This window comes from Streptomyces sp. NPDC049837, from assembly GCF_040674455.1.
In the GTDB taxonomy this organism is placed as follows: domain Bacteria; phylum Actinomycetota; class Actinomycetes; order Streptomycetales; family Streptomycetaceae; genus Streptomyces.
The window spans coordinates 1-454,827 of the sequence record NZ_JBFAMP010000001.1; the positions used below are offsets into that span (position 1 = coordinate 1).

The 454,827-nt window shown below is 72.8% G+C and carries 402 protein-coding genes, 10 pseudogenes and 1 riboswitch; of the genes and pseudogenes, 201 read left to right on the forward strand and 211 right to left on the reverse strand.

Features of this window, described 5'->3' with window-relative positions:
• A partial coding sequence (locus AB0J57_RS00005; RefSeq protein ID WP_366125593.1) for an alcohol dehydrogenase catalytic domain-containing protein occupies positions 1-551 on the reverse strand: 551 nt, incomplete at its 3' end.
• A gap of 224 nt (positions 552-775) precedes the next feature.
• Between AB0J57_RS00005 and AB0J57_RS00010 the strand changes: the two genes are divergently transcribed.
• The 18 genes and pseudogenes from AB0J57_RS00010 to AB0J57_RS00095 all read left to right on the forward strand — a co-directional run bounded on the left by AB0J57_RS00010 (position 776) and on the right by AB0J57_RS00095 (position 23,230).
• Complete coding sequence (locus AB0J57_RS00010; RefSeq protein WP_366125594.1) at positions 776-1,564, forward strand: alpha/beta fold hydrolase; 789 nt, start codon at positions 776-778, stop codon at positions 1,562-1,564.
• A 351-nt stretch (positions 1,565-1,915) separates the two neighbouring features.
• A complete protein-coding gene (locus AB0J57_RS00015) occupies positions 1,916-3,175 on the forward strand; it encodes a hypothetical protein (protein WP_366125595.1) in 1,260 nt (419 codons plus the stop codon).
• A complete protein-coding gene (locus tag AB0J57_RS00020; RefSeq protein ID WP_366125596.1) occupies positions 3,172-4,401 on the forward strand; it encodes a hypothetical protein in 1,230 nt (409 codons plus the stop codon). Before AB0J57_RS00015 ends, AB0J57_RS00020 begins: the two co-directional genes overlap by 4 nt.
• Before the next feature lie 37 nt (positions 4,402-4,438).
• Entirely contained in the window at positions 4,439-5,854 is a 1,416-nt protein-coding gene (locus tag AB0J57_RS00025; protein ID WP_366125597.1) for a hypothetical protein, read from the forward strand.
• On the forward strand, positions 5,851-7,305 hold the full coding sequence (locus AB0J57_RS00030; protein WP_366125598.1) for a radical SAM protein: 1,455 nt from the start codon (positions 5,851-5,853) through the stop codon (positions 7,303-7,305). The genes AB0J57_RS00025 and AB0J57_RS00030 overlap by 4 nt, the downstream gene beginning before the upstream one ends.
• Before the next feature lie 37 nt (positions 7,306-7,342).
• Positions 7,343-9,250: a ferritin-like domain-containing protein gene (locus tag AB0J57_RS00035; protein WP_366125599.1), complete on the forward strand. Its 1,908-nt coding sequence runs from the start codon at positions 7,343-7,345 to the stop codon at positions 9,248-9,250.
• Between the two features lie 7 nt (positions 9,251-9,257).
• Entirely contained in the window at positions 9,258-10,316 is a 1,059-nt protein-coding gene (locus AB0J57_RS00040; protein ID WP_366125600.1) for a hypothetical protein, read from the forward strand.
• A gap of 125 nt (positions 10,317-10,441) precedes the next feature.
• Positions 10,442-10,738 (forward strand): annotated as a pseudogene (locus AB0J57_RS00045) (contact-dependent growth inhibition system immunity protein); the annotation flags it as partial.
• A gap of 298 nt (positions 10,739-11,036) precedes the next feature.
• Positions 11,037-12,077 (forward strand): vWA domain-containing protein, encoded by a 1,041-nt coding sequence (locus tag AB0J57_RS00050; protein ID WP_366125601.1) that lies wholly within the window; start codon positions 11,037-11,039, stop codon positions 12,075-12,077.
• A 351-nt stretch (positions 12,078-12,428) separates the two neighbouring features.
• Positions 12,429-12,863, forward strand: coding sequence for a nuclear transport factor 2 family protein (locus AB0J57_RS00055; protein WP_366125602.1), 435 nt, complete (start codon positions 12,429-12,431; stop codon positions 12,861-12,863).
• A gap of 272 nt (positions 12,864-13,135) precedes the next feature.
• Positions 13,136-13,630 carry a hypothetical protein gene (locus AB0J57_RS00060; RefSeq protein WP_366125603.1) on the forward strand — a complete coding sequence of 165 codons (495 nt, stop codon included), beginning with the start codon at positions 13,136-13,138 and terminating at the stop codon, positions 13,628-13,630.
• Between the two features lie 455 nt (positions 13,631-14,085).
• A complete protein-coding gene (gene cseB / locus AB0J57_RS00065; RefSeq protein ID WP_366125604.1) occupies positions 14,086-14,778 on the forward strand; it encodes a two-component system response regulator CseB in 693 nt (230 codons plus the stop codon).
• A complete protein-coding gene (locus tag AB0J57_RS00070) occupies positions 14,775-16,205 on the forward strand; it encodes a HAMP domain-containing sensor histidine kinase (RefSeq protein ID WP_366125605.1) in 1,431 nt (476 codons plus the stop codon). The genes cseB and AB0J57_RS00070 overlap by 4 nt, the downstream gene beginning before the upstream one ends.
• Before the next feature lie 153 nt (positions 16,206-16,358).
• Positions 16,359-17,141: an ABC transporter ATP-binding protein gene (locus AB0J57_RS00075; protein WP_366126423.1), complete on the forward strand. Its 783-nt coding sequence runs from the start codon at positions 16,359-16,361 to the stop codon at positions 17,139-17,141.
• A 127-nt stretch (positions 17,142-17,268) separates the two neighbouring features.
• Positions 17,269-19,833, forward strand: coding sequence for an FtsX-like permease family protein (locus AB0J57_RS00080; RefSeq protein WP_366125606.1), 2,565 nt, complete (start codon positions 17,269-17,271; stop codon positions 19,831-19,833).
• Positions 19,834-19,996: 163 nt separating this feature from the next.
• Entirely contained in the window at positions 19,997-20,923 is a 927-nt protein-coding gene (locus tag AB0J57_RS00085; RefSeq protein WP_366125607.1) for an SDR family NAD(P)-dependent oxidoreductase, read from the forward strand.
• A 180-nt stretch (positions 20,924-21,103) separates the two neighbouring features.
• Entirely contained in the window at positions 21,104-21,487 is a 384-nt protein-coding gene (locus AB0J57_RS00090) for a VOC family protein (RefSeq protein ID WP_366125608.1), read from the forward strand.
• 354 nt (positions 21,488-21,841) lie between these two features.
• Positions 21,842-23,230 carry an AMP-binding protein gene (locus tag AB0J57_RS00095; RefSeq protein WP_366125609.1) on the forward strand — a complete coding sequence of 463 codons (1,389 nt, stop codon included), beginning with the start codon at positions 21,842-21,844 and terminating at the stop codon, positions 23,228-23,230.
• A gap of 119 nt (positions 23,231-23,349) precedes the next feature.
• On the opposite strand, the gene AB0J57_RS00100 is transcribed toward AB0J57_RS00095, so the two are convergent.
• The gene (locus AB0J57_RS00100; RefSeq protein ID WP_366125610.1) at positions 23,350-24,162 is read right to left on the reverse strand and encodes a methyltransferase domain-containing protein; all 813 of its coding nucleotides are present in this window, start codon (positions 24,160-24,162) and stop codon (positions 23,350-23,352) included.
• 148 nt (positions 24,163-24,310) lie between these two features.
• Here AB0J57_RS00100 and AB0J57_RS00105 point away from each other — a divergent pair, with 148 nt between their 5' ends.
• Together AB0J57_RS00105 and AB0J57_RS00110 are read left to right on the forward strand one after the other, a co-directional pair.
• Positions 24,311-24,580 carry a hypothetical protein gene (locus AB0J57_RS00105; protein WP_366125611.1) on the forward strand — a complete coding sequence of 90 codons (270 nt, stop codon included), beginning with the start codon at positions 24,311-24,313 and terminating at the stop codon, positions 24,578-24,580.
• Positions 24,581-24,586: 6 nt separating this feature from the next.
• Entirely contained in the window at positions 24,587-24,721 is a 135-nt protein-coding gene (locus AB0J57_RS00110) for a hypothetical protein (RefSeq protein WP_366125612.1), read from the forward strand.
• 165 nt (positions 24,722-24,886) lie between these two features.
• Here the strand turns inward: AB0J57_RS00110 and AB0J57_RS00115 are convergent, their stop codons facing one another.
• Together AB0J57_RS00115 and AB0J57_RS00120 are read right to left on the reverse strand one after the other, a co-directional pair.
• Entirely contained in the window at positions 24,887-25,147 is a 261-nt protein-coding gene (locus AB0J57_RS00115) for a hypothetical protein (RefSeq protein WP_366125613.1), read from the reverse strand.
• A gap of 258 nt (positions 25,148-25,405) precedes the next feature.
• The gene (locus tag AB0J57_RS00120; protein ID WP_366125614.1) at positions 25,406-26,056 is read right to left on the reverse strand and encodes a hypothetical protein; all 651 of its coding nucleotides are present in this window, start codon (positions 26,054-26,056) and stop codon (positions 25,406-25,408) included.
• A gap of 183 nt (positions 26,057-26,239) precedes the next feature.
• Here AB0J57_RS00120 and AB0J57_RS00125 point away from each other — a divergent pair, with 183 nt between their 5' ends.
• The 7 genes from AB0J57_RS00125 (at position 26,240) to AB0J57_RS00155 (ending at position 35,497) form a co-directional block, all read left to right on the forward strand.
• Entirely contained in the window at positions 26,240-26,710 is a 471-nt protein-coding gene (locus AB0J57_RS00125) for a flavodoxin family protein (protein WP_366125615.1), read from the forward strand.
• A 275-nt stretch (positions 26,711-26,985) separates the two neighbouring features.
• On the forward strand, positions 26,986-28,257 hold the full coding sequence (locus AB0J57_RS00130) for an AMP-binding protein (RefSeq protein WP_366125616.1): 1,272 nt from the start codon (positions 26,986-26,988) through the stop codon (positions 28,255-28,257).
• Entirely contained in the window at positions 28,254-29,597 is a 1,344-nt protein-coding gene (locus AB0J57_RS00135; RefSeq protein ID WP_366125617.1) for an MFS transporter, read from the forward strand. The genes AB0J57_RS00130 and AB0J57_RS00135 overlap by 4 nt, the downstream gene beginning before the upstream one ends.
• Positions 29,594-30,730 (forward strand): GNAT family N-acetyltransferase, encoded by a 1,137-nt coding sequence (locus AB0J57_RS00140; RefSeq protein WP_366125618.1) that lies wholly within the window; start codon positions 29,594-29,596, stop codon positions 30,728-30,730. The genes AB0J57_RS00135 and AB0J57_RS00140 overlap by 4 nt, the downstream gene beginning before the upstream one ends.
• Positions 30,727-31,878 carry an acyl-protein synthase gene (locus AB0J57_RS00145; protein ID WP_366125619.1) on the forward strand — a complete coding sequence of 384 codons (1,152 nt, stop codon included), beginning with the start codon at positions 30,727-30,729 and terminating at the stop codon, positions 31,876-31,878. The genes AB0J57_RS00140 and AB0J57_RS00145 overlap by 4 nt, the downstream gene beginning before the upstream one ends.
• Positions 31,875-34,370: an acyl-CoA reductase gene (locus AB0J57_RS00150; RefSeq protein ID WP_366125620.1), complete on the forward strand. Its 2,496-nt coding sequence runs from the start codon at positions 31,875-31,877 to the stop codon at positions 34,368-34,370. Before AB0J57_RS00145 ends, AB0J57_RS00150 begins: the two co-directional genes overlap by 4 nt.
• A gap of 131 nt (positions 34,371-34,501) precedes the next feature.
• Positions 34,502-35,497 carry a helix-turn-helix transcriptional regulator gene (locus AB0J57_RS00155; RefSeq protein WP_366125621.1) on the forward strand — a complete coding sequence of 332 codons (996 nt, stop codon included), beginning with the start codon at positions 34,502-34,504 and terminating at the stop codon, positions 35,495-35,497.
• 31 nt (positions 35,498-35,528) lie between these two features.
• On the opposite strand, the gene AB0J57_RS00160 is transcribed toward AB0J57_RS00155, so the two are convergent.
• Together AB0J57_RS00160 and AB0J57_RS00165 are read right to left on the reverse strand one after the other, a co-directional pair.
• Positions 35,529-35,894 (reverse strand): peptidase inhibitor family I36 protein, encoded by a 366-nt coding sequence (locus AB0J57_RS00160; RefSeq protein WP_366125622.1) that lies wholly within the window; start codon positions 35,892-35,894, stop codon positions 35,529-35,531.
• Between the two features lie 330 nt (positions 35,895-36,224).
• Positions 36,225-36,638: a helix-turn-helix domain-containing protein gene (locus AB0J57_RS00165; protein WP_366125623.1), complete on the reverse strand. Its 414-nt coding sequence runs from the start codon at positions 36,636-36,638 to the stop codon at positions 36,225-36,227.
• 74 nt (positions 36,639-36,712) lie between these two features.
• Here AB0J57_RS00165 and AB0J57_RS00170 point away from each other — a divergent pair, with 74 nt between their 5' ends.
• A complete protein-coding gene (locus tag AB0J57_RS00170; RefSeq protein ID WP_366125624.1) occupies positions 36,713-37,567 on the forward strand; it encodes an MBL fold metallo-hydrolase in 855 nt (284 codons plus the stop codon).
• 178 nt (positions 37,568-37,745) lie between these two features.
• On the opposite strand, the gene AB0J57_RS00175 is transcribed toward AB0J57_RS00170, so the two are convergent.
• Positions 37,746-40,010 carry a FlgD immunoglobulin-like domain containing protein gene (locus AB0J57_RS00175; protein WP_366125625.1) on the reverse strand — a complete coding sequence of 755 codons (2,265 nt, stop codon included), beginning with the start codon at positions 40,008-40,010 and terminating at the stop codon, positions 37,746-37,748.
• 283 nt (positions 40,011-40,293) lie between these two features.
• On the opposite strand from AB0J57_RS00175, the gene AB0J57_RS00180 reads away from it, so the two are divergent.
• Entirely contained in the window at positions 40,294-40,563 is a 270-nt protein-coding gene (locus tag AB0J57_RS00180) for a hypothetical protein (protein ID WP_366125626.1), read from the forward strand.
• 78 nt (positions 40,564-40,641) lie between these two features.
• Here the strand turns inward: AB0J57_RS00180 and AB0J57_RS00185 are convergent, their stop codons facing one another.
• The 3 genes from AB0J57_RS00185 to AB0J57_RS00195 form a co-directional block, all read right to left on the reverse strand.
• Positions 40,642-41,304: a lysophospholipid acyltransferase family protein gene (locus AB0J57_RS00185; RefSeq protein WP_366125627.1), complete on the reverse strand. Its 663-nt coding sequence runs from the start codon at positions 41,302-41,304 to the stop codon at positions 40,642-40,644.
• Between the two features lie 175 nt (positions 41,305-41,479).
• Entirely contained in the window at positions 41,480-41,935 is a 456-nt protein-coding gene (locus AB0J57_RS00190) for a hypothetical protein (RefSeq protein ID WP_366125628.1), read from the reverse strand.
• A gap of 290 nt (positions 41,936-42,225) precedes the next feature.
• Complete coding sequence (locus AB0J57_RS00195) at positions 42,226-42,900, reverse strand: hypothetical protein (protein ID WP_366125629.1); 675 nt, start codon at positions 42,898-42,900, stop codon at positions 42,226-42,228.
• Positions 42,901-43,187: 287 nt separating this feature from the next.
• Between AB0J57_RS00195 and AB0J57_RS00200 the strand changes: the two genes are divergently transcribed.
• The 4 genes from AB0J57_RS00200 to AB0J57_RS00215 all read left to right on the forward strand — a co-directional run bounded on the left by AB0J57_RS00200 (position 43,188) and on the right by AB0J57_RS00215 (position 46,005).
• Entirely contained in the window at positions 43,188-43,637 is a 450-nt protein-coding gene (locus AB0J57_RS00200) for an LAETG motif-containing sortase-dependent surface protein (RefSeq protein WP_366125630.1), read from the forward strand.
• Between the two features lie 22 nt (positions 43,638-43,659).
• Complete coding sequence (locus AB0J57_RS00205) at positions 43,660-44,382, forward strand: SigE family RNA polymerase sigma factor (protein WP_366125631.1); 723 nt, start codon at positions 43,660-43,662, stop codon at positions 44,380-44,382.
• Between the two features lie 521 nt (positions 44,383-44,903).
• Positions 44,904-45,491 carry a hypothetical protein gene (locus AB0J57_RS00210; RefSeq protein ID WP_366125632.1) on the forward strand — a complete coding sequence of 196 codons (588 nt, stop codon included), beginning with the start codon at positions 44,904-44,906 and terminating at the stop codon, positions 45,489-45,491.
• Positions 45,492-45,705: 214 nt separating this feature from the next.
• Complete coding sequence (locus AB0J57_RS00215) at positions 45,706-46,005, forward strand: hypothetical protein (protein ID WP_366125633.1); 300 nt, start codon at positions 45,706-45,708, stop codon at positions 46,003-46,005.
• 90 nt (positions 46,006-46,095) lie between these two features.
• Here AB0J57_RS00215 and AB0J57_RS00220 read toward each other — a convergent pair whose 3' ends face one another.
• The 4 genes from AB0J57_RS00220 to AB0J57_RS00235 all read right to left on the reverse strand — a co-directional run bounded on the left by AB0J57_RS00220 (position 46,096) and on the right by AB0J57_RS00235 (position 49,665).
• On the reverse strand, positions 46,096-46,668 hold the full coding sequence (locus AB0J57_RS00220) for a hypothetical protein (RefSeq protein ID WP_366125634.1): 573 nt from the start codon (positions 46,666-46,668) through the stop codon (positions 46,096-46,098).
• Between the two features lie 321 nt (positions 46,669-46,989).
• Positions 46,990-47,688, reverse strand: coding sequence for an alpha/beta hydrolase (locus AB0J57_RS00225; RefSeq protein WP_366125635.1), 699 nt, complete (start codon positions 47,686-47,688; stop codon positions 46,990-46,992).
• Positions 47,689-47,837: 149 nt separating this feature from the next.
• On the reverse strand, positions 47,838-48,986 hold the full coding sequence (locus AB0J57_RS00230) for an alpha/beta hydrolase (RefSeq protein ID WP_366125636.1): 1,149 nt from the start codon (positions 48,984-48,986) through the stop codon (positions 47,838-47,840).
• Positions 48,987-49,194: 208 nt separating this feature from the next.
• Entirely contained in the window at positions 49,195-49,665 is a 471-nt protein-coding gene (locus tag AB0J57_RS00235) for a hypothetical protein (RefSeq protein WP_366125637.1), read from the reverse strand.
• A gap of 370 nt (positions 49,666-50,035) precedes the next feature.
• Between AB0J57_RS00235 and AB0J57_RS00240 the strand changes: the two genes are divergently transcribed.
• The 3 genes from AB0J57_RS00240 to AB0J57_RS00250 all read left to right on the forward strand — a co-directional run bounded on the left by AB0J57_RS00240 (position 50,036) and on the right by AB0J57_RS00250 (position 53,558).
• Entirely contained in the window at positions 50,036-51,619 is a 1,584-nt protein-coding gene (locus AB0J57_RS00240) for a hypothetical protein (RefSeq protein WP_366125638.1), read from the forward strand.
• Positions 51,620-52,133: 514 nt separating this feature from the next.
• Positions 52,134-52,691: a DUF3291 domain-containing protein gene (locus AB0J57_RS00245; protein ID WP_366125639.1), complete on the forward strand. Its 558-nt coding sequence runs from the start codon at positions 52,134-52,136 to the stop codon at positions 52,689-52,691.
• A gap of 345 nt (positions 52,692-53,036) precedes the next feature.
• Positions 53,037-53,558, forward strand: a complete 522-nt coding sequence (locus AB0J57_RS00250) for a hypothetical protein (protein WP_366125640.1) — start codon at positions 53,037-53,039, stop codon at positions 53,556-53,558.
• Positions 53,559-53,564: 6 nt separating this feature from the next.
• Here the strand turns inward: AB0J57_RS00250 and AB0J57_RS00255 are convergent, their stop codons facing one another.
• The 3 genes from AB0J57_RS00255 to AB0J57_RS00265 form a co-directional block, all read right to left on the reverse strand.
• Positions 53,565-55,205 carry a histidine kinase gene (locus AB0J57_RS00255; RefSeq protein WP_366125641.1) on the reverse strand — a complete coding sequence of 547 codons (1,641 nt, stop codon included), beginning with the start codon at positions 55,203-55,205 and terminating at the stop codon, positions 53,565-53,567.
• A 132-nt stretch (positions 55,206-55,337) separates the two neighbouring features.
• Complete coding sequence (locus tag AB0J57_RS00260) at positions 55,338-56,207, reverse strand: ABC transporter permease (protein WP_366125642.1); 870 nt, start codon at positions 56,205-56,207, stop codon at positions 55,338-55,340.
• Positions 56,204-57,262 (reverse strand): ABC transporter ATP-binding protein, encoded by a 1,059-nt coding sequence (locus AB0J57_RS00265; RefSeq protein ID WP_366125643.1) that lies wholly within the window; start codon positions 57,260-57,262, stop codon positions 56,204-56,206. Before AB0J57_RS00265 ends, AB0J57_RS00260 begins: the two co-directional genes overlap by 4 nt.
• A gap of 224 nt (positions 57,263-57,486) precedes the next feature.
• Here AB0J57_RS00265 and AB0J57_RS00270 point away from each other — a divergent pair, with 224 nt between their 5' ends.
• Positions 57,487-58,164 carry a response regulator transcription factor gene (locus tag AB0J57_RS00270; protein ID WP_366125644.1) on the forward strand — a complete coding sequence of 226 codons (678 nt, stop codon included), beginning with the start codon at positions 57,487-57,489 and terminating at the stop codon, positions 58,162-58,164.
• A gap of 107 nt (positions 58,165-58,271) precedes the next feature.
• Here AB0J57_RS00270 and AB0J57_RS00275 read toward each other — a convergent pair whose 3' ends face one another.
• Complete coding sequence (locus AB0J57_RS00275) at positions 58,272-59,000, reverse strand: CGNR zinc finger domain-containing protein (RefSeq protein WP_366125645.1); 729 nt, start codon at positions 58,998-59,000, stop codon at positions 58,272-58,274.
• 63 nt (positions 59,001-59,063) lie between these two features.
• Here AB0J57_RS00275 and AB0J57_RS00280 point away from each other — a divergent pair, with 63 nt between their 5' ends.
• Genes AB0J57_RS00280 through AB0J57_RS00290 form a run of 3 tightly spaced genes read left to right on the forward strand, consistent with a single transcriptional unit; the run spans position 59,064 to position 60,620 of the window.
• Positions 59,064-59,831, forward strand: coding sequence for an AzlC family ABC transporter permease (locus tag AB0J57_RS00280; RefSeq protein WP_366125646.1), 768 nt, complete (start codon positions 59,064-59,066; stop codon positions 59,829-59,831).
• The gene (locus AB0J57_RS00285; RefSeq protein WP_366125647.1) at positions 59,828-60,136 is read left to right on the forward strand and encodes an AzlD domain-containing protein; all 309 of its coding nucleotides are present in this window, start codon (positions 59,828-59,830) and stop codon (positions 60,134-60,136) included. The genes AB0J57_RS00280 and AB0J57_RS00285 overlap by 4 nt, the downstream gene beginning before the upstream one ends.
• Before the next feature lie 43 nt (positions 60,137-60,179).
• Positions 60,180-60,620 (forward strand): DUF6463 family protein, encoded by a 441-nt coding sequence (locus AB0J57_RS00290; protein WP_366125648.1) that lies wholly within the window; start codon positions 60,180-60,182, stop codon positions 60,618-60,620.
• 75 nt (positions 60,621-60,695) lie between these two features.
• On the opposite strand, the gene AB0J57_RS00295 is transcribed toward AB0J57_RS00290, so the two are convergent.
• From AB0J57_RS00295 to AB0J57_RS00305, 3 genes and pseudogenes are all read right to left on the reverse strand, one after another.
• Positions 60,696-61,850: a low temperature requirement protein A gene (locus tag AB0J57_RS00295; RefSeq protein ID WP_366125649.1), complete on the reverse strand. Its 1,155-nt coding sequence runs from the start codon at positions 61,848-61,850 to the stop codon at positions 60,696-60,698.
• Positions 61,851-61,964: 114 nt separating this feature from the next.
• A pseudogene (locus AB0J57_RS00300) lies at positions 61,965-62,621 on the reverse strand (SGNH/GDSL hydrolase family protein); the annotation flags it as partial.
• 342 nt (positions 62,622-62,963) lie between these two features.
• Positions 62,964-64,106, reverse strand: a complete 1,143-nt coding sequence (locus AB0J57_RS00305; RefSeq protein ID WP_366125650.1) for a penicillin-binding transpeptidase domain-containing protein — start codon at positions 64,104-64,106, stop codon at positions 62,964-62,966.
• A gap of 280 nt (positions 64,107-64,386) precedes the next feature.
• Between AB0J57_RS00305 and AB0J57_RS00310 the strand changes: the two genes are divergently transcribed.
• Positions 64,387-64,917 carry a GNAT family N-acetyltransferase gene (locus AB0J57_RS00310; RefSeq protein ID WP_366125651.1) on the forward strand — a complete coding sequence of 177 codons (531 nt, stop codon included), beginning with the start codon at positions 64,387-64,389 and terminating at the stop codon, positions 64,915-64,917.
• A gap of 6 nt (positions 64,918-64,923) precedes the next feature.
• Positions 64,924-65,142, forward strand: a complete 219-nt coding sequence (locus AB0J57_RS00315) for a hypothetical protein (RefSeq protein WP_366125652.1) — start codon at positions 64,924-64,926, stop codon at positions 65,140-65,142.
• On the opposite strand, the gene AB0J57_RS00320 is transcribed toward AB0J57_RS00315, so the two are convergent.
• A complete protein-coding gene (locus tag AB0J57_RS00320) occupies positions 65,139-65,840 on the reverse strand; it encodes a VOC family protein (RefSeq protein WP_366125653.1) in 702 nt (233 codons plus the stop codon). The genes AB0J57_RS00315 and AB0J57_RS00320 overlap by 4 nt on opposite strands.
• Positions 65,841-65,873: 33 nt before the next feature.
• Positions 65,874-66,785, reverse strand: a complete 912-nt coding sequence (locus AB0J57_RS00325; RefSeq protein WP_366125654.1) for an aminoglycoside phosphotransferase family protein — start codon at positions 66,783-66,785, stop codon at positions 65,874-65,876.
• Positions 66,786-66,883: 98 nt separating this feature from the next.
• Between AB0J57_RS00325 and AB0J57_RS00330 the strand changes: the two genes are divergently transcribed.
• Positions 66,884-67,249 (forward strand): MmcQ/YjbR family DNA-binding protein, encoded by a 366-nt coding sequence (locus AB0J57_RS00330; protein WP_366125655.1) that lies wholly within the window; start codon positions 66,884-66,886, stop codon positions 67,247-67,249.
• Positions 67,250-67,343: 94 nt separating this feature from the next.
• Here AB0J57_RS00330 and AB0J57_RS00335 read toward each other — a convergent pair whose 3' ends face one another.
• The 5 genes from AB0J57_RS00335 to AB0J57_RS00355 form a co-directional block, all read right to left on the reverse strand.
• The gene (locus tag AB0J57_RS00335) at positions 67,344-68,237 is read right to left on the reverse strand and encodes an ATP-grasp domain-containing protein (protein WP_366125656.1); all 894 of its coding nucleotides are present in this window, start codon (positions 68,235-68,237) and stop codon (positions 67,344-67,346) included.
• Between the two features lie 197 nt (positions 68,238-68,434).
• Positions 68,435-69,658, reverse strand: coding sequence for an MFS transporter (locus AB0J57_RS00340; RefSeq protein WP_366126424.1), 1,224 nt, complete (start codon positions 69,656-69,658; stop codon positions 68,435-68,437).
• A gap of 53 nt (positions 69,659-69,711) precedes the next feature.
• The gene (locus AB0J57_RS00345; protein ID WP_366125657.1) at positions 69,712-70,827 is read right to left on the reverse strand and encodes a PLP-dependent cysteine synthase family protein; all 1,116 of its coding nucleotides are present in this window, start codon (positions 70,825-70,827) and stop codon (positions 69,712-69,714) included.
• Between the two features lie 57 nt (positions 70,828-70,884).
• Positions 70,885-71,376 carry a hypothetical protein gene (locus tag AB0J57_RS00350; RefSeq protein ID WP_366125658.1) on the reverse strand — a complete coding sequence of 164 codons (492 nt, stop codon included), beginning with the start codon at positions 71,374-71,376 and terminating at the stop codon, positions 70,885-70,887.
• 229 nt (positions 71,377-71,605) lie between these two features.
• A complete protein-coding gene (locus tag AB0J57_RS00355; protein WP_366125659.1) occupies positions 71,606-72,046 on the reverse strand; it encodes a hypothetical protein in 441 nt (146 codons plus the stop codon).
• 211 nt (positions 72,047-72,257) lie between these two features.
• Here AB0J57_RS00355 and AB0J57_RS00360 point away from each other — a divergent pair, with 211 nt between their 5' ends.
• From AB0J57_RS00360 to AB0J57_RS00370, 3 genes are all read left to right on the forward strand, one after another.
• Positions 72,258-72,593 carry a metalloregulator ArsR/SmtB family transcription factor gene (locus AB0J57_RS00360; RefSeq protein WP_366125660.1) on the forward strand — a complete coding sequence of 112 codons (336 nt, stop codon included), beginning with the start codon at positions 72,258-72,260 and terminating at the stop codon, positions 72,591-72,593.
• A gap of 2 nt (positions 72,594-72,595) precedes the next feature.
• A complete protein-coding gene (locus AB0J57_RS00365; protein WP_366125661.1) occupies positions 72,596-73,336 on the forward strand; it encodes a cation transporter in 741 nt (246 codons plus the stop codon).
• 95 nt (positions 73,337-73,431) lie between these two features.
• Entirely contained in the window at positions 73,432-74,097 is a 666-nt protein-coding gene (locus AB0J57_RS00370) for a class I SAM-dependent methyltransferase (protein ID WP_366125662.1), read from the forward strand.
• Between the two features lie 34 nt (positions 74,098-74,131).
• On the opposite strand, the gene AB0J57_RS00375 is transcribed toward AB0J57_RS00370, so the two are convergent.
• A complete protein-coding gene (locus AB0J57_RS00375) occupies positions 74,132-78,838 on the reverse strand; it encodes a hypothetical protein (RefSeq protein ID WP_366125663.1) in 4,707 nt (1,568 codons plus the stop codon).
• Positions 78,839-79,004: 166 nt separating this feature from the next.
• On the opposite strand from AB0J57_RS00375, the gene AB0J57_RS00380 reads away from it, so the two are divergent.
• Positions 79,005-79,544 (forward strand): hypothetical protein, encoded by a 540-nt coding sequence (locus tag AB0J57_RS00380; RefSeq protein WP_366125664.1) that lies wholly within the window; start codon positions 79,005-79,007, stop codon positions 79,542-79,544.
• Between the two features lie 7 nt (positions 79,545-79,551).
• Here AB0J57_RS00380 and AB0J57_RS00385 read toward each other — a convergent pair whose 3' ends face one another.
• A complete protein-coding gene (locus AB0J57_RS00385; protein WP_366125665.1) occupies positions 79,552-79,995 on the reverse strand; it encodes a MarR family transcriptional regulator in 444 nt (147 codons plus the stop codon).
• Between the two features lie 231 nt (positions 79,996-80,226).
• Here AB0J57_RS00385 and AB0J57_RS00390 point away from each other — a divergent pair.
• Positions 80,227-80,577, forward strand: a pseudogene (locus AB0J57_RS00390) (ATP-binding cassette domain-containing protein); the annotation flags it as partial.
• A 548-nt stretch (positions 80,578-81,125) separates the two neighbouring features.
• Here the strand turns inward: AB0J57_RS00390 and AB0J57_RS00395 are convergent.
• The 3 genes from AB0J57_RS00395 to AB0J57_RS00405 all read right to left on the reverse strand — a co-directional run bounded on the left by AB0J57_RS00395 (position 81,126) and on the right by AB0J57_RS00405 (position 84,181).
• Entirely contained in the window at positions 81,126-82,352 is a 1,227-nt protein-coding gene (locus AB0J57_RS00395; RefSeq protein WP_366125666.1) for a DUF6236 family protein, read from the reverse strand.
• Between the two features lie 71 nt (positions 82,353-82,423).
• Positions 82,424-83,581 (reverse strand): hypothetical protein, encoded by a 1,158-nt coding sequence (locus tag AB0J57_RS00400; RefSeq protein ID WP_366125667.1) that lies wholly within the window; start codon positions 83,579-83,581, stop codon positions 82,424-82,426.
• Positions 83,582-83,632: 51 nt separating this feature from the next.
• Positions 83,633-84,181 carry a hypothetical protein gene (locus AB0J57_RS00405; RefSeq protein ID WP_366125668.1) on the reverse strand — a complete coding sequence of 183 codons (549 nt, stop codon included), beginning with the start codon at positions 84,179-84,181 and terminating at the stop codon, positions 83,633-83,635.
• A 407-nt stretch (positions 84,182-84,588) separates the two neighbouring features.
• On the opposite strand from AB0J57_RS00405, the gene AB0J57_RS00410 reads away from it, so the two are divergent.
• The gene (locus AB0J57_RS00410) at positions 84,589-84,831 is read left to right on the forward strand and encodes a hypothetical protein (protein ID WP_366125669.1); all 243 of its coding nucleotides are present in this window, start codon (positions 84,589-84,591) and stop codon (positions 84,829-84,831) included.
• Between the two features lie 52 nt (positions 84,832-84,883).
• On the opposite strand, the gene AB0J57_RS00415 is transcribed toward AB0J57_RS00410, so the two are convergent.
• Positions 84,884-85,303: a MarR family transcriptional regulator gene (locus AB0J57_RS00415; RefSeq protein WP_366125670.1), complete on the reverse strand. Its 420-nt coding sequence runs from the start codon at positions 85,301-85,303 to the stop codon at positions 84,884-84,886.
• 196 nt (positions 85,304-85,499) lie between these two features.
• On the opposite strand from AB0J57_RS00415, the gene AB0J57_RS00420 reads away from it, so the two are divergent.
• The 4 genes from AB0J57_RS00420 to AB0J57_RS00435 are packed head-to-tail and all read left to right on the forward strand — an operon-like array spanning position 85,500 to position 89,361.
• The gene (locus AB0J57_RS00420; protein WP_366125671.1) at positions 85,500-86,411 is read left to right on the forward strand and encodes an SDR family NAD(P)-dependent oxidoreductase; all 912 of its coding nucleotides are present in this window, start codon (positions 85,500-85,502) and stop codon (positions 86,409-86,411) included.
• Between the two features lies 1 nt (position 86,412).
• Positions 86,413-87,300: an amidohydrolase family protein gene (locus AB0J57_RS00425; protein WP_366125672.1), complete on the forward strand. Its 888-nt coding sequence runs from the start codon at positions 86,413-86,415 to the stop codon at positions 87,298-87,300.
• Between the two features lie 10 nt (positions 87,301-87,310).
• On the forward strand, positions 87,311-88,894 hold the full coding sequence (locus AB0J57_RS00430; protein WP_366125673.1) for a long-chain fatty acid--CoA ligase: 1,584 nt from the start codon (positions 87,311-87,313) through the stop codon (positions 88,892-88,894).
• An 8-nt stretch (positions 88,895-88,902) separates the two neighbouring features.
• Positions 88,903-89,361, forward strand: a complete 459-nt coding sequence (locus AB0J57_RS00435) for a MaoC family dehydratase (protein WP_366125674.1) — start codon at positions 88,903-88,905, stop codon at positions 89,359-89,361.
• 18 nt (positions 89,362-89,379) lie between these two features.
• On the opposite strand, the gene AB0J57_RS00440 is transcribed toward AB0J57_RS00435, so the two are convergent.
• Positions 89,380-89,565, reverse strand: a complete 186-nt coding sequence (locus tag AB0J57_RS00440) for a hypothetical protein (protein WP_366125675.1) — start codon at positions 89,563-89,565, stop codon at positions 89,380-89,382.
• Between the two features lie 221 nt (positions 89,566-89,786).
• On the opposite strand from AB0J57_RS00440, the gene AB0J57_RS00445 reads away from it, so the two are divergent.
• From AB0J57_RS00445 to AB0J57_RS00460, 4 genes are read left to right on the forward strand one after another with little or no spacing between them, the layout of a single operon-like run.
• Positions 89,787-90,050, forward strand: a complete 264-nt coding sequence (locus AB0J57_RS00445; RefSeq protein WP_366125676.1) for a hypothetical protein — start codon at positions 89,787-89,789, stop codon at positions 90,048-90,050.
• Positions 90,047-90,664, forward strand: coding sequence for a sigma factor (locus AB0J57_RS00450; protein WP_366125677.1), 618 nt, complete (start codon positions 90,047-90,049; stop codon positions 90,662-90,664). The genes AB0J57_RS00445 and AB0J57_RS00450 overlap by 4 nt, the downstream gene beginning before the upstream one ends.
• A complete protein-coding gene (locus AB0J57_RS00455) occupies positions 90,661-92,301 on the forward strand; it encodes an IclR family transcriptional regulator C-terminal domain-containing protein (RefSeq protein WP_366125678.1) in 1,641 nt (546 codons plus the stop codon). The genes AB0J57_RS00450 and AB0J57_RS00455 overlap by 4 nt, the downstream gene beginning before the upstream one ends.
• Entirely contained in the window at positions 92,291-92,746 is a 456-nt protein-coding gene (locus AB0J57_RS00460) for an archease (RefSeq protein ID WP_366125679.1), read from the forward strand. The genes AB0J57_RS00455 and AB0J57_RS00460 overlap by 11 nt, the downstream gene beginning before the upstream one ends.
• Before the next feature lie 51 nt (positions 92,747-92,797).
• Here the strand turns inward: AB0J57_RS00460 and AB0J57_RS00465 are convergent, their stop codons facing one another.
• Positions 92,798-94,207, reverse strand: a complete 1,410-nt coding sequence (locus tag AB0J57_RS00465) for an RtcB family protein (protein ID WP_366125680.1) — start codon at positions 94,205-94,207, stop codon at positions 92,798-92,800.
• A gap of 63 nt (positions 94,208-94,270) precedes the next feature.
• The gene (locus tag AB0J57_RS00470) at positions 94,271-95,812 is read right to left on the reverse strand and encodes a hypothetical protein (RefSeq protein WP_366125681.1); all 1,542 of its coding nucleotides are present in this window, start codon (positions 95,810-95,812) and stop codon (positions 94,271-94,273) included.
• A gap of 194 nt (positions 95,813-96,006) precedes the next feature.
• On the opposite strand from AB0J57_RS00470, the gene AB0J57_RS00475 reads away from it, so the two are divergent.
• On the forward strand, positions 96,007-96,408 hold the full coding sequence (locus tag AB0J57_RS00475; RefSeq protein WP_366125682.1) for a hypothetical protein: 402 nt from the start codon (positions 96,007-96,009) through the stop codon (positions 96,406-96,408).
• Positions 96,409-96,413: 5 nt separating this feature from the next.
• Here the strand turns inward: AB0J57_RS00475 and AB0J57_RS00480 are convergent, their stop codons facing one another.
• Positions 96,414-96,752 (reverse strand): STAS domain-containing protein, encoded by a 339-nt coding sequence (locus AB0J57_RS00480; RefSeq protein ID WP_366125683.1) that lies wholly within the window; start codon positions 96,750-96,752, stop codon positions 96,414-96,416.
• Positions 96,753-96,882: 130 nt separating this feature from the next.
• Here AB0J57_RS00480 and AB0J57_RS00485 point away from each other — a divergent pair, with 130 nt between their 5' ends.
• Positions 96,883-97,596 carry an alpha/beta fold hydrolase gene (locus AB0J57_RS00485; RefSeq protein ID WP_366125684.1) on the forward strand — a complete coding sequence of 238 codons (714 nt, stop codon included), beginning with the start codon at positions 96,883-96,885 and terminating at the stop codon, positions 97,594-97,596.
• A 24-nt stretch (positions 97,597-97,620) separates the two neighbouring features.
• Positions 97,621-99,048, forward strand: coding sequence for a lipase maturation factor family protein (locus tag AB0J57_RS00490; RefSeq protein WP_366125685.1), 1,428 nt, complete (start codon positions 97,621-97,623; stop codon positions 99,046-99,048).
• 48 nt (positions 99,049-99,096) lie between these two features.
• Here AB0J57_RS00490 and AB0J57_RS00495 read toward each other — a convergent pair whose 3' ends face one another.
• The 5 genes from AB0J57_RS00495 to AB0J57_RS00515 form a co-directional block, all read right to left on the reverse strand.
• Complete coding sequence (locus tag AB0J57_RS00495; protein WP_366125686.1) at positions 99,097-99,405, reverse strand: DUF3040 domain-containing protein; 309 nt, start codon at positions 99,403-99,405, stop codon at positions 99,097-99,099.
• Between the two features lie 83 nt (positions 99,406-99,488).
• A complete protein-coding gene (locus tag AB0J57_RS00500; RefSeq protein ID WP_366125687.1) occupies positions 99,489-100,649 on the reverse strand; it encodes a cation:proton antiporter in 1,161 nt (386 codons plus the stop codon).
• 2 nt (positions 100,650-100,651) lie between these two features.
• Positions 100,652-101,131, reverse strand: a complete 480-nt coding sequence (locus tag AB0J57_RS00505) for a cation:proton antiporter regulatory subunit (RefSeq protein WP_366125688.1) — start codon at positions 101,129-101,131, stop codon at positions 100,652-100,654.
• A 100-nt stretch (positions 101,132-101,231) separates the two neighbouring features.
• On the reverse strand, positions 101,232-101,735 hold the full coding sequence (locus AB0J57_RS00510) for an FBP domain-containing protein (RefSeq protein ID WP_366125689.1): 504 nt from the start codon (positions 101,733-101,735) through the stop codon (positions 101,232-101,234).
• Positions 101,736-101,806: 71 nt separating this feature from the next.
• The gene (locus AB0J57_RS00515) at positions 101,807-103,186 is read right to left on the reverse strand and encodes a hypothetical protein (RefSeq protein WP_366125690.1); all 1,380 of its coding nucleotides are present in this window, start codon (positions 103,184-103,186) and stop codon (positions 101,807-101,809) included.
• 87 nt (positions 103,187-103,273) lie between these two features.
• Here AB0J57_RS00515 and AB0J57_RS00520 point away from each other — a divergent pair, with 87 nt between their 5' ends.
• The 5 genes from AB0J57_RS00520 (at position 103,274) to AB0J57_RS00540 (ending at position 110,746) form a co-directional block, all read left to right on the forward strand.
• Positions 103,274-107,737 (forward strand): hypothetical protein, encoded by a 4,464-nt coding sequence (locus AB0J57_RS00520; RefSeq protein WP_366125691.1) that lies wholly within the window; start codon positions 103,274-103,276, stop codon positions 107,735-107,737.
• Positions 107,734-108,165, forward strand: coding sequence for a DUF4231 domain-containing protein (locus AB0J57_RS00525; protein WP_366125692.1), 432 nt, complete (start codon positions 107,734-107,736; stop codon positions 108,163-108,165). Before AB0J57_RS00520 ends, AB0J57_RS00525 begins: the two co-directional genes overlap by 4 nt.
• A gap of 71 nt (positions 108,166-108,236) precedes the next feature.
• Positions 108,237-108,689: a YbhB/YbcL family Raf kinase inhibitor-like protein gene (locus tag AB0J57_RS00530; RefSeq protein WP_366125693.1), complete on the forward strand. Its 453-nt coding sequence runs from the start codon at positions 108,237-108,239 to the stop codon at positions 108,687-108,689.
• Between the two features lie 54 nt (positions 108,690-108,743).
• Positions 108,744-109,637, forward strand: a complete 894-nt coding sequence (locus AB0J57_RS00535; RefSeq protein ID WP_366125694.1) for a S41 family peptidase — start codon at positions 108,744-108,746, stop codon at positions 109,635-109,637.
• Between the two features lie 23 nt (positions 109,638-109,660).
• Positions 109,661-110,746 (forward strand): crosslink repair DNA glycosylase YcaQ family protein, encoded by a 1,086-nt coding sequence (locus tag AB0J57_RS00540; protein WP_366125695.1) that lies wholly within the window; start codon positions 109,661-109,663, stop codon positions 110,744-110,746.
• A 289-nt stretch (positions 110,747-111,035) separates the two neighbouring features.
• Here AB0J57_RS00540 and AB0J57_RS00545 read toward each other — a convergent pair whose 3' ends face one another.
• A complete protein-coding gene (locus tag AB0J57_RS00545; protein ID WP_366125696.1) occupies positions 111,036-111,239 on the reverse strand; it encodes a cold-shock protein in 204 nt (67 codons plus the stop codon).
• A gap of 287 nt (positions 111,240-111,526) precedes the next feature.
• On the opposite strand from AB0J57_RS00545, the gene AB0J57_RS00550 reads away from it, so the two are divergent.
• Entirely contained in the window at positions 111,527-111,949 is a 423-nt protein-coding gene (locus AB0J57_RS00550) for an Asp23/Gls24 family envelope stress response protein (protein ID WP_366125697.1), read from the forward strand.
• An 85-nt stretch (positions 111,950-112,034) separates the two neighbouring features.
• Here the strand turns inward: AB0J57_RS00550 and AB0J57_RS00555 are convergent, their stop codons facing one another.
• A complete protein-coding gene (locus AB0J57_RS00555) occupies positions 112,035-112,223 on the reverse strand; it encodes a DUF6381 family protein (RefSeq protein WP_366125698.1) in 189 nt (62 codons plus the stop codon).
• 196 nt (positions 112,224-112,419) lie between these two features.
• Here AB0J57_RS00555 and AB0J57_RS00560 point away from each other — a divergent pair, with 196 nt between their 5' ends.
• Positions 112,420-113,076 (forward strand): response regulator, encoded by a 657-nt coding sequence (locus tag AB0J57_RS00560; RefSeq protein WP_366125699.1) that lies wholly within the window; start codon positions 112,420-112,422, stop codon positions 113,074-113,076.
• Here the strand turns inward: AB0J57_RS00560 and AB0J57_RS00565 are convergent.
• From AB0J57_RS00565 to AB0J57_RS00610, 10 genes are all read right to left on the reverse strand, one after another.
• Positions 113,043-114,242, reverse strand: a complete 1,200-nt coding sequence (locus AB0J57_RS00565; protein WP_366125700.1) for a hypothetical protein — start codon at positions 114,240-114,242, stop codon at positions 113,043-113,045. The genes AB0J57_RS00560 and AB0J57_RS00565 overlap by 34 nt on opposite strands.
• A complete protein-coding gene (locus AB0J57_RS00570; RefSeq protein ID WP_366125701.1) occupies positions 114,235-115,407 on the reverse strand; it encodes an ATP-binding protein in 1,173 nt (390 codons plus the stop codon). The genes AB0J57_RS00565 and AB0J57_RS00570 overlap by 8 nt, the downstream gene beginning before the upstream one ends.
• Positions 115,408-115,606: 199 nt before the next feature.
• The gene (locus AB0J57_RS00575; protein WP_366125702.1) at positions 115,607-116,107 is read right to left on the reverse strand and encodes a phospholipase A2; all 501 of its coding nucleotides are present in this window, start codon (positions 116,105-116,107) and stop codon (positions 115,607-115,609) included.
• Between the two features lie 152 nt (positions 116,108-116,259).
• The gene (locus tag AB0J57_RS00580; protein ID WP_366125703.1) at positions 116,260-116,634 is read right to left on the reverse strand and encodes a toxin Doc; all 375 of its coding nucleotides are present in this window, start codon (positions 116,632-116,634) and stop codon (positions 116,260-116,262) included.
• Positions 116,634-116,873 carry a hypothetical protein gene (locus AB0J57_RS00585; RefSeq protein ID WP_366125704.1) on the reverse strand — a complete coding sequence of 80 codons (240 nt, stop codon included), beginning with the start codon at positions 116,871-116,873 and terminating at the stop codon, positions 116,634-116,636. The genes AB0J57_RS00580 and AB0J57_RS00585 overlap by 1 nt, the downstream gene beginning before the upstream one ends.
• A 70-nt stretch (positions 116,874-116,943) precedes the next feature.
• Complete coding sequence (locus AB0J57_RS00590) at positions 116,944-117,429, reverse strand: flavin reductase family protein (protein ID WP_366125705.1); 486 nt, start codon at positions 117,427-117,429, stop codon at positions 116,944-116,946.
• A gap of 96 nt (positions 117,430-117,525) precedes the next feature.
• Positions 117,526-117,936: a hypothetical protein gene (locus AB0J57_RS00595; protein WP_366125706.1), complete on the reverse strand. Its 411-nt coding sequence runs from the start codon at positions 117,934-117,936 to the stop codon at positions 117,526-117,528.
• 122 nt (positions 117,937-118,058) lie between these two features.
• The gene (locus AB0J57_RS00600; RefSeq protein WP_366125707.1) at positions 118,059-119,462 is read right to left on the reverse strand and encodes a S1 family peptidase; all 1,404 of its coding nucleotides are present in this window, start codon (positions 119,460-119,462) and stop codon (positions 118,059-118,061) included.
• Between the two features lie 80 nt (positions 119,463-119,542).
• Positions 119,543-120,211, reverse strand: a complete 669-nt coding sequence (locus AB0J57_RS00605; RefSeq protein ID WP_366125708.1) for a response regulator transcription factor — start codon at positions 120,209-120,211, stop codon at positions 119,543-119,545.
• Positions 120,208-121,359, reverse strand: a complete 1,152-nt coding sequence (locus AB0J57_RS00610; protein WP_366125709.1) for a sensor histidine kinase — start codon at positions 121,357-121,359, stop codon at positions 120,208-120,210. Before AB0J57_RS00610 ends, AB0J57_RS00605 begins: the two co-directional genes overlap by 4 nt.
• Before the next feature lie 260 nt (positions 121,360-121,619).
• On the opposite strand from AB0J57_RS00610, the gene AB0J57_RS00615 reads away from it, so the two are divergent.
• Both AB0J57_RS00615 and AB0J57_RS00620 read left to right on the forward strand, forming a co-directional pair.
• A complete protein-coding gene (locus AB0J57_RS00615) occupies positions 121,620-122,078 on the forward strand; it encodes a hypothetical protein (protein WP_366125710.1) in 459 nt (152 codons plus the stop codon).
• A gap of 215 nt (positions 122,079-122,293) precedes the next feature.
• Positions 122,294-122,758, forward strand: a complete 465-nt coding sequence (locus AB0J57_RS00620) for an SRPBCC family protein (RefSeq protein ID WP_366125711.1) — start codon at positions 122,294-122,296, stop codon at positions 122,756-122,758.
• 96 nt (positions 122,759-122,854) lie between these two features.
• On the opposite strand, the gene AB0J57_RS00625 is transcribed toward AB0J57_RS00620, so the two are convergent.
• Complete coding sequence (locus tag AB0J57_RS00625; protein WP_366125712.1) at positions 122,855-123,322, reverse strand: hypothetical protein; 468 nt, start codon at positions 123,320-123,322, stop codon at positions 122,855-122,857.
• Between the two features lie 73 nt (positions 123,323-123,395).
• A complete protein-coding gene (locus AB0J57_RS00630) occupies positions 123,396-123,803 on the reverse strand; it encodes a DUF3224 domain-containing protein (RefSeq protein ID WP_366125713.1) in 408 nt (135 codons plus the stop codon).
• A 106-nt stretch (positions 123,804-123,909) separates the two neighbouring features.
• On the opposite strand from AB0J57_RS00630, the gene AB0J57_RS00635 reads away from it, so the two are divergent.
• Positions 123,910-124,881, forward strand: coding sequence for a WYL domain-containing protein (locus AB0J57_RS00635; protein WP_366125714.1), 972 nt, complete (start codon positions 123,910-123,912; stop codon positions 124,879-124,881).
• Between the two features lie 53 nt (positions 124,882-124,934).
• Here AB0J57_RS00635 and AB0J57_RS00640 read toward each other — a convergent pair whose 3' ends face one another.
• Positions 124,935-125,837 carry a LysR substrate-binding domain-containing protein gene (locus tag AB0J57_RS00640; RefSeq protein ID WP_366125715.1) on the reverse strand — a complete coding sequence of 301 codons (903 nt, stop codon included), beginning with the start codon at positions 125,835-125,837 and terminating at the stop codon, positions 124,935-124,937.
• Between the two features lie 71 nt (positions 125,838-125,908).
• Here AB0J57_RS00640 and AB0J57_RS00645 point away from each other — a divergent pair, with 71 nt between their 5' ends.
• From AB0J57_RS00645 to AB0J57_RS00660, 4 genes are all read left to right on the forward strand, one after another.
• A complete protein-coding gene (locus AB0J57_RS00645) occupies positions 125,909-126,544 on the forward strand; it encodes a maleylpyruvate isomerase family mycothiol-dependent enzyme (RefSeq protein WP_366125716.1) in 636 nt (211 codons plus the stop codon).
• A 163-nt stretch (positions 126,545-126,707) separates the two neighbouring features.
• Positions 126,708-128,927: a glycosyl hydrolase gene (locus AB0J57_RS00650; RefSeq protein ID WP_366125717.1), complete on the forward strand. Its 2,220-nt coding sequence runs from the start codon at positions 126,708-126,710 to the stop codon at positions 128,925-128,927.
• A 112-nt stretch (positions 128,928-129,039) separates the two neighbouring features.
• Positions 129,040-129,300, forward strand: coding sequence for a hypothetical protein (locus AB0J57_RS00655; RefSeq protein WP_366125718.1), 261 nt, complete (start codon positions 129,040-129,042; stop codon positions 129,298-129,300).
• A gap of 192 nt (positions 129,301-129,492) precedes the next feature.
• The gene (locus AB0J57_RS00660) at positions 129,493-131,289 is read left to right on the forward strand and encodes a transglycosylase domain-containing protein (protein WP_366125719.1); all 1,797 of its coding nucleotides are present in this window, start codon (positions 129,493-129,495) and stop codon (positions 131,287-131,289) included.
• A gap of 20 nt (positions 131,290-131,309) precedes the next feature.
• Here the strand turns inward: AB0J57_RS00660 and AB0J57_RS00665 are convergent, their stop codons facing one another.
• Entirely contained in the window at positions 131,310-132,485 is a 1,176-nt protein-coding gene (locus AB0J57_RS00665; protein WP_366125720.1) for an aminotransferase class I/II-fold pyridoxal phosphate-dependent enzyme, read from the reverse strand.
• A 138-nt stretch (positions 132,486-132,623) separates the two neighbouring features.
• Here AB0J57_RS00665 and AB0J57_RS00670 point away from each other — a divergent pair, with 138 nt between their 5' ends.
• Positions 132,624-133,076 carry a hypothetical protein gene (locus AB0J57_RS00670; protein WP_366125721.1) on the forward strand — a complete coding sequence of 151 codons (453 nt, stop codon included), beginning with the start codon at positions 132,624-132,626 and terminating at the stop codon, positions 133,074-133,076.
• Between the two features lie 21 nt (positions 133,077-133,097).
• Here AB0J57_RS00670 and AB0J57_RS00675 read toward each other — a convergent pair whose 3' ends face one another.
• The 3 genes from AB0J57_RS00675 to AB0J57_RS00685 form a co-directional block, all read right to left on the reverse strand.
• Positions 133,098-134,579 (reverse strand): MFS transporter, encoded by a 1,482-nt coding sequence (locus tag AB0J57_RS00675; RefSeq protein ID WP_366126426.1) that lies wholly within the window; start codon positions 134,577-134,579, stop codon positions 133,098-133,100.
• A 171-nt stretch (positions 134,580-134,750) separates the two neighbouring features.
• Entirely contained in the window at positions 134,751-135,332 is a 582-nt protein-coding gene (locus tag AB0J57_RS00680) for a hypothetical protein (protein ID WP_366125722.1), read from the reverse strand.
• Between the two features lie 13 nt (positions 135,333-135,345).
• On the reverse strand, positions 135,346-135,684 hold the full coding sequence (locus AB0J57_RS00685) for a glyoxalase superfamily protein (RefSeq protein WP_366125723.1): 339 nt from the start codon (positions 135,682-135,684) through the stop codon (positions 135,346-135,348).
• Between the two features lie 90 nt (positions 135,685-135,774).
• Here AB0J57_RS00685 and AB0J57_RS00690 point away from each other — a divergent pair, with 90 nt between their 5' ends.
• Positions 135,775-136,179 (forward strand): helix-turn-helix transcriptional regulator, encoded by a 405-nt coding sequence (locus AB0J57_RS00690; RefSeq protein WP_366125724.1) that lies wholly within the window; start codon positions 135,775-135,777, stop codon positions 136,177-136,179.
• On the opposite strand, the gene AB0J57_RS00695 is transcribed toward AB0J57_RS00690, so the two are convergent.
• The 3 genes from AB0J57_RS00695 to AB0J57_RS00705 all read right to left on the reverse strand — a co-directional run bounded on the left by AB0J57_RS00695 (position 136,163) and on the right by AB0J57_RS00705 (position 138,834).
• Positions 136,163-136,567, reverse strand: coding sequence for a hypothetical protein (locus tag AB0J57_RS00695; RefSeq protein WP_366125725.1), 405 nt, complete (start codon positions 136,565-136,567; stop codon positions 136,163-136,165). The genes AB0J57_RS00690 and AB0J57_RS00695 overlap by 17 nt on opposite strands.
• Before the next feature lie 656 nt (positions 136,568-137,223).
• Positions 137,224-137,712, reverse strand: a complete 489-nt coding sequence (locus AB0J57_RS00700) for a GNAT family N-acetyltransferase (RefSeq protein WP_366125726.1) — start codon at positions 137,710-137,712, stop codon at positions 137,224-137,226.
• 9 nt (positions 137,713-137,721) lie between these two features.
• Positions 137,722-138,834 (reverse strand): hypothetical protein, encoded by a 1,113-nt coding sequence (locus tag AB0J57_RS00705; protein WP_366125727.1) that lies wholly within the window; start codon positions 138,832-138,834, stop codon positions 137,722-137,724.
• Between the two features lie 255 nt (positions 138,835-139,089).
• Between AB0J57_RS00705 and AB0J57_RS00710 the strand changes: the two genes are divergently transcribed.
• Both AB0J57_RS00710 and AB0J57_RS00715 read left to right on the forward strand, forming a co-directional pair.
• Positions 139,090-139,986 (forward strand): LysR family transcriptional regulator, encoded by an 897-nt coding sequence (locus AB0J57_RS00710; RefSeq protein WP_366125728.1) that lies wholly within the window; start codon positions 139,090-139,092, stop codon positions 139,984-139,986.
• Between the two features lie 86 nt (positions 139,987-140,072).
• Complete coding sequence (locus AB0J57_RS00715) at positions 140,073-140,933, forward strand: aldo/keto reductase (protein WP_366126427.1); 861 nt, start codon at positions 140,073-140,075, stop codon at positions 140,931-140,933.
• Positions 140,934-141,002: 69 nt separating this feature from the next.
• Here the strand turns inward: AB0J57_RS00715 and AB0J57_RS00720 are convergent, their stop codons facing one another.
• Positions 141,003-141,962, reverse strand: coding sequence for a DUF3048 domain-containing protein (locus AB0J57_RS00720; protein WP_366126428.1), 960 nt, complete (start codon positions 141,960-141,962; stop codon positions 141,003-141,005).
• 134 nt (positions 141,963-142,096) lie between these two features.
• Positions 142,097-142,654: a hypothetical protein gene (locus AB0J57_RS00725; RefSeq protein ID WP_366125729.1), complete on the reverse strand. Its 558-nt coding sequence runs from the start codon at positions 142,652-142,654 to the stop codon at positions 142,097-142,099.
• A gap of 112 nt (positions 142,655-142,766) precedes the next feature.
• On the opposite strand from AB0J57_RS00725, the gene AB0J57_RS00730 reads away from it, so the two are divergent.
• Both AB0J57_RS00730 and AB0J57_RS00735 read left to right on the forward strand, forming a co-directional pair.
• A complete protein-coding gene (locus tag AB0J57_RS00730; protein ID WP_366125730.1) occupies positions 142,767-143,819 on the forward strand; it encodes a maleylpyruvate isomerase N-terminal domain-containing protein in 1,053 nt (350 codons plus the stop codon).
• A gap of 100 nt (positions 143,820-143,919) precedes the next feature.
• Positions 143,920-144,309 carry a rodlin gene (locus tag AB0J57_RS00735; protein WP_366125731.1) on the forward strand — a complete coding sequence of 130 codons (390 nt, stop codon included), beginning with the start codon at positions 143,920-143,922 and terminating at the stop codon, positions 144,307-144,309.
• Positions 144,310-144,365: 56 nt separating this feature from the next.
• On the opposite strand, the gene AB0J57_RS00740 is transcribed toward AB0J57_RS00735, so the two are convergent.
• Positions 144,366-144,848, reverse strand: coding sequence for an ATP-binding protein (locus tag AB0J57_RS00740; protein WP_366125732.1), 483 nt, complete (start codon positions 144,846-144,848; stop codon positions 144,366-144,368).
• Between the two features lie 183 nt (positions 144,849-145,031).
• On the opposite strand from AB0J57_RS00740, the gene AB0J57_RS00745 reads away from it, so the two are divergent.
• Both AB0J57_RS00745 and AB0J57_RS00750 read left to right on the forward strand, forming a co-directional pair.
• On the forward strand, positions 145,032-145,247 hold the full coding sequence (locus AB0J57_RS00745) for a DUF397 domain-containing protein (protein ID WP_366125733.1): 216 nt from the start codon (positions 145,032-145,034) through the stop codon (positions 145,245-145,247).
• A gap of 83 nt (positions 145,248-145,330) precedes the next feature.
• Positions 145,331-146,233 (forward strand): helix-turn-helix transcriptional regulator, encoded by a 903-nt coding sequence (locus AB0J57_RS00750; protein WP_366125734.1) that lies wholly within the window; start codon positions 145,331-145,333, stop codon positions 146,231-146,233.
• An 86-nt stretch (positions 146,234-146,319) separates the two neighbouring features.
• Here the strand turns inward: AB0J57_RS00750 and AB0J57_RS00755 are convergent, their stop codons facing one another.
• The 9 genes from AB0J57_RS00755 to AB0J57_RS00795 all read right to left on the reverse strand — a co-directional run bounded on the left by AB0J57_RS00755 (position 146,320) and on the right by AB0J57_RS00795 (position 152,966).
• Complete coding sequence (locus AB0J57_RS00755; protein ID WP_366125735.1) at positions 146,320-147,132, reverse strand: SAM-dependent methyltransferase; 813 nt, start codon at positions 147,130-147,132, stop codon at positions 146,320-146,322.
• Positions 147,133-147,258: 126 nt separating this feature from the next.
• Positions 147,259-148,425 (reverse strand): hypothetical protein, encoded by a 1,167-nt coding sequence (locus AB0J57_RS00760; RefSeq protein WP_366125736.1) that lies wholly within the window; start codon positions 148,423-148,425, stop codon positions 147,259-147,261.
• Positions 148,426-148,443: 18 nt separating this feature from the next.
• A complete protein-coding gene (locus tag AB0J57_RS00765; RefSeq protein ID WP_366126429.1) occupies positions 148,444-148,968 on the reverse strand; it encodes a metallophosphoesterase in 525 nt (174 codons plus the stop codon).
• 33 nt (positions 148,969-149,001) lie between these two features.
• Positions 149,002-149,745 (reverse strand): class I SAM-dependent methyltransferase, encoded by a 744-nt coding sequence (locus AB0J57_RS00770; protein WP_366125737.1) that lies wholly within the window; start codon positions 149,743-149,745, stop codon positions 149,002-149,004.
• A 179-nt stretch (positions 149,746-149,924) separates the two neighbouring features.
• Entirely contained in the window at positions 149,925-150,347 is a 423-nt protein-coding gene (locus tag AB0J57_RS00775) for a lasso peptide biosynthesis B2 protein (protein ID WP_366125738.1), read from the reverse strand.
• On the reverse strand, positions 150,344-150,613 hold the full coding sequence (locus tag AB0J57_RS00780) for a lasso peptide biosynthesis PqqD family chaperone (RefSeq protein WP_366125739.1): 270 nt from the start codon (positions 150,611-150,613) through the stop codon (positions 150,344-150,346). Before AB0J57_RS00780 ends, AB0J57_RS00775 begins: the two co-directional genes overlap by 4 nt.
• A complete protein-coding gene (locus AB0J57_RS00785) occupies positions 150,591-152,438 on the reverse strand; it encodes an asparagine synthase-related protein (RefSeq protein ID WP_366125740.1) in 1,848 nt (615 codons plus the stop codon). The genes AB0J57_RS00780 and AB0J57_RS00785 overlap by 23 nt, the downstream gene beginning before the upstream one ends.
• A 5-nt stretch (positions 152,439-152,443) precedes the next feature.
• A complete protein-coding gene (locus AB0J57_RS00790) occupies positions 152,444-152,587 on the reverse strand; it encodes a lasso RiPP family leader peptide-containing protein (RefSeq protein ID WP_366125741.1) in 144 nt (47 codons plus the stop codon).
• 94 nt (positions 152,588-152,681) lie between these two features.
• Positions 152,682-152,966 (reverse strand): acyl-CoA carboxylase subunit epsilon, encoded by a 285-nt coding sequence (locus tag AB0J57_RS00795; RefSeq protein WP_366125742.1) that lies wholly within the window; start codon positions 152,964-152,966, stop codon positions 152,682-152,684.
• 177 nt (positions 152,967-153,143) lie between these two features.
• Here AB0J57_RS00795 and AB0J57_RS00800 point away from each other — a divergent pair.
• The 3 genes and pseudogenes from AB0J57_RS00800 to AB0J57_RS00810 form a co-directional block, all read left to right on the forward strand.
• Positions 153,144-154,289 (forward strand): annotated as a pseudogene (locus AB0J57_RS00800) (type III polyketide synthase); the annotation flags it as partial.
• A complete protein-coding gene (locus AB0J57_RS00805) occupies positions 154,282-155,520 on the forward strand; it encodes a cytochrome P450 (RefSeq protein WP_366126430.1) in 1,239 nt (412 codons plus the stop codon). The pseudogene AB0J57_RS00800 and the gene AB0J57_RS00805, both read left to right, overlap by 8 nt.
• Before the next feature lie 29 nt (positions 155,521-155,549).
• Positions 155,550-156,088 (forward strand): annotated as a pseudogene (locus AB0J57_RS00810) (cupin domain-containing protein).
• 16 nt (positions 156,089-156,104) lie between these two features.
• Here the strand turns inward: AB0J57_RS00810 and AB0J57_RS00815 are convergent.
• The 3 genes from AB0J57_RS00815 to AB0J57_RS00825 all read right to left on the reverse strand — a co-directional run bounded on the left by AB0J57_RS00815 (position 156,105) and on the right by AB0J57_RS00825 (position 162,763).
• The gene (locus tag AB0J57_RS00815) at positions 156,105-158,384 is read right to left on the reverse strand and encodes a catalase (RefSeq protein WP_366125743.1); all 2,280 of its coding nucleotides are present in this window, start codon (positions 158,382-158,384) and stop codon (positions 156,105-156,107) included.
• A gap of 180 nt (positions 158,385-158,564) precedes the next feature.
• The gene (locus AB0J57_RS00820) at positions 158,565-159,848 is read right to left on the reverse strand and encodes an MFS transporter (RefSeq protein ID WP_366125744.1); all 1,284 of its coding nucleotides are present in this window, start codon (positions 159,846-159,848) and stop codon (positions 158,565-158,567) included.
• A 74-nt stretch (positions 159,849-159,922) separates the two neighbouring features.
• Complete coding sequence (locus AB0J57_RS00825) at positions 159,923-162,763, reverse strand: SpoIIE family protein phosphatase (RefSeq protein WP_366125745.1); 2,841 nt, start codon at positions 162,761-162,763, stop codon at positions 159,923-159,925.
• Between the two features lie 135 nt (positions 162,764-162,898).
• Between AB0J57_RS00825 and AB0J57_RS00830 the strand changes: the two genes are divergently transcribed.
• Positions 162,899-163,747, forward strand: a complete 849-nt coding sequence (locus tag AB0J57_RS00830) for a rhomboid family intramembrane serine protease (protein WP_366125746.1) — start codon at positions 162,899-162,901, stop codon at positions 163,745-163,747.
• Positions 163,748-163,843: 96 nt separating this feature from the next.
• On the opposite strand, the gene AB0J57_RS00835 is transcribed toward AB0J57_RS00830, so the two are convergent.
• Positions 163,844-164,311, reverse strand: coding sequence for an SPW repeat protein (locus tag AB0J57_RS00835; RefSeq protein WP_366125747.1), 468 nt, complete (start codon positions 164,309-164,311; stop codon positions 163,844-163,846).
• 228 nt (positions 164,312-164,539) lie between these two features.
• Between AB0J57_RS00835 and AB0J57_RS00840 the strand changes: the two genes are divergently transcribed.
• Positions 164,540-164,755 carry a hypothetical protein gene (locus AB0J57_RS00840; protein ID WP_366125748.1) on the forward strand — a complete coding sequence of 72 codons (216 nt, stop codon included), beginning with the start codon at positions 164,540-164,542 and terminating at the stop codon, positions 164,753-164,755.
• Here AB0J57_RS00840 and AB0J57_RS00845 read toward each other — a convergent pair.
• Positions 164,728-166,233, reverse strand: a complete 1,506-nt coding sequence (locus AB0J57_RS00845) for a SulP family inorganic anion transporter (RefSeq protein ID WP_366125749.1) — start codon at positions 166,231-166,233, stop codon at positions 164,728-164,730. The genes AB0J57_RS00840 and AB0J57_RS00845 overlap by 28 nt on opposite strands.
• An 82-nt stretch (positions 166,234-166,315) precedes the next feature.
• Positions 166,316-166,900, reverse strand: a complete 585-nt coding sequence (locus AB0J57_RS00850; protein WP_366125750.1) for a carbonic anhydrase — start codon at positions 166,898-166,900, stop codon at positions 166,316-166,318.
• A 598-nt stretch (positions 166,901-167,498) separates the two neighbouring features.
• Here AB0J57_RS00850 and AB0J57_RS00855 point away from each other — a divergent pair.
• A complete protein-coding gene (locus AB0J57_RS00855) occupies positions 167,499-167,873 on the forward strand; it encodes a subtilase-type protease inhibitor (RefSeq protein ID WP_366125751.1) in 375 nt (124 codons plus the stop codon).
• Between the two features lie 223 nt (positions 167,874-168,096).
• Here AB0J57_RS00855 and AB0J57_RS00860 read toward each other — a convergent pair whose 3' ends face one another.
• Complete coding sequence (locus AB0J57_RS00860; protein WP_366125752.1) at positions 168,097-168,900, reverse strand: PRC and DUF2382 domain-containing protein; 804 nt, start codon at positions 168,898-168,900, stop codon at positions 168,097-168,099.
• A gap of 110 nt (positions 168,901-169,010) precedes the next feature.
• On the opposite strand from AB0J57_RS00860, the gene AB0J57_RS00865 reads away from it, so the two are divergent.
• Positions 169,011-169,964 (forward strand): hypothetical protein, encoded by a 954-nt coding sequence (locus AB0J57_RS00865; protein ID WP_366125753.1) that lies wholly within the window; start codon positions 169,011-169,013, stop codon positions 169,962-169,964.
• 10 nt (positions 169,965-169,974) lie between these two features.
• On the opposite strand, the gene AB0J57_RS00870 is transcribed toward AB0J57_RS00865, so the two are convergent.
• From AB0J57_RS00870 to AB0J57_RS00885, 4 genes are all read right to left on the reverse strand, one after another.
• The gene (locus AB0J57_RS00870; protein WP_366125754.1) at positions 169,975-170,379 is read right to left on the reverse strand and encodes a response regulator; all 405 of its coding nucleotides are present in this window, start codon (positions 170,377-170,379) and stop codon (positions 169,975-169,977) included.
• A 44-nt stretch (positions 170,380-170,423) separates the two neighbouring features.
• Positions 170,424-172,127 (reverse strand): NAD(P)/FAD-dependent oxidoreductase, encoded by a 1,704-nt coding sequence (locus AB0J57_RS00875; RefSeq protein ID WP_366126431.1) that lies wholly within the window; start codon positions 172,125-172,127, stop codon positions 170,424-170,426.
• 50 nt (positions 172,128-172,177) lie between these two features.
• Positions 172,178-172,615 carry an SRPBCC family protein gene (locus AB0J57_RS00880; RefSeq protein WP_366125755.1) on the reverse strand — a complete coding sequence of 146 codons (438 nt, stop codon included), beginning with the start codon at positions 172,613-172,615 and terminating at the stop codon, positions 172,178-172,180.
• Between the two features lie 340 nt (positions 172,616-172,955).
• Entirely contained in the window at positions 172,956-173,723 is a 768-nt protein-coding gene (locus tag AB0J57_RS00885; protein ID WP_366125756.1) for a polysaccharide deacetylase family protein, read from the reverse strand.
• Between the two features lie 141 nt (positions 173,724-173,864).
• Between AB0J57_RS00885 and AB0J57_RS00890 the strand changes: the two genes are divergently transcribed.
• Both AB0J57_RS00890 and AB0J57_RS00895 read left to right on the forward strand, forming a co-directional pair.
• On the forward strand, positions 173,865-174,836 hold the full coding sequence (locus AB0J57_RS00890) for an LLM class F420-dependent oxidoreductase (protein WP_366125757.1): 972 nt from the start codon (positions 173,865-173,867) through the stop codon (positions 174,834-174,836).
• Positions 174,837-174,843: 7 nt separating this feature from the next.
• A complete protein-coding gene (locus AB0J57_RS00895; protein WP_366125758.1) occupies positions 174,844-175,446 on the forward strand; it encodes an isochorismatase family cysteine hydrolase in 603 nt (200 codons plus the stop codon).
• Here the strand turns inward: AB0J57_RS00895 and AB0J57_RS00900 are convergent.
• Positions 175,436-175,831, reverse strand: coding sequence for a hypothetical protein (locus tag AB0J57_RS00900; protein WP_366125760.1), 396 nt, complete (start codon positions 175,829-175,831; stop codon positions 175,436-175,438). The genes AB0J57_RS00895 and AB0J57_RS00900 overlap by 11 nt on opposite strands.
• 192 nt (positions 175,832-176,023) lie before the next feature.
• Between AB0J57_RS00900 and AB0J57_RS00905 the strand changes: the two genes are divergently transcribed.
• Positions 176,024-176,350 (forward strand): plasmid stabilization protein, encoded by a 327-nt coding sequence (locus AB0J57_RS00905; RefSeq protein WP_366125761.1) that lies wholly within the window; start codon positions 176,024-176,026, stop codon positions 176,348-176,350.
• A 220-nt stretch (positions 176,351-176,570) separates the two neighbouring features.
• On the opposite strand, the gene AB0J57_RS00910 is transcribed toward AB0J57_RS00905, so the two are convergent.
• From AB0J57_RS00910 to AB0J57_RS00920, 3 genes are all read right to left on the reverse strand, one after another.
• Positions 176,571-177,245, reverse strand: a complete 675-nt coding sequence (locus tag AB0J57_RS00910; RefSeq protein WP_366125762.1) for an HAD family hydrolase — start codon at positions 177,243-177,245, stop codon at positions 176,571-176,573.
• Between the two features lie 79 nt (positions 177,246-177,324).
• On the reverse strand, positions 177,325-178,008 hold the full coding sequence (locus AB0J57_RS00915) for a DUF6766 family protein (protein ID WP_366125763.1): 684 nt from the start codon (positions 178,006-178,008) through the stop codon (positions 177,325-177,327).
• Positions 178,009-178,096: 88 nt separating this feature from the next.
• Positions 178,097-178,501, reverse strand: a complete 405-nt coding sequence (locus tag AB0J57_RS00920; RefSeq protein WP_366125764.1) for a hypothetical protein — start codon at positions 178,499-178,501, stop codon at positions 178,097-178,099.
• Positions 178,502-178,822: 321 nt separating this feature from the next.
• On the opposite strand from AB0J57_RS00920, the gene AB0J57_RS00925 reads away from it, so the two are divergent.
• Positions 178,823-179,374 (forward strand): DUF6328 family protein, encoded by a 552-nt coding sequence (locus AB0J57_RS00925; protein WP_366126432.1) that lies wholly within the window; start codon positions 178,823-178,825, stop codon positions 179,372-179,374.
• On the opposite strand, the gene AB0J57_RS00930 is transcribed toward AB0J57_RS00925, so the two are convergent.
• Positions 179,353-180,915, reverse strand: a complete 1,563-nt coding sequence (locus AB0J57_RS00930) for an ATP-dependent DNA ligase (protein WP_366125765.1) — start codon at positions 180,913-180,915, stop codon at positions 179,353-179,355. The genes AB0J57_RS00925 and AB0J57_RS00930 overlap by 22 nt on opposite strands.
• 362 nt (positions 180,916-181,277) lie before the next feature.
• Here AB0J57_RS00930 and AB0J57_RS00935 point away from each other — a divergent pair, with 362 nt between their 5' ends.
• On the forward strand, positions 181,278-182,339 hold the full coding sequence (locus tag AB0J57_RS00935; RefSeq protein ID WP_366126433.1) for a phosphatidylinositol-specific phospholipase C domain-containing protein: 1,062 nt from the start codon (positions 181,278-181,280) through the stop codon (positions 182,337-182,339).
• 22 nt (positions 182,340-182,361) lie between these two features.
• Here the strand turns inward: AB0J57_RS00935 and AB0J57_RS00940 are convergent, their stop codons facing one another.
• From AB0J57_RS00940 to AB0J57_RS00960, 5 genes are all read right to left on the reverse strand, one after another.
• Positions 182,362-183,255 carry a DUF6397 family protein gene (locus AB0J57_RS00940; protein ID WP_366125766.1) on the reverse strand — a complete coding sequence of 298 codons (894 nt, stop codon included), beginning with the start codon at positions 183,253-183,255 and terminating at the stop codon, positions 182,362-182,364.
• Between the two features lie 168 nt (positions 183,256-183,423).
• Positions 183,424-183,837, reverse strand: coding sequence for a roadblock/LC7 domain-containing protein (locus AB0J57_RS00945; RefSeq protein WP_366125767.1), 414 nt, complete (start codon positions 183,835-183,837; stop codon positions 183,424-183,426).
• A 121-nt stretch (positions 183,838-183,958) separates the two neighbouring features.
• Positions 183,959-184,636: an NAD(P)-binding domain-containing protein gene (locus AB0J57_RS00950; RefSeq protein ID WP_366126434.1), complete on the reverse strand. Its 678-nt coding sequence runs from the start codon at positions 184,634-184,636 to the stop codon at positions 183,959-183,961.
• A 72-nt stretch (positions 184,637-184,708) separates the two neighbouring features.
• Positions 184,709-185,299 (reverse strand): ATP/GTP-binding protein, encoded by a 591-nt coding sequence (locus AB0J57_RS00955; RefSeq protein ID WP_366125768.1) that lies wholly within the window; start codon positions 185,297-185,299, stop codon positions 184,709-184,711.
• Between the two features lie 210 nt (positions 185,300-185,509).
• The gene (locus AB0J57_RS00960) at positions 185,510-185,983 is read right to left on the reverse strand and encodes an ATP-binding protein (protein ID WP_366125769.1); all 474 of its coding nucleotides are present in this window, start codon (positions 185,981-185,983) and stop codon (positions 185,510-185,512) included.
• A 179-nt stretch (positions 185,984-186,162) separates the two neighbouring features.
• Between AB0J57_RS00960 and AB0J57_RS00965 the strand changes: the two genes are divergently transcribed.
• Positions 186,163-186,825 carry a dienelactone hydrolase family protein gene (locus AB0J57_RS00965; RefSeq protein WP_366125770.1) on the forward strand — a complete coding sequence of 221 codons (663 nt, stop codon included), beginning with the start codon at positions 186,163-186,165 and terminating at the stop codon, positions 186,823-186,825.
• A gap of 69 nt (positions 186,826-186,894) precedes the next feature.
• Here AB0J57_RS00965 and AB0J57_RS00970 read toward each other — a convergent pair whose 3' ends face one another.
• The 4 genes from AB0J57_RS00970 to AB0J57_RS00985 all read right to left on the reverse strand — a co-directional run bounded on the left by AB0J57_RS00970 (position 186,895) and on the right by AB0J57_RS00985 (position 191,252).
• Positions 186,895-187,323 (reverse strand): DUF742 domain-containing protein, encoded by a 429-nt coding sequence (locus tag AB0J57_RS00970; protein ID WP_366125771.1) that lies wholly within the window; start codon positions 187,321-187,323, stop codon positions 186,895-186,897.
• 13 nt (positions 187,324-187,336) lie between these two features.
• Positions 187,337-187,774 carry a roadblock/LC7 domain-containing protein gene (locus tag AB0J57_RS00975; RefSeq protein ID WP_366125772.1) on the reverse strand — a complete coding sequence of 146 codons (438 nt, stop codon included), beginning with the start codon at positions 187,772-187,774 and terminating at the stop codon, positions 187,337-187,339.
• Positions 187,771-190,173 (reverse strand): nitrate- and nitrite sensing domain-containing protein, encoded by a 2,403-nt coding sequence (locus AB0J57_RS00980; RefSeq protein WP_366126435.1) that lies wholly within the window; start codon positions 190,171-190,173, stop codon positions 187,771-187,773. Before AB0J57_RS00980 ends, AB0J57_RS00975 begins: the two co-directional genes overlap by 4 nt.
• 242 nt (positions 190,174-190,415) lie before the next feature.
• Entirely contained in the window at positions 190,416-191,252 is an 837-nt protein-coding gene (locus AB0J57_RS00985; RefSeq protein WP_366125773.1) for an MHYT domain-containing protein, read from the reverse strand.
• Between the two features lie 161 nt (positions 191,253-191,413).
• Here AB0J57_RS00985 and AB0J57_RS00990 point away from each other — a divergent pair, with 161 nt between their 5' ends.
• On the forward strand, positions 191,414-192,013 hold the full coding sequence (locus AB0J57_RS00990) for a methyltransferase domain-containing protein (protein WP_366125774.1): 600 nt from the start codon (positions 191,414-191,416) through the stop codon (positions 192,011-192,013).
• Here AB0J57_RS00990 and AB0J57_RS00995 read toward each other — a convergent pair.
• Positions 192,004-192,804, reverse strand: coding sequence for an alpha/beta hydrolase (locus AB0J57_RS00995; RefSeq protein WP_366125775.1), 801 nt, complete (start codon positions 192,802-192,804; stop codon positions 192,004-192,006). The two genes, AB0J57_RS00990 and AB0J57_RS00995, sit on opposite strands and share 10 nt — an antisense overlap.
• 102 nt (positions 192,805-192,906) lie before the next feature.
• On the opposite strand from AB0J57_RS00995, the gene AB0J57_RS01000 reads away from it, so the two are divergent.
• Together AB0J57_RS01000 and AB0J57_RS01005 are read left to right on the forward strand one after the other, a co-directional pair.
• Complete coding sequence (locus AB0J57_RS01000) at positions 192,907-193,239, forward strand: hypothetical protein (protein WP_366125776.1); 333 nt, start codon at positions 192,907-192,909, stop codon at positions 193,237-193,239.
• An 87-nt stretch (positions 193,240-193,326) separates the two neighbouring features.
• Entirely contained in the window at positions 193,327-194,196 is an 870-nt protein-coding gene (locus tag AB0J57_RS01005; RefSeq protein ID WP_366125777.1) for a hypothetical protein, read from the forward strand.
• Between the two features lie 24 nt (positions 194,197-194,220).
• Here the strand turns inward: AB0J57_RS01005 and AB0J57_RS01010 are convergent, their stop codons facing one another.
• The 4 genes from AB0J57_RS01010 to AB0J57_RS01025 form a co-directional block, all read right to left on the reverse strand.
• Positions 194,221-194,421, reverse strand: a complete 201-nt coding sequence (locus tag AB0J57_RS01010; RefSeq protein ID WP_366125778.1) for a hypothetical protein — start codon at positions 194,419-194,421, stop codon at positions 194,221-194,223.
• 51 nt (positions 194,422-194,472) lie between these two features.
• Positions 194,473-195,015 (reverse strand): MOSC domain-containing protein, encoded by a 543-nt coding sequence (locus tag AB0J57_RS01015; RefSeq protein ID WP_366125779.1) that lies wholly within the window; start codon positions 195,013-195,015, stop codon positions 194,473-194,475.
• Between the two features lie 132 nt (positions 195,016-195,147).
• Positions 195,148-195,330: a hypothetical protein gene (locus AB0J57_RS01020; protein ID WP_126885285.1), complete on the reverse strand. Its 183-nt coding sequence runs from the start codon at positions 195,328-195,330 to the stop codon at positions 195,148-195,150.
• 86 nt (positions 195,331-195,416) lie between these two features.
• Positions 195,417-196,544 carry an acyl-CoA desaturase gene (locus tag AB0J57_RS01025; RefSeq protein WP_366125780.1) on the reverse strand — a complete coding sequence of 376 codons (1,128 nt, stop codon included), beginning with the start codon at positions 196,542-196,544 and terminating at the stop codon, positions 195,417-195,419.
• Positions 196,545-196,805: 261 nt separating this feature from the next.
• Here AB0J57_RS01025 and AB0J57_RS01030 point away from each other — a divergent pair, with 261 nt between their 5' ends.
• Together AB0J57_RS01030 and AB0J57_RS01035 are read left to right on the forward strand one after the other, a co-directional pair.
• Positions 196,806-199,835 carry a DEAD/DEAH box helicase gene (locus AB0J57_RS01030; protein ID WP_366125781.1) on the forward strand — a complete coding sequence of 1,010 codons (3,030 nt, stop codon included), beginning with the start codon at positions 196,806-196,808 and terminating at the stop codon, positions 199,833-199,835.
• The gene (locus AB0J57_RS01035) at positions 199,832-201,136 is read left to right on the forward strand and encodes an SWF or SNF family helicase (RefSeq protein ID WP_366125782.1); all 1,305 of its coding nucleotides are present in this window, start codon (positions 199,832-199,834) and stop codon (positions 201,134-201,136) included. The genes AB0J57_RS01030 and AB0J57_RS01035 overlap by 4 nt, the downstream gene beginning before the upstream one ends.
• A 316-nt stretch (positions 201,137-201,452) precedes the next feature.
• Here AB0J57_RS01035 and AB0J57_RS01040 read toward each other — a convergent pair whose 3' ends face one another.
• The gene (locus AB0J57_RS01040) at positions 201,453-202,310 is read right to left on the reverse strand and encodes a bifunctional 5,10-methylenetetrahydrofolate dehydrogenase/5,10-methenyltetrahydrofolate cyclohydrolase (protein ID WP_366125783.1); all 858 of its coding nucleotides are present in this window, start codon (positions 202,308-202,310) and stop codon (positions 201,453-201,455) included.
• Positions 202,311-202,333: 23 nt separating this feature from the next.
• A riboswitch (ZMP/ZTP riboswitch) is annotated at positions 202,334-202,422 on the reverse strand.
• Positions 202,423-202,549: 127 nt separating this feature from the next.
• Between AB0J57_RS01040 and AB0J57_RS01045 the strand changes: the two genes are divergently transcribed.
• Complete coding sequence (locus AB0J57_RS01045; protein ID WP_366126436.1) at positions 202,550-203,854, forward strand: GAF domain-containing protein; 1,305 nt, start codon at positions 202,550-202,552, stop codon at positions 203,852-203,854.
• 55 nt (positions 203,855-203,909) lie between these two features.
• On the forward strand, positions 203,910-205,433 hold the full coding sequence (gene adh, locus AB0J57_RS01050; protein ID WP_366125784.1) for an aldehyde dehydrogenase: 1,524 nt from the start codon (positions 203,910-203,912) through the stop codon (positions 205,431-205,433).
• 70 nt (positions 205,434-205,503) lie between these two features.
• Here adh and AB0J57_RS01055 read toward each other — a convergent pair.
• The 10 genes and pseudogenes from AB0J57_RS01055 to AB0J57_RS01100 all read right to left on the reverse strand — a co-directional run.
• Positions 205,504-205,603, reverse strand: a pseudogene (locus tag AB0J57_RS01055) (AAA family ATPase); the annotation flags it as partial.
• A gap of 744 nt (positions 205,604-206,347) precedes the next feature.
• Positions 206,348-211,204 (reverse strand): amino acid adenylation domain-containing protein, encoded by a 4,857-nt coding sequence (locus AB0J57_RS01060; protein WP_366125785.1) that lies wholly within the window; start codon positions 211,202-211,204, stop codon positions 206,348-206,350.
• Complete coding sequence (locus AB0J57_RS01065) at positions 211,201-216,018, reverse strand: amino acid adenylation domain-containing protein (RefSeq protein WP_366125786.1); 4,818 nt, start codon at positions 216,016-216,018, stop codon at positions 211,201-211,203. The genes AB0J57_RS01060 and AB0J57_RS01065 overlap by 4 nt, the downstream gene beginning before the upstream one ends.
• Positions 216,011-217,021, reverse strand: coding sequence for a 3-hydroxyacyl-CoA dehydrogenase family protein (locus AB0J57_RS01070; RefSeq protein ID WP_366125787.1), 1,011 nt, complete (start codon positions 217,019-217,021; stop codon positions 216,011-216,013). Before AB0J57_RS01070 ends, AB0J57_RS01065 begins: the two co-directional genes overlap by 8 nt.
• A gap of 32 nt (positions 217,022-217,053) precedes the next feature.
• Positions 217,054-222,489 (reverse strand): condensation domain-containing protein, encoded by a 5,436-nt coding sequence (locus AB0J57_RS01075; protein WP_366125788.1) that lies wholly within the window; start codon positions 222,487-222,489, stop codon positions 217,054-217,056.
• Between the two features lie 22 nt (positions 222,490-222,511).
• Entirely contained in the window at positions 222,512-224,437 is a 1,926-nt protein-coding gene (locus AB0J57_RS01080) for an amino acid adenylation domain-containing protein (protein ID WP_366125789.1), read from the reverse strand.
• 35 nt (positions 224,438-224,472) lie between these two features.
• Complete coding sequence (locus AB0J57_RS01085; protein WP_366125790.1) at positions 224,473-225,522, reverse strand: HAD-IIIC family phosphatase; 1,050 nt, start codon at positions 225,520-225,522, stop codon at positions 224,473-224,475.
• A complete protein-coding gene (locus tag AB0J57_RS01090) occupies positions 225,519-226,775 on the reverse strand; it encodes an acyl-CoA dehydrogenase family protein (protein WP_366125791.1) in 1,257 nt (418 codons plus the stop codon). Before AB0J57_RS01090 ends, AB0J57_RS01085 begins: the two co-directional genes overlap by 4 nt.
• Entirely contained in the window at positions 226,759-227,034 is a 276-nt protein-coding gene (locus AB0J57_RS01095; protein ID WP_366125792.1) for a phosphopantetheine-binding protein, read from the reverse strand. The genes AB0J57_RS01090 and AB0J57_RS01095 overlap by 17 nt, the downstream gene beginning before the upstream one ends.
• Positions 227,031-228,050 carry a ketoacyl-ACP synthase III family protein gene (locus AB0J57_RS01100; RefSeq protein WP_366125793.1) on the reverse strand — a complete coding sequence of 340 codons (1,020 nt, stop codon included), beginning with the start codon at positions 228,048-228,050 and terminating at the stop codon, positions 227,031-227,033. Before AB0J57_RS01100 ends, AB0J57_RS01095 begins: the two co-directional genes overlap by 4 nt.
• 366 nt (positions 228,051-228,416) lie before the next feature.
• Between AB0J57_RS01100 and AB0J57_RS01105 the strand changes: the two genes are divergently transcribed.
• From AB0J57_RS01105 to AB0J57_RS01120, 4 genes are all read left to right on the forward strand, one after another.
• Positions 228,417-229,535 (forward strand): type III polyketide synthase, encoded by a 1,119-nt coding sequence (locus AB0J57_RS01105; RefSeq protein WP_366125794.1) that lies wholly within the window; start codon positions 228,417-228,419, stop codon positions 229,533-229,535.
• A 79-nt stretch (positions 229,536-229,614) separates the two neighbouring features.
• Positions 229,615-230,874: a cytochrome P450 gene (locus AB0J57_RS01110; protein ID WP_366125795.1), complete on the forward strand. Its 1,260-nt coding sequence runs from the start codon at positions 229,615-229,617 to the stop codon at positions 230,872-230,874.
• A 68-nt stretch (positions 230,875-230,942) separates the two neighbouring features.
• On the forward strand, positions 230,943-231,521 hold the full coding sequence (locus AB0J57_RS01115) for a cupin domain-containing protein (protein ID WP_366125796.1): 579 nt from the start codon (positions 230,943-230,945) through the stop codon (positions 231,519-231,521).
• A gap of 134 nt (positions 231,522-231,655) precedes the next feature.
• The gene (locus tag AB0J57_RS01120) at positions 231,656-232,822 is read left to right on the forward strand and encodes a cytochrome P450 (protein ID WP_366125797.1); all 1,167 of its coding nucleotides are present in this window, start codon (positions 231,656-231,658) and stop codon (positions 232,820-232,822) included.
• An 81-nt stretch (positions 232,823-232,903) separates the two neighbouring features.
• Here AB0J57_RS01120 and AB0J57_RS01125 read toward each other — a convergent pair whose 3' ends face one another.
• Complete coding sequence (locus AB0J57_RS01125) at positions 232,904-234,316, reverse strand: aminopeptidase P family protein (protein ID WP_366125798.1); 1,413 nt, start codon at positions 234,314-234,316, stop codon at positions 232,904-232,906.
• A gap of 165 nt (positions 234,317-234,481) precedes the next feature.
• Between AB0J57_RS01125 and AB0J57_RS01130 the strand changes: the two genes are divergently transcribed.
• Positions 234,482-235,465, forward strand: a complete 984-nt coding sequence (locus tag AB0J57_RS01130; protein ID WP_366125799.1) for a LuxR family transcriptional regulator — start codon at positions 234,482-234,484, stop codon at positions 235,463-235,465.
• Positions 235,466-235,520: 55 nt separating this feature from the next.
• Here AB0J57_RS01130 and AB0J57_RS01135 read toward each other — a convergent pair whose 3' ends face one another.
• The 3 genes from AB0J57_RS01135 to AB0J57_RS01145 form a co-directional block, all read right to left on the reverse strand.
• A complete protein-coding gene (locus AB0J57_RS01135; RefSeq protein WP_366125800.1) occupies positions 235,521-236,999 on the reverse strand; it encodes a glutamate-cysteine ligase family protein in 1,479 nt (492 codons plus the stop codon).
• Between the two features lie 122 nt (positions 237,000-237,121).
• Positions 237,122-237,742, reverse strand: a complete 621-nt coding sequence (locus AB0J57_RS01140) for a DUF998 domain-containing protein (RefSeq protein WP_366125801.1) — start codon at positions 237,740-237,742, stop codon at positions 237,122-237,124.
• Positions 237,743-237,805: 63 nt separating this feature from the next.
• The gene (locus tag AB0J57_RS01145) at positions 237,806-239,290 is read right to left on the reverse strand and encodes a hypothetical protein (protein WP_366125802.1); all 1,485 of its coding nucleotides are present in this window, start codon (positions 239,288-239,290) and stop codon (positions 237,806-237,808) included.
• Positions 239,291-239,572: 282 nt separating this feature from the next.
• Between AB0J57_RS01145 and AB0J57_RS01150 the strand changes: the two genes are divergently transcribed.
• The 5 genes from AB0J57_RS01150 (at position 239,573) to AB0J57_RS01170 (ending at position 243,523) form a co-directional block, all read left to right on the forward strand.
• A complete protein-coding gene (locus AB0J57_RS01150) occupies positions 239,573-239,977 on the forward strand; it encodes a DUF6336 family protein (RefSeq protein WP_366125803.1) in 405 nt (134 codons plus the stop codon).
• Between the two features lie 225 nt (positions 239,978-240,202).
• On the forward strand, positions 240,203-240,568 hold the full coding sequence (locus AB0J57_RS01155; protein ID WP_366125804.1) for an RNHCP domain-containing protein: 366 nt from the start codon (positions 240,203-240,205) through the stop codon (positions 240,566-240,568).
• 27 nt (positions 240,569-240,595) lie between these two features.
• Complete coding sequence (locus AB0J57_RS01160; RefSeq protein ID WP_366125805.1) at positions 240,596-241,009, forward strand: RNHCP domain-containing protein; 414 nt, start codon at positions 240,596-240,598, stop codon at positions 241,007-241,009.
• A 167-nt stretch (positions 241,010-241,176) separates the two neighbouring features.
• A complete protein-coding gene (locus AB0J57_RS01165; RefSeq protein WP_366125806.1) occupies positions 241,177-241,854 on the forward strand; it encodes a macro domain-containing protein in 678 nt (225 codons plus the stop codon).
• Between the two features lie 49 nt (positions 241,855-241,903).
• The gene (locus AB0J57_RS01170; RefSeq protein ID WP_366125807.1) at positions 241,904-243,523 is read left to right on the forward strand and encodes an ADP-ribosyltransferase domain-containing protein; all 1,620 of its coding nucleotides are present in this window, start codon (positions 241,904-241,906) and stop codon (positions 243,521-243,523) included.
• Positions 243,524-243,731: 208 nt separating this feature from the next.
• Here the strand turns inward: AB0J57_RS01170 and AB0J57_RS01175 are convergent, their stop codons facing one another.
• Complete coding sequence (locus AB0J57_RS01175) at positions 243,732-244,280, reverse strand: DUF4232 domain-containing protein (protein WP_366125808.1); 549 nt, start codon at positions 244,278-244,280, stop codon at positions 243,732-243,734.
• 343 nt (positions 244,281-244,623) lie between these two features.
• Between AB0J57_RS01175 and AB0J57_RS01180 the strand changes: the two genes are divergently transcribed.
• Positions 244,624-245,358, forward strand: a complete 735-nt coding sequence (locus AB0J57_RS01180) for a hypothetical protein (protein WP_366125809.1) — start codon at positions 244,624-244,626, stop codon at positions 245,356-245,358.
• On the opposite strand, the gene AB0J57_RS01185 is transcribed toward AB0J57_RS01180, so the two are convergent.
• The 5 genes from AB0J57_RS01185 to AB0J57_RS01205 form a co-directional block, all read right to left on the reverse strand.
• Entirely contained in the window at positions 245,348-246,061 is a 714-nt protein-coding gene (locus tag AB0J57_RS01185) for a ribonuclease H (protein WP_366125810.1), read from the reverse strand. The genes AB0J57_RS01180 and AB0J57_RS01185 overlap by 11 nt on opposite strands.
• Positions 246,062-246,141: 80 nt before the next feature.
• Positions 246,142-246,651: a DUF664 domain-containing protein gene (locus AB0J57_RS01190; protein ID WP_366125811.1), complete on the reverse strand. Its 510-nt coding sequence runs from the start codon at positions 246,649-246,651 to the stop codon at positions 246,142-246,144.
• Positions 246,652-246,748: 97 nt separating this feature from the next.
• Positions 246,749-247,135 (reverse strand): VOC family protein, encoded by a 387-nt coding sequence (locus AB0J57_RS01195; protein ID WP_366125812.1) that lies wholly within the window; start codon positions 247,133-247,135, stop codon positions 246,749-246,751.
• A gap of 141 nt (positions 247,136-247,276) precedes the next feature.
• Positions 247,277-248,722, reverse strand: a complete 1,446-nt coding sequence (locus tag AB0J57_RS01200; RefSeq protein ID WP_366125813.1) for a glyceraldehyde-3-phosphate dehydrogenase — start codon at positions 248,720-248,722, stop codon at positions 247,277-247,279.
• Between the two features lie 137 nt (positions 248,723-248,859).
• A complete protein-coding gene (locus AB0J57_RS01205) occupies positions 248,860-250,386 on the reverse strand; it encodes an MFS transporter (protein ID WP_366125814.1) in 1,527 nt (508 codons plus the stop codon).
• 138 nt (positions 250,387-250,524) lie between these two features.
• Here AB0J57_RS01205 and AB0J57_RS01210 point away from each other — a divergent pair, with 138 nt between their 5' ends.
• Positions 250,525-251,118, forward strand: a complete 594-nt coding sequence (locus AB0J57_RS01210; protein ID WP_366125815.1) for a TetR/AcrR family transcriptional regulator — start codon at positions 250,525-250,527, stop codon at positions 251,116-251,118.
• Positions 251,119-251,186: 68 nt separating this feature from the next.
• On the opposite strand, the gene AB0J57_RS01215 is transcribed toward AB0J57_RS01210, so the two are convergent.
• Positions 251,187-252,920, reverse strand: a complete 1,734-nt coding sequence (locus tag AB0J57_RS01215) for an acyl-CoA dehydrogenase family protein (protein ID WP_366125816.1) — start codon at positions 252,918-252,920, stop codon at positions 251,187-251,189.
• 41 nt (positions 252,921-252,961) lie between these two features.
• Positions 252,962-253,528, reverse strand: coding sequence for a PadR family transcriptional regulator (locus AB0J57_RS01220; RefSeq protein ID WP_366125817.1), 567 nt, complete (start codon positions 253,526-253,528; stop codon positions 252,962-252,964).
• 193 nt (positions 253,529-253,721) lie between these two features.
• Between AB0J57_RS01220 and AB0J57_RS01225 the strand changes: the two genes are divergently transcribed.
• The gene (locus tag AB0J57_RS01225; RefSeq protein ID WP_366126437.1) at positions 253,722-255,368 is read left to right on the forward strand and encodes a sulfatase; all 1,647 of its coding nucleotides are present in this window, start codon (positions 253,722-253,724) and stop codon (positions 255,366-255,368) included.
• Here the strand turns inward: AB0J57_RS01225 and AB0J57_RS01230 are convergent.
• On the reverse strand, positions 255,353-256,117 hold the full coding sequence (locus AB0J57_RS01230; RefSeq protein WP_366125818.1) for a CDP-alcohol phosphatidyltransferase family protein: 765 nt from the start codon (positions 256,115-256,117) through the stop codon (positions 255,353-255,355). The two genes, AB0J57_RS01225 and AB0J57_RS01230, sit on opposite strands and share 16 nt — an antisense overlap.
• A gap of 128 nt (positions 256,118-256,245) precedes the next feature.
• Here AB0J57_RS01230 and AB0J57_RS01235 point away from each other — a divergent pair, with 128 nt between their 5' ends.
• The 5 genes and pseudogenes from AB0J57_RS01235 to AB0J57_RS01255 form a co-directional block, all read left to right on the forward strand.
• A complete protein-coding gene (locus AB0J57_RS01235) occupies positions 256,246-257,226 on the forward strand; it encodes a zinc-binding alcohol dehydrogenase (RefSeq protein ID WP_366125819.1) in 981 nt (326 codons plus the stop codon).
• A gap of 88 nt (positions 257,227-257,314) precedes the next feature.
• Positions 257,315-257,713 (forward strand): 6-carboxytetrahydropterin synthase, encoded by a 399-nt coding sequence (locus tag AB0J57_RS01240; protein ID WP_366125820.1) that lies wholly within the window; start codon positions 257,315-257,317, stop codon positions 257,711-257,713.
• A 41-nt stretch (positions 257,714-257,754) separates the two neighbouring features.
• Positions 257,755-258,843, forward strand: coding sequence for a glycosyltransferase family 4 protein (locus AB0J57_RS01245; protein WP_366126438.1), 1,089 nt, complete (start codon positions 257,755-257,757; stop codon positions 258,841-258,843).
• Positions 258,840-259,727 carry a class I SAM-dependent methyltransferase gene (locus AB0J57_RS01250; protein ID WP_366125821.1) on the forward strand — a complete coding sequence of 296 codons (888 nt, stop codon included), beginning with the start codon at positions 258,840-258,842 and terminating at the stop codon, positions 259,725-259,727. The genes AB0J57_RS01245 and AB0J57_RS01250 overlap by 4 nt, the downstream gene beginning before the upstream one ends.
• A pseudogene (locus AB0J57_RS01255) lies at positions 259,727-260,623 on the forward strand (lysylphosphatidylglycerol synthase transmembrane domain-containing protein); the annotation flags it as partial. The gene AB0J57_RS01250 and the pseudogene AB0J57_RS01255, both read left to right, overlap by 1 nt.
• On the opposite strand, the gene AB0J57_RS01260 reads toward AB0J57_RS01255, so the two are convergent.
• Positions 260,570-261,457, reverse strand: coding sequence for a RibD family protein (locus AB0J57_RS01260; protein WP_366125822.1), 888 nt, complete (start codon positions 261,455-261,457; stop codon positions 260,570-260,572). The pseudogene AB0J57_RS01255 and the gene AB0J57_RS01260 sit on opposite strands and share 54 nt — an antisense overlap.
• A complete protein-coding gene (locus AB0J57_RS01265) occupies positions 261,454-262,179 on the reverse strand; it encodes a creatininase family protein (RefSeq protein ID WP_366125823.1) in 726 nt (241 codons plus the stop codon). Before AB0J57_RS01265 ends, AB0J57_RS01260 begins: the two co-directional genes overlap by 4 nt.
• Before the next feature lie 105 nt (positions 262,180-262,284).
• Here AB0J57_RS01265 and ribA point away from each other — a divergent pair, with 105 nt between their 5' ends.
• The 5 genes from ribA to AB0J57_RS01290 all read left to right on the forward strand — a co-directional run bounded on the left by ribA (position 262,285) and on the right by AB0J57_RS01290 (position 268,154).
• Positions 262,285-262,926 (forward strand): GTP cyclohydrolase II, encoded by a 642-nt coding sequence (ribA, locus tag AB0J57_RS01270; protein ID WP_366125824.1) that lies wholly within the window; start codon positions 262,285-262,287, stop codon positions 262,924-262,926.
• Positions 262,927-263,002: 76 nt separating this feature from the next.
• Positions 263,003-263,497, forward strand: coding sequence for a hypothetical protein (locus AB0J57_RS01275; protein ID WP_366125825.1), 495 nt, complete (start codon positions 263,003-263,005; stop codon positions 263,495-263,497).
• Positions 263,498-263,585: 88 nt separating this feature from the next.
• Positions 263,586-265,148: a DUF4331 domain-containing protein gene (locus tag AB0J57_RS01280; protein WP_366125826.1), complete on the forward strand. Its 1,563-nt coding sequence runs from the start codon at positions 263,586-263,588 to the stop codon at positions 265,146-265,148.
• A gap of 88 nt (positions 265,149-265,236) precedes the next feature.
• Positions 265,237-266,604, forward strand: coding sequence for a tetratricopeptide repeat protein (locus AB0J57_RS01285; protein WP_366125827.1), 1,368 nt, complete (start codon positions 265,237-265,239; stop codon positions 266,602-266,604).
• Positions 266,601-268,154: a sulfite exporter TauE/SafE family protein gene (locus AB0J57_RS01290; RefSeq protein WP_366125828.1), complete on the forward strand. Its 1,554-nt coding sequence runs from the start codon at positions 266,601-266,603 to the stop codon at positions 268,152-268,154. The genes AB0J57_RS01285 and AB0J57_RS01290 overlap by 4 nt, the downstream gene beginning before the upstream one ends.
• Here AB0J57_RS01290 and AB0J57_RS01295 read toward each other — a convergent pair whose 3' ends face one another.
• From AB0J57_RS01295 to AB0J57_RS01305, 3 genes are all read right to left on the reverse strand, one after another.
• On the reverse strand, positions 268,155-270,611 hold the full coding sequence (locus AB0J57_RS01295) for a SpoIIE family protein phosphatase (protein WP_366125829.1): 2,457 nt from the start codon (positions 270,609-270,611) through the stop codon (positions 268,155-268,157). It lies immediately after the preceding gene.
• A 2-nt stretch (positions 270,612-270,613) separates the two neighbouring features.
• Positions 270,614-272,743, reverse strand: a complete 2,130-nt coding sequence (locus AB0J57_RS01300) for a SpoIIE family protein phosphatase (protein WP_366125830.1) — start codon at positions 272,741-272,743, stop codon at positions 270,614-270,616.
• A gap of 106 nt (positions 272,744-272,849) precedes the next feature.
• Positions 272,850-274,073: an MFS transporter gene (locus AB0J57_RS01305; RefSeq protein ID WP_366125831.1), complete on the reverse strand. Its 1,224-nt coding sequence runs from the start codon at positions 274,071-274,073 to the stop codon at positions 272,850-272,852.
• Between the two features lie 85 nt (positions 274,074-274,158).
• Here AB0J57_RS01305 and AB0J57_RS01310 point away from each other — a divergent pair, with 85 nt between their 5' ends.
• Both AB0J57_RS01310 and AB0J57_RS01315 read left to right on the forward strand, forming a co-directional pair.
• Entirely contained in the window at positions 274,159-274,962 is an 804-nt protein-coding gene (locus AB0J57_RS01310; protein ID WP_366125832.1) for an alpha/beta fold hydrolase, read from the forward strand.
• 163 nt (positions 274,963-275,125) lie between these two features.
• Positions 275,126-275,476, forward strand: a complete 351-nt coding sequence (locus AB0J57_RS01315) for a transglycosylase family protein (protein WP_366125833.1) — start codon at positions 275,126-275,128, stop codon at positions 275,474-275,476.
• Positions 275,477-275,515: 39 nt separating this feature from the next.
• Here the strand turns inward: AB0J57_RS01315 and AB0J57_RS01320 are convergent, their stop codons facing one another.
• The 3 genes from AB0J57_RS01320 to AB0J57_RS01330 form a co-directional block, all read right to left on the reverse strand.
• Positions 275,516-276,427, reverse strand: coding sequence for an AAA family ATPase (locus AB0J57_RS01320; RefSeq protein ID WP_366125834.1), 912 nt, complete (start codon positions 276,425-276,427; stop codon positions 275,516-275,518).
• A gap of 3 nt (positions 276,428-276,430) precedes the next feature.
• Positions 276,431-277,639 (reverse strand): RNA ligase, encoded by a 1,209-nt coding sequence (locus AB0J57_RS01325; protein ID WP_366125835.1) that lies wholly within the window; start codon positions 277,637-277,639, stop codon positions 276,431-276,433.
• Between the two features lie 104 nt (positions 277,640-277,743).
• Positions 277,744-278,526, reverse strand: a complete 783-nt coding sequence (locus AB0J57_RS01330) for a LysR family substrate-binding domain-containing protein (RefSeq protein WP_366125836.1) — start codon at positions 278,524-278,526, stop codon at positions 277,744-277,746.
• Positions 278,527-278,609: 83 nt separating this feature from the next.
• Here AB0J57_RS01330 and AB0J57_RS01335 point away from each other — a divergent pair, with 83 nt between their 5' ends.
• Positions 278,610-279,014, forward strand: a complete 405-nt coding sequence (locus AB0J57_RS01335) for a DUF5997 family protein (RefSeq protein WP_366125837.1) — start codon at positions 278,610-278,612, stop codon at positions 279,012-279,014.
• Between the two features lie 106 nt (positions 279,015-279,120).
• Positions 279,121-279,618: a CBS domain-containing protein gene (locus AB0J57_RS01340; protein ID WP_366125838.1), complete on the forward strand. Its 498-nt coding sequence runs from the start codon at positions 279,121-279,123 to the stop codon at positions 279,616-279,618.
• A 6-nt stretch (positions 279,619-279,624) separates the two neighbouring features.
• On the opposite strand, the gene AB0J57_RS01345 is transcribed toward AB0J57_RS01340, so the two are convergent.
• Entirely contained in the window at positions 279,625-280,485 is an 861-nt protein-coding gene (locus AB0J57_RS01345; protein ID WP_366125839.1) for a UbiA family prenyltransferase, read from the reverse strand.
• Between the two features lie 105 nt (positions 280,486-280,590).
• On the opposite strand from AB0J57_RS01345, the gene AB0J57_RS01350 reads away from it, so the two are divergent.
• From AB0J57_RS01350 to AB0J57_RS01390, 9 genes are all read left to right on the forward strand, one after another.
• On the forward strand, positions 280,591-281,661 hold the full coding sequence (locus tag AB0J57_RS01350) for a 3-oxoacyl-[acyl-carrier-protein] synthase III C-terminal domain-containing protein (RefSeq protein ID WP_366125840.1): 1,071 nt from the start codon (positions 280,591-280,593) through the stop codon (positions 281,659-281,661).
• A gap of 16 nt (positions 281,662-281,677) precedes the next feature.
• Entirely contained in the window at positions 281,678-282,223 is a 546-nt protein-coding gene (locus AB0J57_RS01355; RefSeq protein WP_366125841.1) for an isoprenylcysteine carboxyl methyltransferase family protein, read from the forward strand.
• On the forward strand, positions 282,220-283,236 hold the full coding sequence (locus AB0J57_RS01360; protein WP_366125842.1) for an NAD(P)/FAD-dependent oxidoreductase: 1,017 nt from the start codon (positions 282,220-282,222) through the stop codon (positions 283,234-283,236). The genes AB0J57_RS01355 and AB0J57_RS01360 overlap by 4 nt, the downstream gene beginning before the upstream one ends.
• Positions 283,237-283,311: 75 nt before the next feature.
• On the forward strand, positions 283,312-284,172 hold the full coding sequence (locus tag AB0J57_RS01365; protein WP_366125843.1) for an oxygenase MpaB family protein: 861 nt from the start codon (positions 283,312-283,314) through the stop codon (positions 284,170-284,172).
• A 187-nt stretch (positions 284,173-284,359) separates the two neighbouring features.
• Positions 284,360-286,000, forward strand: coding sequence for a phosphoglucomutase (alpha-D-glucose-1,6-bisphosphate-dependent) (gene pgm / locus AB0J57_RS01370; RefSeq protein WP_366125844.1), 1,641 nt, complete (start codon positions 284,360-284,362; stop codon positions 285,998-286,000).
• Between the two features lie 415 nt (positions 286,001-286,415).
• Positions 286,416-288,704: a nitrate- and nitrite sensing domain-containing protein gene (locus AB0J57_RS01375; RefSeq protein ID WP_366125845.1), complete on the forward strand. Its 2,289-nt coding sequence runs from the start codon at positions 286,416-286,418 to the stop codon at positions 288,702-288,704.
• Complete coding sequence (locus AB0J57_RS01380; protein WP_366125846.1) at positions 288,701-289,105, forward strand: roadblock/LC7 domain-containing protein; 405 nt, start codon at positions 288,701-288,703, stop codon at positions 289,103-289,105. The genes AB0J57_RS01375 and AB0J57_RS01380 overlap by 4 nt, the downstream gene beginning before the upstream one ends.
• Positions 289,105-289,470 (forward strand): DUF742 domain-containing protein, encoded by a 366-nt coding sequence (locus tag AB0J57_RS01385; RefSeq protein WP_366125847.1) that lies wholly within the window; start codon positions 289,105-289,107, stop codon positions 289,468-289,470. Before AB0J57_RS01380 ends, AB0J57_RS01385 begins: the two co-directional genes overlap by 1 nt.
• The gene (locus tag AB0J57_RS01390) at positions 289,457-290,041 is read left to right on the forward strand and encodes an ATP/GTP-binding protein (protein WP_366125848.1); all 585 of its coding nucleotides are present in this window, start codon (positions 289,457-289,459) and stop codon (positions 290,039-290,041) included. Before AB0J57_RS01385 ends, AB0J57_RS01390 begins: the two co-directional genes overlap by 14 nt.
• A 6-nt stretch (positions 290,042-290,047) precedes the next feature.
• Here the strand turns inward: AB0J57_RS01390 and lysA are convergent, their stop codons facing one another.
• Together lysA and AB0J57_RS01400 are read right to left on the reverse strand one after the other, a co-directional pair.
• Positions 290,048-291,394: a diaminopimelate decarboxylase gene (lysA, locus tag AB0J57_RS01395; protein ID WP_366125849.1), complete on the reverse strand. Its 1,347-nt coding sequence runs from the start codon at positions 291,392-291,394 to the stop codon at positions 290,048-290,050.
• 11 nt (positions 291,395-291,405) lie between these two features.
• Positions 291,406-291,750, reverse strand: a complete 345-nt coding sequence (locus tag AB0J57_RS01400; protein WP_366125850.1) for an SAV_915 family protein — start codon at positions 291,748-291,750, stop codon at positions 291,406-291,408.
• A 225-nt stretch (positions 291,751-291,975) separates the two neighbouring features.
• On the opposite strand from AB0J57_RS01400, the gene AB0J57_RS01405 reads away from it, so the two are divergent.
• Together AB0J57_RS01405 and AB0J57_RS01410 are read left to right on the forward strand one after the other, a co-directional pair.
• A complete protein-coding gene (locus tag AB0J57_RS01405) occupies positions 291,976-292,776 on the forward strand; it encodes an AAC(3) family N-acetyltransferase (RefSeq protein ID WP_366125851.1) in 801 nt (266 codons plus the stop codon).
• 197 nt (positions 292,777-292,973) lie between these two features.
• The gene (locus AB0J57_RS01410; RefSeq protein WP_366125852.1) at positions 292,974-294,203 is read left to right on the forward strand and encodes a phosphodiester glycosidase family protein; all 1,230 of its coding nucleotides are present in this window, start codon (positions 292,974-292,976) and stop codon (positions 294,201-294,203) included.
• Between the two features lie 29 nt (positions 294,204-294,232).
• On the opposite strand, the gene AB0J57_RS01415 is transcribed toward AB0J57_RS01410, so the two are convergent.
• From AB0J57_RS01415 to AB0J57_RS01465, 11 genes are all read right to left on the reverse strand, one after another.
• Positions 294,233-294,427: a hypothetical protein gene (locus tag AB0J57_RS01415; protein WP_073759056.1), complete on the reverse strand. Its 195-nt coding sequence runs from the start codon at positions 294,425-294,427 to the stop codon at positions 294,233-294,235.
• Between the two features lie 125 nt (positions 294,428-294,552).
• The gene (locus AB0J57_RS01420; RefSeq protein ID WP_366125853.1) at positions 294,553-295,404 is read right to left on the reverse strand and encodes a phosphatidylinositol-specific phospholipase C/glycerophosphodiester phosphodiesterase family protein; all 852 of its coding nucleotides are present in this window, start codon (positions 295,402-295,404) and stop codon (positions 294,553-294,555) included.
• A 108-nt stretch (positions 295,405-295,512) separates the two neighbouring features.
• The gene (locus tag AB0J57_RS01425) at positions 295,513-296,379 is read right to left on the reverse strand and encodes an ANTAR domain-containing protein (RefSeq protein ID WP_366125854.1); all 867 of its coding nucleotides are present in this window, start codon (positions 296,377-296,379) and stop codon (positions 295,513-295,515) included.
• 29 nt (positions 296,380-296,408) lie between these two features.
• Positions 296,409-297,074 (reverse strand): ATP-binding cassette domain-containing protein, encoded by a 666-nt coding sequence (locus AB0J57_RS01430; RefSeq protein ID WP_366125855.1) that lies wholly within the window; start codon positions 297,072-297,074, stop codon positions 296,409-296,411.
• A complete protein-coding gene (locus AB0J57_RS01435; RefSeq protein ID WP_366125856.1) occupies positions 297,067-298,020 on the reverse strand; it encodes an ABC transporter ATP-binding protein in 954 nt (317 codons plus the stop codon). The genes AB0J57_RS01430 and AB0J57_RS01435 overlap by 8 nt, the downstream gene beginning before the upstream one ends.
• Complete coding sequence (locus AB0J57_RS01440) at positions 298,017-298,883, reverse strand: ABC transporter permease (RefSeq protein WP_366125857.1); 867 nt, start codon at positions 298,881-298,883, stop codon at positions 298,017-298,019. Before AB0J57_RS01440 ends, AB0J57_RS01435 begins: the two co-directional genes overlap by 4 nt.
• Positions 298,876-299,841 carry an ABC transporter permease gene (locus AB0J57_RS01445; RefSeq protein ID WP_366126439.1) on the reverse strand — a complete coding sequence of 322 codons (966 nt, stop codon included), beginning with the start codon at positions 299,839-299,841 and terminating at the stop codon, positions 298,876-298,878. Before AB0J57_RS01445 ends, AB0J57_RS01440 begins: the two co-directional genes overlap by 8 nt.
• Positions 299,842-299,879: 38 nt before the next feature.
• Positions 299,880-301,484: an ABC transporter substrate-binding protein gene (locus AB0J57_RS01450; RefSeq protein WP_366125858.1), complete on the reverse strand. Its 1,605-nt coding sequence runs from the start codon at positions 301,482-301,484 to the stop codon at positions 299,880-299,882.
• 116 nt (positions 301,485-301,600) lie between these two features.
• The gene (locus AB0J57_RS01455) at positions 301,601-302,668 is read right to left on the reverse strand and encodes an acyl-CoA dehydrogenase family protein (RefSeq protein WP_366126441.1); all 1,068 of its coding nucleotides are present in this window, start codon (positions 302,666-302,668) and stop codon (positions 301,601-301,603) included.
• Positions 302,665-303,846, reverse strand: a complete 1,182-nt coding sequence (locus AB0J57_RS01460; RefSeq protein ID WP_366125859.1) for an acyl-CoA dehydrogenase family protein — start codon at positions 303,844-303,846, stop codon at positions 302,665-302,667. The genes AB0J57_RS01455 and AB0J57_RS01460 overlap by 4 nt, the downstream gene beginning before the upstream one ends.
• Positions 303,843-304,820: an NADPH:quinone oxidoreductase family protein gene (locus AB0J57_RS01465; protein ID WP_366125860.1), complete on the reverse strand. Its 978-nt coding sequence runs from the start codon at positions 304,818-304,820 to the stop codon at positions 303,843-303,845. The genes AB0J57_RS01460 and AB0J57_RS01465 overlap by 4 nt, the downstream gene beginning before the upstream one ends.
• A gap of 206 nt (positions 304,821-305,026) precedes the next feature.
• Here AB0J57_RS01465 and AB0J57_RS01470 point away from each other — a divergent pair, with 206 nt between their 5' ends.
• A complete protein-coding gene (locus tag AB0J57_RS01470; protein ID WP_366125861.1) occupies positions 305,027-306,397 on the forward strand; it encodes a histidinol-phosphate transaminase in 1,371 nt (456 codons plus the stop codon).
• Here AB0J57_RS01470 and AB0J57_RS01475 read toward each other — a convergent pair.
• Entirely contained in the window at positions 306,387-307,130 is a 744-nt protein-coding gene (locus tag AB0J57_RS01475; protein WP_366125862.1) for a PIG-L deacetylase family protein, read from the reverse strand. The genes AB0J57_RS01470 and AB0J57_RS01475 overlap by 11 nt on opposite strands.
• Positions 307,131-307,267: 137 nt before the next feature.
• Positions 307,268-308,365 carry a glycoside hydrolase family 5 protein gene (locus AB0J57_RS01480; protein WP_366125863.1) on the reverse strand — a complete coding sequence of 366 codons (1,098 nt, stop codon included), beginning with the start codon at positions 308,363-308,365 and terminating at the stop codon, positions 307,268-307,270.
• Positions 308,366-308,497: 132 nt separating this feature from the next.
• Between AB0J57_RS01480 and AB0J57_RS01485 the strand changes: the two are divergent.
• Positions 308,498-308,830 (forward strand): annotated as a pseudogene (locus AB0J57_RS01485) (acetylxylan esterase); the annotation flags it as partial.
• Positions 308,831-308,986: 156 nt separating this feature from the next.
• Positions 308,987-309,583, forward strand: a complete 597-nt coding sequence (locus AB0J57_RS01490; RefSeq protein WP_366125864.1) for a Type-2Aa cytolytic delta-endotoxin — start codon at positions 308,987-308,989, stop codon at positions 309,581-309,583.
• A 33-nt stretch (positions 309,584-309,616) separates the two neighbouring features.
• Here AB0J57_RS01490 and AB0J57_RS01495 read toward each other — a convergent pair whose 3' ends face one another.
• The 3 genes from AB0J57_RS01495 to AB0J57_RS01505 form a co-directional block, all read right to left on the reverse strand.
• On the reverse strand, positions 309,617-311,023 hold the full coding sequence (locus tag AB0J57_RS01495; RefSeq protein ID WP_366125865.1) for a UDP-glucose/GDP-mannose dehydrogenase family protein: 1,407 nt from the start codon (positions 311,021-311,023) through the stop codon (positions 309,617-309,619).
• A gap of 117 nt (positions 311,024-311,140) precedes the next feature.
• Positions 311,141-312,901, reverse strand: coding sequence for a SulP family inorganic anion transporter (locus AB0J57_RS01500; protein WP_366125866.1), 1,761 nt, complete (start codon positions 312,899-312,901; stop codon positions 311,141-311,143).
• 68 nt (positions 312,902-312,969) lie between these two features.
• Positions 312,970-313,563, reverse strand: a complete 594-nt coding sequence (locus AB0J57_RS01505) for a carbonic anhydrase (protein WP_366125867.1) — start codon at positions 313,561-313,563, stop codon at positions 312,970-312,972.
• 310 nt (positions 313,564-313,873) lie between these two features.
• On the opposite strand from AB0J57_RS01505, the gene AB0J57_RS01510 reads away from it, so the two are divergent.
• Both AB0J57_RS01510 and AB0J57_RS01515 read left to right on the forward strand, forming a co-directional pair.
• The gene (locus AB0J57_RS01510) at positions 313,874-314,608 is read left to right on the forward strand and encodes a response regulator transcription factor (protein WP_366125868.1); all 735 of its coding nucleotides are present in this window, start codon (positions 313,874-313,876) and stop codon (positions 314,606-314,608) included.
• Positions 314,609-314,624: 16 nt separating this feature from the next.
• Positions 314,625-316,163: a HAMP domain-containing sensor histidine kinase gene (locus tag AB0J57_RS01515; protein ID WP_366125869.1), complete on the forward strand. Its 1,539-nt coding sequence runs from the start codon at positions 314,625-314,627 to the stop codon at positions 316,161-316,163.
• 7 nt (positions 316,164-316,170) lie between these two features.
• On the opposite strand, the gene AB0J57_RS01520 is transcribed toward AB0J57_RS01515, so the two are convergent.
• Positions 316,171-316,710 (reverse strand): DUF2165 domain-containing protein, encoded by a 540-nt coding sequence (locus tag AB0J57_RS01520; RefSeq protein WP_366126442.1) that lies wholly within the window; start codon positions 316,708-316,710, stop codon positions 316,171-316,173.
• A gap of 107 nt (positions 316,711-316,817) precedes the next feature.
• On the opposite strand from AB0J57_RS01520, the gene AB0J57_RS01525 reads away from it, so the two are divergent.
• The gene (locus AB0J57_RS01525) at positions 316,818-318,428 is read left to right on the forward strand and encodes an FAD-binding oxidoreductase (protein WP_366125870.1); all 1,611 of its coding nucleotides are present in this window, start codon (positions 316,818-316,820) and stop codon (positions 318,426-318,428) included.
• 103 nt (positions 318,429-318,531) lie between these two features.
• On the forward strand, positions 318,532-319,326 hold the full coding sequence (locus AB0J57_RS01530; protein ID WP_366125871.1) for a VOC family protein: 795 nt from the start codon (positions 318,532-318,534) through the stop codon (positions 319,324-319,326).
• Positions 319,327-319,375: 49 nt separating this feature from the next.
• On the opposite strand, the gene AB0J57_RS01535 is transcribed toward AB0J57_RS01530, so the two are convergent.
• The 3 genes from AB0J57_RS01535 to AB0J57_RS01545 all read right to left on the reverse strand — a co-directional run bounded on the left by AB0J57_RS01535 (position 319,376) and on the right by AB0J57_RS01545 (position 330,904).
• Entirely contained in the window at positions 319,376-326,935 is a 7,560-nt protein-coding gene (locus AB0J57_RS01535; RefSeq protein ID WP_366125872.1) for an SDR family NAD(P)-dependent oxidoreductase, read from the reverse strand.
• 100 nt (positions 326,936-327,035) lie between these two features.
• The gene (locus tag AB0J57_RS01540) at positions 327,036-329,831 is read right to left on the reverse strand and encodes a LuxR family transcriptional regulator (protein ID WP_366125873.1); all 2,796 of its coding nucleotides are present in this window, start codon (positions 329,829-329,831) and stop codon (positions 327,036-327,038) included.
• A 215-nt stretch (positions 329,832-330,046) separates the two neighbouring features.
• Complete coding sequence (locus tag AB0J57_RS01545) at positions 330,047-330,904, reverse strand: dienelactone hydrolase family protein (protein ID WP_366126443.1); 858 nt, start codon at positions 330,902-330,904, stop codon at positions 330,047-330,049.
• 453 nt (positions 330,905-331,357) lie between these two features.
• On the opposite strand from AB0J57_RS01545, the gene AB0J57_RS01550 reads away from it, so the two are divergent.
• From AB0J57_RS01550 to AB0J57_RS01560, 3 genes are all read left to right on the forward strand, one after another.
• Positions 331,358-331,546: a hypothetical protein gene (locus AB0J57_RS01550; protein WP_366125874.1), complete on the forward strand. Its 189-nt coding sequence runs from the start codon at positions 331,358-331,360 to the stop codon at positions 331,544-331,546.
• Between the two features lie 163 nt (positions 331,547-331,709).
• Complete coding sequence (locus tag AB0J57_RS01555) at positions 331,710-332,081, forward strand: hypothetical protein (RefSeq protein WP_366125875.1); 372 nt, start codon at positions 331,710-331,712, stop codon at positions 332,079-332,081.
• Between the two features lie 159 nt (positions 332,082-332,240).
• Entirely contained in the window at positions 332,241-336,134 is a 3,894-nt protein-coding gene (locus AB0J57_RS01560; RefSeq protein ID WP_366125876.1) for a helix-turn-helix domain-containing protein, read from the forward strand.
• A gap of 40 nt (positions 336,135-336,174) precedes the next feature.
• On the opposite strand, the gene AB0J57_RS01565 is transcribed toward AB0J57_RS01560, so the two are convergent.
• Complete coding sequence (locus AB0J57_RS01565) at positions 336,175-336,522, reverse strand: hypothetical protein (RefSeq protein ID WP_366125877.1); 348 nt, start codon at positions 336,520-336,522, stop codon at positions 336,175-336,177.
• A 269-nt stretch (positions 336,523-336,791) separates the two neighbouring features.
• Positions 336,792-340,547 (reverse strand): CHAT domain-containing protein, encoded by a 3,756-nt coding sequence (locus AB0J57_RS01570; protein ID WP_366125878.1) that lies wholly within the window; start codon positions 340,545-340,547, stop codon positions 336,792-336,794.
• Positions 340,548-340,645: 98 nt separating this feature from the next.
• On the opposite strand from AB0J57_RS01570, the gene AB0J57_RS01575 reads away from it, so the two are divergent.
• Positions 340,646-341,029, forward strand: a complete 384-nt coding sequence (locus AB0J57_RS01575) for a hypothetical protein (RefSeq protein WP_366125879.1) — start codon at positions 340,646-340,648, stop codon at positions 341,027-341,029.
• A gap of 13 nt (positions 341,030-341,042) precedes the next feature.
• Positions 341,043-341,975, forward strand: a complete 933-nt coding sequence (locus AB0J57_RS01580) for a hypothetical protein (RefSeq protein ID WP_366125880.1) — start codon at positions 341,043-341,045, stop codon at positions 341,973-341,975.
• 5 nt (positions 341,976-341,980) lie between these two features.
• Here AB0J57_RS01580 and AB0J57_RS01585 read toward each other — a convergent pair whose 3' ends face one another.
• The 10 genes and pseudogenes from AB0J57_RS01585 to AB0J57_RS01630 form a co-directional block, all read right to left on the reverse strand.
• The gene (locus AB0J57_RS01585) at positions 341,981-342,367 is read right to left on the reverse strand and encodes a VOC family protein (protein ID WP_366125881.1); all 387 of its coding nucleotides are present in this window, start codon (positions 342,365-342,367) and stop codon (positions 341,981-341,983) included.
• Between the two features lie 9 nt (positions 342,368-342,376).
• The gene (locus AB0J57_RS01590; protein ID WP_366125882.1) at positions 342,377-342,856 is read right to left on the reverse strand and encodes a hypothetical protein; all 480 of its coding nucleotides are present in this window, start codon (positions 342,854-342,856) and stop codon (positions 342,377-342,379) included.
• 66 nt (positions 342,857-342,922) lie between these two features.
• Complete coding sequence (locus AB0J57_RS01595) at positions 342,923-343,135, reverse strand: Trm112 family protein (RefSeq protein WP_366125883.1); 213 nt, start codon at positions 343,133-343,135, stop codon at positions 342,923-342,925.
• The gene (locus AB0J57_RS01600) at positions 343,122-344,033 is read right to left on the reverse strand and encodes a hypothetical protein (RefSeq protein ID WP_366126444.1); all 912 of its coding nucleotides are present in this window, start codon (positions 344,031-344,033) and stop codon (positions 343,122-343,124) included. Before AB0J57_RS01600 ends, AB0J57_RS01595 begins: the two co-directional genes overlap by 14 nt.
• 8 nt (positions 344,034-344,041) lie before the next feature.
• Positions 344,042-344,773: a class I SAM-dependent methyltransferase gene (locus AB0J57_RS01605; protein ID WP_366125884.1), complete on the reverse strand. Its 732-nt coding sequence runs from the start codon at positions 344,771-344,773 to the stop codon at positions 344,042-344,044.
• Positions 344,770-346,101 (reverse strand): condensation protein, encoded by a 1,332-nt coding sequence (locus AB0J57_RS01610; RefSeq protein WP_366125885.1) that lies wholly within the window; start codon positions 346,099-346,101, stop codon positions 344,770-344,772. Before AB0J57_RS01610 ends, AB0J57_RS01605 begins: the two co-directional genes overlap by 4 nt.
• Entirely contained in the window at positions 346,098-350,333 is a 4,236-nt protein-coding gene (locus AB0J57_RS01615; RefSeq protein WP_366126445.1) for an alpha-(1->3)-arabinofuranosyltransferase family protein, read from the reverse strand. Before AB0J57_RS01615 ends, AB0J57_RS01610 begins: the two co-directional genes overlap by 4 nt.
• Positions 350,330-351,088: a class I SAM-dependent methyltransferase gene (locus AB0J57_RS01620; protein WP_366125886.1), complete on the reverse strand. Its 759-nt coding sequence runs from the start codon at positions 351,086-351,088 to the stop codon at positions 350,330-350,332. The genes AB0J57_RS01615 and AB0J57_RS01620 overlap by 4 nt, the downstream gene beginning before the upstream one ends.
• Before the next feature lie 265 nt (positions 351,089-351,353).
• Positions 351,354-352,484, reverse strand: a pseudogene (locus AB0J57_RS01625) (glycosyltransferase family 4 protein); the annotation flags it as partial.
• Positions 352,485-352,693: 209 nt separating this feature from the next.
• A complete protein-coding gene (locus AB0J57_RS01630) occupies positions 352,694-353,674 on the reverse strand; it encodes a DUF3068 domain-containing protein (protein ID WP_366125887.1) in 981 nt (326 codons plus the stop codon).
• Positions 353,675-353,864: 190 nt separating this feature from the next.
• Between AB0J57_RS01630 and AB0J57_RS01635 the strand changes: the two genes are divergently transcribed.
• Together AB0J57_RS01635 and AB0J57_RS01640 are read left to right on the forward strand one after the other, a co-directional pair.
• Positions 353,865-354,017 carry a hypothetical protein gene (locus tag AB0J57_RS01635; RefSeq protein ID WP_366125888.1) on the forward strand — a complete coding sequence of 51 codons (153 nt, stop codon included), beginning with the start codon at positions 353,865-353,867 and terminating at the stop codon, positions 354,015-354,017.
• Positions 354,018-354,023: 6 nt separating this feature from the next.
• Positions 354,024-355,349, forward strand: a complete 1,326-nt coding sequence (locus tag AB0J57_RS01640) for a helix-turn-helix domain-containing protein (protein WP_366125889.1) — start codon at positions 354,024-354,026, stop codon at positions 355,347-355,349.
• 66 nt (positions 355,350-355,415) lie between these two features.
• On the opposite strand, the gene AB0J57_RS01645 is transcribed toward AB0J57_RS01640, so the two are convergent.
• Both AB0J57_RS01645 and AB0J57_RS01650 read right to left on the reverse strand, forming a co-directional pair.
• Complete coding sequence (locus tag AB0J57_RS01645; protein WP_366125890.1) at positions 355,416-356,450, reverse strand: DUF6745 domain-containing protein; 1,035 nt, start codon at positions 356,448-356,450, stop codon at positions 355,416-355,418.
• 79 nt (positions 356,451-356,529) lie between these two features.
• The gene (locus AB0J57_RS01650; RefSeq protein WP_366125891.1) at positions 356,530-356,856 is read right to left on the reverse strand and encodes a hypothetical protein; all 327 of its coding nucleotides are present in this window, start codon (positions 356,854-356,856) and stop codon (positions 356,530-356,532) included.
• Positions 356,857-357,029: 173 nt separating this feature from the next.
• Here AB0J57_RS01650 and AB0J57_RS01655 point away from each other — a divergent pair, with 173 nt between their 5' ends.
• The 6 genes from AB0J57_RS01655 (at position 357,030) to AB0J57_RS01680 (ending at position 363,356) form a co-directional block, all read left to right on the forward strand.
• Positions 357,030-357,995, forward strand: coding sequence for an STM4015 family protein (locus tag AB0J57_RS01655; RefSeq protein ID WP_366125892.1), 966 nt, complete (start codon positions 357,030-357,032; stop codon positions 357,993-357,995).
• 12 nt (positions 357,996-358,007) lie between these two features.
• Entirely contained in the window at positions 358,008-359,135 is a 1,128-nt protein-coding gene (locus AB0J57_RS01660) for an STM4014 family protein (protein WP_366125893.1), read from the forward strand.
• A gap of 61 nt (positions 359,136-359,196) precedes the next feature.
• Positions 359,197-360,003, forward strand: coding sequence for an STM4013/SEN3800 family hydrolase (locus AB0J57_RS01665; RefSeq protein ID WP_366126446.1), 807 nt, complete (start codon positions 359,197-359,199; stop codon positions 360,001-360,003).
• Complete coding sequence (locus tag AB0J57_RS01670; RefSeq protein ID WP_366125894.1) at positions 360,000-361,331, forward strand: STM4012 family radical SAM protein; 1,332 nt, start codon at positions 360,000-360,002, stop codon at positions 361,329-361,331. Before AB0J57_RS01665 ends, AB0J57_RS01670 begins: the two co-directional genes overlap by 4 nt.
• Before the next feature lie 9 nt (positions 361,332-361,340).
• The gene (locus AB0J57_RS01675) at positions 361,341-362,273 is read left to right on the forward strand and encodes an STM4011 family radical SAM protein (RefSeq protein ID WP_366125895.1); all 933 of its coding nucleotides are present in this window, start codon (positions 361,341-361,343) and stop codon (positions 362,271-362,273) included.
• A gap of 21 nt (positions 362,274-362,294) precedes the next feature.
• A complete protein-coding gene (locus tag AB0J57_RS01680) occupies positions 362,295-363,356 on the forward strand; it encodes a helix-turn-helix domain-containing protein (protein ID WP_366125896.1) in 1,062 nt (353 codons plus the stop codon).
• Positions 363,357-363,363: 7 nt separating this feature from the next.
• Here the strand turns inward: AB0J57_RS01680 and AB0J57_RS01685 are convergent, their stop codons facing one another.
• Positions 363,364-364,305, reverse strand: a complete 942-nt coding sequence (locus AB0J57_RS01685; protein WP_366125897.1) for an endonuclease/exonuclease/phosphatase family protein — start codon at positions 364,303-364,305, stop codon at positions 363,364-363,366.
• 172 nt (positions 364,306-364,477) lie between these two features.
• Here AB0J57_RS01685 and AB0J57_RS01690 point away from each other — a divergent pair, with 172 nt between their 5' ends.
• From AB0J57_RS01690 to AB0J57_RS01705, 4 genes are all read left to right on the forward strand, one after another.
• Positions 364,478-365,425 carry a helix-turn-helix domain-containing protein gene (locus AB0J57_RS01690; protein ID WP_366125898.1) on the forward strand — a complete coding sequence of 316 codons (948 nt, stop codon included), beginning with the start codon at positions 364,478-364,480 and terminating at the stop codon, positions 365,423-365,425.
• Between the two features lie 212 nt (positions 365,426-365,637).
• On the forward strand, positions 365,638-366,348 hold the full coding sequence (locus tag AB0J57_RS01695) for a DJ-1/PfpI family protein (RefSeq protein ID WP_366126447.1): 711 nt from the start codon (positions 365,638-365,640) through the stop codon (positions 366,346-366,348).
• Positions 366,349-366,758: 410 nt separating this feature from the next.
• Positions 366,759-368,831, forward strand: a complete 2,073-nt coding sequence (locus AB0J57_RS01700) for a discoidin domain-containing protein (RefSeq protein ID WP_366125899.1) — start codon at positions 366,759-366,761, stop codon at positions 368,829-368,831.
• A 61-nt stretch (positions 368,832-368,892) separates the two neighbouring features.
• Complete coding sequence (locus AB0J57_RS01705) at positions 368,893-369,930, forward strand: lactonase family protein (RefSeq protein ID WP_366125900.1); 1,038 nt, start codon at positions 368,893-368,895, stop codon at positions 369,928-369,930.
• A 25-nt stretch (positions 369,931-369,955) separates the two neighbouring features.
• Here the strand turns inward: AB0J57_RS01705 and AB0J57_RS01710 are convergent, their stop codons facing one another.
• Entirely contained in the window at positions 369,956-370,183 is a 228-nt protein-coding gene (locus tag AB0J57_RS01710) for a hypothetical protein (protein WP_366125901.1), read from the reverse strand.
• Between the two features lie 253 nt (positions 370,184-370,436).
• Between AB0J57_RS01710 and AB0J57_RS01715 the strand changes: the two genes are divergently transcribed.
• Together AB0J57_RS01715 and AB0J57_RS01720 are read left to right on the forward strand one after the other, a co-directional pair.
• The gene (locus AB0J57_RS01715; RefSeq protein WP_366125902.1) at positions 370,437-371,333 is read left to right on the forward strand and encodes a GNAT family N-acetyltransferase; all 897 of its coding nucleotides are present in this window, start codon (positions 370,437-370,439) and stop codon (positions 371,331-371,333) included.
• A gap of 113 nt (positions 371,334-371,446) precedes the next feature.
• A complete protein-coding gene (locus AB0J57_RS01720) occupies positions 371,447-371,959 on the forward strand; it encodes a hypothetical protein (protein WP_366125903.1) in 513 nt (170 codons plus the stop codon).
• A 43-nt stretch (positions 371,960-372,002) separates the two neighbouring features.
• Here the strand turns inward: AB0J57_RS01720 and AB0J57_RS01725 are convergent, their stop codons facing one another.
• From AB0J57_RS01725 to AB0J57_RS01735, 3 genes are all read right to left on the reverse strand, one after another.
• Positions 372,003-372,356: a DUF1801 domain-containing protein gene (locus tag AB0J57_RS01725; RefSeq protein WP_366125904.1), complete on the reverse strand. Its 354-nt coding sequence runs from the start codon at positions 372,354-372,356 to the stop codon at positions 372,003-372,005.
• Positions 372,357-372,427: 71 nt separating this feature from the next.
• Positions 372,428-373,309: a diacylglycerol kinase family protein gene (locus AB0J57_RS01730; protein ID WP_366125905.1), complete on the reverse strand. Its 882-nt coding sequence runs from the start codon at positions 373,307-373,309 to the stop codon at positions 372,428-372,430.
• Positions 373,310-373,350: 41 nt separating this feature from the next.
• Positions 373,351-374,949 carry an FAD-binding oxidoreductase gene (locus AB0J57_RS01735; RefSeq protein WP_366125906.1) on the reverse strand — a complete coding sequence of 533 codons (1,599 nt, stop codon included), beginning with the start codon at positions 374,947-374,949 and terminating at the stop codon, positions 373,351-373,353.
• A 74-nt stretch (positions 374,950-375,023) separates the two neighbouring features.
• Between AB0J57_RS01735 and AB0J57_RS01740 the strand changes: the two genes are divergently transcribed.
• Together AB0J57_RS01740 and AB0J57_RS01745 are read left to right on the forward strand one after the other, a co-directional pair.
• Entirely contained in the window at positions 375,024-375,632 is a 609-nt protein-coding gene (locus tag AB0J57_RS01740; RefSeq protein ID WP_366125907.1) for a TetR/AcrR family transcriptional regulator, read from the forward strand.
• On the forward strand, positions 375,629-377,221 hold the full coding sequence (locus tag AB0J57_RS01745; protein WP_366125908.1) for a glycerol-3-phosphate dehydrogenase/oxidase: 1,593 nt from the start codon (positions 375,629-375,631) through the stop codon (positions 377,219-377,221). Before AB0J57_RS01740 ends, AB0J57_RS01745 begins: the two co-directional genes overlap by 4 nt.
• Before the next feature lie 52 nt (positions 377,222-377,273).
• Here AB0J57_RS01745 and AB0J57_RS01750 read toward each other — a convergent pair whose 3' ends face one another.
• Positions 377,274-377,816, reverse strand: a complete 543-nt coding sequence (locus AB0J57_RS01750) for a GNAT family N-acetyltransferase (protein WP_366125909.1) — start codon at positions 377,814-377,816, stop codon at positions 377,274-377,276.
• Between the two features lie 61 nt (positions 377,817-377,877).
• On the opposite strand from AB0J57_RS01750, the gene AB0J57_RS01755 reads away from it, so the two are divergent.
• Positions 377,878-378,369 (forward strand): hypothetical protein, encoded by a 492-nt coding sequence (locus AB0J57_RS01755; protein WP_366125910.1) that lies wholly within the window; start codon positions 377,878-377,880, stop codon positions 378,367-378,369.
• A gap of 10 nt (positions 378,370-378,379) precedes the next feature.
• Here AB0J57_RS01755 and AB0J57_RS01760 read toward each other — a convergent pair whose 3' ends face one another.
• Positions 378,380-379,024, reverse strand: a complete 645-nt coding sequence (locus AB0J57_RS01760; protein ID WP_366125911.1) for a class I SAM-dependent methyltransferase — start codon at positions 379,022-379,024, stop codon at positions 378,380-378,382.
• Between the two features lie 83 nt (positions 379,025-379,107).
• Here AB0J57_RS01760 and AB0J57_RS01765 point away from each other — a divergent pair, with 83 nt between their 5' ends.
• The gene (locus tag AB0J57_RS01765; protein ID WP_366125912.1) at positions 379,108-380,118 is read left to right on the forward strand and encodes a 2-dehydropantoate 2-reductase N-terminal domain-containing protein; all 1,011 of its coding nucleotides are present in this window, start codon (positions 379,108-379,110) and stop codon (positions 380,116-380,118) included.
• 15 nt (positions 380,119-380,133) lie between these two features.
• On the opposite strand, the gene AB0J57_RS01770 is transcribed toward AB0J57_RS01765, so the two are convergent.
• Positions 380,134-381,780: a SpoIIE family protein phosphatase gene (locus tag AB0J57_RS01770; protein WP_366125913.1), complete on the reverse strand. Its 1,647-nt coding sequence runs from the start codon at positions 381,778-381,780 to the stop codon at positions 380,134-380,136.
• Between the two features lie 372 nt (positions 381,781-382,152).
• On the opposite strand from AB0J57_RS01770, the gene AB0J57_RS01775 reads away from it, so the two are divergent.
• Complete coding sequence (locus AB0J57_RS01775; RefSeq protein ID WP_366125914.1) at positions 382,153-383,916, forward strand: S8 family serine peptidase; 1,764 nt, start codon at positions 382,153-382,155, stop codon at positions 383,914-383,916.
• A gap of 97 nt (positions 383,917-384,013) precedes the next feature.
• Positions 384,014-385,690, forward strand: a complete 1,677-nt coding sequence (locus AB0J57_RS01780) for a sigma-70 family RNA polymerase sigma factor (protein WP_366125915.1) — start codon at positions 384,014-384,016, stop codon at positions 385,688-385,690.
• A gap of 10 nt (positions 385,691-385,700) precedes the next feature.
• On the opposite strand, the gene AB0J57_RS01785 is transcribed toward AB0J57_RS01780, so the two are convergent.
• The 4 genes from AB0J57_RS01785 to AB0J57_RS01800 all read right to left on the reverse strand — a co-directional run bounded on the left by AB0J57_RS01785 (position 385,701) and on the right by AB0J57_RS01800 (position 390,485).
• Positions 385,701-386,933: an MFS transporter gene (locus AB0J57_RS01785; protein ID WP_366125916.1), complete on the reverse strand. Its 1,233-nt coding sequence runs from the start codon at positions 386,931-386,933 to the stop codon at positions 385,701-385,703.
• 46 nt (positions 386,934-386,979) lie between these two features.
• Positions 386,980-388,212, reverse strand: a complete 1,233-nt coding sequence (locus AB0J57_RS01790; protein WP_366125917.1) for an amino acid--tRNA ligase-related protein — start codon at positions 388,210-388,212, stop codon at positions 386,980-386,982.
• Positions 388,213-388,257: 45 nt separating this feature from the next.
• Complete coding sequence (locus AB0J57_RS01795; RefSeq protein ID WP_366125918.1) at positions 388,258-389,310, reverse strand: 4-oxalomesaconate tautomerase; 1,053 nt, start codon at positions 389,308-389,310, stop codon at positions 388,258-388,260.
• 434 nt (positions 389,311-389,744) lie between these two features.
• On the reverse strand, positions 389,745-390,485 hold the full coding sequence (locus tag AB0J57_RS01800; RefSeq protein WP_366125919.1) for a glucose 1-dehydrogenase: 741 nt from the start codon (positions 390,483-390,485) through the stop codon (positions 389,745-389,747).
• Positions 390,486-390,730: 245 nt separating this feature from the next.
• On the opposite strand from AB0J57_RS01800, the gene AB0J57_RS01805 reads away from it, so the two are divergent.
• The 9 genes from AB0J57_RS01805 to AB0J57_RS01845 are packed head-to-tail and all read left to right on the forward strand — an operon-like array spanning position 390,731 to position 407,243.
• A complete protein-coding gene (locus AB0J57_RS01805) occupies positions 390,731-392,620 on the forward strand; it encodes a non-ribosomal peptide synthetase (RefSeq protein ID WP_366125920.1) in 1,890 nt (629 codons plus the stop codon).
• 31 nt (positions 392,621-392,651) lie between these two features.
• Positions 392,652-397,619, forward strand: a complete 4,968-nt coding sequence (locus AB0J57_RS01810; protein WP_366125921.1) for an amino acid adenylation domain-containing protein — start codon at positions 392,652-392,654, stop codon at positions 397,617-397,619.
• Positions 397,616-401,092: a beta-ketoacyl synthase N-terminal-like domain-containing protein gene (locus AB0J57_RS01815; RefSeq protein ID WP_366125922.1), complete on the forward strand. Its 3,477-nt coding sequence runs from the start codon at positions 397,616-397,618 to the stop codon at positions 401,090-401,092. Before AB0J57_RS01810 ends, AB0J57_RS01815 begins: the two co-directional genes overlap by 4 nt.
• The gene (locus AB0J57_RS01820) at positions 401,089-402,651 is read left to right on the forward strand and encodes an amino acid adenylation domain-containing protein (protein ID WP_366125923.1); all 1,563 of its coding nucleotides are present in this window, start codon (positions 401,089-401,091) and stop codon (positions 402,649-402,651) included. Before AB0J57_RS01815 ends, AB0J57_RS01820 begins: the two co-directional genes overlap by 4 nt.
• Positions 402,651-403,931, forward strand: coding sequence for an MFS transporter (locus AB0J57_RS01825; protein WP_366125924.1), 1,281 nt, complete (start codon positions 402,651-402,653; stop codon positions 403,929-403,931). Before AB0J57_RS01820 ends, AB0J57_RS01825 begins: the two co-directional genes overlap by 1 nt.
• A gap of 33 nt (positions 403,932-403,964) precedes the next feature.
• The gene (locus AB0J57_RS01830) at positions 403,965-405,023 is read left to right on the forward strand and encodes a MupA/Atu3671 family FMN-dependent luciferase-like monooxygenase (protein ID WP_366125925.1); all 1,059 of its coding nucleotides are present in this window, start codon (positions 403,965-403,967) and stop codon (positions 405,021-405,023) included.
• The gene (locus AB0J57_RS01835) at positions 405,020-405,526 is read left to right on the forward strand and encodes a flavin reductase family protein (RefSeq protein ID WP_366125926.1); all 507 of its coding nucleotides are present in this window, start codon (positions 405,020-405,022) and stop codon (positions 405,524-405,526) included. The genes AB0J57_RS01830 and AB0J57_RS01835 overlap by 4 nt, the downstream gene beginning before the upstream one ends.
• Entirely contained in the window at positions 405,523-406,389 is an 867-nt protein-coding gene (gene fabD / locus AB0J57_RS01840) for an ACP S-malonyltransferase (protein WP_366125927.1), read from the forward strand. The genes AB0J57_RS01835 and fabD overlap by 4 nt, the downstream gene beginning before the upstream one ends.
• A 20-nt stretch (positions 406,390-406,409) precedes the next feature.
• The gene (locus AB0J57_RS01845; protein WP_366125928.1) at positions 406,410-407,243 is read left to right on the forward strand and encodes an alpha/beta fold hydrolase; all 834 of its coding nucleotides are present in this window, start codon (positions 406,410-406,412) and stop codon (positions 407,241-407,243) included.
• Here AB0J57_RS01845 and nhaA read toward each other — a convergent pair.
• The 3 genes from nhaA to AB0J57_RS01860 all read right to left on the reverse strand — a co-directional run bounded on the left by nhaA (position 407,213) and on the right by AB0J57_RS01860 (position 411,522).
• Positions 407,213-408,511 (reverse strand): Na+/H+ antiporter NhaA, encoded by a 1,299-nt coding sequence (gene nhaA / locus AB0J57_RS01850; RefSeq protein ID WP_366125929.1) that lies wholly within the window; start codon positions 408,509-408,511, stop codon positions 407,213-407,215. The genes AB0J57_RS01845 and nhaA overlap by 31 nt on opposite strands.
• Before the next feature lie 261 nt (positions 408,512-408,772).
• Positions 408,773-410,308: an alanine/glycine:cation symporter family protein gene (locus tag AB0J57_RS01855; RefSeq protein WP_366125930.1), complete on the reverse strand. Its 1,536-nt coding sequence runs from the start codon at positions 410,306-410,308 to the stop codon at positions 408,773-408,775.
• Between the two features lie 467 nt (positions 410,309-410,775).
• A complete protein-coding gene (locus AB0J57_RS01860; protein ID WP_366125931.1) occupies positions 410,776-411,522 on the reverse strand; it encodes a trypsin-like serine protease in 747 nt (248 codons plus the stop codon).
• Positions 411,523-412,010: 488 nt separating this feature from the next.
• Here AB0J57_RS01860 and AB0J57_RS01865 point away from each other — a divergent pair, with 488 nt between their 5' ends.
• Complete coding sequence (locus tag AB0J57_RS01865) at positions 412,011-412,571, forward strand: hemerythrin domain-containing protein (RefSeq protein ID WP_366125932.1); 561 nt, start codon at positions 412,011-412,013, stop codon at positions 412,569-412,571.
• A gap of 142 nt (positions 412,572-412,713) precedes the next feature.
• Positions 412,714-414,372: an adenosine deaminase gene (locus tag AB0J57_RS01870; protein WP_366125933.1), complete on the forward strand. Its 1,659-nt coding sequence runs from the start codon at positions 412,714-412,716 to the stop codon at positions 414,370-414,372.
• Positions 414,373-414,382: 10 nt separating this feature from the next.
• On the opposite strand, the gene AB0J57_RS01875 is transcribed toward AB0J57_RS01870, so the two are convergent.
• Both AB0J57_RS01875 and AB0J57_RS01880 read right to left on the reverse strand, forming a co-directional pair.
• On the reverse strand, positions 414,383-415,609 hold the full coding sequence (locus AB0J57_RS01875) for a M20 family metallopeptidase (protein ID WP_366125934.1): 1,227 nt from the start codon (positions 415,607-415,609) through the stop codon (positions 414,383-414,385).
• A 186-nt stretch (positions 415,610-415,795) separates the two neighbouring features.
• Positions 415,796-416,200, reverse strand: a complete 405-nt coding sequence (locus AB0J57_RS01880; protein ID WP_366125935.1) for a hypothetical protein — start codon at positions 416,198-416,200, stop codon at positions 415,796-415,798.
• 130 nt (positions 416,201-416,330) lie between these two features.
• Between AB0J57_RS01880 and AB0J57_RS01885 the strand changes: the two genes are divergently transcribed.
• A complete protein-coding gene (locus AB0J57_RS01885) occupies positions 416,331-417,485 on the forward strand; it encodes a site-2 protease family protein (RefSeq protein ID WP_366125936.1) in 1,155 nt (384 codons plus the stop codon).
• Positions 417,486-417,698: 213 nt separating this feature from the next.
• Here AB0J57_RS01885 and AB0J57_RS01890 read toward each other — a convergent pair whose 3' ends face one another.
• Positions 417,699-418,118, reverse strand: coding sequence for a CBS domain-containing protein (locus AB0J57_RS01890; protein ID WP_366125937.1), 420 nt, complete (start codon positions 418,116-418,118; stop codon positions 417,699-417,701).
• Between the two features lie 131 nt (positions 418,119-418,249).
• Here AB0J57_RS01890 and AB0J57_RS01895 point away from each other — a divergent pair, with 131 nt between their 5' ends.
• Positions 418,250-419,248 carry a zinc-binding alcohol dehydrogenase family protein gene (locus AB0J57_RS01895; protein ID WP_366126448.1) on the forward strand — a complete coding sequence of 333 codons (999 nt, stop codon included), beginning with the start codon at positions 418,250-418,252 and terminating at the stop codon, positions 419,246-419,248.
• 80 nt (positions 419,249-419,328) lie between these two features.
• Here the strand turns inward: AB0J57_RS01895 and AB0J57_RS01900 are convergent, their stop codons facing one another.
• Positions 419,329-420,312, reverse strand: a complete 984-nt coding sequence (locus AB0J57_RS01900) for an ATP-dependent DNA ligase (protein ID WP_366126449.1) — start codon at positions 420,310-420,312, stop codon at positions 419,329-419,331.
• Positions 420,313-420,458: 146 nt separating this feature from the next.
• On the opposite strand from AB0J57_RS01900, the gene AB0J57_RS01905 reads away from it, so the two are divergent.
• Positions 420,459-421,199 carry an SOS response-associated peptidase gene (locus tag AB0J57_RS01905; RefSeq protein ID WP_366125938.1) on the forward strand — a complete coding sequence of 247 codons (741 nt, stop codon included), beginning with the start codon at positions 420,459-420,461 and terminating at the stop codon, positions 421,197-421,199.
• 161 nt (positions 421,200-421,360) lie between these two features.
• Complete coding sequence (locus tag AB0J57_RS01910; RefSeq protein WP_366125939.1) at positions 421,361-423,568, forward strand: SpoIIE family protein phosphatase; 2,208 nt, start codon at positions 421,361-421,363, stop codon at positions 423,566-423,568.
• Here AB0J57_RS01910 and AB0J57_RS01915 read toward each other — a convergent pair.
• Both AB0J57_RS01915 and AB0J57_RS01920 read right to left on the reverse strand, forming a co-directional pair.
• Positions 423,535-423,711 carry a hypothetical protein gene (locus AB0J57_RS01915; protein ID WP_366125940.1) on the reverse strand — a complete coding sequence of 59 codons (177 nt, stop codon included), beginning with the start codon at positions 423,709-423,711 and terminating at the stop codon, positions 423,535-423,537. The genes AB0J57_RS01910 and AB0J57_RS01915 overlap by 34 nt on opposite strands.
• Positions 423,712-423,872: 161 nt before the next feature.
• Positions 423,873-424,397 (reverse strand): histidine phosphatase family protein, encoded by a 525-nt coding sequence (locus tag AB0J57_RS01920; protein ID WP_366125941.1) that lies wholly within the window; start codon positions 424,395-424,397, stop codon positions 423,873-423,875.
• A 149-nt stretch (positions 424,398-424,546) separates the two neighbouring features.
• Between AB0J57_RS01920 and AB0J57_RS01925 the strand changes: the two genes are divergently transcribed.
• Both AB0J57_RS01925 and AB0J57_RS01930 read left to right on the forward strand, forming a co-directional pair.
• A complete protein-coding gene (locus AB0J57_RS01925; RefSeq protein ID WP_366125942.1) occupies positions 424,547-424,852 on the forward strand; it encodes a DUF1490 family protein in 306 nt (101 codons plus the stop codon).
• A 2-nt stretch (positions 424,853-424,854) separates the two neighbouring features.
• Positions 424,855-427,044 carry a cation-translocating P-type ATPase gene (locus tag AB0J57_RS01930; RefSeq protein ID WP_366125943.1) on the forward strand — a complete coding sequence of 730 codons (2,190 nt, stop codon included), beginning with the start codon at positions 424,855-424,857 and terminating at the stop codon, positions 427,042-427,044.
• A gap of 36 nt (positions 427,045-427,080) precedes the next feature.
• Here the strand turns inward: AB0J57_RS01930 and AB0J57_RS01935 are convergent, their stop codons facing one another.
• From AB0J57_RS01935 to AB0J57_RS01955, 5 genes and pseudogenes are all read right to left on the reverse strand, one after another.
• A complete protein-coding gene (locus tag AB0J57_RS01935; RefSeq protein ID WP_366125944.1) occupies positions 427,081-427,749 on the reverse strand; it encodes a potassium-transporting ATPase subunit C in 669 nt (222 codons plus the stop codon).
• Positions 427,750-427,755: 6 nt separating this feature from the next.
• Complete coding sequence (gene kdpB / locus AB0J57_RS01940) at positions 427,756-429,918, reverse strand: potassium-transporting ATPase subunit KdpB (RefSeq protein WP_366125945.1); 2,163 nt, start codon at positions 429,916-429,918, stop codon at positions 427,756-427,758.
• Positions 429,915-431,579, reverse strand: coding sequence for a potassium-transporting ATPase subunit KdpA (gene kdpA / locus AB0J57_RS01945; protein WP_366125946.1), 1,665 nt, complete (start codon positions 431,577-431,579; stop codon positions 429,915-429,917). Before kdpA ends, kdpB begins: the two co-directional genes overlap by 4 nt.
• 9 nt (positions 431,580-431,588) lie before the next feature.
• Entirely contained in the window at positions 431,589-431,678 is a 90-nt protein-coding gene (kdpF, locus tag AB0J57_RS01950) for a K(+)-transporting ATPase subunit F (RefSeq protein ID WP_366125947.1), read from the reverse strand.
• Positions 431,679-431,847: 169 nt separating this feature from the next.
• Positions 431,848-432,327: pseudogene (locus AB0J57_RS01955) on the reverse strand (amino acid permease); the annotation flags it as partial.
• A gap of 118 nt (positions 432,328-432,445) precedes the next feature.
• On the opposite strand from AB0J57_RS01955, the gene AB0J57_RS01960 reads away from it, so the two are divergent.
• The 4 genes from AB0J57_RS01960 (at position 432,446) to AB0J57_RS01975 (ending at position 437,122) form a co-directional block, all read left to right on the forward strand.
• The gene (locus tag AB0J57_RS01960) at positions 432,446-433,822 is read left to right on the forward strand and encodes a potassium transporter TrkG (RefSeq protein WP_366125948.1); all 1,377 of its coding nucleotides are present in this window, start codon (positions 432,446-432,448) and stop codon (positions 433,820-433,822) included.
• The gene (locus AB0J57_RS01965) at positions 433,815-434,540 is read left to right on the forward strand and encodes a TrkA family potassium uptake protein (protein WP_366125949.1); all 726 of its coding nucleotides are present in this window, start codon (positions 433,815-433,817) and stop codon (positions 434,538-434,540) included. The genes AB0J57_RS01960 and AB0J57_RS01965 overlap by 8 nt, the downstream gene beginning before the upstream one ends.
• Positions 434,541-434,648: 108 nt before the next feature.
• Positions 434,649-435,743: a magnesium and cobalt transport protein CorA gene (locus tag AB0J57_RS01970; protein WP_366125950.1), complete on the forward strand. Its 1,095-nt coding sequence runs from the start codon at positions 434,649-434,651 to the stop codon at positions 435,741-435,743.
• Positions 435,744-435,886: 143 nt separating this feature from the next.
• Positions 435,887-437,122: a GAF domain-containing SpoIIE family protein phosphatase gene (locus AB0J57_RS01975; RefSeq protein WP_366125951.1), complete on the forward strand. Its 1,236-nt coding sequence runs from the start codon at positions 435,887-435,889 to the stop codon at positions 437,120-437,122.
• Between the two features lie 54 nt (positions 437,123-437,176).
• Here the strand turns inward: AB0J57_RS01975 and AB0J57_RS01980 are convergent, their stop codons facing one another.
• Together AB0J57_RS01980 and AB0J57_RS01985 are read right to left on the reverse strand one after the other, a co-directional pair.
• Positions 437,177-437,431, reverse strand: coding sequence for a hypothetical protein (locus tag AB0J57_RS01980; RefSeq protein ID WP_366125952.1), 255 nt, complete (start codon positions 437,429-437,431; stop codon positions 437,177-437,179).
• A 368-nt stretch (positions 437,432-437,799) separates the two neighbouring features.
• Positions 437,800-438,507, reverse strand: a complete 708-nt coding sequence (locus AB0J57_RS01985; RefSeq protein ID WP_366125953.1) for a hemerythrin domain-containing protein — start codon at positions 438,505-438,507, stop codon at positions 437,800-437,802.
• A gap of 85 nt (positions 438,508-438,592) precedes the next feature.
• Here AB0J57_RS01985 and AB0J57_RS01990 point away from each other — a divergent pair, with 85 nt between their 5' ends.
• A complete protein-coding gene (locus AB0J57_RS01990) occupies positions 438,593-439,039 on the forward strand; it encodes a MarR family winged helix-turn-helix transcriptional regulator (protein ID WP_366125954.1) in 447 nt (148 codons plus the stop codon).
• Positions 439,040-439,106: 67 nt separating this feature from the next.
• Here AB0J57_RS01990 and AB0J57_RS01995 read toward each other — a convergent pair whose 3' ends face one another.
• Positions 439,107-441,005 carry a protein kinase gene (locus AB0J57_RS01995; protein WP_366125955.1) on the reverse strand — a complete coding sequence of 633 codons (1,899 nt, stop codon included), beginning with the start codon at positions 441,003-441,005 and terminating at the stop codon, positions 439,107-439,109.
• Positions 441,006-441,327: 322 nt separating this feature from the next.
• On the opposite strand from AB0J57_RS01995, the gene AB0J57_RS02000 reads away from it, so the two are divergent.
• The 5 genes from AB0J57_RS02000 to AB0J57_RS02020 all read left to right on the forward strand — a co-directional run bounded on the left by AB0J57_RS02000 (position 441,328) and on the right by AB0J57_RS02020 (position 446,649).
• A complete protein-coding gene (locus AB0J57_RS02000) occupies positions 441,328-442,125 on the forward strand; it encodes a serine/threonine protein kinase (RefSeq protein ID WP_366125956.1) in 798 nt (265 codons plus the stop codon).
• A gap of 186 nt (positions 442,126-442,311) precedes the next feature.
• Positions 442,312-443,151, forward strand: coding sequence for a hypothetical protein (locus AB0J57_RS02005; RefSeq protein WP_366125957.1), 840 nt, complete (start codon positions 442,312-442,314; stop codon positions 443,149-443,151).
• A 124-nt stretch (positions 443,152-443,275) separates the two neighbouring features.
• Positions 443,276-444,379 (forward strand): hypothetical protein, encoded by a 1,104-nt coding sequence (locus tag AB0J57_RS02010; RefSeq protein WP_366125958.1) that lies wholly within the window; start codon positions 443,276-443,278, stop codon positions 444,377-444,379.
• Positions 444,380-444,381: 2 nt separating this feature from the next.
• A complete protein-coding gene (locus tag AB0J57_RS02015) occupies positions 444,382-445,494 on the forward strand; it encodes a hypothetical protein (protein ID WP_366125959.1) in 1,113 nt (370 codons plus the stop codon).
• A 684-nt stretch (positions 445,495-446,178) separates the two neighbouring features.
• Entirely contained in the window at positions 446,179-446,649 is a 471-nt protein-coding gene (locus tag AB0J57_RS02020; protein ID WP_366125960.1) for a hypothetical protein, read from the forward strand.
• Positions 446,650-446,776: 127 nt separating this feature from the next.
• Here AB0J57_RS02020 and AB0J57_RS02025 read toward each other — a convergent pair whose 3' ends face one another.
• The gene (locus AB0J57_RS02025; protein ID WP_366125961.1) at positions 446,777-447,373 is read right to left on the reverse strand and encodes a peroxiredoxin-like family protein; all 597 of its coding nucleotides are present in this window, start codon (positions 447,371-447,373) and stop codon (positions 446,777-446,779) included.
• Positions 447,374-447,444: 71 nt separating this feature from the next.
• Between AB0J57_RS02025 and AB0J57_RS02030 the strand changes: the two genes are divergently transcribed.
• The gene (locus AB0J57_RS02030) at positions 447,445-448,062 is read left to right on the forward strand and encodes a TetR/AcrR family transcriptional regulator (protein ID WP_366125962.1); all 618 of its coding nucleotides are present in this window, start codon (positions 447,445-447,447) and stop codon (positions 448,060-448,062) included.
• Between the two features lie 10 nt (positions 448,063-448,072).
• On the opposite strand, the gene AB0J57_RS02035 is transcribed toward AB0J57_RS02030, so the two are convergent.
• From AB0J57_RS02035 to AB0J57_RS02055, 5 genes are all read right to left on the reverse strand, one after another.
• On the reverse strand, positions 448,073-448,828 hold the full coding sequence (locus AB0J57_RS02035; protein ID WP_366125963.1) for a DUF5995 family protein: 756 nt from the start codon (positions 448,826-448,828) through the stop codon (positions 448,073-448,075).
• 231 nt (positions 448,829-449,059) lie between these two features.
• Positions 449,060-449,233 carry a hypothetical protein gene (locus AB0J57_RS02040; RefSeq protein WP_366125964.1) on the reverse strand — a complete coding sequence of 58 codons (174 nt, stop codon included), beginning with the start codon at positions 449,231-449,233 and terminating at the stop codon, positions 449,060-449,062.
• A 66-nt stretch (positions 449,234-449,299) separates the two neighbouring features.
• Complete coding sequence (locus tag AB0J57_RS02045; protein WP_366125965.1) at positions 449,300-450,952, reverse strand: FAD-dependent oxidoreductase; 1,653 nt, start codon at positions 450,950-450,952, stop codon at positions 449,300-449,302.
• Positions 450,953-450,976: 24 nt separating this feature from the next.
• On the reverse strand, positions 450,977-451,891 hold the full coding sequence (locus AB0J57_RS02050) for a diiron oxygenase (RefSeq protein ID WP_366125966.1): 915 nt from the start codon (positions 451,889-451,891) through the stop codon (positions 450,977-450,979).
• A 225-nt stretch (positions 451,892-452,116) separates the two neighbouring features.
• Positions 452,117-452,713 carry an HD domain-containing protein gene (locus tag AB0J57_RS02055; RefSeq protein WP_366125967.1) on the reverse strand — a complete coding sequence of 199 codons (597 nt, stop codon included), beginning with the start codon at positions 452,711-452,713 and terminating at the stop codon, positions 452,117-452,119.
• Positions 452,714-453,232: 519 nt separating this feature from the next.
• On the opposite strand from AB0J57_RS02055, the gene AB0J57_RS02060 reads away from it, so the two are divergent.
• Positions 453,233-454,357 (forward strand): PP2C family protein-serine/threonine phosphatase, encoded by a 1,125-nt coding sequence (locus tag AB0J57_RS02060; RefSeq protein ID WP_366125968.1) that lies wholly within the window; start codon positions 453,233-453,235, stop codon positions 454,355-454,357.
• Positions 454,358-454,827: the final 470 nt, after the last annotated feature.

The window sequence follows — 454,827 nt, forward strand, 5'->3', positions numbered from 1 at the left end:
TTGACGAGCGCGATCTCCGCGAGGCCGCCGAAGTTGGTCTCGAAGCCCCAGATCCGCTGCTCGGGGTCGAGCATCGTGTCGTTGTGGCCGTCACTCGACTCCAGCTCGACCGACAGACAGTGCGCGACGACCTCATCCCCGGGCCTCCACGCGTTGACACCCGGGCCGGTGCACAGCACCACGCCCGCCAGGTCCGAGCCGAGGACGTGGTACGGCAGGTCGTGGCGCTTGGTCAGCTCGGACAGCCTGCCGTACCGCTCCAGGAAACCGAACGTCGGCAGCGGTTCGAAGATGGAACTCCACACGGTGTTGTAGTTCACCGAGCTGGCCATGACGGCGACGAGGGCCTCACCCGGACCCGGTTCCGGTGTCGGTACGTCCTGGACGTGAAGGGACTTGCGGGGGTCCTTGTCCGCCGAGGCCATGCCCTCGAACATGCCCACGTCGCCTTTGCGGACGACGACTCCGCGGTAGCTCTCCGGGAGCGGGAGGGCCGCGAAGTCCTCGGCCCCCGCGGTACCGGAGACAATGGCGCTGGTGATCTCTTTCACGGTGGGTCCCTCGCGGAGCAAGACGGAAGTCGGCGGAATCGCCCGGATCTTCGGGCAGGCTAGGCACACCCCGTCCGCCGGGAGAACCCCAGTCATGGCTCCCCCCTCATCTCCCGGCACCCCCTAACGACCTCGCTGACCTGCGGTTAGGGGTTGTGGTGACGCTTCCCGCGCTGCCATCGTCACTGCCCGACGTTTCTCCCCACAGATCCCACGAGGTGGCGATGTCCGAGAGTCATGCCGACGGCGGTGCCTGGATACGGCGCTTCCACCCGTCACCCGACGCGGACGTACGCCTCGTCTGCTTCCCCCACGCCGGGGGGTCGGCCAGCTTCTTCCACGCCCTGTCCCGCGATTTGGCGCCCGGCGTCGAAGTGCTCTCGGTGCAGTACCCGGGACGCCAGGACCGGCGCGGCGAGCCGAACATCACGGACATGGCCGAGCTGGCGGACCGCGCCGCCGAGGCCCTGCTCCCGGTCCTGACCGCCCCCGCGGCACCGGACAGCGGCACGCCGTTCGCGCTCTTCGGTCACAGCATGGGCTCCACGCTCGCGTACGAGGTCGCCCGCCGCCTCCAGGCATCCGGGCACCGCGCGGCCGCGCTCTTCGCCTCCGGGCGCAGGGCGCCGCAGCGGGTTGTGGACGACGGGCTGCACCAACTGTCCGACGAGGACATCGTCGCCGACATCATGGCGCTCGACGGTACGGACACCCCGGTGTTCGGGGACCCCGAGGTGCTCAGCCTGGTCCTGCCCTCGATCCGCGCCGACTACCGGGCGGCCGAGACGTACCGGTACACCCCCGGCCCCCTGCTGGATTGCCCCATCCATGCCATGACCGGCTTCTCCGATCCCCGCGTCCCGGTGGGGGAACTCCACCACTGGGCCGCGTGCACGGAGGGCCCGTTCACCCTGGACGTCTTCTCGGGCGGCCACTTCTACCTGACCGCCCACCACGCCGAAGTCACCCGCACCCTGACTGACCGGCTGCTCCCCGCTCCGGTCGCCGGGTGACAGACCCCAGGGGCACCGGTCAGGGCGACCTGGACGCACCCGCTGTGCGCCGGACCGGCCGGTCGGCCGGTGCGCGTGGGGGCGGCGTTGCCAACGGCCGTCGCTCCCCACTCACTGGACCGGCTCAATCCCCTGCTATGCCGATGGGGTGAAGCCTCAATCCAGGCCACCGGCCCCGCCGCCGGCGCATCCGCCGGTTCGGGAGGAGGGGCGGGAGTGTGCCGGACGCGCGGCAGGTGATCCCGGGCGCGCCAATGATGGCGCTGCGCATTCCGTTCGATACGGTGCGTAACGATCACGCTCGTGCCCTACGTCGCCTGCGGGTCCCGCGACCCGCCGGGAGGTGCCGACATGCCCTCATCGTTCTCCGCTCCCGGATTCGCCGACGAACTGACTCCCGGTGTCCTCGACCGCTGGAACCAGGTGGTCGAGGATGAGTTCAAACGCCTCGAACCTCTCCACGGAAGCCCGTACTTCACGCTCGAACCCGGTGATCCGGACGCCCAGCGGGTGGCCGTCACCTGGTTCGGGAACCCGGCGGAGCCGGAGTTCTGCTTCGACGAGACGACCGCCCGCAAGCTGTCCGACTGGGGCGTCCGTGGACGGCGCGCGCTCCACAACGAGTACTGCGAGTACGCGGTGGTCACCGCCCCCGACCGGCAGGGCAACCTGCGCCCCAAGCGGGTCCAGGTCACCACCGAGCTGCCCGAGTACTACCAGGTGCTCGCCGAGGACGCCCCGGACCTGCTGCGGGACATCCTCACCGACACGCTCGGCGGCGAACCACCCCGTTGGGAGGAGCTCTACGGTCCTGCGGTCGCCAATCCGAAGCCGCTCAGCCCCGCACAGCGCCGGGTGGCGTTCGCCCGGCAGATGACCGGTCACGGAGGACACCCCGACCTCCGGAATGCCGGTGTCCCGGCCGATCCCCTGGGCTCCCTCAACGCCGTCAACGCCCTTTTCATGGCGCACCCCATCAACGGGCTCGACGACCTCCTCTACATCGTGATGTTCGGCGCCAAGCCCTACGCGCGCCGCACCGCCACCGGTGCGCTGGAAGCGGCCGGACGCGACCAGATTTTCCGCCAGGACCCTCCTCTCGCCGCACTGGCCTGCCGCAACGCCGACCCGGCGGCCGCGATGGCCGCGGCGGGCGCCGCCTTCGAGGGGCGGACCGTGTCCTTCGCCGACCCCATCGGCATGTACATCCACGCGTTCACCACCGAGGTGTTCCAGTTCGAGGGCGGGCCGGTCCCCGATCCGTGGATCCGGTTCAGCCGCGGCCGCCAAGGGCTCCACCAGCGGCTGGAGTTCGGCCCCGGGGACGCGGACCCGCACTTCCTCGACGACATCACCGTGGTCGAGGGCGAGTCGGAAGACCCGCTCACCGGTGGCTACCAGGTCGTACGCCACGTCCAGGTGGGTCCTTTCGCCGCGCTCGGCGCCACCTCGGAGGTCCCGCCGGAGGACTTCGTGGTCCTGCCGGATCCGCCCGGCCCGATCCGGTGCCGCGACGCGGACGTGTGCAGTGACGTCGTACGTCCGCTGAAGGAGGCGTTCGAGGCCGCCGGACAGCCCGCCCCGCCCGCCGGCCCGCGTGGACGCCGATGAGCACCCTCCAGGACGGGATCTACCACGCCCCCGGCCGCCGCCCGCCCGGGCATCTCGCGCTGGTGTTCCTGCGCGCCGACCCCGCGGCGGACTCCGCCGCGGTGGACGGCGCGCTGCGCGAGGTGGCCGGGATGCTGGGCGACCTCGCCGAAGGGCGCGTCGGTGAGCTGCCCGGTCACCCGGTGCCGACGGGGGACCTTGAGTTCCTCCTCGGCTTCGGGCCCAAGGCCTTCGACATTCCCGGTGCCCGCGTCGCCTGTCCCGCCGCGCTCGGCCGACGCTTTCGCTTCCGCTCCCCGCTGCCCACCGGGGGCGGCCCTGTGCTGGTCGGCGCGGGCCTTCCGTACGCCTCGGACATCGTCCGCAACGACGCCACCGAGGAGTTCTGCCTCCAGTTCACCGCCGCGACGCAGCTCGCGGTGTCCCGCGCGGTCTTGGAGGTGTGGAAGCTGCTCGGCGGCAGACGGGACAGCCGCACCGGGATGGCGCCGCTGGAGATCGCGGGGATCCATACCGGCTTCCAGCGCGACGATCTGCGTAGCTGGATCGGCTTCCACGACGGCGTGTCCAACCTGGAGAGCAGTGAGCGGGAAGGGGTCATCTCCATCGGGGATGCCGAGGCCGGCTCCGACACCTGGACCATCGGCGGCACCTACCTCGTCTTCCTCAGGCTCGCCGTCGATCTGGACCAGTGGCACCATCTGCCGCGTACTCAGCAGGAGTTGCTGGTCGGCCGGGACAAGCTCACCGGTGCCCCGCTCACCGGAACGGACCCCGAGGGGCTGCCCGTACCGGCCGCCGGCTGCCCGGTGGCCGGTACCACCGAAGTCACCCAGCCCGGCAACGAGGATTTCATCGAGCCGGGCCCCACCGACGACCCCGTGCTGCTCGCCGCCCACGTTCGCCGGGCCAACCTGAGCGGCGGCGACGCCCCCGATCTCGCCGGCTCGCTGCGGATGTTCCGCCAGGGCTATGAGTTCTTCGAACCCGTCGCGGCCACGCCCGGCTTCCGCGTCGGCCTGAACTTCATCAGTTTCCAGGACAGCCCCGACCGGGTGCTGCGCGTTCTCACCCAGCGCGGCTGGCTGGGCGGTGTCAACTTCGGTGGACAGCCCGGCGCGGCCGGTCCGGCAGGCCGGCTGCTGACCGTACGGGCCGGCGGCACCTACCTCGTCCCGCCGGTGCGGGACGCCGCTCCCTATGCGGGGGCCGAGGTCTTCGGGTGAACACATCCCCTCTCCTCGATGGAAACGGAGACACACAGTGATCGACAAGATGTGGCTCTACCCGCCGCTGGCCTTCGCCCGGCTGGGTCCGTCCCCCGAGCCCTGCGAGAACTACCGCTACGGGCCCAACGACCTGACCCCCCGGGGCACCGGCAAGACCGTGGTCCTGCCCGCGCCCTCGCTCGTCGTCGCCGACGACGGCACCGTGACGGAACGCGCACCCCAGGGCAACCGGGTCCGATTCAAGGACGAGCGCGGATGGCGGCCCATCTGCCCGTTCTTCGAAGTGCACGGCTCGTGGGTCATCGACGGGGTGCGCGACGACGGCCGGATCACCACCGAGGTGCTGGACGCCTTCGGCCTCACCCTCGCCGACGTGCGGTGGAAGGTGGAGGTCGCCAATCTCAAGGCGCACCAGTGCACCCGGGCCGAGGACGACCGGATCGACGCGACCGTGGAGGTCGCCGGGAACCAGCACGAGAGGAGGCCCTTGGAAGGACGCTCCCCGCAGACGGCGGCCCGGCCCCTGGTACCCCCTGGACGGCACGTCCCGCTCGGCTCGGTTCAGATCCCGCGGCCGAGCGCCGCCTTTCCCGAACTGCGGCTGCGCTTCACCCCCGCCGCCGGACTGGTCTACGGCCCCACGAACCTGCTCGAGCGCACCGACCGGTATCCGCTCCCCGCCGAGCAGTTGTTCCTCTCCCCGAACTCCCGCTGGTGCGAGTTCAGAGCGGCCGGCAACCCTGACCCGCGGACCGCGCCGAGCGGCCTCTTCGCGGGCGCGTCCGCCCAGGACGGCGGAGTCAGCTTCGGGCTCGTGGACGATGTGTGCGACGGCCTGGTCACCGTCACCGTCGGCGAGCTCACCGCCCGGGCCCGCATCGTCGTCACCCCGCCCGACTTCGCCCCCGACCGCAGGCCCTTCACCTCCCTGGCCGACGGCCTGACCGACCGGGTCAAGCGCGCCGAGGTCCGCGAGCCCACGTACATTTCCGAAAACCAGCAGCTCACCGCACTGGAGGTGCGCGACCTGTTCGAACGGGCCCTGGAGGCCATGGACTCCGTCAACGTGGACGCCCAGAACCAGCGCGCCACCGGCGAAAACATCGACAACGCTCAGGACGAGGGAAGTCCGATCGCCGAGGCGCGCGCCCGTACCTTCCCCACACCGGTGCCCCTGGCCGGGATCACCCTCGCGCTCACGGAACGCGGCCGGCGCAAGCACCGCCGCTTCCCCGCCCTGGAGGTCCTGGAGGACCTCATCCGCGAACAGCCCAACTTCATCCAGCAGTTCGTCAGACCGCCCGCCACCGAGGACCGCTGGTACGACCGCCGCATGCCCGTGGCCGTCCGCGGATCCGACGCCTTCCCCATGCACCTGACGCGCCGCCAGTACGACCTCCTGGTGGCCTGGGCCCGCTCCGTGCGCGCCAACGTGCAGGAGGGATCGTGAGCGTCCTGCTCCAGATCGGCCGCCGCCCCCCGGAACCGCAGCGGGAGCCGGGCCCGGAGAGTACCCGCCCCGGACTCCCCGCCGAGACCAGGGTCTTCCGCAGCGCCCATGGAGCCCACCTGTTCGTGGCCGACGGAAGCCGTATCTACGACGTGCCCGAGGCCACCGCCGCCCGGCTGGAGGCCTGGACGGCAGCCGCGGGCGCGGCGGCTCACGATCCGGCGGCGGACGCCGCCCTTGCCGCCGAACTGGGACTGCCCCTGTGGGGCGCGGCGGGAATCCCCACACCCCGCATCGACGGCAGCCCCGCCGCAGTGCCCCCGCTCGCCTCCCTCTCCCTCAACGTGATGCAGGCCTGCAACCTCAGCTGCGGCCACTGCTACGCGGACGAGGGCCGGTTCGGCGGCAACGCCCGCGCCATGCCCCGCGAGACCGCCTTCGCCGCCGTCGACCGGCTCCTCGCCGAAGCCGCACCCGGAGCCGGAGTGGTCGTCGGTTTCATGGGGGGCGAACCGCTCCTGGCCCGCGCACTGGTCCACGACGTGGTCGACTACGCGACCCGGGCCGGCGCCGACACCGGGCACGCGGTCCGCTTCGCCCTCACCACCAACCTCACCACCGTCCGGCCCGAGGACGCCGAACTGTTCGCCGCGCACCCGTTCACCGTGGCCGTCAGCCTCGACGGCGACCGCGCCGGCCACGACGCGCTGCGCACGGCGCCCGGCGGGGGCAGCGCGTACGACCGGCTGCGCGCCGGGCTGGAGGTGCTGAACGGGCACGGGCGGCCGCGCCACCTGTCGGCCCGGGTCAGCGTGACCCCGTACACCGGGCGGCTCAAGGACGTCCTGGAGCACGGGATCGGTCTCGGCTTCGACGAGGTCGGCTTCGCCGCGGTGGTCAGTGCTCCCGACCCGGCCTACGAGATCGGCGCGAGCGCCTTCGCCGGGTTCCTGGAGCAGATGACCGAATGCGGCGAGGCGGCGCTGGCCGCGCTGGCCGCGGGCCGGCCGTACCCCTTCGGCAACTTCCAGACCGCGATGTACGAACTCCACACCGGTGGTCACCGCCCCTACCCATGTGGCGCCGGCGCCGGCTATCTCAGCGCCTCCGCGGAGGGCGGCTTGTACGCCTGCCACCGGCTCGTGGACGATCCGGCATTCCGGATGGGCTCCGTCGTCGGCGGACCCGACCGGGCCGCGCGGGCCGAGCACCTCGCGGCCCGCCACGTGGACCGGGCGGAACCCTGCCGGTCCTGCTGGGCGCGCTACCTGTGCGGCGGCGGCTGCTACCACGAGGTCGCCCGGCGAGGCCGCCCCGGCTGCGACTACATCCGCGGCTGGCTGGCCTTCTGCCTGCGCGCGTACGTCGAACTCGCTGAAAGCGCACCGGAGTTCTTCCGCCGGACGACTCCGTCCGACCTGCCCGGCGACCCTGCCGGACTGGCCCGCTGACCGTGCCTGTGACCCCATCCGGACGAAGGAGCCGACCGTGAACAACCCCATCCCCGGCAGCGTGGACCTCCCCGTACCCGAAGGGAAGATCTTTGCCCGCAACCTCACCGCACGAGCCGACTACGCGGTCCCGGGAAACCCTTCCGGCTCCCGCCCGGAAAGCGGCGTGGACAACTGTTTCCCCGGTCTCGAATTCGACCAGCGCAACTTGGACAAGGCCTTTTTCCCGGGCCTGCTGTTCGACTTCCACCACGGCCTGGGCTCGCGGCTGATCGGCGTCACCGAGGGGGCCCCGTCCGTACTGGACCTGACCACCGCCGACCTGGGCTCGGGCGTCGCGGGCGACCCGTGGCGGCTCCACCTGTGGGCGGTGTGCGGGCGGACTGCCGTGGACCAGCCGGAGTCCCAGGCTCCCGTGTTCCACGCCTCCTCCCGCAGCGGTCTCGCGCTCTGGCGCCGCGTCCACGACCTGCTGCCGGGCCGGATCGCCATCCTGCTCGGACCCACCCCGGGCAGCCAGTCCCCGGGTGCGAACATCGTGCCCGGCGGCCTCAACGCCTGGCGCATGAACAACGACACCACGGTGCAGCGCGACGACGACGGGAGGGTGGAGGCGGCCGTCCTGATCGCCGACCGGGCCGCCTACCTGGACCCCGACGGAGTCATCGACCCCGACGTCTACCTGCCCGGAGACCTCACCCGGAGCCTGTGCGCTCCCTGGCAGTACGACTTCCGCGAATGCGGCTGCTACTACTGGGCCGCTTCCAAACCCGACATCTCCGCCAGCCCCGACGGCCGCTTCCACCCCCTCAACTTCCAGCGCTCGGACCGCACCCTGCCCCCGCCCACGCTGGACACGCCGAACATCGCCGATCGGGAGGACGACGAACTCGACCACCCTGCCCTGATCACCAACTGGAACGTGCTGCCCGTCGTCCTCAACGGCCGCGAGGACGACTCCCTGGGCCCAGGCACCCCGTTCGACGTCGACGAGATGACCCGCGAGAAGGTGATCGACGAACTGGAGCGGCTCGCCGACGTCGAGCACGCCCTGTGCCTGGAATACCTGTACGCGCACTACTCGCTCGATGCCCCCACCACACTCGCGCCCGGCACGAACCCCCAGTCGCCCATCGCGCAGTTCCACGCAGCCGCGACTGAGGTGTTCTCCATCGCGCTGGACGAGATGCGCCACCTGAGATGGGTCAACGAGGTGCTCGGCGTGCTCGGCAGGCCACACAAGCTCGACCCGCCACCCCCGGGCATGGTCATCCAGCGCCAGACCGGGCAGGTATTCGAGCTGAAGCCGCTCACGGCCGCCCAACTGGACTGGTTCATCCAGGTGGAGAAAGCCAGCGACGAGCTCAACCCGGACGGCATCGACGGCATGTACATCCGCCTCCACCACACCATCGTCAAGCGCCCCGACCTGTTCCCGCAGTCCGACCGGCTCTCCCACCTGATCAAACTCATCATCGACGAGGGCGTGAACCACTTCGAGCGGTTCCAAGCGGTCAAGGGACACCTCGCGGAGTTCGCCGAGGAAGAATACCTGCGCAGGCTCGACAAAACCCCGGATCCGGTGGACCAGCAGCTCCTGCAACTCGCGGAGCTCAACTACGCCGTGCTGCTCGGCACGATGAAGGAGACCCTGGCCCTGGGCGACCGCGCCGGCGGCGTACTGATCGAACACGCCCGGCGGGCCATGACCAACCTCCACGAGGTCAACCACCTCCTCGCCTCCCGCGAGGTCGCCCCCCGCTTCCAGATCCCACCACCTGGCGTCGTCACGCCGCTCGCCGACGGTCAGGTCACCCTCGCCGCCGCACGGGCCGCCCGGCAACTGCAGGAGACCATCGGCTCGCTCGACGGCGCCGACCTGCGCGGCATGATGGCCCGCCACCGGGCCACCACCGAGGCCCTGATCGCCGACCTCATCCTGTGAGGATGCCGTGAGGCCGACCACCGTCGCGATCGCCGGATCCGGACTCGCCGAACTGACCTGCGCCTGGCTGCTCGCGGCGCGGGGCCACCGGGTCCGGCTCCGGCCCCGCCCGCCCGGCGGACCCCGCCCACTGCTCCTGGGCGACGACACTCTCGCCCTCCTCCACGCCCTGTGGGGCACCAAGACGGCGGACGGACCGACCGCCGACTGCCACCGCCTCACCCACCGGCACGCTCGCTGGACCCCCGACCGCTACGCCGACCCGCCCCTGCCGCAGCCGGCGGCGGTTGTGGACGGCGCGCGGCTCGCCCGGCGGCTGCTGGGGCGCCTCGCGGACCTCTACCCGGACGCCGTGTCGGAGGAGCCGGACCCGGCGGGACCGCCCGACCGCCCGGTACGGCGCGACGCGCCGGTCCCGCCCGTTCCGCCTGACGCGACCGTCCCGCAGTGGACCGTCACCGCCACCCCGCCCGACCGGGACGGCGCGTACTGGACGGCCGGGCGACGGCACCTGCTGGCCGGGGAGGCGCCCTGCGCGGCCGGGCAGGACGACACCACGGCCCGCCTGGAGCGCACCGACGACGCCTGGCTCCACCTCACTCCGCTCGGCGACGGCAACGCCCTGCTCCAGGCGATGGTCCCCGGCCCGGTCGAGCACCCGGCGCGACACCTCGGCCGCCTCCTCGCGCGCAGCCCCCTGGCGACGCGACTTGCGCAGCCGCCCCGCACCGCCGTCGCCCTGCCCGCCGCGCCCCGCCTCCACCACGCCCCGGCGGCCCCGCCGGCCGGCCGGACCCCCGGCCTGCTCCTCGTCGGCGCGGGCGCCATCCGCTACGACCCCCTCAGCGGCACCGGTACGGCCCAGGCCCTGCGTACGGCCGTCCTGGCCGCCGCCGTGATCGACTCCGCTGCCGCGGGCACCCCGGCGGACCGTCTGTGCGCCCACTACACGGCCCGCCTGCGCACCGCGTTCCGCGACCACCTCACCACCTGCGCCCGGCTCTACCCCCAGGCGTTCCCCGCCCCCGCGTGGCAGCACGAGCTCGACGCCTGCCGGTCGGGGTGATGCCGAGGGCCGCTTCATGCTGCTGGGGGCCAGTCGCAGCCGGAACGGCAGTCATATCCGTCTCAGCCACGGAGGGGCGCGGCGCAGACGATCCGGCCGGTCCGGTGCCGCGCAGAATAAGCCCTATGGACCGCCTGCTACATCTCGACCGCAGCCTCGACGAACTGGACCGGCCCCGCTGGAGCGCTCCAGCCGCTGACGCGACTCCCCTGGTCCGCAAGGTGCACACGCTGAGGGCGAAGCCGTTGGGCGAACTCCGTCCCGCCGACCTGCACACCCTCATCTCACAGCGGGTGGGCCTGCCTTACGTCCTGCCACTCGCAGTGCACCTGCTACTCGAGGAGCCACTGCTGGACGCCTACTTCTACGCAGGCGACCTGCTCCTCGCCACGGTCGACGCCCCAGCCACCGCCTGGACCATGCTGCCGGACCTCGCCGACCTGCTCCGCACACTCATCACCACCCTTCCGCAGGCAGCACTCACGGAGATGCCCCACGGCAGCACAGAAAAAAACTCGCCCGCTTCACAGCACATCTCCAAACGCCCCACTGACAGACCGACACCCGGCCCCCGCCCCGCGCCGTGCCCGTACACCGCGTGCCCCCGCCCGTCCGTCGCCGCTCCGTCACCGGGGGGGGCGCACCCTGCCTGGATCCAAGATCGATTGTCAGTGGTGGGTGCGAGGATCGGAGCATCGAGTCGGAAGAGGGGGAGCAGTCTTGTCCGGAAACCAGAACTACATCAATCACGTTGCCCTTGTGTTGGACGCCAGTTCGTCCATGTCGCATCTGAGCCGCAAGGTCGTCGAAGTCGCCGACCAGCAGATCGCCTATCTGGCCCGCCGGTCGGAGGAACTGGACCAGGAAACCCGCGTCACCGTCTACGTCTTCGCGGAGAAGGTGGAGTGCGTCATTTACGACAAGGACGTGCTTCGGATGCCGTCCCTGAAGCATCTGTACCAGGTCGGTGGAATGACGGCGCTGCTGGCGGCCACGCTCAAGTCGCAGCGGGAGCTGGCACAGACGGCTCAACTGTACGGAGACCACAGCTTCCTGACGTTCGTACTGACCGATGGCCAGGAGAACGCGAGTCATCGCTGCCCGGATGCCCCTTCCAGGAATCAGCGTGAACTGGTACAGGCCGTGGCCAGGATGATCGAGACGCAGGAGGACAACTGGACGCTGGCCGTGCTTGTGCCGGACCAGATGGGCAAGCGCGAGGCCATGCAGTGCGGGTTCCCGAAGGACAACATCGCCATCTGGGACGCCACGAGCACCCAGGGTCTGGAGGAGGCCGGGCAGGTCATCCAGCAGGCGACCGAGAAGTTCATGGTGGGCCGCACCCAGGGCATCCGGGGCTCGCGGGCGGTGTTCTCCACGGGTGCGGAGACGGTCAACAAGGACACCATCAAGGCAGCCGGCCTCACACCGGTGGATCCGTCGGAGTACCAACTGCTTCCGGTGGAGCGCGCGGCGGGAATCCGGGACTGGGTCGTCGAATCCGGGCACACCTTCCGTACCGGTTGTGCGTTCTATCAGTTGAGTAAGTCGGAGAAGATACAGGCGCGGAAGCAGATCGCGGTGCTGGAGAAGAAGACGGACCGGGTGTACTCGGGGCCGGAGGCCCGAGCCCTGCTCGGCCTGCCGGACAGCGAAGTTCGCGTCAAGCCGGACCACAACGACGACTTCACGATCTTCGTGCAGAGCACCAGCGTGAACCGGAAGCTGGTACCGCACACCCGGCTCCTGCTGATGCGCTGACGCCTCGGAACGCCCGCCGGTCCGACCGGCGGGGGTTCCCTGACTCGGGGCCACGGGGGCCACGGTGGCCTCCGGCGCACACCGACCAGAGCCTCGACAGCCCGCCGTTCGCGATCGACCGGCCGCGGGTTTGGATGTCGATTGGCTCGCCGACGAAGTGGAGGCGCTCGTAGGGCTCGGTGAGCAGGTCACGCCCACCGGCCTACCGCCGCGTACACACACGCCCGCGAGTGCAGGGGATCAGCACACAGGCTTCCGTCTCCGCAACAAAATCCCTCTATTCAAGTTTGACTAGCTGGGCCGGCGGGACTATCGTAAACGTCAGCTAGTCAAACTTGACGAGGAGCTCGCTTGACCATCCTGCCCGACACCGGTTTCACCCCTTCCGCCGAGGACCGCTCGAGCCTGGAAGCCTGGTTCGCCGAGTACGACGCCGCCAGCGCGCGCCGCGACATCGAACGCATGGCCGACATGGCGGTCTTCCCGCTGAACCTGGTCAGCGACGACTTGGCGGGCGACGGGCGCACCGCCCAGTGGGACCGCGCCCGGTTCGTCGAGACCATGAGCCAGCTCATGGGCGACGGAGGAGACGGTGAGATGTCCTTCGAGTCCACCCGGGCCCCGGTCTTCCTCAGCCCGTCGATGGCGGTGGTATTCACCGATTCGACCATGACCACCGGCGGGGAGAAGCATCAACTGCGGTACGCGGACATCCTCGTACGGCGCAAGGGGACCTGGGCGTTCCAAACAATGATCCAGAGCGGCTGGGGCGACGGACTGGCCTGATACCCCCACCACACACCAAGGACCGCGTCACCCCCTGCGGGTGGCGCGGTCCTCCGGCGTAAACGGCACCCTCCGCTCCATCGTCGGCGCGTGCTCTCGGTGGCCTGCACGCGCATGGCGAAGCACCGCCGGGACCAAGGCGCCAACGCGACGCCGGCCTCCCCCGGGGCCTGCCGTGTGGGGGTGCCACGGTCGAGCCGCGAGTCGGCTGTGACGCACCGACAGGCGTCCATCCGTTCGACGTGGATGACGCCGCACGGCATGCTGCTTCGATGCTGACCGAACGTGCTGCCGCTGACCTGCAGGACCGTGCTGCTCTCTGGAGCATTGGGGAGGCGTGCGCCCATGATGTCGTCATGGCTGCATGTGATGCGCTCGTCGCGGGACTCGACACTCCTGCCTTGCGCGTCTTGGCAGCCTGTACGCGTGGAGAGGCCGACTATGACGTCCCCGATCTCCTCCCGGCAGCGCTTGAGGAACTTGGGCTCGGGTTCTGTCCGCCGGGGAGCCTTGCAGGCCAGGAAGCCGCTGTGCGAGCGCTGGCACGTCGGCTTCTCGGCGGTGAGCTGACACCGCGCGAGCTGGCGTTTCAGGTTCACCAACACTTCGGTCACGAACTTCCGCCGGCGGAGACTCTCGCCGAACTCGACGACGAGTACGACACCTTGGAGTACGGCGAGAGGACGCGCGCGCAGATCGACGCCGACGTTGTCGCTGAGGCCGGCAGGCTCGCGGCGCGGGCGGGTAGCGCCATGGCTGCAATGTGAGGGGCCCTGTCGATGGGCGGCGGCAGATGTCTTCGCCTGGGCGGAGCTCTCGTGGCCCCGACTGACGTGCGGCGTCCTAGTGAGGGACGCGTTTTGTATCCGGTGCGTATCAGGTGGCGCTTGGTTGGCCATCGAATCGTCGCGTCGGCCACAGCGAGGCGAGGCTGACAGGTGTTGGAGCGCCCGGGGCCCGGAAGGTGGCCGTACCGGTGCCACCCGGCCTGACCTGGGGGTTCGCAGAGGGATGAGGCCGCGGCGAGTGTGGTGCGTGTCCGCTGGGTGACGCGATCGATGCGCCCGGTGTCTGCCGTATCGTTCCTTTCGGGTCGCCGGCCGTGCGTGAGTCGTGGGTCGTGAGCGCAGCCGGGACCGCTGTGTCGCCCGGACCGTCGAACAGGAGCCATCCGCCCGTGTCCTCGTCCGCCCCGGCAGGGGCCTCTTTGCGCCCTGTTCGCGTGTTGCTGGTGGAGGACGACGACCTGATGCGCCGGTCCTTCACCGTGGCCCTGGAGCGCTACGGCTACGAGATGAAGGCCGCGGCCGACGGACTCACGGGACTGGAGCTCTTCCGCGAGGAGAGCTTCGACCTGCTGATCCTGGACGTGATGCTGCCCGGTCTGGACGGGATCGGCCTGTGCCGCAGGGTCCGCGAGACCAGCTTGGTGCCCGTTCTGATGATGTCGGCTCGCGGCGACGGACTCGATGTCGTCGCCGGTCTGGAGGCGGGCGCGGACGACTACGTGGTCAAGCCCGTGGACACGTACGTGCTGGTCGCTCGCATCCGCTCGCTGCTGCGCCGGGCGACCTACGCGCCCCTCCCCGGACCCGGGCAGGCCGCGGGTGAGGGGCCGCCGCCCGAGGGAGAGGTGCTGGTGTTCGGGGACCTGAGCATCGACACCGCCGGCATGGAGGTGTTCGTCTCGGGAAGCCCGGTGGCGCTGACGCCGACCGAGCTGAAGCTGCTCCTGGAGTTCGCCGCCCATCCGGGCGTCGTACTGGAGCGGCACACCCTGCTGCGCGACGTGTGGGAGTACGGCTGGGACGGTGACAGCCGGGTTGTGGACCTGTGTGTGCAGCGGCTGCGGCGGAAGCTGGGGCGGGACCGGATCGAGACGGTCCGTGGCTTCGGCTACAAGTTCAGGCGATGAGGCCGGTGCGTCCGTTCCACCTCCTGCGGCAGGCCGGTGCGTCCTTGCGCTGGAAGATCGCCGCGCTCGCCGCGGTCACGGCCTGCCTGGTCGTGGCGGCGGTGGGCGTGCTGGTGCACGTATGGACCGCGCACGACATCCGTGACCGGGCCCGGGCACAGGCGCTCAACACGCTCTACTCGGCCATGGACGTCTACCGGCGTACCGGAACGCTCGCGGACGGTGCCGAACTCGACCCTGCCGCGCTGCCCGCCACACTGCGCGACCCGGCCGACGGTAACCGGCATGCGGTCTACGACGGGCGCGTCGAGGGAAATACGGGGCCGAGTTTCTGGGCCGGGCAGCGGACCGGTGGGCCGGGCAGCCCGGTGCTTGCCGTGCAGGTCAACATGAGCTCGGAGCTGCACACCCTGCGCCGGCTCGACGCGACCATGACGGTGGCCTCGCTGGTCGCGCTCGCGGCGGCCGCGCCAGTGGCGGTCTACGGGGCCGGACTGGTCGCCCGCAGGCTGCGGCGGGTCTCCGAGACCGCGGGCCGGATCTGCGCCGGGGACCTGGACGCCCGGACCGGGCCCACCAAGGGCCGCGACGAGGTGGCCGAGATCGCCGCCACCGTCGACCTGATGGCTGACAGTCTCGGCCGACGGCTGCGCACCGAGCGCCAGTTCACCGCGGACGTGGCGCACGAGCTGCGCACCCCCGTCGGTGGACTGCTGGCAGCCGCCGACCTGCTGCCGCCAGGAGAGACGGAGGACCTGCTGCGGGCCCGAGTGCGCGATCTGCGCGGCCTGGTCGAGGACCTGCTGGAGATCTCCCGCCTGGACGCCGGGGCCGAGCAGCCCGTCCGCGCCCGGGTGCCGCTCGGCGCCGTCGTCTCCGAGGCCGTGGCGCGCACCGGCCTCGGCACCGAAGTCACCGTCGCCGCGGCTGCCGAGGGCGCGGAAGGCACCCGGGCCACGGAGGTCGCGGAGGCCGACGGGGCCGCGGAGGCCGGCGGGACTGCGGAGGCTGTCAGGGCCGCCGGGGCCGCATCGGCAGCCGGGGCCGCCGCCGGAGCCTCCAAGGCCTCCGGGGCACAGGATGGCGCCGGGGGCGCCCAGACCACGGAAACCGTGGAGACCGACCCGCGCCGCCTGGAGCGGATCGTCGGCAACCTCGTCGTCAACGCCCACCGGCACGGAGCCATGCCGGTGCGGGTCACCGTCGAGGGCCGTACGGTCGTCGTGCGCGACCACGGCCCCGGCTTCCCTCCGGACCTGCTGCTCCACGGACCGCGCCGCTTCCACACGGGCGCGACGGAGCGCGGTTCGGGGCACGGCCTGGGGCTGACCATCGCCCTGGGACAGGCCCGGCTCCTCGGCGCCGAGCTGCGCCTGGACAACGCTCCGGACGGCGGCGCCGTCGCCACCCTGCGTCTGCCGGCCTGACCACCCGTCCCTACAGAACCGATACGAATCGGCGCGGGCGCCGATACACACCGGCTCAGGCCCCGATACGTTCTCCGGGCACCCTTCGAAGTGCGCCTTTCCGCACTCGAAGAGGAGTCCCCCGTGACCGCCAACAGCCTTGCCCCCCACGCGCTGCTCCCCACGCCCGGGGTCGCGGCCGCCACCGCCGATCTGACGAAGGTCTACGGGAGTGGCGACACCCGTGTCGTGGCCCTGGACCGGGTCAGCATCGCCTTCCGGGAGGGCGAGTTCACCGCGATCATGGGTCCTTCCGGCTGCGGCAAGTCCACCCTGATGCACTGCGCCGCCGGGCTCGATTCGCCCAGCTCCGGCTCGGTACGCATCGGCACCACCGAACTGAGCACCCTCGACGACCGCCGGCTCACGCAGTTGCGCCGCGACCGGGTCGGCTTCGTCTTCCAGGCGTTCAACCTGCTGCCCACACTGACCGCGCTGGAGAACATCACGCTGCCCCTGACCATCGCCGGACGCCGCCCCGACCCGGAGTGGCTGGACCGCGTGGTCTCCATGGTCGGCCTCTCCCAGCGCCTGGGTCACCGGCCCGCAGAGCTTTCCGGCGGGCAGCAGCAGCGCGTCGCGGTGGCCCGTGCCCTGGCCTCCCGCCCCGCGATCGTCTTCGGCGACGAGCCCACCGGCAACCTCGACTCCCGCGCCGGCACCGAGGTCCTCGGCTTCCTTCGCGACTCGGTACGCGAGCTCGGCCAGACCGTTGTCATGGTCACCCACGATCCCGTCGCCGCCGGCTACGCCGACCGGGTCGTCTTCTTCTCCGACGGCCGCCTGGTCGACGAGATGGCACACCCCACCCCGGACCGGGTCCTCGACCGGATGCTGCGTCTGTCCGGGGAAGGCCCGCAGACCCCCGGCTTCGACACCCACTCACGCATCCGCTGACCGCCCTCGCCATCGCCCTCGACTTTCGCCTTTCCCCTTCGCCCCCGGACGGAACCAGCCCGCCCGCCCGCGCGCTCGCCCGCTCCCCCGCTCGCATCCGTCGAGCCCGTATCTCCGAAAGCCACCCATGCTGAGAACAGCCCTGCGCAACGTCCTGGCGCACAAGGCCCGTCAGGTCATGACCGTCCTCGCGGTCTGCCTGGGGGTCGCGTTCGTCTGCGGCACCCTCGTCTTCGCCGACTCCACCGCCGCGGCCCACCGTGCGGCCGCATCGAAGAACTTCGCCGACATCGCGGTCACCGTGACCGCGAAGGAACCCCCGCCCGGGGCGCCCGCGGACCGGCAGGCCGGCGTGCTCGACGACGCGCTCGCGCGGCAACTGGCCGACGTACCCGGTGTCGCCGCCGTACGACCGTCGGCCGACGGCTCGGCCACCCTGAACGCGGCGGACGGCACCCCGCTGCGGGCCGGCAAGGCATGGTCGAACCTGGCCGCCGCCTACGTACCGGGCAAGGACGGCGAGGACAGCCGCTATCCGCTGGCCGAGGGCCGCGCCCCGGCGAACAGCGGTGAACTCGCCGTGGACACCGGCACCGCCGCCGCCGGCCGCTTCCGAATCGGCGACACGATCACACTGGCCACCGACGGCCCGGTCATGACCAAGCGGCTCGTCGGCATCGTCACCACCACGGACACCCGGGTGACCGCCGGCGGCACCCTCGCCCTGTTCGACAGGGCGACCGCCCAGCGACTGTTCGCGACTCCGGGCCACTACACCGGCATCGACCTGTCCGCCGCGCCCGGCACCACCCCGTCCGAACTCGCCCGCCGGGTCACCGCCGTGCTCCCGGCCGACCGTGCCGAGGCCACCACCGGCGCCGCCCAGGCCGGCCAGCAGGCCATCCTCGTCGACACCCTGACCAGGGGCTACGAGAAGCTGCCGCTGGTCTTCGCCGGGGTCACGCTGTTCATCGGCTCGTTCCTCATCGTCAACACCTTCACCATGCTCGTGGCGCGTCGCACCCGTGAGATCGCGCTGCTGCGGGCGATCGGCGCCTCGCGCCGCCAGGTGTCCCGGTCGATCCTCCTGGAGGCTCTCCTGGTCGGCCTCGTCGCATCGGCGGCCGGTTTCCTGCTCGGCCTCGGCATCGCCTCGGTGCTGCCCGACGTCCTGGGCACCGGCGGGAACACGCTACCCCAAGGCCCTCTGGTGATCGGTCCGCGCTCGGTCATGGCAGCGCTCGGCGTGGGCGTTGGTGTCACCGTGCTCGCCGCGTGGCTGCCGTCCCGCAGGGCGGCGAAGGTCGCGCCCATCGAGGCGATGCGCACGGCCGAACAGCCGCTCTCCCCCACCCGGTCCCGGACCCGCGGTGTGATGGGCCTTGCCCTCCTCGTCCTCGGCGCCGGCCGGCTGATCTCGCTCACGGGGGCGAAGGACGCCTCGGAGGAGAACCTGCGGGACGCGATGCTCGGCTGCGCCCTCCTCGTCGCCGCCCTGATCGTGCTGGCGCCGCTGCTCGCCATCCCGGTGATCCGGCTGACCGGACGGCTGACCGGCCGCTTCGGCATCACCGGCCATCTCGCCCGCCGGAACGCGCTGCGCGACCCGCGGCGCACCGCGGCCACCGCCGCCACCCTGCTGATCAGCACCGCGCTGGTCGCCGGGCTCGCCGTCATCGGAAACTCCACCGGGCAGGCGCTCGACCGCCAGGCCGCGGCCGGTCTCGCCGCCGACTACGTGATCGGCTCCCGCACCCCCACGACCGGCATCGACCCGGCCGCCGTGCAGCGGGTGGCCGACACTCCGGAGGTACGGACGACCAGCGCCGTCACGGACTCCACCCTGTTCACCGGCGGTGGGGTCCGGGAGATCTCCGGCGTCGATCCCGGCACCGTGAACGCCGTCATGAAGCTCGACTTCGTCAGCGGCTCCCTCACAGCGCTCGGGCCGGGCCGGATAGCCGTCTCCAGCACCGTCGCACGAGAACAGGGCGTGACCACGGGCGGCCGGCTCAACGCCCGCATAGGCCGAAACCAGGAGTTCAGGCAGTACACCGTCGTCGGCGTCTACAAGGACACCCCCATCGCCCGGGACGCGCTGGGCGCCCGTACGGAGGTGGCGAAGAACAGCTTCCTGCCCGGCTCCGTCCAGCGGATCCTCGTCCGCACCGACGGCGGCACGGTCTCGAAGACGGTCGAGGGACGCCTGCGCTCCGCCGTGGGCAACAGCCCGCTGCTGAAGGTCCAGGACCGCGAGCAACTCGTCGCCGAGGCCGCCGGCACCATGGCCGACCTGCTGAACGTGATGTACGGGCTGCTCGCCATCGGCGCCGTGATCGGCGCGCTGGGCATCGTCAACACCCTGGCCATGTCGGTCGCCGAACGCACCCGCGAGATCGGCGCCCTGCGCGCCATAGGCATGGACCGCGCCGGCATCCGGCGCATGATCCGCCTGGAGGCGGTGACGGTCGCCACCTTCGGCACCCTCCTCGGCCTGGTGGGCGGGGTGTTCGGCGCCTGGGCGGTCGGCTCGCTGGCCAACGGCGCGATGGAGGAGTACTCCCTGGCGCTGCCCTGGGGCACGCTGCTCCTCGTATGCCTGGCCTCCCCCGCGATCGGCGCGGTCGCTGCCACGGTCCCGGCCCGCCGGGCCGCCGCCCTGAGTCCGCTGGAAGCCGTCGCGGAGACGTGACGCACGGCCTCCGACCGGCCGCTGCCGGAGGCCTGGCGTCGTCAGTGCCGGTCGTCGTAACGATCGTCATTGGCGGTCGCCGGGCCTGACTGGCTGCCGGCCCATCGCGGCCCGGTGTCCGCCGGTGCGCAACCCGGCGTCACCTCCTCGCGTTATGCACCGCGTGGACGACACACAGGACGTGAACCCGCCCGGGCTGGTACGGACCGAGCGTGACGGTTCCGAAGGTCCTCTGGACACTGGGTTGAACAGCCGGTCATCACGGTCAGCTCTGCCCTGGCAGCGTTCGACGAGGCGGTCGCTGGGGAACGCCGGCCTGGCCGTGGTGACTGGCAGTTCCAGCGGCATCGGACAGGCGACGGCACGGCTTCTTGCCCAGCGAGGTCATCCCACCGTTCTGATCGCCCGCAGGCACGACGCTCTGTACAGCCTGGCGCGGGAGCTCGGCGCGTGGGCGCCGAGTGTGCCTGTCGCCCTGGACGTCTCCGACGACCGGGCCGCAAGGGCCGCGTTTGCCCGGCTGAGCCGGGACAGCGGTCCCGTGCGCATCCTCGTCAACTGCGCGGGCTCGGGCCATTACCAGCCCTTCCTGTCCCAAGCGCTGGAGGAGAACCGCCAGATGATGCAGGTGCACTACTTCGCGGCAGTCACCGCCATCCGGTCCGTACTACCCGGCATGATCGAGCAGAGGGCTGGACACGTCATCAACATCGGCTCGATGTCCACGAAGACGGGACCATGGGGGCACAGCGGGTACTCCGCAGCGAAGGCCGCCATCACCGCACTGACCCAGACGCTGGCCGCCGAGTACAGCTCCAGCGGCGTCCGTTTCAGTGTGGTCCACCCCGGCATCGTGGACACCCCCTTCTTCGACTCCCCCGACCTGCAGCCTCTTCGCCGGCGTCTTCGGCGCCATCTGATCTCCCCGGAGAGGGTTGCTCAGACAGTGGTCCGCCTGATCGACCGCCCACGGCTCGAAGTCTGCGTACCCCGCCACTACCGGCTCGTCGACACGATCAAGGCGCTCTGCCCGCGCTTGCTGCACCATCTCGTGACCGCCCGCAGCCGACCGGCCCGTATCCGCGGCTGAGTCCGGTGACGGCTCCTCGACGCGAGACGCACCTGGTCACCATCGTGGCCGTTCCCCACGCCCAGCGGGGCTGTCTCGCGAGTACATCCGCAGGTAACCGGCCGGCGTGAACCGCCGACGGGAGCGCCTGGTCAGTTGGTGGCCGAGGGCCGGCTCTCGGGCGTACGTACACTGTCGGGCATGGCATGCCGCATCAGTGAGCTGGTCCTCGACTGCGCCGACCCCGAACGGCTCGCCGCATTCTGGAGCAAGGTCCTCGGCTACGTCGAACTCGGCCGGGAGGACGACGGAAGCATCGCGATCGGGCCGCCCGACACCGGCTTCGGCGGCCCGCAGCCCACCCTCGTCCTCAGCCCCACCAGCGACCCGCGCACCGGGAAGCTTCCACTGCACATCGACGTCAACGCCACCGACCGCGACCAGGACGCCGAGCTGGAGCGGCTGCTCGCCCTCGGTGCCAGGCCCGCAGACGTCGGCCAGACCGGCACCGAGAGCTGGCACGTCCTGGCCGACCCGGAAGGCAACGAATTCTGCCTCCTGCACACCCGGCTCCAGCCCCTCTGACCACGTACGTGCTGACTCCGAGCCGCTTGGTCGTGCGGGTGGGGGCGGGGGTTGCTCATCGGGGCCGCGGATGTCGTAGCGGCGGGCCGGCCGGGCCCGTCGCTTTCAGCCCCATCGTTTCTCCTGGTCAGCGGCGCTCATTGGACATTCTGCCGATGCAATCCAGCGTCCATGGTCGGGAAAGCACATTGCGTGCAGGGGTCTTGACAGTTTGGATTGCCAAGGTCGAGACGGCGGCCTTGCTCCCGGCAATGGGGTGGCCTCTGCGACCGGAGGCCGGGGCCATGGGCGTCGCGGCCGTGGCGAGGCACGCCCCGCCGCTTCCGGTTCAGAAACTGGCACAGAAGAAGGCGAATGGCATCCATGCTCGACGGCTTCACGCCCTGGCCCGAGGAGTTCGTCGACCGCTACTGGGCGGCCGGGCACTGGCGTGGCAATACGCTGGACAACCTGCTGCGTGGCTGGGCCCTGCAGTACGGACCGCGCACCGCCCTCGTGCACGGCGACACTCGCCTCACGTACGCGAAACTGAACCGGCGCGTGGACCGTATGGCCGCCGGATTCCGGCTGCGCGGCCTCCGGGCCGGGCAACGAGTCGTCGTGCAGCTACCGAATGTCCCCGAGTTCGTCATCACCGTGTTCGCACTGATGCGCGTCGGCGCTGTGCCCGTGTTCTGCCCGGTCTCGCACCGCGCGACCGAGGTCTCCCACCTCGTGCGGGTCACCGAGGCCGTCGGCTACGTCGGCCCTTCGGCGTACGAGGGCTTCGACCACACGGCGATGGCCGCGGACATCGCGGCTCATGGGCCGTTCCTGCGGCGCGTGTTCACCCTTGAGGCGCCGGGCGCCTCGTCCCCGTACGGCGGCTATACGACCGACCCGTCGGGCTGCCAGTACTTCCCGCTGGGCTCCATCGACGCCCCACCCGAGCCGGCGCTTGCGCAGAGCGCCGAGCAGGTGGCGTTCCTCCTGCTCTCCGGCGGTGCCACCGCGGTGCCCAGGCTCGTTCCGCGCACCCACAACGACTACGCGTACCAGGCGCGGGCCGCCGCCGAGCTCGTGTCGCTCACCGAGAACGACGTGTATCTCGCCGCGCTGCCCGCCGAGTTCAACCTCACCTTCGGCTGCCCCGGCATCATCGGCGTCCTCTCCGTCGGCGGCACCGTCGTCCTGGTCGAGAAGCCGGGCCCCGCCGAATGCCTTTCGGTCATCGAACGAGAGCGGGTCACCATCACGTCGGTGGTGCCCACCGTCGCCCAGCTCTGGCTCGACGCACTTCCCACGGCCCAAGCCGACATGAGCAGTCTCCGTCTCGTACAGATCTGCGGCGCGCCCTTGCACCGGGCGACCGCCGAACGGATAGGCCCCGAATTGGGCTGCCGCCTACAGCAGGTCTTCGGCATGCCTGAGGGGCTGCTCACTCTCACCCGGCCCGCCGATCCGGACGAGACCGCGCTCACCACACAGGGCCGCCCGCTCTCGCCCGACGACGAGATCCGCATCGTCGACGTCGACGGCCAGGACGTGCCCGACGGGCAGCCCGGCGAACTCCTCACCCGCGGCCCGTACACCCTGCGTGGCTACTACCGGGCGCCCGACCACAACGCACGCTCCTTCACCACCGACGGCTACCTCCACACCGGCCACCTCGCGCAGCGCACCCCGGATGGCAACCTGCTGGTGACCGGGCGTCTCAGGGACCTACCGGGACGGGCCGGCCACGAAGATCCGTCCGCTCTGTGACCGGCAGGGCCGACCTCAGCCGGTGCGGGCAGGTCGTTGCCGACAAGGGCTACTCGTCCACGAAGGCTCGGACACCGTCTGCGCGGCGGCGCCGAGGGTACCTCGGTCCCGGGGTTCGTCTACTCGTTCCGGTCGGGAACTTCACCTTTCCTCGCGGTCAACTGAAAAAGGCGAGCCGTATGCATGTATGGGTGGCGCGCCGTCATCGCGAGTTCGAGGCGTTCCAGGTGGTCGTAGAACGCCGGGTCGTACTTGCGGGCGTCGTCGGTGATGTAGTCGCAGACGCTGCGGATGCCGTAGTGCCGCACGTCTCGGCACCCGAGACCCTCCAGGATGGGGATGATGTCCTCGGCCGCGTGCAGCGTAAGCGCCGAGTGGAACATCTCGGTCCAGCCATCGTCGGAGTCAAGCGCGGCAATCGCGGCGGCCAAGTCCGTCTGGCGCACGGCGACGGTCAACGGCGCTGAATGCCGGTTGAGCGCCATCACGGAGAACAGCCCGCCCTGCCGCAGCGGGGTGAGCGCCGTGGCGAGCGTTTGACGGGGCTCGTCCACGTACGCCAGCAGGTTGTGGCACAGCACCACGTCGAACTCAACGGCAGCGAGGTCGGCGGGCAGAGCGTTCACATCCGCCTGGACGCAAGTGATCCGCTCCGTCAGACCGCCTTGATCCGCTCGCTCGGCCGCCGCGGCGAGCATCGCGGGAGCGTGGTCGACGATCGTGACGTGATGCCCACGGGCAGCCAGACGCACGGCGTCGCCGCCGTCCCCGCCGGCCAGGTCAAGGACCCGCAGCGACCCCTCCGTAACCTCATCGAGGTGACGGACCAGGTTCGCCTCGGCAACGGCGTAACGGAGACGTCCCCACGGAGCGTCTTGCCACTCCTTCCACGCGGCCATGGATGTGTCGAACTTCTCGGAAGGCTCAGGCATCTGGCGACGATAACGGCTAGTTCCCACCTTTGGTAAAGGTGCCATCACCGCAGCCCTCGGTCAGACCGAGACCGGCCGTTGGTGTGCCGTACGCTCACCGGACCATGAGTCTGTGTGCCGGAAGCGGGGCCTAGTGGCGGTGACCCGTATGTTCGGCGAGCTGCGCTCCGACAGCGGGCCGACGGACCAGCTCGGTTCGGGTACGGAACGACTCGCCTGCTCCTTCATGGGCGGGAGCGGAACGGGCGATTCGGCCAAGTACGTCTCGGCGTTCGTGAAGATCCACGTACGTGAGGACGGTGTTGCCGAGGATCCCGGAGAGCTGATGGCACCGCCTGAAAGCCTGGGCCGGCGTGTCCCGGTGAGCGGCGTGGGTGAGAAGGCCTACGCGGTCAGCGCGGAAGACGACGGCTACTAGGGGCTGGTGGTCCTCGACCGCAACGCGGTGGTGATCATCGAGGTGACCGGGCGGGCGGTCCAGGGCCCCCTGGACCTGTCCACCGCCCGCCCAGCCATGATCGACGACGCCCGTACCCTGCTGGCAGCGCTGAAGGACTGACCGCCGCTCGCCGTGCCCCGTGCCCGTGTCACCGGCCTCTGGCTGCCGGCCGGCTCAGGTGGCTTGCGGGGTCCAGGTCTGCGGCGAATGGGTGTCGGCCGCGGGCCGGGGGACCTTCGCGCAGGGGGTGTGGCCCGTCAGGAAGAGGGAGGTGGTCGAGTTGTTTCACCCCAGGTCGAACTTGTCGCCCGTCGCGGGGTCCTCAAAGCGGAAGCCGAGCTTGTCGTGGTCCTTGACCTGACGATTGCCGTCGTGGGTGAGGGTCCAGCCGACGGAGGTGAAATGGCGGCGGAGGCGTGCTTCCGTGGTGCGGGCGACGTCGGCCGGGATGTCTTCGATCGTCCATCTGAGGCGGAAGTCAACGACGTCGGGCAGGGTCTCGTCGATCTTGAAGCCGCCCGCGTAGCAGCTATGCTCCGGGGTCACATAGACGGGTTCACTGCCTTGTGGGCGGCAGGGCCATGCCGTCGTACGCCCATTGCGCGCGGTCCGTCAGGCGCTGGGTGAGCTTCGCCGGGTCGCCGGAGGGGTAATCCGGCTCCAGTACGGAGCAGCCCGTGGTCGTCAGGGCGGCCAGCAGCAGGACCAGGGGCGCGGCGGTTTTTCCTCATGGGGCCGACGGTACGAAGGCAGTGGCGCCGACCGCATGAGTAGCGGTACTCAACGCCCGAGAGTGAGGCGCACTCAGCCTCTGGTTTCGCCGCTGACCAGCGCGGAGCCGAAGTAACGGCCGGCGACAGAGACGATCACCGGCACGGCCCCGTCCTCCATTGCCAGCTTGAAGGTGTGGACGATGCACGTACGCACCGGGTGGACCGGCCCACTGGTTTCCGCGTCGTCACGGGTGGCAATGGGCCGGATCTGCGGTCGGGCCTGCGCGAAGCAGACCAGCATTGTGCGCTGGTCCTCAAACTGGAAGAAGTCCCTGATGGCTCGGTTGCCGAAATCCAGGTGATCGAAGACCACAGCGACGTCCTCATCCCCGTACGGCGCCCGCTCCAGGGCGGGCAGCACGTCGAGTATCGCCTCGCCGCGAGCCAGCACACGGGCTCGCTCATGCGAGTCTCCCCACGGCGGCGGATCATCGTCCCGGAAGCCCCCAGGCACCTCCTCCGTGCGCAGCTCGGTGCCCGGGGAGGGCCGGTCCCAGCGTGCCTGACCGCTGACGCTCCCCCAGTTCAGGCTGGCGTTGACGCAGAGCCGGCCCGCGATCAGGGCCCACGGTGTACGGACCACACGTTCGCGCGCCAGGTCGACCACGAGACGGCCGAACCGGTCCCGGGGCAGCAGGGTCGGCTGTTCGGGTGCGACGAAGGCGTCGGTCCAGATTCCCATGCGCCTGGTTGTAGCAACCCGGCTTCTTTGGGCACCAGTCAATATGGTCAGCGGCCGGCCGATATTCGGGACACCACCGCCGCGGTGGAGCAGACCCGCGCCGGCGCACCGAGGCCCATGCCCTGTCACATCCGGCGCCGCCGGGCGGTCCCTACTGCGGAAGCGAGAGAAGGGATCGTCAGAATGAAGGTCGTCATCGTGTGCGCGTCCGTGTCACACGGCAATACGCGTCGTGTCGCCGAGACCATGGCCGACGTACTGGACGCGAAGGTTGTCACCCCTGAGGAGGCCGACCTGAGGGAGCTGGCCGACGCGGACCTCGTGGGGTTCGGCTCGGGCGTTTTCTACAGCAGGCTGCATCCTCACCTGACCGACTTCGTCAAGGCACTGCCCCCCGGGCACGGCCGGACTTTCGTGTTCGCCACCAGCGGACTGCCGGAGATTCCGCTGGCGCCCTTCACGCGTCCCCTGGTCCGGCTCCTGGAAGGCAAGGGTCTCCAGGTGGAGGGGAGCTTTTCATGCCGGGCTTTCGACACCTGGGCACCCTTCAAGCTGGTTGGCGGTATCAACAAGCAACGGCCGAACGCCGGGGACCTGGCCGCCGCGCGGGCGTTCGCCGAAGGGTTGCGGGACCGGACAGGACCGGTGTCCTGACCGTCAACGGCAGCTCAGGCTAGGGCCGCGGCGTCAGAGGGGCACCGCAAGACGTGCTGTTTTCGGCCAGGCATAGCGAAATAAATGCGGTCAATTTTGCGATGGACGCACGAATGATCCATCATCGTGACCGCGCGTCAGTTTCCGGCGCGCTTCAGGAGCGGGGGGCTCGGGGGTCTCCCCCGCGTACCGTTCGATCCCGCAGGCGGCGAGTTCGTGGTCTCGCCATGCCGCGGTGACTCCCACCCTGTTCCGTTCACCTAGGCAAAGGCCGCATGTCCGCCCATCAGCTACCGGACCTCATACGGTTCGCGCGTCACAACTCGCCCTTCTACCGGGACCTTTACGCGTCCCTGCCGCCGGACGCCGGCCGCCTCACCGACCTGCCGGTCGTCGACCAGCAGGAGTTCTGGTCGGCCAACGGCCTCCGCGACAACCGTGTCCTGACCGGGCCCCTGAGCGAGGCGACGGTGTACAAGACCGGTGGCACCACCGGGGCGCCCAAGTTCTCTGTTTACACCCGTGACGAGTGGCGCACCTTCGTGACCGCCTTCGGCCATGGGTTGGTGGACACGGGGCTGCGGCCGGGGCACCGGGTGGCCGACCTGTTCTACGCGGGTGAGCTCTACGCCAGCTTCCTCTTCATCCTCGATTCGCTCGCCCACTGCCCCGTCGACAACGTCCGGCTGCCGATCGGCGGGGCCGCGCCGCTGGAGTCGACCGTCGACACGCTGCGCGACTTCTCCGCCCAGGTGGTGGCCGGTACGCCGACCACGCTGTGCCGGCTGTCGGAGCACCTGATCGCGGCCGGACTGCCGCTGGAGGCCGTGGAGCTGGTGCTCTTCGGCGGCGAGGCGCTCTTCGCCGACCAGCGGCGCCTGTTGGCCCTCGCGTTCCCGAACGCCGAGGCGCGGTCGGTGGGTTACGCCAGTGTCGACGCGGGCCTGCTCGGTCGTCCCGTGCCCGGCGCCGACCCGCGTGTGCACCGCGCGTTCACGCCGTACTCGGTCGTCGAGATCCTGGACGACGCGACGGGCGAGCCCATCACCGCACCGGGGCGGGCCGGACGGGTCGTCGTCACCAGCCTCTTCCGCCGCCTCATGCCCATCATCCGCTACCCGGCGGGTGACCGCGCCGAGTGGACCGACACCGGGGCCGGCCACTTCCGCATCCTCGGGCGCGCCGAGGAAGGCGTACGGGTGGGGCCCGTGTCCCTGTACGCGCAGGACGCGCAGGACGCCGTGGCCGCGGCCGACACCGCCGGCCGGATCGTCGGGACGCAGTTGGTCGTACGCCGTTGGGACGGCCGCGACGGACTGGTGCTGCGGCTGGCCACCGCCCCGGGCGACGACGACCCGGCCGGTCTGGAGCCGCTCGCCAAGGCGGTGGTCACGGAGCTGGAGAACGCCAGGCCGCTGTACCCGGACAGCGTTCGCGCCGGCTTCGTGCACCCGCTCACCGTGCAGTGGGCGCGCCACCGCGACCTCGCCGTCAACCCGCGCACGGGCAAGCTCGTCCGCGTACTCGACGAGAGGCCGACCGAATGAGCTCCACCGCACCCTCGCCCAGGCAGTCGCCACTGATCCTGCGGAATCGTGCCTTCGGCGCCGTGTGGCTCGGGCAGGTCCTGACCCAGGCCGCCGTGCGCATGTTCCAGGTGGGCGTCTCCTGGTGGCTCGTCGCCTACGCCGTCGAGGACGGGCAGGGCCTGGCCTCCGGGCTGCTCATGGCCGTCAGCACGCTGCCCGCCGTCGCGCTCGCGCCGGTCGTGGCCCGTGCCGTGGCCCGGGTCGCCCACCGTTCCGTCCTGCGGGCAGCCGCAGCGCTGGCGGGCGTCGTCGCCGCCGCACTGGCGGCCTGGGCCTGGACGAGCGACCTGCCCGTGCCGGCCGCCTACGCCGCCGCCCTCGTCATGGCCACCTGCCAGGCCTTCTTCGACCCCTGCCTGACGACCTCGGTGCCCGAACTCGTCGATGACGAGGACATCGAGACGGCCACCGGTTTCGAGCTGTCCACCCAGTCGCTGGCCGGTCTCGGCGGGGCGCTGCTCGGCGCCCTGGTCGTCGACCGGGCCGGTGTGGGCGCCCTCGCCGCCGGCTGCGCGGCCGCCTACGTCACCGCCGCGCTGCTCATCACGGGCGTACGTTTCCACGACGCCGTCGCGTCCGGTGACGCGGGGGCACCCCCGGGTGGGCGGACACTCCGCCGCATCCTGGGCGAACTGCCCTACGTGCGCCGGATCCTGGTCTGCTTCACCGTGGCCAACCTCTTCACCACGGCCGTCTTCGTCGTCATCCCGCTCTACACCCGGTCCGTGCTGGCCGGCGGCGGTGGCACGGTGGCGCTGCTGGAGGCGTCCCTGGGGGTGGGCACGCTCGTCGGTTCCTTCACCGGCGCGCGGGTGCCGGGCAGGCCCACTGTCACCGGCGCGTACTGCCTGGCCCTCATGGCGCTGGCGCTGGCTCTGCCGGGGCTGGTCGCCGGGCGGCTGGTGTTCGCCGGTTGCCTGGCCGTGGCCGGGTGGTGCGTGGGCGTCATCGGTGTCCGGTTCGTGGCGCTCTTCCAGCGGCTGGTGCCCGCCGCCGACAAGGCCGGGTTCTTCGCCGTGATGCAGGCCGTGCTGGGAGCCACGTTCCCGGTGGGCTCGCTGCTGTTCGGGTTCGCCGGGGACCACCTGTCGGCGCAGACGCTGTGCCTGGTGCAGGCCGCCGGTCTGGTGCCCGCCGCCTGCGCGCTGGCCCTGCTGGGTGGGCACGAGCGCGGGCATGGGCACGATCACGAACGCGGGCACGGCCGTGATCGCGGACACGAGCGCGGGCACGAGCGCGAGCCGGCGCCCGTGGCCGGCGACGCTCCGGCGCCCGAGACCGTGGGAGGCGGACGGTGAGCGCCACGATCGCCCCGGCCCGCGTCGCGGACATCGCCGAGCTGCGCCAGCTCTATTACGCCGTCTACGGGCCCCACTACCCCGTCGCCCTCGGCACCGACCCGGCCACCATGGCCCGCTTCGTCGAGGACCCCCACACGCTGTGGCTCGTCGCCCGCTGCCCGGACACCGGCGCCCTCGCCGGGTCGGCCGCCGTCCACGGCGACCCGGGCAGCCGTATCGGCCGCCTGGAAGGGCTCGCCGTGCACCCCGACCACCGGTCCGGGGGCCTGGCCGCCCGCCTGACCGAGGCGCTGTGCGCGGGCACGCTGGACGCCGGGCGGCTGGACTCGGTGTACGCCACGGTCCGTACCGTCAGCGCCGGTCCGCAACGCGTCGTGGCGCGCAACGGCTTCCGCCCGCTGGGCGTCCTGCCCAACGCGGTCGATCTGAGCAGCCGTGAGAGCCTCGCGCTCTACGCGCGTCACCGCCCGGGTGTGCTGGAGCGCCGCTTCCCCGTGCCGGAGGTGCCCGCCCCGCTGCTCCCCCTCCTGCGAACCGTCGAGCGCGCCCTGGACGTGCGATACGAGGGAACACGGGCCGTTGCACCGGCCCCCACCGCCGAGTCCGACACAGCCGGGCACCTGGAGATGATCGAGGCTCCCGCCTTCGTGCGCAGGCGCTTCCGGGACCGGTTTCCGGACGCGGGCCGGTGGTTCTATCCGCTGCACACGCCCAACGTGCTGCTCACGCCGGAGGACGGGCGGTTCGAGGTGTACGCCTACCTCAACCGCAGCGGAGGTTACTGCTCGCTCGTCGCCGCCCATCCCGATCCGGCCGCCGCGGCCGCGTACCTGGGGCCCGTCACCCGGGCCCTGACCCGGGCCGGCGCGGGCTACGTGGAGGCGCTGGTGCCGCTCGCGCACCATGGGGCGCTCTCGGCGTTCCTGGCCGAGGGGTTCGTGGCCGGCGCGCTCTACCCGGCGATGCGGAGGGACGGGGACGGGTTCCACGACTACGTCGTGCTGTCCCGTTCCACGGAGCGGATCGACTTCCGTGACGTCGTCGTCGAACCGTCCCTCCAGCCCTATCTGGACTGCTATGTGTCGGCCTGGACGTCGACGTACCTGCCCACATTCGAGGTTGCCTCATGAACCCTCATCTCGCCCCGGTCGGCGTCCCCGACCCCACTCTGCTGCCGCATGTGCAGCGGCTGTGCGACCTGGCCGACCCGTACACCCGCGGGCCGGCCGAGGACGAGCTGTTCGCCGCGGCCATGGCGGAGATCAACGCCTGGCACGCCGAACGGTCCCCGTTCTTCCGGTCGCTGTACGAGGCGACGCCGCCGGCGCGTCCGTACCGCGCGCCGCTCGTGCACGCCAACTTCTTCAAGCGCCACGAGGTGCTGTCGATCCCACGCGACGAGGTCGATCTGCACCTGACGTCCTCGGGCACCACCGGCCAGAAGTCGCAGATGTTCTTCGACCGGTGGACCATCCGCTCCGCGCAGCGCATGGTGGCCCGGATCTTCGAGCGCAACGGCTGGATCACCCCGGAGCAGGAGGTCAACTACCTCCTCTACAGCTATGAGCCGGCGCCCGCCCTCAACCTCGGCACCGCCTTCACCGACAACTACCTGTGCGACTTCGCGCCGGCCCGCAGCGTCGAGTACGCGCTGCGCAACACGGGCGGCGACGGACACGAGTTCGACCCCTTCGGGTGTGTCGCGGCGCTGCGCCGTTTCGAACGGGACGACGCCCCGGTCCGCATCCTGGGCTTTCCGGCCTTCCTCTTCATCACCCTGGAGCGGATGCGGGCCATGGAGCTGCCCCCGCTGCGCCTGCCCGAGGGCTCGCTCGTCGTGCTGGGCGGCGGCTGGAAGGGCCACGCCGACCGGCGGATCGGCAAGGAGGAGCTGTACGCCCGCGTCACCGAGCAGTTGGGTATCCCAGGTGAGCGCATCCGCGACACGTTCGGTTCGGTCGAGCACTGCGTCCCGTACGTCGAGTGCGACCACCACCGGCTGCACGCGCCCGTCTGGTCACGCGTCACCGCCCTTGGCGCGCGAACGCTGGAGCCCCTGCCGTACGGCGAGACCGGCTTCCTGCACCTGGTGTCGCCGTACATCACCTCCGTACCGGCGCAGAGCGTCGTCATGGGCGACCTCGCATCCGTACACCCGGGGGACGCGTGCGGGTGCGACCTGACCACCGACTGGTTCACCGTCCACGGCCGCGCCGGGGTGAGCCACAACCGCAACTGCGCGGTGGCCGCCGCCGAGCTGATGAAGGGCATGTCATGACCGAACACCACTATTGGCAGGGCGCCTTCATCGGCGACGAGGAGGCCGGGCGGCGCCTGGCCGCGCTCCCCGAGGCGGTCGAGGACGCGCTCGGTACGCCGCTGGAGACCGAGACCCTGCTGGCCGCGTGCGACGCCCTGGCGACCGCCCTGGCCGACCCCGGGCACCCGGTGCGCGCCCGGCTCGCCCGCCATCTGCCCGACGACGAGGACCCGGCCGTACTCACCGAGCTCGGGGGCATGCTCGGCCGCCGGGAGCTCACGCGCAAGCTGCGCCGCGAACTCGGCGATGCCGCCCCGCAGCGCCTGAACCGTCCCGACGCCCGCGAGACCGTGTACGAGGCCTGGGCGCCCGTCGGCCTGGTCGCGCACATCGCGCCCGGCAACGCCGCCACCGTCGCGCCGCTGAGCGTCATCGAGGGACTGCTCGCCGGCAACGTCAACGTCCTCAAGACCAGCAGCGGCGACACGCTGCTCACCCAGCACCTGCTGGCCGAGCTCGCCGCCCTGGACCCGAGCGGCGGCATCGCCTCGCGCGTCATCGTGCTCCGCTTCCCGTCCGCGCGGCAGGAGTGGCTGCGCATGATGTGCGCGCCGGCCGACGCCGTCGCCGTCTGGGGCGGCGAGAGCGCCGTGGAAGGGGTCGCGGCCCATGTGCCGGCCGGCTGCCGCCTGGTGGAGTGGGGGCACCGCATCTCCTTCGCCTACCTCACGCGCGACGCCTGGGACGACGCGGCGACGCTCGACGCCCTGGCGGGTGACGTCTGCCTCTACGAGCAGGAGGCGTGCGCCAGCCCGCAGGTGGTGTACCTCGACACGGAGGACGAGGGGGAGGTGTTCGCGTTCGCGGAGCGTTTCGCGGGCGTCCTGGCGGCGCGGGACGGTAACCCCGGCGCTCATGACCTCGACCCCGCCGAGGAGGCGGAGGTGACGACGACCGAGCTGATCGCACGGCTGGAGGAACACCTCGGCCTGACCCGGGTGTTCGCCGCCCCCGACGGCTCGTGGCGGGTCATGGCCGACACCCGGCCGGCCCTCACCGCCTCTCCGCTGCACCGGAGCGTGTGGATCAAGCCGCTGCCGCGCAAGCGGCTGATCGGCACGCTGCGCCCCATGCGGCGCTATCTCCAGACCGTGGGGCTCGGGGCCGGCCGTACCGACATCGCCGAGCTCGCGCGTATCGCACTGGCCGCGGGCGTCACGCGCGTCACACCTGTCGGCTCCATGCACACCAGCTACTCCGGTGAACCGCACGACGGCGTGTACGCGCTCCAGCGCTACAGCCGCCGCGTGGCGGTGCGGGCCGACGAACGGCTCGCCACCGTCGCCTGCCTGGACGACCTGGCCCGGCCGGTGGCCCTGCCGCCGCCCGCCGGTCCTCTGCTCGGCAAGGAGGAGGTCCAGGAACGCGGCCGTCATGTCGCGCGGGCCGACGCCGAGTTGTACTTCCGCAGCGGCGGCACCACGGGGGCGCCCGCCCTGTCGCTGTTCAGCTATGACGACTACGACACGCAGATGCACGCCGCCGCCCGGGGCCTGCTCGCCGCGGGCTACGACCCGGTGCGCGACCGTACGGCCAACCTCTTCTACTGCGGCGGCATGTACGGCAGTTTCATCAGCTTCTTCTCCATCCTGGAGCGGCTCGGCGGCGTGCAACTGCCCCTGGCGGCAGGCCCCGACCACCGGGCCACAGCAGAGGCGCTGATCGCCCACGAGGCGGACACCCTCTTCGGGATGCCGTCGTACCTGTGGCAGCTCCTGCACGACCAGGCGGACGCGCTGCGCGCCTACGGCGGCATCCGCAAGATCTTCTACGGCGGCGAACACTTCACGGACGAGCAGCGCCGCGCGCTGAAGGAGACCTTCGGCGTCGAGGTCGTCCGTTCCCTCACGTACGGCAGCACCGATCTCGGCCCGCTCGGCTACCAGTGCGCCGAGAGCACCGGCGGGGTGCACCACCTCCACGCCGACCTGCACACGATGGAGATCCTCGCACTCGACTCCGACCGGCCTGTGCCGCCCGGCGAGACGGGCCGCCTGGTCTTCAGCACCCATGCGCGGCGCGGCCAGGACCTCGGCCGTTACGTCATCGGTGACCTCGGCCGGGCCGTTCCGGGGCGCTGCCCGTGCGGCAGTCACGCCCCGAGGTTCGAGCTGCGCGGCAGGCTGGGCGACGTCATGCGGGTCGCCACGTACTTCCTGAACCACCGCCGCTTCGTCGCCCTCGCGGAGGAAAGGGGCGGCTACCGCGGCGAACTCCAGATCCTGCTCGCCGGTCAGGACGCCCGCGAGCGGCTCACCGTCCGGGTGGAACGGTCGGGCGCGCCGGACCCGGAGCGCCTGCGCGAGGTCTTCCTGGGCGGCTATCCCGAGCTGCGGGCAGCCGTGGAGGAGCGGCTGCTCGACCTGTCGGTCGAGGCGGTGGACGGCTCGTCCCTGGACCGCAGTCCGACGAGCGGCAAGCTGCGCCGCGTGGTGGACACGCGGGGGTAGGGCACCGGCCGGAGGGCCCGCTCCCCCGGCCGGTTCGGGGGGCGGTCGTCCTCCGGCCGGCCGCGTGGCGTGCGGGACAACGGCCGGAAGCGATGTTGTGGGGTGACGTACTGCCCGGCAAGCATGTGGGCATGGGGCGTCAGGGGGAGTTGGCACCGCACCGGGCACGGGATGCTGCCGAGTTCGTCGCTCTGCTACGGGAGCTCAAGGAGCGCTCGGGGCTGACCTACAGGCAGTTGGAGGAGCGGGCGGCCGCGCAGGGGGAGGTCCTGCCACGGAGCACCCTGGCCGGTGTGCTGAGCGGCGGCGCGCTGCCGCGTCCGGAGCTGCTGGCGACGTTCGTGCGTACATGCGGGGACGGCGTCCGGGTCACCATGTGGCTTCAGGCCCGCGCGAGGGTCGCCGACGGGCAGACGGCCGAAGCGGGCGGGGCGGGTGAGGCTGGCGAGGCAGGCAAGGCGGAACCGGCCCGACCGCGCCCGCTGTTCGGCCTGCCGCGCCTTCCGCGCCTTCCGCGCCGTCCGCGTCTTCCGCGTAAGGGTGCAGCGGCCGCTGTGTCGGTGGCAGCGGTCCTGGTGGCCGTCGGTGCCTGGATGCTCGCAGCGCCCGACGAGCCGGGAGCCACTCCGGGAGAAGACCGGAGTCCGGTGGCGGCGCTGTCCGGCGCTGGGCCGGCGCTGGGCAGCGGGTGGGTACGCATCCGTCCGGTCACGGCTCCGAGTCTGTGCCTGACGGACGGACGGGTCCGGGACCGGCGGCACACCCCACTGGTGGCGGTGCAGCGGCCTTGTGACGAGGCGATGCCGCAAGCCACTCGGCTGGAACCGATGGGCGGTGACGCGTACAGGATCCAGTGGCACCACCCCGACTACGGCAAGGGTTGTCTCAAGGCGCTCTCGGAGGGCCCGGGTGAAGGGCTGCTGGAACCGTACGACGACTGCGCGCAGGGCAGCCGGTTTCATCTCGAACCCTCGGGACCGTACGGAGGCGGTCGGTACGTCCTCCGGGTTGACGGCCAGGGGTGTGTGGGGATCAAGAACTCGGACACGTCCGAAGGGACCGAGGCGGTGATGGAGCGGTGCGTGGGCAGAGGGGGCCAGGTGTTCTTGATCGAGACCGTGCCCTGACCCCCTCGCTCTGCGTCAGCAGCCTGTCTGCTCAGCAGTTGTCATCGGTGTACGCCAGATACACCGACTTGGCTGTGGTGTTGCCGTTCTTGTGTTCGGACGGCACACAGAACTGGCCACCGGAACCACTCGAACCGACCGCGACTGCGGCGTTGTTGCCGCGGTTGTTGTAGAAGGACCGTGCCGTGAACCGGAGGTTCTGCCAGTACCCGGGGTTCTGGTACTGAAGCCGCTCCCCGTAACCGCCCGTCTGGCTGTAGAGGCACATCCAGCCGTCGGGGCAGTCGTAGGCCGCTGTCCCCGTTGTGGTCCGGGCGGACGCCGTGGGGACGGTCAGCAGGCCGAGACTCATCGCGGTGGCCGCGGCGAGGGTGGTGAACTTCCTCATGCCGATCATCAGGGGCTCCTTCTGTCAGTGGCGGCGGCGCGGATCGACCGTGCGGCGGGCGGTCCACGGCGCAGGAGGCCGACCGGCCGGGGCCTCGGTCGGCCGGCCCCGGTGAATGGTTCGCCCACGGGGCGGGGCGGGTCAACGGCAGGGGGCTGTCCCGGACGGGGGAACGCTGTCCGGAGTGGTCAGGGGCTTGTCCGGCCGTGTCCGGCTCCTGTCCGGCCGGCTCGCCCGGACCCGATCGGCTCACCGTCGTGGTCTTCAACGGCACTTGCGCGGACAAGGGCTGAACGGCGTGTCAGTGCTCCACGTGCTGCGGCCGTCCCCGGCGGGGCCTCAGGCGTGGTCGGCGCCGGCCTGCCGTCGCGCCGCACCCCACTCCCACATGCTGTGCAGCACCGGCTCCAGTGCGCGGCCCTCCGCGGTGAGGACGTAACGGACCCGTGGAGGCCAGCTCGGGGTGCGGTGGCGCTCGATGACGCCCGCATGGGTCAGTTGGGCCAGCCGGTCGGAGAGGACTTTGTCCGAGAGGGCGGGCAGGGCAGCGGACAGTTGGGAGTAGGTGGCCTCGCCACGGCGCAGGAGTTCGCGCAGTACCAGTGGCGTCCATCGGCCGCCCAGCGTGGCGAGGGTGATGTCGACGGGACAGCGCGGTTCGGGGGCCGGCGGTACGAGGGCGCTGTCCGGACAGTCCGCCAGGGGGCCGTCCTGGTCGCCCGGGCGCGTGTGGCCAACCGTTTGGTGAGTCACGAAAGCCTCTCCTAACGTCCCGTCGCGAACAGCCGATTGACTTTCTCCCCGACCATTCTCCTCCAGGGGGCCTCGTGCGCATCCATCACCTCAACTGCGGTTCGCTCCGGAAGATTTCACCGCTCGGTGAAGAGTCCGCGGCAGGCGCCACCGGCCGCGAACTGGCCGTCGTATGCCATTGCCTGCTCATCGAAACGGCTTCGGACGGGCTGGTCCTGGTCGACACCGGCCTGGGCACCGCCGACCGGCGGCACCCCGACGGAAGACTGGGCGCCGAATGGGTCTCTTACGCCCAGCCCGCGCTGGACCCGCGGGAGAGCGCGCTGCGCCAGGTCGTCCGCCTCGGGTACGCGCCGGAGGACGTGCGGCACATCGTCCTCACCCACCTGCATCGCGACCACACGGGAGGGCTTCCCGACTTCCCTCACGCGCGCGTGCACGTCCACCCGGACGAGTACCGGGCCGTCACCGACCCCGCGGCACCGCACCACCGGCACAGCCTCGACCGCTTCATGCCCGCGCACCGGGCGCACGGCCCGCTGCTGACACCCGCGCGCGTGGACGGTACGCAGTGGTTCGGGCTCCCCGGCGTGGCCCGCCCGCAAGGGCTCGCGTGCGAACTGCTCCTGGTGCCGCTGCCCGGTCACTCGGCCGGACACGCGGGCGTCGCGGTGCGTGAGGAGGGTGGAGGGTGGCTGCTTCACGCGGGCGACGCGTACTTCTACCACGGCGAGATCGAGCACACCCCGCCCCTGGCCCACCCAGCCCTGGAGCCGGTCCAGCAGGGAGCGCAGACCCACGCCACCGCTCGGCTCGCCACCCGCGACCGACTGCGGGGGCTCCGCCGCGACCGCGCGGAAGGGGTCACCGTCTTCAGCGCGCACGACCCGTGGGAGCTGGCTCGCCTGGCCGCCCGGGCAGGCGGGTGATCGCCGGGGCGCATGGCTGGGGGGCGCGTGGTCGCGGCATGGCCTAGGGGCGCGTGGCTGGGGGGCGCTCGGCCGTGGGGCGCGCGGCTCCCTCCCCGGACGGCCTCGCCGGAGGGGGCCGGCCCCCTCCCCCGGATGCCTCGGGGAAGGGGGCCGACTCACGGGCGTGGGGCCGTGCTCAGTCGGTGACCTTCACGACGCCCGAGGCCGTCGCGTCCGCGCCCGTGCCGTCCGCCGGGGTGGCGGTCAGCTTCCAGGTGTACCGGCCGGCCGCCACCTGGGTGCCCGACTCGGACGTGCCGTCCCAGGTGACCCGTATCGCGCTGAGGGCGCCCTCGCCCGTCCAGGTGCGGACGGCCTCGCCCGTCGCGCGGTGGGTGAGCGTCACCCGCCAGGACGCCGCGGGCTTGGAGAGCCACCACGCGGCGGCCCACTCGCCGGCCGTCGTCCGGGGTGCGGCGGTGCGGGCGACGCGCAGCGGAGAGACCGCGTGCTGCGGCGCGGTGACGTGGACGGTGTCGTCCGCGCCGACCCACACGAGCTTGCCGGCACCCGCGTCGAGGGTCCAGGTGGTGCCGCGCCCATCGCCGTCGGCGGGCTGCTTCAGGCCGGTGACGGTGCCGAGGTCGGCCGTATCGCCGTCCGCGTGCAGGGCGGTGAGGCGCAGGTCGCCGGCCGCGTCGCGGTGGGCCAGGAAGCGGTCGCCCAGCAGGACCCCGGACGCCGGGGCGGGGTAGGTACGGCCGGTGGCCAGGTCGCGTACGCCCGCCGCGGCCTTCGAGGCGCAGCTCCAGTACAGCAGGGTGCCGCTGTGCTGGAGTTCGTCGGGGACACAGGCGGCGCCGATGTCGGTGGTCCCGCCGACCTTGCCGGAGCGCAGGTTGATCACCTTCACCTTGCCGGGCTCTTTGAGAGCGGGCTTGAACAGCTTGTCCTGGTCCAGTGCGGCGGCCTGCGCCGGCTGCTCACGGACGACGAGGTCGCGAGCGGTGTCCACGACGTACTGCCGGCCGCCCGCCTCGTACAGTACGAACTGCGGTGCCGCGTCGAGGATCCGGCCGCCCGTGCCCGGCAGCGGGAAGGTGTCCGCCGGGTGCTCGGGGTCGTCGCCGGTCACCAGCACGTCGGTGCCCGTGGCCGGGTCGGCGACCAGGCGGGCCAGCCCCTCGTCGGTGCCGTCGGCGAAGCGGCCCGCCTCCAGGCCCGGGAAGTCGGCGAGCGCCGCGCCGTCCGCCGGGTCGAGCCCTGTGCCGGTGTTCTTGCCGTGCAACGTCTCCGTGCCGGCGAGGGAGTTGACGTACCGCAGTCTCCCCCGGTCGAGGCTCAGCGCCTTGATCGAGCCGTCCGCCGTCTTGACCCGCGGGACCTGACGCAGTGGCAGGTCGAAAACGAGCCCCGAGCCGTCCACGCTGAAGTGGTGCACGGCGCGCTTGCCGTCCGCGCCCTTGCCGAGTGCGACCAGCGAACCGGAGCCCTCGGCGCGCAGGAACGTCTGCTCGACGGCGTCCAGCAGCGTCCGCTCGGTCTCCGCCCCGGCGAAGGGGGTGAGGCGGAGCGGGCCGCCGTCACCCTCGTACCAGAGCACGTTGTCACCCACGACGTAGGAGGTGACCTCGCTGTCGGGGGACCGCGTGGCGAGCGGCACGACGCGCGGGGCGGCCGTGCTTCCCCGCGGCATGACCCGCACGCCCGGTTCACCGCTGCGGGAGAACCAGCTCACGGTGTTCTGCGTGATGCGGAAGCTGCTCGCCTCGCCGGTCACGGGCAGCGGGACGACCTGGCCGTTGTAGGCGGTGAGGATGCCGTACCCCGGGGTGCCGTCGGCGGTGCGGTAGCCGATGAGGAGCTGGTTGCTGTACGCGCCGAGCAGCACGGGCTCGGCGCCGGTGGTGGCTCCGGCGGGCAGCCGCACGACGGGGTCGTTCGCCGGGGCGCCGCCGCGCGCCACGCGCAACTGGTAGGTGCCGTCGCCCTGGTCGACGGTGGCCAGCACCCAGCCGCCCGCGACGCGCGGGTTGAGGTACCCGGCGGGCACGCTGAGGGTGCTGGTGAAGCCGGGGTCCTCGATGCCGACCCGCACGACGTCCGTGCCGCCGTCCGCGCGCGGCCTGGTGTGGATGACGCGGTTGAACTCGTCGTGGGTGCGGACGATGGCGTCCTGCGGTACGCCGTCGAGGGCCGGGACGGGCTTGGTGGTGCGGTTGTACGTCGTCGTCCAGAGGTAGCCGCCGCCCTCGCGGTGCAGTACGCCCTGGCTGCCGGTCGCCAGGACGGTCTCGGTCCCCTCGCCGTAGGCGTCCGGCGCGGGTATGAGGATCTCGCTCGCTTCGGCCGCGTGAGCGGTGGCCGGCAGCACGGTTGTCAGTCCCGCGGCGAGGACGGCGGCGATGGCGGTACAGCGGTTACGCCGGATTCGGCTGGTTCTGCGCAGGTGATGGGACACCTGACCCCCCTCTTGTTAACCGATGACATTGCGGGTTGCACTGTGAACTCGGTCAACCATACGCCGATACACCTGAGTTGTGTGCGAAACGTGTGCGGAATGTGTTCCAGGGGTGTCACAGCAGCCGCCTGTGATCCGCACCGATCGCAGGCTCCGTCTGAGCACACCTCATCCCCGACGAGTGAGGCGCTTCGGACGCCGTCCGGATGGTGTTTCCGCTCACAGCAGCGGGCAGCGACGTGACGACACGCGGCCGGCCTCCGTCTCAGAAGGCATGAACGACATGACTGATGAGGCCATCGTTCGCGCCGTGCGCGACATCGTGGCACTGGAAGCCTCACGTGAGGCACTGGCCGCGCGCGTCACGGCGCTGCGTACCGCCACGTCCGCCGAGGACGTGGCCGAGCGGGACCGGTGCGGCGAGGCCATGGCCGAGGCCGACACCCGGCTCCTGCTGGAGTCGATCGAGGTGCTCGACCGGCTCGGCATGACCTCCGCGGCCATGGCGTGCTCGCACGTGGCCCAGGAAGAAGGCATCCTCCCTCCCCCCTGACGACCGTCCGGGGGGCCTCCCGCCTGACCACCGTCCGGGGGCCGGTACGCGCAGCCCCGTGCCGCGCCGCGCGAGCCGCTACGCGGCCAGGGCGGCGGGTTCGCCGAGGCGGGCGGCCGCCGTCCGCCAGGCCTCCGTCACCGCCCCGTACGCCTGCGCCGTACGCGCGGCGCTGTCGCCGGTCAGCGTGAGCGGCGTTCCCACGTGGACGTGCAGGCCGGGGCGGCGGACCGGTGCCGTCACCAGGCCGGCGAGCTGCTTGACCGCGTTGCCCGAGGTGACCCGGCGCGCCCCGGCCTGTCCGACCGGCACGACGGGCGCGCCGGTGCGCGCGGCGAGCCGGGCCAGCCCGCTGCGGAAGCTCTCCGGAGCGGCCTCGGCGGCGTCCTTTCTGAGCGGGAGGCCGCCTTCCGCGTAGATGAGGATCAGCCTGCCCGCGTCCAGGGCCTCCGCGGCGAGGTCGAGCGCCTGCGCGGCGCGCCGGTCCCCGCGGTACACGGGGACGTGGCCCTCGCGGCCCAGCGCGCGGCCGAGCAGGGGTATGCGCCACAGCCCGGCGGCCGCCAGGATGACCGGCTGGACGCCGAGCCGGCGCAGCGCGGCGAGCACGATGGCCGGGTCGGCGAGCGAGGTGTGGTTCGCGGCGACGATGCTGCCCGGCGCGATGTCGGCGCCGGCGTCAGCGGTCACCGTGAGGCGCCCGAAGGCGGGCACGAGGGCGTGGCTGAGGCGGCTGAGCATGTGGTTCTCCCGGTTCCGGCGACGAGATGATCCTCATCGTCGGCGGCCGGGAGGCGGTGGGCCTGAGCACGCGTACTCAGTTCCATGCCACCTGCTACCCAGGGGCCGTGGCTCGCCGGGCGGCGGCTGGATTCGCGTTGCCCCGGCGGAGCGCCCGCCGGGGCGTCGGCAGCCGCTACGCGTACGGGTTGCCGAAGTACCGCGAGGTGCGGCAGGTGTCGCTGCCGGCGTCGTCGACACAGACGACAACGCGAAGCCTGCGGATGGTCGTTCCGCCGTTGTCGATGTGGAGGTTGTGCCAGGTCGCGTACTCGGCCTGGCAGCCGGAGGTGTTACGGCGCTCCCGCGTCTTCCAGACGCGCCCGCCCTCGTCCACGTCGAAGCGGATGTACACGGCGTGCGAGTCGCACTTGTTGTCCTTGACGGACATGGAGATGTTGCCGACGTCGTCGCGGTCCTGCCAGGTGAAGGTCGCGCTGCCGCACGCACCCGGGAAGCAGGCGTCCCCGCGGTCGGTGGCCGCGACGCGGGCCCCCTCCGCTGCCTGGGCGGTGCTCGGGAGGAACGTCAGTGCGGTGGCCGCGGCGACCGGCGCGATCGCGTGCCTCAGATGGCGGCTGGTGAGACGCATGCGGGTTACTCCTCGTTCATGGGGATCGGGACCGGGGGAGCTGCGCACGGTGTGGCGTACGGCGCGCTGCTCCGGCGGGCCTCCCGGTGGGGGCCGCTGGTCATGCAGTCCAGCGGCCCGGGCGTTGATAAGCAGCCCTGTTCGTGCCGCTGATCAATCCGGTGTCCGGCGGCTGCGCCGGCTTCACTACCGGTTGGCCGGTTGGCCGGTTGGCCCTCGGTCGGCCGGTTGGCCGGTCGGCCGGTGAGCGGGTCGGTCGGTCGGCCGGTTGCCAGGCCGCCCGTGGCGCCTCACCGTCTTGTGGAGCCGTTGGCCGGGGGCGAACTGCGCGGCCGCAGAGGGAGGAAGGCGACGATGGCGCACGCTGCGGCGAGAGGCAGGCAGAGCGCCCATATCCACCACCGCTCCCCGCCCGCGGCCAGTCGAATGCCCGGGAAGTAGCCGAAGAAGCAGATGCCCATCCAGGCGGCGCACCGAAGTGATACCAGGTGCGGGTCACGGCCGGGCCACGCCAGGGAGACGAGCGCCAGGCCGACTCCTGCCCAGGCCAGGAGAACGGCCATCAGCAGGGCGGCGCCGGCATGGGGGCTCACTTCGCATGTCTCGCCGCGTACGGTGAGCCGCATGAGCTTGCCGCGCCAGGTCACCATGCCGGCGTGCGAACCGCGCCGGGCCGCGTCGTAACAGGGCGGGTAGCGGCCCTCCACGTTGTACTGCTTCTCGGCACCCGAGGCCCAGCGGACACGCAGCCAGAACGTGCCGGTTCCCCGGCCCTTTTCGATGACCCGTCCGCTCGTACGGCCCAGGCAGCCGTGTGGTGATGCCGCCGCTTCCCGGTCGGCGCACGGGCGGGCCTGCGGGTAGTGGACGCGTTCCTCGTAGGGAGTGTGAGCCAGCGTCAGCCCTGCCCAGGCGAGGAGTGCCCCCGCCACGACCCCCACCACCCGCCCGAGCACGTGCACCACGGCGCCCTCCCACCCCTGGCCGCTCCGCCGCCGCGCGCGCGTCGCGGAGAGACGGTACGGCGCAGCGACGACACGTACCTCGGCAGCACAGCGTGACCGGGCGGCCGTGGGCGGCGCAAGGCCGCGTGGTCCGGTGCGAGCTCGGAGCTCGCGTCCCGCGTCCCACGTCCCGCGCCTCCGGCCTCCGAAGATTTTTCGCGGAGGGCGGCAACCTCCTGGCCCCTCGGACGTCGTGCGGGGGTGAAGGGCGTGATTCCGCGCCCCGCGCCCGAGTCGGGAGAACCACCTTGAACAATCTGAAGCACGCAGTCATCACCGCCGCCGCCACCGGCGCGCTCGCCGCCGTCGCCGTGCCCGCCGTACCCGCCTGGGCGGCGGCCGGGACGAGCGCGACGCCGTCGGCCGCGCCGACACCCGTCACCAGCAGCGCGCCGACCGCCACGCCCTCCGTCGCGCCGACCCCCTCCCCCAGCGTCCCGCCGAGCTCCGGCCCCTCCGCCGCGCCGACACCCTCCATCAGCGCTCCGCCCGCCCTGCCGAGCGCCGTCCCGTCCGCCGCGCCGGCCCCGGCGAACGGCGGCACCCCCGGCGACGCACCCCGGCCCAGCACCGCGCCCGAGCTCGCGCATACTGGTGGCTCCAACGCCACCAACGCCGCCATAGGGGCCGGCGCCGTCGGGCTCATCGGGCTCGGCGCCGGGACCGTGTTCGTCGTGCGGCGGCGTGCTCTGCGCTGACGTGCTCGATCCAAGGAACCCTGTGCTGCACCACGCCCTGCCCCTCCGCCCCGCCGTGCCCGGTTTCTCCCCGGTGCGGCGCGGCGGCGGGCGGGGCGTGCGTGCGGCCCTCCGCACACTGCTGCTGCGCCGTGACCGGTCGGCCGTGCCGGTCGAGCACCCGCTGGGCGACCACCCGCCGGTCGATCACGCGCGGGCCGATCACCCCTCGGCCGGCCGCCCGCTGCCCTCGCGCCCGTACGGAACCGGGGCTCCCCCGCCGCCCACCGTCACCGACCTCTACCACGCGCACCGCCTCGGCATGGTCCGCCTGGCGGTGCTCCTCGTCGATGACCTCGCCACCGCCGAGGACGTCGTCCAGGACGCCTTCACCGCCCTGTACCGGCGCCACGGCGAGCACATCAGCGAGGTCGACAACGCGCTGGGCTACCTGCGCACGGCGGTCGTCAACACGTCCCGTTCGGTGCTGCGGCGCCGGCGGACCGTCCGCGCCTGGACGCCGCCCGCCCCGGCGGACGTGCCCTCCGCCGAGGAGCACGTCGTGCTGGACGAAGCACACCGCGAGGTGCTCGCCGCGCTGGGCCGGCTCACCCCGCGCCGTCGCCAGGTCCTGGTACTGCGGTACTGGGCCGACCTCAGCGAGGCCGAGATCGCCGAGACCCTGGGGATCAGCCGCGGGGCGGTCAAGTCGAACGCCAGCCGTGCCCTGGACGCGCTGGAACGGATCCTGGAGGGACGGATATGACGGCCGACGGCGAACGCCAACGTCCCGTGGAGCGCCGGCTCCGGCAAGCGCTCGACGCCCGGGCGGAGTCGGTGACCGTGCGCCACCTGCGCCCGGCCGCACCGCCCCGCCCGGCCGCCCGGCCCCTGTGGCGGAGGCGTACCCCGGCGTACCGGGCCGTCCTCGCCGGTCTGACCGGCCTCGCCACCGCGGCCCTGGCGAGCGCCGCCTACCTTGCCCTGTCCCCGGAGCCGCCCACCCCACGCCCCGTCCCGCCGGCCGTCCAGCCCGGGACCACCTCCCCGACACCCAGCATTCACCCGACCCCGTCCCCAAGCACGCCCCCGCACCCGTCCCCCAGCACGCCGCCGAACCACCAACCCAGCGTCAGCCCGCCCACGACCCATTCCGCGGTGCCGACCACCACCCCCATCCCAGGAGCCGGCTGAGCAATGCTTGTCCTTCGTCAACTGGCGAGAGGAACGACGGCCCCGGCCGGCCCGCTCCTGACCCGGGTACGGCCAGTTGGATAACGTGATCCCATGGGGTTGGGGATAACGGTCATGGTGGTCGACTGGCAGCGCCTGGAGGCGATCCCGGTCGGCGAGCGGGCGAACCGGCTCTTCGAGGAGTCGGATCAGGCGGAGGACCTCGACGCCGGCTGGTTCTGGCCTCTCGGTGACGGCGCGCCCTGGTGGGGTGTGTACGAGTTCCGGAACACACTCGGTTCGTACAAGCCCCATTTCTGGGCGGGTGAAGCCTGGGACGACGCACGGGACCATGCCGAGCCTCAACTGCGCAGCGCTCTTGACGGCTTCCTCATCGGTTTGGGAATCCGCTGGGATCCTGACGAGGACGACGAGGAGGACGATAACCCCGAACCCGGCTCCTGGCGGTCGCACCTGCTGCTCCACTGTTCTCCGGAGGACGCCTCCACCCTGGCCGGCCTCTGGTCCCGGGCCGAGCCACGCCTGGATGGGCTGAGGGCCCCCTTCGACACCCACGCGGCGCGCGGCCCGGGGAGCTGGATCCCGGACTACGCGGCCTTCGCGTCGCTGCTGCGCGGCTGGGGCGAGGTCGTCGGCGAGGCGGACGGGCGCGGATGGGGTGTCATCGGTCTTCGCTGCTGACGCGGATCTTCTGGGCCCCCATCGCATCGACCCATCACGCCGAGGAGAGTCTGTGATCACACAAGGAGTTCAGGTCATGGGCCGGTGCAGTGTCTGCGGAGGCACCGCGGTCCGCGATGTGGGCCAGTTCGTCCACCGTGGCGCGCTCCGCTGGTCGACCGAAGGCCGATGCGAGGACTGCGGGAGCGGGTGGTGCGAGCAGGACACCGGTTGTGTGACGCCCGAGAACATACGACAAGCCCTGCTGCGCGCACACGGGCCGATGCGGCTCGGCCTGGCCGGAGACGTGCCGAATCTCGTTCCGGTGCTGAAGGCTCTGCGGGACGCAAAGCCATGGTCCCTGGGCGAAGCGCGGAAGCAGGCCGCGCGGCTCACCGAGACCGGTCTCGTCGGAACGCTGGTGGAGATGGAGTTCCTGGCCCTCCACCTCCGCGCACGAGCCGTCGCGGTGGCCATCGAACCGGCTGACGTCGTCCAGGACGGCCTCGTCCAGCGCTGCGACGCCTCCGGGTGAGCCGGCGACGCCGGTCGGCCCAGGGTCGGCGCGCCGACCGGATGGACAACGCACCGGATCTGGGGCGCTTTTGTGAGCCGGTCCGGTTCTCTATCCCAAGCGTTCCAGTTCGTCCGCGCGGCGGTGGTCCTTCGGCCGCCCGATGGCCCGCCGCATCCCGATCAGGTCGTCGAGTGCGACGTACCGGATCGTGAACCCCGAGGGGTCGTGGGCCGTCACGGCCCGGGTAAGGCACGCGGTGACGTCCATGCCGCCCCAGGACAGGGCAGGCGTGCACAAGTCCCCGCCAACGCCCGTCACTTGGTAGCCGGCCTGTGGGCGGTCGAGGTCGGGCGGCTCGGTGCAGCCCGCGATGAGGAGGGCGTCGCGCAGGGCGCGCGCCTGGTCCGGGGTGCCGTCCCACAGGAGGTCGAGGTCGCCGGTCAGCTCGGTCGAACCGTGCATGATTCCGGCGACCTGGCCGACGACCACGGCTTGTGAACCGGCCTCGTGCAGCGCCCGGAGGAAGGGGAACGGGTCGAATCCGAGCGCCCCGTCGGTGGCGAAGGTGCCCACGAGGTCGTCCGCCTCGTCCGGGCGCCGCCCTGTGGCGGCACGGTCGCGGGTGAGGTGTTCGGTCCGGGCAATGGCCTCTCGCAGTCGCAGGGCAGGCGTCTGACTCATACGCCCATCCAACACGGCGCCGCCCGTGACCGCGACGGGAATACCCGTGACCGACAGGCGTGCCGTGGGCGGCTCCATCCTGCTTCCCTGCTTCGTCGCAGCGCCGCGCCCGTGCGCACGGGGGCGACGAGCGTCAGCCGGGCATTTCGCCTCCGGGCCCGTCGACCCACTGGAAGCCGGCCGTTTGTCCACCGTGCTGCGGCCTCGACGACGGCACGGAAGGAGGACCCCGGCGCACGGATCACCCTCTGGGCCGGCATGGGCCGCACGATCGAAGTGCTGCTCGCACCGACCCGGATACCGCCCCCGATTCCACCCAGGTCACTTCCCGGCCGTGTCGACCAGGATCCGTGCCAGCTCGTGCGGTTGCGAGAACATCGGCCAGTGGCCGGTGTTCATCTCGACCAACCGCCAGGAGTCGCTGGTCAGCAGCGCCGCGACGTCATCGCTCGGCTCGGCGCCGTCCAGCAGACACTTGATGTACGTGGCCGGAAGCTCACCGAGCGGCCGGGCCAGCACCGCCGGTTCGGCCAGAGAGGCACCCGGGTGCGGCGTCGCGCCGCCGATGAACCGTGCGATCTGATCGTCCGTGAGTCCCTGACCGACGAAGTCGGCCGCGGTCGGCAGGGCCCAGAAGCCGTTGTTCCCGGCAATCGACGCTTCCAGTTCCGCCGGCCCCTCCCACCAGCGGGAGACAAACGACTCACCGTCGGTCGGAACACAGGCGTCTACGAAGACCACCCGCGCCAGCCGCCCGCCGATGCGCTCGGCGGCCTGACCGACGGGGATGCCCGAATAGCTGTGCCCGACCAGCACGACATCGCGCAGATCGAGGCGCTCCACTTCGCCGACGATGTCTTGGACATGGGTCTGCTGCCCAGCAGGGACGCCGCGCTTTTCCCCGACGCCGGAGAGGGTCAATGGGTACGCGCCGTGGCCGGCGGCCCGCAGCTCCGGCACCACCTCGTCCCAGGCCCACGACCCGAGCCAGGAGCCGGCGACCAATACGAAATTCACCATGGCCGCACGCTAGCGGAGGGGTCTGACAACGGCTCCGCGGGCGGAGGTGCGGACGCGGTGGCCGGTGCCGGGGGCGCTGCCGGGGCACGATCGAACCCGCCCGGCCACCGGCTCCCCGCCACCGGTTCCCGGCCGATGAAGCCGCTTGGCTACGGCCGGTGGAACCTCACCTCGGGATAGCGGGCGCTCGGCCCGTCGAGGAGGGGCGCGTGCCGTCCGCGCAGGTGCGTGTCGAGGAACGCCCGCACGTACGCCCGTACCGCGGCAATGCAGCGGGCGCCGTCGAGGTCCTGCTGCGGGACGCCGAGCTGCGTGCCGAGGGGTGCGAGGTCGGTGAAGGAGAGGTGCTGGGTGCCGTCGATGGTCAGCCAGCGCTTCCAGCCGGTGAATTCGCCCCAGGTCTCGTCCCACGTCGCGTCCGGGCCGCCGGGGACGTGACTGGGCTTGCCGAGCATGAGCAGCGGGCGGTCCATCGAAGTGTCGTTGGGGTACCGGAAGTTGCCGTCCATGTTGACCCCGGCCTTGATCCTGGTGTCGGTCAGCATGGCCGGGACGGTGCTGAAGCCGCCCGCCGAGTGGCCCACCATGGCGACGCGGCCGGGGTCGACGCGGACGCCCTTCCCCACCGGGCGGCCGCCCGCGAGTGCGTCGAGCACGTAGGACACGTCCTGTGCGCGTACGGCTCCGGCCTTGGGGAAGTCGGGGTTCTCGCACGCCACGCAGTCCGTCGTCCGGCCGTCGGGGAAGGTGGTGCCGTGGGCCTCGTAGTTGTGTCCGATGCCCGCGACGACGTATCCACGAGAGGCCAGGTCCTCGGCCAGCCCCGTCAGCGTGGCGCGCGGCATGCCGAAGCCCGGTGACAGCACGACCAGGGGCAGCCCGGCCCGGGAGGGCACCGGCGTGGCGTCGACGGTCGCGTGCGTGGTCACGGTGCTCAGCAGCTCGGGCGGCAGTTCCACACCGCTGCTCTTGAGGTACGTCGCGGACTCCTCGGGCGTCATGTACCTCGCCGGGGTTCCGGAGGGCTTCACGGCCGGGTACCAAAGGGACACCATGAGCTCCCGGTCCTCACCGGCCACCCACGGATCGGCCCGGCCCTTTTCCTCGAGGTGAACGGTCGTCACGCCAATGGGCAGCTTCCCCGTTGGCACGGGCAGCGTCAGCCCGGCGGCCGGTAACACGACTCCCGCCGGAACCGGCCCGGTGGAGCGGGCGTCCGCCCCCGCGGAAGCGGCGGGCAGCAGACCGGCGATCGCCACGGCGAGGGCGGTCGCACCGGCCAGGAAAGTTGCTCTCATGGACGTCCTCTGATCGATACCTCGTCCGGCACCCGTGTGCCGACGTCGTCAACGCCACGCTATCCACGGTTGCCTCACGCGCCGTCAGCCCATGAACGACAACCCATGGCCGCCCGTACACCCCCAGGTCTACGACCGCCGACCGACACTCCGTGGCAGGACAAGGCAGGCGCAAGGAGCAGGGAAGGGCAGGTCGAGGCACGTGACCTCAGTGGGAGGCGAGGCTTTCCCGGGCTGCCGTCATGAAGGCGGTCTTGTGCTCCTCCAGGTGCTCATTGACCTCGGTGTCGCCGATCTCGCGCCACACCGCCTGGTTGAGCGCGCGGCCGTAGGCATGAGCAGGGCCGTGCAGGATCGTGTCGCAGAGCAGCACAAGATGCCGTTCGGCGACCCAGAGCCTGGTCATGGTGGCCGCGGCCGAGCCGCTCCAGTCGTCGTCATCGCCCCACGACTCAGGACGGCTGTACGCCGCTCGTTCGGCATCCTGGGCACACGCGATGAAGTCCTTGATCGCCTGCAACTGTTCGGCCCGCCGGGCCTCGGAGCTGGCCACCGCCTCCCGTCGTTGCTCCGACCGTTCGGCGGACCGCTGGGTGGCGCGCTGGGAGAGCGCCGCCAGACCACCACCGAGCGCGACGCCCGCGAGCGAAAAGACCGATGCCCACATTTCCAAGGCCACGTCTCTGCCCCCTCACACCAAGTCCTTGCACACCAGTGCACATGATCGCCTGAACACTCCGCGCGTCTGGACGGCCATGGCAATGCGAAACGTCAAACTATGCAGGCGCGAATATTGCCATCGTCAGCCGCTTCGAAGGCGGAGAGAACGCAAGCCGTCGCCATTTCTTCACAGGATCACTGATGAAGAGTCAAATTATGCCTGTCAAACCGGCATTGATGCAGCACGCTCCCGCAGTCGCAACCAACGCAGCAGCCCCGCCCATCCTCTCAAAGTTTGCGTTCCCAATGTTTGCTCTGCAATCATCCTCGCGCCTCATTGGCAAATATCAGTCTCGGAGACAACTTTGTCGAAACGTCGAATACCGGTCATGCGCCGTGGACGGATGGTCGCCGTCGGTGCCGTAGCAGCGGGCGTCCTGGGTGCCCTCGTCGCCCCCGCCATGGGCAACGAGGGTGCCGGGGCCGACCCGGCGCTCATGACCGAAGCGGCCACGGGGGCCGAGCAGCCCACAGCTTCCTTCGCGCCCGAGCCATCACCGGGCGTCGTCACCCAGGCGGCCTGGGCCGGCCCCGGGTCGGTGGTGACCAGGCCCGCCGACTTCAGGCTCAAGTCGGGTGCCGACCTTGCCAGGAAGGTCGCCAAGCTGGACGCCATGCTGCCCAAGCAGGGCGTCCAGAAGATTCTCAGGTACGCCAACCGTCCGCTGCTGACCGGCGGCGACTGCCGAACGGACCCGTTCGGCAAGGGCGACAAGGGCAAGGACCCGCTGGAGCCGGCCAAGAAGTACTGTTTCAAGGACGATGACGCCAACAGCGTCGAGTGGATACCCCAGGCCGTCACCGGCGCGTCGGATGCCGCGAAGGACGAGAAGTGGGGCGCCAAGCGCCCGATCCTGATCGGCTCGTACGACGACGACAACACCGGCCGCACCAAGAAGGGGTGCAAGAAGAAGGCGTCGGACAAGTGCAATGAGAAGGGCGTCCGGATCACCTTCGTGGACCCGGCCACCAACAAGTACCGCCATGCGCTGCTGGTCTGGCCCTACGTGAGCAAGAAGTCGAAGAAGATCACCTTCGACGCCATCCACGCGAACGACAGGAAGGGCCAGACGGGCATCCACATCGGCGGGATGGCCTGGTACAAGAACTACCTGTACGTCGCGGACACCTACAACGGCATCCGGGTCTTCGACATGCGCAAGATCATGGACCTCGATCCGGACAACAAGCCGAGCACCAACGACACCTTGTCCGGCGGCTACAGGACCGACGTCAAGAACAAGAAGAAGATCGGCCGGCATGGCAAGACCTGGTACGGCTTCGGCTACCGCTATGTGATGCCGCAGGTCGCCACCTGGACCTTCCAGGCCAAGCAGCACAACAAGGCCACGGCCGGGAAGAAGAACAAGAAGAAGATCACCTACTGTGCCACGTCCGGCGCTCCCAAGGCCTCCTACCTGTCCATCGACCGGTCCGTCTCCCCGCACGAGCTGATCATGGGCGAGTACTGCCGCTCCACCCCGAGCCACCCGTCCACGGGCCGCCTCACCGGTTACGCGCTCGATCCCGGGACCGGCAAGCTCGCCTCCCGCGGCGGGGTCACCAGGACGCCGGCCTGGGGCTTCTACCTCCCCAAGGAGGGAATGCAGGGCGCCGCGCGTTACGACGGCCGGTACTACCTGAACCAGAGCAAGAAGTACGACAACGGAAGCATCGTCCGCGCCAAGCCCTTCCCCAAACGAGGACTGCTCGCGTACGGGAGCGACGTGCCCACGGCGGTCGGCCCCGAGGACCTGTACGTCGAGCACGGCCGGCGGACCGGTAACCCGGCCCTGCTCTGGTCCGTCTCCGAGCACCGCCCGGCCGACCACCCCACGAAGTGCGGTCAGCCCTCACCGTGCGGGCGCGTGATCTACGCGCACCGGATCAAGGACATCCAGGCCAGGCCGTAACCGACGGCAGCCGCGTGCCGCCGCCCCGGCTCGACCGAGAGCCGGGGCGGCCGAGCGGGACCCAGCCGAGGTAGAAGCGGCCGGCTCTTTCCTGTCTGCCCCCGGCGAACTGTCCTTTGACAGTGAACCCAGTCGCTCCGTCATCCAACCCAGTGGACGCCGACAACGCCGCTGGCGTCGCCCCGGCGCACCGGTTTGAGTGGGGTTGTCGATGCTGCTTCTCGGCATTTGATGGGCCGATGCGGACTTCCACGGAGGCAGGCAGCACCACCGCCCCAGTTCCCGCAATGCCCTGTGCGAGAGGCCACTTGGACAGGGAAATTGCAACTTCGACAGGGCTCGCAGAGGCCGCTACCTTCATCTGGTCTTCGGTGGTCGCCCACGGTCGCACGGGGGTTCCTTCAGGCTGGGCCGGCCGCGACGGGATGAGTCGTCACGCCCCGCGAACCCTCGCCCCCATGCGAAAGCCACCGAACCGGGTCCACGCCAGGCAGCCCCAACCAGGGAGAGACGCATGCCCCATCTTGCTCTGTACACATTCGGCGCCCTGAAGTCACCCCTCGCCGATCCCGCACCTCTCACGCGCGAGTTCTACGACATTGGTGAGGCCGTCTACCAGCAGATCAGTCAGCACCCCGGATATCTCGCGCGTGCTGAAGCGGCAGACGGTGACCGGGGCGTGCTCTTCGAGGCGGACTGGGGTGCATGGGGAGAGTTCGCCGTACCGACTTGGTACGACAAGGGCCGTACGGTGGACACCACCGCCCTGGCCACGACCCTCTCGCTCTGGACCGGCCTGCGCCCCGCCTTCGAAGCCGTCTACACCGGTCTGCACCGCGAGGCGCTGAACAGGCGTTACGACTGGTTCGAGAGGACAGGGCACCCGAATTACGTGTTCTGGTGGGTCTCCGAGAGCGTGATACCCACCTGGCGGGACGGGGTTTGGAGGCTGGAGCACCTCCACGACCACGGCCCCGCGCCGCACGCCTTCACCTTCCACGACTCGTTCGCCCCGGACGGAACTCCGGCCAGGATCAAAGGCATCGGGCTGAAGCGCGACCAGGTTCGCTGACAACGAAGCCTGAACGACTGGATTCGCTGTCGAACGCCTCGATTGAATGACGGCGAACACGAACTGTCCGTTGACAATGAAGGCAGTCCGGCCGAGCTCGTTGACCTGCACGGACCTGCAATCGTCTCGGCGCATCGACGGCGGGGCCGGTGCCCAGAACGGGGGGAACCTCCCGTTCCCCCAGAGTGTCCTGCGCTACACGGAGGTTGAGCGCAGAGCGCGTCGGCAGCCGGCGGCGTACGATCTGCGCGACGAAGAATCCCGCCAGCGGATGAACGTCACCGGCAGCAGTCCCACCAGTAGTCTCGTTTCGCACACAATGGCCAGGCCCGAGGGGATCCACGAGTGTCCGATCTGGACTTCTATGCTCGCGTCGCCACCCGCTGCGACGTGCTCGGAGCAGGAGTCGGCTCTTCTCCTGACCACTGGGAGGCCGTTCTGGGCCCGGATTACCTCGACATTCCGAGTGGCGGTCTCGTACGGCGGGATTACGGGCTCGTCGAAGTGACGTTCTCGCCAACACCCGAGGGGCTGTTGTCCTGTAGCGGGTTCGGTCTCCAGACGCACCGGCTGATCCACGACCTCTCTCCGAGCACCGTACCGACGCCTCTGTCGCGGGAGTACGGGCGCTTCGAGCCGAGGGTCAGGTACGCGGAGCTGCGGGCCGTCGTCCTGTCGCTGGGCCGCTCAATCGAACCTGCCGATCAGTCGGGTGACGTACACCGCTACGGGGTACGGGAATCGGGCGCGGACATCCACGTCATCGCGGACCCCGATCCGTACGGCAACGGTGACCATGACCCGGACGACCCCGAGGAGCACCAGGCCGGCGACGTGTGGTCCGTCCACGTGTCGCCTGGCCGCTGAAATCGGTTACGGGACGACGGCGTCGAGGCCCGCGTCCAGGGGGTCCTTGGCGACGAGTCTCCCGCCGGAGTAGCACAGGCGGTAGAGGTCGACCTCGTCCAGGAGGTTGCCGTTCGAGCGGTAGAAGTCGCAGGTGGTCCCGGGCGGGCGGAGCGCGGAGCGTACTGCGTCGGGGGCGTAGGGGAAGGGCCGTGCCGGCAGGAGGTGCGTCAGCTCCGCGCGGGGCGCGCCGACGCGTAGCTGCTCGTAGCGGGAGGGCGGGAGAACGCTGCTGGTGAGCTGGTAGGCCAGGTAGGCGGCGCTCGGCAGGAAGACCGCCGCCACCGCCGCGGGAACGGCGAAGAAGGCCGCGAAGCGCCAACGGGCGATGCGGCGGATACGAGCGCGTCGCCGCACCGATTCGGGTACGGTGCCGGCGGACGACGACGTACCGCCGGCCGGGTCCGGCTGGTCGGTGAGCCCGTCCGAGCCGCGTGGCGCCGACTGGGCGGACGCGTAGTGCGGAAGGGTCGCGGTGACCTCGAATCCGCCCTCGTACGGGCCGGCTCGCAAGGCGCCGCCCAGGACCGTCACCCGCTCGCGCAGCCCTGCCAGGCCGTGGTTCCCGCCCACCGTGACGGGCGCCGGCCCGGGCGTACGCCCCGGCAGCGGCGCCGAGTTGACGACCCGTACGCGGGTGACGTCGTCGGCGTGCGCGATGCTGACGCGGACGGTGCCGCCCGGGGCGTGCTTGGTGGCATTGGTGAGGGCCTCCTGGACCACCCGGTACACGGCCCGTTCGACCAGGGGCGATCGTGCCGGCGGCGGTCCGCTGCGTTCCCACCGCACGGGGACGCCGGAGGCGACCGCACGCCCCAGGAGTTCCTCCACGGTGTCGGCCGTGGCCGGGTTCGCCCCGGCGTGGGGGTCGGCCCGCAGCACGGTGACGGTCTCCCGGAGGTGGTCGACGGCGTCGGATATCGTCCGCCGGAGTTCGGCGACGTCGTCGCGGTCCTGCGGGGCGAGGGTCGGCGACAGCTCCAGCGCGCCGGCGCGCAGGGCGACCAGGCTCAGGACGTGCCCCAGCGAGTCGTGCATGTCGGCGGCGATGGCCGCGCGTTCCGTCAGGCGTGCCCGTTCCGCGGCGAGGTGCTGCCGTTCCTCAAGGCTGCGGGCCAACTGCCAGCCTCCTTCGACGAGTTCCCGGCGCCCGCGCCAGTAGCGGCCGGCGAGCCAGGGCAGCAGGAGCGCCGCGGGCAGCATGGTCATCGCGTAGAACCACCACACCGCGGGGACCCGCAGGACGGCGCACAGGGCCAGGTCGACCGCCAGACAGCCGGCGAGTACCAGCAGCGGGGTACGCGCCCCGGCCCTGCGGACGCCCAGGAGGAAGCTCATGCAGGCCAGCGTCAGCGCGTAGACGTTCGCCGGGCTTCCGGAGCCGGCGAGCCCCAGCGCGCACGGGACGTTGGCCAGGAGGACGGCCGTCCCGGGGCGGCGCCGGGCCAGAGCCACGGCCACGCCCAGCACGAGCAGGGGAAGGACCAGGTCCCGGGTGGCCGAGGCGGTCCGGGTGTCGCCCAACCAGAGGGCGCCCGCGGTCGCGAAGACCGCCCACAGGGCGATGTCGGCGACTGCCGGCCTCAGTGGTGTGCGAAGGCGCCGCATGGTCGTTCGGGGTTCCTCTCCTGGGGGCGCGGTGCGTGCTGTCACCGGGCCGACGCTACGTCAGACGTACGGCGCCGGCGCCAGGGGGCCGTTCCCGGGCCGGGAGCCGGCGGCTTCCGGCCCGGGAACTGGTCAGGCGTCTCGGCGGCGCAGCAGATACAGACCGGTCAGGTGGGCGGCAAGTGTCCATGCGAGCAGCACGAGGAGCGCTGTGGCGGGGCTGTACGGGGTGCCGGCGCCACCACGCATCAAGATGTCGCCGGCACTGTGCGGCAACCAGTCGTTGATCGCGAGCAGGACCGGGCCGCCGAGGCCGACGAGCATGCTCGGCAGGGCCCACAGCAGTGCGAGGAGCACGGTCAGCGCCCCGGCCGCGTGCCGGGTGGCGAAGGAGACGCCCACCGTCATGACGGCGATGAGGGCGTAGTAGACGCCGACGGCCACCACCTGGCCCGCCGTCTCGCCGGCGTCGAACGAGGCGTGGCCGGAGAACGGGCCCCACGCGACGGCCGTTCCCAGTGCGGTGAAGACCGTGCCGGCGGTGAAGAAGACCAGCGCGGTGACCAGTGCCTTGGCGAGCTGGACGCGGTGCCGTACCGGTACCCACAGCAGTGACGAGCTCATGCTGGTGGTCGTGTACTCACTGGTGACGGTAAGCATGGCCAGGACGACCACGGCGAACTGGACGAGGACCGTGGAGGAGATCGCCGCGTGGCCGACCGGCTGGACGGGATGGTCGTTGATCCGCGCGATCGAGCCGTAGTAGAAGGTGAACACGCCGGTCGCGACAAGACCCGCCACGAGACAGACGTACGGGGCGCGCACCGACCACAGTTTGGCCCACTCGGCGGCGACAGCACCGCGGAACGGACCGCCGTACGGCGGACGGCCGGACTGCGGACCGCCGGACGGCGCACCGCCGGACGGCCGGCCAGCGGCGGCGTGATCGGAAGCGACCGCAGCTCCATGGGCTGAGGTGTCGGTCGTCTTGTCGGCCGTCATCGCGTCTCCCCGCCCGTCTGTCCGGCCAAGCGGCCGGGTCCCTGCCCGCGTTCGCGTTCGCCTTCGCGTTCGCTGTTCGGCGCCGAACCGGCTCCGGGCCGTTGCCCCGTCCCGTGGGGGTCGTCGTTCCGTGCGCCCGTCGCGTACTCGACGCTGCGAGCCGTGAGGTCCATGTACGCCTGCTCCAGGGACACATGGACGTCGCTGAGCTGATGCAGCCGGACGCCGCAGTGGTGGGCGAGGTCGCCGACCTGCCTGGCGGTCCGCCCCGTGACGACGATCTCGTCCCGGTCCGCCGTGTCGACGGTCACGGTGACGTTCGCGCTGTCCGCCGCCAGGCGGCGTACCAGGACGGCCCGCTCCTCAGGATCCGGTACGCCAACCCGTACGACCGCGCGGGAGCTGCCCGTGAGGAAGTCCGCCATGGACGTGTCGGCGAGCAGCCTTCCCCGGCCGATGATCACGAGGTGGTCGGCCGTCAACTGCATCTCGCTCATCAGATGGCTGGAGAGGAACACCGTGCGGCCCTGTGCGGCCTGGGTCCGGACGAGGTCTCGCATCCAGCGCACGCCGTCGGGGTCGAGGCCGTTGACCGGCTCGTCCAGGATCAGAGTGGACGGGTCGCCGAGGAGCGCCCCGGCCACGCCCAGCCGCTGGGACATGCCGAGCGAGTACGTCCCGGCACGGCGCCGTGCCGCCTTGGCGAGGCCCACGGTCTCCAGCACCTCGTCCACGCGGCGTGTGGGGATGCCGTTGCTGCGGGCCTGTGCGATCAGGTGACTGCGGGCCGAGCGTGCCGGGTGCAGCGCCTTCGCGTCCAGCAGTGCCCCGACCTCGCGGACCGGGTGCCGCAGGGCGGTGTAGGGCCTGCCGTTGATGAGTGCCCTGCCCCGCGAGGGGTGATCCAGGCCGAGGATCATCCTCATCGTGGTGGATTTCCCGGCCCCGTTGGGGCCGAGGAAGCCGGTCACCTTTCCTTCCTTGACGTCCAGTGTCAGGTCGTTCACGGCGACGGTCTCGCCGTAGCGCTTGCTGAGCCCTCTCAGGGTGATCACACCGGTTCCCTCTGTTCCTTCTGCCTGTGTGCTGCCGGACTGTTCGGTGGTGCTTCCGTGGTGCTTCCGTGGTGCGGCAACGACGCTAAGAGGGCCGTCTCGGGGCGGCACATGGGCCGATCGTCAGGTCCTTCCTTCCCTTCGTCAGGGGTGCCGCTGCGCCCCCGGGCGTATTCGGCCGGGAGTCCGGCCGCGCGGCCCGGCCGGGGCCGTACGCTCGCCGTGTGGAAGAGACGACACCAGGCCAACGGCCGGTCCGCGTCCTCGTGGCGGACGACGAGACGATGGTCCGGGCCGGCATCCGGGCCATCCTGGCCAGGGACCCGCGCACGGACGTGGTCGCCGAGGCGGCCGACGGGGCCGAGGCGGTTTCCCTGGCGCGCCGCCACCAACCCGACGTGGTCCTCATGGACATCCAGATGCCGGGCCTCGACGGAATCGCGGCGGCGGCCCGCATCCACCAGGCAGTGCCGGCAACCGGCGTGGTGATGCTGACGACGTTCGGGGAGGACCACTTCATCCAGCGGGCTCTGGAGGAAGGCGCCAGCGGCTTCCTGCTCAAGGCGGACGACCCCCGGGAACTGCTGAACGGCGTGCAGGCCGTGGCCTCGGGCGGGGCCTACCTGTCGCCGAGGGTCGCCGCCCGCGTCATCGCCGGTCTGCGCGCGCACCGGGCCGCCCGGCCCCGACGCCCGCTCAAGCACCTGACAGGCCGGGAACGCGACGTGCTCGCCGGCCTCGGCGCGGGCCTGTCCAACGCGGAGATCGCGGCAGAGCTGCACCTCGTCGAGGGCACCGTGAAAGCCCATGTCAGCGCCGTCCTGGCGAAGCTCGGCGCACGCAACCGCGTAGAGGCCGCCATCGCGGCGCACGAGGCCGGCCTCGTCACCCGCGATGCTTAGCGCCTGCCTTCCCCCGCCCTGCCAGGGGAGTCGCCGCGCGGGCTGCCCGGTGGACACCCCTTCGTGCACGGCGTCCCGCTAGTGGTCCTCGACTCGGGCGACGCCGCTCAGGGGCGGGAACGGTGGTAGTGGCGGCGGGCGCGATCCCGGTTGCCGCAGTCGCTGGAGCTGCACCAGCGGCGCGTGCCGCTGCGGCTGCGGTCCAGGAAGAACCATCCGCAGCCCGGGCCCTCGCAGCGCCTGATCCGCTTGACGAGCGGACTCGCGAGGAGTTCGTCGGCCTGCAAGGCCAAGGCGTGGGCGAGGTCCGCGAACCCGGTCGCCCGGACGCGCCAGCGCAGCGGCAACTCCGGCGGCAGTGCGGCTTCCCGGCGAGCCGTCACGATCGACCGGCGCAGGATCTCCCACGGGGCGGACGGCAGGGGACCGTTGTCGATCAACGCGTCCAGCACGTCCCAGAGGGCGCTCCTCAGCGTCTCCAGGGCGGTGAGCTCGTACGAGGTGCGGGGCGAAGCCTCCCGCTCGCTCCCGTCGTTCCGTGCGTCCCCGTCATTCCGTTCGGTCCCATCGTTCCGTGCGTTCCCGTCGTGCCGTTCGTTCCGCGAGGCGAGGTCCAGTAGCGCCGTGGCCTCCTGGGCGGTGAACAACCCAACGCGGCCTGCCCAGCGGATCCACGCCTCGACGCCCTCCACGCGAGCGACGCGACGAGCGGGGTCCGTGCGCCACGCGACCGTGTTGGTGAAGTCGAGGACGGTGTGTCCGCCGACGAGGGCCACGCCCGCGTGGGTTGGGCGCGCTGTCGGTCCCGTGCCGGTCGTGTCCGGGGTTCTCTTCACCTCCACCACCCTAACCAAGACCCCCTAACAGGCTTACGCGCTTATGCCTGTTAGGTTGTGGTCATGCCCGATGAACTGCCCCTGCACGAGGACGCATTACCCCGACAACGCCTGCGCGCAGGACTGCGCGTCGGGTTCGCACTTGGGTCGGCCTCGTTCCTGCTGGCTGTGAGCTTCGGGGCGATTACGCAGTCCCAGGGATGGGCCGTGGCCGGCGCCGTCCTCTGCTCGATGGCCGTCTTCTCCGCTTCGGCGCAGTTCGCCCTCGTGTCGGCACTCGGTACGGGAGGTGGCGTGGCCTCGGCCGTCGTCGCCGCCGCCCTCGTCAACGCGCGCTTCCTGCCCATGGGAGTGGCAGTCTCCGGCGCCCTGCGCGGAGGTAGGTTGCGCCGCGCCGCGGAAGCCCAGGCGGTGGTGGACGGCTCCTGGGCCGCGGCGCACCTCGGGGGTGGCCGCTTCGATCGGCGGGTGCTCTTCGCCGCCAGTGCGGTCCAATGGGTCCTGTGGGTCGCGGGCACCGCACTCGGCGCGGTCCTGGCGCCCAGTCCGCACCTTCTGACGTCTCTCGGCCTGGACGTGGTGGCACCCGCCATGTTCATGTTCCTCCTGCTCGACGCGCCGGGCGCCGGGCGCCTGTACTGGACGACAGCGCTGCTGGGCGGAGCCATGGCCGCGGGGCTGTCCTTCTTCCTCCCCGCGGGGCCGGCGCTGATCGGCGCCGCCTGCGCCTCCCTTGCGGCCCTGACACGTCCCCTGCCGCAGAGTGAGCACCGCGGCGGTCCACGCCGGCGGCACACGAGCGATCAGCCCGGAACGGAGCCCACGCAGTGACCCCCTGGTCGGCCGTCGTAGCCGTCGCCATCCTCAGCTTCGCCCTCAAGGCCGCCGGCCCGACCGCGCTCGGTGAACGCGAACTGCCCCCACGCGCCCGGGCGGTGGTCGCGCTCATGGCCCCCGCCCTGCTGGCCGGGCTCGTCGTGGTCGACGTCGCCGGCGACGGATGGCGGACGGTGGACCCCGCCCTCCTGGCGGCCCTGACGGCGGTCCCGCTGCTCCGCTGGTGCAGACTGCCCATGCCTGCCGTCCTTGTCGGCGCGGCCGTGCTGGCAGCCGTCGTACGGAGACTGACCGCCTGACGCACATGTCCATCGCCCGATCCCTGGAAAGGAACATGAGTTCATGGACACCGCTGCACGCGGGCGGACCCGGGAGTCCCACGCCCGCGGTCTCCGCCTCTGGATCCCCCGATTCGTATACGCCGCCGCGGCGGCGCACATGCTCGTCGGCGTCATCGCCGCCCACCCCCACTGGAGCGGCATCGTCTCCGAAGGACTGTGGAATACCGTCCGCAACGACGACGAGGGCCGCATGATGGCCCTCTGGTTCATGGTCAGCGGCATGGCCTTCATCGGTCTCGGCCTCCTCGCCCGGCGGTCTGTGACGACCACCGGGACGCTGCCCGCCGAACTCGGGTGGATTCTGCTGGCGCTCGGGATACCGGTGTCGCTGCTGGAGCCGGTTTCCGGCGGCTGGTCGCTGATCGCCATCGGCCTGCTGGCGGTGCGGACCTCGCGGCGTGACCGTGCCGCTGGCCGGGATCACCAGGAGAGCTCCACCTGAGCGCAGACGGTCGCTGCCGCCCGCGGTCCGGGGACACTCCGTACGGGAGGAAGCAGCGGGCGAACCCCGCCCGGTTCATGTCCGGGAAGGGCCCGCGGGCTCGGCCCGCCGGACTCTGCGCGTGGCTACTCGTGGGTCGAGGGTGGCGCAGAGGCACAGCAGGAGGAGCACGACGGCCAGTTGCGCCAGGGCCGCGCCGTACACACCGATGGGTACGGTGGCGAGGACGGCGGCCGAGGTGGCGAGGCGGAGCCAGGGGCCGCCGAGGTGGAGGGTGCGGCGGAAGACGGCATGGCCGCACAGGTACAGGGCGATGCCGGCGGCGACGTACAGGGCGCCGGCCGTCGTGGCGTGGTCCAGGGGGTGGGCGGCCGCCTTCTTCACGCCCGCCGCGAAGGTGACGACGCCCAGCAGGAGCGGGATGTGGGCGTAGTTGTAGGCGTTGAGGGCGACGACGGCCCGCTGGGTGGCGCATTCGTGGAACAGCGCCTGTTCGGCCCGTTCGATGTCCACCCGGAAGTACACCCACCACAGGCAGGCGGCGACGCCCAGGGTCACCACGGCGACGGCGATCAGGGAAGCGTCGATGGGAAGGCCGGCCGCGCCCAGTGCGATCGCGATCAGTGACTCGCCCAGGGCGATGATGATGATCAATCCGTGGCGTTCGACGAAGTGCGCCGGACGGATGGTGAAGCCGGCGAGCCGGCCACCCAGCCGAGGGGCCGCCGCCTCGATGACCAGGGCGCCCAGCCACAGGGCGGACTGTGTCCTGCCGTGGGTGAAGGCGCCGACCATGACGAGCGCCGCTCCGGCGAGGTTGAAGGGCGCCAGTCGGGTGATCGCCCGGCTGGCCTCCGCGCTGCTGGTGCGGGAGAAGAGCCCGGCGTGGACCACCGTCACCAGCATGTAGCCGGCGGCGAAGACCTTCGCCCCGTCCCCTTCGTTGAACGCTTCGGGGAGGGCGAGTGCCATCGTCAGGAATCCGGCCATGGCGGCGAAGAGCAGGACGCGGCGCCGGTCCGTCGTCGGTGGCAGCTCGTTGGTCAGCCACACATAGCCGTTGAACATCCACCAGATGAGGCCGAACAGCAGAGCGGCGTGCACCACGCCACCGGCGTGCGGGTCCTCGACAAGGACGGTGGTCAACTGGCTGACGGTGAAGACGAAGACGAGGTCGAAGAACAGCTCGAGGGTGGAAACCCGGCCACGTTCAGCCTCGTGTTCGCTCATGCCGGCATGAGTACCACGCAAAAGGGGCCTATGGTCCGAATGGTGCGGTGTGGCGATGCGGGATACCCCTGAGCCACCCCTGGGCCACAACCGCGCGATCCAAGCCCCGCGCCGTCAGGAGCCGGGAACCGCGCGGCGGACGGCGGAGGCCAGGGCCGCACCGATGGCTTCGGAGCCGGCCGCATCGAGGTGGAGGGGCATGGCGGCGCGTGTGCGCAGCCATCCTTCGGTGAAGCGGTCGGTGGGTGCGGCGCAGATGTCGTGGCCGATTCCGAGGGTGTAGGTGTCGACGAACACCGCGCCGTGTTTCCGCGCGGTCTGCTTCAGCCGCTTGTCGAGGTGGTTGACCGTACCCTGGAGGTAGTCGGCATCGGTGTCCCAGATGGGCTGGCTGGGGAAGCAGCCGCCGGGGCGGATGATGTTGCCGTACCCGATGACGAACACCTTCGCGTGCGTGGCCCTGCGGTGAATGTCGTCCAGGGCCGCCGCGAACTTCGGGCTCCAGGCGTCGATGGCGGTCTTGACCTTGTCGGAGCCGCCTGCGGTGTTCTCGGCGGCGCAGCTCGCCCCGGCGGGCTTGGGGTCCAGGTTGACGCACTCAATGGCGGTGGTGACCAGTCCGACGTCCACTCCGCCGATGGTGACGCTGACGACGTCCGTGTCCGGTGAAAGGGCGCTGTTCTGGGCGGCGGTGCCCGGGTGTTGGGAGGTACGCAGGTCTGCGAGGGTGGCGGCGGAGCAACTGACGTCGGTCAGCCTGGCGCCCAGCGCCTTGGCGGCGGCGTGCGGTTAGTTGGCACGTGAGCGCAGGCAGAGCAGGTTGGACACGTCGGGCGGCGGCACGTGGGTGGCGGCGGCGAAGGAGTCACCGAGGGCGACGTACTCGAGGGGGTCGTCCGCGGCCGCGGAGGCGGCGGGCGCCGGGGGGAGGGTGGCGAGGGCTCCGGCGAGGAGGGGGCGACCAGGAAGCTGCGCGGGCTCGTTCTCTCTGAGGGCTCCGTTTGGGGAGGGTTTGAATCTGCCAGGGCTTTTGTCCGTTCTTATCACATGAGCCTTACGATGGGTCTGGTGACCTCCGGCCGTTGTGGGGAAGGACCCGAAGGCCCCCTCGGCTCAGGAGGCCGGCAGCCCGGTGATCGCGCGGCTCATGCGCTCGGTGACGCGGATGGCCGTTTCCGCGTCAGCGGAGCTCCCGCCACCGGCCGCCGGGACAGCGACGCGCGCGGCGAGCGTGACGGTACGCCCCTCCGTCGTTCGGGTGAACGCGACGGACCAGGCGGCGGGCGCCGCGTCGACGGAGGAGGCAGCACCGGCCTCCGCGCGGCCCGCCAGGGCCGCCGTACGGCCCGTCGTACCGCGGGGAGGCGCCGCTTCGAGGGCCGCCCGCAACTGTGCCGCCGTGTCCGGGGCGAGGACCCGGGCTCCTCGGGCGGCGGCGTTCCGCGGCTTCTCCACGCGGCCGTCCGAACGGACCACGTGGCTCACCATCCCGGGGGTGATCCGCTCGCCGCCGTTGGCCACGGCCGCGAGCACGCCGGCCATGACGAGAGGCGTGGCGGTGACACCACCGGTGCCGTTGCCGGCCGCGGCCAGCCGTTCCCCACCCAGCCGGCCCTCGGGCCACTCGCTCGGCACCGCGCGCAGCGGCACGTCCAACGGCGCGTCCTCGCCGAAGCCGAACGCCCGGGCCGTATCCGCGAGGGCGTCCTGCCCCAGGTCGACCGCCATGCGGGCGAACACGTTGTCGCACGCGTACCGCAGGGCGGTGCTGATGGAGGCGTTCTCGCAGTGGGCGGCGTCGCCCGACCAGACGGTCGAGCTCCCGGGCGGGGTGTAGCGGAGCGGGCTGCGGGTCGGGGCGGACACCGAGGACTGGAGGCCCTTCTCCAGGGCCGCCGCCGCCACGACGACGTGGAAGACCCGGCCCGGTGTCACGGCCTCCCTCAGCGCGCGGTTGCGCATCGGCTGGTCCTGGTCGTCGTGCAGTTCCTTCCACGCCTCCGCGTCATCCGTGCTGTAGCCGCTGAAGAGTGACGGATCGTACGAGGGAGTGCTCATCAGGGCCACGATGCGGTCGCTTCGCACGTCCACCGCCACGGCGGCGCCGGTGTTGCCCCCGAGCCCCTCGGCGGCGGCCCGCTGGACGGCCGGGTCGATGGTCGTCACCACGTCGCCGCGCAACTTCCCCTGGTGCAGCGGCCCCGCGCCCAGCACGTCGTCGTAAATGCTCTCCGGCCCCGCGCTCCCGAACGCCATGGACCGGTGTCCGGTGACGGCCGCGTACAGGTCGCCATCCTCGTACGTACGCCGGTACGGGACCTTCGCGTTCCCCGACGCCTCCGAGCCGGTGACCGCCCGGCCCCCGACCGGATGTTGCCGAGCCCCTCCTGGGACGGCAGGGACGCCGACGGCTTCCCGGCGCCCTGGGGCCGCGGCCCTTCGGCGTCCCCACCGGACGCGCAGCCGGACAGGGACGCGGCGCACAGGGCGAGCAGGACCACTACGGCGGCGGGGTACGGCTGGCAAACTCGGGCCCATGAGCGCGGACTTCACCGTACGCCGGGCCCGGCCCGCTGACGCGCGGCTCCTGGCCGAGCTGCGCTGGACCTTCAAGCAGGAGGACCACGAAGGGCGCCCACCGGCTCCCGCCCGGCCCCTTGAGGAGGCCGAGCGCTGGATCGGCGACCGGCTCAGGGATGGACGGTGGCTGGCCTGGGTCGCGGAGGCGGAACAGGACATCTGCGGCCACGTCTTCCTTTGTCCGGTGGAGCGGATTCCGGAGCCGTACGGCGACACCACCCCGGTCGGTTACGTGACGAACTTCTTCGTCACGCCGTCGCAACGCAACAGAGGCATCGGCTCGGCGCTCCTTGAAGCGCTGCAACGGCATGCGCGCGGCGCCGGATTCGACACCCTCGTCGTCTGGCCGTCCGAACGCAGCAGCCCCCTGTGGAGGCGGTCCGGTTTCGAATCCCCCGAGGAACTCCTGGAACTACCGCTCGTCCCCGGCGGGAACTCCTCACCTCGCACAACCGTCTTTCATGGCAAGGATGAACGACGGAAGTGAGCTGTCATGCAGGCGAACGACCCGACCACCATCGAGAGCACCCTGGCCGACGGCCGGCGTATGACGCTGTCGCTCCCGCCGACGGACGCGCAGTGGGCCGCTGACGGCATCAAGGCTCTGTGCCCCGTCCCGGCCACGCACACGGGCCGGGGAGAGGAGCCACCCGCCCTCCCGGCACGCCCCGCGCTCCCCCTGGAGATCGCCCTCCTGGGCATAGGGGCCTAACTCCGCAGCTCCTCCAGGCGCTTGAGGTCGTCGTGCACCGACTCCCGCTCCTGCTCGGTGAGGTGGACTGCGGCGGCCCTGGCGAGCATGGACGTCGCGGTCTCTTCGTCACCGAGGCGCCTGGCGACATCCGCACGGAGCGCGAGGAGGCGAAGCAACCGCACGGGCGTGGGCTGCTCGTCGTCCATGCGCAACACTCGGTCGATGATCTTCGCGGCGCCCGCCGGGTCGTCCCTCGAGTCCGCCAGGAGGGACGCGTGATGCAGGGCTCGGGAAAAGGTTTCCTTGGGTGCGGGCCGGTGGTGGTGGTCCTGACTCGTCGGCTGCCCGATGCGCAGGCAGTTGCCGCCCGGATCGGTTACCAGGAACTGCCGTACGCCGTGCGACGTGTCCTTCAGCGGCCCAATGCGGGGCAGGCCGCGGGTGGGGATTCTTCCGTACGCCGCCTTGAGCCGCGACCGGAAGACCTCGTGCAGGCCGTCGACGTCGTCGGTGCGGATGTAGCACGTGCTGTATGACTCCGTCGGTTCGTACTGCTTCATCCCGAAGAAGTGGAGCTGAATGCCTCCGCGCTCCACGACGGCGTACGGATTGGGGCTTCGCTGCTGGAAGGTCACCTCGAACCCGAGGACGGTGTAGAAGTCGAGAACGGGCTGGATGGTCCGGCACGGCAGCATTGGAATGGTCTTCTCACCCATGCCCGCCAGTCTAGTCAAAATTGAATAGTACTCCTAGCGGGCTTCGGCTTCCGCCAGGACGGCCCGGATCACGTGCCGGGCGTTGTTCGCCATCGCGGGGTTCGTCCTCCGGTAGTACGGCAGTGCCGTCAGCGCCTGGGAGAGCGTCCGGCCGCGGCCGCGGTTCCAGGTCGCGTCGTCCACCCCGAGCGCCTCGCGGAAGACGCCCCGCGCGCCGGCCGGCAGCAGGTTCCATGCCGGGAACAGGTCGCAGGCCGGGTCGCCCACGCCCATGCAGCCGAAGTCGATCACCGAGGTGAGCCTGCCGTCACGGTCCACCAGCAGGTTGCCCGGCATCAGATCGGCGTGCAGCCACACCGGTGGCCCGTCCCAGCCAGGGGTGCGCAGCGCGTCCTCCCACACGGCGGTCACGGCGTCGCAGTCGACGCCCTCCTCCGCAATCGCGCGCAGCTCCTCGATCGCCGCCCGGGTGGAGGCGTCGAACGAGGCGAGCGGACCGCCGCGGTAGGCCGCCGGCGCGTCCGGCAGGGTGATGCCCCGCATCGCCTCGACGAACGCGGCCAAGTCCCTGGCCAGCGTCACCGGTTCGCTCAGCGCCCCCGGCCTCGGGTTCTCCCCCGCCAGCCACCCGTACACCGACCACGGCCACGGATACCCCTCGGCGGGCTCCCCCGCCCCCAGCACCTCGGGAACGGTCATGGGCAGCCGGGACGCGAGGCGGGGCAGCCACTCCCGCTCCATCACCACGTCGTTGGCCCCGCCCTCCACCAGCGGCAGCCGTACGACCATGTCCTCGCCGAGCCGGTACATGGCGTTGACCGTGCCGCCGGACGCGAACCGCTCCACCGCCGGCCCCGCCCACTGCGGGAACTGCCCGGCGATCAGCCGCCGTACGAGGTCGTCGTCGATGGGGTGCGTGCCGGGGTGCATCTGCCCTGTGCTCATGGGGCTCCATCCGACCGTCCGACGCCGACGGGCGTCAAACGTTTTGCGGGCAACCTGGTCGCGCCGGTGTGTCAGTGGGGGTGACTACCGTAAGGGCCATGATCAACGCCGATGACGTCCGCCGGACCGCGATGTCCTTCCCCGAGACGGTGGAGAAGGAAGCATGGAGCATCCCCACCTTCCGGGTGGCCGGGAAGATGTATGTCACGATCCCCGACGACCAGACATCGTTCGCCGTGCGCTGCCCGAAGCACGAGCGGGCGGAGCTGATCGCGGCGGAGCCGGAGAAGTTCTGGGTGCCGCCGCACGAGGCGAGTTCGGCGTGGGTCCGGGTGCGCCTCGCCGCGCTGGAGGACCTGGACGAGCTGCGGGACATCCTCGTCGACTCCTGGAGACAGGCGGCGCCGGACAGGCTGGCCGAGGAACATCCGGAGCTGCGGCCGGGCGCGGGGAGCGGCGCGTGAGCGCCGACGGCCGGCGGCTCGCCGTCGGCCCGGGCGAGGACGCCGTATGCGTGGCGAGTCGCGGCGGCGCTCGGCCCTCGACCGGCGAGCGACGTCATCGGCCTCCCCGGCGGGGAACGCCCGCCGCGCCCGCCAGCCGGTTGAGGAGCGGTCCGGGGTCGGTGCCCTCCGGCAGGTCGCTGACCTGGCCGTCGCCCACCTCGACCACGCGCCAGGCACCGTCCTCGCGCAGGGCCAGGTCCGTTGTGACGAAGCGGCAGCCCAGGGCGGCGACCAGTGGGCGCACGAAGGCGGGGGCGGGTTGGGGCCGTAGCGCCGGGGAGTCGGGGTGGGCCGTGAGGAGGGCGGGGTCGCCGTCGACCCACCACAGGCGCGCCTCGCCGGCGGTGGTGCGGAAGTCCTCGAAGGCGCGCAGCACCACGCCTCCGGTGAGCGTGTCGCCCTGAAGCCCCACGAAACGGCTGACGACGGAGGCGAGGTGGTCCGTGTCCGTCACGTCGGGGACGAAGCACGCCTCGTGCCACTCGTGCTTGCGGGACTTCACATGGTCCTTGACGACGGCGGGGCCGCCGCCGAGTTCGGTGGCCGCGGCGGTGAGTTCGTTCCTGGCCGGGGGTGTGCCGGGCGCGGCGGGGAGCAGCACGCTGCGTGGGGTGACCGGTTCGAACGTCTCGTACCAGCCGGGAAGCTCGTGGGCCCGCTGGTAGTCCTGGGGTGAGGTCAGCAGGGTCACCCCGCGCTCGGCCAAGGCATCGGACAGGGCGCCGTACTGCCCGGCTGTGAGCATCCAGCCGCGGTACCAGGCCGTGCGGCGTCCCTTCGGGACCCGCGCCACGGCGGCGGTCACGTCTCCGGCCGTCAGGGCGTCGTGGTCGATGAGCGCGACCGGGTGGCCCAGGTCGCGAGCAGCGCGCGCCTCGGCCGCGAAGTGCCCGTCGGTCTGCCGTGGCCGGAGCGGGTCCGCGCAGTGGATGAACGTCGCCCCCATGTGCGGCACTCTATCCGTCGCGCCCAACTCACCACGGATCCTCACCGATCCGCGTCCGCGTCGGCGTCCGCGTCCGGAGTGCCCCACTGCGTGGCCGCCCCGCCAAGGTGCGAAGCCCGTGGCCGTCCGGCACCGTCGGGTGCCGGGCGGCCGTCGCAGGTGGGCGGCCGTCGCAGGTGGGCGGCCGCGGGGCGTCGTTACGTCCGGGCGGGTTCGGCGGTCGGCGGGGATGGGGTGAGGCGGCCGGTGCGGTCGAGGGCGTGCAGGGCACCGGCGCAGGCGAGGCCCAGCAGCGCCAGGGCGGTCCACGGGAGCGCGGACAGGCCGGCCGCGCGGGCGGCGTCGAGTGCGGCACCGGTGAGGAGATTGCCGAGGGTGATGCCGATGCCGCAGATGGTGTTGTACAGGCCGTAGTGGGTGGCGACGAGGCGGTCACCGGAGAGGCGGACGATGGTGTCCATCTCGAACGGGTAGGCGATCATCGTGCCCAGGGCCAGCAACAGGGCGGACAGCGCGGGCGGTACGGCGGCGAGCAGCCACAGCCCGATCCCGCCGTCGGGCACGGGCACGGCCGCCGCCGGCAACAGGGGCACGAAGGCGAGCCCCATCACCAGCAGGCCCCAGCCGAGCGCACGGCCCGGTGCCATGCGGGCCTTGCACCAGGCGGTCACCCGGGTCTGGCCGAGGATGGTGCTCAGACCGGACACGGCGAACAGCACCGCCACGGCCGCCGTGCCGAAGTCCCCCTCGCCGCCCAGGCGCCTGACCTCCAGCGGGAGCGCGAGGTAGACCTGGAACGACATCACGTAGGAGCCGATCATGGCGAGGGAGAACAGCAGGAACGGCCGGTTGGACAGGACGCTCCGCCATTGGGACAGCACGCTCTCCTGCCGCCCTCTGCCCGGGCGCGGGGGCAGCGCCCGGATCTGCACGACGCTCAGCACCGCGAAGATCCCGGCCGCGCTCAGGCAGGTGACGCGGAAGCCGATGCCCGTCAGCACCATGCCGACGAGCGGGCCGAGCAGGACGCCGGCCTGGTAGAAGACGTTGAACAGCGCGAACGCCTCCACTCGGCGCTCCCCCGCCGCAGCGGCGAGGTAGGCGCGGCTGGCCGGGTTGAACAGCGCGCCGGCCAGGCCGGTCGCGGCCGAGGCGGCGAGCAGCGCGGGCACGGAGTCGACGAGTCCGAGGGTCGCGAATCCCACCGTGCGCAGCACCAGCCCGGCGATGATCATCGGCTTGTAACCGAGCCTGTCGGCGAGCGTGCCGCCGACCAGGAACATGCCCTGCTGGCTGAAGTTGCGCACGCCGAGGATCAGCCCGACCAGCCATCCGGCCAGGCCGAGCGGGCCGGCCAGGTGCGTGGCGAGGTACGGCATCAGCATGTAGAAGCCGAGGTTGATGGTGAACTGATTGACCATCAGCAGTTGGACGCCGCGTTCGTGGGCGCGGAGCTGTGCGAGAGTGCGGTGCTTCACCGGTCGTCCTCCCCCGCGTCGCGGCCGAGGGTGAGCGGGTCGACGACACGCGTGCAGCGGGTCCAGCGGGTGACCTCCTTCTCGTCGAGGCGGCCGATCACCTCCGGTTCGGACGGGGGCGGGCCGTCGAGCAGGCCGTGGGCGGTGCAGTAGTCGTCGTCGTACACCGTGCCGAGATAGCGTTGTGGCCCGTCGGGGAAGATGGCCGCGATGCGGGTGTCCTCGGGCAGGGTGCGGGCGAGCCAGCCGGCCACCAGGGCTACCGCGCCGACGCTCCAGCCGCCGGTGGCGTAGTGGGAGGCGGCGAGCTGCCGGCAGGCCCACACCGCTTCGGCCGGGGCGACCCAGTGGACCTCGGAGAAGCTGTCGTAGGCGACGTTGCGGGGGTAGATGCTGGACCCGAGCCCCCGCATGAGCCGGGGCCGGGCGGGCTGGCCGAAGATGGTGGAGCCGACGGTGTCCACGCCCACGAGCGTCAGACCGGGGTAGAGCTGCTTCAGTACTCGCGAGACACCGGCCGAATGGCCTCCGGTGCCGACGCTGCACACCAGGACGTCGATGTGGGCCAGTTCGGTGGCGAGTTCCAGGGCGAGCGGGGTGTACGCGGTGGTGTTGTCGGGGTTGTTGTACTGGTCCGGGCACCAGGAGCCGGGGTGCTGGCGCATGAGCTGGGCGACGCGGTCACGGCGGGCCTGCTGCCAGCCACCGGTGGGGTGGGGTTCGGAGACGACGTTGACCTGGGCACCGTATGCGGTGAGCAGCCGGGTCATGGAGGTCTCCAGGCCCGGGTCGGTGACCAGGGTGACCGGGTGGCCGTGGACCATGCCGGCCAGGGCGAGCCCGAGGCCGAGGGTGCCGCTGGTGGACTCGATGATCCGGGCGCCGGGCTCCAGGTCGCCGCGGGCGCGGGCGCGTTCGACCATGTACAGGCCGGGGCGGTCCTTGATGCCGCCGGGGTTGAAGCCTTCGAGCTTCGCCCAGAAGCCACGCCCTTCGGGGGCGAACGGCTCGCTGACGTACAGGACAGGGGTCTTGCCGACCAGGACGGACAGGGCGGCCTGGCCGGGCCCGGGGTGGGAGGTGGTGCGGGGCGCGGTGTGCGGAGATTGCATCGGATTCGCTCTCGTTGTCGGTGAGGGGGCGTTCGGGTGCTGTTCCGTACGCCGCCCCTACGTCCGCCACCGGCAGAGGGAGCACAGTTTGAGGCGTCCGGACGCCGGGCCTCGGGGCTCCGGTGAAGCGGGCTTCTCACGCCCGGCGGCAACTGCCGTGGGCGTCGCCGTGGTTGCGGGTACGGCGTCGGCGCACACGGGGATGCGCCCCGGCGGACGCAACACGACCGGCTCCACGTGCGCGTCGGCCGGCGAGCAGGAGTGCGGGGGCGTCTCGGCGCGCGGCACCCGCGCGGTGGCGGGCCGGCTGCCGTGGGCCACAAGGGCGGTGGGGGCCGTAAGAGTCGTGGAGGACGGACCGTGGTCCTGAGCGGGCGGGTGCGGCAGGTGTCCGCAGCCGAGCGCCATCAGGAGCAGTCCGCAGAGGAGCAGGGCGAGCAGCCGGTACGACGCGGGCAGGACGAGCAGCCAGTGCCGCGCGGGCAGGGCGAGCGGGCGGTACCGCGCGGGCAGGGCTGAGGGCGGGTGAGTACGGGAAGGCGAGGGCACGGTTCCTCCGCGGGGCGGCCGTCACATACCGCGGGCGCACCACGGGGTGGGCGCGGCGCAACGGCGGGCGGGGCGGGCAGTGTCGGAGCAACGCCGCGGGAAACCGCCTCCGTAAGGCGTGTGGACGCACACGCCCGGGCAGGGCGGTCGCGGCGACAGCCGGTCGCATCGAGCCCGCAGCCGCGCGGGGCTGCCCGGGAGTCGATGGCCGGCGAAGTGTCGCCGGATCCTAGATCTGGAGAACGGTGGCTCTTATGGACGCGCCCGGCGACTGCCTGGCCGACGCCACGTCACCGAACGGAACGGGAGCGGGGCTCAGCGCCGTGGGCGCGCCTTCGCCGGAGAGGACACAGGCAGTCGGCGCGTCGAGGGCCGGTGGCTGCTGCGGCTGGCCGGGCACGCACTCCTGCGCCGCGTGGGAGGGGCCGTGATCGCCCTCGTGGTGACCGGCGGGCGGGTCCTGGGCCGTGTGGTCGTGCAGGGACTCGGCCGGTGTCACCGTCGTGGTGGTGGTGACAGCGGTCGGGTCGAGGTGCGCCGTGGTGCCTTCGGCGCTCACACCGTGCGCGTAGACGAAGGCGAACAGCGTGAGCGCCACCCACAGCATGCGCAACGGACCCGCCGAGGAGCGGGCCCGCGACATACGGGGAGACGACCAGGCCGTGACCATGCCGTGATCCTAATGGCACGACCGGCCGGTTCCGCCGCCAGGACGCCGAACATGGCGTGAAAGGCTCGCCGGCCGACGCGGGTCGGGAGCGGGTGTACGGGTCGTCAGCCGAGGGAGACAAGGAGGTCGTTGCAGGCGGCCTCGCACCGGCGGCCGGCTTGGAGGTTGGTTCAGTAGTCCCTGAATTCAGGAATCCGTGTACTATTGCGGCGTGCTGACACTTGCCACCGAGGTCGAGGTGATGGCGCGGTTCGGCCGCGCGCTCGCCGACCCGATCCGTTGCCGTCTGCTCCTGGCGTTGCGCGAGGCGCCGGCGCACCCGTCCGACCTCGCCGACCGGCTTGGGATCTCCCGCACCCGGCTGTCGAACCACCTGGCCTGCCTGCGGGACTGCGGCCTCGTCGTGGCCGTGCCCGTGGGCCGCCGCGCCCGCTACGAACTGGCCGACGAGCGGCTCGGACGCGTGCTGGACGAGCTGCGCACCGCCGTCGTCGCCGTCGAAGCGGACCGCACCTGCCCGGACGCCACCGAGAAGGGCTGCTGCTGAGCATGGCCGCGATATCCCTCGGTCCCTCGCCGGCGCAGCGCGACGCGCTCACCCGCCGGATACGCCTGCTCGTCGCCGCCACGATCGCCTACAACGTCATCGAGGCCGTCGTCGCGATCACCGCGGGCACCATCGCCTCATCGACGGCGCTGGTCGGCTTCGGACTCGACTCCGTCATCGAGGTGTCCTCGGCCGCCGCCGTCGCGTGGCAGTTCTCCGCCCGCGATCACGCCGTCCGTGAGGCCCGCGAGCAGAGGACCCTGCGGATCATCGCGGTCTCGTTCTTCGCCCTGGCCGCCTATGTGGCCGTGGACTCCGTCCGCGCGCTGGCGCACAGCGGAGAGGCCGACAGCTCGGTCCCGGGCATCGTGCTGGCCGCGCTGTCGCTGGCGGTGATGCCGTTCCTGTCCGCCGCGCAGCGCCGGGCCGGGCGGAAGCTCGGGTCGGCATCCGCGGTGGCCGACTCCAAGCAGACCCTGCTGTGCACCTACCTGTCCGCCGTGCTGCTGACCGGCCTCGTCGCCAACGCCGCCCTCGGCTGGTCATGGGCCGACCCGGTCGCCGCGCTCGTCATCGCCGCCGTGGCGGTCAAGGAAGGGCGGGACGCGTGGCGCGGCGACGGCTGCTGCGCCGTGCCCGCCGCCCCGACGACGGCGGCCCCGACGGCGGCCGCGCCCGGGAAGGCCGTCCCCGGGACGGCCGGGGACGCGTGCGGCTGCGCGGCCGGTTGCGCCTGCTGCTGACCTGCCGTCCTGGCCAGGGCGTGAGCGGTGGTGGCACCGAGGCACACTGGTGCCACGGCCGCGCGGCAGCGGCCAGGAGGAGAAAGGCCGGCGACATGTCGGACAGCGAGCAGGACCTGGCGCGGGCGCAGCAGCAGCACTGGCAGGGCACGTACGCGTCACACCCCGCCATGTACGGCGAACAGCCCTCCGCCCCGGCCGTCCACGCCGCCCGGGTATTCCGTGCGGCCGGCGCGGCGGACGTGCTGGAGCTGGGCGCCGGGCACGGCCGGGATGCCCTGTACTTCGCCCGCGAGGGGTTCACCGTCCACGCCACCGATTTCTCCGCCACCGGGCTCGAACAGTTGCGGGACGCCGCCCGCGCCCGGCACCTCCACGAGCGGGTGACCACCACCGTGCACGACGTGCGCGATCCGTTGCCGATGGCGGACGGCTCCGTGGACGCGGTCTTCGCCCACATGCTGCTGTGCATGGCGCTGTCCACCCGGGAGATCCAGGACCTGGTGGCCGAGGTGCGGCGCGTCCTGCGGCCGGGCGGCACCTTCCTCTACACCGTGCGGCACACCGGCGACGCCCACTACGGAACCGGCACCGCCCACGGTGACGACATCTACGAGCACGGCGGCTTCGCCGTGCACTTCTTCCCCCGCGACCTGGTCGACGCCCTCGCGGAGGGCTGGTCGCTGGACGACGTCCACGCCTTCGAGGAGGGCGAACTGCCCCGCCGCCTCTGGCGCGTCACCCAGACGCTGCCACGGTGACCACTGCCCGCACCGGCCCATACCGCACCGGCCCCTATCCGTGGGCCTCCGCCCAGGCCTGGGCGAAGAGTCCGGGCACCGGCAGGGGTGGCAGGAGGCGGGTGAACGGGCCTTGGACGGTGGTGCCGTCGGACGTGGTGGCCAGGTGGAGGGGGAGCTTCGCCGTCTCCAGGGGCAGGTGCGGCGCCTTGAGTTCGGTCCACGGCCCCGGTATGAACGCCGTCCGGCCCGCGCGGGAGCGCTTGCCCGTCTCGATCGCGCCGGCGGCTGCCAGCTCGGCCTGGGCCTTCTTGTGGCGGGCCGCCGTCCAGCCGTTCCAGCGGCGTACGTTCTGGTCCGTCGGCCGCGCGAGGGCCAGCAACTGGAGGTACAGCGCTGCGGCGTCCGGCCCCACGGAGAGGACGCCCGAGACCTCGGCCACCAGTGCGGGGACGCTGAGCCTCGGGTTCGCCTCGTACGCGCCTGGCGGCACCGGGGTGTGCGCGGCCCGCCGCAGCATCCGGGCCAGGCCGCCGTCCTCCCCGTACAGCACCTCGATGCGGCGCGCCGCCTCTTCCGCCGGGGTGTCCTTGCGGCGCGTGGCCAGCCCGGACGGGCGGATGAACGTGTCCTTGCCCGGTACGGCGACGACGAGGCAGCCGTCGTCGTACGCCAGCGAGGCATTGTTCCGGCCGTAGTCGGACCACGGGCACGGCAGCACCGGGCCTTCGTACCGCCGGAACGCGGGGTCGGTGGGTGCCGTGCGGGCCAGTTCGGCGTTCCAGCCGACCGGGACGCGCATGCCCGGGGCGTTCAGCGCGCGCAGCACCTCAGCATGGAGTGCGCGGGCATGCGCCTGTGCCGGGTCGCCGACCGGGCGCTCGGTCAGGAGCCAGGCCAGGACGGTGGCGGGCTGGGTGTGGGGCAGGTCCGAGGGCCGGATGACGTCCCGGGCGCTGCCGTCGTACGCGGCCCGGTGGAGGTTCAGGCCGCCGGTGCTGCCGCCTGCGAGGACGTAGCGCGGCCCGGTCCCGTCCGGCTGCGGCCCGTCGGTCCTCGGGGCGTCCGGCTGCGGCCCGTCGGTCCTCGGGGCGCCAGGCTCCCGCCCGTCCGGCTCCGGCGGGACGCCGTCGGTCTCCTCTCCCCCGCCGGGGGCGGAGAGCCGCTGGGCCCAATCGGTGCCGAGCCCCAGGTCGCCCTCCAGGCCGAGCGCCAGGTCCTCGTCGGCGTACGGGCGCCGGCCGACCAGGCGGTTCCACACGTCGGCCATCCGCTCGGCGGCCCGCACCATGCCGCCGTCCGCCCACAGTTCGGCCGGGTCGTCGGGGATTCCGGCCGCCAGGATCGCTCCACCGCCGGACGGTCCGATGGTGTAGGGCAGCCCGTCGTACTGCGAGGTGACGTCCTTGTCCGCCTTGTAGGGCGCCGAGCGCAGCAGCTTCTTGTGGTCGTCGTAGCCCATGCGGCGCGGAAGCCCGGCCAGGACGAGCGTCGCGAGGGACCGCCGGGCTCCGGTGCGGCGGCTGAAGGCGAGGACCGCCTCCGGGGGCACCGGTACGGGGCCGTGGGCGTCGAGCAGGCCGAGGAACCGGATCAGGCGGCCGGCGTCGTCGCGGTCGATGGTGACCCGTATCGCCGCCCCGGGCTCCTCGCCCGCGCGCCTGGGCTCTCCCTCGGTGGCCCCCTCGGGGACGGGGGCGTCCGCCGGCTGGACGAAACGCACCGTGCGCTGCCAGTTGGGCGGGCCGGAGACGGCGGCCCGCAGGCCGTCGGCGCCCAGGGAGGCCAGGGGCGCCCGGCCGGTGCGCCAGGCGCTGCCCCGTACGGCGAAGGGCTGGTCGGCCCAGGTCCTCAGCAGCGCCTTGAGCGCGGCCCGCTCGGCGTCGTCCGTGAGGGCCACGGCCGCGCGCCAGGCCGCCGCGTCGATGTGGCCGAGCAGCACGCTCCAGTCGAACGGCGGCGAGTCCGGGGCCAGTCGCCGGATCTCGTCGTCCAGTTCACCGCGCAGGAAGGCGCCGTCGGCGGCGACCGCGGTGAGGGTGGCCGGGTAGGGCTGCGGGTCGCGCTGGTCGCTGTGGGCGCGGAACGCCGGCAGGAGGCCCCAGAGCGCCGGTACCAGCTCGGTGTCGGGAACGGGTGCGGGCAGCCGCACGGCGGGCCCGGACCGCATGATGCCGACGCGCCGGGACAGCTCCTGGCGGCGGCGCAGCACGTCCGCCGCCAGTCGGGCGGCCCGCCGCACGCCGGCCGCGATCCGCGGGTCGGTCACCCCCGCCGGGACCCGTTCGGGGTCGGCGAGGAGCGCTTGCGCCTCCGTGTCGGTCAGTGCCCGCAGGGCGGTGGAGGAGGCGGGGTCGCGCGGGGTGAGGAAGTGCCAGAAGGCGGGCGGCGGGAAGGGGGTGCCGGCGTGGGAGCGGCGGGCTGTCTTGTACCGGGGGACGTCGGGGGCGGGGAAGCCGTCCACCTCCCAGAGCAGGGAGCCGTCCTCGGAGGCGTGGCAGCGGATGCTCGCCTCCTCGGCGAGTACGCCGTCCTCGCCGCCCTCGGGCATGCGGATGATGCCCCAGGGCTCCTGGCCCTGCCGTGAGACGCGGTAGGTGGCGCTCCGGCCGTCGATGCCTTGCAGGAGGAAGTCGGCGGGGGCATGGGTACGGTGGTCCGTGCGGTGGAGCACCCGGCAGCCCACCAGGTTCCCCGCTTGGCCGAGCGGGGAGGCGGGGGCGCCCGGTGGCAGCGGCGCCAGGGTGCAGGCCCGGTCGAACAAGGCGTGTCCGCCGGGGATTTCACCTGAGGTGTGGAACCCGGGCAGGGCGGTGTCGTCCGTACGGGCGCCGGTCGCCGGGTCGAGGCGGGCCCAGCCGTCGGTGAACGTCCGGGCGCTCCACGTCCGGTGTCCGTCGGACATCTGGAGTTCGAACTTGCCGATGCCCTCCCGGCCGCCGGGGCGCAGGACGCGCTCCCCGTCGTGGCGGCCGCCGCCGTCGGCGCTCTCGAACTGGAAGCCCAGACCGCCCTTGATCGACCCTCCATAGGGGATGAGACCGAGGACGTCGTCGGGTGCGAAGACGTCCTCGGGACGGTCGGCCCAGAAGGCGTGCTCGGCGTATCCGGCCTTCGTGCTGTTCCAGCCGACGAGGAACCGCCCGCCGGCGAAGTGCACGGAGTGCGTGGTGGCGTCGTCCGGAACGGGGAAGGCGCAGGAGCCCCGTCGCCCGGCGTGGTCGACGGCGACGGCCCGGGTGCGGCCGTACACGGTCAGCACCGGCCAGGTGCAGGTCACGCCCGCGACCTCGTCGCCCGACCGGTCGAATTCGGCCAGGACGTCGTCGAGGGCCGGCCAGCCCAGCTCCTCCGGGAGCCCGGCGCGGAGGGAGCGGGTCAGCGGCCCCACCAGGTCGAGCGCGGCCAGGGCCTCCTCGATGCCGTCCAGCGCGGTCGTGGTGGGCCGGTCGAGCAGGGTGGCCAGTTCGTCGACGGCCTCGTCGGCGGCGCCCAGTCCGCCGCCGCGCAGGGCGTCGAGCAGCCCGTTGACCCGGCGGTGCACCTCGGCGGCAATGCCCGAGTTCTCGGGCAGGCGGGTGATCGCCGTGCCGGGCGTGCGGGAGCCGGAGAAGCGGCCGTGGAGCAGCTCCTCGTGGACGGTGCCTTCCAGGCGTTGCCCGAAGACGGGGTCCTTGGCGAGGGCCTTGAGGTCGCGGCGGGACCGGTCGCCCCAGAACTCCAGCCCGACGCGGCCGCCCGGGTCCTCGACGGGGATGCCCTCGGCGAGGCAGGCGTCGAGCAGGTCGGCGTCCAGGCCGGTCCACCGCCACTTGCTCTTGTGCAGGGTGACCGGTTCGCCCGCCGCGCGCAGCCGGGGGGCGAGCAGCGTCACGAACGCGAACAGCTCCGGTGGCATCGGCTGGCGCACGATGCCGCCGCCCGACGGACGGAAGGCGTAGTCGCCGGCGAACCGGCCCAGCCAGGCGGCGTGTCCGCCTTCGGGGACGATCCGGCCGGCGCCGAGCGCCTCGGCGGCGCCGGAGCCCGTCAGCAGGCGCAGCCAGGCGGCCGCGTCGCTCTTCGAGGCGGGGAAGAGACCGAGCAGGGCGGCGTTCACCTCGTCGCCCTGCGGGTGCTCGGTCAGGACGGCCGCCGCCGCGTCCAGCAGCGAGTCGGGGACGGCCTTGCCGTGCGCCCGGGCGAGGACCGCGCCGAGGACGCGGGCCTCCTCGTCGGTGCCCAGCCCCGCCGCCCGCGCCGACGCCCGCACGCGCCGCGCCAGGTCGGCCGGGAGATCGCCGGGGGACGCCGCCCACGTGGTCAGCAGCCGTACGTACTCCTCGTGCGCCTCCTTGGGCGGGAGGCTGTCCGTGAGCCATCGCTGATACATCGTCAGCTCCTTGGCGGGCAGCGCGCCGGCGCGGGCGAACAGCAGGGTGTTGGCCCGGTGGAATTCGGCGTCGACCGTGAGGGCGTGGTCCCGCTCGGCCTCGCGGGCCTCCGCGTAGGCACGCCCGGCGTGGCGCGGTGAGCGCACGGCGGCGGACAGCCAGTGGCCCACGGTGTCCCAGAACCACGGCCGGTGCGCGGGCGGCAACTGCCGGGCCCGTATCGCCATCCCGTCCAGGAACCGCCCCGGCTTCTCGTACGCCCGGGGCAGCTCACCCCCCGCCGCGCGCAGCAGCTCCCGCGCCGCGGGCTCGGCCCCGGGGTCACGGGCCAGGACCCAATCGACGTACAGGGAGGAGCAGATGGGCTTCCGGGGCAGCTCGACGATCATGTCAAGCATCCTCGCACGGGCCACTGACAGTGCCCCCGGCCCGCGGGGCCCGCGCGGTGTGCGACACAGGGCCCGGGGCCCACGGCCGTCAACGGACCGCACAGAACACGTCAGTGGTGCGTCAAGCACGACGACGGCGGGTGCGCCCGGCCCTACGGTCACTGCCATGGGACGTATCGGTGACGTCGGGCCCGGCCAGTACCACGCACCGGTGGTGCGGGACGACGGTTGGGGCGCCGACGCTCGTTTCGCGTGCGTCTGCGCGGCGACGCTGCTGGGGCTGTTGCTGGTGATCGACGCGGGTGCGGGAAGCCTGACGTGGTGGCGTGCCGCGCTGTGGGCCGCACTCGCCGTGCTGCTGCTCGTGGTGCTCACACCGCCGAGGGTGTCCGCCCAGGCGGGCCGCCTGGTCTCGCGGGGCGTGCTGTGCGAGCGGAGCGTGCGCACCGACCGCCTGGTGTCGGTGCGCCGGTCCGGCGGCGTGGCGCAGCGGCTGATCCTGCGGGACGCGGAAGGCGGCCGTGTCGAGCTGGACCCGCGGGTGCTGGTCGCCAATCCGCCGCTGTGGCGGGTGGTCGACGAGGACGCCCGCGCGTGCCTCGCCGCCGGTCTGCTGCTGTGCGGAGGGAACTCCATGCGCCAACTGTCGGAGCGTATCGACAGTGAGACGGCGCAGGCGGTCTTCCGGGTGTCCGGCCTCGGGTAGCCGCCGTTCAGGGCGCCCGCACCTGGGGCGGTTCTCCCCAGGGGGCGGTCAGGGCGTCGCGCAGCGCGGTGACGGCGTCCTCGCCGATGCGCCGCGCGAGGTGGTCTTCGAGGACGGCGAGCGTGGCCAGGGCGCGGCGGTGAACGCGGACACCTTCGGCGGTGGTACGGATCAGGCGGCTTCGGGCGGAGGAAGGGTCGGGGACCTGTTCCAGCAGGCCCATGTCGATCAGGCCGTGGACGGCCTGGTGGACGGTCTGCCGGGTGACCCCGATGCGGCGGGCGAGCTCGGAGATGCTGGTGCCCTCGTCGTCCAGGGTGGCGAACACCATGCCCTGTGCGGCGGTCACCGGCCGCTCGCCCGCGGCCAGCATGCCGGCCTGCAACGCGTCGTCGAACCAGCGCTTGGCCTCGATCAGCAACTGGGGAAGGTTCCGTGCGGGGGTGGTCATGGCTCCTCGGAGTGCGGGGGGTTCGAGCATAGCCGTGACCGAACCGGCCTCCCGGCGGCGGTCAGTCGTCCACGAGCGCGTCGACGCCGGCGCGGGCGGCCCGGGCCGCCCGCTCGGCCGTCCGGAAGGCGGGGTCCTCCACCGTGGAGCGGCCGCGTTCCGTCGGCACCGGCGGTTCCACGGTGGCCTGCCACTTCCCCCACACGCGCTCGCCCGGGGAGGCCGGCAGGCATGCTTGAGGTGGCCAACCTGCGCAAGGTCGACGGTGCCTTCGTCGCCGTCGACGACGTCACGTTCACCCTTCCCGAGCAAGGATCGCTTGCGGTCGTCGGCGAGTCGGGGTCCGGCAATACGACCACCGCGCGCATGGTCGCGGGGCTGGAGACGCCCGGCGGAGGGCGGATCGTCATGGCGGGCGACGAACGCCGGCCGGGGCGCGTACGGCCGGGTGAGCGGCGGGCTCGGGGCCGGCGGATCCAGATGGTGTTCCAGGACCCCTACTCCTCCCTCGACCGGCGACAGCGGGTGCGCGACACCGTCACCGAGGCCGTGCTGCTGCACCGGCCGCTGCGGGGGAACGCTTTGCGGGACCGGGTCGCGGAACTGTTCGCCATGGTGGGCCTGGATGACCGGCAGACCCGGTCCCGCCCAAGGCGTTGTCGGGCGGTCAGCGCCAACGCGTCGCCATCGCCCGCGCGCTGGCCGCCGAACCACACGTCCTGACCCTCGACGAGGCCATCGCGGCGCTGGACGTGTCGATCCAGACCCAGATCCCGGGCCTCCTCGCCCACATCCGGGCGGGCACGGGAACGGCGCTGCTGTTCATCACCCACGACCTCGGCGCCGTCCAGCACGTCAGTGACGACGTCCTGGTCATGCGGGTGGGCAAGGTCGTCGAACACGGCCCGGTCGCGGATATCCGGGACCACCCGGCGGACGCGTACACGCGCCGCCTCATCGAGTCGTCCCCAAGCCGGGCTGGAAGCCGCGCAGGAGCAGGCGGGAGGCCACGGCCTGAGCCGGCGAGGGCGCTTGTCCGGACACAGGGGGCCGGACAAGCGCCCTCACTCGGGGCTGTCCTTTCGTGCGACGCCATGATCCGCCGCTGGTCGCTGGCCCGGCACCCCCGGTCACGGGTGGGTGCCGGCGATGCGACCGATGCGGTGGAGCGTCTGCGACAGCAATCGCCTTTCGCTGAGCGCGCCCTGGGTGTGCAGGAGGAAACTCACGGGTCTCGCCGCCCGCACGGCTGCTTCCCGTTCTTGTCGTACGTTGCGGCGGACGGTCACCAGGCCGAGGGCGACGGCGGCCGTGCCCGCTGCCGCCTGCTGGCCCGCCAGCCAGGCACCGCCGGCCACCGCGAGGGCAGCCGGGATCTGCGTTTTGACGTTGATCGCCATTGTCGCCGCGTCCAGGCTCAGGTCCCGCAGGCAGCGCCTAAGTTCTTCGAGGGGCAGCGCGAACCTGGCGTGGATCTCGTCCTCCAGGTACTGCTGCCGGGTGTGCGGGTCCGCGATCTCCGCGAGGGTGCACAGCTCGGCCGCTGTCTCATCGATGGTCCGGCCGAAATCGAGGAATGCCGCACCGTGCCGTCGGCGCAGCTCCACGATCCTCCGCACCGGTACGCGATCCATGTCCGCGGGGACGACGAGGCGCAGCGCGAGGACGGCGAGCTGCTCGGCCAGTTCCGGATCGGAACCGTCCGTACCCGGCGCCGGCCGGTCCAGCAGCGCGGCGGCCATGGCCGGCGCCGTCCACTCGTGGGTGAGTGCGTAGGCATCGGGCTTGTCCGTCGTCAGGCGTAGCTGGTTCGCGGCGGCGAAGTCCTGCGACAGCAAGGTCGAGTATAGAGAAACCAGGCTCTCGTCCATGACGAGCCAGCGCAGGTCGGCCTCGTGCGAGAGGTCGATACGCCCCTTGACTGCCAGCCCCGCCTCGACCAGCGCATCGGCCACCGCCGGCAGTATCTGCTCGGTGTGGAGGGCGCCCAGAGGCCGTCGCTCCCCCACCGGGTCCGTTGTCAGCCAGGTGCACTGGAGGGCGCCGTGCACGTCCTGCGGCCGGACGCCGAAGCGGCGTCGCAGTTCGGGCGCGTGCCCCGCGAGAAGCTCCAGCAGACGCGGAGCCACCGACGCCACCGACCTTCCCGGCGCGGCACGCTCGACGAAGCCGAGTTCACCGGTCAGGACCCTCACGGTCTCGGAGTCCCTTGTCGCGTAGTCCTCCGGAACGATCCGTACGATACGAGGCCAGTACAGGGCTGCCACCTTGAGCCACCGCTCGTCCCGGACGTTGAAGTACGGGTAGTAGAGCCCGTACCTGCGGTGCGTCGCGGTCGGGGGTTCGGGCGTCGACACACTTCCTCCTCGGCCACAGGGCCATGGCGCTCGTCAGTGAGGTGAGATGGGGGTGCGGTGCTCGCGGGGAGTCAGGCGTGGCCGAGCTGCGCTTCGAGCGCGGTCATGGCCTCGACGAGGAGCCTCCGGTACGCGGCGGCGTCTTCGCTCATGCCGTGGTCGTGCGCGTACCGTTCGCACCATGTGGCGCGGCGTACGGTGACCAGGGAACGGAACATGTCCCTGGCCCGCCGGTCTTCTCCTTCGTCGGATGCGACGGTGCTGACGTGGTCCCGGTTGCTGTTCAGCATGATCGCCTCGATGGTGTGGGCCCGCCCGTTTCCCGTCCCGACGCCGTCCATGTCCTCCGTGAGCCGCAAGAGCTGGAAGAAGGGACCGCGTAGCAGGACCTCCCGCTCGTAGGCGTACTCGGACAGCTCGTCGATCGGGACCGCACACACCGAGGTGACGGTGCTGAGGGGGAAATGCGACCGGTACATTTCGAGCTGATCGCCCGTAAGGCCGCACACCTGGATTTTCCAGATCAGCGGAATGAGATCCGGATTCCTCCTCGCCTGCTCCCGCGCGAAGGCCATGGCACGGTCGCGGTCGACGCTGGCGGATGCCATCCCGAGAGGGATGGAGAGGTATCGCGAGCTCACCGGTCCCGCGGCGATCCGAGCGAGCTCGGCGAGTTGCCGCTCGGTGACGCACATCCCGCGGTGGACCACACCCTCGAAGTTATCCACATGCGGGTGGTGATATCGGTAGTTGAACAGGTCGATGCTCAACAGCTCGACCAGAAATGCGGCGCTCCGCAGGCCCTTCGGGTCATCGACCAGGCCGTCCCGGCGGAACGCCGTATTGATCGTGCTGAAGATCCGACGGTAGCCCGGCTCGGAGGTGTAGAGCCGGATCGCGCTGTACTCGTCCACGTTCTCGCCCGGTGAGGGCCGGCGGTCAGCCCATTCCTTCACGCTGGAAAGAAGCGCGTGGATCAATTCCCGGTCCTGGTCAGGGAGGGGCTCCGCGGCACGGGAGAGGTCCCGTTCCATATGCTTTCCCAATTCGGCCATATATACCGGGTACCGGTCCCAGTTCGTACGGATCTCATGGATGGCTCGGCGCAACTGGGCCATGCGCGTGGCAACGTTCGTGCCCGTGAAGAAGGTTCTGTCGCCGCCGACCGTGCCACTGTCACACAGGTCCGGCCATTCCACGAAGCGGCTCAGCCGTCGGGCTACTGCCATGGAGTTCCCTCCGTCGCCTACTGTGCCGGGAGAGTTCCTGATGCGCGTCCGTCAACGCAGCCGCTGGACGTCCCTCGAGCACACGTCTGCCGTCAGGCCGGTCACTTCGCGGAACGGGACCATCAGCAGGGCGGGGTGGGAACTGTCCGGGGTGACCGACTTGGTGAGCGACAGGGTGCCCGTCTGGATCTGCCTGTACCAGTGCACGAGGATTTCGACCTCCGACCGGGGCTCGATCTCGACTTCGAACCGCTGGGACGCCGTGAACTGTTCTGTCGTCTCTGTGCCCCTGTGCAACTCCAGGGACGCCTTCACCTCTGCTTCGGCGACGGGAAGTTTGGCCTTTGCCGCCTTTTCCACCGCCGCCTTGACGTCCCATGCGACGGAGCGCCTCCATTGCCGGGAGAGGGTTCGCTCGACCTTGATACGAGCGCGGCTGCTGTTCGCGAAGACGCCGATGCGTTCCACGGCAGCGAGTTCCACTTCTGTTTCACCGTTCGAGGCGCCGGCGAACTCCCAGCCGACCTGGCGTTTTCCCCTGGCATTGAGGAGGAGATGTACACCCAGGGAAACGATCATGTGTGCGACAAACGGGATCATCAGAGCCCCCCATGACGTTGAGGCACGGCCTCTTGTGGAAGCCCCAGAGGAGGCCGCCGTGCCGAACGACAGCATGGCACACATCGCCCTGACTGAGATTGCAAGAGACAAAAGCGGTCCGCTGGTGTGGCAGCGGAGGAAACTGAGGAAAACTGGCCGCACGTCTGACTGATCGTTTCGGAATGCGTGCGGCCAGTGTGCGCGAAGTGCGGCGGGGCCGATGACCGGGTCAGCGCGCCCGGAACCGGGAGCCGACCATGGGCCGAGCCCGACCGCTCCGGCAGCAGTAGGCGGGAAACCTGATGGGGCAGCGGGGTGTGGGCGCCGCTCCACGGTTTGAGCGTCGGATCGTGCAAGTCATTGCCGGTGAACCACCCCACGGCGAAGGTGTGGTCGTTGCTACGGCCATGAGGTTCGCGCCCACCCCGCGCAGGGGGGCGACGCACGCGGCGTCGTCCTGGGCTCCCGACCGCCCGGACCAGGACGACGGCGACCTGCGGGTCTCGGAGGCCGGTCACTACCACCGGACCTCCCCCGGCCTCAGGACGGACGCACCCGCTCACCGATGGCTCGCCGAGACGGTCTTCGTGGGACTCGCCCACCCCGAGGGGGAGAAGGTCGTCGCCATCCGGATGTACGCGGTCCGCTAGCGCACACCGTCGGGCGTCTCACCGGCGGGCCCCGCCGTCGCCCGTCGCACCGTCAGGACAGCGCCCGGTACGCCCGGTTCAGGCAGTCGCGGAACCGGACGGTGTCCTCCGCCCCGAGGTCCTGGACCATGCGCTCCTCCAGCCGCCGCGCCGGCTCGGCGTACTGGGCCAGCAGCCGGCGGCCGGCATCGGCGAGCAGGACGACTTTCTCGCGCCGGTTGCGGGGGTTGGGCTCACGGCGGATCAGGCCGCGGCTTTCCAGGGTGCGGACCATGTCGGCCATGGACTGGGCCGTGACGAAGGAGTCCCGGGCGAGCTGGGCGGCGGACAGTCCGTCGTGCCGCTCCAGGACCGTGAGGGCCGTGTACTGGAGCGCCGTGATCCCGGCGGGCTTGAGCAGCTCTTCGAGGCGGGCGCGGACCACCAGCTCGGTCCGCTTGACCAGATAGAGCAGCGAGGGGCCCGTACCCACGCCTCCACCCGCCCCGCCCCCCGCCTCGGATTCCGCAGGTGCTCCGAGTGCTTCCACGTCACGCCTCCACGCCTTACCGGCCGTCTTCGATGCCCGCTCACCCTAGGCCATTGACAGGAATCCTGAGAATCGACACACTCCCACCATCGCTCCAATCATCAGGATTCCTGTCAATCCCATGAAGAGGTGCAACACCATGGATCTGCACGGCAGAACCGCCGTCGTGACCGGAAGCGGACGCGGACTCGGGCTCGGTTACGCCCGTGCCCTCGCCGCCGCCGGGGCCTCGGTCGTCGTCAACGACATCGACGCCGACGCGGTCGACGCCGCGGTCGCCGACATCGCCTCCGCCGGCGTCAGGGCGGCCGGCGTCGTGGCGGCGGTCGGCGACAGCGAGGCGGCCCAGCGGCTGGTGGACACGGCCGTACGGGAATTCGGCCGACTGGACGTGCTCGTCACCAACGCGGGCATCCTCCGCGACCGCGTGCTGTGGAAGATGACGGACGAGGACTTCGACGCCGTCGTCAGGGTCCACCTGCGCGCCACCTTCACCTGCGCCCGGGCGGCCGCGATCCGGATGCGGGAGCAGGGCACCGGTGGCCGTCTCGTCCTGATCTCCTCGCCCGCCGGGCAGCGGGGCAACTTCGGCCAGACCAACTACGCCGCCGCCAAGGCGGGCGTGGTCGCGATGGCGCGCACCTGGGCCATGGAGCTGGCCAAGGCGGACATCACCGTCAACGCCGTGGTTCCGGTCGCGGCCACCGAGATGACGAAGACCATCCCGGCCTTCGCGCCGGCCATCGCGGAGTCCGAGCGCACCGGCGAACCGTTGCCGGACTGGCTGCGCAAGCACGAGGGGCTGGGCACGGTCGACGACGTAACCGGCCTGATCACCTTCCTGGCCTCCGACGCCTCCCAGGGCGTCACCGGGCAGGCCATCGGCATCGGTGGCGACCGGCTGGCCCTGTGGGCGCACCCCAAGGAGAAGGCGGTCGCCTTCGCCGACGGCGGCTGGAGCGCCGACGCGATCGCCGAGCGGTGGCACGGCGGCGTGGGCGCCGAGCCCGAGACGTACGGCATACCTGCTCCGCACGCACCGGGGGCGTGAGATGAGCGACCTCGCGCTCGACGTCTCCCGGCTGACCGCCATCGACATGCACACCCACGCCGAGGTCTCCAAGGACGGGCACGGGTCCTTGAGCCCGGAGCTTTTCGGCGCCTCCGAGCGGTACTTCGGGGCCCACGGCCACCGGCAGCCCACCATCGACGAGATGGCCGCCCACTACCGGGAACGCCGCATGGCCGCCGTGGTGTTCACCGTGGACGCCGAGCACGCCACCGGGCACCCGCGGATCGCCAACGAGGAGATCGCCGAAGGCTGCGCCGCCCACCCCGACGTCCTCATCCCCTTCGCGAGCGTCGACCCCCACAAGGGCCGGGCGGGTGTGCGGGAGGCGCGCCGGCTTGTCGAGGAGTACGGCGTACGCGGCTTCAAGTTCCACCCGAGCGTCCAGGGCTTCTCCCCCAACGACCCGCTGGCCTATCCGCTGTACGAAGCCATCGAGGAACTGGGCGTCCCCGCGCTGTTCCACACCGGGCAGACCGGCATCGGCGCGGGCGTCCCCGGCGGTGGCGGTATCCGGCTGAAGTACTCCGACCCCATGCTGGTCGACGACGTCGCCGTGGACTTCCCCCAGTTGCGGATCATCCTCGCCCACCCGTCCTTCCCCTGGCAGGACGAGGCCCTGGCGGTGGCCACGCACAAGCCGTTCGTGTACATCGACCTGTCTGGCTGGTCGCCGAAGTACTTCCCGCCGCAGCTCGTGCGGTACGCCAACACCCTGCTGAAGGACAAGGTGCTGTTCGGCTCCGACTACCCCGTCATCACGCCCGACCGGTGGCTCGCCGACTTCGACGGGCTCGACATCAAGCCGGAGGTCCGGCCCAGGATCCTCAAGGACAACGCCGCCCGCCTGCTCGGTCTGGTCAAGGACTGAAGGGGGCGCCGTGCTGAACCAAGGCATCGGCTCCTGGCCGGCGCGCCGGGCCCGCAAGACACCCGACCGGATCGCCGTCGTCCACGAGGACCGCACCTGGACCTACCGCGAGCTGCACCAGCGGGTACTCCGGCTGGCCCACGCCCTGCGCGGGCTGGGTACGGGGCGGGGCGACCGGGTGGCGTACCTGGGCCCCAACCGCCCGGCCTTCCTGGAGACCCTGTTCGCGGCCGGTGCGCTCGGCGCGGTCTTCGTGCCGCTCAACACCCGGCTGGCGGCTCCGGAGCTGGCGTACAGCCTCGCCGACTCGGGCAGCACCGTGCTCATCCATGCCCCGGAGCACGCCGAGGCCGCCGGCGCGGCCGCCGGGGATGCGGGGGTGCGCCACCGGGTCACCCTTGGCGAGCCGGAGGAGCGTGTCCTCGGTGACGGTGTCCTCGGTTACGAGGAGCTGCTCGCCGGCGGCGGGACCGATCCGCTGGACGAGGCCGTCGCCCCGGACGACCCGTGCATGATCATGTACACCTCCGGGACCACGGGCCGGCCCAAGGGCGCCGTCCTCTCCCATGCCAACACCATCTGGAACAGCGTCAACGTCCTCGTCGACACCGATCTGGCCGGTGACGAGGTCACCCTGGTCATCGCCCCGCTGTTCCACACCGCCGGGCTCAACATGACGTGCCTTCCGACCCTCCTCAAGGGCGGGCGCGTGGTGCTGCTCGGCGCGTTCGACCCCGGGCACGTCCTGGAGCTCATCGAGCGCCACCGCGTGACGTACATGTTCGGCGTTCCCACCATGTACGACGCCATGGCCGCGAGCCCCCGCTGGGCGGGGACCGACCTGTCCAGCCTGCGCACCCTCAACTGTGGCGGCGCGCCCGTCCCGGCCCGCACCATAGCCACCTACCTGGCCCGTGGCCTTGCCTTCAGCCAGGGCTACGGGATGACGGAGGCCTCCCCCGGCGTGCTCTACCTGGACCGGGAGCAGACCTCGGCCAAGGCGGGCTCTGCGGGCGTACCGCACTTCTTCACCGACACGCGCGTGGTGCTGCCCGACGGCCGTGACGCCGCGCCGGGCGAGCGTGGCGAGATCCTCGTCAGCGGTCCCAACGTCATGTCCGGCTACTGGGGCCGGCCGGAGGACACCGCGGCCGCCCTCACCGGCGACGGCTGGCTGCGCACCGGCGACATCGCCCGGACGGACGCCGAAGGATACGCCTACATCGTCGACCGGGTCAAGGACATGTTCGTCTCGGGCGGCGAGAACGTGTACCCGGCCGAGGTCGAGGACGCGATCCTGAGCCACCCAGCCGTCGGCGAATGCGCCGTCATCGGCGTGGCCGACGAGGTCTGGGGCGAGGTCGGCCGCGCCGTCGTCGTCCTGAGGCCCGGTGCCGCCGCCGACGCCCCGGCCATCCTGGACCACCTGCGGGGCAGGCTGGCCAAGTACAAGATCCCGAAGTCCGTCGTCTTCGCCGACGCCCTCCCCCGTACAGCGTCCGGAAAGATCGTCAAACCCGCCCTCCGCGACGCCTACGCCCACGCCAACGCCCACGCCTGGACCGACGGCGACCACCCGACGCACCCCCAGTGAGGAACCCCGTGCCCACGACTGCCCATGGCCTCGACGAGCTGAAGTCCCTGAGCGGAGCCGACCTCGGCCGCACCGCGTGGCGGGAGATCACCCAGGACCGGGTGAACACCTTCGCCGACGCCACCGACGACCACCAGTGGATCCACACCGACCCGGAGAAGGCCAAGGAGGGCCCCTTCGGCGCCCCCATCGCCCACGGATACCTGACCCTCTCCCTGGTCATCCCGCTCTTCACCGAGCTGCTGACCATCACCGGCATCTCCATGAGCGTCAACTACGGCTCGGAGAAGGTCCGTTTCCCGAGCCCCGTGCCGGTCGGCTCCAAGGTCCGCCTGCACGGCGCGGTCGGCTCGGTGGAGGACGTCAAGGGCAACGGCGTGCAGATGCCGCTGACCTTCACGGTGGAGGTCGAGGGCAGCGACAAGCCCGCCTGTGTGGCGCACGCGGTCTACCGCCACTACGCCTGAGCATCCGGAGGGACGCCCTCAGTCGTCCGGGTGCGCCTCGGTCTGCAGCCTCCACGAGCTGCCCGGGCACCCGGCCGGCAGGGGCGGGAAACGATGGCCCTTCACGTCCGTGCTCCAGTGGTGACCGGCGCCGCAGTCGCACTCGTAGATTCCGCTGGAGGGCACGATCTCGCCGGGATGCCACCAGGTCTTCTCCTCGCTCATGCCCCCTGTCTACGACGACGTCCCCGGTTCCGCGACCCGGCCGACCGAGGGCGGGCGGTCCCTTTCCGCCGTTCAACCGGACGTCATGCGTCAAACCTGGCTGCTCATCGATCGTCTCCCGCCTTCTGTGATCAGGCGTTAATGTCCCCGCTCGCCGGCGCGTCCAAGGGTGACGGCGCAAACCGCGCCGCGCTCTCTCACGGAAGATCGGGAGCCCTTGCATGACGTCGTCCCTGGAGTGGGTCGGATTGGTCACGGCCGCGTTGAGCGCGGTGCACGCGCTGGGCGTCGTGCGGCGCCGTCCCTGGAGGCGGCTGGACCGGCGGGCGCCGGGCGCGGGCGTGGACCACGGGGTGAAGCGGGAGCTGTGCGGGTGCCCGGTGGCCCGGGTGGTCCGGTTCGAGGCGGCCGACGGCAGCGTACTGACCGTATGGACGGTGCGGCCGGGCGCCGGAGGGCGCCGCGAGGAGAGCGGCCTGTGGTGAACGACGTACCGTCCGGCGAGACACTGCGGCTGCGGGGAAACGTCGGGCAGCGGTTGCTGGAGATCTACCCGGCGTACATCGAGCGGGCGCCGTACGCCCTGCGCCGCAGATACGGCCTGTCACTGGTCCAGGGCGAGGACGTCGCGCAGGAGGCGTTCCTCCGGGTGGCGCGGGCCGTCCTGACGGGGCGGGCCGCGCCCGGCCAGGACCTGATGGGCTACCTGCTGCGCGCCGCCTACAACCTGACCGTGAGCACCTTCCGCCAGGAGCGGGTGGTGGTGGCCGCGGACACCGTGCTGGCGCGGCTCCAGGAGCGGCAGTTGCCGCCACCGGCCGTGGACCTGCGGGTGCTGCACGAGGTGGTCGTGCCGGCCATCGAGAGGATGGCGCCCGGGGCACGGAAGCGGATCGTCGAACTCCAGGCCCGGGGGCTGGAGGACCGGGAGATCGCCGAGACGCTCGGGATATCCCTGGAGAACCTCCGGGTCCAGCGTCACAACGCGGTCGTCGAGCTGCGGCACAAGCTCAAGCGCCATTGCCGCCCACAGCGGCGGAAGGACACAGCGGTGCACGGAAAGGGAATCAAGGGAATCAGCCGAAAGGGAATCAGGTGAGTGATGTGAGCGGGTACGACGGTCCCCGGGGCGAGTACTCGGAGCCGACGGTTCCGGCCGGACTCACCGACCTGCTGCGGGAGCTGGAAGGCACGCGGGACTTCTGGGACCGGCCCTATGGCACGTGCGACCCGGACGCGGGCGGTGACGCGGAGGAGGAACGCGCCCGGGCGAATTCCTTCTACCGGCTGGGCACCAAGGCCCTGCGCCGTGACGAGCTGGGCACGGCGGCGGACTGGCTGGGGCGGGCGGCGGAGCGGGACCATCCCGGAGCGCTGTTCCGTCTGGCCGTCGTCGTCCACCGCCGGTTCGGTGCGGAGGGGCGTGACGATGCCCGGTTCCTCGTCGCCGAGGCGGCACGGCACGGACACGGCGACGCCGGCGCGCTGCTGTGCGAAGCCACGGCCGGGGCGGGGAGGCGCCTGAACGAAGTTCAGGCGCAGGACCCGGAGTTCATCGACGACGTCCGCGCCGCCCTCGGCCTGTCGCGCACCCCCTCGCCCCCCGTCCCGATGGACCCCCCGGCGGCGGGCGCCCCGGCGGCCGACAACGTGCGGGCCCCGACGCCCCCGGCCCCGGTCGCACCGGTCACCCCGACGCCGTCGGCCGCCCCGGCCGGTGGGCTGTGGGTACCCGGCCGCACCGACGGGCGAAGCCGCCTGTGGACGCCCGCCCCGCTGCGGTCGGCGTCCCTCACCAGCCTCGCCCAGCAGGTCCCGGCCGCGCGCGAGTCGGCCCAGCGGTGGAAGGAGGCCATGCGCGTCCTGGACGTGCTCGACGCCATCGGGAGCGCGGACGGGCCGGTGAGCGCCGCGCGGATCGCACACGGCACCGGCATGGACGCACCGGCGCTGGAACACCTGCTGGCCTGGCTGTCCCAGCAGGGCCTGGTGGCCGCCGCCGGCGCCGGTGCGTACACCGCCGGTCCGCTCATGCGCGTCCTGTCCGGGCACCGGGGCGCCGAGCGCGAGAACGCCCTGCGGGAGGTCCTCTCCGACCTCCGGGACACGGTCGGGGCGGCGGTGTACGTGAGCACCTACACGGACGGGGAGGTGCGGATCACCCAGTACGCGGACGGGCCCAGCACGCCCGCCGTGTACGAGTGGGTCGACTTCCGCGAGGCGGCGCACGCCAGCGCCGTCGGCAAGAGCCTGCTGGCGCAGCTCGACTTCGAGGGCCGTATGGACCACCTGCACCGGCGCCGTCCCGTCCCGCTCACGCCCCGCACCATCACCGACCACCGGCACCTGTTCCACGCGCTGGACCACCACGGCCCCCAAGCGGCCCAATTCGACCTGCTGGAGTACTCCAACGACGAGGTGTGCGTCGCCTTCCCCCTCACCCTCGCGGGCCGGGCGGGGGCCGTGGCGCTGTCGCTGCCCGTGGCGCGGCAGCACCGGCTCCTCGAAGCGGCCGATGCCCTGAGCAACCGCTCGGCGAGCCTGCTGGCCACCCTGCTGCTCGCGGCGGACCCACCGGACGGCACACACGGCGCGGGCGCGACCGACGCGACCGACACGACCGACACGAGCGACACGAGCGACACGAGCGACGGTGCGGACACTTCGCGGCAACCGGTGGGGCTCGGGACGCATGCGGGTGGGGGTGAGGGGGCACGCGATCGGCATGGCCGGTGACACGGACGACGACGGGCGGGTCCGGCACCCCGGGGCGAGCGGCCACCGGGCGGTGCCGCACACGGCTGACGTGCGCGTCGAGGCGTGGGGCGCGAGCCGCGAGCAGTGCCTGGTGGAGGCGGTGCTCGGCATGGTCGAGTGCTTCGCGGACGTCTCGGGGGCACGGGCGACCGCGGTGCGGCAGGTGCAGGTCGACGAGGCCAGTGACGACGACCTGCTGGCCACGCTGCTGGACGAGGTCGTCTTCCGGCTGGAGGTGCACGGCGACGTGCCGGTGGACGTCGAGGTGGAGACGGTGGACGGCGGGCTGGACGTGCGGATGGCGGTGACCGACGTACGCTCGGTGCCGATCACCGGTGCCGTGCCGAAGGCCGTGTCCTGGCAGGAGCTGCACCTGGCCCCCGATCCGTACGGCTGGTCGTGCGCGGTCACGGTCGACGTGTGACACCGCAGCTCCGGACCCGTGCGAAGCCCCGTGCGGGCCCCGTGCGAGGCCCTACCCCTTGACCACGCCGAGCGGGACCAGGCGGGCCACCTTGCGGCACAGCCCCGCGCCCTCGCTGGCCTCCACCACCGCGTCGACGTCCTTGTACGCCTCCGGGGTCTCCTCCGCCAGGCCCCGCCACGACACCGGGCGCACCGCGATGCCGTCCGCCTCCAGCCGCGCCCGGAGCTGCTTGCCGCCGATGGTGCGGGCGGCCTGGTGGCGGCTCATCACGCGCCCCGCCCCGTGGCACGTGGAGTGGAAGGCGTCGCCGCCGGGGACGCCGGTGAGGACGTAGGAGGCGGTTCCCATGGTGCCGGGGATGAGCACCGGCTGGCCGACCGGTCGCAGGTCCTCGGGCAGCTCGGGGTGGCCGGGCGGGAAGGCCCGGGTGGCTCCCTTGCGGTGCACGCACAGCCGGCGCTGCTCGCCGTCCACCTGGTGGGTCTCGACCTTGGCGAGGTTGTGGGACACGTCGTACACCAGCGTGAGGCGGGCGCCCGCCTCACGGCGGAAGACCCGGCGGGCCGCCTGGGCGAGCAACTGGCGGTTGGCGCGGCCGTAGTTCGCCGCCGCGGCCATCGCGCCCAGGTAGGCGCGGCCCTCCGGCGAGGCGACCGGGGTGCACGCCAGTTGCCGGTCCGGCACGCCGATCCCGTACCGGGCCATGGCCCGGTCCATCACCCGGACGTGGTCCGAGCAGATCTGGTGCCCGAGGCCGCGCGACCCGCAGTGGATCATCACGCACACCTGGTCGGCGGCGAGCCCGAACCCGGCGGCCACCGGCTCGTCGTAGACCTCGGCGACCTGCTGGACCTCCAGGAAGTGGTTGCCCGAGCCGAGGCTGCCGACCTGGCCGAGCCCGCGCTCGCGCGCCCGCTCGTTGACCTGGTCCGCGTCCGCGTCGGCGACGGCCCCGCCGTCCTCGCAGCGCCACAGGTCGCGTTCCTCGCCGTGGCCCTCCTCGACCGCGTACCGGGAACCGCCCTGGAGGACGCGTTCCAGCTCGCGGCCGCTCAGCCGCCAGACGCCGCCCGGTCCGGCGCCGCGCGGGATCACCTGGCCGAGGCCGTCCATGAGCGGGTGCAGGACCGGTTCCAGCGCCCGCCGGTCGCAGTCGGCGGCCAGCAGCCGCACCCCGCAGGAGATGTCGAAGCCGACGCCGCCGGGCGACACCACGCCGCCCTCGCCGATGTCGGTGGCGGCGACTCCGCCGATGGGGAAGCCGTAGCCCCAGTGGATGTCGGGCATGGCGTACGAGGCGCTGACGATGCCCGGCAGTGTCGCCACGTTGACGACCTGCTCCAGTGACTTCTCCGCGTCCCGCAGCAGCGCGGGGGACGCGAACACCACTCCGGGCACCCGCATGTCCCCCCGGCGGCCGATGCGGAAGCGGTAGGGACGCTCTTCGACGTACTCCATCGCGGCCTCCAGAGGCGGCGTCCCCGTCCGCGTTTCCCGCAGCGCCCGGCATAAACCGCCGTTTCAGTCGGCCGCCCGCGTCGCCGCCGGTGACAGGTAGCCGCGCAGCCCGGTCCGGTGCCCCAGGTCCGGGAGCCGGTGGACGCGCCAGGGGCGGGCGTAGGACGGGATGCCGCCCACGTCGGAGACGAGGACCGCGACCGGCAGGCGCAGGCCCATGGCGGCGAGGCCCCGCGGCGTGATGCTGCCGTCGTGGCCCGAGGGCTGGCGCGAGGCGCAGCCGGCGCGGAACGCCACCCGGATGGCGTCCTCGCCGCTGACGACGCACGGCGGGGTGACGCCCTGTGCGCGCAGTTCGGCGGCGATGCGGCCGAGGGTGACGTTGTCGCGGCGTACCCGCTCGGCCACGCCGTCGAGCACCCGGTACTGCACCGCGAGGTGCGCGGTGGCGGCCAGGGCGAGCAGGACGGCGGCCGTGCGCCGTCCCCGTGCCCGGTCGGGACGGGCCACGCGGTGCAGGCACTGGGCGACCGGCAGGGCCAGCAGGGCGTACGCGGGCAGCAGGAAGCGTGGCGCGGCGTAGCCGACGGTGAACAGGTAGGGCGCGGCAGACACGAGTCCGGTCACGGTCGCCAGGACGACGGGGACGCGGTCGCGGGTACGGGCTGCGGACCACACGCCGCCCGCCACGAGCAGGGGCAGCGCCATGAACCAGACGGCGGACAGGGGGTGCCGCCAGGGCACGTCGCAGGGGCGGCACAGCGTCCGGCCGCCCAGCGCGCGCACATGGTCGTCGACGGCGAAGTACCAGCCCAGGTGCCCCTGGATCTCACTGGCCCGCCGCAGCCTGGGGACCAGGCCGCCGTAGTGCGCGTACGCCTCCACGACCCACGGGGCGCAGCCCACCACCAGACCGGCGGCGAGCACGGCCACCACCACGAGTGCCCGGCGGCGTGCCGGTCGCAGGAGCGGCGCGGCCACCGCGAGGGGCAGGGCGAGCCACACCGCGTCGGTCGGGCGCATGAGGGCGGCGAGCGCCACTCCGGCGCCCAGACCGGGCAGCGCCCACCGGTCGCCGGGGTCCCGGACGGCGCGCAGGAAGAAGCCGGTCGCGGCGAGTGCCCCGTAGGCGACCCACAGGTTCGGCATCGCCTGCGGGCCGTAGAACAGCGTGACCCACAGGGTCGCGAACAGCGCCCCGGCGGTCGCCAGTACCCCGGCCGGCAGGAGCCGCCGCCACACCCACAGCGCCAGGAACAGTCCGCAGCCGGACAGCAGGGCGAGCCAGACGCGCAGCGCCTCCACGGACGTGGTCAGCGCCGCAACGGGCGCCACCAGGAAGCTGATGCCCCGCGCCCGGGGCGCGCTGAAGAACGCCGCCGGGGCCTGGGGGCTGACCTGGCTGACGTACACGGTCTCGTCCCAGCCGAGCCCGAGGCCGGGCACGACCAGGGCGAGTTGGGCGAGTGTGAACGCGGCGGCGACGGCCGCCGTCCAGGTCAGCGGGCGCGCGGCCGCCCCGGCCCCGGCGGGCGGGCGCCCTTCTCCGGACTCCCCTGGCCGCGTGACGTCCCGCGAGCCGGCGATCAAGCGTGCGTCCTGCATGGCCCGGCCTCACTCGTGGTGTCCTGTGGCGGTACGACGGTGAGGGCCCTCCCCCACCGTTCTCCCCCCACGCTGCGCGCCGGCGGCGACCCGTGCACCGGGCAGGCGCGGCAGTCGGCGCAACGGCCGGGCCCGAACGGGTGGCATCGGGGCGGCCCTTACCGCCGATCGGGCGGCTGCTAGCTTCGTGCGCCATGCGATCACATGACTACGACCTGGACTTCCGCGACCGGGGCCGGCGGATACGCGCCTGGGGCATCGGGCTGCTGTCCCTGGCAGGTCTGCTGTGGGCGTGGTGCGCGGTGCTGCTGCTCACTCCGTACGAGGTCGACGAGGAGCCCGACGACCGGTACCCCAGGGAGTGCGAGTCGCGGCTGCTGACCGAGCGCGGCACGGCCAACGACGGCGTACGGCGCGGCGCTCTGTGCGAGAGCGAGCGGGACTGGCCGGAGGCCCTCGCCGTGCTCGGCCTGTCGGTGCCGGTGTCGGTCGCCGGGGCGATGGCGTTCACCAGTGGCAGCCTGATGTGCCGGATGAGCGCCCACGCCGAGGCGATGCGTGTCCTGGACGGGCTCGCCGACCGGCCGTCGGCGTAGGGATCTCACCGGGCGGTGAGGGCGGAGGGGGCGGAGAAGGTGAAGGCCGTCTCCAGGTGGGTCGTTCTGAGGATCTTGTCCACGGCGGGGGACGGCGCGTACAGCAGGAGCCGCACGCCCGTGGCGGCGGCCTGCCGGCGGGCCCACAGCAGGACGCGCATCCCTGCGCAGTCCAGGAAGGTGACGCCGGACAGGTCGAGGAGGACGGTGTGCGACTGGGCCAGCGCGGCGTGCAGCCGACTTCGCAGTTCCTCCCCGGTGGCGATGTCGAGCTCGCCCGACACGGTCAGGACGGTGTCGCCGCCGGGTTGTGCGGTCACGGTGGTGGTGAACTCCTCGGGCATCGCCGGACGCCCCCTTCCGCTACCGAGCACCAGCAAAACGCCGAACCGGCCGCGCTGTCCACCCTCAGGAATGGCGACCTGCCCTCCGGCCGTTTTCCCATGTGGACACAGTGACCGTGGGAGGTGCCCGATGACCCGGCACACCGCCCGCCGTCCCGCGTCGTACGTGGAGGGCCGGGTCGCCGGTCTGGGGGCCGTCACCGTGGCGTACGAGCGGCAGGGCGACGGCGAGCCGCTGGTGCTGCTGCACGGGGTCGGCGACGACCGCCGGGTGTGGGGCGCCGTGGTGCCGCTGCTCACCGGGCGGGAGACGATCGCCCTGGATCTGCCGGGCTTCGGGGAGTCGCCGGACCTGGACCCGGCGGTGCCGTGGGACCTGGAGGCGGCGGTGGCGTGGATGGGCGCGCTGTTCGGCGGGCTGGGGGTGGAACGGCCGCATGTGGCGGGCCATTCGCTGGGCGGCCTGATCGCGCTGCGCCTGGGGCAGGCGGGGCTGGCGCGCAGTGTGACGGCGCTGGCGCCGGCGGGGTTCTGGACCGGCGCCGAGCGGAGGTACGCGTACGCGGTGCTGGCCATGTCCCGGCAGAGTGCGGCGGCCAAGGCGGCCCTCCGGGCCGGGCGGGCGCCGGTGCTGTTCAGCGGGGACGTCCCCGGTGTGCCCGTCACCGTCGCCTGGGGCACCCGGGACCGGCTCCTGCCGCCCCGGCAGGCCGCGCGGGTCAAGGCCGCGATCCCCGGCGCGCGGCTGGTGCCGCTGCCCGGCTGCGGCCATGTGCCGATGGCCGACGCCCCCGGGCTGGTCGCCCGGGTGCTGCGGGACGCGACCGGTGCCGCGCCCGGATGAGAGGGACCCTGGTCGGGAGGCGCTGTGGAGTGGTTCACGGACGGCGACTACTGGCTGGGCCGGCTGGTGTTCCAACGCGGCCTCGCCGTCGTGTACTTCGTCGCCTTCTTGAGCAGCCTCCGGCAGTTCCGCGCGCTCATCGGCGAGCGGGGGCTGCTCCCGGTGCCGCGTTTCGTCGCGTCGGTGCCCTTCCGGCGCTCGCCCGGCGTCTTCCACTTCCACTACTCCGACCGCTTCTTCGCGGGCGTGGTGTGGACCGGGATGGCCCTCTCCGCCGCACTCGCGGCGGGGGCCGGCGACCGCGTACCGCTGTGGGCGTCGATGCTGATGTGGGCGCTGCTGTGGGTGCTGTACCTGTCGATCGTCAACGTCGGGCAGACGTGGTACGCCTTCATGTGGGAGTCGCTGCTGCTCGAAGCCGGGTTCCTGGCGATCTTCCTGGGGAACGAGCGCATCGCGCCGCCGGTCCTGGTGCTGTTCCTGCTGCGCTGGCTGCTGTTCCGCCTGGAGTTCGGCGCCGGGCTGATCAAACTGCGCGGCGATCGGTGCTGGCGGGATTTGACCTGCCTGTACTACCACCACGAGACGCAGCCGATGCCGGGTCCGCTGAGCTGGTTCTTCCATCACCTGCCCAGGCCGCTGCACCGGGTGGAGACCGCCGCCAACCATGTCGCGCAGCTCGGCGCGCCGGTGTTGCTGTTCGCGCCGCAGCCGGTCGCGAGCGTGGCCGCCGGCTTCATCGTCGTCACTCAGCTCTGGCTGGTGGCCTCGGGCAACTTCGCTTGGCTCAACTGGCTGGCCGTCCTCCTCGCGGTCACCGCGATCGACGGGGCCCGGGCCGCCGAGGTGCTGCCGCTGCCCGGGCCGCCCGCGTTCGGCGCCACCCCGGCCTGGTACGCGGGCCTGGTGATCGCCGTGACCGCGCTGGTGGCCGTGCTCAGCTACTGGCCGGTGCGCAACCTGCTCTCCCGCCACCAGTTGATGAACTACTCCTTCAACCCGCTCCATCTGGTCAACACCTATGGAGCCTTCGGCAGCATCAGCCGGATACGGCACGAGGTGGTGATCGAGGGCACCGACGAGCCCGGGCTCACCGGCGACACGGAGTGGAAGGAGTACCACTTCCGGGGCAAGCCGGGTGACGTGGCCGGTCTGCCGCCGCAGGTGGCCCCGTACCACTTGCGGCTCGACTGGCTGATGTGGTTCGCCGCGCTCTCACCCGCGTACGCGACGCCCTGGTTCCCGGCGCTGCTACTCAAGCTCCTGGACAACGATCCGGTCGTCCTCAAGCTCCTGCGCGCCAACCCCTTCCCCGCCGCCCCGCCCGTGTACCTCCGCGCCCGCCTCTACCGCTACCGGTTCACGGACCGGCGCGAACGGCGCCGTACCGGTGCCTGGTGGCACCGCACGCTGGTGGGCGACTACGTCCCCCCGGTCATGAAGGCGCCGTGACGCCTTGACGGCCCCCTGATGCCATGAAGGCGCTCTGATGCGCGGCGCTCACTGGGACACGGCGGGGGTGTGGCTGCTGGGCGACGGCGGGGGTTCGTTCGACGACGCGTTGAGGACGGCCGTCAGGAGGAGCCCGACGAGGGCGATGACGACCAGGACGAGGGTGGTCGTCCGGCGCCAGTTCCGCTTCGTCCTCCGTGGCGCCGGGAGCGGGTCGCCCGCCTCTCCCCCGTCCGCCGGCGGCTCCTCGGAGAACCGTTCGTTGAGCGTGCTCATGCGGGCGGCGAGCTCGGGGTCGTCGCTGGTGAGCGCATGCTCTATCTGCTCGAGGATGCGCCCTTCCGACTCGTGTTCCATGGCAGCCACCTGCTTCATGGGAAGGATTCCCGCGCGGGACGAGCCACTCGTCGTGTACCCACTCATTTTCCCCCATCGCGCGGTCATCCGTACCGGCTCTTCTCCAGGCTGCGCGGAAGGGCCCCGGCGAGCCGCGCGAGGAGCGGCCCGGCGACGGCGAGGACGAAGACGTAGGCGGTGACGAGGGGGGCGAGCTCGCCGTTCAGCGTGCCGACCAGCCCGATGATGACGATGGAGAACTCGCCGCGCACGATGAGCGCCGTCCCGGCCCGCCACTGCCCTCGGCGTCCCACCCGGTCGCGGGCGGCGGCGTAGCGGCCGGTGAGCACCTTGGTCGCGGCCGTGACCGCCGCCAGGGCGAGGGCGGCGGGGAGGAGCGGCACGAGCTCGTCGGGGCGGACCGACAGGCCGATGGCGAGGAAGAAGATCGCGGAGAACAGGTCCCGCAGCGGGCTGAGCACGGCGCGGGCCCGGTCCGCCGTGTCGCCGGTGAGGGAGAGCCCGACGAGGAACGCCGCCACCGCCGCGGTGGCGTGGATCAGCTCGGCGAGCGCCGAGACGATCAGGGTGAGGCCGAGGACCCGCAGCATGAGCTGCTCGGCGTCCGGATGCGACAGCAGCCGGCCGAGGTGATGACCCCAGCGGTAGGAGGCGGTGAAGGCCGCCACTACGGCACCGACCGCCGCCATGACGCCCAGCAGGGCCTGCCACCAGGGGCCGCCGGCGGCGAGGACGGCCAGCAGGGGCAGATAGGCGGCCATGGCGAAGTCCTCCATGACCAGTACGGAGAGGATCGCCGGGGTCTCCCGGTTGCCCAGTCGCCGCAGGTCGGCCAGAAGCCGGGCGACCATGCCCGAGGAGGAGACGTACGTCGCGCCCGCGAGGGCCAGGACGCCGACGCCGTCGAGGCCGAGGAGCCATCCGGCGACCGCGCCGGGTACCGCGTTGAGGACCAGGTCGACCAGCGCGGACGGGACGTGCCGGCGGAGGCTCACCGTGAACTCGGTGGGGGTGAACTGCAACCCGAGGGTGAGCAGCAGCAGGACGACGCCCATGGCGGCCCCGGTCTCCACGAACTCGCCGGCGGCCGGGACGGGCGCGATGCCGCCCTCTCCGAGGGCCAGACCCGCGAGCAGGTAGAGCGGGACCGGTGAGAAGGTGAGGCGGCGGGCCACGGTGCCCAGCACGCTGAGGGCGGTGAGGATGAGGCCGAGCTCCAGCAGCAGCGTGACGGGGGTTCGCACGCTCAGCCCTGGACGATCCGGTCCACGCCTGCGATGCCCTCACGGGTTCCGATCACGACCAGGACGTCACCGGCCTGGAGCGTCTCGCCCGGCGTGGGCGAGGCGATCACGTCCTCCCCGCGGACGATCGCCACGATGGAGGCGCCCGTCCGGGTCCTGGCCCTGGTCCGCCCCAGCGGCTGTCCGGCGAACGGGCTGGAGGACCGCACCTCGACCTGCCCGGACCGGAGCCCCGGGACCTCCCTGGTGAGGTCGGCGAAGCGTTCCGCGATGCGCGGCGCCCCGAGGATCTCGGCGACCGCGTCGGCCTCCTCGCTGTTCAGCCGCACCAGGGGCCGCCCCTCGTCGGGGTCACCGCGCCCGTAGACGACCAGTTCGAAGTCACCGGTCCGGCCCGCGACGACGCCGACCCGGTCCCCCTCGTGGTTGGTGAACTCGTACCGGATCCCCACCCCGGGCAGGAGTACCTCGGTGACGTCCATGCGCCCCATCATCACCGGTACGCGCGCCCCCGCCCGGTATGCACGCCCCAGGCGTGTCAGCGCCGCCGCCCCGCACGGAGGGGGGACGGCGGCGGGCCGGTCAGCCGGCGGTCACCTTGGCGGCGAAGGCCTCCAGGTTGCCCTCCATCCGGGCGATGCGCTCCTCCGGGGTCAGCGACTCCTCGTACCGTCCGGAACGCAGTCGCGGCTGCCGCTTGCCGCGCACGTACAGCGGGCAGGCCAGGTCGGAGCACACGTAGATCCCCACCGTGTTCCCCTCACGTCCCCGCGCGCCCGCCAGCGGGGCGGCGAGCAGGGTGACCCCGGAGGAAGCGTGTCCCGTCAGGCATATCTGGCACAGACTGGACTTCACCGCACTGGTACGGCTGACGGCCGGGACACGCAGCGTGATTCCCAGCGGGCCGTCGGCACGGGGCACCACGAGGTGGGCCCGCAGCGGGGCCCCGGGATCCACCCACCCGAGGAAGTCCAGGTCCTCCCAAGGGAGTTCGGCGAAGTCGGACGGCAGCCTGAGCCGTGCTGCCTCACCCTTCGTGCAGTTGACGAAGGACGAGCGGATCTGTTTCTCACTGAGCGGTTCCACGTGCATCGACCCTACGGAGGAGCCGATCACGCCGCATCCCAATATCCCTCCCGGTCACGGGCGGGAGTGCGTCAAGGCGCTGCGACGACGAGGACGTCGTCCACACGGCCGGCAGGTGATTCATGGGTGGTCTTCACGGTGATCTGCCACAGGCCGGGAGGCACGACGAGATCGGCCGAGTAGTTCCCTGCCCCGTCCGGGCGGAGTTCGACCGGGTGGCCGTGAGGGGTTCCGTCGGCACCCCGCACATGCGCGTGGAGCACCAGGTCCGGCCTGCCCGCCCGGACGTGGAGCGGCACTTTCCGCCCGGCCACCGCCACCGGCGGCAGTTCCAGGGAGAGCGGGCGCGCGGGAGCCAGGGCCCTGGAGAGAGGCACTGCGGTGATCTTGTCGCTCAGGTGCCGGAGGAGATCGCTGTGCTGTGTCAGAGCGACGTGTCTCGCCGGGTAGAACAGGGCCGCCGAGTCGTCCTGCCAGTGGGGCGGGACGCTGCTGAACCGGGGCACCGTACCGTCCCCGCCGAAGTCCTCTCCACGCTGGCACGGTACGAAGCGGATGCCCGGAGGGTCGATCATCATGGCCTGCTCCGTCGGCTGCCCATCACCGCCGAACACATGCACGATCCCGTCCCGGGTATCCGCCTCCATCGCTGTGATCTCGCCGTGGAATTCGGCGGAGCGCAGCAGCGTCTGGCGATCAAGGCCCGGAAGGTGATGATCCACCAGCGGCACCGCCCCGCCGCCGCGTCCATCGCCGTGCTGCGCGACACAGGCGTACGTGGGGAGGAGTTCGGCGAGCGACGGGAAGGTCTCCGCGACGGTGCGCAGCCGCTCGCCCAGACGTTCCAGAGGGGGCGGCAGGAAACGGCCCGTCAGGACCCGGACCGCCTTCAGGGAACCGCTGTACGGTGTGCCGAGCGTGTACGCGCGCCTGGTCATCGCCTTTCCGCCGAGCACGTGCAGGAAGTAGCGGCCGATGAGGCCGCCCATGGAATGGCAGACGAGCTGGAGTTGGGCGTCGGGCCCACCACCGTCACGGCGCCACTGGTCCAGGCGCCGTTCGGCTCGTTGCAGGAGCAGTTGCGCGTTGGTCTTGTTCGACAGCCGCCAGTCGTAGGGAAACAGCAGCAACTGCTGTTCCGGCCGCAGCAGACACTTTCGCAGTGATCTCACCAGGGCCGGGTATCCGGCGCCGGCCCAGAAGCCCGGCCAGACCTGCCATCCGGGCATGAGTGCCGTCGACTGCAGCGCGTACCGCCCGGTCGGCGGCGCATCGCCCAGGTCGCGCGGAAGCCGGAGGGATTCCAGGGCCTCGCTGGTTCTCAGCAGAACGTCCGACGCCATGGCCAGCGAGGCGTTCCACGCGTCCCGCCCGTCCGGGGTGCGCAGCACACTGCCGAGGATGCCCGGCACGACCACTACGAGGTCACGCGTACGACGCTGCACAGACACGACACCGCCTCAACCGGCCGTCATGGGAAACCCAGCGAAACCGTGGATCTCCTGACGAAGAAGACCAAGGATGACCAAGATAGAGGAGTGCGGAAGGCATCGGGTGATGACCGGGACGACTGGGGAACTCTTCTCGACATCGTCGTGGACAAGTACGAGCGCGCTGCTTTGGACCTGGAACACATACGGCGCCAAGTGGACGCGGTGACGGGGCTGCTGGAACGGGGTGGCTTCCGAAGGCAGCCCGGCCACCGGCAACAGGTGCCGGATCTGCGCTTCCGGGAACTCCACGAGCTGATCGGGCGACTGCGGTTCCCCACCGGCATGGACCGGCTGCTGGTCTACTGGGCAGGACATGGCCGGGAGGAAGGCGAGCGAGGACTGTTCCTGCTGTGTTCCGACACCGAATCAGAGCCTGGGCCGGTCACCGAGCTGGACTCGATCCGGCCCGGTTTCCTCGGTACGCAGCTCGCGCGCTCCGGTGCCCGTGACATCGTGCTCGTCCTGGACGCGTGCGGTGCGGGCGGCGGTGCCGACGATGTGGTGACCGCGTTCCGCAGAATGGCGGCGGGGCGCAGAACCGCCCTTGACCCCAGCCTGGTTGTCATCGGCGCGGCACGCTCCGGCCGGCGTGCGGAGGAACGGGCGCTCAGCGAGGCGTTACGGACCCTCCTGGAGGACGAGGACGAGAAGGTCCCCGTCCACCGGGGCTGGGGTCCCCGTGACCAGTGGATCACCGTTGATGAACTGACCAAGGCACTGAAGTCCCAACTCGGCCCTGGGCAGCCCCTGGACGTGGTGACGACCGGCGTGATCGACACCGCCTTCTTCCCGAACCCGCGCTACAACCCTGAACTCCCGGACACCGATCTCGAACGGCGCCGCGGACGGCCGGCACTGCTGCCCGCCGATGTCCGTGAGCACTTCATGCTCAAGTTCCGCGGCATCGACACCGCGGACGACAGCGGGTACTTCTTCCAAGGACGTACCGGCCCGCTGCGAGCGATCGTGGAGTGGCTCCGCACGGAGGACTCCGGCATGTTCGTCGTCACAGGGCCGCCGGGAAGCGGGAAGTCGGCACTGCTCGGACGGCTGGCCGTACTGTCCGATGCCCACTACCGCAGGGCCGTGGACGAGGCCGACCCGCACGCCGTCCGGGCCGCCGACCCCGGCACGCTGCCCGACGTGGGCGACATCGACGTGGGCATCCACGCACGCGGCAAGGACGTGCTGGACTGCGTCACGGAGCTGGCCCGCGCCCTGAGGCTGAAACGCCCACGAGGAGGGTGGCGCGACCCCGACCAGCTCATCGCCGCCATCGGTCGCTCGAACACCGAGTTCACCGTGCTCATCGACGCGCTGGACGAAGCGGGCCCGAACGCGGCCGGCGCGATCGCCGAACATCTCCTGCGTCCGCTCGCGGACCAGGTCGGCGTCAAGGTGCTGGTCGGAACGCGTCAACGCGCCGTCGGAGCGGACTCCGGTCCACGGTCACTGATCTCGATCCTCGCGCCCCACCGGCTCGTCCGTCTCGACCAGGACGCCGACACCACCAAGGACATCGAGACGTACGCGTACAAGCGTCTCACCGACCTGGAGGGCTCCCCCTACTGCCTCGCCGACGACGAACTCACCAGGCGAGCCGCCCAGCGGGTGGCGCGTGAAAGCGAGTCCGTGTTCCTGATGGCCCGCCTGTTCACCCGGGCACTGGCCTGCCGCGACGACCTTCTGGACCTCAACAGCGCGGAAGCGGACGAGATCTTCCGCAGCCGTGACGTGGCTGAGGTCTTCGCCGCCGACCTGGCCCGCTACGGCACCCAGCGGCAGAAGATGCACGACCTGCTCGCGCCACTCGCCTGGGCGCAGGGCCCCGGTCTTCCCAAGCGTACGGTCTGGGCCGCCGCCGCGACGGCCCTTGCCGACGGGGCCACCACCTACACGGCGGACGACGTCGCATGGGCGATCACGGAGGCCGGCGCCCACCTCATCGAGACCGGAGAGGACGGGCAAGGCCTCTACCGGCTCTATCACCAGGCGTACGTCGACCACCTCCGCCGTACGACCGCCACGGCCGGGCGCACGCCCGCCCTCCTCTACGAGGCCGTTCTGGGGACCGTCCCCCGCCACCCCGACGGCCGCCGGGACTGGCCCCGTGCCAATCCCTACGTGCTGAGCCATCTGCCCGACTACGCCCGGGCCGCGGGCCGGCTCCACCATCTCGTGCACGAGACCGGCATCCTGCCGTACGCCGACCCTGCCCGGCTCATGCGCGTCCTCAACACCCCCGAGCAGCAACGCCTTCCCCTGCCCCGGCTGTACCTGCGCGTCTGGGACGAACTGCGTGACCTCCCGCCCGAGGACCGTGCGGCGACGCTCCAGCTCCGAGCCGGTATCGAAGAGCCCGACGCGCTCCCCCACCTCAAGACCGGTGCCCAGTTGCGCTGGCGGGTCCTGTGGGGCCATGGCCGCAGGACGAACTTCCACGGAGTGCTCGCCGGCGGCCCGACGAGTGCGGTCGGCGCCGTCGCGATCGACCACGATCCCGATGGAGCACTGACCGTCGCCGCCGGTGCCGATGACGGTTCCGTCCACGTCTGGGACGGCGTCACGGGCGAACTGTTACGCACGCTTCCGGTCGGCTCGGCTCCGGTGACCTCGGTGGAACTGGCCCGCGTCAAGGGGCGCCTGCTGCTCGCCGCGGCCTCGGACCGGCAGGTCCGTCTGTGGGACTGCACCGCCGGCTGGCCGCTGCGCACGCACCAGCACCGGCGGAAGGTCACGGCCATGGCCTTCTCCGCAACCGCCGACGGCGAGGGGGTCCTCGCAACGGCCTCCCGGGACGGCCGTATCCACGTCTGGAGTGTCGAGCGCGACGAAGCGCTGCAGACTTGGCCGGGCGGCGGGCTCGGCACTCGCTCCCTGGCCCTGACCGTCGCGCCAGGCGGCGGAAACCTGCTCATCGCCGCCCACACCTCGGGCCGGGTCAGTGCGTGGGATCTCGGGCGGTCTGCCGACGTGCCCGTTCCATCGCGCGCGTGGCGGACCCGCCATCGCCCGGTCCGAGCCCGTCACGGCATCGCGGTGGTGGAACTGGAGGGCCGTTCCATGGTGGTGGGCAGTGGCAGGCGGTTCAGCCTGGAGGGGTTGCAGTATGTGGATCTGACGACCGGGGAACCGACGGTCGGTGATGACAAGGCAAACCCGCCCCCGTCCGATGGCTTCACTCCCCAGGCCATCGGCTGGGTCAAAGACGCTCCGGCCGCCCTGGTGGCGGGCGACCGGGAGGGAAGGGTCCGCCTCGGACGAGGTGGAGGCGTTGTGGACACATGGACCGGCCACTCGGGCGATGTGCGGTCCGTCGCCGGGGTACGGAGCGGGAGTGGGGACTTCTACGCCGTCAGTGGAAGCAAGGACGGAACCGTGCGTCTGTGGAACACGGCCGTCTCGGATGCCGAACGCGCCGAAGAGCACGGGGATCACGAGCACCACACCACCAGCTCCGACCTCTTCTCCCACCCGGACGGCCGGGTGCTGCTGGCCACCGGCAGCGACGAGGGAACGGTGCGGATCCGGGACGGGAGAACCGGCCGGCTCATCGCCCGGTGCGAGGTCGAAGCGGAAACGCACTACGTCCCGAACTTCAGCGGGGACGAGGGCGCAAATGACATTGTCATCCGCGAGGTCGAGTCGGGCCATGACCTGGGCGTCACGGGAGTCCGATGGGTGCCGCCGGCCGGTCAGGGCCGCCACGCCACACTGTTCTCCGGCAGTCGCGACGGATCGGTCCAGATCTGGAGCGAAAAGGGAAAGCCACAGCGCCGATCGAGCAACAGTTCGCCCGTAACGGTCATGGCTGCGCGAGGACCTGGCGTGGGGAGCGATGGCAGGTTTGTCGCGGCCGGCCGCACGAACGGCACATTCACCATCCACACCTGCGATCGTTCCTTGCCGGCCCTCCGGCGGATTCCGCGCATCTGGCCACTGCGAGGTCATCGCCGCCGCATCAAGGCCGCGGCCTTCGCACGATTGGCCGACGGCACGAGCAGGCTGGTGAGTGCGGACAACGGCGGCAGGATCAGACTGTGGGAATGGCCCTCCGGGAGGCTCGTCGGCGAACTGCACGGTCCGGGCGGCAACCGCAAGGCCCACCAAGGCCCGGTGCACAGCCTCGCCGCCGCCTTCGGATCCGAAGGACCGACGCTGATCAGTGCCGGCGAAGACGGGCTGCGCGTGTGGGACCTGGCGTCCCGCTCGGTGTGGGGCGACCTCGGTTCCGGGCCCGCCCAACACGTCGCCGCCCTGTCCACGGCGGACGGGCGGGTACTGGTCGCCGCCTCCACGCCCGAGCGCGCCGTCGAGATCTGGGATGCCCGGGCCAAGACGCGGTTCACGACCGTCCGAGGTTTCCGCCACAAGATCTCGACGGTGAGCATGGTCCGTGACGTGCACGGCTCCGGCACGGTGCTTCTCGCGGTGGGCAGCGGCCTGACCATCCATGTCTTGGAACTGCTGGAGCCATCCGATGGCCCGCACGAGAAGGGCACACCATGACAACGACCGCCCCACAGCCGTCCGGCTCTCCCACTGACGGCCTTCAGGAGCTGCCACCCGTCCTGCGACGCGAACTGCGCCGGGAATTACGCCGCTGGCGGGTGGGCACCAACGCTTACGGCTGTACGTACTACGGGCTCCGCATCGTGCTGATCCTCGCCAGTGCCATTGTCGCGGCCGACCAGAACCTGGGGAACGCGAAGGGCAACTGGCTGCTGGTGTGGGTTCCGGCTCTCTCCCTGAGCGTCGCGGTCATGACGGCGGTCGACACGTGGCTCAAACCACAACAGAAGTGGCGGGGCTTCATGGAGTCCCGCGATGCGCTGGCCGACCTCTTGGTACAGGCGGAGGGCGGGCTGCCGGCCGACGAAGTGCGGGCCCGCTTCCTCAAACTCCGTCAGCGCCACCGCGAACGGAACATTTTCTGACCGTTGCGCCAGTCGGATGCACCTGACGGTGCGGGGCGCGGGTTCGGGCGGTGGTGCGGTAACAGGGGGGTATGGCCGGAATCGAGCTCAAAAGTAGCGCGTTCAACGATGGTTCCTTCATTCCCCGCCGTTACGCCAAGGAAGGCGACGACGTCTCGCCCCCGCTGTCCTGGTCCGGCGTGCCGGACGGCACGTCGGAGTTGCTCCTGTTGTGCGAGGACCCCGACGCGCCGTCCGGGACCTTCCTGCACTGGCTGGTCACGGGCATCGACCCGGCGAGCGACGGGGTGGACACCGGGGAGACGCCCCGGGGCGGAACGAACCGGAGCAATGATTACGGGGGGCGGGGCTGGGGCGGGCCCCAGCCGCCGGTCGGTGACCAGGCGCACCGGTACTTCTTCCGTGTCTACGCGCTGCCGGAGCCGGTCGAGCTGCCCGACGGGGCGTCCGCCCGGGACGTGCACGCCGCGGTGGACGAGCGGCAGTTGGCCGGCGGCACGCTCGTCGGCCTCTACCAGCGCTGAGCGCGGAGGAAAACCGTTCGAAGTACGGGCGTTCGCGGCCTAACATGACCGGCCATGCCCACGAACGCAGAGATAATTCACCGCGCCCTGGACCGGATCACGGCCGAATACGTCTTCCCCGAGAAGGCCGCGCACATCGACGCCCTGATACGGCCGCGGTTGGCGGCCGGCGAGTACGACGGCCTGGAGGAGCGCGAGCTCTGCGAGACGGTGACCGCCCATCTGCAAGAGGCCTGCCCGGACAAGCATCTGCGGCTGTTGTGGACCGACGAGCCGCAGGACCTGAACCCGGCGGCCGAGGACGAGGGCCGGTCCGCCTTCCTCGAACTGCTCAGGGCGCAGAACCAGGGCATCCACCGCTTCGAGCACCTGGACGGCAACGTCGGCCTCATCGACCTCCGGCGGATCGCGTCCGCCGACGAGGGCGGCCGGGCGATCGGCGCGGCCATGGAGCTGGTCGCCCTCAGCTCCGCTCTCGTCCTCGACCTTCGCGAGTGCCGGGGCGGTGCTCCCGAGGGCGCCGCGATGTGGTGCAGCTACTTCTTCCCCGACGACCAGGTGCACTTGAACGACATCTACGAGCGCCGCACCGATTCCACGCGCCAGTTCTGGACCGTCGCGCACCTGCCCGCTCCCCGCTACCTGGACCGGCCGGTCTACGTGCTGACCAGCGCCGTCACCTTCTCGGGCGGGGAGGACGTGGCGTACACCCTCCAGGCCCACGGCAGGGCCACCGTGGTCGGCGAGACGACCCGGGGCGGCGCGCACCCGACGGTGCGGTACCCGGTCGCCGCGCACGTCCTCGTGACCGTGCCCGCCGCCCGCACCATCAATACCGTCACGGGCACCAACTGGGAGGGCGTCGGCGTCGTCCCGGATGTCGCCGTCCCCGCCGACGAGGCTCTGGACACCGCCCACAAGGCCGCCCTCCGCGACCTCGGCGCGTGACATGTAACGGGTAGGGTGCGAGCGTGAGCAGCACGCACCGGATCGACGTGAGCCGGGAGCAGGTACTGGCCTACCGGGTGGCGGTCCACGGGTTCGACCGCTCCTCCCCCGATCCCGGCGTACTCACCATCGGGGCGCAGGACACGCCGTACGGGTCGGCCCGGCTGGCGCTGGCGGCGCGGGGCGCGTCCCTCGACGGGCTCCAGCTCGTCTGGTCCTTCCGCGGCGCGCCGCATCTGCACCGGCGCCAGGACCTGCCCGCGCTCGCCTCGGCCCTCTGGCCGTTGGACGACGCGGACGCGACGGCGCGGATCGACACGGCGGTGATCAGGGAGGGGGCACGGCTGGGTGTCGAGGCCTTCCGGGTCACCGCCGAGGCGTTCCGCGAGGTGGTGACCGCGCCCATGCCCAAGGGTGAGGTCAGTACGGCCGTCAGCGCCTCGGTGCCGGAGTCGCTGACGTACTGGTGCGAGCGGTGCGGGGCCCAGCACATCTCCGGGCTGCTGTTCCAGCAGGCCGGGCTCTTCGGCGCGGTCGGCGTCGCGGCGGAAGGCGGCGGGACCGTACTGGCCCCGCTGGCCGACAGGTTCCCCGTGCCGGTCGCGGCGTCGGGGACGACCGAGCTGGTCCGGGCCTATCTGCGGTTCCTCGGGCCGGCCACACCGGCCGAGGTGGCGAAGTACCTCGGCAGCAAGCCGGCCGTGGTCAGGTCGGTGTGGCCGGACGACCTGGCCGAGGTGCGGGTCGAGGGCCGCAAGGCATGGCTGCCGGCCTCCGGCCTGGACGCGCTGGTGTCGGCCCGCAACCCCCGGCTGGCGCGGCTGCTGCCGCCGGGCGATCCGTTCCTCCAGGCACGCGACCGGGCCCTGGTCGTGCCGGACAAGGCGCGGGAGAAGGAGATCTGGCGGGCCATCGGCGGCCCGGGCGCGCTACTGGTCGGGACGGAAATCGCCGGCACCTGGCGCGCCAAGGCGACCGCTCGCGGGCTCGACCTGACGGTCACGCCATTCGGGCCGCTGCCCGCGAGCGTCCGCAAGAAGGTGGACGCCGAAGCCGCGACGGTAGCCGCGGCACGCGGCGCCGCCGAGGTACGGCTACGACTCGCCTAGCGGCCGCCTGCCGCCTGCCCGGTCGTGCCGTTGGCCCACCTGGCCGCTTGGCCGCCTGGCCGGCGTCGGCCCGTGTCGGCCGGCGCGGGCGCCTGGCCACCGGGGCGGTACGCCGGGACGTCGGCGTCACGCCCGTTGGCTCGGCTGCCCGCCGGCCCCGTTGAGCGGCGGCGCGGCGGAGGGGGCCGATCGCGGTACGGGTAACCCCGTGACGCACGCGCGTCGTTCCGGCGGCTGCGCCGTCGGAGGTGCCACGCGCGTGCGTCGGTGGGGCTCGTGTCGCCGCGCGTCAGGCGGAGACGATGTTCTCCGCCTGGGGGCCCTTGCGTCCCTCGGTGACGTCGAAGGTCACCTTCTGACCCTCCGCCAGTTCGCGGTAACCGGCGCCGGCGATGTGGGAGTAGTGGGCGAAGACGTCAGGTCCGCCGCCGTCCTGGGCGATGAAGCCGAAGCCCTTCTCGCTGTTGAACCACTTGACCGTTCCAGTAGCCATACCGGCCTCCTAAGTCTGGGGAACGGCCCGCACCGTGCGGGCCCGGAGAGTGCGGGCCCGACAAGGGGTGTGACAGCACAAACGCCCGTGATCGCGATCACGGGCGCACACTTCGGAACCACGACTTCTCTGCCACCGACCGTACCCGAACAGTGCTCGTCCCGCTACGCAGAGCACACCGGTGGCCGTGTGTCGGTCCGGCCCCCGCATGGCGCGTCAGGTGCCCGGAGGGCACGCTGGAAGGAGCGCTTCCCACGGCTTTTGTCCATCGAGGAGGTGGCTTTCCCATGACGGAGCCGAGCGGATCGACGACGACCCTGTCCGAGCCCAGGGGCAGGACGACCATCGCGGACGGGGTGGTGGCCAAGGTCGCCGGAATGGCGGCCCGGGAAGTGGACGGCGTCCACGCCCTGGGTGGTGGCCTCGCCCGCACCATGGGGGCGGTGCGTGACCGTGTCCCCGGCGGGCGCCCGGGCGTCACACGCGGCGTCAAGGTGGAGGTCGGCGAGCGCCAGACCGCCATCGACCTGGAACTCGTCGTCGAGTACGGCGTACCGATCGCGGACCTGGCCGGAGATGTCCGGGAGAACGTCATCCAGGCGGTGGAGCGCATGACCGGCCTGGAGGTGGTCGAGGTGAACATCGCCGTCGACGACGTCCACCTGCCCGAGGAGGAGGACGAGGAGGTGGCCGAGACCCGCGTACGGTGAGGCGCCGAGCCCGGCCGGCCGGGCTCCCGCCCGGCACGGGCAGGCGGCAGCCATCGTGTGATGACCGCCGCCTGACCGGGACCCGCTACATCGGGTCCATGGTCCCGCCCGCCGTGCCGCGCTCCTGCTCGCTCTGCTCCTTGAGCCGGCGGGCCTTGTCCCGCAGCCGCTGGGCGTCCTGCGGGTCGGTGGCGCGTTCCGCCGCCTGCTCCAACTCCTGCGCCTTGGCGCGCATCTGGAGGATCCGGCTGCTGGGTTCGTCCGCAATGCTCATCATGGTCCCTTTCGGTCTTTCCGATGTGGCGTGAGGCCGGGCCACATCAGACAAACAGAGCCGCTCCCCTGCCGCATCCCGGACAGTCACCGACTGTGACCGGCGCGAGGCCGAGCCTCATCGGGGGAAACGCCCGGCGACGGCGCCCACCGGGCAATAGCCTGGGAGAGGCGGCGGCGCGGGAGGGGAGGACCGCATGCGGAGCGACCGGCCGGTGGGGGTGGCACTCGTGGACGACCACCCGGTGGTGCTCGCCGGGATCGAGTACTGGTACACCACGTCCGGGCACCCCATCACGGTACTGGCCAAGGGCCACGACGTGTCCGTGGCGACGACCGGACCGGGCAGGGACGCGGACGTGGTGGTCCTGGACCTCCAGCTCTCCGAGGGGGCACCGGCGTACCCGGAGCTGAAGCAGTTGGTCGCCCAGCAGCGGCAGGTCATCGTCTACACCATGAAGGACAGTCAGGAGGCGGCCCTCACCTGCCTCGACCTGGGCGCCTTCACCTACCTCACCAAGGCCGAGGGGGAACGCCACCTCGTGGCCGCGACGCTGGCGGCCGCCGAGGGCGTGCCGTACACCCCGCCCGCCCTCGCGGGCGCCTTCGGCAGCGACACCCGGCGGGGCCGTCCCGTGCTGGCGCCCCGGGAGGTGGACGTGCTGCTGGAGTGGTTCCAGTCGGAGTCCAAGGCCATGGTGGCCCAGAGCCTGGGGCTGTCGGTGCGCACCGTGAACACCTACCTCGACCGGGTGCGCATCAAGTACGCCAACGCCGGGCGCCCCGCGACCACCAAGGCCAACCTGGTCGCGAGGGCCGTTCAGGACGGGCTGGTCTCCCTCGACGAGCTCTGAGTCCTCTCGCCGCCCGTGCGGCCCGCCGGCACCGACGCGCACACCGCCTCCACCCACAGCCGCCCCTCGTCGCTCACCGTCCGCACCCGCACCTGGTCCGTCGCCGTGTCCGGAATGCGCGCCGCCGGCTCGTCGATGACCACCCCGACGCGTACGCGTCCGCCGCCGCGCACCACGGTGGCCCGGGCGGTGCGGTCGGCGGAGGCGAGCGCGGCCAGCACCGGTTCGATCAGCGCCCGGCGCAGGCCGCGCGGCAGCTCTGCGGGGGCGCCCCGGACGGCGAGCTGCACGCCGACGCCGTTGCGCTCGGCCACGTCGATCCCGGCGCGCAGTTCGTGGACGAGCGGATCGGCGGCGTAGTCGTTCTCGGCGAACAGCCGCCGCAGCTTGGCCGCCTCCAGCGCGCACCGTCGGCGCACCTCGTCGTCGCGCGGGTCGAGCGACCCGTCGGCCAGCCCGGCGAGCAGGGGGAACACCGTCGCGTTCAGGGCCTGGTACCGGTCGCGCTGGTCGCGGTGCAGGTGCTCGGCCACGGCCGCCTCCGTGTGGAGCCGTTCCTGTTCGCGCAGCGCGGTGCTCGCCGACCGCGCGCAGTCGCGCAGCAGCCGCGCCCCGACGGCCATCGCCACCTGGAAGCCGCAGATGGCCAGCGCGCTGGCCGCCATGCCCGCGGCCTCCTGCCGCGGCGGCACCCCGTTCAGCAGCAACTGCGTGAACGTGACCGCGAGATGGCCGCCCAGGAACGCCCACGTCATGGCGAGCGGCCGGTCCATCAGCAGGACGACGCCGAACCAGCCGGCCTCCAGGAACGACCAGTGCAGGGTGCCGAGGAAGTACTCACCCGGGAGGTCGTTCGTCGCGGCCGCCGACGCGACGACCGTGCACGCGAGCCCCACCGACGGCCACACGTACGCCCCTCGCCGAGGACCACCGCCCGGGCCGCCCGTACCCCGGTCCAGCACCGCCGCCGCCACCATGGTCACCAGGACCAGCGACAGCAGGCCGAACGCGGCCAGTTGGAGCCACGGCCGAGGGTACTCGGAGAGCCGGCTGAGCAGCCCGGGAAGCGCGAGGCCCACGTGGATCGCCGCGAGGATGCCCAGCGCGGCGAGGCGCGCGCCGCCCCGCAGCCGGTCGGAGATCTGCTCGGTGAGCGCTTCACGCACGGGGCCACTCCAGCCGCACCCGCGTCCCCTCCCCCGGCCGGGACACGACCTCGGCATCGCCGCCGATGGCGCGCATCCGCCCCACGACCGACCGCGACAGCCCCTGCCTGTGCCCGGGAACGGCCGCCACGTCGAAGCCCCGCCCCCGGTCCTCGACCGTCACGACGGCCCCCTCCCCCCGGCGCGCCACCGTGACCCGGGCCTCGTCCACGCCCGCGTGGCGGGCGACGTTGCGCAGCGCCTCGCCGCAACTGTCGCGCAGCGCCACCACCGCGGGGCGCCACAACGACACCCGGTCCGGGCCGTCGTGCGCGTACCGCAGGCCGGCCCGGACGGGATGCCGCAGCAGTTCCCGCGACAGTTCCTCCATCAGGTCCGCCTTGAGGTCCGCCTTGAGCTCCGCGTCCCCGTCGGGCCGCTCCTCGGCCGTCAGGCGGCGCAGGTCCCGCCCGGCCTGCGCCCGGACCACCTCGGGCCGGATCGAGGCGCCCGGCAGGGAGGCCATCAGCAGCGTGGCGCAGGCGGTGTCGTGCAGCGTCGCCAGATGCGTCCGCTCGGCCCCCCGCCGTGCCTCCGCCACGCGCAGGGCCTGCCGCGCGCCGGCCGCCTCGGCCGCCGCCGCGTCCGCCGCCCGGCCGCGCCGGTGCACGACCGCGTACAGCCCGCGCGACATGGCCGCCTGGACCAGCAGCCAGCCGATGTTGGGCAACGCCGCCGGCCAGGCGTCCGGCCGGTCCTGTACGGCCCCGGCGACGACCACCCCGGCCAGGTCGGCGGCGGCCAGGTAGCCGGCGACCAGGGCGCCGGTGAGCGGCGGGTGGGTGAACTGGTAGCCGACGGCCACGAAGCTGACGGCCACCAGGATCCAGGTGCTGCCGTGCGAGGGCTGTGTGGCGGGGACGGTCAGAGCCTGGGTCAGGCACAGGCCCGTCATCACCGCCAGGTCCGCCGCCAGGAGCGCCCGGGGCCGGGCGCCCGAGGATAACCAGGCGGGGTACAGCAGGCTCCACCCGATGGCCACCGCCGCGACGACAGCCGCCGCGGCCATGTCCGCCACCGGGAGCGCGGGCACCGCGAGCAGGGCGCAGGAGGCGACGATCACCGCACGGAACCGGGGCACGTGCCGCCGCACGAACCCGGTGAATTCCCTCTCCGTAGGTCCCATCGGCTCCCCACCCGACATGTGGGTCGAACGACCGACACCACACCCGTCCGCCGACCGGTAACGTTCCCGACGTCAGGCTGATGTGAGAACGGGCTCGGGCGGCCTTCGGGGGAGCGTAGCGGGTCGTACGGGCCACAGGGCCGTGCCGGAGGGATCCGGCACGGCCCTTCCCCCTGCCTCGCCCCCTCTCACGGCCCGGTCAGAAGAACGCCTGGTCTCCCCCCACGCTGACGGCCAGGTAGTACGCCTGGGCCGCGTTCACACAGTTCAGGTGGCGCAGGGGCGTGAGATAGGTGTCCTGGCAGACGCGCTCCATCTCGGTCCTGAACCGCCGGTCGATCCAGTTCTTCGTCTCCCGGGTGGGGCTGAGCCTCAGTTCGTGGTTGGCGCCGTAGTTGCGGTACCCGAAGTCGTGCTGGACGCAGGCGGGGCGGAACACTTCGCTGTACGGGGCGTAGCCGGTGGGTACGGAGCAGCCGTCGGTCGACCAGTTGAACGGCTCGACGCGCGGTGTCCGGGCGAACTCGCGGTAGGTGAGGTTCATGATCCGGTCCGCCTGCTCGCGCACGGTGGGTTCGGCGACGGCGGCGGGGCCGGTGTCGGCGGCCACGCCGGTGCCGGCCGTGGCGACAACGCCGCTGAGAGCAGTGGTGCTAGCGAACGCGAGCGCGGCGACGGTGGTCGAGAGCTTCCTGCGCATCGGGCCTCCAGGTCATCGGTCCCGGGCGGAACGATCTCCGCCCAGGACTGCAAACGATCACCTGGGGGCGAGGTTGCTGGAGGTCCCCTGTAAGAGGCACGGAGCAGCGGGCGCGGGGCCGGGCCGGGTGGGTCCGGGTGGGTCCGGGCCGGTCAGATGCGCCAGCCGCGGATGCGGTCCGCCGCCTGGTAGACGGTGGCCTTGGCCGCCTGGATGTCGCGGACCAGTTCCACCAGCGCCCCGTACGGGGCGTCGATGCCCTCGCCGGAGGCGTACATGTAGGCGACGGCGACCTGGCAGGCGTACAGGGAATTGCGGTGCGGCAGCGGCTGGAGGCGTACGAGGGTGTGCAGGAGGGCCGCCGCGCGCCAGGCGGGGTCGGGCTCGGCCGTCGTGGGGCGCGGGATGCGGGTCTTGTGGCGGGCGACGGCGGCGACGAGCGCGGAGTAGTCCGCGACGGACACGTCTTCGGGGACGGCCTGTTCCTGTACGTCCAGGAGCCACGGGACGTCGATGTAGAGCACCATCAGGCGGCCGCGCCTCCCCGGCGGCCGTCGGCCTGGGGGACCTCGTCGGGGAAGGCCTCGTCGAACTCGGCGCGGTGGGTCTCGCCCCAGGAGACGGCGTAACGGACGAACTGGCGCCGTTGACGTTCACGGAGGGGGAGGTCGTGGACGTACTGCTTGAGGGACTTGCCTTCGGCGGCCGCCGCGGCGCGGACCTCCTCCAGCTCCTCGTCGGTGAAGGTGATGTTCAAGGACGGCATACCCCTGATGGTACCTAGTAGGTACCAGGCCGGCCAGAGCACGCGGGGCGGCGGCTGGGCGGGGTGGCGGCTAGGCGGGGTGGCCGGGCGTGAGGTCCGCGACGTCGCTGAGCATGATCAGCGGGGGCCGTCCCGGCACCGGCGGCGACGTCTCCACGGGGTCGAGGAGGAAGCCCACGTGGTCCCCGCCGCCGGTACGGCCGTGCACACGGCCGACGAACCAGGCGCAGGCGCCGGTCAGTACGGGTACGGCGCCATGGCGGGGCTGCCAGGCGACGTGTGCGAACTTGTCGGTCTCGTCGCCGGTCTCGCCGCCGAACAGCCGGGCCAGTTCACCCTGTTCACGGTGGAGGAGGTGCACGGCGAGGTGGGTGGAGTGGCGCGCCACCCGGTAGGTCCGGTTGGCGGTGGACAGCCAGACGGCGAAGCGGGGCGGATGGATCGAGCACTGGGAGGCGAAGCCGACGAGACAGCCGGCCCGCTCACCGCCGGCCGCGGCCGTCACGACGTACATCGGGTGGTCCAGCAGATCGCTGAACGCGTCGAGTCCGGCCACGGACCTCACCGTCCTCCCCCGGTGGGCCGGGCTCGCGACGCCGCACCGGCGGGCGAGCCCGGGAATCGGTGGCCGCCCGCGGCGGGGCGGCCGGCGCTAGCGCACCCAGACGTTGATCACGGGCGTGACCGCCCGCTTGCGGCTGTCGACCAGGCGCAGTTTGTTGTGCCCCTTGAGCCCGAGCATGACACGCATGCTGTAGGTGGAGCGGGACGTGGTGTTCATCGACGCGGGGAGTGTCACCCAGCGCTTGCCCTGCTTCTGCTGGAGGGTGACCTTGCTGCCGGGCCGCAGGCTCTTGATGACGCCGCGGATGCGGAACTGCTGCCACGCTCGCACGCTCTTCATCGTGGCGTGGGCCGAGGCCGTCGTGAGCGCGGTGGAGGAGGCCGCGGCTTTGCCGGGCGCGGAGGACGGGGACGTGACCGCCACGGCGGTCCCGACGGAGCCGGCGATCAGCGCGGCGGCGGCGATACCGGCGCCCCAGGTACGTGCGAACTGACCCATTGCTATGTCTCCCAAGCTAGGGGGGTGGCTTCAGCGGGCTCACCTTAAGCACGCGAGACGATAACCGGATTATTCGACACGAAAGAGATCATCCAGACAGCGTCAAGCCCAGTGATGGGCCGTCAGCTCCAGTGATGGGTGTAGTGGGCGCGGAGGTGGTCGCGGTCGGCGCGCTCCGCGAGGAGCCACCGGGCGGCGAGCAGGCCGAGCAGGCTCACCGCGATGACCCCGAGGCCGGGCACGAGCCGGCGCGCTTCGACGATCGCGGTGACCGGCCGCCGTCCCGTGTCGCCCGGCGGTACCACGGCCTGGGCGGGCGGCGCGGCACCGGCGGGCAGCGACGGCGTGGAGGACTGCGAAGAGGGCTGCCCGGAGGGCTGTGCGGACGGGGCGGCGACGGTGTCACGGTCGGTGGCGAGGCGGCCGTCGATGACGCGTACGCCCAGCTCCGCCAGCGCCGAGGTCACCGGCTGGAAGAACGTCATGCCTCCCTCGGTGCAGTCGCCGTTGCCGCCCGAGGTCACGCCGAGGGCGAGGCCTTCGGCGAGCAACGGACCGCCGCTGTCCCCGGGTTCGGCGCAGACCGTGGTCTGGATCAGTCCGGTGACCGTGCCCTCGCGGTAGTTCACCGTGGCGTTCAAGGCGGTCACCCGGCCGGAACGCAGGCCCGTGGTGCTGCCGCTGCGGAACACCTGCTGGCCGACGACGGGATCGGCCGCGCCGATGACCGGCACACTGCGGCCCTGCCCGATGTCCACGGCGTTGGTCCCGTCGAAGGCGCCCCGGTCGTCGTACCGGACCAGGGAGAAGTCGTCGCCCGGGAAGCTGCGCGCGACCGTGGTGCCGAGCCGCCCGCCACCGCCCTCGGCGCTGCGGAACCAGGGCGTGCCGACCGGGCCGCAATGCCCGGCCGTCAGCAGGAAGTTGTCCCGGCCGTCGGTGACGTTGAAGCCCACGGAACAGCGGCCGGTCCCGTTGAAGATGGGCACCGCGCCGTTGACCCTGGTGGTGAAGACGCCTTCGGTGCGCCGCATGCGCACGAAGTCGCCCGCTCTGTCCGCGACGCCGGACATGCGCGACCAGTCGTCGGCGGAGACCGTGCGGTCCGCGTACACCTTGACCTCGTTGGACGCGTAGTCCACCACCCAGGCGGTGCCGGGCACCCTCGGGGCCCGCTCCAGGGTCTCGGTGGCCGAGCGGAGGTCCCGCATGCTGTACCGCTTCACCTCAGCCCGCGCCCCCGCCCGCCGGACCTCGGCGGCCGTGTCGTCATCGGTCACGGCGACGACGGGGCGGCCGTCCGCTCCGATCCAGCTCCCGGCGGTACGCGACGTGCCGAGCCGCGAGACGAGGTCCGCGGCCAGGCCGGCGGGCGGCGCGGACGGGTCGGCACCGTCGACGGCCGTACGGCCGCCCGGCGGTGGCTCACCCGCCGCCGCGTGCGACACCATCAGCCCGCCGCAGAGCAGCCCTCCGACAGCCGCCAGCCTGATGGCCCGCCGGAGGGTGCGCCGCCCGTGCTTCATCCGTGGCCCCCAAATGCGTAACGGTGGGAAACAGAAGGTCGCACCTCCATACGTGCCGCCGCACCGTTCGGTTCACCGGCTCAGCCACCGCCGGGTTTCACCAGGCCCGTCTCGTACGCCACCACGACGGCCTGCGCCCGGCTGTCCAGGTCCAGCTTGTGCATGGCGCGGTTCAGGTGCGTCTTGACGGTGGCCTCGCTGATGAACAGTTCACCGGCGATCTCCTGATTGCTGAGGCCGCGCGCGGTCAGCCGCAGCACCTCGGTCTCACGGGCCGTCAACACGTCCAGGTCGGGAGGCGGTTGCGGCCGGTCGCCGCCGGCCTGCCGGGCGAACGCCTCGACCAGGCGGCGTGTGACGCTGGGCGCGAAGAGCGCGTCGCCTCCCCCGACCGCCGCGACCGCCGCGAGCAGCCGCTCGGGGCCCGAGTCCTTGAGCAGGAAGCCCGAGGCGCCGGCGCGCAGCGCGCCGTACACGTACTCGTCGAGGTCGAAGGTGGTCAGCACCAGGACCTTGGGCGCCGGGTCCGGCGCCTCGGCGAGGATCTTCTCCGTGGCCGCGATGCCGCCCATGCCGGGCATCCTGATGTCCATCAGCACCACGTCCGGCCGGGTCCGGGCGACCAGCTCGACGGCCTCCTCGCCGTCGGCGGCCTCGCCCACGACCTCCATCCCGGGCGCGGCACGCAGCAGCCCCACCAGGCCGGCCCGGATGAGGAACTGGTCGTCGACGACGAGCACCCTGGTCATTCCGTCGTGCCGTCTCCCTGCCGTGCGGTCCGGGTGGAGGTCGGCAGGGTCAGCTCGACGGCGAATCCCCCCTCGCTCCTCGGGCCGATGCTGATCGTCCCGCCGTACAGCTTGGCCCGCTCCCGCATCCCGATCAAGCCGTGTCCGCCGCCGGTCCGCACTCTGTCCTGAATCACCCCCTCGCCGTCGTCCGTGACGGAGACCGCCACGTGGTGCGGCCGGTACTGGACCTCCACCAGGGCGCGGGAGCCCGGCGCGTGCTTCAGGACGTTCGTCAGGGCCTCCTGGACGACCCGGTACGCGCACAGGTCCACGCCGGGCGGCAGCGGGCGCGGCGTACCGTCGACGCGCAGCTCGACGGCCACTCCCCCGGCCCGTACCCGCTCGGCCATTTCCGCCAGCCGGGCGAGGCCGGGCATGGGCGCGGTCGGGCCGCCGTCCTCGTCGGCGCGCAGCACCTGGAGTACGCGCCGCAGCTCCTCCAGCGCCTCCGTGCTGGTGCCGGCGATGGTGCCGAGGGCGGTACGGGCGGTGTCCGGGTCGGAGTCGAACACGAAGCGGGCCAGTCCCACCTGCACGGATATCACCGACATGTGGTGGGCGACCACGTCGTGGAGCTCGCGCGCGATCCGGCCGCGTTCCTCGGCGACCTCGCGGCGGGCCCGCTCCTCCTGCTCGTCGCGCAGTTGGCGGGCCAGCTCGGCCGAGCGGCGGGCGACGTGCCCGAAGCGGACGAGCACGAGGGAGAACCCCAGGGCCTGGGCGACGACGGACGCCATGGCGGCGCGTTCGCTGATGAACCCCGCGTAGATCCACACGGCGCTCATCAGGGCCGCGCAGCCGGCGGCCGTGCGCAGGGGGCGGAGGGAGGCGACCGTGTAGAGGGCGAGCATGGGGGCGAAGGAGTTCACCACGGGCCAGTAGCCGGCGGTGACGTACCCGGCCCACATGGCGAGGACGAAGAGGCAGACGGCGACGGGCGCCCTGCCACGCGCCACGACCGGCACGTTGACCAGCCCCACCAGCAGGTGGCCGGTGAGGTCGAGGGCGGGCCACCCCTGGCTCGTGGCCTCCTGGCCGAGCAGCACGGCCACGCTGGTCAGCGCCACCGTGATCAGGACGTCGGCGGCAAGGGGGCGGATCGGCATCGCCGCAGCGTAACCCGCGTGGAGACGGCCGTACGTCAACCCCTCGCCGTACCACGGTGGTTGCAGGCGCCCCGGGCGTACCGCCCGGGGTGGGCCGAGACGTCAACCCGGTGCGGGACGACGGGGCACGCGGGCGGCCGTAGGTTCTTGCCCGGCACGAAGGCGCCGCGGCCCACCACCGCGGCCGCCGGGACCACGGGCCCTCGGGGGGACCCAACGGGGGGACCGGGCCCGTGGTCACCGCAAGGGGGAAGCAGGACATGAACGTACGCGAGGTGATCGGGCGCGTGGCACCGGGAGCGGTGGCGCTCGCCGCGGCGGCCATGGCCGTCCTGGCGCCGGTGGCGGCCGCCGCCCCGTCGGACGTCCCGGTGCCGGGCGTCCCCGTGCCGGGCGTCCCCGTGGGCACGGCCACGGCGTGCACGGCGTGGCGGACGCTCCAGGCGGGCGAGGACGACACGGGGGTCAAGTTCCGCGAGTGCGACCGCCGCACCGGGCCGCACACCCAGACCAAGGCCCAGCTCTACGTCCCGGACGACGCGCGGGACGGCGAGGTCGCCCAGGTGTACACGGCCACGGGATCGAACCTGGGCGGCCGGTGGTACCGGACCTGGCACATGTACTACGTCCGGGGCACCGCGAGCCACGGCCCCCTCGTGGACACGGGCTGGCACAACGGACACGACGTGAGGGTGCTGCTCAAGAACGTCCTGGGCTGATCCACCGACGGGGGTATGACGGTGCCCCGCCCTCCAGAGGCACGAGGGCGGGGCACCGTCACGCGCCGGTCCGGCGCCGAGGGGCTGCGTCGGGGAGGGGCTACGTCGAGGAGGGCATCCGGCACGCATAGATCCACGTGGGCGGGTACCCGCACCACCGGCCGACGTGCGCGGCGGGTCCCCGCCGCGCCGCAGACCGGAACGAGGAGGCGCTGATGAGCACGGTAAAGGAAGCCGTCGAGGTCGAGGTCCCCATCCACACCGCGTACAACCAGTGGACGATGTTCGAGGAGTTCCCGAACTTCATGGAGGGCGTCGAAGAGGTCGTCCAGGTCGATGACCGCCACAACCACTGGAAGACCAAGATCGGTGGGGTGCAGCGGGAGTTCGACACCGAGATCGTCGATCAGCTTCCCGACGAGCGGATCGCGTGGAGGACGATCAGCGGCGACACGCAGCAGAAGGGCGTGGTCAGCTTCCAGCGCCTGGACGACACGCACACGCGCGTGGAGCTGGTGATGGACGTCGAGCCCAGCGGCATGGCCGAGAAGGCCGCCGACGTCACCGGCACGATCGACCGGCGTGTGAAGGGCGACATGCGGCGGTTCAAGAACTTCATCGAGCGCCAGGGCGGCGAGTCCGGCGGCTGGCGCGGCCGCATCAAGCCGGGCGACCGCTGACCGCAGGGTGACCCCGGGTGACCGGGGCGGTGCGCCGGTACGGCACGGACGCGGCGGCTCCGTGCCGTACCGGCCACCGGTGTGCGCCCGGCGTGCTCAGCAGGCGAGGCCCCGGGAGCGCAGCCACTCGCACTGCGTCTCCCCGGACGTCTTGCCGCCGTCGTAGGCGCGCGGGTCCTTGTAGGCGGGGCCGACGGGCTCGTGGGGCTCGAAGACACCGTCGCCGTCCAGGTCTCCCCCGTTGGGGTCGATCTTGCCACTCGGGTTACGGCACGCCGCCCGGTCGGCCGGGTCCGTGGTGCACACACCCTTGTCCGCCGTGTCCGGCTTGATCGGCCTCTTGTCGGCCTTGTCGGCTGCCGTGACCAGGGCCGTCGCCTGGGCCTCCACCGCGTCGGCGATCGAGGCGCTCGTGAGCTCCAGGGCCGGCTGCCCGGCCTGTCGGCCCGCCGGAGGCTCGGCGGAGGAGCCGCACGCCGACAGCGTGAAAGCGAGGCTCGTGGACAGCAGGGCCGAGCCGGCGAAGACGGCGGCCCGGCGGCGGACACGCGGTTCAAGGACCATGGGACGCCCAGGTGCGATTGGCGTGATGGGGTCCTTCACCCTACGGCGGCGCCGAAGATCAGGTCAACGCTCGTCATCCCAGCTCGTAGTCGAAGGTGTACGGGACGGACGGTTCGCCGTGCCTGGCCGTGAAGCGGCCGGTCCCGCGCAGTCCGGTCAGATCTCCGGTGCCCGATCCGGGCACCACCTCGAAGGCGCAGTGCACGGTGCCGTCCGCCTCGAACGAGCCCCGCTCCTCGACGACGAAGGCGCCCTCGCGGCCGTCGAGCCGGCCGGCCAGCAGTTCCATGCCGGCGAACGTACCGGTCTTGTCGGTGAGGTAGGCGATCGTGTACTCGCAGAGGGTGCCGGGCGCCTCGATGCCGCCCGTGAAGCTGTTGGTGACCGAGGCGTGGGCCAGTTTCGGGCTCGTCCCGCCGGTCCCGAGCGTGCGTTCCTGCCAGTCGGCGAAGGTGAAGCGGCCGGTCGTGCGCGTGGGCATGGGTCTCCTCCCGTCGGTGCCGCGCGGGCCTGTCGCCCGTGCGGTGTGATCAGTCTGGGCGCCGTACCTGACACCTCCTGTCAGGTACGGCGCGACAATGGGGCCCATGCGTGCCGACCGGCTTCTGTCCCTGTTGCTGCTCCTCCAGAACCGTGGGCGGATGACCGCTCCGGAGCTCGCCGATGAGCTGGAGGTGTCGGTCCGCACGGTGTACCGGGACATCGAGGCGCTCGGCGCGGCGGGCGTCCCGGTCCGCGCCGAGCGGGGGCCCGACGGCGGGTACCGGCTGATGGACGGGTACCGGACCCGGCTGACCGGGCTCACGGACGCCGAGGCGACCTCGCTGTTCCTCACCGGGGTGCCCGGTCCGGCGCGCGATCTGGGCCTGGGCGCGGTGCTGGCGACCGCCCGGCTGAAGCTGGAGGCCGCCCTGCCGGCCGAACTGGCGGAGCAGGCGCGGCGCGTTCAGGACCGGTTCCATCTGGACGCGCCGGCCTGGTTCCGGGACGCGGACCCGGTTCCGTATCTGGAGGCGATCGCGCGGGCGGTGTGGGAGCAGCGGGTACTGCGCGCGCACTACCGGCGCTGGGGCGGTGAGGTGCACCGGGAGCTGCGCCCGCTCGGCATCGTCCTCAAGGGCGGCATCTGGTACCTGGTGGCGACGGCGGACGAGACCGTGCGGACGTACCGGATCTCGCGGTTCCTGGCCGTGGAGGCGACGGGTGAGACCTTCGAACGGCCGGACGGGTTCGTGCTGGCCGCCTACTGGGAGGAGTCGTCCCGGCGACTGGAGGCCGCGCTCCACCGGGGTACGGCGCTGCTGCGGATCTCGCCCCGGGCGCAGCGGCTGCTGCCCATGCGCTTCGGTGCGGTGGGCGTACGGGCGCTCGACGGCGCGGGCGCGCCGGACGAGGAGGGCTGGGTGCGGGTGGAGATGCCCGTCGAGGCGGAGGCCGTGGCGGTCGGTGACCTGCTCGCGCTCGGCACGGAGGCGGAGGTGCTCGGTCCGCCGGAGCTGCGCCGTGCGGTCGCGGAGGCCGTCGCCGTCCTGGCCGGCCGGTACGCGGAGGGCACATAGGCGGGTCGGGGGTCAGCGGGTCGGCCGATCATGGCTGCCGACCCGCCGGCCTCTCAGGCGAGGGCTTCGCGCAGCCGGCCCAGGAGGGCCCTGGCGGCGGGGCTCGCCGGGCCGGGGGTGCGCCAGGTCAGGGCGACCCGCCCGCGCAGGGGCGGGTCGGTGATGGGGAGGGTGCGCAGCCCGAGGGCTGACGCCATGTCGGCCGGGAGGCGTGGGAGGACGGCCACGCCGAGGCCGCGCCCGGCGAGTTGGGCCAGGAGGTACGGGGCGGCCGCCTCGAAGGCGATACGGGGCTGGAAGCCCGCCGCCGCGCACGCGCCGTCGAGTACGCCGCGCAGGCCGGTGCCGCGCGGCAGGCTGATCAGCGGGCGGTCGCGGAGCGCGGTGAGCGGGACGCTCGTGCGGTCCGGGTGGCCGAGCAGGGGGTCGCCGGGTGCGACGGCGGCGACCAGCGGTTCGTCGACCACGATCTGGGCGGAGGTGCCGGGTGGGGGCTGGTCGTCCGCGATGCCGAGCAGGGCGATGTCGAGTTCGCCCCGGTGCAGCGCGGCGAGCATCCGCTGCGAGGTGTCCTCTGTGAGGGAGATCTCGACGTCCGGGTGGGCGTCGTGGAAGTCGGCCAGCACGGCGGCCACGTCGAACTCGTGGGTGGCGGCGCCCGAGACGAGGCCCACCCTGACCTGACCGCGGAGCAGGCCGGTGAACTCGTCCACGGTCCTGCGCACCCCTTCGGCGGCGGCGAGCGCGGCCCGCGCGTAGGGCAGCACGGCCTCGCCCACCTCCGTGAGCGTCACCGCCCGGCCGGAGCGGTCCAGCAGCGGCTGGCCCAGTTCCCGTTCCAGTTGGCGGATCTGGGCGCTCACCCCCGGCTGCGCCAGGTGAAGACGGGCGGCGGCGCGGGTGAAGTTGGCCTCCTCCACCACAGTGACGAAGTACCGCAGTTGCCGGAGATCCATAACCACCGATTCTAGATCCCAGAAGAACCCTCTCTTGGACTTATGCCCGCCCCCGGGCAACCCTGGACGTCATGGAGATCACCACCCGCCGTCTCATCCGGACCGGGATCGCGGCCGAACGCCGTGAGCTGGCCGACCTGTTGGACGCCCTTCCCGCCGCGGCGTGGGACGCGCCGACGCTGTGCGCCGGATGGCGCGTACGGGAGGTCGCGGCCCATATGTCGATGGGGTTCCGCCACTCGCTCCCCCGCACGGTTGCCGAGCTGGTGAAGGCGCGCGGCAGTATCCACCGGATGACCGACCGGTGCGCCCGCCGGGACGCGGCGGCCTTCCCCGAGCGCCAACTGGCCTCGTTCCTGAGGGACAACGCGGAGCATCCCTGGACGCCGCCGGTCGGCGGGATCACATCGGCGCTCGGCCACGACGTGGTGCACGGCCTGGACATCACCGTCGCGCTCGGCCTCGACCGTCGCGTCCCGGAGGCCCGCGTCCGGCCGCTCCTGGAGAGTCTCACTCCCCGGGGCGTGAAGTTCTTCGGAGCGGACCTCGACGGTGTCGAACTGCGCTCCGACGACCTCGACTGGTCCTTCGGCACGGGGGCGCCGGTGTACGGCACGGCGCAGGATCTGCTGCTGGTCGCCTTCGGCCGGAAGCTCCCCCCGGGGCGGCTGCGCGGAGAGCGGTCCGGCCGCTTCGTCGCCGCGTAGGGGCAGCCGGCGCGGGCGGCCGTCGCAAAGGCCGGGACGGCCGTCACCAAGGCAGGGACGGCCTCGCACAAAGTCCGGCTCTCGCCCTTCTGTTGCCCTGGTCCCTCTCGTAACGTCGGCACGGCTCACGGATGGCCATGTTCATGCCGAAGAGAGGGTGTCCATGCGCAGACGTCTGCTCCACCTGGTCCTCGCGCCGCTCGTGGGCGTCGCCATGCTGGCGGCCCCGGTGGCGACCGCGGCGCCGCCCGGCCCGCCGGACGTGTACCGGCCGGTCCGGGGGCCCGCCGCACCGGCCGAGTACCGGTACCTGCAAAAGACGCTGCCCGGGCAGTCGATTCCACGCCACGCCCACGAGGACGCCGCCGCGCAGGCACGCCAACTGCCCACCGTGGGCGGGCGCTGGAAGCCGCTCGGCCCGACCAACATCGGCGGGCGCATCGTCTCGCTGGCGCTGGACCCCAAGCGCGCCGACACCGTGTACTCCGCCGCCGCCAGTGGCGGAGTCTGGCGCAGCACGGACGCGGGGCAGACGTTCACCTCCGCCTGGCCGGACAACTGGACGCAGGCGATGGGGGCGATCGCCACCGGGCCCGACGGCACGCTGTACGCCGGGACCGGCGAGCCCAACCCGGGCGGCGGCAGCATCACGTACGAAGGCACCGGCCTCTACCGCAGCACCGACGGCGGCGCCCACTGGCGGCCCATCGGGCTGCGCGACTCCGGTGCGATCAGCGCCATCACGGTGGACCCGGCCGATCCGCGACGGATCTACGTGGCCGCGGCGGGCTCCCTCTACAACGGCGGCGGCGACCGCGGCGTGTACCGCTCCGACGACGGCGGTGACACCTGGCGGCGCGTCCTCGCCGGGGAGAACGAATTCACCGGCGCCACCGAGGTGTTCGTCCAGGGCGGGCAGCTCTACGCCGTGCTGTGGGACCACCGCCGTACGCCGGAGCTGCGCACCTACGGCGGCGTCGGCTCCGGTGTCTTCCGCAGCGGCGACGGCGGGAGGACCTGGCAGCGGCTCGGCGGCGGCCTGCCCCCGCGCGGCCCGGACGTGGGACGGATCGGTCTGGCGGTCGCGGGCGAGCGGCTCTACGCCATCGTCAACAAGACCAGCGGTCCCTTCGAGGGCTTCTACACCTCCACCGACGGGGGCGACAGTTGGAGCCGGACACCGGCGGACGAGAAGCTGACCGGCTCGCAGTCGAGCTTCGGCTGGTGGTTCGGGAAGGTGTGGGCCGATCCGAAGGACGCCAGGCACGTGCACGTGGCGGGCGTGCCGCTGATGACCTCGAAGGACGCGGGCGCCACGTGGACGTACGACGATTCGACCATCCACGTCGACCAGCACGCGATGGTCTGGGACCCGCGCCGGCCCGGCCGCGTCTACCTGGGCAACGACGGTGGCGTCTACCGGTCCGACGCCAACGGGGACGGCGGCTGGGTCAAGGCCCGCCACGAGCCGTACACCCAGCTCTACAGCGTGGCCATCAGCCCGCAGGACACGTCGCGGATCTCCGGCGGGGCGCAGGACAACGGCTCGCTGCGCTCATGGGGCGGTGAGCGTTTCAACGAGTACCTCGGCGGGGACGGCGAGGAGAACCTCATCGACCCGACCGACGTCAACACCGTGTTCGCCTGCTACCAGTACGGCAACTGCTTCCGCTCCACCGACGGCGGCGACACGCTCACGTACTTCGCCGACAAGACGGTGTTCAAGCGGCGCAACTGGTTCACGCCCGTGGTCTTCGACCCGCGCGACCCGAAGGTCATGTACTACGGCTCCGAGGTGCTCAACCGCTCCACGGACGGCGGTGTGACCTGGCGGGCGATCAGCCCGGATCTGTCGGGCGGCCCGGGCCCGGACCCGATCTACACCAACTACGGGACGATCACCTCCATCGCGCCGGCGGGCGACGGCCGGACCGTGTACGCGGGCACCGACGACGGCCGGGTGTGGGTCACCAAGGACCTGGGCACCACGTGGACGAAGCTCGCCGAGGGCCGCCCCTGGGTGACCCGGGTCGTGGTCGACCCGGCCGACCCCGACCGGGTCTACACCACCCACTCCGGTTACCGCGCCGGTTCGCCGCTCGCCCATGTGTACGGCAGCACGGACGGCGGCAAGCGCTGGAAGGACCTGTCCGGCAACCTCCCCGACGCCCCCGTCAACGACCTCGTCATCGGGCGCGGCCACCTGCTGTACGTGGGCACGGACCAGGGGGTCTTCAGCTCCGTATCGGGTGGGCGGCAGTGGTTCCGCCTCGGCCGGGGCATGCCCGCGGTCCCGGTGGACGACATCGAGTACGACGCCGGCCACCGCCGCCTGGTCGCGGCGACGTTCGGGAGGGGGTTCTACGAGCTGACCACGCCCTGACGCGGTGGCGAGGGGACGGAAGCGGGCGGGCCGTGTCGTCGGCCCGCCCGGTTCGTTGCACATTCCGGCCGCTGAATTCGGCCAATTCCCCCTCACACCTCAGGAGCACCACATGTCCCGTCACCCCCGCACCCGTCTGATCGCCGTATGCGCCTCGGTCGCGGGTGCGAGCGTCGCCGCCGCCGCTCCGGCCATGGCCGCGGAGCAGCCGCCCGCCGCCGTCGGTGCGCCCGTCGTGACCGACCTCAACAGCACGGGACCGCTCAGCACGTCCCCCGACTCCCCGGGGCAGGCCTCCCCGCTGCCGGTCGGCGGCGCCCTCCTCGGCGGCCTTCCGGCGGGCCTTCCGGGGGGCCTGCCGATCGGCGGCTGAGCGACCCCGGCCCCCTCCCCCGCGCCCGCCTGAACAGGTGGCTGTCACGTCCCGTAGTAGGGGACAGCAAGTCACCTGAGGAAAGGGGGGCGATGAGCCGTGCCGCGTCGCTGTAAAGGCCGCCGGTTCCGCGTCGATTACCCGCGTCGGGGCCGCCGGGGCGTCCTCCGGTGGGTCCCGTCGTGGCGCCAGGTGCTCGGTCTGGCGCTGTTCGGCCTGGCCGCGCTCGCCGCGCTGGTGGGGTACGTGTACTCCACGGTGCAGATCGCGGACGTCAACGCCGACGCGCGGGCCGAGGCCAATGTCTACTACTGGGCCGACGGCACCCAGATGGTGAGCGTCGGGCAGGTCAACCGGCAGAACGTCCCCCTGTCCGACATCCCGCCGTCCCTCCAGAACGCCGTGATCGCCACCGAGAACGCCACCTTCTACACCGACCCCGGCTTCTCGGTACGCGGGCTGGCCAGGGCCGTGGTGAACATGGCGCGCGGCCAGGAGGTCCAGAGCGGCTCCACCATCACGCAGCAGTACGTGAAGAACACGTACCTCACCCCTGACCAGACGCTGGAGCGCAAGCTGCGCGAACTGTGCCTGTCGGTCAAGCTGTCGAGGTCGCTGTCCAAGCAGGAGATCCTCCAGGGGTACCTCAACACGAGCTGGTTCGGACGCAACGCCTACGGGGTGCAGGCGGCGGCCGTGGCGTACTACGGCATGGACGCCAAGGACCTCGATCCCGCCCGCAGCGCGCTGCTGGCCGCGCTGCTCAAGGGCGGTGAGCTGTACGACCCCTCGCTGAGCGAGGCCCACCACCGCCGGGCCGTCGAGCGGTGGCGTTACGTCCTGGACCGGCAGGTGGAGCTCGGGTACATGTCCAAGCAGGAGCGGGCCAAGTACACCGTCTTCCCGGAGCCCCGGCCGGAGTCGGTGTCCACCAGCATGTCCGGACAGATCGGCTACCTGGTCGACGTGGCGAACAAGGACATCAAGAACCGCACCGGCCTGACGACCGAACAACTGGGGCGCGGCGGTTACCGCATCCGCACCACCTTCGACCGGCGGGAGGTGGAGCGGCTGCGCACGACGGTGGAGGAGGTACGCCAGGCGTCCCTCGACCCGGCGCGCCGGATCGCCGACCGGGAGGTGGAGATCGGCGCCGCGTCGATCCGCCCGGGCGACGGGGCGGTGCTGGCGCTGTACGGGGGGTCCGACGCGACCAGGCACTTCACCAACAACGCCGACACGGCCGGTGTGCCGGTGGGTTCGGCGTTCACGCCCTTCGTCCTCGCGGCGGCGCTCCAGCACGGGGCCGGTTCCGGCGGCTCCGGCGACGGTTCCGATGACGGTCTCGGCGACGGCGGCGCGCCGTTGGCCCTGCGTCAGGCGCTGGTCCGGGGGGACAGTGGTGTCTTCAGCCGGCTCGGTGAGGCGGTCGGGCTGGAGAAGGTGCGCGACCTCGCGGTCGGTTCGGGCCTGCTGCCGCTGAGCATGGCTCCGCTGGAGCCGTCGTTCTCCGCCGGCACGTCGACGCCGAGCGCGATCAGGATGGCCGGCGCGTACGCCACGTTCGCCGCCGACGGCCGGCGGACCGACCCGTACTCCGTCACCGCCGTCAGCCACCTGGGCACGCCCCTGGAGGGTCTGGAACGGCCCGCCGCCCGGCAGGCGGTGGACGCGGAGGTGGCCCGTGACGTCTCGGAGGCGCTGCGGGACGTGGCCGTGGACGCCATGGCCCCGGACGCCATCCGTACCCTCTCCCCGGTCGCCGCCGGGCGCACCGCGGACGGGGACCGGTTCCCCGCGTCCTGGTTCGTCGGCTACACCGGCGAGCTGTCCACCGCTGTCACGGTGTTCCGCAGCAGGCCCGGCGGGGACGGGCTGCTGCCCATGACCGGGGTGGGCGGGAGCACGTCCGACCGGGCCGATTTCCTGCCGCTGCGGGTGTGGTCGGCGTACATGACCGGCCCGCACGCGTCACGCGCGACCGAGTAGCGGATCGGCGGATCATCGCCTCAGACGGCGTCGGCCATGCGCCGTACCGCCTCGGTGAGCACCTCGGGCGAGGTGGCGAGGTTGAGGCGGGCGTGGCCGGCGCCGCCGGTCCCGAAGGGCGGGCCGTTGTGGAGCGCCACGCGGGCGCGCTTGACGAGGACGGCGGCCGGGTCGTCGCCGAGGCCGAGCGCCCGGAAGTCCAGCCAGGCCAGGTAGGTGCCCTCGCCGGGCACATGGCGCACGGCGGGCAGGTGCTTGGCCAGCAGGTCGGCCAGGAGCCGCCGGTTGTCGTCCAGCCCGTCCAGTACGGCGTCGAGCCAGTCCCCGCCGTCCCTGAGGGCGGCCGTGTGCGCGATGACGCCGAGGTGGCTGGGCCCGTGGCCGACCTCGGGCGGCATCGCCGCGAGGTCGTCGGCGGCGGCCGGTCCGGCGATCGCGAGCGCGGCCTTGAGACCGGCCAGGTTCCAGGCCTTCGAGGCGGACATCAGCGAGAAGCCGCTCTCGGCGCCCGGCACGCTCAGGTACGGCACGAACCGCGCGGTGCGGGAGACGACCGGGGCGTGGATCTCGTCGGCGACGACGCGTACGCCGTAGCGGGCGGCGAGCTCCGCCACGGCGGCCAGTTCGCGGGCGGTGTGGACGGTGCCGGTGGGATTGTGCGGGCTGCACATCAGGTACGCCGCGCGGCGCCCGCCCGCGGCGGCCTGCCGGAACGCCTCCTCCAGCGCGACGTGGTCGATCCGCGCCCGGGCGTCGAGCGGCGCCTCCACGACCCGGCGGTCCATGTGCTCCACGAACAGGTAGAACGGGTTGTAGACGGGGCAGTTGACCACGACCGCGTCGCCGGGGCCGGTGATCAGCTTGAGCACCTCGACGATGCCCAGCATCACGTCCGGCACGAGCCGGGTGCGGTCCACCGCGAGCCCGTCCCAGCCCCACCGCTCGCTCGCGAACGACGCCAGCGCCTCGGCGTAGCCCGTACCGGCGGGGTAACCGGTGTCGCCGATGGCGACGGCGTGGTTGAGCGCCCGTGCCACGGGCTCCGCCAGGGGAACGTCCATCTCGGCCACCCACAGGGGCAGCACGTCTTCGGGGTACTCGCGCCACTTGATACTGGTACGGCGGCGCAACTGCTCCAGGGAGAGCCGCCGCAGCGGGTTCGGGTCATCGGGTGAGCCGTGCGGTGTCTGCTCCATGTCCGGCGATTCTAGGCGGCGGAGGGCGATTCCAGGCGGCGCACGGCGATTCCGCCGGGTCACTCGTGCCGGTGGTCCGCTCCGTGCGGCGCCGCCGGCCGGCGCGGACTGCGGGAGGGTGGAGGGATGCGCCGGATCGTGCCCTTCGCTCTCGCCGTCCTCCTCGGTGCCACTGGATGCGTGTCCGTACCGCGCACGGTCCCCGCGCCCGAGCCCAGGCAGTGGGCGCCGGCGGGCGATCCGGCGCCCTCTCCCGTCCACTGGCCGCGTCCGCCCGAACCCCCGGCCCGTGAGGCGCTCGCGACGATCGGGCCGCTTCCGGGGCCGCGCCTCGGGCCGCCCCGCGCGCCGGTGCGGCAGGAGCGCCGTACCGACCGGCCGCCGGCACGCGAGCGTGCGGAGGCGGGCGCGCCCACTCGCCGCGCACCGGCGCCGGAGCGGCCGCGCCCACGGCCGCGACCGAAGCCGCCGGCCGTGCGTGTCCCGGCCGTGCCTCCGCCCTCGTACGGCATGGACGACGTGTGCCGTGCGTCGCAGGGGGTGACCGACCCCTCCCTCACCGCGCTGTGCCAGGAGATGTACGGGCGTTGAGTTCCTTCCGGCCCCTGCCGGTCAGCCCCCCGGCGGGCCCATCCCGCCCTTGAGGCGCTCGATGTCGGAGGGGCGCACCTGGATGACCAGCAGGGCGATGAGGGCCGCGACGGCGGTGAAGATCGCCGCCACGATGAACGCCGAGGAGACGCCGGACGTCAGGATGTGGTCGGCCCAGGGCGGCGGGAGCTCTCCGGTCTGCTGGAACCGCAGGCGCTCGGCCGGGTTGGCCTGGGAGAGGAAGGCGGGCACCTGCTTCTCCGCCTCGTTGGCGCTGGCCGTGCCGAACATCGTGACCAGGATGGACAGTCCGAGCGAGCCGCCGACCTGCTGGGTGGCGTTGAGGAGGCCGGACGCGGCGCCCGTCTCATGGGTGGGAACGTTGGACAGCGCCATGAGGGTGAGCGAGACGAACTCCATCCCCATGCCCAGGCCGAAGACGAGCATCGGCCCCAGCACGCTGCCGAGGTAGGTGGAGTGCACATCGGTCAGCGTCAGCCAGGCCAGGCCCGCCGCCGCGAGCAGCCCTCCGGTCACCATGAAGGGCTTGGGCCCGTACCGTGGCAGGAGTTGGGAGGCGAGGCCCGCGCCGACCGCGATGATGGCGCTGACCGGCAGGAACGCCAGGCCCGCTCGGAGCGGGCTGAAGTCCAGGACGTTCTGCACGAAGAGCGTCAGGAAGAAGAACATGCCGAACATCGCGGCGGCGAGGCTGAGCATGATCGCGTACGTGCCCGCGCGGTTGCGGTCCGCGAACATGTGCAGCGGCGTGATGGGCTGCCGGGAGCGCCGCTCCACGAGGACGAACACCGCGAGGATCACCACGGCGACGCCGAAGGACGCCACGGTGAGCGGGTCGCTCCAGCCGTCCTGGGCGGCCCGGATGAAGCCGTAGACCAGCAGGACCATGCCGAGGGTGGAGGTCAGCGCTCCGGTGACGTCGAAGTTGCCCGGGTGCCGCTCGGACTCCTTGATCCACTTCGGCGTTGCGAGGACGATGAGCAGGCCGATCGGCACGTTGACGAACAGCACCCAGCGCCAGTCGAGCCATTCGACGAGGATGCCGCCCGCGAGCAGCCCGATGGCGCTGCCGCCGGCGGAGACCGCCGCGAACACGCCGAACGCCCGGTTACGCTCCGGGCCTTCCTTGAACGTCGTGCTGATGAGAGCGAGGGACGTCGGGGAGGCGATGGCGCCGCCGACTCCCTGGAGGGCGCGGGCGGCGAGGAGTTGTCCGGAGTTCTGGGCGAGTCCGCCGAGCAGCGAGGCGAAGACGAACAGCAGCACGCCGAAGATGAACACCCTGCGGCGGCCGAGGATGTCGCCCGCGCGGCCGCCGAGCAGCAGCAGGCCGCCGAAGGTGAGCGTGTAGGCGTTGACCACCCAGGAGAGGTTCGTGGTCGAGAAGTGCAGCGAGCTCTGGATGTGCGGCAGAGCGATGTTCACGATGGTGATGTCGAGCACCACCATGAGCTGACAGGAGGCGATGACCAGGAGCGCCATCGCGTTTCCGCCGCCCCGTTCCGGGGTGGCGGCCTGCGGTACGGGGGCCGGCTGCGGTCTGGTCATGGAGCGCATCCCTCACCGGAGGGTCAGCGGACGGTTCCGGAGCGTCAGTAGACGGCTTCGTTCACTATTCGACCGTAAGGCCGGGGCGTGAGCCGGACCAGTCGATCACGTGTGCGGCGGGCGGCGGTCGGGGAGCGGTGCGAGGGCCATCGTGGAGGTGCCGGCCTGGTGGTTGGCGAGTGCGGCGCGTACGGCCGGCCAGGCGTCGGCGCCGCGGGCGAGCAGCAGCACGCGGGTACGCAGGCCGGGCCGGTGCAGCAGGGCGTTGCTGAACAGCCACGTCAGGTGGGTCAGCGGCCACCGGTCGGCGTGGTCCACGAGCAGGGCCAGGCCCCGGGCGCCGTCGGGCCGCAGGTCCTGGCTGCCCGGGGGCGGCAGGGCGGCACCGTGGCCGTGAACGGCGGTGACGGCCTTCCACCCGTCGGCGAGCGCCTCGTGGGCGAACCGGGCCGCAAGCCGTGTCCTGCCCGGCCCGTCCTCGCCGTGCAGCCACCGCACGGCGAGCCTCGGGCCCTCGTCGCGCCAGGTACGCAGCCCGGTGAAGTCGGCGGCGGCGCAATGGGTGTTGACCGGCGGCGGGCGCCAGTTCTCCAGGACGTACAGCGGCATGCCGTCGCCGAAGACGTGGATGGACGCGCCGATCACCCCGTACGCGAAGCCGCCCGCGGCCGTGACGTGCTGCTCCATGCGGTCTCCTGAGCTACTCCGTCGGCGTGCCCACGCGGATGCGGTTGCCGTCGGGGTCGCGCAGCTCGATCTCGCGCGCCCACGGCTGGTCCACCGGCCGCTCGCCGAACTCGGCGGCGAGGGCGTCGACATCGCGTACGCGGAGGTACACCAGCGTGTCGGGACGGGCGTCGCCCCGGTGTTCCGACAGGAACAACCGCACGCCGCCACGGGCGACTTCGACGAACGCGGGCAGGTCCGGGGCGAAGCGGTGTTCCCACTGCCGCGAGAAGCCGAGCCGCTCGTACCAGGCGACCGCCGCGCCGGCGTCGCCGACGTGCAGGATGGGAATGACGTCCTCTTCCGTGTCCATACGGGCCATCGTCGCAGAGGCGTGCCACCGGTGATTCCACCGAGGGCGGAACGCCATTGCCGGCCGGGCCGGCGCTCCTAGTCTGAGGGGGTGAACAACCACGTACCCAAAGAGCCCCTCTGGCGGCACATCGTCGGTGACGTCCTTCGCCGTGAGCGCCTCGCGCAGCAACGCACACTGAAGGATGTCGCCGACGCGGCCCGGATCTCGATGCCGTACCTGTCCGAACTGGAGCGCGGCCGCAAGGAGGCTTCATCCGAGGTCCTCGCGGCCGCCGCCCACGCGCTGGGGCTCGGCCTGGCCGATCTCCTCACCCTCGCCCAGGAGGGCCTCGCCGGTGTCGCCCGGCTCCCCCGGGCACGGTCGGCGACGAGCCGCGTAGCCGCACCGGCGGGCGACGGCTCCGCCGTCAGCGAGATCGGCATCCGGCGGGTCAGGGCAGCCGGGTCACCGCGGCCGGGCGCACGGGAGACGCAGCTCAGCCTGGCGGCCTAGCGGGGCGGGGCCGCTGCTCGCTCTCGGGCACCCGTGCCAGGTCGAGCAGGTGGTGCATCACGGGCACCGGGAGGGCGGGATTGCCGGCTGCCGCGGTCGCGACACGGAGGCCGGTTTCCGTCAGCAGGCGGCGCAGCACGCCGGCGGGCAGCCGGGGGTCACCGGCGGCGGCCCGCCTGACGCGCCCGTCGGGATCGTCGGTCAGCCGGACGAGGGCGGCGCGCGGCAGCCCGGGGTCGGCCAGGGCCTTGAGGCGGACCTCCGCGTCCGGGTGGCGGCTGAGGCGCTCGGACGCGGGGCCGTGGGCCGCCCGGTCGTGGGCCGCCCGGTCGTGGTCGGCCGACTCGTGGTCCGCCAAGTCGTGGTCGGCCGACTCGTGGTCCGCCAAGTCGTGGTCCGCCGGCGCATCGGCGGCGTCGCGGGGGGACGATCCCGCCCTCCGTGTCCGCAAGGCGCCGGAGGACGGTTCCGGGCGCCGCCGGATTGCCGGCCAGGCCCTCCAGCCAGGCTGTACGCCGGAGCTCCCACACGCGCCCCTTCAGCCGTTGCCATGCCTCCCAGCAGCGGTCCGCCTGCTCGGGCGTTTCGATGGCCGCCCTCGCGGCCCACGTGTCGTGCCACGCCGTCAGACCGTCCACGGCGATCAGCCAGACGTCGTACTCCTCGGTCGTCGCTCCCAGGAGGCGCTCGCCGTCGATGGAGAGCGTCATGAACTCGGCGTGTCCCGGCCGGTCGCAGAACACCCCGGCCAGGTCCCATCGGTCGGTCAGCCGGACCCGCACCCACTCACCCTCGACGGCCAGGAGGAACCGGCCGCCGTCGTCCACGACACCGCGCTCCACGGCGAGCCGGTGCCACGTCGCGTTGACCTCGCCGGGCAGACAGGGGTGGGCCGGCGGGAGGGCCACGGTCGGCTCCGCCTCGTAGGCGACCAGCGGCCGCCGGGCCACGTGGGGCGGCAACACGTACCCCGGCGCGCCATCGTCGACCACCTCCAGGGCGGCGCGGTGCGGCATCGTCGCCTCTTCCCCACCGCCGTCCACGTCAGGCCTCTCCGCCACCGCCCGCGAGGTCCAGTTCGCCGACGACCTGGTCGCCGCTGAGTTCGCCGGTGCGGCGGAAGCCGAGCTTGGCGTAGAAGCGTTCGGGGCCGTGGTCGCCCGGGACCCAGGTCACCGTCGCGCGGGTGCCGCCCCGGCGGCGGATCTCGTCGCACACGGACTGCACCGCGAAGCGGCCGTAGCCCGCGCCCTGGTGGCCGGCGGCGATGTTCAGGCGCCAGATCCCGTCGCGGTGGCGGTCGGCCGGGTCGTCGGGGTTGAACCGGACGCCGAAGAAGCCCATGACGAAGCCGACGAGTTCGTCGCCGTCGAAGATCAGCCGTGGCCAGGCGATGTCGGGATGTGCGTACGCCTCGGCGAGTGACCGTACGACCGGTGCGACGAGTCCTTCCTGGTCGGGGCGTATCTTCAGGTCGATGGCGGCGTCGACGTTGTCGGGGGTGATCTTTTCCAGGCGCGGCGAGGAAGGCATCCCCGCAGCCTACAAGTCGCCCTGGTCCAGGGGGCCTACGAGGGCCACGGTGTGCGCCCAGCCCGCCGCGAGGGAGTGGACGCGGCGCGCGGGGTGGCCGCCGGTCAGGTCCAGGGGCACGGGGCCGGACGTGGCCGGTGGGCGGTCGTCGGGGGTCAGGCCCCAGACGAGGCACTGTCGCGGTCCGCCCGGCCCCTGGGGGGCGACGACGGCCAGGTTGTGGCGGTAGCCGGCGGTCACGCGCTCCACGTGCCGTACGCCGGGGACGGCGACCGGCCCGGTGGGGTCGTGGTCGGGGCCGAGGCCCAGTTGCCCGCAGTGGTTGTTGCCCCACGCGCGCAGGGTGCCGTCCTCCAGCACGGCGAGGGTGTGGTGCCACCCGGCCCGGAGGGACGTCACGCCGTCGACCGCGCGGACGGGCACGGGCGTGGGGCGCTCCTCGTTGGTGCCGTCGCCGAGCTGGCACCAGTGGTTGGTGCCCCAGGCCCGTACCGTGCCGTCCCGCAGCAGGGCCACGCTGAAGTAGCCCCCGCCGGAGATGGCCGTGACGTCCCCGAGGTCGCGGACGGCCACCGGGGTGCGCCGTTCGTCCTTGCTGCCGTCGCCGAGCTGGCCCCGGTTGTTGGAGCCCCAGGTCCGGACGGTGCCGTCGTCCAGGAGCGCGAGGTTGTGGCCGCCGCCCGCCGCGATGGCGACGACGCCGTGCAGGCCGGGCACGGGGACCGGCACGTGGTGGTCGTGCCGGGTGCCGTCGCCGGTCTGGCCCCAGTCGTTGGCGCCCCAGGTCCGGACCGTGCCGTCCCGCAGCAGGGCGACGCTGTGGCCGCCGCCCGCCGCGAGAGCGGTGACACCGGTCAGTCCCCGCACCGCCACCGGCCGGTGGCGGTCCTCCCGGGTGCCGTCGCCGAGCTGCCCGTAGTGGTTGGCGCCCCACGCCAGGACGGTTCCGTGGCGGGTGAGCGCCAGCGTGTGGTGGGAGCCGGCCGCGACGGCGACGACGTCGTCCCCTGTGCCGCGGAGGGTCACCGGCGACGGGCGTTCGCCGCGTGTGCCGTCGCCGAGCTGACCGCAGTGGTTGGCGCCCCACGCCAGGACTGCGCGGCCGTCGGATCCGCCGGTCATACGGTGCTCCCTCCCGGGTCGCGGCCGTTCGTTCCGGGGCGCCGGAGCGGCGCCCTCCCGGTAGCCGTCCCCGTGCGGGCCCGGGCACGCGCGCGTGGGGCGGGGCGGATCACCCGCACGTGTGCGGGCATACGGAGGCAGGCCCCCTCCCCGGCCTCCCCGGCCTTCGGGCCTTCCGGGCCTTCCTGGCTTCCCGGCTCGAAGCCTCCCGGCGCCGTCCGGGCCGTCTCCGGGCGTGTCCTTAGACTGCCTGACGTGGAGCTTCGCCATCTGGAACATTTCATGGCCGTCGCCGAGGAGGGCAATGTCACCCGGGCGGCCGCGCGCCTGCACCTGGCGCAGTCGGGGCTGTCGGCGTCGGTGCGCGCCCTGGAGCGGGAGCTGGGCGCCGAGTTGTTCCTCCGTACGGCGCGTGGCGTGGAGCTGACCGAGGCGGGGCGTGCGCTGTTGCGGGAGGCCCGGCGCACGCTGGACAGCGCGGCGGCGGCACGGGAGGCGGTCGCGGCGGTGCGGGGCGTGGTGGGCGGCACGCTGCGGGTGGGGACCGAGCAGTGCATGGGTGCGGCGGACCCGTTCGGGACGCTGATGGGTTTCGGTGCGCGGCACCCTTCGGTGGAGGTGCGCGTCGAGCAGGCCGGGTCGGCGCTGCTCCTGGAGCGGCTGCGGCAGGGCCGCCTGGACGTCGCCTTCGTCGCCGGGCCCGCCGACACTTCGGGGCTGCGGCTGCGCGCGCTGGCGCGGGAGCCCATGGTGCTGCTGTGCGCGCCCGGGCACCGGCTGGCGCAGCGGCGGGAGCCGGGGCCGGTGGCGCTGGAGGAGCTGGCGGGCGAGGTGTTCGTGGACCTGCACCCGCACTGGGGCTCGCGGCAGGTCGCCGATGCCGCCTTCGCCGCCGCGGGGGTCCGGCGGGACATCGCCATGCAGCTCGACGATGTGCACAAGGTGCTGGACGTGGTGGGCGGCGGGGCCGCCGTGGCGTTCGTACCGCGCTCGGTGGCGGACAAGGAGCAGGCCCGTGGCCTGCGGTGGCTGGCCGTGGTGCCGGACGCCGAGTGGGCGGTGTCGGTGGCGTGGCCTGAGCACACCCGCCCCTCGGCGGCCGCGCGGGCGCTGCTGGCGTCGGTGCACGGGGGCGGCGATCCGCCCGGCTGATGGCTGCCATCGCCATCCGGTGTTGGACGGCGCCGTGGCCCGGCGCCGAGGCTGGAGCGGTGACTGTGACACGAACCCATCCCGCCATGCCGGCCCGTCGCATCGGACCCGTGGAGGTGAGCGCGATCGGCCTGGGCGCCATGCCGCTCTCCGTCCAGGGCCGCCCGGACGAGCGGCAGGCGATCACGACCCTGCACACGGCGCTGGACGCCGGCGTCACCCTGATCGACACGGCCGACGCCTACCACCTCGACGCCGGCGACCCCGGGCACAACGAGACGCTGATCGCCACCGCACTCGCGGCGTACGGGGGCGACACCTCGGACGTCCTGGTCGCCACCAAGGGCGGCCATACCCGCCCGGGCGGCTCCTGGGCTCTGGACGGGTCGCCGGAGCACCTGCGGCGGGCGGCCGAGGCGTCGCTGCGGCGGCTGGGGGTGGAGGCGATCGGGCTGTACCAGTACCACCGCCCGGACCCGGCCGTTCCGTACGCGGAGTCGATCGGCGCCCTCGGGGAGCTGTGCGACGCCGGGAAGGTACGGGCGGTGGGCATCTCCAACGCCGATCCTGAACAAATCCGGCTGGCCCAGGGCATCCTGGGCGAGCGGCTCGCCGCCGTGCAGAACCAGTTCTCGCCGTCCTTCCGCAGCAGCCTGCCGGAGCTGGAGCTGTGCGAGGAGCTGGGCTTGGCGTTCCTGCCGTGGAGTCCGCTCGGCGGCATGGGCGAGGCGGGCGCGCTGGGGTCGCGCCACCGCGCGTTCCACGAGGTGGCGGGCGAGCTGGGGGTGAGCCCGCAGCGGGTGTGCCTGGCGTGGATGCTCGCCCTGTCCCCCTGCGTCATCCCCATTCCGGGTGCCCGCCGCGCCGCGAACGTACGGGACTGTGCCATGGCCGCCGGGCTGAGGCTGTCGCCGGAGCAGTTGGCCCGCCTGAACACCACGGGGTGAAACGCCCGGCCGGATGCCCGGGACCGGAAGCCACGGCCGCCGGGTGCCCGGGACCGAAAGCCACGGCCGTCACCGGGCGGTGAGCAGGACCCACACCTGGCCGGGGGCGAAGCGGAGGGGCTGCCCGGCGGGGGTGGTGAAGGTGGTGCCGCCGTCAGCCGTGGTCCGGGTCCACCGTGCGTCGTGGCTCCTGCCGTCGCGCAGCACGAGCGCGGTGCCGGATCCCACGGTCTTGGTGTACGGGGTGACGTTGCCGCCCCGGTCCTTGAACCGGGAGGGCTGGACGTCGGTCTTCTGCACGACCACCGTCCGGGCGGCCGCCTGCCCGCCGTCCGTGGTGCGGGCGGGCGCGCCGTCCATGGCGACGAGCCACCGCTTGGTGGTGTCCGACCAGGTGAAGGTGTACCGGGCCGCCGGGTAGCGCACGGTGTGCTCGTTCACCTGCCTGCCGCCCGCGGGCGCGGCGCCGAACCGGAAGCCGATGTCCTTGGCCTTGTCGGCCTTCGGAGCGGCCGCCAGGGCGCGTTCGGGGCGGAGGTAGAGGTTGTACGGGGCCGGGCGGTCGTCGCTGCGGAAGTACGCCCGGGGCGCCTGGCCCGGCGTCAGGGCGAACAGCGGGGCGGCGTTGATCAGGGGCCGGAGCGCGGACTGTTCGCCGGAGTAGGCGAGGGCGGGGCGGCCGAACTGCCGCAGCAGCTCCAGGTCCGATTCGCGTGCGCTGCGCACCGGACCCACGGTTCGCGGCAGCTTCGACGAGTAGACCGCGAGGATGCGGCTCTGCCCGGCCTCGACCTGCTCGACGTAGACGATGTCAGCCGCGCCGATGCCGGTGTGCGGGCGTGCCGGGCGGACGTTGTCGATCTTGACGGCGAGCACCGGGGCGGGCTTGGCCGCCAGTCCCGTGAACGGCGACACACCGGGCCGGGTGGGGCTGGGCGACGCGGGCGGGGCGGAACTGCTCGGCGGCGGCTGGGGCGTGGGCCGGGGTTCGGGCTCGGATCGGGAGCATCCGAAAAGGCCGGCGGTCATGGCCGCGGAGACCACCACGGCGACGGCTGCGCCGACCGGTAGCGGATTGCGCTTCGCACCCATCGGTCCTGCTCCTGCCTGCCTCAAGTGGACCACGAAAAGCAGTGCCGGAACAGGCCCCGGGCCAGGTCACTTCAGGGCAGGACCCCGATGCTCCAGAGGTGGTACGCGACGACGCCGGCGACGCACAGCAGGACGATCCAGGAGCCGAGCCCGGTGTGTCTCCCGCTGCTCCCGGACCCGCGCGGCTTCCCGGGGCGCCGGGTCTTCCCCGCACGCCCGGCTCTCCCGGGGCGCCCGGTCTTCCCCGGACGCCCGGCCTTCTCAGGGCGCCGGGATCGTGCCCCGGCCGCCTTCCGCCCCGGGCCGCCGGGAGCGCCGGACCCGGCGGACCCGGCGGCTTCGGCGGCCGTCTCCGCGAGCAGGCGCCGGCAGGCGGCGGCCAGCTCCGCCGTCCCGGCGGACAGCGGCATGACGGCTTCCGAGCGGGCCGGGGCGGTCGTCCCGCCGTCGAGGATGCGCCCCGCCCGGAGGAGTATCTCGTCCCTGCCTCCGGCGGGCGCGAGGCTGATCCAGCGCTTGACGTGCTCGCCACGGATGACCACACCCCCGGAACGCTCGCGGTAGACGGTGTGCTCCCGCCACAGCACGCCCGCCAACTCGCTTGCGGCCTCCCGTAGTTGCGCACTCACGCGCCGCCCCCTCCTCCACGTGCCAATAGATCGAGCACCGCACTCTAACGTCAGGTACACACCAAGCCGACGCCGGGTGCCACCGCCCCGTCCTCCGTCGCACACTGGCGTGATGACACATGCCGACGACCGAACGAGTCCGGGTGGTGTGCTGCACGCGGCGTACGGCGCCTTCATGGCCGCCGTCCGGGAGATCGACGACGAGCGGTCATGGGCGCCGACGGGCTGCACCGGCTGGGCCGCGCGCGATCTGGTCTTCCACTGCCTGACCGACGCCCAACGCGCCCTCAACGCCCTGCACACCCCCACGGACGACCCGCCCGACCGTGACGCGGTGAGCTACTGGGCCGACTGGCGCCGGCAGGACGCGGCGGGCAGGGAGCGGGCGGCGCAGGGCCGCCGGTTCGCGCGTACCGTCGCCGGGATGTTCCTGTACTTCGGGCACCTGCGCGAGCTGTACCTGGAGACGGCGGCGGCCACGCTGCACGCCGCCGGCCAGGTCGACCCGCACCGGCCCGTGGTCACGCAGGGGCACGTCCTGAGCGCGGGCGACCTGCTGCGTACGCTCGCGGTGGAGGCGACGGTCCACCACCTCGACCTGGGCGTCTCCCTGACGGATCTGCCCGGCCCGTCCTCCGGCGGGCTCGCCGAGGTCCGCCGCACGCTGGACGGGCTGCTGGGCCGCCCGTCCCGGTGCCATGGGACGACGCGCACTACGCCCGCGCGGCCACCGGCCGGGCCGCGCTCACCGCCGCCGAACGCGCCGCTCTCGGACCGGACGCGGCCCGCTTCCCCCTCTTCGGGTGACCCCTCCCGTCACACGTCGTGCCCCTGGGCGGCGAGCCAGCGGTGGACGGCGGTCTTGTCGGCGACGCTGATGCGCACCGGCACGTCCGGCGGAGGCCCCTCGTCCGCGTTGAAGGCCGTGTCGGTGACCCGGGCCGTCACCCAGTCGGCCAGCTCCCGGGCGGCCTCGGCGGACAGGCTCCGCCGCCGCCAGCCCTCCCGCGCCTCCTCGGCGGCCCGCGCGTCGTGCCGGGCCGCCTCCTCCAGCCATGCCGGTACGAGCCGTTCGACGACCCGCTCGTCCGCTGCGGAATGGTTCATGCACCCATGTGTGACCGTTCGCACCCCGGTGTCATCCCTCGTTGCGGCAGAAGGGTGAACTCACCGTCCCCCGGCCGTGCGGGCGTTACGCGACGGGGGGCCGTCTGTTACGCAAAGGGACCCGGGGGACCCGGGTGTCTCGACGATGAAGGACGAACATGATCAAGAAGGTGCTGGCCACGGCCGGCGTTGCCGCTGCCGTCATCGGTGTGTCCGCGCCCATGGCCGCGGCCAACGGCGACCGCGGCGTCGACACGCAGAACGGCAACTTCTCCAAGCAGATCTACGGCAACACCAAGACCGGCGGCCACATGAGCCCGCAGATCGGCCTCGTTCAGGGGTCGCTGAACAAGCTGTGCGTCGGCCTGCCGGTCCAGGGCGACGTCCAGAACATCCTGCTGATCAACATCGGCGTCCAGGACATCCTGAACGACACGCAGAACCAGCAGTGCGCCGAGAACTCCACGGCGGTCAAGGGCGACAGCGCCCTGTCGCACATCCTCGAGGACGTCATCTCCGAGAACCTCTCGGCATCCGTCCGGGACTGATGCGAGCCGGCCGGTCCGCACGGCGCGTCGCCGCGCGGGCCGGCCCGGTCGGGCGGTCAGGCCTGGTCGCCCGGCAGGGAGAGGGTCGCCCAGACGGTCTTGCCCCGCAGGGGCGCCCGCTCCCAGGACCACGATTCGCTGAGGGCGCCGACGAGGGCGAGGCCCCGGCCGCTTCCCTCGGCGTCGTCGGCGTCACGCGGCCGCGGGGGGACGGAGCTGGGGTCGGAGACGGCGCACACCACGGCGCCGGGGTACCTGAACAGGCCCAGCCAGACCGGGTGTTCCAGGGGCGGGGAAGACGGGACCAGCGCGTGCCGGACGGCGTTGGTCACGAGTTCACTGACGACCAGCGTCATGTCCGGCACCAGCGACGGCAGTGACCACGAGGCCAGCGTGGCCCTGACGAACCGGCGCGCCTGCCCGGCACTTCGCGGACACCCGCCGAGCCCGCACGCGGCGAAGGCGCCGAGACCCTCGTCGTCCGGCAGACCGGACGGTGCGGTGGCCCGTCCGGCATCCGTGCGCGGTAAGGCCGACATGTGAGCCGTCACTGGGCAAGCCCCCCTGCTGGCTTCGGTGTTCGACGCTTCGGCAGCCGATGTGGAACGAGTATCGTCGTCCGCGTCCCCCGAATGCAATTGCATCTGGGATTGCGGTCAAGGATGGCCGGGAACACCTGAACGAAACACGAGGGGCTGGTGGGTGTGGAGTACATCAACGGTATGGGAGCCGGAGCCCTGAGCTCGGTCACGTGGACGAAGAGCAGTCACAGCAACGCCACGGGCAACTGCGTCGAGCTGGCCGCGCTTCCCGGTGGCCGGGTCGCCGTCCGCAACTCCCGTGATCCGCAGGGGCCCGCGCTGATCTACACCCGTGAGGAGATCGCGGCCTTCGTCGCCGGCGCCCGGGACGGCGACTTCGACTCCGTACTGGACTGAATCGGCCACCGGAGCGACCCGCTCTCTGGAGCGTCCCGCCCGTGCTGGATACTGTCGTGTCCTCACAGAGCAGGAGCGCCCCGATGACCGCAACGGAACGGAGCCCGTCGTTGTTCGTCCGGCCCCTGGGGGCGGTCGAGAACAACCCGACCGCCCTGAAGCTGATCCTGGGCGGCAAGCTGCGCGAACTCCGGGTGAGTGCCGGGCTCGATCCGGCCGACGTCGACGCCCGCCTCGGCTTCTCCCGGTCGAAGACCAGCCGGCTCGAACTGGGCCGGCACGGCTGCAAACCGGCCGATGCCCAGGCGCTGTTGCGGTTGTACGGAGTGGAGGACGAGGAACTGATCGCGGAGTTCCAGCGGCTGGTCGCCCAGTCCCGCCGGCCCGACTGGTGGCGCTCCTTCAGCGACGTCCTGTCGGACTTCTTCACCCCGCTGGTCGCCCTGGAGGGGGCGGCCGCGATCATCCGCACCTACGAACCGTTCTACGTGCCGGGCCTGTTGCAGACACCGGCCTACGCGCGTGCGGTGATCGAGTCCGGGCCCGCCCGGCTCCTGCCCCACGACGTCCGGCGCCGGGTGGAGCTGCGCCAGCAGCGACAGCGCCAGCTCGACCTGCCGGACGCGCCCCGCCTGTGGGCGGTGATCGACGAGTCGGTGCTGATGCGCACGGTCGGCGGGCCACGGGTGATGCGGGAGCAGTTGGAGCACCTCGCCGAGATGGTGGGACGGTCCCATGTCACCGTGCAGGTCGCGACGTTGGACATCACGGCGTCGGTGGGTGTGGGCACCGGCGTGACGTACCTGCGTTTCGCGCTCGGCGACCTCAAGGACGCCGTCTACATCGAGCACCTGACGGACAGCACCTTCAGCCAGAAGCCACAGACCGTCGAGCAGTACCGCGACATGCTCGACCGGCTGGGGGCGTGCGCCCTCACGCCGAAGGAGTCGCTCGCGCTGCTGCACGAGCGACTCCGGCGCTACTGACGGCCCTGGCCGGGTGAGGCGGCCGGATCCCGCACTGACCGCCGTGCGGCGGCCGGTCCGGTACCGGCCGCGTACGGCGGCCGGGGTCACACGATCCGGCCGACGCCGCCCCATTCGACCCATTCGTCGGTCTGCTGGACGGGGGCGAGGTCGTTGTCGGGCCGCCAGGTCGACACTTCCACCAGGCCCGGTTCGAGGATCTCCAGCCCGGTGAGGAACTCGGTCACCTCGTGCTCCTCGCGCACCCGCCCCCAGTGCCCCCCGGTGGCCTCCGCCATGAAGTCGGTCACGAAGGCCCGGATCTCCGGGCGGTCGCTGACGAGCTGGCACACCACGAGGAAGCTTCCGGGTACGAGGCGTTCGGCGACCCGCCGGACCAGCGCGGCCGGGTCGTCCTCGTCCGGGATGCAGTGCAGGACCGACACGAACAGGGCCGCGACGGGACGGCTGAAGTCGATCAGCCTCCTGGTCTCCTCATGGCCGAAGATGCCCTCGGTGTCCCGCATGTCCGCCTGGATGACCGCGGTCCGGTCGTTCTCGTCGAGCAGGGCGCGGCCGTGCGCCAGCACGATGGGGTCGTTGTCGACGTACACGACCCTGGAGTCGGGGTCGACGGCCTGGGCGACCTGGTGGACGTTGTCCTGGGTGGGCAGGCCCGAGCCGTGGTCGATGAATTGGCGGATTCCGTACTCCGTGGCCAGCACGCGCACGACGCGCCGCAGGAAGTGCCGGTTGTTCACCGCCAGCGCCTTGCTGCTGGGCACCTGCTTCAGCAGGTGTTCGCACGCCTCGCGGTCGGACGCGTAGTTGTCGCTGCCCCCCAGGAGGTAGTCGTACATGCGCGCCACGCTGGGCACGGTCGTGTCGATGGCGTCAGGGGTCCACAACTCGCGTGCCATCCAGTCCTCATCCGCTTCGGTGCCGTCAGGTCGGTCGTACGAGAGGCACATGCTAGGGAGAGCCGGGGCGGCGGTGACGCGAATGGCCGTACCCGCCCGGCGCAGCGGACTGTTTCGGCCATCGTGTCAGTGCATGACACCTTCGGTGGTGTCGTGCCACTGTTCGAGCCGGCGTTGCAGTACCTGGAGCGCCCCGCGCCGGCGGCCGGGTACGCGGCGGCGCAGGGCGACCAGCGCCGGGCCCAGGGCGCGGGCGGCCTCCGGGTCGCGCAGTTGCTCCCACTGGTGGTGGGCGCGGTCGACGGCGCCCTCGACGTCGGGGTCGTCCCGGGTCTGCTGCCGCGCCAGTCTGGCCTCGGCGGCCACCATCCACAGCCGGCAGCTCGCGGCCGGGTCCCCGGCGAGGCGGGCCAGGTCGGCGCGCACCTCCAGCCAGTGGATCGCCTCGGGCGAGCCGGAGCCGTACGTCCGGTGCGCGTGCTGCTCCCAGGCCGCGGCGGCGGCCGCCGCCTCACCGTGGCGGCCGGAGGTGGCGGCGGCGAGGATCGACGGCAGCGGATCGGCGTCGGGCGCCGGGCGGGCGGAGGGAACGGCGGGTGCGGGTGACGGCACCGGGGCGGGCGCCGGCGTGGGCGTGGGCGGGAAGTCGGCGGCGTACAGCAGTGCGCCCTGGGCGACGCCGGTCTGTGCGAGGACCTGTTCGTGCAGGGCCGGGAGCGGTGGGCGTGCTCCGCTGCGCCAGACGGCGGCGCAGGCCTTGAGGTAGTCGGGGCTGGCGATCGTACGGCGCCCGGGCGGCGGGACGAGGCGGCCGTAGACGCGTACTCCGTGGCAGAGCGCCAGGAGACCCCGGTCGGTGGTGAGCCGCTGCCAGGTGGGGTCGTCGGCGACCAGGTCGACGACGACCGTGGTGGTGCCCGGGCGGCGGAGTTTCAGCTCCCCGGCGATCCAGTGCCAGGGCAGCGCGGTGTAGCGGAGGGTGGCGGGTGACGTGCGTGCCAGCGCGAGGTGCGGCAGGCGCTGGCGGTGGTCGAGGTGGAGCTGCCCGGCGATGTAGAGCGAGAGGGGGCCGGGCGTGGCGACGGCGGCCCGGAGCCGGGTGAGCACGGCCTGCGGGTCGAGCGGGTCCGCCAGCTCGACCAGTGTCGCGGCCGCCGTGCCGGTCAGCGCGCCCGGGGGTACAGCGGCGAGCGCCGGAAGCACCCCCACCGCGTCGACCAGCCGTCCCTTGCCGACGGGGGCGGCCGCCAGCAGCAGCGCCGTCCCGGCCGGTTCCTCCCTGTCGATCTCCACACCAGCACCGTATCCGCTCTACCCGGGGGCGGGCCCCACCGGGTGGCGCGGAGGCAGTCGGTGGAGGCGGACATCGGCCAGCCGGCCGCCGGTCACGACGGCGGTCATGTACGTGCGGTACGGCTGGCGCCGGCGGTCGGTGGGCGAGCCGGGGTTGAGCAGCCTCAGGCCGCCGGGCGCCGTGCTGTCCCAGGGGATGTGGCTGTGCCCGAACACCAGGACGTCCAGGTCGGGGAACCGCTCCTCGCACCGGCGTTCGCGGCCTTGCGCGGGGCCCGTCTCGTGGACGACGCCGAACCGCAGCCCGCCGAGCTCGGCGAGGGCCACTTCGGGCAGGCGGGCGCGCAGCTCGGGGCCGTCGTTGTTGCCGTGGACGGCCAGCAGCCGCTTGGCGCGGGCCTCCAGCAGGTCGAGGGTGGCGGCGTCCACCCAGTCGCCGGCGTGCAGCACGACGTCGGCGGCCTCAATGCCCGCGAGGAGCTGTGCGGGCAGCTCCTTGGCGCGTTTGGGCACGTGGGTGTCGGCCGTCAGGAGCAGTCGCACGTCGTCGGTCGCGTTCACCCCTCCATGGTGCGGTCAGGCACGGCAGCGCAGCATCTCCAGCGGCGGGGTGGCGAAGAGGTCCGCCCAGAAGTCCTCGCCGAACTCACGGACGCCGGCTTCGGACACCTGGAGGGGAACCCAGGTCACCTCACTGAACCCGGTCGCCCGCAGGGACTGCTCGTAGACCTCGCGGCGGGGGGCCGCGGTGACGATGCTGATCGGCTGCGGGTCGAGGAGAGCCGTGACCCGGACCCGCGGACCCGTCTCGGTGTCCTCACCGGTCGGCTCGCAGAGGAATCCGTACTTGTCCAGGGAAGGACAGTCGAACCGGTAGTCGGGATTCTGGGCGAGGACGAAGAACTCTCCACCCGGCACCAGGCTCCGGTGGATGTTGCGGCACATCCGCTCCATCGCGGCGATGTCATCGGCGTAGTTGAGGCACTGCACTCCCACGGCGATGTCGAAGCGCCGGTCGAGAGGCCGCAGCTCGGCCACGTCACCGACTTCGTAGTTCACACCCAGCGGGTCACGCTGCTCGCTGCCCCGGGCGGCGGCGATCATCTCGACGGAGATGTCGACACCGAGGACGTCCGTGGCGCCGCGCCGCTTGAACTCCCTGCTGTAGAAGCCGGTGCCGCACGCCAGGTCGAGAACCGACTTGCCGCGCACGTCCCCGACCAGGCCCAGGAAGCTCGGCACCTCCCCGTAACGCATCAGCGGGAGGGACTTGAACCCTTCGAATGCCTCGCCGATCGCGTCGTACTGCTGCACGCTCACGTGCCGCCCCCTCTTGCGCTTCGTTCTGTACGTGGCCACGCCGGCCCTCCGGAATCGGAGGCTCACCGCGTCGCGGTCGTGGCAGAAAGTCTCCCCCGCCCCGCCGGGCCACCGTACTGGCAGATGACACAAAGAAGTTGGCGGCACACCCCCCTATCACCCAACACACCCTCCTGGTGTCAGGGGGCCGGCGCGTGTGGCGGGACGGCGAGGAGTGTGCGGTAGGAGGCGGTACCGGCCGGCTCGCCGACCCGGCGCCCTTCGGCCTCGACCCAGGCGTGGGCGCTGAAGGGCGGCGTCCGCACGCCGGTGCACCAGGTCGGCCAGACGCCCCGCATCCGGCACAACAGGACGGTGGCGAGGGAACGCTGGAGGCAGTACTTGCCGGCGCACAAGGTGCTGACGGTGGTGACGTTGCCGCGGGCGCGCAGTGCCTCTTGGTAGGTGGCCGGCCGGGCACCGTGCCGCAGGAGGCTGAGCAGAGTGCCGAGGCGCTTCGGGGTGAGGCGGGCCAGGAGACGCGCGGCACCGACCGCCACGTGCGCCAGGCAGCGGTGGCGGAAGGGAATCGGGGAGCGCCGGCTGTCGAGTACCTGGCTCATGACGTTGTCCGTTCCCGCACCAGCCGTGCCCTGGCGAGCCGGGCGATCAGGTCGCTGATGTCCTGGGCGGCCTGTTCGGCGGTGACGGGGCGGGCGCGGGCCAGTTGTCCGGCGATGCGGGCGCTGTCGTCGCCGCGGAGCAGCGCGCGCAGGATGAGGGCGCCGGTGGCGTTGAGCTGCCAGTAGCGGCCGCGGCGGCCGTCGAGCAGGACCATGCCGTCGTCGGTGTCGCAGACGGTCACGTCACGGCACAGGGTCAGGGTCACGGGGGTGCTCCTTGAGGTGGTCCGGTGTGGGATGCGTCCGGAGGTCCCGCAGCCAGGATTCGGCGGCCACTGCCGTCTCCACCGCCGGCCCGCAGGCCGCGGGCAGCGTGCCGGGGCTCAGCCAGGCACGGCGCAGGGTGTCGCGGTCGGCCAGCCCGGCGGCGACGAGAAGCGAGGAGTCGGCCCAGGCGGCGAGAAGCGGCTGCTGCGCCTTCATCCCGGCACGCCACTCGGCGCCGGCGTCACCTTTTGTCGTCCGGGCCAGCAGAAGGTCCGGCACGATGCCACGCATCGCTTGGACCAGCAGCGGCTTGTAGCGCCAGGGATCGAGCGCCTCGTGCGGGCGGACGCGCAGGCACGCCTCGACGACCGCGTCGTCGCAGAAGGGCATCTCCAGCGCCATGCCGTGCTGGTCGTAGGTGACGGCGACCCGTCCGGCCTGCTGGATCTGGTGGATCCACCGGTGCGGGCCGCGGGTACCGGCCAGCGGGGGGACGTCCGCGGCCGCCTGGCGCAGGAGCTCCGCCGCTGCCTGCCGGGTGTGCTCGGTGGCCCAGGGCGTGGGCGTCATCGGTGCTGCCCAGCCCAGGTCGGGGGCGCCGGGCTCCATCGGCGCGTTGGCCAGGCCCGTCGCCTGCCGAACCAGCCAGGCGGAGTGCCCTCGCCGGTCGGCGAGGCAGCGCGCTGCGGCGGCGCGCGGCCAGCGCTGCATGGCGGCGAAGGCGCCCAACTGGCGGATGGCCGTGGCGGGCCGGTGACGCACGAGGTCGTGCAGGTGACAGACCGGCGGCAGGACCACGTGGTCCCCGCCCTGCCCGCACAGCCGCCGCCCGCCCCCGTGCGCGCGCAGCACCGAACGGATGTGGTGCTGCTGCGCCAGGTCGCGCCACTTCAACGACGGCTCGTCGTCCGGTTCACCGCCTTCGCCCAAACCCGTGAGGTAGGGCGGCAGGCCCGCGATGGGAAACGTCAGGCGGGTGGTGCCGCTGGGCAGATGCGCCGCGGCCACGCGGGCGTAGCGGGAGTCCTCATTGGCCGCGTCACTCAACTCCAGGGTGGCGACGACGAGTCGCGCCCCGGCTTCCACGGCCAGGAAGCACAACGAGGTCGAGTCCATGCCACCGGACAGATCCGCCGCCCAGACCTGCCCCGGGCGCACCCGCACCGCCACCGCGTCCCGCAGCGCTTCCCGCAGCCCCACCGCCGCCTCGGCCAACGGCGACTCCTGCTCCGGCGCCCGCCACCACCGACGCTCGCCGGCGCGCCCCCTGCGGTCGAGCCGAACGGCGCTCTCCGGCGACACCGCGCGCACCCCACGGAACATCGCCGCCCGGTCCAGCGGGAAGGGAGTCGGCCCCAGGAACGCGATGCGTGCGGCCATCTGGTGCGTATCCACATCCGCACCCGTCAGCCACGCCAGCGTGCGGGAGCGGTCGGCGACGACGTCGACCCCGTCCACCGCGGCACGGTACAACCGCCGCGCCCCCGACGCCGTGCCCCGCGCGTACACCTCCCCTCGCACTGTCGCCAGCAGGTGGAAACACCCCGCGACGCCCCGCACGAGCTGTTCCGCCTGCGTCGCGGTGCTCACCGTGCCGGCCCGTCGCCGCAGTTCCGCCTCACTCGCTCCGGAGACCCCGAGCAACGCCACACGTACCCGACCGGTCTCGATGATCCGCGCCCTGTCGGCGCTCCAGCACCCGACCAGCCAGGGCCGGCCGGACTCGTGCGGCACCACATGGCACGCCGCGCCCCGCAGCCCACGGAACGCGGCGAGCGCCGCGTCGCAGTCCGGCAGGGCCGCGAACCAACACTCGCCGCACATGGATGTCACCACCACTGCCGGTGGAATCCGCTCCAGCCGTCCCAACCATGACCGTAGAAACCTTCGGTCTTCTCGGTGAAACCGCCGACCTCCTCCAGCACCGGCGGCTCGTAGACCTCGGCCTGTTCGGTGTCACAACTCTCGCGCACAGCTCCTCACCTCCTTTCAGCGTCTGCTTGAGCGTCTGCGCAAGGAGGAGGTGCCCGGCACGCAAACCGACACACCGCATTTAACTCGCGTGAGTTACGAAATAGGAATATATGACTGATGTCGGGGCGGGCGCCCGAAGCGGGCGCGCCACGATCCGGGGCAGGGGTGGGCGCGCCAGCCGCGGTCCCACTCCGCCCGGCGGGGGGACGTACCGGCGCCGGGCCGTTCCGTCGCGGTCCGGCACGCGAGTGCGGTCAGTACGGCGGTGACGGCCGCCAGTTCGGTGGCGGTCGGGCGGCCGTGGACGATGCGGAGATGGAGGGGCACTGGCCCATGCTGCGCCGCCCCCTCCGTCCAGGGCATCCGCTGCTCCCCCATCCGGGCGAACGCGGCACCGGTCGCGGTCGCGGCGGTGGGACGGCGGGCACCCGGCGGCGGGCACTCCGGGCCGGGCGCTGACGGCGGCGGGTCACCGATTTGCCGTAACCGGGTGGTTCCTCTTCGACGCGCGCGACGATCGCCGGTCCCTGATCCTTTGAATGCAAACGCGACGAAAGGGCATACGTCATGGCCACGTTGTGCAGACCCGCGGTGTCCGTTCCCGAGCACGTGATCACCATGCAGCAGACGCTCGACCTGGCACGGACCATCCACGCGGACCACCCGCAGCTCCAACTGGCGCTGCGGCTGATGGAGAACACCGGAGTGCAGAAGCGGCACCTGCTGCGGCCGATCGAGGAGACGCTCCGGCACGACGGCTTCGAGATACGGAACCGGATATACGAGGCCGAGGCCAAGGCCCGGGTGCCCGCCGTCATCGAGCGGGCGCTGGAGGACGCGGAGCTCCGCGCCGCGGACATCGACATGATCATTTATGTGTCGTGCACGGGCTTCATGATGCCGTCGCTGACGGCGTGGCTGATCAACACGATGGGCTTCCGCGGCGACACCCGGCAGGTGCCCATCGCCCAGCTCGGGTGCGCGGCGGGCGGCGCGGCCATCAACCGGGCGCACGACTTCTGCACCGCCTACCCGGAGGCGAACGCCCTCATCGTGGCGTGCGAATTCTGCTCGCTGTGCTACCAGCCGACCGACCTGGGCGTGGGCAACCTGCTGTCCAACGGACTGTTCGGTGACGGGCTCGCGGCCGCGGTGATGCGGGGCCGGGGCGGTACGGGCGTGACGCTGGAGCGCAACGGCTCGTACCTGGTTCCGGAGACGGAGGACTGGATCGCGTACGACGTGCGCGCCACCGGCTTCCACTTCAAGCTCGACAAGAGGGTGCCCGGCACCATGGAGCCCTTGGCGCCGGCCCTCAAGGAGCTTGCGGGGCAGCACGGCTGGGACGCCTCCGACCTGGACTTCTACATCATCCACGCAGGTGGTCCGAGGATCCTGGACGACCTCAGCAAGTTCCTCGGCGTACCGTCGGAGGCGTTCCGCTTCAGCCGGGCCACGCTGACCGAGTACGGGAACATCGCCAGCGCCGTGGTCCTGGACGCGCTGCGGCGGCTGTTCGACGAGGGCAGCGCGCAGCACACCGCGCGCGGCCTGCTCGCGGGCTTCGGGCCGGGCATCACGGCCGAGATGTCGCTCGGCCGCTGGACGGTCTCGGACCAGGTGCCCGAACGCGTTCCCACACGCATGCTCAAGGACGTACCCGACCGTGTCCTGGTGGAGGAACCGACCCGTGTTGGATGAGACGACGACCACAGCCGCACCGCCCCCAGTACGTCACTGGCCCGCCCTCGACCTGTTCGGGGTGGACTTCGACCCCGTGCTCGCCGAGTTGATGCGGGAGGGTCCGATCACCCGGATCCAACTGCCCAACGGCGAGGGCTGGGCCTGGCTGGTGACGCGCTACGACGAGGTCAGGGCCGTGACGAACGACCCCCGCTTCAGCCGGAAGCTGGTCGTCGACAACGACGTCACCCGGCTGGCGCCGCACTTCATCCCGGTCGACGGGGCGGTGGGTTTCGAGGACCCGCCCGACCACACCCGGCTGCGGAGGGCGGTGGCGCCCGCGTTCACCACGCGGGGGGTGGAGCGGCTGCGGGACCGGGCGCGGCGGATGCTGGACGAGCTGGTGGAGGAGGTGCTGGCCGACGGTCCGCCGGCCGACTTCACCGAGCGGCTGCTGGGGCCGTTCCCGCTGGCCGTGGTCTGCGAGCTGATGGGCGTCCCCGCGATCGACCGGCCGCGGATGCACGAGTGGACGAACCTGATCCTGTCCTCCGCGCACGGTGCCGAGCGCAGCCAGCGCGCCAAGGATGACATGTGCGCGTACTTCGCCGATCTGCTGCGCCAGCCGCGTGACGGCGACATTGGCGACGACCGGGACGACGACGAGGAGAGCGTCATCGGGCTGCTGGGGACCGCCGTGGCGAACGGTGAGATCACCGCGTCCGAGGCGGTCGGGCTGGCGCTGCTGATCCAGATCGGCGGCGAGGCGGTCACCAACAACTGCGGCAACATGCTGTTCATCCTGCTCACCCACCCCGAGCACATGGAGCGGCTGCGTGCCGAGCCGGCCGCCCGCCCGCGCGCCATCGACGAGATGCTGCGCTACATCCCGCACCGCAGCGCCGTCGGCCTGTCCCGCATCGCCCTGGAGGACGTGACGGTGGCGGGGGTACGCATCCGGGCCGGCGAGCCGGTCTACGTCTCGTACCTGGCGGCGAACCGGGACCCGGACGTCTTCCCCGACCCGGAGACGCTGGACTTCGACCGCAGCCCCAATCCGCATGTGGCGTTCGGGTACGGGCCGCACTTCTGCGTGGGGGCCATGCTCGCCCGGATGGAGTCGGAGCTGCTGGTGGACGCCTTCCTGGACCGGTTCCCCGGGCTGCGTCTCGCCGTGCCGGTCCACGCGGTCCCCTTCCGCCGCGGCGCGCTCATCCGCGGGCCCCAGTCCCTTCCGGTGACCTGGTGACGGCGCGTCAGGGGGCGCCGGCCGCCGCGCTGGCCGACGCCCCCCACGGGCTGCTGGTGCCGACGGGGCACGGGCGCAGGCTGCGGTCGCCGCGCAGGAGGTCACCTTCAAGGTGACGGGCGAGCACTCCCGGGCGGCGTCGAGCTTCGAGGTGGTGGTGCCTCCCGGGTTCGACGTGGGCGCCCATGTGCACGCCCGCAGCGAGGAGCTGTTCTACATCCTGGAAGGGGAACTGGACGTCCTGGCGTTCGAGCCCCGGGGGCGGACCGGCGACGACTGGCGGCACTGGGAGTCGCCGTCGGGGCGGCGCACGGTCCGGGCCACACCGGGCACGGTGATCGTGGTCCCGCCGGGCTGTCCGCACGCGTTCGCCAACCGTACGGACCAGCACGCCAGGATGTTCTTCCAGGCGTCGCCGCCGCCGGACCACGAGCGGTACTTCGAGGAGCTCATCGAGATCCTCGACCGGGACGTGCCCCCGGACCACGCGGCGATCGCCGCGCTGCGCGCCCGCTACGACATCGAGCAGATCACACCGCTGCGGCACGACGCGCACCGGGAGCCGTGACCCGGGGCGTGGTCGCTCAGGCGGCGGCGGGGAAGCGGTCCCAGACGCGGTGGCGGCCGAGGAGTTCGGTGACCCGTGCGAGGACGCTCTCGCCGCTGTCCCCCGTCACCACGCCCGTGGCCCCGGCCGGTACGCCGGCCGCCTCCAGGACGCTCTCGGCACCGGCCCAGCCGCCGATGGCCTTGGCGTGCCGGAACGCCTCGGAGACCATCAGCAGCACCCGGGGGTCGGTCGTCGCGGTGGGCTGCTCGGCGTCGGCCGCCCGGGCGTCCCGGGCGCCGTAGGCGTCGGCGCCGTGGCCGGGCAGGCCCGCCACGAGCAGGGCGTCGAACTCGACTGACCGCGCGGTGGCGAAGGTCCGCTGCACGGCGACGGGGTCACCGTCCGTGCCCAGTTCGCCGCCTGCCGGGGCGATCACGAGCGGCACCATGCCCGCGTCGAGCACGGCCTGGCGTACCGCGCGTACGCCGTCCAGCTCGCCGTTGTCATCGGCGACGATGCCGATGATCCGGCCGTCCGTGGGCCAGGTCTCACCGATCTGGGACAGGGCGGGGCTGGGCTCCACCATGGCCAGGGGTTCGGTGGGCTTGGGGGCGGGCAGGCCGAGGCCGGTGGCGACCTTCTCGCACAGCTCGGGGTCGATGTTGGCGAGCACCTTCAGCCCGCGTTCCTTGATGGCCTGCTCGTAGCACTTGCCCAGTTCGAAGGTGTAGGCGGCGGCGATGTGCTCGCGCTCGGTCGGGGTCATGCTGAGCCAGAAGCGGCGGGGCTGGCTGAAGTGGTCGGAGAAGGACGCGGGGGCCTCGCGGACCTTCTTCGCCGCCGGGATCTCGCGGGGTACCTCGATGTACGCGCCCGTGTCGGCGCCCGCTGTGAAGGGGCAGCCGCCGTCCAGCGAGTTGGGGCGGTAGGGGGCGACGCCGGTGTGCACGGCCGTCTGGTGCATGCCGTCGCGGGTCATGTCGTTGACCGGGGCGTGGGGGCGGTTGATGGGGATCTGGGCGAAGTTCGGGCCGCCGAGCCGGCTGATCTGGGTGTCGAGGTAGGAGAAGAGCCGGCCGGCCAGGAGCGGGTCGTCGGTGATGTCGATGCCGGGGACGAGGTGGCCGGGGTGGAAGGCGACCTGTTCGGTCTCGGCGAAGAAGTTGGACGGGTTGGCGTTGAGGGTCAGCAGCCCGATCGGCTGTACGGGGGCGAGCTCCTCGGGGACGATGTTGGTCGGGTCCAGCAGGTCGATGCCCTCGAAGGTCTGCTCGGGGGTGTCGGGGAAGGTCTGGATGCCCAGCTCCCACTGGGGGTACGCCCCGGCCTCGATGGCGTCGGCGAGGTCCCGGCGGTGGAAGTCGGGGTCCATGCCGTTGATCATCTGTGCTTCCTCCCAGACGAGGGAGTGCACGCCGAGCTTCGGCTTCCAGTGGAACTTGACCAGGGTGGTGCGGCCCTCCGCGTTGACGAGGCGGAAGGTGTGGACGGCGAAGCCCTCCATCATCCGGAAGGAGCGCGGGATGCCCCGGTCGGACATGTTCCACAGCGTGTGGTGGGTGGCCTCGGTGTGCAGCGTGACGAAGTCCCAGAAGGTGTCGTGGGCGCTCTGGGCCTGCGGGATCTCCCGGTCGGGGTGGGGCTTTCCGGCGTGGATGATGTCGGGGAACTTGATGGCGTCCTGGATGAAGAACACCGGGATGTTGTTGGCGACCAGGTCGAAGACGCCCTCGCTGGTGTAGAACTTCGTCGCGAAGCCGCGGGTGTCGCGCACGGTGTCCGACGAGCCGCGCGAGCCGAGCACGGTGGAGAAGCGGGTGAACACCGGCGTCTGGACGTCCTTGCCGAGGAACGCCGCCTTGGTGACCCCGGCGGCCGTCCCGTAACCCTGGAAGACGCCGTGGGCGGCGGCGCCCCGGGCGTGGACGACCCGCTCGGGGATGCGCTCGTGGTCGAAGTGCGTGATCTTCTCGCGCAGGTGGTGGTCCTGGAGCAGGACGGGGCCCCTGCTGCCCGCCTTGAGGGACTTGTCGCTCTCGTAGAGCCGGGCACCCTGGGCGGTGGTCAGGTACGGGTCGCCCTGCGCCATCCGCGGCTGTTCAGCGCCGGTGGGCAGGCCCGTGGGGCTGTACGTCTCCGGTCCGCCCTGGTCCGGCTTGGGCGGGAGGGGACCGCGCACCTCGGTCGGTTCGTCGAGCTGGGCGGGCTCGGGGGCGGGCGCGCCGGGGATGTCGGCGGCGGGGCCGCCGCCGTCGCCGCGGACGGCCTCGGTCAGCTTCTCGGCGGCCGCTTTCAGGTGGTGGGGGTTCGGCATCGTTTCCTCCGTGCTCGGGACAGGGACTCCACAGCCATGACCGTCGCGGAGTGGGACAAAACGGAAGCGCCGGGGACATCCGTCCATCGGCACACAGCCGGCCGGGCGCCGCCCGCCGCTCCGCGAGCGGCCACGGCTGCCCAGGTACCCCCGTGTCGTTGTGGGAAGCACGGACTTTGGTCACCGCTCCAGTTCCTTGTGGGCGCTCTCGGGCAGCCGCAGGTACACGGCGGCGGACACCAGGCACAGGACGGACACGTACCAGGGGAACAGGCCCGGGTGGCCCAACTCCGTGAACAGGGTGCCCACATAGGGCGCCGTCCCGCCGAAGAGGGCCACGGTCAGCGAGTAGGGGAAGCCGATGCCGGCGGCCCGCACGCGCGCGGGGAAGACCTCCGCGTTGACCGCGGCCGAGATCGAGGTGAACCCGGTGAGCAGGACCATGCCCGCGCACTGGACGAGGAGCAGGGAGGCGAAGGAGTCGCCGATCGCGCGCAGCAGGGGCACGGTCAGCAGGGCGAAGCCGATGCCGAAGAAGAGCAGCGGCGGTTTGCGGCCGTAGCGGTCCGACAGCAGCCCGCCCAGGGGCTGGAGCAGGGCGAAGAAGCCGAGCGAGAGGGTGCCGGCGAGCAGCGCGTCGGCCTTGTCGATACCGGCGTTGAGCTCGGCGTACGTGGGCAGGTAGGAGGTCCAGGTGTAGTACGCGATGGTGCCGCCGGTCGTGATGCCGCAGATCAGCAGCGATTCACGGGGGTGGCGGCGGAGCGCGTCGAAGAGCCCGGGGCGGGGGCGCCCGGCGGGTTCGCCGGTGGGCCGGAGGGTCTCCTCGGCCCCGCGCCGGATCCAGAAGCCGACGAGGCTGAGGGCGGCTCCCACGACGAACGGAACGCGCCAGCCCCAGGCCTCCATCTGGCGCTCGCCGAGGCCGCCGACGAGAGCGGCCGCGATGCCGGAGGCGGCGAGCTGGCCGATGGTGGTGGAGACGTACTGGAAGCTGGAGAACAGGCCGCGCCTGCCGGGCCCGGCCGACTCGACGAGGAAGGTGGTGGAGGCGGCGAACTCGCCGCCGACCGAGAGGCCTTGCAGGAGGCGGGCGGCGACCAGCACCACCGGGGCGAGGACGCCGGCGGCGGCGTACGTCGGGGTCAGGCCGACCAGGAGGCTGCTGCCGCCCATCAGCAGGATGGTGAGGGTCAGCGCGGCGCGCCGGCCGTGCCGGTCGGCGACGGCGCCCATGATCAGTCCGCCGAGGGGTCGCATGAAGAACCCGACCGCGAAGACGGCGAAGGTGGACAGCAGCGGGACGAGGGAGTTGCCGGAGCTCCTGGGGAAGACCTGGCCGGCGATGTGGGTGGCGAGAAAGGTGTAGGCGTACCAGTCGTACCACTCCACGGCGTTGCCCACGGACGCGGCGAGGAGCTGCCGGGCGGGGCGGGGGGCCGCCGGGACGGAAGTCACTGTCATGGTCACGCCCATCCCCGCGCCGCCCGGGTCGCACACCTCCGCGTGTCCGGGCCCGTGGAACCGCTCCGGGCCGGTCAGAGGGGTTCGTCGCTCCACTGGTCGAGCAGCGCGTCGCCGAGCTCCCCGGCCTCCGCCGCACCACCGTGGAGGGGCTGTTCGGTCCAGATGACCTTGCCCTCGGGGGTGTACCGGGTGCCCCAGCGCTCGGCGTACTGGGAGACGAGGAACAGGCCGCGACCGCCCTCGTCGGTGGTTCTGGCGCGGCGGAGGTGGGGCGAGGTGCTGCTGCCGTCGGAGACCTCGCAGATCAGGTTGCGGCCGTGCAGGAGCCGGACCGTGATCGGGTCGCCGCCGTAGCGGATGGCGTTGGTGATCAGCTCGCTGAGGATGAGTTCGGTGGCGAAGCCGATGTCCTCCAGGCCCCAGTCGGCCAGGCGGCGGGCGCAGGCGCTCCGGACCGGGGACACCGCGGCGGGGTCGCGGGGCACCTCCCACTCCGCGTAGTCGGCGGGGTCCAGGCGGCGCGTGCGGGCCACCAGCAGCACGATGTCGTCGCTCGGCTGGGAGGGCAGCACGGCCTCGATCACGGCGGCGCAGGTGGCCTCCGGCGTCCGGCCGGTCCCCGTCAGGGCGGTACGCAGGGCTTCCATGCCCGCGTCCAGGTCACGGCCGCGGTCCTCGATCAGCCCGTCGGTGTACAGGACCAGTTGCGAGCCCTCGGGCAGGGTCAGCTCGGCGCTCTCGAAGGGCAGCCCGGCGCCCAGACCGAGCGGCGGGGAGACCGGCATGCGGGGGAAGGTCACGCTCCCGTCCGGGTGGACGACCGCGGGCCCGGGGTGACCGGCGGTGGCGGCGGCCACCCGGCCGGAGACGGGGTCGTAGACGGCGTACAGGCACGTGGCCCCGGTGATCCCGTGTCCGTCCCGCTCCTCGGCGGCGTCCTCCTCGGTGTCGATGCCGGCCACCAGCTCGTCCAGGTGGCCCAGCAGTTCGTCGGGCGGCAGGTCCAGGGTGGAGAAGTTGTGCACGGCGGTACGCAGCCGGCCCATGGTGGCCGCGGCGTGCAGGCCGTGGCCGACGACATCGCCCACCACCAGCGCCACCCGGGCGCCGGACAGGGAGATGACGTCGAACCAGTCGCCGCCCACCCCCGCCCGGGCGGGCAGGTAGCGGTAGGCCGCCTCCAGGGCGTTCTGCTCGGGTATGCCACGGGGCAGGAGGCTGCGCTGGAGGGTGACGGCCATGGCGTGCTCGCGGGTGTAGCGGCGGGCGTTGTCGATGGCGACCGCCGCCCGGGCGGCCAGCTCCTCGGCGAAGGACTTGTCCTCCTCCTCGAAGGGCGCGGAGCCGCTCGCCCGCCAGAAGTTCGCCACCCCCAGCAGCACCCCGCGCGCCAGCATCGGTACCACGACCAGGGAGCCGAAGCCCTGGTCCACGGCGTACCGAGCCTGCCCGGGACCCTGGGCCCACAGGCCCTCGGAGGTCCCCGGACCGGTCTCCAGGACCGCTCGGCCGCTCCTGACGGCGGCGGTGACGGCACTGGTGGGGGCGAACCGGATCAGCTCGCCGACGGGGTGGCGGGAGCCGCTGCCCTCCAGGCCGTGGGCCGCGGTGCGGCGCAGCTCGGTGACCGGCCCGGGTGGCGGCTCCTCGCCCCGCAGGACGGCGTCCAGCAGTTCCACGGTGACCGCGTCGGCGAACTGGGGCACGGACACCTCCGCCAGTTCCTCGGCGGTGCGCGTCACGTCCAGCGTGGCGCCCACCCGCACCCCCGCGTCGTACAGCAGCCTCAGCCGCTCCCGCGCGATTTCGGCCCGCCCGGTGACGGTCGCCAGCTCCGTGGTGTCCCGCAGTGTCACCACGCTGCCCGCCTGGCCCCCGTACGGGGCCGTGGGCCGTTTGTTCACCGCCAGCAGCCGGTCCCCGGCCAGGCACACCGTGTCGGTGACCGGCTCGGCCGAGCCCAGCAACCGTGCCGTCTCCCCCTCCAGCCCCAGGTCCGCCACCCGTCGCCGCTCCGCGTCCGCCGGCAGGTCCAGCAGCCGCCGCGCCTCGTCGTTGGCCAGCAGCACCCGGCCGTCCGCCCCGGTGATCAGCACCCCTTCCCGCACGGCGTGCAGCACCGCGTCGTGGTGCTCGTACATCCGGGTGATCTCCGCCGGGCCCATGCCGCGCGTCTGCCTCCGCAGCCGCCGCGACACCAGCGCCGTCCCGGCGGTGGACAGCGCCAGCGCGGCCGCGCCGGTGCCGAGGATGAGCGGGAGCTGCCGGTCGACCAGGTCGCCCACGTTCTCCGACGTGATCCCGGCGGAGACCAGACCGACGACGGAGCCGTCGGCACCGATCACGGGGACCACGGCCTGCACGGCCGTTCCGGTACCGGCCGGCAGCGGCGGGCCGCCGGCCCGCTCGACGACGGTGCGGCCTTCCAGCGCGGGCTGGATGGTGCCCACGAACTTCTTCCCGATCTGCTTCGGGTCGGGGTAGGTGAGGCGGGTGCCGTCGGTGGTCATGACGAGGACGAAGTCCACGCCCGCCGCCTTGCGGGCCGCCTCGGCACGCGGTTGCAGGACGGCTGTCGGATCGGCGGTGTTCAACGCCTGCGCGGTGCCCGGGGCGTTCGCGAACGACTGCGCCGCGGTCACCGACAGGCGCTCGGCTTCCCGCTCACTGGCACGGTTGGCCTGGATCACCACGGCCGTCACGGCTGCCGCGACCAGCAGCAGCACGATCAGGACCTGCAACAGGAACACCTGCCCGGCGGCGGTGCGCAGGCTCAGCGGGGAGCGCCGTCCCGGCCCGGAGCCGCCACGCGGCCCGTCGGACTCGCGCCGGCGCGAGCGGTCGCGTGACCGTTGACGTGACCGCCGGTCCGGCCGGAACGGCCAGTTTCCCTTCCTCGCCAATGGCTCCATCACTCTCCACACCGGAGGAGCTGCCGCACTCCTCCATTGTCGGCGACCTCTGGCGCGGATGCGCGAGTACCGGTGGCGGGACAGCTTGAGCGGAGCAGTTGGATTTGGGCGGCGGCGACCGGGAAGTGATGCGTTGTGGTCATCCCCGTTCATGACGTGAATCCGGTGCGGCGCGTCCCCTGGGTGACGTACGCCCTGATCATCGCCAACTTCGTGGTCTTCCTGCGCACCCCCGGCATGGCGGGTTCGGTGACCGGCGAGGGCGGTCTGGCGCAGTTGTGCCGCCTGGAGGCGTTCCTGGACCAGTGGGCGGCCGTGCCGCGCGAGCTGATCCACGACCGTCTGCCGGGGCTGGTTCCCACAGGTGAGGCCGGCGTCGGCCCGTCCGGACCGGGTTGCCTGATCGGCCCGCCCGACTACGACAAGTCACCGCCGCTGTCCGTCCTGACGGCCATGTTCCTGCACGGGAGCTGGCTGCATCTGCTGGGCAACATGCTCTTCCTGTGGATCTTCGGTGACAACGTCGAGGACCGCCTGGGCCATGTGCGCTACCTGCTGCTCTACGGCGTGTGCGGTTACGCCGCCGCGTACGGTTTCGCCGTGCTCAACGCCGACTCGGGGACTCCGCTGATCGGTGCGTCGGGTGCGGTCGCCGGCGCCCTGGGCGCGTATCTGGTGCTGTTCCCCAGGGCCAGGGTGTGGGTCCTGGTCCCGTTCCTGATCTTCCTGCCCCTGCGCGTGCCCGCCTGGTCGGTCCTCGGGCTGTGGTTCGCCCTCCAGGCCGTGTACTCGTACGGTGCGGCGGTCTCCCAGGCCGGCACCGTGGCCTATGTGGCCCACGTGATCGGTTTCGCGGTGGGCATGGTGCTCGCCTGGCCGTTGCGCCGGGGCACGCCGCCGCCGCCCGAGCCGCAGGGCATGCTGTGGGGCTCCCGGGCCCGGCCCGATGCGCCCTGGCGGGGGCGGCCACGCCCCGAGTGGTGACCGGGCGGTGTGGTGCTCGCGCGGTGTGGCGGTCGCGCGGGGAAGGCCCCGGCGCCAGGGGCGTCGGGGCCTTCCGGGTCGAGCGTGCCAGCTCGTTCACTCCATGGCGGGGCCGGGGCCACCGCGGGCGCGGGTGCGTCCGGCACGACGGTCGGCCATCGCCGCCGCGGCCATGGCCAGGCCGAGCAGCAGAGCCACCGCACCGACGATGACGTTGTTCACCACGCTGCGGGTCGTGTCGACGTTACCGGCGACGACCCACGGAGAGATGATCGTCCATGCGCCGATGGCGCACGCGGCCCAGGCCATGGAATGGGTCCGCTCGTACGCCGAGCCGAACCCGCTCATGCACAGGGCGTAGGCGACACCGGTGATCAGGTTGCAGACGGCCAGAGCCGTCAAGCCGCTGAACCCGGCGATCCATGGCGAGGCTGCCAAGTAGAGACCCGTGAGCAGGCCCAGCGTCTCGATCGCCTGGCCACGGGGGGTACTGGTCGCCCGTTCGAACCGAGACCGCATCTCGGCAAGATCGGGGTGTTGCTCGATGCTCGGGTGGGTGGTCATTGCGGGCCCGCCTCCTGTGGAAGACTTTATCTGCCCTTTATCCCCATATAACTCCTTTAGTGGCATTCCGGTCAACAGTGTCAACAGCCGTCCGGCGTGCGTCAGCTTGACGAGAAGCGCGCCCGACACCTCTGTGACGGGATTTCGTTGATCATGCCGACCGCTTACGGGCTCACGACCCACCACTCACCACTCAGGACTCAGGACTCACTGAACGAGAGGGCAAGCATGAATCTCCGTGCCACCGCCGTGGCCGCGGCCGCCGGCGTCCTGCTCACCGCCGGGGCGGCCGCGACCGCCCATGCCGCCGAGCACGACAACGCTCCCGCTACCGGGTCCAGTTCCGGACCCGGTAGCGGGAGCGACAGCGTCGCGATCATCAAGAAGGACCGGCTGACGCCCGAGTCCGTCGTCGACTACGTGCTCGCCGCCGACGAGGCCTGAACCGGGACGCCCTCGGGAGGCAGCATCCGCACCGGTTCCGTACCCGCGTCGTTGTGACGCAGCGCCCAGTTCTCCAGGGCGATCCGGCACGCGTGGTCGAGGTGGCGCAGCCCGGAGAGGTCGAGCTCGATGGGCCGGTCCTTGGGCAGGCCCTCCAGTTCCTCCAGGATCCTCGGCAGCCGGAGGAAGGTGGCGTTGCCGGAGATGGCGGCGACCAGGCGGCCGCCGGTGAGTTCGCGCACCTCGACGTGGAGGTGGGACGTCTCCCACGCGGTCTTGCAGACCGCGAGCAGCAGGCCCAGCAGCACGCCCTCGAAGAGGTTGGTGACCAGGATGGCCACGGCGGTGATACCGAGGATCACCGCCTCACCGCGGTGCTCGCGCCACAGCGGGACCAGGTCCTTGACGGGTACGAGCTTGCAGCCGGCGTGCACCAGGACGCCGGCGAGCGCGGCGAGCGGGATGACACCGATCGCCGCGGGCAGCAGGGCGGCGAACAGGAGCAGCCATACTCCGTGCAGGAAGCGCGAGAGGGAGGTGCGCGCGCCGGCCTGGACGTTGGCCGCGCTGCGGACGATGACGGCCGTCATGGGCAGGGCGCCGAGGGCGCCGCAGAGGGTGTTGCCGACGCCCTGGGCCATCAGCTCCTTGTCGTAGTCGGTGCGCGGCCCGTCGTGCATGCGGTCCACGGCCGCGGCGCTGAACAGGCTCTCGGCCGAGGCGATCAGGGTGAAGGCCAGGACGGTGCCGATCGCCGCCACCGTGGTGATGCTGCCGAAGTCGCCGAGGCCCGGGGGCTGAACGGCATCCAGCAGGCCCTGCACCTCGACCTTGGCGACGGGCAGGTCGAACAGGACGGTCACGGCGGTGGCGAGGGCCACCGCGACGAGCGGGCCGGGGACCGCGCGGGCGCGGGCCGGGAGCCGTGGCCACAGGACGAGGACGGCCACGGTTCCGGCGCCGACGAGGAACGCGGTGAGGGCCGTGCCGCCGGAGAGGACGGTGCCGGCCAGCTCGGGCAGGCCGGCGAGCTTGCCGAGGCCGCCGGAGGGCTGGTCGGTGTCGGCCATCGCGTACACCTGTCCCAGCACGAGGACGAGGCCGATGCCCGCGAGCATGCCCTGGACCACGGCGACGGATATGGCCCGGAACCAGCGGCCGAACTTCAGTGCGCCGAGCAGTAGTTGGAGCAGTCCGGATATGAGCACGATGGCTCCGAGCGCGCCGAGGCCGAACTCCTGGACGGCCTCGTACACCAGGACGGTGAGGCCCGCGGCGGGGCCGCTGACCTGGAGCGAGCTTCCGGGGAGGGCGCCCACGACGAGTCCGCCGACGATACCGGTCACCAGACCGAGTTCGGCGGGTACGCCGGAGGCGACGGCTATGCCCACGCACAGGGGCACGGCGACGAGGAAGACGACGAGCGACGCGAGTATGTCGCGGCGCAGCACGGCGGGGTCCTTCAACGAGGAGAACATGAGGGTGAGTTCCTAGTCGTGCGGTCCGCCGCCCCGGGGGACGGCGGACGGACGGAGGGGGACACGGGAGTGCTGGTCCGCCTCACAGGCGGCTGAACTCGCCCTCCAGCTCCGGCCGGTGCACGCTGACCGCGCCGGTGTCGATCTCGTAGTACCAGGCGTGGAGCGACAGTTGCCCGTTCGCGAGGGATTCCCGCACGGCCGGGTAGCCGCGGAGTGTGTCGAGCTGGGCCACGGCGTGGCGGCGCACCGCCTCGGCGAGGTCGCCGGTGGCCGGCGGCTCCGGTACGGAGTGGTTGAGCCAGCCGCGGACGGCGGGGAGGCCGGAGAGGTCGTCGCCGCGCACGAGGGCGCCGACGGCGCCGCAGTGGGAGTGCCCGCACACGACGATGTCGCGGACGCCGAGGACGCGGAGCGCGTACTCGACGGTGGCGGTCTCGGCGCTGGGCCGGGCCTCGTCGTAGGGCGGAACCACATTGCCGGCGGTGCGGAGTTCGAAGAGCTCGCCCGGGCGGGCGCCGGTGATGAGGGAGGGGATCACCCGGGAGTCCGAGCAGGTGATGAACAGGGCTTCGGGGGCCTGTCCGGCGGCGAGACGGCGGAATTCCTCCGGCCGTTGGGCGACGCGGGTGGGGAACGTACGAGCGTTGTCGATCAGGGACTTCATGGCGGCCTGCCTCCTGCGCTCCGGGCCGTGGGGGCCGGGGGGCGCGGTGTGGTCGGGTCATTGTCGGTTGCATGTGGGGGGCTTGGCTGACGGGAACCGCGGGGTCTCCGCGGCACTGTCGGGGCACGGCACCGTGGTGCGGTGCGCTAACGATCATGCACGACAGCAGCTACGTCAACTTTGCCGGAACATTACCTTCCCATGAAAGGTCCTTTTGCGTCGGCGCGCCGCGAGGCAGGCTGGATCCGATCCCTTCACATTGCCATCACGTTTCGGACGTGTTGACCGCCCACCCATTCGCACGTTTCTACGCATGGTGCACGTTTGAACCATATCCGGCACGCCATAAAGCCCTGATGAGGCGGGTGCACATGGACGGACCGGCCGCCTTCGAGAATGCGTTTCGCGTCAGCGCTTGAATAACAGACCAAACTGAAAAGCGTTGCTGAATGTGCGTCAACAGCACCGGCGCGGCAATGTGGCTGCCGCACCAACCGAAGCAAGCGAACCGATTCGAGCTGAGAGGTTTCATGCCATGCGGACACTGGTAAGGCGCGCCATCGTGTGCGGTCTGGCCACAGCGGGGGTCCTCGGGCCCATGACCGTCACGGGGGCCGCCGCGAAGGCCGCCGCGCCCGAGCCGCGGCTCTACGCACCGACGGCCCTGGTACTCACGGTGGGCCAGGGCGAGACCGCCGCCACCGCGGTGCCCACCCGGGCGGTGACGCTCACCTGTAACCCGACCGCCGGCGGGACGCACCCGGCGCCGCAGAAGGCGTGCGCCGAACTGCGGTCGGTGGACGGAAAGTTCGACAAGCTGGGTGATGAAAGCACCCGACCCTGTATCAAGATCTACGACCCGGTCGTGGTCACCGCACAGGGTACCTGGGAAGGCCGACGCGTGAACTTCGAGCAAATGTATGCGAATTCCTGCGTCTTGCAGTCGGAGGGTTCGAGCGTCTTCTCCTTCTGAGCCCGGCCTCACGCCTCCCCCGGCCCGCACGGCCCCAGCAACCGGCCGTGCGGGCCGCCGCGTTGTGTGCGTCACGTGCGGGGATCGTATACAACCATGGGGCGAGGAATCGCGGGTGTGGAGACAGACTGTGTGAGGTCGCGGCCGAGAGCGGCAGGGAAGGGTGGGCGCAGCCGGCGTACGCGAACCCCGCTCCTGGGGGAGCGGGGCGGTCCGTGGTGGTTCAGCGGTCGCGGTCCTTGCCGGTCTCCTTGTCGGGCAGATCGGCTTCGATCCGCTCCTTGCGGACCTGGCCTCGTACGGTCTCCTCGTCTGTGACCTCATCGGTCCTCAGCCGCACCCGCTCCACCGGCTTGGTCTCCTTCCCCACCACCGGCTGCTCGGCGTGCAGCGTCACCTCGTGCTCGGACTCGGAGATCTCCGGGCCCGACAGGGCGGCGTCACGATTGGCCTCCGTGACGGGCTCACGCTCGAGGGTGACCTCCTCGTGCCGCAGCGGGATGGTCTGCTGGACCTCCTCGGTGACGATGTACTTGCGCAGCCGGGCCTTGCCGGTCTCCCGCTGCTCGACGCCGACGTGCATCTCCTCCTCGGAGCGGGTCATGGCGTCGTCACCGGCACGGGTACCGGCAGTGCCCGCCGCCGCTGCCGTACCGGTGCCGGCACGGCCGCCGTCGCCGGACAGGTCGCCCCGGCCCAGGGTGCCGTCCCAGCGGAGGCCGTAGTAGTCGTAGAGGCGCCGCTCCTCGGCGGCCGACAGATGGCCGCCCGCGTCGACGTCGACGTTCGGGGCGTCCTTGACCTTGCCCTTGGGGTAAGGCACCTCCAGGTGGTCCTCGACCAGAGCCGCGTCATGGATCGGTACGAACGATTCACTGGTGCCGAAGAATCCGGTCCTGACGCTGACCCAGTCGGGCCGGCCTGTCACATCGTCAACGAACACGTGCTTGGCTTCACCGATCTTGTCACCGGTCGCGTCGTACACCGGGTGGTCGAGCACGGCCGGGATCTGTGTCCGGTTAATCATGCGTCCTCCCTGGGGTTTCTCGTGTGCTTGCGCGGTTCTCCTGGTCGGGTGACCACCGCTCCCAGCAGGAAAACCTCTCCTCTCGCCTCTTATCGCCGCAAAATGGGTCAATGGACCTGGAGAGCGTCACCGACGAGCTGTACGCGCTGCGTCCCGACCGTTTCACCGCGGCCCGGAACGCACGCGCCGCCGAAGCCCGCAAGGCCGGTGACCGGGCGCTCGCGGACGCCGTCCGGGCACTGCGCCGGCCGACCCTCGCGGCCTGGGCGAGCAACCTGCTCGTACGGGAGCGGCCGGAGGAGGCCCGGTCGCTGGCCGCTCTCGGCGAGGGGCTGCGCCGTGCCCACCACGAACTGGACGGTGCGCGGCTGCGGGAGCTGAGCCGGCAGCAGCACGTCCTGGTGACGGCCCTCGCCCGGGAGGCGCGGCAGTTGGCGGCGGAGGCCGGGCAGCCGGTCGGCGACGACGTCCAGTACGAGGTCGAGGCGACCCTGCACGCGGTCCTGGCGGACCCGGCCGCGGCCGAGGAGTGGGCGGCGGGGCAGTTGGTGAAACCGCTGAGCGCCCCCGTGGGCTTCACCGCCGCCGTCACGGACGTCCCGGCCCCGGGGGGCGGGCGGCGCGCACGACGGCGTACGGAGGAGGAACCCCGTACGGAGGAAAGGCCGCGGGCGGAGGAAAAGCCGCGTGGGGACGAGCAGTCGCGCGGGGGGCGGGCCGAGGAACAGCGGCGCACGGAGGAGCAGCGGCGGGAGCGGGACCGGCAGGCGCGGGAGTTGCGGGAGGAGGCGCGGCGCGCGGACCAGGAGGCACGCGCGCGTGAGGAGGAGCGCGAGCGGGCCGAGGCCGGCCAGGAGCGCGCCGAAGAGGAGTTCCGGGAGGCGGGACGGCGGGTGGAGGCGCTGGCCGAGGAGTTGAAGGAGGCCGAGGCTCGCCGGCGTACGGCGGACGAGGGCGTGCGGGCCGCCCAGCGGCGGTTCCAGGAGGCCGACCGGGAGGCGCGCGCGGCCCGCCGCCGGGCCCGGGACGCCGCCGCCCGTGCCGAACGGCGGGCGGGGCGGTGAGGAGCGGGGGTCACCCGGCCGCTGTGGGTGACAGGCGGCGGGCCTCGTGGAGGTAGCGCACCTTGATGCACAGCGCCCACGGGTCGATCGGTTTGGCCACGAGGTCGGCGGCGCCCAGCCGCATCGCGTCGCGGGACAGTTGGGGGTCGATACCCAGGCCGGTGACGAGGATGACCGGGATGCGCCGGGTCTGCTCCAGCCGCTGCATGTAGAGCAGGACGTCGAGTCCGCTGACCACCGGCATGACGACGTCGAGGACCGTGACCGCGATGCCACCGCGCAGCACGGTCTTGAGCGCCTCGTCCCCGCTGGTGGCCACCTCCAGCGGGTAGCCGAGCGGGGACACGGCCTCCCGCATCGCGAACAGGTTGTCCTCGTGGTCGTCGACCAGCAGCACTTTGTCCGCGACGATCATGGCTGCTCACCTCCGATCGGGCTCACCTGTCCAGCATGCGCCCGTTACTCCGTCCGTGGCAGCTCGCCCGAAGCGCCGCCCGGTGTGCCCGGTGCGCCGGGGTCTTCGGAGGAGGAGGCGGAGGCCGGGGCGGAGCGGAAGCCGTGGCCCGCCAGGGCGCTCTGCGCGCGGGCGAGCGCCCGGCGGAGGGGGCGGGAGCTGCGCAGCGCCGCGCGGGCGGCGTTGGCGCCGGGCGCGCCGTGCACGCCGCCTCCCGGGTGGGCGCCGGCGGAGGCGAGGTAGAGGCCCTCCACCGGGGTCTCGGGGCGTCCCGTGCCGGGTACGGGGCGGAAGACGAGCTGCTGGTGCATCGCCGCGGTGCCGCCGTTGAGGGCTCCCTGGTACAGGTTGGCGTCCATCGCTTCGAGGGTCGGCGGGGCGAGGATCCGGCGGGCGCGGACGAGGGAGCGGAATCCGGGCGCGAAGCGCTCCACCTGGGCTTCGACCCGGTTCGCGAAGGCTTCCTGCTCGCGGGCGTCCCAGCCGCCCGTGATGCCGTCGCCGCCCGCGTCGCCCCGGACGCGGTGCGGTACGTGGGTGTACGCCCAGGCGGACTCGGTACCGGCCGGGGAGCGGGACGCGTCGGCGGTGGTCATCTGCCCGAACAGCAGGAACGGCCGGTCGGGCACCTCCCGCATGGCGAGCTGGGCCGAGAAGCGGGTGAGCTCGTCCATGCCGTCGGCCAGGTGGACGGTGCCCGCGCCCGCCGCCGGCTCACCCGCCGACCACGGGACGGGGCCGGACAGCGCCCAGTCGACCTTGAAGGTGGCCCAGTCCCACTGGAAGCGGCGCACGTCGTCGAGCAGCCGGGAGGGCAGGTGCTGGGGGCCGACGAGGCTCCCGTACAGAGTGGGTACCGCCACGTCGGCGAGGACCGCCCGGTTCACCGGCACCGTCTCCCCCGCCGCCGTACGGACCGCCACCGCCCGCCCGGCGCGCACGGTGACCTCGACGACCCGCTCGCCGCAGCGCACCACGCCGCCGCGCCGCTGGAGGCGGCGTACGAGGGCGGCGCTCAGTGCCCCCGCCCCGCCGACGGGCGTCGGGAAGCCGTACGTCTGGCCGAGCATGGCCATCAGCCAGCCGAAGCCTCCGCTGCCCGCCGCCTCGGGGGCGAGGTCTGCGTGCAGGGCGCTGCCGGCCAGCAGCAGGCGGCCGCCCTCTCCGTGGAACTCCTCCTCGGCCAGGCGCCGTACGGGCAGCATCATCATGCGGGCCAGCCGCAGTCCGCCCGCGGCGCGCACGCGGGCGGCCAGCCGGACCGACGCCCGCACCGGCGGGAAGGGGGTGAACAGGGCGCCCACGATGTCGTCGCCGAGCCGGTCCCACACGTCGCACAGGTGCTCCCAGGCGAGGGCGTCGCCGGCGGCGAACCGCTCCAGTCCGCTCGCCGTCGCCGTGCGGTCGCGCTCCAGCACCGCGCACCGCCCGTCGGCCAGGGGGTGGGCCAGTACGCGCGGGGCGTGACTCCAGCGGAGGCCCTCTTCGTGGAGGGCGAGGCGGGACAGTACGGGGGAGGCGGCGGCCAGCGGGTAGAAGGCGCTGAACACGTCGCTGACGTAGTCCGGGTGGACGCCCCGGTCGCTGCGGACGGCGCCGCCGGGCTCGTCCTGGGCTTCGAGGACCTCCACCGACCAGCCCGCGTCGGCGAGCACGTTGGCGGCCACCAGCCCGTTGGGGCCCGCACCGATGACCAGGGCGTCCGGCACGGTGTCGGGGGCCGCGTCCGGCACCACGGGGCCGGGGGGCGGGCCGGGGCTCATGGGGCTTCCCTTTCGACCACGTCCGCGAGGCGGCGGAGCATGGCGCGGTGGCGCAACTGGAGCAGGGCGTCGATCACCGTGTTGTGCAGGAGGCCGCCGGGTCCGCGCAGCGGGTGCTCGTCCACGACGACGAGCGTCTCGTCGCCCCAGGGGCGCAGCTCGATGGCGATCCTGGCCGTGCCGAGGGCATCGCTCTGGGCTTCCAGCTCCAGGCATCTGGGCGGTTCGCACAGTCGTACGACGGTCTCACCCGAGGCCGTGCGGGGACCCAGGCGCACGGTGTACTCGAGCGCGGAGCCGGGCTTCGGCCAGTCGCCGTCCTTGGGCCGGGAGGAGGCCGTACCGACGACCCAGTCGCTGTACCGGGACGGGTCACTGAGCACCGCCCACACGGCTTCGGGGGGGCTCTTGATCAGTTGGTGCCGTACCGCCATGGAGGCCTCCGGTGCACGCCGCTGGGGAAGGATCGCCCGGCGGGTACCCGTATGCGCCCGGTGCGAACGCGGCGCCACCTGCGGCGGCTTCGGCGCGTCGCCCGCAGCGGGCTTCGGCGTGCCGCCCCGGGGGGGGAAGAGGAAAGCGGAACCCCGACTGGACGGGGGGAATCCAGCCGGGGCCGCTCATGTGGCCACGAAGGGCGGTCGCCGCGCGGCGGGAGGCCGGGGACACGGTCCCTTTCGCAACCACACATCGATGAACGGTCAACCATCAAGCGGTGTTCCCACGCTTGCCGTTCCGGCGCGTGACCCGCCTCACCACTGGCGTCCCGGCGTGTCAGGGTCGGTACACCGTGCCGGGTTCCGCCTTGGCGGGGGCGAGCAACTGCGGCACGGTCACGAAAGTGAAGCCCCGCTGCTTCAGCTCGTCGATGATGCCGGGGACGGCCGGGACGGTTCCGTCGTAGATGTCGTGCAGCAGGATGATGCCGTCCTTCTCGGCGCCGTCGAGCGTCCGCTGCCGGATCAGGGCGGAGTCGGTGGTGGAGTAGTCCTTCGCGGTGACGCTCCAGAGCACCTGGGCGAGCCCCAGTTCGCGGCTGACACCGGCGACGGTCTCGTCGGTACGCCCCTGGGGCGGGCGCATGAGGGTGGGCTTGCGGCCGGTGAGCCTCTCTATCGCGTCCTGCGTACGGGACAGCTCCTGCCGTATCTCGTCGGGTTCGAGGCCGGTCAGGATCTGGTGGGTCCAGGTGTGGTTGGCCACCTCGTGCCCCTCGGCGGCGATGCGGCGTACGACGTCGGGATAGCGGTCCACGTGCTTCTTGCCGAGGAGGAAGAAGGTGGCCGGGACCTTCTCCTCCTTGAGGATGTCAAGCAGCCGGGGCGTGTCCTTGCCGGGCCCCGCGTCGAACGTGAGCGCTATGCACTTGAGCTTTCGGCAGTCGACGGGGCCCGCCTCCCCCTTGGCGTCGTCCCTCGCACTGGCGGGCGCGACCCTGTCTGCCGAGCAGCCGGCCAGACCGAGGACGAGCGAGGCCACGGCCACGGCCACGACGGAGGCGGCGGCCTTGCGGCGTACAGGGGACTTCTTGCCGAACGGCATGGGGCAGCTCTCTTCCGTGGGAGGTGGATCAATCGAAGTGCCGCCACTCTACACACGGTGTATACACGCGGTGCATACCGCCCCGTCGGATGGCGCCGCCCCTCAGGTTTCCGGTTCGGATCTTGGGGAAATCGCGGGTTTATGGTGCAAATCGGATACACGATGATGACCGAGCAGGCTGGGCCCCGTGCCCTGGTGGACCATGTGGTCCAGGCCGAGGAGGCCGGGTTCGACTTCTCGGTGACGTCCGACCACTACTTCCCCTGGCTGCGTTCGCAGGGCCATGCGCCCTACGCCTGGGCGGTGCTCGGAGCGGCCGCGCAGGCGACGTCACGCATCCCGCTGATGACGTACGTGACGTGCCCGACCTTCCGCTACCACCCGGCCGTCGTCGCGCAGAAGGCGGCGACGCTCCAACTGCTGTCCGAGGGCCGGTTCCGCCTCGGGCTGGGGTCCGGCGAGAACCTCAACGAGCATGTGGTGGGCGGCGGCTGGCCCTCCGTCGACGTACGGCACGAGATGCTGGAGGAGGCCGTCGGCATCATCCGGGCGCTCTTCGACGGCGGCCACGTCAACCATCGCGGTGCGCACTTCGACGTGGAGTCCGCCCGCCTGTGGGACCTGCCCGACGAGCCGCCGCCCATCGGTCTCGCCGTCTCCGGCGAGCGGTCCTGCGAACTGGCGGGCCGCCTCGCCGACCTCGTCATCGCGACGGAGCCGAAGGGCGAGCTGCTCGACGCCTTCGACCGGCACGGCGGGATGGGCAAGCCGCGGGTGGGCCAGTTGCCCGTCTGCTACGACCCGGACAAGGAGGCCGCCGTACGCCGGGCGCACGACCAGTTCCGTTGGTTCGGCAGCGGCTGGAAGGTCAACTCGGAGCTGCCGCACCCCGACTCGTTCGACGCGGCGACCCAGTTCGTGAAGCCCGAGGACGTCGCCGATGCCATCGCCTGCGGTGATGACCCGGACGACTTCGTGGCCGCGGTGAAGCCGTACGCCGACGCGGGCTTCACCGAGATCGCGCTCGTCCAGATCGGCGGTGACACGCAGCCCGCCTTCCTGGACTGGTCGGCGAAGCAACTGCTGCCCGCGCTGCGCGACGCAGTGGGCTGACGCGCACATGGGTACGTCCGGGAGAGGGGCGCCGGGAGCGGGTACGTCCGGCACCGCGCTCGTCGTCATCGACATGATCAACACGTACGATCACAAGGACGCCGAGTTCCTCCTGCCCTCCGTGCGCCGGAGGCTGCCCGTCCTGGTGGACCTGCTGACGCGGGCCAGGCAGCACGACGTACCCGTGATCTACGTCAACGACAACTTCGGGGAGTGGCGTTCCCACCACGGCGAGATCCTTGAAACGGCCCTGGCGGGGCCGCACGCCGAGCTGGTCGAGCCGCTCCGTCCGGACGACTCCTCCCTGTTCGTGGTGAAGGCACGGCACTCGATCTTCTACGAGACGCCGCTGGCGTACCTCCTGAGCCAGCTCGGCGTCGGCCACCTCGTGCTGTGCGGCCAGGTCACCGAGCAGTGCGTGCTGTACTCGGCGCTCGACGCGCACATCCGGCACATCGAGGTGACGGTGCCGACGGACGCGGTGGCCCACATCCACGAGCCGCTGGCCCGGGCGGCCCTGGAGATGATGCGGCGCAACATGGGCGCCCGGACGGTGGAGGCGAAGGAGATCGACTTCGGCTCCACGACGTCCGACGACGTCAGTGGGTGACGTAGCGCGATGCGAGCAGCAGGCGCGCCTCCTTCTCGTGCTCGCCCGACACGGACGCCGACGACCGCACCTCGAACAGTCCGCCGAGGGCCTTCTCCACCTCGGCCACGGCGTGGTGGTCGCCCGTCAGCAGCGCGGTGACCGGCGTGCTGAGGCCGGGCGGTCCGGGCAGCTCGCCCGTACGGGCGGAACTGTCGAACGTGGCCATCCACACGGTGGGCTCGTGGTCGTGGGCCTGTTCCGGCCCGGGCGCGGGCACGTCGCAGCTCGCGAAGACGCGGTCGAGCGTGTCGAAGACGGCCTGGGCGTCCTGGCGGCCGCAGTCGCTGAGCTGCACGGTGACGTCGCAGTCCGCGGGGTGGTTCCTGGTTCGGTTGCTCTCCACGTCGCTCCACTCCTTGGGTCCGGTTCCTCGGGTCCGGTTCCTTGGGCCCCGTCCCCTGCCCGTACAGGCACGAATACCTCGTCCCGGGCGCGCCAATCAGGATCTTCTCCGGCGCGTTTGCGGAGGTGGGTGCCTGGTACGAGGGTGAGGAGAAGCAGGGGGGTCCGCAAGGGGGGACGTCAGGAGGAACGAATGCCCGCAGGATCCAGCCCGAAGCGTGAACGGCAGTACGAGCACATCAAGGAAAGCTCCAAGAAGCGCGGCGCGAGCGAGAAGCGGGCCGAGGAGATCGCCGCCCGCACGGTGAACAAGGAGCGGGCACGCTCCGGGGAGTCGAAGACCGCCAGCAAGACCTCCAAGCAGGACATGTCGTCCTCCAAGCGGGGCGGGCAGCGGTCCGGCAGCAGCGGGACCAAGGGCCCCACGTACGACCAGCTCTACGAGGAGGCCAAGCGCAAGGGCATCCAGGGCCGGTCGTCCATGAACAAGTCGCAGCTCCAGCGGGAGCTCGGGAAGTAACGCGACGGCGCGTGCGCGCACGCCCCGGCCGACGGCGCATCGGCCGGGGCGCGTGCCGGTCCCCGGCGGCGGGCCGGGCGGGCACCGTCAGCCGGGGCGCGGTCAGCCGGCGCGGCACTGGGCGGTGCGGCGCCGGGTGGCGCGGCACCGGGCAGTGCGGCACCGGGCAGTGCGGCGCCGGGTGGCGCGGCACCGGGCAGTGCGGCACCGGGCGTGCGCGTCAGCCGGCCTCGCGGGGTGCGGCCAGCGGGCTGCGGTCCAGGTGCGCGAGCAGGTCGGCGGGGTCGTCGTGGATGACGGCGGCCCCTGCCTCCATGAGGTCCGCCCGTGGGATGCCGCCGCACAGGAGGCCCACACAGGTGACGCCCGCGCGGGTGCCGGCCTCCATGTCCCACACCGTGTCCCCCACGAACACGGAACGCCCGGCCTGCGCCCCCGCCAGCTCCAGCGCGTGCCGCACCGGCTCGGGCGCGGGCTTGCCCTCCTCGACGTCGTCGGCGCTCGCGGTGGCGCTGATGGCGTCGTCCGCGTCGATGGCGCGGCGCAGCGCGGACAGCTCGGCGCCCCCGGCGGAGGTGGCGAGGACGACCGTCCAGCCGTCCGCCGCGAGGGTCTTCAGCAGCCGGCCGGCGTCCCGGAAGGCGGGCAGCCTGTCGAAGTAGGTCCCGTAGAGGGTCTTGTGGGCGGCGCTGATGGCGTCGTCCTGTTCCGTGTCCCGGTCCGGGCCGAGCAGGTGCGCGATCAGGTCGTGGGAGCTGAGCCCGACGGCCCGGTGGACGGCGTGCATGGGCACGTTGTGCCCGGCCTGCCGGAACGCCTCCCACCAGGTGGTCACATGCAGGTGGTTGGTGTCGGCGAGGGTGCCGTCGACGTCGAACACCGCCGCGCGTGTCATGCCGTCTCCTTTCGCGCCCGCTCCGGCCGCCGCCTCATGTCCCTCGCCTTCACCTTCACCCTCACCCTCTACCTTGGCTTCAGCCTTCGACACCTGTGGAGGAGTGGGCGGCACCCACCGGTTTCGACTCCGGTGAGCCGCGCTGGCGCAGGAAGACGGCGAAGATCGCCATGGAGCCGACGGCGAGCAGCTCGGACTGCCAGTTCTGGAGCGTACGGCTCCAGAAATCGGCCGTGAGGAGGTAGTCGGACCACGGGACCGGGTCCTGGAGCTCGCGCAGGCGCTGCTCCCCGTACGCGGCCGCGCCGGCGACCGACTGGGCGTACCAGGAGCCCACGAAGGCCAGGAACATCACCACTCCCAGGGATCGGGAGTACAGCGCCTGCCGCACGCCCCCGACGGATGCCCAGCGGGGCGAGTCCGGGCCGGCGTGCTCGCCCATGCGCTGGTCCTTCTCCGACTCCACGCCCACCTTGTGGAGTTCCTTGGACTCCGGGGACCCGCGCTGGACCAGCCAGACCGTGGCGAAGAGGAACAGGAAGAACTGAAGGTACTCGGACTGCCAGTTCTCCGTGACGTTGACGGCGAAGTGGGACGTCGTCAGGTAGTCGCCGAAGCTCATGGCCCGGGCGCCGACGGTGCGGAGGTCGTTGTTGTACTCGGCCTGTCCGGCCAGTGCCTGCCCGAAGAGGGCGGCGAGGAAGGCGGCCCCGAAGGCGATGGAGATGCCGTTGTCCCGGAGGAAACCGGTCACGCGGTTCACCGGTGCATCATCCCCACCACGCTGAACGCGACGAGGCCACAGATCACGATGAGGAGATAGAGCGTGAACATCGTCCGCATGCGGGGAATCAGCCCCCCTTCACGAGGCAGCGGTAGGGCTTCCGGTGGCGCGGGGTGCAGCCGGCCGCGTTGACCTTCCAGCCGTCCGCGAAGGAGGTGAGGAAGTAGGTGTCCTGGTCGAGTTCGACGCGTGCCTGGCGGCCGTACACCTCGGTGGTGCGGACGTCGCCGGGGTTCGGCAGGTCCGCTTCGGCGAGTCCCGCCGCGCAGGTCGGGCCGGGGTCGTGGGCGAGTTCCTCGCGGGTTTCGGGCGCGAGGAAGTCGCAGGCGGCGGCCGTGTCCGAGGCCTGCTCGCGGGCCGTGAAGGCGGCGGCGGCCTCGGAGACGGCCCGGGTCTCCTCCAGCGGGACCCCGCAGCCGACGAGCGTCAGCGCGACCGGCACCAGGAGCGCGGCGAAGGGGGTGACACGCACGTGGCGCGGCTCCTTTCGGCACTCGGCACCTGGTGTCCCAGGGGCGTCCCGGAGGTGTCGTACGAGCATGGGCGCAGCGTCCGCGTCCGGTCACGCTCCGGCCTCTCGACACCCGGGGAGTTCCTTCGGGTGCCGTACGCGCACAGGGATCCGCGCACGGCGGGACGGCGTACGGCGTACGGGCTTGATCCGGTCGTCCCGGGTTAGAAGACCAGTGCGGGACGGACCTGGGAGGATCGGATGCCTGAGCGTATGCCGGAACAGGATCAGCGGGGCCAGCAGCGGGAGACGCCAGGGGGCGGCGGGACAGGCGGCGGGACAGTGGGGCCACAAGGGCAGGGGCGGCCGGGGGCGGGACGGACGGAGTCCGGGCCGAGCGAAACCGCTGGGCGGGACGAGACCGGAGGGCGGAACGAGACCCCGGAGGAGCGCGCGGACCGGCGGTGGGTCGAGCTGATCCAGGAGATCCGCGTCGCCCAGACGGGCGTGCAGATCCTCTTCGGTTTCCTCCTCACCGTGGTCTTCGCGCCGACGTTCGCGGATCTGCCGAGCGCCGACAAGACCATCTACATCACCACGGTGGCGCTGGGAGCCGCCGCGACCGGGGCGCTGATAGGGCCGGTGTCGTTCCACCGCATCGTGTCGGGGCGGCGGATCAAGCCGCAGGCCGTCGTCTGGGCGTCACGGCTGACGTTCGTCGGACTGGTGCTGCTGCTGGCGACGCTGATCTCGGCGCTGTTCCTGGTGCTGCGGGTGGCGACCCATGACGAGTTCGTGCCGTGGCTGGTCGCCGGAGTGGTGACCTGGTACGTGCTGTGCTGGTTCGTGCTGCCGCTGTGGGCCCGGATCCGCTACACCACGCTGGCCGACTGAGAGCCGCCGGAGAGGCCGCCGAGGACGGTCTCGATGGTGTCGGCCTCGGCTGGCGGTTTGTCGGGGCGGTGGCGGAGCACCCGCGCGAAGCGGAGAGCCACTCCGGCCGGGTAGCGCGGGGAGCGTTGCAGACCGTCGTACGCGATCTCGACGACCAGCTCGGGGCGCACCCGTACGGTGAAGCCGTCGTCCTCGACCGCCAGCTCCTGGAGCCGCTCGGTCTGCCACCGCAGCATGGCGTCGGTCAGGCCCTTGAACGTCTTGCCGAGCATCACGTGCGTGCCATCGGCGGCGCGGGCGCCGAGGTGGAGGTTGGAGAGCAGGCCCGTGCGGCGGCCGTGGCCCCACTCGGCGGCGAGGACGACGAGGTCGAGGGTGTGCACGGGTTTCACCTTCAGCCACGAGCGCCCGCGGCGGCCGGCGCTGTAGGGGGCGCCGAGCGCCTTGACCATGACGCCTTCGTGGCCGCGCGCGAGGGTGTCGGCGAAGAACGTCTCGGCCGCGTCCGTCTGCGCCGGGTCGCCGGGGTCCTCGACGACGGTACGCCGCACCCGCATGGGCTCGGGTACGAGGCGGGCCAGTGCCGCGTGCCGCTCGTGGCCGGGCAGGTCGACGAGCACGGTGCCGCCGGCGGCCAGGACGTCGAAGAAGACGGGTGACACGGGCAGGGTGGCAGCGGCGGTCGCCACGTCGATACGGGAGCCGACGCGGGACGCGATGTCCTGGAACGGTACGGGCCGGCCGGCGGCGTCGAGTGCGATCACCTCGCCGTCCAGGACGAACCGGTCCCCCGGCAGCTCGCGCGCGGCCGCCGAGATCTCCGGCAGCCGGTCGGTGATGTCGTCCAAGGACCGGGTGTAGAGGCGGACGTCGTCGCCGTCGCGGTGCACCTGGACGCGGATGCCGTCGAGCTTCTCCTCGACGACGCACGGGCCGAGGGCGGCGATGGCCTCGACCACGCTCTTGGCCGTATGGGCCAGCATCGGATGCACCGGGCTGCCGACCCGGAGCTGGAACCGCTCCAGTGCGGCCGGCCCCTCGGCGAGCAGCGCCTGCGCGACGCGGGGCAGCGAGCCTTCCAGCATCACGGCCCGCCGTACGTCCGCGGCCGGTACCGCTGCCGCCTTGGCGACGCCTTCGAGGGCGATGGCGTCCAGTGCCCCCTGCCGGACCTCCCCCGTCAGGAGCCGCACGAGGAACCGCTGCTCGGCGGCGGTCGCGGCGCCCATCAGCTCCCGCACCAGCCGCTGCCGCTCCCCCTGCGCCCCGGGACCGGCCACCCGAGCCAGCCCGGACAGGGCGGCGTCCGTGTCCATGACGGTCAGCGTGGCCTCGCCGGCCGGCGGCACGGGCTCCCTCAGGGTGCTCCAGCCCACCCCGATCCGCCCCTGCGGGAGCCGTCCCGCGAGGTACGCGATAACCAGCGGCGCCTCCTCGGGCGAGGTCGCCGAGAACAGCTCCGCCAGCGCGGCGATCTTGGCGGAGCGCCCGGAGGTGGCGGCGACCTCTCCGGAAACCTCCGCGAGTCGGGCCAGCAACATGCCGCCATCGTCCCCGCCCCACGCCCCCACCGCACCCGGACGCCCCACCCGGCACGGCCGCGTGCGCGGGGCGGGTCGGGGCGGGCGACGGGGGTGGGGGGCGGGCGGCAGGGGTGGGCTGCCCCCTGGGTGGGGCGGCCGGCTGGCTCCAGCCACGTCTACGACCACGCTCGGGCCGGGCCCGCCCTGGGAGGGGGCCTCCCCTCCCCTCCCCCCACCCCCACCCCCACCCACTCAGGAGCGCCCAGACGACGCGGCCGTATGCCGGGTTGGCGGAACGGCCGTGCGGAGGCCTCCCTTCATTCACTCAACTCCCCTACGCTTCGCTCGACTTGACGACCATCGAGATGAAGCAGGGGCACATGATGACGTTGTCGCGTACCGCAATGACGGCCACGGCCGCCGTGTTGGCCGGGGCGCTCTCCCTCGGGGTGGCCCCGGGTGAGGCGCGGGCCGGCGGTTCGGCGGTCGCCAATCCGGGGACGGCGTACTCGGACTCCACCGGGGTCGGTGTCCACAACGCGTACGAGAAGGCCAAGTACCCGTACTTCGCGGACGCCTTGGACTCGGGCGCCGGCATGCTGGAGATTGATGTGTGGACGAACGCGTTCGGCAGATCGTGGCGTGTTTCGCACAGCAACCCCCTCGGTAACGACAACAACTGCGAGAACGCCGCGCACGCGGGTGAGCTGCGCACCAAGTCCCGGAACCAGGACCTCGGCGGGTGTCTCGCGGACATCCGGGCCTGGCACGACGCCCACCCGGGGCACCGGCCCATCCTGTTGAAGATCGAGTTGAAGGACGGTTTCCAGGCCAAGCAGGGCCGGGGCCCCGCCGCGTTGGACGCGCTGTTGTCCGCCCGGCTGGGTGACGCGCTGTTCCGGCCGGCCGACCTGGCGGGAGGGCGGCCGGACCTCGACACCGCCGTGCGGGCGGATGGCTGGCCCGCGCGCTCGGCGATGGCGGGGAAGTTCGTGGTCGAGCTCATCCCGGGCACCGTCGAGGAGGACAACCCGATGGACACCCTGTGGACCGACCGCGAGTACGCCACGCACCTGCGGGACCTGGCGGCAGCGGGCCGGCTGCGGGAGGCGGCCGCGTTTCCGGCGGTGCACCATGCCGCCGCGGGCGACCCCCGCACCCGGTACGCCGACGCCGGTATACGCCCGTGGTTCGTCGTCTTCGACGGCGACGCCTCCGCCTACGCGGGCGGCTCCATCGACACCGCCTGGTACGACAGCCGCCACTACCTGGTGGTGATGACGGACGCGCACAAGGTGGCACCCGCCATCGACGGCACCAACCCGACCGAGACGCAGGCCCGGGAACGGGTGGCGCTGCTCGCCGGGCGGCACGCCAGCGTCGTGTCGGCCGACTGGTACCCGCTGCCCTCCGTGCTGTCGACCGTGCTGCCCCGGGGGTGATCAGGCAGCGCGGAGGACGGTGTCACTCGGGTGCACGGCCCTGGCCGGCTCCCGCCGTCCGGCGCCGCCGACCCAGCCGGAGACGGGCGAGCAGCCCGCTGCGGCCGGGGCGGCGCTGCGGGGGTGGCGGGCGGTGGCCGGTGCCGTCCGGGCGGGGAGCGGGCCGGAGAGCCCGGGCCTCGTCCAGGGTGAGCGACAGGCTCATCCGGTGCCACAGGATCTCGTCGGGGTCGTCCGCCAGCAGGAGCCGGTCCATGAGGTCCCGGGCGGCGAGGGACTCCGGTCGCGCGTAGGGAGGTTCGGGACGCAGGCGGTCGAGGTGTGCCCGTTCGTACGGATCGTCGACCACCTCGGCCACCTGCACCGGGGTGAGGAGGGACGCGATGGCCGCCGCGGCCGTCCAGGGGTCCTCCGCCTGGCGCAGCAGGAGGCCGAGGCGCCGTGCGCGCCAGTTGCGGGGGCGGGTGTCCTGCCCCGCGTCGAGCTTGGCGCGCACCGCGGTCGGCAGTCTGCCCGCGAGCAGTTCGGGATGGCGGTCGGCGAACTCCCGGACCTCGCCCGCCACATAGAGCCAGACGACCGCCCGGTAGCGGTTGAGGTAGAACGCCACCGGGGTGAAGTGTCCGGTCCTGGCGAGTTTGGTGAAGCGGTCGCCGGTGATCGAGGCCAGTTCGGCGGCGCTCGTGGTCCCGACCGTGCGGACGCGCTCACGCAGGCCGGTGGGGAAGTCCGGTGCGGCGCGCAGCCGCTCGATCTCCTCCTCGGCCACCCGTCGTCGCCCGCCGTTGACGCCGGGCACGGTTCGTACGTGGCCCAGTTGGACGGCGAGGTCGAACTCCTTCCTCTTCAGTTCCAGTCGCTGCGCGGCGCGCCCGTAGGCGACGGTGGGCGCTGTGGTTGAGTCCTTGACCGTCATGGCGGCTTCCCCCGTGAGGCTCGATTACTTTCCGTCACGAAGGTAGCGCGCCCGGCAACACTCGCGTCCGGCCTGTGGATAACTTCCGCCGGACCCGGTGAGCCGGCCGGTCGGGGACCGGTGAGCCGGCCGGTCGGGGGCCGGTTCAGCGGCCGGTCGGCGGCTCGTTCATCGGTCGGTGAGCGACGCGCCGCCGGGCTGCCGGGCGGCGACGGCGAGGTGCTCGCCGACCCGGTTCACGAGGAGGGTCATCTCGTAGGCGACCTGGCCGACGTCGGCCTCCGCCGCGCTGAGCACGCACAGGCAGCTTCCCTCACCCGCCGCGGTGACGAAGAGCATCGCGTCCTCGAATTCCACCATCGTCTGGCGGGCGTTACCCACTCCGAAGTGCCGCCCCGATCCGCGGGCGAGGCTGTGCAGCCCCGAGGAGACGGCGGCGAGGTGCTCCGCGTCCTCCCGTGCCAGCCCGGTGCTCGCGCCGGTGACCAGTCCGTCGTTGGACAGCACCAGCGCGTGCCGTATGTGCTCTACCCGCTTCGTCAGGTCGTCCAGGAGCCAGTCGAGTTCCTTGTCCAGAGCCATGTCCGTTCCTCCCCGTTTCGCGCGTTCCCCGCTGCCCCGTAAGCCTTGCGTACTGACGTGGGCAGGGCAAGCACTCCTGCCGGGAGCGCCGGGAGCGCCGTGGCGGCAGCGGGGCGCGGCGTCACTGGGAGTTCGCGGAACTGGGCGGTACGACCTGGATGTTGAAGCCGTGCGAGCCGGTGCCGAGGGCGATGGCGACGAACATCAGCGCGAAGTGCTCCTGTCCGCGTGCTGTGGTGATGCCTCCCAGGTCGAGCTGGGAGGACTCCGGCCAGCCGAGGTCGGCGAGCAGCCGTCCGGCGGTTGCCTTGGCCGTCGCATCGTCGCCGGAGAGGAAGACAGTGCTCGGCCCCCGCAGAGCCGATGGGTCGATCATCACCGTGCTGTCCATGGTGCACAGCGTCTTCACGACCGGCGTACGAGGGAACGCGGCCTGGATCTCCTCGCCCAGGCTGGAGTTGGGGTGGGCGAGCAACATGTCGCCGGTCAGGCCCACACCCACGTCGACCAGGGTCTTCCCGGCCAGGGCGGGGGCGCCGATGGTGGCCAGCACGTCCAGGGAGGCCGTGCCGGGGGTCGCGTTGACGAGTACGTCGGCGTGCTCGGCCGCCTCCGTCAGGCTCACGACGGCCGCGGTGCCCACGTCCAGGTTCTTGCGGTTCTCGGGCTCGCGTGAGCCCAGTACGACGTCGTGGCCCGCTGTGGACCAGCCCTTGGCCAGGGCGCGAGCGACATTTCCGGTGCCAAGAATTCCTATACGCATGCCGCCAACGCTAGGCGCGGGCGCGTGGCGGCGGATCGGGCCACGGGGGTACGCGTGTCGGGCCCAGCGGCGTAGGTCTCCGTACCTAGGAGACCGCCTAGGTGACGCCTACGTGACCGAGTCGAGCAGCCGGGCGGTGTGTACGCGGCCCGCGTATTCGACGAGGCGTACCAGGACTTCCTTGCCGGAGTCCCGGTCGCGCGCGTCGCACAGTACGACGGGGGTGCCCCGGTCGAGGTCGAGTGCGCGTGACACCTCGTGCGCGCCGTAGGACCGTGCCCCGGGGAAGCAGTTCACCGCGACGACGAACGGGATGTGCCGGTGCTCGAAGTAGTCGACCGCCGGGAAGCAGGCTTCCAGGCGGCGCGTGTCGGCGAGGACGACGGCGCCCAGGGCTCCTTGGGACAGTTCGTCCCACAGGAACCAGAACCGGTCCTGTCCCGGGGTGCCGAAGAGATACAGGGACAGTCCCGAACGGATGGTGATTCGGCCGAAGTCCATGGCGACGGTGGTGGTGGTCTTCCGGTCCACTCCCCCGGTGTCGTCGACCAGTTGTCCGGCCTCGCTGAGCTCTTCCTCGGTGCGAAGGGGCCTGATCTCGCTGACCGCGCCCACCAGGGTCGTCTTGCCGACGCCGAAACCACCGGCGACCAGGATCTTCAGGGCGAGGTCGGCGGTGTCGGACCGCTCGGAGGCCATCGATCACTCCTCTCAGGAGTGGGCTCGGGTCGGCAGAACTGAGGGCGGGAGGGCAGGGGGGAGGTTCGGAGGAGGGCAGTACAAGCGTTCTGGGTGCGGTCAGCAGTATGGCCACCGGGTCTCGGGCCCGGGCCGAACGTTCGCTTTTTGAGGCGATGTGACTGTTCCCGACCCATGGGATGTCCACATGGGTACGCGAATTGGCTCGCCCTACGACGGCCGGACCTCGAATCCGCCACGGCCGTCGAACCGCACCTCCACCACGGTGTCGAACCCGTCCGAGGGCGACGGTCTGCGCAGCCGCTTGTGGGTCGCGCGCACGCCGACGTCCGGAACACGTTGCCGCCCCTCCCGAGCGGCGTTGCGCCACAGAGAGGCCAGGAGGTCGGGAGGGAACCAGTACGCCGTCACGGCCGCGCCATGGGACCGGCCGGCGGCCACCAGAGGGCCCCACTCCTCCGGCGACGGGTTGGTGTTGTCGACCGCGACCGACCGTCCGGCGGAGAGCCCCGCCTCCACCAGGCGCATCTGCCGCTGCTGCTTGTTGCGGGCGGAACGCGGGAAGAGGTCCTTGCTCACCAGCAGATGGCTGCCGGCGAGGTGCTGCTCGTAGAAGGTCGACTTCCCGGCGGCCTGCAATCCCACCAGTACGGCGATCTCCAGCCCTGTCGTGTCCGGCGGCATCCGCTCCGGGCCTCCCTCCTGCGCAGGTCGCGGGCGCCGGTGCGCCCTGGTCCGGGCGTCCGGTCCCCGGCATCCGTCCCAAGGTCATGGGTACCCGATGGCGTGGCCGTATGGGGGCCACGCACGCGTGGCTTCCGGGCCGGCGGGGTGGCGCCGGACGAGCACGGGAGGTGGCACGCATGGCAACGGCATCGGAGACGGTCTCCGTCGGTGTCGGTGAGGTGACGCTCGCCGGAGACCTGGTGCTGCCCCGCGACGCCCGCGGGGTCGTGGCGTTCGCCCACGGCAGCGGCAGCTCGCGGCACAGCCCGCGCAACCGCGCCGTGGCGGAGGTCCTCCAGGAGGCGGGGCTGGGCACCCTGCTCATGGACCTCCTCACCAAGGACGAGGAACGCGTGGACATGGTCACCGCCGAGCTGCGGTTCGACATACCGCTGCTGGGGCGGCGCATGACGGCGGCGGTGGACTGGCTGCACGACCGTCCGGACACCGGCGGACTGCCCGTGGGACTGTTCGGTGCCAGTACGGGCGCGGCGGCGGCGCTGGTGGCGGCCGCCGAGAGACCGGAGCGGGTGCGTGCCGTGGTGTCGCGCGGCGGCCGCCCGGATCTCGCGGGCACCGCGCTCGCCGGCGTACGGGCGCCGGTGCTACTGGTGGTCGGCGGCCATGACCACGAGGTGCTGCGGCTGAACGAAGAGGCGGCACGGCAGGTCACGGCCCTGTGCTCGATCCGTGTGATCCCGGGGGCCACGCACCTCTTCGAGGAGCCGGGGACCCTGGAACAGGCCGCGGACGCCGCACGGGACTGGTTCCTCCGCATGAGCCAGGAGAGCGGCGGGTGAGCCCGGAGAGCGGCGGGCAGCCCGGAGAGCGGCGGGCAGCCCGCCCGTACCGCCCACGCGACGCACGCGCTAGAGGGCCCTGAGACCGTCGATCACCTCGCGCAGGATCTGTTCGTCGGGCAGTTGCGCGGGTGGCACGGGCCGGCTGACCCGCACATGACCGGCTTCGAGGAGGTCGCCCAGGAGCACGCGCACGACCCCGACGGGCAGGTCCGCGTCGGCTGCCAGTTCGGCCACGGACTGCGTCTCGGAGCGGCACAGGGAGAGCAGGGCCCGGTGTTCGGGGCCGAGGAGGGACTCCTCGGGCGTGCCGGGCGGGGTGTCGTCGACGACGACGAGGGCGATGAGGTCGAACCGTACGTTGCTCGGACCGGGCTTGGTGCGGCCCCCGGTCACCGCGTAGGGGCGCACGAGGGGCCCGGCGTCGGCGTCGTACCAGTGGCTGCCGGGCACCTGGCCGCACGGCGCGTGCGGCCCGCTGCCGCTGTCCTGGGTCATGGCGCGCCTCCGGTCAGCCGGCGGACGGCGGGGTGGTGGTGGCGCGCGGCGGGGTGGCCAGGTGCTCACCGACGCGCTTGACGAGGCGGGCCATCTCGTACGCGATCAGGCCGATGTCGGCGCTCGCGGCGCTCAGTACGGCCAGACACGAGCCGTCCCCGGCGGCGACCACGAACAGGAACACCTCGTCCATCTCGATCATCGTCTGGCGTACGCCGCCCGCGTGGAAGTGGCGGCCCGCCCCCTTGGCGAGGCTGTGGAAGCCGGATGCGACGGCGGCGAGGTGCTCGGCGTCCTCGCGGGCGAGCCCGCTGGAGGCGCCCACGGCGAGGCCGTCGTTGGAGAGGACGAGAGCGTGGCGTACCTCCGGTACGCGGGAGGCGAGGTCGTCCAGGAGCCAGTCCAGTTCGCCGGACGGGTGGTGGGGGGCGATCCTGTCGTGCTCGATCATCCTTCGTCTCCTTCGCGGGGACGGGTGCGGGTGCGCGGGTCGGGGGTGGTGCCGGACACGGCGACGCCGCGGGTCCAGCCGTCGCGGTAGGCCGTCATACGGGCCCTTACCTGTTCGGGGGTGCGTCCGGCGGGGTGGTCGCCGGCGCCCGGGTCGTTGCCCGGATCGGTGCCCGGGTCCGTGCCCTGGCGGGCGGTCGGCGCCTCGCGCAGTTGGGGGGCGAGGTTGGCCTGGCGTACGCGTCGGGGCAGGCCGCCGTGGTCGTCGCCCGGGGCAGCGGCCGGGGCGGGCGGCGCGGTGGTGGCGGGCGGCGGGCGCAGCGTGGTGACGGCGGCGGGCGGGGGTTCTTCGGGATGCCCGGGATGCGCGGTGTGCTCGGGGTTGTGGGGGGCGTGGGGGTGGTGGGGGTGGTGGGAGTGCGCCGTGCGGGCGGGGGCGTGCGTGGGCACGTGCGGGGCCCTGCCGTGGTCGGCCAGGGGGGCGGGTGTGAGGACCGGGTCGGGGGCGGGCGGGGCCGGGGCCTCGGTGCGGCCGGCGGGGAGGGCGCTTTGGAGCAGCGCGGTGGGCAGCAGGACGACGGCTGTGGTGCCTCCGTACGGCGAGGTGCGCAGGTGGACCTTGATGTCGTGGCGTGCGGAGAGCCTGCTGACGACGAACAGGCCGAGGCGGTCGCTGTCGAAGAGGTCGAGTGCCTCCGAGTGCGTGATGCGGTGGTTGGCCCGGTCCAGGGCTTCCTCGCCCATGCCCAGGCCACGGTCCTCGATCTCCAGGGCGTAGCCGTTGCCGACCGGTTCGCCGGTGACGCGGACCTTGGTGTGCGGCGGGGAGAACTGGGCGGCGTTCTCGACGAGTTCGGCGAGCAGGTGGGTGAGGTCGGCGACGGCGGCGCCGATGACCGCCGTCTCGGGCAGGTGCCGTACCTCCACGCGCGCGTAGTCCTCGATTTCGGAAACCGCCGCCCTGACGACGTTGGTGAGTGGCACGGGTGTCCGCCAGGCCCGGCCGGGGGCCGCGCCCGAGAGGATGATGAGGCTTTCGGCGTGTCTGCGCATCCGGGTGGTCAGGTGGTCGAGCCGGAAGAGGTCGCTCAGTTCGGCAGGGTCGTCCACGCGGCGTTCCATGCTGTCCAGGAGGTTCAACTGCCGGTGGACCAGGACCTGGCTGCGGCGGGCGAGGTTGACGAAGACCCCGGAGATGCCGCGGCTGAGTTCGGCGCGTTCGACGGCGGCGCTGAGGGCCGCTCGGTGCACGGTGCCGAGTGCCTCGCCGACCTGGCCGATCTCGTCCTGGGCGGGTTGTCCCGGCGGGGCCTCGGCATGGATGTCGAGCTCTTCACCGGCCCGTAGCCGCCGCATGGCGTGCGGGAGTTTGCGGCGGGCGATCTCCAGGGCGGTGTTGCGGAGGGTGACGAGTTCGACGACGAGGGCGCGGCCGATGCGTACGGAGATGACGAGGGAGGCGGCGACCGCGGCGAGGCCGAGGACGACGGCCGCCCCGGCAGGGGTGAGGATGCCGCCGGCGAAGGGGTCGGCACGGTCGGCGGCGCCATGGCGGGCGTCGGCCTCCAGGGCGGCCAGTGCGTCGCGTACGGCGGTGTGGTCCCGGTCCCAGGTGGTGGCGGGTACGGCGGTGGCCGCCCGGCGCCCTGCCGGGGCGGCGGTGATCCTGTTCTCGGCCGCCGTGATGTGACGGTACGCGTTCTGCTCGGAGAGCCGCTGCCAGGCGTCCCGTTGGGGTCCCGGCAGGTCGGTGGTGGCGGACAGGAGCAGGGTGCGGCGGGCTTCGACGGTGCCGGTGAACTGCCGCAGCCGCTGGGCGGTGAAGTCTCCGGCGAGGCGGGCGGAGGTCAGCAGGGCGTCCTCACGGGCGAGCATCTCGCCGGCGCGGGACAATTCGAGGAGCACGCGCGCGTGGGTGCCGTTGCGGGCGTCCTGGACGCCGGTGAGGGCACCGCTCACGTCGAAGCCCGCCGTGATGGCGGTGGTGTACCGCTCGTAGACGGTGTCCCATCCCGCCTTGCGGTCGAGGGCGGCCGCGCGGAGGTCCGTCAGCCGCTGGACCTGGTCGGTGAACCGTTGTATTCGGGCGGAGACCTCGCCCGGCACGTCGCTTCCGTCCGCGATGGTGTGCCGGTCGTCCAGGCGGAGCTTCGCGACGGCGGCGTCCGTACGCCGCGCCTGCCGCTGGAGCTCGGCGGCGGTCGCCGCGGCCTGGAGGCGGGGGGCGGCGACCTGGCGTACGGCGGCGCGGCGTTCGGCCTGGAGGGACGTGACGGCGGCGGCCACCGGCTCGCGTATCCGTTCATCCACGCGGTGCAGTTCGCGAAGCCGGGCGACGTCCTGTGCGGTGGTGACGGTGGCGAAGCCCCACAGGGCGAGGAGGGAGACGACGGGCACCATCAGCAGCGAGATGATCCTGGCGCGCACGGTCCTGGGGCGAAGGAGCGGCCGTCGCCGTTCGCGGCGCGGCGCGCGTGCGGCGGGCGCCGTGGCGGGTGGGCCGGCGTGCGCGCGCCGTCCCGGGCGGGCCGCGGGGCCGTGGGGTGTTCGGGGGGTCGGCATGGCCTCCTCGTTCCGGATGCGGTCTGGTGGGTGGCGGCGGCGTGGTTCCGCGCGTGCTCCTGGGGGCTCCAGAGGGGCGCTCAGGGGGCCGGTGCCGGTTCGCCGGGACGTTCGCCGACGGGGTTGCCGACTCGTTCGGCGGGACGTTCGCCGGGCCCGTCACCGGGACGTTCGGCCGACGCGTACTCGGCGCGTTCGCGGGCCGTCGGGGAGAGCGCGACGAACGCGGCGGTGAGGAAGAGGTACGACCCGAGGCCGACGGCGAGGGGGAAGATGAACTGCATCGCCGTGGCCCCGGGAAGCTCGCCCGGCGACGGGACGACGTCGACCCGGACGGCGAGCATGCCGGTGTAGTGCATGCTGCTGACCGCGGCGCCCATGACGAGCGACGCGATGGTGACCGCGAGCGCCGACGTGATGTTGAGTGCCGCCCACAGGGCGGCGGTGGCGGCCACGACCGCGATGACGACGGAGAGGACGACGAGGAGCGGGTCGTAGCGCACCGTCCCGTTCAGGCGCAGGGCGGCCATGCCCAGGTAGTGCATGCTGGCCACGCCGAGTCCGGTGGTGAGCCCGCCGAGCAGGAGTGCCCGGAGGCGGTCGCGGCCGTATCCGACGGCGAACACGCCGCCGCCGACGACGAGCATGGCGACGAGCAGGCTGAACAGGGTCAGCGGCACGTCGTAGCGGATGTCGGTGCCGGTCACTCCGAAGCCGAGCATGGCGACGAAGTGCATGGTCCAGATGCCGGTGCCGATGGCGGAGGCGGCGGTGAGCAGCCAGTTGCGGCGGGAGGGTCCGGTCGCTTCGAGCGCTCGTACGGTGCAGCGCAGGCCGAGGGCGGCGCCGACGCAGGCCATCGCGTACGACAGTGCGGGGGTCAGCCAGCCGAAGGTGGCGTGGTCCAGGTGTCCCATGGCTCAGGGACGCTAGACCGGCAGGGGGCGCACGCGAGGGGCGCATTTCGAAAGCTGACGGAATATGACAGAGAGAGGCTTCTGAAGGGTCGTGGCACGCTCATGCCGCGCTCGAACGTGTGCGCCGTACGTCCGGCGGCAGGGTGAGGGATCATGTCCGTATGGCCGACGACCACACACAGGTGCAGGAGTTCTTCACGGCCCGCGCGGAGGACTGGGACGCGCGGTTCCCCGACGACGGTCCGGCGTACGCCGCCGCCGTCGCGGAGATGGGGCTGCGCCCCGGCGACGCCGTGCTCGACGCGGGCTGCGGGACCGGTCGCGCGCTGCCGCCCCTGCGCGAGGCGGTGGGACCCGGTGGCACGGTGATCGGCGCGGACCTCACGCCCGCCATGCTGGCGGCCGCGGTACGGGCCGGGCGGGACGGCAGCGGGGCGCTGCTGCTGGCCGACGTGGGGCGGTTGCCACTGCGTGACGGAGCGCTGGACGCCGTCTTCGGGGCAGGGCTCGTCTCGCACCTGCCCCGGCCGGCCGAGGACCTGCGGGAGCTGGCCCGCGTCGTACGGCCGGGTGGCCGGCTGGCGCTCTTCCACCCGGTCGGCCGCGCGGCGCTCGCCGCCCGGCACGGGCGCCGGCTCACCGACGACGACCTGCGCGCCGAGCCCAACCTGCGGCCGCTGCTTGCGGGGTCGGGCTGGCGGATGGTGTCGTACGTGGACGAGGACGACCGTTTCCTCGCCCTCGCCGTACGTCAGGCCTGACAGGCCGAGAGCGGCTGCGGGCCCTGGTCCGGTTCCCCAGCGGCCGCGATCGCCCGCACGAACGCCGCCGTGTTGTCGAACATGACGTTGTGCCCGGCGTCCGGCACGGTCACCACCCGCACGCCCGAGGCCACCAGCTCCTCCCTGCCCGGCAGTTCGCCGCTGTGCTCACCCTGGAGATAGACCCGGTCCACGCGTGCGTCCATGAGCATCCGGCGCATCGTGGGCCGCGTACCCCGGATCAGGCCGGAGGCGCTGCGGTGCAGGGCGAGCGGGTCGGCGAGCCGCATGGTCGCCGCCCACGTCGGCCCCACGCGCTCCAGCACGCGCGCGTGGCCGCCGCCGTGCACGAACTCCTCCTCCGAGTAGCCGGCGATACCGCTGCTCCCGGCGGTCACCGGAGGGTTGGGGTCCAGGTTGCCCTCGGTGATCACCAGCCGGCTCACCAGATCGGGCCGGCGGTGGGCCAGCACAATGGCCACCGCGCCGCCCATGCTGTGCCCCACGATCTCCGCGCCGGCGGCCCCCGCCTCGTCCAGCGCGGCGGCCAGCGCGTCCGCGTGGTCCTCCAGGGTGTACCCGAAGTCCGCCGGCCGGTCGCTGATGCCGTGCCCGGGCAGGTCGACGAAGAGCGAACGGCGGCCTGCCAGATCGGGGTGAGCGGCGGCCTGGGCGTGGTAAACCGCGCTTACGGCGCCGAGCCCGTGCACGTACACCCTCGGCGGGCCCTCACCGGCGGCCTCCGTCCAGCGGATCATGCTGCCCTGTTCGTCGAACCGTGTCTCGCGCACTCTCGCCCTCCCCTTCTGTGGTCGCGGGTCCGACTCTACGTTGGAGGTCCAGAGTTGGAAGACCGGCGGTGAGCGCCGCCGCGCAGGGGGAAGGTGGGCCCGGTGTTCAGCAGACTCCGCACGTTCTTCAGCTTCTTGAGGTCCTTGTTCGGGTCCGCCGGCGGCACGGCGGCGGCGCGGGAGGACCGGACCTCCGGGGCGGGGCAGCCCGGTGGTCGCCGGCACAACATCTTCGAGGCCGCCGCGGCCTACGTGGCCGCGTGCGCGGACGACGACCAGGAGCGCATCGACGAGGCGGAGGGGTGGGTGTCGCCCGAGGCCCTGTCGTTCGGGGTGAGCGAACTGGCCTGCCGGGCGATCATCGCCCTCGCGCGGGAGCGGAACGAGTCCCCGCAGACCGTGGCCCGCAGCCTTCTCGGCCTGCCGGCGGCGTGACGGGTCCTGCGTTCGGGCCGCCGGACCCTCGACGTCCGGGTTACTCGCTGGTTAAGGTGCGCCGACGAACGTTGGGAGGGAGGGGCCATGGCCGGGACGGAACCCGTAGGCGTCGACGAGGCCGAGGACGACGCGCTGTACGTGCTGACCGCCGTACTGCTGACGCCCGCGCAGTTCCCGAGCCTGCTCGGCGACGACTATCCCGAGGCGTGTGCGGCGCTCGGGCTGGAACCGTACGCCGAGGGGTACGGGCTGGTGCTCGGCCAGGACGGCGAAGGGGCCCGGTGGACCGTCGTCGTCGACGACGTGTCGCTGGTCGCGGTGGCGATCGCCTCCTGGGACTGCGGCATGGAGTACGACCTGTCGCCGGACGAGCGGAGCGTCGTCGTCGCCCTGCCGGGCTGGCCGCTCGCCCTCGCGGTCGCCGCGCCGCACGTGCCGCCGCCGCACGACCCCGAGACGGCACCTGACGAACGCGGGCCGCTCACGCCACCGGACCCGGGGCAGTGGGGGCCCGCACAGCGCCGGCTGGGCGCGGACGCGGTGGCCCTCCAGTGGACGGTCTGGCGTGAGCAGCTCGGTGAGGACGACTTCGCCGAGCGGAAGAACGCCGAGCGGGAGGACGGTGAAGCCAGGCCGGATCGCCGGGACGCGCCCCGCGAGCAGTCCGGCGAGCAGTCCGGCGACGAGCACGGGCCGCTGCGGCGTGTACTGGCGGAGCTGCGCGGTTACCTGGAGCAGCCGCCCCCGCCCGGCCGGGTCCGGTCCGGGTTCGCCCCTGGCGGGGCACGGACGCTGCGGGCGGACGGGCCGGGCTGGTCGATGGTGGCCAGGACGGACGACATGGCCTTCGTCCTGCTGGACGAGATGCCGCGCGAGGTCCTGCCGATCGGCCGTGGCCCGAACCTGCCCGCCCTGCTGGCCGCCCTCGACGCCATGGCGGTACGTCCGGCCTGACGGGCAGACCCGGTCACGGTCCGCTCAGGCGGTGGGTTCCTCGGCGCCGCCCTCGCCGTCCTCGGGGGTGTCCTCCGCAGGGGTCCGCTCCTGGACGTCGACGTCCGCAGCTTCGGAGAGGTCGGGATCCCAGTGGTCGGTCCCGCTGCCGGCCTGTTCGTCGGGCAGGTCCCTCGGGACGCCGGGTCCCTCTTCACCCGCGCCTTCGAGCCGCTTGTCGTCCATGGTGTCTCCCTCCGGCGTTTCCGGCCGGGCGGGTACCCACGGACGCGCTGCTCAGACCCGTTCGAGCGGGCGGTGCGGGCCCTCCGGAAGCTCGATCTTGACCGCGTCGCCCGGCCGGACCGGTCCACCCGTCCTCACGATGCCCATGATCCCGGCCTTGTGGACGATGGCGCCGGTTTCGTCGCGGCCGACGACCCGCTTGAGGAGCCCGTCCTGGAACGCGTCGATCTGGGCGCAGGGATTGCGAAGGCCGGTGACCTCGACGATCGCCTCCGGGCCCAGGTGCAGCAGCGTGCCCGTGGGGAGGCCCAGCAGGTCCACGCCCCGGGTGGTGATGTTCTCCCCCAGCTCGCCGGGCCGGACGGTGAACCCCTCCTGGGCCAGCTCCTCGAACAGCTCCTCGTGGATGAGGTGCACCTGCCGGAGGTTGGGCTGGGTCGGGTCCTGCGCCATGCGGAACCGGTGCTTGACCGTGACGCCCGCGTGGACGTCCCCCTCCACACCGAGTCCGGCCAGCAGGGTGATACCCGGCCGGTTCGGCTTGGTGAACGCGTACTCCCCGTTGCTGCTGACCGCCGTGACCGTACCGCCCATCGTGCGGACCCCCCTCTGTCATTCAGATGATCTTCTCGCCGCTCGCCATCATGCCCTGCGCTCCAGCCGCGGGGAACACCGGCCGCCGGCGGGCGTGGCCAGCGGGCGGGGCCGGTCAGCGGGGGTGGCCGGTCAGCGGCCGAGCTCCTTGCGGCTGACGCGGCGCAGCCGGCGCCGCTGGCCCGGGTCCAGCGCCAGGTAGGCCACGGCGGGTACGCCGATCAGCACCAGCAGGGACATCCAGAAGCCGATCAGCGGCCAGAGGAGAAGGCCCACGGCCACTCCCCCGATGACGATCTTCGTCCTTGTCGACATGATGTGATGCCTCCTTCACGGCCGGCCACGGCCGCTTCCTGTTGTGTCAACGCGTGATCGGGCGTGCCGGTTCCAGGGCCCGCCGCTCAGGCGGTACGCAGCGGCGTGCCCACCTCGTGCAGGTGCCCCAGGGCCTGACGGTACGAGTCGACGAACCCGGTCTCCGTGTACGGAATGCCCAGCGAGCGGCAGTGGGCACGCACCGCGGGCTGTGCGAGCCGCAGGTGGGGGCGCGGCATGCTGGGGAAGAGGTGGTGTTCGACCTGGTAGTTCAGGCCGCCCAGGAACCAGTCGGTGACGGCGCCGCCGCGGATGTTGCGGGACGTGAGCACCTGCCGGCGCAGGTGACCCCAGGGCTCGCCGTCCATGTCGGGCACTTCCATGCCCTTGTGGTTGGGGGCGAAGGCCATACCCAGGTGCAGGCCGAGCAGCATCTGGTGGATCAGCGCGAAGACGACGGCCTGGCCCAGGGACATGGTGGTCAGCAGGAGCGTCGCGTAACCCGCGACGTGTGCGAACAGCAGACCGCCCTCGATCACGCGCTCACGCCCGGTCTGGCGGGGGCCGTCCTTGGAGAACAGCGCCTGGAAGCCGTACACCTTCAGGGCGAGGCCTTCGAGCGTCGTCAGCGGGAAGAACAGCCAGGCCTGGTGGCGGACCAGCCAGCCGTTGAAGCCGGTGCGCCCCACCGCCTGGTGCTGGTTGAAGACGAGGACGTCCGGGGCGACATCCGGATCCTTCTCCTCGTGGTTCGGGTTCGCGTGGTGCCTGTTGTGCTTGTCGTTCCACCACTCCTGGCTCATACCGAGCAACAGGTTGGCGTGCAGCAACTGGATGAGGCGGTTCCTGTCCCTGTCGGCGCTGATCTGCGAGTGCCCGGCGTCGTGACCGAAGAAGGCGGCCCGCGCGGACAGCACGGCCAGGGGGACGGCCAGCAGCAGGGACCACCAGGAGTGCCCGAACAGCACGAGTCCGACGACGACCGCCGTCAGGGCGAGCAGGTTCGCGCCGATCCCGAGCGCGTACCAGCCGGTACGCCGCTCCAGCAGGCCCTGGTCCCTGATCGTGCGGAGGAGGGGCGCGAATTCGCTGCGCGAGCGGCGTTTCCCCCCTCCCGTGCCGGCGGGCGCCTCGGATGAGGATGCGAGGGCGGGAGCGCGGGCTGGGGCGGGAGCGGGGGCTGGGATGGTGAGAGCAGAGGTGGCCTGAGGCATGGCTTCTCCGGGTCTGGTGAGGTCCTGTGCGCAAGACGTGCGCCGACCTGATGAACGTACGGATGAGCGATCGCCCAGAGCCATGGCACCACCACCCGAAAACGGGGTGGGGGCTTCCCCAGGGTACTGGGGTGGTGCTGGCCGCACCCTGAACGGGAAGTGGGCTATGTCACGACACATTCACCGTCGCACGGCGGGGACTTCGGGTACCCTCGGCGCTTCGGCTCCCCGCTAGTCAAATTTGAGGAATGCGTCAGCGCTGTGCACAGGCCTTCCGGAACAACGCTCCACGAGACCCCCGGCGTTTCCCCGCTCTCCCGCTGCTCCACCGTCTTCCTGCCCGCCGATCCGCCCCGCACCGGACGCGTCGCGTTCTGGCTCCCCGGCGGCGGTGAGCCGCCGTCAGGCGGCCCCCACGACCAGGTACACGACCATCGCCACGGCCACCGCCACGGCCACGACCACGGCTCCGTGGAGGAGTTGACCGTCGTCGGGCCGGACACGCGCCCGACCGCCGTACGCGCGCTGCTGCTGCCCGTGCGGGAGGCACTGCCGATACTCACCCGGGCAGGGTGTGCGGCGGACGCCTCCCCCGCGACCGCGTTCTGGCGCGGCGCCGCCCTGCTCGCCCTCCAACTCGTCGCACGCGGACTGCTGCTGCCGGGCCTGAGCGCGACCGATCACGACGCCTGGCGCGTCGGTCCGCTCACGATGGAGGACCTGGAGCGGGTGCGTACGCTCGCCGCCTCCATGCCGCCGAGCGCCCACGCGGTTCCCGTGGGCACGGCGCCGGACAGCATGGTCCTGCTGCCCGAACCGGAGCGGCTGCTGCGGTCCTTCCTGGACGCGGTGGCCGACACCCTGCCGCGCACGCCCGCGGCGCCGCTCGCCTCGGGCGGCCCGGCGTTCGCGGCCGACGAGCCCCAGCGGGTGCCCGAGCAGCGGCCCTGGGCGGCGGACGTCGCGGCGGGCCACGACGCGGGCGTGCGGCTGTCGTTGCGCATCGAGGTGCCGGGACTGGACACGGAGCGGGGTCCCGCCTTCCGCGCCGTGCTCCAGATGCACAGCGTCAGCGATCCCGCACTCGTCGCCGAGGCCGCCGACGTGTGGGCCGGCACGGCCGGGGACGGCTTCGGGCCGCGGGCCCGGATGGACGCGCTGCTCGCACTGCGCCGCGCCGCGCGCGCGTGGCCGCCGCTCGCCCCCCTGCTGTCCGCCTCCGTCCCCGACGCGGTGGACCTGGCGGACGAGGAGGTCACCGAGCTGCTGGGCGAGGCGGCACGGGCGCTGGCCGCCACCGGCGTACAGGTGCACTGGCCACGGCAGTTGGCGCGCTCGCTGACCGCACGTGCCGTGATCGGACCGCCGGACGAGACCCGGCACGGAGAAGACGGGCCTGGAGAGGACCGGCACGGAGAAGACCGGCACAAAGAAGACCGGCTCGGAGAGGACCAGAACGGCCAAGAGCCGTACGGTAAGGGGCAGTCGGGCCTGCCGTCGTTCCTGTCCGCCGACGCGCTGCTTGCGTTCGACTGGCGCTTCGCGCTGGGCGGCCAGGAGCTGACCCGCGCCGAGCTGGACCGGCTCGCCGAGGCGGGGCGGCCGGTGGTGCGGCTGCGCGACCAGTGGGTGCTGATCGACCCGGAAGAGGCCCGGCGCGCGCGGGAGCACCAGGACCGCAAGGTCACCCCGATCGACGCCCTCGGCGCCGTACTGACCGGGACCACAGAGGTGGACGGCCGGCAGGTGGACGTGGAGCCGTCCGGCTGGCTCCAGGCGCTGCGCGACCGGCTGGCCGACCCCGAGGGGGGACGCCCGGGGACGGGTGAACCGGAGATCGGGCAGCCCGCGGCCCTTGCCGCCACCCTGCGCGACTACCAGTTGCGCGGCCTGAACTGGCTGCACCGGATGACCTCGCTCGGCCTCGGGGCCTGTCTGGCCGACGACATGGGCCTGGGCAAGACCATCACGCTCATCTCGCTGCACCTGCACCGGCAGACCGACGCGTCCGCCGCCGGGCCCACCCTGGTCGTCTGTCCGACGTCCCTGATGGGCAACTGGCAGCGGGAGGTCGAGAAGTTCGCGCCAGGCACGCCGGTGCGGCGCTTCCACGGGTCCGGGCGGGACCTGGAGGGCCTGGCGGACGGCGAGTTCGTCCTGACCACGTACGGCACGATGCGGCTGGACGCGGCACGGCTCGCGCGGGTGGACTGGGGCATGGTGGTCGCCGACGAGGCGCAGCACGTCAAGAACCCGTACTCGGCCACCGCGAAGGAACTGCGCACCATCGGCGCCAGGGCGCGGGTGGCGCTGACCGGTACCCCCGTGGAGAACAACCTCTCCGAGCTGTGGGCGATCCTCGACTGGACCACACCCGGGCTGCTGGGCCGCCTGGGGACCTTCCGCAGCCGGTACGCGCAGGCCGTCGAGGGCGGCGCCGATCCGGCGGCTGCGCGGCGCCTGGCGGCGCTGGTGCGGCCGTTCCTGCTGCGCCGCCGCAAGACCGACCCCGGGATCGCCCCGGAGCTGCCGCCGAAGACGGAGACCGACCGGGCGGTGTCGCTCACCGCCGAACAGGCGGGCCTGTACGAGGCGGTCGTACGCGAGACCATGGCGGCGATCGCGGAGGCGGGCGGGATGGAGCGCCGGGGTCTCGTCGTGAAGCTGCTGACGGCGCTCAAGCAGATCTGCAACCACCCGGCGCAGTACCTGAAGGAGGACCGGCCCAGGATCGCCGGCCGTTCCGGAAAGCTGGAACTGCTGGACGAGCTGCTCGACACCATCCTCGCCGAGGAGGCGAGCGTGCTGGTGTTCACGCAGTACGTGCAGATGGCGCGGCTGCTGGAGCGGCATCTGGCCACGCGCGGCGTGCGTACCCAGTTCCTGCACGGCGGCACCCCGGTCGCCGAACGGGAGGCCATGGTGAACCGTTTCCAGGCGGGTGAAGTCCCCGTCTTCCTGCTGTCGTTGAAGGCGGCGGGTACGGGACTGAACCTCACCCGGGCGGGCCATGTCGTGCACTACGACCGCTGGTGGAACCCGGCCGTCGAGGCGCAGGCCACGGACCGGGCGTACCGCATCGGGCAGACGCAGCCCGTGCAGGTGCACCGGCTCATCGCGGAGGGCACGATCGAGGACCGGATCGCCGGCATGCTGGCGCGCAAGAAGGAGCTGGCGGACTCCGTACTGGGCTCCGGCGGGGACGACGCCCTGACCGGGCTGACCGAACTGACCGACGCCGAACTGGCGGAACTGGTGGAGCTGCGTGGAGTACGAGGGAGCGCCCGATGAGTCGTGACGAGGACATGGAGCGTACGTTCGCGGCGCTGCCTCCCGCGCGTGGGCAGGGTTTCGCGCAGACCTGGTGGGGCCGGGCCTGGCTGAAGGCGCTGGAGGACACGGCGCTCGACGGGGCGCAGTTGAAGAAGGGCCGCAAGCAGGCGCGGGACGGCGCGGTGGGTGCCGTATCGGTGCGCCCGGGGCGGATCACGGCGGTCGTGAAGGACCGGGACGGCACCGCGCAGCGCAGTGATGTGCTGTTGCAGGAGCTGACCGAGGAGGAGTGGGACCGCTTCCTGGACATGGCGGTGGACCGGGCCGGCCATATCGCCGCCCTCCTGGACCGGGACATGCCGCCGCACCTGGTGGAGGACGCAGCGGCCGCCGGCGTCGAGCTGCTGCCCGGGATCGGTGACCTGGAGCCCGAGTGCGGGTGTGACGCGTGGGACCACTGTCCGCACACGGCGGCCCTCTGCTACCAGGTGGCGCGGCTGCTGGACCAGGACCCCTTCGTGCTGCTGCTGATGCGGGGCCGGGGGGAACGGCGGCTGCTGGACGAGTTGCAGGTACGGAGTGTGGCGCGGGCGGAACGGGTCGAGCGGGCGGAACGTACCGACCGGGACGAGGCGCAGCCCGCCACGGTCGGAGCCGATGGGGTACGGGCGGACGAGGCGTTCGCCGCGCGGGACATCCTTCCGCCGCTGCCCGCACCGCCCCCGGTCCCGGAGACGCCCGGGGAGCCCCCGTCGCTGGACACGGAGGCCCGGCCCGCCCCGGGCGTCGATCCGGCCGCGCTGGAGCGGCTGGCGGCGGACGCGGCGGCGCGGGCGCACCGGATGCTGGTGGACGCGCTCGCGGCCGGGCACGGGCACCGGCCGGTGGAGGCGCCGCTGACGGCGGAGCAGGACGCGGTGCGGCTGGCCGCTTCGGCGGCGTGGGTGCCGGAGGCCCTGGACCGGCTCGCCGCCGGAACCGGCCGCCGGCGCGCCGACCTGGACGTCGCCACGCGCGCGTGGCGGCTGGGCGGCGCGGACGCGCTCGCCGTACTGGAGGAGGACTGGACGCCGGGTCCGGAGCTGCTGGCGCGGGCCAAGGCGCTGCTCGCCGCCTCGTGGGAGGACGCCGAGCGCCCAACCCTGCGGGCGGACCGCCCGGGCCGCTGGACGGTGGCCGGCGCCGGCGTACAGGTACGGCTGGACCGCGACGGGCGTTGGTGGCCGTACCGCAAGGAGTCCGGCCGCTGGACCCCGGCGGGCCCGCCCGACCCCGACCCGGCCGCCGCCCTGGCGGGCGTGCCGACGGACGACGCCTGACGTCGGTCTGACGTCAGCCTGACGTCACGGCGTCACGGCCCGCTTGGGCGGGGCCGTGGCGCGCCCGGCCGGGGCCGGCTCGGAGCACCCGGCCGGGCCCGGCACCGGCCCTGGCCATGACGGCCTGAACCGCAAGAGCCCTGAAGCCCCAAGAGCTCTGGAGCCCGGAAGCCCAGAAGCACAGGGCTCTGGAGCTCTGGAGCCCAGAAGGCCTGGGGCCTGCCCGGAAGCCCAGAAGCCCCGGGCCCGGAAGCCCTGGAGCCCGGAGCCGCAAGAGCCCTGGAGCCCTGAAGCCCTGAAGCCCGGCGCCGTGGAACTACCCGAGCTGTCGTTCCGCCGCGTCCACCGTCTGGGCGAGCAGCACCGCGATGGTCATCGGGCCGACGCCGCCCGGCACCGGGGTGATCAGGCTCGCGCGGGCGGCGGCGGACTCGAAGTCGACGTCACCGACGTTGCCGGGGTTGTAACCCGCGTCGATGACGACGGCGCCCGGCTTGATGTCCTCGCCCTTGATGAAGCGGGGCTTTCCGACGGCGGCGACGAGGATGTCGGCCTCCCGTACGGCCGCCGAGAGGTCGGCGGTGTACGAGTGGCAGTACGTGACGGTCGCGTTCCGCGCCAGGAGCAGCATTCCGGCGGGCTTGCCGAGGATGGCGCTGCGGCCGACGACGACGGCCCGCTTGCCCGCCGGGTCGACGTCGTACGCGTCGAGCAGCCGCATGATGCCGCCGGGCGTGCAGGAGACGAACCCGGGCAGGCCGAAGCTCATCGTGGCGAAGGAGCTGAAGGTCACGCCGTCGACGTCCTTCTCGGGGGCGATCGCCTCGAACGCGGCCCGCTCGTCGATCCCCGGGCCGACCGGGTGCTGGAGCAGGATGCCGTGCACCTCGGGGTCGCGCGAGAGGTCCTGGAGGGTGGCGACCAGTTCGGCGGTGGTCGTCGTGGCGGGCAGCTCGATGTGGCGGGAGCGGATTCCGGCCTTCTCGCAGCGGGCCCGCTTCATCTTCACGTACGTCACGGAGGCCGGGTCCTCGCCGACCAGGACGGTGGCCAGGCAGGGCCGCTTGCCGGTGCGGGCGGTGATGCCGGCGGCGCGGGCCGCGGTCTCCTCGACGAGGCGGCGGGCGAGGCCGCTGCCGTCCATGAGGCGGGCGGTGGTGGGGTTGGCGGACATGGCGGTCTCCTGAGCGGTCGTCAGTGGATCGCCCAGGCGCGCGGCAATGGCGTCGGTCCGCCGGGCCGCTCCCCGGTGGTACTCCACCCAAGCGCCAGTCACGGCCCGCCGCCCACTCTACGGGACGGTTCCGCGCCACGTCCCGGGAGCCTGCTCGTGGATCGCTTGTGAGGCCGGCCGGGGACGTAAAGGATGGCGCGGAAGGCGTCGGTGGGGAGGGCGTGGTGGGGGAAGGCGTTGTGGACGACCCCTGGGTGGCCTTGGAGCGGGGTGCCGATCCCGTGGAGCGGGCGGGGGCGCTGCGCCGCGCGCACGAGGCGTTCACGGCGGGCGGGCGGCCGCCGGAGTCGGTGCGGCCGGTGGTGCGGCCGGTGGTGGCCGCTTCCTGGCGGCGCTCGGCGCGGGCCCGGGTGTGTCCGGACGGGGCGGCGTGCGTGGAGCTGGACGAGGACGCGTTGGCGGCGTACCGGGAGGGGCATCCGCTGGCGGCCGTGATGCCGGTGATCCGGGAGCTGACGGGGGCGTACGCGAGGGACGGGGAGCATCTGGTCGCGGTGTGCGACGCGTTCGGGCGGCTGCTGTGGGTGGAGGGGCACACGGGGACGCTGCGCCGCGCGGGGCGGATGAACTTCGTGGCGGGCGCGCGGTGGGCCGAGTCGGTCGCGGGGACGAACGCGCCCGGTACGGCGATCGCCGTCGACCGGCCGGTGCAGGTCTTCGCCGCCGAGCACTTCCGGCGGCCGGTGCAGGGCTGGACGTGCGCGGCGGCGCCGGTGCACGACCCCCGTACCGGGCGGCTGCTGGGCGCGGTGGACATCACGGGCGGGGACCGGCTGGCGCATCCGCACAGCCTGGCGTTCGTGCAGGCGGTGGCGCGGGCGGCGGAGTCGCAGCTCGCTCTGCTGACCCCGGTGCCGCCGGCGGGTGACCGGCTGCGGTTGTCGGCGCTCGGCCGGGACGAGGCGGTGCTGGTGGCGGGCGGGCGGCGGACGCGGCTGAGCCGCCGGCACAGCGAGATCCTGGTGGTGCTCGCCCACCAGCCGCGGGGCATGGGTGGTGAGGAGCTGCTCGCCGCTCTGTACGAGGACGAGTCGGTCACCCCGGTGACGCTGCGCGCCGAACTGTCCCGGCTGCGTGCCGTGTTGACGCCCGGGCTGCTGCGCTCGCGCCCGTACCGGCTGGCGGCGCCGGTCGACGCGGACTTCGAGGCCGTGGAGCGAAAGGTGGCCTCGGGGGCGGTCGCCTCGGCGCTGCGCGGGTACGCCGGGCCGTTGCTGCCCGGCTCGTGCGCACCGGCGGTGACCCGGCTGCGGCGGCGGCTGGCCGACGGGCTGCGCGCCGCGCTGGTCGCGCGCGGGGACCCGGTGCTGCTCGCCGACTGGGCGCACAGCCCGTGGGGCGAGGACGACCTGGAGGTGTGGCGGGCGCTGGCGGCGGCCGTACCGGCGGGTGGCCTTGCCCCCGTACGGGCGCGTCTGGACGCCCTGGAGGCGGAGCTGTCCGGGGTGTCGGGCGCAACGCGGTCGCAACGTCCGCGTCCCTAGCCTCACCAGCCTCACCGTGAGCGCCGGCCGACGGCGCGGTACCAGGGAGGCCCGGATGACCCGTTACGCAGCGCCCGGCACCGAGGGCGCGATCGTCTCGTACGAGTCGCGCTACGACCACTGGATCGGCGGCGCCCATGTGCCGCCCGCTCGCGGCCGGTACTTCGAGAACCCCAGCCCGGTGAACGGCCTGCCGTTCACCGAGGTCGCGCGGGGCACCGCCGAGGACGTCGAGCGCGCCCTGGACGCGGCGCACGCGGCGGCACCGGCGTGGGGCCGGACCGCCCCGGCGGAGCGGGCGGACGTCCTGCTGCGGATCGCCGACCGGATGGAGGCGAACCTGGAGCGGCTGGCCGTCGCGGAGAGCTGGGAGAACGGCAAGCCGGTCCGCGAGACGCTCGCCGCCGACCTGCCGCTGGCCGTCGACCACTTCCGCTACTTCGCGGGTGTGCTGCGTGCCCAGGAGGGCTCGCTGAGCCAGCTCGACGACGACACCGTCGCGTACCACTTCCACGAACCGCTCGGTGTCGTGGCGCAGATCATCCCGTGGAACTTCCCCCTGCTGCTGGCGGCCTGGAAGCTGGCCCCGGCGCTCGCGGCGGGCAACGCGGTCGTCCTCAAGCCGGCCGAGCAGACACCGGCGTCCGTCCACGTGCTGATGGGGCTGATCGCCGACCTCATCCCGCCGGGCGTGGTGAACATCGTCAACGGCTTCGGCGCGGAGGCCGGCAAACCGCTCGCCTCCAGCCCCCGCGTCGCCAAGATCGCCTTCACCGGCGAGACGACGACGGGGCGGCTGATCATGGGGTACGCCTCCGAGAACCTCAAACCGGTCACCCTGGAGCTGGGCGGCAAGTCGCCGAACATCTTCTTCGACGACGTATGGGCGGCGGACGACGACTTCCGCGACAAGGCCCTGGAGGGCTTCACCATGTTCGCCCTCAACCAGGGCGAGGTGTGCACGTGCCCGTCACGCGCGCTGATCCAGCGCGGCCACTACAGCGAGTTCCTGGAGGCCGCCGTCGCCCGCACCGAACGCATCGTCCCGGGTCACCCCCTGGACACGGACACGATGATCGGTGCCCAGGCCTCCCACGAGCAGCTCCAGAAGATCCTCTCGTACCTCGACATCGGCCAGCGGGAGGGCGCCAAGGTCCTGACGGGCGGTCAGCGGATCGAGTACGGCGGTGAACTGGCGGGCGGCTACTACGTCCAGCCGACCATCTTCGAGGGCGACAACCGGATGCGGATCTTCCAGGAGGAGATCTTCGGCCCGGTCGTCGCGGTCACGTCGTTCACCGACCTCGACGACGCCGTCACGACGGCGAACGACACCCTGTACGGCCTCGGCGCCGGCGTCTGGACCCGTGACATCACCACCGCGTACCGCGCCGGACGCGCCATCCAGGCGGGCCGGGTCTGGACCAACTGCTACCACGCCTACCCGGCGCACGCGGCGTTCGGCGGCTACAAGCAGTCGGGCATCGGACGGGAGGGCCACCGGATGATGCTGGACCACTACCAGCAGACGAAGAACCTGCTGGTGTCGTACTCGGCGAAGAAGCTCGGCTTCTTCTAGATGCAGCAAAAGGGCGCCTGACCAGGGAAGATGCCGGTCAGGCCATCGCGGCTTCGGTGCCCAGTGCGACGGCCTGGATGGTGGGCAGCCGCAGCATGCGGCATGCCTGGTCGACGGCCGCGTCCGCGGCCTGTTCGGTTAGGTCCGCGGTGGCGTTTGAACGTCGTCATGGCCTGTCTCCCTCGACGGCGGATCGGTCCGGCCGCTGCCTCGGTCGCAGCAGCCAGTCGTAGGCCCGACGGACGGCAGCGGCCGGTTGTCGGGCGGCAGGTGGGCCAGCCGCCGTTCGGTTAGGAACGTCACCCTCGCCCGGTCCGGCTCCGGATCTGCCGTAGTGGGCGGTGCTTCGTCGGCCTCGGCGGCCTTACGGGCCTCCAGCGGGACCGCGTCCGCAGTCAGAGCACCGGCCCGCAGGGCGGCCGCGAGCCCGGCCACCAGGTATTCGTGGTGAAGATGCCGGCCCAGCAGCAGAACCTCGATCAGAGCGCGGGTGCCGTCCCGGTCGCCGTGGGCCTTGCGGCGCGGACCACGTTGCGTACGTCGACGCGACGTCGGGCGAACCACCGGCTGTCATGCCGAGGCAACGACGAGTGAAGCGGCCCATGGAGGACAGTGACCCGACGTGCCGCGTCCGGCCATCGGCCATGGCCGACCACGAGGCCGCGTTGCTCCCATATATCCCGGCGCCCCGCTCGCCGCAGTCCGTACGGGGCACAGGGCCGACGGTAACGGGTGTGCTGCCGGTGGTGTACCGGGGGCAAGTGCGGGGGCGGAGTGAGGCCATGTGGGGCGCCAGCGCGGTTGCACAGAGGTGAGCCCGGTTCGCGCGGGTCATGCCGGGCCCGAGGCCGGGAAGCGTCATTGCGGGGCCACGGAGGAGGTAGCGGGGCCGCAGGTCACTCGGTGGGCAGCCGTCAGTGTTCCTCCGGCTCTGACAGGGCGATGTCGTGGACCGGGATGTCCGGGGTGGCGGCGACCGTACGCAGCAGCCGGGTGAAGCGGGTGCAGAGGGCTTCGACGGTGGACCGGTCGAACAGCTCGGTCCGGTATTCGACGACACCGTCGAGGCCGTGGCAGGTGCCGTCGGCGTCCCGCCGCTCGAACAGGCCGAAGGTCAGGTCGAACCCGGCGGAACCCCTGCCGACCAGGTCCACCGTGGCGGACAGGCCCGGTAGCTCCAGCCTTGCGGGGAGGGATGGTGTGAGAACCAGCATCACCTGGAACAAGGCCCGGCCGAACACCGCCTGCCCGCTCGCCGCCCGTCGTGGCCCCTGCGCCTGCACGACCAGGTCGAAGGGCACATCCTGGTGGGCGAAGGCCTCCAGATCGGCTTGCCTGACCCGGGCGAGCAGCTCGCGGAAGGTCGGTGCTCCCGAGGTGTCGGTGCGCAGTACGAGTGTGTTCACGAAGAAGCCGACGAGGCCGTCGAGCTCCGCGTCCGCGCGGTCGGACACCGCCGTGCCGATCGGGATGTCCGTACCCGCGCCGAGGCGGGTGAGCAGCGCCGCCAGTCCGGCGTGCGCCACCAGGAAGAGGCTGGCCTGCTCGTCCGCGGCCACCTCCAGGAGCTGCCCGTGTACGTCTGCGGGGACGGTGAAAGCCACCGTGTCGCCGGCGCTGTGCGAAGGGCGCCCGGACGGCGCCTGCTCCGTACGGTCGGCGGGTAGCGGGATGCGTTCCGGCAGACCGGCCAGGGTCTTGTCCCAGTAGGCGAGTTGACCGGCCCGCAGGGCGCTGGGCTCGTCGTCGGGGCCGAGCAGTTCACGCTGCCACAGGGTGAAGTCGGCGTACTGAATGGGCAACGGCGGCCAGCCCGGGGCGGCACCGCTGACGCGGGCCCGGTACGCGGTGCCGAGGTCGTCCAGCAGCCGCGGCAGCGAGGCGCGGTCGCAGGCGATGTGGTGGAGCAGCAGGAGCAGCGTCTGCCCGCGTGAGGTGTCGGTGGTGAAGAGGACCGCGCGCAGGGGAAGTTCGCTCTCCAGGCGGAAGGGCCGGCCGGCCGCGGCGTTCAACGCGTCCGGTAGCCGGTCCGGGGCGACCGATTCGACCGTGAGTGCCGGGCGCGCGGCCGTGACCGGCAGGATGTGCTGGACCGCCTGGCCGTCCCGCTGCTGAACGAGGGTACGCAGGGTTTCGTGCCGGGCCATGAGGTCGCCCAGGGCGGCACGGAGCGCCCCTTGGTGCAGCTCGCCGTCCCAGCGCAGCACCAGGGGAACGTTGTAGGTGCTGTCGGGGCCGGAGAGCTTGTGCAGGAACCAGAAGCGCCGTTGGCCGAAGGAGAGCGGGACCGGCTCGGTGCCGCGGTCCCCGGCCGACGGGAGCCGAGGGAGGGGCCGGGTCCCCGGCGGCACGGAGGTGTCGCCCGGATGAGTCGTGTCGCCCAGGTGAGCGGCGAGCCCCGCGACGGTCGGGTGGGCGAAGACGTCCCTGACATCCAGCTCCGCCCGGGCGCCGAGGCCGGCTCGGCGCACCATGGTGACCAGCCGTGTCGCCCTCAGGCTGTCACCCCCGAGGTCGAAGAAGTCGTCGTCGGCGCCCACCCGCTCCACGGCGAGCAGGTCGGCGTACAGCCCGGCCAGTGCGGCTTCCAGCGGCGTGTCCGGGGCGCGTGACGGCGTGTGGGCGCGGGCGTGGGGGGAAGGGAGCGCCGCCCTGTCCAGCTTCCCGTTGGGGGTGAGCGGCAGCCTGTCGAGCGGGACGAACAGGGACGGGACGAGATGCGCCGGAAGCCGCGCGCGCAGCCATTCCCGCAGCCGGGCGGGGATCCGCCCCGGATCGTCTGCCGCCGCCTCGCGGGTGGGGACGACGTAGGCCACCAACTGCGCCGCCCCGTCGGCTCCCTGACCGCCGTCCGCGTCCATGCCGGCGGGGTCCCGCGGAACGCCGGAGCTCGCCAGCACGGCGCCGCCCGCCACGCCGGGTGCGGCCAGCAGCGCCGCCTCGATCTCGGCCGGTTCGACCCGGAAGCCACGTATCTTGACCTGGTCGTCCGCCCTGCCGAGGTACTCCAGTGAGCCGTCCTGACGGGCGCGTACGAGGTCGCCCGAGCGGTACAGCCGGGACCCGGCAGGGCCGAAGGGGTTGGCCACGAAGCGCTGCGCCGTCAGTGCGGAGCGGTGAAGATAGCCCCTGGCCACACCGGAACCCGCGACGTACAGCTCACCGGCCACCCCGGGGGGTACCGGGCGCAGCCGGCCGTCCAGCACATACAGCCGGGTGCCGGCGATGGCCTTGCCGATCGGGACGGTCCGCGCCGTGCCGTGGTCGCGGTCCAGGTCGAGCCGGGTCGAGAGGACCGCGGTCTCGGTGATGCCGTACATGTTGACCAAGACGGGCGCGGAGTCCTGGTGCCGCCCGTACCAGGAACGCACGACGGCGGGTGAGAGGGCCTCACCACAGAAGATGACCCAGCGCAGGGCCAGTTCCCGCCCGCGCGCCGGCTCTTCGGCGTCGGCCTGCTCCAGCGACCGGAAGGCGGAGGGAGTCTGATTGAGCACCGTCACCCGCTCCCGCACCAGCAGGTCGAGAAACGCGTGGGGGGAACGGCTCACCTCGCGGGGGACGACCACCAGCCGGCCGCCGTGCGCGAGGGCGCCCCACATCTCCCACACGGAGAAGTCGAAGGCACAGGAGTGGAACATCGTCCAGGTGTCGTCGGGGCCGAAACCGAACTCGGCGGCTCCCGCCCGCAACAGTGCCACCGGACCGCGGTGCGGGACCACCACGCCCTTGGGGCGGCCGGTGGATCCCGAGGTGTAGATGACGTATGCGGCGTGGTCGGGCGTCAGCGGCCCCGTGCGGTCCGCGTCGCTCAGGTCGGCGTCGCTGCGGTCCGCGTCGCTCAGGTCGGCGTCGCTGAGGTCCGCGTCGCTCAAGTCGGCGTGACTCAGGTCCGCGACGGTCAGGTCCGCGACGCTCATCGCCGGCGAGGGTGCGGTCGCGGCAGCTCCCGTCGGGTCCGTCCCGGAGAGAACGCATACCGGCTGGGCGTCGGCGAGGATCCGCTCCGTGTGCTCCGGCGGCCATCCCGTGTCGAGCGGGAGGTAGGCCGCGCCGGTCTTGGACACCGCCAGGATCGCGGTGACCAGGTCCTCGGAGCGGGGCAGCAGGACGGCGACGGTGCGTTCGGGTCCCGCGCCGCGCCGGATCAGCGTCCTGGCCAGCCGATTGGCGCGCGCGTTGAGCTCGGCATAGGTGAGCTGCCGGTCGCCGTGGCGGACCGCCGGGGCGTGCGGAGTGAGTGCGGCCCAGTGTTCGAACAGCTCGGGGAGTGTACGGGGCGAGGGGGGTGCGGGTGTGCCGATGCGCGGTACGAGCAGCCTGCGCTCTTCCGGTGCCAGCAGATCCAGCTCTCCGACGGGGCGCCGGGGTTCGTCGACCAACTGGTCGAGCAGGCGTACGCAGCGGTCGGCCTCGGCGGCGACCTCCTCGGGCTCGTACCGCCCGGCGTCGGCGTGCACCTCCACCATCAGGCCGGCCCGGCCGCGCTCCGGCCTGATCATGACGGAGAGGTCTTCGACCGCGCCGGTGTTGAGCTGTCTGAGGGTCATCGGCCGCCCGGCGAAACTGCGGCCGAAGCTGAAGGGGACGATGTTCGCGAGCAGTTGGTACGGCGCGTGCGCGGACCCGGTGAAGCCAAGGTCACGGCGGAGGTCCTCGTACCGGTAGCGCTGGTGGTCGAGGGCGAGGGCGATCGCCTCGCCGACGGTCCGGATCAGTTCGGCGGCCGGCCGGCGCAGGTCGACCGGTACCCGCAGCGGGAGCACGTTCGACGCCGCACCGGCAACGGCGCCCGCCGTCTTGGGGGTGCGGCCGGCGACTGGGAACCCCACGACGACCTCGTCGCCGCCGCCGGTGCGCGCATGGTCCAGCAGGACGGCGGAGGCGGTCGCCACCACGGTCCAGGGGACGTCGAGTTCGCGTGCGCGTGCCCGGAGGGCGGCCACCCGGTCCTCGGGCATCCGGGACGTACCGTGCACCGGTGCCCCGCTCATCCGGTCGATGCCCATCCGCTCGATGCCCGTCCGGCCGATGCCTGTGCGGCCGATGCCCGTCCGGCCGATGCCCGTCCGGCCGGGTATGTCCCGGCCCGCCGCGCCTGGCCCGGGCATACCTGGCCGGACGGCTCCCGGCCAACCGGCCATCTTCGCCGTCCAGAACTCACGGTCGGCTTCGAAGTCGGGCGTGGAGCGGTAGGCCCGCTCGGCGTTGAGCAGGGTGTCCAACGGCACTTGGTGGCCGGGCTCCGGGGACTCGCCGCGCTCCAACGCCGCGTAGATCTCGCCGAGCCGCCGGGCGAACAGCGCCAGGCCGAAGCCGTCCACCACCAGGTGGTGGACGAGCAGATACCAGCAGACCCGGTCCTCGGAGAGGCGCAGGAACGCGGTCCTGAACGCCGGGCCGTTCTCCAGGTCGAGCGGGCGGGGGATGTCCGCTCGCATCCAGTCCAGCGCGGCGGCCATCGGTGCGGGTTCCCGCTGGAGATCGACGACCGGTATGTGCCAGGTGGGGAGGGGGCCGGCCCATTGCCTCGGCTCTCCGGAGGCCGTGACGGCGAACCGGGTCGTGAACGGCTCGGTCTCCGTCACGGCGAACCGGAAAGCCGCCTCGTACAACCCGGGATCGAGATCTCCGGCGATCTCGAACGCACTCGCCAGGTGGTACCGGCCCGGAGGCGCCAACTGCTGCGCCATCCAGATCCCGTGCTGCATCGTGGTGAGCGGCATCGACGGGTGATCCGCCGAGCGCACATGCTCCGGCTCGTTCCTCACGGAGTGTTCACCGCTCCCTTCTGTGCCTTGGAGGCCCACCGTTCGACGAGGACGCGGCCGATGTCGCCGAGCGCGGCGGGGCGTCCCATCTCCATGTGCGTGCAGTCGACCGGCAGGATCTCGAGCGCCCCCTTGATCAGCGGGCGCCACAGGCCGAGCGCGGTCTCGGGCGAGTGGTCCCGCGCGGTGAACATCACGGTGTTCCCGCCGAACGGGCGAGGCTTGTGCTGGCCGGCGACCCGCGCGTTGTTGGTGAAGGTCCGGGCCAGCGCGGCGATCCGCTGCTCGTCGAAGGAGGCCAGCAGCCCCTGCCGCGCCCGGGTGATCTCCACGAGCCGCGGATACGTCAGCGACTCGCCCGCCCACAGGGAGGGGTCGTAGCCGAAGTGTTCCAGGAGCATCGCGAGGACGTCCCGGCCGGCGACCGAACCCGGTGCGGCCTCGGCCGAGGCCTCGGCGTCGGCGACGTCCGCGCCCATGGGGTAGGCGTCCAGGAGCGCCAGCGTCTCCACCGACTCGCCGTTCTGCTCCAACTGCACCGCCATCTCGTGGGCCACCACCCCGCCGAAGGACCAGCCGAGGAGGTGGTAGGGGCCCGTGGGCTGGACTGACCTGACATGGTCCAGGTAGTCCGCCGCCATCTCCCGCAGGGACGCCGGCAGAACTTCGCGGCCGTCCAGGCCCCGGGCCTGCAGGCCGTACACCGGCCGGTCCGCGCCGAGCGGCGAGGTGAGCCCCGCGTAGCACCAGGCGAAGCCCGCCGCCGGGTGCACGCAGAACAGAGGCGCCTTGTCGCCCGACTCCCGCAGCGGCAACAGGACCCCGGTGCCGCTTTCGGACGTCTCCTGGATGCCCCGCCACCCATTGCTCGCGGTGTCGTCGCCCGCCTCGGGCGAGAGGAACGAACCGACGCTTCTGGCGGGCTCGGCGGCCGCTTCGGTCAACAGTGTGGTGAAGCGTTCGGCGAGCGCGACGATCCACTCGCGGGCCAACACGTGCGGGCGGTAGTCGAAACGCAGCAGCAGCTTCCCGCTCCTGGCGGAGACCGTCAGGAGCAGCGGGGAGTCCGGAGCGTCGTCACCATGGGTGTCCATGGGATTCGGGCCGGGTGCCGGCGCGCTGGCGCGCCCGGCCGGCTCATCGGGGTCCAGCGGGTGGTTCTCGAACACCATCACGGAGTCGAAGGAGTCCCTCACGCCGGTGATCCGGCGGATCCCGCCGAGGCCGGTGTGCTGGTACGGCATCAGCGCGGCCTGCTCCCGCTCCAGCCGGCTCAGCAGCGCCCCGAGCGATTCCGCCGGGTCCAGCCGCACCCGGGTGGGCACCGTGTTGCCGAAGAGCCCGGCCATGGGCTCCGCTCCGCCGAGCTCCGCCGGGCGGCCGCAGACGACGGAGCCGAACACGACGTCGGTGTTGCCGGTCTCCTGCCCCATCAGGATGCCCCAGCCTGCCTGGAGCACGGTGTCGGTCGTGACGCCATGCCCGCGGGCCACGCCGGCCAGCGCGGCGGAGGTCTCCTCGTCGACCTCGAAGAGGAAGGTTCTCGGGGCCGGCGGTTCCTCGGGGCCCTCGGGGCTCTTCGTACGGTCCACCGGGCGCACGACCCGGGCCAGCGCTCTGACCGTCTTGTGCTCGAAGATGTCCTGCGGTGTAAGGACGAGACCCACCCGACGCAGCCGGCTCAGCATCTGGATCGACATCATGCTGTCGCCGCCGAGGTCGAAGAAGCTGACGTCCATGGCGACTTCGGGGAGCCGGAGCACCTCGCGGAACACCCGCGCCACGTGCTCCTCCCGCGCCACGTGCTCCTCCCGCGCCACGTGCTCCTCCCGCGCTCCGTCGGCGGTCGGCAGACCGGCCTCCAGCGGCCGTACGTCCGTCGGCGGCTTCTCGCGGTCGAGCTTGCCGCTGCCCAGACGTGGCAGCGCGGAGGCGGCCTTCAGATCCGCCGGGACCAGATGTGCCGGCATCTGTTCGGCCGCCCAGTCCCGCAGCGCGCGGCGGCTGGGGATGCGGGCTCCCTCCGCGGGCACCAGGTAGGCCATGAGCCGGGCGCCGCCACTCGTCCCCTTCCGGACACAGGCCATGACCTCGGCGATGGCGGGGTGCCGGGCGAGCACCGCCTCCACCTCACCGAGCTCGACGCGGAAGCCGTTGACCTTGACCTGGGCGTCCGCACGGCCGAGGAAGTCGAGCTGCCCGTCGGGGCGCCAACGGGCCAGATCACCCGTCCGGTACATCCGCTCGCCGGGCGGGCCGAAGGGGTCGGCGACGAAACGCTCCGCGGTCAGCCCGGGCCGGCGCAGATATCCCCGCGCGAGGCCGTCTCCCGCCAGGTACAGCTCGCCCTGGCGGCCGGCCTCGACCTGCCGGAGTGAGCTGTCGAGCACGTAGGCGCGTACGTGGCCCAGCGGCCGCCCGATGGGCGGTGCGCCCTCCGGCACGGGGCCGTCGCCGGCCGGGGCGGGGGCAGGGATGGTGGCCGCGGTGGCATAGACGGTGGCTTCGGTGGGCCCGTACACGTTGAGCAGCCGGGTGCCGGGCATGATCTCCCGGATCCGCGCGGCGAGTGTCGCGGGGAGTGCCTCACCGGTCATCGAGAGCGTCGTGGCCGACACCTGGAGACCGCCGGTCTCCAGCAGCTTGGAGAGCACTGAAGGGATGGCGCACAGCAGACCGCCCGACCAGCGCGGCGGGTCGCCGTCGAGCAGCGACAGGAGATTGCCGACCACCTCGACGCTGCCGCCGCCCGCCAGCGCGGGGAAGATCTCGGCCACCGACGCGTCGAAGCTGAAGGAGCTCGCCGCCAGTACGTGTGCCAACGACTCGGCACCGAACTCGGCGGCCGCCCAGTCCACCAGCGCGACCACACCGCGGTGCGGCACCACGACCCCCTTGGGTGTACCGGTGGAGCCCGAGGTGTAGATGACGTACGCGGGATGCGAGGGCCGCAGCGGCTCCGGGCGGTCGGCGTCGGTCGGTGCCGTGGGTGAGAGGTGCTCCAGCTCCCCGGCGACCGCGGGGTCGTCGAGCCGGATGGTCGTGGTCAGCCGGCTCACGACGTCCGCGACGTGCGAGTCGGTGGCGGCGTCGGTCAGCACACAGACGGGTTCCGCGTCCTCGACCATGAAGCGGAGCCGCTCGGCCGGGTACCCGGGGTCGAGCGGCAGGTACGCGGCGCCCGTCTTGAGCACCGCGAGCATCGCCACGAGTGTCCCGGCGCACCGAGGGAGCAGCAGCCCGACGACCGACTCCGGCCCGGCACCCCGGTCGAGCAGGAGCCGGGCCAGCCGGTTGGCACGCTCGTGGAGTTCCGCGTAGGTGAGTTTGTCATCGGCGCTGATGACGGCGACCGTGTCGGAGTGGCTCCGGGCGGCGCTCTCCAGCAGGTCGGTGAGCGTTCGGCGGGGCGCTCCGGACTCCGTGCCGCCCGTCCAGGAGCGAACTGCCGCCCCCTCGTCCGCCGCCGGCAGGTCGAAGCTGCCCAGCGGGTGCTCCGGGCCGGCCACGGCCAGGGACAGCAGACGCCCGAAACGCCGGGCGTGCACGTCGAGTTCGGCGGCGGAATAGCGATCCGCCGCACCGCTGAAGACGATCCGCAGCCCCTGGTCCTCGGGGTCGTCGTCGAGTATGACGCGTATGTCGTGGACCGGGTCGGGCACCAGGTCGTGGACCACCACGGACAGGTCACCGAACCGCACGAGGGTCCCGGGGGTGCGGATGTCGGCGATCGGCCCGAACAGCCGGGGCCGGTCGTCCGGCGCCCCGGCCTCGCGGCACAACTCCCGGTGGCCCAGCCGCTGGTGCCTGACCGCCTCGCGCGACTCCCGGGCGACGTCGTGGACGAGTTCGGCGAAGGTGGCGGCGGACCGTACCGCCGGCCGGAGCGGCACGATGTAGTCGCTCGCGTCCGGGACACGCCTGCTCACCCGGCTCGGCCGGCCGTCCACCGGCATGCCGATCACCACGTCCGTGGCGCCGCTCAGCCGGTGGGAGTAGGCCGCCACGGCGGCGCACAGCACCGCCCGGACCGGCACACCACTGTGGCGGGCGGTGGCCCGTACACGCTCGGTGTCGGTGGTGCCGAGCGTCACCGGGCGGGAGTTCACCGGTGCTCGCAGCCGGTCGGCGTCCCGGGCGGGGGCGGACGCGAAGGTCACCGGCTCGGGGAGGTCGGCGAGCCGCCGGCGCCAGTGGGCGCGGTCGGCTTCCTGCGCGGGAGATCCGGCGTACCCGGCCGTTGCCGAGGCCGTGCGGGCCCGGGCGGCCAGGGCACCGTCAGCGGCCGGGCGGCCCTCGGCGAGTGCCGTGTACACCTCGGAGACCCGACGGGTGATCAGCGCACAGCCGAAGCGATCGACAGCGGCCCGGTGGTGCTGGTGGAACCAGTGGTGGCGGTCCGGGCCGAGCCGCAGCAACGCCTGGGCGGACCAGGGCCGCGCGGTCTCCTCGCCACCCGGTGCGTGCTCCGCTCCCCGCTCGAGCGCCGCGCGTGTCCACGCATCGGCCGCGCCCGGCGGGTCCGCCTCCGTGCTCAGGTCCACCACGGGCAGCGGCAGGCTGTCCGAGATCTCCGGTACGGGCGGACCGTCCGGTCCCTGGCCGGCGGAGCGCACCCGCTGTGTGGTGGTCTCGGCCACGACCTGCGCGACCGCCTTGCCCAGGGTGGTGAGGTCCAGGTCGCCGTGAATCTCCACGAGCTGGGCGGTGTGGCTGCCGGGGGCGATGGGTCCCGTACCGGAGTGTCGTACGGCACGCCAGGCGTCCTGCCCGGCGGCGGACGCGTCAGTGGGCGCGCCCTGGCGGTCAGCCATGGTGGGTTCCTCCCCGCGCGATCAGGTGCTGTGACGAGTACTGGTAGAAGCCACTGCCCGACTTGCGTCCCACGTTGCCCTCGGCGACGAGACGGGCCAGCAGGGGGCAGGGCCGGAAGCGGTCCTCGCCGGTATGCCGGCGCAGCACCTCCAGCGAGTCGGCGATGGTGTCGAGACCGATGAGGTCCGCGGTGCGCAACGGCCCCATGGGGTGACCGAAGCAGTCCTGGAAAATGCGGTCCACGGTCTCGGCGTCGGCGGTTCCCTCGCCCAGCACGGCGGCCGCCTCGTTGAGCGTCAGCATCAGCACCCGGTTCGTGACGAAGCCGGGGGCGTCACGGACCACGAGGGCGTGCTTTCCGACGCGGGCGAGGAAGCCTTCCGTGCGCTCCACGGTGAGATCGCTGGTCTCCGGCGCGCGGATCACCTCCACCGCGTCCTTGAGCGGCGCCGGGTTCATGAAGTGGGTGCCGATGACCCGGTCGGGGCGGGCGGTGAAGGAACCGAGGCGACTGACCGGGATGCACGAGGTGTTGGACGCGAAGATCGCCTCGGCCCCGCAGATCCGGTCCAGCTCGCGGAGGATCCCCTCCTTGATGTCCTCGTCCTCCCGGGCGCACTCCACCACCAGGACAGCGGCCGCCATGTCGGCGAGCTCGGCGGACCAGGTCACCAGGGACTCGGTGCGGGACGCGGGCGCGCCCACCCGCGTCTGCCGGGACCCCCGGCGCAGCAGCGTGGCCGTCCTGATCCCGGCGCGGAGCCGAGCCGGCCCCGAGGCCAGCGCCCCGGGGTCGTTGTCGACGACGACCACGGGGTGGCCGGCTTCGGCGAAGCACTGCGCCACACCGATCCCCATCGTGCCCGCGCCGACGATGCCCACCAGTGACCCGGCCGGAACGGTCTGCGCGGCCGGCTCGGTCGGTACGGTCTGCTCGGTCGGTACGGTCTGCTCGGTCCGTGCGGTCTGCTGGGTCTGTTGCACGTCTGTCTGATCGCCCACTGTTGCAGGTCTCCTTCGTCGGCCGAGCCGCGTCAGTCGGTGTGCGGGGGCCGTGCCGTGGCCGGCTCCGCAGGTGTGCTCGCGCTGGTCGTCGTGTCGATGGGCCACAGGCTGGACAGCGGTGCACCGGGGGCGCGAAGGGCCGCACGCAGCATCGCGAGCAGTCCTTCGACGAGAGCCCGGGCGCTCGACCGGTCGAAGAGCTCGGTGCGGTAGTCCAACGAGATGGACAGCTCGTCCCGCCCCGGCCCCTCGACGACGGACCAGGAGAGGTCCAGCTCGCTGCGGCCGGGCGGCGGCGTGAGCCGTCCCGCGTCCGTGCCGGGCCACCGCACGGGGGCCGCCTCCACCCCGGCCGCCGAGCCGAGTGACGCCGGCAGCGCTTGACAGGAGTACGCCACATCGAACAGCGGTGCCCTGCCGGGCTCGTCGGGCAGTCCGGCCGCGCTCACGATGTCGGCGAGCGGCACGTCCCGGTGCTGTTCCGCGCCGGTGATGGCGCGCCGCACCCGGTCGGTGAGCTTCTCGAAGGACGGGTCGTCGGCCAGGTCCAGACGCAGCGGCAGGCTCCGCGCGAAGGAACCCACACGAGTGCGGGCCGCCGAGAGGGGAAGCGCCGTGCCGGTCAGCCCGATGAGCGCCTCGTCCGCCTCCGTGTGCAGGGCGAGCAGGGCGGCGAGGGCCGCCAGCACGCTCTCCCTGGTCCCGGAACGCACCACCGCGGCGGCGAGGTCGTCGGGAATCCGGGACCCGAGGGTGGCGGTGGCGCGGGTGCCGTGGGCGGGCCGGGCCCGGTCCAGCGGCGGCGCACCATCGGCCAGTCCCGCCAGTGTCTTTCTCCAGTAGGCGAGTTGCTCCTCCCTCCGGGGGCCTGTCCAGGGCTCGGTGTGCTCGCCGGACAGCGTGGGAAGCTCGGACGGCGTGGGCAGCTCGGGCAGCTCGGCCGGACGGCCGTCCAGGCGGGCGCCGTACAGAGCGAGCAGGTCCCGGAAGAACACCTCCGGCTGACCGCCGTCGTAAGCCTGCTGGTGGGTGGTCACCAGCAGGACGTGCCGGGCCGGGGCCGTCGTCGCGAGGAGCGCGTGGAGCCGGCGTCCCGATGCCGGATCGAGTACGAGCGCGGCCTCGGCCCGCGCGATCTCCCTGGCTGCGAGGAGGGGCTCGCTCTCGCCGGAGACGTCCACGGTGGTGAAGAAGCCGTCGCCGAGCAACGAGCCGTGTCCCACGGCTTCGACGGTCCTGGCACGCAACGCCTCGTGCCGCTCCGCCAGTTCCTCCAGCGCCGTGCACAGCGCGGGCAGCCGCACCTCGCCGCGAAGCTCGAGGCAGCTCACGGCGGGGGTGGCGAGCGGGACCACCGGGGCAGGCGGCGTGTCCGGTCGGTCCGCGACCGGTCCGGTCGCCGGAGGAGGACCGCCCGGGAGGTCGCGGTAGCAGGTGTCCTCGTTGTCCGCTACGGCGTGCAGCAGCTCCATGAACGCCTCGGACATGGCGGAGATCGTGTCGGCGTCGAAGAGCTGCGTCGCGTACTCCATCATGACCACGACCTCGTCCTCGTCCGCCAGCTCGCCGACGACCATCGAGATGTCGAACTTGGCGGTGCCGGGGGGCAGCCCGGGGAAATGCGGGAGGAGCTCCGGGTCGTGCGTCGGCCCGATGACGATGTCGCCGAAGGCGGCAGGCGGTGGCAGCGTCTGGTGCACGTACATGACGTCGAAGAGCGGGTTACGACTCGGATCACGGTCGACCGCCACCTCGCGCACGACCTTGTCGAACGGGATCTCCTGGTGGTCGAGGGCACCGAGCACCACCCCGCGCACCTGGCGCAGCAGCTCACGGAAGGTCGGGTCACCCGACAGGTCCGAGCGCAGCGCGATGGTGTTGTTGAAGAAGCCGAGCAGGTCCCACAGTTCGGGTCGGCTACGGCCGATGGTCGCGGTACCGACGACGATGTCCCGCTGACCCGACCAGCGTGCGAGCAGCACTTTGAGCGCGGTGAGCAGCACCATGAAGAGCGTGGCCGTCTCCTGGGCGCCCACCTCGCGCAGCCGCTGCACCAGTGCGCCCGGGATGGTGAACCCGTGGGTCGCGCCCGCGAAGTCCATCCGGCCGGGGCGCGGCCGGTCGGTGGGCAGCTCCAGCGCGGGCGGGTCGCTCAGACGTTCGCGCCAGTAGCTCAGTTCACCGTCAAGGCGGGAGTCGGCCATCAGCTCGCGCTGCCAGCGCGCGTAGTCCGAGTACTGCACCGGCAGCGGCTCGACGTCGGGGGCGCGGTTCTCCAGGCGGGCGGTGTAGAACTCCAGCAGGTCCCGCATCTGGATCTGCGGAGCCCAGCCGTCGTTCACCGCATGGTGCATGCACCAGCAGACGATGTGGTCGTCGTCACCGAGCCGCACGACGGTCACCCGTACGAGCGGTTCGCGGGCGATGTCGAAGACCCAGCGCGTGGCGGCGGTGACGGCCGCACCCGCCGCGGCCTGCGGGGTGTCCTCGCCGGAGACGTCCACATAGGTGAAGAAGTCGCCCAGTTCGGGCCGGATCACCAGCTCCGGCCTGCCGTCGGCCTCGACGAAATTGGACCGCAGCACCTCGTGGCGCCGCGCCAGGTCCTCCCAGGCGAGGCGGAACTTCTCGACGTCCAGGGGTCCGCGGTACCGGGAGGCGCCGGGGAGGTTGTAGAGCGTGGTCGTCGGGTCGAGCTGGTGGTGGAGCCATATGCGCTCCTGCCCGTACGACAGCACCGGCTCGCCGCCCGGGGCGACCGGCGGCAACTCGGCGTCGGGCGCCTCGGGGACGAACGGGGCCGTCGGCGCGTCGGCGGCGCTCGGCGAGTGCGGCGCGTGTGGCGCGTGTGGCGCCCGGTCGTGAATGGCCTTCGCGAGCGAGCTGACGACGGGGTGGTCGTAGATGTCCGCCAGCTTGAGCCGGACCCCGTGCCTCACTCGTACCCGCTCAATGAGCTGGAGAGCGATGATGGAGTTGCCGCCGATGGAGAAGTAGTCCGCGCCGGCCGGGACCTCATCCGCGTGCAGCAGCTCGGCGAGGGTGTCCCGCAACCAGTCCAGTACGGTCCGGGATTCTTCGGTCCCTTGCTCGCCGGGTGCGCGGACCGGTTCTTCGGCGGGTGCGCGGACCGGTTCCCCGGCGGCAGGCGCAGGTGCAGGTGCAGGCGCAGGCGCAGGTACCGAAGCCGGAACGGGAGCCGGAGCAGTGGGCCGACGGAGTACTTCGCCGAAGGACAGCACCTCACCCAGTGGCCTGGCCCAGCACCGCACGCCGGTGAACGGATGTCCCGGCAGCGGAACCCGGCGCGCCGACGGGTCGGCCCGCAGCATCGGCCAGTCCAGGTCGACGCCCTCCTCGTACAGCCTGCCCAGCAGCTCCAGGACGGCGGCGTCGGCGTCGGCGGCACCGGGCTCCAGACAGAGCACCCGGGCGTCCGCGCGACCGTGGAGGTGGGCCCTCAACCGGTCGCTGATCTCGCCACGGGACGCCAGCTCCACGAATACCACGGGTCCGTCGGAGAGCTGCTCGTCCGCCGCCGCGTGGAGCTGCTCCACCCTCAGCGGGTCGCCCGCCACCGCCGGGTCCTGCCCGCTGTGTGCCCGCCGCAGCGTGGCGGTGTCCTCGGCGCTGAGGTCCCCCCGCAGGTACCGGGCGGTGTAGCGGGAGATCCCCGAACTCATCAGCCCGTCCGGCGAAACTCCGGCCCGGACCAGCCGCCGGTACGTCGCGAGCTGCCCGCCGACCATCGCGGCGCGGTCGGCCGGTGCGGGCAACTCGTCCGGCACCTGGTCCGGCATGTGGTCCGGTAACTGGTCCGGCATCTGATCGCGCGGCTCGTAGGGTGTGGCGTCCGAGGAGAGCAGGAAGACCACCCGAGGTGCTGCCATGGAGTCGGTGACAGCCGGCTCGGACGCCTCGGCCGGCTCGGCCTGCTCGGACGCCTTGAGCCGACGCCAGGTGACCTCGGCGGCCAGGCGGGCCGCGAGCTCGGAGGTGTCCCGGGCGACCACGGACGCACGGTAGGGGTCGTGGTCCCTTCCCTCGTTCAGCGTCCGCGCGACGTCGGCCAGCGGGTGGGCGGTGTGACGCAGTTCGAGCGACAGCAGCTCGCACTGGGCGAGCAGGTCCGCCCGGCTGCGGGCGGACACCGCGACGAGCTGCGGGGCGCTGACAGCGGGGCGTACGGGGGCGGTCACCGGGGGCTGCTCCACCACGCAGTGGGCGTTGACGCCGCCGAGGCTGAACGAGCTGACGCCCGCCCGGCGCGTCTCGTCGTCCCACTGCTCGAGCGAGGTGACGACCTTGAGGCGAGCACCTTCGAGGTCGACCTCGTCGGCGGGCTCCTCGAAGTGCAGCGAAGGATAGAGCTCGCCGTGGCGCACGCTGAGTACCGCCTTGACCAGCCCGGCGATTCCCGCGGCGTGGTCCAGGTGCCCGATGTTGGTCTTGACCGAGCCCACTTTCACCGTGCGGTCGCCGTCGGGGCGGGCGAGGGCCAGGCCCTCGGCCTCGACCGCGTCGCCGAGCCGGGTGCCCGAGCCGTGCGTCTCGATGTATCCGGCGGTCGCCGGGTCCAGCGAGGCGTTGCGCCACGCCTTGGTGATGACCTCGGCCTGCGAGCGGGCACTCGGTGTGCTGATGGTCGCGGAGTGCCGGCCGTTGTGCACCACGGCGCTGCCGCGGATCACGGCGTGGATGAACGCACCCTCCGCCAGCGCCCGTTCCAGCGTGGTGAGGACCACCACCGCGCCGCCCTCGCCCCAGCCCGCACCGTCCGCGGCACGGTCGAACGCGCGGGACCGGGCGGTGGGCGAGGCGATGCCGGGGAAGTCGGCCATTGCGGCCACCGGCGGCACGATGTGGCGCAGGCTCACCCCGCCCACGACGGCGTGGTCCGCGTCTCCGTCGCCGAGTTCACGGCATGCCTGGTGGACGGCGACGAGTGAGCCGTTGCAGCCGGTGTCCACGCCGTAGCAAGGGCCGGTGAAGCCGAAGAGGTGGGAGATCCTGGCGGGCAGGGCGCAGGGGATGTTTCCGTTCATGCCAAGGGTGCCGTGCTCGCGCACCAGGGGCGCGTAGCCGTTGTTCGGCGAGCTGAAGATCACCGCTGTCCGGCTGTCCCGGAGCCCGGCGGGGGCGTATCCGGCGTTTTCCAGCGCCTCCTGGGTGAGCTGGAGTGCCAGCCGGTGCTGCGGGTCGGTCACCTCGGCCTCCCGCCGTGACAGCCCGAACCGCTCGTGGTCGAAGAGGTCGATCCGCTCCAGGTAGCCCTGCTCCGGATAGTCGTGCCGGGGATCGAGCCCTGTGGTCCGGATCCGTTCCGGAGGGATGGGACGCACCGAGTCCCTCCCCGCCCGCAGGTTCGCCCGGAAGGCGGCGAGTGAATCCGCCTGCGGGAATCTCGTGGCGATTCCGATGACCGCGACGGCCGGCCTGCCGTGTGTCACGCCCGTACCGCTCATGTCACCTCTCCGTTCACGCGTGTCAGAGCTCGTATGTGGCCGGTGGGGCGTGTTCCTCGCCGTGCGTGCGCTCGCCCAGGCGGTCGGCGATGCGCTGCGCCTGGGCGGCGATGGTGATGCAGTCGAACAGCTCGCCCACCCGCAGCGCCTCGGGCCATAGCTTGTCCAGCCTGTCGTGCAGCTCGATGACCTTGATCGAGCTCCCTCCGACGGCGAAGAAGTTGTCGTCCGGGCCCGAGCGGGAGTGCCCGAGGACCTCCGCCCAGATCCGGCCGACGGCGAGCCGGTGCCCGCTCCAGTCCCCGCCCGCGGTGCCTCCGGAAGCCTGCCGGTCTGCCGAAAGGCTTCCGGAGGGCTGCACGTCCGTCGGGATCAGCGTGCGGAGTGCGGCCCGGTCCGCCTTGGTGCTGTGGTCGAGCGGCATGTGGTCGACCGGTACGAACAGGGTCGGTATGGCCTGCTCCACCAGCCTGCCCCGACAGTGTTCGCGCAGCTCCGAGGCGTCCGGCGGCCCGCTGCCGGGTGTCGGTAGTACGAATGCGATCACCTGTGGCTCGTCCTGCCCGGCACGTTCGCACAGCACCACGGCCTGCTCCACGTCCGCATGGCGTTCCAGCACGCTCGCGATCTCGCCGAGTTCGATCCTCGTACCGCGGATCTTGGCCTGGTCGTCCGTCCTGCCGTGGTAGTGCAGGGCGCCCCGCTCGTCGACGCTGGCGATGTCCCCGGTGCGGTAGAGGCGCCCGCCCGGCCGCCCGTACGGGTCCGCGACGAACCGCTCGGCCGTACGGGCCGGCTGGTTCGCGTAGCCGAGTGCCACGAGGGAGCCGCCGACGTAGAGCTCGCCCCGCTCCCCCGCCGGGACTTCACGCAGCCGCTCGTCCAGTACCCAGGTCTGTGCTCCCGGCCAGGGCCGCCCGATGGGGACGCGGTCCCGGGTCGGATCCGGATCGGTCTCCACCGTGCAGGCGATGGTCGTCTCGGTGGGCCCGTACTCGTTGACGAACCGGATCCCCGGCAGTCTCTCGCGGTGCGCGGCCACCATCTGGGGGGTGCACTCCTCACCCCCCACGACCACCAGCCGTAGTGTGTCGGGCAGACCACCGGGATCCTGGAGCACCGCCCGGTAGTAGGAGGGGATGTTGAACAGGTGTGTGACACGGTGTTCCCTGGCCAGCCGGGTGAACTCCGCCACCTGCACGAGCTGCCGGGGGTCGGGCAGCACCAGCGTGTGACCGCCGGTGAGTGACCAGAACATTCCGCCGAGAATCCCGTCGAAGGACAGCCGCAACGCGATCAGGAAGACGGAGTGCTCGGTGCCGTACACCGGCCCCCGGAAGCCGATGGACGTCGCGAGCTGGCCCCGGCTGACCATCACGCCCTTGGGCACACCGGTGGATCCCGAGGTGTAGGCGATGTACGCGGGGCTCTGCTCGGGGACCGGTGGGTACGGGTCGGCAGGCAGCTCCTGGCCGGCCTCGACGAGCCGCGTCAGATGGAGGTCCGCCGCGTCCACGACCGTCGGCGGGGAGGGCATCGCCGAGAGCACGGAGGCCGGCACGGCGTCACCGCCCTCGCTCAGCACCACCGCGCAGTCGACGTCCCGGCACAGCGCCTCGAACCTCCCAATCGGCAGGTCCGGTTCCAGGACCGCCCAGGTGGCACCGGTGCGCAGTGCGGCGAGCATGGCGACCACGGACAGGGCGCTCTGCTGCGTCCGGACGCAGACGACCCGCCCCGGCCGCAGCCCGTGCTGCCACAGCGTCTGCGCAAGACCGGCCGAGGCATGGTCGAGCTCGCGGTATGTGAGCGAGACCCCGCCGATGATGAGCGCGGTCGCCTCGGGTGCCCTGACCACCTGGCTCCGGAAGGCGGCCCACACCGGCCGTACGTCCGCCAGGGCGTCCGCGGGGGCGACCTCATCGGTGCCACCGGGGTGTCGGGTCATCGCAGCCTCGCTTCCTCTGTCGCTTCCTGTGCCGTTCATGCCGCACCGGCGATCACGCGCATGTGGGTGGGGGCCTTGGGCAGCGGACGCTCCGGGTCCACGGTGAGCACGAGACGGTCCTCGTCGGTGACCGTCGCCTCGTAGCCGGCGAAGCGCATCGTGACCAGCAGGTTCCGGTTGGCCACGGTCGGGATGAAGTGCGCGACGGGGCGCCGGCCGGCCGCCAGGGCCTGCTGGATCAGATGGTGCAGCAGCACGCTCCCCGCACCGCGCGAGGCGACTCGGCAGGACATCAGCAACAGCCGCAGGACCGCGTCCCGCCCGACGAGTGCCGTGACGGCCAGGCCGATGATCCCGTAGTCACCGAAGCGGTCGCGGAGTGTGGCCAGCAGCACCTGGTGGTCCGGTGAGGAGCTCAACCGGCGCAGTTCGTCGATGCCGTAGGTCAGTCCTGTGCTGTTGAGCTGGTGCGTGCGGACGGTCAGCTCGCTGGCCCGGGACAGGTCTTCCTCGGTGGCCGGGCGAAGCTCCATCACCAGGCCGAGCGATTCGAGGAACGCCTGGCGTCCTTCGGTGAACTCCTCTTCGGCCTGTCGGCGTTGCCACTCCGCCTGGTAGAGGCGGCGTCGCCCGGTGGCCTCCGCGGTGATGTGCTCGGGCCGGAACTCCTGGTATTCCGGCAGCCGTGCGACCTCCGCCGCCGGGTAGCAGCGGACCATGGGGAGTTCGCTCGCGACCTCCGCCCGCTCCACCGGGTCGTTGTCGACGAACGCGATGGTGTCCAGACCGATGTTGAGGGCCTTCGCGATCCGGCGCACCGCGGCGGACTTGGCGCCCCAGCCCACCTCTGTCGCGCAGAACCAGTCGGCCAGCCCGCGTTCCGTCAGGTGGCGTTGGGTCACGCTGTGTTCGCCACGGCTGGCGGCGGCATGCAGGATGCCGCGACGGTCCAGCTCGGCCAGGGTCTCCAGCGCCGAGGGGAAGGGGGCGGGATCGTCGCCCTCCAGCACCACCCCGTCCCACAGGGTGTCGTCCAGGTCCCACACCAGGCACTTGACGGTGGGCGCGCCCGCTGCCGCCGTCACGGCGACTCTCCGGGAAGCCGGGGCCCGACGGTGCGGTCCGTGCCGCGCGCCGCGTCACCGAAGCGCCGCAGCAGCCGCTCCGCTATGTGGAGTTCGGACACTTGCTGTGCTCCTTCGATGATCTCCATGACCTTGGCGTCCCGGAAGTGCCGGCCCGCCCTGCTGTCGGGTGCGCAGCCGGCCGAGCCCAGCACCTGTACGGCGTCGCGGCTGCCCGTCGCCGCCGCGGAAGCCGCCGCGTACTTGGCCATGAGCGTCTCCGGCACCCCGTGACCCGGGCCCGAGGCCCGTGCCTCCGCGGCCCTGCGGGCGAGTTCCCGGGCCCCGGCGGCGTCCACGGCCGCCCTGGCCAGCAGTGACCGGACCAACTGGTGGTCCGCCAGGGGTATGTCGCCCTGCCGACGGACCGCGGCGTAGGTGGCGGCGTCCTCGACGCAGGCCTCCGCCATGCCCACGCATCCCCAGGCGACCGTGAACCGGCCGTGGTCGAGCGCGGTGCCGACCACATGGGAGAGGCCCAGGCCAGGAGGGGCGACGAGCTGACGCCGGGGCACCCGCACACCGTCGAAGGACAGGTGGGCGATCCGGGCGGCCCGCATGCCGAGCTGGCCGTTCACGGGCTCCCGCTCGACACCGGCGCGGTCCGCGTCCACGAGCACCGCGGCCGGCTTCCCCTCGTACGTCCCGAGGACCAGGAACACGTCGGCGACCGCACCGAAGGTGACCCACCTCTTGCGGCCGCTCACGACCACTTCCTGGTGGCCCGGCCGGCCCGACGCCTCGATACGGGTTTCCACCGACCCCAGCGCGCTGCCGGCGCCCTGCTCGGTCGCCGCGAAGCCGGCGGTCAGCTCGCCGCCGGCCAGCCTGGGCAGCCACTCGGCCCGCTGTGCCTCGGTGCCCCAGCGCAGCAGTGCCGCCGCGACCATGCCTTGTACGGTCAGCAGCCCGCGCAGGGCGCTGCACTCACCACCGATCCGTGCGGTGATCTCCCCGAGCGTGAGCGGATGGAGGCCGGCGCCTCCGTACCGCTGGGGCAGGTCCGCGGCGAGCAGTCCCGACGCGGCGAACTCCTTGCGCACCGAGTCGGGCAGTCCGCCGTCCTGGTCCCAACGAGAGGCGCGGTCGTGCGCGCCGGCCGCGAAATCGGCCGCGACCCGGGACAGGTCCACGGACTCCGCGGACTCCCCGGGCTCCACGGGCGGCGGATCCGTCGTCGTGGCGTCGGGGCCGCTTTCAGGAACCCTCGGCATGCGCCTCTCCCCACTCGGGCGCTCCGGTCTTGCGCCGGACGAACTCCGCGATGCGGTTGGCGGTCCTGAAGCTGTCCAGGTCCAGGTCCTCGACCTGAACGGTGATGGCGAAGTGGCTCTCGACGAAGGTCACCAGCTCCAGTGCGAACAGTGAGTCGACGAGGCCCTGTGCGAAGTAGTCGTCGTCCGGCTCGACCTGCCGGCGAAGAGCCGCGCTCAGAAAGCCGGTGATCTGCGAGGTGATGTCGTTGTCGTTCATGCCCTGCCCTCCTGTGAACCTGTTTCGACCAACAGCAGACTCCAGGCGGCCACCGGGCTCACGTTGATCAGGACCGCGAGGTCGCCGGGGGCCAGCTCCTTGCGGTCGAGTGCCGTGCGGAGATTGAGGAAGACGTCATTGGGGCCGAGGTGTCCGTACTGCCGGAGGTTCTCCCGGCATGCCGGCAGCAGCTCGATGTCCAGGGAGTCCTCCAGGAAGGCGAAGCTCCCGGCGGACAGGTTCTGGCTGACGAAGCCGGCGACGTCCCGTCGGCCGATTCCGTTGCGCCGCAGCAGGTCGCCCAACATCGCGGAGAGGTGGCTGCGCGTCTCCATGGCCAGGTGGAAGGAGTAGGTGCTGGGCTCCGTGCACTGTTCGCGCCACTGAGCGGTGGGGCGGTCCCGGTAGTCGACGTGGAAGAGGTCCCAGTAGCGCCCGTTGGTCTGCTGCGCGATGTCGAGTACCCGTATCGTGCCGCTGCGGGAGAGCAGCAGTGCCTGCCCGCCGTCGCCGTTCACCGTGACGGGGTGGCGGTAGCGCAGGGCGGTGGCCGGCTTGCTGCCGTGCACGACCAGGACATGGTCCAGGGCAGGGTCTGCGGCCAGCAGTCCGCGGGCCGTCAGCAGGGCCGGGGTGATCGAGACACAGCCGAGCCCGCCCACCGAGAAGGTGGTGGCGTTGTCGGCGCCGAGCCGCTGCTGGAGCCTGGTCACCTCGGAGCTGAGGAACGTCTCCTGGACCCGCGACTCCACCATCACCAGGGCGCCCAGGTCCCGGGCGTCAAGCCCCGCCTGTTCGAGTGCCCGGCGCGCGGCGCGTTCCGCGAGAGTGACGGAGCTCAGCCGGTCGTCCGCCCGGACCGTGTCGATGCCCAGACCGTCGCGTGTGGCGCGCTCGGTCTCGTCGAGCGTCCGTACATGGCTGATCGGCACGGTGTGCTCGGGCAGATACCAGGCGGCGCTGCGGATGGCGAGGGGTGCTGCGCCATGCTGGAGGGCCTGCTGGGACACGGTCATTCCCTCTCGTCTGGACAGGATGTCGGGGCTGTCAGCCGATCTCGCGGACCGATTCCTTGATCCGGGCACGCCGTTCGCCGGTGATGGTGACCGCGTTGGTCATATCGCCTCCAGGTGCACGCATGCGCAAGGACGTCCCGGATTCTCCCGAGGGCAACTGACGCCGGACTGACGCACCGCTGACGGCACCCGAACCCTGGCTACCGGGCGTCCACCACGGACGGGAATGACAGACCGGAAAGTGTGACTGTCATCCCGGTTTGCCCGGGAAGGCACTGATCGGGAACGATCCTTGCCCTGGGTCGTCCTCGGCCCCGCTCGGCCGCCCGGCCGGGCGTCCCCTTCACCTTCCGGGATGTCCGTTCCATGGCTACCCTGTGCCGTCCGGCCGTCGCCGTTCCCGAGTACGTCCTCACCCAGCGCGCGACCCTCGACCTGGCCCGTCGATTGCACGAAGGGCACCCCCAACTGCCCCTCGCGTTACGGCTGATCAAGAACACAGGGGTGCTGAAGCGGCACCTGGTGCTGCCGATCGAGGAGATCCTCCGTCATCCCGGATTCGAGATCCGCAACCGGACCTACGAGGCGGAGGCGAAGCGGCGCGTCCCCCAGGTCGTTCGACAGGCCCTGGAGCACGCCGAGTTGACGACGCGCGACATCGACCTCATCGTCTACGTCTCGTGCACCGGCTTCATGATGCCCTCGCTGACCGCCTGGCTGATCAACACCATGGGCTTCCGGTCCGACACCCGCCAGCTCCCGATCGCCCAGCTCGGCTGTGCCGCCGGCGGGAGCGCGATCAACCGCGCCCACGACTTCTGCACCGCCTACCCCGGCAGCAACGTCCTCCTCGTCGCGTGTGAGTTCTGCTCGCTCTGCTATCAGCCCACCGATCTCGGCGTGGGGTCGCTGCTGTCGAACGGGCTGTTCGGCGACGCGGTCGCCGCGGCGGTGGTACGAGGCAACGGCGGCACCGGCGTCCGCCTTGAGCACAACGGTTCCCATCTGGTGCCGGGCACCGAGGACTGGATCGCGTACAGCGTCCGCTCGACCGGGTTCCACTTCCTGCTCGACAAGCGTGTGCCGGGGACGATGGAACCCCTCGCTCCGGTACTCGTGGACCTCGCCGGAGAGCACGGCTGGGACGCCTCCCGCCTGGACTTCTACATCGTCCACGCCGGCGGACCGCGCATCCTCGACGACCTGTGCCGCTATCTCGGAGTGGCGCCGGAGGCGTTCCGGTTCAGCCGGGCCACGCTCACCGAGTACGGGAACATCGCCAGCGCCGTCGTCCTGGACGCCCTCTCCCGGTTCTTCGACGCCGGCGGCACGGCGGACCAGGGCAGAGGACTGATCGCCGGGTTCGGCCCGGGCATCACCGCGGAGATCTCCCTGGGCCGATGGAGCGCCCCCGGCACCCGCATCCCCTCGGTCATCCGACGGCAGCGCTCCGACGCGCCGGCCGTCCTCGACGCCGCCCACTGAACGCCTGGACTCCCGGGCGCCCCGGACGGTGCGTCAGCCCGGGCGCCTTCCGTACATCGACACGCCACCGAGGACCCACATGAGCACCGCACCCGCCTCCCCAGCGGTCCACTTCTGGAACCCGCCCGACCTGCCCGGGCTCGACTTCGACCCCCTGCTGGCCCGCCTCCTCCACGAGGAGCCGGTGGCGCGGGTCCGGCTGCCCAATGGCGAGGGGTACGCCTGGCTGGTGACCCGCTACGAGGACGTCAGGTTCGTCTCCGCGGACCCCCGGTTCAGCAGGCGGGCCGTCGTCGGCAGGTCCGTCACCCGGGTCGCCCCGCACTTCATTCCGATGGACGGCGCCATCGGCCTCGCCGACCCTCCGGACCACACCCGGATGCGGCGCGTGGTGGCCGGCGCGTTCACCGCCCGCGGTATGCGGCGGCTGGGCGAGCGCGCCCAGCGGGTGATCGACGGGCTGCTCGACGAGCTGGAGCGGCACGGGCCCCCGGCCGACCTCATGGCCCATCTGAACCGGCCCTTTCCGCTGGCCATGGTCGGAGAACTGATGGGCGTGCCCCGCGACGACTGGCCCCGGATGGCGCACTGGTCGGACACGATCATCTCGGCCGGCGCGGGCCGCTCGGCGAGCGAGCAGGCCAAGGCCGAGATCGCGGAGTACTTCACCGCGCTGATCCGGCGCCGGTGCGGTGCCGCGCCCGCCGTACCACGGCAGGCGGACGGCCCGGACGCGTGCGAGGAGACCGGCCGGACGGACCTGGCGAGCGTGCTGGCACGAGGCGTCGACACGGGCGCGCTCGACCTCGAAGAGGCCGTCGGCCTCGCCGTGCTCGTCCAGATCAGCGGCGCACACGCGGTCCGCAACAACAGTGCCAACATGGTGTACGCGCTCCTCACGCGGCCGGCGCACCTCGCACGCCTGCGCGCCGAACCGGCCCTCGTGCCACGGGCCGTCGAGGAGCTGCTGCGCTACATCCCGCACCGCAACGCCGTCGGGCTCTCCCGTATCGCGCTGGAGGACGTGCCGGTGGGCGGGGTGACGATCCCCGCGGGCGACGCGGTCTACGTCTCGTACCTGACCGCCAACCGCGATCCGGACGTCTTCGCCGACCCCGACAGGCTGGATTTCGACCGGGCCACGAACCCCCACGTCGCGTTCGGGTACGGCCCGCACTACTGCCCGGGATCGGCGCTGGCCCGCATGGAGTCCGGGATCATCCTCCGCTCGCTGTGGGACCGCTTCCCCGGCCTGCGCCTGGCCGTGCCGGAGGAGCAGCTTCGCTGGCAGCGGGGAGCACTGATCCGCGGACCCGAGGAACTGCCCATCGAGTGGTGACGGCGACGCGGTGGTGAGCGAACGACCGATGCCCCCGAGAGGCCCGGACAGGCAGGAGAGACGGACGGATGACCGTGGTGAATTCGCGTGCGCGGAAAGGGCTGGTGGTGCCGCCCGGGTCCGGGCGGACCGTCAGGACCGCCGCACAGCAGGTGACGTACAAGATCACCGGAGCGCACTCGCGTGTGGCGTCGACCTTCGAGGTCGTCGTACCGCCCGGGTTCGACGTCGGAGCGCACACGCACGCCGACGGTGAGGAACTGTTCTATGTGATCGAGGGCGAGCTGGAGGTCATGGCCTTCGAGCCGCGCGTGCGGACCCGTGACGACTGGCGCGCCTGGGAATCGGTCTCCGGGGACCGGCCGGTACGGGCCACCCCCGGGACGCTGATCCTCGTACCGCCCGGCTGCCCGCACGCCTTCGCCAACCCGACCGGGGAGCCGGCGCGCATGCTCTTCCAGGCGGCGCCGCCACCCCACCACGAGCGGTACTTCGACGAGCTGCTGGAACTGATGGAGTGCCCCGGCGGACCGGACCCGGCGGCGGTGGCGGAGCTGAGGACGCGTTACGGCATCGAGCAACTGACGCCCATGCGACACCGGCGGGCCGGGAACACCGCCACGGGGGCACCGGGGGACGGCCGGTGACGCAGGCACCACGCCCGTTCCCCCGGACACAACGGCCCGCGCGGATCCCCGCCCCCGGGAGCCCCGTCGAGGGCGGTTCACGGCCGCCGATCACCCGGACACCGGCGGCCGGGCCGCCCGTGCACCACTGGCCCGTGGACCATCTCGGCGCCCTCGACTTCGACCCGCTGCTGCACCGGCTGCTGCGCGAGGAGCCGATCGCCCGCGTCACCCTGCGATTCGGTGAGGGCGAGGCCTGGCTGGCGACCTCGTACGAGTACGTCAGGGACATCTCGGCCGATCCGCGGTTCAGCCGGGCGCTGACCGTCGGCCGGCCGGTGACCTCCATGACCCCGCACACCGTGGCCCCGGTCGGCGGCATCGGCCGGACCGACCCGCCCGACCACACCCGCCTGCGGCGGCTGGTCGCCCAGGCCTTCAGCCGCAAGCGTGCCGCGGAGCTGCGCGCCGACGCCGAGGAGACCGCCCGGCGACTCGTCGCGACGATGGTCGCGCAGGGCCCGCCCGCCGACCTGACGGAGGCGGTGACCGGACCGATGCCGGAGCGGCTGCTCGCCGGCCTGTTCGCCGTACCCGCCGCCGACTTCGGGCGGCTGCAGAGCTGGCGGGAGGTGATCCTCTCCAGCGACCACTCCCAGGAGGAGGGGGACGCGGTCAAGGCCGAGATCGCCGCCTACTTCCGGGGCCTCGCCGACGTGCGGGCCCGCCGGCCGGGTGATGACCTGTTCAGCGAACTGACGACCAGGCAGAGCGCCGGTGACCTCAGCCGGCCGGAGCTCATCTCGCTGTCGGTCATGGTGGTGCTCAACACCCTCGACCAGATCCGCAACCAGACGGCGACCATGGTGTACGCGTTGCTCACACACCCGGAGCAACTGGCCCTGCTGCGGGCCGACCCCACGCTCCTGCCCCGGGCGGTCGAGGAGCTGCTGCGCTTCGTCCCCCAGCGCAACGGGGTCGGCCTGCCGCGGATCGCCACCGAGGACGTGGCGGTGGGCGACGTCCTGATCCGGGCGGGTGAGGCGGTGTACGTCTCCTACCTCGCGGCCAACCGTGATCCGCGCGTGTTCACCGAGCCCGACCGGCTCGACGTGACCCGCGACGAGGCCCCGCACCTCGCGTACGGCAACGGCCCTCACTACTGCCTCGGGGCATCGCTCGCCCGGATGGAGTTCGAGGTCATCCTGGCCACGCTGCTCCAGGAGCTGCCGGGCCTGCGGCCGGCCGTCCCGCCCGATCGGGTGCGCTGGCGCCGGGGCTCCATCAACCGGGGCCCGGAGACCCTGCCTGTGGCCTGGTGACGGAGACGGCCTGGGTGACCGTGGGGCGCCTGGCCAGGGGAGGTGCCTGTCAGGCGCCCTACGGGCGCACCGTCCGCGCACTCAGCCCGCGAAGCGGGCCATCCAGGCCTCGACGTCGTTCGCGGACCGGGGCAGGGCCGCCGACAGGTTCTCGTGGCCGTCGGCGGTGACGACCAGGTCGTCCTCGATCCGGACGCCGATGCCGCGCCATTCCTGGGGCACGGTGAGGTCGTCCGGCTGGAAGTACAGGCCGGGCTCGACGGTGAGCACCATGCCGGGCTCCAGCACACCGTCGACGTACTCCTGGTTGCGGGCGTGGGCGCAGTCGTGGACGTCCAGGCCGAGCATGTGACCGGTGCCCGCCATGGTGAAGCGGCGCTGGAGGCCGAGTTCGTAGGCGCGGTCGGCGGGGCCCGGGATGAAGCCCCACTCGACCAGGCGGGCCGCCAGGTGGCGCTGGGACGCCTCGTGGAAGTCGCGGTACCGGGCGCCCGGCTTGACGGCGGCCATGCCCGCTTCCTGGGCCTCGTACACCGCGTTGTAGACCTCGCGCTGTACGGGGGTGAAGGTGCCGCTGATGGGAAGCGTGCGGGTGACGTCGGCGGTGTAGAGGGTGCGTGTCTCCACGCCGGCGTCGAGCAGGAGCAGGTCCCCCGGGCGTACCGGGCCGTCGTTGTCCGTCCAGTGCATGATCGTGGCGTGCTCGCCCGCGGCGCAGATCGTGCCGTAGCCGACGGAGTTGCCTTCGAGGCGGGCCCGGCGGAAGAAGGTGCCCTCGATCCAGCGCTCGGACGACGCGACGGCGCGGGACAGCTCCCCGATCGCGTCGGTGAACCCGCGCACGGTGGAGTCCACGGCCTCGCGCATCTGGGCCAGCTCCCACTCGTCCTTGACGAGCCGGAGATCGCTGAGTGCCTCTTCCAGTTCGTCGTCGCGCGCCTCGTCGGTGGTGACGGCGGCCTCCAGGGCCGGGTCGACGCCGCGGACGATCCGGGTGGGTGCCTCGGGGGCACCGGCCAGGTCGCGGGCCGCCGTGCGGACGTCACGGCAGGGCAGGCCGAGCACGAGCTCCGACTCGGCGAGCGAGCGGCGCCGGCCCATCCACAGCTCCGCCGTGGCGCCCGTCCAGAACTCGTCGTCGTCCCTGCTGTCCCTCGGGAGCTGGTAGCAGTAGGCGTCGTGGCCGCCGTCCGCGCGGGGTTCGAGGACGAGCGCGCCGTCCCGGGCCTGGTCTCCGGTCATGTGCACGTAGCCGGAGTGGGGGCGGAAGGGGTAGGCGTCGTCGTTCGACCGGATCTTGAGGTTCCCCGACGGGATCACGAGGCGTTCGCCGGGGAAGCGCGCGGAGAGCGCGGCGCGGCGGCGGGCCGCGTACGGGGCCTGCTCGTCCAGTTTCAGGTCGTGCCGCTCGGTGTCCGCCCACCCCGTTCGCATCAGGGCGGACAGTTCCTCGGAGATCCCCGCGTACAGACCGTTCTTTCGGCCCTTTGCCACGACGTGCCCCTTCTCTCGGTGGGTTCCTCGACTGCGAGAGCCCTCGCGGCCGCCGTTCCCCGGCGGCGTCTGGACAGTAGCCCGCGATGCGCGCCGCTGGGGGCCGAGCAGTGCCACTGGCACGGATCGGCCACGCCCTGGCGGGGTCGGTCGATAATGCGACGCATGACGAACGGGAGACTCGACGAGGCCCTGCGGCTTCTGGGCATCGGTGAGACCGCGCGCCGGGTCTATCTGGCGCTGCTGGAGCTGGCGCCCGCTCCGCTGAGCTCGATCGGGACGGCGGCCGGTCTGGGCGGTACGGAGCTGGCCACGGCGTACGGCGAACTGGTCGACGCCGGTCTGGCCAGTGCCGCCGGTGAGGGCGGGGACGTGGTGGCTCCGGTGCCGCCCACCGCGGGGCTGGAGATCCTCGCCCGGCACCGGGCGGCCGAGCTCGAGGAGTCGCGGATCGCGGTGGGGGGCGCGTTCGAGTCGTTCCGGCGGCAGCGGCTCGCCGCGTACAACGACAACCTCGTCGAGGTCGTCACCGGGGACGCCGTCGGCCCCAGGATGCGCCACGCGTGGGCCAGCGCCCGCGAACAGATCCGGCAGTTCGAGTCGCCGCCGTACTTCCCCCTGCCCGGCGCCACGGACGACGCGCTGGCCACGCTCGCCCGTGGTGTGACGCAGCGTGTCGTGTACTCGCGGGCGTCGCTGGAACATCCGGGCCACCTGAAGGAGGCCATCGAACCGTGCATCGAGGCCGGCGAGCACGCCAGGGTGCTGCCGTCGGTGCCGGTCAAGCTCGTGATCATCGACGAGGCGTACGCGCTCGTGTCGCTGTCGATCAAGGAGGCCGACGTGCACAACAGCATGCTGGTCGTGCAGCCGTGCGGGCTGCTCTCCGCGCTGGTGGCACTGTTCGAGCAGTCCTGGCAGAACGCACTGCCGTTCCACGGCCACACCGCCCGCCCGGGTGGCCTGGCTCCCGCCGACCGCCGCCTGCTGTGGCTTCTCGCGGGCGGTGCGAGCGACGACGTCATCGCCCGGGAGATGGGCATCAGCCGCCGTACGCTGTTCCGCCGCCTCCAGGTCCTGATGGCCCGGCTGGGCGCCGCGAACCGGTTCCAGATGGCCTTGCAGGCGCAGCGGAGCGGATGGCTGTGACCGGCGCGCCGGTCCCGGGGAAGAGGTCCCCTGGAAGGGGTCCCGTGGAGGGGGCCTACTCGACCGGCCAGGTGTGCACCGGAGCGTTCAGGTGCATGTAGTCGATGTACTGCCGGGTCATCCGCTGCAACGCCTGGTGCCGGCCCCCGTGGGCGGTGTCGTGGATGTGGTGGACCGTCTCCGACTGCCACACCGCTCCGTTGCGGCCGGTGACGCACCGCTGCTCGATGATGCCCAGCAGCGGCTCCCGCCAGGCCGCGTCCATGCCCGACGCCTCCAGCCCGCGGTGGGCCAGCGGCAGCAGGCGCCGCAGCACCAGCTCCGGCGCGGGGACCTCGCCCATGCCCGGCCAGTAGAGCTGCGCGTCGATCCCGTGCCGCGCCGCCGCGTGCAGGTTGTCCTCCGCGACCGAGAACGACATCCGGGACCAGACGGGCCGGTCCTCGTCGACCAGGGCGCGGGTCAGTCCGTAGTAGAAGGCACCGTTCGCCAGTACGTCGGCCACCGTGGGCCCCGCGGGCAGGACGCGGTTCTCCACCCGCAGGTGCGGTACGCCGTCGACGACGGCGTAGACCGGCCGGTTCCAGCGGTAGATCGTCCCGTTGTGGAGGGTGAGCTCGGCCAGTCCGGGGATTCCGCCGCGGTCGATCGTCTCGTGCGGGTCCTCGTCGTCGCACAGCGGCAGCAGCGCCGGGAAGTAGCGGACGTTCTCCTCGAAGAGATCGAAGACGGTGGTGATCCACCGCTCGCCGAACCACACCCGGGGCCGCACTCCCTGCACCTTGATCTCGTCCGGCCGGGTGTCGGTGGCCTGCTCGAACAGCGGGATACGCGTCTCACGCCACAGCTCCTTGCCGAACAGGAACGGGGAGTTCGCCGCCAGGGCCACCTGCACGCCGGCGACGGCCTGGGCGGCGTTCCAGTAGTCCGCGAACTCGTCCGGGGAGACCTGGAGGTGGAACTGGGCGCTGGTGCACGCCGCCTCCGGTGTGATCGTGTCCGCGTAGGTCCGCAGCCGCTCGACCCCGTCCATGGCGATCAGCAGGTCCTCGCCCCGTGCGGCGAAGATCTGCTCGTTGAGCAGGTGGTACCGCGGGTTCTCGGACAGTGCCGCCAGACCGACGTCCTCGAGCTCCAGCGTCGGGAGGATCCCGATCATGATCAGATGGGCGCCGATCGCCGCGGCCTTCTCCTCGGCGTGATTGAGCGCGGCCCGGATCTCCTGCTCCCAGGAGTCCGGCCCGCCCGCGGTGAGCCGCCGGGGAGCGATGTTGATCTCCAGGTTGAACCGGCCCAGCTCGCTGGACCAGGAGGGGTCCGCGATCGCCTCCAGGACGTCCGCGCTGCGCATGGCGGGCCGGGCGGCGTCGTCCACGAGGTTCAGCTCGATCTCCAGACCGACCTGCGGCCGCTCGAAGTCGAACCGCGACTCCCGCAGCATCCGTGCGAACACATCGAGGCACCTGTGCATCTTGTTCCGGAACTGGCGACGGTCGTCACGGGTGAAGACCATCGCCGGAACGTCGCGGCCCATCCGGCCCTCCCGAGTCTCCTCGGCGTCTCCTCGGCCTCTCCTCGGCACGATTCCCACCTTCAGCGTCCCACTCCCCGGGCGCCCCAACCACTGAGGCCGGCGGCGGCCGGACGAGAGGGTGATTAACCGTCTGCCGCGCCCGGCCAGTACGGCGGGCCGTCTCTGCCGGAGTGGCGGAGGCAGGAGGTGACGACGACGAAGGGCCAGAGGGACTGAAGGAACGTCACCAGACGTTCCGCGACGCCCGCGGCACCCTGCTGACGCATTTCGATCACGAACCAGACCGCCCCGGCCAGCATCACAGCGGTCGCCACCATCGACGCCACGGGCCGCAGCGCCCACGGTGCGGCCCCGCCGCGATCGGCGGCCAGCAGGGGCCACACCGCCATGAGGGCGAAGCCGACCGCGGCGACCGAACCATGGCGCAGGGAACCCCCGCTGCTCGGGGCCGGGAGCAGAACCACACCGAACGCCGACAAGCCACCGCAACCCAGCGCCACACGTCCGGGGAGCGCGGCCGCTCGTAGCGCCCAGGCGGTCAGGAGGTGGCAGGCGCCCAGGGCGAGCAGCGCTCCGGTCATCACCCAGAATCCCGCGGCCCCGTACGCCGCCAGCACGCTGATCGTCTGGGTGACCGGATCGTAGGCGGGTCCCTCGATGTGCGCCGCGATGGCCCAGCCTCCGACCAGCAGGACGGGCGCGCACCCCGACGAAAGCAAGGCCCATCTCGGCACAACTCCCATCAGGCCACCATAAAACACCCCATCATTCCTCCCCCGTGCACACGCAGGCGGCTCCCGTGCCGGTCAGACGGACCGCTTGACCCGCCCGCTCGCAAGGGGCCATTCGCGGTGGAGGCTGCCCAGCGGGATGCGCTTGTGGAAGACGGGCGTGCCGAAGACCGAGAGCTGGAGCTGGAGGCTGCCGCTCAGGTCGAAGCCGCCGTGCAGCGCCCAGGCACCTGTCACGTCCGCGGTGCCGCCCGTGGAGGTGGAGGCGGAGGCGCGGACCTCGCCCTCGGCACGCAGGTACGGGGCGAAGTCGGCGGTGAGGCCCGCCATGCCGTACAGGCCGACGGACGCCTCGGCCCCCAGGGCCGTCCTCGCCCGACCGGCTGCCGTGACCGTGGCCGTGACGGGGGTGCTCGTCACGTCGGAGGTGCTGACCGGGGCCCACCCCTTGCCGGGTGTGTAGCCGCCGCCGACGCGGAAGTCGCCCTTGACGTCCTGCCGCACATCGAGGGTGACGCGGCCGTCGGCCTCGACCTGGAGGTAGACGGTGAGGTCGAGGTTGACCACGACGGGCACGGGACCGACCTGGATCACCGGGTCGGCGTGCAGTTTGGCGAAGGGGATGCGCTGGGACGTCCGGGCGGCCGCGCGGCCCTTCAGCGTCCACTGGGCGGACCAGTCGCCCGACATGCCGAGGAACGCCGAGCCGGGTCCGGGCCTGCCCGCCTGTCCGTGGGCGCTGCCGTCGTAGGAGAACTCCACCTCGGGGGCGAGCTGGACGAAGCCGGAGACGGAGGCGGCGGCCGAGACGGGCGCGTCGGCGGCGGTGGCGAGCGAGGTGCCGACGTCGAGGCGGAGTTGGCCGACGGGCACCTTCGCCCCCTTGGGGCCGAAGCGGATGCCGTCGGGCTTGGCCCAGGAGAACGTCACGCCCTTGACGAGGGGCTCGACGTCGACGGTGGCCGGGTCCACGGGTATCCGCCCGTCGGCCTTGTCGTCGGCGAGCAGCGCGCTGAGCGTCGCGGGTTTGGTGGCGACCTCGGTGCCGTGGTCCGTGGTGCGTACGACCTTCGTCACCTCGGCGAGGAGGCCGTTGGGGGCGCCGGGCGCGGGGGCGCTGGCGATGACGTCGCCTGTCCTGACGGGCGGGGCTGGGGTGGGGGTGGGGGTCGGGGTCGGGGTGGGGGTCGGCTTCGGTTGCGGCTTCGGGTTCGGGTTCGGCGAGGCGTCGCGTGAGGCGTCCGGCGGGGTGGCGATGACCGCGTGCCGGTTCCGCTCGTCGTAGCGGGCGACCTTGAAGGTGCTCCGGTGGGTGCCGGTGCTGCCGGTGCCGCCGTTGGACGCCGGTCGCGCCACGGCAGTGGGCGTGTCCTGGGGCGCCGGTGTGACGTCGAGCCGTTCGCTGCCCTCCCCCACGGCGGCGGGTGCCGCGGCCGGGGTGGCGGCGGATGCCGCTCCGGGGGTGGTGGCGGTGCTGCCCGGTGTGGCGGAGCATCCGCCCGCCGCCAGGGCGAGCGAGAGCAGCGTGGGGACCAGGAGTCTCCTGGTGTGAGTGCGCACGGGGGTGTCCTCCGGCGATGTGCGGTGTGCGTGAGGGGGGTGGTCGCTGTCACCGACTTCTTCCTACTTGCCGGTAACAGCAGGGAGGATCATGGCATGGCAGCGGACGGGCGCAGTGCCTACCCCCGGTCCCCGCACGGAAGTTGGCCGATCCGCCGAGGCACTTGGCGCGTTGACGACCGCTCCCGCAGAACGGGCTGAAGACGACGGCCAACCGGTTCCGGGAGAGGGGTCGGAGGGGTCGTTGAAGAACGCCCAAGGGGCTGGGTTACCGTGCGGCGCATGAGTGCCGAGGACCAGATCACCCAGCCCCTTCTCCGGTTCCGGGACGTGGTGGCGCGCGGGGCCCTGTACGGGCTCGCCGCCGTTCCCCTGCTCGGGGTCGCCTCGTTGTTCGTCGCCGACCACCACGACCGGATGACGTTCCTCGCCGTCGTCGCCGGGTTCGCCGCCTCCTTGGCGGGGACCGCCATCCTGTTCGGCCTCTTCTTCTGGTGGGCCTGCGGGGGTGACATCCGGCGCTGCCGCGACTGGCGCACCATCAAGGGCCAGTCGGACAGCCTCACCGTCGCGGCCCCGGTCATGGTGCGCCTCGGTGTGCTGGCGCTCGTGCTGTTCCCCGGCGCCGTTGGGCTGTACCACCTCGTGGACGGAGCCGGGTACGGCACCTTGCTCTACGGCGACTGACGGTCGTGCCCGGTGAAATCCGGTGGCATCGGTCAGGGAGGCGTCGTTACGCTGCTCACCGCATCATCGGAAACGTCACCGGGCCACCTGTGCCCTGGAGAGGGTGTTTTATGACCCGGCCCGCGCCGAGCGCGCCTCGTCGTACCGCGTAACTCCGTCTCTCGTCGAGGAACGCTCGGCCTGCTCTTGCTGTCATGACTGTTCTCTCAGCAAGGAGCCTCCCGGGTGTCCCACCCCAACACGCACCACACCCTGAAGATCGACACCTTCACCTGCGCGTGGTGCGGCCTGACCGTCGCCACGTTCGCCGCCGACGGCACACGGCGCAACCACTGCCCGTCGTGTCTGCACTCCCAGCACGTCATGGACCATGTCGAGGGCGGCCGCAGCGAGTGCCACGGCCGGATGACCCCGATCTCCATCGCCGTGCTGCGCACCGGTGACTGGACGGTCGTCCACCGCTGCGTGCGGTGTGACGAGCTGACGTCGAACCCGGTCTGCCCGGACGACAACCAGCTCATCCTGATGCGCATGGCCGTACGTCCCCTCGCCCAGCCGCCGTTCCCGCTCGAGTCGTTCGGCAGTCTCTGACCGGCCGGCCAGGGAAGGAGACGACGAATGCCACGCCGCAAACCCTCCGCCCGGCGCCCGCAGCGGCACAAGGACGTGCTGCACGGGCAGGGCCGGCACCGCGCCCGTGACTTCCGGTGCGTCGGCTGCCGGCTCGACGTACCGCTGGACGCCCCGGGCACCGCCCACCGCAACCACTGCCCGCACTGCCTGGTGAGCCTGCACGTGGACCGGCGCGTGCCGGGAGACCGTGCCGCGTCGTGCCGCGGGCGCATGGAGGCGCTGAGCATGTCCGTACGCCCCGACGGCGAATGGGTCATCATCCATCGCTGTCTGGCCTGCGGGGAACTCAGCGCCAACCGCGTCGCGGGCGACGACAACGCCCTGGCGCTGATGCGCCTCGCGGTCAGACCACTCCGGACGATGACGGGCGCGGGGCACCGCCTCCTGCTCGCCCTCTGAGGGGTTGCCGGCCGCCGGAGGGGTCCCCACTCCCTTCCGGCGGCCACCGTCAGCAGACCCTCACGCTGTGACGTCACGTCACGAGACCGCGCCCTGAGGGCCGTTGTCAGTGGTGGCCGATAGCGTCGTGAGCGATGGAACAGCCGTTGCTCGATGGGAGTGGACTGATGACCGTGAACCGTATGACGTCGCAGCTCAGGGTGGTACTGACCGACACCAACTCGAACGTGGTGCAGGCGTGGCGGGCGGCGTTCGCCGACACCCCGGGCATCGAGATCCGCAAGGGCTCGATCCTCGACGAGAAGGTCGATGCCTGGGTCAGCCCGACCAACTCCCGGGGCCGCATGGACGGTGGGGTCGACGCGGCGATCAAGCGGTACCTGGGAGCGGGCATCCAACTGCGTGTACAGCGGGCCATCCGTGACCGGTTCGCCGGAAGTCTCCCGGTGGGAAGCGCGGTGTGCGTACCGTCCGGGGCGGTCAACCCGAAGTTCCTGATCTCGACGCCGACCATGGAACAGTCCTCGCAGAACGTGAGCGAGACCCTGAATGTGGCCCTGGCGTGCGCCGCCGCGTTCCAGGCGATCCACCGGCAGAACACGCGAGTGCCGGGCAGCATCGAATCGGTGGCACTGGTCGGCATGGGCGCCAGGACCGGCCGCGTACCGGCACGGGTGTGCGCCAACCTGATGTGGACGGGCTACACGTTGTTCAACGACTACTCCTTCGAGAGCGACGACGACCTGCGCAGCACGATCGTCGCGCAGCTCGACGACATCGAGAGCGCCCCCGCCGACAAGCGCATACGCATCGCGCCGCCCGAGCGCCGCACGGCACGTCGTTGACGCCCCATCAGTACGGTTCGACAATTCCTGAATTCGGAGTGCTTCCACCATGAGCGATGCCAACATCCCGGCCCAGGCCGACCCCAACGACCCGTTGGCCCTGACCGAGTTGTTCAAGGGCGGCGGTGAACCGTGGCTTCCGCTGCTCAAGCCCGTCATCGAGGCGCAGCCGGACGCGGCCGCGTTCATCGGCCCGGGCCGTGGCCAGGACGTCGTGCCCGTCCGCGAACTGACCTTTCAGGCGCTCAAGCCCAACCCGCCGCACAAGTGGAAGGTCGTGGTCTTCGGCCAGAATCCTTACCCGAGGCCCGAAAGCGCCACCGGCATCGCCATGTTCGACAACACCTTCCACGACTGGAAGGACAGCCAGTTCGGCAGGGTCGTCAGCATCCGCTGCATCATCAAGGCCGCGGCGATGTGGAAGTACGGGATTCCCAAGAAGACCCCGATCGCCGACATCCGCGCGCTGTTGAAGGAACAGGACACCGTCCAGCCGCCGGAATGGTTCCAGGCGATGCTCACGCAGGGCGTCCTGCTGCTGAACGCGGCCCTCACCGCCAGCAGTGCCGGGCCGAGGGGAGCCGACCCGCACACCGCGTTCTGGCGTCCGGTCGCTGAGCGGATCGTCGAGGAGATCCTCAAGGCGAAGCAGAACGCCGACGAGGAGGACCGTGGCGTCGTCTTCGCCTGGTGGGGGGCGCACGCGCGCAACTTGAAGAAGATCGTCCTCCAGCTCCAGAAGAAGTATCCCGAGGTTGAGGTCCGCCATATCGACCACCCCAACCCCGCGGCACAGGGCGACATATTCTGCGATGGCGACCATTTCGGAGTGGTGAACGAGGCCCTCGCGTCGCTGGGCGCCGATGAGATCGACTGGCTGCCGAGCAAGGGGTGGAACGAGCTCGGGGCGCAGGGCGACGGGGCGGACGGCGATGTCGCCGAACGCATGGGCGCGTTCATCGCGTCCACCATGGAGCTGCACCAGCTTTACCTCGAACGGCTCGCGAGCGTCAAAGACGAGGGGCTTTCCCTCCCCGCGATCACCGGTGTGTTCGACACGCCCCTCATGGATTTCCGCGACGCCGTCTCCCCGGTCGCCGGACTGCTGTCCGGTCTCGACCGGCACGTCGAGCTGTCGCACGAATTCGGCAAGAGGCGGGCGGACGAAGCGGCCGGCAACGGCCTGTCCGCCGATGCCATCGCCGCCCTTTATCTCTACACCTGTGAGTCCGCCTTCTACCGCGAGATCAACGCCATCCTGCGCTCCCCGGACCGGTCGAAGCTCGTCCCGTACCTCCCGTATCTGCGGCTGCTGTTCGCGGCGGTGTCGGGGCTTCCCGCTCGCAGGGAGCCGTTGTGGCGCGGGGTCTCGCTGGACCTGCGGGCGCAGTACCCGCTCGGACGGACCGTGACCTGGTGGGGCGTGTCCTCGTGCACGTCCGAGCTCAGTGTGGCCCGGGCGTTCCTCGGCAGCCGCGGCAAGCGGACGCTCTTCGAGGTGGTGCCCGCCCGGGCGGTGGGAATCCGGAGTTTCTCGGCGTTCACCGGCGAGGAGGAGTTCCTCCTCATGCCGGGCACACAGCTCAAGGTGACGGACGTGAAGGCCGAGCGCGGCGGCCTGTGCACCGTGAGGCTGACCGAACTGGAAGAGCAGCCCCTGGTGTCCTGAGCAGGCACCGGCCCCTGAGCGACCGTCACTCCGGGGACCGGCACGGCTGCTGAGCGGCCGTCGGCACGACGCGTATCCGCCGCGCGGCTGAGGCGGTCCCATCGCGGGCTGATGTGCGCATCTCCGCGGGCGCCGACCGGCCGGTGCGCCTGACCGTCACCGCCGAATCGGCGGCCGCGTCCCATGACGGGGCGCGGCCGCCGCGCCGTCACTTGGTCACGGGGCCGACGAAGTTGCCCGGGTGGGTGGCTGCTTCCTGGCGCAGGACCGGGCCCCAGTGCCACTTGAGTTGCTTCGAGGTCTTGCCCTTGGGGGGAGTGATCTCGGCGACCCCGGGGACGATGACGTTCTCCTCGCTCTCCTTCGCCGAGAGGAAGGTGAGGGTGAACCGGGCGGAAGCACCGGGCGCCAGGGTGACGGGCTTGGGCCGGACCGACGTCTGCTCGCGGAAGGTCTCGGTCTGCACTCCGGCCGTCTCCGTGCCCATCTTCAGGACCACCTTGGGGTAGCCGTGGACGGTGCACGCGCGGGACCCGGTGTTCTTCAGCGCCACCACGGCGGTCACCTGCTCGCCCGGAACGCCTCCGGGCTTGGCGGTCCCACCGGGAGCCCAGGACGGCGCCAGGGCGCGCGCCTTGCACGGACCTGGCTGTCCGGCCGCGGCTGGGCTCGCCGCGATGGCGGGGGCGGGGGTCAGGCTCGCGGCCATCAGGCCGGCGACCAGGAGGGCGGCCCTGCGGGCAGACAGTCGTGCCATGGTCCACCTCCAGCGTAGGGGATTGCGGCGGGCGCGCCGGCACGCCGCCGCCGTGGCACATGCCGGCGTCACCAGATACGAGTATCCATGATCACATCGAATCGCACATCCGCACGAGGACGTCCGCACGGGGCGGGAGCGTCCACCGGGGCGTGCGCACGAGGATGCGCCGGCCGGCCGGTACGGCTCACTGCCGCCGGCGCCGGCGTTCCGGGCACGGTGTGCGCCACGTGAGAGGGTGTGCCACCTGAAGGGGAGCTCAGCACGGTCACCGAGCGTTGAACCCTCGAACGAAGCGGTCGGCGTACGCGGCGCCGCACCCATGCGATGAGGTAGGAGGACCATGAACGCCGCCGCAGAAGGACGGCAGCATCTGGACGCGGTCAGCGTCCTCAACGCCAAGCAGACGCTCCGGCAGCTCCTGGGCCGGGCGGGGGTCTTCTCCGGCGACACGGAGGAGCTGGTCGGGCTCGTCGAAGCCGGTGCCCTCGCCCTGGCGCACCAGGAGCTGAGCGGTATCGGGCGGAGCGCGCCCGGCGGTAAGGGCGCGCTCTACGAGTCCGGCTGGCTCGACGGCACCCAGGCCGTCACCGACGAACTCGCCGGTCTGGCCGCACGCGCGCTGCGGCAGGCCGTCGGGGCGGATGTGTCGGCTCCCTCTCCGGACGCCCGCCCTCCGGTCAGGAGGATGCAGGTGGAGCGGGCGAAGGTGGCGGTCACGCCGCTCTACCTGTCGTTCACCACCGTCTCCGACCTGGACCCCGAGGTCTCCGAGCAGGTGCTGACCGCCGTCCTCGGCACCATGACCTCCCGGGAACGGGCCGGATACCCGGGGCGGCTCGCGGAGTTCGCCTCGGCCAACCGCGTACGCCTGGAGCGGCTGTACGCCCGGTACGGCCCGGGCAGCACGATCGCGATCCACGGCCGCTACTCGCTCGTCCACTCCCCCACCAGCGTCGCCGTACTGGAGCGGCTCGCCGGCGCGGCGTCGTCGGAGCTGCGGGAGGAGTGGGACGCCGCCGAACTCCCGCCCGCGTGGCTGGAGGGACTCCTGACGGCGTGGGACTCTACGGGCTGACCGGCACCGTGGCGCGGCAGTCGGGGTGACCCCAGCGCGTGTCCAGTTTGGTGATCGGGTCTCCGGCGGCGTACGGCCGGCCGCACGGACAGGTGCCGCGGTACTTCGCCTTGATGGTCCGCGGCGCGCCGCCCGTCGCCGTTCCGGCAGGCCGCCGCTCGCCGGTCGCGCCACGGGGCTTGTGGCGGGCGGCCGGAGCGGTGCGCTGGGGCGCGGGTACCGGCATGTGCGTGGCGCCCAGCGCGGTGCCGGCGGCCTGCTGGGTGGCGGCCGCGTCGCTGGCGGCCTGGTCGGCGATGGCGTTCAGGTGGTCGCCGTCCTCACGGTGGGCGGGGACGTAGCGGAACTCCACGTCCCGCTCGGCCAGCAGGGCGTCGATGCGCCGCACCAGTTCCTGGTTGGCGACGGGCTTGCCGGCCGCCGTCTTCCAGCCGTTGCGCTTCCAGTTCGGCAGCCACTGCGTCACGGCCTTCATGGCGTACTGGGAGTCCATGCGCACCTCGACGGAGGTTCCGGGGGTGAGGGCCTCCAACAGGGAACGCAGGGCGGTGAGTTCGCCCACGTTGTTGGTGGCGCGGCCCAGCGGTCCGGCCTCCCAGCGTTGGGGGCGGCCCTCCGCGTCGGCGATGACCCACGCCCAGCCGGCCGGGCCGGGATTTCCCTTGGCCGCCCCGTCACAGGCGGCGATGATGCGATCGGACATCCCCCGATCATGCCTTACGCGCGGGGGTGTACAGCCCGGCGGGCCGGGCCGACCGGTGCCGGGCCGCAACGTGGCCGTGCTCAGCGGCGTTCGAGGCAGCCACGGATGAAGGCGGCCTGTCCGGCGTGCTGGAGGTCGTCGGCGATGACGCTGACGAGCCGGACGCCCAGGGTCACCGGCGGCGACCACGACTCGTCCACGATCCGGTTGAGTGCCGTGCCGCGCAGTCCGGTGACGTAGTCCACGGTCACGTCGTGGACGGCGTCGAAGTAGCCGAGCAGCAAGGCGGGCGAGTCCACCCGGAGTGCGGCGACCTGCTTGCTCGTGTGGCCGTACCCGGTCGCATCGGTGGGGAAGGGCAGGGAGAAGCGGCCGGCCCAGTCCTCGGCCGTCCACACCTGTTCCCGGCCGGCGACGTCGGCCACGTGGTCGTCCTGGATCCGGGTGAGGTGCCAGACCAGCCAGGCGATGGAGTTGGCGCCCGGGTCGAGCCGGGTGTGCAGGTCCTCCACGCCGATTCCCTCGACCGCCTCGTGGACCACTTCCCGGACGCGTCCGAAGGCGTCTGCGAGCACATCTGCGGCGTTCATACGCAGCAGTGAACCCCGCGGCCGTCCCATGCCGCCGCCCGACACGCTCACAGGCCCCGCGCGGGCGCCTGTGAGCGGCCGTGTGGCATCAAGAGGCTCAGGCCTCGGCGTCCTCCGGGTACCAGCGCAGTTCGACGGTGTTGCCGTCGGGGTCCTGCACATAGATCGACTGGGCGTTCCCGCGTGCGCCGAAGCGGCCGACCGGCCCCTCCAGCACGGTGAACTCACCCGAGTCGATGACCTCCTGCCAGTCCAGCGGGTCGACCACCAGGCAGATGTGGTCCACGTTGGATTCGCCGCGCGGACGCCGGAACAGGTCGATGATCATCGTGGGGCTGACCCGCACGGACGGGAACGGGACCTTGCCGGCCCGCCACTCCTCGACCCGGACGGGCTCCAGGCCGAGAGGTCCGCAGTAGAACTCCAGCGACCGCTCGACGTCCTCCACGTTGAGCACCAGGTGATCGAAATCCTTGACCCTCACGGGGCCACCCCCTCCAGTAGGTTCGGTCCATCCGATGATCACGTTATAGGACCATGACCGGTGGATGACATGCCTCAGGGGCGTCCGGGCGGTGTGGTCACCGTCGGACGCCCCTGGAGGACGAACCGGTACGCGGGGTCGTCAGACCGCCGGGGCCGGGTAGGTCGGGTACTCCACCCCGGACACGTGCTGGACGACACGGATGACCTGGCAGGAGTAGCCGAACTCGTTGTCGTACCACAGGTAGAGGATCGCGTTGTCACCGTCGACCTTGGTGGCGCCGGCGTCCACGATCGAGGCGTGGCGCGAGCCGATGAAGTCGCTCGACACCGCGTCGGGGGCCGTGGTGAAGTCGATCTGGCGCTTCAGCGGGGACGTCAGCGAGACGTTGCGGAGGTAGTCGAGGACCTCCTGGCGGCTGGTCTCGCGGCCGAGCCGGAGGCTGAGGATCGCGATCGAGACGTCCGGCACCGGGACGCGGATGGAGCTGCCGGTGATCGGCGCCTTGAGGTCCGGCAGCGCCTTGGCGACGGCGGAGGCGGCACCGGTCTCGGTGATCACCATGTTGAGCGGCGCCGAGCGGCCGCGGCGGTCGGCCTTGTGGTAGTTGTCCAGCAGGTTCTGGTCGTTGGTGAACGAGTGGACGGTCTCCACGTGGCCGCGCAGCACACCGTACTCGTCGTCCATCGCCTTCAGCGGCGGGACGATGGCGTTGGTGGTGCAGGACGCGCAGGACAGGATCTGCTCGTCCGGCTTGATGGTGTCGTGGTTGACGCCGTGGACGATGTTGGGAACGTCGCCCTTGCCCGGGGCGGTCAGGACCACCTTGTCGATGCCGGGGCGCAGGTGCTTCGACAGGCCCTCGCGGTCGCGCCACTTGCCGGTGTTGTCGATGAGGATGGCGTCCTTGATGCCGTACGCCGTGTAGTCGACCTCCGACGGGTCGCCCGCGTAGATCACCTTGATCTCGTTGCCGTTGGCGATGATGGTGCTCTTCGCCTCGTCGACGGTGATCGTGCCCTGGAACTGGCCGTGGATGGAGTCGCGGCGCAGCAGCGAGGCGCGCTTGACGATGTCCTGCTCGCCGCCCTGGCGGACGACGATGGCGCGCAGCCGGAGGCCGTTGCCGGAGCCGGCCTTCTCGATGAGGAGGCGGGCGACGAGGCGGCCGATGCGGCCGAAGCCGTAGAGGACGACGTCACGCGCCTCGCGGCGCTCGATCTTGTTGGCACCGGTGGCGCCGGCGACGGCCTCGGCGGTGAACTCCTCCACCGTCAGACCGCGGTCGTCGGCCTTGTACGTGGCCGCGAGCATGCCGATGTCGATCTGGGAAGGGCCGAGGTCGAGCGCGGTGAGGGCCTGGAGGAACGGCATCGTCTCGGTGACCGAGAGCTCCTCACCGGCGATCTGCCGGGCGAATCGGTGGGTCTTGAGGATGCTTACCACCGACTTGTTCACCAAGGAGCGGCTGTGGAGCAGGACCGTGACGTCCCGCTCCCGCTGCAGCTTCCCGATGATCGGGATCATCGACTCCGCGATCTCCTCGCGGTTTTTCCAGCTAGTGAACGAGTCCTCATTGACAGTCACAGGTTCATCTTTCGAGCTAGGCGGTGCTCATATGCTAACCCCCCACTATTTTGATCGTTCAAACGGCCCCACTTGAGCGCGCGGACGCATGAATTTGTACGGTTTTGCGCCGGTTTTGGACCGGTTTCACCCTCGCATCAGTGGGCGAACACCGGGCCCGCCGATGGGTCCGGGCGGCCCTTGGGCAGCAGGGCCGGGCCGGCGACGGCGACCGCGGCGCAGATGACCGCGCAGGTGGCGAAGGCGGCGCCGAACCCGCCGACCGGCGGCACGCCCGCTCCACCGCCGCCCTCCAGGCTCGCACCGGCGACCGCCGCCACGACCGCGATACCGAGGGCGGCACCCAGCTCGTGGCCGGTGTTCACCAGCCCGGAGGCGAGCCCCGCGTCCGCGTGCCCCACGCCGTGCACGGCACTGGTGACGGCACAGACGAAGCCCGCGCCCAGGCCGAAGGCCAACAGCAGGAAGCCGGGCAGCACCTGGGTCCACGCGTCGCCGTCCCGCTCCAGCCCCGTCAGCAGCAGCGCACCGGCCGCCGCGAGACCGAGCGCGCCACCGGCCGTCCACCGCCAGCCCAGTCGCGCGACGGCCCGCGAGCCGAGGTGGGCGCCCACGGTGGTGACCGCCGCGACCGGGAGGAAGACGAGTCCCGTCTTCAGCGCGGAGAAGCCGAGCACGTGCTGGAGGTAGAAGGAGCACAGGAAGAACGCCGAGATCAGGACGCCCGACGCGGCGAGCATCACCAGACAGCCACCCAGCAGGGAGCGACGCGCGAGGAACGGCAGCCGCACCAGCGGTGCGGCCACCGACCGCTCGGCCACGACGAACAGCACCGCTCCGAACAGCGCCCCGACGAGCGGCAGCCAGGCGGACGCGGCGCCGAACCCGTGGTCCCGGGCCTGGACCAGGCCGTAGATGAGCAGGGCGGGAGTCGCGGTCATCGTCAGCGCGCCGGGGATGTCCGCACCCGGCGTACGGCCGGCCTCTTGCCCATGCCCGGCCCCATGACCACCCCCGTGTCCCGCCGGCCGCTCCTTGAGCAGGGCCGGGACGGCGGCCAGCACCAGGACACCGATCGGGACGTTGATGTAGAACACCCACTCCCAGCCCGGGCCGGAGACGAGGACGCCGCCGAGGAGGACGCCGAAGGCGGCACCCGTGCCACCGATCGCGGCCCACACCCCGAGGGCGCGGTGCCGCTCCGGGCCGTGGAACACCGACATGACCAGGGCCATCGCCGCCGGTGACATGACCGCCGCGCCCACTCCCTGGGCGGCGCGGGCGGCGATCAGCACACCGCCGCTCTCGGCCAGTCCGGACACCAGCGACGCGACGGTGAACAGGGCCAGGCCGGCCAGGAACACGCGCCGGCGGCCGAGCAGGTCACCGACCCGCCCGCCGAGGAGCAGCAGACTCCCGAAGAACAGGGTGTACGCGGTGACGACCCAGGTCAGCGCTCCGGCGCCGAGCGAGAGTTCCGCACCGATCGTGGGCAGCGCCACGTTCACCACGGTCACATCGACGATCAGCATGAACTGCGCGGTGCACAACAACGCCAGGACCAGCCAGCGTCGCGGGTCCGGCGGACCCGCGGGCACATCACCGTGGTGCCCCTGCCCGTGCCCCTGCCCGCGCTCCGCGTGGGTGTGAATCTCCGAACTCACCCGAGCCCCCTTAACCTGAACAGTGTTGTCAAGGTTTGACAGTAGGGCATCCGCCGCTGAAATTGAACAGCATTGTTCAAATTAGCGGCTGCGCCGGCCGGCGTGGACCATGGCGGAGGGGTGGCATACGCTCGCCCCATGCCCACGCCGCACCAGAAGGTCCGCCGCGCCGACGCGGAGCGCAGCATCGCGACGATCGTGGCCGCCGCTCTCGACTGCTTCGTCCGGGACCCGCACGTCAGCATGACCGCGGTGGCCACCGCGGCCGGTGTCAGCCGCGTCACCCTGTACGCGCACTTCCCGTCCCGGGAGGCCCTGCTGGACGCGGTGCTCGCGCATTCGGTCGAACAGGCGGACGCCGTGCTCCAGGGCCGGCACCTCGACGAGGGCCCGGCCGACGAGGCGTTCTCCCGATTGGTGCGGTCGAGCTGGCGCATCCTGGAGCGGCACGCGTTCCTGCTGTCCGCCTCCGAGGGCGTCATCACACCGGCCCGGCGCCGCAAGCACCACGAGAAGGTCCTCGTACGGGTGGAGCGGATCCTGGCGCGCGGTCAGGAGGAAGGGGTGTTCCGTTCCGACCTGCCGATGAGCTGGCTGGTGACCACCTTCTACAGCCTGCTCCACGCCGCCGCGGCCGAGGCCGGCGCCCGCCGCCTCAAGGCCAAGGACGTTCCGGACGTCCTCGACCGCACGTTGTCGTCCCTGCTCCGGAAGCCCGCCACGGAGGCCTGAAAACACGACACCGCGGCGGGGGGCGTCGGTTCGACGCCCCCGCCGCGGTGGGTACGGGTGGTGTGGTGTTACGGCGCCATCTCGTACGCGCCGGACAGTGCCTCGACGCGCTCCCAGACCCGGGCCGAGCGGGCCTCGTCGACGACCGGGCGGCGGACCGCGCCCAGCGACCAGAGCTGCTGCTGCTCCGTGGCGGAGTCCTTGCCGTGCAGTTCGACGGCGTGGGCGGAGAAGTCACGGACGAGGACGGCGAACAGCTCGTCCAGCACGTCCTGGTCGAGGCCGGTGAGGCGCGCCTGCTCCAGGATCAACTGGCCGTGGACGACGAGCGCGAAGAGCTGGCCCACTGCGAGCAGGAGGTCGAGGTCACGGCTCTGCTCCTCGTCGGGCGCGGCCGTCGTGACGAACTCGCACAGGGCGTCGGCCTGCTCACGGAAGCGGGCGACGTTGGGCAGGTGGGTGTACGCGTCGAAGGCGGGACGCCAGTCGTGGAAGCGTACGGAGCCCAGGCCGCGGGCCGGGCCCTGGCGGAAGAGGAAGTCGTCGTCGGCCGCGTCGAGGCGGGTGGGGACGGGCTCGTACTCGGCCGGGTTCAGCAGGTGGTTGCGCATGAACTTGAGGATCAGCGCGAGGTTGACGTGGACCGTGCCCTCCAGCTTCGGCAGGCCGCGGATCTCGACGGCGGCCTGGGCGAAGTAGTTGTCCTTCTCGAAGCCCTTGGCGGCGATGACGTCCCACATCAGGTCGATGACCTTCTCGCCCTCCGTGGTCACCTTCATCTTCGTCATCGGGTTGAAGAGCAGGTAGCGGCGGTCGTCGGGGCCGGCGGAGCGGAAGTAGTCGACGGCGCGGTCGCTGAACAGCTTCATGCCGACGAGGCGGACGTACGCGTCGGTCAGCTCGCGGCGCACGTGCGGGAAGGCGGTGACCGGCCGGCCGTAGAGGATGCGGTTGTGGGCGTGGGTGACGGCCTCGTACATCGCGTGCTCGCAGATGCCGATCGAGGCGGTGCAGAGGTTGAACTTGCCGACGTTGACGGTGTTGAGGGCGGCGTCGAAGGCGGCGCGGCCGGTGTGCAGGACGTCCTCGGGGGCGACGGGGTAGTCCTCCAGGCGGAACTCGCTGACGTACTTGGAGGAGTCGACTACGTTCTTGACGAGGTGGTACGCCGGGTGACGGCTGTCGGCGGCGAAGAAGACGTAACCGTCCGGGCCCTCGACGTCGGTGCGGCGGCCGAAGACGGAGACCAGCCCGGCGGCGTTGCCGTTGCCGATGTAGTACTTGGAGCCGGTGGCGCGGAAGCCGCCGTCGCCGTCGGGCTCCAGCAGCATGTCGGTGGAGTAGATGTCGGCGCCGTGGGCCTTCTCGGAGAGGCCGAAGGCGAACACCTCACCCTCCGCGAGGAGTTCGGCCGCGCGGGCGCGGGCGGCGGCGTTGTCGCTCTGCCACACCGGGCCGAGGCCGAGGATGGTGACCTGCCAGGCGTACCAGTAGTCGAGCCCGTAGAAGCCGAAGATCTCGTTGAGTGCCGCGATCCGGGCCGTGTCCCAGCGCTTGTCCTGCTGGCCGCCGGACTGCTCCCCGGCGGCGGAGGCGGGGGTGAGGAAGGTCGCGAACAGGCCCTCCTTGGCGGAGAAGTCGAGGAAGTCCGCGAGCCAGGCGCGGGAGCGGTAGTCCTCGATCAGCTTGCGCTTGCCGCGCGCCTCGAACCAGTCGACGGTGGCGCGCAGCAGCCTGCGCGTCTCGGGGTCGAAGTGCGCCGGGTCGTAGGTGCGCGGGTTGAACAGCAGCGGGTCGGCCATGGGTGTCCGCCTTTCCGGAGAGGGGTGTGCGTGAGGGTGGTTCAGAGATCGGCAGCGAGCCGGCGGAGGGTGGCGAGTACGTCGTCGAGCCAGGCGAGCGTCATCCGCTCGTACGCGATGCCACCGCGCAGCACCACGTGCTGGAGCTCGCGCCCCGCGTCGGGCGGTCCGGGTGCGCGCGGCGCCTCCGGTCCCGTGAAGTCCCGCCGCTCCCCCGCGAGGTAGTGCGCGAGCCGCTCGGTGTGGACCCGCTGGTACCGCTCGACCTCGCGGATGAGGGCGGCCGGGTCGTCGAAGGCCGCGCCACGGATCTTCACGGCGAGGTCGTGCCGGACGCTCTCGGGTTCGATCGGCTCGTGCAGCCAGGCGGAGAGGGCGGCCCGCCCGAGGGGGGCGACGGAGTACTCCTTCTTGTCCGGGCGGCCCTGCTGCGGGACCTCGCGGACATCGATCCAGCCGTCGCTCTCCATCCGCTTGAGCACGCGGTAGATCTGCTGGTGGGTGGCGGTCCAGAAGTAGCCGATGGACCGCTCGAACCGCCGGGCCAGCTCATAGCCGGAGCCCGGTTTCTCCAGCAGGGACACGAGGATCGCGTGGTCGAGCGCCATGCCCCCGATCCTTCTATGCAACTTGTTGCATAGACAAGCGCCACAGGCCGGGTGAGACGCGGCTCACCCCCTGCGCCGCGGGGACGGCCGTGAACGCCGGCGGCCGGCCGGCCGTACCTTCCACGGCGGCCCGGGCCCGCGAGCCGGGCGCCGCCGGGTCGGTGGGCTTCGTACGGAAGGACCTCGGGTGTCGATCGGAACGTCTCGTCCGCTGCCGCGCGTGGCGGTGTCGCGCGTCGTGGTGTCGCGCGTGGGTACGGGGCTGGCCGCCGTGCTGGTGGCCGGTGCCCTGCTGCTGCCGGACCGGCTGGAGCGCCTCTCGCCCGGCGCGTTCGCGCGCATACCGGTGGAGGCGATAGCCGGGGCCGCGCTGCTGCTCATACTGCGGCCCAGGGCCAGGCGGGTGGCGGCGGTGGCGGCCGGTGTGGTCCTGGGGGTGCTGACGCTCCTGAACGTCCTCGACATGGGCTTCCACTCCGTGCTCGCCAGGCCGTTCGACCCCGTGCTGGACTGGGTCCTGTTCGACGACGCCGAGGCGTTCCTGAGCGACTCCATAGGCGGCGCCGGTGCGACCGCTGCCGTGATCGGCGCCGGGCTCCTCGTCGTCGTGCTGCTCGTGCTCATGGCACTCTCGGTCGTCCGGCTCAGCCACGTCGTGGTCCGGCACAGGGCCGTGACGGCCCCGACGACCCTGGTCGCCGGGACCGTCTGGGTCCTGTGCGCGGCGCTCGGCGTGCAGGTTTCGGGCGCTGCGGTCGCCTCCGGGAGCGCGGCGGACGTCGTGCGGAGCCGGGTGCAGCAGGTCCGCGCCGGGATGGCGGACCGGGAGGCGTTCGCCGAGGAGTCCGCCGTGGACGCCTTCCGCGACACGCCGGGCGACCGGCTGCTGACCGGGCTGCGCGGCAAGGACGTGCTGTTCGTCTTCATCGAGAGCTACGGCCGCAACGCGATCGAGGACCCGGAGATGGCGCCGGAGGTCGGCGCGGTGCTCGCGGACGGCTCCCGCCGGCTGGGCGCCGCGGGGTTCTCCTCCCGTAGCGCGTTCCTCACCTCCCCCACGACGGGCGGCGGGAGCTGGCTGGCGCACTCCACTTTCGCGTCGGGGCTGTGGATCGACAACCAGCGGCGCTACCGCGACCTCACCTCCAGCGACCGCCTGACCCTCACCAGCGCCTTCCGGCGGACGGGCGCCTGGCGGACCGTCGGCATCATGCCGGGCGTCACCCGGGCCTGGCCGGAGGGGCGGTTCTACGGCCTGGACCACGTCTACGACTCACGCCACCTCGGGTACCGGGGCCCCAAGTTCAGTTGGACGCCCGTGCCCGACCAGTACAGCCTGGCGGCGTTCGAGCGCCTGGAGCACGGCAAAGCGGGCCACGACCCCCTGATGGCCGAGATCATCCTCACCTCCAGCCACAACCCGTGGGCGCCCATCCCCACCATGCTCGGCTGGGACGAGATCGGTGACGGCTCGGTCTACGAGAGGGTCAAGAAGGCGGGCGAGGACCCCACGGAGGTGTGGAAGGACCCCGCCCGGGTGCGCACCGAGTACCGGCGCTCGATCGAGTACTCGCTCAGCAGCCTCATCTCGTACGTGGAGACGTACGGCGACGACGACACCGTGCTGGTCTTCCTCGGCGACCACCAGCCCGTCCCGGCCGTCACCCGGGACCGCCACGGCCGGGACGTCCCGGTCACGGTCGTCGCCCGGGACCCCGCCGTACTGGACCGGATATCCGGCTGGGGCTGGCAGGAGGGGCTGAAGCCCGGCCCGGACGCCCCGGTGTGGCGGATGGACGCCTTCCGGGACCGCTTCCTCACCGCCTACGGCCCGCGATGAGCCACCGTAGGAGTGCGGTGGCTCACCGCCTGCCGGACCCGCACGCGCCACAGCCACCGGATGTCCCGGGCGAAGGACCACACGAGCAGCGCCAGCGCCGACGCGACCGCCGCGTACGCCGGTACGGGCGGCAGGATTCCGGCGGCCGCCACCAGGAGGACGACGCCCTGCACGGCGGCCACCGTCTTGCGGGCCATGCTCGGCGGCAACGGCCCGTTGAGCCACGGCAGGAACCGGGCGGCCGCGACGAAGACGTACCGCATGGCACCGATCGCCAGTACCCAGGGGCCCATCGCCCCGGCCACGTGGACGCTCAGCACCAGGATGAGGAAGGCGTCGGCCTCCATGTCGAAGCGCGCCCCGAACGCGGTCGCCGTCCCGGTGCGGCGGGCGACCTGTCCGTCGACCGCGTCGAGGGCCAGCGCCACCGTGGTGAGCGCGATCAGGGCCACGACCGGTGGCCGGCTCACGAACAGCTCCGCGACCAATGCCGTCACCCCTCCGACGAGCGTCGTCCGGGCCAGGGTGACGGCGTTGGCGGGGCCGAAAGGCGTGGGGCCGGGCCAGGACCGGCTCAGGGCGCGGGTGAGCACGGCCCAGGTGGCGACCGTGAACGCCAGTCCGGTCAGCCATCCCACCGGCCCCAGTCCCGTCACCGTACCGAGCAGGAGCAGCAGCACGAGCTGGGCGGCCGCACCCAGGGCCGGTTCATGACGCAACGGACGTGCGTCGGGACGTGCATCGGACATGTCGCCCACGGACACGGGACACCCTCCGGACCTGTGACAGAGTCAAGGGCCGCCGCCCCCTGCCGTGCGCGCGGCCTCGTCACCCTCAGAACGTGCGCCGACACCCCAGCGTTCAACAGGAGATGCCGATGAACCGCACCGCGCTCGCCTTCTGGCTCCGCTCCCCCGGCCACGGCGAGATACGCGACGTGACACTGCCCGAGCCGGCCGCCGGCGACGTCGTCGTACGCACCCTCTTCTCCGGCGTGAGCCGAGGCACGGAGAGCCTCGTCTTCCGCGGCGGCGTCCCGGAGAGCCAGCACCGCGCGATGCGGGCGCCGTTCCAGGACGGCGAGTTCCCCGGACCCGTCAAGTACGGGTACCTCAACGTCGGTCTGGTCGAGGAAGGCCCGCCGCACCTGGCCGGCCGTACCGTCTTCTGCCTCTACCCGCACCAGACCCGGTACGTCGTCCCTGCCGGCGCCGTGACGCCGGTTCCGGACTCCGTCCCGGCCGCGCGGGCGGTGCTGGCCGGGACGGTGGAGACTGCGGTGAACGCCCTGTGGGACGCGGCACCGCTGGTCGGCGACCGGATCGCGGTCGTGGGGGCGGGGATGATCGGCTGCTCGGTCGCCGCGCTGCTCGCCCGCTTCCCCGGCGTGCGCGTCCAGCTCGTCGACGCCGACCCCGCCCGGGCGGGCGTGGCCGCCGCGCTGGGCGTGGACTTCGCGCTCCCCGGGGGCGCGCTGGACGGTTGTGACCTGGCCGTCCACGCGAGCGCCACGGAGGCCGGTCTCGTACGGTCCCTGGAGCTCCTCGCCCCGGAGGGGACGGTGCTGGAGCTGAGCTGGTACGGGGACCGGCGGGTCAGCCTGCCGCTGGGCGAGGCGTTCCACTCCGGCCGTCTGGTCGTGCGCGGCAGTCAGGTGGGGCGGGTGTCGGAGGCCCGGCGCTCCCGGCGGACCTTCGCCGACCGGCTCGCGCTCTCGCTCGACCTGCTCTCCGACCCCGCCTTCGACGCCCTGGTGACGGGCGAGTGCGCCTTCGCGGAACTGCCGTCGGTGCTGCGCGACATCGCGGGCGGTGACCTGCCCGGGCTGTGCCACCGGGTGCGGTACGACGGGGCCTGAACGCTCGGGGCCCGTGGACCGTACTGATCAGCAGGGGCCGCGATCGGCCACACACGAGACGTACCGACGGACCGGGAGGTCACAGCCGTTGTTCAGTGTCACAGTCCGCGAGCACCTCATGATCGCCCACAGCTTCCGGGGGGAGGTGTTCGGGCCCGCGCAGCGTCTGCACGGGGCGACGTACCTCGTGGACGCCACCTTCCGCCGCGCCGAGCTGGACGCCGACAACATCGTCGTCGACATCGGGCTGGCCACGAAGGAACTGGGCGGCGTGGTGGCCGAGTTCAACTACCGCAACCTCGACGAGGAGCCGGAGTTCGCGGGCGTCAACACCTCGACGGAGTACCTGGCGAAGGTCATCGCCGACCGGCTGACCGACCGGGTGCACGCCGGGGCGCTGGGCGAGGGCGCGCGCGGGCTGGCCGGCATCACGGTCACCCTGCACGAGTCGCACATCGCCTGGGCGAGTTACGAGCGGGCCCTGTGACCCCCGAGGCGGCCACGCCCTCGCGGTCGGTACGGGTGGTGATGCCCGGCGCCGTCGACGACCCGGCCGCGCCGAGCGGCGGCAACGTCTACGACCGCCGGGTGTGCCGGGACCTGCCGGGCCTCGGCTGGCAGGTCCACGAACACGTCGTGGCGGGCGACTGGCCCCGGCCCGGGGCCGCCGCGCGCGCGGAACTGGCCCGGGTCCTGGCCGGATCGGCGGACGGCGACCTGGTCCTGCTGGACGGGCTCGTCGCGTGCGCCGTGCCCGACGTCGTCGTCCCGGAGGCCGGCCGGCTGCGCCTGGCGGTGCTGGTGCACCTGCCGCTGGGCGACGAGACGGGGCTCGCCCCGGAGCGGGCGGCGGTGCTGGACGCGGCCGAGCGCCGGACGCTGCGGGCGGTAGGCGCGGTCATCGCGACCAGCCACTGGGCGGCGGGCAGGCTCGTGGAGCACCACGGGCTCGTCCCGGAGCGGGTCCATGTCGCCGTGCCGGGCGCCGATATCGGGCCGCTGGCGCCCGGCGGTGGGGCGGGCGGTGAGCCGGGCGGTGGCCCGCGCCTGCTGTGCGTCGCCTCGGTGACCCCGCGCAAGGGGCAGTACGAGCTGGTGGAGGCCCTCGCGACCGTGGCGGACCTGCCGTGGAGCTGCTCCTTCGTGGGCGGACTCGGCCAGGACCCCGGTTACGTGGAGCGGCTGCGCGAACTGATCGCGCGGTACGGCCTGGACGACCGTGTCCACGTGGCGGGCCCCCGCGGCGGCCCGGCGCTGAACGCGAGCTACGCGGGCGCCGACCTCCTGGTGCTCGCCTCGCGCGCCGAGACGTACGGCATGGCCGTGACCGAGGCGCTGGCGCGCGGCGTCCCCGTTCTGGCGACGGCCGTCGGCGGGCTCCCGGAGGCGGTCGGGCACGCGCCCGACGGCAGCGTGCCGGGTGTCCTCGTACCGCCGGACGACCCGGCGGCGCTGGCCGGGGCGCTGCGGCGCTGGCTGGGCGAGCCCGGCGAGCGGCACCGCGCGAAGGTGGCCGCACGGCGGCGGCGCACCGCGCTGGCCGGCTGGGAGACGACCACCCGGAGTCTGGCCAGGGCACTGGAGCAGCTCCGGCGGGAGCCCGGGGAGGCGGCATGAGCCTGACGGAAGCCCCGGGAGGCGGCATGAGCGTGAACGGCGGCCCCGGCTACGCCCCGGAGTGGCTGGCGCTGCGCGAGGCCGCCGACGCCGCCGCCCGCGCGCCGGAACTCCTCGGCCCGCTGCGGTCGTACCTGGCCGAGGGGACACAGCCGGGCGCCGTGCTGGTGATCCGTGACCTGGGCTGCGGCACCGGGTCGATGGGGCGCTGGCTGACGCCCCGGCTGGCGGGTCCGCAGCACTGGGTGCTGCACGACCACGACGCTCGTCTGCTGGGCCTGGCCGCCGAGCGGCTGCCGCGTACCGGCGCCGACGGCGCGCGCGTCACGGTGACGACCCGGCAGGGGGACATCGCGCGGCTCACCGCGGGCGAGCTCGCCGGCACCGGGCTGGTGACGGCGTCCGCCCTGCTGGACCTGCTCACGCGCGAGGAGGTGGACCGGCTGGCGGCCGCCTGCGCGGGGGCCGGCTGTCCCGTGCTGCTGGCGCTGTCGGTGGTGGGGCGGGTGGAGCTGACCCCGGCCGACCCGCTGGACGGCGCGATCGGCAGCGCGTTCAACGACCACCAGCGCCGCCTGGACCACGGCCGCCGGCTCCTCGGGCCCGACGCGGTCGTGGCGGCGCGCGAGATCTTCGCGAGCCATGGCATGGCGGTCCGGGTGCGGCCGAGCCCCTGGCGGCTGGGCGCGGACGAGTCCGCGCTGACGGCCGAGTGGCTGCGGGGCTGGGTGGGCGCGGCCCGTGAGCAGCGGCCGGACCTGGCGCCCCGTGCCACCGCGTATCTGCGGCGCCGCCTGGAGGCGTGCGAGGCGGGCGAGTTGCGTGTGGTGGTGCACCACAGCGATGTGCTGGCCCTGCCGGGGCACGTGGGTGACGCGTCGTGATCGCGCGCGTGGTGCGCGGGCGCCTCGGGACGGTGGCGGGTGCGGCCGTCCTCGGGGCGGTGGTGTGGTGGCACGGTGGCGGCGCGTTCCTGGCCGGGCTGCGCGGCATCGACGTGCCCATCCTGGTGGCGGCGTTGGGCATCGGGGCGGTCACGACCGTGCTCTGCGCGTGGCGTTGGTGTCTGGTGGCCCGCGCGCTGGGCGTCCGGCTGCCGCTCGGCCGGGCGGTCGCCGACTACTACCGCGCGTTGTTCCTGAACGCGGCGCTGCCCGGCGGTGTCCTCGGTGACGTACACCGCGCGGTACGGCACGGGCGTAGCGAGGGTGACGTCGGCCGGGGGGTGCGCGCGGTGGTCCTGGAACGGGTCGCGGGCCAGGTGGTGCTGGTCGCGGTCGGTGTGGTGCTGTTGTGGGCGTATCCCTCGCCGGTCCTGGCGGAGGCGGGCCGGGCCGTCACCGCCGCCGTGGCGGTCGTGGCGTGCGTGCTGGTCGTGGTGGTGGCCGTGCGGCTGCGCGGGAGGCGGGCCGCCCCGGTGGGCGCCACGCTCGCCGGCGCCCGGCGCGTGTTGCGGGCCCCGGCGAGGTGGGCGGTGGCGGGGGTGCTGGGGGCGTCCGTCGCCGCGCTGGCGGGGTACCTCGGCATGTTCCTCCTGGCCGCCCGTGCCGCCGGATCGACGGCGCCGGCCGGCGAGTTGCTGCCGTTGATGGTGCTGGCGCTGCTCGCCATGGCGCTGCCGCTGAACGTCGGCGGCTGGGGGCCCCGGGAGGGCGTCACCGCCTGGTCCTTCGGCGCGGCGGGCCTGGGCGCGGGCCAGGGGCTGACCGTCGCCGTGGTGTACGGGCTACTGGGCCTCGCCGCGAGCCTGCCCGGTGCCGGCGTGCTCGTGGTCCAGTGGCTCACCGGGGCGCGGCGTCCGCAGGTCGAGCTCGAAGAGGGTGTCCTCGCCGAGAACGGTGCGCCGCGTCGGCGGGCGGAGCGCGTCGCGCATCAGCGCCGGGCCGGGGAAGCCGAGTCCGGGCACGCCGTCGCCGAGCAGGACGGGGGCCACCGTGACGTAGAGCCGGTGCAGCGCGCCCTCGTGGAGGAAGCGCGACACGGTGACGCCGCCGCCCTCGACGAGTACCCGGCCCAGGCCGCGGCGCGCCAGTTCCCGCACCACGTTCCGGGGGGCGAAGGCCGCGCGGTCGGGCAGCGTCAGTACGTCGACGCCGTCCGGCTGCCGGGCCGCCCGCCCGCGCTCGCCGTCCGCGCCCACGACCCACAGGGTGGGTGCCGCGCCGTCGGTGAACACCTGGTGCCCCCGTGGGACGCGGCCGCGCGGGTCGAGGACGACGCGCACCGGGTTGTCCCCCGGGCAGGCGCGGACCGTCAGTCGCGGGTCGTCCGCGACGGCGGTGCCGGCGCCGACGACGACCGCGTCGGCGAGGGCGCGCAGGCGGTGCAGGTGCTCCCGGTCCTCCTCGCCGGTGACGTAGTCGGCGTCACCGGTGCGGCTGGCGATGAAACCGTCCAGGCTCTGGCCCAACTGCGCGAAGGTGACGTGCCGCCCGGCCAGACACAACGGCAGGTAGCGGTCGGCCAGGTCGTCCGCCTCGGGCGAGCCGTCCCGCCACCGCGCCCGGCCGTCCGCGCCGCACACGAGCCCGGCGGCCTCGGCGTCCGCGACGGACCGGACGGCGCGCAGCCGCTGCCACGCCTCGGCGGGGCCGAGCCCGTGTGCGCCCTTCACCGCACGCTCCGACGGGAGTCGGGGGCCGGCAGGGAAAGGTATTCGGTGAATGAATCGACCAGGGCGGCCAGCAATTCTCTTCCCTTCTCGGCCGACGCCTTCGAAGGGCGGCCGATCACTCCGGATTCCGTATAGGCCCGCATACCGAGCGAGAGCAAATGCTTACGGTCGTCGGCGATCCAGTCGGCGGTCTCATAACCGGGCCGGACCAGTTCCGGATGGTCGTGCAGCAGGATGGAAGTCTCCACTTCGCCCGCATGCATATCGCTGTACGAGGGCGTCAGCACACCGGCCCTTTCCCTCGCCGCTTCCCAGTCGGCCGGCCCGGGGAACAGGGCCATTCGCGTGCCACTGCCGACCGACTCCTGAACCACATTGCGCAGCACATAGTTTCCGCCGTGCCCATTGACCAGAACCAGGTTTTCGATACCGGAGCGGCGCAGCGATCCGGCGATGTCCCGTACGACGGCGTAAAGGGTCGCGGCGGAAATGCTGACGGTGCCCGGCCAGTCGGCGTGCTCGTGCGAGCAGGAGATCGTCACTGGTGGGAGCAGGTGTACGGGGTGGGCGGCGGCGACCTCGCGGGCGATCGCGCAGGCGATGACCGTGTCGGTCATCAAGGGGAGAAACGGACCATGCTGCTCGAAACTCCCTATCGGAAGAAGGGCCACCTCGGCCCTATTGTCCGCCACATCCCGTGTCGTCGTGTCCAGCGGCAGCATACCCAAAGCCGGTATCCGCGGTCGCGGCACTCCACTCAACTTCCCCACCCTTTCCTCCCGTCAGTTTCCCACCCACTGCCGGAGGTTACCCGATACGATCGGGCCATGATAGACACCGATGACATACTCCGTGACACCACTCGCCGAACGGGCGTCGAGCACGTGGTGAATGTGCGGTTGTCCACCGAGTTCGGCGAATTTCTCGCCGCCGGCTATCTGGACCACGATCGGGGAGAGGAGCAAATAGCGTTGGTGTACGGCGATATCGATGCCGACGACGTCCTCACCCGCCTCCATTCCGAGTGCCTGACCGGGGACGCCTTCCGGTCCCGGCACTGCGAGTGCGGGGAGCAGCTCTCCGCCGCGCTGCGCGCCATAGTGAGCGAGGGCCGGGGCGTCCTGGTCTACCTGCGCGGCCACGAGGGCCGGGGCATCGGCCTGTTGGCCAAGCTGCGCGCGATGCGGTTGCAGGCGGAGGGGCTGGACACGGTCGAGGCGAACCTGGCGCTCGGGCTGCCGGACGATGCCCGGGACTACCGGGCGGCGGCGGGGGTCCTGCACGACCTCGGCGTACGGTCCGTGCGACTGCTGTCGAACAACCCGCGCAAGCACGACGCGCTGGAACGCCATGGCATCTCGATCAGCGAGCGGGTGCCGCTGCTGATCCCGCCGCGTGACGAGAACCTCTTCTACCAGTGGACGAAGCGGGAACGCCTCGGTCACCACCTGCCGCATCTGCCCGGATGAGACAAGCTCGCTCGCGTTGCGTATTGCCTGACGACGGAACACCACGGATGGCATGTACCGCGCGAGGAGCACCACCGTGCACGATGACGACAGCATCATGAAGTCCTTCCAGCGGGTGCTGGACGACCTGGACGCCGCACGCGCCGAACTCCACAGCACCGGTTCGCTCACCGAGCAGCCGCCACCGCACGTGACGGTGGAACCGTTGTGGGCGCGCGACACCGCGCCTCCTCCGAACGACCTCCCGACCGCGCCGCAGAGGCGAGGGCATTGGGTGGGGGTGTGCGGGGCGGGCGCGGTGGGGGGTCTGCTGGTGGTGTCCTCGGTGCTGGCCAACGGCCCCCTGGGGCCCGGCGGGCAGGGCGGGTCCGGCACGTCCACGCGGCCGGACCGGCCGGCGCACCAGGACGTCCAGGGGTCACAGGGTGATGGCGGCGCCGAACGCGAGGTGCCGAGGCGTACGTACCGCATCCCGCAACCGCACACCGGCGGTTGGTCGCACGGTCACCACGCCATCGAGGTCCGGGCCGTCGCGGCCCGGTTCCAGGACCCGACGGCCGGACCCCGATGACGCCGGCGCCGAACACAACGGCCGCGGCGCACGTACTGGTCCAGCAAGCAGGCCGGAACGGGCGCGAGACTGATGAAGGACGGACGAGATGACCGCAACCTCAACCACCAGCAGCGGACGGACAGGGCGACGGAGCCGCAGCCGGAGCGTGGCTCTGCTCACCTGTGCTGCGCTGGCCGCCGGGGGGCTCGCGGCCGCCGGCGTGGGAGTGCTCCAGCCCGGGACGGCGACCGCTTCGAGCCATCGGGAGGCGCCCCTGATATCCGGGCAGCCACAGTTCGACACCACGGACGTGTACGCGTTCGTCAGCCCCGACCATCCCGACTCGACGACACTGGTGGCGAACTGGCTGCCGTTCCAGGAGCCGGCGGGCGGACCCAACTTCTACACGTTCGCCGAGGACGCGCGCTACGACATCCACATCGACAGCGACGGTGACGCCCAGGACGACCTGCTGTACCGGTTCACGTTCAAGGACCACCGCAAGAACGAGAACACCTTCCTCTACAACACCGGTGCGGTGGAGAGTCTGGACGACCCGGACCTCAACTTCACGCAGACGTACGACATCGAGCTGCTGCGGCTGAAGCGCGGGAAGGTGGCCGCGCGCCACGAGCTGGCGAAGGGGCTGCCGGTCGCGCCGTCGAACGTCGGCAAGGCGTCGATGCCGGACTACCAGAAGCTCCGCGACCAGGCCGTACGGAAGGTCCCCGGCGGGCTGAAGGCGTTCGCCGGCCAGGCCGACGACCCGTTCTTCCTCGACCTGCGGGTCTTCGACCTGCTGTACGGCGGCGATCTGTCGGAGGTCGGCAACGACACGCTCAAGGGCTACAACGTCAACACGATCGCCCTCCAGGTGCCCAGCTCGTACCTCCGGGAGTCGGAGGAACAGCCGGTGATCGGCGTCTACGCGACCACCGAGCGCAAGAACGCGCACGGCGACTGGACGCGGGTGTCACGGCTCGGCATGCCGCTGGTCAACGAGGTCGTCAACCCGGTCAAGGACAAGGACAAGTTCAACGCCTCCTCGCCGGAGAAGGACGGGGACTTCCTGAAGAACGTCACCGAGCCCGAGCTGCCGAAGCTCATCGAGGGCATCTACAAGATCAAGGCTCCGGCGGAGCCGCGCAACGACCTGGTGTCGGTGTTCCTGACCGGGGTCAAGGACCTCAACCAGCAGCCGGGCGGCAAGCCCTCGGAGATGCTGCGCCTCAACACCTCCATCAAGCCGGTGGCCGAGCCGAAGCGGCTGGGTGTGCTGGACGGCGACAACGCGGGCTTCCCCAACGGGCGGCGGCTGACGGACGACGTACTCGACATCGCGCTCCAGGTCGTCGAGGGCGAACTCGTCGGCGCGAAGAACGACTTGGGCGATGCCGTCGACGCCAACGACAAGGAGTTCGGCCGCGCCTTCCCGTACGTGGCCCTGCCCGCCGCCGGCTCCGAAACCAAGGCGGCGGAGGTGTCCACCAAGGCCGACGCCACCGGACTGACGGGCGGCGTGTCCTCGCTCACCTCGTCGTGGGACGACAACACGGTGATGCTGGTCTCGGCCGCCTCGGGTGCCGTCGCCGTCCTGCTCGCCGGCTTCGCCCGGGCGATGTGGTCGCGGTCCCGCCGCCGGCCGGAACAACGGTCCTGGCTCGGCTGACACCCCCCATGACGGCCCGGCAGCGTTCCTTCCCCCCACGGCGCTGCCGGGCCCCACAATCCAGCGAACACCCAGGAAGGCACAACCGATGCTCGTACGGAAGCCGCAGTTCGCCCGATGGGACGGGCGGCCGGTCCGGTGGCGGGTCGCCGCGGTCGTCGCGGTGGCACTCGGGCTCACCGCCGGCTCGGTGGCGTCCGGGGCCGACGGCTTCCAGCGGCCCGAGGTGCCCGCGCTCGCGGCGGGCGTGCCCGTCGAGCGGCTGGCGGCCGGGGACCTCACCCGGGGCGTCACCGCCTTGCAGCGGCACCTCCAGGCACAGCCCCGGGACGCCTCCGGGTGGGCGACGCTGGGCGCGGCGTACGTCGAGCAGGCGCGGACCACCGGCGATCCGACGCGGTATCCTCAGGCGGAGAAGGCGTTCCGGCGTTCGCTGGAGCTGCGTCCCGCCACCGGGAACGACGCGGCGCTCGCCGGACAGGCTGCCCTGGCCGCCGCACGCCACGACTTCGCCACGGCGCTGAGCCTGTCGGACCGGGCGCTGCGGGTGAACCCGTATGGCGAGCGGGCCCTGTCCACCAGGGTCGACGCCCTGGTCGAACTCGGCCGCTACGACGAGGCCTTGCGGGCGGTGGAGCTCGCCGACCGGCGGCGCCCCGGCATCCCGGTCTTCACCCGGTACGCGTACGTCCTGGAGCTGCGCGGTGACGTGCGCGGAGCGCGCCAGGTGCTGCTGCGCGCGCTGGACTCCGCGTTCACGCCCGCCGATGTCGCCTACGTCGCCACGTCGCTCGGCCAACTGGCTTGGTCCCAGGGTGAGTTCGACGAAGCCCTGAAGCACTTCACGACCGCGCTGCGCGCCGAACCCGATCACGTACCGGCCCTGGAGGGCCGTGGGCGCGCCCATGCCGCACGCGGCGAGACGGAACGCGCGGTGAACGATCTGGAGGAAGTGGTGCGGCGTCACCCGCTGCCGGGGCAGCTCGCCGCCCTCGGTGAGCTGTACGAGACGCTCGGCCGGCGCGAGCAGGCCGAGGAGCAGTACGCCCTCGTCCGGACCTGGACCCGGCTGGCCCGCGCCAACGGCGTCGCCACCGACCTGGAGTCCGCGCTCGTCGAGGCCGACCACGGCGACGCCGCCGGGGCACTGACGGCGGCGCGTGCCGAGTGGGCCCGTCGCCGGAGCGTCCACACGGCGGACGCGCTCGCCTGGGCACTGCACGCCAACGGCAAGGACGCGGAGGCCCTGACGTACGCCAGGAAGGCCGCCGCCCTGTCCCCCGGCTACCGCAACGCCTCCTTCCTCTTCCACCGGGGCATGATCGAACGCGCCCTCGGCGACGACGCGGCCGCGCGCCGCGACCTGCGCGCCGCGCTCGACCTGAACCCGGGCTTCTCGGCGACCGGCGCCCGCGAGGCGAAGGCTGCTCTCTCCGAGGGTCAGGGGGCCTCATGAAGCGCCGTACCACCGCCTGCGCCCTCATCACCCTGATCGCGGGAGCCGCCCTCGCCGTGCTCCCCGCCCAGGCCGCGCAGGCGCACCCGCTCGGCAACTTCACGGTCAGTCAGTACGACGGTCTCGTCGTCGCTCCGGGAACGCTGCGCGTGGACCATGTGGAGGACCTCGCGGAGATCCCCGCCTCGCAGGAACGCAAACGCGTCGACGCCGACGGGGACGACCGGCTGTCGCCGGCCGAACTGTCGGCATGGGCCAAGGCGCGGTGCGACACGGCGGCGAGGGGCGCACGCCTGGCGGTCGGGGGCGGCAGCGGGCGCCCGCTCGTGGCCGGGGACGCGAAGGCGGAGGAACGCGCGGGACAGGCGGGGTTGGCGACGCTGCGCGTGACCTGTGCGCTGACGGCCTCGCTGCCGGCTGAGGAGGGTATGCGCATCGGCTACGAACCGGCGGCCGTGGCGACCGGAGCGGCGTGGCGGGAGATCACCGCTCGCGGCGACCGGATGACGCTCTCGGGGGCCGGCGTGCCCGCCGACTCCGTGTCGCGGCGGCTGACCGCCTACCCTGACGAGCTGCTCTCCTCGCCGCCCGACACCCGGTCGGCCGCCTTCACCGTGCGTTCCGGCGGGCCGGCGCCGGCCGCAACGGAGGACGCGGCGGAGGCCTCCCCCGCGACGGGCGTGCTGCCGCGCGGCGCGGACCGCTGGGCGCGGGCACTGACCGGGCTGGTGGCCCGGCACGAGCTGACCGCGGGCTTCGCGGTCCTCGCGCTGGGCGCCTCCGTGCTGCTGGGCGCCATGCACGCGCTGGCCCCGGGGCACGGCAAGACCATGATGGCCGCCGCCGCGGCGGCCGGCGGGCGGAGGTCCCGGCGGGACATGCTGGCCCTCGCCTCGTCGGTGACCCTCACCCACACCCTGGGCGTGTTCGCCCTCGGCGCGCTGATCACCGCGGGTTCGGCGGCGGCGCCCTCGGTGGTGTCCTGGCTGGGGATCGCGAGCGGCACCCTGGTCGCGGTGGCGGGCGCGCTGCTGTTGCGCCGGGCGTGGCGCCGACGCCACCACGCCCGCGCTCATTCCCACGCCCACGCCCATTCCCATGACCATGCCCATTCCCATGACCATGCCCACGACCACACGCACGCGCACGACCACGACCATGCGCACGACCACGACCACGCGCATGGCCACTCGCACTCCCACCTCCCTCCCGCTCCCGGGCTGCGGGGCGTGATCCTCATGGGGCTGGCCGGCGGGCTGGTGCCGAGCCCGTCCGCCGTGGTCGTGCTGATCGGCGCGGCCGCCCTGGGCCAGGCGTGGTTCGGCTTCCTGCTGGTCCTGGCGTACGGGGCCGGGGTCGCGCTCACGCTCGCGGTCGCCGGGTTCGCCGTGGTGCGGCTGCGGGAGACCACGACGCGCAGGCTGGCGCGGCGGCCTCGGGGCCGGGTCGTGTCGCTGGCGCACCGGATGGCGCCGCTCACCACGGCCGCCGTCGTCCTGGCGCTGGGGTGCGGGCTGGTGCTCAGAGGGGCGGCTACCGCCCTGGTGTGACTACCGTCCTGGTGTGACCGCGGGCAGCGCCTGCTCCGTCCAGATGGTCTTGCCGTCGCGGGTGTAGCGGGTCCCCCACCGCTCGGTGAGCTGGGCGACCAGGAACAGTCCGCGCCCGCCCTCGTCGGTGCTGCGGGCACGGCGCAGGTGCGGTGAGGTGCTGCTGGTGTCGGACACCTCGCAGATGAGGTGGCGGTCCCGGATGAGCCGCAGGGTGATCGGCCCGCCGCCGTAGCGGTAGGCGTTGGTGATCAGCTCGCTGACGATCAGTTCGGTGGTGAAGAGCAGCTCCTCCAGCCCCCACTCGGTGAGTTGCTCCGCCGTCAGGGTGCGGGCGCGCGCGGCGGCGGTGGCCTCCACCGGGAGTTCCCAGGTGGCGACCTTCTCCTCCGCGAGGACGCGGGTGCGGGCGACGAGGAGGGCGACGTCGTCGGTGGGGTGGTCGTGCAGCAGGGCGTCGCGCACCGCCCCGCAGGTCTCCTCCAGGGTGCGGGCGGGCACGGTCAGGGCCGCGCACAGGTCCGCGACCCGCTCGTCGACGTCCCGCTCGCCGGCGTGGCGTTCACCCGCTTGGACGAGGCCGTCGGTGTAGAGGGCCAGCAGGGTGCCTTCGGCCAGGTGCAGCTCGGCGGACTCGTACGGCAGCCCGCCCAGGCCCAGGGGCGGCCCGGCGGGCAGGTCGATCAGGCGTACCTGCCCGTCCGGGGCGAGCATCGCCGGTGGCGGGTGTCCGGCGCGGGCGAGGGCGCAGTGCCGGGAGACCGGGTCGTACACCGCGTACAGGCAGGTGGCGCCGACGACCTGGCGGGAGAGGTCGTCGGCCGGTTCCTGTTCGGCGGCCAGCCGGTCGACGAGGTCGTCGAGGTGGGAGAGCACCTCGTCGGGGGTGAGGTCGAGGTTGGCAAGGGTGTGGACGGCGGTGCGCAGCCGGCCCATGGTGGCCGCGGCGTGGATGCCGTGGCCGACCACGTCGCCGACGACGAGGGCGACGCGGAGCCCGGAGAGCGGGATGACGTCGAACCAGTCGCCGCCCACCCCGGCGGTGGCGTCGGCCGGCAGGTAGAGGTGGGCGACGTCGACCGCCGGGTGCCGGGGCACGGTGTGCGGGAGCAGGCTGCGCTGGAGGGTGAGCGCCGCCTCGTGCTGCTGGGTGTAGCGGCGCGCGTTGTCGACGCAGACGGCGGCGCGGGAGGCGAACTCCTCGGCGAGCGTGACGTCGTCCTCCTCGAACGGGTCGGCCCGCTCTGACCGCCACAGGCTCAGCAGGCCGAGGACGAGGCCCCGCGCGACCAGCGGGACGACCAGCAGGGAGTGGAGGCCCGCGCCGAGGGCGTGCCTCGCCCGCTCGGGCTCCATCGAGAGCCACGCGGCGGGGTCGGCCGGCCGCGCTTCGAGGATCGGTTTCCGTTCGGCGAGGCAGCGGGCCTGGACGGTGTCCGGTGGGACGTCCATCGTGCGGCCTTCCGGGTGCATCAGCCCGGCCGCGTCCGGCGGGACGCTGAGGACGGCGGTGCGGTGCAGTGGGCCGACCATGTCCTGGCGGGGCTCCTCGCCGCGGATCACCGGCTCCAGCAGGTCCACCGAGACGCGGTCGGCGAGGTCCGGTACGGCGGCGCGGGCCAGTTCCCGGGCCGTCTCGGTGACGTCCAGGGTGGTGCCGATGCGGGCGCCGGCCTCGTTGAGCAGGGCGAGCCGGCGGCGGGCCCGGTACCGGTCGGTGACGTCCTCGACGGTCTGGGTCACGCCGAGGATGCGGCCGGAGGGGTCCTGCATGCGGAACGCCGACACGGAGACGACCAGCTCGCGGCCGGGGTCGCGGCGCAGCACGCAGGGCTGTTCGGTGAAGATGGACGACCGGCCGGTCTCCAGGACCTCCCGGAGCTGCCGCTCGACGGTGTCGGTGTCGCGCTGGATCACGAAGTCGCTGGTGCGCATGCCCCGGTGCTGTTCGACCGGGAGCTGGCTGAACTGGGCGATCGCCCGGTTCACCCGAAGGATGGTCAGGTCCGGGGCGTGGACGGACAGGCCGATCGGCGAGCGGCTGAACAGCCCGTCCAGGACCGACCGGTCCGTCTCCCACTGGATCACTTCCTCGGCGGGCGCGCCGACGAGGAACCATTCGCGGTCGGTGCCGTTCCTGACGATCGGGCGTGCCCGGCACCCCACCTCGACGCGGCGGCCGTCGCGGTGCCGGACGGGTACGACGCCGAACCAGCCCAGGCCGCCGCGTACGCACGCGGTCACGGCGTCCATGACGACGTTCCGGTCGCCCGGGTCGACCAGGAACCCGGCCGCCGGTCGTCCCAGCGCCTCTTGGGCCGGGTATCCGAGCAGCGCTTCGGCCCGCTCGCTCCAACCGACGACCGTGCCACGGTCGTCCAGCACGGCCGAGGCGGAGCGCCGCACGGCGAACGGGTCTTCGGGACCCTCGCTGAACGTTGTCACCGGTGTGTCCATCGCTACCACTCTTGCACCTTACGTGCTGGTATGTGCAGGTGGTGGCGGTCGGCGTGGCTCGCCGTGGAGCCGGTCGGGCGCAGGGCTCGGGCGAGGAGCACGGCCACGTCGTCCTGGGCCGCCGCGGGGAGCATCCGGCCGAGGATGCGGTCGCAGATGTCGTCCAGTGGGCGGTCGAGGTGGAGCAGCGACCGGGCGAGCTGGTCCATGCCCTGGTCGAGGTCCCTGTCGCGGGCCTCGATGAGGCCGTCGGTGTAGAGCACGAGGAGGCTGCCGGGGCCCATGGGAACGTGCTCGGTGCGGAAGTCCCGTACGCCGGTCCCCAGCGGCGTACCGGGGGGACCGTCGAGGAACGCGATCGCCCCCCGGGCGTCGGCCACGGCCGGGGGCGGGTGGCCGGCCCGGGCGATCAGGCAGTCCCCGGTGGCGGGGTCGTGGATGGCGTAGACGCAGGTGGCCATCTCGTTCTCGCCGAGGTCGGCGACGGCGGCGTCCAGGGAGAGCAGCATCCGGGCCGGGGGGACGTCGTGGCGCGCCAGGGTGCGCACCGCCGTGCGGAGCTGTCCCATGACGGCCGCGGCGTGGATGCCGTGGCCCATGACGTCCCCGATGACGAGTCCCGTCCGGCCGCGCGGGAGGGCGATGGCGTCGAACCAGTCGCCGCCGACCTCGTGGTCGCTGGTGGGCAGGTAGCGGCCGGTGAGTTCCAGGCCGGTCACGTCCGGCAGGGCGTTGTCGGTGAGGCTGCGCTGGAGGGTGAGGGCGGCCTCGCGCTGGCCGGTGTACATGAGCGCGTTGTCGATGTTGAGCGCCGCGCGGGCGACCAGTTCGTCGATGAGCACGCAGTCCTGCTCGTCGAACGGCTCGCGGTCGACGGTGCGTGTCACGATCACGGCGCCGAGCACCTTGCCCCGGGCGACCAGCGGGACCAGCCGCGCGGAGCCGAGCCGGGTGCCGAGGTAGGTGCGGAGCTGCTCGGCGCGCGGGTCGCTGACCAGGGCCGGGATGTCGGTCCGGTAGAGGTCCATGGGGTGCCCGTCGGCGATGACCCGCTCGTAGACGGATCCGCGGGGCAGCCGGTAGGTGAGCCCGACGGCCAGTTTCTCGGCGGGGGCGGACGGGTCGGTGAAGGCCATCGCGACGCGGCGCACCACCCCGTGGGTGGAGACGGTGGCCTCGTCGGGGTCCAGTACCTCCTCGCGGAGGTGTACGTCGGCGGAGTCGGCCAGCTTGGGCACGAAGACGTGGACCACCTCTTCGGCGGTCCGGTGCAGGTCCAGGGTGGTGCCGATGCGCGTGCCGGCCTCGGCCAGCAGGGCGAATCGGCGGCGTGCCCGCTCGGCCTCGACCTGTGCCTGCTGCCCGGCGGTGATGTCGATCAGGGAGGCGACCACGCCGAGGCGCCGGCCGGTGGTGTCGAGCAGCGGCGCGTACGAGCAGGACCAGGTCCGCTCGTGGCCCGGGTCGGCCGGGGTGTGGCCGGTGCGGCGTACGTCGACGACCGCCTCGCCGCTGTCCAGGACCCGGCGCATCACCGTCTCCAGCGCGGCGGCGTTGATTCCCGGCGCGACCTCGGCGAGCCGTTTGCCGAGGTGGTCGCGGGCGGGGACGCCGTTCATCCGGGCCAGCGCCTCGTTGACGCGGACGAAGCGGAGGTCGGGGCCGAGCAGGGCGAGGCCGATCGGGGACTGGGTGAACAGCCCTTCCAGGGCGGCGAGGGAATCGCGCATACGCAGAACGGCGGAGGTCTCCACGGCGATGGCGAGGATGCCGGTCCGTCCCTGCCGGTCGGCGGCCGGGCAGATCCACATCTCCATCTGTACGAGGTGCCCGTCGCGGTGCCGCACCGGGAGGGTCGCGACGACGGCCTCGCCCGCCAGGACCCGGGCGGCCAGCCGCTCGGCCAGCTCCCAGTTGGGTTCGGGGACCAGCATCGGCTTCGCGTGCCGGCCGATGATCTCCTCCGGCGGCCAGCCCAGGAGGTCCTGGGCCGCGAGCGACCACTCGGCGATGTGGCCGTCGGCGTCGGCCCGCCACAGCGCGATGGGGAGCAGGTCGCGGAGCACTCCCGCGTACCCCACCGCGGTCAGGGGCTGATCCGGTGCGCCACTGGTCGACTCGTGCGTGTCCAAGGCGATGACCTCACCACGGGGGCGTGCCGCTGCTGCTCGCCAACCTCTCCTGCGATCGGGACCTGCGATTGCGCTCAAATGCTGGTAAATCATCCTATCCGAGGCATCAGCGACCGCGCGTGGTGGCGGGCCTCCGCACCAGGTGGAGCGCGATGGCGGCGACGAGGAGGGTCACGCAGGCGGTGAAGGTCAGCCCGGCGCGCTGCAGGCCCAGCCACATCGTCAGCGCCCCCACGCCGACGACGGGCAGCGAGATGCCCGCGTAGGCGACGACGAAGAACGAGGAGACGGTGGCGGCCCGGTGCGCGGCGGGCGCCGCCTCCCCCACGGCGGTCAGCGCGGCACGGAACGCGAGGCCCTGGCCGAGCCCGCCGCAGACCGCGCCGGCCACCATCAGCGGCAGGGCCTTGGCCCACAGCGACGCGCCGACGAGGAGGAGCCCCGCCACCAGCACCAGGCACCCGAGCGGCAGGGCGGCCCCGGCCGCCACCCGGCCCGTCAGCGACTGCCCCACGGTCGAGGCGAGGAACACCGAGAACACCACGAGCCCGGAGACGGCCAGATTGGTGATCCCGAGGGTCTGGGAGACGAAGCTCGGCGCCACCGCGGTGAACAGGCCGAGGAGCGAGAACCCGGCGAAGGCGGCGAGCGATGCGGGGGCGAAGACCCCGCGCATCCGCGACGGCACGTACAGCCCCTGCGGCCTCGGCCGGGCCCGCAGCCGCGCCCCGCCGACCGGCTCCGGCAGCAGCAGGACGATGACGCAGGCCACGGCCACCAGCGCGAGGTGGGCCAGGAACGGCAGGGACAGCGGATGCGGGGCGTACTCGGCGAGCAGCCCGGACAGCAGGGGGCCGCAGCCCAGGCCGCCCATGTTCGCCGCCGTCGCGGCGAAGCCCGCGCGGGACTTGTGCTCCGGCGCGGCCAGCTCCAGCACGGTGACCGTTCCCGCGCCGCTCAGCAGCCCGGCCGAGAAGCCCGACAGCACCCGGCCGGCGAAGAGGGCGGGCAGTCCCCCTTCGAGCAGGAAGCACACCGCGCTCGCCGCGGCCAAGCCGAGCGCGTACAGCAGGACGGGACGCCGTCCGGCCTCGTCGGAGTAGTTGCCCACCAGCAGAAGGGTGAGGATCACGCCGACGGCGTAGGTGGCGAACACGACCGTCACCATCAGCTCGGAGAAGCCCAGTTCCTGGCGGTACAGCCCGTACAGCGGGGTGGGCAGTGTCGTACCGGCCATGCCGATGGCGAAGACCGCGGCCGCGGCCACGTAGCGGGGGCGCCTTCCCGGGTGGGTGCGGCCGCGCCTGGGCTGGGGGGATGTGCGGGTCATGACGATCACACTAGGGAAGCGAACCGGTCCTTCCACGCAAGCCGGCATGCACGAAACGTCCAACAATGGACGCGGAGGATGGGCCGTGGGAGAGCACACCGTCAGGGAAGGCACCTTCCGGCACCGTGGGGCCGCGCTGTCCTACGAGGACGTCGGCGAGGGCCCGCTCGCCGTGTACGCGCACGGCGGCTTCGCCGGCCGGGCCGCCGAGGACCGGATGGGCCTGTTCGACTGGGCCCCGGTCGTGGCCGCGGGGCGGCGCCTGGTCCGTTACGACGCCCGGGGCCACGGCCGGTCCACGGGCGAACCGGTGGACGGCGACTACACCTATCCCTCGCTCGCGGGTGACCTGCTGGCCCTGCTCGGCCATCTGGGCGCCGGCGGGCCGGCCGACGCCATGGGCGCGTCCATGGGGTGCGCGACGGTGCTGCACGCCGCCGTGCAGGCGCCGGAGCGGTTCTCCCGGCTGGTCCTCCTCATCCCGCCCACCGCCTGGGCGACGCGGGAGGCGTACGCGCGCGCCAACCGGGAGGCCGCCGGCACGATCGAACGGGACGGGGTGGACGCCTGGCTCGCCACCCGGGCGCGGCGGCCCCGCCCCCCGGTCGTGGCCGACGTCCCCGACGTACCGCCGACACCCTCCGCGCGGGTGCTGCCGTCCGTCCTGCGGGGCCTGGCCCTGTCGGACCTGCCTCCGCCGGCGGCGTTCGCCCGGCTGCGGCTGCCGTGCCTGGTCCTGGCCTGGGCGGACGACCCCGGCCACCCCCTGTCGACCGCCGAGACGGCCGCCCGGCTGCTCCACGCGGACCTGCATGTGTCCCGGGCCCGGGCCGACGTCCGCACCTGGGGCGAGCGCATCGCGGAGTACCTGTCCCGGCCCCGGCCGTGAAAGCACCCTGACGGCGAATCAGCCGCGTCTCGCACAGGACCACTTGCCCGTCTCCACCCGATGGGCCCAACACCGCGTGCCGCGAGTGGCGCCCGCCCCTACGGTCGTAGACACTCAGCCGGCCCATGGTCAGGGGGCGGCAGAACTGAGCGGAGACGACCTGATGCCCAGTCACCATCCTCGTACCACCGGCGCACTCACCACGACGGCTCTGTGCGCGTCGGCCGTCCTGATCCTCCTCGCCCCGGGCGCCCAGGCCGCCGCTCCCCGCCCGGGCGAGCGCGTGGACTGGGACGCCATCGCCAAGTGCGAGTCGGGCGGCGACTGGGACGCCAACACCGGCAACGGCCATTACGGCGGGCTCCAGTTCAAACAGTCGAGCTGGATCGCAGCGGGCGGCCGCAAGTACGCGCCGCGCGCCGATCTGGCCACCAAGGCGGAACAGATCGCCACGGCCAGGAGGCTCGCCGCGATCCAGGGCATGGGCGCCTGGACGTGCGCCCGGCGCCGCTAGCGCCTGTCCTCCCGGCCGTGTCCGCCCGGGCGCGGCCGCTCAGAAGTTGCCGTAGTTGACCTGCCACGTGGGCAGGCCCATGCGGCGCCACACGGCGACGACACGGTCACGGTCGTCCAGCGAGACCCGGACCGCGAAGCGGTCGCGGACGTGCCGGTCGAACAGCTCGGCCTTCACGACGTCATCGCGCCGGTGGTCACCGGCCGCCCGCATCCACAGCTCGTCGTAGGGCACGTCGTGCCGCCGGAGCCACTCCTCCGTCTTCTCGCGGTGCTCCTCACCCCGCCCGGAGAGCAGCACGACGACGTCGCCGTCCGCGCGCCGGAAGGAGTGCAGGGCCTGGCGCACGGAGGCGTTGAGCAGGTCCTCGTCGCAGCGGGTGAAGTCGTACGGGCCCCGGTCGCCCCGCAGCGCGAGGGTGCCGTCGATGTCGCACAGCACCGCCGACGGCAGCGCCGGATCCGCGACGTACGGCGCCACGGGCGGCTGGTCGTTGAACCACTCGCCGGTGAGCCGCCAGCCGCCCTTGCGGGCCTTGGTGTGCTTGTCGGCGAGCAGGCGGATGATCTCCTCCCCCACGGACCGCTCCCGCTGCCCGTCGCGCCGTATGCACTCCTCCACCGGTACGTCGGTGAAGTCGTGCACGACGAAGGTCGCCTCCCCGGCGACGGCGGCCTTCAGCCGCTTGGGGATGTGCGGCGTGAGGTGGGTGTTGTCGACGACGACGTCGAAGCCGTCGTCCACGGCCGCCCGGACCGCCGCGTCCTGGACGGCGAGCACGGTCTGCTCGTGGGCGTAGGAATTCCGCTCCCCCGTGGGGAGGTCCATCATGGTGCGGAGGTCGTCGAGATTGACCCGGCGCATCCGGCCCTCGGACTCCGCCTGGAGGCGGCGGGCCTCGGTCGTCTTCCCCGATGCGGGCAGGCCCGTCATCACGTGTACCACGGGCACAGGTCAGTTCTCCTCGTCGTTCTTGAAGGGGTCGGACGCCTCCGGCCGTACGGAACGGTAGGTGGCGAGTTCCGTCGGGCGTCCGTCCAGGCGCAGGAACATGGCGGGGCGGACGGCGGCGTCGGGCAGGGCCTTCACGGCGCGGGCGAAGGCGGCCCGGTCGCCGGCGAGCGGGGCGAGCGTCCGGTACGCCTCGTCGATGGCCCGCTCCCGGTCCGCCACGTCCTTCTCGATCCGCGCGATCACCTCGCGCACCCAGGCGTCGAACTCGTCCGGCACCTGTTCCAGCAGGGCGTCCAGCGGCCGGCCGCCCGACGCGGCGATGTCCGCCGCCGAGCAGCCGAGCACCTGGGCCACCTGCTTGGCGGGCAGGTGAGCGAAGCGCTGGATGCCGTGGCCGCGCCAGATGTCCCGCTCGGTGACGCCGGTCAGCACCTTGTGGAGGCGCACGTACTCCGCCAGTTTGGCCTTCGCCCGCACCCCCGACGCGAAGCGCAGGACGAAGCCCTCCGCGTCCGTCCCGCCGGCGGTCCGTCCGCCGGGCAGGGTGCCGGCCTCGGTCAGCGCCAGCAGTTCGGCGAGCGGCATGGGCGGGCGGACCGTGACGACGGATCCGACCGGCCGCCAGGCGGGCGCGGCCTCGGCGAGGGGTATCTCCGTGCCGTCCTTGGCGAAGGCGGCGAGCAGCACCAGGTCCCGGCGGTCGCCGTAGTCGACGACGATACGGTTCTGCGGGTACAGGATCTCGGCGAGGTAGGTCACGCCCGGGGTGAGGGCCGAGGTGTCCTTGCCGTCGAGCCGGCGCTGCGCCCAGGTGGCCTGCGTGCTGATGAACGAGCCCTTGGACGCGACGCGCCACCGGCCCGCGTAGTGGAAGACGACGGCGAGGCTGCCGTCGACCTTGTCGTACACCTCGAACGGCTCGTCCGGCAGGGCGGGCGCGTACGGCTGACCCGACTGGTGTTCACCGACGTTGAAGAACTTCGGGAGGGGCAGCGCGACGACCTCACCCGTGACGTCGTCGGCGACCAGGCCGCGGCAGCGCATGGTGACGCGGTTCCAGATCCGCTCGTACTGGCACGCCCGGGTGTACGTGTAGATGGACAGCGGCAGTTCGGGGTGTGCCTTGCGCGTGACGTGACCGGCGTCGAGTGCCGCCGCGAGTTCCGCGGGCGGCAGGAGCTGATGAAGAGTCAGGTATGCCTGGCTCATGGATGTGGGTCCCTCCCGTTCGAGATGCCGCATTCTCACCTCTGGGAGGCCCCGGACGACACCGAATAAGCCCTGGCAGGCCCGTGACCGGCCCCGCTGCCCGGCTACGAGCGGCGGCGGGGCTTTCCGCTCCTGCCGCTCCTGCCGCCCTTGGGGGCGCCGGAGCCGCCGCGGGAGCCCTGGCCGGCCGGCTTGCCGGCGGTGGGCTTGCGCCGGCCGGCGCCGCCCTTGTCGGCCTTGTCGGGGCGCTTGGCCTTGGGCTGGACGGCGGCCTGGGGGCGGCCGCGGGTGCTGTTGACGGTCCGCCCGCGGACGATGCCGATGAACTGCTCCACCAGGTCGGTCGTCTCCTCCTCCGGCCACGACAGCGCGACGCGCGATTGGGGGGCGTCCGACAGCGGCCGGTAGGTGAGGTCCTTGCGGTGGTGCAGGCGGGCGAGGGACTGCGGGACGGCGAGCAGCCCGATCCCGGCCGCCACCAGTTCGATCGCGTCCGCCGTCGTCGCGGGACGCTCCTGCGCGGGCAGCCCCGGCGGGCGCTCCCAGTCGAGGGTGTCGTCGAGGGGATGCAGCACGATCTCGTCGGCGAGCTCGTCGGCGGACACCTCGTCGACCGCCGCCACGATGTGGTCCTTGGGGACCACGACCACCGTCGTCTCGGTGTAGAGGGGGATCGCGCTGAGGTCCGTGCGGTCCATCGGCAACCGTACGAGGCCCGCGTCGGCGCCGCGGTCCCGCAGCACGCCGGGCGCTTCGGCGGCGGACAGCGGGACGAGGGTCAGCGGGACGCCGGGCAGCCGCTCGTTCCAGATCCGCACCCACTTGCTCGGCGTCACACCCGGGACGTAGGCGAGCCGGAACGAAGGGGATGCGTCGGAGCCTGTCACCCCGCCAGGTTACCGGTCGTGCCACGGGGCGGTGGCCGGAGGGCGTGGTCGGGAGGCGGGCGCACGCTCGATACCCTTGACACATGAAGTCGCACCAGACCGCCCAGACGATGAAGCCCGCCACAGCGGCGAAGAAGCTGGGTGTGTACCTCGAGGCCACCCCCGCCGAGTTCCAGGAGGGTGTCGTCTCGCGCAGCGAGCTGAGTGCGCTCCAGGCCGATCCGCCCGAGTGGCTGCGCGACCTGCGCCGCGACGGCCCGCACCCCCGGCCCGTGGTCGCGGCGAAGCTGGGCGTGTCCATCTCCGGCCTCGCGCGGGGCGGCGTCACCGAGCCCCTCACCACCGAGCAGATCGAGGCGCTGAAGGCGGAGAGCCCCGAGTGGCTGGTGCGGGAGCGCGCGGTCCAGGCCGAGGTCCGCAAGGAAGCGGTACGGATCAAGGAGAAGAAGGCGGAGCGGGCCCAGCAGGCGCGGGGGCCGCAGCGCTGACGTCGCGGGCGGCCTCCCCCGGGCCCGGCCCGACGGGCGCCGCGTGCGGAGCGGGCCTACGTTGGGTGTGTGGAGGTGTCGCGCCCATGCGGTGAGGGGGACGATCATGCGTGCCCATGACCTGGCTGAGCCGTATCCGTACGTCACGACCGACGACGACGCCATCGACGCGGCCCGGCTGCTGGCCGAGAACTCCTTGCCCGCCCTGCTGGTGCTGGACTCGGACGGGCAGCCGCACGCCATCGTGCCCGGCTCCCAGCTCCTGCGGCAGCTCATCCCCTCCTACGCGGTGGACGACCCGCTGCTGGCGTCCTCCGTCGACGACGGGGTGGGTTCGGAGATCGCCGAGCGGCTGGAGGGGCTCACGGTCGCCGAGTGGGTGCCGCGGCGGCTCTTCCCGCCTCCGTACGTCGGGCCGGACGCCACACCGATGGAGGTCGCGGCGCTCATGGCGCGTACGCACAGTCCCCTGGTGGCGGTGATCGAACGCGAGGGTGAGGGCCGGGTGCGGCTGCTGGGCACCGTGACCGCCGCCCGCCTGATCAGGTACGTCCTGGTCCGGCTGGGCCTCCAGGGCGGGACGCACGGCGGGTCGCAGGGCTGAGCCCTCTCAGGTGAGCGTGGCTCCGCGCCACACCAGCATGGCCACGTCGACGCCCGCCACGACGATCGCCGCGACGAACGGCAGCCCGGCCCGGCGGCGGCCCATGACGGAGCCCGTCACGGCCGTCGCCACGGCCACCGCCACCGCGACCGGCGCTACGGCTCCCGGGCCGCCCGGTGGCGGTCCGGCGAGGGCGAGGACCACGGTGGCCGCCACCAGCGGAACGGGCAGCAGCAGCCGTACCCGGGCCGGGCCGAGGCGCTGCGGCCAGCCGCGTACCCCGGTGGCCAGGTCGGAGCCGATGTCCGGCAGGACGTTGCCCAGGTGGGCGCCCACGCCCACGAGCGCCCCCGCGGCCACGGCCCACCAGGCCGGCCAGGGGCTGCCGGGCAGGCTCAGCGTCACGAAGGCGGGCACGGCGGCGAAGGCGGCCGCGTAGGGCAGCCAGGAGAGCACCGTCGCCTTCGCGCCCAGGTTGTACGCCCACGCGGCGGCGACGGCGGCCAGGTGGACGCCGCCCGCGAGCGGGCCGCAGGCCAGGGACAACGGCACCGCGAGCCCCAGGGACACGGCGGCCGCGGCCCACACGGTGCCCTCCCCGACGGACCCGGACACCACCGGTTTGCCGTACCGTCCGGTTGCCCGGTCCCGTGCGGCGTCGACCGCGTCGTTGCTCCAGCCGACCGAGAGCTGGCCGGCCAGCACGGCGGCGGCGACCAGCAGGCAGGTGCGCCCGTCGTGCCCGGCCGCCGCCGCCAGCACCGTCACCAGTACGGTGACGGCGGCCGCCGGGCCGGGGTGACAGGCCATCAGCAGGCCGCCCACGGCACCGTGGTGTGCGAGGGCGGGCCGGTCGGTGACGTCCACGGGCCCGAGCGTAGGCGCCGACGGCGCTCAACGGGCGAACCGGCGGTACGGCGGCACGGCGCGAGGGCACACATGGGGGACCGATGTCCCCGACCTGGAGCTCTGATGACCCGGATCGCAGCCGTTCACGGAGTCCTGCCGCCGCACCGGCACCCCCAGCGCGCGATCACCGACATGGTGGCCCGGCACTGCCTGCCCGCCGGTGCCGACCGGCGCGTGCTCGACCGGCTGCACGAGGGGGCGCGGGTGGGCGCGCGCCACACCGCGCTGCCGCTGGACCGGTACGGGGAGCTGGACGGCTTCGGCGCGGCCAACGACGCGTTCATCGCCGGCGCCGTGGAGCTGGGCGCCGAGGCGGTCACCGGGGCGCTGCGCGAGGCGGGCCTGTCGCCCCGGGACGTGGACCTGCTGATCTTCACCTCGGTGACCGGCATCGCCGCGCCGTCCGTGGACGCCCGGCTCGTCGGACGGCTCGGGCTGCGGCCGGACGTCAGGCGGCTGCCGGTGTTCGGGCTGGGGTGCGTCGCCGGGGCGGCCGGGATCGCCCGGCTGCACGACTATCTGCTGGGCCGGCCGGACGACGTCGCGGTGCTGCTCTCCGTCGAGCTGTGCTCGCTGACCTTCCAGCGGGCGGAGGCCGCGCCGTCCCAGCTCGTGGCGACCGCGCTGTTCGGCGACGGTGCCGCGGCCGTCGTCGCCTGCGGGGCCCGGCGCGGCGTACGGGCGGACGGCGGCAGCGGCGGCGGGCCGACGGTGGTGGCCAGCCGCAGCAGGCTGTACCCGGACACCGAGCGGCTGCTGGGCTGGGACATCACCGGTTCGGGTTTCCGCGTCGTGCTCGATCCGGCGGTTCCCGAGGTGGTGCGCAAGAACCTCGCCGCCGAGGTCGACGGCTTCCTGACCGACCACGGCCTGGGCCGCCGTGATGTGACGGCCTGGGTGAGCCACGCCGGTGGCCCCAAAGTCCTGGACGCGGTCGCGGAGGCGCTCGACCTGCCGGAGGGTGCCCTCGCCGTCAGCCGGCGGTCCCTCGCGGAGGTCGGCAACCTCTCGTCGGCCTCCGTGCTGCACGTCCTCCGCGACACCCTGGCGGCGGCCCCGCCCCCGGGAACCGCGGGGGTGCTGCTCGCCATGGGCCCGGGTTTCTGCACCGAACTGGTCCTGCTGCGCTGGTGAGAACGGGGAGAGACACATGATCTGGTACGCCCTGCTGGTGCTGGCCGTCGCGCTGGAGCGGCTCGCCGAACTCGTCGTCGCCCGCCGCAACGCGCGCTGGAGCCTGGCGCGGGGCGCGGTGGAGTCGGGACGGGGTCACTACCCGGTGATGGTGGTGCTCCACACGGGTCTCCTCGTCGGCTGCCTGGCCGAAGTGTGGGCGCTGGAGCGGCGGTTCGCCCCGGGGCTCGGCTGGGCCATGCTGGGCGTGGTCGTCGCGGCGCAGGGCCTGCGCTGGTGGTGCGTACGGACGCTGGGGCCGCGCTGGAACACCCGTGTGCTGGTGGTGCCCGGCCTGCCGCTGGTGACCGGCGGCCCGTACCGGTGGCTGCGCCACCCCAACTACGTGGCGGTGGTGGCCGAGGGGCTGGCGCTGCCGCTGGTCCACGGGGCGTGGCTGACCGCCGCGCTGTTCACGGTGTTCAACGCCGTGCTCCTCACCGTGCGCGTCCGCTGCGAGGAGGCGGCGCTCGGCGGGGCGCCGGACGGCGACGGGGTGCCGGTGCCGGGCGGGGCCCGGTGATCGACCTGCTGGTGGCGGGCGGCGGGCCCGCCGGGCTGGCCACGGCGATCCACGCCGCGCTGCGCGGGATGGAGGCCGTGGTGGTCGAGCCGCGTCCGGGGCCGGTGGACAAGGCGTGCGGCGAGGGGGTCATGCCGGGCGGTGTGCGGTCCCTGGCGGCCCTGGGCGTGGGCCCGGCCGGTCAGGAGCTGCGCGGCATCCGGTACGTGGACGGTCCGCACCGCGCCGAGGCCGGTTTCCGTGACGGTACGGGGCTGGGCGTGCGGCGGACCGTGCTGAGCGCCGCGCTGGCCCGGCGCGCCGCCGAACTGGGCGTACGGGTCGTGCCGGGCAGGGTCGGCGAGGTGCGGCAGGGGCCGGACACGGTGACCGCGGCGGGGCTGCGGGCCCGGTGGCTCGTCGCGGCGGACGGCCTGCACTCCCCCGTGCGCCGGGCGCTCGGGCTGGAGCTGCCGGACCGGCGGCCCCGGCGGTTCGGGCTGCGGCGGCACTACCGCATGGCGCCGTGGTCGGACTTCGTCGAGGTGCACTGGTCGGGCAGCGGCGAGGCGTACGTGACGCCGGTCGCGGAGGACCTGGTCGGGGTGGCGGTCCTGAGCGGGGCGAGGCGCCCGTACGACGCGCACCTGGATCACTTCCCGGAGCTGGCGGCGCGGCTGGCCGCCGGGGCGGCCGTGAACGCCGTGCGCGGTGCCGGGCCGCTGCGGCAGCGGGTGCGCGGGAGGGTGGCGGGCCGGGTGCTGCTCGTGGGCGACGCGGCCGGCTACGTGGACGCGCTCACCGGCGAGGGCGTCTCGCTGGCGCTGGCGTCGGCCGGGGCGGCGGTGCGGTGCCTGGCGTCGGGGCGGCCGGGAGCGTACGAGAGGGCGTGGCGGCAGTTGTCGCGCCGGCACCGGCTGCTGACCGAGGCGCTGGTCCGGGTCGGTTGCCGGCGGGACACGGCGCGGCTGATCGTGCCGGCGGCCGCGCGGATGCCACCCGTGTTCGCGGCGGCCGTGCGCGCGCTCCAGTGACGGTGACGGTGGCAGCGCCGGTGCCGGTGCCGCACGGCTCTCCCCGCGAGCCCGGCCCGGGCGGATACTTGCCGCATGGACCATCTGCGGGAGCGTCTCGGACGGAGCCTGTTCACCCGCGTCGCGGGTCCCGCCGGGCCGGTCAACCGTGCCCGGATACACGGCACGCCGGGGCCCCGGTGGTTCGGCCCGGACCGGCCGATCCGTACCGTCCACGGCGACGCGTCGATGTTCATCGGCGGGCTGCGGGCGCTGTTGTTGCAGTCCCTGCACCCGCTGGCGATGGCGGCGGTGGCGGCCCATTCCGGCTACCGGGGCGACCCGTGGGGTCGCCTCCAGCGCACCAGCACGTTCCTCGCCGTGACGACGTACGGCACCGCCGAGGACGCCCAGCGGGCGGTCGACCACGTGCGGGCCGTGCACGAACGCGTCCGGGGGACCACCGCGGCCGGGGAGCCGTACCACGCGGCCGATCCGCACCTGCTGGGGTGGGTGCACGTCGCCGAGGTGGACAGTTTCCTGACCGCCCACCAGCGATACGGCGCCCATCCGCTGGACGCCGCCGGCTGCGACGCGTACGTCGCCGACACCGCCCGCGTGGCGGCCGCGCTCGGGGTGCCCGACCCGCCGCGCGACCGGGCCGGGCTGGCGGACCGGCTGGCCGCGTACCGCCCGGAGCTGCGCGCCACGCGGGAGGCGCGCGAGGCCGCCCGGTTCATCCTGCTCCACCCGCCGCTGCCCTGGATCGCCCGGGGCCCGTACGCCGTCCTGTGCGCGAACGCGGTGTCCACCCTCCCGTTGTGGGCGCGGCGGCAGCTCGGGCTGCCGCACCTCCCGGGTGTCGAGGAGACGTTCGTGCGGGCGTCGGGACACGCGCTGACCCGGACGATCCGCTGGGCCATGCACCCTCCCCCGCCCACCGCGAACTCGGCCTGACGCGACTCGGTATGACGCGACTCGTTGTGACCCGGGCGCGGTCCGGGCCGACTTGCGCAAAATCGCGGAGGGGCACTCGTGGGAAACCCGCTCGGCGGGCGATCATCACACCTGTACTGATCGCACCGACCGAGTCCTTGACGGACTGACGGACCGACGGACCTGACCGACATGGAGGAATGGACGGATGCCGAACGAGCGCGCGGGGCGGCCGGCGCGGCCGGAGGACCTGATCGACGTGGCCCGGCTGGTGACCGCGTACTACGCCCTGCACCCCGACCCGGCGGAGCCGGCCCAGCGCGTCGCCTTCGGCACGTCCGGGCACCGCGGGTCCTCCCTGGCCGGGGCCTTCAACGAGGACCACATCGCCGCGACGAGCCAGGCGATCTGCGAGTACCGGGCCCGGCAGGGCATCGACGGGCCGCTGTTCCTCGGCGCGGACACCCACGCGCTGTCGGAGCCGGCCCGGGTGACCGCCGTCGAGGTCTTCGCGGCCAACGACGTGACGGTCCTCATCGACGCGGCCGACGGCTACACCCCGACCCCTGCGGTGTCGCACGCCATCCTCACCCACAACCGGGGGCGCGACACCGGCCTGGCGGACGGCGTGGTGGTCACCCCCTCGCACAACCCGCCGGCCGACGGCGGGTTCAAGTACAACCCGCCCAACGGCGGTCCCGCCGGTTCGGAGGCGACCGGCTGGATCCAGGAGCGCGCCAACGAGATCATGACGGGCGGCCTGAAGGACGTACGGCGGCTGCCGTACACGCGGGCGCTGGCGGCCCCGGCCACGGGGCGGTACGACTTCCTCGGCGCGTACGTGCGGGACCTGCCGTCGGTGCTCGACCTCGACGCGGTGCGGGCGGCGGGCGTACGGATCGGGGCGGACCCGCTGGGCGGGGCGTCCGTGGCGTACTGGGGCCGGATCGCCGAGGAGCACCGGCTGGACCTGACGGTGGTCAATCCGGTCACCGATCCCACCTGGCGGTTCATGACGCTGGACTGGGACGGAAAGATCCGGATGGACTGTTCGTCCCCGTATGCGATGGCATCGCTGATCGAGGGGCGCGACCGGTTCCAGGTCGCCACGGGCAACGACGCGGACGCCGACCGGCACGGCATCGTCACGCCGGACGGCGGGCTGATGAACCCCAACCACTACCTGGCGGCCGCCATCGCCTATCTCTACCGGCACCGTGACGGGTGGCCGGCCGGTGCCGGGGTCGGCAAGACGCTGGTGTCGTCGGGCATGATCGACCGGGTGGCGGCCGACCTGGGCCGGCGGCTGGTGGAAGTCCCCGTCGGTTTCAAGTGGTTCGTGGACGGGCTGGCCGACGGCTCGCTGGGCTTCGGCGGTGAGGAGTCCGCCGGTGCCTCGTTCCTGCGCCGGGACGGGTCGGTGTGGACCACGGACAAGGACGGCATCGTCCTGGCGCTGCTCGCCTCCGAGATGCTGGCCGTGACGGGGCGGACGCCCAGCGAGCACTACGCCTCGCTCACGGCGCGGTTCGGCGAACCGGCGTACGCCCGGGTCGACGCGCCCGCCACCCGGGAGGAGAAGGCCGTCCTCAGCCGCCTCTCCCCCTCCCAGGTGACGGCCGGCACCCTCGCCGGGGAGCCGATCACCTCGGTGCTGACGGAGGCGCCCGGGAACGGGGCGGCCATCGGCGGGATCAAGGTGACCACCGACAACGCCTGGTTCGCCGCCCGGCCTTCGGGCACCGAGGACGTCTACAAGGTGTACGCCGAATCCTTCCTCGGTCCCGACCACCTGTCCCGGGTGCAGGAGGAGGCCCGGTCGGTCGTGTCGGCGGCCCTGAACGGCTGAGACCTGCCCATTGGTCCTGTTTTCAGCCGATGGTCCGGCCGGTGGTTCGCCTGGAACCACCGGCCGAAGCGCCCCAAACACCCGGAAGCGCCCGATTGGTTACCCGGGACACTCCCGCAACGCGCGTGGCACGTCATACCGGTTGGGCTGCGAGAAAGCCTCTTGTTCGCAACGCGACCGGCGCGGAATACCATGTTCCGAATACGGAAGCAACCTCTCCGATACTCCACTTGGCTGGTTATGATCGGCACCCGCACGCGTCACCGAAGCCGGACCGGCCGTCCCCCACGCCCTCTCCCCAGGGCTGTGCCGGTCCCGGTTGCCGGCCTGTCCCCGCTCCCGCTCCCGAGGGCTGATGTCTTCCATAGAACCCGAAGGTCCACGTGTACCGCCGACACACCGTCGGCGGCGCACCGTGCGCCTCCGTACGCTGCTCATCCTGCTGGCGCTGATTCCCACCCTGGCGATGGCCACCCAGGTCGCCGTGACCGCGCAGCGGCTGCTGGCACAGTCCGATCACCTGCGCGGCGATGTGGCGGCGGGTGAGCGGATCGGTCTCCCCCTGCACACGCTCATGACCGAAATGCAGGCGGAACGGACGATGACCGCCGCCCGGTGGGCGGGCTCCCCGGTGTCCGAGACCGCGCTGCGCACCCAGCGTGCCGCCACGGACGCGGCCGCGGACGCCTTCCGCCGGTCCGCGGCCGCCGCCGGTCCGGGGACCGAGGAGACCGACCGCCGCCTCCGGGAGATCGTGAAGGGCCTCGACGACCTGGACACCTACCGGGAGCGGGCGGACGCCCGGATCGGTGACGCCGACAGCATGGTCGTCTTCTACGGCGATCTGATCAGCCAGATGATCCGCTACTTCCAGGACGGCTTCAGCCACACGGAGGACGCCGGGCTCACCCACGAGAGCCGCGTCGTCGTCACGATGTTCTCGGCCGCGGAGATGGTGGCCCAGGAGGACACCATCCTGGCGCTGGCGGGGCCGTCCCGGGAGCTGTCCACGCGTCGGTTCGCCGACTTCGTCAACGCGGTCGGGGCCCACCGGCACCTGTACGACCGGTGGGTCGTCCCGTCCATGCCCGTGGAGGACGGCGACCGCTTCGCGGAGATCGTCGGGTCGGACGCGTGGCAGACCAAGACCCGGATCGAGAACCAGGTCCTGTCCGACCACAAGGACACCGACTCCGGCGTGCGGCTGCCCCGGGCCATCAGCGGCTGGGCGGCCGCACACCAGAAGTGGTCGGCCGAGCTGAACACGCTCAACTCGGACCGCACCCGGGTGCTGCTCGAACACGGTGACGTCAGGGCGTCCGAGCTGGAGACCGAGGTCGCCTGGCTGATCGCGGGCAGCAGCGGCGCGCTGGTGATCGTCACGGTCGTCATCGTGTTCACCACCCGCTCGGTCCTGCGCCGCCTGCGCGTGCTGCACGAACGTACGGTGACCGTCGCCGAGGAGACGCTGCCGGACGTCGTGGCCCGGCTCCAGCAGGGCCAGCCCGTGGACGACGGCGCGCTGCCGGCGGTCGCCGGCGAGCAGGACGAGGTGGGGCGGGTCAGCGACGCGTTCGCCCGGGTGGTGGCCGTGTCCGTCGACGGGCACCGGCAGCTCGCGGCCGAGCGTCACGGGTTCGGCATGTTCGCGGCCGGCATCGCCTCGCGGACCGGCAACCTGGTCAGCCGCCAGCTCACCCTGACCGAGGAGCTCCAGGACACCTTCGGCGGCGACGAGGCGCTGCTGGCCCAGCTCATGCGATCCGACCAGTTGACGGTGGGTATGCGGCGACAGATCGAGAACCTGCTCATCCTGGCCGGCGGCGAGATCCCCGACCCGCACACCGAGCCCATGCGCGTCGCCGACCTGCTGCGCGAGGCCGCCGCCGAGGTCGAGGACTTCCGCCGGATCGAACGTCAGGCGCTGGACGAGATCAGCGTGGAACCGCGGGTGATCAGCCAGATCAGCCACCTCCTGGCGGAGCTGCTGGACAACGCCACCCGCTTCTCCCCGCCCCGGTCGAAGGTGGTCATCCGGGCCGAGCTGGTGGCCGACGGCCTGTCGGTCGAGGTCGAGGACCGTGGCCCGCGCGTCACGGCCGCGACGTACGAGGAGATGAACGGCCGCCTGCACTCGGCTCCGCCGTACTCCGTCCTGGCGGAGAACGCGCACCGGCTGGGGCTCTTCGTGGTCGGCCACCTCGCCGACCAGTTGGGGGCCACCGTCACGCTGCGCCGCTCGGTGTACGGCGGCACGTCGGCCGTGGTGATCATCCCCCGGGCGCTCCTCGTCCCGACCGAGCGCGGGGCCGACCCGGCGGATGCCCCCGCGCCCTCCGTCACGGCGGTGGACCGGCCCGCGCCCGAACCGCGCCGCTCGGAGGAGGACCGGCCCGAACTGGTCCTGCACGTGGCGGACCCGCTGCCGGTCCGTCAGGCCACGCCCGCCGAGCACACACCGCTCCGGCAGGCGCCGGTCCGGCAGGTCCCGGCGCTGCCGGCGGCCCGCGGCGGCGGCGCCCGCCCGGCCCTGCCCGAGCGCGTTCCGCAGACCCACATGGCCGAGCAACTGCGCGAGCCGCGCGCGACGGACACAACGCCCCGGCCCGACTCGGCGACGCCCCAGGAGGTGGCGGACGCCTGGGACGACTACGAACAGGGCACCCGGACAGTGGAAATCGAACTCCGACAGGATCAGCCATGACGACGACTTCGAACGACATGATCTACAGCGTTCTGGACAACAACCTGAGCCGGATCGCCGGCATCCAGGGGGCCGTGCTGCTGTCCAACGACGGGATCAAACTCAGCGCGTACCTGCTGGACCGTCCCCAGGCGGAGCGCATCGCCGCGGCGTCCTCCGGCATCGCCTCGACCATGAAAGCGATATCCCGCGAGATCGACGGCGGCCGGGTCATCCGCCAGCTCGTCGAGATGGACGACCGCTACCTGTGCATCGTCGGGTGCGGCGAGGGCAGCACGCTCATCGTCGTCACGTCGCGCAAGGCACGGCTCGGGGAGCTGGGCGGCGAAGCCGTACGGACCGCACAGGCGCTGGGCGAGTGGCTGAGCACACCTGAGCGCGCCCAGGCTGCCACCTCCTGATGTCCGGCGAGCCGCAGCGCGGAAGCCGTCGCCGGACGCGGCTGTACGCCCTCACCGATGGGCGTACGGCCGCGCCGCACACCGTCCTCACGATGGACACCACCATCACGGCGGCCGTGACCGAGGAGGCCCACGACGGGCTGCCGAGCGAGTGGCAGGCCGTCCTGAGCATGTGCCCGGCACCGAACGGACGGGCGGTCGCCGAGATCGCGGCGCGGATGGGGATGCGCCTGACCCCGGTGGCGCTCCTCCTCGGTGAGCTCGCGGACCGCGGGCTGATCCACCACCGGCCGCCCCTGGAGGGCGCCCAGACCACCAATGTCCACCTGCTCATGAGAATCAGGGACAACCTTGCCCGGATATGACATCCCTGCCCAGGAAACGGCCCCCGTCAAGATCCTGATCGCCGGGGGGTTCGGCGTCGGCAAGACGACCCTGGTGGAGACCGTCTCCGAGATCGAACCCCTGCGTACGGAGGAGCGGCTGACGGCCGCGGGGGTCGGCGTGGACGACCTCGACGGCATCGAGTCGAAGACGGCCACCACCGTGGCGATGGACTTCGGCCGCATCACCCTCGACGACGCCGGAGTCGTCCTCTACCTGTTCGGCACGCCGGGGCAGGAACGTTTCTGGTTCATGTGGGACGAGCTGCTGAACGGGGCGCTGGGCGCGATCGTGCTGGTCGACACCCGTCGTCTGGACCGCAGTTTCCCGGCGGTCGACTTCTTCGAGAGCCGTGGGCTGCCGTTCGTGGTCGGCGCGAACTGCTTCCACGGTGAACAGCCCTACACGGAACGGGAGATCAGGGCCGCCCTGCACCTGCGCGACCCGCGCACGCCCATCCTCATGCTGGACGCGCGTGCCCGTGCCGACGTGCGTGGCGCGCTGCTCGCGCTCCTGGACACGGTCATCACCAAGGCGCGGGCAACGGTCTGACGATCCTCACAGGCCGACGTCCCTGGTGCGGAAGTCGGCGAGCGACTCGCGGCGCACCAGCAGCCGGGCGTGGCCTTCGGTGACGGCGACGACCGGTGGGCGGCCGACGAGGTTGTAGCCGGAGGCCATGGACAGGTGGTAGGCGCCGGCGGCGGGGACGGCGAGGAGGTCGCCGGGGCGGATGTCGGCCGGCAGGTCGACGCCCGCCGCCAGGACGTCGCCCGCCTCGCAGTGCCGTCCCACGACCGTGACCGGGCGGGGGGCGGCCGTCGGCCGGCGGCCGACGAGGCGGGGCGTGTAGCGCACGCCGTACAGGGCGGGCCGTGGGTTGTCGCTCATGCCGCCGTCCACGGCGACGAAGACGTGCTCGCCCGTGCGTTTGACGGCCAGGACCCGGTAGAGCGCGATGCCGGCCGGGCCCACTATGGCGCGGCCGGGTTCGATGAGCAGGCGGGGCACGGGCAGTTTGGCGGCGGCGCAACTGTCGGCCAGCGCGGCGCGGACCGTGCGGGCGAGGGCGGGGATGTCGAGCGCCCGTTCGCCGGGGCGGTAGGCGATGGCGTGGCCGCCGCCGAGGTCCAGCTCGGGCAGGGTGACGCCGTGGGAGTCCCGGACGCGTGCCATCAGCCCGACCATGCGGCGCACGGCGGTGGCGTACGGCTTGACCGAGGCGATCTGCGAGCCGAGGTGGCAGTGCAGTCCCGTCAGTTCGAGCCGCCGGTGGCGGTCCAGGACGCGGGCGATGGCGTGCAGGGCCGACCCGTCGCTGATCGCCAGGCCGAACTTCTGGTCCTCGGTGCCGGTCCGGATCTTCTCGTGGCCGCCCGCGCTGATGCCGGGCGCGACCCGGACCATCACCTTCTGGCGGCCGTCCGGGCCCAAGGCGGCCGCCAGGCGGGCGATTTCGGCGGGGCTGTCGATGACGATGCGGCCGACGCCGAGCCGCAGCGCGGTGTCCAGGTCGTGCGGGGACTTGGCGTTGCCGTGCAGCACGATGTTCTCGGGCGGGAAACCGGCGGTGACGGCGAGCTGGAGTTCGCCGGCGGAGCACACGTCGAGGCCGAGGCCCTCGTCGTCGGCCCAGTGCACCATGGCGCGCGAGAGGTACGCCTTGGCCGCGTAGAACACCTCGGCACCGGGAAAGGCGTGCCGGTAGACCCGGCACCGGGCGCGTACCTCCTCCTCGTCCAGGACGTAGACGGGTGTGTCGAACCGGTCGGCGATCGCCGCGAGCGGGACGCCGCCCACCGACAGGTCGCCGCCGGGCAGCCGCTCGGTCGAGGCGGGCCAGAGGGAGAGGTCGCGTTCGTCGGGCGCCGCCGGTTCGGTGGCGGGGGTGTCCAGGGTGGTCATGGGCGGTCCTTTCAGCCGGTCCGCAGGGACAGCGCCGGTACGGCCGCGGCGGGCTCCCCGAGGCCGGTCACGGCGGGCGCGGTGAACCGGGGGTTCACGGTGACGGTGGTGACGCCCAGGGGGGCGGTGAGCGTCCGCAGGGCGGGGCGGGCGAGCCGTATCCATGCCTGGTGCGGTCCGAGTGCGGCGGCGAGCCGGTGTTCGGTGGTGAAGCCGACGGCGGTGCGGCCGCCCGGCGGGGTGCGGAACAGTCGTACCGCGAACCCCAGGGGCCCCGGCCGGACGGGTACGTACAGCGGTCCGGCCGGGACGGGTTCCGAAGGTTCCGGATCGTCACCGCACGGGAGCTCTGCCATGGGTTCCTCCTGGAGGATCCTCGATCGGAGCGGGAGCCCCGGCGTCCGAGGGGGAGGCCCGCCGGGGCGTGCTGTCGACGGTATGCCCGGCGGCCCGGCCGCGTGCGGGCGTTGACGCCGTACTGACGCGACGTGGCCGTGCATTGACGCGGTTCTTGCGGTCGCGCCGGCTTGGCTGTTTCCGGGGGCCGACGCCACCCGCCGGAGCCTCTACCATGGGCGGCTGTGACCGGTACCGGGTGTCATACGGAGCGTCAGCTCACCGCGCAGCTCACCGGGCTGGGCGTGGAGCGGGGCGGGTTCCTGCTGGTGCACGCCTCGTTACGGGCGGTGGGGCCCGTGGCCGGCGGCGGGGAGGCGGTGCTGCGCGCGGTGCGCGGCGCGCTCGGTCCGGACGGCACGGTGGTGGTCCCGGCGTTCACGGCACGCAATTCGGACACCTCGACGGCGTACCGGGAGCGGGTGCGCGGGCTGGGAGCGGCGCGGCGGGCGGCCGTGCGGGCCGCGATGCCGCCGTACGACGCGGCCACGATGCCGTGCGACGCGGGGCTGGGGGCGCTGGCGGAGATCGTACGGACACGGCCGGGCGCGGTGCGCAGCGCGCACCCGCAGACGTCGTTCGCCGCGCTGGGGCCGCATGCCGAGAAGGTGGTCTCGGACCACCGCCCGGACTGCCATCTGGGTGAGGACTCGCCGCTCGCCCGGCTGTACGACCTGCGGGCGCAGATCCTGTTGCTGGGGGCGGGGTACGGCAGTTGTACGGCCTTCCACCTGGGCGAGTACCGGGTGGCGCGGCCGCCGCGCCGCACGTACCGGTGCGTGGTGCGGGACGGTGGGGTGCGGCGGTGGTGGGAGTACGAGGACGTCGACCTCGACGACGGTGACTTCCCCGCGCTGGGTGCGGATCTGGAGCGGGACGGCGGTGGCGTCGTGCGGACCGGGGTGGTCGGGTCGGCGTGGTGCCGGCTGGTGGGGGTCGCCGAGGCGGTGGACTTCGCCCGGCTGTGGCTGGCGCGCAACCGCTGAACCCGTCCGAGTGGGGTTCGTTCCATACGGGTGACGCGGACCCGCGGGGACCCACCCCCAAATGGCGTAGGTTTCCTCATTCGTTCATGGTGGGGCGGTTCGTCACCGGCCCCGGCCGGGCAACTCTTCCGAGACCTGTGGGAGTTGCCCTTGACCGTGGGGGGACTGTGACCGTGCTGCGCGGCCGTGCGTTTCTGATGCTCCTTCTGACGTCCCTGCTGGGCGCCTCCTTGGCGGGTGCTCCGCCCGCCGCCCCGGCACCCGTGTGGCAGCGGGTCGCGCCGGGGGTCGAGTACCGGTGGTTCGACATTCCCTCCTCGCGCGGGACCGCGCGGGCCCATCTCCTCTCGGTGGACCTGGGCAACGCGCGCGTGTCGACGGGCCTGCTGTATCCGGGGGTGGTCGCGGCACGCTCCCCGCTGTCGGCGCTCGCCGACGGTGCCGGTGCGGTGGGCGGCGTCAACGGCGACTTCTTCCACCTGTCGGAGAACCAGCACCCGGGTGTGGAGGCGACCGGCGCCCCGGTCGGCCCCGCCGTGGCGGACGGCCGCCCGCTGAAGGCGGCCGTGCCCAACGGGCAGCGGTTCGGCCCCGCCCTGCCGCCGGGGACGAACACCCGCCAGGTGCTGGGCGTCGGCGAGGACGGTCTGGCGCGGATCGGTGAACTGGCGCTGGACGGGACGGTGTCGTCGGACCAGGGCGAGCTGCCGCTGGGCGGGCTCAACCAGTACGCGCTGCCGGTCGGTTCGGTGGGCGTGTTCACCAAGGACTGGGGCGCCGCGTCGCGGGTGCGCGCCACCTGCGGGACGGACACCCAGCGGGACGCGCCGTGCAGTACCGAGACGTACGAGGTGACGGTGCGCGGCGGCCAGGTCGTGGCGGTCGCGGAGACCCCGGGCCGGGGCGCGATCGAGCCGGGCACGGAGGTGCTGGTGGGGCGTGAGGCGGGGGCGCGGGAGCTGCGGAGGATGGCGGTCGGTGACCGGGTGAAGGTCACGTACGCGCTCACCGCGGACGGGCAGGTGGTCGCGGCCGGGGCGTACCGCTTCGCGGTGGGCGGCTATCCGGTGCTGCGCGGCGGTGAGCCGCTGAGCGGGATGGACGCGGTGACGCCCGCGGTACGCACGGCGGCGGGCATCCGCGACGGCGGGCAGCGGCTGCTGCTGCTCGCGCTGGACGGTTCGCCGGGGTTCCGCAGCGGGCTGACCGTCGTGGAAGTGGCGAAGGCGATGCGGGACCTGGGCGCGAGTGACGCCGTCAACCTGGACGGCGGGGGGTCCTCCACGCTGGTGGCCCGGCAGAACGGCGCGGCGAAGGTCAGCGTGCTCAACCATCCCAGTGGCGGGGTCCAGCGGGCCGTGCCGAACGGCATCGGGATCTTCGTACGGGGAGAGGACGCGCCCCAGGGCCGGGGAGCCGGGGTCTAGGGCAATGAGGCTGCTAGGGCTTGAGGCTGCTAGGGCTTGAGGCTGCTGACGACGTCGGCCGTGGCGGAGACGCCGTTGTAGATGGTGGGCGCCAGGCTCGTGCTCGCGAGGAAGAAACCGAGCAGGCCGCACACCAGCGCGTGGGAGATCTTGAGCCCCCCGTTGCGCAGGAAGATCACCGCCAGGATCAGCAGAAGCAGCACCACGGAGATGGATACGGCCATGTGTCGCCCTCCTCGGCCAGTCGCCGCACCCGGTGTGCGGCATTCGGCGGCCAGTCTGGCGGAGCCCGGGCGCCGTCCGGACGTACGGCATGTCGGCCGAACGGGTATTACCTGGCGGTGACCCGTTACTCGCCGTGGGTGCGGAGGAAGCGCGCGAGGCCGGGCAGGTCGTCGGTGTTGAGGTGGTCGACGCGGGCGGCGAGCAGTTCGGCCCAGACGGCGTCGCGGGCGGGGCCGGGGGCGTCGGGGGTGGCCCAGAACCGGACGCGCCGGCCCTCGCGGTGGGCGGCGGTGACGAGCGCGTGGAGCCGGGCCCGTTCGGCGTCGGGGAAGGGGCCGGTGCCCTGCCAGCGGAAGCTGTGGGTCCAGTTGGAGCTGACCAGCGGGATGAGGGAGGCGGGGGCCGCGGTGCCCAGGTCGTCGAGGCGGCCGTCGTAGAACGCGTACCGGACGGCTTGCGCCTCCATGGGGGCGCGGGCCGCGCGGTCCCCGGAGACGACGGCCGTGACGGCGCCGTGCCGGACCCGTCCGTTGACGCAGCGGCTCAGCATCCGGCGGTGGGCGGCCAGTTGGCGGTGGAGTTCCCGGTACGCGGCGACGCCGTCGGCCTTGATGTCGATGAGCAGTTGCACGGGCCGGTGGTGACCGGCGTACACCGTGCCGTGGTTGGCCCTCACGCGGGCCGCCAGCGGGTCGAGGTAGAGCGAGCGCAGAGTACGGGTGGGGTCGAGCTGTGCGGGCTCGTGGGCGACGAGGAGGTCGCCGTCGACGAGGAAGACATCGGCCTCGACGCTGGTGAAGCCGTGCGACAGGGCGTCGTGCAGGGGCCGCCGGTGCAGGTAGTCGTTGTGCGCGTGGGCCCGGCGGAGGGGCCGCGCCGACGCGGTCCGCGCGGCCGCCCGCTGGGCGGGCAGAGTGAGAGCGGTGGCCGCGGTGGCGAGGGTGACGACGGCGGAGCGGCGGGACAGCGGCGCCATGGAGGACTCCCGGGGCACACGGGGGCGGAGGGACGGGACCGAGTATGCTGTCCCGTCCCTCCAACCGCTGCACGCGTGCGTGGAGTTGGCCGATACGTCACCCGGGGTTCAGCGGCGGCGGGCCCGCCTCGTGCCGGGGTCGAGGGCGGTGGCGTGCAGGTGTTCCAGCGCGTCGAGGACGACCGTACGGTCGTACCAGGCCAGCCAGCGGCCGACCTGCCGGCTGGTGTGCTCCAGGGCCTTGAGCTGGGCGGCGTGCAGGTCGCGGATGGGCCGCTCGAAATGGGCGGAGACCATCCCGACGCAGCGCCCGCCGCTGATCAGCGGCACGCTGTGGACGGAACGGCTGCCCGCCTCCAGGACGGCCCGGCGGGCGTCCTCGGCGAAGACCGGAGCGGTGGCGACGTCCCGGACGGTGACCTGGGCCAGGTCCTTCGCCGCCTGGGAACAGGCCGTGCCCTCCTCGCCGACGAAGTCGAAGAAGTCCACGAAGTCCTCGCTGAGCCCGGCGTGCTTCTCCAGCCACAGTCCGCCCGTCGCGTGGTCCCCGATCTGCACGTTGCCCATGTGCGTGGCGGTGATCGCCAGCGTCTGCGACAGGACCTCGCGCAGCACGGCGCTCCGGTGCGCGTGCGAGGCGTCGTCGATGGCCAGCGAGTCGAGGGTGGGGGCCGGGTGCCGGACCCGGCCGGGGAACCACTGGTCCGTGCGGTCGTCGGGCCGTGCCAGCCGGACGACGGCCTCGGCGAGGGTGCGCAGCCTCACGTTGAATCGCTGCGAGGTGTCCTGCATCAGCGCGAAGGCGGCTTCGGCGTCGGCCAGGAGGTAGCGCTCCCGCAGGATCCCCTGTGCCTCCGCGATCAGGGGACGGTTGCGGGCCTGGGCCCGGAGGTGGCGAACCTGGGCACGCAGCCGTACCAGCTCGTGCCGCGTGTCGTCGGTGTCCCGGGCACCGTCCTTGAACGTCTCGGTCATAGGGTCGCGTCTGCCCCCTGCCGTGCAGGTCACACCCCTTCGCGGGCGCAGTCCGTCCATTCGATCGTCCGGTCGCACCAGCGCTCCAGCAGGACGCGGTCGTGGCCGACGGCGAGGAGCCCCGCCCCCCGGTCGCGGCGGTAGGTCTCGACCACGGCGACCAGGGCGGCGGTCGTCGAGGCGTCGAGCATCGCGGTCATCTCGTCGCAGACCAGCCAGCGCGGGCGCAGCACCAGGGCGCGGGCGAGGCAGGCGCGCTGGAGCTGGCCGTCGCTGACCTCGTGCGGGCGCCGGCCGAGGAGGTCGTCGGTGAGGCCCACCGTTCCGGCCAGTTCGGCGACCCGGCCGTCCGCCTCGTCCCGGCGGCCGGTGGCCCGCAGCGGTTCGGCGATGAGGTCGCGCAGCCGCAGCCGGGGGTCGGCGGACATGCGCGGCTGCTGGAAGACGACGCCGATCGCGGTGCGCAGTTCGCGCGGGGCGCGGTGGCGCCAGCCGCGTACCTCGGCGCCGTCCACGACGACCCGGCCGGTGTCCGGGCGGTGCAGCAGGGCGGCGACCCGGGCGAGGGTCGACTTGCCGCAGCCGCTGGGGCCGAGGAGCCCGACGGCCTCGCCGGGCCGGATGGCCAGGGACACGGAGCGGAAGACGGGGCTGCGCGGGTCGTACCCGGCGGTGATGGCGTCGAGTTCAAGCACGGGCGGGCTCCTCGGCGGCGTGGGCGTGGTGGCAGGCGACACCGTCCGTGAAGCGCGGCACCGTCGCGCAGGCGTCGCCGGCCCGGGCACAGCGGGCGGCGAAGGCGCAGCCGTCCGGGAGGTCGCCCAGCTCCGGGGGCATGCCCGGGATGGGGGTGAAGTCCCGTTCCGGGAGGGCGGCGAGCAGGCCACGGGCGTAGGGGTGCCGGGGCCCGGGGTCGCCGAAGAAGCGGTCGGCGTCGGCGAGCTCGACGATGCGGCCCGCGTACATCACGGCGACCCGGTCGGCGATCCGCTCGGCGGCCGCCAGGTCGTGGGTGATCATCAGCAGGGCGCGGCCGTCGTCGGCGTGGCGGCGCAGTTCGTCGGCGGTGCGGTCGACGAGGGCGCGGTCGAGGCCGGTGGTCGGCTCGTCGGCGAGCAGCAGCGGGGCGTCGCCGATGAGTGCGAGGGCGGTGGCGGCGCGCTGGGCCTGGCCGCCGGACAGCTCGTGGGGGTAGTGGTCGAGGAGCCCGGCGGGGAAGGAGGCGCGTTCGGCGGCCGCGATCGCCGCCGGGCGCAGCCCCGCCCGGGGCGTGCCGGCCAGCTCGCGCAGCGTCTCCTCCAGTTGGGCGCGCACGGTGCGTACGGGGGTGAGGTGGGCGGCCGGGGACTGTGGGACGAGCCCGACGCGCCGGCCCCGTACCGTGCGGGCGAGGGTGCGCTCGTCGGCCGCGAGGAGGTCGACCCCGTCGATCACGGCCGTGCCGGCGGTCTGGGCGTTGCCGGGCAGGAGGCCGAGCAGAGCGGAGGCGAGGACCGATTTGCCGCAGCCGCTCTCGCCGACGAGGGCGAGGCACTCCCCCGCCGCGAGGTCGAAGCTCGCTCCGGTGACGGCGGCGATGTGGCGGCCGCCGCGCATCCGGAAGCGTACGGACATCTCCCGTACGGACAGGACGGTGCTCACAGCATCAGCTCCGATCGGCGGCGCGGGTTGATCCGTTCCCGCCAGGCGCCGGCCAGGCCCGCGATGGCGAGCGTCGGGATGATCAGGAAGAGGCCGGGGAAGAGCGTCGGCCACCAGTCACCGGCCAGCAGGGAACCACGTGCCGTCTGCACCAGGTTGCCGAGGCTCGCCTGGTGGGCGGGCAGCCCGAGGCCCAGGAAGGACAGCGCCGACTCGTGCCACATGGCGTGCGGCACCATGAGCACGGCCGCCAGTCCGGCTTGCGGCGCCACCGCCGGCAGCAGGTGGCGGACCGTGACCCGCCACCGCGAGGCGCCGCCGGAGATCGCCGCGTCGATGTACGGGCGCGAGCGCAGCGACAGTACCTCGGAGCGGACGATCCGGGCCGTGGAGAGCCAGTGGGTGAGCGCGACGGACACGATGACCGGCCACACCCCGGGGCGGAACATCGCCACGATGAAGATGCCGAGCAGCAGGTGCGGTACGGACGAGAAGGTGTCGACGAGCCGCATGACGAGCCGGTCGGTCCAGCCGCCGAAGGCGGCGGCCGCCGCGCCCACCGCCGTACCGATGACGGTGGCGACGAGCGCCGCGACCAGGCCGACGAGCAGCGAGACGCGCAGGCCGTAGACGCAGCGCAGCAGCAGGTCGCGGCCTACGTCGTCGGTGCCGAAGGGATGTGCGAGCGATGGCGGCCGCAGCTTGAGCGAGAGGTCGACGGCCTGCTGGTCGAGCTGGACCAGCGGCGGCACGAGGAGCACGGCGAGGGCGACGGCTCCGACGATGACCGCGGAGACCGAGACCCGGACGGTGCGGGTGGAGCGGCGGGTGCGCCCGTGGGACTTCCAGGTGAGCTCAGCCATCGAATCCCACCCTCGGGTCGGCGAGTCCGTACAGCAGGTCGGAGAGCAGGTTGCCGAGCAGCACCGCCGCCGTGGCGAGCACGGTCAGCGCGGCGAGCAGCGGGAAGTCGACGGAGGTGGCGGCCTGCACGGTGGCGGCCGCGATACCGGGCCAACTGAAGACCGACTCGACGAGCAGGGCGCCCGTGATGAGCTCGGGCACCCTGGAGCCGATGAGCGTGAGCATCGGCAGCATGCCGGAGCGCAGCGCGTGACCGAGGAGCACCGTGCGTTCGGCGAGGCCACGCGCGCGTGCGCCCCGCACGGGGTCCTCGTCGAGCGCGTCGGCGACGCCCTGGCGCACGTACAGGAAGAACCAGGGCAGTTGGGAGACGCCCAGGACGAGCGCGGGCAGCACCAGGTGGGAGGCGACCTGCCCGAAGGTGACGGTGTCGCTGGCCGTGTCGGTGAGCCCGCCGGCGGGCAGCACGTCCAGCTCCAGGGCGAAGAACCAGATGGCGAGCAGCCCCAGCCAGAAGGCGGGGGCGGCTTCCAGGGTGTACGCGGCAGAGCTGACGCACCGGTCGAGCCAGCCGCCCTGCCGCCGCGCCGCCAGGACGCCGAGGCCCGTGCCGAGCAGGACGGCGACGGCGAAGGCGGTGGCGGCGAGCAGCACCGACCAGCCGATGCGTTCGCCGATGACGTCGGCGACGGGCTGGCGCATGACGCTGGAGTCGCCGAGGTCGCCGGTGAGGGCGGAGGTCAGCCAGTTCCACCAGCGCGGGACGAGCGGCTGGTCGGCGCCCAGGTTGGCGCGGAGCTGGTCGAGGTTCTCCTGCGAGGCGGTGAGCCCGGCCGTGCCGGCGTACGCCTTGACGGGGTCGAACGGGGATGCCGCGGCGACGGCGAAGACCGCGAAGGTGACGAGGAGGAGGACGGGGACGGCGAACAGGGCCCGCCGTCCCGCCATCCTCGCCATCGCCGCCCAGGGGAGGCGACGGCCCGCTTGCGCGACGGTCACTTCTTGACGCCCTTGGGGATCCAGTTCTCGACGTTCCACCAGGGGCCGGCGGCGAGGCCGTGGTCGTGCGGCTCGACCTGGGTGGAGAGCCCGTCCCACTTGTCGTCGACCACGTACAGGTGGTCGATGTGGGTGAGGAAGGTGTAGCCGGGGTTCTTCACCAGTTCGCGCTGGATGGTGTCGTACGCGGCCTTGCGGGCGGCCTTGTCATTCGTCTTGCGGCCGTCGTCGAGGGCCTTGTCGACGGCCGGGTTGTCGTACCAGGCCATGTTGTTGAACCCGTCGCCGCCGAGGGAGGACTTCAGCAGCAGGTACTGGTCGAAGTCGGGGTCGCCGGGCGAGCCGCCGCCGGCGAGGACCGCGTCGTGCTTCATGCGCGGCTCGATGACCTCCCAGGTCCCGGCCTGGGTCCTGATGTCGATGCCGGCCTTCTTGGCGTCGGAGGCGTACGCGAGGGCGTGGTCCTGGCGGAGCTTGTCGCCCGAGAGGTACCAGAGCGGGAAGCCGGCGCGGACGCCGTCCTTGACGCGGATACCGTCGGGGCCGGGCTTCCAGCCGGCGTCATCGAGGATCTTCTTCGCCTTCGCCAGGTCGTGGGGGCGCTCGGTGCCCTTGGTGAACCACTCGCTGTCGGTGGGGACCGGGCCGTAGGCGGGCTTTCCGGCGCCTTCGAGGATCTGATCGACCATGGCCTTGCGGTCGACGGCGACGTCGAGGGCACGGCGGATCGCGGTGTCGCCGGTGACCTCGTTGTGGGTGGGAAGGGTCACCAGGCGGTAGTCGTAGGTCGTCGCCTCGTACGTCTTCTTCGCGCCGTCGTTCTTGAAGCCCTTGGCGAGGTTGGGGGGCAGGATCGCGCCGTCGAGGTCGCCGGAGCGGAGGCGGGTGGCGCGGACGTCGTCGTCCTTGATGATCGCCATGGTGAATTTCTTCACCTTCGGCGCGCCGCCCCAGTAGTCGGGGTTGGCCTTGAAGCTGATCTTCTCGCCCTTGGACCACCCGGTGAGGACGTAGGGGCCGGTGCCGATGGGCCTGGTGGTGAAGGGGCCGCTGTTGACGTCCTGCTTCGCCGCGATGTGCTCGGGGGCGATGCCGAGGACGGTGCGCTCGGCGAAGGGCGCGTAGGGGTACTTGAGGGTGAAGACGACGGTGTCGTCGCCGACGGCCTTGACGTCCTTCAGGGCGTCCAGCTCGGTCTTGGAGGCGTTGTTCGTCTTCTTGTCGAGGATGGTGCGGTAGGTGAAGACGACGTCCTTGGCCGTGAAGGGCTTGCCGTCGCTGAACTTCACGCCCTTGCGGAGCTTGTACGTGTACGTCAGGCCGTCCGCGCTCACCTCGGGCAGCGCGACCGCGAGGGCGGGCTTGAGCTTCATGTCGCCGTCGAAGGCGAGCAGCCCGTCGAAGATCTTGGAGTTGCCGTCCTTGCCGTAGCCGAGCAGGGGGCTGAGCGACTCGGGCTCGTAGGCGATGCCGACGACCGCGCTGTCCCCGCCGGCCTGGCCCTTGCCGCCGGTGCCCGGGTTCGAGCAGGCCGCCGCGGTGAGGGCCAGGGTTCCGGCCAGCGTGGCGGCGGCCATGCCGCGTATGGATCGGGCGGTCATGGTTCCACACCCCTCGTGAAGCTAGTGAAGATCCGCTGTTGTTGCGAACGACTCGCAATTAAACAGCATGTAGAGGGGTGGGTTCCTCCTGCGGTCCTTACCAGGTCATGCCTGGGTCATGCCGGGGCGGGAAGATCCACCAGGTCGGCGAGGGTCTGCTTGTGGTGGCCCGCCGAACCCAGGGCGATCTGATCGCTTTTCGCCCGCTTCAGGTAGAGATGAGCAGGGTGCTCCCAGGTCATTCCGATACCGCCGTGGAGCTGGACGCACTCCTCGGCGGCGTGCACGGCGACCCGCGAGCAGTACACCTGGGCGACGGCCACGGCGAGCGGCGCCTCGGGGCTGCCGGTCGCGAGCGCACCGGCGGCGTTGCGGGCGGCGGCGCGCGCGTTCACCACCTCCAGCCAGAGCTGCGCCATCCGGTGCTTCAGCGCCTGGAAGGACCCGACCGGCCGGTTGAACTGGTGGCGCTCGCGGGTGTGCCGGACCGTCTCCTCCAGGCACCACTCCGCCACGCCCAACTGCTCGGAGGCGAGCAGCCCGGCGCCGGCGAGGAGCCCCCGGCGCACCGCCGCGCGGGCGGTGTCCGCGTCCGCGAGGCGGGTGCCCCCGGCCTCGGCCGTCACCGTGGCGAGCGGACGGGTCAGGTCCAGCGGGGTCTGCGGTACGACCGTGGCGTCGGCGGCGTCGACCGCGTACAGCCCGTCGGGGCGGACCACGAGCAGGACGTCGGCGCGGGCGGCGTCGGCGACCCCGGTGACGGTGCCGGTGGCCGCCGGCTCGTGACCGGGCCCGGCGGACAGCGGGACGGCGAGCACGGCGGCCGTGCGGCCGGTGGCGAGGTCGGTGAGCAGGTCCCCGGCCCGGGCGGCCAGCAGCGTCTCGGTCGCGACGACGGAGCTGCTGAGGTACGGGACCGGCGTCACCGCCCGGCCCAGCTCCTCCAGCACGACGGCGGCCTCGCGGTGGGAGGCGCCCTGGCCGCCGAGCTTCTCGGGGACGAGGAGCCCGGCCGCCCCCATGTCGGCGGCGAGCGCCTTCCAGAGGGCGGGGTCGTACGGTGTGCCCTGCTCGACCCGGCCGGTCAGGTCCGCCGGGGCGGCGCGGCCGGCGAGCAGGGAGCGCACGGCGGCGCGCAGGTCGCCCTCGGCCTCGGAGTACAGCAGGTCCGGCAGGTCCTTCATCGGGTCAGGTCCTTCCATGCGACGTCCTTGTCGTTGCGCGGCTCGGCGGGCAGCCCGAGGACGCGTTCGGCGACGATGTTGAGCAGCACCTCGCTCGTACCGCCCTCGATGGAGTTGCCCTTGGAGCGGAGGTAGCGGTAGCCGGCGTCGCGGCCGGTGAAGTCGACGAGCTCGGGGCGGCGCATCGTCCAGTCCCCGTACAGCAGGCCCTCCTCGTCGAGGAGTTCCACCTCCAGGCCGCTGATCTCCTGGTTGAGGCGGGCGAAGGCGAGCTTCATCCCGCTGCCCTCCGGGCCGGGCTGGCCCGCGACGAGCTGCTGGCGCAGCCGCTCACCGGTCAGCCGGGCGACCTCGGCGTCCACCCACAGGTCCAGCAGGCGCTGGTGGAGGTCGTGGGTGCGCAGCTCCGGGCGTTCGCGCCAGGTGCGGGAGACGGGGCCGATCATGCCGCCCTCGCGCGGGATGCGGGCACCGCCGATGGCGACGCGCTCGTTGTTCAGCGTGGTCTGGGCGACCTTCCAGCCGTCGCCGACCTCGCCGAGGCGGTGCGCGTCGGGGATGCGGACGTCGGTGAGGAAGACCTCGTTGAACTCGGCCTCACCGGTGATCTGCCGCAGCGGCCGCACCTCGACGCCCGGGTCGGTCATGTCGCACAGGAAGTACGTGATGCCCCGGTGCTTGGGCAGGTCCGGGTCGGTCCGGGCGATGAGGATGGCCCAGCGGGCGACATGGGCGCTGGACGTCCACACCTTCTGGCCGTTGACCACCCAGGTGTCCCCGTCCCGGACCGCCCGGGTGCCGAGTGCGGCGAGGTCGGAGCCGGCGCCGGGCTCGCTGAAGAGCTGGCACCAGACCTCCTCCCCCACCCACAGCGGGCGCAGGAACCGCTTCTTCTGCTCCTCGGTGCCGTACGCGAGGATCGTCGGCGCGGCCATGCCGAGGCCGATGCCGATGCGGCGCGGGTCGTTGTCCGGGGCGCCGGCGGCTTCGAGCTCGGCGTCGACGACGGCCTGGAGGGACCGGGGGGCGTCCAGTCCGCCGAGGCCGACGGGGTAGTGGACCCAGGCGAGGCCGGCGTCGAAGCGGGCCTTGAGGAAGTCGGTGCGGCCGGTGGTGGCGGGCGGGTGGGCCTTCAGCAACTCGCGGGTACGCTCGCGCAGTTCGGTGGCGCCGGTCACTTGGCAGCTCCTTCCGTGCCGGCCGGGAGGACGACCAGGCGGCCCGTGGTGGTGCCGTCCGCGACGCGCTGCACGGCGGCGGCCGCGTCCTCGAAGGCGACCCGGTCGCTGATCAGCGGCTTGATGAGGCCCTTGGCCGCGTACCCGGTCAGGGTGTCGTGGCAGCGGCGGACCGCCTCGGGGTCCTTCTGGTTGTACAGACCCCAGTGCAGTCCCAGGATCGAGTAGTTCTTGACCAGGGCGTGGTTGAGCGCGGGGGCGGGGATGTCACCGCTCGCGAAGCCGACGACCAGGATCCGGCCCTCGAAGGCCACGCACTTGGCGGACTTGGCGTACGCGTCGCCGCCGACCGGGTCGTAGATCACGTCTGCGCCGCGACCGCCGGTGGCCTCCTTGACGGCCGCGACGATGTCGTCACCGCGCCGGTCGATGACGACGTCGCAGCCGAGCTCGCGCGCGACGGCGGCCTTGTCGGCACCGCCGACGACCCCGATGACCCTCGCCCCGGCCGCCTTGCCGAGCTGGACGGCAGCGCTGCCGACGCCACCCGCCGCGGCGTGCACGAGGAGCGTCTCGCCCTCCTTCAGGCCCGCCCGGCGGTGCAGCCCGAACCAGCCGGTCTGGTAGCCGATGTGCAGGGCGGCGGCCTCGGCGTCGTCGAGCGCGTCGGGCGCGGGCAGGACCGTCGCCCGGTCGGCGACGGCGTACTCGGCGAGACCGCCGTAGGGCAGGGCGGGCGTGGCGATCACCCGCCGGCCGTCCTCGGTCTCGCCACAGATCTCCACGCCGGGGGTGAAGGGCAGCGGCGGGCGCACCTGGTAGTGGCCCCGGCACAGCAGCGCGTCGGGGAAGTTGATGTTCGCGGCCCGGACCCTCAGCAGGACCTGCCCGTCGCCGGGCGTGGGCCGGTCCACCTCTTCGCGCCGCATCACCTCGCCCGGCTCGCCGTTCCGGTGTACTCGCCATGCCTGCATCGAGGGCCTCCACAAAGAGTCGGGCAGTACCGCACTGGTCGACCGCGCTGGTCGCACTCGTCCGCATACTAAGCGGTCGCTTGCCTCGGAGGGAACAGCCTCGTGAGCCTCGCCTCACTGGTTGAACGCCGTCCCACCCGTATCCGTATGGATCGGCGGTCCGCACTTCCCCGTGCGGCCCCACCTCGGGCAGGGAGGGCAATTCCATGGCGGGCGATGTCACCGCGCTTTTCCAGGCGTCCACAGCACACAGTCCTTCGATCGCCATGCTCGACCGGGCGGGCGCCGGGGGCGGCGGGGGCGGAGGCGGAGGCGGGACATCCGGCCGGATCACCGACTTCTGCATCCCCTGCAACCCCTACTTCCCCACACCCGCGATGTTCGAGCGGCTCGGCGGGCGCCTCAGGGAGATCCTCACGTACTACCCGAGCGGCGCCGACACCATCACCGCCGAGCTGTGCCGGACCCTCGGGCTCAACCCGCAGACCGTCGCCATGGGCAACGGCTCCACCGAGCTGATCACCTGGATCGACCACCTGCTCGTCCGCGAGTCGCTCGCCGTCCCCGTGCCGACCTTCGGCCGGTGGACCGACCAGCCCATGGAGACCGGCAAACGCGTCGACATGATGCTGCTCCCGGAGGCGCACGGCTTCCGGCTCGACCCGGACGCCTTCGTCCGGTTCGTCCGTGCCAGACAGTCGCGCACGGCGGTCATCTGCAACCCCAACAACCCGGACGGCGGACTGCTGACCAAGGACCAGGTGCTGGCGCTGTGCGACACCCTCCAGGACCTGGACCTGGTGGTGGTCGACGAATCGTTCCTGGAGTTCTCCGACGCGGCCGCCGCCACCACCGTCGTCGAGGAGGCGGTGCTGCGGCCCCATGTGGTCGTGCTGCGCAGCCTCGGCAAGAACTTCGGTCTGCACGGTGTGCGGTTCGGCTACCTCGTCGCCAACCCGGCGCTCGCCGGGCGCATCCGTTCGATGCTGCCGAAGTGGAACCTCAACTCCTTCGCCGAGGCGGTGGTGTTCATGCTCAAGGAGCACCGCCAGGAGTACGAGGAGAGCCTGCGCCGGTCCCGGCACGACCGGCAGGAGATGACCGCCCGGCTCTCGGTGCTGCCCGGGCTGACCGTCTACCCCTCCCAGGGCAACTTCGTGTACGTGCGGCTGCCCGTGGGCGTGGACGGGGCGGTACTGCGCGACCGCCTTCTGACCGAGCACGGGGTCCTGGTGCGCGAGTGCGGCAACAAGGTCGGCAGCTCCAGCCGGTTCCTGCGGCTGGTCGTGCGCCCGCCGCACGAGGTGCGGCAGTTGGTCGCGGCGCTGGAGGGGGTGCTGTACGGCGGGCCGGTGCGGCCGGCTCCCGTGCCGGGTGCGGGCGGCGGCCCGCAGGAGCTGCAACTGGTCCCCGCGTCAACGCCGGTGCCCGGCGCCGCTGCCGTGACGGCCGCCGGAGCCGTGCCCGCCGCCAGGGCCGCCGTGACCGCCGCCGTGCCGGTGGCCGGGCCCATGGCCATGGCCAGGGGGTACACCTCCTCCGGCACGGCGGCCGTCGACCGGCTCGTCAGCGGCTGAACACCTCGAACGCCACGGCCGGGCGCCCGCCGAACCGGTCGGCCGCCCGCTGGGCGTTGGCGGTGAGGAAGGCGCGGCAGTACTCCTCCGGGTCCTCGTCCGTCAGCGCCTCGATGTAGGCCCGGTGCTCCAGCAGCGACTGTATGGCGCGCTCCATGCCGGGCGTCGCGTCGACGGCGTGGGTCGGCGTGGACGACCCCGCGACGGCCACCCAGCGCACGCCGTTCCAGGGTTCGAGGCCCTGCTCGACGAGCTCGGGGAAGATCCAGCGGTTCCCGGCGTCACCGGCCGCGTCGAGGGTGGCGCGGCCGACGGCGACGTGGTCGGGGGTGTTCCAGGCGATCCCGCCCCACGTGTCACGGTGGTTCAGGGTGATGACGAGTTCGGGCCGGTGGCGCCGGATCGCGGCCGCGATGTCCCGGCGCAGGCCGAGACCGTACTCGATGACACCGTCGCGGTGGTCGAGGAACTCCACCTCGGACACGCCGACGACCGCCGCGCTGGCCCGCTGCTCCCGCTCGCGCAGCGGCCCGCACGTGGCGGGGTCGATGCCGTCGATGCCCGCCTCGCCCCGGGTGGCCAGCACGTAGGCGACCTCACGGCCGCCGTCCGTCCAGGAGGCGATGGCGGCGGAGCACCCGTATTCGAGGTCGTCGGGGTGGGCGACGACGGCGAGCGCGCGCTGCCAGTCGTCGGGCATCGGCCGGAGCTGGTCGTTCACATGATCGGTCATGGCGGCAGGATACGGTCGCGATCACCACCGGGGCGTGACGTCCCGGAGTTCGTCGCGGCGGCTTGGTCAACGCGAGGGCCCCCGCCCGCACCATGGGGCGTGCGGGCGGGGGCCGGTTCAGCGCATGGGCGGGCCGGTCAGCCGGTCGCCCCGGTGGAGAAGCCGTCCGCCGACCTGACCCGTTCGCGGATCCACACCCCGGCCTGCTTCAGCGAGCCGGTACCGGCCCAGGGGCCGTTGTTGGCGCAGGTGCCGGTCTTGAAGACGGCACCGGAGCGGTGGTCGTCGGAGAAGTTCCAGTTGACCCAGCTCACCTTCTTCTTCGCCATGAGGTCGAGATAGCGCTGCGCCATGGTGAAGTCGTTGGCGCCTTCGCCCGCGTAGTCCTGGGTGCCGAACTCGGTGACGAAGACGGGGAGCTTGTCCGCCGCCCTGGAGAGGGTGTTCAGGTACTCGTCGCGGTGGGAGGCGGCGTAGAAGTGGAAGGTGTACATGATGTTGGAGGCCCGCACCGGGTTGTTCACGACCTCCTTCTCGTCGGAGCCCTCCGACACGCCGAACGACGACCACGCGCGCGTGCCGACGAGGATGGGGCTGCGCGGATCCTGGGCGCGGATGACGGGGATGAGTTCCTCGGCGTAGCTCCTGATGCGGGACCAGCTCACGCCGCTGGGTTCGTTGGCGATCTCGTACAGCAGGTTCTTCTTGGCGCCGTGGCGCCGGGCGATCTCGGTGAAGAAGGTCTTGGCGCGGCTCAGGTTGTGGTGGGGGTCACCGGGGCTGAGCATGTGCCAGTCGACGATGGCGTACATGCCGCGTGAGGTGGCCTTTTCGATGATGGAGTGCACCAGGTCGGTGTAGCCGCGCGGGTCGGTCTCGTAGCCGCCCTCCTGGACGTACATGGAGATGCGCAGGACGTCCGCGTTCCAGTCCGTGGCCAGGGCGTTGAGCGAGCCGTCGGTGACGCACTGGCGGTACCACTGGAGGCCGTGTGTCGACATGCCGCGCAGTTGGATCGGTTTGCCGTGCTCGTTGCAGAGCTTGGTGCCGCAGACCGTGAGCCTGCCGTTGGCGGCGACCGGTGTCGCGGCGGTGGGGCCGGGTGAGGTGTTCACCGTTCCACGATCGGCGCCGACGGCGGCGGGGAGGCCGAGGACGGTGAGGGCGAGGAGGAGCGCGGCGAGGAGAGCGCCGGCGCTGCCGAGGGGACGTGTCCGGATCCGTGCCGGTCTCATGTGGGGGTCTCCGATGCGTTGACGGGAGTCGAGACTGGAAGGAAACTTTCCTAACTGATGGATAGCAGGCGCGAGTTGCGACATGCAAGGTTCATGACAACTTTGAGGGTGTCGGGAGGCGGTTGGCGTGTGACCCTCGATGAGGCCCGCTCGCACGAACTCGCCGCGCGCTTCGAGCGCGTGGACGCCGGACTCGCGACGGTCGAGGTGTACGACGTGACCTTCGCCGGCTTCGGCGGCCACCCCGTCAAGGGCTGGTTCGTCCTGCCCGCCGGGACGAGCGAGCCGCTGCCGGTGGTCGTCGAGTACCTCGGGTACGGCGGCGGGCGCGGCCTGCCGCACACGCATCCGCTCTGGGCGTCGGCCGGGTTCGCGCACTTCGTGATGGACACCCGTGGCCAGGGCAGCGGCTGGGCCGGCGGCGACACGCCCGACCCGGTGGGCAGCGGGCCCGCGTACCCGGGCAGCAGGCGGCCCAGCTCAGGTGGCTGCCAGGAAAGCTGACGGCCTGACGGCCCACGGCTCCGGGCGCTCTTGACCGGGAGCCGGTGCGGCGGCCGTTCGGGCGGACGGCATACTGACCGACCGGGCGCGATCACTTCCGACATGCTAGGAGCAGCCATGGTTGACCGGATCGCCACCGAGAAGACGACCTTCAGGCCGGTCTTCGAGGTGGGGTCGTCCTTCATGGAGCAGGCGCGGGGCATCGAGGCGAGGTTCCAGCACGCGATCGCCCCGGCGACGGTGGACTTCGACTTCGGTGAGATCAGCCGGGCGGCGAGCGGTATCCCCGACAGCTCGACGGTGAAGATCATTCGGGGCTGGGGGCTCCAGGAGACCGCTCCCGTCAGCGTGATGATCCTCTCCCTCCGGGAGGCCGTACGCCAGGCCCTTCCGGAGCCGTTCGAGAACACGGCCTTCTGGGAGAAGGTCGAAGGGGCGCTCACCGACGCCTTCGTGGGCCTGTACGAGCAGACGGGCACCCACCTCTCCTTCTACCGGGAGGAGCCGGACAACACCAGCTACTACTACAACCTGCTGTTCGCCCTCCAGGACGAGGAGACCGGCGGCTCCGTCCACGCCGTCGCCTTCTGCGCCAATGTGACGGTCGCTCTGAGCCCGGAGAAGGTGCGCGTCCTGACGGTCGGCGACACGGCCCCGTACATGATCCGCGTCAACGCCATCACCGTGCGGCGCACCGCACCGTCCGCGGGCTGACGGCGGCGTCCGCGGCCCACCGGGCCGCCATGCCTACGCGCTCGTCGCGGGGCGCGGCGTCCCGGCGGGCCCGGTGCTCCCGGTGGGGCCGGTGGTCCCGGCGGGAGCGGTGGGCCCGGTGGCCCCCGTGGGAGCGGTGACGCGATCGGGGAGGCGGTTGCCGACGCTCCGGTACGTGAGCGGCAGCCCCGCCAGCCGTTCGGGGAGCAGGCAGTTCTTGCCGTCCACGACCACGGCGGGCGGCGCCATCCTGGCGGCCATCAGGGACCAGTCGGCCTCGATGACCTCCGGCCACTCGGTGAGGACGACCGCCGCCCGGGCGCCCTGCACGGCGGTGCGCAGTTCCGCGCACGGCTGGGTGCCGGGGAACAGTTCCCGCAGGCGTTCGGGGTCGGTGGCCGGGTCCCAGATGCGGACGGCGGCCGCCTCGGCGACCAGTTGGGGGACGAGGGCGCGGCTGGGCGCCGCCCGCATGTCGTCGCTCCACGGCTCGTAACGGGCTCCGAGGACCGCGATCTCGCACCCGGCGAGCTGCTCGCCCAGTTCTTCGCGGAGCATGTCGCGCACGAGCGCGGGCTGTGCGCGGTTGACGGCGATGGTGGCGTCGAGCAGGGGTGTCGGGATACCGCGCTCGGCCGCCCAGTGCGCCAGTGCCGCCGTGTCCTTGGGGAGGCACGAGTCACCGAAGCCGAGGCCCGGCTGGAGGAAGGCGTGACCGATGCGGGGGTCGAGTCCCGCGCCCTGCATCACCTTGTCGATGTCGAGGTCCGGTGCGGCGCACAGCCGCGCGAACTCGTTGGCGAAGCTGATCTTCATCGCGAGGAAGGCGTTGCCGGCGTACTTGATCATCTCGGCGGTGTCGGGCGTGGTCACCACCCAGGGGCACGTCAGCTCGCCGTAGAGCTGGTGCAGCAGCGGCAGGGGGCCGTGCGACCACAGCCCGACGACGGTCCGGGAGGGGGTCGTCCAGTCGTCCAGGGCGCTGCCCTGGTTGAGGAACTCCGGGTTGTAGGCGTAGCGCTCGCGCATCTGGGGGTGGGCCTGGAGGAGCCGGGCGCTGGTGCCGGGCGGGACGGTGGACTTGAGCACCACGGCCGGTGGCGGCAGCAGGGCCGCCACCTCCGCCAGGGCCACCGTCACTTGTGACAGATCGGCCGCCCCGGTCCCGTCGGGCGGTGTGCCCACGGTGATCAGGACGACCTCGAAGGGCTCTCTGAGGTGCGTGTGGGCCAGGTCGGACGCGAAGGCCAGCCGCCCGGTCTCCCTGGCCAGCGTCAGTTCCTCCTGGAGCCCGGGCTCGGACACCGGAGTGCGGCCCGCTTCCAGTGCGGCCAGCCGCGCCGGGTCGCGCTCGATGCCCGTCACATGATGGCCCTGCCGGGCGAGGGCGACTGCCCCGGTCACTCCGACATAGCCCTGCCCAACGATGGCGACCCGCACGTGACTCTCCCGACACCCCGGCGACACCAGCCGACCTGCTGCCGCTCCGTACGCGGAAACGCCAGCTTGCGGCCCCCGGCGCCGCCGGGCCACCGGTCCCGGCCGGACGGGTGACGGTCAGCCCCTGGTGTTGGCGAACCAGGCGAATCCGTCCCCGTCCCGGCCCTTCTCCCCCTCCCGGTCCGTCTCCCCGCCACCGGCCGGGGCGGCTCCACTGTCCGGGGCCGGGGTGTTCGGCAACAGGAGTTCCACCCGTACGGTCCCCTTCTTGCGCTGCTGGGCGACGAACTCGTCGATCTGCGTGCGGCAGGCGTGGTCCAGGTGCGTCATGGCCGTGAGGTCCAGGCGGACGCGGGGCGTTCCGGCGGCGGCCCGGGCTTCGAGGGCCGCCAGCGCCTCCAGCAACTGCGGGAGCCTGACGAAGGTGGCGCTTCCCGTGATGGTCAGCTTCGCCGTGTCCCCGTCGGACGTCTGCCGCAGGGTGGTCCGGGACATGCGGAGCACCGCCAGCAGAGTCGCCGCCGCCAGGCCGATCAGCACGCCCTCCAGCAGCGCCGTACCGAAGATGGCGAGGGTGGTGACCGCCATGACCACGGCCTCACCCCGGTCCTGCTTCCAGAGCAGGCGGAACTGTTCCGGGGCGAACAGCTTCCACCCGCTGTGCACGAGGACGCCCGCGAGGACGGTGACGGGGATGAGGGCGAGCAGGCCCGGCAGCAGGAGCGCGAAGGCGAGCAGCCACAGGCCGTGCAGCGTACGGGAGAGGCGGGTGCGCGCTCCGGCCTGGACGTTGGCGGAGCTGCGGGCGACCACGGCGGTCATGGGCAGGGCGCCGAGGGCGCCGCAGACGGTGTTGCCGATGCCCTGGGAGAACAGTTCGACGTTGTAGCGGGTGCGCGGGCCGGTGTGCATGCGGTCCACGGCGGCCGCGGTGAACAGGCTCTCCGCCGACGCGATCACGGTGAAGGTGAGGATGGTGGCGATGACCGCCGGGTCCGCGAGCCCGGCCAGCTCCTCGGACCCGGGCAGATGGAGGGAGCCCAGCAGGTCGCCCACCTGGAGGGTGTTGATGCCGACGCCCGGGAGCGCGGCGACACCCATGCCGAGGACCACCGCGACGAGCGCGGCCGGCGCCCGGTTCACCGGTCCCGGCACCTTCTTCCAGACGAAGCTGAGTACGACGGTCACCGCCCCGAGCGCGGCGGCGATAAGCGCGTCCGGCCTGCCGAAGGTGGCGGCGAGCAGGCCCGGCAGCCCCAGCAGGTTCTCGACCGGTGTGCCCGGCGCCTTGGCGTCGGCCAGGACGTAGGACTGCCCGATCATCAGGGGCAGGCCGATCCCGGCGAGCATGCCCTGGATGACCGCGACCGAGATGGCCTGGAACATACGGCCGAGCCGGACGAGCGCGAGGGCGATCTGGAGCAGACCGCTGACCAGGACGATGATGCCGAGCATGGCCAGTCCGTGCTCCAGCACGGCTCCGGAGACGAGGGCCGCGAGGCCGGCTGCGGGGCCGCTGACCTGGAGCGCGCTGCCGCGCATCAGGCCGACGACGAGCCCGCCCACGATGCCGGAGACGATGCCCAGCTCGGGCGGGGCGCCGGAGGCCACGGCGACCCCGATGCACAGCGGCAGGGCGACCAGGAAGACGACGAACGAGGCGGTGACTTCCGTACCGAGGTGCGCGCCGCGCAGTTCGGCGGCGAGTGACGGGACGGCCGTTGAAGGTGCGCGGGTGGCGGACCGGGCGGTCAGCGGGGAGCGGGCGCCGGACCGGCCGGTGGGGCGGGCGTGCCGGGCGCGCTGTCGTGGCGGGGAGGGGGACGGCGTGGGGGACGGCGTGGGGGACGGCGTGGGGGACGGCATGGGGGACGGCATGGGGGGCGAACTCCTTGCGCGGGGCCGGAACCGGGCCGGCATCGACAACCGTGAGCGGGCCGGCGGGGTCAGTGGGGCGCGAAGCCGCCGTCCTCGCCCAGCTCGTGGAGTACGCCGGTGTCGATGCGGTAGTACCAGCCGTGGAGCCGCAGTTCGTCGTCGTCCAGGAGGCGGCGGACGACTGGGTAGGTGCCCAGCGTCGCGAGCTGGTGCACCACGTTGAGCTGGACGAGCCGCTCCAGCGATTCGGCGTCCCCCGGCGTCCGGGGGGCCAGCGCGGGGCGGACCAGGGAGAGCCACGCGTCGACACCGGGCAGGAGCGAGAGGTCGCGCCCGGAGGCGAGGGCGCTCATCGCGCCGCAGTGGGAGTGGCCGCAGATGACGACGTCCCGGATGCCGAGGACGTCGAGCGCGTACTCGATGGTCGCCACCTCGCCGGACACGTCGGCCGCCCAGCGCGGCGGAACGATGTTGCCCGCGTTGCGCAGTTCGAATATCTCCCCGGGACGGGCCCCGGTGATCAGCGCCGGTACGACACGGGAGTCGGAACAACTGATGACGAGGGCCTGCGGGGACTGACCGGCGGCCAGGCGCCGGTAGGTGTCACCGGCCCCGGCCACCTGCCGGTGGAAGGAACGGGCGTGGTCGAGAAGGGCCTGCATGTGTCCTCCTGGTCGACGGTCGTCGCGGGCAGCGCGTCGCGGTGCCCGTGGACTGTGCGGACGACCCTAGGAAGGCGTCTTCCAGGCGGAGGCCAGCGCTGGGTTAACAACAGTCCAGCGGTCGCCCAGGTTTTCGCCGTCGGTCAGGTGTGAGCAATCGCTCGAAGAGCGCGGTCACCGCCTGGCGGGGCCCGTCCTGTTGTACGGTGCGGAATCCGAACAGCCGTTGTGAGAAACGGTAGTTGGCGCATAGCCGGATGCCGTGCGGCGTGGTGCGCGCCGACGGGTACCGGAAGGACGGGAACGACTCATGCGGGTGCTGCTCATCGAGGACGACGAGTCCATCGCCGAACCACTGGCCGAGGGGCTCGCCCGTTACGGACTCGACGTCGGACGTGTGGCGACCGGCGGCGCCGCGCTCGCCGGGCCGTTCGGGGACATCGTGCTGCTGGACCTCGGCCTGCCGGACATGGACGGGATCGACGTCTGCCGCCGGATCCGGCAGGTCTCGCAGGTGCCGATCATCATGCTGACCGCCCGGGGTGAGGAGGCCGACCGGGTGGTGGGCCTGGAGATGGGGGCGGACGACTATCTGGCGAAACCTTTCAGCATGCGGGAGCTCATCGCCCGCATCCGCGCCGTCACCCGCCGCACGCGCGCGGCGGCCGGTCACCTGCCGGACGGGGCGGTCGCACCGGGCGGCGTGCCGGGTGTCGCCGGCGAAGGCGCCGAACGGGACGGCGGGCCGTACCGCCTGGGCGCCCTGGTGGTGGACCGGCGCACCCGGCAGGCATGGGTACGGGACGCCCTGGTGGCACTGACGCCCAAGGAGTTCGACCTGCTGGCGCTGCTGGCCGAGGACCCGGGCGCGGTGTGCTCGCGCCAGCAGATCCTGGACGAGGTGTGGGACCCGCACTTCCACGGCCCCACCAAGACCCTCGACGTCCATGTGGCGGCGCTGCGGCGCAAACTGGGCGATCCGGCGTGGATCCACACGGTACGGGGAGTGGGGTTCCGCCTCGTCGTCCCGGCATCGCGCAACTGACGGGCGGGGCGCCGCCGTGACCCGACGCCTGCTCCTGAGCTACCTGACCGTGGCCCTGCTGGTTCTGCTGTGCCTGGAGGTGCCCTTGGGCATCGTCTACGGCAGGGCCGAGCAGCAGCGCGCCACCCAGGCCGCCGAGGACGAGGCCGAGTCCCTCGCCGCCTACGCGGCCGTGTCCCTCGCGGGCGGTAGGACCGCCGCCCTGGACGACCGGGTGGCGCACTGTGCCGCACGTATCGGCGGAGAGGTGGCCGTCTTCGGCCCGGACGGCCGGCTCACGGCCTCGTCCAGCCCCCTGACGCCCGCTGGGGCGCGGGAGATGGCCGCCCGGGACGAGGTGCGGTCCGCGTTGCGGGGGCGGGCGGCCATCGACGTACGCACCGGGCCGGTGGGCGGCGGGGTGCGGGTGCTCGCCGCCGCGGCCCCGGTGCCGCTCGGCTCGTCCCGGTTCGGGGCCGTACGCGTCACGCTGCCCACCGACGCGGTGCACCGGCGGGTGCACGGCGTGTGGCTCACCCTGGCGGTGGTGGGGCTGCTGGCGCTGACGGCCGTGGCGGGGGTGGCGTTCTGGCTGGCCCGCTGGACGAGCCGGCCCGTGCTCGAACTGGAGCGGGTCACCGCCCGGCTGGCCGAGGGAGACCTGTCGGTACGGGCCACCCTGGCCACGTCGACCGGCCCGCCGGAGGTGCGGAGGCTCGCGGTCACCTTCAACGAGACCGCCGCGCGCCTGCAGCAGTTGCTGGAATCGCAGCGCGCCTTCGCCGGTGAGGCGTCCCACCAGCTCAAGACGCCGCTGGCCGCGCTCCGGCTGCGCCTGGACAACCTGGAGCCGGACGTGGCGGCCCATGCCAGGAGCGGCCTGACGGCGGCGATGACCGAGACGGAACGGCTGGCCCGCATGGTGGAGGGGCTGCTGGCGATGGCCCGGCTGGACGAGAAGGCCGTCATGCGGGTGCCCGTCGATCTCGACCGGATCGCCGTCGACCGCGTACAGACCTGGACGCCCGTGTTCGAGGAGCGCGGCTGCCGGCTGGCGCTGGGCGTCGAGCACGCCGGGCAGGCGCTCGCCGTGCCGGGCGCCGTGGAACAGATCCTGGACAACCTGCTCTCCAACGCCCTCCGGGTGTCGCGGCCCGGGTCCGTGGTGCTGGTGGACCGGCGGCTCCCCCGCCCGGCACGCCGGGGCCCGCGCGAACACCGCCCGCCGTGGGCCGAGCTGCATGTGATCGACGAAGGCCCCGGGATGCCTCCCGAGCAGCGTGAGCGTGCCTTCGACCGGTTCTGGCGCGCGCCCGGTTCGACCGAGGGGGGCAGCGGACTCGGCCTGTCCCTGGTGCGGCGGCTCGCGGTCGCCAGTGGCGGGCACGCCGCCCTGGAGGAGGCCGCCCGGGGCGGCATCGACGCAGTGGTGCGGCTGCCCTCGGTACCGTCACCACGGGGTCCCGGTCCGGCTCCCGGACGGGGCGAGTCGCCGAGGCAGTGGCCGGCCCGGAGGACCGTCCCCGTGCCCCGCCTCCGCGGCAGGCCGCACCCGCGCAGCACGCCCCGCCGGTGAAAGGGCCTCAGTCCCCGTGGCGTGCCGTCGGCAGGTGCACCACGACCAGGGCGAACGCCGCCAGCACGACGTAACGCAGCGCCGAGTCCAGTCCGTTCCAGTCGGAGGACTGCCACATGGCGAACCACTCACCGCCGATGCCGAAGAAGCCGAGCCCGAACAGCAGCAGCACCATCACCAGCCCGGCGCTGCTCGCCCGGCGCGCCCGGTCGTAGCTCCTCCGCCGCAGCCCCGCCGCCCAGAGCCAGGTGGCGAACGTGAGCAGGGCCGCCGTGAGGACCTCCCAGACGATGATGGCGAGGTACGCCGCGTTCTGGAGGGCGGGTGAGGTGACCGCCCGCCACATCAATTGCGGGTCCTTGAAGGTGGTGTCCATGGCCAGGACGTGCTGGACGAACTGCTGGTTGGTCCCGAAGTCGGTGATGTTGCCGAAGGCCACCAGGACCATGGACAGCGCGACGGTTCCCGTCAGGGCGGCCGCCGCGACGGGCAGGCTGCCCAGCCGGAGAAACCGGTCCACCGGAGTACCGGTGCGCTCACTGCTCACTGCCACGTCGAATTCCCCTCGTCCGCCACGTCGTTGCGCGCAACCTCTCCGCGCTCGTTCTCATCATCCCTCCTGCGACAGGTCAACACAGCAGTGGGGAAAGAACGATGGACCAGACGACGCCACCGGTCAGCGGCACGGGAACGGAATCGGGCGGCGGGCCGAGCCGTCGTCGCCTGCTGGGCGCCGGTGCGGCCGCCGCCCTCTCCGGAGCTCTGCTCACGGGCATCGCCGGCACCCGGGCGTCAGGGGCGGGCGCGGCGTCCGCGCCCAAGGCGCCGGGCGCGCCCCGCCCGGCGGACTGGGCGGCGCTGGGCAAGGGGCTGGACGGGACGCTGGTACGGCCGGGTGACCGTGACTACGACGTGGCCCGCACGCTGTTCAACCCCCGGTTCGACGCCGTCCGCCCGGCCGGTATCGCCTACTGCGCCCGGCCCGAGGACGTCCGCGAGTGCCTGGAGTTCGCCCGCGCGCACAAGGTGCCGGTCGCGGTGCGCAGCGGCGGCCACTCGTACGCGGGCTGGTCGTCCGGGCCGGGTCTGATCGTCGACGTTCAGCGGATGGCGTCCGTGTCGCTGACGGGCGGCACCGCGACGATCGGCGCGGGGGCGAAACTCATCGACGTCTACGACCGGTTGACCGCCCGTGGCCGCACCGTGCCGGCCGGGTCCTGCCCCACCGTGGGCGTGGCCGGTCTGGCGCTGGGCGGTGGCATCGGCGTCGTCAGCCGTGCCTACGGCCTGACCAGCGACAGCATCACGGGCGCCCGGATAGTGACCGCCGACGGCCGGATACGGGACGTCGACGCCAAGCGGGACCCCGATCTGTTCTGGGCGCTGCGCGGCGGCGGCAACGCGCAGTTCGGTGTGGTCACCGAGCTGCGGATGCGTACGCACGCGGCGCCGGAGTGCACCACGTTCTTCCTCCGCTGGCCCTGGTCGCGTGCCGCCGCCGTGGTGCGCGAGTGGCAGCGCTGGGCCCCCACCGCGCCGGACGGGATCTGGGCCAACCTGCACCTGGCGGCCCCGGTGGGCGGACGGCCCGGATCGGTACGGGTGGGCGGGCTCGCCCTCACGGGCCGGCGTGACCTGGAGAACCGGCTCGACCGGCTGGCCGGCGCCATCGGCGCGGCGCCCACGTCGGAGGCCATCCGTACCCGCCCGTTCATGGACGCGATGAAGGTCATGGGCGGGGTGTCCGGCTGGTCCATCGCGCAGGCCCACCAGAAGGGCACGCTCCCGGGCCGTACGCCGCAGGGCCGGGTGGCGCGCGAGTCGTACGCCGCGCACTCCGACTTCTACACGCGCCCCGTCCCGGCCGCGGGCGTCAAGGCGCTGATCGCCCGGGTGGAACAGCTCGCGCGGCTCACCGGAGGCGGGGCGGGCAGCATCGCCCTGGACGCGATGGGCGGCGCGGTGAACCGGGTACGGCCGGCCGACACGGCGTTCGTCCACCGCGACGCGCTCTTCCTCGCCCAGTACATCGTGTCCTGGCCGGACCGCGCCCCCGCGGCCACCGTGGCCCGCCACCGGGCCTGGCTGGACGGCACGCACGATGTGATGCGGCCGTGGGCGAGCGGCCGGGCGTACCAGAACTACACCGACCCGGCGCTGCGGGACTGGCGCCGTGCCTATTACGGCGCCAACATCGACCGCCTGGTGAAGGTGAAGGCGGCGTACGACCCGGGCCGTCTCTTCCGTCACCCGCAGGCGTTCTGAGCCGCTTCACCGGTTCGTCCGTCCCGGAGGGCGGATGTCAGTGGCGGGTGTCACGCTGATGCCGTACGCGATCGACGTGACACCCGCGAAACGAGGAAGTGCCGTGATCACCACCGACTTCGCTCCTGGCTCCCCCTGTTGGCTCGACCTCGGCGCCCCGGACATCCCGGCGGCGGCCGATTTCTATCGCTCGGTGTTCGGCTGGGAGTTCCAGCCGTTCAGCTCCGAGGAGGAGGAGTACGGCTCCTTCAAGCTGAACGGCAAGACGGTCGCGGGGCTCGGGAAGCTCACCGAGAAGGGGGCCCGTTCGGCCTGGATGATCTACTTCCAGACGCCCGACGCCGATGCCACGACCGAGGCCGTGCAGCGGTCGGGCGGCACGGTGCGGGTCGCCCCGATGGACGCCGACGGCGAGGGCCGGATGGCCCAGTACACCGACCCCCAGGGCGGCCAGTTCGCGGTGTGGCAGCCGGGGTCGTACAAGGGCGTGGAGGCGGTGGACGGGCCGGGGAGCCTGGGCTGGATCGAGCTGTACACGACGGACGCGGCGGCCGCCAAGGAGTTCTACGGGAATCTGTTCGGCTGGGAGACCCAGGACATGGAGCTGCCGGGCGGCGGCGGGACGTATTCGCTCATCACCCCGTCCGGTCTGCCTCCGGAGCGGATGCACGGCGGCCTGATGCAGCTCCCCGCCGACGCGCTCACCCTGACCGGCGGCCGCGCCTACTGGCACCCCGTCTTCGGCTCCACCGACTGTGACGCGACGGTCGCCACGGTGAGGGAGAAGGGCGGCACCATCCAGATGGGCCCGGAGGACGCGCCGGGTGTCGGGCGGCTCGCCGTCTGCGTCGACCCGGCCGGCGCGGACTTCGTGGTGCTCACCCCCGCCGAGGGGTGACCCGAGGGGTGACCCCGGACGGGGGACCCGAGGCGTGCCGCCGCGGTGCTCACCGGCCCGCCCGTCCGCCCGCGGCCTCCGCACCGCTCGGGGAGACGCCGTCGAAACGGGCGCTGAGCCGTTGGTGGACGAGGCGGGCGACATCGGCGAGCGTCAGGCCGCTGCCCATGAGTTCGGCGGGCGAGATCAGCAGGTCGAAGCGGCTGCGGACGGCCACGAGCAGTTCGGCGCCCATGAGGGAGTCCAGCCCGTAGTCCTCCAGACGGCGCCGGGGGTCCAGTTCGTCGCTGCCCATGTGGAGCACGTCCGCCAGGAGGGTCGCGAGCATCGAGGCGACGGCGGCCTCCGCCTCGTCCGGCGCCATCTGGGCGAGTTCCCGCAGTACGTCCGCGTGGGACCGGCCGTCGTCGTCGGTGGCGTCCGGCACCAACTGCTGGAAGCGCGGACCGGCGAGCAGCGGGAGCAGGCCCTTCGCGCGGGCCCAGTCGAAGCGCTCGACGCCGGCGACGGCGGTGCCGTCCGCCGGCAGCAGCGGCCCGGCCGCCGTGAACGCCTCCCGCGGGGTGAGCGGGACCATGCCCATACGGGCCATCGAACGCCCCAGGTCGTGGCGCGCGACGTACCCCGTCTCCGCGATGGCGCCCCACGCGATCGTCGTGGCGGGCAGCCCGTTCGCGCGGCGGTGCCGGGCGAGCGCTTCCAGGTAGGCGTTGCCCGCCGCGTACGGCGCCTGCCCGATGTTGCCGATGGAGGCGACGACCGAGGAGTAGGCGAGGAACAGGTCCAGCGGCCGGTCGCGGGTGAGCCGGTCCAGCAGGGCGGTGCCGGTCGTCTTCGGGGCCAGGACGGCGCTCACGCGCGGGTCGTCGAGCCCGGCGAGCGGCGCGTCGTCCAGGTGCATGGCGCAGTGCACCACCCCGCGCAGCGGCCGGCCGGTGGCGTCGATGTCCCGGATGAGCCGCCGCACGGCGTCCGGGTCGGTGACGTCGGCCGCGTACGCGGTGGCCGTGACGCCCTGTTCGGCGAGGCGTGCCAGGACGGCGGCCGCTTCGGGGGCCCGGTCGCCGCGCCGGCTCACCAGCGCCAGGTGGGTGGCGCCGAGGCCGGCCAGCCGGCTCGCGGTGGCGGCGCCGAAGCCGCCGAGCCCGCCGGTGACCAGGTAGGTGCCGGACGGGTCGAGGCGGGGCGCCCGGGCGCCGTCGGTCACCGGTACCGGTTCGTCCAGGGGGTCGAGGGTGACGACGACCTTGCCGAGGTGGCGGGAGTGCTGGAGGAGGCGGAAGGCCTCGTCGACGCGCGCGGCCGGGTAACCGTTGTAGGGCAGCGGCCGGTACGTGCCCGCCGCCACCCGCTCGGACACCTCGGCGAACAGCTCGCCGGTGCCGGGGGCTTCGGGCGGCAGGGTGTTGAGGTCGACGCCGAAGAAGGCGATGTTGTGGTCGAAGGGGCGCAGTGACAGCGGCTTGTTCTCGAAGATGTCCCGCTTGCCGAGTTCGATGAAACGCCCGCCCGGCCGCAGCAGGTCCAGGCTGCGGGCGATGGCCTCGCCGGCGAGGGAGTTGACGACGACGTCGACTCCGGTGCCGCCGGTGATGCGGCGCACCTGGGGCGCGAACTCCAGGCTGCGGGAGTCCAGGACGTGCTCGACGCCCAGGGTGCGCAGCCAGTCCCGTTTGGCCTCGCTGCCCGCGGTGGCGATCACCCGGGCGCCCGCGGAGCGGGCGTACTGGAGGGTGGCGAGGCCGATACCGCCCGCTCCGCCGTGGACGAGGACCGTCTCGCCGGGGGCGAGGCGGGCGAGCCGGTGGAGGCTGTGGTGGACGGTGGCGTGGACGACGGGGAGGGTCGCGGCCTCCGCGAAGCCCATCGCGTCGGGGATGCGGCCGAGGGCGTTCTCGGAGGCGAGGGTGTGCGAGGCGAGTGAGGCCGGAGCGAGCCCGAACACCCGGTCCCCCACGGCCCAGCGGGTCACGCCGGGACCGACCTCGGTGACGACCCCGGCGCACTCCAGCCCCGGCCCCTGGGCGGTGGGCGTGCCTTCGACGGCTTCCTGGGGCAGCAGCCCGTTCGCCACCAGGGTGTCCCGGTAGTTGAGCCCCACCGCGCGGACGGCGACGGTCACCTGTCCGGTTCCGGGCCGTGGCGCGCTGGTGCGCTCCCACGTCAGGCGGTAGTGGAGCCCCGGTTCGCACACGCGCAGCCGGAAGGCGCCGGCGGGCGTGGACTGCGGCGTGAGGTCCGGCCGGGTGTGGGTCTCGCGCGGTACGAAGCGGCCGTTGCGGGTGAGCACGATCTCGTCCTCGTCGCCGGGCGCGAGCAGCTCGGCCGCCAGGCGCCGGGCGTCCGCCTCCGGTTCGCCGCAGCGCTCCAGGCTGACCCGCCGGATGCCGAGCCGGGGCTGCTCGTTGGCGAGGGAGCGGGCCAGGCCCCAGACGGCCGCGTCACCGGGGTGGGCGGGGTTCTCCGGGGCGGGGAACAGCCCGCTGGGCCGGGTGACGAGCCACAGCCGGACGGTGACATCTTCGGGGAGGGTGTCCCGGCAGACGGTGGCCACCGCACGCAGGAGGGCAGTTCTGCGGGTGGCCTGTGCGGTGAGGCGGGCGGGGTCGGTCTCCGGTTCGGCGAACAGGACGGCGAGGGTCACGTCCTGGGCGCCGGTCGCCGGCAGTTGGGCGAGGGCTTGGGCCACGTCGGCATCGGCGTCGGCGGCGACGGTCGTGACGGTGGCCGGGCCGCCGGCAGCCTTCCGCAGCCGGTCGGCGACCACCCGGCCCAGGGCACCCTCGTCCTCGCTCTCGACGGCGACGACCCAGGCGGTGCGCCCCTCCGGCGCGGGCAGCGGCTCCGGGGCGGCGGGGCGGTCGTCGGCGGGCGCGGCGGCGAGCAGCACGGAGTAACCGTCCCGTGCGGGCTGCCGGTCGTCTCCGGTCCGGACGACGTCGGTGAAGCCGCACTCCTCCAGCAGCGGTGGCCACTGGTCCCGGCCGAGCAGGATCGAGTGCGGGCGCAGGTGCTGGTCGTCGCGCTGCCAGAAGCTGTCCAGGGTGCCGAAGATGGTGCTGAGCTGCTCGGTGTCGTGGGGTTCCAGGGCGAGCAGGAGCCCGCCCGGCGCCAGGAGGGTACGGACCCGGTGCAGGGCGGCGGCCACATCGGTGGTGGTGTGCAGGGCGTGGGCGGCCACGACGAGGTCGAAGGCTCCCTCGGTGAAGCCCTGCGCGTGCGGCTCGGCGTTGAGGTCGAGCGTCCGGTAGTCGAGGAAGTCGTAGGCGCCGAAGCGGTGTTCGGCGCGGGTGAGGAAGGCCGCCGAGACGTCCGTGTACGTGTAGTGGGTGCGCTCGGGCGGGAGGAGCGGCAGCAGAGCGGCCGTGGTGCCCCCGGTGCCGGCGCCGACCTCCAGGACCCGCAGCGGCCGGTCGGCCGGCCAGGCGTCGACGAGGCCGCGCACCAGCGCCTGGGCGATGCGGTTGAGGAACCGGGTCACCGGCGCGAGGTCGTAGAGCTGTTCGTAGGCGGCGCCGTCGGAGGCCACCAGCTCCATGGGGTCCCGGGCGCCGCGCAGGACGGCGTCCAAGTGGCGTGCCCGCCTGGCGAAGAGCGCCGCCTCGGCGCAGAAGCCCGGGTGGTCGGCCACGAGGCCCCTCAGCAGCTCCGGGGCCCGGGAGGTCGCGGTCGTCAGGCGCCGGCGCCCGTCCGGGAGGGACGTCAGCAGACCGTGCCGCTCCATCAGGGGCAGCATCAGTCCGACGAGATTCCGGTGGGACTCCCGCAGTCCGTGCTCCGTGAGCACCGTCATGTCGAAGGCCGCGCCCGGGTCGGGCAGGAAACCGCGCAGTACCTCGGCCCAGGTGTGGGCGACGGCTTCCTTCTGCGCGGTCACGAACCGCTCGTAGGGCGTCTCCCGCCAGGCCGTGAGCAGCGCGGTGATCCGCTCGGCGGCGGCCGCCGCGACGCGGGACGGCGCGGGCGGCGGCGGGCAGGACGCCGGCGGGGGGCTGTCGGGGCGGGGGGCGGCGCGCAGCACGGTGTGCCGGAGCATGACCGGTGCCGGCTCGGCCTCGGTGAGGCGGCGCAGCCGGCAGCCCTCCAGTTCCACGGTGACGGTGCCGTCGTCGTCGGTGAGGAGGATGTCCCAGCACACCTCGGCCGCGCTGCGGGACCGCTCCCGTACGTGCACCAGGCCCGTGGCGGAGGGGGTGCCCCAGACGCGTACGGCGCCGATGGCGAAGGGCAGGTAGGGCGACGCGACCGCCGGGTCGTCGTGCAGCAGGGGCGCGCCGGCCTGCAAGGCGCCGTCCAGCAGGGCGGGGTGCGCTTCGTAGGGGGCCGGATCGGTGTCGGCGTCCTCGTGCCGGTAGGTGGCCAGCACTTCGCCGGTGCCCGCCCGGAGGCCGGTGAGCACCTGGAACGCGGGCCCGTAGGCGAGGCCCGCGCGCTCGCACGTCCGGTAGTGGTCGGGGCCGCTGACGGCGCGCGGGCACCGGGCGCGTACGGCGTCGGCGTCCAGGGATTCGGGGCGCGTGCCGAGCAGGGCGCGCACCCGGGCCCGTACGTGCTCGCGCGGTTCGTCGCCGCGGCCGCCGGTGCTGGTGACGGTGAGCGCCCCGTCGTCCGGTGTCACCGTCACCTGTGTGCGCAGCGGCCCGGGATCGGGCCACGGCACGGCCAGGGGGCGGTCGATGCGCAGGTACGCGACCTCGGCCGGGGCGCCGAGGGTGCGCCGGCCTGCCGCGAGGGCCATCTCGACGTAGCCGGTGGCGGGCATGACGACGCTGCCCGCGACCCGGTGCCCGGCCAGCCAGGGGACGAGGGCGGGGTCCACGGGGGCGGACCACAGCGGCTGCGGGGCGGGGATCCGCTCGCCCAGCAGCGGGTGGTCGATCCGGCCGTCGCCGCCGGTGCGCAGCACCCAGTCCTCCGGGGCGCCGTGCCAGTGGTGTTCGCGCTGCCAGGGGTAGGCGGGCAGGTCGGCCGGCCGGGCCGGGTGCGGGAAGTGGCGGTCCCACTCCACCGGGGCGCCCGCCGCGAGCAGTGCCGCCAGTGCGGTCGCCATGGCGGCCACACCGTCGGCGTCCCGGTGCAGCGTCGGTACGTAGCCGACGGGCGCGTGCGCCGGGGTGGGCGCGGTACGCCGCAGGTAGGGGCGCAGCACCGGGTGCGGGCCGATTTCGAGGAGGATGCCGGCGCCGTCGGTGAGCGCGCGGTCGACGGCACGGGCGAAGCGCACGGGTTCGCGGACGTTGCGCCACCAGTAGTCCGCGGTCAGTTCCTCGCCGGGCACGGGGGCGCCGGTGACGGTGGAGACCATCGGCACCCGGGTCGCGGTGGGCGCCAGGCCGCTGAGGGCGCGGGCGAGCGGTTCGCGCAGCGGGTCCATGGCGCGGCTGTGGAAGGCGTAGTCCAGGCCGAGGTCGCGGAAGAAGACCTGGCGGGCGCCGAGTTCCTCGCCGAGGGCGGCGAGTGCGCCCGGGTCTCCGGCGACGGTGACGTCCCGGGCGCTGTTGACACCGGCGATCTCCAGTCGTCCCTCGTACGCGGTGAGGGCCTCGCGCGCGTCCGCCTCGCCCAGGCCCACCGCGGCCATCCGCCCGCTGCCCGCCGTGGCGGCCTGGGCGCGGCTGCGCTCGGCGATCACGCGGGCGGCGGAGGGCAGGTCCAGTGCTCCGGCGGCGTGGGCGGCGGCCACCTCGCCGACGCTGTGCCCGATGACGGTGGCGGGGCGCACGCCGCGCTCGGCCAGCAGGGCGACCAGGGCGACCTGGACGGTGAAGAGCATCGGCTGGGCGATCTCCGTGCGCTGCCACTGGGTCGGTTCGCCCGTCTCCAGCCGCTTGGCGACGGACCATCCCAGGTGGGGGGCGAGTGCGGTGTCCACCTCGTCGACGGCCCTTCGGAAGACCGGCTCGTGCGCCATCAGGTCGGCGGCCATGCCGGGCCACTGGGAGCCGTTGCCGGAGAAGACGAAGGCCACCGTGCCGGTGCCGTGCGCCTCACCGACCGCGCCGGCGGCTGCCGCCGGGGCGCCCGCCGGGACGTCCTCACCGTCGCCGGGGAAGAGTGCCGTGAGCCGCTCCGCCGCCTCCCGTGGCCCGCTCGCCAGGACGACGGCGCGGTGCGGGTGCTTCTCCCGCCGCAGGCACGTGGTGTGGGCCAGGTCGTGGAACTCCCCCGGCTCGGCGGTGGCGAGACGTTCCGCCACCCGGGCCGCCGCGTCGCGCAGCGCCCGCGCGGACCGTGCGGAGACCAGCACCGGCAGCGGCCGTGCGTCGCCCGGTCCCGGGTCCTGCCGGGGCAGCGGGGCCGGGGCGGGCGGCGGGGTCAGGACGACGTGAGCGTTGGCGCCGCCGAAGCCGAAGGAGTTGACGCCCACGGCGGACCGCTCGGTCACCGTCACGGGAAGGGGTTCGACGGCCGGGGCCAGGCCCAGGCCCGGGAAGTCGATGTCCGGGTGGAGCGGCGCGGCGTGCAGGGAGGCGGGCACGTGCCCGTGGCGGAGGACGAGCAGCGCCTTGAACAGCCCGGCCATGCCGGACGCGGGCTCCAGGTGCCCGAGGTTCGACTTCACCGAGCCCAGCGGCAGCGCGCCGCCGGTGCGGCGCCGTCCCAGCGCCCGGCCGACGGCGCGGGCCTCGACGGGGTCGCCGGCGGGGGTGCCGGTGCCGTGCGCCTCGAAGTACACGAGGTCGTCGGGGTCCACTCCCGCCTCCGTGTAGACGGAGCGCAGCAGGTCCTCCTGCGCCGCCGCGCTGGGCAGGGCCACGCCCTGTGTCCTGCCGTCGCAGTTGCTGCCCGAGCCGCTGATCACCGCGTGGACGCGGTCGCCGTCGGCCAGGGCGTCGGCCAGGCGCTTGAGGACCACCACTCCCCCGCCCTCGGCGCGTACGAAACCGTCGGCGTCTGCGGAGAACGCGGCGCACCGCCCGCGCCGCGACAGCATCGCCGCCTGGGAGAAACCCACCCAACCGAGCGGACCGGCCAGCAGGTTGACGCCTCCGGCCAGGACCGTGCGACCGCTGCCCTCCTTCAGGAAACGGCATGCCCGGTCGAGTGCCACCAGGGAGGAGGAGCACGCCGTGTCGATGGCCATGCTGGGCCCGCGCACGTCCAGGAAGTGCGACAGGCGGTTCGCCCCGAGGGCGGCGGCGGCGCCGAGCATGGTGTACGGGTTCACGTCGTCGGTCAGGGTCAATTGCAGCGTGCCATAGGAATGGTCGGACATTCCGATGAATACGCCGGTGTCCGACCCCGCCAGGGAAGAAGCCGGAATTCCCGCGTCGTCCAGGGCCTCGACCGCCATTTCCAGCAGCAGCCGGTGCTGGGGGTCCATCTGCGCCGCTTCCCTGGGCGAGATGCCGAAATAGGCCGCGTCGAATCCGGCCACGTCGGAGAGGAAACCGCCCGCCGCGGTGTACGCCTTTCCCGGCCGTGGCGTGACGGGATCGACGAACCGCCGGACGTCGAAACGGTCGTCCGGCACCTCGCGGACCAGGTCACGACCCTCGTCCAGGGCGTTCCAGAGGCCTCTCAAGTCATTGATGTCGCCCGGCAGCCGGCATCCGACACCGATCACAGCAATTGCGCCCTCGTAACCGCCGGTGCCGGTGGATCCCATGAGCGTGCCTTCCCTAGGAGTTTACGGCCGTGGGTCATCACAGTCCTCTGATCTGCAACCTACGGCCGTCGGCGGAAGGCGTTCGGCGCACACGCCGGGCTCACCCGGATCGGGGTACTTCCCTCCTTTGACCGGGGCCCGCGGAATTCCGCTCCTCCACCAGGGACTCTTCCTCCCGGGACACCAGTCGGGACAGTTCGACGCGGGAGCGCACCCCGAGGAGCGCGAAGACGTTGCGCAGGTGATGGTCGACGGTCCGGGGGCTGATGGAGAGCCGCAGCGCCACTTCACGGTTGGTCGCCCCCTCGGCGACACACCGGGCGATCCGGAGCTGTTGCGGGGTGAGACACGCCAGTGGACCGGCACCCTCGCGTGCGGCGGCCGCACCGGTGGCCCGGAGTTCGGCCCGGGTCTGGTCGGCCCACACCGTGGCTCCGGCGCGTTCGAAGGCGTAGAGGGCGTCCTTGAGCCGGCCCCGCGCCTCGCGCGGCCGTCGCCTGCGGCGCAGCCACTTGCCGTACAGCAGCAGGGTGCGGGCGCGCTCGAAGTCGCCGCCCGCCCGCTCGTGACGGGTGAGGGCGTACGCGTAGAGGGGTTCGGCCTCCGCCGGCGGGGCCAGCAGGGCACGGCAGCGGGCGAGCTGGGCGGGGGCCTGCGGGTCGGCGCCCAGGGCGGCCCAGCGGGCGAACTCCTCGACGGCGGTGCCGGTGTCGGCGCCCGGCTCCCCGGCGAGCACGGTGGCCTCGACGAAGCAGGGCGCCATGAGCATCCGTACGGCGAAGTGGCCGCGCCGGTGCCCGGGCCGCACCAGGGGGCCCAGCCGCGCGGCGGCGTCGAGGGACAGGCCCCGGCCCAGGTCGGCCCGGGCGCGGGCCCATTCGGCGAGGGTGGCGGCCTGGGCGAGTCCGTGGCGGCCGGCGATGGCCAGGGCCGCGTCGGCGTGCGCGGTGAGCGCCGTGCCGTCGCCCTCGATGGAGGCGACCAGGGCGAGGGCGGCGTGGTGGTGGGCGACGACATTGCGCTGGCCCGCGTGGTGCGCGGCGCGCAGGCCCTCCTCGGCGTGGGCGCGTGCGCGCGCGTGCCGCCCGGCGCGCAGTTCGGCGTACGCGAGGTGTTCGAGGGCCTGCGGGACGAGGGAGGCGAAGTCGTGGGCGCGGGCCGCCGCCAGCGCCCGGGCGTTGACGTGGCACGCGGCGGCGATGTCGCCGAGCACGAGGGCCGCGACTCCGGCCCGCAGCAGTCGTACCGGGTCGTCGTCGTCGCCGGCCCGTTCGAGCAGGCGCCGCAGCGGCCCGCGCGCCTCGCCGAACCGGCCGCCCAGCGCGGCCAGCATCCCGGCCCGGAAGTCGTCGTGGCCGGGGGCCACCGGGCTCTCGCCGAGGGCGGCCAGGCAGGACGGGACGTCGCCCGCGGCCCACGCCGCCTCCATGGCGCCGAACCGGGCGCCCCAGGCGCCGTCCGGGTCGTACGGCTGGAGCAGCGCGGCCGCCAGCAGCAGCGCCTCGTGGGCGTCGCCGACGGGGCCGTCGCGCAACGCGAGGGTGCCGCAGACGAGTTCGACGCTGCCCCGCAGCCCCTGGTGCGCGGGCGCGCCCTCCCGGGCCGCCGCGAGCAGCTCCCGCGCCCGGCGCGGGCGGCCGCCGAGCCTGGCGTACTCGGCGGCGGCCGTGAGCCGGGCCGCTCGGGCGCCGGCCGTGGCCGTGAGGTCGGCCGCCCGGGCCAGCGCCAGGGACCGCTGGAGGGGCCGCGCCCGGATGTCCGGGGCGGCCGCGGCGGACGCGAGCCGGTCGGCGAGCCGCGTGTCGGGACCGTCGGCGGCCAGGGCCCGGTGCGACAGGTGGGCCAGCCGGTTGCGGTCACCGTCGAGAACGGCCGCCAGCAGCGTGTGCGCCGCGCGCCGCCGGGAGAGCGGGGCGCCGAGCCGGACGGCGCGGCGCACGAGCGGGTCGTCGAACCGGATGCGGTTCCCGGCGCCGCGGGCCACACCGGCGGCCTCGGCCGCGTCCAGGGCGGCCGGGTCGAGGCCCGCGGCACGGGCGGCCCGCAGCACCAGGGCGGCGTCGGCGCCCGCGCCGTCCGGGTGCTGCTCGTGGGCAGCGGCCACCAGTAACAGCAGGTCGCGGGTGGCGGTGGGCAGTTCGGCCAGCCGGCCGCCCACGACCCGCATCAGGGCGGGGCCGTCGGCGAGCGGCCTGGGCAGCGGGGCGTGCCCGGCGAGCTGGGCCGCCGAGAGCCGGTCGACGAGGGCGGTGAGGAGGGCGGGGTTGCCCTCGGCCGCGTACAGCAGTTCCTCGCGTACGAGGGGATCGGCGGCGCCGCCGGTCAGCTCGTCCAGCAGTGCGCCGGTGGCCTGTTCGGCGAGCGGGGCGAGGCGCAGGGCGGGCAGGCCGGCGAAGTCCGGGGCGCCGGCCCGGTGTCCGGCCACCGACAGCAACAGGCCGACGGCCGGCACGGACTCGACGCGGCGTGCCGCGAAGCCCAGGGCGGCGCGGGAGCGCGGGTCCCACAGGTGCGCGTCGTCGACACAGACGAGGAGGGGCCGGTGCCTGCTCGTGCGCCGCAGCAGGTCCAGGAGGCCGGTGGGCGGCAGGCCGGTGCGGAGGACGGCGGCGGGCGGGGTGGCCGGCTCGGGGGCGCTGCTGAGGAGGGCGTGCACGCCGCTGTGGTCGAGGTGGTGCTCGGCGGGAGCGGCGCGGGTGTGCAGGACGGGTCCGGCGTCGAAGTCCCCTGCCGCCCGGTCCAGGAGAGCGGTGCGTCCGAGCCCCGGCTCCCCGGCGACCAGCAGCACTCCCGACCGGCCGGACCGCAGGCGTTCCGACAGGGCGGCCACGGCGGCCAGTTCGCCGTCGCGGCCGAACAGTCGCGGCGGTCTCCCGGTGGTGGTGTTCGTGGTCACCCCCGTCACGTTACTTGCGCGTAACGGACGTCGGAAGCTTTGCGTCCGCCGCCTGTGCGCGTGGTCCCCAACCCCTGTGACCTTGGGAAACGGCCCGTGGGAGGCCACGTCGGTGGGCCCTGCCCCAGGGACGGCGCGGCAACTCTGTGCGCGTGCACAACGCACCCGGGTGGTGACGGCCGCGCCCGAGCACGGCCGTCACCCGGCGGGTGGGGTCAGGAGGCGTGCGGGCAGTTGCCGCGGTACTCCTCGATGGTCAGGCCCGGACGCGGCAGCGGGCACAGGAACTGCTCGTAGCGGGTGTCGTTGTCGATGAACCGCTTGAGCCAGGAAACGCTGTACTTGGCGATGGTGGTGTCCGAGGTGTTCGGCGTGAAGTGCGTCGCGTTGTTCAGCTCCAGGTACGCCTTGTCGAGGGTGCCGGGGAGCGACTCGTAGAACGGCTCGGAGTACGAGGAGACCGGTGCGACGGTGTCGCCGTCCGCCCCCACCAGCAGCGTCGGGGTGCGCAGTTCGGGCCACGTCTTGTCGGTGTGCCACCCCGTGAGCGGGATCGCGGCCTGGAGGGACGGCCGGCTCCTGGCGGCCTCCAGGGAACCGCCGCCGCCCATCGAGTGCCCCATGACGCCGAGGCGGGTGCTGTCGATCCGGTTTCTGACCGTGCTGCGCTGGGTCAGGTGGTCGAGGGCGGCGAGGAGTTGGCGGCCCCGGCTGTCGGGCTGGTCCAGGGTGGTGAGCGTGTCGATGGTGATGACGACGAACCCCTGGGAGGCGAGCCGGGGGCCCAGCCAGGCGATGGACGACTGGGTGCCGGTGAAGCCGGGCGAGATCGCCACCGCCCCGAACGTACCGTCGCCGGTGGTGGTCGGGTAGTAGATGGTGCCGCCGCCGAAGCCGACGGCGCTCAGCGACGAGACGGTGGTCTCCGCTATCGCGTAGGGCCCGCGTACGGCCTCGATGCTCGCCGTGGTGGGGGCGGGGCCCCGCTCGTAGGGGTTGTCCGCCGCCTGGGCGCCCGAGGGCATGGCGGTGGCGAGCCCGGTGACGGCCAGGAAGGCCACCAGGGCCGCCATGAGCGGCCGGCGGCGGCGCGGCGCGGGGGCGGGGGCGGCCGTGGGGGCGGGGGCGGCCGTGGGGGCGGGGGCGGCCGTGGGGGCGCCCGCGGGGGTGGGGACGGAGGTGGCGGCAGGGACGGTGGGGGCCGAGGTGGTGATGGTGCCGGTGGGGGCGGGGGCGGTGCTGTGGGGGGCGGTTCTGCGGTGCTGCTGCGGCTGCTGCACGACGGAGTCGTCCTCTCGGTCGTGGGCGGGTGCGTTCCGGTGCGGCCGGTCGGCATCGCCGTGGCGGATGGGGGGTGCCACTGTCGCGGCGACCGGGGCGACGGGGCATCGGTGTAATCACCGGTCTCGGCCCTCCGTCCTTCGGGGGAGGCCGGTTTGGCCGGATCCGTACCGCGGACGATGTGCTGCCGTCGTCCGGCGCCTACGGTGCCCCTCATCGCCGGAACCAATGGGGAGGGCAGTCGGTTGATCGAAGAGGTGAGGGCCGATCACTGGACGGACCGTGAGACGGACCCGGGACTGTCCGTCCCGGGCGGGGCGCCGGCCCGCGTCCCCGCCACGGCGGAACCGTGGGAGCAGGACGCCGACGCGCTCCGGCCGGCCGGCCGCGACCCGCTGTCCTCCCTCACGGCGCCCGCTCGCTGGTGCTGCTGACCCGGGCCGAGGGGGGCCGTTGACCTCCGGCCCCGTGACCGCCTGGTCAACGGCGGTTTCCCGTTCCGGGGAGCGACGGGCAACGGGAAACCCGTCGACCCGGGCGCGTGCCGGGGACACGCTGAAGTCGTCAGCACGCCGCAAGACCCACCAAGGGGGAAATGTGCGCAAGTTCAAGGCGATGAGGACCGCAGCGGCACTCGTGCTCGCCGTCGGAACGATGACCACCGTCACCGCGACCCAGGCCCAGGCGGCGGAGGCCGCCGCCGTCCACGGGTGCAACTCCGGGTACGTGTGCCTGTACCCGGGTGCGGGCTGGAACAACGACCGCCCGACCCACACGTACTACACGTACGGGGCCCACAACCTCCGGAACATGTACGGGACGTACCGCATCTTCAACAACCAGACCGGCGGCGCCACCGTGCGCACCTGCACCGGGTCCAACGGCACCGGCTGCCAGGGGTACCTGCCGGCCGGCTACTACATCGACAAGGACATGACGCCGATCAACTCGATCACGCTCCAGCCGTAACCCGGCGTCATGGAAAGCTTCCGGAGCCGCCGGTCCGGCGGCTCCGGAAGTCCTGTTTCCGCCACACCGGACGAACGGCTGGGCCGGCCGTCCGACCCCCGCTGTAGCCTGGACGCCTGTCATCTCACAATCTGGGCGCACCTTGCCACGGGGGATGCTTTGGGGGATCCGGACCGCGGACGGAAGACCGACCGTCCGCAGGAGTTGCCCGACCACGACACCGCCGCGTCCTTCCCGGCGCGGTTGAGACACCTGCGGCTGCGACGGGGCCTGTCTCTGGCCGACCTGGCCCGCCGGACGCACTACAGCAAGGGCTATCTGAGCAAGATCGAGACCGGCGCGAAACGCGTCACCGTCGACGTCGCACGCCGCTGTGACCAGGTGCTGTGCGCGGAGGGTGAGCTGCTGCGGCTGGTGCGGGAAACACCGGCGCCGCACGCCCCGCCGGCCGGGCAGCCGGACGGCGCCTGCCCCTACCGGGGCCTGTCGGCGTTCACCCCGCGGGACGCCGGGTGGTTCTTCGGCCGGGAGCGGGCGACGGCCGCGCTGGTCGAGCGGGTCTTCGAACGCGTCGGCGGCGGACCGCTGTTGCTGGTCGCCCCCTCGGGCGCCGGCAAGTCGTCGCTGCTCAACGCCGGTCTCGTACCGGCGCTCAGGCGCCGGGGCGGATTTCCGATGCCGGGCGCCGACGGGTGGCCGGTGGTGATGTTCACGCCGACCGCGCATCCGCTGGAGGAGTTGCTGGAGTGTACGGCGAAGGCCCTGGGCAGTGATCTCGGCATCGGTACGCGGCTGTTGCGCGACCGGCCGGAGACGCTCCTCGAAGCCGTGCACCGCCTGTCGGACGGCCGTCCGCCGCAGGACCGGAACCGGGGGGAGCGGCGACCGCCGCCCGTGCGCCCGGTGCTGGTCGTCGACCAGTTCGAGGAGCTGTTCACCCTCTGCTCCGACGAGGACGAGCGACGCGCCTTCGTACGGGTGCTCACCGCCGTGGCGACGTCCCGGCCCGAGACGTCCGGGTACGACGCCGCCGTCGTGGTCATCGGCGTCCGGGCGGACTTCACCGGGAACTGCCTGGACCTCCCCGAGCTGGCCTCCGTCTTCACCGACGGGCTGTTCGTCCTGCCCCCGATGTCCGTGGCGGAGCTGCGCGAGTCGATCACGCGGCCGGCCGAGCTCGCGGGGGTCGCCCTCGAACCGGGCCTGGTCCAACTGCTCGTGCGGGACGCGGGCTTGCGCGACGGGACCGGGGCGGCGGAACCGGGCGCCTCGCCGGAGCACGCCCCCTCCGGTGCCCTGCCCCTGGTGTCCCACGCGCTGATGGCCACCTGGCAGCGGCGCGAGGGCGCCACGCTGACCGTCGCCGGGTACGAGGCCACCGGCGGCATCCGGGGGGCCGTCGCGCGTACGGCGGAGGACGTGTTCGCCCGCCTCTACCCGGCCGAGCAGAGGACCATCCGCCGCCTCCTGGTGCGGCTCGTCCATGTCGCCGACGGCACCGGGGCGACACGGCGCCGGATGAGCCGGGCCGCCCTGCTGGGGCGGCCGGAGGACGCCGGCGGCGCCGCTGCCGCGCTCGACGCCTTCGTACGGGCGCGGCTGATCACCATGGACAGCGACACCGTCGAGATCACCCACGAGGCGCTGCTCCACGCCTGGCCCCGGCTGCGCGGCTGGATCCACGCCGACCGGGCGGGGCTGCTGATCCACCAGCAACTGGCGCAGGCCGCCGAGGCGTGGGAGCGCGAGGGCCACGACCCGTCCGCCCTCTACCGCGGCACCCGGCTGGCCACCGTACGGTCGTGGGCCGACGAACTGGACGGCACCAGCCGGCTCGGCCCCCGCGAAGCGGCCTTCCTGCGGGCGAGCCAGGCGGAGGAGGACGGCCGGGCCGAGCAGGCCAGGCGTCAGGTCAGGTGGCAGCAGCGGATGCTGGCCACGCTCGTCGTCCTGCTGCTCCTTGCGCTGGGCGCCGGAGGCATGGCGTACCAGCAGCGCGCGGGCGCCCTCGGCCAGGAGCGCGCCGCCCGCTCGCAGGCGCTCGCCGTGCGGTCCACGTCCCTGGCCGCCGGCCAGCCCGAGGCGTCCATGCTGCTCGCCGAGGAGGCGTACCGCACGGAGGCGACGACCGAGGCGCGCGGGGCCCTGCTGAGCACCCAGTCGCAGCCCTTCTCCGCCCGGCTCGGCGGGCACGGCGGCCCGGTCAACGCGGTGGCGTTCGCGCCGGGCGGCGGTCTGCTGGCGTCGGCGGGTTCGGACGGGACGGTGCGGCTGTGGCGCGTCGCCGACCGCCGGACGGTCACGACGTTCACCCTCCCCGGGCGGGTGCGCGCGGTCGCCTTCAGCCCGGACGGGCGAAGGCTCGCGGCCACCTCCACGGAGGGTCCGGTACGGCTGTGGGACACGGCCGCCCGGCGTGCGGGGGCGGCGGTGCTGCCCGCGCACACGGCGGGCGCGCGGGCCGTGGCGTTCGCCCCGCGCGGGCGGACGCTGGCCGTCGCGGCGGCCGACGGCACGGTCCGGTTGTGGGACGTCGCCGGTGACCGGCCCCGCGCCGTGGCGTCCCTCACCGGCCACGACGGGCGGGTCAACGCCCTGGCGTACGCCCCGGACGGCCGGACGCTCGTGTCGGCCGGCGCCGACCGGACCGTACGGCTGTGGGACACGGGTCTCGGCGGAGCCGGCGGTGGCCGCCCGCTCGCCGTCCTGGTGGGGCACACCGACGAGGTGCTGGGGGCGGCGTTCGCCCCGGACGGGCGGACCGTCGCCACCGGGGGCGTGGACCGGACGGTCCGGCTGTGGGACACCGGGCTGCGCCGCTCCGTGGGGACGCTGACCGGGCACAGCGACGACGTCAACGCCGTCGCCTACACCCCGGACGGCACGATGGTGGTCAGCGCGGGCGGCGACGGGACGACCCGGCTCTGGGACGTGCGCAGCGGCCGGCCCACCGCGACGCTCACCGGGCACACCGACTACGTGCTGGGGGTCGCGCTGGACGCGCGCGGCACGGTGCTGGCCACGGCCGGGTTCGACCAGTCCGTGGTGCTGTGGGACCTGCGGGGTTCGGTGCTGACGCCGCGTCCGTTCACCGAGATCTGGCAGACCGCGTACAGCCCGGACGGGCGGCTGCTCGCCACCGCCGACGCCGACCACACGGTGCGGCTGTGGGACGTGGCCGGGCGCCGGGTCCTGGCGACGTTCACGGGCCACCGGGAGATGGTGTTCTCGGTCGCCTTCGCGCCCGACGGGCGCACACTGGCGTCGGCGGGCTCCGACGGCACGGTACGCCTGTGGGACGTGGCCGCGCGCCGTCCGTCGGCCACGCTCACCGGCACGAACGGGGACGTGTTCTCGGTGGCGTTCGCCCCGGACGGGCGGACGCTGGCGTCGGCGGGCTCCGACCGTACGGTACGGCTGTGGGACGTGGCCGGGCGCCGCCCGCTGGCCGCGCTGAGCGGCCACACCGACTTCGCCAACGACGTGGCGTTCAGCCCCGACGGGCGCACCCTGGCGAGCGCCGGCGACGACCTCACCGTACGGCTGTGGGACGTCGCCGCGCGCCGCCCGCTGGCCACGCTCACCGGCCATACGGGCGCCGTACGGGGCGTGGCGTTCGGCCCGGACGGGCGGATGCTCGCGAGCTGCGGCAACGACGGGACCGTACGGCTGTGGGACACCCGGCTGCGCCGGTCCGTGGGGTCGCTGACCGGCCACACCGGCTCCGCGCGGGGCCTCGCCTTCTCGCCCGACGGGCGGACGCTGGCGAGCAGCGGCAACGACCGTACGGTACGGCTGTGGGACGTGCCGGGGCGGCGCTTGTGGGCCGCGCTGACGGGTCATACGAACGCGGTGTGGGGCATCGCGTTCTCCCACGACGGGCGGACGGTGGCCAGCAGCAGCAACGACGGCACGGTGCGGCTGTGGAACCTGGACGTCGGTGCCCGGCTCACGGAGATCTGCCGGGTGCGGCAGCGCATCGGCCCCAAGCAGCGCGAGACGCTCATGCCGGGGCTGCCCGTCTCCCCGGGCCGTACCTGTGCCGGTCGTTGAGGCCCTGGCTGCCGGAGTTCCCGAGTGGCTGTCGCCCCGCTCACCACCGGCCCGAGTTGCGCAGCGCTATGCGGAGGTTCTCGGCGATGTCCTGGTGCAGGGGGTGATGGGGGCCGAGGGCGGCGCTGGCGTCGTGGGCACGGCGGAGGAGGTCGATGCCCCGGCCGACGGCGCCCGCGGCGAACAGCGTGGCACCGAGCGTCTGCGCCGTGGTCAGGGTTTCCTCGTCCCGCTCGCCCAGCCTCCGGGTGCGGCGCGTGAGGGTGTCCTCCAGGATGGCGACGCCCTCGCCGGTACGCCCGCCGACGACGAGTGCCGCGCCGTAGTTGTGGGCGTAGGACAGCGTGCGCGGGTCGTCGCGGCCGAGGACGCGGATGGCGCGGTGCATGGCCTCCTGGTGCAGTGGCCGACTCGTCGAGCCGGCGTCGCTGGAACAGCACCGAGCCGAGGAGGTCGCGTACGGCGATGGTCTCGGGGTGGTCCGCTCCGACGGTGTCGTCGATGTCGGGGAGGAGGCCCCGGATCCGGGTTTCGGCCCGGTCGTACAGTCCGTTGTCGTACAGGGTGAGTGCGTCGTCGATCCGCCGTGCCAGGTCCTCGGGGAGCGGACGGTTGCGGTTGCGGTTGCGGTTGCGCACGGTCGTCACTTCCTTCCCTTCACACACCGACATGGATGTGCCCGGCCCACCGGGTGGGCACGGCGGGGTAGGCGTCGCGCAGTGCGCGCAGCGCGTCGTTGAGCGACGCGGCCGCCGAGGCGGTGTCGGCCGGCGCCGTGCCGTCCGCCGTCAGTGACGCGTACACCGCCTCGGCGACCTCCGGGCTGTCCCGGGTGCGCCAGAGCGTGCCGATGACGCCGCGGAACCCGGCGAGGTGGAAGGCCGACGCCAGGTGCAGCGGCTCGTCCTCGTAGACGGGGTGCGCGCCCGCGGTGTCGCACGCGGAGAGGAAGGCCAGCGCCGCCTGGTCGAGCCGGAGGTCGTGCACGATGGCCGGGCTGAGCCGTGTGCCCCCGAGAACGAGGCCGCTGCGCAACTGGGTGGCCACGCTCGGGTCGGTGTTGCCGTGGCACACGAAGTGGGCCACCGGGTGTTCGCGCAGCCCCTGTTGGACCGCGTCCAGGGTCGCCTCGGCGTCGAGCAGCAGCGTGGACCCGGGCAGCAGGCCGGCGACGTGCCGGGCCTCGGCGTGTGCGTGGTCGAGCACCGGGTGGCCCGGCGTTTCGGCGACCCCGACCACCAGCGCGGTCCGCGACGCCGGGCCCGGCGTGCCGAGCGTGTCCGCCAGCGCGGTGAGCGTCGGGGTGTACGACGAGACGACCCGGTCGTAGACGGTGACGGGCGACCGGTCGGCGGTGGCGGCGCGGTGGTGGCCGGCCGCGTGCAGGGGCAGGTGGCTGACGGTTCCGACGGGACACCACCACAGGCGTGGCCGTTCCGGCCGGCGGGCGTCGTACGGGACGGCGGCGTCCAGCACGGGTTCGGCCACGTGGTCCCACAACCACTCCAGTACGTCGTGCAGTTCGCCCTGGGCCGCCTCGCGCCGGTCGAAGGAGCACGACTGGTCGTGGGCGTCCGCGACTGCCGTGCGCAGCCGTGCGGTGAGGTCGCGCACCGCGTCGTCGCGCAGGCCGGGCAGCCGGACGGCCGTGACCGGGCGGGTGGGGTCGCCCGGCACGACGAGCGCGGCACCGCCGAGGGCGTGCGCGGCGACCAGGACCGCGGGCGCGCCCGCCGTCGCGTGCCGAAGCCGGGCCATGGTGGGCGGTTCCAGGAAGTCCGCGAAGCCCGGCAGTGCGCGGACGTGTGCGATCAGTTGCTCCCGCTCGGCGGCGAGGTCGCGGGTGCGGGTGGCGTTGGCCGGCCTGGGGTTCCACTCCCTGACGGACTTCTTGGACCGGTACTCCACCTCGATGGTGAAGCGGGCGACGTAGGAGTAGCTGTCGGCCTTGGCCAGTTCCTTCTCGACCCGGTCGAGCGCGGCCGCGAGGTCGGGGGCGAGGCGTTGCAGGGTGGCCCAGCCGCGCCGGATGCCCCATGCCTCGCCGAACAGCAGGCCGCGGCACCGCTCGGCCAGTTCGACGCCGCGCTGCGCATCACCCACCGTCACGGCCGCCGCCACGGCGTCCGCCGCCAGGCCCTCCAGCCGGTGGACGGCGGCGAGCCGGCGCCGGCCGGGCAGCGCGCGGCTGAGGGTGCGCGGGACGGCGGCCACGGCCCGTTCCAGGGCCTCCAGGGTGGCGGCGGGGTCGCCCGACTCCCGTACGACGTCGAGCCGTTCGCGTTCGGCGGCCATCCGCATCCCGTCCGGCGCCTGGGCGCTCTCGGCGATGCCCGTGCAGTGGGCGAGGACCTCGGCGCGCAGCGCGGCGGCGTCCGGTCCGCCGAGCCGGGCGAGGGTGCGGGCGCCTTCGGTGAACATCTGCGCCCGGATGGGCCACCAGTGGTGGTCGCGCGGGGTTTCCTCGACGGCCTGCCGGGCCAGCGCGACGGCCTCGGTCAGCGCCTGGACGTCACCGCACGCCCGGTAGCGCTTGCTCAGGGTGGCGGCGACGGCGCTGCGGATGCGGGGGTGGTCGGGGTGGCCCGGCGGGAGCAGGGCGAGCGCCGCGCGGTAGGCCAGTTCGGCCTCGGCGAACGGTTCGGCGGCGTCGGACCTGCCCGCCAGGACCGACACGGCGGTCGCGTAGTTGTAGAGCAGCCCCACCCGGCGTACGTCGCCCGGCGGCAGCGCCTGCACCGCGAGGCTGCTCTGTTCGACGGCCTCGGCGAGCATGGTGTCGTCGCCGTGGATCAGGCCCAGGCGCGTCAGCGCGGTCGCGAGGTGGCTGTGGCGCAACGGGCGCCCCGGGGAGTCGGGGCGGGTGAGCGCCACGGCTTCGCGGTGCCGCTCCACCGCGTCACGCAGGAGCTCGGGGTCGTCGCCGACCTCGGCGGCGGTGCGGAGCGCCCGGCCGAGCGCGTCGAGCCGGTGGGCCCGGTCGTCCGGGTCGGGGCCGGCGAGGTCCACACCGCGCCGGGCGGCCGCCACCGCGACGTCGCCGATCTCCGGTGACGAGGAGTGCGAGGCCACCTCCACGCCGGCGGACGCCAGCAGGGAGAGGAAGGTCGGCAGCAGCGGGTGCTCGGGCGGCAGTGCGGCCGCCACCTCCTGGGCCAGGTCGAAGGCGCGCACGGCGCCCTGGGCTTCGCCGGCGAGCTGCCAGCCGTCGTAGTCGGCCTCGCACAGCTCCAGTAACGCGGCGGTCCGGTCGTCGTGGGTCAGGGGCAGCGCGGCCACCAGTCCGAGCGCGGCGCTCTGCCGCCGGCCCATCAGCGCCGGGGAGTTGTCGGTGTCCGCCCGGGCGGCCAGTTCCCGGACGAGGCGGAACTGGGCGTCGATCACACCCGGGTCGTGGTGCGCGGTCAGCAGCCATTCGGCCTGCTCCGGCCCGATGGCGGCGGCGAGTTCGTCCGCCGCCTCGCCGAGGAGGCCGGCCGCCCGGAGCCGGACGCCGGCCTCGCTCGCGTCGCGCAGGTCGCGCCACACGCCGACCTCGTGCAGCAGGAACTCCGTCGCACCGGTCAGCTCGTACCCCCGGCTCAGCGCCCGGCCGAGCACCTCGACGACGTCCGGCTGCAAGGGCCGGGCCCGTAACGCGAGCGTGGCGGCCCAGCGGTAGTCGGGCAGCGCCCTGCGCACGGCGTCGGCGGCCTCGTCCTCGCTGCCGTGCACGGCTTTGATCATGCCGCGGCGGACCAGCCTGCGGGCCAGGTGCGGATCGTCGGCGGGCGTCAGCGTGACGGCCTTGTCGGCGGCGCTCAGCGCCACGGTGAGCCCGCTGCCGTCTCCCGTCGCGCAGGCGAGGTCCGCCGTCGCCGACGCGAGGTCGGTCAGCAGGGCGGCGCGCTCGTGGTCCTCGGCGGCCCGTGGCAGGTACTCCGCCAGGGCGGCCACGAGGGCGCGCAGTGCGCCGATGCCGCCCCTGCCCCGGTAGTCGGCGCGGAGGCGGTCGAGCCGGGCGGCCTCCCCGGCGGTCAGGACGTCCGCCGCCGTCCGCCCGGTCCTTCCCGCCGGCGCGCGCTTGCCGCCGCGCCGCCACCGCGAGCGCCCGCCGTCGTGCCCCGGATCACCGCCCTGCCCCGGCTCACCGCCCAGCGCCTCCCGCACCGCCTCCGGCACCTCGCCGGGTGCGGTGCGGTGCAGGCGGCGGAACAGCTCGGCGGCCTTGTCCCGTTCCCTCAGTCCGTCGAAGCCGGGCAGGGCGAGGTGCCGGTACCAGTGGAGCAGGGCCATGGCGCGCAGCGAGGCGGCGTCCCGGGGGGTCGCGTACCAGGACGTGTCCAGCCCCAGCAGGCGCTCGACGTCCCCCGAACGCTCGTGGTCGTGCACGATTTCCCGTACGTGGTACCAGGCCGCGTCGATGTCCCCCATCGGATCCCTCCGAGTCCGCTGTCCATCACACCACGGGAGCCTCGATGGCGGTACGTTTCGGACGGACATCATGAGTTCGGTGGGGTGTGGGGGCGCTGATGGGGCGACAAGTGGCGCGGCGGCTGGAGATGTTGTGCGGCCAGGCGGCGGGCGGGGAGCTGGCGGAGCGCGCGGCGCGTTACGGCGTGGCGGACGCCCTGGACCGGATCGTCGGCGCGGTGCGTGCCGGGCGGGCGGCCGACGGCGGCGCGCTGGAGGCGGATCTCGACCTGCTGGAGGACGCGTTCGCGCGTCATGGGATCGACGGTCTCACCACCGGGGCCCGGTCCTTCGAGCCGTGGCAGGGCGGCGGGAGCGTCATGGTGTCGGCCTGGGTGTGCCCGGCCGGTGCGTGCAGCCGTGCCGAGGCCGCCGAGCCGGGCGGTCCCCCGGCGTGCGCGCTGACCGGCGCGGCGCTGGCGGTGAAGCGGTTCCGGTTGTGAGGCGGTCGCGGCTGTGAGCGTCTTCCTGACGGAGCTGGGCAAGCACCTCGCCGCCCGGTGGGCGGCCGTGCTGATGCTGCCGGGCGCGGTGTTCGCCGGCGCCGTGGTGCTCGCGTCCGTCCTCGGTCACGGGCACGCGCTGGACGCCGGCCTGCTGCGTACGCGGGCGGAGGCGTGGGCCTCGGCGCCCGGCGGGGCGGTCGCCGTGGCCGTGGTGGCGTTGGTCGTGGTGGCGACGGCGGCCGGTTTCGTGGCGGTGGCGGTCGGCCGGGCCGTGGTGGCGAGCTGGGGCTTCACCGGGGCGGGCCCGGTGCTGCGGCCGCTGGTGGCGCTGCGCCGCCGTCGTTGGCGTACGGCCGCGGCCGGGGCGGACGCGGCGGTGCGGGACCTGTTCGCGGACCTCGGCGACGAGCGGGCCAGGGTGCGCGCCCGCCGGGCGGTGCAGCGGCGGGACGCGGTCTGCCTGGTGGAGCCCGACCGGCCGACCTGGGCCGGTGACCGGCTGCGCGCCACCGACGAACGGCTCCACCGCTCGTGCCGGCTCGACCTGCCGGTCGTCTGGCCCCGGCTGTGGCTGGTCCTGCCCGACGCGGCCCGCGCCGAACTGGTCGCCGTACAGGAGCGTGCCGCTTCCGCCGCCCGGTCGGTGGGGTGGGCGCTGCTCCACCTGCTGCTCGGGCTGTTCTGGTGGCCCTCGGCGGTCGTGGGCGCCGTGTCCCTGCTCGTGGCGCGGCAGCGGGTGCGCCGTTCGGTGGCGGTCTACGCCGAGTTGGCGGAGGCGGCGGTCGACGTGTACGGCCGTGACCTCGCGGTCCAACTGGGCCTGGACTGGGCGCAGCGGGTGACGCCCGAGGTCGGCGAGGAGGTCACGGCGATTCTCCGCAAGCCGGGCACGGAGAGGGACGACCAGTGGGCCACCGTGCTCCGCGACGCACCGGGTGACTGACCGGGTCAGGGCCGGTAGCGCAGCGGGTGGTCGGCGGGGACCTCGGTGAGCACGATGCGGTGGCCGTCCGGGTCGGCGATCCACATCTCGATCAGGCCCCAGGGCTCCTTCACCGGCGGCCGCAGCACCCGTACCCCGCGCCCGGACAGCTCGTCGTGGGCGGCGGCGCAGTCGGCCACCTGCATCCACAGTTGGAGCGTGGCCGTCGGGGGCTCCTCCGAGCGCCCGGACACCTCCAGGAAGCCGCCGCCGAGGAAGTAGACCGTGCCCCGCTCCGGTCCGGTACCGAACTCGCGGTAGACGGCGAGGCCCAGGGTTTCGCCGTAGAAGACGCGGGAGGCGTGCGGGTCGCCGGGGCGCAGGAGGACCCTGCTGCTCAATACGTGCACCATGGCGGGACCCTACGCCAGGCCGGCGCCGTCCTCCGGCTGCGGCGGCTCCGGTACGGGCGGCCTGCCGCCGGGCGCCTGGTGGTAGTGGATGCTGCCGCCCTGGACGGCGAAGAGCGTGGCGCTGTCGCGGGCGGTGTTGGTCTGCACCCAGACCCGGCGCTCGTCCGGCAGCCCGCCGCGTACGCGCTCGACGAGGCCGCGCAGGTCCTCCTCCGCGTCGGGGTGCTCCTCCAGCAGGACGACCAGCCGGCGGCGCCATACGGGGACCAGTTCCTCGCGGACCCGGTCCTCCTCGGCGGGGTCGGTCCGCCCGACGAGCACGGCGTCCTCGTCGAGCTGGGCGGCGACCACGGCTCCCCGGTTCTCGTCGTCCCGCCCGAACAGCCTGACGATCCCGCCCCGCGCGCCCTGCCACGCGTCGGTGGCCATGGCGCCGATCAGCGCGGTGGCCCCGGCACCCGCGAGCGCCATCAATGGCTCGGCCAGCATCCGTCCCCCTGCCTCTCATGTCTTCGGTCGGGCATGCGGGGCGAACTCCCCGTCCCTGGCCCGAGGTTAGCGCCCATGGCCGGGGTCGAGCAGGCGTTCGTGTTCGTCGGCCGTCACCTGCACGCCCGAGGACGGGAGGAGCTGCGGGATGCCGTCGACGACGGGGTACAGGCGGCGGAGGCGGGGGTTGTAGAGGGCCCCGTCGGCCGGGAGGAGGGTGAGCGGGCCCTTGTCGAGGGGGCACACCAGGATCTTCAGCAGGGGGTCATCGGGGTTCATGGCTCGGCCTTTGCGGTTTCCGGGTGGACGGGATGGAGAGCGCGAGGAGTACGGACACCGCCAGGGACGCCCCCGCCACGAGCAGGAGGCGGCGCAGTGGGTCCCCGGGCAGCGACTCGCCGAACGCGAGGGTGCCGAGGGTGGCGGTGTACAGGCACGAGGTCGTCGTGCAGACGGGGACGACCAGGGACGCCCGGCAGCGCTGTAACGCCGTCTGTGACAGGACCAGGCCGCCGGCGCCCGTGATCAGCAGCAGGTACGGATACGGGGTCGTCGCCAGCGAGAGGGCCGAGGCGAGCGGCGCGTCGGGGGCGAGGCGCGCGGAGATGCCCTTGATGGCCAGCGAACTCACCCCGTAGACCAGGCCGACGGCGACCGCGTACGCGACCCCGGCGGGGGGCGCGGCGTGCCGGCGGCGGGCCGCGCGGCGCTCGGCGGTGGCGTACAGCCAGAAGCCGGCGAGCAGTGAGACACCGCTGAGGGCGAGGACGGACACGGTGGACGCCCTGTCGCCGACCGCGTCCGCGCCCTGGCGCAGGGAGGCGACCACCATCAGCAGCGCGGCCAGGATGCCGGCCGTGGCGTACCGCTCACGCGGTGACAGGCGTTCGCCGAGGATCACGGAGGACAGCAGGAGCAGCAGGACGAGACCGGAGACGAACAGCCCTTGCGCGGCCGCCATCGGCAGGGTCCGGTACACCACGAGCTGCGCGCCGAAACCGGCCGCCAGGGCCAGGGAGCCGCCGATCCACAGCGGGCTGGCCAGCAGCAGCCGCACCAGGCGCAGGGGGCGGCGGACGCTGAGGGACGGGATGCCGGACAGGGCGCGTTTCTCCAGGACGAACCCGGAGCTGTAGAGGACGTTCGCGGACAGCGCGGCCGCCACGCCCCACCACATCGCCTGCGTCACCGGGCGCGCCGGGCGTGGGCCAGCAGGATCGAGGCCGCACCGGGCACCGCGCAGGCGAGCCGGTCCAGGGGGCGCAGGGCGCGCGGTACGCCGTGGAAGGGGGCACCGGCGACGCGGACGACCTCGAACCCGGACGCGGTGAGGAACTCCCTGAGGGCGCGGGCGGTGTAGAGGCGCAGGTGGCCGACCACCTCCGTGCCCGGGCGGCCGTGGATGGCGCGCAGGCTGACCTCGGAGAACACCGGCTGGACGCCGGCCAGGAGAAGCGCCCGGTTGTACCAGGCGGCCAGGTTGGGGGTGGAGAGCATCAGGTGGCCGCCGGGGGCGAGGACGCGGCGCAGTTCGTCGAGCGCGCTGTCCGGGTCGACGAGGTGCTCGACGACCTCGCTGAACAGGACGGCGTCCGCCGCCCCGTCCGCGAACGGCAGCCCTCCGTCGCCGAATTCCCCGCGCACGACCGTGCCGATGCGGGGTGCCGCCCGGCGCAGCGCGTCCTGCGACCAGTCGACGCCGACGATCCGGTGGCCGGGCAGGAGGGTGGCGGCGACGGCCGCCGCGGTGCCGTCCCCGCAGCCGACGTCCAGGACGGTGGCGCCGGTCCGGTCGCGCAGGGCGTGGCGCAGCATGAGTGCCTGGCGGCGGCTCCGGGCGTCTCCGGAGGCGACGGGGACGGCGGGGTTCTCGTAGAAGTCCCGCAGGCCGGGGGCCGGGGGGCGCACCGTGGTCATGGGAGCGGCTCCCCCTTCCCGCCGGTCGCGTCGAGGTGCCGGGCGAACAGGTCGCGCAGCCGGGTGCCGTCGTCGGGGCCGAGCAGTGCGGCGGACCAGCGCAGCGCGAGGTGGAGCCGGCCCCCGGTGCTGGCCGTGGTGACCGTGAGCCCGCGCGGCATGCGCGCCGGGGCGGAGAACCAGACGGCCCGCGCCGTGCCCGCCCCTTCGCCGAAGTCGAGGGGGTAGGGAATCCGGCCGATGTTGCTGAGCAGTGTGGTGGACGTCCACGGGGCCAGGGCTCGGCGGGCGGTGCGCGCCATCACGGAGCGGACGGCCACCGGGACGACGGGCGCGGTCAGCAGTGCGGCGCCCCGGCCGAGCTGGGGACGGCGCAGGGCCTTGAGGGCGCGGGTGCGTACGGCGGTCAGGAGGAGCAGTTCCGTTGTGGGGAGGGCCAGTTCGGCGGGGGTGAAGGGGACTTCGACGAGGCGGGTGCCGTTGCCGATGGGCATGTCCATTCCGCGGGGCCGGTCGTCCACGGGCATGGTGATCCGCAGCGGGCGGGACGGTCCGCCGCGCCCGTCGTTCCACTGGGCGATCATCCGGGCGGTGGCCACCATGAGCTGGTCGTTGACGGTGTACGCGGCGCCCTTGGGGCGCTGGGGCACGTCCAGTTCGGCGACCAGCATGCCGTTGGCGTGTCCGGGGCCCGGAGTGCCGCGGGCGACCCTCGCCACCGGGGTGAACCCGGTCGCGAATCCGGTGCCGCCGGCCTCGGTGAGCAGGCCGCGTGGCGTTCCGCCGGCCGGCGGGCGTACCGGAGGGGCCTGGGGCGCGTTGTCCCGGCCGCCGTAGAGTTCGGCGGCGGTCGCCAGGACACGGAGGCAGGCGGGCCCGTCGAGCGCCGTGTGGTTGACGGTGAGCAGCAGGACGCGGTCGATGATCTCCAGCCGTACCGGTGGGGACGCGGTGAGGGGTGGCGCCTGGGTCAGCGCCCGCCGCCTCGCGCGTTCCAGCGCCCCGGGGCCGGTGTCCGGTACGGACACGACCTCGGCGCCGGGGTCGGGCCCGTCGGTCAGCTCCCATTCGTACCGGCGGCGGTACCAGGGACCGGGCGCCTCGCGCATCAGGACGCGCGGGTGGCGCCGCAGGGCCTCGGTGAACGCGGTGCGCAGCCGTGCGGCGTCGGGGCGGCCGGACAGGTGCACCTCGATGTGGACGGTCTCCGGTTCCTGTGGTGTCAGGCAGTGCCGGGTCACCTCGTCGACCGTGGAGAAGGGCACCCGGACGAGCGGCTCGCGGCCGGTGCGGCCGCCCTGCCGGGCGGGGTGGTGCAGTGCCGTCATCGGCCGGTCCCTCCTTCTGGGGGCTGTGGTGCGGCACGTCGCCGCCGTGGCAGCGGTGCGGTGGCGCCGGGGGCGGGTTCCGGTGCCGGCGGCGCGGGGTCGGCGGCAGGCGTCCGTGCGCCCCGGCGGGTGGTCACCACGGCCGCCGCCAGCGCCGTCACGGCGAGGAACTGGGCCACCGGCCCGAACGCCCCCTGGTGCGCGGACGGCAGGACGCCCGCCTCCCACGCGGCGACGATCCCCGCCCCGGCCATCGCGGCCAGCGCCACCGGCACCAGCAGCGAGCGGCGCAGGTGTGCGACGACGGCCAGTACGGGTACGACGAGCGCCGCCCATCCGGCGACCAGCGTGACGACCGCCGTGAGCGCGACCACGCCCAGCACGGCCCCGGGTGCCGGGACCTGCTCCGGCTCGGGGCCGGCGCGCCTGCCGCGCCCGAGGACCAGCACCAGGCCCACCAGCAGCAGGACGCCCACGACTCCGCCGATGAGCCCGGCGACGTACCACCGTGCCGGGGCGAACTCCAGCCGTACGGTGCCGCCTTCGCCCTCCGGGATCAGGAAGCCCTGCTGCCAGCCGTCGATCCGTACCGGTGTCAGCTCCCGCCCGTCGAGTGTGGCGTGCCAGCCGTCGTTGTGGTTCTCGAACGTCTGGAGGTACGAGGCCGGGCCGGTGCCCACCTCCACCGTGCGCCGGTCGCCGGACCAGTCGCCGACGGTCAGCGGGCGCCGGTCCGCCACCGTGGTGGGCGCCGGCGCGCTGCCACGCGTGAGGCTGAGGTCGGTGATGGCGAGGGGGCCGGTGTCGCCCGCCTCGACCCGGTGCGTGCCGGCCGCGAGCCGCGCGGTGCCGCCGCGTTCGGCGCCGGCGCACAGGCTGACGTCGACCGGGCGGCGCTCCGTCAGGTCGCGCACCAGGCCGCGGGCGCTGGTGGCGTGCAGGGTGCCGTCGATGGACAGCACCGGCCCCTGGCCGCAGGGCAGCTCGAACGTGGCGTCCCGGTCCGGTCGCGGCACCCGGAATTCCTCAAGGGCGGGTACGTACACCTCGCTCAGCCCGACGGGCAGTTGCAGCCGGTCGTCGGCGACGGGGTTGTGCAGGGTCAGCGGCGCCGTCCGCGAGATGGTGATGTCGAGCCGGTCGGTCGTGATCGGCTGGAAGCGGGCGAGGCCGTTCTCGTCCACGGACGCGGTCGCCGCGCCGTCCGGTGAGCTGATCTCCACCTGCTGGGCGCGGGTGGACAGGCCCCCGGCGGGGGCGAACACGATCTCCGAGACCGCCCTCTTGCCCGGCCACCGCAGGTGGATCACCGCGCGGTCCCCGGCGATCCAGGCGGTGGTGAGGTCGCCGTCGACGAGGTTGCGCGGGCTGAGGGAGGAGCCGAGCCGGGCCGTCGAGTCGGCGGTGGCGGTCAGTTGGCCCCGCTGTTCGGGCGCCAGCCGGTACAGCAGCTCGTCCAGCGCGTCCCCCGGCACGGGCAGCGCGGTCGCCCTCAGCGTGTACGCGCCGGCGGTGCGGGTCAGGAACTGCCGGTGCAGCCCGACTTCGGCGGAGGCCGGTGACAGGCCGCCGGGGTCGCTGCCCCGGTGCAGGGAGTAGACCTCCTCGGGTGCGCCGTCCTCGCCCGCGGCGTCCTCGGGGAGCGCGAGCAGCCGGGTGACCGTGACGCCGGGGATGTCGACGGACGAGAAGCCCGCCCCGATCAGCCCGGGCCGGCCCTGCTGGGCACCCTCGATGGTGATCTTCAGGAAGTCGCTCTCCCCCGCCGGTACCCGCACGTTCTGGGGCGTGCCGTCCGGCCGCAGCGGGCTCACCTCGCTGCCCCGATCGGTCTCGACGCGTACGGAGGTGGCCGCCGCGCGCAGTCCGCCGGAGGGCAGCGGGGTCAGCCGGACCGAGCCGGGCAGGGTCAGTTTCCGCTCGAAGCCGATACGCAGCCACTGTCCGACCGGGGACTCGGCGCCGCCCTCGGTCCAGGCGGTGTCGGGGTTGCCGTCGAACGCGTTCACCGGGTCGTACTGCGGGAGGTGGAACAGCCAGTTGCCGCTGCTCGACGCGGTGACCGACGCCGCGCCGCGCAGCACGGCCGTCGTCTGGTGGCGGACGTCGTCGCGGGGCAGGATCTGGCGGGGCGGGCGGCCGGGGTCCTGCGCGCTGCCGGACGGGTTCCGCTCGGTCGCCGTATAGGTGTACGAGGTGTTGGTGTTGACGAGCCCGAACCGGGTGTCGGCGCGCCGCAGTCCGTCCGCCACCGCCCGTACGGGCGGGGTGCCAAGGCCGGGGGTGGCGTCACCGGCGAGTACGGCGGGCCGGTCGCGCATCCGGGGGTCGGCCGACAGCCGCAGCAGGGCTTCCGGGCCGCCGCTGACGACGGCGGTGTCCGCGACCGGTCTGACGGCGGCCTGCCCGGGCCGCTCGGTCGCGCCGGGCGGTTCGTAGATCTCCACGGCCTGCTGGCGCGGGTAGAGACCCTCGATCTGTACGGGGGTGTCGTCGGGGATCCGCCCGCCGGTGAGGACCGGCCCGAAACCCGTCACCCGCCGGTAGCCGGAGGCCTCCAGGGTGCGTTTGACGGTCTGCGGCGGGACGTAGCCGATCTGGTCGGGGTCGAGGTCGTTGCGTACGACGACGTAGTGCAGCCCGGCCCGGCTCAAGTAGTCGCTCAGGCCCGGGACTTCGCCGCCGGACAGCAGAGCCTGCTCCACCGCGTCCAGCGCCCGCCGGTTGCCGGGCGTGCCGAACGGGACGTAGTCGCGCTGCGCCCAGGGGGAGTCGGCGAGGACGTCCAGGGGCTGGTCGATGGTGGTGCCCCAGGCGTAGATGCCGTGGGCGGTCGCGGGGACGACAAGGGCGCGGGTGGTGGGAGAGCGCTCCTTGAGCCAGTCGGCGGTGCTCTCCCAGTGGGAGGGCAGTTGCCGGAAGGCTCCCGGCTGGAGGATGCCGCCGTTGACGTACGGCAGGATCAGGCCGGGCAGGACGAGTGCGGCGGCGAGGAGCGGGACGTACGCCCGTACCCGTGGCCTTGCCCTTGGCCCTCCGAGGACGGCCGTGATGTGGGCCAGCCCGAGCACCAGGGCGAGGGCGAGGCCCGGCTGGAACTTGTAGATGTTGCGGAACGGTACGAGCCAGCCGTTCAGCCAGTCCTGCACGGTGCCGTGGAAGAGCCCGCCGAGCGGCCCGCCGTACCCGGCCAGGGTCACCAGGGCGACCGACAGGACCACGAGCAGCAGCCAGCGCCGTTCGGGGATGTCGCGGCGGGCGAGGCCCGCGAGCCCGAGGGCGGCGGCGAACGCCGAGCCGAGCACGGTGAGGACCGATGTCGCCACCGTCCAGCCAGCGGGCAGCCACGCCTCGCCGAAGTGCAGGTACGCCACCCAGTTGCCCGCCCCGCGCAGGAGTTCGGTGGCGGACATGGTGGCCGTGGTGGTCTCGGACTGCTCGACGTACGGCAGGAAGTTCTCACCGTGCAGGCCCAGCAGGAGCAGCGGGACGACCCACCAGGCGGTGGCGAGCAGCACTCCGGGGGTCCACCAGGTGAGCAGCGTCCGTCGCCGTGGGCCGGCGGGCCGGCTGAGCAGGTACAGGCCGACGGGCAGCAGGGAGGCGAGCGTCGACGCCGCGTTGACCCCGCCCATGAAGGGGATCAGCAGCGCGGAGCGCAGCGCCGCCGCCCTGGCGGGCCTGCGGGGGTCGGTGAGCGGCAGGAGCACCCAGGGCAGCATCGCGCCGGGCAGCGCGGCGGCGGAGGTGGAGCCGATGACGACGGTGAAGACCGGCCACAGCGCGTAGCCCACGGCGGCGAGCAGCCGGGTGCGGGCGGTGCCGAACTCCAGTCGCTCGGCGAGCCGCAGCGCCCCCCAGAAGGCGGCCGTCACGATGATCGACAGCCACAGCCGTTCGGCGAGCCACACCGGTATCGCCACCAGGTCCGTCAGCGCGTAGAACGGCAGCATCGGGAAGGCGTAGCCGACGTACTGGTCGAAGATCCCGCCGAATCCGGCGCGGCTGTGCCAGAGCTCGCCGAGGTCGCCGAGGAACCGTATGGGGTCGAGGGCGACACCGAGCTTGGTGTCGAACGTCATCCGGCCCGGCGCGGCGGCCAGCAGGGCCAGCAGGGCCGTCGCCCAGAAGCCCCACAGCCAGCGTCGTGACCGGGGCCCGCCGGCCGGTTCGGGGCCGGGCGGCGCTCCGGGCGCCGGCGTGCGGGGAGGTGCCGGGATCGTGGTGGTCATGGGCACCGCCGGAGGATGAGGAGGAGGTTCCAGGTGGCGAACTCGCGCAGCAACGGCACTCTGGTGATCAGGCCGGGCAGGAACGGCCAGTAGCGCGCGCGGGCGGACACCACGGTCACGTCGTCACGGGCCCTGACCTGGCGCAGGGTCGCGCCGACGTGGACGGGGAAGAGGTTCTTGCCGAGGACGTGCTTCGCCGGCTGCCCGGTGCGCCGCTCGTAGCGGCGGCGCGCCCGGTCGGCGCCCAGGTAGTGCCAGGGCGCCCATTCGTGACCGCCCCAGGGCGAGAGCCAGTTGGTGAAGGACACGTAGATCAGTCCGCCGGGGCGGGTGACGCGGATCAGCTCGCTGAGGAAGGTCCGCGGGTCCTCCACGTGTTCCAGGACGTTGGAGCAGAAGCAGATGTCGGCCGCGCCGTCGGCCAGCGGCAGCAGGTAACCGTCGGCGACGACGGCGCCTTCGGGCGGCCGGGACGCCGTCAGCTCCGCCAGGTCCGGTTCGAAGAGGTAGCCCTGGGCGCCGCGTCTGCGGAACTCCTCGGTGAAGTGGCCGCCTCCGCCGCCCACGTCGACGACGACCCGTCCGGCGAGCGGCTCGTACCGCTCCACCTGGTTCGCCGCGTCGCGGGCGAGCAGTTCGTAGAAGCCCCGTGGGTCGGACGGTTCGCGCAGGAAGCCGCGGAAGAGGGCCACGGACCGGCGAAGGGAGGGGTCCTTGAGGGGGGCGGGGGGCTTGGGTGGGGAGGGGGCGTTCATCGGCTCATCCCCGGCGCGGTGCGGTGGAGGCGGTGGAGGCGACCGGGGCGACCGGGGGCGGCGCCGTCTGCGGCAGGCCGCCGGGGGCGGAGGCGTCGCCGTGGCCGTGGCCGCCGGTGGCGGGCGCTGCGGCGTGGTCGCGAGTGCGGTCCGTGGCAGTGGCGGTGGCGGGCGGCTTGGCGCCGTCGCGGGTGGTGCCGGGCGGCTTGGCGCCGTCGCGGGTGGTGCCGGGCGGCTTGGCGCCGTCGCCCGCGGTGGCCCGGTGGCGGGCGACCGCCTCCAGCGCGACGGACCTGAAGCGGCGCACGGTCGTGGCCCACCGGTAGCGCTCGGCGCGTACGGCGGCGGCCCTGCCCATGGCCTCGCGCCGCTCGTGGTCCAGTGCCAGCGCGCACCAGGCCGCCGCGAAGGCGCTCTCGCCGCGCACCAGTTCCCCGGTGACGCCGTCGTCGACGGAGTCCCGCAGGCCCGGTACGTCGAAGCCGATCGACGGTGTGCCGCGTGTCGCCGCCTCGGTGACGACGAGGCCCCATCCTTCGACGGCGGAGGGGTGCAGCAGCAGCCAGGAGGCGCACAGCAGCCGGTGCTTGTCCTCGTCCGACACCCGGCCGGTGAAGACGACCCCGGGGCCGGCGAGGGCTTCGAGCCGCCGGCGCTCGGGGCCGTCGCCGACGATCACCAGCTCGCCCCCGGTGACCGGCCGTACGCGTTCCCAGAGCCGCAGCAGCAGGTCGATGCGCTTGTACTCGACCAGGCGGCCGACCGCCAGGAACAGCGGCTGCGACGAACGCGGCATCCGGTGCCCGGGGGCCTCGACCCCGTTGTGCACGACGCGGATGCGGGCGGGGTCCACGCCCAGCGCGCCGAGCGCCGACGCGGTCGACTCCGACACGGCGACCAGGAGGTTGTCGCGCTGGGCACCGGACAGCGCCCAGCGTTCCAGCCGCCGCCCGATGCCGGCGGCGGGGCGGGGGTAGCGCATGCCCCACAGCTCGGTGTGCACGTGGTTGACCAGGCAGAGGGTGGGGCCCCGGTGCCAGAGCGGGGCCAGGTACGGCAGGCCGTTGCACACCTCGACCAGCAGGTCGCAGTCGCCCACCTGCCGGGTGAACGCGCTGGGCGCCCGGAGGAAGTGGCCGAGGTCGCCGCCCGCCGAGACGACCCGGTAGTCGCGGTACGCGGCCGGACCCCCGCACAGCAGGGTGACCTCGTGGCCCAGGGCCGTCAGGCCCTCCGCGAGCCGGTCGACGAGGAGTTCGGAGCCGCCCGCGGCGGGGTTGCCGAGGTCGCGGCGGGAGAGGAAGACGATACGGCGAGGGGGGCGGACAGCGCCCTGGGGCGACCACGCGCCGCGGGGAACGGCGGTGGTCAGCGTGGGGGGTACGTGCTGGGGCATACGAGCTCCAACTCGTTCGGGTCGGGAACCGGATGACGGTGCTCCGGGCCGGAGAGCGGTCACCGGCGCCGGTGGGGGGTGGAGCAGGTCATGGAACGCCCGGGATGACGGATGTGGTGGTGCGGTGGGTTGGTCAGTGTTCGCCAAGCCCGGCGGTGCGGCTACTCACCGGGATGACAAATTTCACCCCGCCCGCGTATGACACTTCGTCATATCGCGCGTACTTCACCGGAGTCGTGCCCGGACCGGCCGCGTACGCGGCCTCCCCGGACGAGCAGCACCGTGCCGGCCCCCGCCAGCAGGGTGCCGAGGACGACCGCGCCCAAGGGCACGGTCTCCCCCAGCAGCCGAAGCTTCCGGTTGTCCGCCGAGGCCAGCGCCACCTGCGTCCGCTGGGTGGCCGGGGTGAACTCCATGCGCCGGCTGTCCAGCAGCACCACGGCGTCCCTGGCGGAACCGGGCGCCCGCAGCACCTTCCGCGGCCCGATCGCCGCGTTCAGGATCCGCCCGGTCCGCCGGTCGACGACGAGTTCGATGCCGTGGTTGGCGTACCACTCCTCGGCGAGGACCTGCGGCCGGCCCGGCTGCCCGACGAGCCGGCCGGGAACCAGCCTGGTACCCGTCTTCGCCGGTTCCACTCGGCCGGTGAAGCGGTAGCCCTCGTACCCCTGGACCTTCTGCGTCCCATCGAAGCGGAGGGTCACGGTGGAGCCGAGTGTGCCGTCCCACCAGCGGTAGGACCGCTTCTCCACATCGAAGGGGAACTTCAGGTAGGCCTCGCCGTCGAAGGTCGGGGTCTCCTCGCAGCAGTGCACCGGTTCGTTGGTGCGCCGGTCGGTGACCCAGCGCTCCAGGGTCCACTGGAGCGAGTCGTGCGTGGCGGCGGCGGGCAGCGTGTCGTCGGTGTCCACCGAGGTGGAGACGTCCCAGACGGCCCGGCCGCTGCGGACGCTGTCGGCCACGTCGCCGCGTACCTGGCGGGTGATGGTCAGCGGGGTGCCGGTCACGGTCGCGATCCGGCGGGTGTCGAAGTAACTGCCCGTACCGGTGAAGACGGTGACGGTGTCGACGTCGATGGGGTTCACCTTGGCGCGCGGCTGGACGTACCAGACCAGTAACGGCGCCAGGACCAGCAGGAACACGCCGGTCCCGAGCAGGATCAGCGACAGGGGGGAAGCGGTGCGACGCATTGCGGACACTCCGTGGGGGCCTGGACGACGTTGCGCGGCGTATACGTGCACTCCGTATGGGACTCCGTATGGGCCGGGAACCGTAGGGGTCCCCTTGACGGACTGTCAATGCACTGGTGCGATGGGTTCGTCGCCGTCCGGGGTGACGGACTCGTGGTGGGGTCCCAGCGTCAGAAAGGCTGACCCGACCATGCCCAGACTGCTCGCCGCCGCCCTGACCGTGGCGGTCGCCGCGGCTCTCGCCGTGGGCGCGGCCCTCGCCGTCGTGGCCCTGCTCAACACCACCCCGGAACAGCCCAATGTGCCACTGATCAGCCATGAGACGGCTCTGCCCCGGGGGTGAGGCGAGTTGACCGGAGTGGACACGCGGGCACCGGCCGCCGAGCGGTCGGCCTGGGCGGACCTGCCGCGCCGGCAGGTGCGCGAGTTCGCCGACCGCGCCATGGCCGAAGTGCCCGCGCTGGCGCAGGAGATCCTGGACACGATCTGCCGCGAGCATCCCCGGATGCCGCTGCTCGTGGACGAGTCCGGCGAGCTGGTCGCCCTGGTGGGCATCCGGCGGGCCCTGGAGGAGTTCCTCCAGCACCTCGTGCGCGGTTCCGGCAGCCCACAGCTCCATCTGGAGGTCTTCCAGGACTTCGGGCGCGGGGAGGGACAGCAGGGCCGCACCCTCGACTCCCTCCAGGCCGTCTACCGGCTCGGGGTGCGCCTCGCCTGGCGGCGACTGGCGGAAATCGGCCATGAGGCCCGCATTCCGCCCCCCGCGATGTACGACCTCGCCGAGGCGGGCTTCGCCTTCCTCGACGGCCTGGTGGACCAGACGGTACGCGGCTACGCCGAGGCGGCCGCCCGCCAGGCGGGCGAACGGCTGCGGTTGCAGCGCCAACTGACGCAGGCGCTGCTGGGTGAGCGCCGCACCGACCGGTCCCGGCCGCTGGAGGAGTACGCCGCCCACGCGGCCCGGATCGGCTGGACGCTCCCCCAGCGGGTGGCCGTGGGGGTGCTGCTCCGCCCGGCCCGCGAGTGCGTGGCGCCGGCCGTGGGGCCGGAGGTGCTGCTCGACATGGAGAGCGAACAGCCCCTGCTCTTCGTCCCGGACCCGGCGGTGCCCGGGCGCCGTGAGCAGTTGCACCGGGCGCTGCGGGGCTGGACGGGGGCGATCGGCCCGGCCGTCCCGCTGGCGGACGCGACGGCCTCGCTGCGCTGGGCGACGGAGGCGATGGGCCTGATCGAGCGCGGTCTGCTGCCGTCGGGCGAGCTCCTGCACTGCACGGAACACATCGACGCCCTGGTCCTGCTGCCGCCCGAGGAGCTGATCGAGGCGCTGGCGGACCGGTGCCTCGCCCCGCTCGCCGACCGCGGCCCCACCCAGCGCCGCCGCCTGGCGGAGACGCTGCTGGCGTGGCTGGAGACCCGGGGCGGCGCCCCGGAGGTCGCTGCGCGGCTCGGGGTGCACCCGCAGACGGTGCGGTACCGGATGCGGCAGATCAAGGCCCTGTGGGGGGACGAGGTGGAGGACCCGGACCGCCGCTTCGAACTGGAACTGGCCCTCCGCGCACTGCGATTACAAGGACGGCTCGCTCTGCCCGGCCGCGAAATGGCCCACCGTTCCGCGCCGGGCGCGGCCCGGTCCACCGGACCGTCGCGTGGCCGGCCTTCCCGGCATGACCCGTGATCAACGGCACGGCACGGTACTGGCCGGGGCCGGCCGCCCGCCGCGGCCGGGGGCGTCCGGCGCCGGTCAGGTCTGGCGCAGCGGCTCGTACGCCTCGGCCGCCAGGCCGAACGTCCAGGCCACGCCCTCCCTCGCGGTCCGTGTGGCCGGGGGCACGCGCAGCCAGTAGGTGCGGCTGGTCCCGTCCGGTTCCGGCGTGGAGTTGACCACCTCCACCATCGCCACGTCCTCGTCGTCCGGCAGCGGTATCCGCCACAGCACGCCCGTCTCGTCCCGGTGCACCGGCTCCGCCCCCGACTCGCTGAGGTAGCGGTCGTAGCCGAAGTGCTCCAGCATCACGCGGCGCAGCTCGGCGTTCTCCTCCTCGCGGATCCGCTCCGGCGTCAGCGCGGCCAGTTCCGCCAGGAAGTCGCCCGGCACCGGCATGCCGCGCCAGGCGTACAGCGCGAAGCCGTCCGGGAAGGCGAGGGCCGGGCCGTCCGCCCGGTCGAGTCGGCCTGCCTCGTCCCGGTGCAGTTCCACCGGACGCTCGCAGATCACCGCCAGGTGCTCGTACGGCCACCACCATCCGGCCGTGCGGGCCACCGCGGCCGGGCCGTCCAGCGCCGAGCCCTCCCCCGGGTCGAACGCGCAGAGCCAGGCGGCGTCGTGCTGCCCCAGGACGGCGTCGAGGAGCAGCAGCCGGACCGCGGCCTCCTCGTCGCGTCCGTCGGCCAGTTCCTCGACGATGCCCGCCCGGATCCGAGCCGACAGCGCCTGCGTGGTCTCCCACAGCCTGCCGCCCGTCAGGGCCCACCGCCGGCCCCATCCCTGGGGGCCCAGCCGCTCGTGCAGCCTGCCGCGCTCGGCCGCCCACGGCCTGCTGCGCACCTCCTCCCGCACACTGCGCCCCCGTGCCCCGGGCGCCGCCGCGCCGTCGCCCGGACGCAACAGCCGCACCGCTTCCCTGGGCGACGCCGCCCACACGATCCGCTCCGGCTCCGCCAGCCCGGCACTGCGGTAGGCCAGGCGCACTCCCGCCTCGGCCTCCGCCCGCCGCGCGGGCTCCGTGGCCGTCGCGACGGCCCGCCAGAACGCCGTGTCCCCACTCCGGTCCGTCATCGCGTCCCCTCCCCTGCTTCCCTGCTCGTGTTCCTCAGTCGCCCGAAACGCCGTTGCCCGAAATGCCGTCGCCCGGCGCTCAGTCCGCGACGAGCCGTACGGCTCCCGGCACGTACTCCCGCTGCCGCACCACCCGGAACCAGCCCTTCGGCAGCGGGATGGGGGCGTGCTCCTCGTGCACCACGCGCCCACCGTCCGGCAGGTGCAGCAGCATCGGGCCGAACGCACCGGGCTCGCGCACCAGCCGGCCGGGGCCGATCACGGCGTGCGCGTGTCCGGTCACCTCGCCGAGCGCCAGGACCATCCGGCCGCGGCCGTCGCGCGGTTCCTCCGGCGCGTCCACGGCATGCGGCGGCACCGCCGATTCCTCGAGCGGCACGATCAGCACGTCTCCCTGCCGGTACATACGTGTCCCCTCCTCCGTCGGCGCACGGTGCGCCGAGCTGTCTCCGACGGTAGGGGCAGGGTCTGACAACGGCCCGGTGCGGCGCCGGGCGCCGCCCCGGCAGGGGTGTTGTCAGTGCCGCTTGCTACAACTTGCAGCACATCGGACTGCGACAGGCGAGGAGCGGCAGAGGCATGAGTTACGCGGAACACCTGCGGGAGTCGTACGGGCTACCCGTGTTCGACTTCCCTCTGCGCGAGGACGACGGCACGGTGGAGCTGCCGGCGGCCGACGCCGTCGCCTGGCGTGTCTCCACCGAGGTCTACGACAGCGAGGAGGGCTGGCCGGAGGCGTTCGCCCGGTTCTGCGCCGCCGTCGACACCACGCGGGTCCGCGCCCTCGTCACCGGCGCCTGTGAGGAGGCGTACGACGACGGGGGCGGCGTCAAGCCGGCGATCGACACCCTGGTCGACGCCCGGGCGAAATTCCCCGCTCTGCGCGCCCTGTTCATAGGCGACATGGAATCGGAGGAGTGCGAGATCTCCTGGATCAACCAGGACGATGTCACGCGGCTGCTGGAGGCCTTCCCCGAGCTGGAGGAGTTCGGGGCGCGCGGCGGCACCGGGCTGGTCTTCCGGGCCGTCACGCACCGGCGGCTGCGCTCCCTGACGCTGGAGACCGGTGGCATGCCGGCCCACGTCGTGCGCGGGGTCGCCGCCAGTGACCTGCCCGCCCTCGAACGCCTCGACCTGTGGCTCGGCACGGCCGGCTACGGGGGCGACAGTGAGATCTCCGACGTGGCGCCCATCCTCGACGGCGCCCGGCTGCCGAGCCTCCGCCACCTGGGCCTGCGCAACAGCGACTACGAGGACGAGATCGCGGCCGCCGTCGCCTCCGCGCCGGTCGTCGCCCGGCTGGAGTCCCTCGATCTGTCCATGGGCGTCCTCACCGACGAGGGCGGGACCGCGCTGCTGGAGGGCCAGCCCCTCACTCACCTCAAGAGCCTCGACCTCCACCACAACTATCTGAGCGCGCCGATGAGCGAGCGCTTCCAGGAGACCCTGGGAAGCGCCGGCGTGACGCTCGACCTCGATCGCGGCCACGCCGACGAGGACGAGTGGGACGGCCGTGTCTGGCGCTACGTCGCCGTCGGCGAGTAGCGGACGAAGCCCATGACTCAGCCACCCCCGGCCCGGTTCGCGGTCGTCGGCAATCCGGAGAACCGCCGCGTCGCCCTGTTCGCCGACGCCGTGCGGGCCGCCGGGCTGCCCGCTCCCCGCGTCGTGTCCTGGACGGCCGTGCTGCGCGACGGCGGCGCGGTGTTCGCCGCCGACGAGGTCGTACGGCTCGACTCGCCCGGGGAGAACGCAGAGGTCGACCGCCTCCTGCGGGACGTGGACGACCCGACCCGGGTCGAGGGCGGTGCACGTTGGTACGCGCGGTTCACCGCCGCCGTCGGTGCGCTGCGCGGTGGCGTCCGGCTGGACGATCCCGCCGAGCTGGCCGTCCTGTTCGACAAGCGGCGCTGCCACCGGGTCCTGCTCGACGCCGGGGTGCCGGTCCCCGAGTCGCCCACGTCGGGCGCCGGTACGCCCGTTCGCGGCTGGGACGACGTTCGCGCCCTGATGGCCGCGCACGGCATGCGGCGCGTGTTCGTCAAGCCCGCGCACGGGTCGTCCGCGTCCGGGATCGTCGCCCTGGAGACGGGCGCGCCGGGCCGGGTGCGGGCCACCACGTCCGTGGAGGCCGTGGACGGCCGGCTCCACAACTCGCTGCGCGTGCGCCGGGTCACCGACGAGCGGGAGGTCGCCGCGCTGGTCGACGCCCTCGCGCCGGACGGGCTGCACATCGAGCGGTGGTGGCCGAAGGCGAGCCCGGGCGGGGGCCGCCGGGCGGACCTGCGGATCGTCGTCGTCGACGGCCGGGCCACCCACGCCGTCGTCCGTACCAGCCACGCGCCGATGACCAACCTCCACCTCGGCGGGGCGCGCGGAGACCTCGCCGCCGCGATCCAGACCATGGGCAGCCGCTGGGCGGACGCCCTGGACACCTGCGAACGGGCGGCGGCCTGCTTCCCCGGCACCCTGTGCGTCGGGGTCGACCTCCTTCCCTCCACCGGCTGGCGGCGGTTCGCCGTCGCCGAGGTCAACGCTTTCGGGGACCTGCTGCCGGGTCTCACCGGCCTGCCGGGCAGCGGCGCCGAGGGCCTCGACACCTATGCCGCCCAGGTCGCCGCCGTACTGCGGCGGCGCTCACCGCACACCGCACCACCCCTGAGGAACCACCGTGCAACCGCTTGAGGCCGGCACCGCCCGGCTCCCCGCCCCAGCCCCGGCCCCGGCCGCCGGCCCGGGCCCCGACATGAACCAGGTCGTCGGCCGTGACGACCTGCTGCTCGTCACGCTCGACACCCTCCGGTACGACGTGGCCGCCGAGCTGGCCGCCGCCGGGCGCATCCCGCACCTGGCCCGCCATCTTCCCGGCGGCGCCTGGGAGAAGCGGCACGCGCCGGGCAGTTTCACCTACGCCTCCCACCAGGCGATGTTCGCCGGGTTCCTGCCGACGCCCGCCGGCCCGGGTCCGCACGCCCGGCTCTTCGCCGCGCGCTTCGCGGGCAGTGAGACCACCGCCGGGGACACGTACGTCTTCGACGCACCCGACCTGGTCTCGGCGCTCGCGGCCGAGGGCTACCGGACGGTGTGCGTCGGCGGCGTCGGGTTCTTCAACAAGCGGGGCGCGCTGGGCGATGTCCTGCCCGGGATGTTCCAGGAGAGCCACTGGGAGCCCGCGTTCGGCGTGGCGTCACCCACGTCCTTCGAGGCGCAGGTGGAGCGGGCCGAGCAGGTGGTCGCCGCGCTGCCGGCCGAGCGCCGGCTGTTCCTCTTCCTCAACGCGTCCGCGCTGCACCAGCCCAACTGGTTCCACCTGCCCGGTGCCACCCGTGAGGACGGCGACAGCCTGGCCAGCCACGCCGCCGCGCTGGAGTACATCGACCGTCACATCGGCCGGCTCTTCGCCGCGATGAGTTCCCGGCGCCGCTGCTTCGCCATCGTCTGCTCCGACCACGGCACCACCTACGGCGACGACGGCTACACCGGTCACCGCCTCGCCCACGAGGCCGTGTGGACGGTGCCGTACGCCCACTTCTTCCTGGAGCCGTCCGTATGACCAGCACCAGCGCCCACCTCCGCCCGTACCGGAGTTACGTCTACGCCTACCCCCACAAGACCGCCTACCGCCCGCTGCCCGGCGGGCCCGCGCTGCGGGACCTGTGGCGGGGCGAACGCAAGGACGCCCTCTCGCTCTACCTGCACATACCGTTCTGCGAGGTCCGCTGCGGCTTCTGCAACCTCTTCACCCGGATCGGCGCCCCCGACGGGCTCACCGGCCGCTACCTGGACGCGCTGGACCGGCAGGCCACCGCCGTCCGCGACGCCCTCGGCGACAGCGGCGTCCGCTTCGCCAACGCCGCCTTCGGGGGCGGCACCCCGACCTTCCTGACCGCCGACGAGCTGGACCGGCTCTGCGACATCGCCGAGAAGCGCATGGGCGCCGACCTGCGCGCGATCCCGCTCTCCGTCGAGACCTCCCCCGCCACGGCCACCGCCGACCGGCTCGCCGTCCTCGCCGAGCGCGGCACGACCCGGCTCAGCATCGGTGTGCAGAGCTTCGTCGACGAGGAGGCGCGGGCGGCGGTGCGCCCGCAGCGGCGCGCGGACGTGGAAGCCGCCCTCGCCAGGATCCGGGACACCACCGTCCCCGTCCTCAACATCGATCTGATCTACGGCATCGACGGCCAGACCCCCGCCACCTGGCGCACCTCGCTGGACGCCGCGCTCGCCTGGCGGCCGGAGGAGCTGTACCTCTACCCGCTGTATGTGCGCCCCCTGACCGGTCTTGCCAGGCGGACGGCCCACACCGACCGGGAGTGGGACGAGCAGCGGCTGGACCTCTACCGGCGGGGGCGCGACCACCTGCTCGCCCAGGGCTACGAGCAGGTGTCGATGCGCATGTTCCGGCGCGCCGGCGCGCCCGCCCAGGGCCCCGACGACCACGCCTGCCAGACGGACGGCATGATCGGCCTGGGCTGCGGCGCCCGCTCCTACACCTCCGCCCTCCACTACTCCTTCGACTACGCGGTCGGCATGGGCGAGATACGGGCCATCATCGACGACTACACCGGCACCGAGGACTTCGGCCGGGCCGTGCACGGCCGCTTCATGGACGGGGACGAGGCACGCCGCCGGCACCTCCTCCAGTCCCTGCTCCAGGCGCGGGGCATGCCGGTGGGCGACTACCGTTCCCGGTTCGGGTCGGACCCGTACGACGACTTCGGCGCCGAGCTCGCCGCGTTCACCGGCCGGGGCTGGCTCGACGACACCGCACCGGGGCTGCTGCGGCTGTCCCCGGAGGGGCTCGCCCACTCCGACGCCCTGGGCCCGGAGCTGTTCTCCCCCGCCGTCAGGGCCGCGATGGCCGCGTACGAACCGAAGTAGGCGCCCACCGTGGACCTGACGCTCCTGTACCGGGGCCCGCTCGCCTCGTGCGACTACGACTGCCCCTACTGTCCCTTCGCCAAGCGGCGCGACAGCCCCGCCCAGCTCCGGGCCGACCGGGCGGCGCTGGAACGCTTCACGGCCTGGGCCACGGCACAGACCGGTGACCGCCTCTCGGTGCTGTTCACGCCCTGGGGCGAAGGGCTCGTGCGCTCCTGGTACCGGCGGGCCCTGGTGGAGCTGTCCCACACCCCGCACGTCGACCGGGTCGCCATCCAGACCAACCTGAGCTGCCGCACCGACTGGCTGGCCGACGCCGACCGGGGCACCGTGGCGCTGTGGTGCACGTACCACCCGGGCCAGACGCCGTACGACCGCTTCCTGGCCAAGACGCGGGACCTCGCGGAGCGTGGCGTCCGTTTCAGTGTCGGCGTCGTCGGCCTGCCCGCCCATCTGGCGGACGCCCGGCGGCTGCGCGCCGCTCTGCCGGCGCACGTCTACCTGTGGGTGAACGCCGCCGAGGGCCACACGTACACCGACGAGGAGGCGGAGACCTGGACGGCGCTCGACCCGCTCTTCCCCTACAGCCGGCATCCGCACCGTTCGGCCGGACTGCCCTGCCGGACAGGCGAGTCGGTCCTCTCGGTCGACGGTGACGGCACGGTCCGGCGCTGCCATTTCGTACGCGCCGAACTCGGCAACCTCTACGACGGCTCCTACCGCACCGCCCTCGCGCCGCGCCCCTGTCCGCTGGCCCGGTGCGACTGCCACATCGGTTACGTCCACCTGGAGACCCTGCCCCTGTACGACGTGTTCGCGGGCGGAGTCCTCGAACGCGTCCCCGCGCACCTGCCGCCGCCGGCGGGAGACCCGGCCGCGGTGGCGGCCCCCTCGGCCGTGCATGGCACTCTTGACGCCCACGCGTCAGGAAGTCGTCAGTGACGCGTCAGGAACGGGGGGTTCGTGGTGGAGCAGGGCGCGGCCGAGGAATATCTGGAGGGGTATGCCCGGATCCTCGCCGGTGCCTGCGCCACCGGCAGGCGGCTGACCCGGGACGAGCTGGAGGCGCTGCGCCTCCGGGGTGAGCGGGCGGCCGAGGCGGGTCTGGGGCTGCGTTTTCTGGTGCGTGCCCATCTGTCCGCCGCCCAGGACGTACGGGAGGGCCTGCGGGGCGACGCCGCCGACCATCTGCTCGCGGCGGTGGAGCAGGCGGTGGACGCCTTCGCCGAGGGCCACGAGCGGGCGCAGCGGCTGGCGATCCGCAGGCAGGAGGCGGCGCGGCGGGAGTTCATCGACGATCTCCTGCACGGCCGGGGTGATGCCGGCCGTCTCGCCGAACGCGCCGAGCGGTTCGGGTTGTTGCTGTCCCAGGCGCACGCGGTCGCGGTGGCGCAGGGACCGGAGCCGTACGACGACGGCTATGCGGTCACCCGGGGCATCGAGTCGTCCCTGGCGGCCCGTTTCGGGGACCGTCACATCCTGCTGACCACGAAGAACGGCCGCCTCATCTGCATCGCGCCGGGCGACCAGGCCGACGTCCTGGCCTTCTTCGCCAAGCAGGCGTACGCGGCGACCGACGGCGGTCGTGTCGCCATCGGGCGCCCGCACCCCGGCGTGGGCGGTGTCGTCCACTCCTACGAGGAGGCGCTCAACGCCCTTGACCTGGCCGTCCGCATGGAGCTCGACGAGCCGGTGCTGCACGCCGCGGACCTTCTGGTCTACCCGGTGCTCACCCGCGACCGGCAGGCCATGGCCGACCTCGTCGTCAGCGTCCTCGGCCCGCTGCGGCAGGCCCGGGGCGGTGCCAGGCCGCTCATCGACACCCTCACCACGTATTTCGACACCGGCTGCGTGGCCGCCGAGGCCGCCCGGCGCCTGTCCCTGAGCGTGCGGGCGCTGACGTACCGGCTGGAGCGCATCCGCAAGCTGACCGGGGCCGACCCGGGTGACGCCGTCCACCGCTACACGCTCCAGACCGCCGTCATCGGGGCCCGCCTGCTGGGCTGGCCGGACCAGGAGCTGTGACCGTTCCTCACCAGCGGATGCGGGCGGCGACGGGGAGGTGGTCGCTGCCGGTGGCGGGGAGGGTACGGATGCCGACGACGGTCGCGGAGCGCGCCATGACCTGGTCGATCCGGGCCAGCGGCAGCGCGGCCGGCCAACTGAAGGCGAAGGCGGGCGGGGCGGGGCGCAGCCGGGACGTGACGGGGGCGAGGCCACGGTCGTCGACGGTGGCGTTGAGGTCGCCGAGCAGGATCACCGTGCCCGGTCGCTCCGCGGCGATCGCCTCGCCGAGCAGCGCGGCGCTCGCGTCCCGGGCGGCGGAGCCGAAGCCGGTCGTGGGGCCGAGGCGTACGGACGGCAGGTGGGCGACGTGCACGGCGGCCTCGCCGTGCGGGGTGACCGCGGTGGCACGCAGCCCGCGGTTCCAGTCGGCACCGAACCCCGGGGGCCGGATGTCCAGGGGCCGTACGTCGGCCAGCGGGTACACCGACCACAGTCCGACCGTGCCGTGCACCGCGTGGTGCGGGTAGCCGGCCGCCAGTGCCGCCCGGTACGACGGAAGGGCGGACGGGGTCAGCTCCTGGAGGGCGATCATCTGTGGCCGCGCCTCCATCAGGGCCCGCGCGGTGCCCCCGGGATCCCGGTTCTCGTCGCTGACGTTGTGCTGGACGACGGTGATGTCGTACCCCGGCGCCTCGTCCGCCGTCAGCGCGCCGCCGAACTGGCCCAGCCACGCGGCGGCCACCGGGAGCAGCGCCAGCAGGGCCGTCGTCGAGCGCCGTACCAGCGCGATGACGAGCAGGACCGGCATGGTGAGCCCCAGCCACGGCAGGAACGTCTCGGCCAGGCTGCCCAACCGCCCGGCGGCGTTGGGCACCGCGCCGGGGAAGGCCAGCACGCAGGCGACCGCCACGGCGGCCGACGCCGGTACCCGTCCGCGCCGCCAGGCCGACCGCCCCCGGGCGTCCACGCCCCAGCGACACCAACGGCCACGGCCGCCCCAGCGGCCACGACGACGTCGTGCCGTCGCCGGCGTCCCCGTATGCGCATCCATCCCCATACCGTGCGAGGACGCCGTGCCGTCGCGTTGGGTTCCCCGGTGGGGACAGCCGGTGCGGGGCGGTGGCGTAGGGTCGGGGCGTATGCATGTGGTTGCGGTTCTCGCGCTGGACGCGGTGTCGGCCTTCGATCTGGCCATCCCCTGCCAGGTGTTCGGGTTCGCGAGCCGTCCCGACGGGACCCCGGCGTACGACGTGCGGGTCTGCGCCGAGCGTGCCGTCACGACGACGGCGGGGCCGGTGCAGCCGTTCCGGATCTCGTCCTCGTACCGGTGGGACGACGCCCGTGACGCGGACACCATCATCGTTCCCGGCGTCCCCGCCGAGCGGGTGCCGGACGCGCGCGCCGTCCGGCTGCTGCGGGAGGCGGCGGCCGGCGGGGCGCGGGTGGCGTCCATCTGTACGGGGGCCTTCGTCCTCGCACGGGCCGGCCTGCTGGAGGGGCGCCGGGCGACGACGCACTGGCGGTTCGCCGACGCCCTGGCGGAGGGGTTCCCCGGCACGCGGGTCGACCCTTCGGTGCTGTTCGTCGACGACGGTCAGGTGCTGACGTCGGCGGGGGTCGCCGCGGGTCTCGACCTGTGCCTGCACATGGTGCGCCGGGACCACGGCGCGGCGGTCGCGGCGCAGGTCGCCCGCCTGATGGTCATGGCGCCCCAACGGACGGGCGGACAGGCCCAGTTCATCGAGTACCGCACGCCGGGGAGCGACTCCGCCGACCTCGGCGGGACGATGCAGTGGATGCGGGACAAGCTCGACGAGCCGCTGACGATCGCCGACATCGCCGCCCACGCGATGATGAGCAGGCGCAGCCTGGCGCGGCACTTCCGCGCGCAGACGGGTACGACACCGCTGCGCTGGCTGCTCGCCCTCCGCGTCCAGCGCGCGCGGGAGCTGCTGGAGAGCACCGGCCTGCCCATGGCACGGGTGGCGGAGTCCACCGGGTTCGGGTCCGTCGAGACCTTCCGCCACCACTTCACGCGCCACGTCGGCACCACTCCGTCCGCCTACCGGGCGGCCTTCCGCGTGTAGGCGACACGTGCGGGCCGCATGGCCGCCCGCACCACAACGGCCCTGGCCTGGCCGTATCTTGCGCCTGCCGGGCACGCGCGCCACTGTCTCCCGTCACCCGGCGCCGGAAGACTGAACGGGTCTTCGCGCCCCGCGCGCCGTGGCGACAGGCCCGGCCCGGGACGCCGTTCACGCTTCTTCACGGATCTTCACGGAGGAACCCAGTGCGCCCCATACACAGGCGGAATCTGCTCCACTCCGGTGCCGCCGCGGCGGTCGGTGCCGGTCTCGCGGGTGTCGCGGCTCCCGCGACGGCCGCCGCCCGCGCGACGGCTGCCCGGCCGCGCCGCGAACCGCTGCGCGTGCACACGGTGCTGTACGACGGGGTGGAGGAACAGGACTTCGCCGGGCACATCGAGGTCTTCGGGATCGTCGGGACGGACCGGGTCGCGCAGTCCTACGTCACCGTCGACGGGCCCGGCGCGGTGACGACGTCCGCCGGTATGGAGATCGTCTGCCGCTCCCCCTGGTCCCCTCGCTCGGCCGATCTGATCCTGGTGCCCGGCGCCGGGTACGGCGACGGTTCCGGCCTCCAGCGGGAGGTACGGCGCGGAGTCCTGCCCAGAGCCCTCGCGGCGGCGCAGCGGCGCGGCCTGGTCCTGGGCGCCGTGTGCAGCGGCACCATGCTGCTCTCCGCCGCCGGCATCACCAGGGGCCGCCCGTGCACCACGCACCACATCGCCAAGGACGACCTCAAGGCGCAGGGAGGGCGTGTCGTGGGCGGCCGGGTCGTCGACGACGGGGACCTGGTGACCTGCGGGGGCGTCACCTCGGGCATCGACCTGGGGCTGTGGCTGGTGGAGCGCTTCTTCGGGCCGGAAACGGCGGTGTTCGCCGAGGAGGTGCTGGAGTACGAGCGCCGCGGGACCGTCTGGCGTTCGTGACCGTGGCGGCGGGCACCGGTACCGCGACGCCGGCGGACAGGGCGGTGCGCCCCGTGGCCGGGGCGGCGGGCCCGCGCCCCGGCCGGGGCCGGCCGGCTGACCGACTGCCTGTCTGGCCGTCACCGCGCTGTGCCACCGCAACGCCCCCGTCGTGGACACGGCGATCCGGTCGGCGCCGCGGGCGTCACCTCCGGTCCGGACCTCGCCGTGTGGCTGGTGCGCCGCCGACCGGGCGCGGACGCGGCGACGGCCCGAGCGGACGGCGGCCGTACAAGACCGTCGCGTGCCTTGACTGCTCGCGCGGCAACCGCGATCCTCGTCGCACCTTTATGGAGACATGACAAACAGTCGCACGACCAACATCCCCGGGGCCGTCGCCCGGGGATGCCCTTCCGGCTGGAGCATGGGTGATGACCTTGTCGCGACGCTCGCAACGCTCTCCTGGCAGGCTCAGGGTACTCGCGGTTCTCTCCTCGCTCCTGACGCTGCTGGCCCTGGGTCCGGCCTCGGCGGGGACCCCGGCCGGGGCGGGTACCGGCTGGTGGGATCCCGTCGCGCGGCCCGCGCCCGATTCCCGCGTCGACGTCGCCGGGGAGCCGTTCAAGGGCACCGACTCCGAGGGGCGGGTCCGGGGCTTCGTCGACGCGCACGACCACCTGATGTCCAACGAGGCCTTCGGCGGGCGGCTGATCTGCGGCAAGCCCTTCTCCGAGCTCGGCGTGGCCGACGCGCTGAAGGACTGCCCCGAGCACTACCCGGACGGCTCCCTCGCGGTCTTCGACTTCATCACCAAGGGCGGCGACGGCAGGCATGACCCCAACGGCTGGCCCACCTTCAAGGACTGGCCCGCCCATGACTCCCTGACGCACCAGCAGAACTACTACGCCTGGGTCGAACGGGCCTGGCGCGGCGGCCAGCGGGTGCTCGTCAACGACCTCGTCACCAACGGGGTGATCTGCTCGGTCTACTTCTTCAAGGACCGCGGCTGCGACGAGATGACCTCCATCCGCCTCCAGGCGCGCAAGACGTACGAGATGCAGGCGTACGTCGACCGGATGTACGGCGGCCCGGGCAAGGGCTGGTTCCGGATCGTCACCGACTCCGGCCAGGCCCGTGCGGTGATCGAGCAGGGCAAGATGGCCGTCGTCCTGGGTGTGGAGACCTCCGAGCCGTTCGGCTGCAAGCAGATCCTGGACGTACCCCAGTGCGACCGCGCCGACATCGACCGGGGGCTGGACGAACTGCACGCGCTCGGCGTCCGCAGCATGTTCCTGTGCCACAAGTTCGACAACGCCCTGTGCGGGGTGAGGTTCGACTCCGGCACCCTCGGCACGGCGATCAACGTGGGCCAGTTCCTGTCGACGGGCACGTTCTGGAAGACGGAGAAGTGCACCGGCCCGCAGGCCGACAACCCCATCGGGCTCGCGGCGGCGCCCGAGGCGGAGAAGAAGCTCCCGCCCGGTGTCACGGTCCCGTCGTACGCGGCCGACGCGCGGTGCAACACCCGTGGCCTGACCGCCCTCGGCGAGTACGCGCTGCGCGGCATGATGCAGCGGAAGATGATGATCGAGATCGACCACATGAGCGTGAAGGCGACCGGCCGCGTACTGGACGTCCTGGAGTCCGAGTCGTACCCCGGCGTGCTGTCCTCGCACAGTTGGATGGACATGGACTGGACGGAGCGGGTCTACCGCCTCGGCGGCTTCATCGCCCAGTACATGCACGGGGCGGAGGCGTTCACCGCCGAGGCGCGACGCACGGACGCGCTGCGTGAGAAGTACGGCGCCGGGTACGGCTACGGCACCGACATGAACGGCGTCGGCGGCTGGCCGGCCCCCCGGGGCGCGGACACCCCCAACCCCGTGCGCTACCCCTTCCGCAGCGCCGACGGCGGCTCGTTCCTCGACCGGCAGACCACCGGTGAACGCACCTGGGACATCAACACCGACGGCGCCGCCCACTACGGCCTGGTGCCCGACTGGCTGGAGGACATCCGGGTCACGGGCGGCCAGGACGTCATCGACGACCTCTTCCGGGGCGCCGAGTCCTACCTCGCCACCTGGGGCGGCTCCGAGCGTCACCACGTGCGGAACCTGGCCGCCGGGTCGTCCGCGTCGGCCAGTACGTCGGAGTGGAACCCGTTCACCAGCTACGCGCCCGGCCGCGCCGTGGACGGCGACCCCGGCACGCGCTGGGCGAGCGACTGGCGCGACCCCCAGTGGCTGCGCGTCGACCTGGGCGCCACGCACACGGTCGGGCGGGTCACGCTCGACTGGGAGCGCGCGTACGGCAGGGCGTACCGGGTCGAGGTGTCCTCCGACGGGACCGACTGGCGGACCGTCTGGTCCACCACCGCCGGCGACGGCGGTCTGGACACCGCGCGGTTCACCGCCGTACCGGCCCGCTTCGTCCGCGTCATGGGCCTCGAACGGGGGACCGGATGGGGCTACTCGCTCCGCGAGGTCGGCGTGTACGGCCGCTGACGCCGCCCGGCCGTGCTTACAGTGCCCAGCCAGTCGTTCCCAACGGCGGAAGGGGCATCCTGTGCAGTGGGCGTACATCGGCTCGTTCACCTCGGGGGGCGGGCGCGGCATCACCGTCGCGGCCGTCGACCCGGCGACCGGGGCGCCGGCCCCGCGCACGAGCGTCGACACCGTCGTCAACCCCTCGTCCCTCGCGCTCGACCCCGGAACAGGCGTGCTCTACGCGGTGAGTGACACCGAGCCGGGCGCCGTCGCGGCGTTCCGCACCGGGGCGGACGGCCGCCTCACGGCTCTCGGCCCGGCGGTCGGGGCGGGCGGCTCGGGCCCCACCCATCTCAGCGTGGCGGGGCGCCGGCTGCTGACCGCCAACTACGGCTCGGGCAGCGTCAGCAGCCTCCGCGTGGAACCCGACGGCAGTCTTTCCGGGCCGCCCGTCGTCCTGGCCCACCACGGCTCGGGCCCCGACGCCGAGCGGCAGCAGGGACCGCACGCCCACCAGGTGCTGCCCGACCCGAGCGGTCGGTGGGTGCTGAGCGTGGACCTCGGCACCGATTCGGTACGGGTCTGCGCCCTCGACCAGGCCACCGGAGCACTCAGCGTGCACGCCGAGACGGTCCTGCGTGCCGGGTCGGGGCCGCGTCACCTCGCCTTCCACCCGGACGGCGACGTGGTGTACGTACTGCACGAGCTGGAACCGCAGATGACCGTCTGCCGGTGGGAACCGCCGTCCGGCCGGCTGGAACCACTGGCGGAGGTGGCCATCGATCCCGAAGGCGCCCCGGAAGGGGGACGGGTCCACCCCTCCGTCGTCTGCCCCTCGTCCGACGGGCGCTTCGTCCGGGCGGCCGTGCGCGGCAGCAACAGGATCCTGACGTTCTCGCTCGTCGACGACCCGGAGAAGCCCCAGCTCACGCAGAGCGTGGACTGCGGCGGCGTGTGGCCGCGCGACCTGGTGGCCGACTCCTCCGGGCGGCGGCTGTACGTCGTCAACGAGTGGTCCGGGGACGTCACCTGGTTCGACGTGGACCCGGAGAGCGGTGAACTGCGCCGCGGCGGCGCGGTGGAGGTGCCGGCCGCCGCGTGCGTGGTCTTCTCCTGACCCCTGAGCCCCCGGACCCCTGGCCTCAGCGCCCGCCCGGGCCGGACGGCTGGATCGACGCCTTGGACTGGACGAGGTCGACCGCGTGGACGGCCTCGTCCAGGACGTGTTGCCCGAGCCGGCCGTCGACTCCGAGCCGGACCCTGTCGATCAGTCCTCCGTTGAGGGATTCGGCGTGAGCGTTGCCGCAGACCGCCATGGCGGCTCCGGTCAGGGCGAGCGTGGCGAGGGCGCGCTTCGTTGTACGTGGCATGCCCGGCCAACGATCCCTCCCCTGCCGGGTCACCGTCCCCGTCGCCCGTCCGGTGCAACGGGTGGTAAGTGGAGAACAAAGCGGTGGACGGTCGTTCGCCGGGCCGCCTACTGTGTGCGGTGACGCCCACGACAGCGGAAGGGAGGCGAGTGCCGTGCACCAGTCACGTTTCCCGCGCTCCCGTTCCGTTCCCCCGGCGTCCTTGGCCTGACCGGGAGCGCTTCATCCCGCATGCTTCCGGAGGACAACTCCCATGACCGATACGGTCATTCGCGTACTCGACACGAGCGACGCCCATCTCTTCGACACCCTGCCCGACCCTCTCGGCGCCCGTGCGACGCACGCGCGCACCGCGCACCGGCCCGAGTGGAAGCGGGTGGCGCTCCGCGACGGCGAAGTCGTCGCCCGGGGCGCCTGGTGGGGCGGCCCCGACGACGACGCCCCCGTCAACATCAACTGGTTCGACGTCGCCGAGGGCGAGGAAGAGGCGGGCGCCCACCTGCTGCGCACCGCGCCGCACCAGGTCGAACTGGAGCTCAACCTCCCGGCGGGCTGGCGCGACGACCCCGTCACGCGGGCGGCGGGCGAGACCCGGCTGCGGGCCGCGCGGGCGGCCGGTTACGAGGTGCTGGTCGAGCGGTTCATGTACCGCTGGACACCGGACCGCGGGCGGCCCGGCCGGCCGGGCCGCCTGAGGTTCGCGGCGGAGCCGGACGACGCCGTGTTCTTCGACGCGCTGCGCCGCGTCCACTCGGTGACGCTGGACGCCCACGCGCTGCGCGCGATCGAGGAGGGCGGGCTGGACCAGGCGGCGCAGGAGGAGCTGGACTTCTTCCGCTGGTGCCCGTCGCCGCGCGAGTGGTGGCAGGTGGCGTACACGCCGGACGGTGACCTGGCCGGCATCCACATCCCCGCGCACAATCCGTCGGGGCCCTGCGTCGGCTTCATCGGGGTCGTGCCGGAGCAGCGCGGGCGGGGTTACGCGTACGACCTGCTGGCGGAGTGCACCCACTTCCTCGTCGAGCGGGGCGCCGAGTTCGTCGCCGGTGCCACGGACCAGGGGAACGCACCGATGGCCGTGAACTTCGCCAGGGCGGGGTATCCCGTGGTCCGGGAGCGCGTCAACCTGGTCCCCGGCGTACGGGGCTGACGGTTGGGCCGCCCGGGGCGTCCCTCCCGGGCGGTCACCCACATGCGGGGCCGATCAGTACGACTAGTGCCCGGGCGCGGGTGGCCCGCCGCACGGCTGGGCAGCGAGGGACCATGAAGAAACCTCTCCTCGTCTGCCTGGCCGCCGTCGTCACCGCGGTGGTGGCCGTCGGCGGTTACCTGGGCTTCCGGCACCTCACCGCCCCTTCCGCACCCCCCGCCGGGGCCGTCAGCGTTCCGTACGGGCCCGACGAGGCGCGTTCCGCGGCGAGCAGGGCCGATGACGTCTTCCACGGCACCGTCGTGCGCGAGACCGGGCGGCGGACCATCGCCGAGATCCCTTCCCGGCTGTACGCGGTGCGGGTGGGCCACGTCTTCAAGGGACACCTCACCGGCACGGTCACGCTCACCCAGCCGGTGGACGAGCCGGCGCTGGAGCCGGGCGGGAAGTACGTGTTCGTCACCACCTCCTGGCACAACGAGGACAACGAGCACGGTCTCCTGTCGGGCATCCGCCCCCACCGGGCGGCCGACCTCACGGCACCGGTGCGGGGCGCGGACGCGCGGGCGGAGCCGAGCGTCGCCGAGTACTGGCGGGACGCCGTGGCGGGCGTCTCGTCCCGGTGACCCGCGCCTGACGGGGCGTTCGGCATGCCCCTGCGGGGGGAGCCTACGGGCGTTCCGCCACGAGGTGCCGCACCACGCGCGCGACGAGCTCGTACGGAACGGGCGCGTCCAGTGGGAACTTCAGGGTGCCCTTGCCCGACCGGTAGGGCTCGATGGCCCGCTGGAAGGCGTCGTCGCCCTCGGGGACGGGGTAGACGCTGACGTGCTGTTTCCAGCCGGCGAAGTACACGAGGTTCCGGCGGTCGAGCGTGACCGCCGGAATCCCGTAACTGATCTTCTCCGCCACGCCCTCGGGCGCGGCCTCGTGGATCGTCCGCCGGAGCTGTTCGAGGACGGTCCGGACGTCCTCGGGGAACGAGGCGATGTAGTCGTCCACGGATGCGAAGTGCTCTGCCACGGTGCTGCCTTTCACCGCTCTTCGGCCACGCCGGGCGCGGCTGAGGAGCGGCGCCGGTCAGCGCAGTACGTTCAGCACAGTACGTTCAGCGCGCCCGGACGCACCCGTGCGGTGACCGGGAGTGTCGCGTCGACCTCGCCGTCGGCGCCGTAGGGCAGATCGCGGTCGGCCTCGATGCGGATCTCCTTGCCGCGGAGGACCTCGACCTGCGGGCGCCGCAGGTGGGCGCCGGTCTTGAGCTCGTTCATCATCGCGAAGAACAGCCGCTTCGGGGCGTGCTGGATGACGACGACGTCGAGCAGGCCGTCGTCGACGCGGGCGTCCGGCGCGATGCGGCGGCCGAAGCCGTAGAAGCCGGAGTTGGCGGCGACGACCGTGTAGCCGCGGCGTTCGTGGAGGATGCCGTCGACGGTGATGCGGTACGTCGCCGGCCGCCAGCCGGCCACGGCGCGTGCCCCGCCCGCGTAGTAGGAGGCGGCGCCGCGCAGCAGCCGGGACCGGTTGGCGTACCGGTTGGCCACCGCGTCGACCCCGGCGTACACGCTGCCGAGCACCGAGGTCCTGGGGTGCGCGGCGGATTCCACCTCGATGGTGTCGACGGCGCGTGGGGTGGCGTGCAGCAGCAGCTCCGCCAGCGCCGGTGGGTCGGTGGGCAGATCGAGCGCCCTGGCGAAGTCGTTGCCGCGACCGGACGGTACGAGGCCGAGGACCGCGCCGGTGCCGCTGAGGACGCCGCCGACGGCGCCGGCCATGCCGTCACCGCCGACCGCGAGCACGGTGTGTCCCCGTTCGGCCGCCTGGCGCGTCAGCTCGCGGGCGTGGTCGAGGCTGCGGCTGTAGCGGGTGTCCAGGCCGGCTCCCGCCTCCCGGAGGAGCCGGGCCACGGGCAGCAGGGCCGCCGTGCCGCTGGAACTTCCCGCGGCCGGGTTGACGACGGCGGTGAACTGTCGCATGTGGGCGCCTCCGTAGGGCAGGCCGATGGGGAACGGGCGGGTCAGGGGTGACGGACGGGGACGAGGATGCCGGGATTGAGCACTCCCGCCGGGTCGAGCTCCGCCTTGACGGCCTGGAGGACGCGGACGCCGAGGGGCCCGGCCTCCCGTGCGTACCAGTCGCGGTGGTCGCTTCCCACGCCGTGGTGGTGGCTGATGGTGCCTCCGGCGGCCAGGATCGCCTCGTTGGCGGCGTGTTTGGCCGGCGCCCAGTGCGCGACGGGGTCCTCGCCCTGGGCGGAGACCACCGTGAAGTACAGGGAGGCGCCGTTCTCGTACACGTGCGAGATGTGGCACATGACCAGCGGCGGCGTGCCCGCGTCGGTGAGGGTGGTGGTGAGCGCCTGGCGTACGCCCTGGTACAGCTCGGGCAGCGCGGACCAGAAGGCGGCCGTTTCCAGGGTTTCGGCGAAGGCGCCGGCGTCGAGGAGGGCGTCGCGGAGGTAGGGGGCGTTGTAGCGGCCGTGGGCCCAGCGGTCCCCCGGCTCGGTGCCGACGCACTCGCCGCCCTGGGCGAGGAGGACCTTGTGGACGCCGGCCCGGCACTGCTCGGTGTCGGCGGCCGTTCCCTCGTACCCGACGACCGCCATGCAGCCGGCCGCTTCCGTGGCGCCGGTGCTGCCGATGCGGTCGGGGTGGGCGAGGCCGATGAACGTCTCGGTCTCGTCCGACAGGCGCAGGACGGTGGGGCGCGGGCCGTCCTGGGCGAGTGTGCGCAGGGCGGCGGCGCCGGCCTCGAAGGAGGCGAAGCGCCAGCCTTCGTAGAGGCGCTTCTCGGGCAGGGGGCGGATCCGCACGGTCACCGAGGTGATCACGCCGAGTGCGCCCTCGGAGCCGAGCACGAGCTGGCGCAGGTCCGGGCCGGCCGCCGAGCGGGGCGCGCGGCCGGCCTCCCAGGTGCCTTCGGGGGTGGCGACGGTGACGCCCAGCACCATCTCGTCGAACCGGCCGTAGCCCGCGGACGCCTGGCCGCTGGAGCGGGCGGCGGCGAAGCCTCCGATGGTGGCCCATTCGTAGGACTGGGGGAAGTGGCCGAGCGTGAAGCCGCGTTCGTTGAGCAGGGCTTCGGCGCGGGGGGCGCGCAGTCCGGGCTGGAGGGTCGCGGTGCGGGAGACCTCGTCCAGGCCGAGCAGGGCGTCCATGCGCCGGAGGTCCAGGGCGACGAAGGTGGAGCGTTCGGGGGCGAGGCCGCCGACGACGGAGGTCCCGCCGCCGAACGGGACGGCCGCCACCTGGTGTTCGGCGCACACGCGGAGCACGGCGAGGACCTCGTCGTGGCTGCCGGGCAGCAGGACGGCGGCGGGGATGTCGTCGACCTCGCCGGCGCGGATGCGCAGCAGGTCGGGGGTCGACTTGCCGCGGGTGTGGCGGATGCGGGTCTCGGCGTCGGTCCGCAGGTGGGCGGGGTCGCCGAGGGTTCCGGCGAGGGCGCGGTGCGCCTCGTCGGTGAGCGGGGACTCGGGGACGGCGATGTCCTCCAGGGAGGCGGGGCCCTGGGTACGGGGGGTGACGCCGAGCAGGTCGCGCAGCAGGCCGATCACGGTGTCGGGCAGGGGTGCCGCCTTGGCCGGGTCGCCCCAGCCGCTCCACAACATGTCCACGGGGTCGGTTTCCTCACCGTCGGTTCGGGATCGTGGCGTGCTCGGTGGCCCGCACTGGCGGTACACTGTGACAGATGACGCCCATTCGTCACAACCATTCGGACGGGGAGACCGTCGAAACCGTCCTCGACGCGGCCCGTGACTGCGTGCTCGCCGTCGGAGTCCGCCGTACGACGCTGACCGACGTGGCCCGCCGCGCCGGGGTCTCCCGTATGACGCTCTACCGCCGGTGGCCCGATGTGCGGACCCTCGTCGGGGACGTGATGACCCGTGAGTGGGTCGCCCTGGCGGTGTCGGCCATGCCCGAGCGCGAACCTGCCGCCCCGGCCCGGCACAGGCTGGTCGACGGGCTGGTCGCCGGAGTCGCGGCGTTCCGCGCGCACCCGCTCTTCCACAAGATCCTCGACGTGGACCCCGAGCTCCTGCTGCCCTACGTGCTGGACCGGCGCGGCGCGAGCCAGGACGCGTTGCTGGGCCTCATCACCGGCGCGCTGGAGGAAGGGCACGCCGACGGTTCCGTCCGCCCGGCACACCTCGTCCTCCAGGCCCGGTCCGTGCTGCTGGTCGTCCAGTCCTTCACGCTCTCGCTGCGCACCATGACCGACGAGTCCGACCCCGAGCTGGACGAAGCGGCCTTCCTCGGTGAGCTGCGGACCCTCCTGGAAAGGACCCTCGCCCCATGAGCCACCCCCGTACCCCGGCCACACGTGCCTCGTCGTCCCTGAGCGCCGCGCGCCGCCGCCGCGAGCTGGCCGAACTCGCCGACGGCGCACAGGTGGACGTCCTGGTCGTCGGCCTCGGGGCCACCGGCGCGGGCGCCGCGCTCGACGCCGCCTCCCGTGGCCTGACGGTCGCGGCGGTCGACGCCCACGACCTGGCCTTCGGCACGTCCCGGTGGAGCTCCAAACTCATCCACGGCGGCCTGCGCTACCTGGCCTCGGGGCAGTTGGACGTCGCCCACGAGAGCGCCGTGGAACGGGGCATCCTCATGGAGCGGACCGCCCCGCACCTGGTGGGCGCCCAGCCGTTCGTCCTGCCGCTCACACCCCTGGTCTCGCGGTCGCAGGCGGCGCTGGCCCGGGCGGGCCTCCGGGCCGGGGACCTGCTGCGCGCCTCGGCGCGTACGTCGCGCTCCACCCTGCCGGCGCCGCGTGCCCTGTCCCCGGTGGAGACCCGGCACATGGCGCCCGTGCTGCGCTCCACCGGGCTGCGCGGGGGGCTGCTCTCCTGGGACGGCCGGCTCAGCGACGACGCGCGGCTGGTGACCGCCGTCGCCCGCACCGCCGCCGCGCACGGCGCGCGCGTCCTGACCCGCACGCGCGCGTTGTCCCTCGACGGCGGCGGCGCGCTGGTGCGGGACGAACTCACCGGCGAGGAGACGCGGATCAGGGCCCGCGCGGTCATCAACGCCACCGGGGTCTGGGCCGGCGGCCTGACCGACGACATCCGGCTGCGGCCCTCCCGGGGCACCCACCTGGTGCTGCGCTCCGAGGACCTCGGCTCGCTCACCGCGGGCCTCCACATCCCCATCCCGGGCGAGGCCAACCGTTTCGTGCTGGTCCTGCCGCAGGGCGACGGGCGGGTGTACGTGGGGCTGACGGACGAGCCGGTCGACGGCGACATTCCGGACGTGCCCGAAGTGCCGGAGACGGACATCGGGTTCCTGCTCGACGTCCTCGGCTCCGCCCTCGACGTGTCGCTGGGCCGCGACGATGTGATCGGCGCCTTCGCCGGGCTGCGGCCGCTCCTCGACACGTCCGGCCCGTCGGGCAGCTCCCGCACGGCCGACATCTCCCGCAAGCACGCCGTGCTGACCTCCCGCGACGGGGTGGTGACCGTGGTGGGCGGCAAGCTCACCACCTACCGGCGCATGGCCCAGGACGCCCTGGACGCCGCCGTCTCCGCCCGCGGCCTGCCGGCGGGGCCCTGCCGCACGGCCACCCTGCCCCTGGTCGGCGCGGCCTCCCGGAGCGCCCTCGCCGCCCTGGACGCCCCCCGGCGGCTGGTCCGCCGCTACGGCACCGAGGCCCCGGCCGTGCACGCCCTCGGCCTCGCGGACCCGGCGCTGGCCCGCCCCGTCGTCCCGGGCCACCCGGTCACCGTGGCCGAACTCGTGTGGGCGGTACGCCACGAGGGCGCCCTCGACGAGGCCGACCTCCTCGACCGCCGCACCCGCATCGGCGTGGTGCCGCACGACCGGGAAGCGGCCCTGGACACGGCCCGGGAGGCGCTGCGCCGGGAGGACGGGAGGGTCGGGCCGGGCGCGCCTTAGAGGACGCCCCGACGGGTGCCGACGGAACAGGAGCCGAAACGGTCGCGCCATGTCATGCGGGACGGTTCAGGCGCCAGACCACCTCGATGCCGCTGCCTGAGGGAGCCGCGGGTGGTGCTGCCCGCTCCCGCCGGACTTCGCTGAACCCCAACCGGCGCGGAATGGCGCCGCTGGAGATGTTGGCCATGTCGTGGGTGATTTCCAGGTACTCCACGTCCGGCAGGGCGAACATCTCGGCGACCATGGCCGCCGTCGCTCTCGTGGCGATGCCCTGGCCGGTGGCGGCGGGGTGCAGCCAGTACCCCAGCCTCCATCCCCGCGGTTCGGTCACGCGGTAGGTCTGGCACATGCCGATGGGCGTGCCGTCTTTGGTGATGGCGTAGTTGTAAGCCTCGCCGCTCGCCCACTTCGACTCGGACTTCGCCAGGAAGTCCCGGGTGCTGCTCTCGCCGTGCCGGGCGACCCACGGCATCCACGGGCGCAGGTGGTCCACAGACTCCTCGATCAGCGTGAGCGCCGCAGCGAAGTCGTCCCGTGCCCGCCAGCGTCGCAGGGCGAAGTCTCCGCACTCGATGATCCCACTCGGTCGCTCCATGACCGCATGATTGTTTCGCGGCGGGGGTCACCGCAACGGGATACGAGGAACGGGACGCGGCATGCGCTTCGAGCAGGTCTTCACGTACGCGTGGCGGCACGACCCGGCGGAGAAGGGCGTGTCGGTCCTGTCCGTCGCCCACGAGCCGGCGGAGGCGGGCCGGCCGCGACGGTGGCTGCTGCTGGCCGGACTGCCGGTCTTCACGGAGCTGCTGCCCTTCGACGACGCCGGGCACGCCCGGGAGTTCGCGCGGGCGGTGCTCGCCCTGCCGCCGGCGCCCGAGCCCTACGAGCGCGAGTTCCACCTCGGTGAGAGCCGTACGCGGACGATGGCCGCCGGACAGGTGGAGGAGCGGCGGTTCGCCACCCTGTGGGTCGGCCGCGACCCGGCCGACGACCTGCGCGCGTATTTCGCGTACCAGTCGTACTTCGCGTTCGCCGGGAGGCCGGACATGACCTCGACCGGCCTGGAGGTGGTGTGCGACGACGTCGACGTGCCCCGTGCGCACGCCGAGGCGCGGGCCCTGCTCGCCGCGCTGGACGGGGCCGGCTGACGCCCCCGGCTCAGAGGGGGCGTTGGGCGTGGACGTAGAGGTGTTCCTCGGGTTGCGCGTCCGGTCCGTGCGGGCGGTAGAGGGCGGTGTGGTGGTGCAGGATCTCCAGCCCGGCCTCCTCCAGCACCCGTAGTTGGTCCTCGGTGGCCAGGCTGCTGACGGTGACCGGGTGGCCCATCCAGACGATGTCCAGCCCCCGGATGTCGCCGGGCACGGTGGCCATCGCGAAGGCGCCGCCGGGGGCGACCCAGGAGGCCGTCCGGCTGAGTGACTCCGCCACCTCGGGCTGGTCCATCACCAGCAGGGGGAAGAAGGCGCACACCGCGTCGTACGCTCCCCCGGGCGGCCGGTAGGTGCGGACGTCGGCCTGTTCGAAACGGGCCGCGGGCACCCGCTGCCGGGCGAGCGCGACCATTTCGGCCGACACGTCGATGCCGGTGACGTCGAAGCCCGCCCGGGTCAGCACGTCGGCCGTGGGGCGGCCGGTGCCGCTGCCCACGTCCAGCACGCGGGCGCCGGGCGCGAGGCGGCCGGAGAGCCAGTCCAGTGCGGCGAGTTGGCCGGGTACGTCGGCGAAGACCTCCTCGTAGCGTGCCCCCACCGCGTCGAAGACCTCGGCGGCGGACACGCCCCGGGGCCGTGGCGCCTGGTTCACTTCACCACCTCCGCGGCGCACCGTACCGGCGGCACCGGTGCCCGGGCCAGTGGGCGGCCGGGGCGGTGTGCGAGGCTCGGTCCATGCGGTACATCATCATCGGCGCGGGCGCGGTCGGCGCCACCATCGGCGGGCGGCTCGCCCAGGCCGGTCACGAGGTCGTCCTGGTCGCGCGGGGCGCGCACGCGGAGGCCCTGCGGGCGGACGGACTGCGGCTCGGCACGGCGGAGGGCACGAGGGTCCACCGGCTTCCGGTCGCGACCGGCCCGGCGGAGCTGGGCCCACTGCGCCCGGACGACGTCCTGCTGCTCGCGGTGAAGACCCAGCACGCCATCGAGGCGCTCGACGCGTGGGGCGACGCGGAGGTGGCGGGCGGCGGCACGGCGGCGCAGCGCCTTCCGGTGTTCTGCCTCCAGAACGGGGTGGAGAGCGAACGGCTCGCGCTGCGCCGGTTCGCCCGGGTGTACGGCGTGTGCGTCTGGCTGCCCTCGACGTTCCTGCGCCCGGGCACCGTGTCCGCCCTGTGCGCGCCGCTGACCGGCATCCTGCACATCGGGCTCGCGGCCGGCGGCAGCGACTCCACGGCCCGGAAGGTGGCCGCCGATCTGGCCGCGTCGGGCTTCGGCGCGCCGGTCGTCGAGGACGTGATGCGCTGGAAGTACGCGAAGCTGCTCGGCAACCTCGGCAACGCGATCCAGGCCACGACCGGGCCCGAGCCGGCTCCGGCGAAGGCGGCGCTGCTGCGGCGGGCGATCCGGGAGGCGGAGGCGGCGTTCGCGGCGGCGGGCATCGCGTACGCCTCCGCGGCGGAGCAGGCGGAAGCGCGTGACGGCAAGGTGGACCAGCCGGCGGGCGTGCGGGGCGGGTCGTCCTGGCAGAGCCTGGCCCGGGGTACGGGCTCCATCGAGGCGGACTACCTCAACGGCGAGATCTCGCTGCTGGGACGGCTGCACGGGGTGCCGACCCCGGTCAACGACGTGCTGCGGCACGCCGCCAACATCTTCGCGCGCAAGGGTCTGCCGCCGGGTGCGATGTCCGTCGAGGACCTCACCGCCCTCGCGGACGAGGCGGCCGCCCGCGCCGGCGTCGGCTAGCCGGGCGGACGCGCGTCACCGGCTCCCTCCGCCCGGGATACGCAGGGCCAGTACCGCGACGTCGTCGTCGTTGTCGGTGGGACGTACGCGTTCCAGCAGTTGGTCGCAGAACGCGTCGAGGGGACGGCGGGCCAGGTCGGCGGCGTGTTCGCGCAGGTCGTCGAGGCCTGCGTCGATGGGCCGTCGGCGGGATTCGACGAGCCCGTCGGTGTGGAGGAGCAGCGTACTGCCGGGCGGCAGGGTCGCGGTGGCGTCGGTGCGCGGCACCCGGACCCTGGTGCCCAGCAGCAGTCCGTGGCCCTCTTCGAGGAAGCGGGTCCGTCCGTCGGGGCTGACCAGGAGCGGCGGGAGGTGTCCGGCGTTGGTCCAGGCGAGGCGCCATGCCCCGTCACCGGCCTTTTCCAGGCGGCCGAGGACGAGGGTCGCGGTGGACGCCTCGCTGATGTGCTCGGCGGCGTGGTCCAGTTGCTCGACGATCCGGCTCGGGGACGCCTCCTGGGACCAGGCGAACGCCCGCAGCATGTTGCGCAGTTGGGCCATGCCCGCGGCGGCGTCGAGGTCGTGCCCCACCACGTCGCCGATGACGAGCGCGGTCGCGCCGTCCTTGAGGGTGAACGCGTCGTACCAGTCGCCGCCGACGTGGGAGGCGTGCGGTGCCGCCACGTAACGGGCGGTCATCTCCAGGCCGGGCACCCGGGGCAGTTGGGGCAGCAGGTGCCGCTGCATCGTCTCGGCGACGCGCCGCTGTCGTTGGTACAGGCGGGCTCTGTCCAGGGCCAGGCCGGCGCGGCGGGTGATGTCCTCCAGCAGGGAGAGGTCGGCGTCCGTGAAGGGCGCGCTGTGCGCGGAGCGGCCCAGGGTCAGCGCCCCGAGCACTTCCCGCAGGCCGCGGATGGGCGCGATGGCCGCCGACCGGATGCCCGTGGCGGCGAACAGCCTCCGCTGCTCCACGGCGATCCCCGAGTCGGGAGGCGCCTGGTACGTCCCGGGACCGGCGAGGGCGGAGGCCGCGCCGCGCAGGGCCCGGGAGAGGGGCATCGGCGAGTCCTCGGGCACGGGCGGGAGCGGCCCTTGGAGGTCCTCGCGGTGTACGAGGACGCCGTCCTGGTGCGTGACGACGGCGCTGCGCCGGACGTCGCGGCTCTCGGTGACGAGGTCCACGACCGCCCAGTCCGCCAGCCGGGGAACCAGCAGCCGCACCAGCCGGCGCAGTGCCTCGTCCGTGTCGAGGGTGGAGGTCAGGCGCGTGGTGGTCTCGGCGAGCAGGGTGAGCCGGTCCAGTTCGTCGAGCGTCGTGGTCGCGGTGGTGGCGCGCGGCGTGGCGTCCGGCGGCGGTTCGTGGAGGATCACCAGCGCGCCCTTCTCGTCGCCGATCAGGCATGGGGTGACCAGCCAGGACGACGCCACGACGTGCCCGCCCCGGTGCACGAACCACCCGCGTTCGCCCTGACCGGTGCGTACCCCGACAAAGGCTTGCATCATGGGACATTGCGCCCGTGGGGCGGTGTGTCCGTGGGCGTCCCGGTGCAGTGCGTCGTGGCTGTCACGGCCGATGAGCTCCTCGGGGCGCCAGCCCAGCATGCGCGTGACACCCGCGTTCACCCGCACGATGATCCCCTGGTCGTTGACCAGGTAGGCGGCCGCGGTCAACTGTTCCAGCACGCGGGCATCCTCCGTACCGCTCCGCCCGGTCCCGTCCCACGCGCCCACGCTCGTTCCCTCCGCCCCGTCCGTCCGTGCTCCGGCGCATGGCGCCTCCCGGCGACAACCTCGGCGGAGAGGGACTGCGTGCACCTGATCCGCCCCCATAGTGGCGGGTGGGGCAGAACGAGGTCCACCGTGCCGGGCACACCGCCCCGTCCGCGGTCCCGCGACGGGCCGGTTCGCACGCCGCACCACGAACCCTCGTGCCGCAGGACGCGAGGGGCAAGGGTTTCCCCTCTTTCCCGGCCGTTTTCGCGTCTGACATCGTGCGTTCGCCCCCTACACACTCGGCCCGGCCGCCCGACCAGCGCGCCGGGATCGGAGGACGCGTTGATACGTCACATATCCGCAGCGGCCGCACTCGGCGTCACCCTCGCCCTCGCCGCTCCCGCCACCGCTGTCGCCACGGCGCCACAGGCCACCACAACGGCCACTGCCGCCACCACCGCCACCTGGGCGGCGGGCACCCGCGCCCATCTCGTCATCACCGCGCCCGGCGACACCTCCGCCGTACGGGCGGCCGTGACCGCCAACGGCGGCTCGGTGTTCGCCTCGTACGACGCGATCGGCGTGATCGTCGCCCACTCCACCTCAACCGGCTTCGCCTCCGCCATGCGCGGTGTCGCCGGAGTCCAGCAGGTCGGGGCGACGCGCACCTCGGACGTGCCGGCCGACGCGTACGACCCGGCCCTGCCGCCGAACCCGGCCCAGTCGCCGACCACACTGACCGAGAGCCTGACGCGCTGGGACATGACCCAGATCAAGGCCGACCAGGCCTGGGCCGTGACCACCGGCTCGGCGTCGGTCAAGGTCGGCGTGCTGGACACGGGCGTGGACGACCGGCACCAGGACATCGCCCCGAACTTCAACGCCGCCGACTCCGTCTCCTGCGCGTACGGCAAGGCCGACACGCGTGCGGGCGCCTGGCGCGACGTCGGTACGCACGGCACGCACGTCGCCGGCACGATCGCGGCCGCCAAGAACGGCAAGGGCGTGGTCGGGGTGGCGCCGGGGGTGAAGATCTCCTCGGTCCGCATCGCCGAGCCGGGCACCAGCCTGTTCTTCGCGGAGAACACCATCTGCGGCTTCATGTGGGCCGGTGACCACGGCTTCAAGGTCACCAACAACAGCTACTACACGGACCCGTGGCAGTTCAACTGCCCGGACAACGCCGACCAGGCCGCCATCATCGAGGGTGTCCGGCGTGCCCAGGAGTACGCCGAGAGCCGGGGCTCGCTCCAGATCGCGGCGGCCGGGAACTCCAACCTGGACCTCGCCAACAAGACGGTCGACACGGAGAGCCCCAACGACTCCACGCCCGTACGCCGCACCATCACCAACGCCTGCCTGGACATCCCGACCGAACTGCCGGGTGTGGTGACCGTCGCCGCGATGGGCAAGGGCAACGTCAAGGCGTCGTACTCGAACTACGGCAACGGAGTCATCGACATCGCCGCACCCGGAGGTGACGGTACGTCAGGCGTCTACTCCACGCTGCCGGGCGGCAAGTACGGCAACATGAACGGTACGTCGATGGCGTCGCCGCACGTCGCGGGTGTCGCCGCACTGATGGCGAGCACCGACCCGGCCGCCACCCCGGCCGACATCCGGTCCCGGCTCGGCGTCCAGGCCGGGGACGTGGCCTGTCCCTCCGACAGCCGGTGCACGGGTACGACCGCCAAGAACGGCTTCTTCGGCGAGGGCCAGACCGACGCGCTGAAGGCGGTCGCCGGGACGACGCCTCCCCCGGGCGCGTACTTCGAGAACACAACGGACGTCGCCATCACGGACAACACGACCGTCGAGAGTCCCCTCACCGTCTCGGGCGTGAGCGGCAACGCGCCCGCCACCCTCGAGGTGGGCGTGGAGATCGCGCACACCTACCGGGGTGACCTGGTGGTCTCCCTGGTCGCACCCGACGGAACGGTGTATCCGCTGGAGGACTTCGCCAACAATGACGGTACGGACAACGTGAGCAAGACCTATACGGTCAACGCCTCGGCCGAGGTCGCGAACGGCACCTGGAAGCTCCGGGTCCGTGACGGCGCGACCCAGGACACGGGCAGGATCGACGCCTGGAACCTCACCTTCTGAGTCACGTTCCGAGTCACGTTTTCGTTATCCACCCCCTTCCGATCGGTCTCCCAGGTGTGTCGGACAGACTCCTGTCCGAGGGAGAGAAGGGCCGAAGGTGAGCCAGACACACGAAGAACGCCTGGTCAGGGCGGCACAGTCCGGGGACCAGCGGGCGCAGGACGAGCTGGTCTCGGCGTACCTGCCGCTCGTCTACAACATCGTCGGGCGCGCGCTGAGCGGGCACGCCGATGTGGACGACGTGGTCCAGGAGACGATGATCCGGGCGCTCGGCGGGCTCGGGTCGCTGCGGGACCCGAAGCGGTTCCGGTCGTGGCTGGTGGCGATCACCATGAACCGGATACGGGACCACCGGTTCACCCCGGCCGTGGCCGGGGGTCCGTACGAGGGCGACGACCTGGCCGATCCGGGCGCCGACTTCGTGGACCTCACCATCCTGCGGCTGGGCCTGTCCGGGCAGCGGCGGGAGGCGGCCGAGGCCACCCGGTGGCTGGACGACGGCGACCGGGAGCTGCTGTCGCTCTGGTGGCTGGAGGCCGCGGGCGAGCTCAGCCGCGCCGAGGTGGTCGACGCCCTGGAGCTCACTCCGCAGCACACCGCCGTGCGGGTGCAGCGGATGAAGGCCCAGTTGGAGACGGCACGGATCGTCGTCCGGGCGCTGGCGGCGGACCCGCGCTGTGTGCTGCTGGACGACGTGCTGGCCGGGTGGGACGGGGTGCCGTCCGCGCTCTGGCGCAAGCGGATCGCCCGGCACGCCCGGGACTGCACCGTATGTGCCGGTCACGCCGCCGGGCTGGTCCCCGCCGAGGGGCTGCTCGTCGGGCTGGGGCTGGTTCCGGTGGGCGCCGCGCTCGCCGGAGCCTGCGCCGGGGCGGACGCCGGGGAGGCGTTCGTCCTGGCGGGAGCCGGTTCGCCGGACCTGGCCACCGCGGGCCCGGTGGGCTCCGGGACGCACGGGGCGACCGGGCGGGCGGCCGGGGGGCGGGGCGGTGGCGCTGCGGGCGGCCGGCGGCTGGAGCGGGAGGCCCGGCGCCGGCGGCGGCGCAGGGGTGCCGCCGCCGGCGTGGCGGCGCTCCTGGTGGCCGGTGGCGGGGTGGCCGGTCTGCGGTTCCTCGGGCCCGAGGAGGGGGCACGAGAGGTACGTACGCAGACCGCCACCCCGCCGTCCGGCTCGCCGCTCGCGCCCTCGGCCACGCCCGCCCGGCCGAGCACCGGGGCGTCGGCCTCCCCGTCACCGTCCGTCTCCGCGAGCCCGTCGGCGTCGGCGACCGCCACCAAGAAGGCGAAGCCCACGCCGGCACCCACCCGGACGGCGCCCAAGCCGCCCCCGGAGCCGTCCCCGTCCCGTACGCGGTCCGCCCCACGGTCCGAGCCGGCCGAGCAGCCGTCCGGCTCCTTCGCCGAGCAGGTGACCCGGCTCGTCAACTCCGAACGTGCGAAGAACGGTTGTGGCCCGGTGAGCCAGAACGGCCTGCTGGACACGGCGGCCCGGCGCCACTCCGACGACATGGCCGCGCGCGACTACTTCGACCACACGAGCCCCGACGGCAAGGGACCGGGCGACCGGATCACCGAGGCGGGGTACGCGTGGTCGACGTACGGCGAGAACATAGCCCGTGGCCAGCAGACCCCCGCCTCGGTCATGGACTCCTGGATGAACAGCCCCGGCCACCGCGCCAACATACTCAACTGCTCGTTCAAGGAGATCGGCATCGGCATCCACGAGGGGTCCGGCGGCCCGTGGTGGACCCAGGTGTTCGGCGCGCGCTCCTGACGGGGCCGGCTCACGCCCGGACCTCCTTGGACCGCCCGTCGCGGCAGTGGGGTCCGGGCCGAGGCGCCGGGGGCGGTGTGCGCGGCGAAGAGATCGCGGCCAGCCACAGCCCGGCACAGGGAAGGACGAGCGCGGCGGTCACGAACGGGAGGGTGAAGCCGATCGTGCCGATCAGCGGGCCCATGACGGCTGTTCCGGCCGACTGGCCGAGGAAGAAGGCGGAGACGAACATGGACACCGCCGTGCCTCTCCGCTCGGGAAACATCTGGGTGGCATGCGTCTGCAAGGTGTTGTGGAGCATGTAGAAGCCGAGGCCGGTGAGCGCGCCGGCGGGCAGGGCCCATGCCCAGGCGGGGGCGGTGGCGTAGGCGAGGAAGCCGATGCCCAGGATGACGCCTCCGGCCAGGGCGAAGCCGCGTTCACCGATGCGGTTGAGGAGCCGGGTGACGGCGAGGGCGTACAGCAGGCCGCCGAGACCGTAGGTCCCCGCGATGAGCCCCGCGGCGGTGAGCGGCGTGTGGAAGTGTGCGTGCAGGTAGGCGGGGACGAAGGCGAACGGTCCGTAGACGGCCATCCCTTCCACGAAGACGATGGCCAGGATGCACTGTGCCCGCTTCAGCCCGAGGACCTCCAGCGCCCCGGCGAGCGGTGAGCGCCGGCGGGCCGGGTCGGGCGGCGGCACGGGCGGGGCTCCGGCGAGCCGGCGCCACAGCAGTACCGCGGCGGTGCTGAACACACCGGCCAGGAGCGCGAAGCACCAGCGCCAGCCGAGGGTGTCGGCGAAGAGGCCGCCGAGGACCTGGCCCGCTATGACGCCGAGGATCTGGCCGGTGAGCAGCCGGGCGAGTGTGGCCTGGCGGCGCTCGTAGGGGACCTCGTCCCCGATCCAGGCCATCGACATGGGGATGATGGCCGCCGCGCTGGCGCCGGCGGCGACGCGGGCGACGACGAGCCAGGTGAACGTGGGGGCCACGGCGGCGGCGAGCGTCGCCAGCGCGCACGCGGTGGTGACGATCGCCACGACCCGGTACTTGCCGTGCCGGTCACCGGCGGGCCCGTAGAGGATCTGGAGACTGCCGTAGGCGATGGAGAAGGCGGAGATCACCCAGGACGCGCTGCCCTCCGTGACGCCGAAGGACCGGACGAACTCGGGAATCAGCGGATCGCAGATCCGCATGGAGGCCGAGCTGGCGAACGCCGCGATGGCCAGGAGCAGGAGGGAGCGCGCCCTGAAAGTGATCATGTCGTGCCTCTGAGGGTGCCGGATGGACGGTGGATGGCCTGGCCGGTTACGGCTTGATGGCCTCGTGCGGCAGGCGGGGGAAGAGAACCGCGTCGCAGATGTCCTCTGCTCCCAGGTACATGGCCACGAGCCGGTCGAAGCCCATGGAGAATCCGGCGTGCGGTGTGCAGCCGTAGCGGCGGATGTCGACGAGCCATTCGAATTTCGCCAGGTCGTAGCCGCGGCGCCGGAGCCCCGCGATCATTCCCTCGGCGTCGTGCGCGCGTTCACCGCCGCCGATTATTTCGCCTTGTCCGGTGTGCGCGAAAAGGTCACTGGTCGGGGTGGTGCCGTCCTCGTTGACCGGGAACCAGAAATTCTTCAGTTCCTTCGGAAAACCGGTGATGAAGTAGGGGCGGTCGAAAGTACCGCTGATGGCGTCGGACTGTTCCTTGCTGTAGTCCGCTCCGTAGTCGAATTCATGGCCCAGATCCCGCAGCAGCGTCACGGATTCCGCGTAGGAAATGCGGGCGAACGGCTTGGTGAAGGCGTCCAGGTGGTCCATCGGCAGGCCGGCCAGGGCGTAGACGTCGGCGTGTTCGTCCCGGAGCCGGACGGCGACGTGCCGCAGCATGTCCTCTTCGATGGCCATGAGGTCCTGGTAGGTCGCCCAGGCGAAGTCGGCGGAGACCTGCCAGATCTCCACCAGGTGGATGCCGTCCGCGTCGTCCTCGCGGCGGAAGGTGGGGCCGAAGGTGTAGACGCGTTCCAGCGCGCTGACCATGGCGTCGGCGTACATCCAGTTGCTCTGCGGGAGCGAGGCGGTCCGGTCGCCGTAGTACGGCACCTGGAACACGGCGCCGCTGGAGACGGACGAGGCGCTGGTCAGGATGGGGGTCTGGACGAGCCGGCAGCCCTGCGCGTCGAGGAACTCGCGCACGTACTTCTGCACGTGGTGCCTGAGTGTCGCGGCGGCGCGCAGTCGGCGGCTGCGGATGTGCAGGTGCCGGTGGCCGAGGTCGGTGAGGTCGGGGGCGTGCAGGTCGACCGGCAGGGGCAGGGCGGCGGAGACCACCCGCAGGGCGGTGGCCCGGGGGAGGTCGCCCGACTCGTCGACGGTCAGCTCGACGACGCTCTGTGCCGTGAGTCCGTCGGCGGGCAGCAGCCCCTGCTCGACGGTGACGGCGCGGGTCGTTCCCGAGCCGCGGACGAGGAGTTCGGTGTGTCCGGCGTCGCCGGGCAGTGGCCGGATCTCTTCGATCCAGCCGCGGATGACGTCGGTGGGCTGTGCGAGGGGCATGGGTGTGCTCCAGAAGTAGTGGTGCGGGGTGGGGAGTCGGGTGTGTCAGACGTCGTGGGGCAGGACGACGCTGCCCTCGAAGAGCCGCCGCGCGGTACGGACGACGGCCGCGCGCCGGACGTCGGGTGTCGGGAAGCGGCCGCTGTTCATCTCGAGTTCGACGGCGAGTTCACCGGCCGGGTGCTCGATGCGGACCGTGCGCCGTGGCCCGTCGGGCAGGTGCGCGAGGTCGTGGGCGACGCTGCCTTCGAGTCCGGTGGCCACGGCGATGCAGACCGCTCCGGTGACCGCGTGCGACGCGTGGCACAGGTGGGGGACGAAGTAGCGGGACGTGATGCCCGGGCCGTACCGGGGGGCGGCGAGGAGAGCCACCTTGGGGATGACCTTCCCGGTGGCGTCACCGAGGCCCATGATGTGGGACGCCTCGCGGCGGATCTCCTCGACGCGGGCGAGGAGTTGGGGATCGGCGTCGAGTTCCCGCTTGGATTCGTATCCGCTGCGGCCGAGTGCCGCCGCGGGGATCAGGACCATGGGCGTGGCCATGTCCACACAGGAGACCTCGACGCCACGGATCATGTCCCGGGGTGAGCCGGTCGGCAGGAGTTTCCCCGTGCGTGAGCCGGCGGTCGCGGCGAGGTCGAGTTTGACCGGGGCAGCGGTGCCGGGAACACCGTCGATCCGGGTGTCGCCGTCGTAGGTGACCTGACCGTCGGGAGTCCGGACGATCGCCGTGGAAACGGTCCGGGTGTTCTCGTTGAAGATCCGTACGGTGGTCTCGCCCGGCTGGGCGGCCACCATGCCGCTCTCGACGGCGTACGGGGCCACGGCGGAGAGGATGTTGCCGCAGCTCGGGTTGGTGTCGACGACCGGCGCCGTGACGTCGACCTGGGCGAAGAGGTAGTCGACGTCGGCGTCGGGCCGGCCGGAGCGCCGCACCATGGCCACCTTGCTGGTGAGCGTGGTGGCGCCGCCGACTCCGTCGATCTGTGCCGCGTCCGGCGACCCCATGGCGCGCAGCAGGATGCGGTCCCGGGCCGCGGGATCGGCCGGTAAGTGGTCGGCGTGGAAGATCAGGCCCTTCGACGTTCCTCCGCGCATTAAGACGCACGGGATTCGCCGCATTGGTTCCCCCTATGACGAACGTATCCGTGCAGCACTCGCCACACCGCGAGGCGGGCGGAAAGGGGATGGACGCGCCTGGTGATCGCTCGTGGAGCGCTCATGCGCCCATGGACCGTGAACGGGGCCGGCGGGGAACGCTGCTGGGCGTGTTTCGGGCCACCGCTGTCACATGGGTCGTACTCGGGACCGTGGTCGGGCGGGCGGTTACGCGATTCGGTGTGTTTCAGGCACCGCTGCCCACAGGAATCCACGGTCCGGATCCCCCGTGCTGCTCTTTCGTTGATCGACCCTAGGAGGAACGGAAGGGGCCGGGCAAGCCCATTACAAGATCTTCATATTTCGTTCGTACCCTCGCTGCAATCCCCTCGCGGCACGAGGGGATTGCGGCGGGCACGGACGTACGGGCCGGTTCACACGACGTGCCGGCCGCCGTCCAGACTGAGGATGTCGCCGGTCGTGTACGTCGCCCGCACCAGGGCGAGGGCGGCCTCCGCGACGTCCTCCGGGGTGCCCACCCGGCGCAGCGGTGTGTTGGCGGTGACCCATTCGCGGGAGCTCTCCAGGACGTCGGCCGCCTCGTCGTACCAGGGCGTCTCGATGAGGCCCGGCGCGATGGCGTTGACCCGGATCTCGGGGCCGAGGGTCGCGGCGAGCATGCGCGTGAGGTGGTTGACGGCCGCCTTGCTGACGCCGTACGGGATGGAACTGCCCAGGGCCCGACTGCCGGAGACCGAGGAGATGTTGATGATCGCGGCGGAGCCGGTGGCCCGGAGGTGGGGCACCGCGGCGGTGGTCATCTGCCAGGTGCCGAGGACGTTGACGTCGAAGATCGCGCGCCAGGCGTCCGCGTCGGCCGAGTCGAGGTCGTCGAGCGGGATGAAGCGCGTGGTGCCGGCGTTGTTGACGAGCACGTCGAGCCGCCCGTAGGCGTCGATGGCGGCGTCGACCACACGGCGGACGTCGGCCGGGTCGGACACGTCCCCCTGGACGTAGCGGGCGTCGGGCAGTTCGGCGGCCAGCCGCTCGCCGGCCGCCACGCTGGAGGCCGAGTTGACGACCACGCGCATCCCTTCGGCGGCGAAGCGGCGGGCGATGGCGGCGCCGATGCCGGACGACGAACCGGTGATCAGCGCGACGGGGCGGTTGCTCATGAGGTCTCCACGGGCAGCGGTTGACAGTGATTCACGGCGGATCCTAGTGTGTCGTCATACGAAATCCACTTTCCGCATGACGGAAAGTACGGGGGAAAAGGACTTCGTACCGCCGGCATGACCCGCCGCGGTCAGCAGCAAGCGCGCAGTCGTCGACCGCCGCCCACCGGGCGGCCCGGCGACGGCCCGGCTCTCGCCTTCCCCCTCTGTCAGCAGCATCGCCGCGCACTGGTCAGAGGAAGTTCATGAGTTCGTCGTCGCCGCCCGCAATGCGGCACCCCGGCACCGCCGGTGTCCACCACCTCGTCGCCGCACACGTGGCCCAACACCCGCACAGCCGAGCCGTCCACGACCCCGGTGCCGGCACATCGCTCACGTACCAGGAGTTGTGGGACCGTGCCGGGAGCACCGCGGCCACCCTGGCCGAACTCGGCGTGGGCCACGGTGATCTGGTCGCCGTCGACCTGGACCGGAGCGCGGACCTGGTCGTCGCCCTGCTGGGCATCGCCCGCGCGGGAGCCGCCTACCTGCCGCTCGACGGGCACGCGCCGCCCGACCGGGTCGCCGCCGTGCTGGCCGACGCGGCGGTCCGCGCCGTGGTCGTGGGTGCCGCGGACGCACGGCGCTCACGCCCGCTGGACGTGGCACCCGCCACGCCCGTCCTGACCGTCCCACGGACCGCCGCCCGGCCCGGAACACCGGTCCCCCACGCGGCGGTGGACGGGGACGCCCCCTTCTACGTGGCGTACACCTCCGGATCGACCGGCACCCCCAAGGGGGTGGTCGTGCCCCACCGGGCCGTGCGCCGCCTGGTCACCGGGGCGACGTACTGCACCATCGGCCCGGACGACCGGGTCGGACACGCGGCCAATCCGGCTTTCGACGCCACCACCTTCGAGATCTGGGGCGCGCTGACCGCGGGCGCCACCCTCGTGGTCCTCCCCTCGGTCGTCGAACTCCCCCTGGACCGCTGGGTGGAGCTGATCCGGGCCGAAGGCATCACCACGCTCTTCCTCACCACCTCGCTGTTCCACATGGTGGCCCGCGAGGCACCGGCAGCCCTGGGCTCCCTGCGCACCCTGGTCGTCGGCGGTGAGCAACTGGAGCTGTCCGCCGTCCGCCGCGTACTGGCCGAGGCACCGCCGGGGCGCCTGGTCAACGGCTACGGGCCGACCGAGACCACCGTCTTCGCCACCTACTTCGACTGCACCGAGGAGTCGCTGGCCGGGCGCGACCGCGTCCCCATCGGGTACGCCCTCCAGCAGACCGAGCTGCACGTGCTCGACGCGCGGCTGCGCCCCGTCGCTCCCGGCTCGACCGGTGAACTGTGCGTGGGCGGACCCGGGGTGGCCACCGGATACCTCGGGCAGCCCGAGCGCACGGCCGCCTCCTTCGTGCCGTACCCGCCGGAAGGGCCGGACCGGTCGCTGGTCTACCGGACCGGAGACCTCGTCCGGCGCCTCCCGGACGGTGCCCTGGAACTCGTCGGGCGCGCCGACCGCCAGGTGAAGCTGCGCGGCTTCCGCATCGAACTGGAGGAGATCGAGCGCGCGGCGATGGCGACCGGGCTGACCGATGCCGCCTTCGTCGAGAAGACCGGCGAAGGACCCGACGCCCGGCTCGTCGGCGCATTCCTCGCACCGGGCGGGGGTGCAGCAGGCGGGGGTTCAGCGGGCGGGGGTGCACCGGGCCCCGGCACGCCCGGGGACGCGGCCGCGCGGCTCACCTCCGCGCTGTCGGCCACCCTCCCCTCGTACATGCTTCCCGCTCAGTGGCTGGTGCTGGACACCCTTCCGATCGGGCCCACCGGCAAGGCCGACCGCCGCGCGGTCCAACGGCTCGTCGAGAGCCTGCCCGCAGGCGGGGCGGAGGGACGGGCGGCCGCGTCCGGCGCCGACGACGACGCCGTGACCGACCGCATCGCCCGGGTCTGGTCGGAGTTGCTGAACGCTCCGTCCGTCGGCCCGGCGGACGACTTCCTCACGCTCGGCGGCAACTCGATCCTCGCGACCCAGGCGTCCTTCCGGATCAGCGAGGCGTTCGGGGTCGAGATCGGCCCCACGGACGTCCTCCTGGCCGCCAGCCTGGCCGAGCTGGCCGACACGGTGCGCGCGGCGGCCCCGGCCCCGCGCTGAACCACACCGACGAACGAAGAGACACGATCCGATGGCACAGCACTCCCCGCCCACCGCCCCGTACCGCAGGTCCGCCACCGTCGCGCCGCTGTCCTCCGCGCAGGAACGGCTCTGGTACATCGACGCGGCCTCCCCCGGGACGGCCGTCTACAACGTCCCCCTGCTGACCCGCTGGAACCGGCCGGTCGAGGTGACGGCCCTGACGAAGGCGCTCACAGCGGTCGTCACGCGCCACGAAGTCCTCCGCACCACCTACGGGCTGCGCGACGGCCGCCCCGTCCAGTATGTCCACGCCCCGGCGCCCGTCCCGGTCGAGGTGGTCGACGGACCGGCGACCACCGGGGAGCTGGAGCGGCGCGCCCGCGCCCCGTTCGACCTGTCCGCCGCCCCGCCGCTGCGGTGCACGGTGTGGCGGGGCGGCGAGGCCGGCGACAGCATGTTGCTGACGGTGCATCACATCGCCATCGACGGCTGGTCGCTGTCCACGCTGTACGAGGACCTGGCCGCCGCCTACGAGCAGGCACTGACGGGCGAGGCGGTCGACCTTCCCGAACTCCCCGTCCAGTACGCCGACTTCGCGGCGTGGGAACGCACCTGCCACGACGACGACGCGCTCGCCGCCGCCCTCGACGCCCGCGCCGCGCAGTTGCTGCCCGCCCTGGGCGAGGTCACCCTGGGCAGCCGCCCGCCGCGGCGATCCGTGCCGGAAGGAGACCGCAAGGGCGAGCAGTACGTCTTCCACCTGCCCGCCGGGCTCGTCCGGGAAGCCGGGGACCTGGCGACGAGGCTGCGGGCGACACCGTTCACCGTGCTGTTCGCCGCTTTCCAGGCCGTGGTCCAGAGGTGGACCGGGCGTCAGGAGTTCCTGCTGAGCACCGTGGCCGCCAACCGGCCCCACGCCGCCGTCGCCGGGCTCGTCGGCTTCTTCGTCAACACGGTGCCCCTGGTCTGCCGCCCCGATCCGCAGGGCACCTTCGAGCAGTTGTGCACCCAGGTGCGCGGCGAGGCCTTCCGCGTCCTGGACCACCAGCGGCTGCCGTTCGACCGGCTCCTGGCCCGGACGGGCGGCGAGGGACTGCGCAGAGGCGACGGGCTCGCCGACATCGGCTTCATCCTCCAGAACGCCCCCGCGCCGCGCACCGACGGCGAACCGCGCTGGCAGCCTCCGGTGCTGCTGCCCACCGGAACGGCCAAGCAGGACCTCTCCCTCGTCCTGGAGTACCGGGACGGGGGCCCGGACGGGGGCCCGGGCGAAGGCTTGGACGAGGGTCCGGACGGCGGCCTGACCGGCACGATCGAGTACGACGTGGAGCGCTACGACGGCGAGACGGCCCGCGCCCTGGCGGAGAACTTCACGGCCTTCCTCCGGGCCGCCGTCCGCGACCCGGGTGCGAAGCTGTGCCAACTCCCGCTCACCACACGCGCGTCGGGCGCGCTGCCCCCCGGGGTGCTGGTCGGCGAGGAACGCGACCCGGCGACGGGCCCGCGTGGGGTCGTCGAGGCGCTGGAGCGCCGGATGACGGCCATGGACCCCGGCTCCCCCGCCGTGACCTGTGCCGGGACCACGCTGACGTGGGGCGAGCTCGACACCTGGTCACAGGCCGTCGCCGGGCACCTGCGGGCGCACGGCGCGGGGCGTGGCTCGTTCGTCCCGGTGCTGTGCTCCCGGGGCGGCGCGCTCGTCGCGAGCTGGGTCGGCGCGCTGCGGTCCGGGGCGGCGTTCGTACCGCTGGCCCTGGACACACCGCCCGCCCGCGTCGACTTCATCCTGAAGGAGACCGGGGCGTCGCTGGCCCTGGTCGACGAGGCGGGTGCCGAGCTGCTGCACGGCCTCGACACCTCCGTGAAGCCGGTGCGGCTGGACGAGGTGCGAGCGCACGGCGACGGTTACGGACCGGTGGACACGGTCCGGCCGGACGGCGAGGATCCGGCCGTCCTGATCTACACCTCGGGCACGACGGGCAGGCCCAAGGGCGTGCTCGTACCCCATCGCGGGTTGCTCAACACGGCACTGTGGTGGGCCGAGGACGCCGGCCTCGGCCCGGACGACCGGCTGCTGCTCACCGCCGGCACCGCGTTCGACCCCGCCACGTTCAACGTCATCGAGGCGCTGCTCGCCGGGGCGCGGCTGATCGTCGCCGACGACGTGCAGCGGCGCGATCCACGGGCCCTGCTCTCCCTGGTCCGCGGGCCCGAGGGGGCCACCGTCGCCGGCTCGGTCACCCCCAGCCTGCTGCACGCGATGCTGGAGGCCGACGGCCCGGACAGCGCGCCCACGACCCTCCGCCTGGTGTACTCGGGCGGCGAAGCCCTGCCGCGCCGGCTCGCGGCCGACTGCGCCCGCCGCTGGAACGTCCGCGTGCGCAACGTGTACGGGCCGACCGAGGCGTCCTGCAACAGCACCTGGGCCCCCGTCGATCCGGACGACGAACGGCAGCCCCCCATCGGCCTGCCCCTGCCCGGCACCCGCGCGTACGTCCTCGGCCCGCATGGCGAGGAGCTGCCCGCCACGGTCCCCGGCGAGCTGTACGTGGCCGGGGCGGGCGTCGCCCTCGGCTACCTGGGCCGGCCGGAACGGACGGCGGAGGCGTTCCTCCCCGACCCGTACGCCACCGAACCCGGCGCGCTGATGTACCGCACCGGCGACCGGGTGCGGCTGCGGCCCGACGGCCTGCTCGAGTACCTGGGGCGCGCCGACGACCAGGTGAAGATCCTCGGCAACCGGATCGAGCCCGGTGAGGTCCGCAGGCTCATCGAGGAGAACCCCGCCGTCACGGCGGCCGCCGTACACGCCACCGGCACCCCGGTCCAGCTCGTCGCGTACGTGGAGCTGAAGGACGCGGACGGCACGCCCCCCACCCGGGAGGACGTCGTCCGCCCCCTGCGGCGCTGGCTGCCGTCCGCCGTCCTGCCCTCCGAGGTGTACGTCGTCGACGCCCTCCCCCGCACCGCCAACGACAAGGTCGACTTCACGGCCCTGGCGGGGCTGCGGGACAGGCCGCTGCGCCACGAGGAGACCCGCGCCGCCGAGCTGACGCCGCGACAGCGGCGTGCGGCCCGGCTGATGGCCCGGTTCCTGGGCCGGGCGGCGGATGGTGGTGCGCCACTGGTGGGTGCCCTCGGCCCGGACGCCGACTTCTTCACCCTGGGCGGGCACTCGCTCCTCGCCGTCCGGATGCTGGCGGCGGCCGAGGACGAGTGGGGCACGGCGATTCCGCTGCGCTCCTTCCTGGCCGACCCGACCGTGGCGGGGCTCGCGGCCTGCCTCCCCGCCGGGCCCGGGCACGTGCCGTCGGCGCGGCCGCGCCCGGCCGCGCCGGAGGAGGGGCCGCACCCGGCCACCTCCGTCCAGCAGCGGCTGTGGCTGATCGACCGGCTGCCCGCCCTGCGTACGGCCTACCTGGCGCCCAGCGTGGTCGAGTTCACCGGCGCCGTGGACCGCGCGGCACTGCGCGAGGCGTTCGCCGTGGTCCTCGGCCGCCACCCGGCGCTGAGGTCCCGTTTCACGTTCGACGCCAGGCAGCGCCGCGTGTGCTACCGGACCGACGGCGCGCCGCCCGAGGTCACGCTCGTCGACGGCACGGGCTGGAGCGACGAGGAGCTGGACGCCCATGTGGCGGAGGTCTGCTGGTCGCCCTTCGACCTGGCGAAGGAGGCACCCGCGCGCGGTGCGGTGATCGCTGCCGGCGGGGACCGTACGGTCCTGGCGTACGGGGTGCACCACATCGTGAGCGACGGCTGGTCGCTCCAGATCGTCATGGACGAGCTCGCCACGGCCTACCGCGCGCTGCGCAGCGGCGAACCCCTGGTCCTTCCCGAGCCGGTGCACCCGGCGGCCCTCCCGCCCGCGCCCGGTCCGGGTGACGGAGCGGACGTGCTGCTCGCGGCGCTGGCGGGCGCGCCCACCGACGCGGACCTGCCGCACGACCGGCCCCGGGGCGCCACCCAGGACGTGGCGGCGGACAGCCGGGAGCTGCCGCTGCCGGCGGATCTGACGGCCCGGGTCCGGGAGGTGGCCGGGGAGCTGCGCTGCACCACGTTCATGACCGCGACAACGTTGTTCGCCGCGGTACTGGCCCGGCGCGGCGGGCAGCGGGACTTCCTGTTCGCGTTCCCGTGGGCCGGGCGCGACGTCCCGGGCAGCACCGGCGCGGTCGGGATGTTCGTCAACACCCTGCTCGTACGGGCCGACCTGACCGACGGGCCGACCTGGCGGGAACTGCTCACCCGGGTACGGGAATCCGCCCTGACCGCCTTCCGCCACGCGGACACCCCGTTCGAGCTGCTGGCCGCCGGGCTGCACCCGGACCGCGACCTGAGCCGCCCGGCGGTGACACCGCTCTACGTCAACGCGACGGACGAGGAACCGCCAGCGCCCCGGCTCGGGGACGCCACGGGCTCCCGCTATCTGCGGCCGCCCGCGCTGAGGCTCAAGTACGAGCTGGAGCTGACCGCGACCGGAGGCGGCGACCGCCTGGGGCTGTCCCTCGCCTACGCGACCGCGCTCTTCGACGCGTCGACCGCCGACGAGCTGCTGACCGGGCTGGCCGACGCCGCCCGTGACCTGACCAACGACCTGGAGGCCCCCGTGCTCCCCACCGCCGCATCACAGCACCCCGTACCGACGCAGGACCTGACGCAGGGGGACCTGACGTCCCGGGTCGCCGCCGCCTGGTGCGAGGTCCTGGACGTGCCCGATGTGCCGCACGACGTCAACTTCTTCGAGGCGGGCGGCGATTCGCTGCTGCTGATCGTCCTGCTGGACCGGCTGTCGGAGTTCACCGACGACGACATCGACGCCGCCGACCTGTTCCAGCACAGCACGGTACGGGCGCAGGCCGCGTTCCTCGGCGGGCCGGACCGTGCCGGACAGGCCGAGTCCACGCCGGTGGCGCCCGCCCGTGCGGCGGGTGGCCGCGGCCGCCTGCCGGCCCGGACGCGGCGCCCGGCCGCCGGTGCCGCTGGTGCCGCCGGTGCCGCCGAGGAGCGCTCCGCGTGAGCGACGACACCGCGATAGCCGTCATCGGCGTCGGCTGCCGGTTCCCCGACGCCTGGAACGCTGGGCAGTTCTGGCGGAACATCGCCGACGGGAAGGTCGCCGTCCGCGACCTCGACCCCGCCCGGCTGAGGGCGGCCGGGCTGACCGACGAGGTCCTGGACTCGCCCGACTACGTCACCCGCGCGGCCGGGATTCCGGGCGCGGAGGAGTTCGCGGCCGAGTTCTTCGGCTACTCGGCCGGCGAGGCGGAGGCCACCGATCCGCAGCAGCGCGTCTTCCTGGAGGCGTGCTGGGAGGCGCTGGAATCCGCGGGCCGCCCGCACCGGGGCAGCCCGCTGGTCACCGGTGTCTTCGCCGGGTGCAGCCCGAGTACGTACATGACCGCGCTGCACGCGGGCCGCGCCCTGGAGGGCGGGGTCCTGGCCGCCGTGGACGACGTGGCCCTCCACCTGGGCGGCCTGGGGGACTTCCTGGCCTCCCGGGTGGCGTACAAGCTGGACCTGCGGGGGCCTTCGGTCGGTGTGCAGACCGCGTGCTCCTCCTCACTGACCGCCGTGCACTACGCGGTACTGAGCCTGCTGTCCGGCGAGTGCGACATGGCTCTCGCGGGGGGAGCCACCGTGAACGAGCCGCTGCTCGGCTACCGGTACCGTCCGGGCGGGCTGCAGTCGCGCGACGGCTACTGCCGGCCCTTCGACGCCCGCTCCACGGGCACCTCGTTCAGCTCGGGCGTCGGTGTGGTGGCCCTGCGGCGGCTCGGTGACGCGCTCGCCGAGGGGGACCCGGTCCTCGCCGTCGTCCACGGCACGGCGGTCGGCAACGACGGCTCCGCCCGCTCGGGGTTCACCGCCCCGAGCCCGGCCGGGCTCGCCGACGTGGTGGCCTCGGCGCTGGAGGTCGCCGGGGTGCGCGGCACACAGCTCCGGTACGTCGAGGCGCATGGCTCGGGCACACCGCTGGGCGACCAGATCGAACTGCGCGGGCTGACCGAGGGGGTCAGGGCCGGCGAGGACGGTTCCGCCGAGCCGCGCACCGGTTACTGCGCGCTGGGCTCGGTGAAGGCGAACATCGGTCACTGCGGCCCCGCCGCCGGAATCGCCGGGCTCATCAAGGCCGTACAGGTGGCGCGTACGGGTCACGTGCCCCCGCACCCGCTGTACGAGCGGCCCCGCAACCCGGGGGTGCTGGCCGACAGCCCCTTCACCATCTCGGCGGAGCCGGGGCTCGTCGCGGACGACGAGCGGTTCGTGCTCGTCAACTCCATGGGCCTCGGCGGTACCAACGCCACCGCCGTTCTCGGGCCCCCGCCCGCCGCGACCCGGGCGCCGGCGCCCGAGCGCGACCGCGTCCGGCTGGTGCTGTCCGCACGCACGGCGGGCGAACTCGACGCGCTCGCCCGGGACATGGCGGACGCGCTGGAGAGCGGTGCCGCGACCGCGACGGACGCCGCCCACACCCTCCGGGTCGGACGTGTCGCCTTCGCCGAACGGCGGGTGGTGACCGCCGCGCCCGGCGCCCTGCCGGACGCCCTGCGGCACCGGGCGCCCGGCACGCCTCGCCCGGCGCAGCGCGTACGCCTGCTCGTCACGGCGGGCGAGGAGGTCGCCGAACCGGTCGTCGGGCAGTTGACCCTGGCCTTGCGCGGCCGCTGCGACGTGGTGGCCGACCCCGGGGACCGGTCCGGCCACGAGGACGGCTTCACCGTGGTCGTCGGTGACGGCGAGCCGGCGCCGAGGCGGCACGTCCTCGACCCGCGCGGGGACGCCGGGACGCTCGCCGACCGGATCGACGAGGCGGTCACCGCCGCCTGGCTGCACGGCGCCGACGTCGCCTGGGAGGTGCTGGCCGACGGGCGCGGCCGGCGGGTGCCCCTGCCCACGTACCCGTTCACCCGCACCCGCCACTGGGCGCTGGACCGGCTGCCGCCCGTGGCCGTGCCGCCGGCGGCCGCGCCGGGAGCGGCGGCGGACGACAGCGCCGGCCAAACGGCGGTGGCCGTCTCCGACGACCCGGTCGAGGCCGACCTGCTGGGGCTGTGGCGGGAGCTGTTCGGCGTGGACGCCCTCGGGCTCGACGACGAGTTCGCGGCGCTCGGCGGGGACTCCCTCACCGCGATGCGCATCGAGGCCGCCGTCCAGCGCCGCCACGGTGTGTCCGTCAATGTCTACCGGGCGGGCGGCGGCCGGGCCACCGTGCGCCGGCTGGCCCGGGTCGTCACCGGGCTGAAGGGCGGCGGCGAATCGCCCGCCGGGAGCGGGCCCGCCGGACACGCCCCGGCGGCCCCGCACGAACCCGCCGACGAGGCCGGCCTCCTCACCGCCGATCTCGCGCTCGACCTGGGGCGCCCCGCCACGGCGGTGCGCTCCGACGCACCGGACGCCCTGCTCACCACGGCGACGGACCTGCTCGGCACCTTCGTCCTGCACGAGCTGCTCAGGACCGCCCCGGGCCGGGTGCACTGCCTCGTACCGGCCGCCGACGAGCGGGAGGCGCGGGAGCTGCTGCGCGCCCGCGCCGCCGCGGCCGGACTGCCGGAGCCCGCGCCCGAACGCGTGCCGCTGCTGCTGGGCCGGGCGGCGGACCTGGGCAAACTGCTCGACGAGCACGACGACGGCCGGATCGGCCGGGTCGTGCACCGCGCGGAGCCGGCCGGGGCCACCGGCTCGTACGCCCGGCTCCGCGGCGACGCGCTGCCGCCGCTGGCCGGCCTGCTCGCCTGGATGCGGCGCGCCGGCGCGCAGGACTTCACCTGCCTGTCGTCGCTGGCCGCGTGCGGTACCGCGCTCGGCGGTGAAGGGGCGGTCCAGGAGAGCCGCGACCAGCCCCTGGAGCCGGGGGCGGACGGCCCGGCCACCGTCGCCTGGGCGACCGAACGGCTGCTGGAGCGCGCCGAGGAGGACGGCATGCGCGTCCGGGTGTTCCGCACCGGACTGCTGCTCGGCGCGGCCGGCACCGGCGCGTGCGACCCGGCGGACCCGCTCTGGCGGCTGCTGGCCGGGAGCCTGGCCGTCGGCGCGCACCCGCGCGACGACCGTCCGCTGGCCGTCGCCCCGGTCGACCTCGTCGCCCGGGCCGTCGCCGAACTGTCGCTGCTGCCCGGCTCGGTGGGCCGCGCCTACCACCTCGTCGACGCGACGACCGTCACCCCGGCGGCGCTGTGCGAGCTGCTGGCGGAGGGCGCCGGCGCCACCCGTGCCGTGCCCGGCCGTGAGTGGCAGCGCGCCGTGGCGCTGCGCGCGCTGGACCGGGAGAACGAAGCCCTCGACCCGCTGGCGCCCCGGCGGCTCCGCCGTTACGCCCTCGGCGGCGGGCGGCTGGAGGCCCACGCCTGGTCGGGCTGGCTCGCCCGCCAGGGGCACGATCCGGCGCCGACCCGGGAACTGCTGTGGCGTTGCCTGGACTTCGCCGCCGCGCACCACCCGGCGTTCGCCGGACTTCTCGCAGAGCACACCCGTACGCAAGGACTGAAGTGACCGACCGCACCCTGTACGAATGGTTCCGCCGCAGCGTGCGGCACTCCCCCGACGCCGTCGCCCTGGAGGTGCGCGAGAGCGTCGTGACGTACCGCGAGCTGGACCGGCGGGCCGACGCCGTCGCGGGCGCCCTCGTGCGCGCCCACGGCGCGGCGCCCCGCCGGGTCGCCCTGCTCGCGTCCCGTAGCCTCACCGCCTTCGCCGGGTACCTCGCGGCCCTGCGGCTGGGTGCCACGGTCACCCCTCTCAACCCCGGCTACCCGGCGGCGCGCAACCGGTCGGTCTGCGACCTCGCGGGCATCGAGGCGCTCGTCGTGGACGACAGCGGTGCTACCCAACTAGCCGTCCTGGGCGGTGATTTGTCGGCGACGGTGCTGCGGCTGACCGATGCCGAGACGGCCGCCCTGGAGCCCGCCGGTGACCTGCCGCCCTGCGCCACGGCGCCGGACGGCGTCGCCTACGTCCTGTTCACGTCGGGATCGACGGGCCGTCCCAAGGGCGTGCCGATCCGGCACCGCAACCTCGCACCGTACATCGCGCACAACATCGAGCGCTTCGAGGTCGGGCCGGGCTGCCGGGTCTCGCACACCTTCGACCTCACCTTCGACCCGTCGGTCTTCGACGTGTTCGTCACCTGGGGTGCCGGTGCCACGCTCGTGGTGCCGCAGCGCACCGAGCTGATGAAGCCGGTCGACTACGTCGTCCAGCGGGGCATCACCCACTGGTTCTCCGTGCCGTCCGTGGTGTCGGTGGCGGCGGCGCTCGGCAACCTGCCGCCGGGCCTGGCCACCGGGCTGCGGTACGGGATCTTCATCGGCGAACAGCTCACGTACCAGCAGGCGCGCCTGTGGCGGGAGACGGCGCCCCACGCGGTGATCGAGAACGTGTACGGACCCACCGAACTCACCGTGGCCTGCACGGAGTTCCGGCTGCCGCACGATCCGGCGCAGTGGCCCGTGACCTCCAACGACACGGTGCCCATCGGCCCGGTGTACGACTTCCTCGACCACGTGGTGCTGGACGAGGAAGGGCGGCCTGCCCCGGAGGGCGAGCTGTGCGTCCGTGGCTCCCAGCGTTTCGACGGCTACCTGGACCCCTCCGACAACGCGGGCAGGTTCTTGTCGTACGACCCGGAGTCCGGCGCCCGGATCCATCGGGGGGAGGGCGATCTCACGCCCGGCCACTACTACCGCACCGGCGACCGCGTCCGGCACGAGAACGGCGCCCTGGTGCACCTCGGGCGCCTCGACAACCAGATCAAGCTGCGCGGCTACCGCATCGAGCTGGGTGAGATCGAGGCCGCCGTGCGCCGCCACCCCGCCGTGACCGAGGCGGTCGTCGTCCCGGTCGAGGGCGCGACGGAGACCGAACTCGTCGCCTGCTACACGGGAGAGGAGCAGCGGCCCACCGACCTGATGCTCTGGCTGCGCAAGCGGATCCCGGTGCACATGGTGCCGCGTCGGTTCGCCCACATGACGGAGCTGCCGCTCAACCCCAATGGCAAGATCGACCGCCCGGCGCTGCGGCGGGCGTTCGACGCACGGGCGGGGGCCGTCTGATGGCAGCGCTGTCGATCCTGCGTGATCTGAGGCCGCGCCGTGGCGTCGTCGGCGTCCTCGCCGTGAGCAACCTCGCGCGGACCGTCGCCAACGGGTTCCTGCTCTCCGTGACCGTGCTGTACTTCCTGCGCACCGTGGAGATCCCGTCGCAGCGGGTGGGCCTCGGGCTGACCGTATCGGCGGTCCTGGCCATGCTCGTGAGCCTTCCGGCCGGCCAGTTGTCGGACCGCCTCGGGTCGCGGACCACGTCCATCGCCTTCGGCGTGCTCCAGGGCGTGGTGGTGTGCGGTTACACCCTCGCCGGTGGATTCGCCGGTTTCCTGGTCGTGGTGAGCCTGTCCGCGATGGCGGACTCCGCCAGTGCGGCCGCGCGGGGCGCACTGATCGCCGAGGCGCTGCCGCCGTCGGAACGGGTGGGGGCCCGCGCCTATCTCCAGTCCGTCATCAACATCGGCCTGTCGCTGGGCACCCTGCTCGGCGGGGCGGCTCTCGCGGTGAACACCCGGGCGGTCTTCACCACCCTGCTCCTTGTCAGTGGCGCGCTGTTCGTGGTCGCCGGTCTGCTCTGCTGCCGGCTGCCGGGGACCCAGGCGCCGCCCCGGCCGGAGGAGGCCAAGAGCCGCCACGTGCTGCGTGACGTCCCCTTCCTGGCGGTGGCCGCCCTCAACGCCGTACTCGTGCTGGGCACCGACGCGCTGCTGACGGTGGCCCTGCCCATCTGGATCGCGGACCGCACCGAGGCGCCGGTCTCCGTCTACGCGGCGATCATGTTCCTGAACACGGTCGTGTGCGTGCTCTTCCAGGTCCGCATGAGCAAGGGCGCCGAGGACGTCACGGGCGGTGCGCGGGCCATGCGCAGGGCCGGGCTGCTGCTGGCGGTCTGCTGCGCCCTGTTCGCGGTCGCCGCCGGTCAGCCCGCGTGGGTGGCCGTGGTGTGCCTGCTGGCCGGTGCGCTGGTCCACGTCTTCGGCGAGATGCTGCACTCGGCCGGCTCGTGGGCGCTGTCGTACGACCTGGCCCCCGCCCACGCCCACGGCCAGTACCAGGGGCTGTTCAACCTCGTCCAGAGGGTCGGCGCGGCGGTCACCCCGCTCCTGGCCACGGCGGTGATCGTCGGCTGGGGCTGGCCGGGCTGGCTGCTGTTCGCGGGCGTCCTGCTGGCGGGAGGGCTGGCCACACCGGCCGCCGCCCGCTGGGCGCAGCGCACCAGGGCACCGGAGGCCCGGGAGCCCGAAGAGCCCCACGAGGACGCCGAGGCCCCGCGCGCGGTCTCCGCCTGACCCGCCGCCCCTCCCTTCGACTGGAAGAAGCCCATGGATTTCAGCCTGTTCTACTTCGGTGACGACGGTGACGGCGGCGACGCCGCGGCCGGTGGGAACCGCTACGACCTGGTGCTCGAAGGAGCCCGGTTCGCCGACGAGAACGACTTCACCGCCGTGTGGACGCCCGAGCGCCACTTCCACCCCTTCGGGGGCCTCTACCCGAACCCGTCCGTGACCGGCGCCGCAATCGCCGCCACGACCCGCCGCGTCGGCATCCGCGCGGGCAGTGTCGTCGCCCCGCTGCACCATCCGCTGCGGATCGCGGAGGAGTGGGCGGTCGTCGACAACATCTCCGGCGGCCGCGTCGGGCTCGCCTTCGCCTCCGGGTGGCACGCGGTCGACTTCGCGCTGCGCCCGGAGGCGTACGAGGACCGCCGGCAGCTCATGCTGGACGCCGCCGAGCAGGTGCGTGCGCTGTGGCGGGGCGAGGAGATGACGGTGCTGGACGGCGCCGGGGAGGAGAAGCGGGTCCGCGCCTACCCGCCGCCGGTGCGGCGCCACCTGCCCCTGTGGATCACCAGCGCCGGCGGCGTCGAGACGTTCCGCAACGCGGGCCGCCTGGGCGCCGGTGTCCTGACCCACCTTCTGGGCCAGGACCTCGACGAACTCGCGGCCAAGATCGCCGCGTACCACGAAGCGGTCAGGGCCCGGCCCGGCGCCGACGGCTGGCCCGGTCACGTGGTGGTCATGGTGCACACGTTCCTCGGTGAGGACGACGACGCCGCCCGGGAGCTGGTGCGCGGGCCGCTGCGGGCGTACCTGCGCAGCTCCCTGGGGCTGTTGCTGGGCTCCGGGGTGGCCGGTGCCCGCAAGATCGACCCGTCCCGGCTCCGCGAGAAGGACGTGGACTTCCTCGTCGACCGGGCCTTCGACCGCTATTTCGACGACGGCGGTCTCCTGGGCACGGTGCCGAAGGCGCGGCGCGTCGTGGAGCGGATGCGCGGGCTGGGCGTGGACGAGGTCGCCTGCCTGATCGACTTCGGACTGCCCGCCAAGGTCGTCCTCGACGGCCTCACCCACCTCAACGAACTGCGGAAGACCTTCGTATGACCACCAGCCACTTCAGGCGCACCGCAGGCCGTTTCCCCACCGGGGTGACGGTGGTGTCGGGGATCGACGGCGGACGGCCGCACGGGACGACCGTGAACGCCTTCGCCACCGTCTCCCTGGACCCGCTCGTCATCATGGTGGCGCTCGGGCAGCGCTCCCGCCTCCGCTCGCGGATCGTGCGCAGCGGCGCCTTCGCGGTCAGCCTGCTGTCCGCCCGCCAGACCTCCGACGCACGCTGGTTCGCCGATCCCGCCCGGCCGGACGGCGAGGACGCGTTCGCCGGACGGCCGTGGAAGCCGGGCCCGCACTCCGGGGCACCGGTCCTCCTCGACGCCGTCGGGTACTTCGACTGCTCGGTGCGCGCGACCCACTCGGCCGGTGACCACACCGTGGTCCTGGGGGATGTCGAGGCGTTCGACGTGCTGTCCGACGAGCCGCCCCTGCTCTTCCACGACAGCCGCCTGCTGCCCGGACCGGCCGTCCAGATCAAGGAACGTACGTGACACGCATCTTCATGTTCCCCGGACAGGGTACCCAGCACGCCGGCATGGGCGGCGAGCTGTTCGACCGCTTCCCCGCCCTGGTCCGCGAGGCCGATGCCATCCTCGGCCATTCGATACGGGAGTTGTGCCTGGACGATCCGGAGGGCCGTCTGGGCAGCACCGAGTACACCCAGCCCGCCGTGTACGTGGTCAACGCGATGGCCCTGCGGGCGGCACGCGCCGAGGGGGCCGCCCCGGACGTGGCCATCGGCCACAGCCTGGGCGAGTACAACGCCCTGGAGGCGGCCGGGGTGTTCGGGTTCGCCGACGGGCTGCGGCTGGTGGTGGCCAGGGCGCGTGCCATGGCCCGTGTCACCGGGGGCGGCATGGCGGCGGTGCTGGGCCTCGACGAGGCGGTGCTGCGGCTGCTGCTGCGCCGCGCGGGCCTGGACGCGGTGCAGGTGGCGAACTTCAACACGCCGGACCAGACGGTGATCGCCGGTCCCGAGGACGGGCTGGAGGAGGCCGAGGCGCTCCTCCTCGACGCGGGCGCCCGCCGGGTTCGCCGCCTGGATGTCAGCGGCCCCTTCCACAGCACCCACATGGCACCGGCGGCCGAGGAGTTCGCCCCCGCGCTGCGGGCGGTCACGCTCGCCGCCCCCGCCATCCCCGTGATCGCCAACCGGACCGCCCGGCCCTACCCGGCGAACGGGATCGCCGGCCTGCTGGCCGAACAGATCCACCACCCGGTGCTGTGGCGGGAGACCGTCCAGGCACTGGACACGCCCGACGCCGAGTTCGTGGAGATCGGCGCGGGCAGCACGCTCACCCGCATGCTGCGGGACCTTCGCACGCACCAGCCACGCGTCATCAGGCACGCATGAGGCACCAAGGAGATCCGTTCATGACCGACCTCGCCGCACCGCGCCCGGCCGGCGTCTCACTCGTCAGGCCGCGCCCGGTCGCCGATCCCACGCTGCGCCTGTTCCTGCTGCACCACGCGGCCGGATCGCACCTCGCGTACACGGCGTGGGCGCCCCTGTTCCCCGAGGACTGGGACGTCTGCCTCCTGGAGGCCCCCGGCCGTGGCACCCTCGGCCACCTGCCGCCCTACGAGAGCGCCCCGGAGCTCGCCGGTTTCTTCCTCGACGACGTCGAAGGACTGCTCGACGTGCCTTTCGCGCTGTTCGGCCACAGCATGGGGGGCCTCGTCGCCTACGAGATGACGGTGCAGCTCGCGGCGCGCGGTCTGCCGGCGCCCGTCTGGCTCGGTGTCTCGGCGTGCGAGGCACCGTACGGGGAGCACCTTCCCGACCAGATACGGCTGCACACCCTTCCGGCGCCGGAGCTGCGTACCGCGCTCGCGGAGATGGGCGGGTTGCCGTCCGCCCTGCTGGAGGACGAGGACGTCTGGGCCGTCTTCGAGCCCCGGGTACGGGCCGACTTCGCCGTCACGGAACGGTGGCGGCCCCACCCCGGCGCGGCGGGCAGGGTGTCGGTGCCCCTCTCGCTCTTCGGCGGGGAGGACGACACCGTGGTGCCCGTGGACGCGCTGACGGCCTGGGCCGACGGCGCGGAACGCCTGGTCGGGCAGCACCTGTTCCCGGGCGGCCACTTCTACTTCCAGGGGCAGGAGGCCTCGCTCGTCGCGCAACTGGAGCTGGAGCTGGACGGGCTGCTGCCGCGCGCTCCCCGGACGCGTGCCGGTCAGCGGGCGGCGGGGCCGGTTCGCTGGTAGATGTCGGGGATGCCGTCGTGGTTGTCGTCGCGGTTCTCCTCCTCGTACAGGCGCCGGTACATGCCGTTGCGGCGCTTGACGAGGAGGGCGGCGAGGGACGCGGCGACGAGGGAGCCGACGAGGACGGCCGCCTTGATCTGCCCGGCGGCGGCCGGGTCCGGGAAGGCCAGCTCGCCGATGAGCAGTGCGACGGTGAAGCCGATGCCGCCGAGCACCGCGAGCGCGAAGACGTCCGCCCAGGCGAGGTCGGGGTTGAGGCGGGCACGGGTGAACTGGGCGGCGAGGTAGGTTCCGGCGAAGATGCCGAGCGTCTTGCCGGCGACCAGGCCCAGCACCACACCCAGCGGTTCCGGTTCGGTGAACACCTGCCCCAGGGAGGTGGCCGTCACGCTGACACCGGAGGCGAAGAGGGCGAAGAGCGGTACCGCGACCCCCGCGGAGACGGGGTGGAGGAGGTGGGAGGTGCGTTCGGCGGGTGAAGCGGTCTCGCCCTCGTCGCGGGTGGTGCGGAGGATCAGGCCCATGGCGACGCCGGCGACGGTGGCGTGGACGCCGCCGTGGTACATCAGCGCCCAGATGGCGAGGCCGAGGGGGACGTACCACCACCAGCCGCGCACGCGGAGGCGCTGGAGCGCGTAGAAGAGGACCAGTCCGGCCAGCGCACCGCCGAGCGCGGTGAAGTTGAGGTCGCTGGTGAAGAACACCGCGATGACGAGGATGCCGCCCAGGTCGTCCACGACGGCGAGGGTCAGCAGGAACGCCCGCAGCGCGGCGGGGAGGTGGCTGCTGAGGACGGCGAGCACGGCGAGGGCGAAGGCGATGTCGGTGGCCATCGGCACCGCCCAGCCGTTGAGGCTGCCGCCGCCCGCCGATGCGGTGAGGGCGTAGAAGGCGGCGGGGACGACCATGCCAGCGGCGGCCGCGACGACCGGGAGCGCGGCGGTGGCGGGGGTGCGCAGTTCGCCGACGACCAGTTCGCGCTTGAGCTCGATGCCGGCGGCGAGGAAGAAGATCGTGAGCAGGCCGTCGGCGGTCCAGTGGCCGACGGAGAGGTCCAGGCCGAGCGCCGGTATGCCGAAGTGGAAGTCGCGTATGTGCTCGTAGGTGCCGGCCCAGGGGGAGTTTGCCCAGATCAGGGCCACCACGGCCGCGATGAGGAGGATGAGACCGCCGACCGTCTCCGTCCTCAGCGCCTGCACCACGGCGTTGCGTTCCGGCAGGGGCAGGATTCCGAGGAAGGGGGAACGCTCGCGCGGGGCAGCAGCCATCGGTGGGCCTCCGGGAAGGGATCGGTTCGAGGGCATACGGGCCCCTGGGACGCCGACCAGACTTCCCGGCACACCGCGCGCCGTATGCCGCCGCCGAGCGGCGGCCCTTGACGCGTTCTTCACACCATAACCGTCTGTCCACTCCCCCGCCAGACCCGGTTTCACCTGCTGAAACACGGTCAACAGGCATGGCGAGCGGGCCCGTTCCCACCAAGGCGCGAGGTGGGAACGGGCCGCTCAGGAGCCGGGCCGCGGGGGCGGTCAGACGGTGGTCTTCATCGGCTCCTGGTCGTCGTCCTCGTCGGTGATTTCGCCGGCGTTGCGGGCGCGGACGAACTCGAGGAAGGAGTTGAGTTCGCGCTTGACGACGGGGGCGAGGAGGTAGAGGCCGATGATGTTGATGACGGCGAGCATGAAGAGCACGGCGTCGGCCATGTCGATCAGCGTCTGGAGGGTGAGGAGCGAGCCTCCGACGGCGAACAGGGTGTAGACGATCTTGTACGTCAGCTCGCTGGCCTTGCTGCGGCCGAACAGGTGCGTCCAGGCCTTCATGCAGTAGTAGCCCCAGGTGAGCACCGTGGAGATGGCGAAGAGCAGGACCGCGACGGTGAGGATGTAGGGGAACCACGGCATGACGGTGCCGAAGGCGTCGGAGGTGATGGTGACGCCGCCGATGGACTCGCCCTTGCGGGCCTCGGCCCAGCTCGCGGGGTTGGCGATGACGATGGTCAGCGCGGTCATCGTGCAGATGATGACGGTGTCGATGAACGGCTCCAGCAGCGCGACCAGGCCCTCGCTCGCGGGGTGCTTGGTCTTGACCGCGGAGTGCGCGATGGGGGCGGAGCCGAGACCGGCCTCGTTGGAGAACGCGGCCCGCTTGAAGCCGATGATCAGCGCGCCGAGGACACCACCGGCGACGCCCTCGGGGTTGAAGGCGCCTTCGATGATGGTGGCGATGGCGGCGGGGACGGCGGTGACGTGGACCAGGATGACGACCAGGCAGGCGGCGATGTAGATGCCGGCCATGGCCGGGACGAGCTTGCTGGTGACGTTGGCGATGGAGCGGATGCCGCCGAGCAGCACGATGCCCACGAGGGCGGCGACGAGGATGCCGAAGAACAGCGCGCCGGCCGAGGAGCCCATCAGGCCGTTGTCGCCGCCGGTGACGGAGACGATCTGGGCGTAGGACTGGTTGACCTGGAAGAGGTTGCCGCCGAAGAGGCCGAAGAACAGCACGAAGGCGGAGGCGAGGACGGCGAGGACCTTGCCGAGCTTCTTGCCGCCCGCGCCGAAGCGGTCCGCGAGACCCTTGGGCAGGTAGTGCATCGGGCCGCCGGAGACGGTGCCGTCGGCGTGGACCTCGCGGTACTTCACACCGAGGGTGACCTCGACGAACTTGGTGGCCATGCCGAGCAGGCCGCACAGGATCATCCAGAACGTGGCACCGGGGCCACCGATGGAGACGGCGACGGCCACACCGGCGATGTTGCCCAGGCCGACGGTGCCGGAGACGGCGGCGGTCAGGGCCTGGAAGTGGTTGACCTCACCGGCCGAGCCCTTCTCGTCGTACTTGCCGCGCACCACGTCGAGGGCCAGGCGGAACTTGCGGATCTGGACGAATCCGAACCAGGCGGTGAAGACCAGACCTGCGACGACGAGCCAGGCGACGATCAGCGGGAGCTCCGTGCCGGCGACGGGGACGGAGTAGAAGACGACTTCTCCGAGCCAGGTGGCTATGGGCTCGAAGAATCCGCTGACGGCTTCGTCGACGGACGTGGTGATGGAGTCGAGTGACACAGTGACTACCTCGATGGCGCGGGGACCGGCGCGCGGGAGGTCGCGCCGGCAAAAGATGTGCGGTCTTTGAGCGAACGCCGTTGTCCGATCGGCGACCCTGGGTGGAGTGTCCGCGGACTCGGACCGTGACCACCCTGGTCGTGCGGCCGGCCTGTGTGCCGGTGCTCCGCGCGGCGGCGAGGGGTGGGGCCACCTGCGGAGTTGCGCAGTTCTACCACGCCCTTTACACGTTCTTTAGTGATGCGGATCACATGACCGTCAGTAATCTTCGAAAGTGCCAGCGAACGAGACCAGACCGTTATCCGGCCACCGGGGTCCGTTCATCGGACACCTAAATGCGGTCGGCGGCCCCATGACCCCCGCTACGAGTGGGCCGGCGCCGCCGCGAGACCGGCCCGCCGGCCGGCATGACAGGTCGGTGCCCTCCACCGTGGCACGGTGGAGGGCACCGGTCGCGTCATGTTCGGTCAGACGCCCGCGACGCTCTGGATCCAGGAGCGGTACGCCGTCACGTTGGTGTACGCCGTGGTGGTCTGGCGGTCGCTCGTGGAGGCGACGCCCACCTGGATGCCGTTGGCCATCATCGGACCGCCCGAGTCGCCGCCGGCCGTGATGCCGTTGCCGCGGCGGGCGCAGATGGCCGAGCCGTTGTAGGCGTCACGGCAGCCGCCGGTGACGATGACGTCGGCGACCTTCAGATACCGGGACTGGCAGTTGATCTCCGAACCGCACTGGGAGGTGGCGCCCCAGCCGTACACCTGGACGGTCTGGTTCACCGACACGGACCCCGGCTGGCCGAGGCGCGCGTACGTGCCCGGCACGGAACGGTCGAGCCTGACCAGCGACATGTCCGAGGACGCGTGGTTGTGGACGCTCACGCCGTTGGCCACGGTGCCGCCGGTGGTCTGGTCGAGGCTGCCGATGCGGAACGACAGGCCGCCTCCCCCGACGCAGTGCTTCGCGGTGAGGATCCAGGTCGGGGCGATGATCGACGCGCTACAGGTCTGCCGGCCGTTGGAGAACAGGCGGGCCGCCCAGGGGGCGTTGTTGGCGTAGCCGCCGCCGATGATGGGCTGGACCTCGGCGCCGGGCGCGACAGCGGACGCACCGGCGGGCGGCGCCGTCTGCGCCGTCTGCGCCGCGGCGGTGGGAGCGAGACCTAAGACGGAGAGGGCGGTGGCCGCGAGGGCGGGCACCAGTCTGGCTGTTCGCACGTTCGTCTCCATTGTGTGGGGGTTGGAGGGTCCTCGGTGAGGACCGTGTGCCGCACAGGTATGTGGCGATGACCGCACACGCGAGCTTGGGTGGGCTTGTCGCGTGCATGCCATCTCGGCTGCGGCGAATCTGACAGAAGCGCCGCCGCGCCCGCAAGAGGTTGAAGGGCAAAACTTGACCGCCAACGGCCCCTTCGGCGCGGGGAGTTGACGGCTTCGATCTTGTGCGTGGCGCCCGCCCCGTGCCCCGGTTCAGCAGCGGGAATGGTGCCCGTGCCGGGACGCCGGGAGGCCGGCGCGCCTGTTCACCACCTCGTTCCGGGCGACGGCCCCGTCGGGAACCGGCGCGTGTGATGCCCGCCGCTCGGGTGACACGGAAGGCATTGACGACACCGGGCCGGACCGCCCCGGGGACGAATAGCCCCGACAGGCATGTGGGCCTGGCAGTGCGCCGGCCCGGCGACCCCGGAGACGAAGGAGAAACGACCATGGGACATGGCGGCAACGTCATTCAGGAGCTCACGGCCGATCACCGCGAGGTGGACGGCCTCTTCACCAAGATCGAAGGACTGCCCGCCGGCGATGAGCAGCGGCGGGAGCTGGCCGATGAGCTGACCATGGAGCTGGTCCGGCACGCCGTGGCCGAGGAGATGTACCTGTACCCGGCGGTGCGCCGGTACGTGGACGACGGGGACGACCTGGCCGACAAGGAGATCGCCGACCACGGCGAGGTCGAGCGCATGCTCAAGGAGCTCGAAGGCTGCCGACCGGGTGACGCGCGGTTCGACACCCTCATCAGCCGCCTCAAGTCGACGGTGACCGCCCACGTCAGCGACGAGGAGGGCCGGCTCTTCCCCCTCCTCGCCGAATCCTGCTCGCCCAAGGCCCTCGACGAGCTGGGGGAGAAGATCCGCAGCGCGAAGAAGACCGCCCCCACCCGCCCGCACCCCTCCGCCCCCGACACGCCTCCCGCGAACAAGCTCCTCGCCCCCGGCGCCGGCATGGTCGACCGCCTGCGCGACATGCTCACCGGTCGCGGACGCGGCTGACACCGGGTAAGCGGCCGCATGCGTCCCTCCCCGGTGCTCCGCGCCCGGGGAGGGACGCATGCGGTCACCCGCGCGAGTGGTCGGTCCGCACACGCCGGTTCGCAGCCGCACCTCGGCGACCTCCTGCCGTGATCATGCGGGGGTGAACGCTCCCACCCCTCTGCGCCCGCGCCGGCCCCGCGCTCTCGCCGCCGCCGGCCTCGGAACCCTGACGCTGCTGTCGTCACTCGCCGCCCTGCCCGCCCTGCCGGCCCAGGCCGCACCGACCGCGGCAGCCGCACCCGGGCCCCACCGGGCCGCGCCTCCGCCGCGCCCGGTCACCACGGCCCTGGAGGCGGGCACCGCCGCCTACCTGCACGCGATCCGCCGCAGCCCCCACCTGCTGCGCGCCTTCTTCCGCCACCTGCCCAAGGGCGGGGAGCTGCACAACCACCTGTCCGGCGCGGTCACCACCGAGTACCTGATCGAGCTGGCCGCCGAGGACGGGCTGTGCATCGACACCGGGACGATGACCGCCGTCGCGCCGCCCTGCGGTCCCGGCACCCGGCCGGCCGCCGAGGCCCGCACCGACCGGGCGTTCCACGACGCGATCGTACGAGCGTGGTCCATGCAGGACTTCCCGCCGGGCGGCAACGGACACGACCACTTCTTCGCCACCTTCGGCAAGTTCGGCGAGGTCACCTGGCGGCACCGGGGGAAGCAGCTCGCCGAGGTCGCGAACGGCGCCGCCGCGCAGAACCAGTTCTATCTGGAGACCATGGTCACCCCGGCCTCCGAGGGCGCGAAGACCCTCGCCGCCCAGGTCGGCTGGGACCCCGACCTCGCCACGCTGCACCGCAAGCTCGTCGCCGGGGGCCGGCTGGACGGCATCGTCACCCAGGCCCGTAAGGAGGCCGACGACACCGCCGCCGAGTTCCGCACGGCCGCCCGCTGCGGCACGAGCCGGCCGGAACCCGGCTGCCGGCTGCCCGTCCGCTGGATCTCCCAGGTGTCGCGCGGCAGTTCACCGGAGCGGGTCTTCACGCAGATGGCGCTCGGCATGCGGCTGGCCGAGCGCGACCCCCGGTTCGTCGCGGTCAACCTCGTCCAGCCCGAGGACGGAGACACGGCGCTGCGCGACTACGGCCTGCACATGCGCATGCTCAAGTATCTGCGCGGCGTCTACCCGAAGGCCCATGTGACCCTCCACGCGGGCGAGTTGTGGCCCGGACTGGTCAAGCCCGAGGACCTGAAGTTCCACATCAAGGACGCCGTCGGCGTCGCCCGCGCCGAACGCATCGGCCACGGCGTCGACCTCGTCCACGAGGACGACTGGCGGCGCACCGCCCGCACCATGGCCGCCCGTGAGATCGCCGTCGAGGTCCCGTTCACCAGCAACGCCCAGATCCTGGGCGTACGCGGTGCCGACCACCCCTTCGGGACGTACCGCTCGTACGGCGTTCCCGTCGTGCTGGCCACCGACGACCCCGGCGTCAGCCGCATCGACATCAGCCACGAGTACCAGTACGCCGCCGAGACCTACGGCCTGACCTACCGGGAGCTGAAGGACCTGGCGCGCGCCTCGCTGGAGTACGCCTTCCTCCCCGGCGCCGGCCTGTGGCAGGGCAACCCCACCCGGGACGGCTACCGTCTCGCGCCCGCCTGCCGCGGCGTACGCCCCGACGCCTCCCCGGGCGACGCCGCCAAGCACGGCGCGGACTGCCGCCGCCTGCTGAACGCGAGCCCCAAGGCCGCCGCCCAGTGGCGTCAGGAAGCCGCCTTCGTCCACTTCGAGCGGACCTTCGGCACCGGCCGCCGCTGACGCCGCCCGGTCATGCGCCACCGGACAGGAAGCGCAGCGCCGCGGCCGCGTGCAGCGCGGCACCGGTGGCCATGGCCGGCTCGTCGAAGACGACCCTGTTGGAGTGGCAGTCGGGTGCCGCCTCGGCCGGGACGTCCGGCGGGCGAGCGCCGAGGAACGCCATCGCGCCGGGCACCCGCCGCAGGACGTAGGAGAAGTCCTCGGCGCCCATGACCGGCTCGGGCAAGTGCCGGACGCGGTCGTCCCCGAGCAGCCGGGCCGCGGTCTCCCGCAGGACGCCGGTGACGGCCGGGTCGTTGAGGACGGGGGGATAGCCCTCGGTCAGCTCCACGTCCACGGCGGCCCCGTGCGCGGCGGCCACGTGGTGGGCGACCCGGGCGATGCCCTCTCGCACGTTGTGCCGGGTCTCCGGGGTGAGGGTGCGGAGGGTGCCGTGGAGCTCGGCCGTCTCCGGGATGATGTTGGTCGTGCTCCCGGCCCGGATCGAGGCCACGGTGACCACGGCGGGGTCGAAGACGTGCACCGTCCGGGTCACCATCGTCTGGAGCGCCTGCACGATCTCGCACGCCACCGGCACGGGGTCGAGGGCCAGGTGCGGAGCGGAGGCGTGACCGGACCGGCCTCGGACGGTGAGGTGAACGAGGTCGGAGGCGGCGAGCATGGGGCCGGGACGCAGATGGACCGTCCCGCTCTCGAATCGGGTGGTGACGTGCAGGGCGAACGCCGCCGCCACGCCGCTGCCGTCCGGGGTGTCCAGCACCCCTTCGTCGATCATGACCTGCGCGCCGCCGCCCGCCTCCTCGGCGGGCTGGAACATGAACACCACGCGCCCCGGCAGCCCGCTCCGGCGGGCGGCGAGCAGCCGGGCGGCGCCGACGAGCATCGCCGTATGCAGGTCGTGGCCGCAGGCGTGCATGGCGCCGGTCACGTCGGAGGCGAACTCCAGCCCGGTGTCCTCCTGCTGGGGCAGCGCGTCCATGTCCGCGCGCAGCAGCACGGAGGGCCCCGGGCGGGCACCGTCCAGCACGGCGGTCACCGAACTGAGCCGGTCCCCCGTGCCGATCGTCAGCCCCAGCCCGTCCAGCGCCTCCAGCACCGTGCGCTGCGTACGGGGCAGGTGCCGGCCCAGCTCCGGGGCGCGGTGCAGCTCGCGGCGTACGGCGACGAGGCCGGGCAGCAACGCGCGGGCCTCGCCGAGCAGCCCGTCGCACTCGCCTCCGGCGCCCGGGCCGGCCACGCCGTTCACCGCGTTCCGATCAGCAGGGCCACGCGCACGGGTCTCTCCTCCGGCGATCAGTACGGCGGGTCCGTCGGTGGGAATGCCTGCCCAACGCGCCGCGCGCGTACGCATCGCCTGCCGGATGGCCGTGCGCCGGAGCGGTGGTCGGGCGCCGACGGCGCGGCACGTCGCGGCTGAGGAGCATCAGGCAGGCGTCGTCGGTCTCTTCGGCGCCGGCCCGTTCACGCCTCTTGCCCGCCGTGCGGCGATGCGGACGGCCTGCACGGCGCCTTCCGGGTCGACGGTGGAGACGGAGAGGCGGCAGAACTCGCTGCCCGGCAGCAGATCGACCACCGCCACGGGACCGACCCCGTGCACGGCCATGAAGTCGGCGCCGCGTGCGTGCCGCCATGTGCCGAGACAGAAGCGGCCCGGTCTCCACTGCCCGCGCTCGGTGGTGCCCCGGAGGCCGCGCCACCAGTCCGGTTCGACCCTCGCGTCCTGCACGGCCGTGAGGGGTGCCCGTACCTCCTTGCGCCTGGCGACGAGCGCTTCACGCCATGGGAGCCGTACGACCACGTCCTTGTTCTCCACCACCGGCCGGGCCACTGTTGCCGCCTCCCTCCGGGACCTCCGCTATCCATAATCCGCCTCAACACGGCGATCGCGGGTAAGTGCTCCGTTGCAGGGACCTGCGGGACCTGTGCGGCCGGTCACCGCGGCGGAGCGGAGGCACACGGTGAAGGCAACGTTCACGCTGGGACGCATCGCCGGGGTCCGGGTGGCGGTCAACTGGAGCGTCCTGGTCATCTTCTGGCTCGTGGCCGTCAGCCTCGCCGGGGGGCGGCTCGCACACGCCTACCCCGGTCACCCGGCGGCGGCCTACTGGGGGCTGGGACTCGCGGTGGCCGTGGTGTTCTTCGCCTCGATCCTGGCCCATGAGCTCGGCCACGCGATCGTCGCGCGGCGCAACGGCATCGAGGTCGAGGACATGACCCTGTGGATGCTCGGCGGCGTCGCCCGGCTCAAGAGCGAGGCGCCGAGCCCGGGCGCGGAGCTGCGCATCGCCGGAGTGGGCCCGCTCATCAGTGCCCTGCTCGGCATCGTCTTCGGGGCCCTGGCGGCCTGGCTGGGGCTGCTGTCCGTACCGGGGCTGGTGGTCGAGTCCGTCGCGTGGCTGGCGGGCATCAACATCGTGCTGGCCCTGTTCAACAGCATCCCCGCCGCGCCGCTCGACGGGGGCAGGCTGCTGCGCGCGGCCCTGTGGAAGTTCACGGGGGACCCGGTGCGCGCGGCGGTGATCGCGGCGACGGCCGGGCGTGGCTTCGGGTGGCTGCTGGTCGTCTACGGGTTCGCCTCGATGTTCGCCACCGGGTCGTTCGCGGCACTGTGGACGGCTCTGATCGGTGGCTTCATGATCGCCGCCGCGACCGCGGAGGGCCGGCAGGCGCAGATGCGCGGCACGCTCGCCGGAGTCACCGTACGCGGTGTCATGACGCCGGACCCGGTGACGGTGAGCGCGAACACGACCGTCGGGGAGTTCCTGGCGGCCGCGCCCTTCGGCCACCACCGCCACACGGCGTTCCCCGTGGTCGCGGGCGACGGGTCACCGGTCGGGCTGGTGACGGTCGCCCGAATCGACGGGACGCCCCTGCCGCAGCGGGGATCGACCACCATGGCCGAGGTGATGGCCCCCATCGGTGACGTCGCCACCGCGTCACCGGACGAGCCCGTCAGCGACGTCCTGCCACGCCTGGAATCGGCCGGCGAGAACCGCGTACTGGTCCTGGAGCCGGAGAGCCGCCGCCTCGTCGGCATCGTCTCCCCCACCGACATCAACCGCACCATCACCTGGCTCGCGGCGACCCGGCGCGACGCGGCGCCTCCGGGCTGAGCGGCGCCGGCCTTGCGGGCCCTGACCCGCCTCGGCGCCGTCCAGGTGACGGTGAGGTGGTCGTCGGCGACGTCGACCGCGCCGGTCGGGCCGTCGCTGATGCGGCCGGCGCGCAGGGCCCGGCCGGCTCGGGTCTCGACTTCGCGCCGGATGAACCGCGCAACGGCCGGGCGCCGTGCACCGGGCCGAACCCTCGGCCGCCGCCCGAGCGGCTCACTCGTTGGGGTCGGCTGCGCTGATCTCGGACAGGGCCGAGTCGGTGTCACGTTCGACGGCGAGGTCCCCGAGGGACACGATGCCGACCGGGCGGCCCTCCTCGACGACGGGCAGACGCCGTAGGGCATGCCGGCGCATCAGGTCCACCGCCCTGCGGATGTCGTCGTCCGGGGTCACACTGACGACCTCGGCGCTACAGGCGTCGGCGACGCTGTGGTCCTCGGCGTTGCCGCCACGGCACAGCACGCGCACCACCAGGTCGCGGTCGGTCACCAGCCCCCGCAATTGCCCGCCCTCGGTCACCAGCACGGCTCCGATGTCCTCGTCCCGCATGAGGCGGGCCACCTCCACCACCGAGGTCTGCGGCCCGACCGCCAGCGGATCGGCCGTCATGACCTCCCGTATCTTCCGCGCCATCGCCGCCTCCTTTCGAACGCTCCACGTGTACCCCGATCGCCCTCCCCTTCCCTCGACGATCCGGGGCCGGCCGCTGTCTGATGAAGTCGAGGAGGTGGCTCGTGGATGCCGGGACCGGGGATCCGGGGACGATGCGCGCATGGGTGGCCCGTGCCGCCCGGCGGAGGGCGGTCGAGTGCGTCCGGCTGCCCGTCCCGTTGCCGGCGGCGGACGAGCTGCTGGTCAGGGTGCGGGCGTGCGGGGTGTGCCGGACGGATCTTCACGTCCGTGACGGTGACCTGCCGCCGCACCGGGACCGGGTCGTTCCCGGGCACGAGGCCGTCGGCGTGGTCGTCGCCGCCGGCGACCGGGTCACCGCGCCCGGGGTGGGCACCCGGGTCGGGATCCCCTGGCTGCGCAGGACCTGCGGAACCTGCCGCTACTGCGCCCGGGGACAGGAGAACCTGTGCCCCTCGTCCCGCTACACCGGCTGGGACGCGGACGGGGGGTACGCCGAGTACGCCACCGTGCCCGCTCCCTACGCCTACGAGCTGCCCGCCGGGTACTCCGACGAAGAGCTGGCCCCGCTGCTGTGCGCCGGGATCATCGGCTACCGGGCACTGCTGCGCCTGGCCGGCCTCCCCGAGGGCGGCCGCCTGGGCATCTACGGCTTCGGCGCCTCTGCCCATCTCACCGCGCAGGTCGCGATCGCCCGGGGCGCCGTCGTCCACGTGTTCACCCGGTCACCGGCCGCCCGGGCGCTCGCGCTCGAACTCGGCGCCGCTTCCGCACGGGACGCGGAGGCGCCGTCACCGGAACCGCTGGACTCGGCGATCCTCTTCGCCCCGGCCGGCGCGCTCGTGCCCGTGGCCCTGCGAGCGCTCGACAGCGGCGGGACGCTCAGCATCGCCGGCATCCACCTCTCCGACGTCCCGCCGCTGAACTACCGGCGCGACCTCTTCCGCGAACGGACCATCCGCAGCGTCACCGCCAACACCCGCGACGACGGACGCGACTTCCTCGCCGCCGCGGCCGAGTACCGGCTGAAGGCGACGGTGAGCCCGTACGGCTTCGACCGGGCGGACCGGGCCCTGGACGACCTCAGCGCGGGCCGGGTGCGCGGAGCGGCGGTGCTGCGCGTGCCCGGCTGACGGCTCGGGCGCGGGCAGGCAGCGGGCAGGGGGCAGAGGGCAGAGGGCAGGGCGATCAGCCAGGGGGGCGGCGGCGATCGTCACCGTGGGTTCACTCGGCGCGGATCCGTGGCCCGGTACGTGGGAACGTCCTCGATCACCATGTCGGTACGCAGCCGGTGGAGCCGGACGGGGTGGCGCCAGCGGCCCCGGTCGATCGCGGTGTCGCCCTGGAACTCCGCCACAAGCTGCGGTGCCACGGGAGTGAACTCCAGCTCGTCGCGGCTCCCCCAGTGCGAGGACACCCGCATGCCGTGCCACGGGTGCTCCCGCCCGGCCGGGCGCAACCGGGCGGCCAGCTCCGTGCGCAGCGGCGCGGGAAGCGGGGCGCTGCGGGCGACGAGCCGCAGGTCGCCTTCGGCGGTGTAGCGGCCGAGCAGCACGGTCTCCGGGCGGGCCAGGGTTCCGGTGACGGCACCGATCACGGCTTCGGCGGTGTCCCTGGAGCGGTACTTCCGCCAGTCCCGGCGCCCGGGCCGGTACGGCTGGGCGGCGCCCTTGGCGACGATCCCCTCCACGCCCACGGCGGCCCATTGGCGCATCCACTGCTGCGCCTGGTCGGCCGTGGACGTCGTGGGGGTCAGCGCCCACGGGGCGTGCAGTCCGTGTCCCTGGAACAGCGATTCCAGCGCGGCACGGCGTTCGCGGTAGGGCCAGGTGAGCATGTCGGCGCCCTGGTGGTGGAGCAGGTCGAACGCGATGAGGTGGGCCGGCTGCCGACGGGCGAGGTCCGCGGCGGCTCGCGCATCGCGGGTGCCGCGTCGCTGGAGCGCGCCGAAGTCGAAACGGCCGTCGGTGTGGATGACGGCCTCGCCGTCGATCACCACGTCCTCGCCCAGCGCGATCGCCGCTTCCGCGATCTCCGGGAACCCCGCGGCGAGGTCGCGTCCGCTCCGGGACTGCAAGAACACCTCCCCCGCCGAGCAGAACACCAGCATCCGAAAGCCATCGAATTTGGGTTCGAACACCGTGCCTCCGGGCAACGCGCCCGGCCCGGGCAGCCGTGGCACTGCCCGGGCCAGCATCGGCTCCACCGGAGGCACCAGCACAACCACCACATAAGCACCCGGTAGCGACGAAATCGACACGAGTGGCGTGGCCGGCCCGGGAAGGGCGGCGGCCATCCGGGCGGCATCGAGCCGTTCCCCTGACGCCGTGGCACGCTGACCGTATGTGCGGCCGTTACGTCTCCACCCGCAGCCCCGAGGACCTCACCCGGCTCTTCCGCGTCACCGACTGGCGGCCGGAGGAGGCGCTCGCACCGAGCTGGAACGTCGCCCCGACCGATGATGTGTACGCCGTGCTCGAACGCACCCCGCGCGGGGATGCAGCGGCCCCGGCCGGCCGGGAACTGCGGCCGCTGCGGTGGGGCCTCGTGCCGTCCTGGGCGAAGGACCCCAAGATCGGCTCACGGTTGATCAACGCACGCGTGGAGACCGCGCACCAGAAGCCCGCCTTCCGGACCGCCTTCGCCAAACGCCGCTGCCTGCTGCCCGCCGACGGTTTCTACGAGTGGCAGTCCGTCGAGGACCGGGCCACCGGGAAGACCCGCAAACAGCCGTACTTCCTCCATCCCGCCGACGAACAGGTGATGGCACTCGCGGGCCTGTACGAGTACTGGCGCAACCCCGACGTCAAGCGCGACGACGACCCGGAGGCCTGGCTGGTGACCTGCACCATCCTCACGACGGAGGCCACCGACGCCGCCGGCCGCCTCCACCCCCGTATGCCGCTCGCCCTCACCTCCGACCACTACGACGCCTGGCTCGACCCCCGGCACCAGGACCCGGACGAGCTGCACTCCCTGCTCACCCAGCCCGCCGGCGGCCACCTGAACGCCCGGCCCGTCTCCCCGGCCGTCAACAACGTCCGCAACAACGGTCCCCAGCTCCTGAACGAGGCCCCCTCCTGAGCACCGCCTCGCGCCGGCCGCCGCTGTGGCCCGGCCCGCGTACCGGCCCGCGTACCGTCCCGCGGGCGGCAGACGGTCTCGTGCCATCGTCGCGGGTCGGGCGTATCGTCCCGGTATAGGGCGCGTGGCCGTTCCGGATTGTCGCCGAGCCGGCTTGCGAGGTGGGACCACTGACCGGACACGTTGAACGGCCGCAGGAGGCCGCCCGCCCGGACGAGGCACTCGCCGCGGTCGTACGCCGTACCGGTGCCTCCGCCGGAGGTGTGTACCTGCTGTCCGGTGACGAGCCGGTGCTGCACCTGGTGGTGATGTGCGGCGTGTCGGCCGTGGTCGCCGCCCCGTGGCGGCGGGTGCCGCTCGCGACCGTCGGTCCGGTTTCCGACGCCGTACGCGAGGACCGTCTGGTGTGGGTGGGCGGGCAGGACGACATGGCCCGCGTGTACCCGCGCACCGCGGCGGCCCTGCCCTACCGGTTCGCCATGGCGGCCGCGCCGCTCGACGGCGCCCGGCAGTGCTGGGGCGCTCTGCTGCTGTTGTGGCCGGCCAGCCATCCCACGGTGCTGACCCGCCGCGAGCGGGGTCACCTCACCTCCAGCGCCCGGCGCATCGGCCGTCTGCTGGACGAAGGCGCCCGGCGGCCGGCCATCCCTGACGAGCCGCGTTTCATCCGCCTGAACCGTGCGGGCTCGGGCCCGCCGCAGTCGGCGCTCGCGGCCGCGGACCTCGTCGAGCGCCTGCCCATCGGCACCATGGCGCTGGACCTGGAGGGTCGCGTCACGTACGTCAACACGGCCGCCGTCGATCTGCTGGGCCGCACCGCCGAGCAACTCCTGGGCACCCCGCCGTGGCAGACGCTGCCCTGGCTGGACAACCCCGACTCCGAGGACCAGTACCGCACCGCCGTACTCAGCCGCGAGCCGGTCGCCTACACCGTTCTGCACCCGCCCGACCGGTGGCTCGACTTCCGGCTCTACCCAGCCGACAGCGGCATGAGCGTCCTGATCACCCCGAGTGACGGGAGCCGGCGCACATCGCGGCCCGCCGGTACCCGGGGTCTCGTGCCGCCGTCCCCGGGCTCACCCCGCCCCGCCACCGAGCACGGCGCCGCCGTGGGCCGGATCCACCAGTTGCTGCACCTCGCCGCGGCCCTGACGGAGACCGTGGGCGTACAGGACGTCATCGACCTGGTCGCCGACCAGGTCATGCCGGCCTTCGGAGCCCAGGGCATGGTCCTTTCCACGGCGGACGCCGGCCGGTTCAAGATCACCGGGCACCGCGGCTACCTGGCGAGAGCCGTCGAGCGCCTCGACGGCCTGCCCCTGGACACCGACCTCACGCCCGCCGGGCGCGTGCTGGCGACGGGCGTCCCCGAGTTCTTCACCGATCCCGCCGAGATGGCGCGGGCGCATCCGTCGGCACCGGCGCTCAGCGGGAAGCAGACCTGGGCGTTCCTGCCACTGATCACCCGTGGCCGAACGGTCGGCTGCCTGATCCTGTCCTACGACCGGCCGCACACCTTCACCGCCGGCGACCGCGCCGCCCTCACGTCCCTCGCCGGCCTCATCGCGCAGGCCCTGGACCGCGCGCGCCTCTACGACGCCAAGCACGACCTCGCCCACAACCTGCAACAGGCGCTGCTGCCGCACGCCCTTCCCACCCTGGCGGGGCTCGACGTCGCCGCGCGGTACCTTCCCGCGACGCACGGCATGGAGATCGGCGGTGACTTCTACGACCTGATCCGCCTCACCGACACCACCGCTGCCGCGATCATCGGCGACGTACAGGGCCACAACGCCACCGCCGCCGCCCTCATGGGACAGGTGCGCACGGCCATCCACGCCCACGCCACCGCCGGCGCGAACCCGGCCGAGGTCCTCCGCCGCACCGACCGCGTCCTGGCCGACCTCGACACCGAGCTGTTCGTCTCCTGCCTCTACGCGCACATCGATCTCGGCCGGCGGAGCATCGACCTCGCCAGCGCGGGACACCCGCCCGCGATCCTGCACGACCCGGGCCACGACCCGGGCCACCACGCCGGCGCCCGTGTGCTCGACATCGAACCCGGCCCGCTGCTGGGCATCGGCACGGACGCGCGCTTCCCCATCACCAGCGTGCCGCTGCCGCCCGGGACCACCCTCGCCCTCTACACCGACGGCCTGGTCGAGGCTCCCGGCACCGACCTCACCCAGGCCGTCACCACCCTCGCACGGCGCCTCGCGGACGCCTGGGACCAGCCGCTGGACCACCTCGTCGACCACCTCATCCGGCGCACCGTGCCGACCGGCCGGCACACCGACGACATCGCCGTACTCCTGCTGCGCACCCGGCCCCGACGTCATCCGGCTGCGGCGGCGAACCCCAGGACGTAGGCCCCGGCGAAGAGGAGGGGGATCCACCGCTCGACCTGGTTCAGCGGCAGGTGGACGCGCCAGTCCCGGCCCTCACCGAGCGCGCGCCACTCGGCGGCCACGAAGGTGCGGGCGGGCAGCCGTTCCTCCAGCGCTGCGATCACCGCGAACTGCATAACGCCCTTTGACGGAAGGTGAGTGGGAGAGCTTCCGGCGGAACATGAACGCTCTGCGGGCCTACCCGCTGACGCTCCAGCGGATCGCGCACGAGCTCGACTCACTGGGACGCCCCGCCGCGCTGCGCCACCGGGTCGGTGACATGGGGTCACAAGGGCTTCGGTCCGCGTGCCACGGCCAGGTCGGTGAGCAGTGCTCCTCCAGGGGTGATCTCCAGCCAGGGCCCCTGCCTGACGAGGACGGCGATCGCGGCGGTCGGGAACTTCTCCCGGACACGGTCCAGGGCGTCACCGAGCGCCTCCGCCGCCAGCAGCAGGATGAGCTCCTGAACGGCTGGGTTGTGGCCGACCAGCAGCAGGGTCCCCACGTCGTCGGCGGTTTCGCGTATCACGGTGAGGAGGTCGGCGGCGTGGGTGCCGTAGAGCCGGCGGTCGTGGCGTACGGGGGGCCGGGCGGCGAGCCGCGCGGCGGCGAGGTCCCAGGTGTGGCGCGCCCGCGTGGCGGTCGAGCAGAGGACCAGGTCCGGGGCGTAACCGGAGTCCCGCAGCCACTCCCCCGCGGCCGGTGCGTCACGCAGGCCGCGTTCGGCCAGCGGCCGGTCGTGGTCGTCCACGCCCTGCGGCCGGGCGGACTTCGCATGCCGCAGGACGACCAGTCGGTGCAGTCCCGCCACGGCGCCTCCAGACCGCGAGCCGTTATACCGATTTTGCCAGCTTCGCACCCCTTACCAGTGCTGGCCAGGCAAAATGCATGGGAACCACCTGGAGGCGCACAATTGACCTAGATGTGGCCCACGTAATGCGTGAACGCACGGAGGTGGTCATGCATCCCGCAGCCCTCGTCGGTGCGGCCGTCGGCCGTCTCGCACACCACGCCGTTTCCGGCATCGTCGGCGGTGTGCTCCTCCGGGGCGCCGCCAAGGCCGCTCCCAGGGCGAAGCCCGCCGCCCGGAAGGCGCTGGTCGGCGGCCTGGCGGGCGGGATCGTGGCCGGCAGGTGGCTGGGGTCCGCGGCGGAGGAGGCACGGCTCAAGGCCGGGGACATGCTCGCGGAAGCCCGCTCCTCGCTGGGTGAGGAGGCTCCGCCGCCCTCCGCCGTCAAAGCCGACGTCCACGACCACGAGCACTGATCATGTCCGACGTACTGGTGCGTTCCGTCGCCGCCGGCCGCGTGCGGCTGACCGTTCCGTGGCTGCGGGCGCGGCCGGGGTGCGCGGGGCTGGTCGACGAGCGGCTCGCGGACCAGCCGGGGTTCCGCGCGCTGCGGATCTTCCCCCGCACCGGTAGCGTCGTCATCTGGGTCAAGCCCGATCGCCTCGACGTCGACCGGCTGGTGGCCGCGCTCGACGAGGCTCCGCCGCCGTCCGTGCCGGCCAAGCGGAGCCGGTCGGTGCCCGACTCGTCCACCGGGGAGCTCGCCCGGCTGGTCGTGGGCGGAGCGGTACTCGCCGTGGTGGCGGTGCACCGGCTGGTGCTGCGCCGGCCACCGTGGGTCAGCGGGGGCCGGTCCGGTTTCCTGGGCGCGGTGACGGTCTTCAGCGGCCTGCCCTTCTTCCGCGGGGCGCTGCGCACCATGACGGGACGGCAGCATCCGGGCACCGACACGCTGGTCACCGCCGCGACGGTCATCTCGCTGCTGCTGCGCGAGAACGTGGTGGCGCTCACCGTGCTGTGGCTGCTGAACATCGGCGAGTTCCTCCAGACGATCACCCTGCGGCGCACCCGCCGCGCGATCGAAGAGCTCCTCAGCATCGGGGAGGAGCGGGTGTGGCTGGTGCGCGAAGGTGTCGAGGTCGAGGTGGCCCTGGAGGACGTGGAGGCCGGTGACGTCGTCGCCGTCTACGAGCACCACAAGATCCCGGTGGACGGCGTGGTGACCGGCGGCGAGGCGCTGGTCGACCAGGCCGCCATCACGGGCGAGGCCCTGCCCGTCTACGCCCGCGAGGGTTCCGAGGTGTACGCGGGCACCGTCGTCACCTCCGGCTCCCTGGCGATACGGGCGGTGTCCGTGGGCAGTGACACGACCGTCGGGCGGATCATCGGCCGGGTCGAGGAGGCGCAGTCCGACCGGGCGCCCATCCAGACCGTCGCCACCCGCTTCACGCGCCGCTTCGTGCCCGTGTCCCTGGCGCTCGCCGCGGGGACGTACGTGCTCACCCGCGACGCCCGGCGCGCGATGACCATGCTGCTCGTCGCATGCCCGTGCGCCGCCGGCCTCGCCACGCCCACCGCGATCAGCGCCGCCATCGGCAACGGCGCCCGCCACGGCACCCTGATCAAGGGCGGCACGCACCTGGAGGGCGTCGGCCGGGTCACCGCCGTCGTCTTCGACAAGACCGGCACCCTCACCCTCGGCCGCCCGCTCGTCACCAGCGTCGTCGCCTTCCACGAGGACTACACCGCCGACGACGTCCTGCGCCTCGCGGCCTCCGGCGAACGCCACGCCCGCCACCCCGTCGCCCAGGCCATCGTCACCCGCACCGAGGAGCAGCACCTGCACATCCCCATCCACCAGGCGTGCGAGGTGGTCCTGGGCATGGGGATGCGCGCCGAGCTCGACGGCACCCGGCTCCTCGTCGGCAGCCCCGCCCTGCTGCGCCGCCACGGGCTGGAGCTGACGGCGGTCGCCCAGGAGTGGACCGAGCAGTTGCGCCGCCAGGGCGAGACCGTCATCTGCCTCGCCCACGACGACGACCTCATCGGCATGCTGGGCGTCTCCGACGCCGTGCGCACCGCCGCCGGCCCCGTGGTCCAGCAGTTGCGCGAGCTGGGCGTCCAGCGGATCGTCCTGCTGACGGGCGACGCCCCCGAGACCGCCCAGGCGGTCGCCGACGCCCTGGACATCGCGGAGGTCCACGCCCACGCCCTGCCCGAGGCGAAGCTCCAGCTCATCCGCGACCTCCAGGACGAGGGGCACATGGTCGCCATGGTGGGCGACGGCACCAACGACGCGCCCGCGCTCGCCCTCGCGGACGTCGGCATCGCCATGGGCGAGCACTCCTCCCATGTGGCCCTGGAGACCGCCGACATCGCCCTCGCCGGCAACGACCTCCGCCAGGTCGCCGCCGTCGTCGAGCTCAGCCGGCACACCCTGCGCGTCGTACGGCAGAACTACGGCCTGGCCATCGGCGTCAACCTCGCCGGCCTCCTCGCCGGCGCGGGCGGCTCCATCAACCCCGTCGTCGCCGCCCTCCTGCACAACACCAGCAGCATCGCCGTCGTCGGCAACTCCGCCCGCCTGGTCAACCACACCCCGCACCTCCCCGGCGAGACGGGGCAACGGCTCGCCGCGGCCCCCCTCGCACCGACCCGGGTGCGCTGACCACCGCCACCGGGTCATCAGCGCGCGGCCGTCCCATCAGTCCCTCTCGATCAGTTCCTTGAGAGCGATGTTGAGCTTGAGGACGTTGACCCGGGGCTCACCCATGAAGCCGAGGATCCGGACCTCGGTGTGGTCCTTGACCAGTTGGTCCACCCGCTCGACGGAGAGGTTGTTCCGCTCCGCGACCCGGTGGACCTGGAGCCTGGCGTACTCGGGCGAGATGTGCGGGTCCAGGCCGGACGCGGAGGACGTGACGGCGTCGGCCGGCACGTCCGACGGCCTGACCTTGTGGCCGGCGGTGGAGTTGTCCTTGACGACGGCGGCCTTGGCGTCGTTCACCCACTGGATGAGCTCGGCGTTGTCGCCGGACCGGTTGGTGGCGCCGGAGAGGAGGAGCTGGTACTGGGTGTTGACGGTGTTGGTGCCCAGGCCGTTGGAGGGGCGGGGCTGGAACCACCTCAGGTCCGGTGCGGGGGTCTCCTCGCCCTTCTTCAGTGGGAGGTCGTAGCGCTGGCCGATGAGTTCGGAGCCGACGACCTTGCCGTCGCTGCGGATCTCTGAGCCGTTGGCCTTGTGCGGGAACAGGCCCTGGGCGACGCCGGTGACGGCGAGCGGGTAGAGCACGCCGCAGACGACGGTGAGGACGAGCAGGGCCCGCAGCCCCGCTCCGAGCAACCGGGCTGTGTTTCGTACGGAGTTGGTCATGGCAGGTCAGCCGATTCCGGGGAGGAGGAGGGAGAGGAGCAGGTCGATGAGCTTGATGCCGATGAACGGGGCGATCAGGCCGCCGAGGCCGTAGACGGCGAGGTTGCGGCGGAGCATCCTGTCGGCGCTGGTCGGCCGGTAGCGCACGCCCTTGAGGGCGAGCGGCACCAGCGCGACGATGATCAGCGCGTTGAAGATGACGGCGGACAGGATCGCCGACTGGGCGGACGCCAGGCCCATGATGTTGAGCTTGTCCAGGCTCGGGTGGGCGACGGCGAACATCGCGGGGATGATCGCGAAGTACTTCGCGACGTCGTTGGCGATCGAGAAGGTGGTCAGTGCCCCGCGTGTGATGAGGAGTTGTTTGCCGATCTCGACGATCTCGATGAGCTTGGTCGGGTTGGAGTCGAGGTCCACCATGTTCCCGGCCTCCTTGGCGGCCGAGGTGCCGGTGTTCATCGCCACCCCGACGTCGGCCTGGGCGAGCGCCGGCGCGTCGTTCGTCCCGTCACCGGTCATCGCCACGAGCTTGCCGCCCGCCTGCTCCCGCTTGATGAGCGCCATCTTGTCCTCCGGCGTGGCCTCGGCGAGGAAGTCGTCGACCCCGGCCTCGTCCGCGATGGCCCTGGCGGTCAGCGGGTTGTCACCCGTGATCATTACGGTTTTGATGCCCATGCGCCGCAGCTCGTCGAACCGCTCCCGCATGCCCTCCTTGACGACGTCCTTGAGGTGGATCACGCCCAGAACGCGCGCGCCCTTGCCGTCCTCCACAGCCACCAGCAGCGGCGTGCCACCAGTTGCGGAAATCCGGTCCGTGAGTGCCTGCGCGTCCTCGGCGACACGACCGCCCCGCTCCTTCACCCACGCCACGACCGAACCCGTGGCCCCCTTGCGTACCTTGCGCTCCTCGCCGTCCTCGGTGAGGTCCACGCCCGACATGCGGGTCTGGGCCGTGAAGGCCACCCACTCGGCGTGGGCGAGCTCGCCCTGGTGGCGCTCGCGCAGCCCGTACTCCTCCTTCGCCAGGACGACGACCGAGCGGCCCTCGGGCGTCTCGTCGGCGAGGGAGGACAACTGGGCGGCATCGGCCACCTCGGCCTCGGTGGTGCCCGCGACCGGTACGAACTCGGCGGCCTGGCGGTTGCCGAGCGTGATGGTGCCCGTCTTGTCGAGCAGCAGGGTGGAGACGTCACCGGCGGCTTCGACCGCCCGTCCCGACATGGCGAGCACGTTGCGCTGCACGAGCCGGTCCATGCCCGCGATGCCGATCGCCGACAGCAGGGCGCCGATCGTCGTGGGGATCAGGCAGACCAGCAGTGCGGTCAGCACGATGAGGGAGGTCTGCCCGTCGGCTCCGGCGTAGATCGCGAACGGCTTGAGGGTCACGATCGCGAGCAGGAAGACGATGGTGAGCGAGGCCAGCAGGATGTTCAGCGCGATCTCGTTGGGCGTCTTCTGCCGCGCCGCGCCCTCCACCAGGTTGATCATGCGGTCGATGAAGGTCTCACCGGGCTTCGTCGTGATCTTCACGACGATCCGGTCGGACAGCACCTTCGTACCGCCCGTGACCGCCGACCGGTCGCCGCCGGACTCCCGGATGACCGGCGCCGACTCGCCGGTGATCGCGGACTCGTCGACCGAGGCCACGCCCTCGACGACATCACCGTCGCCGGGGATGATGTCGCCGGCCTCGCAGACCACCTGGTCGCCGACGCGCAGTTCGGTGCCGGGTACGCGTTCCTCCCGCTCGCCGGCGAGCCGGCGCGCCACGGTGTCCGTCTTGGCCTTGCGCAGCGTGTCCGCCTGCGCCTTGCCCCGGCCTTCGGCGACGGCCTCCGCCAGGTTGGCGAAGATGGTGGTCAGCCACAGCCACACGGCGATCGCCCAGCCGAACCAGTCGCCCGGATCCTTCAGCGCCAGCACGGTGGTGACCACTGAGCCGATCAGCACCACGAACATCACGGGGGACTTGACCATCACCCGGGGGTCGAGCTTGCGGATCGCGTCCGGGAAGGACGTCATCAGTTGCTTCGGGTCGAACAGGCCCCCTCCCACGCGGCCGGGGCCGTCGGGCTTGTGGCCGCTGGGCACGTCCTGGTGCGGTGCGCGGGTCGGGGTGGCGGTGGACATGGAGCCCGGCTCCTCTTGCTGTTTTACGTTGGTGGTCATGCCGCCAGCCCTTCGGCGAGCGGGCCCAGCGCGAGCGCCGGGAAGTAGGTCAGCCCGGTGACGATGACGATGGTGCCGGCCAACAGCCCGGTGAACAGCGGCTTCTCGGTGCGCAGCGTGCCCGCCGTCCTGGGTACGGGCGTCTGCTCGGCGAGCGAGCCCGCCAGCGCGAGGACGAACACCATCGGGACGAACCGGCCGAGCAGCATCGCCAGTCCGATGGTCGTGTTGAACCACGGCGTGTCGGCGTTGAGGCCCGCGAAGGCGGAACCGTTGTTGTTGGCGCCGGAGGTGTAGGCGTACAGGACCTCCGAGAAGCCGTGCGCGCCGGAGTTGGTCATCGAGCCGGCGGTGCTGTCCAGCGACATCGCGGCGGCGGTGAAGCAGAGCACCAGCGCCGGGGTGACGAGGATGTAGCAGGCGGCGAGCTTGATCTCCCGGGTGGAGATCTTCTTGCCCAGGTACTCGGGCGTACGGCCGACCATCAGGCCCGCGATGAACACCGCGATGACCGCCATGATGAGCATCCCGTACAGACCGGAGCCCACTCCGCCGGGTGCGATCTCGCCCAACTGCATGCCGAGCATGGTGATGCCGCCGCCGAAGCCCGTGAACGAGGAGTGGAAGGAGTCCACCGCACCCGTCGACGTCAGCGTCGTCGACACGGCGAAGATCGACGAGGCGCCGATCCCGAAGCGGGTCTCCTTGCCCTCCATGGCCCCGCCCGCGGCCTCGAACGCCGGGCCGTGGCCCGCGAACTCGGTGGCCCACATCAGGAGGACGAAGCCGAGCCAGATGGCCGTCATCGTCGCGAGGATGGCGTATCCCTGCCGCAGCGAGCCGACCATCCGGCCGAAGGTACGCGTCAGCGCGAAGGGGATCAGCAGGATCAGGAAGATCTCGAAGAGGTTGGTGAGGCCGTTCGGGTTCTCGAAGGGGTGGGCGGAGTTGGCGTTGAAGTAGCCGCCTCCGTTGGTGCCCAGCTCCTTGATGACCTCCTGTGAGGCGACCGCGCCGCCGTTCCACTGCTGTGAGCCGCCCATGAACCGGCCGACCTCGTGGATGCCGGCGAAGTTCTGGATCGCGCCACAGGCTACGAGGACGATCGCGCCGATGACGGAGATCGGCAGCAGGACGCGGACGACACCGCGCACCAAGTCGGTCCAGAAGTTGCCCAGTTCGCCGGTGCGGGACCGCGCGAAGCCCCGTACGAGCGCGACGGCGACCGCGATGCCGACGGCGGCGGAGACGAAGTTCTGTACCGCGAGGCCACCGGTCTGTACGACGTGGCCCATGGCCTGTTCGCCGGAGTACGACTGCCAGTTGGTGTTCGACACGAACGACGCGGCCGTGTTGAACGCCTGGTCCGGGTCGATGGAGGCGAAGCCGAGGGAGCCGGGCAGGCTGCCCTGGACTCGTTGCAGCAGATAGAGGAACAGAACGCCGGCCGCCGAGAAGGCCAGGGCACCGCGCAGGTAGGCGGGCCAGCGCATCTCGGCGTCGGGGTTGGCGCCAATGGCCTTGTAGGCCCACTTCTCGACCCGGAGGTGGCGGTCGGAGGAGTAGACGCGTGCCATGTAGTCGCCCAGGGGGCGGTACGCGAGGGCCAGCGCGGCGATGAGTGCGAGCAACTGGAGGACAGCCGCGAGGAAGGGGCTCATGCTGGTGCCTCAGAACCTATCCGGCTTGACGAGGGCGAGGACGAGGTAGCCGAGCAGGGCGACGGCCACGACCAGGCCGACGACGTTCTCGGCGCTCACAGCTTCGCCACCGCCTTGGCGATGACGGCCACCAGCGCGAAGACCGCGACCGTGGTGACGACGAAGGCCACGTCGGCCATCAAGAGCTCCTCAAAGAGGTTTGGATGAAAATCGGACCTCTAGAGAAAAGCGCCCTTTCGGCTGGTCATGCCTTCCGTTGACACTCCCCTTACGGCCGCGCGACCGCCTTTGATGATTTCCTAGCTACCTCCGCCGAAAGGCGGAACCGGAGGCGGCAGATCACCGCGTCGGTGTCACGGCGTACGGCATGGGCGACGACCGCGCCGCGCTGGTTCTGGAGCAGGCGCTGCCACAGGCGGGCGGGCTCGACCTCCGGTATGAGCACGGTGATCCGGGTGCCCGGCCGCGCGCGGGTCAGGTCGCGGACGTACGAGGCGATCGGGCGGCCCAGCGTACGGCGGTCGGAGGGGAGCCGTACCAGCGGAACGCCCGGACTCCACAGGGCCCAGTCCCGCTCCAGAGCATCGGTCCGGGCGCGGTCCTCTTCGTCGGGCTGGCACACGGTCACCGCGCACACCTCGTCGCCCAGGGACACGGCGGCGGTGAGCGCCTCGCTGGTGAGCTTCGACAGGCCCGAGACGGGGACGATCACGAGCGACCGGACGCGGTGCGGGACGTCCGGGATGCGGCGGTGGTCCGTCCGGCACGTCAGCGTGGGCACAGGCCGGACCATGGGTATCGTGAGCGGCTGATGCCTTGCCGGCTTGTTGACGCTCATGGGGTCTGACCAGTGCAGGAAACCCGCTATGCGGGGGGGACGGATCGCCCGGGCACGGCGATATCTGCTGACCGTGCATCCGGCGCGCAGTGTCGTGCTGGCGTTCGCCGTCGTGATCCTGGCGGGCACCGGGCTGCTCGCACTGCCGCCGGCGTCCGAGGAGGGCGCGGTCACGGACCTGGTCACCGCGCTGTTCACCGCCACCTCCGCCGTCTGCGTGACCGGGCTGGCGGTCGTGGACACCGGCACGTACTGGAGCGGCTTCGGCGAGGGCGTCATCCTGGCGCTCATTCAGCTCGGCGGCTTCGGCATCATGACCATGGCCTCGTTGCTGGCGCTGCTGGTGTCCGGCAAGCTGCGCCTGCGCCTCCAGCTCACCGCGGCGGCCGAGACGAAGAGCCTCGGCATCGGCGACGTACGGCGGGTGCTGCTCGGCGTCGCGGGCATCACCCTGGCCATCGAACTCGCGGTGGGTGCGCTCCTCGCGCTGCGTTTCCGCTTCGGGTACGACGAAGGAATCGGCGAGGCCGCGTATCTCGGGTTCTTCCATGCCGTGTCGGCGTTCAACAACGCCGGCTTCGGCCTGCACGCCGACAACCTGGTCCGCTACGCCCAGGATCCCTGGGTCACGATGCCCGTCTCCGCCGCCGTCATCCTGGGCGGCATCGGTTTCCCGGTGCTGCTGGAGCTGCTCCGTCACCGCCGGCGGCGACTCATCACCGGTCGGCGCACCTGGTCGCTGCACACCAAGCTGACCGTCATCACCACCGCCGTCCTGCTCGTCACCGGCACCCTGCTGACCTGCCTGCTGGAATGGACCAACCCCGGAACACTGGCCCCCTTCGGCCCGGGCCACAAGATCCTGAACGGCTTCTTCCACTCCGCCATGTCCCGCACCGCCGGATTCAACGCCCTCGACATCGGCGCCCTGAACCCCTCGACGCTGCTGCTGACCTCCATCCTGATGTTCATCGGCGGGGGCAGCGCGGGTACGGCCGGCGGCATCAAGGTCACCACTTTCGCGGTACTGGCGGCCGCCATGCTCGCCGAGGTGCGCGGCGAGCCGAACTCCGCGATCCTGGGCCGCAAGCTCGGTCCGCACGTCCTGCGGCAGGCCCTGACGGTGGCGCTGCTCGCCGTGGGCCTGGTGGTGGCCGCCACGCTCGCCGTCCTCACCGTGAGCAAGCACGCGTTCGAAGCGGTGCTCTTCGAGGTCGTCTCCGCCTTCGCGACCGTCGGCCTGTCCACGGGGATCACCGCCGGCCTTCCGACGTCCGCGCAACTGATACTCGTCCTGCTGATGTTCGTGGGCCGGCTCGGACCGATCACCCTGGTCTCGGCGCTGGCCCTGCGTGAGCGCACCCGCCGCTACCACCTGCCCGAGGAGCGACCAGTCATTGGGTAACTACCTGCGTTCCCTCCGCCACCGCCGCCGCAAGCGGCTCGCCACCCAGTACGCCCGTACGACGGCGGGCGACCAGCGGGTCGCCGTGATCGGCCTCGGGCGGTTCGGCAGCTCCCTCGCCGGGGAACTGATGCGGCGCGGCTGGGACGTGCTCGGCATCGACACCGACCCCGGGCTCGTCCAGCGGTACAGCGACTCCCTGACGCACGCCGTCGTCGCGGACTCCACCGACCCGGAGGCGTTGCGGCAGCTCGGGGTGGGCGAGTTCCCCAGCGCGGTCGTCGCCATCGGCTCCCACATCGAGGCCAGCATCCTCGTCACCTCGAACCTGCTCGAAGCGGGCGTCCCCAACATCTGGGCCAAGGCCATCAGCCGCCAGCACGGCACCATCCTCGAACGCCTCGGCGCCCACCATGTCGTGCTGCCCGAACACGAGATGGGCGAACGCGTCGCCCACCTCGTCACCGGCCGGATGCTGGACTTCATCGAGTTCGACGACGATTACGCGCTCGTGAAGACCGTGGCCCCCGCCATCGCCACCGGCATGCCGCTCGGCGAGAGCCAGGTGCGCAGCAAGTACGGCGTGACGATCGTCGGCATCAAGCGGCCGGGCCAGGGCTTCACCTACGCCACCGCGGAAACGGTGATCGAGACCGGTGACGTCATCGTCGTCACCGGCAAGACCTACGACGTCGAGGCGTTCTCCGAGCTGAGCTGAGCTGAGCAGGCGGGCCGGCAGGCGGGGGTACGGGGACCGGACCGAGGGGTAGCGCCCGGCATTTGCCGGCTCTGGCACACTGACCGCACCCCGTGAAGGAGTGTCGGTATGTCGATGGTCGGAAGTCTGCGCAAAATGGCCCGCCGGGCGCGGTCGGCGCGCCGGGTGGACCTGAGCCACCCGGCCCGCTCACCGCTCGGCAGCACCGTGGTCAACTGCGTGGTCTACCGCGACGGGCGCCGGCTGGCGGGCGCCGAGGGGCTGGAGGAGTCCCTGCGGCAGGTCCGCAAGCGCGGCCGCGGTTTCGTCTGGACCGGCCTGCACGAGCCGTCCGAGGAGGAGTTCGCCGGAGTGGCCGCGCTGTTCGGCCTCCACCCGCTGGCCGTCGAGGACGCCGTCCACGCGCATCAGCGGCCCAAGCTGGAGCAGTACGGCGACGTTCTCTTCGCCGTCTTCAAGACGGTCACCTACGTCGAGCACGAGCGGCTGACAGCGACCAGCGAGGTCGTCGACACCGGCGAGATCATGGTTTTCACCGGCCCGGACTTCGTCGTGACCGTACGGCATGGACGGCACGGCTCCCTCGGGCCGGTGCGCGAGGCGCTGGAGGCCGACACCGAGCAGCTCGCCAAGGGCCCGTCGGCCGTTCTGCACGCGATCGCCGACCACGTCGTCGACGACTACCTGGCCGTCGTCGAGGCGGTGCAGGACGACATCGAGAAGGCCGAGACCGATGTGTTCGCCCCTCGCGGCTCCAAGGCCCCCGACGCCGGCCGCGTCTACCAGCTCAAGCGCGAACTGCTCGAACTGAAGCGCGCCGTGATCCCTCTCGCGCGCCCGCTCACCGCCCTCGCCACCCGGCCGAGCCCGGCGGTCGACGCCGGAATACAGCCGTACTTCCGCGACGTCGCCGACCATCTCGCCCGCGCCACCGAGCAGATCACCGCCTTCGACGCCCTGATCGACTCCATCCTTCAGGCACATCTGGCCCAGGTGACCGTCGCCCAGAACGAGGACATGCGCAAGATCACCGCCTGGGCCGCCGTCATCGCGGTCCCCACCATGGTGTGCGGCGTGTACGGCATGAACTTCGACCACATGCCCGAGCTGCGCTGGGCCTTCGGCTATCCGCTCGTACTCGGTGTCATCGCGGTGGCCTGCTTCCTGATCCATCGTGGATTCAGGCGCAACGGCTGGCTGTGACCCTCCGGGGTCGGCCCCGGGGCTGAGAATCCCGCCCGATGCGCCGGTCACCGGTGCGCCGCCCCCTGTCGGAGTGCGGTGTGCTGGTGATATGTCCGGCGGATGCCCTCGTGCGGGTACGTCGGAGCGGAGGTGGGCCTGCGGTGAGCGAGGACGACAGCGGTGGGCAGCCCTCCGCCTCCTCCGCCGATGCGATGGAGCGGCTCGTCCTGATGGAACGCGCGGTGGAGCAGATCGGCACGGCTCTGGACGAGCGCGTCGTCTGCGGTCAACTCGCCGAGTTCCTGGTCCGCCACCTGTGCGAGGCGGCCGCCGTCGACCTCCTGCCGCCCGGCGCCACGCGCGGCGAGGGACGGATGAGGGAGCCGTTGCAGCGTGTGGCCTCGGCGGGCCGGGAAGCGTTGGTGGACAGCATCACGCTCGGACGCGACCTGTCGGTGACGGCGATGGACGAAGGGCATCCGATCACCGAGTCGGTGTCGCTCTCGGGTGGTCCCGTGCACTGCTTGTCCGTACCGCTGGTGGCACACGGGCACCTGTTCGGAACGGTGGTGGCCATCCGTCCGCGTGTCCCCTTCACGGACGAGGACACCGCGGTCGCGCACTTCGCGGCACGCGTCGCGGCGGTCCACCTGGGTCACGTACGCGAGTTCTCCCAGGTACGGAGCACGGCGCTGAACCTCCAGCGCGCCCTGATGGCCGAGCCCGGCCGGCCGCACCCCAACCTGGACCTCGCCACCCGGTACCTGCCGGCCGGCGGCGGGGCACTCGTGGGCGGCGACTGGTTCGAGACGGTACGGCTCCACTTCGGCCGCACCCTGCTGGTGATGGGCGACGTCATGGGGCACGGGCTCGACGCGGCCGTCGACATGAACGCCTACCGCTCCATGCTGCGTTACGTGGCCTCCACCGACCTGCCCCCGCACCGGGTGCTGCGCCAGCTCGACGCCGCCGTCTCGGAGGAAGGCACCCGTCGCCCCGCGACCTGCCTCCTCGTCCGTGTGGACCCGGCCCGTGGCGTGGCCACCTTCTCCAGCGCCGGGCACCCACCGCCCGCCGTGTTCGCCGCCGACGGCACCGGCGACCTGATCGACGTCCCCGTCGGCCCTCCGCTCGGCACCGGCTTCGGCGGCTACGAACCGGCCACTCGACGCCTGACGCACGACGAGACGCTGCTCATGTACACCGACGGCCTGGTGGAGCGCCGCAACGAAGACATCGACGTCTCCCTCGCCCGCCTCGCAGCCCTGCGTCTGACTCCCGGCATCACCGTACGCCGGCTCCTCGACGAAGTACTGCACCACCTCGACGCCCACCACGCCGAGGACGACGTCGCCGCCCTCGCCGCCCGCATCCGCCACCGCCCCGGCCTCCACTGACGGTGCGTCAACAAAACGCCGGGTTCCGGCGCCGCGACCGGGCGGCGCTGCTGGTCACCAGCCGTGCTGGGAGTCTCCGATGACGCGCAGCCCTGCCTGGGCGGCGAGCCACTGTGCCCGGGCGCGTGTGCTGTAACGGACATGCACGAAGACGGTGTGGTCGGCCGCGGGCGGCCCCTCGAGGTGAATGCTCCGGTGGTTGAAGACCACCTGCACGTCGGCGTACTTGAGCTCCGGCGGCAGACCCATCTCGGGAACCGCGGGCCAGGTGAGCCCCCACCAGGAGAAGGTGGCCGGGTTGTCTCCCACGCCCTCCAGGAACGGCTCTCGTCGATACTTCCCGGCAGGGCGTCCTCGAAGTCGACCCGGAGAGGCAGCAGCGCCGCCAGCGCTTCCGGCTCGGTGGCTATGCCCTCGGGGGGCAGAGGTTCGAAGCCGGCGCGCGTGAACAGGCCCTCGGCAAGGCGTGCCTGAGCGCGCTCGACGTCTGCCGCGGTCCGCAGCCACAGCGTTGCGTACACCGTGGCCTCGGTGGCGTCCGCCAGCGCGAGCAGCCGAAGGCCGACCTCGTAGGCGGCACGAGCGTCGGTCGTCCGGAAAACCGGAACGGCACAAGTGTTCCCCATTCCGGGCATCGTGCCAGGGACACTCGCGGGGCCGCCATGCCTTTCCGCGTCCTAGCGGTCCCGCCCGTTCTCCATCGGCTTGAGAGCCCATGCTTCCGGTACTCCGAGGTCCTCGTAGAGCCGGCCGCGCCGGCCGGGGTCGAGCGTTGTGGTGAGTGCCGCCAGGGTGCGGCCGGTCTCGTCGTCGGGGACGGTGGTGAGCGTGGCGCGCACGATGGCCGCCCGTATGGCGGGGGGCAGGGACGGGAGCATCTTGCGAAGGTCGGACAGGCTTTCCTCCGGTGTGCGGGACGCCTTGAAGGCGGCGAAGACGGCGCCGAGCTCGGCGTCGCTGGATGTCTGCCACAGGGCAGGCATGGCCACGGTCTCCTCCGCGTGCAGATGGGCCAGGTAGGCGCTGATGAGCTCGTTCAATGCCAGGTAGAGGGCATGCTGGGCGTCCGGCAGTTCCTCGTCCGGGGCCTTGGGCAGCCGACGCGCCCGGTCGTCCAGTGCGGCCAGTGCCGCGTCGAGGCGGATGTGCTCGGCGTCAAGGGCGTCGGCCGCCTCCGGGGCCCGCTCCCGCAGCAGTGGGTGGATGTGGCGGTCCTCGTGGTCGGCGTGCTCGCGCAGCTCCCGCGTCATGGCAAGGCAGCGTTCCGTCAGGCTCACAACAGTGTCCCGTTGTGCGGTGTCGGCGGCGCCGACCTCGATGGCGAGGGCGAAGAGCCGCTCCCGCTGACCCATGTGAACATATCGGTACAGATCGACTCTGGGCATGGCCGTATTACTCCTCGTACGTAATCCCCGAGTAGAATGACAACACCTTCGCACACAGACAACATGTTGTCAAAGGGGTTCGCCGATGTCCGATGAGATGGCCCTGCTCGTGGCCGACGTGTTCGAGGCCGCCGGGGCGCTGCGCCGCCTGGGCGAGCACACCGCGCAGGCGGAAGGGCTCACCCAGGCCCGCTGGCAGGTCCTGAGCGTGGTCTCCGAGACGGCGATGACCGTGCCGCAGGCGGCACGTCGCCTGGGAGTCAGCAGGCAGAACGTCCAGCGCGTCGCCAACGACCTCGTGACCTTCGGATACGCCGCGTACGAGGCCAACCCCGACCACCGCGGTTCCCCGCTGCTGACGCTCACCCCGCGCGGACAGGAGGTCCTCGCCGCCGTCACGGAACGAGCCGCCGCCATCCACCGCACGCTCTTCGCGGCACTCCCCCAGTCGGAGATCACCCGCACACGGGCATTCCTGCGCCGGCTGCTGACCGAGCTGGACCAGCATGAGCAGGCCGACGGCAAGCGCTGACCCGAGGACCCCCGGGGGGACCAGGTGGCCATCGGGGTTTCGGCTCACCCCCGTTGCGCGGTGCCGTTCAGTGGGAGCCCGTGCCCTGCAAGGTGATGGACGCCGCCCTGTCGACGAAGTCCCTCTCCATGTGCGCGCGCCACCGCGGGTCACTCGCGATGGTGTAGAGCTGTCGTGTCGTCAGCGGCGGTGAGGGACGGACGGCAGGGCCGAGTGCGCCGCATGGCCCGTTGCAGGTGACCGCTTGGACGCTCACGCCGTCGGGGCGCAGGATGCTGACGGAATTCTGGATCTTGTTGCGGTCGTTGGGGTCGGCACCGTTGCCGGTGAAGTCGATGGACGTGATGTGGGCCCAGCCGCCGCCCGGGAGCGGGTGATCGGCACAGGCGATGACCCGGATCGAGGTCAGCGGGGAAAGGTCCTCGCAACGCCGCGGAACCGTGCCAGGGCCGGCTGGGTCGACGTTGACGACGACGCTCGCCGGGCCCTGCCCGTCGTCCAGGGTCAGCCGGCCCTGCTGGCGGCCGTCCGTGTTGTGCCCCTCGTACCCCGACGTCTTCGCGGAATCCGGCACGAGCGTGCGCAGCATCGCCACCATCGACTCGCCGGTCGCCGGCACGGGGCGGGACAACCGGAGGGCGGCGGGCAGGGGGCCCGGCGACCAGGCCGGCCCCTCGTCGGGCGCGTACGAGGACGGTCCCTGTTCGTCCGGGCCGTTCCCCGTGTCGGCCGGGACGGGGCCGCTGCCTTGCGGCACCGGAGTCGTGCGCGTGGCGGATGCGGAAGGGACGGGAGCGGGCGCGGAGGAGAAGAGGTCACCCGTCCGACCGGACACCGCCAACGTGGCCCCCACACCGACCACCCCCGCCATCAGCGCGGCGACGACCAGGGAGAGGGCCGAAGTCGCCGGGCGGCGGCTTCCTCGGGCGGAACCGGAGCCGGAGCCTGCCTGACCGCTCCGCCCTTCCGTGACCCCGTTGGGCGGTGCCGGCGAGTCGGCGTCCGGGCTCCGCGGGGCCTCCGCCCGCTGAGCAGCGGCCGTACGGAGCGCCAGGCGCCCGACCAGACCGGCTCGGGCCTGCTCGTCGCGGTCCAGGCAGGCGTGGATGAGCTCCCGCCACGCCGTCGGCACCGTCGGTGGGAGGTGGGGAAGGTGCTCCGAAGAGCGCACGTGCGAGGCCCGGGCTCCCGGAGTGGCGCCCGGGAACGGGTGGCGGCCGCCGGTGAGGATGTGCGCGGCCAGAATGCCGAACGCCCAGATGTCCCGGGTGGCGCGCACCTCGACGCCGTACGCGGTGGCGTGCGAGGACCACCACTCCGGGGGCAGGTAGTCCACCGTGCCCAGGGGCTCGATGTAGGCGTGGGTGCCGTCGAGCTCCGCCGCCAGACCGAAGTCGGCCAGGACCGCGCGCCCGTCCGCCATGATGAGCACGTTCCCCGGTTTGAGGTCGGCGTGGACCCAGCCTTGCGCGTGCAACGAGTCGATCGCGGCCGCGATGTCGGCGATGAGCCGGTGGGCCCGCGGCAGCGGGACCTCTCCCGGGGCGGCGGCCAGAAGGTCGGCGAGCGAGGCAGCGGCCCGGTCCATGACCAGTGCGGTGACTCCATCGAGGTGCGGATTCACCGGGTCGCTGATGACGTGCACTTCGTGGATGGGCAGCAGACCCGGCGACCGGACGGCGGCGGCCCGGCGCTTCTCCCTGGTGGCCATGGCACGCAACGTCGCCTGGTGCGCGGGGGTCAACCGCCCGCCGGGCATCAGCTTGATCGCCGCTGGGGCATCGGCCGCACCGGCAGCATCGGCGCGCTGTGCCGCGTAGACGCTGCTCCAGCTCCCCGACGCGATGGGTCCGGTCAGACGCCAGTCACCGATGCGGTAGCCCTTGGGAGCGGTGACCGCCCACTCCTCGGCCACCGTACCGCCGTCGCCCGATGCGGAGCCCGGCCCGAGACCTTCCTGGCCCACTGCGTCACGTCCCGTTGTCAATGATCGAGGTTCGAGGTTCGATGTGCGCCGCGGGCGTCGGACGTCGGGCGTCCGGCTCACGGAGCCGTCCCGCCCCCGCTCCGGCGGTCGAGCGAGCCCGTCTGCGGGCGGCCGCGATTCCCGGCGCAGCCCGCCCTCGGTAGACGCACGCTATCCTGCTCGCCTCCGGCCCGACCAGCGAACTTCCACCGTTGCGGCGGACCTCACGCCCGCCCGCACCGACGCGGCGGCCGGCCCACCCCCCGCCCCACCTCGTCAGCGGCGTGCCGGGGAACGTCCGCGTCCATCGAGGTGAGGTGTCATGGCAACGGTGACGATCGAGTTGCCGAACCGAGGGCCGGAAGGCACCTCGGCGCTCTTCCCGCTCGCCTCCGGCCGATCGGCCACCTTCGGCCGTGGCGCGCCGGACGCACCGGTCGACATCGAGCTGCCCTTCGCCGGTGTGTCCCGGCTCGCCGGCCGGATCACCGCGGTCCGCGACTTCTGGACCGTGAGCAACCTGGGCCGGCACTCCGCTTTCGTCATCGAGAACCTGGAGGGTGCCGGGGAGCATCTGAAGGTGGCGCCCGGGCGCCTCGACGCTCCCGTCGCCTTCGAGATGTCCCGGATGATCCTCCCCGCCCGCGGCGAGCCCTGCGAGCTGAAGATCTACGCGCCCGAGCACCGGTTCGTTCCCGCCGACACGCCCGTCGGCGCACTCGGCGAACCCACCGACACGCTGTACTCCCTCGACCCCGCGGCCAAGTACTTCCGGGTGCTGGTGGCCCTGTGCGAGCACCGCCTGCGCGATCCGGGGTCGGTTCAGATCCCCACCACGGCACAGGTCATCACACGCCTCGGCGCCCTGCCCGAGTACCGGGGTCTCACGCCGTCGGCCGTCAACTTCCACATCGAGTACCTGACGGGTACCAAGTTGCGCATACGTGACTCCGCACGGCAGAGCCCGGACGGCCGCGGGCGGCTGCACCGCCGGAAGGACGCCCTGGTGTCGTTCGCGCTCCGGTTCGGTCTCGTACGGGAGGAGCACCTCGCGCTCCTTCCGGCGCCCCGGCCCGGGGCGGGCCCCGGCGCCGGTCATTCGTCCGCCGCGGCAGGCTGAGGCACCCCGGAGGGCCGTGCGCCCCGGAGGCCACCCTGCAGTGTTACAGGTACGCAGGCGGCGACAGCGTCCCTAGGCTCGCCTCGAACCAGACGGGCGGCTGCGTGGGCGTCGCAGATCGCGCCGTACACGTCCGCCGTCACCGCCCCGAGCACCGCTTGCCGTGAGGAACCCGTGCTGCCACCCATGAACACCCCCGCGCGTCGCCGGCTCCGCGGCCGTGCCGCCGTCGTCGCCCTGACCGTCTTGTCACTCGGCGCCTGCACCGACGGCCACCGAGCCACCGGCGGGGCCGACGGTGCCGGCGCCGCCCGCACCACGTCGTCGCCGAGTGCCGCTCACGCGCCGGCGCCGTCCGGGAGTCCGACGCCCACGGCCCATGCCTCCTCGGCCGGTCCGCGCCCCGCGCAGTCGTCGAGCGCCGCGTCCCCGGCACCACCCCGTGGCACTACAGCCCCCACAGCCACCGCGGATGCGACCGGGCGCGCCCCGGCACCGGCCCGGCCCTCCCAGCACGCCTTCTCCTACCGGGGCATCCGGCTCGCGCTCCCCACCACCTGGACCGCGGAGGGCGGAGCGGCGCCGGACCCGGTATGCCTGGGCCCCGCCACCACCCAGCCCGGCGCCTGCCACGGCATCCAGCTCTATGTGGGGGCCACCTCCTCCGACCCCCACGGCGGCCGGTTCGGGGACAGCTTCCTCGCACCGCTCGACCTCGACCTGGACGACGGCTGGGCGATCGGCCAGCCGGGCTGCCGCGCCCCGGGCGCCAGCAGCCTCGACGCCGACACGCCCCCCACGGCCGCCCGCATCACGCGTCGCGATCCGACCACTCTGGCGGACGGCCGCAGGGCCATCCACCGTCAATGGCGGGTCACCTGTGCCAGTGGCCGCTCCTTCACCGTCGAAGCCTGGTACCTGCCCCACAGCAAGGTCCTCGCGTACGCCCGCGCCGTCCCACCCGCCGAAAGAGACCTGTACGCCCGGGTCGTCGGCTCGATGGACCTCCGCGACCAGCACCGTTGACGCGGCGCGCCGTTGGGGCGGCGGTCGCACGGTCAACGCGCGGAGCAGGCACGGCCGTTAGACGTCTGTTCACGGGTGGGGAACGCCAATAGGCTGAGCGGCCTTCGCGTTCTGGGGAGGTCTCGTGAACGGTCTCCGTACGGTCGTGATGTGCCTTGTGATCGCGTGTGCCGCGGTGGTGTCGCCGGCCGTGGCCGTGACGCCGGCTGTGGTCGTGACGCCGGCCGTGGTCGTGACGCCGACCGCCGCCGTGACGCCGGGCTGGTCGCCGCTGCCGGTGCCGGCGGCGGCCCCGCCGGTGACCGTGTCCGATCTCGCCGCCCGTGGGCCGGGCGAGGCGTGGGCGACCGGGTACGAGCACGCCGCCGATGGACTGCGGCCGATGTTGTACCGGTGGGACGGCACGGCGTGGAGCCGGGACACGTCCTTCCCCGGGGCCGGTGAGCCGGGCTGGCTCGGCAAGGTGCAGTTCGTCGGCGAGGAGGTGTGGATCTTCCACAACCGCGTGGGGACGGGGGAGATCCTGCGCCGGTCGGCGGGAGTGTGGAGTGCCGTCCCGCTGCCGCAGACCCTGTGGACGTACCAGGACTTCACCGCGGTACCGGGCGCCGCGTGGGTGGTCGGTGAGGACGACACCGGGCTGAAGGTGTTGCACTACGACGGTTCCCGCTGGACCACCCAGTCCACCCCGGACGGTGTGCTGTTCCTGATGGGGATCACCGCGCGTACCGCCACCGACGTCTGGGCCTGGGCGGAGACCAGCACCGGATCCGCCATCCTGCGCTGGGACGGCATGGCGTGGCGGGACGCGAAGGTGTCGCTGCCGCCGAACAGCAACGTGCACACCATCGTGCTCGAACCGTCCGGCCGGGTCACGATCGGCGGCGGCCAGTACACCGACGGCGTGGCCCGCACCTACCTGATGACCCGTAACGGCCACGCCTGGCGCACCACCTACCCACCGCTGAGCGACACCTACACCGAGGCCATGGTGCGTGGCCCGGACGGGGCGCTGTGGCTGCCGGTGCGCAGCGACCGCGCGTTCCAGTCGAAGTACGCGCGAGTGGACGGCCCCCGCACCACCTTCTCCTACGGCCCGGAGCGCAGGGACGCGATCGACGTCAAACCGCGTGCACTGGCGACCGCCGGGCTCTCACTGCTGTCCTTCGGGACCGTCGAGATCTACGGCTCGAAACCGAACCTGATGAGCGAGCGGCTGGGAGGCTGATCATGGTACGTCGACTTCTCGTCGCGGCGTTCGCTGTCGTCATGACCCTCATGACCTCCATGAACCCGGCAGCGGCGGAGACCCTCTCCTGGCAACACGTCCCGGTCCCGGCACAGTTACGACCACAGGCCGGGCTGAACGAGGCCGTGGCGTTCGGGCCGGACCGGGCGTGGGCGGTGGGCACCGACGCCGTCGGTCGCGAGGCGCCCGGCTTCCCGCTGGTGGTGCGCTGGAACGGGACCGCCTGGCAGCGCCAGAGCCTGCCCGGGATCCGCTGGCAGGGAGAGCTGCTGTCCATCGCCGCGACCTCACCGACGGCGGTCTGGGCGGTCGGCCGCGACTCGGCGGGCGGCGCCCACCTGCTCCGCTTCGACGGCACGGCCTGGTACGAGAGCCGGTCACCGCGCGGTGTCACGCTGACCAGAGTCGTCGCCGGCGGCGGGGAGGCCTGGCTGATCGGTTCGCGGGACGGCGCGCAGGTATTGCTGCGCTGGGACGGGCGCGGCTGGCGGGACGTGCCGGTGCCGCCGGGGTCCGTGTACGGCCTGCACATCCTGGCGGCCGACGACGTCTGGGCCGCGGGCGCCACCGACTCGGGTGCGGCCGTCTCGCACTGGAACGGGCAGGCGTGGCAGCAGACGATCGTGCACGGGTTCCCGCGCTCGGCCGTGGGCAGTGTGCTGGCGGTCTCGCCCACGGAGGTGTGGGCGGGCGGCACGGCCGGATTCGTCGGCGGCCCGGTCGGCCGGCCGATCCCGCCTCTGCTGGTCCGCTGGGACGGGCAGGCGTGGAGCCGGGTGGCCGTGCCCACCGACTTCGGCTCGATCAGCTCGCTGGCGCCCACGACGTCCGGCGAACTGGCCTGGGTCTCGGTGGCCAACTCGCAGAAGTGGGGCCCGCCGGGCAGCTATCCGCCATTCGTCCCCGGGCCGGACTTCCTTGCCTGGAACGGACAGTCGTTCACCGAGTACAGCGAACCGGCGGTGGCCGGCGAGGGCGACTCCCGGACGCTGCGCCTGGCTCCGGTGCCGGGCACGGCGACGGTGTGGTCGGTCGGCCGCGCCGACGGCCCCGAGGGCACCTTCGCCCCGCGCATCCTGCGGTTCGGCCGGTGAACCGTTGAACCACTGAACCGCTGAACCTGGCCTCGGCTGACCGTTTGCGGCATGGCCCGGTTTCCGGCCACCAGTCCGTCGAGTCCGTCGGGCAGTGGAGAGGCCGTGCCGTGGAAGGCTTGGGCCAGCCACGTGTGCCGTTCCTTCGCCGCTACCGGAACGGGACCGTAGTCGACGACGACCCGCTCGTCGAAGGTCAGCGGCTTGTCCGCCTCGTTTTCCGCGAGGGTCGAGGAAACGGCGACCGTGCAGGTGCCCTGCGGCTGTTGGGCCGGGGGAGGCCGCACCCGGCGTCAGCCATGGCTTTCCCCCTTGCGAACTCGCCACGTCAGCGTACGCCGGAAGTGTGACACCCGGGCGTATCGTCGGCGAGGACGGTGACCGTGACGCTCAGGGGCGGGTCCGCGACTACGTGGCCGAGCCGGGACCCGGCCTGATCACTCCAGCACCCCCGCGGCAGCGCGGCGGATGAGCCGCCCCAGGGGGGCCGCCACGCCGTCGGGCTGCGGGAGTTCGCACGTGTGAAGCTGGACCTGGTGCCACTGATGAGCTACTGGTCTGCGTGGATCGCCGCTCGCAGGCGGTATCGCGAAGGCCATCCGCACCGGGCTACCCGGGGCCCGCCCACTTCTGAAGCGGGCGGGCCCGGTCGTTGTGGCGCTCCGCCCGGAGGTGAGTCGAGGCATGGACGTCGAGCTGACGTACCACAAGGGGCTTCTGCGCGCGATCGGCGGCGTGCCGGTCACCTACGGCCGGCGGGAGTGGCTGGACAGCACACCTCGCGCTCTGGGTCCGTGGCCGCTCGAGTACCAACGGTTCAGTTCGACTCTGCGCGCCGTGGGCAGCGTCGGGATCACCTACCGTCGGTGGTCCGGCCAGCCACTCGCCGTCGGTGAGTGGAGCTGTGAACACAGCAAGTTCGGCGGAAGTCTGCGGCGCATCGGACCCTACGAACTGCGGTACGACCGACTCGGCAGCCGGGTGTGTGCCGTCGGCCCGCTCGAGATCTCCTACGACCGGGGCGGGAGCCGTCCCATTCGTGCACGGCTGCACGGCGAGGGCGAGTCGCTCCCGGACGACCTGCTCCTCGCGCTGTTCCTCGTGCTGTTCTGGCAGAAGCAGAGCTGGGAGGCGTCCGCTCGGGCCAGGAGCTGACCGGCGGGGCAACCGTCCAGGCCGGCCTCCCCGCCGCCCCCGACCGGGGGATCGTCATGGTCCCGTCCGCTGCCCCGGCTGCCACCGTGGCCTCGGGGCTGAGGCGCAAGACGACGACTCGACAGCCTCAGGCAAGGCGCGCCGAAGAGGAGTGCGGCGCCCCGGAGGCCAGCTCCAGCAGCTCGTCCACCGTCCACTGGTCGTACGCGTGCTCGCCGTACTTCGCGGCCAGGACGGTGCCGTCGGGGGCGAGGAGGACATCCGCGGGAAGGCCCAGGCGTCCGTGGGGCTGGCGCGGGGACGGCAGGCCTTCGCGGCCGCGCAGCAACATCGCCGTGCTGCGAAGGAGCGCCCGCAGCACGTGCGGCCACACCCGGGGGTCCAGCAGGGCACGTCGAGCCGACTCGACGCCGAACTCCGCGTACAGCCGCTTGGTGGGGTCGGCGATGACGGCGAACGGGAGGTCGGCCGCGTACTGCCGCAGCTCCTTCGCGGGCGAGTGGAAGACAACGACCTCACGGACGCCGGCCGCCTCGATCTCGCCGTACCGCCGCACCATCGACCGCAGGTGGAGATTGCAGACCGGGCAGCCGGCGAAGCGGCGGAACTGAAGGTGGATCAGCCGGTCGGAGTCCGGGACGGCGACCGGCGGGCCGCAGACCGGGGCGAGGGAGCGTGAGCTGACGACGGAGCCGGGGACCAACTGCTTTTCGGACGTGCGCATGACGAGCCCCTCCGGTAGGTGTACAGCATACGCTTACGAGCGTACGTGTAGGGCGTACGCTGTCAACCGTCATGCCACGTCCCCGTTCCCTCACCCAGGACCAACTGGCCTCGGCCGCCCTCGCCGTCATCGACCGCGAGGGGCTCGCCGGGCTGTCGATGCGCGCGGTCGCCCAGGAACTCGGCCTGAGCACGATGGCGCTCTATCGGTACGTCGACGACCGCGACGAACTCGAAAGGCTGGTCGTCGAGCTGGTGCTCGGCACCGTCGACAGCGCCCCACCTGCCGCGAACACGCCATGGCGTGAACGGATCGAGGTCATGGTGAGACGCCTGCGCGACGCCGTGAGCGCACATCCGTCGGTCGTGCCGCTGACCCTCACTCACCGGCACCGCTCCCGCGCCGGGCTGCGCTGGTCGGAATCGGTGCTCGCCATCCTCACCGAGGCCGGCTTCGAAGGCGAGCAGCGCGTGATCGCGCTGCGCAGCCTGCTCGGCTACGTCATCGGGGCGATCCAGTTGGAACACCTCGGGCCCCTGTCCGGCGAGGGCACGGTCGCCATCTCCGCCCTGCCTCCGGAGGAGTTCCCGTACATGTCCGAGACCGCGCGGTACGCCCGGAACGTCAGCCCCGACGAGGAATTCCTCGGCGGCCTCGCCGTGCTGCTGCGCGGGCTCCGCGCCGCGTGACCCGCGCCCGTCACCGCCACTGACGGAGGGCGGCTCCGGGGCCGCGTCGCATGTCCGTGAGCGACTGGTGGCAGTAGGTGTCGCGGATCTGCCGGTATCCGGGGACCTGAGGCGTCGCCAGAAGGGCCGCCCACCGGGCCGCGTTCGTCTCGATGGCCCGTACCACCCGATCGCGCGTCGCGGTGTCCCGGGCGTCCGACAACTGCTGTGCGTGCGCCCATGCCTGCTCGCGCCACATGCGGAAGAGCTGCTTGGCGGTGTAGCCGGCGACCGGGTTCCACCGCTCGTCGGCCAGGGACACCAACGGGTCGTAGCGGTGGGCGACTTCCCGCACAGCGGGTCCGTACGCGCGGTCCAGCACCGACTGGAAGCGGTCGTAGTCCGGCTTGCGCGATGCTCCGTCGGGCCGGGTGAGCCCGAGTCGGGCCAGGACGTAGGGCATGTCGCGCTGGATGTGCGCGTTCGCGCCCAGGAGGACGTCCTGTCCGGCGTTGACATCGCCGGCACGGGCCGCGTCGAAGGCGATGTCCCAGGCACGGGGAACGGGCCGGCCGGCGCGGTCCCCGTGATACGCCATCAGATACAGGTTGACGAAACCGGTGTTGAGGTCGCCGGCCAGCCACGACGGCTCGTCGAAGGAGCCCGGGCGGCGGACCGCGTCTTCCAGGGACTGCTGACTGTGTACGTAGATGGAGGCGAAGGGCGCCCGGTGATCGCACGCGAGCTCGTCGCGGAGACGCGCCAGCGTGTGCTTCGCCTCGGCCACGCAGCCGACCACGGGACCGTCACACGTGAGACTCCGCTGTGCCCGCCCCGGTTCAGTGGCCGTGACGGGTGTCGCGGACGTCGCGAACAAGGCACCCGCCAGCGCCAGTACGCCCAGCGCTCGCATTCCGAACCATCGCACCGTTCCGACTCCCGTCCGAGCTGGTCCGCCAGACCTCCTGTGCCGGATCCAGTCGGTCCAACGACCCTGCCCGGACGAGGTAATGACGTGTCACACCAGCCGTGAGGTGTGCCGCCGGGCGGGGGCCCGCGCCCGGGGTGCCATCGGGCCGCAGGCGGTGCCGGTCTCCACCCGTGCGACCGCGTCGGCGGCATCATCGACGGCCGGGTCCGGGACGTCCTGCCAGGACGCCTGCCCGCGGCCTTGGAAAACCAGCGCCTTCATCCGCCGCGTGCACCCGCGCACCGCGTGCACCGGTGCGCGGGTGGCGGCGGGCAGTGCGGGGGGCGCTCAGCGGCTCGCGATCCGCGGGCCGCGCCTCGCCGTCGCCCGCAGTTCCTCGAGCGTGGCCAGCTTGACGCGGGGGCGGCCGGTGAGGCGGCCCCTGTTCAGCTCGGCCCGGTCGATCGCGGCCAGCCCGCGGGCGTCGACGACGTCGCGGCCCCGGCGGCGCAGCAGTCGGCGGAACTCCTTGGCGGTGCAGGGCGGTTCGGGCAGGCGGCCCGCGACCGCGTCCGCCAGAAGCGTGCCCACCGTCTCGGCGGCGCAGGTGCGGTTGGTTCCGATGCCCCCCGACGGACCGCGCTTGATCCATCCCACGACGTACGTGCCCTGCCGGCCGGACACGCGCCCCGCGTCGTGCGGAACGGTGCCGGCAGCCTCGTCGAACGGCAGGCCCGGAACCGGCTCACCGCGGTAACCGACCGCGCGGAGCACCATGCCGGCCGGGATCTCCCGCTGCCCGTCCGCCTCCGTCACGCGCACGGCGCGGGCCGCCGTGCCGTCACCCAGGACCTCCACGGGCGCGGAGTGGAAGCGGAACACGATCCGCCGCCCCGGCGCCGGCGGCCGCGACCAGTCGACCCGCTCCCGTGACAGGCCCCGCAGGAGCCCGGCCTTGCCGGCCGGTCCGGCCCGGTCGATCGCCTCGGCGATGCGCGGGTCTTGGTCGTCGACGACCGTTTCCACGCCGTCCAGGTGCTTCAGTGCCCGCAACTCGGACGCCGTGTACGCCGCGTCCTGTGGCCCGCGCCGCCCGAGCAGCACCACTTCGCGCACCCGCGCCGCGCGGAGGGCGGCCAGTGCGTGGTCCGCGATGTCGGTGGCGGCGAGCGCGTCGGGGTCGGAGACGAGGATACGGGCGACGTCCAGGGCGACGTTGCCGTTGCCGACCACGACCACCCGCTCGCCGGACAGGCCGACCGCGCCGGGCGCGACTTCGGGGTGGGCGTTGTACCAGGAGACGAACGTGGTGGCGGGGAGGCTGCCGGGCAGGTCCTCCCCCGGTATCCCGAGGCGGCGGTCGGTGCTGGCGCCCACCGCGTAGACGACCGCGTGGTGGTGGGCGGCCAGTTGCTCGGCCGTGATGTCGCGGCCCACCTCGACGCCCAGGTGCAGCCGGACCCGGGGGTGGGAGTGGAACCGGGCGAAGGTGTCGCCGATCCGCTTGGTCGCCGGGTGGTCCGGAGCCACGCCGTACCGTACGAGACCTCCCGCGACCGGGAGCCGGTCGACCAGGGTCACCTCGGCGTTGGTGTGCAGCAGGAGGTCCTCGGCGGCGTACATGCCGGCGGGCCCGGTGCCGACGACCGCGACCCGGATCGGCGCGAAGTCGGCCGGCAGGCTGCGCTCGAAGCGGGGCACGCCCCAGGCGTGGAAGTTCGGCCCGTGGTCGGCCGGCGGTGGCGGTGCGTCCGCGAAGTACGCCGCGTTGACCGCGGCGAAGTCCTGCTGCGCGTCGGGCAGGCCGTCCACGGGGAAGACGGCGTCCACCGGGCAGGCGTCGGCACAGGCGCCGCAGTCGATGCACGCCTTGGGGTCGATGTACAGCATCTCCGTGGTACCGAACCCCGGTTCACCGGGGGCGGGGTGGATGCAGTTGACGGGGCACACGGCCACGCAGGTGGCGTCGCCGCAGCAGGTCTGGGTGATGGCGAAGGTCATGGTGTCGGCTCGGTCCGGTTCGGGTCAGATCAGGTTCGCGCGCTTGTAGAACACCAGGGCGGGCCGGGTGAGGAGCCGGGCGGAGGCCAGGAACTCCATGAGGCCGGCGCAGCTCGAACGCATCAGGGCCTTGTGGTGCTCGTTGGCCCTGGCCTCGCGGACGGCGCGCTCCGTGTCGAGTCCGGCGTGCCGGTACACGTCCTTGTTCACCATGCTGGTGACGATGACGTAGGACGCGATCGCGATGACGAGGGCATGGATCCGGCGGCGCAGCGGCCCCGCCTTCTCCAGGCGCTTGCGGGTCTCGTCGCGGGCGAACTTCATGTGCCGCGACTCCTCGACGACATGGATGTTGTTGATGGTGCGGACGAACGGCACGACGCGTTCGTCACGCATCCAGTCGCGCTGCATGACGTCGAGCACCTCCTCGGCGACGAGGATGGCGGCGTACGCGGCCTCGCCGAAGGCGACGGTCTTGAACGCCCGGCCGAGCTCGACGGCGACGCGGTGCGGCCGGTAGGCCGGGGCTCCCAGCTTCTGCGCCCCGCGCGCGAACATGATGGAGTGCCGGCACTCGTCGGCGATCTCGGTCAGCGCCCACTGGAAGCGGGGGTCGGTCGGGTCCTTGGCGTAGATGTCGCGCAGCACCATCTGCTGGAGGATCATCTCGAACCAGATGCCGGTGCTGGCCACCGACGCGGCCTCCTGCCGGGTCAGTTCCTTGCGCTGCGCCTCGGTCATCTCCCGCCAGTACGCCGTGCCGTAGAGGGTGCTCCACTCGGGGCTGGCGCCATGGAAGTCCTTGTCGAGCGGCGTCTCCCAGTCGACCTCGGTGGCCGGGTCGTACGACAGCGTCGCCGCGGAGGCGAGCAGGCGGCGGGCGACATCGTGTGCGTGGGGCCCGTTGCGGACCTCTGGCCGGACAGTGTTGCTTGCCATGCGGGGGCTCCTCGGGTCGAGCGGTGTGTCCTCGCTCCTGTGGCCGGTCGGTCAGCTTGTTAGACGAGCCGTAAACAAGCTGTGGGACGGACCGTATAGCAGGAGGACCGCCCGGGCCTACCCCCGAGTAGAAATCTCCACGCCAACTACTCCCCGTGCCGCACCGCGGTCAGCACCGTCGACGTCCGGGACCGGGCCGACCGTCGTCCCGCGGGTGAGACCGGGTCAGATCAGGGCGTGCCCATGGAACGCGGCCAGGCCCTCCAGGTCCGGTTCGCCGAAGGCGTCGCACAGGCGGCGGAACGCGGCGACCTTCTCCGTGCCGAAGCGCTCGAGGTAGGAGGCGTACGTCGCCACCCCGATGAACTTGGGGGGCGTCGTCTTGCTGTGGAACGAGTCCGCGTACATCACGAGCCGCTCTTCCGGAGTGACCGCGAGGTAGTCCGCGGGCGGCAACGGCAACCGCCGGCGGACGACGTCCTCCTTGGTCAGCCCCACACCCGTGTGGTGTGAGCAGAACCGGCACAGCACCTCGGGAAAGCCCTCGGCGGCGAGCAGCTCGTGACCGAGCACACCATGCCGGAGGTAGTTCGCCTCATCGATCCGCCCCGCACCGTCGTAGAGCCGGTAGACGCCGATGTCGTGGAGCAGGCACCCCGCCCGGACGAGATCGGCGTCCACGTCATGGCCCGACGAACCGATCAGCCCTTGCGCGATCTTCCACACGATTTCGCAGTGCGTGAGTACGAGCTCCAGGGCCTCCCGCGTAGGCGCATGCCTGGCGTGGAGGGCACGGATCTCGTCCACGGTCGGAACATCCACTACGGAAGGCTAGCAACCCACCTCAATCAGCCGCAGACAAACCGGAGTTCCCATGAACCGGACATAACCGCACCCGGAGGCGCGGCATACGTCCCGAGCGGGCGCTCTCGGCCGACCGCCGACGACGACCGCTTCGTCAGGCTGAATGCTGTGCGTCTACGACAACGCCCATGCCTGCCTTCCGCCACAACTTCACCCGCCCCGGTCCGGCCCGGTTCGCCGACGGTCCGAACCGTCGGTCGCGGTATGCGGCACTCGTCGAAACCGAGGCCACTCCCGCGCTCGTCGAGCGGCTCTCCCACCACAGGAGCACTCGTACTGGGCGTGCAGCTCGTCGGCCGGCGCCGTCTCGGCGTTCCGGGTCCTTGTCCGGCCGGCGCGCCGCAGCGGCATGCCGGAGTCGACCGCGGCCGGCGCCTCATCCCGCGTCGCCCGGCGGCCCGCCCGGAAGCACCCGACCCGGGTCGCTGATCAGCGGCAGCGGAGGTGGGCGGCCCCGAGCGGGTGTATCCAGGAGTCATGGGTTCTGGACGGCTGCCCCGCGGTCGCGCCTGGTCATGGGAGCCGGGCCATGCGCTGGTGGCTGTACCGCTCGCCCTCATCGTCGTCGTCACGGTGGTCGACATCCTCGCCCCACCCGAGGTCCACCTCGGACCCTTCCTGGCCGCTGCCCCCGCCATCACGGCGTCGTTCGCCGGGCCCCGTACCACCGCCGTCATCGGCGCGGTCGCCGTGCTGGCCCAGGCGGTCGTGGCGATCGTGCGCACCAGCCTCACCGACCTGAACCACACCTTCCAGCTCATCGCGCTGATCCTGATCTCCGTCTTCGTCACCCTCTTCGCACACCTGCGCGAACGACACGAGAAGCAACTGACGCAGCTACGCTCCGTCGCCCGGGCTGCTCAAGAGGTCGTGCTGCGGCCGCTCCCGCGCCGGATCGGCCCCTTGAGGGTGGGCTGCGTGTACCTCGCCGCGGAGGCCGAGGCGCAGATCGGCGGTGATCTCTTCGCCGCCGCGCGTACGACACGGGGTACCCGGATCATCATCGGCGACGTGCGGGGCAAGGGCTTGGAGGCCGTGGGGGACGCCGCACTCGTGCTAGGTGCCTTCCGGGCCGCCGCACACCAGGAGGCCGACCTGCCGACGCTCGTGACCTACCTGGAGGGAACGGTCGCGTCGGACCTGGACGACCCGGCGGCGACCGACTCCGGCAGGGCAGACCCCAGCGAGGGATTCATCACCGCTGCCGTGCTCGACGTCCCCGACGACGCCCCGACGCTCCAGTTGATCAACTGCGGTCACCCGCCGCCGCTGCTGCTGCGCGACGGCCGGGTCACCTCCTTCGACGTGTCCCACCCGGCTCCGCCGCTCGGGCTCACCGACTTCGCGGAGTCCTCCCTCACCGCGGAGACCTTCACCTTCGAGCCGGGCGACACCGTCCTGCTGTACACGGACGGGGTCATCGAGGCCCGCGACGCATCCGGCGCCTTCTATCCCCTGGCCGACCGGATCGCCGCCTGGTCCGCGGCCGCCCCGCATGAACTGCTGCACCGGCTGCGCGACGACTTGCTCGCCCACACACCCGAGGGGTATCTGGGCGACGACGCGGCGATGGTGGCGATCAAACGGATGCGGCGCAGCTAAGACTCATTGGCCCGGGTATCGGGGTTATCCAGGTTGACCCGGCTCCAAGCCGTGGCCAGTGGCAGCGGGCTCGGCCCTGGGAGGAGCGCCTGGACCAGCGCGCGGTCTGCCGCGGTGGGCGTCGCCGGGGTCGCGAAGGCGGATGCCCGCGGCGAGAAGGGTACGGCGGTGCACGTCCTCGGTCCCAGCGCCGCGGCGACCTGCGCTTGTGAGCGCCGCCGCAACAGCCGTGCCTGGCGGATCAGGTCCCGGTCGGCGACGGCAGGTACATGGCCGAGACCGCGAAGCCGCGCCCGGGGACGGTGACCCGCGTTGCAGCGACGGCCTCACCGTCGCCGCCCATCTTGGAAGGAGCTGCACGTCACCGATACCGGCGAGACGGGTCGGCGGCACCCGCTGTCATCGGTGTACGGGCGTTCAACGCGATCCCCGTCCGCCAGCGCGCCTCGCACCGCGTCGCACGACGCGAA

What these genes read in the sequence shown, in the direction of transcription:
- AB0J57_RS00010 (WP_366125594.1), top strand. Translation starts at nt 776, where the DNA reads ATGTCCGAGAGTCATGCCGACGGCGGTGCCTGGATACGGCGCTTCCAC.
- AB0J57_RS00015 (WP_366125595.1), top strand. Translation starts at nt 1,916, where the DNA reads ATGCCCTCATCGTTCTCCGCTCCCGGATTCGCCGACGAACTGACTCCC.
- AB0J57_RS00020 (WP_366125596.1), top strand. Translation starts at nt 3,172, where the DNA reads ATGAGCACCCTCCAGGACGGGATCTACCACGCCCCCGGCCGCCGCCCG.
- AB0J57_RS00060 (WP_366125603.1), top strand. Translation starts at nt 13,136, where the DNA reads ATGCTGACCGAACGTGCTGCCGCTGACCTGCAGGACCGTGCTGCTCTC.
- AB0J57_RS00070 (WP_366125605.1), top strand. Translation starts at nt 14,775, where the DNA reads ATGAGGCCGGTGCGTCCGTTCCACCTCCTGCGGCAGGCCGGTGCGTCC.
- AB0J57_RS00080 (WP_366125606.1), top strand. Translation starts at nt 17,269, where the DNA reads ATGCTGAGAACAGCCCTGCGCAACGTCCTGGCGCACAAGGCCCGTCAG.
- AB0J57_RS00090 (WP_366125608.1), top strand. Translation starts at nt 21,104, where the DNA reads ATGGCATGCCGCATCAGTGAGCTGGTCCTCGACTGCGCCGACCCCGAA.
- AB0J57_RS00095 (WP_366125609.1), top strand. Translation starts at nt 21,842, where the DNA reads ATGGCATCCATGCTCGACGGCTTCACGCCCTGGCCCGAGGAGTTCGTC.
- AB0J57_RS00100 (WP_366125610.1), bottom strand. Translation starts at nt 24,162, where the DNA reads ATGCCTGAGCCTTCCGAGAAGTTCGACACATCCATGGCCGCGTGGAAG.
- AB0J57_RS00105 (WP_366125611.1), top strand. Translation starts at nt 24,311, where the DNA reads ATGTTCGGCGAGCTGCGCTCCGACAGCGGGCCGACGGACCAGCTCGGT.
- AB0J57_RS00120 (WP_366125614.1), bottom strand. Translation starts at nt 26,056, where the DNA reads ATGGGAATCTGGACCGACGCCTTCGTCGCACCCGAACAGCCGACCCTG.
- AB0J57_RS00125 (WP_366125615.1), top strand. Translation starts at nt 26,240, where the DNA reads ATGAAGGTCGTCATCGTGTGCGCGTCCGTGTCACACGGCAATACGCGT.
- AB0J57_RS00130 (WP_366125616.1), top strand. Translation starts at nt 26,986, where the DNA reads ATGTCCGCCCATCAGCTACCGGACCTCATACGGTTCGCGCGTCACAAC.
- AB0J57_RS00135 (WP_366125617.1), top strand. Translation starts at nt 28,254, where the DNA reads ATGAGCTCCACCGCACCCTCGCCCAGGCAGTCGCCACTGATCCTGCGG.
- AB0J57_RS00145 (WP_366125619.1), top strand. Translation starts at nt 30,727, where the DNA reads ATGAACCCTCATCTCGCCCCGGTCGGCGTCCCCGACCCCACTCTGCTG.
- AB0J57_RS00150 (WP_366125620.1), top strand. Translation starts at nt 31,875, where the DNA reads ATGACCGAACACCACTATTGGCAGGGCGCCTTCATCGGCGACGAGGAG.
- AB0J57_RS00155 (WP_366125621.1), top strand. Translation starts at nt 34,502, where the DNA reads ATGGGGCGTCAGGGGGAGTTGGCACCGCACCGGGCACGGGATGCTGCC.
- AB0J57_RS00160 (WP_366125622.1), bottom strand. Translation starts at nt 35,894, where the DNA reads ATGATCGGCATGAGGAAGTTCACCACCCTCGCCGCGGCCACCGCGATG.
- AB0J57_RS00180 (WP_366125626.1), top strand. Translation starts at nt 40,294, where the DNA reads ATGACTGATGAGGCCATCGTTCGCGCCGTGCGCGACATCGTGGCACTG.
- AB0J57_RS00185 (WP_366125627.1), bottom strand. Translation starts at nt 41,304, where the DNA reads ATGCTCAGCCGCCTCAGCCACGCCCTCGTGCCCGCCTTCGGGCGCCTC.
- AB0J57_RS00190 (WP_366125628.1), bottom strand. Translation starts at nt 41,935, where the DNA reads ATGCGTCTCACCAGCCGCCATCTGAGGCACGCGATCGCGCCGGTCGCC.
- AB0J57_RS00210 (WP_366125632.1), top strand. Translation starts at nt 44,904, where the DNA reads ATGGGGTTGGGGATAACGGTCATGGTGGTCGACTGGCAGCGCCTGGAG.
- AB0J57_RS00220 (WP_366125634.1), bottom strand. Translation starts at nt 46,668, where the DNA reads ATGAGTCAGACGCCTGCCCTGCGACTGCGAGAGGCCATTGCCCGGACC.
- AB0J57_RS00225 (WP_366125635.1), bottom strand. Translation starts at nt 47,688, where the DNA reads ATGGTGAATTTCGTATTGGTCGCCGGCTCCTGGCTCGGGTCGTGGGCC.
- AB0J57_RS00230 (WP_366125636.1), bottom strand. Translation starts at nt 48,986, where the DNA reads ATGAGAGCAACTTTCCTGGCCGGTGCGACCGCCCTCGCCGTGGCGATC.
- AB0J57_RS00240 (WP_366125638.1), top strand. Translation starts at nt 50,036, where the DNA reads ATGCGCCGTGGACGGATGGTCGCCGTCGGTGCCGTAGCAGCGGGCGTC.
- AB0J57_RS00245 (WP_366125639.1), top strand. Translation starts at nt 52,134, where the DNA reads ATGCCCCATCTTGCTCTGTACACATTCGGCGCCCTGAAGTCACCCCTC.
- AB0J57_RS00255 (WP_366125641.1), bottom strand. Translation starts at nt 55,205, where the DNA reads ATGCGGCGCCTTCGCACACCACTGAGGCCGGCAGTCGCCGACATCGCC.
- AB0J57_RS00260 (WP_366125642.1), bottom strand. Translation starts at nt 56,207, where the DNA reads ATGACGGCCGACAAGACGACCGACACCTCAGCCCATGGAGCTGCGGTC.
- AB0J57_RS00280 (WP_366125646.1), top strand. Translation starts at nt 59,064, where the DNA reads ATGCCCGATGAACTGCCCCTGCACGAGGACGCATTACCCCGACAACGC.
- AB0J57_RS00290 (WP_366125648.1), top strand. Translation starts at nt 60,180, where the DNA reads ATGGACACCGCTGCACGCGGGCGGACCCGGGAGTCCCACGCCCGCGGT.
- AB0J57_RS00295 (WP_366125649.1), bottom strand. Translation starts at nt 61,850, where the DNA reads ATGAGCGAACACGAGGCTGAACGTGGCCGGGTTTCCACCCTCGAGCTG.
- AB0J57_RS00305 (WP_366125650.1), bottom strand. Translation starts at nt 64,106, where the DNA reads ATGGCGTTCGGGAGCGCGGGGCCGGAGAGCATTTACGACGACGTGCTG.
- AB0J57_RS00310 (WP_366125651.1), top strand. Translation starts at nt 64,387, where the DNA reads ATGAGCGCGGACTTCACCGTACGCCGGGCCCGGCCCGCTGACGCGCGG.
- AB0J57_RS00315 (WP_366125652.1), top strand. Translation starts at nt 64,924, where the DNA reads ATGCAGGCGAACGACCCGACCACCATCGAGAGCACCCTGGCCGACGGC.
- AB0J57_RS00320 (WP_366125653.1), bottom strand. Translation starts at nt 65,840, where the DNA reads ATGGGTGAGAAGACCATTCCAATGCTGCCGTGCCGGACCATCCAGCCC.
- AB0J57_RS00325 (WP_366125654.1), bottom strand. Translation starts at nt 66,785, where the DNA reads ATGAGCACAGGGCAGATGCACCCCGGCACGCACCCCATCGACGACGAC.
- AB0J57_RS00330 (WP_366125655.1), top strand. Translation starts at nt 66,884, where the DNA reads ATGATCAACGCCGATGACGTCCGCCGGACCGCGATGTCCTTCCCCGAG.
- AB0J57_RS00335 (WP_366125656.1), bottom strand. Translation starts at nt 68,237, where the DNA reads ATGGGGGCGACGTTCATCCACTGCGCGGACCCGCTCCGGCCACGGCAG.
- AB0J57_RS00340 (WP_366126424.1), bottom strand. Translation starts at nt 69,658, where the DNA reads ATGGTCAATCAGTTCACCATCAACCTCGGCTTCTACATGCTGATGCCG.
- AB0J57_RS00345 (WP_366125657.1), bottom strand. Translation starts at nt 70,827, where the DNA reads ATGCAATCTCCGCACACCGCGCCCCGCACCACCTCCCACCCCGGGCCC.
- AB0J57_RS00355 (WP_366125659.1), bottom strand. Translation starts at nt 72,046, where the DNA reads ATGGTCACGGCCTGGTCGTCTCCCCGTATGTCGCGGGCCCGCTCCTCG.
- AB0J57_RS00365 (WP_366125661.1), top strand. Translation starts at nt 72,596, where the DNA reads ATGGCCGCGATATCCCTCGGTCCCTCGCCGGCGCAGCGCGACGCGCTC.
- AB0J57_RS00370 (WP_366125662.1), top strand. Translation starts at nt 73,432, where the DNA reads ATGTCGGACAGCGAGCAGGACCTGGCGCGGGCGCAGCAGCAGCACTGG.
- AB0J57_RS00375 (WP_366125663.1), bottom strand. Translation starts at nt 78,838, where the DNA reads ATGATCGTCGAGCTGCCCCGGAAGCCCATCTGCTCCTCCCTGTACGTC.
- AB0J57_RS00380 (WP_366125664.1), top strand. Translation starts at nt 79,005, where the DNA reads ATGGGACGTATCGGTGACGTCGGGCCCGGCCAGTACCACGCACCGGTG.
- AB0J57_RS00385 (WP_366125665.1), bottom strand. Translation starts at nt 79,995, where the DNA reads ATGACCACCCCCGCACGGAACCTTCCCCAGTTGCTGATCGAGGCCAAG.
- AB0J57_RS00400 (WP_366125667.1), bottom strand. Translation starts at nt 83,581, where the DNA reads ATGGCAGTAGCCCGACGGCTGAGCCGCTTCGTGGAATGGCCGGACCTG.
- AB0J57_RS00405 (WP_366125668.1), bottom strand. Translation starts at nt 84,181, where the DNA reads ATGATCCCGTTTGTCGCACACATGATCGTTTCCCTGGGTGTACATCTC.
- AB0J57_RS00410 (WP_366125669.1), top strand. Translation starts at nt 84,589, where the DNA reads ATGAGGTTCGCGCCCACCCCGCGCAGGGGGGCGACGCACGCGGCGTCG.
- AB0J57_RS00420 (WP_366125671.1), top strand. Translation starts at nt 85,500, where the DNA reads ATGGATCTGCACGGCAGAACCGCCGTCGTGACCGGAAGCGGACGCGGA.
- AB0J57_RS00425 (WP_366125672.1), top strand. Translation starts at nt 86,413, where the DNA reads ATGAGCGACCTCGCGCTCGACGTCTCCCGGCTGACCGCCATCGACATG.
- AB0J57_RS00440 (WP_366125675.1), bottom strand. Translation starts at nt 89,565, where the DNA reads ATGAGCGAGGAGAAGACCTGGTGGCATCCCGGCGAGATCGTGCCCTCC.
- AB0J57_RS00445 (WP_366125676.1), top strand. Translation starts at nt 89,787, where the DNA reads ATGACGTCGTCCCTGGAGTGGGTCGGATTGGTCACGGCCGCGTTGAGC.
- AB0J57_RS00460 (WP_366125679.1), top strand. Translation starts at nt 92,291, where the DNA reads ATGGCCGGTGACACGGACGACGACGGGCGGGTCCGGCACCCCGGGGCG.
- AB0J57_RS00465 (WP_366125680.1), bottom strand. Translation starts at nt 94,207, where the DNA reads ATGGAGTACGTCGAAGAGCGTCCCTACCGCTTCCGCATCGGCCGCCGG.
- AB0J57_RS00470 (WP_366125681.1), bottom strand. Translation starts at nt 95,812, where the DNA reads ATGCAGGACGCACGCTTGATCGCCGGCTCGCGGGACGTCACGCGGCCA.
- AB0J57_RS00475 (WP_366125682.1), top strand. Translation starts at nt 96,007, where the DNA reads ATGCGATCACATGACTACGACCTGGACTTCCGCGACCGGGGCCGGCGG.
- AB0J57_RS00480 (WP_366125683.1), bottom strand. Translation starts at nt 96,752, where the DNA reads ATGCCCGAGGAGTTCACCACCACCGTGACCGCACAACCCGGCGGCGAC.
- AB0J57_RS00485 (WP_366125684.1), top strand. Translation starts at nt 96,883, where the DNA reads ATGACCCGGCACACCGCCCGCCGTCCCGCGTCGTACGTGGAGGGCCGG.
- AB0J57_RS00495 (WP_366125686.1), bottom strand. Translation starts at nt 99,405, where the DNA reads ATGGAACACGAGTCGGAAGGGCGCATCCTCGAGCAGATAGAGCATGCG.
- AB0J57_RS00505 (WP_366125688.1), bottom strand. Translation starts at nt 101,131, where the DNA reads ATGGACGTCACCGAGGTACTCCTGCCCGGGGTGGGGATCCGGTACGAG.
- AB0J57_RS00525 (WP_366125692.1), top strand. Translation starts at nt 107,734, where the DNA reads ATGACAACGACCGCCCCACAGCCGTCCGGCTCTCCCACTGACGGCCTT.
- AB0J57_RS00530 (WP_366125693.1), top strand. Translation starts at nt 108,237, where the DNA reads ATGGCCGGAATCGAGCTCAAAAGTAGCGCGTTCAACGATGGTTCCTTC.
- AB0J57_RS00535 (WP_366125694.1), top strand. Translation starts at nt 108,744, where the DNA reads ATGCCCACGAACGCAGAGATAATTCACCGCGCCCTGGACCGGATCACG.
- AB0J57_RS00545 (WP_366125696.1), bottom strand. Translation starts at nt 111,239, where the DNA reads ATGGCTACTGGAACGGTCAAGTGGTTCAACAGCGAGAAGGGCTTCGGC.
- AB0J57_RS00550 (WP_366125697.1), top strand. Translation starts at nt 111,527, where the DNA reads ATGACGGAGCCGAGCGGATCGACGACGACCCTGTCCGAGCCCAGGGGC.
- AB0J57_RS00555 (WP_366125698.1), bottom strand. Translation starts at nt 112,223, where the DNA reads ATGAGCATTGCGGACGAACCCAGCAGCCGGATCCTCCAGATGCGCGCC.
- AB0J57_RS00560 (WP_366125699.1), top strand. Translation starts at nt 112,420, where the DNA reads ATGCGGAGCGACCGGCCGGTGGGGGTGGCACTCGTGGACGACCACCCG.
- AB0J57_RS00570 (WP_366125701.1), bottom strand. Translation starts at nt 115,407, where the DNA reads ATGGGACCTACGGAGAGGGAATTCACCGGGTTCGTGCGGCGGCACGTG.
- AB0J57_RS00575 (WP_366125702.1), bottom strand. Translation starts at nt 116,107, where the DNA reads ATGCGCAGGAAGCTCTCGACCACCGTCGCCGCGCTCGCGTTCGCTAGC.
- AB0J57_RS00580 (WP_366125703.1), bottom strand. Translation starts at nt 116,634, where the DNA reads ATGGTGCTCTACATCGACGTCCCGTGGCTCCTGGACGTACAGGAACAG.
- AB0J57_RS00585 (WP_366125704.1), bottom strand. Translation starts at nt 116,873, where the DNA reads ATGCCGTCCTTGAACATCACCTTCACCGACGAGGAGCTGGAGGAGGTC.
- AB0J57_RS00595 (WP_366125706.1), bottom strand. Translation starts at nt 117,936, where the DNA reads ATGGGTCAGTTCGCACGTACCTGGGGCGCCGGTATCGCCGCCGCCGCG.
- AB0J57_RS00600 (WP_366125707.1), bottom strand. Translation starts at nt 119,462, where the DNA reads ATGAAGCACGGGCGGCGCACCCTCCGGCGGGCCATCAGGCTGGCGGCT.
- AB0J57_RS00605 (WP_366125708.1), bottom strand. Translation starts at nt 120,211, where the DNA reads ATGACCAGGGTGCTCGTCGTCGACGACCAGTTCCTCATCCGGGCCGGC.
- AB0J57_RS00610 (WP_366125709.1), bottom strand. Translation starts at nt 121,359, where the DNA reads ATGCCGATCCGCCCCCTTGCCGCCGACGTCCTGATCACGGTGGCGCTG.
- AB0J57_RS00615 (WP_366125710.1), top strand. Translation starts at nt 121,620, where the DNA reads ATGAACGTACGCGAGGTGATCGGGCGCGTGGCACCGGGAGCGGTGGCG.
- AB0J57_RS00620 (WP_366125711.1), top strand. Translation starts at nt 122,294, where the DNA reads ATGAGCACGGTAAAGGAAGCCGTCGAGGTCGAGGTCCCCATCCACACC.
- AB0J57_RS00625 (WP_366125712.1), bottom strand. Translation starts at nt 123,322, where the DNA reads ATGGTCCTTGAACCGCGTGTCCGCCGCCGGGCCGCCGTCTTCGCCGGC.
- AB0J57_RS00630 (WP_366125713.1), bottom strand. Translation starts at nt 123,803, where the DNA reads ATGCCCACGCGCACGACCGGCCGCTTCACCTTCGCCGACTGGCAGGAA.
- AB0J57_RS00635 (WP_366125714.1), top strand. Translation starts at nt 123,910, where the DNA reads ATGCGTGCCGACCGGCTTCTGTCCCTGTTGCTGCTCCTCCAGAACCGT.
- AB0J57_RS00640 (WP_366125715.1), bottom strand. Translation starts at nt 125,837, where the DNA reads ATGGATCTCCGGCAACTGCGGTACTTCGTCACTGTGGTGGAGGAGGCC.
- AB0J57_RS00645 (WP_366125716.1), top strand. Translation starts at nt 125,909, where the DNA reads ATGGAGATCACCACCCGCCGTCTCATCCGGACCGGGATCGCGGCCGAA.
- AB0J57_RS00650 (WP_366125717.1), top strand. Translation starts at nt 126,708, where the DNA reads ATGCGCAGACGTCTGCTCCACCTGGTCCTCGCGCCGCTCGTGGGCGTC.
- AB0J57_RS00655 (WP_366125718.1), top strand. Translation starts at nt 129,040, where the DNA reads ATGTCCCGTCACCCCCGCACCCGTCTGATCGCCGTATGCGCCTCGGTC.
- AB0J57_RS00665 (WP_366125720.1), bottom strand. Translation starts at nt 132,485, where the DNA reads ATGGAGCAGACACCGCACGGCTCACCCGATGACCCGAACCCGCTGCGG.
- AB0J57_RS00675 (WP_366126426.1), bottom strand. Translation starts at nt 134,579, where the DNA reads ATGGCGCTCCTGGTCATCGCCTCCTGTCAGCTCATGGTGGTGCTCGAC.
- AB0J57_RS00680 (WP_366125722.1), bottom strand. Translation starts at nt 135,332, where the DNA reads ATGGAGCAGCACGTCACGGCCGCGGGCGGCTTCGCGTACGGGGTGATC.
- AB0J57_RS00685 (WP_366125723.1), bottom strand. Translation starts at nt 135,684, where the DNA reads ATGGACACGGAAGAGGACGTCATTCCCATCCTGCACGTCGGCGACGCC.
- AB0J57_RS00700 (WP_366125726.1), bottom strand. Translation starts at nt 137,712, where the DNA reads ATGCCTTCCTCGCCGCGCCTGGAAAAGATCACCCCCGACAACGTCGAC.
- AB0J57_RS00705 (WP_366125727.1), bottom strand. Translation starts at nt 138,834, where the DNA reads ATGACCGGCGGATCCGACGGCCGCGCAGTCCTGGCGTGGGGCGCCAAC.
- AB0J57_RS00715 (WP_366126427.1), top strand. Translation starts at nt 140,073, where the DNA reads ATGCCGGCCCGTCGCATCGGACCCGTGGAGGTGAGCGCGATCGGCCTG.
- AB0J57_RS00720 (WP_366126428.1), bottom strand. Translation starts at nt 141,962, where the DNA reads ATGACCGCCGGCCTTTTCGGATGCTCCCGATCCGAGCCCGAACCCCGG.
- AB0J57_RS00730 (WP_366125730.1), top strand. Translation starts at nt 142,767, where the DNA reads ATGACACATGCCGACGACCGAACGAGTCCGGGTGGTGTGCTGCACGCG.
- AB0J57_RS00735 (WP_366125731.1), top strand. Translation starts at nt 143,920, where the DNA reads ATGATCAAGAAGGTGCTGGCCACGGCCGGCGTTGCCGCTGCCGTCATC.
- AB0J57_RS00740 (WP_366125732.1), bottom strand. Translation starts at nt 144,848, where the DNA reads ATGTCGGCCTTACCGCGCACGGATGCCGGACGGGCCACCGCACCGTCC.
- AB0J57_RS00745 (WP_366125733.1), top strand. Translation starts at nt 145,032, where the DNA reads ATGGGAGCCGGAGCCCTGAGCTCGGTCACGTGGACGAAGAGCAGTCAC.
- AB0J57_RS00750 (WP_366125734.1), top strand. Translation starts at nt 145,331, where the DNA reads ATGACCGCAACGGAACGGAGCCCGTCGTTGTTCGTCCGGCCCCTGGGG.
- AB0J57_RS00755 (WP_366125735.1), bottom strand. Translation starts at nt 147,132, where the DNA reads ATGGCACGCGAGTTGTGGACCCCTGACGCCATCGACACGACCGTGCCC.
- AB0J57_RS00775 (WP_366125738.1), bottom strand. Translation starts at nt 150,347, where the DNA reads ATGAGCCAGGTACTCGACAGCCGGCGCTCCCCGATTCCCTTCCGCCAC.
- AB0J57_RS00785 (WP_366125740.1), bottom strand. Translation starts at nt 152,438, where the DNA reads ATGTGCGGCGAGTGTTGGTTCGCGGCCCTGCCGGACTGCGACGCGGCG.
- AB0J57_RS00795 (WP_366125742.1), bottom strand. Translation starts at nt 152,966, where the DNA reads ATGGGGGAGCAGCGGATGCCCTGGACGGAGGGGGCGGCGCAGCATGGG.
- AB0J57_RS00815 (WP_366125743.1), bottom strand. Translation starts at nt 158,384, where the DNA reads ATGCCGAACCCCCACCACCTGAAAGCGGCCGCCGAGAAGCTGACCGAG.
- AB0J57_RS00820 (WP_366125744.1), bottom strand. Translation starts at nt 159,848, where the DNA reads ATGACAGTGACTTCCGTCCCGGCGGCCCCCCGCCCCGCCCGGCAGCTC.
- AB0J57_RS00825 (WP_366125745.1), bottom strand. Translation starts at nt 162,763, where the DNA reads ATGGAGCCATTGGCGAGGAAGGGAAACTGGCCGTTCCGGCCGGACCGG.
- AB0J57_RS00835 (WP_366125747.1), bottom strand. Translation starts at nt 164,311, where the DNA reads ATGACCACCCACCCGAGCATCGAGCAACACCCCGATCTTGCCGAGATG.
- AB0J57_RS00840 (WP_366125748.1), top strand. Translation starts at nt 164,540, where the DNA reads ATGAATCTCCGTGCCACCGCCGTGGCCGCGGCCGCCGGCGTCCTGCTC.
- AB0J57_RS00845 (WP_366125749.1), bottom strand. Translation starts at nt 166,233, where the DNA reads ATGTTCTCCTCGTTGAAGGACCCCGCCGTGCTGCGCCGCGACATACTC.
- AB0J57_RS00850 (WP_366125750.1), bottom strand. Translation starts at nt 166,900, where the DNA reads ATGAAGTCCCTGATCGACAACGCTCGTACGTTCCCCACCCGCGTCGCC.
- AB0J57_RS00855 (WP_366125751.1), top strand. Translation starts at nt 167,499, where the DNA reads ATGACCGTCACGGGGGCCGCCGCGAAGGCCGCCGCGCCCGAGCCGCGG.
- AB0J57_RS00860 (WP_366125752.1), bottom strand. Translation starts at nt 168,900, where the DNA reads ATGATTAACCGGACACAGATCCCGGCCGTGCTCGACCACCCGGTGTAC.
- AB0J57_RS00865 (WP_366125753.1), top strand. Translation starts at nt 169,011, where the DNA reads ATGGACCTGGAGAGCGTCACCGACGAGCTGTACGCGCTGCGTCCCGAC.
- AB0J57_RS00870 (WP_366125754.1), bottom strand. Translation starts at nt 170,379, where the DNA reads ATGATCGTCGCGGACAAAGTGCTGCTGGTCGACGACCACGAGGACAAC.
- AB0J57_RS00880 (WP_366125755.1), bottom strand. Translation starts at nt 172,615, where the DNA reads ATGGCGGTACGGCACCAACTGATCAAGAGCCCCCCCGAAGCCGTGTGG.
- AB0J57_RS00885 (WP_366125756.1), bottom strand. Translation starts at nt 173,723, where the DNA reads ATGCCGTTCGGCAAGAAGTCCCCTGTACGCCGCAAGGCCGCCGCCTCC.
- AB0J57_RS00890 (WP_366125757.1), top strand. Translation starts at nt 173,865, where the DNA reads ATGGTGCAAATCGGATACACGATGATGACCGAGCAGGCTGGGCCCCGT.
- AB0J57_RS00895 (WP_366125758.1), top strand. Translation starts at nt 174,844, where the DNA reads ATGGGTACGTCCGGGAGAGGGGCGCCGGGAGCGGGTACGTCCGGCACC.
- AB0J57_RS00905 (WP_366125761.1), top strand. Translation starts at nt 176,024, where the DNA reads ATGCCCGCAGGATCCAGCCCGAAGCGTGAACGGCAGTACGAGCACATC.
- AB0J57_RS00910 (WP_366125762.1), bottom strand. Translation starts at nt 177,245, where the DNA reads ATGACACGCGCGGCGGTGTTCGACGTCGACGGCACCCTCGCCGACACC.
- AB0J57_RS00930 (WP_366125765.1), bottom strand. Translation starts at nt 180,915, where the DNA reads ATGTTGCTGGCCCGACTCGCGGAGGTTTCCGGAGAGGTCGCCGCCACC.
- AB0J57_RS00935 (WP_366126433.1), top strand. Translation starts at nt 181,278, where the DNA reads ATGATGACGTTGTCGCGTACCGCAATGACGGCCACGGCCGCCGTGTTG.
- AB0J57_RS00940 (WP_366125766.1), bottom strand. Translation starts at nt 183,255, where the DNA reads ATGACGGTCAAGGACTCAACCACAGCGCCCACCGTCGCCTACGGGCGC.
- AB0J57_RS00945 (WP_366125767.1), bottom strand. Translation starts at nt 183,837, where the DNA reads ATGGCTCTGGACAAGGAACTCGACTGGCTCCTGGACGACCTGACGAAG.
- AB0J57_RS00955 (WP_366125768.1), bottom strand. Translation starts at nt 185,299, where the DNA reads ATGGCCTCCGAGCGGTCCGACACCGCCGACCTCGCCCTGAAGATCCTG.
- AB0J57_RS00960 (WP_366125769.1), bottom strand. Translation starts at nt 185,983, where the DNA reads ATGCCGCCGGACACGACAGGGCTGGAGATCGCCGTACTGGTGGGATTG.
- AB0J57_RS00965 (WP_366125770.1), top strand. Translation starts at nt 186,163, where the DNA reads ATGGCAACGGCATCGGAGACGGTCTCCGTCGGTGTCGGTGAGGTGACG.
- AB0J57_RS00970 (WP_366125771.1), bottom strand. Translation starts at nt 187,323, where the DNA reads ATGACCCAGGACAGCGGCAGCGGGCCGCACGCGCCGTGCGGCCAGGTG.
- AB0J57_RS00975 (WP_366125772.1), bottom strand. Translation starts at nt 187,774, where the DNA reads ATGATCGAGCACGACAGGATCGCCCCCCACCACCCGTCCGGCGAACTG.
- AB0J57_RS00980 (WP_366126435.1), bottom strand. Translation starts at nt 190,173, where the DNA reads ATGGTGCCCGTCGTCTCCCTCCTCGCCCTGTGGGGCTTCGCCACCGTC.
- AB0J57_RS00985 (WP_366125773.1), bottom strand. Translation starts at nt 191,252, where the DNA reads ATGGGACACCTGGACCACGCCACCTTCGGCTGGCTGACCCCCGCACTG.
- AB0J57_RS00990 (WP_366125774.1), top strand. Translation starts at nt 191,414, where the DNA reads ATGGCCGACGACCACACACAGGTGCAGGAGTTCTTCACGGCCCGCGCG.
- AB0J57_RS01005 (WP_366125777.1), top strand. Translation starts at nt 193,327, where the DNA reads ATGGCCGGGACGGAACCCGTAGGCGTCGACGAGGCCGAGGACGACGCG.
- AB0J57_RS01010 (WP_366125778.1), bottom strand. Translation starts at nt 194,421, where the DNA reads ATGGACGACAAGCGGCTCGAAGGCGCGGGTGAAGAGGGACCCGGCGTC.
- AB0J57_RS01015 (WP_366125779.1), bottom strand. Translation starts at nt 195,015, where the DNA reads ATGGGCGGTACGGTCACGGCGGTCAGCAGCAACGGGGAGTACGCGTTC.
- AB0J57_RS01020 (WP_126885285.1), bottom strand. Translation starts at nt 195,330, where the DNA reads ATGTCGACAAGGACGAAGATCGTCATCGGGGGAGTGGCCGTGGGCCTT.
- AB0J57_RS01025 (WP_366125780.1), bottom strand. Translation starts at nt 196,544, where the DNA reads ATGCCTCAGGCCACCTCTGCTCTCACCATCCCAGCCCCCGCTCCCGCC.
- AB0J57_RS01035 (WP_366125782.1), top strand. Translation starts at nt 199,832, where the DNA reads ATGAGTCGTGACGAGGACATGGAGCGTACGTTCGCGGCGCTGCCTCCC.
- AB0J57_RS01040 (WP_366125783.1), bottom strand. Translation starts at nt 202,310, where the DNA reads ATGTCCGCCAACCCCACCACCGCCCGCCTCATGGACGGCAGCGGCCTC.
- adh (WP_366125784.1), top strand. Translation starts at nt 203,910, where the DNA reads ATGACCCGTTACGCAGCGCCCGGCACCGAGGGCGCGATCGTCTCGTAC.
- AB0J57_RS01065 (WP_366125786.1), bottom strand. Translation starts at nt 216,018, where the DNA reads ATGGCTGACCGCCAGGGCGCGCCCACTGACGCGTCCGCCGCCGGGCAG.
- AB0J57_RS01075 (WP_366125788.1), bottom strand. Translation starts at nt 222,489, where the DNA reads ATGAGCGGTACGGGCGTGACACACGGCAGGCCGGCCGTCGCGGTCATC.
- AB0J57_RS01080 (WP_366125789.1), bottom strand. Translation starts at nt 224,437, where the DNA reads ATGACCCGACACCCCGGTGGCACCGATGAGGTCGCCCCCGCGGACGCC.
- AB0J57_RS01090 (WP_366125791.1), bottom strand. Translation starts at nt 226,775, where the DNA reads ATGCCGAGGGTTCCTGAAAGCGGCCCCGACGCCACGACGACGGATCCG.
- AB0J57_RS01095 (WP_366125792.1), bottom strand. Translation starts at nt 227,034, where the DNA reads ATGAACGACAACGACATCACCTCGCAGATCACCGGCTTTCTGAGCGCG.
- AB0J57_RS01100 (WP_366125793.1), bottom strand. Translation starts at nt 228,050, where the DNA reads ATGACCGTGTCCCAGCAGGCCCTCCAGCATGGCGCAGCACCCCTCGCC.
- AB0J57_RS01105 (WP_366125794.1), top strand. Translation starts at nt 228,417, where the DNA reads ATGGCTACCCTGTGCCGTCCGGCCGTCGCCGTTCCCGAGTACGTCCTC.
- AB0J57_RS01110 (WP_366125795.1), top strand. Translation starts at nt 229,615, where the DNA reads ATGAGCACCGCACCCGCCTCCCCAGCGGTCCACTTCTGGAACCCGCCC.
- AB0J57_RS01115 (WP_366125796.1), top strand. Translation starts at nt 230,943, where the DNA reads ATGACCGTGGTGAATTCGCGTGCGCGGAAAGGGCTGGTGGTGCCGCCC.
- AB0J57_RS01130 (WP_366125799.1), top strand. Translation starts at nt 234,482, where the DNA reads ATGACGAACGGGAGACTCGACGAGGCCCTGCGGCTTCTGGGCATCGGT.
- AB0J57_RS01135 (WP_366125800.1), bottom strand. Translation starts at nt 236,999, where the DNA reads ATGGGCCGCGACGTTCCGGCGATGGTCTTCACCCGTGACGACCGTCGC.
- AB0J57_RS01140 (WP_366125801.1), bottom strand. Translation starts at nt 237,742, where the DNA reads ATGGGAGTTGTGCCGAGATGGGCCTTGCTTTCGTCGGGGTGCGCGCCC.
- AB0J57_RS01150 (WP_366125803.1), top strand. Translation starts at nt 239,573, where the DNA reads ATGAGTGCCGAGGACCAGATCACCCAGCCCCTTCTCCGGTTCCGGGAC.
- AB0J57_RS01160 (WP_366125805.1), top strand. Translation starts at nt 240,596, where the DNA reads ATGCCACGCCGCAAACCCTCCGCCCGGCGCCCGCAGCGGCACAAGGAC.
- AB0J57_RS01165 (WP_366125806.1), top strand. Translation starts at nt 241,177, where the DNA reads ATGACCGTGAACCGTATGACGTCGCAGCTCAGGGTGGTACTGACCGAC.
- AB0J57_RS01170 (WP_366125807.1), top strand. Translation starts at nt 241,904, where the DNA reads ATGAGCGATGCCAACATCCCGGCCCAGGCCGACCCCAACGACCCGTTG.
- AB0J57_RS01175 (WP_366125808.1), bottom strand. Translation starts at nt 244,280, where the DNA reads ATGGCACGACTGTCTGCCCGCAGGGCCGCCCTCCTGGTCGCCGGCCTG.
- AB0J57_RS01180 (WP_366125809.1), top strand. Translation starts at nt 244,624, where the DNA reads ATGAACGCCGCCGCAGAAGGACGGCAGCATCTGGACGCGGTCAGCGTC.
- AB0J57_RS01185 (WP_366125810.1), bottom strand. Translation starts at nt 246,061, where the DNA reads ATGTCCGATCGCATCATCGCCGCCTGTGACGGGGCGGCCAAGGGAAAT.
- AB0J57_RS01190 (WP_366125811.1), bottom strand. Translation starts at nt 246,651, where the DNA reads ATGAACGCCGCAGATGTGCTCGCAGACGCCTTCGGACGCGTCCGGGAA.
- AB0J57_RS01210 (WP_366125815.1), top strand. Translation starts at nt 250,525, where the DNA reads ATGCCCACGCCGCACCAGAAGGTCCGCCGCGCCGACGCGGAGCGCAGC.
- AB0J57_RS01215 (WP_366125816.1), bottom strand. Translation starts at nt 252,920, where the DNA reads ATGGCCGACCCGCTGCTGTTCAACCCGCGCACCTACGACCCGGCGCAC.
- AB0J57_RS01220 (WP_366125817.1), bottom strand. Translation starts at nt 253,528, where the DNA reads ATGGCGCTCGACCACGCGATCCTCGTGTCCCTGCTGGAGAAACCGGGC.
- AB0J57_RS01230 (WP_366125818.1), bottom strand. Translation starts at nt 256,117, where the DNA reads ATGTCCGATGCACGTCCCGACGCACGTCCGTTGCGTCATGAACCGGCC.
- AB0J57_RS01235 (WP_366125819.1), top strand. Translation starts at nt 256,246, where the DNA reads ATGAACCGCACCGCGCTCGCCTTCTGGCTCCGCTCCCCCGGCCACGGC.
- AB0J57_RS01245 (WP_366126438.1), top strand. Translation starts at nt 257,755, where the DNA reads ATGCCCGGCGCCGTCGACGACCCGGCCGCGCCGAGCGGCGGCAACGTC.
- AB0J57_RS01250 (WP_366125821.1), top strand. Translation starts at nt 258,840, where the DNA reads ATGAGCCTGACGGAAGCCCCGGGAGGCGGCATGAGCGTGAACGGCGGC.
- AB0J57_RS01265 (WP_366125823.1), bottom strand. Translation starts at nt 262,179, where the DNA reads ATGCTGCCGCTGGACACGACGACACGGGATGTGGCGGACAATAGGGCC.
- ribA (WP_366125824.1), top strand. Translation starts at nt 262,285, where the DNA reads ATGATAGACACCGATGACATACTCCGTGACACCACTCGCCGAACGGGC.
- AB0J57_RS01280 (WP_366125826.1), top strand. Translation starts at nt 263,586, where the DNA reads ATGACCGCAACCTCAACCACCAGCAGCGGACGGACAGGGCGACGGAGC.
- AB0J57_RS01285 (WP_366125827.1), top strand. Translation starts at nt 265,237, where the DNA reads ATGCTCGTACGGAAGCCGCAGTTCGCCCGATGGGACGGGCGGCCGGTC.
- AB0J57_RS01290 (WP_366125828.1), top strand. Translation starts at nt 266,601, where the DNA reads ATGAAGCGCCGTACCACCGCCTGCGCCCTCATCACCCTGATCGCGGGA.
- AB0J57_RS01295 (WP_366125829.1), bottom strand. Translation starts at nt 270,611, where the DNA reads ATGGACACACCGGTGACAACGTTCAGCGAGGGTCCCGAAGACCCGTTC.
- AB0J57_RS01305 (WP_366125831.1), bottom strand. Translation starts at nt 274,073, where the DNA reads ATGACCCGCACATCCCCCCAGCCCAGGCGCGGCCGCACCCACCCGGGA.
- AB0J57_RS01315 (WP_366125833.1), top strand. Translation starts at nt 275,126, where the DNA reads ATGCCCAGTCACCATCCTCGTACCACCGGCGCACTCACCACGACGGCT.
- AB0J57_RS01325 (WP_366125835.1), bottom strand. Translation starts at nt 277,639, where the DNA reads ATGAGCCAGGCATACCTGACTCTTCATCAGCTCCTGCCGCCCGCGGAA.
- AB0J57_RS01335 (WP_366125837.1), top strand. Translation starts at nt 278,610, where the DNA reads ATGAAGTCGCACCAGACCGCCCAGACGATGAAGCCCGCCACAGCGGCG.
- AB0J57_RS01340 (WP_366125838.1), top strand. Translation starts at nt 279,121, where the DNA reads ATGCGTGCCCATGACCTGGCTGAGCCGTATCCGTACGTCACGACCGAC.
- AB0J57_RS01350 (WP_366125840.1), top strand. Translation starts at nt 280,591, where the DNA reads ATGACCCGGATCGCAGCCGTTCACGGAGTCCTGCCGCCGCACCGGCAC.
- AB0J57_RS01355 (WP_366125841.1), top strand. Translation starts at nt 281,678, where the DNA reads ATGATCTGGTACGCCCTGCTGGTGCTGGCCGTCGCGCTGGAGCGGCTC.
- AB0J57_RS01365 (WP_366125843.1), top strand. Translation starts at nt 283,312, where the DNA reads ATGGACCATCTGCGGGAGCGTCTCGGACGGAGCCTGTTCACCCGCGTC.
- pgm (WP_366125844.1), top strand. Translation starts at nt 284,360, where the DNA reads ATGCCGAACGAGCGCGCGGGGCGGCCGGCGCGGCCGGAGGACCTGATC.
- AB0J57_RS01380 (WP_366125846.1), top strand. Translation starts at nt 288,701, where the DNA reads ATGACGACGACTTCGAACGACATGATCTACAGCGTTCTGGACAACAAC.
- AB0J57_RS01385 (WP_366125847.1), top strand. Translation starts at nt 289,105, where the DNA reads ATGTCCGGCGAGCCGCAGCGCGGAAGCCGTCGCCGGACGCGGCTGTAC.
- lysA (WP_366125849.1), bottom strand. Translation starts at nt 291,394, where the DNA reads ATGACCACCCTGGACACCCCCGCCACCGAACCGGCGGCGCCCGACGAA.
- AB0J57_RS01400 (WP_366125850.1), bottom strand. Translation starts at nt 291,750, where the DNA reads ATGGCAGAGCTCCCGTGCGGTGACGATCCGGAACCTTCGGAACCCGTC.
- AB0J57_RS01410 (WP_366125852.1), top strand. Translation starts at nt 292,974, where the DNA reads ATGCTCCTTCTGACGTCCCTGCTGGGCGCCTCCTTGGCGGGTGCTCCG.
- AB0J57_RS01415 (WP_073759056.1), bottom strand. Translation starts at nt 294,427, where the DNA reads ATGGCCGTATCCATCTCCGTGGTGCTGCTTCTGCTGATCCTGGCGGTG.
- AB0J57_RS01420 (WP_366125853.1), bottom strand. Translation starts at nt 295,404, where the DNA reads ATGGCGCCGCTGTCCCGCCGCTCCGCCGTCGTCACCCTCGCCACCGCG.
- AB0J57_RS01425 (WP_366125854.1), bottom strand. Translation starts at nt 296,379, where the DNA reads ATGACCGAGACGTTCAAGGACGGTGCCCGGGACACCGACGACACGCGG.
- AB0J57_RS01440 (WP_366125857.1), bottom strand. Translation starts at nt 298,883, where the DNA reads ATGGCTGAGCTCACCTGGAAGTCCCACGGGCGCACCCGCCGCTCCACC.
- AB0J57_RS01445 (WP_366126439.1), bottom strand. Translation starts at nt 299,841, where the DNA reads ATGGCGAGGATGGCGGGACGGCGGGCCCTGTTCGCCGTCCCCGTCCTC.
- AB0J57_RS01450 (WP_366125858.1), bottom strand. Translation starts at nt 301,484, where the DNA reads ATGACCGCCCGATCCATACGCGGCATGGCCGCCGCCACGCTGGCCGGA.
- AB0J57_RS01455 (WP_366126441.1), bottom strand. Translation starts at nt 302,668, where the DNA reads ATGAAGGACCTGCCGGACCTGCTGTACTCCGAGGCCGAGGGCGACCTG.
- AB0J57_RS01465 (WP_366125860.1), bottom strand. Translation starts at nt 304,820, where the DNA reads ATGCAGGCATGGCGAGTACACCGGAACGGCGAGCCGGGCGAGGTGATG.
- AB0J57_RS01470 (WP_366125861.1), top strand. Translation starts at nt 305,027, where the DNA reads ATGGCGGGCGATGTCACCGCGCTTTTCCAGGCGTCCACAGCACACAGT.
- AB0J57_RS01475 (WP_366125862.1), bottom strand. Translation starts at nt 307,130, where the DNA reads ATGACCGATCATGTGAACGACCAGCTCCGGCCGATGCCCGACGACTGG.
- AB0J57_RS01480 (WP_366125863.1), bottom strand. Translation starts at nt 308,365, where the DNA reads ATGAGACCGGCACGGATCCGGACACGTCCCCTCGGCAGCGCCGGCGCT.
- AB0J57_RS01490 (WP_366125864.1), top strand. Translation starts at nt 308,987, where the DNA reads ATGGTTGACCGGATCGCCACCGAGAAGACGACCTTCAGGCCGGTCTTC.
- AB0J57_RS01500 (WP_366125866.1), bottom strand. Translation starts at nt 312,901, where the DNA reads ATGCCGTCCCCCATGCCGTCCCCCACGCCGTCCCCCACGCCGTCCCCC.
- AB0J57_RS01505 (WP_366125867.1), bottom strand. Translation starts at nt 313,563, where the DNA reads ATGCAGGCCCTTCTCGACCACGCCCGTTCCTTCCACCGGCAGGTGGCC.
- AB0J57_RS01510 (WP_366125868.1), top strand. Translation starts at nt 313,874, where the DNA reads ATGCGGGTGCTGCTCATCGAGGACGACGAGTCCATCGCCGAACCACTG.
- AB0J57_RS01525 (WP_366125870.1), top strand. Translation starts at nt 316,818, where the DNA reads ATGGACCAGACGACGCCACCGGTCAGCGGCACGGGAACGGAATCGGGC.
- AB0J57_RS01535 (WP_366125872.1), bottom strand. Translation starts at nt 326,935, where the DNA reads ATGGGATCCACCGGCACCGGCGGTTACGAGGGCGCAATTGCTGTGATC.
- AB0J57_RS01545 (WP_366126443.1), bottom strand. Translation starts at nt 330,904, where the DNA reads ATGGCGGCCCTGGTGGCCTTCCTGGCCGTCACCGGGCTCGCCACCGCC.
- AB0J57_RS01565 (WP_366125877.1), bottom strand. Translation starts at nt 336,522, where the DNA reads ATGCACCGCGCCATCCGCGTCCTCGGCCGCGACGACCCGCGCACGCTG.
- AB0J57_RS01570 (WP_366125878.1), bottom strand. Translation starts at nt 340,547, where the DNA reads ATGGGGGACATCGACGCGGCCTGGTACCACGTACGGGAAATCGTGCAC.
- AB0J57_RS01575 (WP_366125879.1), top strand. Translation starts at nt 340,646, where the DNA reads ATGGGGCGACAAGTGGCGCGGCGGCTGGAGATGTTGTGCGGCCAGGCG.
- AB0J57_RS01585 (WP_366125881.1), bottom strand. Translation starts at nt 342,367, where the DNA reads ATGGTGCACGTATTGAGCAGCAGGGTCCTCCTGCGCCCCGGCGACCCG.
- AB0J57_RS01590 (WP_366125882.1), bottom strand. Translation starts at nt 342,856, where the DNA reads ATGCTGGCCGAGCCATTGATGGCGCTCGCGGGTGCCGGGGCCACCGCG.
- AB0J57_RS01595 (WP_366125883.1), bottom strand. Translation starts at nt 343,135, where the DNA reads ATGAACCCCGATGACCCCCTGCTGAAGATCCTGGTGTGCCCCCTCGAC.
- AB0J57_RS01600 (WP_366126444.1), bottom strand. Translation starts at nt 344,033, where the DNA reads ATGTGGTGGGGCGTGGCGGCCGCGCTGTCCGCGAACGTCCTCTACAGC.
- AB0J57_RS01605 (WP_366125884.1), bottom strand. Translation starts at nt 344,773, where the DNA reads ATGACCACGGTGCGCCCCCCGGCCCCCGGCCTGCGGGACTTCTACGAG.
- AB0J57_RS01610 (WP_366125885.1), bottom strand. Translation starts at nt 346,101, where the DNA reads ATGACGGCACTGCACCACCCCGCCCGGCAGGGCGGCCGCACCGGCCGC.
- AB0J57_RS01615 (WP_366126445.1), bottom strand. Translation starts at nt 350,333, where the DNA reads ATGACCACCACGATCCCGGCACCTCCCCGCACGCCGGCGCCCGGAGCG.
- AB0J57_RS01620 (WP_366125886.1), bottom strand. Translation starts at nt 351,088, where the DNA reads ATGAACGCCCCCTCCCCACCCAAGCCCCCCGCCCCCCTCAAGGACCCC.
- AB0J57_RS01630 (WP_366125887.1), bottom strand. Translation starts at nt 353,674, where the DNA reads ATGCGTCGCACCGCTTCCCCCCTGTCGCTGATCCTGCTCGGGACCGGC.
- AB0J57_RS01635 (WP_366125888.1), top strand. Translation starts at nt 353,865, where the DNA reads ATGCCCAGACTGCTCGCCGCCGCCCTGACCGTGGCGGTCGCCGCGGCT.
- AB0J57_RS01645 (WP_366125890.1), bottom strand. Translation starts at nt 356,450, where the DNA reads ATGACGGACCGGAGTGGGGACACGGCGTTCTGGCGGGCCGTCGCGACG.
- AB0J57_RS01650 (WP_366125891.1), bottom strand. Translation starts at nt 356,856, where the DNA reads ATGTACCGGCAGGGAGACGTGCTGATCGTGCCGCTCGAGGAATCGGCG.
- AB0J57_RS01655 (WP_366125892.1), top strand. Translation starts at nt 357,030, where the DNA reads ATGAGTTACGCGGAACACCTGCGGGAGTCGTACGGGCTACCCGTGTTC.
- AB0J57_RS01660 (WP_366125893.1), top strand. Translation starts at nt 358,008, where the DNA reads ATGACTCAGCCACCCCCGGCCCGGTTCGCGGTCGTCGGCAATCCGGAG.
- AB0J57_RS01665 (WP_366126446.1), top strand. Translation starts at nt 359,197, where the DNA reads ATGAACCAGGTCGTCGGCCGTGACGACCTGCTGCTCGTCACGCTCGAC.
- AB0J57_RS01670 (WP_366125894.1), top strand. Translation starts at nt 360,000, where the DNA reads ATGACCAGCACCAGCGCCCACCTCCGCCCGTACCGGAGTTACGTCTAC.
- AB0J57_RS01690 (WP_366125898.1), top strand. Translation starts at nt 364,478, where the DNA reads ATGCATGTGGTTGCGGTTCTCGCGCTGGACGCGGTGTCGGCCTTCGAT.
- AB0J57_RS01700 (WP_366125899.1), top strand. Translation starts at nt 366,759, where the DNA reads ATGACCTTGTCGCGACGCTCGCAACGCTCTCCTGGCAGGCTCAGGGTA.
- AB0J57_RS01710 (WP_366125901.1), bottom strand. Translation starts at nt 370,183, where the DNA reads ATGCCACGTACAACGAAGCGCGCCCTCGCCACGCTCGCCCTGACCGGA.
- AB0J57_RS01715 (WP_366125902.1), top strand. Translation starts at nt 370,437, where the DNA reads ATGACCGATACGGTCATTCGCGTACTCGACACGAGCGACGCCCATCTC.
- AB0J57_RS01720 (WP_366125903.1), top strand. Translation starts at nt 371,447, where the DNA reads ATGAAGAAACCTCTCCTCGTCTGCCTGGCCGCCGTCGTCACCGCGGTG.
- AB0J57_RS01730 (WP_366125905.1), bottom strand. Translation starts at nt 373,309, where the DNA reads ATGCGACAGTTCACCGCCGTCGTCAACCCGGCCGCGGGAAGTTCCAGC.
- AB0J57_RS01740 (WP_366125907.1), top strand. Translation starts at nt 375,024, where the DNA reads ATGACGCCCATTCGTCACAACCATTCGGACGGGGAGACCGTCGAAACC.
- AB0J57_RS01745 (WP_366125908.1), top strand. Translation starts at nt 375,629, where the DNA reads ATGAGCCACCCCCGTACCCCGGCCACACGTGCCTCGTCGTCCCTGAGC.
- AB0J57_RS01750 (WP_366125909.1), bottom strand. Translation starts at nt 377,816, where the DNA reads ATGGAGCGACCGAGTGGGATCATCGAGTGCGGAGACTTCGCCCTGCGA.
- AB0J57_RS01755 (WP_366125910.1), top strand. Translation starts at nt 377,878, where the DNA reads ATGCGCTTCGAGCAGGTCTTCACGTACGCGTGGCGGCACGACCCGGCG.
- AB0J57_RS01765 (WP_366125912.1), top strand. Translation starts at nt 379,108, where the DNA reads ATGCGGTACATCATCATCGGCGCGGGCGCGGTCGGCGCCACCATCGGC.
- AB0J57_RS01785 (WP_366125916.1), bottom strand. Translation starts at nt 386,933, where the DNA reads ATGATCACTTTCAGGGCGCGCTCCCTCCTGCTCCTGGCCATCGCGGCG.
- AB0J57_RS01790 (WP_366125917.1), bottom strand. Translation starts at nt 388,212, where the DNA reads ATGCCCCTCGCACAGCCCACCGACGTCATCCGCGGCTGGATCGAAGAG.
- AB0J57_RS01795 (WP_366125918.1), bottom strand. Translation starts at nt 389,310, where the DNA reads ATGCGCGGAGGAACGTCGAAGGGCCTGATCTTCCACGCCGACCACTTA.
- AB0J57_RS01800 (WP_366125919.1), bottom strand. Translation starts at nt 390,485, where the DNA reads ATGAGCAACCGCCCCGTCGCGCTGATCACCGGTTCGTCGTCCGGCATC.
- AB0J57_RS01805 (WP_366125920.1), top strand. Translation starts at nt 390,731, where the DNA reads ATGAGTTCGTCGTCGCCGCCCGCAATGCGGCACCCCGGCACCGCCGGT.
- AB0J57_RS01810 (WP_366125921.1), top strand. Translation starts at nt 392,652, where the DNA reads ATGGCACAGCACTCCCCGCCCACCGCCCCGTACCGCAGGTCCGCCACC.
- AB0J57_RS01825 (WP_366125924.1), top strand. Translation starts at nt 402,651, where the DNA reads ATGGCAGCGCTGTCGATCCTGCGTGATCTGAGGCCGCGCCGTGGCGTC.
- AB0J57_RS01830 (WP_366125925.1), top strand. Translation starts at nt 403,965, where the DNA reads ATGGATTTCAGCCTGTTCTACTTCGGTGACGACGGTGACGGCGGCGAC.
- AB0J57_RS01835 (WP_366125926.1), top strand. Translation starts at nt 405,020, where the DNA reads ATGACCACCAGCCACTTCAGGCGCACCGCAGGCCGTTTCCCCACCGGG.
- AB0J57_RS01845 (WP_366125928.1), top strand. Translation starts at nt 406,410, where the DNA reads ATGACCGACCTCGCCGCACCGCGCCCGGCCGGCGTCTCACTCGTCAGG.
- nhaA (WP_366125929.1), bottom strand. Translation starts at nt 408,511, where the DNA reads ATGGCTGCTGCCCCGCGCGAGCGTTCCCCCTTCCTCGGAATCCTGCCC.
- AB0J57_RS01865 (WP_366125932.1), top strand. Translation starts at nt 412,011, where the DNA reads ATGGGACATGGCGGCAACGTCATTCAGGAGCTCACGGCCGATCACCGC.
- AB0J57_RS01890 (WP_366125937.1), bottom strand. Translation starts at nt 418,118, where the DNA reads ATGGCGCGGAAGATACGGGAGGTCATGACGGCCGATCCGCTGGCGGTC.
- AB0J57_RS01895 (WP_366126448.1), top strand. Translation starts at nt 418,250, where the DNA reads ATGCGCGCATGGGTGGCCCGTGCCGCCCGGCGGAGGGCGGTCGAGTGC.
- AB0J57_RS01900 (WP_366126449.1), bottom strand. Translation starts at nt 420,312, where the DNA reads ATGCTGGCCCGGGCAGTGCCACGGCTGCCCGGGCCGGGCGCGTTGCCC.
- AB0J57_RS01905 (WP_366125938.1), top strand. Translation starts at nt 420,459, where the DNA reads ATGTGCGGCCGTTACGTCTCCACCCGCAGCCCCGAGGACCTCACCCGG.
- AB0J57_RS01925 (WP_366125942.1), top strand. Translation starts at nt 424,547, where the DNA reads ATGCATCCCGCAGCCCTCGTCGGTGCGGCCGTCGGCCGTCTCGCACAC.
- AB0J57_RS01930 (WP_366125943.1), top strand. Translation starts at nt 424,855, where the DNA reads ATGTCCGACGTACTGGTGCGTTCCGTCGCCGCCGGCCGCGTGCGGCTG.
- AB0J57_RS01935 (WP_366125944.1), bottom strand. Translation starts at nt 427,749, where the DNA reads ATGACCAACTCCGTACGAAACACAGCCCGGTTGCTCGGAGCGGGGCTG.
- kdpB (WP_366125945.1), bottom strand. Translation starts at nt 429,918, where the DNA reads ATGACCACCAACGTAAAACAGCAAGAGGAGCCGGGCTCCATGTCCACC.
- kdpA (WP_366125946.1), bottom strand. Translation starts at nt 431,579, where the DNA reads ATGAGCCCCTTCCTCGCGGCTGTCCTCCAGTTGCTCGCACTCATCGCC.
- AB0J57_RS01960 (WP_366125948.1), top strand. Translation starts at nt 432,446, where the DNA reads ATGCGGGGGGGACGGATCGCCCGGGCACGGCGATATCTGCTGACCGTG.
- AB0J57_RS01970 (WP_366125950.1), top strand. Translation starts at nt 434,649, where the DNA reads ATGTCGATGGTCGGAAGTCTGCGCAAAATGGCCCGCCGGGCGCGGTCG.
- AB0J57_RS01985 (WP_366125953.1), bottom strand. Translation starts at nt 438,507, where the DNA reads ATGCCCAGAGTCGATCTGTACCGATATGTTCACATGGGTCAGCGGGAG.
- AB0J57_RS01990 (WP_366125954.1), top strand. Translation starts at nt 438,593, where the DNA reads ATGTCCGATGAGATGGCCCTGCTCGTGGCCGACGTGTTCGAGGCCGCC.
- AB0J57_RS02000 (WP_366125956.1), top strand. Translation starts at nt 441,328, where the DNA reads ATGGCAACGGTGACGATCGAGTTGCCGAACCGAGGGCCGGAAGGCACC.
- AB0J57_RS02005 (WP_366125957.1), top strand. Translation starts at nt 442,312, where the DNA reads ATGAACACCCCCGCGCGTCGCCGGCTCCGCGGCCGTGCCGCCGTCGTC.
- AB0J57_RS02015 (WP_366125959.1), top strand. Translation starts at nt 444,382, where the DNA reads ATGGTACGTCGACTTCTCGTCGCGGCGTTCGCTGTCGTCATGACCCTC.
- AB0J57_RS02020 (WP_366125960.1), top strand. Translation starts at nt 446,179, where the DNA reads ATGGACGTCGAGCTGACGTACCACAAGGGGCTTCTGCGCGCGATCGGC.
- AB0J57_RS02025 (WP_366125961.1), bottom strand. Translation starts at nt 447,373, where the DNA reads ATGCGCACGTCCGAAAAGCAGTTGGTCCCCGGCTCCGTCGTCAGCTCA.
- AB0J57_RS02030 (WP_366125962.1), top strand. Translation starts at nt 447,445, where the DNA reads ATGCCACGTCCCCGTTCCCTCACCCAGGACCAACTGGCCTCGGCCGCC.
- AB0J57_RS02040 (WP_366125964.1), bottom strand. Translation starts at nt 449,233, where the DNA reads ATGAAGGCGCTGGTTTTCCAAGGCCGCGGGCAGGCGTCCTGGCAGGAC.
- AB0J57_RS02045 (WP_366125965.1), bottom strand. Translation starts at nt 450,952, where the DNA reads ATGACCTTCGCCATCACCCAGACCTGCTGCGGCGACGCCACCTGCGTG.
- AB0J57_RS02050 (WP_366125966.1), bottom strand. Translation starts at nt 451,891, where the DNA reads ATGGCAAGCAACACTGTCCGGCCAGAGGTCCGCAACGGGCCCCACGCA.
- AB0J57_RS02060 (WP_366125968.1), top strand. Translation starts at nt 453,233, where the DNA reads ATGGGTTCTGGACGGCTGCCCCGCGGTCGCGCCTGGTCATGGGAGCCG.